The organism is Ruegeria sp. CH5 (assembly GCF_056537025.1).
Genome location: NZ_JBQFQT010000005.1, coordinates 1 through 379,967 on the forward strand (window position 1 = coordinate 1; position 379,967 = coordinate 379,967).

Here is a 379,967-nt window from a genome sequence, read left to right on the forward strand (position 1 = left end):
GCCGTCACTCCGACCAACCAACACCGCCTCAGCAGCGCCGGTGAAGGGCGTTCTAAGGATAACTACAAATCACCGCAAGCAGAAAATGACAAACTGCCGAACTTTTTTGCTGACTTTATTTTTATCAATGCTTGTCAGACACTTAGACAACAGCCACCTAGCTCCACCGTTGGGAATTTCACCCCCGTAGATCAAGCCCGACCCGCTGGTTTCTAAGCCCGACCTCACGAGACCACTATATATAGCGAAAGCGCCCTGACATCACCACAAGAAAACTCGACTCGCGCCCCATGAGTCGACTCACTCTGTGCTCGATTGGCGGCTCGGAACGCACAAGCGTTGGTGCGCCGAACACAGCGTATTGCGCCTCCCCCATGTACTTGACGCGCACTGCGCCATTGGCCTCCGGCCGGACCGAATGACCACCCCATTTAAGGCACAAAAAAAGGCCGCGAAATCCATTCGCGGCCAGCAACGATCCAGGAGAGAGTGTCGGACCTTATGATGGCCCGATCATGAAACAGGTGACATTGCGCGCCTTCAGGCGGCGACAGGCCAGATCCGCCTGCTCGCGGGTCATGCCCTGGAAGGTCGCGTCGAACCCGCGCGAACTCTGGTTCACTTTGCGCAAAGTGCCTTCCAGTGTCGTCATTTCCGACAAAGCCGTTTTCAGCAAAACCTTCTCGGCCTCGTAGCGGGTGGTGTAGCGCCCGACATTGACGCCCCAAAGATGCCCGCCCGACGTGGACAGACGGGTAACGACCTCCTGCTCGGGCTCGGCCACGACTTCTGCGGGTTCGGTCGATGCAAGCACAAGGTTCTCGGGGCGCAGGGCCGGGCGCGTGTCGGCGTTTTCGACCGGAGGCGCCGTCGGCGCGATATCCGCTGCGGCGATCGCTGCGGCGATGCCGTCTTGAATACGTGCACCGTTCTTGGCTGCGGTTTCAGCCACGGCGCCGGCAACCTGGATGGCAACGCCAGCCCCGGGTCGCATCACAGGCCGAAGGCTCCGCTGTGGCGCGCGGACCGCACTGGCCAATTGGGTGGCTCCACCCAGCCCAGTATTCCCGGCATATGCCGGACGGGCGGGTTTGCGGATCGGAGCCCGAGACGGGGCGCGCCGGAATCCCATGTCCAGCAACTCGGCCACTTTGGCGTTGCGCGAAGTGCTGGATTTGCCGCCGAACACGGTTGCGATGATCCGTTTGTCACCACGCTTAGCCGAGGCAACAAGGTTGAAGCCCGCGGCGCGCGTGTACCCGGTTTTGATGCCGTCGGCGCCCCGGTAGGCTGCCAGTAGCCGCCGGTTGGTGTTTGGAACAGTCTTGATGCCCGCATGTGTCGATTGGCGTGAAAACAGGTTGTAATACTCGGGGTAGTCATAAAGCAGGTGCCGACCCAGCGCGGTCATGTCACGCGCTGTCGAAAGATGGCCCGCTTCGGTCAGCCCGTGTGCGTTCTTGAAGGTTGTGCGGCTCATGCCCATGGCCTTGGCGGTCCGGGTCATACGGCGCGCAAAGGCGGCCTCGGATCCGCTGAGAGCGATGCCGATCGCGGTCGCGGCGTCATTGGCCGATTTCACAGCAGCCGCGCGGATGAGATAGCGGAATGCAATGGTCTGGCCCGCCCGCAGGCCCAGCTTGGAGGGCGGCTCGGCGGCCGCGGCCTTGGTGATCCGCACCTGAGTGTCCAGCGTGATCTCACCGTTCCGCACCGCTTCGAAGGCGATATAGAGGGTCATCATCTTGGTGAGAGAAGCAGGGTGCAGCCTGGTATCGGCGTTGCGGGAGTGCAGAACCTCACCGGTTCTGGCGTCAATGACCATTGCCGCATAAGGAGCTGCAAGCGCCTGAGTCGCCAGGACAAGCGCCATCCATACCACTGTGACTACGAGCAAGCCCGCCCGCGCCGGAACTATCCGCCGAATCTGCACGATCTTTGCCTCTGTCTGCCTCGCGCCGCCGAGTTTTCCCGGTCAGCCTTTTTGATTATTTGGTAGAGGCTAACACACAGCACTGCTGAAATAAACCGAAAGCTGAAAAATCCGCGGCAGCGGCTCCGCTCGGTGGCGTCTAGATGTTGCGGCCCAACGGATGGCCGCCACCAAAACGGCGAAGATGTCAGAAAGTTGGCGCGGCTTCGTCGTGAAATTTTGAAACTGGGGCCAATCTGTCACAGGTCAGGAGATCTGCCGGACCAGATCAGGAAGATCTCCCAAATCGCGGATCTCCCGGAAACGGGGATGGCTTGTCGGGATCACGGCCTGCTCGATCTCCCACACCAGACCGTGCGGTACGTGCACGCCCCAGCACCCTGCCTGGATCGGCGCGACCACATCCGATCGCATCGAATTGCCGACCATCATGGCACCGGCAGGTGACTGCCCCATCCGCCGAAAGACTTCGCGGTAGGTCTCGGGCGTCTTTTCCGAAACGATTTCGACCGCGTCGAACAGTTCACCCAATCCCGATTGGGCCAGTTTGCGCTCCTGATCAATGAGATCACCCTTGGTGATCAGAACAATGCGATGGGTTTCTGCGATTGCCTCAACCGTCTCCCGCGCGTGAGGCAACAGCTCGATCGGGTGAGACAGCATCTCCTGCCCGGCTTCGATCAATTCGCGGATGACCCTGGCCGGCACCCTGTCTTCCGTTACCTCGATTGCTGTTTCGATCATCGACAGGACGAAACCCTTGATGCCGTACCCATAGTGGCGGATGTTGCGCTTCTCGGCCGCCAACAACCGCTCCATCAGATGGTCACGGTCCGCATGATCCGCCAGTAGCGCAGCAAAATGCGCTTGGGTCAGCTGAAAGAAACGCTCGTTGTGCCACAGGGTATCGTCAGCGTCGAAAGCGACGATAGTCAGGTTTTCATCCATTTCGAATCCGCCCGGTTGCTCTTTCCTCTGGGTGGGTCGACGTTATATAAGCCCTGAAACGACCCGAAGTGTGAATCGGAAAATCTCGCGACATGATTGAAGCCCGTTGGATGATGGCTGGCAAATCGGAAGACGATGGCGACACGTCAATCCTTGTTCAGACCAAGCCCAAGACCAAACGACCGCCCTTGTACAAGGTGCTGCTGTTGAATGACGACTACACGCCCATGGAATTCGTGGTTCATGTGCTCGAGCGGTTCTTCGGGATGTCCCATGCGCAGGCCTTCGAGATCATGTTGACCGTGCACAAGAAAGGCGTGGCCGTGGTCGGCGTATTCAGCCACGAGATTGCCGAGACCAAGGTTGGGCAGGTGATGGATTTCGCTCGTCGGCACCAACACCCGCTTCAATGCACCATGGAGAGAGAGGAGTAGGGTCGCGACGCGCGCCTCTGCCCCCTTCAACCCGCTCTGATGTCCTCACGATTGTCTCTCGCCCTCGACTCGGGCCTGACCCTGTCGGAACCGATATCGGTCATTGGACCGACGCCGGATCATGACCTGTCGGCGCTGCCCAATGGTGTCGAGGTTGTTCAGCCTTTCAAACCGTTCCACGACCATTTCCGGGGCCGCGGCTTTGCAGCTGTGCCCGAAACCGACAGCGTCTGCGAAGACGTGGTTCTGTTTTTGCCCCGCGCCAAAGCGCAGGCACGCGCCATGATCCATCATGCGTGCAGCCGGGCCTCGGGAACGGTTGTCGTTGATGGTGCCAAGACAGATGGCGTGGACAGCTTGCTGAAGGACATTCGCAAGCGGGTCGAGATCGAGGGCCCCATCGCCAAGGCGCATGGCAAGATCTTCTGGTTCAAGGCCGAACCCAACGCATTTGCAGACTGGGCCCCGCCCACAGGACAGATGGCGGATGGCTTCCAAACCGCGCCCGGGGTGTTTTCGGCCGACGGGGTCGATCCTGCTTCGGCACTGTTGCGCCAGACCCTTCCACTAAAGCTTGGACCTCGGGTCGCCGATCTGGGTGCCGGATGGGGCTATTTGTCCGCCGGGCTGCTGCAGGATGACACTGTGCGCACGCTGCATCTCGTCGAAGCCGACCATACAGCCCTGACATGCGCCCGGACCAACGTGCCCGACCCAAGGGCACAGTTCCACTGGGCAGATGCGGTGACGTGGTCTGCGCCAGAACCCGTGGACACCGTTGTCATGAACCCGCCGTTTCATACGTCGCGCAGCGCCGATCCCGACCTGGGGCGTGGGTTCATTACCGCCGCCGCGCGCAACCTGTCCCGCTCGGGCCACTTGTGGATGGTCGCCAACCGCCATCTCCCCTATGAAACGACTTTGACTGACGCTTTCGCGCGGGTCGAGGAAATTGCAGGCGACAACCGGTTCAAGGTATTCCACGCCTCTCGCCCTCGGCGGTGAAGCCGATTAACCTGCGCCGCGACTCAGGAGGAAACACATGTCCTTTTCCATAGCCGGCAAGACCGCCATCGTTACCGGAGGCGCCAACGGCATCGGCCTTGCCATCGGCCGTCACTTTGCCGATGCGGGCGCCAACGTGATGTTCGCCGACATGGACGAGAAACGTCTGGCAGAAGAACTGGGCGAACAGGCCGACGACAGCAACGTCCGCTACTTCGCCGGTGATCTGCGCGAAAAGCTGACGATCGCCAACCTCCTTTCGGCCACTCTGGATGCATTCGATCAGGTCGATATTCTGGTCAACGGGGCCAGACAGGTCATCCCGACGGATCCGCTGGACCTGGAAGACGACTCGGTTCGCACCCTTCTGAACCAGAACCTGATGCCCGCCCTGCGGCTGAGCCAGCTTGTGGCCAAGCGGATGATCAAACAATCCGAGGATCAGGAAGAGGGACCGAATGGTTCGATCATCAACCTGTCCTCGATCGCCGGTCAGCGCGCGCATCCAGGCCTTTTGGCCTATTCGGTTTCCAGCGCCGCGCAGGACCAGTTGACCCGGTCCCTCGCAGTGGCGCTTGCGCCTCATCGGATCCGCGTGAACTCGATTGCGTTGGGGTCGGTCATGAGCGCATCACTGCAGGCCACCCTGAAAGACAATCGGGACTATCGGCGGGACATTGAGGATCATACCCCACTGGCCCGCATTGCCGCCCCGGCCGAGCTGGCCGAAACGGCGCAATACCTTGCCTCGGACGCGGCTGCGTTCATTACCGGGCAAGTCCTGACAATTGACGGTGGACGGACCCTTCTGGACCCGGTTGCCGCCCCCGCGCATTGAGCCTGACGATGTTTGAAACGGAAAAATCCACCGCCTCGGCCTGGTTTCGCCAGTTGCGCGACGAAATCGCCGCGGCCTTCGAGGCTTTGGAAGACAGCCACCACGCGGGGCCGTTTTCCGATGCCCCCGCCGGGCGGTTCGAAGTCAAGGAAACTCGACGCCAGTCTGAGGATGGCTCGGACGCGGGCGGTGGGCTGATGTCGGTCATGCGCGGTGGCCGCGTGTTCGAGAAGGTCGGCGTCAATGTCTCGACCGTCTACGGCACGCTCGGCGAACGAGCACAACAGGCGATGGCCGCGCGCAAGGGCATCCCCGGTATGGCCGACGACCCGCGGTTCTGGGCCTCGGGCATCAGCCTTGTGGCGCATATGCAAAACCCGCATGTCCCGGCCGTTCACATGAACACCCGCATGTTCTGGACGCCCCATGCCTGGTGGTTCGGCGGCGGATCCGACCTGAACCCCTGCATCGAATACCCCGAGGACACGGCGCATTTCCACGCCACGCAGAAGGCGCATCTGGACCCGCACGGACCAGGGCACTATCCGCGCCTCAAGGAGTGGGCCGACGAGTATTTCTACATCCCGCACCGCAAGCGCGCGCGGGGCGTCGGCGGGATCTTCATGGATGATTACTGCACCGGCGACTGGCAGGCCGATTTCGCGCTGACCCAGGACATTGGCCGCGCTTTCCTGCCGGCCTTTCTGCCGCTGGTCGAAAAGCGGCGCGCGCAGCCCTTTACCGAAGCGGACAAAAACACCCAGTTGGTGCACCGCGGGCTCTATGCCGAATACAATCTGGTCTATGACCGGGGCACGAAATTCGGGTTGGAAACCGGGCATGACCCAGACGCCGTGCTGATGAGCCTGCCGCCGCTGGCCAAGTGGGTCTGAGACGTCAGAACCCGAAATCCATGAAGTTGTCGTAGCAGTAGTTCTGCGCCGAGGACGCTGACATGTTCTCGCCCACCCGCTTGACGGTGATTGAATAGCCGGGGGTGGTATCCACGCCCGGCGGCGGCTTCAACGAGAATTGCACGGTTCGGACACCCGGCTCGTAAGCCCTCCAGATGTAGATCCGTTGCGAACCGGGGACACCCAACTGCCGAATGGCGAAATCGCCGATCCCGCACCAGTAGTTGACCGGTGCTGACGACCCGATTGCCTTGACCTCATACACACCGTCTCCGACCGATCTTATCTCGGTGCGGTAGGTCGGGCGGACGCCTATGCCAAACCCGACAGCTTGTGCGGCGATCGGAGCCAACAGAGTTGCAGACAGAACCAAGGCTGAAATCGAATGCTTCATCAAAACTATCCGCCAAAAAAACCGGGTTGTGCCAATCATAGGCCGCATGTCCATTGAGTAAAGCCAAACCCGGTCACCTTTGGAAACAGGCCGCGCCCACACGCCCTCTCAGCTTCGGCAGCGACAGAAAACAAATACCATTTCAAGACTTTGCCCGATATACTGCCGATGTCCCAAGGGGTTGAGGTCAGGTTTGAGTAGAAAATTTCCAAAGGACTGGTTTGATATCTCTCCCGAGAAATACGCCGATTTCGGCGCGCTCTTCTACCTTGCCGGGCTGACCAAAACCCACCAGCAACGCAGCCTCGCCCAGGTTCTGTACGCGTTCGAAACGCCTTTGCGGCTGGGGCAGTATCACATCTTTCGCCAAAACGGATTCCCGCGCGGTTTCGTGACCTTTGCCGGGCTCAGCCCTGAAGCGGAATACCGATATGCGGTGCAGGAAAAGCCTTTGATGGATACTGATTTCACCAGCGGTTCATCTTTCTGAATCGTCGATTTGGTCGCACCTTTCGGACAGACCAACCAGATGGTCGAGATTCTGAAACGCGAGGTTCCGCACCCGAGGGTGCGCACGAACCGCATGGACAGCGACATGACCCGAAACCGGATCGTCGAATGGACCCGGGATGGGACCGGCAAGGTCCACATGAAGCTGTACCGGAAAAAAGAGTTCTCACAGCTTCTTAAAGAACAGGGTGGTTGACCCTGCCACCTAAGATTTGGCGACCCGCCCGCCCACATCCTGCGGTGCCAGCGCTACGGTCTTGACGACCGCGTGGCACGGTTTGCCGGGCTGCAACGCCAGGGCATCGACCGACCGGCGCGTCACACGGGCCAGCAAGGTGCCCGCCGGTGTTCGGACCGAAACGATCGCTCCCGGACCTTCGCCTGCGCGCACGGTCTCGACGGTGCCCTGCAGGACGTTCAGCGCCGACAGACCCTCGGGCTTTCGGTCCGACAATATGACTTCCTGGGCGGGGATGCGGATCCGAAGCGCATCGCCAACCGAATGCGGGATGCGCGGCAGGAACAGTCGGACACCGTTTGCCGCCAATTCCGTCAGGCCGTCTTCGTGATGCGCGGCCACACTGACCTCAAGCACCGCACCCACAGCCCGCACACCTGTCGGCGCAACCGTGGGATCCGCCAGCACTTCGGAGGCCGGTCCCTGCCGCAGCACCTTGCCGTCCTGCAACGCCACGACCGAGGTGGCAAGGCGGGCCACTTCGGCGGCAGAATGCGTAACATAGAGGATCGGCACCGAGACCTCGTCTCTCAATCGCTCGAAATAGGGCAGGATCTCGGCCTTTCGAGCTTCGTCCAGCGCAGCGAGCGGTTCATCGGCCAGGATCAACCGCGGACTTGCCAGCAGAGCACGGCCAATGGCGACACGCTGTTTTTCACCGCCCGACAAGTGGGCGGGGCTACGGTCCAGCAGGTGGCCGATGCCCAGCATCTCTATCACGTGATCGGGGTTTTCACGGCGCGCGTCCCGGCGAGCGAACCACCGGCCGTACGACAGATTCTGGCGCACGGTCAGGTGCGGGAACAAGCGGCCTTCCTGAAAGATATACCCCAGCCGGCGGCGATGCGGCGGCAACCAATGGCCTTGCTCGGTATCGAACAGCACCCAATCATCCACCGCGACCCGCCCGGCTTGAGGGCGCAGCAAACCGGCCACGGCATCCACAATGGTGGTTTTGCCCGACCCCGATCGTCCGAACAGAACCGTCACACCCCGCGGCGCCTGGAACAGGATGTCCAGGTCGATGCCCGGCAGGCGGTGTCTTATCTGCACGGACAGGCTCATGTTCCGGCAACCCGGGCCGCTGCGCGACGCCCCACATATTCCGACAGAAGCAGCGCCCCCATGGCGATGACGATCGAGATGATGACCAGCCGCATCGCGGCGCTCTCACCGCCCGGCACCTGAAGGAAGGCATAAACGGCCGACGGCAGAGTCTGGGTCTGGCCGGGAATGTTCGACACGAAGGTGATCGTGGCTCCGAACTCGCCCATCGCCTTTGCGAAGGCAAGGATTGCCCCTGCGATGATCCCCGGCAAAATCATAGGCAAAGTCACGGTGACAAAGACAAAAGGTTGCGATGCCCCAAGCGTCGCTCCGGCCTGTTCCAGTTTTGGATCAACCGCCTCGATCGACAGGCGGATTGCCCGAACCATCAGCGGAAATGCCATGATCCCGGCGGCCAGTGCGGCTCCGGTCCAGCGGAAAGCCACAACGACGCCCAGATCAGCCAGCACCCGACCAACCGGGGCTTGTACGTTGAAGGTCAGCAACAACAGATAACCGGTCACGACCGGTGGCAGGATAAGCGGCAGATGCACCAGACCGTTCAGCACTTGTCGGCCGGGAAACCTCCAGCGGGCCAGTGCGTAGGCCACGAATATCCCGAGTGGCAGCGAAACGATCGTCGCCCAGAAAGAGACGCGCAGCGACAATCGCAACGCTTCGATCTCGGCGGGACCCAGCCAACCCATGGCGCTATCCGTGCGGCAGGGTGAAACCCTGCGCCTTGAATATGCCGGTCGCCGGTTCGCTCTGCAGGTAGTCGAGGAAGACCTGCGCCTCAGGCCGTGCGGTCGCGGTCAGGGCTGCGGGATAGACGATCACCGGGTGCGTGCCTTCAGGGAAAACTCCGACCACATCCACCCGAGCCTCGGCCTGCGCATCGGATCGGTAGACAACACCCATTGGTGCCGCGCCACTTGCGACAAGCGCCAAGGCCGCGCGCACGTTGTCGGCCTGAGCCACCTGATCCTGAACATCGTTCCACAGGTCCAGGGCAGTCAGCGCGGCCTTGCCGTAGATTCCGGCGGGAACCGCATCAACGAGGGCCATCGCCAGATAGCCGCCTTTCAACTGACCGCTCAGATCGAAGTCCGGCGTAAGCGTCTGTTCGCTGGGCTGCCCTGCGCGCGCAATCAGCACCAGCCCGTTGCCCACAAGATCGACCCGCGACGCCGGGTCGATATCTCCGTTCCTCTCAAGAACATCCATCCAGGCGGTATTGGCCGAGATAAACAGATCTGCCGGCGCGCCCAACTGAATCTGCCGTGCCAAAACGGAAGAGGCCGCGAAGGAAACCGTAACCTGTTGACCTGTCGCGGCCTCGAATTCCGGAGTGATCTGGTCCAGCGCGGTCTTGAGGCTGGCCGCCGCGAACACCAGGACCTCAGCCGCCGCAACCCGAACCGGGGCAACCAACGCGCCGCAAACGGCGGCAACCGCAACAAGACGGCGGCATGTGTCGAACTGCATCCCCGGCTCTCCTGTTCGGACGGTCGCACTGCTTTTGGCATATCGGAGGCAGCGGGCCGCAGGCAAGGTGTATTCCCGCCGGCGTGCAATGCAGAGTCCGGAATCAATTGGTCTTTCCGGCGTCGAAAGAGTAAGCCCGGAGAAAAAGGCGGCATCCCAAACCCGCAATCTGTCGCAAACGAAATTGATGTCGCGCGCTCGCAAGACGAGTCTGGGCATGAACCAAACAGGACGTACACCATGCTGCACCAAACCCCGGGATTGATCGACACCGTTCGCGCGCGGTTTGCCCATGTGGACAGCTGCCCCTTTCAGGGTCCCCGCATCTTTTTCGAGAATGCCGGCGGCGCTCTGACCTTGAACTCGGTGGTCGAAACCTCGGCCCGTTTTGCGGCCATCCCGGACAATCAGGGGCGGGACAATACCGCCAGTCACGCGTTGGTCGACATCATCAGCCGTGCCAAGGCAGATCTTGCCGTGTTTATGAATGCGCCGTCGGGGCAGTTCTTCGTGGGTGAAAGCGGAACAGAGCTGCTGTTCCGCATGATCCGCACGGCCTGCGTGAATGCGCCAAAAGGGGCAAAGGTGATCGGCAGCTCGATCGAACATCCCGCCAGCCGCAGCGCCGCGCGCCGCTGGGCGGGCCTTGCCGGATTGGACTATGTGAACGTGCCGCATGACGACGCGACAGGTCTGGTTACCGCCGCAGATTATTCGGCCCACATGACACCGGACGTCGCGGCCGCCACGATCCTGCACGCTTCGCCGGTGACGGGAATGGGAATGGACGTCGCTGAAATCTCGCGAGCGATCCGGGCGGTGTCGCCGGATTGTTTCATCATCGTCGACGGTATCCAGCACGCAGCACACGGACAGTTGGACATCGACAGTTACGGAGTCGATGGATATGCGATTTCACCCTACAAAGTGTTTTCCCGGCATGGCTACGGCATTGCCTGGATCTCCGACCGGCTGACCGCCCTGCCCCATGACCAACTGATTGACGCGCCAGCTGATGGTTGGGAATTCGGCACGCGCGATACCGGCGCCTACGCCACGATGTCCGACGTGGTTGCCTATTTCGACTGGCTGGGCGGCCAGGTGTCGGATGCCCCTGACCAACGCACCAGAATCGAGGCCGCCGGCCAGGCGATTCATGCCTATGAGACCCATCTGACCAACGCGATGATCAACGGCGTGGGCAACCTGCCCGGCCTGCGCGATATGGATCACGTCGCGATTCTGGCCGGAGAAGACAACCCCGCCCGCGAAGGACTGGTGTCGATCGTGGTCCGCGACATGCCCTCGACCGACGTAGTCTCGCGCCTGAACGCGCAGGGTATCCGAACCCACACCCGCAAGGCCGACCATTACAGCGGGAACGTGCTGAACCCGTTGGGCTTGTCCGATTGTATCCGGATTTCGTTGTGCCACTACAACACCGAGCACGAAGTTGCGCAGCTGCTGACGGCATTGAAAGACATGAATCCCTGAGACACACGGCCACCGGCGCAGAAATTCTGAAAGACCCTCTTGCGCCGGCCCACCAGCTTGGCTAAATCCCCCCTCACGGGTGATTAGCTCAGTTGGTAGAGCGCTTCGTTTACACCGAAGATGTCGGGAGTTCGAGTCTCTCATCACCCACCATCCCAACCTCTTCTCCGTCTTCAGTATTTGCGCGGGTATGACCTGCCATTTCCGGCGCGCCCCGACGCATGCACAAATCAAAATACTATTTTGGTTTGCCGGCAACCTCCTTTACTGTGGGTCAAAGCCAAAACGGGCTCACCGGAGGGACATCATGAAGACGGTACGGATCGCGAAACCCCTGATGCTTGGCCTGTCGCTTGCGATTTCAGCAGCGACATCGGCACTGTCTCAGCAGTCCGACTGGTCCTATTCGGCCACGATCTACCTGTTCACCCCTGAAACCGAAGTGTCGTTGGACACACCGGCGGGAACCTTGGATGGCACACTCAGCTTCTCTGACGCGCTGGAAAACCTCGACCTAGCGTTCATGGGCACGTTTACCGCGTCGAACGGCCGTTGGTCGTTCCTTGCGGACTACAACTATACGAACCTGTCCTTCTCGAACGAGACTCCCGGACCGGCAAGTTCGGGTCTGGACACATCGTTCAAAACCCAGTTCCTGAGTGGCTATGTCGGCTACCGCGTCCTCGAAACGCCAACAGCCAGCGTCGATCTGGCTGGCGGGTTCAGATGGTTCAGCACTGAAACAAAGTTCAACCTGTTGCCCGGAACAGCGCCCGGCAATCAGACGTCGGTCGACAGCAGCTGGACTGATCCGGTGATCGGCGTCCGTGCCCGGGTCGCGTTTTCGGACAAATGGTCGGGAACCGGGTTCCTGGACTATGGCGGGTTCCGCAGCGACAGCGAAACCTGGCAGGTCCTGCTGACTGCGGACTATGCGATCAACGACCGCTGGCTGCTACGCGGCGGGTACCGCTACATTTCCTTTGATCACGACATCAATGGCAATGACTTCAGCTTCCACCAATCCGGCCCGGTCATTGGCGCAACCTACCGATTCTAGGGCATTTTCCACCCACTAGGTGACGCTCGACGTTCAAAGCCCGTCCTGCGACGCATAAATCCTGTCTTTCGGCACCCCGATGACGTTCGCTTTTTTGGAGTTCCGGCTTCAGACCCCCTAAGATCAACAGTCAAGGTTACTCTGCCGCGATCGCCTTCTCTTGCCGTCTCTCGACGTCTTCGATCAACAGCGTGCGGGTCGGAAACGGAATATTGATTTCGGCTTCGTCCAGTGCCTCTTTGACTTTGCGCTTCATGTCTGCCTGGTACTGGAAGTAGTCCGAAGACTCGCACCAAACGCGGACAAGAAAATCGACGCTGCTGCTACCAAGATTGTTCACCTGGATGAACGGTTCTGGATCTGCCAGCGAACGAGCGTCCGACATGATCGTGTCGCGAATTACACGCTCGGCCTCCGCCAGGTTGACGCCGTATCCAACGCCGAACGTCCACTCGGCACGACGGGTCTCGTAGACGGAATAGTTCTTGATGGTGTTTCCCCACACCTCGGCATTGGGAACGATAACCTTGACGTTCCCCATATCCGCAATTTCGGTATAGTTCAGGGTGATGTCTTTGACGGTTCCGAGCACCCCGTTCACGTCGACGAAATCCCCGATCTTGAGTGGCCGGAACAGGATGATCATCACGCCGGCTGCAACGTTGGACAATGTGCCTTGCAGCGCAAGTCCAATGGCCAAACCCGCGGCACCGATCAGCGCGATGATCGACGTGGTCTGCACCCCGAACGTGTTCAGAATGAATAGCCCCGTAAACGCCAGAATCGTATAGCGCGCCAGATTGCCGAGAAAGTTGAACAGCGTATCATCCAGGCGTTCCGAGTTTTCACCGACGCCCCGGATCTTCCGGCTGACATATCTTGAAATCACAAGCCCAAGAACCAGAAGGATCAGCGCCGCAATCGTGTTCGCGACGAGGCCAAGAAGGGCCTCGAGCGTCAGCAGGTCGCTTAGCGATTTCCCGTCATAAAGTTCGGTATTCAAAACTTGCGACAGTTCGGCCCAAACGGTGTTCGTCACGGTCTCTGCGGTCTGTGCAATCTCGTTTTCCATGGTGTTCCTCGTCGTGTCTCATCGCCTGAGTTTGGGTGTTTTGCAGCGCGGCCCAGCTGCTTCAGACCTCGATCACGGCGCTAGAGGCAAAGAACATGGCTTGGCTGACGGCCGATTTGACCTGTTCTTCGGTGTAGGGTTTGGAAATCAAAAAGGCCGGTTCGGGGCCTTTGCCCGTAAGAAGGCGCTCAGGGAAGGCGGTGATGAAAATGACGGGGCAATCGCCGTGCTGGGCAATGATGCGGTTCACCGCATCGATTCCGCTGGATTTGTCCGCCAGTTGAATGTCCGACAGGATCAGGTCGAACGGCTCGCGCTCGGCCAGGTCGATGGCGGCGGTTTCGGTGCGTGCGACCCCGGTGACCCGGTGGCCCAGGTCGGTCACCATCGTCTCAAGATCCATCGCGATGATTGCTTCGTCTTCGATGATCAAAATGCGCCCAGAGGTGTGGCGGGCCATTTCCTCGTAGGCGATTTCGATCAGCTTCTGAGCCTCGGCGGGTTCTATCTGCATGATCGCGGCGATATCGCTGACCGAGAACTCTTCGACCGTGCGCAGCAGCAAGGCCTCGCGCGTGTTCGGCGTCAGGCGTGCCAACTGGGCGTGAGCGCGCGATTGAATGTCAGAATTGCCGCCATCGGCGTCAACGGGCATTCCCGACGTTGACCAGATGCTGTGAAAAACACGAAACAACGCGACCCGCGGCGTGAGATCGGCATCGAACTGGGCGGGATCTGCAAGGATCGCTTCAAGCGATGCAGCGGCGTAGGCGTCGCCACTGTCCTGTGAGCCAGTGAGGGCACGGGCATAACGGCGCAGAAACGGCAGCAGCGGGCCAATTTGATCTGCGACGGAAACTCCGGTCAGCTCAGTCATCTATGTTTTCCTCATTTTTTTCTCTAAACTCGGGAACCAAACGCATACTGGGGCGTTATGGTTCCAGCAAAAGTAAAAATTTTTGATGATGCCATGACAAAACCACAGCCCGGCCGAGAACATCGGCCAGAAATAGAAAAGCGGATCGACGAAAACCTCAAGCGGGCTTTCGATGAGGTTGCCAGCGAACCGGTTCCGGATCGGTTCGTCGATCTTCTTGAAAAACTGCGCAATCAGACCAGTGTTCCCAAAAGCGGTGACACGGGAGGCTCGGATGGTTGATCCCCGAGAAGAGCTTGTCGAACATATTGGCGCGATGCGTGCCTTTGCGATCAGCCTGTGCCGAAACGGGGCCACGGCCGATGACATCGTGCAGGACGCATTGATCAAGGCATGGAGTAATATCGACTCGTTCCAGGAAGGCACCAACATGCGGGCCTGGCTGTTCACCATAGTCCGGAACACCTATTTTTCCCTGCACCGCAAACGCAAGCGCGAGGTCGAGGATGTCGATGGTGCCATGGCCGAGAGCCTGTCGCAGAAGCCCGACCATGACGGACGTTTGGCCTTGAAGGATTTTGCGGTTGCTTTTGATCAGTTGACGGATGAGCAGCGCGAAGCTTTGGTGTTGGTCGGTGCACAAGGGTTTTCCTATGAGGAAGCGGCCGAGATGTGTGGCGTCGCCCTTGGAACGATCAAAAGCCGGGTGAACCGGGCCCGCGCGCAATTGGCCGAACTGATGGATTTGGAAGATGACGAACCCATCGAATTGACCGATGCGGTAACGGCGGCAATCGTTCAGACGCAACCGGCGGCCTGACGATCGATGGATGCGAAGCCGCGCAGCCTGACGGTTTATCTTGCCGCGCTGGTAACCCTGGCGCTTCTGCCGTTGGGTCTGATTGCCGTCCTCCAGACCCGTGCGGTCATCGCAGAAGCCGACGACAACTCGCGCTCCTCGGTTTTGGCCCGAACAATCGAGGCGGCCAGCCGGGAACAAGAGCTGTTGCAAAAGGCCGTGGGCGCCGGCGCCGGTTTGGCGGCGGCGCTGGCGGAGGTGCGGGAAGATGGGGTCGCCTGTTCCGCCCTTATGCAGCGGTTCCTGAAAAGTGCGCCGGAATTTGTATTTGCCGGGTTCATCCGACCCGACGGTATCATGGCGTGTTCGACAGCGGACGAAGTCATGGACCTGTCCGACGCTCCGGGATTCTCCAAAATTATCGAAAACCCGCAGCTGACTTTTTCCGTCAACCGATCCGGCGCTGTTTCAGGGCAATCCGTGATTATCGTCACCCGACCGGTCATGGATCGGGCACAGCTGCTGGGGTTCGTATCCATATCCATCCCCCATGCCCTCGCCAGCATTCCTTTGGATGTCGAGGACCAAAAGAGCGACGTCGTCATTGCCCTGTTCGATGCGAGCGGTGAGGTGCTCTTGTCGAATGTCGGTCTGGACGAAGTGAGCGGCTATTTGCCTCCCGCGCCGGACAAGCGTTTGGTGCTTTCCAACTCGGGAAAGACGTTCTCTGACCGTACACCCCTTGGAGAGGAGCGTATCTTCGCGGTAGCGACGATCATTCCGGGTGAAGTCGCCGTGATTGGTAGTTGGCCACGAGACGTGGCCTTGGCTTCGGTCGGCGCCGGCAGTACCGCCCTGACCATTGCCTTCCCGATCCTTATGTGGGTAACGGGGCTGGGAGTTGCCCTGTGGGGCCTGCATCGATTGGTGATACGGCACCTCGACAGCTTGCGTTCTGCCGTGCGTCGTTTTGCGTTGGGTGAGCGCGATCCGATTGAAAGCCTGGAAGGCGCGCCGCAGGAGTTTCAGCAAATCCAGACAGCATTCAACCGCATGGTCTTGTTGATCCGCGAGGCTGAGGCGCAGCACGAACGCGATCTTGTGGAAAAAACGCTGTTGTTGCGCGAGGTGCATCATCGCGTCAAAAACAACCTGCAACTGATCGCTTCGATCATGAACATGCACTTGCGCAAGGCCGAAACCCCCGAGGCCCGGCGCTTGCTGGAACAGTTGCAGCGTCGGGTTCGCGGCCTGGCCATGGTGCACCAGACCTTGAACCAGAACTCGCAGATGACGACGATCAATACCGAGGCTCTCATCGGGCATTTGGTGGCCGAACTGGCGCATCGACCGCCAATTCTGGGTCAGGTGGTCGAGGTCGACTGCCGGATCGCGCCGGTCGAACTGGGGCAGGATCAGGCCGTCACGCTGTCGATGCTGGTGGCCGAGGCGCTGACGAACGCGGTCAAATACGTAGGCGTGCCGCAGGACGGACCGCCGACAATTTCGGTGGAATTGACCCGACTCGAGGAGAGCACCCTGCATCTGAAAATCTCCAACACGCGCGGGCAGACAGACGACGGTGCGGATCTGTTCCACAGCGGCGGGATCGGTCAACGGCTGATGCAGGCCTTCCTTCGCCAATTGGACGGTTACGAAACCATAACCGAGACATCATCGCATTATGTATATGAGGTGACGTTCGAAATCGCCGAAGTAGAAGGGGATAGCGAACCACAGACCATTGCGGATGAGAGAGGCGGTGATGCCCGTGCCGCAGCAGAATGACTTTGAGGTCCTGATCACGGCCGAGCAAGCCTGGCCCGCCTTGGAAAAAGCGGTTCTGGAGGCCCGGCACCAGATCAAGGCAAGTTTTCGGATATTCGATTTCATGACACGGCTGCGCAGCGATGAGGCGCGCCGGATTGGCGATACCTGGTTTGACCTGATCGAGCATGTCATCCGCAAGGGTGTCTCGTTTCATCTGGTCATCAGCGATTTCGATCCGATCTTTGCGACCGAGTTGCACGAACTGAGCTGGCGCACCAAACGGCAGGCAATTGCGCTTGCGGAAATCCTTGGCCCAGATCTGGCCGCGCGCTTGAGCGTTCGCGTGTCCATGCATCCCGCGCAGGCCGGCGCATTGCCTAGGGCCACGCTGTTGCCCGCGGTTTTGCAAAAAAAAGCGCAGCGGATGCAGGAACTGTCCCGCGAACGACGCGAACGGCAGGCGGTACGGCTGGGGTCGGACACGCTGCCCCGGCTTCACACCGTGTCGCACCATCAGAAAGTTGCCGTGATCGACAATGAGGTCTGCTACCTCGGCGGATTGGACTTGAACGAAAGGCGCTTTGACACACCGGATCACGACCGTCTGGCCAAGAACACCTGGTCAGACGTTCAATTGCTGGTCCGCGGACCCGAGGCCGCCGAGGCTGCGCGCCATATCGACCGGTTCGAACAGGAAATCGCAACCGGAAAACCGGACCCACAGGCGGCCCACCTGCGCCGCACCCTGTCCAGCCCACGGAGGTTTGCGTTCTGGCGGCTGTCGCCAAAGACCATCGCGCATGAGATCGAGGATGAACACATCGCCGCCTTTCAAGCCGCGCGGCAACTTCTGCACATCGAGACCCAGTATTTCAGATCAACCCGGCTGGCCGAGGCCTTGGCTGAGGCGGGCCATTCCAAGCAGGATCTGAAACTGGTGCTTGTATTGCCAGCCTTGCCCGAAGAGGTGGCCTTTGGCGGTCATGACGGACTGGACGCGCAATACGGGTTGGACCTGCAGGCCAAATGTCTGGAAATCATCCAGCAGGGGTTCCAAAACCGGGTTTCGGTGTCGACCCCGGTCCAACCGATTTCGGCCAGTGGGGCTGATGCCAGCGCTGAAGTTCTGAGCGGTTCTCCGATCATTCACGTTCACAACAAAGTTCTGGTGGTGGATGACCATCAAGCCTTGGTCGGGTCCGCCAACCTGAACGGACGGTCTTTGCGGTGGGACACAGAAGTCGCCCTTCGGGTCACCGACCGGCAGCGGGTCGCGGTTCTGCGGCAAGCCTTGGTGGACCACTGGTGGTTCTCGGACGATCTGCGCAAACAGATCGAGCCCGATGCCATGTTCGCGTGGTGGCAGCGAGAGGTTCGCGCCAACGGCGTGCGGCGTCCCGAAGCGCGCAGCGGCTTTCTGGTCCCGCATGACGTCGACGTTGCGCGCGAAATGCGGCAACCTCTTCCGGGGGTAACTGAAAACATCGTCTAGGTGGTCGAGACCGGGCTCATGACCTTGGGGTGCATCAATACGCCGAACCACAGCAGGATCGGCAGCGCGACGATGGCGCCGACCGGTCCCCACAGCCAAAGCCCAAAGATGATGGCGATGAATACGACCAGCGGGTTCACCTGCAGACGTTGGCCGACGAAGGCGGGTGTTACGAATTGTGCCTCGGACAGATTGATGGCCAGGAAGATCAGGGGGGGCAACAGGGCCGCGGCTCCGCCGAACTGGGTTAACCCGGCGATCAGAAGGCCGGTCAGGATCATCAGCGGGCCGAGATACAGCACAAAATTCAGAAGGCCGGCGGCCACCCCCCAGATCACGGCGTCATTGATGCCGATCAGTCCCAAGGCCACGGCCGTTACCGTCCCGAGGCCGATATTGACCAACGTCACGGCAGCGAAATAGCGATAGACCGCGCGGTCGGCCAGATACAGCCGCTCCGTCAACGGGCCGGCTGCGGCATAGAGCTCGGGTCGGGTCAAAACGAAAAAGAACAGCGTGCCGATGAAAATCAGGATCTTTGATCCGAAATTGGGCGCCAGCCACAAGGCATCCATCACTGACGGAAGGGCGGACTCCGTTTCCGCTGCCCCATCGGCGCCGACGGTTTCTTCGATCTCGCGTCCAAGCGTTTCGATACCCCGAATGAACTCGGACATCGCGGCGACCCAAGAGCGCAACTCGCGTTTGATGGCAGGCAACTGTTCGACCAGCGTAGACAGTAATGGTTCAAGCAGAAGGAATGCCGCGACGATGACGGTGCTGGTCACGAACAGCAGTGCCGAGGCGGATATCACACGCGGGCAACCGACCTTCTCAAGCTTGTCCGCAAGCGGGGCAACCACGACCCCCAAAACCAAAGCGAAGGTGATCGGCGCAACGATCGACCGGGCCAGGTACAAAGCGGTGATGATGGCAATCCCGGTCAGGATCGCCAGCATCGCACGCAGGGCCGATGGAGAGCTGAAAGCAGTTGGCATGGGTGCGCTTCACTGACTGCGCAAAGCGTCAGAGGCCCGATCAGCCGCCTCATCCAGCCGTGCGTTGGCCGCGGCATGCAGTTTGTCCAGTTCTTCGTTCAAAACCCGTTGGGCCTGTCGCATCAGCTGATCGCGCCGATGGCCCAGCAACTCGTCCTCTTTGCGGGTGTTGGGCAGCAGAGCGCCAGCCAGAATTCCTACGCCCAGCGCTAATGCTCCGGCCGCCAGCGGCTGATCATGAACGAAGGTTTGCGAGGCCTTCGCCGCCTTCCGCGCACGCTTCTCGACCGCTTGCTGCGCACTGATTGCGGCCTTGCGCGCCTCGATCACCCGGGCACGGGATTGGGGGGACAGCTTGTCGAGACCACGGTCCAAGGCGGCGGACAGCACGCTGGCAGATTGGCTGTGTTCAGTCATTCCGGTCATCTCCTGTTTCATGCGGCTGTCGGCGTCGGCGACACGCTGATCAAACCCGTTGAAGGCCTGCTGCGGAGGTACGGCCTGGGGCGGGGATTGGGTGCTTTTTGCGCCGGACCCGGGGCCCGTAACTAAAAGGGCTGCCCCTGCACCGAACAGAGCGAAGGCGGCCGGGTTTTTTCGAGCCGCGGACCAGAGCTGCGCACCGATCTGCCCACCATAGGCTTCGAGTGTCGATTTCGCCTCGTCGGCCAGGCGCTGTGGCGCCAGCGTATCCGACAGAGCATTCAGCGAGCGCGCAAGGGCGCTGCGTTCATATGCGATCTGCGTTTCAAGGGGTGTAAGGTCAGACATGGGTCGACTCCTTCATCGCTTCGATGTCGCGCTGCAGGTTTTTCATGGCTTTCTCGGGAACCAAGGCGCTGGCGGACATGCGGGACCGGCCAAAAAACGCCAGGCACGCAGCAGCCAGTGCCAAGCCCGCGCCAACGAGCAACGAGGCCATACCCACCGACAATCCATTGGCGGCGATATACGCGACCAGGGCTGTGGCCATGAGGTTCAGCGCGATCATCAACAGGATCAGAGCAATGCCAATGCAGGCCAGCCCTACGCCCGCTCGCGTCAGGTTTCGGGACAACTCCTCCCTCGCAAGCTTCACCTCAGCCTGAAGCAAACTCGACAGATGTTTGAGCGCGTTTGCCAAAAGCCCCGGTGCCGATCGCAGATCGTTGGGGTTATGCATCGCGGCCACCATTCATCCGCGCCAGCGCGCTGGTGTGGCCCGACGTATCGACCGAGGTCCCATGCAGCGGCGACGGATCAATATCCCAAGGATCTGCCCCAAAAGATGCGGATTGAGCCACGCCCGTATTGCGCGCGCTCAGAAAACGGGCTGCGGCAAACCCGGCCAGGGCAGCCGATCCGACGAACAACAGCGGGTTTTCCCGGGCATAATCAGACACCTTTCGGCTCATACTGGCCAAATCGGCAGAGCGCACTTGCCCGGCAACGGCCTCCATGTTGTCGGCAATCCTCGACAGGACCTGATGTTGCACAGATTGGTCGAGAAATGCATCGGCAGCTGCGTCGGCTGCATGAGCGGCGCTCTCAGCCTCCTGCGCTGCGCTGTCTCTCAAGGCTTCGGCCCGGGCCGAGGCCTCGGTGGTCACGGTGTCCTTGACCTTGCCGGCCAGATCCTGGGCATAGACTTTTGCTTTCTCCGTGGTCTCGGTTCGACGTGGCATGGTTCGATCTCCTGTGTTGAGGTCTCGGTCCCCCAACGCATGGCTAGCGAGATTGTTCCCAAGACCACTTCGGACGCCACTGAAGACACAGTTCGGTAGCCGTCCGATCGCCCTTGCATCTTGACAGGTGCAGAAAAATCGCCGCCGCCCGGAACCAGCTCGCGTTTGGCGCGTTTCACTGGCAGCGACGAAGCAATCGAAAGGAAATTACGATGAACTGGGACCAAATTCTTGGACGCTGGACCGAATTCAAAGGCAAACTGATCGAGCGTTTCGGCGATTTGACTGATGATGAAATCGAACAAGCGCGCGGCGATCGCGAACAACTGGAAGGCATCATCCAGAAGAAATACGGAGACTCGAAAGAGGACGTTCGGGAAATCGTGGATCGCCTGATGAAGGACATGTAGCGCAAAGTTGGATGCACATATCGCGTGGGGTGGCGTCAAACCAACGGCGCCCCACACACTCCCAAGACCGACCCCAAAGGTAATCACGAGCGCATGAAGCTGTCTGACCTCATCAACACGCCCGTTGTCTCAGCTGGAACCGACCACGCAATTGGTCGCGTTTCCGATATCGCCATCCGCGCTGGGCAGACCGAGTTGGAGTACGTCTTGGTCAATCTGAGCGTGACCGGGGGGAATGACCCGGTGGCGTTCACGGCCGATACGCTCGATCTTGGCGCAAGCGAGATAGAGTGCGCGTTCTCCCAACAACAATTGGATCATTTGCGCCAGCGCAAAGAAGATGAAGATCCCCTTGCAGTGGACATCGAAGGCCTGCCGCCCCTGGTCGTAGGGCCGTTCGGCAACGCGATTGCACCGGTTGTGATGGGGGCGGTCCTGAATGACGCCCTCCGCCAACGCCCCCAACCCACGCCACCCGGTAGCAGCTTCCGATGGTTTACGAAGTTGCTGGGCAACCCTGCGTTTGACGCGACTGGTGAGTTGGGCAGATTCAAGGATATTGAGTTCGACCCTGACACCAAGGCACTGCGGTTTCTTCTGATCGACGGGCGACCAGATATCCTGAGTGTTCCGTTCGCCGAGTTACGCAATATTCCCGACGACGAACACTACATAGTTCTATCCAGGTCTTCTGACCCGCTCCACCCGGTCTGAGTATCTGGACACAGCTTGTCAAACCGCGCAGTTGCGCGGTTTTTTCTTTTTAAAACAAATATTTTTGCATTTTTCTGGGAACAAGTCGCGGCGTCATTCGTTTGTTAAACAAGACCGCGGGAAACGCGGTCAGAACAGACCAAAGGAGTGAGCAATGAAACGTTTTCTGACCACAACTTCGATCGTTCTGGTGATGTCGGCATCGGCCTATGCAGAAAGCTCGAATGTCGAAGAAGTCGGCAAGAACCTGGAAGAGGCAGCCGAGGCAGCCGGTGATGCGCTGTCGAATACCGCGCAGGACATCAAGAATGCTGCGCAGAACACGGCGGAAGACGTCGACCAAGCAGCCGAAGCAACCGGTGAGTACATCAGCGAAAAAGCCGGGCAGATGGCCGATGCGGCCGATCCTACCACCATCGACATCGAGGGTTATGTCCCCGTTGCCCAGGGCACTATCCCGGCCGAAGACCTGACCGGCATGCGCGTCTATGACGTCTCGCAAGAGTGGATCGGCGAGATCGAAGAGGTCGTCGTCGACATGGACGGAACGGTCGATGGGGCCGTGATCGGCGTCGGCGGGTTCCTCGGCTTGGGGGAAAAGGATGTTCTGATCGATTTCTCGCGCGTGTCGCTGATGCGTGAAGTCGATGGTGACACCACCTATGCCTTTGTTCACGCGGACAAGGAGATGCTGAAGGACATGCCGGCCTACGAAGGGTCATAAAACGGCTCCTCAGTCGCAAAGCATGTGATCAAGCCGCCGGCCGATTTTTCGGTCGGCGGTTCTTTAATTCCCGTCCATCCGCCGCGATTAGATCAGCGGGCGCGGAACGGCTTCGTTGATTTCGACCAAGCCAAGCTCGGCCAGACCCTCAAGATCGTTGATCTGCAGCACATTGTTGGACCACTCGGCCAGACCGAGATCCTTCAGCCGGCGCAGGGTCTTGTTCGTGTGAACCAGCGACAAGCCCAACGCATCCGCAAGATCCTGCTGCCGGTAGGGCAGCGGACACCGCAAGCCTTTGGCCAATCCGACGGCCTGCGACCTTGTGTAGAAGCGGTGCAGGCTCCACGCGATCTTCTCGATCGCGCCGCGCTGGCCAACGGTCGTCAGGGCGTCGCCCAGGAAATGCTCTTCGACGGCTGCCAGGAATGTCAGGTCAAAGGCCCGATCAGGCTGGTTCTGATACAACTCGAACAGCCGCGAGCGATTGAACACGCACAGCCGCATCGCAGTTGTCGCTTCGACGGAGTGCCGCATCTCGCCCATGACCCCAGCCTGCAACCCGACCAGATCGCCGGGAAGCACAAAGCCGATGACCTGCCTACGACCGTTTTCCAGCGTTTTGTAACGAACGCCCATCCCGCTTAAAACCGTGAACAAATGCGCGGATTTCGCACCCTCGATGAACAGCTGTGTTCCGGGTTCGGCCTGCATCTCGCCAGTTTTGAAATCCTGCATGAACCGCAGGTCGTCTCCCGAGAACGGCAGGAAGACATCCATCTGCCTCAGCGGACAGTCCGCACATGCGATCAGAGAAATTGTTTGTTGCTGTGTCATAGTTTATTGCGGCGCTGCGGGATTGCCCTACGGTGGCATCGAACAGATTTCAGGATGGTATTTATGGAAGCCTCTTCCCGCAGCGTAGCAGATGTTTTGATTGTTACGGAAAACTTTATCGAAGCAGCGGACATCAGTGACGCCATCCCCGGAGTTTCGCCCGATCGCATTGTCCATATCCGCGAGCTGCACGCGGGCGGGCATTTCTGGCAGGATCCCAAATTCGCCCCGGCCTTAGGCGTTCTGAGCTATCGCAGAAGTGAGACGTCATTCAATGCCGTCGCGCGGCTGTTGGTTGAACGCGGCAGTGCACTGTTGCTGTTGGACCCGTCCCCCGAGGTGCAAGCTCAATTTGAATGCGCGGCTCTGACACGGCCTTTCACGGCTGCAGATCTTGCACGCAAGATCGCAGCCATTGATTTCAGTGGGAACGGCTTGAAGATCGGTTCTGATCCTGGGTGAAACGGCGCAGGGCACATTGTGGCCCCAAGATCCTTGAACGAAAAAAGCGCGGCCGATGCCGCGCTTTGTTTTGTACTGACAATTTCCGAACTGATCAGATCGCGCTGCGCGCGGCCTTCGGGCCAAAGATCAGCCAGCAGATGAATCCGATGACCGGAAGCAACAGAACGAAAAGGACCCACAGGATTTTTGCACCGGTCGTCGCAGACGAACCGATGATCGAGATAATGGCCCAGATCGACAAAACCAGGACGATCAGACCGCCAATGCCATAGACTTCCACCATACCGAAGTTCCTTTCGAATTACGTGTCGTTGTTCCTACGAGGATACAACGCGATAGGTGGCTGAAAGTTCCCGACAAGGATCTGGGTGTGGTCCCAGTTCTCGTAGAAGTCTTGAGGATTTCTTCGCCTGACGGAACCAAAACGACCGGCAGAACGTTGGGATTGAAGGTCGATACATGGGGTCAAAATGTCCGATACACACGAAGCGCCGCGAAAAGATCTTGTCGAGAAAGAAAGCGAGCGCGAAGCGGTCGAAGAAGCGTCTGGGCTGTCTCCGCGCCTGATATTCGAGACCATCCGCCAAAACGGCGAGGAGGAACTGGATCGCCCGACCAAAGCGTTGTTCTGGTCCGGGATTGCCGCAGGAGTGCTGATCAGCTTTTCGGTGCTGGGCGAAGCGATCTTGCGGGCACATCTGCCCGACACCAGCGGTCGGTTCCTGATCGAGAACCTCGGCTATTCTCTCGGCTTTGTCCTGGTCATTTTGGGGCGGATGCAGCTGTTCACCGAAAACACGATTACGACTGTGGTTCCAGCCATGATAAACCCGTCCGTTGCCTGCTTCACCAAAACCGCCAGGCTGTGGGCAATCGTACTGGGTGCCAATGTGCTTGGGGCGTTTGCGATATCTGCCTTCCTGATCCATACGCCGGTGTTGTCACCCGAACTCGTCTCGGTCATCAACGACCTGAGCCACCACGCCACCGGCATGGGCGCTTGGGTTGGCTTTCTGCGCGGAATACCGGCGGGGATCCTGATTGCGGCAATCGTTTGGATGCTGCCTTCGGCACAGAACAACGAGGTGCTGGTCATCGTAATCTTCACTTGGATGATTGCGGCCGGTGACTTTACCCACGTCGTTGCCGGTTCGGTGGAAATGGCGGTTCTGATGCTTCAGGGGCAGTTGCCAGTAGGCGCAGCCGTTTTCAGCTTTTTCCTGCCCGTTCTCGCCGGCAACATCATCGGAGGAACCGCTGTCTTCACGATGCTGGCCTACGCCCAGATCAAACCCGAAATAGAAGAAGACCCAAAGCGCGGCTGAGGCGCTTTGGGTCTTTGGGATGGCGGGCTGGTTGGCGTGGCAGTGACGAATAGCGCTGTCAGCGATTCCTGATGAAAAACCAGATCAGTAGACCGGCCAAACCCAAGCCGAGCATGGCCGGAAATACGTATTCGATGCCCATATCGGTCGCAGTGTACCGCGTGTCCTAGCCGCGGTTGGCCTTGCGCAACGCGAGGCCCAGTAGGACACCCACGCCCAACGCTCCGACCATTGCCAAGCCTGGGTTCTCACGCACGAATGCGGCACTTTTCTCGGATGTCAGTGTCAGCTGCTTTTGCGCCTCATCGCGCGCCGTCTTCAACGTGTCACGCGTTGCGGTTACGCCATCTTCCAATGCTGATTTGGCCTCCTTGGCCACTTCGTCAATCCGCGCCGCCATCTCGACATGGGGAGTGTCCTGAGGGGCCTTCTTCGCCGTTTTCTGTGTCATGTCAGATCTCCTTTCATCGACCGAACGCGGGCGGTCGCCAAAGGTTCCACTAAAATGATCCGGAACCAATCTGGGGTTCCAAGCGTTGACCCGTCAGTAGTTACAAAAATGAAAGGAAATCCCATGTTGTCTTGGGCGCTGATCTTTTTCGCACTTGCTATCGTTGCTGGCATCTTCGGGTTTGGCGGCATCGCGTCGGCCTCGGCCGGTATCGCGCAGATCCTTTTCGTGATCTTTCTGGTCCTGTTCATCGGTTCGCTGATCTTGCGGCTGATCCGTGGGTAAGCCCCCGCGCATCCGCACTCCCTGAAACAGTACCCCGAGGTTCAAAGCCCTATGAAAGATGCCGTCCATACCCAAACAGCCGCCGAATTGCTGATTGCCTGCCTGGAAGCCAACGGCGTGACCTGTGCATTCGGTGTTCCGGGTGAGGAAACAACCGATCTGATCGCCGCATTCGACAAATCGAGCATCGACTTCGTCCTGTGCCGGCACGAGCAGTCGGCGGCGTTCATGGCATCGGTTCACGGTCGATTGACGGGGAACCCGGCGGTATGCCTCTCGACACTTGGGCCTGGGGCGACCAACCTTGTCACCGGTGTGGCTGACGCCACGCTTGACCATGTGCCGCTGATCGCCCTCACAGGGCAAGGCGCCCGGTCCAGGCTGGGCCGCGAAAGCCATCAGATCATCGATCTCGAAGCGCTCTTCGCGCCAGTCACCAAGTCGAGCCGAACGCTGATGGTCGCGGATGAAATTCCCCAAGTCGTGGCCGAGGCCGTGCGATTGAGCAAGATCGACAAACCCGGAGCCGTCCATCTTTCCCTGCCCGAAGATCTGGCCGAGGTCCCGATTCTGGCCGAACCTTTCGTGGCGCCGCCGCCAGCCGAGGTGCGACCGGCGGCCGATGCGGTCATCCGTTCCGCGCGCCTGCTGGCCGAGGCGAAAAAGCCCTTGATCCTTGCAGGACATGGGGTGATCCGATCCGGCACCGCAGGCGACGTTCGGGCACTTGCGGAAAGCCTTTCTGCCCCGGTCGTCACGACATTCATGGCCAAAGGCGTTTTGCCTCCGGGGCACCCGCTCTCGCTGCATTCGATCGGTCAGCCGGGCAAGGAATTGGCGTCTGAAGCCTTCGACCTGTGCGATCTGATCATTGCCATCGGGTTTGACCCGGTTGAATATCCACCCTCGAACATTTCGATGGGCGGTAAGAAGCCGGTTCTCGAGATCTCGGACGTGGCCTCGACTGTTGATGTGGACTGGCCGGTAAAGGCCGCTCTGACAGGCGACCTTCCGCACTGCATCGACGTTCTGGCGAAGGCCACGGCCGAACGTCCCACGCAAAGCTGGTTCAAAGATCTCCAGCGGAGGATTGACGCCTCGCTGGAAGGTGGACCAACACCTCCCGATGCCGCTTGTGTCGCGCCGTCGGACATTTGTCAGGCGATTTCCGAAACGCTTTGCGAAAGCGACGTTCTGTTGTCTGGGGTTGGCCTGCACAAACTTTGGGTCGCCAGCAAGGTTCAAGCGCGCCGGGCGGGGCAAATCATCATTCCGAACGGCCTGGCCGGTATGGGCCTTGCGCTGCCCGGAGCGATCGAGGCGGCCCGTCTGTTGGACGAGGGTCGGGTGATCGCCGTTTGCGGTGATGGGGATTTCCTGATGAACGTCCAGGAGATGGAGACGGCGGCCCGGTTGTGCGTGCCCGTAACCGTTCTGGTCTGGGAAGACAACGGCTATGGTCTGATCGACGAAAAACAACCTGGTGCGCGCGAGTTTTCCTTCGGCAACCCCGATTTGGAGTCACTGGCCCGATCTTTTGGCTGGGTCTACCACGATATCGAAAGTCACAGCAAACTTGCTCCTGCGCTGCAGGCGGCGGCTGACGTCGCCGTTCCAACCTTGCTGCGGGTATCGGTCGACTATTCGGCTGATGGCGGGATGCCCACCGTCACCTGATTTTTCCGCCGAAAGTGGAACCAAATCCGTTTTTGGGCGTTTCTTCCCCAGTAGAAAAAAGGAGTTGTCATGACCGACGCATTGAACGTTGTCTCGAACGAAAACCCCGTTTCCACTGGCGTGCGCGACACCGCGCCCTTGGCCAAGGGTCTGGCTGATGTTCTGGCCGATACCTACCGGCTGACCTTCAAGACACATGCGTATCACTGGAACGTGGAAGGCCCGCTGTTCTATTCGATTCACAAGCTGACCGAAGAACAGTACGAAAACATGTTCGCCGCCGCTGATGAGATCGCGGAACGCATCCGCGCGCTGGGTCATCTGGCACCCTCGCGCATGTCCGACATCCTCGATTTCTCGGCCATCAAGGATCGCGAAGGGGACCTGTCCGCCGCCGACATGATCGAAGATCTGGCTGCTGATCACGAACGAGTGGCGCACCGCCTGCACGCCCTGACCGAGCTTGCAGGAAGCCGCAAAGACGTCGTGACCGAAGATCTGGCGACCGAACGTTCGGCTTTTCATGAGCAGGCAGCGTGGATGCTGCGGGCGATCTCGAAATCAAGCTGACGGGGTGCCCGGGCGCGGGTGTCGTTTTGCGACCCAACCGTGCGCGTTTAAGGTCTTGCGCAGGCTTGCCGAAAAAATCGGCAAGCCTGCACATTCTGATCTGGTGACCAGTCCAAAGGGCGGCAATGTCTGACAAAAACACGAAAAGCCAAAACTTGGCCGAGGAGCGGACCGACTGGGCCGAAGACCGCACCATTTTGGCAAATGAGCGCACGTTTGCGGGTTGGATGAGAACCGGAATGGCCTGCGTGGCCATCGCCCTTGGCCTCAAGGCCGTGTTTTCCGCCGTCGAGCCCGAGTGGCTGGCGAAAGCCGCAGCCACTCTTTTTGTTTTGATCTCGCTGCTGATCTATTGGGGAGCCTGGATGAACGCCCGCCGCGTGTATTCCCGATTGGAAGCGCACAGCGCTCAACCGGCGTCCCGCTTCCACTTGCAATTGGTTGTTGGAAGCCTGTCCCTCGGATCAATCGCATGTTGCCTTGTGTTGTGGCTTGTCTGAGTGAGGTGGCCCGTTCGATTTTCATATCATCGCGGGCCTTCGGCCCATCGAGCGATTCTTTCTGATGCGGGCAGAAGTTAGCCAATGCGCTAGGTGGCCTGACGGTAGTGTAGTGAAGACGCCATTGCCCGATCGGGGTTTCGGCTTGCTTTGCCGCCGCAGCGGGTGCAGTGCCCGCTTGGGCACAGAACTTCGGCATACCGGTCCAGATGATCACGCAACGGCTTGCGGCTGTGCTATCGGACCCGGTCAGATTGAATAAACCGCCGCATCGCGAATAAGCCGTTGAAAGATCAGCGCTAAAGGCAAAGCAGGTTCGGGGGCAACTCAAAAAACCGTTTTTTTGTCGCAAAAACGGACTTTGGATGTCGAACGTCACTAGGATCAGGAACTGGCGATCCCGGAAGGACTCGAACCCTCAACCTGCTGATTAGAAGTCAGCTGCTCTATCCAGTTGAGCTACGGGACCGCTGGGCCCTTCTTGATCGGTTTAGGGCCGGGGTTCAAGAGCCAAGCGCATGAACGCGCTGTTGGGATCGTCCCGATACCCAAAGATCGGACCGCAATAGCTGTATCGCAACGCTTCATAGAGTTTGCGTGCGGCGTCGTACTCGGCCAGATGGGCAGCGCCGGTTTCCAAAACCAGAGCAGAGATTCCGTCGGCGCGTGCGCATTCGGCCAGGTGGTTCATCATCGTCCGCGCCAAACCGCGCCCACGTGCTTTGGCCAGGATATGGACCGACTTCACCTCGGCCGTCCCGTCCGGCAAAGCCTTCAATGCGCCGCACCCCACAGGCTCGTCGTCGTCAAACAGGGCCCAGAACCGAATACCCGGCCCAGAGAGCGCCTCGGCATCCATCGTGTGATTGCTTTCGGCGGGTCCCGCGGTTTCGCTGTGCGCGAAATGCGCCTCGACCACCGGCCGCAGGGCAGCCGAGGTCGGATCCGCTTCGCGGATGTCAATCATTCAGTGGGTCCAGGGACCGCGGCGGTCTGTTGCAAAATTCTCGCCATACCCGCGCTGGCGCAGGTTGGGTTTGCGCTTGTGCGGTTCGCTGACCAGAACTTCGATGCCATGATCCTTGGCATAGTCCAACGCTTCTTCCTTGGTGTCGAACTTCAGGCGAACCTGGGATTGCGTGTCAGAAGACGATGTCCAGCCCATCAGCGGATCAACCTCGCGCGCCGACGCAGGCGCGAATTCCAAAACCCATTTGCGGGTCTTGGCCATACCCGACGTCATCGCATTTCTTGCAGGCTGGTAAATCCGTGCGCGCATGTCGCCTCTCCATACTCGGTTGGTCGCGACCGTTTATGCGTCAGAGTGCGGGCGGGGACAAGATTGCAAATGCCGCAGGGCCATGCAAATGACCGGCGCTGCAGGGGTTGCATGCGGACAAAATAAGAACAAATGTAAGAAGCCCAAGCGGAGCCTGCCGATGCCCTATGCACATTCTGACAAAACCCAGCTGACCGTCGACGATGTCCGCGCCCGCCTGAAGCTCGAGGGCGGCAAGCGGTTCGTCATGCATACGGAGTTTGCACCGGCGGGTGACCAGCCAACGGCCATCAAGGAACTCGCCGCCGGTGTCCTGGACGGCGAGCGCGATCAGGTGCTGCTGGGTGCCACGGGCACCGGCAAGACCTTCACCATGGCCAAGGTGATCGAGGAAACCCAGCGCCCCGCCATCATCCTGGCCCCCAACAAGACGCTGGCGGCCCAGCTTTACGGCGAGTTCAAGGGCTTCTTCCCGGACAATGCGGTCGAATATTTCGTGTCGTACTACGACTACTACCAGCCCGAAGCCTATGTGCCGCGCAGCGACACCTATATCGAGAAGGAATCGCAGATCAACGAACAGATCGACCGGATGCGCCACTCGGCCACCCGGGCGCTGCTGGAACGCGACGACGTGATCATCGTGGCCTCGGTCTCGTGCATATACGGCATCGGTTCGGTCGAGACCTACGGGGCGATGACGCAGGATCTGAAGGTCGGGGAAGAATACGACCAGCGACAGGTGATGGCCGATCTGGTGGCCCAGCAATACCGCCGCAACGATCAGGCCTTCCAGCGCGGCAGCTTCCGGGTGCGGGGCGATTCCCTGGAAATCTGGCCTGCCCACTTGGAAGACCGCGCGTGGAAACTCTCGTTCTTCGGCGAGGAACTGGAGGCGATCACCGAGTTCGACCCCCTGACCGGCGAGCGCACCGACACGATGGAGCAGATCCGCGTCTATGCGAACTCGCACTACGTCACGCCGAAACCGACGATGCAGCAGGCGATCCTTGGCATCAAACAGGAACTGCGCCAGCGCCTCGACCAACTGGTCGGAGAGGGCAAACTGCTCGAGGCGCAGCGGCTGGAACAGCGCACCAATTTCGACCTCGAGATGCTGGAGGCCACCGGCGTCTGCAACGGGATCGAGAACTACTCGCGCTATCTGACCGGCCGGGCACCGGGGGAGCCGCCGCCGACCCTGTTCGAATTCATCCCCGACAACGCCATCGTCTTTGCCGACGAATCCCACGTGTCCGTGCCGCAGATCGGCGGCATGTATCGCGGCGACTACCGGCGCAAGTTCACGCTGGCCGAACACGGGTTCCGCCTGCCCTCCTGCATGGACAACCGCCCGCTGAAGTTCGAGGAATGGGACGCCATGCGCCCGCAGTCGGTCTTCGTCAGCGCCACCCCGGCCAAGTGGGAACTGGAGCAGACCGGCGGCGTCTTCACCGAACAGGTGATCCGCCCCACGGGCCTTCTGGACCCCGAGGTCGAAATCCGCCCCGTCGAGATGCAGGTCGACGACCTGTTGGACGAGGTGCGCAAGGTCTCGGCCAAGGGGTTCCGCACGCTGGTCACCACGCTGACCAAACGCATGGCCGAGGACCTGACCGAATACATGCACGAACAAGGCATCAAGGTCCGCTACATGCATTCCGACATCGACACGATCGAGCGGATCGAGATCCTGCGCGACCTGCGGCTGGGGGCGTTCGACGTGCTGGTGGGCATCAACCTGCTGCGCGAGGGGCTCGACATTCCCGAATGCGGGCTGGTCGCCATTCTGGACGCCGACAAAGAGGGCTTCCTGCGCTCGGAAACCTCGCTGATCCAGACCATCGGCCGCGCCGCGCGCAACGCCGAGGGCCGCGTGATCATGTATGCCGACCGCATCACCGGCAGCATGGAGCGCGCGCTGGAGGAAACCAACCGCCGCCGCGCCAAGCAGATCGCCTATAACGAGGAACACGGCATCACGCCCGAGACTGTGAAGAAGAATGTCGAGGACGTTCTGGCCGGGCTTTATGCCGGCGACGTGGACATGAACCGCGTCACCGCCACCATCGACAAACCGATGCACGGCGCCAACCTCGAGGCCCATCTGGACGGGTTGCGCGAGCAGATGCGCAAGGCGGCCGAGAACCTGGAATTCGAAGAAGCCGCCCGCATCCGGGATGAGATCAAGCGCCTGGAAGCGGTCGATCTGGCCGTCGCCGACGACCCCATGGCGCGGCAATGGGCGGTCGAGAAGGCCTCGGAAGACGCGGTCCGGTCGCAGGGGCGGTCAACGGCCGGACGGCCGGGGCAGCGGGGTGGGAATGTCAAGAGGCGGAAGCGTCACTAGCGTCTTTCCAAATAGTTTCCTTGAACTACTACTAATTTTGCGTAAGTTTCTGAGTATGGAAAAGAGCAACGTTGAAGGAACTGTGAACTACGAATCTACAACTCGCTACGTTCTCGGCGTAGTAGCAGGTTCTGTTATTCTCTTTCCTACGATATTCAGTGCGATATCTCCTCCCTATGTACTAGATTTTTTTCTATACTCTTTTTGGATGCTAGCTTTTTTAGCATTTGTTTTTCTCTCATTTGCATTCCATCTATCGTCTCTATCTGGTGAAAACGCCCCTGTGCGCACAACAGGGCTTGGGAATAATTTCGCATTCTTGTCTTTACTATCACTTTTTATTTTTATTTGTGGGAATATATTTTCAGATCGAATTTCCAAGCCAGAGATTCTTTCTGTTACCGCCGATAAGTATACCGTTTCTCCTAACGAAATAGTTTCTTTGTCCGCTACAGCGAGCGACAACGACGGTGATCATTTGCGGTGGCATTGGATTGTTGAACAAGAAGACGTTCCACATAAAGACCCTCCTCCAACAAAATATCATCAAACACTTCAAAGCGACCTTAGAACAGCGCAATGGATTGTCCCTGACTCTATTCTTAATGGGTTCTATCGTGTTGCGGTTCAAACAAACGATGGAAATAAGTTATCAAATAAGCAGTTTATAGTATTGAGAGTTCATAATGGAAGATAAACTAATCCGTAGCCGTTTCGATTCAGCGTTTAAACAGCTTCGTTCAGAGGAAGTTACTGGCATTGGATTTATTTCAAGACACCGCAAGTGGCTATTGGAACTGTACGCACAAGAAAACCGCGAAAATTCGAGTTTCGAAGTAAGCGAGTTTGAGTTGTATGATGCCCTAAGAGCTATTGCACGCACTTCGGAAGCTAGAGGGCGGTTTACTTTGCCCTGCTGCTCAAAGTGGCCGATTTATCCTGCTTGCAACAGAGATTGTTGAAATTTATCACTAAGGCGAGCAACTGCCGCAAGCCTAGGTTGGGTGAAATCACCTATTCTGCTCGTCCCTCACACGCCACCCTTGCACCCCACCCCTCCCTCCTCCACGTTTGAAATCACAAATTGTGATTCCAAACGGGTGCCATGACAAACGCCAAGAACCTGCCCTCCACGCATGAGGTCCAAAGCGCCATTCACCGGGTGCGCGGCACCCGCGTGGTGCTGGCCGAGGATCTGGCACGGTTCTACGGAAAATCCGTGAGCGCCTTCAATCAGGCCGTCGCGCGCAACAAGGACCTGTTCGAGGGCTACCGCTTTCAGCTGACCGATGCCGAGGTCGCCGATTTGATATCACGGAATGTGATTTCAAAGCCCAAAGGCCGCGGTGGGCGGCGGGTCAATCCGTGGGTCTATACCGATTACGGCGTGGCCATCGCCTCGACCCTGTTCAAGGACCCGCGTGCGATCAAGATCACCCGGATGATCACCGAGGCCTTCGTCGACGGCGCCAACGCCCTGGCTGAAACCCCGCGTAGCGCGCCCGAGGTCCTTCCGCCCGAAGGCACTCCCGCCCCGCTGCTGCCCAATGGCGAGCAGTTGCGGGCGCTGGCCGAAAACATCCTCGATTCCGGGCAGCAGAGCCTGGTCGATTACATCGCCAACCCCACCACCAAGCGCCAGCAGGCGGTGGCGGTGATCATGAAGACCTTGGCCGAAACCGCGGGCGAGGAAGTGCGCACCCAGCACGAGCGTCTGCGCCTGCGCATCGCCGAACGTCTGGCCGCGGGCGACTATGCCGATGACGATGACCGCAAGCGGCTGATCGAGCTGCTGCAGGCGATGAAGGGCTAAAGCCCCAGCTCGGCCCGCATCTTTTTCGTCAGCTTGGCCACGACCATCTCGTAGGACGTCACGATGTGGTCGCGCAGGGACGCGTCGCTCATCCCGCGTTCGTCATAAACCTGCAGCCATTTCATGCCGCGCGAGGCCAGATAGGGCGCGGGCCGGATGCCGGGCTGATCCTGCAGCACCTCATAGGCCAGGTCGGTGGCCTTGAAGGTAAAGGCGTCCGTGCCGTCGTTCCAGCCGCAGATCGCGAACACCTTGCCGCCCACCTTCCACACATCCGCATTGCCCCACTGCACGACGTGGCTTGTGGCCTTGAGGGAGGCGCAGAAGGTGTTGAATTCGTCTCGGGTCATGACGCCGATCCTGACGGGCCGGCAAGGATTTCGCAAGCAAGCATGACCTGTCGGGCCTAACCGAACAGGTCTTGCAGAACGTCGCCGATCTGCACCGTCGCCGCGCTGGACCAGTCTGGCCGATAGGACGGTTTTCGCACCTGGTACTCGGTTCCGGTGCCCGTGCCCGACCAGACGCCATCGAAGAACAGAGCGCGCTCCTTGCGCCGCCGCGGGCGTATTTCAGGCGGCCGCCGCCAATACATGATCGCGCGTCGAGCGCCGGCCACATCCCCGGCCTTCCATCTGCGCACCCAAACGGCCCGGTCTATGGCCCCGGTGTTGTAGTGAAAGGACAAGGCCGCGCCCAACTGCGCCTCGGTCAGGGCGTGGCCGGCAAAGGCCGTTTCCACAGCAGGCAGATAGTTGGTGCGGATAGCCCACTCATACACTTCAAAGCAGCGCCGCAATGTCTGAGGGTTGTCCAGATAGCGCGGCCAGACCGTGTGGCCCGAGGCCGACGTGATCCCCACGCTCCAGGTCCAGACATCAACGGAATCCAGATAGGCCTCGCGCACGATCGCTTCGTGCGAGATAAGCTCGGCGGCTATTCGTGGCGTGATCTTGTAAGGCATCAGGCCATCCCCGAGTGGCGGCCAATATCACCCCTTGTCCCAGTGGGCGATGACATCATACCCCATCGGCGTCGGAGGTCCTTCAAGATACTCGGCAAACTGGCCCCACAACTCGGCAACCTTGGGGGCGTTTGCGCTTGATGTCGCCTCGCTTTCGACGACCGAGATCACATAGCCGCTGCCGTCCTCGTTCATCACATTCGTAAAGCAGTGCATACCGGGCATGCCCATGATCTGATCCTTAAGATCGTTCATTCGGGCCGTGGCGGCCTCGCGGGTGCCGGGCTTCATCTTGAACTGGGTAACGCGTGCAAACATAGTTATCCTCCCTCGCATGGGGTCCAGACCCCGAACCGCGGCAAACTGCCAGCGGACGGTATGATCCTACCACGTCCTGCCCAAATCACGCAGGGACACAGGCAACGCGATCATGTGCGAGAAAAGGTTCAACCATGAAGATAGGCGTCTTCAAGGACCTTCAGGGGCGGACAAATTTGGCGTTTCCGACAGCCCGGGGTTTGGGCGCCGCGCTTTGCGTGGACGCAGGTGCCTGGACCGGCACAGCCGACCGCGTCGCGGCCCGGACACTGGACTCGCATGCGATCCCGTCGCCGTCAGGGTCGTTGCGTTTGTGGTACCCAAGCTGTCCCTCGCGCATCGGTCCAAGACCAACGGAGCGTGCCGCGTCGCAACCAGCCAGCGCCACAAGGTGCATCACGGCTTCGGTCCGCTCCAGATCCGAGGTCCGGAGATATACGCCCAGCGCGATCATCCCCGTCGTCAGCGGCAGGGCCAGCACCATCAGCAGAATGCGCAGCGGGGACAGCGCATGTCGGCGCAGGGCATCAGCCTTGCGCTGTCGACGTGCCAAGCGCGGATCTTGCGCGGGTTCGTTGTATACGGTTGTCTTCAGCTTCATAAGCTTGGCGATACACCAACTATGTGGCAAAGCCGAGGCATCGGAATGACGCAATCCAGCGAGGGCGCCACGTGAACACACGAAACCCATTTCGCCCGGTCGACGAGACTGCGCGGGAACTGGCCCTTGATCTCATTGCGCAGGCCCGTTTTGCGGCGCTTGCCGTGGTGCATCCGGACAACGGACTGCCGTCGATCAGCCGCATCGCATTGGCCACCGACAGTGTTGGATGGCCGCTCACCCTGATCTCGGATCTGGCGGAGCACTCACGCGCGTTGGAGGCAAATCCGGCATGCGCGTTGCTGATCGGCGAGCCCGCTGACAAAGGTGATCCACTGACCCATCCCCGGCTGACCCTGCACTGTACGGCGCGCCCGATTCCACGGGCGACCGAGGAGCATACCGCGCTTCGGGCACGCTACTTGTCACAGCGCCCGAAGGCCGGACTATATGTCGACTTCGCGGATTTCCGTTTTGTGCGTTTTGAGATTGTCGATGGGCTTCTCAATGGCGGGTTCGGCAAAGCGTGGAAGATGACACGCGAAGACCTTTGCCCACCATCAGATCAGCGAACGACGTGAACTGCGCAGCTGGCGTGGCGCACCACATGTGTCGCGGTCGAGCCGAGCAACAGATCCTGCATCCCCGGTCGGTGCGACGCCATAATGATCAGGTCAGGTTTGTTGGTTTCCGCCCAATCCAGAATCGTGCGCCCCGAATGGCCCTCGACCACAACGCCCTTGGCGTTCGGTAGCTTGGCGGCCAGAATGTTCAGCTCATCCTGGATCGCGCGCCGCGCTTCGGTCAGGTATTCGGCCGGCATGTAAGAGATTGCGTAGTCCGGGATATGCTCGACAACATGCAACAGGGTCACTTTGGCATCTGGCGTCGCCAACAGCTTGGCCAGTTTCAGCGGCCCCGACGTGTCACGCTCGGCATCGAAGGAAATCGGGACAAGAATATTGTGATACATGGCTGGCGTCTCCTTGAGTTTCGCGTTCAGATAGCAGTAGCCGAAGTCTTCTGACCTTGATTCAGGTCAGGATCAGTCAAATGTTTCGGCAACGTCGTACATCACCGGCTCGAAGCTTTTGCACAATTCGTTGATCTTGCGGTTGCGCTCGCGCATTTCAGGCGTTCGCAGCATGGCCAGAAAGTCTTCCCGCCGCTCCCACTGCGAATAGTTCGCGATTCGGGTCTGGGCATCGTTGACATGCAGTCCGGCCGCGACAAAACCGGGCTGCTTGGAAATGAAGTTCGCATAGGCGTCGGTCAACGCTTCCAGCAGGTCCTGACAGGTTCCGGGGGTCATTTCGAAAGTGGTGATAACGGTCTGAACACTGGCGTCTTTTGATATCTTCGGCATCGGTCATCTCCCTTGTCTGGCCCAAGCCTAGCACAGGTTATTCAAACGTCCTGCCTTTCGTTGAGCTGGCGCGAAAAAGTTTCCGAAAAATGAACCGAGCGCTAACCTTCCGTTAACCAAGGTTGATGATCCTGCGCAAATGGACCGCCTGATCGCCTTCCTGTGTGCAAGTCTTGTGTTTTCGACTCCGGCCTTGGCCGGGGCATGGCTTCGTGAAGAAGGCGCCTCGTTCACATCGTTGGCCCTGACGGCGTTTTCCGAGCCCGGGAAGGGCATCCGCTTCAAGTCCTCGCTCTATGGGGAATGGGGAATGCGCCCAAATCTGACGCTGGGTTTGGACGCGGAAGAGCATCAAGAACTCTACGGTCACGCCGTGGTGTTTGCGCGCCTACCGGTTGCCGAATTTTCCAACGGTGGGCGTCTGGCGGCCGAGTTGGGTGTCGGCGCGCATCACCGTGAAACCCGCGCATGGGCGATGTACAAGGCAACCCTGTCTTGGGGCAAAGGATTTCAGGCCCGATATGGCACTGGCTGGCTGGCGGCTGATGCCGCGCTGGAGTACCGAAGCCATGACGCTCTGATCCGAAAACTGGACCTGACAGTGGGTTTGTCGTCGCACCGTCGGGTCAATCCCCTGCTCCAGATCGAAACGTCCTATGTACCTGGCCGCCCGCTCTATTGGAGCGCGCGACCCTCGGCGATGTTTCGATCCGAAAGCGGCCCCAACACCTGGGTAATCGGGGTCGAGCGCAACGCCACCCGGGACAGGCCAGGCCTGAGATTCGCGCTGTGGCGCGAGTTCTGAATGCTGCGCGCCGGCCGCCCCAAAAGCGACCGGCCGACACGGATCAGACCTCGATCCGCATGATCACCGAAACTTCACCACTCAAGGCCTCGGACCAACGCAACTTGATCTGGTCCTGGTTCGTCCCTTGCTGCAACTGAACATAGGGGGCCGTATAGCGCAGAGTTCCAAAGGCGGTTCTCAGCCCGTCCAGCACGACGACGCTGTCACAGCTGCGGGCCTGCCCACTAAAGGGGAATGCACCATCCGAGTCCACCGTCCAGGCAGAGGCCGCCGTATTCTGTTCGTGTCGGACCCGCAGCGGGTTCGCGGTCTTGAGTGTCACGTTGTGATACGTGTTGTCTGCGAACGTGACATTCACATGCCGATCAGGATTCAGATCGGCAAAAGTTGTATCAACCTTGTCCACGCGGTCGATTGACCCGTTCGCCGTTCGGAACTTGTTGCCCGTGACCGTCATTCCGTTCAAAAAATGCCCGACGCCATGCGGGCGCACGACGATATAGGCGAACCACGGGGCAACGTCACTTGAATAGAAGATGTTGTCGGTGATGCTCATGGCGCTGAAGGAATAGCCCGAGGTGTAGTCGGGTTCGGCATCGCGCTCATTGCTCCACTCGATGAAACAGTTGTCGATATAATTGTCGGCGATCGAAGAACTGTTGTAGGCCCCGATCATCACCAAACCCGCATTGCGCACACCGTTCGGCACGCTGTCGCCCTGAAAGAAGTGGTTGCCCAGAACCAGGTTGTTGTCTCCGCCCAAAACCGCGAAGTGGTGGAAACGAACGGCGCGGTTGTGGCGCAGCTTGACGTCGTTGGCATTGGCGTTGATGGCAATCGAACTGCGGTCGGGCACGTCCAGAGACTCTTCACTGGACAGGAACTGGCAACCGTCGATCAACATGCCCTGGCACCCCACCCCGATTGAAGTGATGCCGCGATCCAACGGACGGCTGACAAAGCAGTTCTTCAAAACGAACGTGTTCCCGCCCGGCGACAGGCGGATCGCGCTGCAGCGCCCGTTGCATTGAAACTCGATGTCTTCCATGGCGAATTTCTGGAGCGCACTGAAGCCCGAGAAATCCAACAGGTACTTGAAAGCAACGAACGTGAATGTCTGCGTGCCAGCCGCATCATAGATAGGTGCGTTCAAGGTGATCTCACCGGCACCTTCATCCTTGGACCGAACATAGATCTCACGTCCAACGCCGCTGCCCTGAACCAACGACCCGAGCGGGATATTGGCCACGTTGGCCACACCGGACAACTTGTAAGGATCCGCCAGATCGTATGTTGCGACAGAGGTAAAGGTCTCGGTGTCCCATGAGGCGCTGCTCTTGACGTCGAACTGCCCGTTGCGGATCACGCGGCGAGTGGAGTAGCTGCCGCGATTGGGTACGGCGGCCTGCATGTCGATCGGCTCGGACACCGAGATCTTGCGGCCGCCCAGGTCCAGCGATTCATGATCCGAGTTGTTCAACAGCGCCTGAAACGCCTTTTTGAAGGCCAGGGCTTCATCGCCGAAGGCGGAGATGTAAGTCGGCAGATCGAAATTCTTGGTCAGAAGAAGCATCTTGTCATCAGGCATCGTGACCGTGCCCTCAAAGTCGACCTCTGCGTCCAGCCCAACATCCTGTGCCAGGTGGTAGGTTCCCTGCGGCACATAGATGCGGCGACCTCTCGCGGCTTGGTCTGCCGCCTCGAACGCGGCCGAGTCGTCGGTCACACCATCTCCCAACGCGCCATAGTCCCGCACGTCCACAAGGCTGATCATGTCGCGCAAGAAGACCCCGGTGACATCGGTAATTTCGATATCATCGATCCGAACGAGCGCGCCGTTTGCCCCCTCGATATCGAGGCCGAAATGCCCGTATAGCGCCGAAATGCCCCAAGGCATGTCCACGCCCGGCCGCTGCCCAATCCCGACGATGGCGGTGACCTCGTGCACCACGCCATAGCCCGACAGCTGGATGGCCGGGCCCTGTTCGGTCAGTCCGGAAAGGTGCACGTCGCCGGCCCCTCCGGCCCATCCAGCGATCCGGACCTGCGGCAATGGCCCGCTGATCGCTTTGACCCGCGCCTTGATCTGCAAATAGCAACCCGGCAGAAGCGGCGTCTGCCCCATGTACCGCAGTTGCTGCGTGGCGTTGACCTTCAGTATCTCAAGACAACCGCCAAACTCCGCATCTGCAGGCACGAACACTCCCGTTCCAGACCCGTCATAGGTCGGTGAGCCCGGAGTGCCATCGCCGCTGGACCACACATCCAGACCATTCGCGAATTGCGGCGGCGTGAAAACGATGCCGTCGGTGATTGCCTTGTTCATTGAATACCCTTTCCCAAACGCGCCCACTCTTCAGGCTATGGCGCATGCCAAATTCCGGATCCGGAAGCCGCCCGGACACGCTGGTCTGAGTATCGAAAAGGGATTAACCGTCGCTCATATCATCGTGACGGTGGGTGTTGCATCAGGCCGACGGGTCGGAATTGCCAAGCAGCTGCACCCCGTTGATCTTCCAGCCGTTTTCCAGCTGGACCATCTGATAGTCCAGGATGTGAACCCGGCCGTTCGCATCCACCACCATCACTTTCTGCCACCAGAACCCTGAGATCTGCCGCAATTCCAGAAATCGGATCTCAGCCGGGCGCCAGACCATTGGATAGCCGTTGCGCACCATCGCGCCAAAATTCTCGGGCGTGCGGAACATTGTCTGGATGTTGGGGCTGGCGAAGGTGAAGGCCGTGGCGAAGTCATCGGCCTTGAAGGCTTCAATCTGTGCCGCGATATTGGCTTCGATGTCGCCACTTTGGGCAACTGCGGCTGTTGCCAGACCGGCACTCAGGGAAACTGCAAGCAAAAGTCGACGCATGGGGCCACCTCCTGCCGGAAAAGTAGCCCCATGCAGTATGTGGTCAAATCAGGCCAGGTCTCCGGCCAGGGCCTTGTCGATCAGTGCAATCGTTTCGGGGACGCCATAAAGGGCGATGAACCCGCCGAACCGAGGACCTTGGCTGGCGCCCAACAACACCTCGTAAAGGGCTGTGAACCAGCCGCGCATCGGGTCAAAGCGCTCGCGGCCGATGGAATACACCACAGATTGCAGAGCTTCGTCCTCGACCGGACCGTCATAGGCTTCAAGCGCGAACTTCAGGGCTTCAAGCGCCTCGCGCTCTTGCTCCGTCGGCGCCCGATGCTTGCGGGTCGGTTTCACGAAGTCGTTGAAGTAGCGCACTGCAAAACCGGCGGCTTTGTCGAGGTCCGGGTGGCTTTCGGCCGTGGCTTCGGGCGCATAGCGGCGGATGAAGCCCCATAGCGTCTCTTTGTCCTCGGCACCTGAAACCGACGCGAGGTTCAACAGCATTGCAAAGGGAACGATCAACGTCGATTCCGGCACGTCACCGCCGTGAATGTGCCAGACCGGGTTGTTCAACTGAGCCTTCAGATCCTGCCCGGGGTAGGCACGCAACTGCTGATGGTATTCATCATACGCCTTAGGGATGACGTCAAAGTGCATCCGCTTTGCCGTCTTCGGCTTTTGATACATGAAATAGGCGAGGCTCTCGGTCGGCGCATAGGTCAGCCACTCGTCGATTGAAACACCATTTCCGGACGATTTCGAGATTTTCTGCCCGTTTTCATCGAGGAACAGTTCATACGAGAAATGCTCGGGCGCACGGCCGCCCAGCGCGCGGCAGATCGCGTCATAGATCTTTTCGTTGGTCGCATGTTCCTTGCCATACATCTCGAAGTCGACGCCCAACGCCGCCCAGCGCGCTCCGAAATCCGGTTTCCACTGCAACTTCACATTGCCGCCAGTCACGGGCAGCGTCCACTCCTTGCCATCTTCATCATCGAAGGTGACGGTGTAGGTCTCGGCGCACACCTTCTTCATCGGGACATAGAGGACCCGGCCCGTTTCCGGATGGATCGGAAGGAAGATCGAATAGGTCTGCTGACGCTCCTCGCGCAGGCTTTTCAGCATGATGGCCATGATGTCGTCATATCGTTCGACTGCACGCTTCAGGATTTTGTCGAACTGACCCGAACGATAAAAGTCGCGCGCCGAATAGAACTCGTATTCGAACCCGAACGTATCAAGGAACCGACGTAGCATGGCGTTGTTGTGTTCACCAAAGCTGGGATACTCACCGAACGGGTCAGGGACCGAAGTCAGCGGCTGCTGCAGATAGGCTTCAAGGGCCTCGGGGTTCGGCACGTTGCTGGGAACCTTGCGCATCCCGTCCAGATCATCCGAAAAGCAGATCAGCTTGGTGGGAATGTCCGACAGGGCCTCGAAGGCGCGCTTGACCATCGTGGTCCGCGCCACCTCACCGAAAGTGCCGATATGCGGCAGGCCCGACGGGCCATATCCCGTTTCGAACAGAACGAAGCCCTTTTCCGGTGGAGACTTCTGATAGCGTTTGAGCAACCGGCGCGCCTCTTCGAAAGGCCAGGCCTTTGACGTCATGGCGGTTTCACGCAGTTCAGACATTTCGTTCGTTCTCCATCGGGAAATCAGCGACGGTCGCTCAATGCGACCGACCGGCATCTCCTATTGTGCAGATGCAGCGTGAGTCAATGACCGCAGGCGAGAAACGCCGCCCCTGCTACGATTTCAGACGGTTGCTCGTGACCAGGAACACGGCCTGACCAGCTTGCAGATCGACCAACTGCAAACAACCAGGATTGGCTGCAATAAAATCGCAGGCGGCCTGCTTCACCGAGGCATTCCCCTCGTCATCATGCCAGTTCCAGTCATCGAAGATAAGAAAACCACCGGTTTTCAGCTTGCCTAGGTACGACAATATATCCGCCTGAACACCGTCATAGTAGTGGTTGCCGTCAACGTAGACAAAATCCAGGCTTTCGTCAGGCACCGCGGATGCCGCTTCCGCGGATCTCTTCCGAACAAAGATCTTTTCGCCGGGCAAATGTGCCAGTCGAGACTGCGTCCGCTCAAAAATTTCGTCCATGTCGCCCTGATTTTGTGCGACTTTCCCCCCATACATCCTGTTCGGGAATTGCGGCATGAACTCGTAGGGATCAATCAGATAATACTTTGCGATGCTGCCCGTACTCAGAACCATCTCCGAAAAATCGCCCATCCAGACGCCGATTTCAGCGCCCGCGGAATTGGTAGTCATATATTGAGTCAAGAACCGCCTTGGGTCCGTCGGCGTCTTTCCAAAGAGTTTCCTGATCTTTCTGCTGCTCAATGACATTCGTTCAACCGTTTCCGTCAGATCTGTTGTTCAGGGTGAATTGGCTCCTGCGCGGACCAACTACGAAACACATACCACGTTGTGACCGATAGGCGGCAAACGCGCAACTCTGCTGGTCAACGCATTCGCCGTACTCGCAATTCCAGATTAAGGTGGCAGGCGAAACAAGGTGTTGAACCCGCGGGCCCTGCCCCATATCGTGCGCGATCAATGACAGCCAAGCAGGACGTTCCCATGACCCAGCCCGTTTCCCACCCGATGTCGCCGCAGGATTGCCTTGTGGCGATCATGGTGGCCGTCTCAGCCTCGGACGAGAACATCCGCACCGTCGAACTGGTCAAGATTGAGACCGCCGTGAATATGCTGCCTGTGTTTGCCGACTACGATATCGACCGTATGCGCCGGGTTTCGCAGATCGTGTTTGACCTGTTCGAGCAGGAAGACGGTCTTGACGCACTGTTTGGTCTGATACGGGACAACCTGCCTGAGCGGTTGAACGAAACGGCCTATGCTCTGGCCTGCGATGTCGCCGCCGCCGACGGCTCGCTGGCCGAAACCGAACTGCGGCTGCTGGAAGAGATCCGGTATGAGTTGGAGATCGATCGGCTGCACGCCGCAGCGATCGAGCGCGGCGCACGGGCGCGTCACACCGTCTGATCGGATTCAGCTGCCATAAAGCGCGCCCCAGCGCTCGATGAGGGCCTGCTGCAGTTTGCGAGACCTGCGATTCCAGCTGCGCGCGCCTTCAGGGCGTTCGCGGCTTTCACGCGCGATGGTCGCCCGATGCGGAAGATCGGCAGTGAATATCGCAAAGGCCAACTCGGATCCTTCGGCGGTGGTCAGATACCCGCCCAAGCCAGATACAAAGTTCAGGGTTCCGGTCTTGGCGTCGACCTTGATCGGGTGCCCTTGGATCCGCTGGCCTTTGGCGTCGGTCAGGGTAAACGGCTTCAACAGATGTCGCAGCGTTTCATGTTGCTGAGCGGCCACCAGAACTTTGACCAGGCCAGACGGCACCATTCGCGAAGCATCGCCCAACCCCGAATGATCCACCATAGCAATACCGGACGCGCCATAGGTCTGAGCCGACCAGCGATTCATCTCATTCGCGGACTCTGCCAGTGTTTGCGGTTGCCTACCCCGCGCAACGGTCGCAGCCAGCCCCACCATCTCGGCCGTGAGGTTGGTCGAATATTTCAGCATCCCTTTCACTATGCTGGTCAGTTCATCGCTCTGATGCGTGACCAGAACGGTGCCGCTGGGGGCCTCGCGTGTGACTTGAACCCGCCCCAGGACGATGCCGTTCACCCGGGCCAGAGTGCGGAACACATCCCCGGCGTACAAGCCCGGTTTGCGCACGGGCAACCACCTGGCGCCACCATTACCCAGAGCGCCCTTGGCAACTGTCCAGCGGTCCTGCCGCGCGCTGGGTTGATAGCTGTAGACCGGAAGGTTGCGATTTTCGATCCGCATCGCGGCCATTTCCACCGACGGCGTATAACTGGCACTTCGTGCGTCCATGGTCACGTCATAGCTGGACCCTTGGCGTTTCCACTCGAAATGCACGCGGTTGAAGTTCAGGGAAATTCCACTGATCGCAGGGCTATAGCCCACATGATCAGGCTGACCGGGGTCTATGCTGAATACATAGGGCAATGCGCCGCTGTAAACTTTGAACGCCCCACGAACCTCGGTCAGTCCGGCCTTGCGCAGGTTGGCGGCCATCGTGGCCAGAGCATCGGTATCCAATACCGGATCGCCGCCTCCGGCCAGTATCAGATCACCTTTGAGGATTCCGTTTTCAATCGGACCATCTGCGATCAGCTTTGTTTCGAACCGATGGTCCGGGCCCAGAACGTCCAGCGCGTAAAGCGCGGTCAGGGCTTTGGCGACACTGGCCGGCGGCAAGCCGCGGGCCCCGCCGAATTCCTCCAGTTGCGCGCCGGTTTTCACGTCGGCCACGGCGAAGACCACTTCGCCCTTCAATCGCGCCGCCTGAATGATGCGTTCGGCACCGCTCAACTCGGCGCCACGGGCAACAGGCCGCAACGAGACCGTTGGCGCCCCGGCAAAACCCGCGGTGGGGATCAGAAGCGAACCGGCGCCGGCCAGAAAGAAACGTCTCGAAATACGATCAGTCATGGGTCAAATAAAATCCCAGAGATCACAGGCAAACAACCATGCACCTGAATTATGTGCCCATCGGGGCTGTTCAGGCAACACCTGTCAGGTCCAGCCGCCTTTGGAGCGTATCTGAGTCGAGCTGACGTCGACCATCGGCACGTTCACGAAACACCAGGCAGGCGCATCGGCCCGACCCAAAAGATGCCGCGCCGTTCCGTCAATCCGGTATTTGGCATAGACACGCGCCGCCGGTGACATGCGGGCCGAAATCCGATCTCCGGGGCGCGCCACCACGCCCACAGGAACGGTGTCCATGATCAACCGCCAGTCCTTCCATTTGTGAAACTGGGCCAGGTTGTCAGCCCCCATCAGCCAAACGAACCGAACCTGCGGATAGAGCCGCCGCAATGCAGCAAGTGTGTCAGCCGTGGCGCGGGTGCCGGTCAGATCCTCTATGTCAGTCACCTCAACCTTGGGATGCCGCATGATGGACCGTGCGGCCTCGACACGCTGATCGATCGGAGCCGGGCCGCGAGATTTCAGCGGATTCCCCGGCGACACCAACCACCAGACCCGATCCAACCCAAAAGCCTTCATCGCCTCCAGTGTAACGTGCACATGCCCCTGATGCGGTGGATCGAACGATCCCCCGAACAGTCCCACGACCTGACCGGGCCGCGCATATGGTATCGCGCTTCGCAACATCCCCTGCTGTAGTCCAGAACTCGGCAGCCTTGTCAATCAACAGGTTGCACAGCATCGCCCAAACCGACCATCCCCGATCGCACCACTTCGGCACACCAGCCGCCATGCCCACGCACGGCAGAGTAGCCTCCGCTGCCCAACGCCTCTTCCATCCTGCTGCAAGGCGCGCAGATAACCGTGATCCGCAAAATCGCTGTGCCGACCTGAACCTCGCGCCCTTTGAGAGCGCCCAGATTGATGCCGGAAACCACCAGATTGCGCCGCAGCACGTCCGGTGTGACTGGACCTTGTCCCAAATAGCTGCCGATCGCGGCAAGATGCTCGTGCTGAATCAGGGTCACCGCACGCTTCCCCGGGCGACTCCGATCGCCCTCAACCCCGTCTTCCCGGATCATCGCCTGACCCAGCGCCATCATGTCCAATCGTCGCCCCGGTCTGACGCCGATCCATTCGATCCGTCCGGCCTTGGCCCAACCCGATACCAATTGCGCAAGTTCCGGCATTCCCAGCATCCCTCCCAGTCCGGTCCGGCCGGCGCATAAGGCCAGCCAGAAATTCGCCAAAGCACCAGCTTGCCCCGCCCGTCCCGCTTGGCTATCAAGCGGGTCAACCTGAATTCCCCGACCCAGAGGACGCGACATGGCCGCCTATCAATATGTCTACCACATGCAGGGTGTCTCAAAGACCTATCCCGGTGGCAAGAAGTGCTTTGAAAACATTCACCTGAGCTTTCTGCCCGGCGTAAAGATCGGTGTCGTCGGCGTGAACGGCGCCGGTAAGTCGACCCTGATGAAGATCATGGCCGGCCTTGATACCGATTTCACCGGCGAGGCGTGGGCCGCCGAGGGCGCAAAGGTCGGCTATCTGCCACAAGAACCTCAGTTGGACGAATCCCTGACCGTCCGCGAAAACGTCATGCTGGGCGTGGCCGAAAAAAAGGCCAAGGTCGACCGCTTCAACGAAATCGCGATGGAGATTGCCGAGAACTACTCGGACGAGTTGATGGAAGAGATGACCGCCCTGCAGGACGCGATCGACGCGGAAAACCTGTGGGACCTCGACAGTCAGATCGACGTTTCGATGGAGGCACTGCGCTGCCCGCCGGACGATGCCAACATCGCCAACCTCTCAGGCGGTGAGAAACGCCGCGTGGCACTGTGCAAGCTGCTGCTGGAAGCGCCCGACATGCTGCTCTTGGACGAACCGACCAACCACCTGGACGCCGAGACTATCGCCTGGCTGCAACAGCACCTGATCGACTACAAGGGCACCATCCTGATCGTCACGCACGACCGCTACTTCCTTGATGACATCACCGGCTGGATTCTCGAGCTGGACCGCGGCCGTGGCATTCCGTACGAGGGCAACTATTCCTCGTGGCTGGAACAGAAGGCCAAGCGGCTGGAGCAGGAAGCCCGCGAGGACAAGTCCAAGCAGAAGACCCTGCAGCGCGAACTGGAATGGATGCGTCAGGGGCAAAAGGCGCGTCAGGCCAAATCCAAGGCCCGCATCAACGCCTACAACGAGTTGGCCGAACAGTCCGAGCGCGAAAAGCTGACCCGCGCCCAGATCGTCATCCCCAACGGCCCGCGCCTGGGCAGCAAGGTGATCGAGGTCAACGGGCTGGCCAAGCATATGGGCGACAAGCAATTGATCGAGAACCTGTCCTTCAGCCTTCCGCCGGGCGGCATCGTCGGCGTCATCGGTCCCAACGGCGCCGGTAAGTCGACCCTGTTCAAGATGCTGACCGGCCAGGAAAAGCCCGATGCCGGCACCATTGAATACGGCGACACGGTACAACTGTCCTATGTCGATCAGTCGCGCGACGACCTCAACGACAACGACACCGTGTGGGAGGCGATCACCGGCGGCGCCGAGATCATCCAACTGGGTGACGCGCAGGTCAATTCCCGCGCCTATTGCTCGTCCTTCAACTTCAAGGGCGGCGACCAGCAGAAAAAGGTCTCGCTGCTGTCAGGAGGTGAGCGCAACCGCGTCCACATGGCCCGCCTGCTGAAAGAGGGCGGCAACGTCCTGCTGCTGGACGAACCGACCAACGACCTGGACGTAGAAACCCTGCGCGCGCTGGAAGACGCGCTGGTCGATTTCGCCGGCTGCGCCGTGGTCATCTCGCACGACCGTTTCTTCCTCGACCGGATCTGTACGCACATCCTGGCCTTTGAAGGTGATGCGCATGTCGAATGGTTCGAGGGCAACTTCGAAGACTACGAAGAAGACAAGAAGCGCCGCCTGGGACCGGACGCGTTGGAGCCCAAGCGGTTGAAGCATAAGAAGTTTGCGCGATAACACTCCTGACACATCTCCGGATGGATAGTGTGGGCAGAGATCAGCCCATACTATCAACGGGATGATGGACAGTTGGAAAACGGTATGGCGGAAGCGCTACCGTTGCTTGGTTTCTCTATGATCGCAAGCACTTCGGTGTGGTTGTCTTCGCTGATCTTGGCGTCTGTGTTTCCATTCTTCAACTTCAAGAAAGAGTATACCGAGTATCTATTGAGGGTAAGCGGCGCACCGCCCACCCGTCTTCGTCTGCTTCTGACGGTTTACGGGGCTAACAGCTATTTCTCTAAGTTAGATTGGGGGCACGAGTCACCTGCACCGGGTGCACTCAAAACCACTCCAAATCGCAACCTTTTTCGCATGCTTCTCCTGGCACTTGCGACCTTGATTTTTACCGTGTTCCTGTGGATCGCTGCATTCGCGATGTTCAACATCATCTCGGCACGAATCTAGAAAACGACATCCCGGCATCTGGCTGATTGCTTGTGCCGATACGGGCTCTCGGGCGTCCGAATGCCATTGACTGGAGTCGACTATCAGACAGGTGACCGATCCAATTTTTTTAGCCGATCCGCTAATGGATTCGTGTCCGTTCTGCCCGGATGGGACGCGATAATCTGACACCGAAAAGTCCGTAGCGGATTCGAATTCAGTTCGGCGGATTTATGTTCAAAACGCCCGCTGGCCCCTGAAAGCACAACACATTCTGCCCAACTGACCCTTGCCATATGGCCCTCTCAGTGCCATATGCAAAGAGCTTACGTTATTCTACTTCGACCTACTGTCTCCGTTTTCGGCGTTCAGTCTATCGATCCAGACAACGACGCCGGGCTGCCGCAATTCCGTGGGCAGCACTAAAAACAGGAGATACGGATATGCCCGCAGGCACCGTAAAATGGTTCAACACCACCAAAGGTTTCGGCTTCATCGCACCCGAAGAGGGCGGCAAAGACGTGTTCGTGCACATTTCGTCCGTCGAGCGTTCGGGCCTGACCGGCCTGGCCGACAACCAGAAAGTCACCTATGAACTGCGCGCTGGTCGCGACGGTCGCGAAAGCGCCGACAACATCGAACTGGCCTAAATCAGGTCTCTGGGGGCGACGGATGGCCGTCGCCCCCATTTTTTTGCGCGGTTTCCGATCGCGCTTTCCAGCCCAAGTGGGGCAGGAAAACCACATCACTTTCCGGTGAAACTCGCGCGGGAATTGACCGGATCGGCTATTCTGAACAGACTGCTACCCTGTTTTCTTTGTTGATTAGCCGAGTATTGCCATGTTCTCACGCCGCAATTTTCTGATCTCCGCTGCCGCTATCAGCGCCGTGCCTGGCATGGCCCACGCGAAAAAGAAGCCGGTCGAATACGACCCGACCCCGCAAATCGTTCGGATCAAGAAGCAGTTTTTGCCCGGGCAATTGTTGGTCGCGCCACGTTCGTTCTACCTGTATTTCGTGACCGAGCCCCGCAAAGCCATCCGTTATGGCTGTGGCGTCGGCAAGGCCGGGCTGGAATTTACCGGCACTGCAACGATCGACGTGAAAAAGGAATGGCCCACCTGGCGCCCGACCGAAGAGATGATCGAGCGGGACCCCGTTGCCTATGCCAAATTCAAGGACAATGACTATGTCCAGCCCGGTGGAGGAGACAACCCGCTGGGCGCCCGTGCCTTGTATCTGTTTCAGAACGGCGTCGACACGTATTTCCGCATCCATGGAACGACCCAGCCGCAGACCATCGGACGAGCCGTGTCGAACGGGTGCATCAGAATGCTGAATGAGCACGTGATCGACCTGTACAACCGCGTCCCGATCGGAACGGTCGTCACCGTCGTCTAAGGCAGCGGTCAAGGCCCCGACCAATCCACCCCTTCGGCTTTTTCAATCTTCAGTCTTCCGTTTGGCCACGGGACGCAAAGGCTTGAAGCTTGCCTGTCCGATCCGGTCAGCCAGGTCCGGACGTCTTCGGGCCGCAACAGGACACCCATGCGGTGGTGGATCGGCCGCAGATCATCGTTTGGCTCGCAGGTCACTGCGGCGAACTGATCGACATGCTGACCACCGGGCGCAATCCATCTGTCCGTAACTGCGGCAAACAACAAGGGGGTTCCGTCGGCGGATTCAATCCGCCACGCGGTTTTGCGGCGCTTTTCGCCGGTCCACTCGTACCAGCCATCAACCGGAACAACCGCGCGACCGACACCTAGAAAAGCAGATTTGTCAAAAACCGTTTCCGACCGCGCATTGATGATCGTTTCCATGACCGGTCGCCCCCGGGCATTGACGCGCCCTACGGGGATCATGCCCCACCGCATGGGCCCGACGCCTTCAGCAGTCAGAACGATCACTTCCTGACCGGGTTGTATGTTCTGGCGCGGCTGTTCATCCGGCCAAGCAGTTTCTCGACCCAGGAATTCGGAAATCTGGGAAAACGGCCGCGTCAGAAAGAACCGCCCGGGCACGGTTTACGGCCGCTGTTTTGCGGCGGCGATCAGATCAAGGACAGCAGGTCCAAGATCATCCACGATCAGCGCAACGCCGCGCGCATTGGGGTGGATCCCGTCTGGTTGCATGTAGGTCTGCACGGCTTCAGGGTCGCCACCCGCCTGCAACCCGGAAAAAAAGCTGGGGGAATAAAGTGTGCCGAACTGGGTGGCCAAATCCGGATACATCGCATCAAACGCCTGTTTGTAGTCCGCGCCATAATTGCCCGGAGCCTGCATGCCGATCAGCAGAACCGGAACCTTGGCCGTTTGCGCCTCGGTCAGAATTTTTTCCAGATTCGACTTCGAGACCGCCGGGTCGATCCCACGAAGAACGTCGTTTCCGCCCAGCGCCACGATCATCCCGTCCACCTCTGGTGTCAGGGTCCAGCCCACACGCGCCGCACCACCGGCCGTTGTGTCCCCGGAAACACCGGCGTTGATTATCTTCACCTCGACGCCTTGCGCATCCAGCCATCGGTTCAGTTGAGGGACGAACCCATCCTTCTCAACAAGGCCGTAGCCTTGAGTCAGCGAGTCTCCGAGAGCGGCCAGGACCACCGGCTCGGCTGTGGCAGCAATGCCGCAGAGCGACAACAGCCCCGCCGCCAGAGCCTTGCGCAAGTTCCTGACCGCTCCATATCCCAAATGACTGCACCTTTCGGAAAGACTGATGACTGAACCCGTTCTGACACTCCAAAATGCCGCTTTGTCGCTGGATGGCAATGCCGGACCCGTCGAAATCTTGCGGGACATCAATCTGACCGTGAAAGAGGGAGAGACGCTGGGCCTCGTCGGTCCGTCAGGTTCGGGCAAATCCTCGCTGTTGATGCTGATGGGCGGGCTGGAGCAGACGACCGCGGGTCGCATCACTGCATTGGGACAAGACCTGACCTCGATGAGTGAGGATGCGCTTGCCCGGTTTCGGCGCGACGCGATGGGAGTCGTTTTCCAGAATTTCCATCTGATCCCGACCATGACGGCGCTTGAAAACGTTGCCACCCCGCTGGAACTGGCCGGTCACCGCGATGCCTTCGATCGGGCCGAGGCCGAATTGGCGGCGGTGGGGCTTTCGCATCGGCGCGATCACTACCCGGCGCAACTGTCGGGCGGCGAACAACAGCGGGTCGCGCTGGCCCGCGCTTCGGCCCCGAGGCCTCGGATCCTTTTGGCGGACGAACCGACCGGCAATCTGGATGAGGCGAATGGCGCGGCTATCGTTGATTTGCTGTTCGGCCTGCGTGACCGGCACGGGGCAACGCTGGTTCTGGTCACACACAGCCACTCGCTGGCCCGAAGATGCGACCGGGTTGTTCGATTGCGCGACGGCCGCATCACCGAAGAGGCCAGCCAAGAGGCAGCGGAATGAGCTTGCGCCTGGCGACGCGCCTGGCCCGACGTGAACTCAGAGGCGGCTTACGCGGTTTTCGGGTTTTTCTGGCCTGCCTGACCCTGGGGGTTGCCGCCATTGCTGCGGTTGGATCGGTGCGGCAAGCAATCATGACCGGCCTTGCACAGGAGGGGGCAGCCTTGCTGGGCGGCGATGCCCAGATCGAGCTGACCTATCGCTTTGCGGACGAAGCAGAAACCGCGTGGATGGAGCAAAACGCCGATCGCGTGTCCGAAGTCGTCGATTTCCGCTCGATGGCCGTGACCCGCAGCGACGCACCGCAACGCGGACTTACTCAGGTCAAGGCCATCGATGAGGCCTATCCTCTGATCGGTGCCGTCCGGTTGAACCCCGAAATCTCGCTGTCCGAGGCGTTGGACGGAAATGCCACCCTTCCCGGGGCAGTGATGGACCCGGTTCTGATCGAGCGTCTTGGGCTGGACATCGGCGACAGTTTTGCACTGGGCACGCAGGACTTTGTGCTGGCTGCCGCCCTGATATCCGAACCCGACGCGGCCGGAGATGGGTTCACCTTGGGCCCGCGCACATTGGTTCGCACAACCGATCTTAAAAACTCGGGCCTATTGCAGCCCGGCACGCTGTTTTCGACCAAATACCGTATGGACCTGCCGGTCGGAGCCGACCTCACAGAAGTCTCGGAACAGGCAGAGAGCGTTCTGCAGGGTTCGGGGCTGCGCTGGACCGATGCGCGCAACGGCGCACCCGGAATTGCCGAATTCGTTTCGCGCCTCGGCGCGTTCCTGGTGCTGGTGGGCCTCTCGGGTCTGGCTGTGGGCGGCATCGGCGTGTCCGCGGCCGTACGCGCCTATCTCGCCCGAAAGACCGAAACCATCGCCACACTGCGCACGTTGGGCGCAGACCGCGCCACGATCTTTCAGACCTATCTGATCCAGATCGGCGTTCTTTCGGTTGTCGGGATCGCCGCTGGTGTAGCCCTTGGCGGGCTGGCCCCGATTCTCCTCGCACCCCTGATTGAAAGCCGGCTTCCCGTACCGGCCGTTTTCTCTGTCTATCCGCAACCGCTGTTCGAGGCGGCATTGTATGGCCTGCTGACCGCCTTGCTGTTCACCCTGTGGCCCCTTGCCCGGGCTGAGGACGTCCGGGCAGCGACCCTGTTCCGCGATGCACTGAGCAGTGCCCGCAGGCTGCCCCGCGCCGCTTACCTGTTGGCGACGGGCCTGGCCCTGGCGACACTGATCGCCACCGCCGCTTGGTTCAGCGGCTCCCCCTGGCTAACCCTCTGGACCGGAGGTGGATTTGTCGGCGCATTGGTGCTGTTGGCGCTGTCGGCCCATGGCATCCGCTATGTGGCAAAAAGGACCGCAACACGCGCCCGCGGCCGCCCGGCGTTGCGTTGGGCACTTGCCGCAATTTCCGACCCCCGTGAAGGTGCCGCATCGGTGGTCCTGTCTCTGGGATTGGGGCTGTCGGTTCTGGCTGCGGTCGGACAGATCGACGGCACTCTGCGCAATGCGATATCCGGGAACCTGCCAGACGTGGCGCCGTCTTACTTTTTCGTGGACATCCAAAAAGACCAGATGCCCGGCTTCAGCAGCCGGCTTGAAAATGACCCCGGTGTCACACGCGTAGAAAGCGCACCAATGCTGCGCGGAATCATCTCGCAGATCAACGGCCAGCCCGCACATCAGGTTGCGGGCGATCATTGGGTTCTGGAGGGCGATCGCGGCGTGACCTATTCGGACAATGCGCCACAAAACGCCCGCATCACCGCCGGGGAATGGTGGCCAGAGGACTATTCAGGCCCGCCTCAGATCAGCTTTGCTGCGGAAGAGGCCGAGGAAATGGGTCTCAAGCTTGGTGACGAACTGACGGTGAACATTCTCGGGCGTGATATCACCGCGACCATAACATCGCTGCGCGAGGTGGATTTCTCGAACGCGGGCATGGGATTCATCATGTCGATGAACCCGTCCGCACTGGCCGGCGCGCCTCATAGTTTCATTGCAACGGTCTACGCCGAGGAAGAGGCCGAGGCAGCCATCCTTCAAGACCTTGCAACCCAGTTCCCCAACATCACCGCGATCCGGGTTCGGGACGCGATCGACCGTGTCTCGGGGCTGCTTGCCGGCTTGGCCTCGGCCACTTCCTACGGCGCCGGTGTCTCTTTGCTGACCGGTTTTCTGGTCCTGATCGGCGCGGCGGCCGCGGGAGAGCCCGCACGTCGCTACGAGGCCGCAATCCTCAAGACGATCGGCGCAGATCGCCAACGGATACTTCTCAGCTTTGGCTTGCGCTCGGCGCTGCTGGGTGCGGCTGCGGGCTGCGTGGCGCTGCTGGCCGGCATCCTTGGCGGCTGGGCTGTGGCGACATTCATTTTCGATACCAGCTTTGCGGTGATATGGCCTTCGGCATTGGGTATCGTCGCTGCCGGGCTGGCCGTCACGCTGCTGGCGGGGCTGTTCTTCGCCCTCCGCCCCCTATCCGTCAGCCCGGCCCGCGTCTTGCGGGCCAGCGATTGAATTCAACGCGCGCAGGTAACGGGTTGCAGAATTTTCAGCAGCGGATCGTTGTCGCAAACCAAAGCGTCCAGCGATATTTCATCCAGCGACGCAAAGAAGACCTCGGCCGCGTCCTGCAGCGCCAGACGCAGGCGGCAGGCATCGGTCAACGGACAGGTGTTGTCGGCATCCGCAAAACACTCGGCGATCGGCAAACTGCCCTCGACATGGCGGAAGACGGATCCGATCCGGATCTGGTCCGCCGGCCGCCCAAGAGTCATGCCGCCGTTGCGACCGCGCTGCGTACTCAGATACCCCAACTGACCCAGCTGGTTGATGACTTGCGCCAGATGGTTTTCCGAGATGTTGCAGACATCCGCAATCTCGGATTTCGTCACGAGCCGGTCGGGATGCGCAGCGCAATACATCAACAGCCGCACGGCGATATTTGTTCGTTTGGTGATCCGCATCAGATCCTCCCCCCGAATTTCAAGATGCAGCCTTATTGCACAGGCCGCAAAAAAACGGTTTGACATACATCAATCGTCAAAAAGGACAGCACGCGACATGGCAGAGCCCTATTTCTTTGGCTATGGCAGCCTCGTAAACCTTGCCACGCATGACTTTCCCGACCCGCGACCGGCGCGACTCAAAGGCTGGCGCCGGGCGTGGCGGCATACCGATCTGCGCCCGGTCGCCTTCTTGACCGCGGTGCCGGATCCCGACTGCGAGATCGACGGCATGATCGCACATGTCCCCAAAAACGACTGGGCAGCACTGGATGAACGGGAGTGGGCCTATGATCGGATCCCCGCCACCCACGCCATAACTCATCCTCTGAAGAAAGAGGTCGAGATTGCGGTCTATGCTGTTCCGGAACAGCACCGCAAGGACCCGACGCACAGCCACCCGGTTTTGCTCAGCTATGTGGACGTTGTGGTGCAGGGGTATTTGCGCGCATTCGGCTTGCCGGGTGTCGAGCGTTTCTTCGCCACAACCGACGGGTGGGACGCGCCGATCCTGAATGACCGGAACGCGCCGCGTTATCCGCGCCACCAACAGCTTCACCCCGACGAAACAGCCTTGGTCGATGAGCACCTGTCCCGGGTCTCGGCCCGGATCGTTCAGACCGCGTGAAAAAGGCGGGCGCCTGCAGCACCCGCCTCTGGTTCTTGTTCAGATCGAAGGCGACACCGCTCCGCGGTGTCTTATTTTCGCGCCCGCACGACCTGCAGCAACGGCAGAAAGGTCGCCATCTCGGGGCCACGCTCCATTCCGGTCAGCGCCTTGCGCAGGGGCATGAACAGGCCCTTGCCCTTGCGCCCGGTCGCCTCTTTCACGGCCGCGGTCCACTTGCCCCAGGTCTCGCCGTCAAACGGCCCCTCGGGCAGCAGTTCCATCGCCTGCGCAACGAATTCGCGGTCTTCGTCGTCGATCAGCGGCTCGGCCCCGTCGCGGCACAGTTCCCACCAGCCCTTCAGGTCGTTCAGCGTGGTGATGTTCTCGCGCGCCATCATCCAGAACGGCTCGGCCAGTTCATCGGGTACACCGGCCGCGGCCACCGCGTCGGCAACCTTCTCGAGCGGCAGCGTCTGCAGATACCGGGCCGTCAGCGGAAACAGGTCCTGCACGTCGAACTTGGTCGACGCCGACCCGAACCGAGTCACGTCGAAACCTTCGATCAACTCGGCCATGTCGCTGCGCAGTTCGACTGGGTCGGACGAGCCCAACCGCGCCATCAGGCTCAGCAGCGCCATAGGCTGCACGCCCTGCTCGCGCAGATCGCGCAGCGCCAGCGTGCCAAGACGCTTGGACAGCGCCTCACCCTGCGGGCCGGTCAGCAACGAGTGATGGGCAAAACGCGGAACGGTTCCGCCCAGCGCCTTGATGATCTGGATCTGGGTCGCGGTGTTGGTCACGTGGTCGGCACCGCGCACCACGTCGGTCACGCCCATCTCGGTATCGTCCACGACCGAGGCCAGCGTGTACAGCACCTGCCCGTCGCCGCGGATCAGCACCGGATCCGACACCGAGGCCGCATCGATCGACACGTCACCCAGTATGCCGTCCGTCCACTCGATGCGCTCATGATCCAGCTTGAACCGCCACACACCGTTGCCGCGTTCAGACCGCAGCGCCTCTTTCTCGGCCTCCGACAGGTTCAGGGCGGCGCGGTCATAGACCGGCGGCTTGCCCATGTTCAGCTGCTTCTTGCGCTTGAGGTCCAGCTCGGTCGGGGTCTCAAAGGCTTCGTAGAACCTGCCGATCTCGCGCAGCTTGCCGGCGGCTTCCGCATAGCGGTCCAGCCGGTCCGACTGCCGCTCCACCCGGTCCCAGTGCAGACCCAGCCACTCGAGATCCTGCTTGATCGCATCAACATATTCTTCCTTCGACCGTTCGGGGTCGGTGTCGTCGACACGCAGGATGAACGTGCCGCCGGCCTTGCGGGCGATCAGATAGTTCATCAGCGCGGTGCGCAGGTTGCCCACATGAATATAACCGGTGGGCGAAGGGGCGAAACGGGTGGTTGTCATGGATGTCTCCTGTTGGCGCGGCTCATGTCACATGAGCGCGTTTTTGTCCAGAAGGCGGTGCGAATGCTTGCCGTTTACTCGGACTTGATCGGCCAACGTGATGACAGGTCATCCAACCCTGCGCGGATCAATTCGGCCAACACGTCCTCGTCAATGTCCGACAGCTTGTTCACGTAAAGACATGATTTGCCGGTCTTGTGCTTGCCCAGGCGCGCCAGAATACTGCCGAAATCGGAGTAGCCCGGCATGATATAGATCGAAAACGCGGCCTTGCGTGGGGAAAATCCGGTGGCAAGAAACGTGCCTTCCCGCCCGGACTTGTAGCGGTAGTCATACCGCCCGTATCCAACGATGGATGGCCCCCACATGACTGGCCGAAACCCGGTGACGGTTTCAAACAGGGTGTTCAGCCTCTGCGCCTCCGTAGCGCGCGCGGCCGGCAGGATCGCTGCCAAGAATTCCTGGACGCTTTGATCCGTCGGAACGGTTTTGTTTCCTGAGCGGGACATGAACAAGATTTAACATGCGATCGGCCAGCGCGCAGCCCATATGGTAGAGTGGAAAGTGGCAATTATCCGAAAGCGTTCTAATTCGATGCACGTAAGCTGACAGGGAGACTTTGAAATGACCATGAAACTGACCCGCCGGGCCGCTTTGGGCACGGCCGTTGCGCTACCTTTTGCATCTATCGCGACACAGTCACTGGCTGCCGGGGCCGAAACCAAGGCCAACTCGACCGTCGCCCGCAGCTTTCAACTGGGCGATTTCACGGTCACGACCCTGTTGGATGGCAGCTTGCCGCGAGACGGCGCCCAAGAGATTTTCGGCGGTGGCGCGTCAGACGAGGAGTTTGCCAAGGTATCGGCCGACAATTTCATCTCGCCCGACATTGCCCAGTTCTTCTTCACGCCAACGCTCGTCAATACCGGATCCGAACTGATCCTGTTTGACACGGGATTGGGCCAAGGCGGTATCCAGAAGGCTCTGGCCGATGCGGGCGTTGGCCCCGAGGCGATCAACGTTGTCGTCCTGACCCACATGCACCCCGACCACATTGGCGGCATGACGACCAACGATGCCGCGACCTTTCCGAACGCACGCTATGTGACCGCCGCGGCCGAGTATGATTTCTGGTCAGCACAGGAGGCCGGCAACCGCGTCGGCGATCTAGTGGCAGCGAAGGTCACCCCGATGGCTGAAAAGATGTCGTTCATCGAAGACGGCGGCGAGGTCGCATCGGGCGTGACCGCCATGGCGGCCTTCGGGCATACGCCAGGCCATATGGTCTATCATCTCGAAAGCAACGGTCAGCGGCTGATCCTGACTGCCGATCTTGCCAATCACTATGTCTGGTCCTTCGCGCATCCGGAATGGGAAGTCCGGTTTGACATGGACAAGGCAGCGGCCACCGCATCGCGTCGGAACGTGTTGGGTATGCTGGCCGCGGACAAGGTCCCGATGATCGGGTACCACATGCCTTTCCCGGCCGCCGGCTATGTCGAGCCGCGCGGCGAAGGCTTCCGCTTTGTACCTGTCAGCTATCAGATGATGGGCTGATCAATACCCCGGGTCCGGCCGTACTTTCGTACCGTCCGAAAACCGCGACAGTCGAAAGGCGGCCGGGTCCACACAAGGCGCTGTGTTCATCACCAGATCGGCCACCAGGCGGCCGGCACCGGGCCCTATACCAAATCCATGTCCCGAAAATCCGGTTGCAATCACCAGTCCCGGGATTTCCTGCACGTTCGAGATGATAGGGATTGCATCCGGGGTCACATCGATCATCCCGGCCCAGCTCTGCACGATTTCGGCACCAACCAGTGCCGGAAGCGCCTGACGGGCCTTGGCCCATGACTTGCGGAGCGCCTTCTGCGACGGCTCGGGATCCAGTATCCGACAGAGTTCGAACGGGGTTACGTCGGTGGGCGTCCATGACCTGCGCTGACGCGCCTCAATGGTCCAGCGGTGCGACAGGCGGAATCTGAGCGATTTCCATTCCTGCGCGTATGCCGGCAGGAATTTCGCGGCCAACCGAAAGCTGTCAGGCACGATATCCACCGTGTTTTCATGGCCCGAGGCGATCGTGTACCCGCCGTCGGCGCGTTTGCGGATGGCAAAATCATCCGACCAAAGCGCTGTTTCCGGACCCGGCTCCACAGGCGAGGTCCGCAGAACCGTGTTCAGCACCTTCAGCTGTGGCAGGGCGATTCCTTCGTTACCGGCAAACAACCGAGACCAAGCCCCCCCGGCCAGAACCACTTGATCGCAAGCGACCCGCCCCCGTTCCGTGTAAACCCCGGCAACACGACCAGCTTTCAGGTCGAGACAGCGTACCGCGCAATTTGTCATGATGACCGCGCCTTGGTCACGCGCCGCCTCGGCCAACGCCGGAGCAACCCATTGTGGCTCAGCCCGTCCGTCCTGCGGCGTGAAAAGCGCGGCCTTCAACTTGGTCTGGAGGCCGGGCATGTTCTGTTCCAACTCGGATCCGGAAACCATGCGCGCTCCGGTCTGGTAGCCCTCGAGGTTTCGCAACCAGCGCTCCATATCAGCTGCGGACCGGTCGGTCCGCGCACCGAACAGAATGCCGGATTGCACATAGCCGGTTTTGCGTCCGATCCGCTCATCAAGCGATTGCCAGATCCTGAGCGACTCGGTCATCAACGGTATTTCGCGCGGGTCGCGCAGCCCCAGGCGAACCCAGCCCCAGTTCCTGGAACTCTGTTCAGCGCCGACCTGGCCCTTTTCACACAAGAGGACGGAATTGCCACGTTCCGCCAGTTCCAGCGCAGTTGAGACACCGATAATCCCTCCGCCGACGATCACGACGTCAACGGATTTGGGCAGGCAAAGATCGGATTCAACAGGGTTGGGCTTGGGGCCGGGCATCAACGGATCTTGTTAGTCAGACACGAGCTTCATCGAGCCTTGGCAAACGTCACCCGGCAATCCTGAATAACGGAAAAAGCATCACTTTGTTCGGCTGTGTGGCGTCGATGCAAACGCCACAATGCAATTAGACCGGCACCCGGTTCAGGCCGCGCCCGAGAACTCGGCCCATTTCTGACGCAACAAAGCTGCGACACCCGAGTTTTGGGTCTCTGTCTCGGTCTCTTCGGGTTGAAGCTCGGGCAATTCCGGGTGTTTGGCTGAAAACTCCTCGGACGGCTCCTCGCTCTCTGCATCAGCCTCGGCCAACACACCGGCGATTGCCGCTTCCAGACGCGCCTCATCCAATTCGCGCGCCGGTGTCTCCATTGTCTTGTACCTCAACGGCGCATGCAGCGGTTTGTCATATCCATCAACCATCGGACCACCTAAACCTTATAACCGGCACCCCACCATGGATGCGTCACCAGAAAACTTGGTCTTCAACTGCGGTTCGGCCGACAAATCAATGCCCGACCCCCGCGCGCCGATCTTTCAAAATATGTGGCAAGATCGGTCCTAAACTATGGCAAAAAAATGTCCAAAAACAAGGATTCGGCCAAGCGCCGTCAGCAATTCCGCCCCACCTGCAGAACAGTCAGAGTGGAGTCCCGTCATTGCTACCAATTTGTAAACAAACACCCGGACCCGGGCACGGGGTGCTCAGCCGCAGTTTCCGTCAGCTCGGATCGCGCCAACGATTCACGATCGGATAGCGCCGGTCCAACCAGAAGGCCCGAGGTGTCAGGCGCGTGCCCGGCGCGGACTGAAAGCGTTTGTATTCGCTGATATAGATCAGATGCTCGACACGTCGGGCATCAGCCTCCTCGTACCCGGCGGCAACACAATCCGCGATTGAGCCGTCCTGATCAACCAGGATGTCGAGAATACCGTCCAGAACCGGGTAATCCGGCAGGCTGTCGCTGTCCTTCTGATCCTCGCGCAGCTCGGCACTGGGTGGTTTGTCGATGACTGAGGGGCGAATGACCTCGCCGGCGGGTCCTTTCATCCAGTCGCGGTGATTGGCATTGCGCCAGCGGCAGGTTTCGAACACGCGGGTCTTATAGAGATCCTTGATCGGATTGTAGCCGCCATTCATGTCGCCATAGATCGTGGCATATCCGACCGCCACTTCGGATTTGTTGCCGGTGGTCAGCAGCATCTCGCCAAACTTGTTGGACATCGCCATCAACAGCAGACCGCGTAGACGGGACTGGATGTTCTCCTCGGTAATGTCGGCCTGAAGACCGTCAAACAGCGGCGCCAGGGTCTCGGTGACGGCGGCGCGGGACTGGCTGATCGGAACGTAGTCGTATCGCACACCCAGCGCCTTGGCGACGGCTTCGGCATCCTCCAGCGACTCGGCGCTGGTGTATTCCGACGGCAGCATCACACAACGCACATTGTCTGCTCCGAGAGCGTCAACCGCGATGGCGGCAACAAGCGCGGAATCAATCCCTCCGGACAGTCCCAGCAGTGCTTTGGAAAATCCGGTCTTGCCCATATAGTCGCGCAACGAGTGCACCATGGCGCGATAGTCCTGCTCCCACGCGTCAGGCTGCTCGGCGATTTCGGCGGGGACGATAGCCCATCCTTCATCACCGCGCCGCAGATCGATTTGCATCACCGCCTCGTCGAAGACCGGCATTCGAAAGGCCAGTTCGCCGCCGGGATTCAGGCCAAATGTCCCACCATCGAAAACCTGATCGTCCTGCCCGCCCACCATGTTGAGGTAGATCACCGGCAGCCCGGTTTCGACCACACGGGCCACCATCTGGTTCAGGCGCACATCGTGCTTGTCGCGGAAATAGGGTGATCCGTTGGGGATCAGAAGAAACTCGGCGCCCGTCTCCTGCAGCGTCTCGGCGACATCCTCGTGCCAGCCATCCTCGCAGATCGGGCTGCCGATGCGGGTGTTGCCCACCGCGTAGGGACCACCCAAAGGCCCGGCGTCGAACAACCGAACCTCGTCGAACACAGTCTCGTTGGGCAAATGGTGTTTCAACACCTTGCTGACGATCCGCCCCCGGCTGAGGATCAGATAGGCGTTATAGAGGTTGCCACCCTCGACCCAAGGCCCACCGATGGCCATCGCCGGACCATCCGCGCAGGATTCCGCCAACTGCTGCACGGCCGCCATGGCAGCCCTGTGAAACGACGGCTTCAGAACCAGGTCCTGAGTGTTGTAGCCGGTGATGAACATCTCGGGCAGAGCGACCAGATCGGCCCCCGCAGCGCGGCCCTGCTCCCATGCTGAACGGGCTTTTGCGGCGTTGCCTGCAATGTCGCCCACCGTCGGGTTCAGCTGCGCCAGCGTGATGCGGAAATGGTCGGCCATCTTTGCCCTCTTGCCCTCGTCACCTGAAAAGCCATTTAGCAGATCAGGCCGCAAGTGAAAGGCCAATGCGGCAAAACCCGTTGCCCGACCTTCATCAGTGTCATAGTTTTGCACGAACCAATGCACCACGGGACAATCGGGCAGGCAGGAACTACCATGAACGCTTTTCGTACAACGATTGCCGTTGCCGCAATGGGCATCGCCGCACAGAGCGCGTCCGCGCAGCAAGGCCAGATCATCACCGCGGATGACGATGTGGGCGGGGTCTACGAAGGCACCTTTGAAAACGGGCTGCGTCACGGAACCGGCACCTATCGCCTGCCCGACGGCTTTGAATACACCGGCGAGTGGGTCGAAGGAGAAATTCAGGGCAAGGGCGTGGCACGTTACGCCAATGGATCGGTCTACGAGGGCGATTTCGTCAAAGGTCGCCCGCACGGCAAGGGCAAGATCACCTTTGCCGACGGCGGCACCTATGAGGGCGACTGGACCGACGGCGCGATAAACGGAACCGGCATCGCGCAATACGCAAACGGAATGCGTTACGAAGGTGGCTTCAAGAACGCCCAGCATGACGGCAAAGGCGTCATGACCGACCCCGGCGGCTATGTCTATGATGGCGACTGGGTGGACGGCGTTCGCCAGGGCAAGGCCAAGATCACATATGCGGACGGCGCGGTTTACGAAGGCGATATCGTTGCCGGCCAGCGTCAGGGCAACGGATCGCTGACCTTGCCCGACGGAATGATCTATTCCGGCGAATGGACCGAGGACCGGATCACCGGAACCGGCGTACTGAAACAGGCCAACGGTGACGTTTACGAAGGCGCCCTGGTGGACGGGCGCCGGCAGGGCAAGGGAAAGGCGACCTACGCGAATGGCGATACCTACGAAGGCGATTTCGTCGACGACCGCCGACACGGCAAGGGTACGTTCACTGGCACCGACGGCTATGTCTACACCGGAGATTGGAAAAACGGTCAGATCGAAGGGTTGGGCGAACTGACCTATCCCGACGGCTCGGTCTATGTCGGTGACTTCAAGGCGGACCTCGCCGATGGCAAAGGCCGGATCACCTATCCCGATGGCTCGTCCTATGACGGCGACTGGGTTGCGGGGGTGATCGAAGGTCAGGGCACCGCGACCTACACGAATGGCACGATCTACAAAGGACAGTTCAAGAATGCCCGAACGCATGGCGCCGGCGTTCTGACCCGAGCCGACGGCTCTCGCTACGATGGCGAGTGGGTAGACGGCGTGCGTCAAGGCAAGGGTAACGCCACCTACGCGGATGGGACGGTCTATACCGGTGATTTCCAGAACGGTCAGCGCCATGGCCAAGGCGAGGTCGTGATGGCGAATGGCTTCAAGTATTCCGGCCAGTGGACCGAGGGCAAAATCACCGGCTCAGGTGTCGCGACATATGCAAATGGCGATGTCTATGAAGGCAACTTCGTGAACGGCAAACGCCAGGGCACTGGAACAATGCGCTATGCAAATGGCGAAGAGGAAAGCGGCACGTGGGAAAACGGCGCTCTGTCGGAAGCAGGCGCGGCGCAACCCTCGGGCAACGAGCCGCAGCCGCCTGAGGCCGAACAGGACCCGGAAGTCACCCCATCGGACGGATAGCCCGCTACCAGGGAACCGGTTGACCGGCCCAGTCGAAAAACTGGCCGGTCTGATCAGCCGTCAGACCATCCATAACCCGCAGAAGGTTTTGGGCGGCGTCACTCGGCTCGACCGCGGGATGGCGGCCCAGGTATTTCTGCGTGAACGGGGTCTTGACCGTTCCGGGGTGCAGAGCGAAGCAGATCGCATCTTTGTGGGTTCGGGCCAGTTCAATTGCGGCCGTGTGCACGATCTGGTTCACCGCCGCCTTGGCCGCGCGATAGCTGACCCAGCCGCCCAGACGGTTGTCCCCGATCGAGCCCACGCGCGCCGACAGTACCGCAAACACCGCCCGGCCATTGCGCGGCAACAGGCGATGGGCGTGTTTCAGCACCAAGGCCGGTCCCACCGCGTTCAGGGCGAATTGATCCATCATGGCCTTGGCCGAAACCGCCCTAATGGTCTTTTCCGGTTCCGCCCCGTCGATCTCGAGCGCGCCGGACGCCACCAGAACAAGGTCGAACGGCCCCTCGATCCGGCCCAGCATCTCGTCGGCCAGTTCCGGCTGCATCAGATCCAGCCCGTTTTCCGACCGCGACAGACCGACCACATGGACCGACCGCGACAGAAGCTCATTGCAGACGGCCCGGCCGATCCCGCCGCTTGCACCTAAGACCAAAGCATTTCTCATCGCCCTCCAGCTAGCGGAGTTGCCCACGCAATCAATCCCCGTTTCCGATCCTTTCGCGAAATCGGACAGCCGCGCATTTTCCTTCTTTTCATTCCCGGTTCGGGGTGTATAACCTCGGACCCATGATCAACCGCGCAGATATCCCTTTTGCTTTCGCCGCGTCCGCCGGCGCTGCTCTGCGTGGCCTACTGATCCTAATCCGCCTCTGAGCGTGCCATCCGGCGCGCCCGCTCAGAGGAGGACGCCTGCGCGCCAATGGCTTTAGGACAGACAAGAAAGTGACTCCCATGACCAACGTGACCGACCAAGACCGCGTCTTGATCTTCGACACCACTTTGCGCGACGGCGAGCAAAGCCCCGGCGCCACCATGACCCATGACGAAAAGCTGGAAATCGCCGAGCTTCTGGATGACATGGGCGTCGACATCATCGAGGCCGGCTTTCCGATCGCCTCCGAGGGTGATTTCAAGGCCGTTTCGGAAATCGCGCAGCGCGCCAAGAACGCCCGCATCTGCGGCCTGGCTCGTGCGAATTTCGCCGATATCGACCGCTGCTGGGAGGCGGTAAAACACGCCGAAAAGAACCGGATCCACACCTTCATCGGCACCTCGCCGCTGCACCGGGCGATTCCGAACCTGACGCAGGATGAGATGGCCGAAAAGATCCACGAGACCGTCAGCCACGCCCGCAATCTGTGCGAAAATGTGCAATGGTCGCCGATGGACGCGACCCGGACCGAATGGGACTATCTGTGCCGCGTGATCGAGATTGCGATCAAGGCCGGCGCGACCACGATCAACATACCCGATACGGTAGGCTACACCGCCCCGATTGAAAGCGCGGACCTGATCAAACGACTGATCGAAACCGTTCCGGGCGCAGACGAAGTGATTTTCGCCACCCATTGCCACAACGACCTTGGCATGGCGACTGCCAACTCACTGGCCGCCGTTGCAGGCGGGGCCCGGCAGATCGAATGCACGATCAACGGCCTGGGCGAACGCGCGGGCAATACCGCGCTGGAAGAGGTCGTGATGGCCCTGCGCACCCGCAACGACATCATGCCGTGGAAGACGGGCATCGACACCACCAAGATCATGCACATCTCGCGTCGGGTGGCGACGGTTTCGGGCTTTCCGGTGCAGTTCAACAAGGCGATCGTCGGCAAGAACGCCTTCGCGCATGAAAGCGGCATCCATCAGGATGGCATGCTGAAGAACCGCGAGAATTTCGAGATCATGCGCCCCGAGGATATCGGCCTTTCAGGCACCTCGCTTCCGTTGGGCAAGCATTCCGGCCGGGCCGCGCTCCGCGACAAGCTGGAAACGCTGGGCTACGAGATCGGAGACAACCAGCTCAAGGACATCTTCGTGCGGTTCAAGGATCTGGCCGACCGCAAGAAAGAGGTGTTCGACGACGACCTGATCGCGTTGATGAGTGCAGATGATGAGGCTAACGACCACCTGCAACTGGTCTCGATGAAAGTCACCTGCGGCACCGGCGGTCAGGCCGAAGCGACGGTCGAACTGGAGGTCGACGGCAGGGATGTGATCGCCACCGAGCACGGCGACGGACCGGTCGACGCCACCTTCAAGGCGATCCGGGCCATCTACCCGAACAAGGCGCATCTTCAGCTGTACCAGGTGCATGCCGTGACCGAAGGCACCGACGCACAGGCCACGGTTTCTGTCCGCCTGGAGGAAGACGGCATGATCGCCACGGGTCAATCCGCGAACACGGATACCGTGGTGGCGTCGGCCAAGGCCTATATCAGCGCGCTGAACCGTCTGATCATGCGCCGCGAAAAGGCCGGCCCGGGCGCGGATGCGCGCGAGATCAGCTACAAGGATCTGACCTGATCTGAATTGGCAGGCAAGGCTCCCGCGCCCGCGGCAGCCCGGCTTCGCCGCGCAGCCTGACGGACTTGGGCCCGGCACCGCGCCAAGGCGCGGTGCCGGGCCCAACACGTTTGGCGGCATCTTTGATGCTGTCAAACGGGGCGGGAGGCCTTCGCCGCCTGAAGCGCCGTCAGATCTTTGCGAACAGGTCGGACAGGCGCGCCGCTTCGTCTTCGATCCCGAAGGGTGCGTTGACCACGAACATGCCCGAACCGATCATCCGGTGACCCTCACGCGCAGGCGGAAACCGAACTTCGTGCACAAACGTCTTGGGAAGATCCAAGCCCTTCAGTGCCGACACCATCGGAACATGCCGATCGTCTGTCAGGATCGGATACCACAAGGCAATGAGACCCACGTTCCACTTGCGGTGCAACTTGGCGATCAACCCCGGCAGGCGGCCATAGTCCGCCTTTACCTCGTAGCTGGGGTCAATCAGCATCACCCCGCGCCGAGGCGTGGGCGGCAGAACCGACTGACCCAGCTCGAACCCGTCCTGTCTGTAGGTCTTGGCACCGCGCCCGGTCAGCGCATTTTTCAACGCTGCGTATTCCTGCGGATGAAGCTCGGCGAAATGCAGACTGTCCTGCGGACGCAGCAGGCTTGCCGCAATCATCGGCGAGCCCGGGTAGGCCGTTTCGCCAAACTGCGCCTGGACCGCGTGCAACGCGCGAGCCAGCGGGTGATCGTCGGCAAACCACCCGTTGCTCAGCGCGCGTCCGATCCCTGCCGCCGCCTCGCCGGTCTGCACGGCCTCGGTCGCATCGAGGTGGTACAGACCACGCCCCGAGTGGGTCTCGAGATAGCTGATCGGCTTGTCCTTGCGGGTCATGTAGTCCAGCATCCATGCCAGCAAAGCGTGCTTTTGCACGTCCGCCAGATTACCCGCGTGGTAAATGTGTTGATATGAGAGCATGTTGCCTTCTAAAGTCCCTGTCAAAGAGGCGGAAAGGTGCTGATTTACGCGGAATCAGGCCTTTAACCGGGCGTCATGGCACCCTATAAGTCATCCGTCCCGGAACCGTCGAGTCGCGGGCAGTAGAAAACATCTGACAGACAGGATCAGGGGAATATGGGCATCTTTGACAGTTTGGGCGGCCTGTTCACAGCGGATATGGCCATCGACCTCGGGACGGCCAACACGCTGGTCTACGTCAAGGGGCGCGGCGTGATCCTGTCGGAGCCCTCGGTTGTCGCCTACCATGTCAAAGACGGGGTCAAGAAGGTTCTGGCTGTGGGCGAGGATGCCAAGCTGATGCTGGGCCGTACCCCTGGCTCGATCGAGGCCATCCGCCCAATGCGCGAGGGCGTGATCGCCGATTTCGACACCGCGGAGGAAATGATCAAGCACTTCATCCGCAAGGTGCACAAGCGCTCGACCTTCTCGAAGCCCAAGATCATCGTCTGCGTACCGCATGGTGCAACGCCGGTTGAGAAACGCGCGATCCGCCAGTCGGTTCTGTCCGCCGGGGCACGCCGTGCTGGCCTGATCGCCGAGCCGATTGCCGCCGCCATCGGCGCTGGGATGCCCATCACCGACCCGACAGGTAACATGGTCGTGGATATCGGCGGCGGCACCACCGAGGTGGCCGTTCTGTCACTGGGCGACATCGTCTATGCCCGCTCGGTCCGCGTGGGTGGCGACCGCATGGACGAGGCGATCATCTCGTACCTGCGCCGTCAGCAAAACCTGCTGGTCGGGGAATCCACCGCCGAGCGGATCAAGACCACGATCGGCACCGCCCGGATGCCCGATGACGGGCGCGGGCAGTCGATGCACATCCGCGGGCGCGACCTTCTGAACGGTGTCCCCAAAGAAATCGAGATCAGCCAGGCCCAGGTGGCCGAGGCTCTGTCGGAACCGGTCCAGCAGATCTGCGAGGCGGTGATGACCGCGCTGGAGACCACCCCGCCGGATCTGGCCGCGGACATCGTGGACCGGGGGGTGATGCTGACCGGTGGCGGCGCGCTGCTGGGCGATCTGGACCTGGCCCTGCGCGAACAGACCGGATTGGCCGTGTCGATTGCCGACGAAAGCCTGAACTGCGTGGCTTTGGGCACCGGCAAGGCCCTGGAATACGAAAAACAGCTGCGCCACGCGATTGACTACGAAAGCTGAGGCGCGCACCCTCTGATCCGAGGGTTCAAGATCGGGCACGAGCAGCACGGGAAGGAGTCCTGTGGCAAAAGACCGAGCACAGCGCGACGACTACACCACCCCCCTGCGCCGCTTGTTCATGGGGATCGTTGTTCTGTGCCTGCTTGGCATATTCCTGATTTGGCGCATCGACAGCCCGCGGGTCGAAAGGTTCCGGGCCCAAGTGGTGGATGCCGTTGTGCCCTCGATGGAATGGGCGATGGTTCCGGTCACGGCCGCCATAAACCTTGTACGGGATTTCCAAAGCTACCAAAGGCTGAGCGAGCAGAACCAGGAACTGCGCAGTGAACTGCGCCGCATGCGCGCCTGGAAAGAGGCGGCCCTGCAGTTGGAGCAGGAAAACGCGCGGCTTCTGGACCTGAACAATGTTCGGTTGGATCCCCGTCTGACTTATATAACCGGGGTCGTCATGGCCGACAGCGGCTCGCCGTTTCGGCAATCTGTTTTGCTGAATGTCGGCGAGCGTGACGGGATCGTCGACGGATGGGCCGCCATGGACGGCATCGGGCTGGTGGGCCGGATATCTGGCGTTGGTCCGGATACCGCGCGGGTCATCCTGTTGACCGACGCCTCAAGCGCGATTCCCGCCACCATCCAGCCCTCCGGCCAGACCGCGTTGATTACCGGTGACAATACCCCTGCCCCAGCCGTCGAGTTTCTGGAAAGCCGCGAACTGGTGCGGCCCGGCGACCGTGTGGTGACCTCAGGCGATGGCGGCGTATTTCCTGCGGGCCTTTTGATCGGCCAGATCGCCGCCGATCCGGGGGGGCGTCTGCGCGTCCGACTGTCAGCGGATTTCGAGCGTTTGGAATTCCTGCGCGTCCTGCGCTACCACTCGGCCGCCCCGATCCGAGACCCGGGCGGCATCGTCGGACCTCCGCGCCCCGAGGCTCTTCTCCCGACCGAGGAGGCCGCCGATGGATAGCGCCGCGTCACGTCTATGGCTGATGCGGGGCCTGTACCTGTTCCTCGCTCTGACGGTGATGTTCTTTCACCTGTTGCCTCTGAACACGCAACCGGGTCGTCTGCCCTTTCCTGACTTCCTGATCTGCCTGACCTTTGCATGGGTCCTCAGGCGGCCGGAATATGTACCGACACTCAGCATAGCTGCGGTCATGCTGATGGCCGACCTGTTGCTGCAACGGCCGCCGGGACTGCTGGCGGCATCCGTCGTCATCGGTTCTGCCTATCTGCGATCGGCAGGCCCCGGAATGCGCGACGTCGGATTCGTGGGCGAGTGGACGACGGTGGGCGTCGTCATCGCGGCAATCTTTGCCTTCAACCGGACAGTTCTGGCGCTGCTGTCCGTCAGTCAGGCCAGCATTGGCCCGGTATTTGTCCAAGTGGTCTTCACGGTCCTCGCCTACCCGCTTGTCGTTGCATTCAGCCAAACCATATTTGGCGTCCGCAGGCCATCTGCGGTAGATGTTGCCACTGTGGGAACACGCTCATGAAACGCACACCCAAAACACAAGGTGCCGCATACAAAAGGCTGACCCGGCGCGCGCTGGTGCTGGGTGGCATGCAATTCGCATTCGTCGGCGGCCTGGCGGCCCGCATGCGTTACATGCAGGTCGATCAGGCCGACCAATATCGCCTGTTGGCCGAAGAAAACCGCATCAACATCCGGCTCATTCCGCCAACCCGAGGGCGCATTTATGACCGCAATGGTCAGATCATCGGGCAGAATGCGCCGTCCTACCGCATCGTGATCGTGCGCGAGGATGCGGGCGACGTCGACAAGGTCATTGCCAAACTGTCACAACTGATTCCGCTGAACGAAGACGAGATCGAGCGGGCCAAAGCCGAGATGAAACGTACGGCGCCGTTTCTGCCGGTTACGCTGGCCGACCAGGTCACTTGGGAAGATATCTCGAAGGTGGCGATCAATGCCCCCGCCCTTCCCGGCGTCACGCCCGAGGTCGGACTGACCCGCCAATATCCCCGCTACGAGGATTTTGCCCACGTGGTCGGGTATGTCGGACCTGTCAGCGACTATGACCTGAGCAAGATGGAAGACCCCGAGCCGGTTCTGATGATCCCGCGCTTTCAGATCGGCAAGGTCGGGCTTGAGGCCAAGAAGGAAGACCTGCTGCGCGGCAAGGCGGGCGCCAAGCGCGTCGAGGTCAATGCGACCGGCCGGGTGATGCGGGAACTTGATCGCCGCGAGGGCCAGCCCGGCGCCGACCTGCAATTGACCATCGACGCCGACCTGCAGGAATACGCGCAGGCGCGGCTGGCCGGCGAAAGCGCCGCCGTGGTCGTGATCGACTGTGAGACGGGCGACCTGCGGGCCATCAGTTCGACCCCCAGCTTCGACCCCAATTTGTTCGTGCGTGGAATCTCGGTGGCGGATTACCAGGCCCTGACACAGGACAACCACCGCCCGTTGGCCAACAAGACGGTTCAGGGCACCTACCCGCCCGGTTCAACCTTCAAGATGATTACCGCGCTGGCTGCGCTCGAGGCCGGCGTCGTCGGTCCGGGCAACACCGTCTATTGCCCCGGCTACCTGAAGGTGGGCAGCCGCCGATTCCACTGCTGGAAGCGCGGCGGGCACGGGATGGTCGATCTAGAAACCTCGTTGAAGCGCAGTTGCGACGTCTACTATTACGACGTCGCCCTGCGGGTCGGGATCGACAAGATTTCGGACATGGCGCGCAAGTTCGGCCTCGGCATCAAACACGACCTGCCGATGTCTGCCGTGGCGGCCGGCCTGGCGCCGAACCAGGAATGGAAGCAGACCACCCACGGACAGGACTGGCTGGTCGGCGACACGGCAAATGCCTCGATTGGGCAGGGCTTCATGTTGGCCTCGCCGATGCAACTGGCCGTCATGACCGCGCGCATCGCGACCGGCCGATCGGTGACACCGCGTCTGATCCGCAGTGTCGATGGGGTCGAACAGCCTTCGGGCGCGGGCGAGCCGCTGGACGTCAATCCGACCAACTTGGAACAGGTGCGCAACGCGATGTACAAGGTCTCGAACGACCGTCGCGGCACCGCTTATCGCAGCCGGATCATCGCAGACGAGTTCCGCATGGCCGGTAAGACGGGCACCAGCCAGGTGCGCAACATCACCAAGGCCGAACGGGCCGCCGGGGTCATCCGCAACGAAGACCTGCCCTGGGAACGACGGGACCACGCGCTGTATGTCAGCTTTGCCCCTTACGACAATCCGAAATATGCGGTGGCCGTCGTGGTCGAACATGGCGGCGGCGGTTCGAAGGCCGCAGCCCCCGTGGCCCGGGACGTGATGCTGCAGGCTCTGTACAACGGCACGCCGCCGCTGGAAGCATATCCCGTGGCCGACCGCGACCGCATCAAGGAACAGCAGAAACGTCTGGAAGGTGATCGCCGCCCGAAAGCGCGCCCTGACGAAAAGGACCGCGCATGAGCTATCTTGAATATGCGGTCAAGACCACGCCGACGGGGATCCGCAAGGTTCTGTACATGAACTGGCCGCTGACGCTTTTGCTGATCAGCGTCGCAAGTGCCGGTTTTCTGATGCTGTATTCGGTGGCCGGCGGCTCGTGGTCGCCGTGGGCGGAACCACAGATGGAACGGTTTGGCCTGGGCCTGACGGTCATGTTCATCGTCGCATTGGTTCCGATCTGGTTCTGGCGCAACATGTCCGTCGTCGCCTATCTTGTTTCTTTGGGGCTTCTGCTGTTCGTCGAACTGTTCGGCACCATCGGCATGGGCGCGCAACGCTGGATCGACCTGGGGTTCATGCGCCTGCAGCCCTCCGAACTGGCAAAGGTGACTTTGGTCATGTTGCTGGCGGCCTACTACGATTGGCTTCCCTCCTACAAAACCTCGCGCCCGCTTTGGGTCTTGATCCCGGTTGTCCTGATCCTGATCCCGACCTTCATGGTGCTGCGCCAGCCCGATCTGGGAACCGCAATCCTGCTGTTGGCGGCCGGAGGAGGCCTGATGTTTCTGGCGGGCGTGCATTGGGCCTATTTCGCAGCGGTCATCGCGGCGGGTGTCGGCTTGGTTTCAACGGTGTTCAAAAGCCGTGGCACCGATTGGCAGTTGCTCAAGGACTATCAGTTCCGGCGCATCGACACATTCCTTGACCCCTCGACCGATCCGTTGGGCGCGGGGTATCACATCACCCAGTCCAAGATTGCCCTGGGCTCCGGCGGCTGGAACGGTCGAGGCTTCATGCAAGGCACCCAGTCGCGCCTGAACTTCCTGCCCGAAAAGCACACCGACTTCATCTTCACGACACTGGCCGAAGAGTTCGGTTTTGTCGGGGGCACAACCTTGTTGCTGCTTTACGGACTGATCCTGATCTTCTGCCTCGTCACGGCGCTGTCGACCAAGGACAGGTACTCGTCATTGGTGACACTGGGCATTTCGCTGAACTTCTTTCTGTTCTTCGCCGTCAACATGTCGATGGTCATGGGGCTGGCGCCGGTGGTCGGTGTTCCGTTGCCGATGGTCAGCTATGGGGGCTCGGCCATGTTGGTTCTGATGGCCGCCTTCGGCATCGTGCAAAGCGCGCATATTCACCGTCCTCGTTGATCCGAAAGGCCGACCATGTCCGTGAACGTCCTGTTTTCCGCCCGCCCGACACTTTGGCCGGTTTACGAGCCCTTGCTGAACATCGGGCTGGCCGATGCGGGGATCAAAGCCACTATCGCCACCGACCTGCCGCCCGATCAGGTGGATTACATCGTCTATTCACCCAATGGCGGGCTGCTTGATTTCACGCCCTACAGGCGCGCAAAGGCCGTGCTCAGCCTATGGGCCGGTGTCGAGAAGATAGCCTCGAACGACACGCTGACCGTGCCGTTGGCCCGGATGGTCGATCACGGTCTTACCCAGGGCATGACCGAATGGGTCGTGGGGCACGTTCTGCGCTACCATCTGGGCATGGATCGACACATCACGGTCCAGGATGGGGAATGGGCCCCGGATCCGCCTCCGCTTGCCACACAGCGATCGGTCTGCGTTCTGGGACTTGGCGCCCTGGGTCAGGCTGCGGCACAGGCGCTGGCGGCGTTGAACTTCAACGTGACAGGGTGGAGCCGTTCGGCCAAGGAACTGTCTGGTGTCACGTGCCTGCACGGACAGGACGGGCTGCGCGTCGCCCTGAGCCAGGCTGAGATACTCGTCCTGCTGCTGCCTGAAACGGCAGCCACGGAGAACACTCTGAACGCGGACACTCTGGCACTTCTGCCAAAAGGTGCGCGCATACTGAACCCCGGCCGAGGCCCGCTGATTGACGACGAAGCGCTGTTGCAGGCGCTGAACACCGGCCAAGTGGGGCATGCCACGCTGGATGTGTTCCGCGCCGAGCCGCTGCCCCCCGATCATCCGTACTGGGCGCATCCAAATGTGACCGTCACGCCGCATATCGCGTCGGAAACCCGGCCCGAAACGGCTGCGCAGGTGATCTGCGAAAACATACAACGCAGCGAATCCGGACGGCCGCTGCTGCATCTCGTCGACCGCGCACTCGGGTACTAGGGCCATCGGGGACCGCCGCCCCCGTCTTGCCTGGCGCTATTCGACCGCTACGCGTCCACCAGTCCCCGACCTTTCAGCAGGGCTTCGACACCCGGCAACCGGCCCCGGAACGCCAGATACAGATCCTCGGCCTCCTTCGAGCCTCCTTTGGACAGAATATTGTCCTCCAGAGCCTGCGCCCGCTCGGGATCAAACGCGCCTCCTGCCTCTTCGAAGGCAGCAAATGCGTCGGCATCCATCACTTCGGACCACATGTAGCTGTAGTAACCCGAGCTGTAGCCATCACCCGCAAATACATGAGCGAAATGCGGCGTCGCGTGGCGCATACCGATGGCATGCGGCATCCCGATCTCGGCCAGAACCTCAGCCTGCTTCGCCATGGGGTCAGCCGGGGCCGGACCGTCGTGGAAGGCCAGGTCGACCAGCGCCGAGGCGACGTATTCGACCGTCTGAAAACCCTGATCGAAATTGGCGGCACCCAGAACTTTGTCCAGCAGTTGCGGTGGCATCGGAGCTCGGGTTTCGGCATGAGTTGCGAACTCGGCCAGAACCTCCGGTACTTCCAGCCAATGCTCATACAGTTGGCTGGGCAGCTCCACGAAATCCCGCGCAACGCTGGTCCCCGAGATGCTGTCATAGGTCACATCCGACAGCATCTGGTGCAGCGCGTGCCCGAATTCATGAAACAGGGTCCGTGCGTCGTCATATGACAGCAGCGCCGGATCGCCCTTGGCGAAATTGCAAACATTGATGACGATTGGCGTCTGGACCTTGGGAAACTTGGCCTGCGCGCGCATCGCGCTGCACCACGCACCCGACCGTTTCGATCCACGCGCAAAATAGTCTCCGATGAACACGGCAACGTGTTTGCCACGCCGGGTCACCTCCCAAGCTCGACAATCCGGATGGTACAGCGGAACGTCCAACGGCGCGAACTCCAACCCGAACAAGCGGTTGGCGCAGGTAAAGGCGGCTTCGATCATGCGCTCCAGCTGCAGGTAGGGTTTGAGTTCTGCCTCATCCAGATCATGCTCGGCCTTGCGCCGTTTAGCGGCATAGTACCGCCAGTCCCAGGGTTCGAGCGGACCGTTGACGCCATCCTCCTGCATCATCCGCGTCAGGATCTCCGCGTCGGCCTCGGCCCGGGCCTTGGCGGGTGCCCAGACCTGCATCAGCAAGTCGCGCACCCGTTCGGGGGTTCGGGCCATCTCGGTCTCCAGCTTGAAGGCCGCAAAGCTGTCATAGCCCAGCAGCTTGGCCCGTTCCTCGCGTAGCTGAAGGATTTCGGCGGCAATCGCGCGGTTGTCGGTCTCGCCTCCGTTTGCCCCGCGTGACGCCCAGGCGCGGTAAGCCTTTTCGCGCAGGTCACGACGTGGCGAGAACTGCAGGAACGGCACGATCAGAGACCGCGACAGCGTGACAACCGGCCCCTTGGCCCCTTTTTCACGACCGGCCGCGTGTGCCGCATCAACCACGAAACCTGGCAGTCCCGCCAGATCATCTTCGGTCAGCTCCATGAACCAGCCACGCTCGTCCGCCAGCAGGTTTTGCGTAAACGCGGTGCCCAATGACGCCAGACGCGCCTTGATCTCTTGCATCCGGGCATCTTCCGCCCCGTGCAGCGCCGCACCCGAGCGGACGAACCCGCGATGGGTGAGCATCAAAACCCGATCCTGTTCCTCGGTCAGATCCAGCGTATCTCGTTTCGCCCAAAGGTCGTCCACACGCTGGAACAGCGCCTTGTTCGAGGAAATCGCGGCGAAATGGGCTGCAAGCTTGGGCGAAAACTCCCGTTGCAGCGCTTCGCGCTCCGGGTTGCTGTCTGCGCCAGCGACCGTGAAGAACACCGACAGAACCTTGTTCAAGGCCTCGCCCGCCGCTTCCAGCGCTTCGATCGTGTTGGCAAAACTCGCGGGCCGGGTATTCGTCGCGATGGCATTAATCTCGTCGGCATGGGCCTGCAGAGCAGCTTCCAGTGCCGGGGCAAAATCGTCATCCGAGATTTCGGCAAAGGGCGCGATTTCGAACGGGGTCGTCCAGTCGGACAGGATCGGATTGGTCATTGGGGTCTCCTTCAAGCGTCAAGCTAGGAATGCAGGGCAAGATCGTCCAGTGGCCGCGATCAAACGGGTTGCCCGCAAACCGGGCAATCGTCCCGACGGGACAGGGTGATCTTGCGGCTTTCGCCATAAAGCGCGTCATAGATCAGCATCTCGCCACGCAACGCCTGACCTGCACCCGTGACTACCTTGACCGCCTCAACCGCCATCATCGCCCCCACCACGCCCGGCAGTGGCCCGACCACCCCAGCCTCGGCGCAGGAAGGCGCCAGACCCGGCGCAGGCGCTTCGGGAAAAATACATTGGTAGCAAGGGCCGTTGTTGGCGGGGTCAAACACGCTCAGTTGCCCTTCCCATTGGGACAGCGCGCCTGAGATCAGGGGCTTGCCCAAAGCCACCGCGGTGCGGTTGGCCAGATACCGGGTTTCGAAATTGTCGGTGCCATCGAGGATCAGGTCATAATCCGCAAACAGGTCGGCCGCGATGTCGTCCGTCAGGCGGCGGTGATACGGGCGCACGATGACATTGGGGTTCTGCGCCTCCATTGCTTGCTGCGCAGAAAAGACTTTGGGCATTCCGATATCGGCATCCCGATGGATGACCTGCCGCTGAAGATTGGCATTCTCGACGACGTCATCGTCAATGACGCCAATCGTGCCCACGCCGGCGGCTGCAAGGTACTGCAGCGCCGGTGCGCCCAACCCACCTGCCCCGATCACCAATACACGAGCGATCTTCATCCGTTTCTGCCCGGGTCCACCAAGCTCGCGCAGGACGATGTGACGGGCAAAGCGCTCCAGTTCGGCTTCGCTGAACTGGTCAGATGGGCTGTTCGGACGAATATCTGACGGTGGATTGGCCCGGCGCCTCAGGGCTTTCACCACAGCGCCATAACCCATGGCCAGCAGAACGAAGCCACCTAGGATCAGCCACATCGCGGCCGAGCCGCCCGTGGCCTCGCGCAGTGGGTTCCCGTCGGGCAAAACCAGATGAGACAGAACCACACCTGCCAGCAACACCAAAACCGACACCCAACGGGCAGTACGCGAGGCACCAGCGAGGTAGCCAAGCCCCCACAGCCCCGCTGCCAGTGCCAGTACCAGAACCATCAGGCGCGCCCCGTGGATCCGAACCCACCGGAACCGCGCTGCGACTCCTGCAGGCTGTCCGCCATCTCGAACCGCGCCTGGATCACCGGGGCCACGACAAGCTGCGCAATCCTGTCGCCGTGTCCGATTTCAAAGGCTTCCTGACCCGCATTCAGCACGATCACCCCCAAGGGACCGCGATAGTCGCTGTCGATCGTGCCCGGTGCGTTCGGCAGCGTGATCCCGTGTTTCAACGCAAGTCCCGAGCGCGGACGCACCTGGATCTCATATCCATCCGGAATCTCTGCCCGCAGGCCGGTCGGGACCAAGGCGCGCTCACCGGGTTGAAGGGTGATCGACCCTCGATCAGGCAGGTTGGCCCGCACATCCGCGCCGGCTGCCCCGGCCGTTTCATAGGACGGCAATGCAATGGCCGGATCGGCCCCGTCTTCTCGGATCACCCGGATTGCCACCATCAGCGCATCCCAACCTTCATCTTCTGTCAAACAACCGCATCACAGCGCCAGCGCGGCCGCGATCTTTTCCGCCAGCCGTACGGCCACTGCGTCCTTGCCCATGCGCGGCCACTCCTCGGCACCCGCATCCGAAATCAGTATGACCGCATTTTCGGCCCCACCCATGATGCCGGTCACCGGACTGACATCATTGGCTAGGATCCAATCACACCCTTTGCGCGCCCGCTTGGCGGTTGCGTGGGCGATCACATCATCCGTCTCGGCGGCGAAACCCACGACCAAGCTGGGTCGGCCGGTCTCCAGATGCGAAATCCGTTTGAGGATGTCCGGGTTTTCGGCAAATTGCAGTGCAGGCATTCCGTCGCGGCTTTTCTTCAACTTGCGGTCTGATGCCCCGTCTACCCGCCAATCGGCCACGGCTGCGGCAAACACGCCCGCATCCACCGGCAGAGCCGCGTCCACCGCATCCGACATTTGTTGCGCAGTCTCAACCTGCACAACCTGGACGCCCTGGGGTGGTGGCACATCCGCGGGGCCGGTTACGAAAACGACTTCGGCCCCCAGGGCCGCCAAAGCGTTGGCAATCGCCGTCCCCTGCGCCCCCGAGGATCGGTTTGCGATGTACCGAACCGGATCAATCGGCTCATGCGTCGGCCCCGACGTCACGAGAATCCGCTTACCCTTCAGTGGGCCATCCGACAAGGCAGACTCGACCGCCGCCACGATTTCGAGAGGTTCTGACATGCGGCCGGGGCCGAACTCGCCACAAGCCATGTCACCGTCATTGGGTCCGACAAACCGGACGCCGTCCGCGATCAACTGCTTGTGGTTCCGGCGAGTTGCCGGATGGTTCCACATCCGCACGTTCATCGCCGGCGCACATAAAACAGGGGTATCCGTGGCCATCAACAGGGTCGATGCCAGATCATTGGCCAGACCCCCGGCCATCTTTCCCATCAAATCCGCAGTCGCCGGGGCCACGACGATCAGATCAGCCGAACGTGACAGCTGGATATGTCCCATCTCGGCCTCGTCCGTCAGGTCGAACAGATCACGATAAGCTTTTTCACCGGCAAGTGCAGACACGGATAAGGGGGTCACGAATTCCTCGGCAGCGCGGGTCAGGACCGGGGTCACCGCCGCCCCGCGCTCCTTCAACCTTCGGATCAGATCCAGCGATTTGTAGGCCGCGATCCCACCGCCAAGGATCAGGAGGATCCGTTTGGATGCCAGCATGTTCAGCCCTTCCCGGTCGTGCTCGGCCTCGACACTATGCAACCCGTGCCCCGAGTTCCAGCGCTTAATTCTGAGACTCGAAGGCCTTGCAGGGGTCTTCGCGTTCGGCCGCGGGGCTGTCAATCACCGCGTCAAATTCACCGGTCACGACACCGTCTTCGGCCTGACCGAGAACAAAAACCTTAAGGCCCGGACGCAGGCGCGACAGAAAGGTCGGAATGCCCTGATCCTTGCGCGCGTGCCCGTTTCCGGTAATCACCGCCACCGGACCGCCAGTTTCATCAATTGCACGCAGAATGGCCCGGGTCAGAACAGCATCGCGCAGACGCTGGATCGCCACCAGTTGCGGCAAAGCCTCGGCGGGAAGTGCGTTGCAATGCGCTGCCAATTGCTCGGCCTCGCGCGCCGCCTGATCCTCGGGCGCCAACGGAATGTTCAACCCATATCGCGCCGCATCCGCGCCCAGAGTCGTTGCGGCACCGCGTTCCATCGCAGCCCGCGCAGCCGCGCGCGGCACCATCGCTCCGTATACCGGGGCCTCTGATGCTTGGAAAACAGGGTAATACATGCTGAGCGGCGGCCATCCCGTTTCGGCCCATCTCAGGATGCGTGACAGCTCCTCGGGGTTCGAGGCGGCAGTCTGCGCCAGTCTCTGAGCCCCTTCCTCGGTCACCATTTCCCAGACCATCGCAGACGGATCGATGTCCGCAATCGCTTCGGTCTGGACCAGGTGATGCAGCGGGTTGTCGTGAACTTCGCCAAGGATCACGACATCGGCGTCCCTCATCTGTGCCAATATATCGTCGGCAATAAGGTCCCCGGCCAGAACTGGCCGGGTCAAAAGTGTCAGCGACAGCACGGCCGCCGTCAGAATCGCAAGATGTCTCATGCGAAGAAGTGTTGCACCTCGCGCGATTGAGCTTCAAGGTTCTTGCGCATCTTCACGAACGCCGCTGCCTCAAGCTGTCGCACGCGTTCCTTGGACAAACCCAGTTCCTGACCGAGGCTTTCCAATGTGCGCGCCGGCTCACGCAGCTTGCGCTCGCGCACGATGAAACGTTCCCGGTCGTTGAGCGCTTGCATCGCCGTGATCAACCATTCGCGCAACTGGTGGGTATCGTGGCTGTTCTCGACAGTTTCCGCAGCCTGCTCGCGATCATCCTCCAACGCGTCGATCCACTCGCGACCATCCTCGTCAGCCGATTGAACGGCGTTCAGCGAAAAGTCTGAGCCGGCCAACCGGCCGTGCATCATTTCCACATCGCGCAGCGGTACACCGATCTCGGCCGCGATCATCTGGTGCAGCTGATGACGGTCCAATTCGACACCATCGGTCGCGGCTTCGCGCTCCAGCCGAGCCTGCACGCGACGCATGTTGAAGAAGAGGGATTTCTGGGACGATGTAGAACCTGTCCGTACCATCGACCAGTTGCGCATCACGTAATCCTGAATGCTGGCCTTGATCCACCACACCGCATAGGTCGAAAACCGGACCCCGCGATCCGGGTCGAATTTGTCAGCGGCCTTCATCAGACCCAGCCCGGCCTCTTGGATCAGGTCATTCATCGGAGCGCCATAGCGTTTGAATTTGGCCGCCATTGAAATGGCCAGACGCATATAGGCCGTTATCAACCGGTGAAGGGCCTGTTCGTCGCGCTCGTCGCGCCAAGCATAAGCCAGGCGCAATTCGGTTTCCGCATCCAGCAATTCGGCTTTCATAGCCTGCCGGGACATCGAGAAGTCGTTCGGGTTATCCAGTGCCATGCAGCTCTCCCATCTGTCGTAGGCGCCGCCGGTCTTGCCTTGCCGACGTATGGTCGATACGCAAGGGCGCACCGGGTGGATCACTGTAAAGGTAGTAAAAAATGCATCCCGATTTAACCTTTGTGCTGGGTGGCGCGGCATCGGGAAAATCTGCATTTGCCGAACAACTTGCTGTTTCAACAGGAAAAACCCGCGTCTACCTAGCAACATCACAAGTGTTTGATGATGAGATGCGCCTAAAAATCAGGCGCCATGTGGACCAAAGAGGCGACGGCTGGGCCACGATCGAAGCCCCGATGGACCTGCGCCCGGCGCTGGCGGGGCTGAGCCGGGATCAGGTCTGTCTTATCGATTGCGCCACGATGTGGCTCAGCAATCACCTGCTGGCCGACAGCGATCTTGAACAGGAACAGGCCGCCCTTCTGGCCGCGCTACGGACCTGCCCCGCGCAGGTCGTAATCGTCTCGAACGAGGTGGGGCACGGTATCGTCCCCGACAATGCGCTGGCCCGCAAATTCCGCGAGGCGCAGGGGCGGTTGAACATCGCCCTCGCCGCCCAAGCCGACCTTGTGGTTCAGGTCATCGCGGGACTGCCGCAGATTTTGAAAGGCCAGTTGCCGTGACCCGGTTATATCTTGTCCGCCATGGCCCGACCCATGCCAAAACGATGGTGGGCTGGTCCGATATTCCCGCCGACCTGAGCGACCACGCGGCCATCGCGCGCCTGCATGACCACCTGCCGCAGGATGCGCTGGTCATTTCGTCGGACCTGTCGCGCGCCGCGGATACGGCCACGGCCATTCAGGGCACACGCCGCCGGCTGCCGCACCATCCCGACCTGCGCGAGATCCATTTCGGCACCTGGGAAATGCGCGCATTCGCCGAGATCGAGGCCGAAGACCCCGAGTTGGCCTTTGCATATTGGGACAGCCCCGGCGACGTGCGCCCGCCCAACGGCGAAAGCTGGAACGCGGTCCGCGCGCGGGTCGACGCGGCGATCGACGGGTTGATCGGTATGCATACCGGCGCCGATCTGGTCATCGTGGCCCATTTCGGCGTGATCCTGACCCAGGTACAGCGCACCCTTGACCTGGACGCGCAACAGACCTTTGCCCATCGCATCGATAACCTGTCGGTGACTGAGCTGGCCGTTGACGGCAAAACCTGGTCGGTCGGCCGGATCAATCATCTTCCGTGAACACAACGCGCACAAATCAGCGTTTTACTGATATCCGGCGTTCGACCATCCTCGGGCCATGACATATGACCTTTTCATCGGGGACCGCCTGTTTTCCAGTTGGTCCATGCGCGGCTGGCTTATGCTGGAAAAATTCGGCGTACCCTACACGACCCACATGATCGGCCTGTATTCGGGCACGATGGCCCGGGACATGCAGCCGCTGGCCCCGGCCCGTCTGGTTCCTGCGCTGCGCCTGCCCGACGGCACGGTGGTCGGCGAAAGCCTCGCCATGGCCGAGACGCTGGCCGAACGACACCCCGATGCCGGGCTGTGGCCCCAAGACGCCGCCGTCCGCGCAACCGCCCGTTGGCTGTGTGCCGAGATGGTCGCCGGGTTCCACGCGCTGCGGTCGGCCTGCCCCATGCAGCTCAAACACCGCTGGAAAGGGTTCGAGCCGTCCGACGAAACCCGCGCCGATCTGACCCGGATCGAGACCCTGTGGGCGCATGCGCGCAAAATCTCAGGCACGGATACCGGCCCATTGTTCGGTAGCTATTCGCTGGCCGATGTGTTCTATACGCCGGTCGCAGCCCGGATCATCGGCTATGGTCTGCCCGTGTCAGTGCAGAGCCGCGATTACTGCATGGAATTGTTGTCAGACCCGGCGGTTCGGCAATGGCGCGCGATGGGGCTGACTGTCGACTACGACCCGTTCCCCTATGACCAGCCGCTCGACGCCGAGCCCTGGCCGATCGGCGGGGCCTCGACGGCCCGCGCGGTTGAGGCGGGGCCTTCGGTCAATGACCGCTGCCCCTATTCCGGCAAGCCAGTGACCGCATTTCTGGAGCTGGATGGAAATCGATGGGGCTTCTGCAACACCTTCTGCCGCGACAAAACCGTGGCCGACCCCGGAGCGTGGCCGAAATTCACGCAAATGATCCGGCAAGCGGTGTGACCGTTAACCATTCCTAAACCGAAGCCATGGCAGCAAGGTCCCGTTAACCAAGAACAGGATCGCCATGGTCGCCCGCGCTCATACCGTTGCCTTTCAGGGGGTCGAGGCCCGCCCGGTCGAGGTGCAATGCGCCGTCTCTCCCGGGCTGCCCGCCTTTTCAATCGTCGGCCTGCCGGACAAGGCCGTGTCCGAGGCCCGCGAACGCGTGCGCAGTGCGCTCAGCGCGATGGCCATTGCGCTGCCCTCCAAACGCATCACGATCAACCTGTCGCCCGCTGACCTGCCCAAGGAAGGCAGCCATTTCGACCTGCCGATCGCGCTGGCCCTGCTCTGTGCGATCGACATCCTGCCCGCCGACGCCGCCGAAGGCACCATGGCTCTGGGCGAACTTTCGCTGGACGGCTCATTGGTGCCCGTGGCCGGCGCCCTGCCCGCCGCGATGACCGCCGCGGCCGAGGGCCGCACGCTGCTGTGTCCGCGCGCGTCAGGTGCCGAGGCGGCCTGGGTTGACGCGACCCAGGTGATCGGGGCCACGTCCCTGGCCGACGTCGTGCGCCATTTCACCGGCCAGTCGCCCCTGCCGGTCGCCCAGCCAGGCGAGGTCAGGTTGGAGCCCTCGACCCGCGATCTGCGCGACGTAAAAGGGCAGGAACGGGCAAAACGCGCATTGGAAATCGCAGCGGCCGGCCGTCACCACATGATAATGATCGGCACGCCGGGGTCAGGCAAATCCATGCTGGCCGCCCGCCTGCCCGGCATTCTGCCGCCGTTGACGCCCACCGAGGCGCTCGAGACCTCGATGATCCAATCGCTGTGCGGCATGCTGGACGAAGGCGGCATCAGCCGGACCCGCCCGTTCCGCGAACCGCATCATACGGCGTCGATGGCGGCGATCGTGGGCGGCGGGAAAGGCGCAAAACCCGGCGAAATTTCCCTGGCCCACAACGGCGTCCTATTCATGGACGAATTTCCCGAGTTTCCGCGAACGGTTCTGGAAACCCTGCGCCAGCCCATCGAGACCGGCGAAGTCATGGTCGCCCGCGCCAACGCCCATGTAAAATACCCCTGCCGGTTCATGTTGGTGGCGGCGGCGAACCCCTGCAAATGCGGATATCTCAGCGACCCGTCCCGCGCCTGCTCGCGCGCACCCGTCTGCGGCGAGGACTATCTGGGCCGCATCTCGGGGCCGCTGATGGACCGGTTCGACCTGCGGATCGAAGTGCCGCCAGTGGGCTTTACCGACCTTGACCTGCCGCCATCCGGAGACAGCTCGGCTACCGTCGCTGCGCGGGTGCAGCAGGCGCGCATAATTCAGGCCCGGCGTTTTCAGGACACGCCCGGGATTCGCCAGAACGCCGATATCGAGGGCAATCTGCTGGAGGAGGTCGCCGCACCAGACGCGGAGGGCAAGGACCTGCTGGTCAAGGCGGCCGAGCGGTTCGGCCTGTCGGCACGGGCTTACCACCGCATCCTGCGCGTGGCCCGCACCATTGCCGATCTCGAGGGCGCGCCCGATGTGCGCCGCCCGCATGTGGCCGAGGCGCTGAGCTACAGGATCAGCGCGCGGGTTGCGGCTTAGACCTTGGCCTCGATCGCCTGCCAGATCTTTTCGGCAATATTTGTGCCGTTGAACCGCTCCAATTCCTGGATTCCGGTGGGCGAGGTCACGTTGATTTCGGTCAGATAGTCGCCGATCACGTCGATACCCACAAAGATTTGGCCCTTTTCCCTCAGCAGCGGACCGATGGCCGCGCAGATCTCAAGATCGCGGTCGGTCAGCCCGATCTTTTCGGGGCGGCCGCCCACATGCATGTTCGACCGGGTCTCACCCTCGGCCGGAACGCGGTTGATCGCGCCGACCGGTTCGCCATCGACCAGGATCACCCGCTTGTCGCCGTTGCGCACATCCGGCAGGAATTTCTGAACGATCAGCGGCTCTCGCGAGAAACCGGTGAACAACTCATGCAACGAAGTCAGGTTGCGGTCATCGGCGTCCAGCCGGAACACGCCGGCCCCGCCATTGCCATAGAGCGGCTTGAGGATGATGTCGCCGTGCTTTTCCTTGAACGCCTTGATGGTCTGCAGATCGCGGGCGATCGTGGTGGGCGGCGTCAGGTCGGGAAAATCCAGAACCAGCAGTTTTTCCGGATAGTTGCGCACCCAGAACGGATCATTCACCACAAGAGCCTGCCCACGCAACCGATCCAGCAGGTGCGTGGACGTGATATAGTGCATATCAAACGGCGGGTCCTGCCGCAGCCAGACGACATCGAAATCCGCCAGATCAACCTCGCGCTCAGGCCCCAGAACCGCCGGCTGGTCCGCAACCCGCTGCACCGTCATGTCGTGACCGCGGGCGGTGATGCGCCCCTCTTGATAGGCCAGCTGATCGGGTCCGTAGTAAAACAGTTGGTGCCCACGGGCCTGGGCTTCTTCGGCCAGCCGGAACGAGCTGTCGGCATTGATGTCCACGGCCCCGATCGGGTCCATCTGAAAGGCGATTTTCATGGCGTGTCCCTCGTAGTCACGCCAGATACATGGCCCAGCGGGGACGGGTGTTCAATGGCGATCAGCCCTGACCAAAGGCGTTTTCGACGATTTGCACTGCGCCCGTTGCATCCACCAGAGCCGCATCGAACCGGACATTGGTCAGTTGCCCGCTCGGTTCCCGCGCCAAATACTGCGCCGCTGAGGCGTATATCCGGTCGATCTGACGCTTGCTGATCCGCGCGGCGGCGCTGTCAAAGGTTTGGCTTTTCTTGACCTCGACGAACACAAGGCCCTGCGCATCCCGGACGATCAGGTCGATCTCGCCACCCGCGCCGCGCCAACGCCTGTGACAGACCTTGAACCCTCGGCTTTCGTAGTCGGTAGCGACGCTCTGCTCGGCCGCCTGCCCGGCGTGATAGGAAACCGAGCCCTGGACCGACCGTCGCGCCATATCATCCCTTTCCTATCTTCAAGGCCTTCTGGTAGATCGGCCGCCTCGGCAAATCATACATCCTGGACACCAGATCTGCCGCATCCCGGACCGAGTGCGTTTCCAGAGCCTGTCGCAGCGCCTCTTCTACATCTGAATCGTTAACGGCTTGTGAATGGGCACGGTCTACCAGCAAGACGATCTCGCCCTTCACAGTGGCACCTCGATATTGTTCGGACAGCTCTGCAAGGCTAGCCCGCCGGACTTCTTCGAACTTCTTGGTCAGTTCACGACAGACCGCGGCCTGACGCTCGCCACCCAGAACCTGCGCCAGATCCGACAAGCACGCCCCCAAACGCTTGGGGGATTCATAGAACACCAGCGTCCCGGGAACATCCCGCAACGCCTCGATCCGTGTTCGGCGGGCGCCGGACGCATTCGGCAGGAATCCGGCGAAAAAAAAGGCGTCCGTTGGCAAGCCCGCCAGGGTCAGCGCCGTCACGACGGCTGACGCTCCGGGGGCGCAGGTCACGCTGAACCCGGCCTCGGCCGCCTGCTTGCCCAGGTCATAGCCCGGGTCGGCGATCAGGGGCATGCCGGCCTCGGACGCGTAGGCCACGGACTTGCCCTGTGACAGTTCGGCAATCAGTTTTTCACGCGCAGCCGTGCCGCTGTGGTCGTGATAGGCCAGGATGCGCCGCCCTTCGAGGGGTACACCGTGAATCTCCATCAATCTGCGCAGGCTGCGTGTATCTTCCGCCGCGATCACATCAGCCGAGGCCAGAACGTCCAGCGCCCTGAGCGTAATGTCGCGCGCCGTTCCGATCGGAGTGGCAACAAAATACAGCCCCCCAGCCAATCTTACCTTTTGGAAATTCAAAGCTGGACCCTCGCAGCGTGACGTTTATTATCGCGGCGTGATAGAACAGCAGCGTTCTTTGCCGCCGGATCAGGGAGTTTTCATTTAGATGTTTACCGTTTGCAAGCCCGTTCGCAAACTGGCGAAATTCGCCATCGGCCTGACCACGGCGGCATTTTTGGCCGCCTGCGAACCCGGCGCCACCGGGCGCGGACCGTCGATAGACACGTCAGAGCCGATCCCCGTTGCCCTGCTGGTGCCCAAATCGGGCGACGCCGCGTTGGCGCAAAGCCTTGAGAACGCTGCACGGCTGGCCATGGCCGATCTGAACAACGTCAAGATCGATCTTCGCGTCTATGACACTGCCGGCAATCCGAACACGGCAGCCGCAGTTGCGCAGCAGGCCGTTGCCGACGGCGCAAAGGTCATTCTGGGGCCGGTCTACGCGCAGGCTGCAAATGCTGCGGGCCTTGCGGTTCTGAGCAAGAACGTGAACGTTCTATCCTTCTCGAACAATACAAGCATTGCCGGCGGAAACGTGTTTGTTCTTGGCCCGACCTTCGACAACACGGCCAACCGGCTTGTCAGCTACGCCGGCAAACAGGGAAAGAAAAGCACCGTCATCGTGCACAGCAACGATGCGGCAGGCCAATTGGGCCAGGCGGCAATCTCGAACGCACTTGGCAACAGCCGTGTGGCGAATGCGGGTGTGGTCGGTTTTGATCGATCTCAGCAGGGTGTGATCGACGCCATCCCTGCAATCAAGGCAACTGTGGACTCGACGGGGGCGGATTCGCTCTTTTTGACCGCCACGACCGCCGGTGCGCTGCCGCTATTCAGCCAGTTGCTGCCCGAGGCCGGTGTCCCACCGGCAACCGTGCAATATATTGGCCTGACCCGCTGGGACATTCCGGCCCAGACGCTGGAACTACCGGGCGTGCAAGGCGGGTGGTTTGCCTTGCCCGACCCTGCCAAGGCCCAGGCCTATCGCGTGCGCTACAACGCGACCTATGGCGAGGCCCCGCATCCGATCAGCGGCCTGGCCTATGACGGCATCGCCGCCATCGGCGCTCTGGCCAGCCAAGGGAAGTCCAATGCCCTCTCCGCCGCGGCCCTGACCCAGAATGCCGGGTTCCAGGGTGTTGGCGGTATTTTCCGTCTGCGCCCGAACGGTACGAATGAACGAGGTCTGGCCGTGGCCACGATCCAGAACAAACAGGTAGTTGTGATTGACCCTGCCCCGCAAAGCTTCTCTGGCGCCGGTTTCTGATCAGCTTTTGACGATCCCCGCGCCGGCTGGCGCATTGATCTGCGACGCCAGCGAAATCTTCGATCGCGAAAAGGTCAACGCGCTGCTGTCGAAGGCCCTGAAAGACATTCCGGAAACGGCCGCAGCCCGAAACGAGGCCGTCCGGATCCTGCGGGATGCTCAGAAATCCGGGCGTCAGGCCATCGAAGAGGCGTTCGCCGCCCGGCCCTTTGACGCCCGGCCGTTGACGCGATCCTACACCTATCTGACCGATGGGCTGGTCTGCGCCGCGATGACCGTGGCCGGACAGCATCTGCATCCATTGGCCAACCCGACCCAGGGCGAGAAGATGGCGGTTTTGGCGGTGGGCGGCTATGGGCGCGGCGAGATGGCGCCGTTTTCGGATGTCGATCTGCTGTTTCTGACTCCTTACAAGATCACCGCCTGGGCCGAGAGCGTGATCGAGTCGATGCTGTACATCCTGTGGGATCTACGGCTGAAAGTCGGGCATTCCTCGCGCACGATCCGTGATTGCCTGCGTCTGGGAGACGAGGATTTCACGATCCGGACAGCGATGCTGGAACAGCGCTATCTGGCCGGTGATCGGGACCTTGCGGATGAGCTGGAAAGCCGGCTGAAATCCGAGCTGTTCAAAGGAACCGAACGCGAATTCATCGAAGCCAAACTGCATGAACGCGACGAACGCCACCACAAGCAGGGCGAGCGTTACATGGTCGAACCGAACGTGAAAGAAGGTAAAGGCGGCCTTCGTGACCTGCAGTCGCTGTACTGGATCGCCAAATACATCTATGGCGTTCAGGACGTGGCTGAACTTGTCCCGCTGGGGCTGTTCACCCAAGACGAATTCAACACGTTCGTGCAGGCCGAGGATTTCCTTTGGGCCGTACGTTCGCATCTTCATCTGGTGACACGGCGCGCAACCGAACAGTTGACCTTTGATCTGCAGGTCGAGGTGGCCGACCGCATGGGTTACGAAGACCGAGCCGGCCGCCGGGCCGTCGAAATCTTCATGCAACGCTATTTCCGAGAAGCCACTCAGGTGGGAGAGCTGACACGGATCTTCCTGACCAAGCTTGAAGCGGCACATATGAAGAACGCGCCGTTGCTGGAACGCATCTTCAGCCGCAAGCCACGGGTCAAGCCGGGCTATAGGGTTGTTCATGGCCGACTGGATGTGGCCGACCCAAGAAGCTTTTTGTCCGACAAGCTGAATCTACTGCGTCTGTTCGAGGAAGGCCTGCGCACGGGTATGCTGATCCATCCCGATGCGATGCGGCTGGTCACGGCCAACCTGCACCTGATCGATGACGAAATGCGCAACGACAAAGAGGCGAGGCGCATCTTTCTGGATCTGATGCTGAAACACGGCAATCCCGAACGCGCGCTGCGCCGCATGAACGAGTTGGGCGTTCTGTCGGCCTTCATCCCCGAGTTCGAGCCCATCGTGGCGATGATGCAGTTCAATATGTACCACAGCTACACGGTGGACGAGCACACGATCCAGTGCATAATCAACCTGGCGCAAATCGAGCGGGGCGAACTTGTCGAAGCGCTGCCGCTGGCTTCGTCGATCCTCGAGGGCGGAGTGAACCGGCGTGTGCTTTACGTCGCTCTGCTGTTGCACGACATCGCCAAGGGCCGCCCCGAGGATCACTCGATCCTGGGGGCCAAGATCGCACGGACGGTCGCGCCTCGGCTGGGGCTTAACAAGAAAGAATGCGAAACCGTCGAATGGCTGGTGCGCTATCACCTGCTGATGTCGGACATGGCGCAGAAGCGTGACATCTCGGACCCGCGCACGGTGCGCGACTTTGCCAAGGCGGTTCAGACCGTCAAACGGTTGGATCTGCTGACGGTTCTGACAGTCTGCGACATCCGCGGCGTTGGGCCGAACACCTGGAACAACTGGAAGGCCACCCTGCTACGGGCCTTGCACGCGGAAACCAAGCGCGCGCTGGAAACCGGGATGGAGGACCTCAACCGTGCCAATCGTGGCGCGGAAGCCAAGAAAGCCCTGCGTGACGCGTTGTCAGCCTGGTCCAAGGCCGACCTCAAGACGGAAACCGGTCGGCACTACGATCCGTATTGGCAGGGGCTCAACCTCTCGACCCATGTCGAGTTCGCCGAAATGCTGCGCGCGCTGGAAAAAAGCGCGGATCCGGCGGCGATGGAAATCCGGCTGCACCCGGACGAAGACCGGGATGCGACGCGGGCGTGCTTTGCCATGGCCGACCATCCCGGCATCTTTTCCCGGATTGCCGGTGCGCTGGCGCTTGTGGGCGCAAACGTGGTCGATGCCCGCAGCTATACCACCAAGGACGGCTACGTGACTGACGCGTTCTGGATTCAGGACGCTGACGGTCACCCGTTCGAGTTGTCGCGTCTGCCGCGCCTGACCCAGATGATCCACCGCACCCTCAAGGGCGAGGTCGTGGCCCGCGAGGCGCTCAAGTCCCGCGACAAGATCAAGAAGCGGGAAAAGGCGTTCAACGTCCCGACGCACATCACCTTCGACAATGAAGGGTCCGAGATCTACACGATCATCGAAGTCGACACCCGCGACCGGCCGGGCCTGCTCTACGATCTGGCCCGGACCCTTGCCGCCGCCAATGTCTATATCGCCAATGCCGTGATCGCGACCTATGGCGAGCAGGTGGTGGATACGTTCTACGTCAAGGACATGTTCGGGCTCAAATACCACTCGGAGGCCAAGCAGAAGACGCTGGAAGCCAAGCTGCGCACCGCGATCACCGAAGGCGCCGAGCGGGCGGCCTCATGAAGCAGATCCGCCTGTTCTCGGGCCTGTTCACGGTCGGGTTCTGGACCCTTGCCAGCCGTATTCTGGGTTTTTTGCGGGAAATCCTGCTGACAGCCTATATCGGGCCGGGGCCGGTCATGGATGCTTTCGTCGCAGCCTTCCGCCTACCCAACATGTTCCGCCGGTTCTTCGCCGAGGGCGCTTTCAATGCGGCCTTCGTTCCGATGTTCTCGAAACGGCTGGAAGGCGGCGAAGACGCGCAGGGGTTTGCGCAGGATGCGTTCAACCTGCTGGCGGCGTCCGTTCTGGCGCTGGTCGGGCTGGCCATGGTGTTCATGCCGGGGCTGGTCTGGCTGACGGCCGAAGGGTTTTATGGCGACGAACGTTTCGATCTGGCGGTCGGGTACGGATATGTCGTCTTTCCCTACATCCTTTTCATGTCTCTGGCCGCGCTGTTTTCCGGGGTTCTCAATGCCACGGGGCGCTTTGCCGCCGCTGCTGCGGCTCCGGTCCTGCTGAACATATTCGCCTGCACGGCACTGATCGTAGGCGCGGCAACCGGAGGCGAGGTCATCCGTTGGCTCATCGCCGTCATACCCATTGCCGGGGTTGCTCAACTGGCGCTGGTTTGGGTCGCCACCGAACGCGCCGGAATTCGCATCCGGTTCGGCCGACCGAAGCTCAGCCCTGAAATGCGCAACATGGTTCGTATCGCGGTACCGGCGGCACTTGCCATGGGGGTGACGCAGGTCAATCTCGTTGTCGGGCAGCTGGTCGCGTCAAAGACCGAAAAGGCCATCAGCTGGCTCTTTGCCGCCGACCGGCTGTATCAGCTGCCGCTGGGCGTGGTTGGCATCGCCGTGGGCATCGTGCTGTTACCCGACCTGTCGCGCCGCCTGCGCGCGGGGGACGGCGATGGCGCGCGCAACGCCTTTTCCCGCGCCGGAGAGTTCACCCTGTTGCTGACCATTCCAGCAACCGTGGCTTTCGTGCTCATACCGGTGCCGCTGGTCTCGGTCCTGTTCGAACGAGGACAGTTCACCCCCGAAGACACGGCTGCCACCGCGCTGGCCGTGGCGGTCTATGGCATCGGCCTGCCGGCCTTCATGCTGCAAAAGCTGCTGCAACCGCTGTTCTTCGCCCGCGAGGATACCCGCTCGCCCTTCCGGTATGCCGTTGTGGCGATGGTCATCAACGCCGTGCTGGCCTTTGGGCTGTACCCGATCGTCGGCTGGATCGCCCCGGCCATCGCGGCCTCGGCCGCCGGGTGGGGCATGGTGGCGCTGTTGGCACTGGGCGCCCGGCGCATGGGCGAGGAGGCCCGTTTCGACGACCGGTTCAAGCGCCGCGCACCCAGGATATTGGCCGCCTCAATCGGAATGGGTGTGGTGCTGATCGCGGCTATGCAGCTGTTCGGTTGGACGTTCGAGGTTCCGGGCTGGCGCTATCTGGCCTTGCTGGGCCTGATCGTGTTCGCGGCACTGTCTTACTTCCTTCTCGGCCACCTGCTTGGCGCGTTCCGTCTGTCCGAGTTCCGGTCCGCCCTGCGAAGGTCCTGACCGCCTCAATCCCGCCGGATGCGCCCCACCAGCCGCGCCCATCCGCCCGGCGCCACGAAGAACGACAGCCCGAACCCGGTCGCGAACCCACCCAGATCGGCCACCCAATCCGAGGTGCCGCCGAAGATCAGCCCGAACAGCAGTTGGATACCCATCAGGACCGCAATCAACTGGAACGCCCGCGCCTGGTTTTCGCCGACCAGCGACAGCCTGCGCCACAGCAGCCAGGTGAACGCACCGATCAGGCCATAGACCGGCGGGAAGCCCCCGACCAGCGGATAGCGCGGGTCCAGCAACACCGCATAGGCCAGCGCTCCGCCCACGCCGGACAGCACGAAGATCACCAGCATCGCAAAACCGCCAAAGACCTCGCCCACCATCTTGCCCATCGCCAAAACGAAGACGCAGACAAAAAGCGCCTGGGTAAAGCTGCCTGACACGAAGGGGTAGGTGAAGAACCGGATCACATGCTCGACCGGCCAACGCCCGTTCATGACCATCCAGTCGAAGATGTCGGCCGAGAAGGAATAGCGCTGAATCGCCTCGAGCCGCCAGCCCACCGCGCCCGGTCCGCCGACCAGGCCGCGCGTGCCGAGGGTGAAGGCCAGTTCGATCCCCATGATGAACAAGACCAGCGCCACCACCACGGGCGGCAGGGGGTTCACGGGGGGTGTGTAATGCTCGCTGCTCATTGGGCGGGCCTTTCGCGGCTGTTGACGTCCCTTTGCCTCATGGGTAAGCGACGGAGGCTTATTTTTCCAGACGGGAGTTCCCTTCCATGACCGAGACCAAGTTCACGCCGCGCGTGTTTTCCGGCATTCAGCCCTCGGGAAACCTCCATCTTGGCAACTACCTTGGTGCGCTCAAGCGTTTTGTGGATATGCAGGGGCCGGAGATGGAGACCGTGTACTGCATGGTCGATCTTCACGCGATCACCGTCTGGCAGAACCCCAAGGAACTGGCGCATTCCACGCGCGAGCTGTGCGCAGGCTTCATCGCCGCCGGCATCGATCCCGAACAGTCGATCCTGTTCAACCAGTCCCAGGTGCCCGAGCACGCGCAACTGGCCTGGATCTTCAACTGTGTTGCGCGCATGGGCTGGATGCAGCGCATGACCCAGTGGAAGGACAAGGCGGGCAAGAACCAGCAGAACGCCTCGCTGGGCCTGTTCGCCTATCCCTCGCTGATGGCCGCCGACATTCTGGTCTACCACGCGACCCATGTGCCGGTGGGCGACGACCAGAAACAGCATCTTGAGCTGACCCGCGACATCGCCATCAAGTTCAACCACGACTATGGCGTCGATTTCTTCCCGATCACCGAACCGGTGATCGAGGGCGCGGCGACGCGCGTGATGAGCCTGCGCGACGGGGCCAAGAAGATGTCCAAGTCGGATCCGTCCGACATGAGCCGGATCAACATGACCGACGATGCCGACACCATCGCCAAGAAGATCCGCAAAGCCAAGACCGACCCCGACGCCCTGCCCTCGGACGCGGACGGGCTGGAAGGCCGCCCCGAGGCGCGCAACCTGGTCAACATCTATGCCGCGCTCAGCGATCAGACGGTCGAGCAGGTTCTGGCCGAGGTCGGGGGCAAGCAGTTCGGTGACTTCAAGCCGATGCTGGCCGATCTGGCAGTCGCAAGGCTGTCGCCGATCTCGACCGAGATGGCGCGGCTGATGGGCGATCAGGCCGAGATCGACAGGATCCTGGACCGTGGCGCGGAACGGGCGCGGGAAATCGCGGCTCCGATCCTCAGCCGCACCTACGAAATCGTGGGGATGGTGGGCGCCGGCCGCGCCTGAGCACCAGACAGAAACTGCAGCGCCGCCCCCCGGTAAGGGGCGGCGTTTTTCGTTGCAGGTCAGGCGGCCTGCGGGTGCAGTTTTTCCTCGACGATGGATTCGGCCACCGCACGGGGGCTGACGCCATCGACCTTGGCGCGGGTCAGGATGCGGTCCATCGTCCGCTCCAGCGCCTCGAGCCGCTGGCCGACCCAGGCTTCGCGATCCTTGATCTTCAGGATCTCGGTCGCGACGTTCACGATCCCGCCGCCATTGGCCACGAAATCCGGGGCGTAGAGGATGCCGCGGTCATGCAGGCGCTGCGCGTCGGCATCGGTCGCCAGCTGGTTGTTGGCCCCTCCGGCTACCGCGCCGACCTTCAGCAGCGGAATGCTGGTTTCGTTCAGGATGCCGCCGATGGCGCAGGGCGCGAAAATATCCGCCTGGGCCGCGTAGATCGCATCGGGCGCGACGGCCTGCGCTGCGAACCGGTCCGCCAGCCGGGCGGTCTGGCGCGCATCGATGTCGGTGATCACCAGTTTCGCCCCGGCATCATTCAGCAGCGCGCACAGATGTTCGCCCACATGGCCCAGCCCCTGCACCGAGACGGTCTTGCCGCTCAGGTCCGCGGACCCGAACCGATGCCGCGCAGTCACGCGGATGGCGTTGAAGATCCCGCGGGCGGTGATGGGCGACGGGTCGCCGCTGGCGAACGGGCCATCGGGCAGACCGGCGACATATTCGGTTTCGGTGCCGATCTGGGCCATGTCGGCCGGAGTCATCCCCATGTCCTCGGCCGTCCAGTATTGGCCGCCGAGGCTTTGGACCACGCGGCCGAAGGCCTGCAGCAACCGGGGCGTCTTGTCCGCGCTCGGGTCGCCGATGATCACGGCCTTGCCCCCGCCCAGCGGCAGATCGGCCGCGGCGTTCTTGTAGGTCATGCCCCGCGACAGGCGCAGCGCATCGTCCAGCGCCTCGGACGGGTGGCCATAGGTGCGCATCCGCACGCCACCCGCTGCAGGCCCCAATTGCGTGGAGTGGATCGCCACAAAGCCCGAAAGCCCGCTGGCGGCGTCTTTGAATTCGACCACACGCTCGTGATCTGGCGCGTCAATCGTGGTTATTTCCATTTTGCTCCTCCGGAATGACAGATCGAGTCTGCCACATCCGACCGAGCGATTTTCGCCAATACGTGCTGGCCAACACATTGCTCTTGGCGATAATAATAATCCGAGCCGACAATTTTAGGGATTTTCCCCATGGATCAGATCGACCGCAAGATCGTGCGCGCGCTGCAGCAGGACGGGCGCATGACCGTTCTTGACCTGGCCGAAAAGGTGGGCCTGTCGCCCACACCCTGCGCGCGACGCCTGGACCGCCTGCGCCGCGACGGGGTGATCACCGGATATTCGGCGCAGGTCGACCCCGAGAAGCTGGGCTTTGGCGTCACGATTTTCGTGTCTGTCGAACTTGAGAAACAGGACCGCAACGCCATCGACGCCTTCGAACGCGCCATCCTGCGATGCGATGAGGTGATGGAGTGCTACCTCATGACAGGCTCGCGCGACATCCTGCTGCGCGTCGTGGCGCGTGACCTGACCGCCTTCGACGCGTTTCTGGAGAACCGGCTGATGCAGATTCCGGGCATCCGCAACCTGCGCTCCAACTTCGCCCTGCGCGCGATGGTCAAGCGCGACGTGTTGCCATCGTCGGCCGGATAATCTGCTGGACCTTGGGCGCGCGCGCTCCTACGGTTCGGCGGAATTGACGGAGGGCACAATGGCAGTCGGCAAGAATATCCGCACTTATTTCGATGGCACATGGCACGATGGCGATGCCCCGATCATGCGGGCTGCGGACCACGGGGCCTGGCTTGGATCATCGGTGTTTGACGGCGCGCGCTATTTTGACGGAATGGCGCCCGATCTGGCGGCGCATTGCGACCGGGTGAACCGCTCGGCCGAGGCACTGATGCTCACTCCGACCGTGACCACCGAACAGATGGTCGAACTGATCCGCGAAGGTCTTGAAGCTTACCCGACCGAGGCCGCCGTCTACATTCGCCCGATGTATTGGGGGATCGACGGAGACGCGACGGCGATCGTGCCGCAGGGTGACAGCACAGGCTTTGCCATCTGCCTCGAAGAAATCCCGATGGCGCCCGAGGCGGCCTCGGTCACGCTGACGACCACCCGCTTCCGCCGCCCGGTTCTGGAAAGCGCGGTCGTCAACGCCAAGGCCGGGTGCCTTTATCCAAACAACGCCCGAATGCTGGCGGAAGCACGATCCAAGGGGTTCTCAAACGCATTGGTGACCGATGCCATGGGCAACGTGGCAGAAACCGCAACGGCCAACATCTTCATGGCCAAGGATGGCGAGGTGTTTACTCCGGCACCGAACGGCACCTTCCTTGCAGGCATCACTCGTGCGCGGCACATCGACAATCTGCGGCGCGACGGTGTGACGGTTCACGAAACTGTTCTGACCTTCGACGATTTTCACGACGCGGACGAAGTGTTCATGTCCGGCAACATGAACAAGGTCACGCCCGTGACCGCACTGGACGACACGCAATATCAGATTGGCCCTATCACGCGCCGCACGCGCGCGCTCTACTGGGACTGGGCGGCCAGCAACCAATAAGCGAAGGCCCGTCGCGGCCCGAGTTGCCAGACACCGAATGCTCGGGCATGATCCCGAAAACCGAAGAGGACATTCATGCGCAAGTTCCTTGTAGTTCTTGACGATAGCCGCGAGTGCCTGAACGCCATGCGTTTCGCCGCAATGCGTGCTGCGCATACGGGCGGGGGGGTGACCATCCTCTCGGTCATTCCTCCGGACGAGTTCAACCACTGGATCGGCGTGGCCGAAGTGATGCGGGAAGAAGCCCGCGAGCGTATCCATGCGCATTTCGAGGTATTTGCCAAATGGATGCGCGACAAGCAGGGGATCGAGCCGGAACTGGCGATCCGCGAGGGTGAACCCGTTCCGCAGATCATTGAGCATGTCCGCTCGGATCCCGAGATCGGCGTCCTTGTTCTGGGTGCGGGTACCGACAAGAAGGGCCCGGGTCCACTGGTCACTCAGTTGACGCGGAATTCCGGCAGCTTGCCGATTCCGATCACCATCGTTCCGGGCGACCTGAGCAAGGAGAAGCTCGAAGAGATCACCTGATGCCCGCCACCCTGCACTTCTGGTTCGATTTCGCCTCGACCTATTCCTACCTCAGCGCCATGCGGGTCGAACGGGACGCGGCAGCCTGCGGCGTGCAGGTGGACTGGCAGCCATTCCTTCTGGGTCCCATTTTTGCCGAGCAGGGGTGGAAAACCTCGCCGTTCAACATCTATCCGGCCAAGGGGCGGTACATGTGGCGCGACATGGAACGGCTGTGCCGGCAGCGTGACCTGCCCCTGACCCGACCTGCCGAGTTTCCGCAAAACGGCCTGAAGGCTGCACGCCTTGCGCTCGCCATCCCTCAGGGTGAAGCGCGCGCTGCATTCTCCCGCGCCGTTTTCGCCGCACAATTTGGCCAAGGCCTGAACATTTCCGAAGAGCCTGTCCTGCGCAGCGCCCTGTCCGCCGCCGGCCTCCCCGAGGACATGATCGACCGGACCGCAGACACTGACATCAAGAGTGCTCTGTTTGACCAGGTTGCCCGCGCCAAATCGCTGGGGATCTTCGGCGCCCCCAGTTTTGTCGTGGATGAGGAGCTTTATTGGGGCGATGACCGACTGGACATGGCAATCCGACAGGCCACAGCGATTTAGAACCGTTCCAAATCTTGACTTCCCGGCCGCTGACGCGCATATCAGAGCCAACTGATACGGAGCGCGCCATGTTCATCCAGACCGAATCCACACCCAACCCGGCCACGCTGAAATTCCTGCCCGGTCAGACCGTGCTCGAGGCCGGTACAGCGGATTTTCCGACCGCCGAAGCCGCGCAGAACTCGCCGCTGGCGCAGCGCATCTTTGCGGTCAGCGGTGTGACCGGAGTTTTCTTCGGCAATGACTTCGTAACCGTCACCAAAGACGACGGCGTGCAGTGGGACCACATCAAACCCGCCATCCTGGGCGCTGTGATGGAGCACTACCAGTCCGGCCAGCCGGTGATGGGGGCCGGGGTGGAAACCGCGTCCGGCCATGCTGAACATTCGGGTGAGGACTCGGAAATCGTCAACCAGATCAAGGAATTGCTGGACAGCCGCGTGCGCCCCGCCGTGGCGCAGGACGGCGGTGACATCACCTTCCACGGCTTTGACCGCGGCGTCGTCTACCTGCATATGCAAGGGGCCTGCGCAGGCTGCCCGTCCTCGACGCTGACCCTGAAAATGGGGATCGAGAACCTGCTCCGCCATTACATCCCCGAGGTGACCGAGGTTCGCCCTGTTGCCGTCTGATCAGACAATTCTGGCATTTGACACATCGGCCGCGCATTGCGCGGCCGCTTTGCTGCGCGGGCCAGACATCGTCGTGAGCCGCGCCGAAACCATGACCCGCGGCCAGGCGGAACGCCTGATGCCTTTGCTTCAGGACATCCTGGCAGAAGGTGGGGTTTCTTGGGCGGATATCGACGCGATCGGTGTCGGGACGGGTCCGGGCAATTTCACTGGAATTCGCATCTCGGTCTCCGCCGCCCGAGGGCTGGCGCTTGGATTGAACAAACCGGCAATCGGCGTTTCGGGCCTTGAAGCCCTTGCGGCTTTGGCACCTGAAGGGCGGACCCCAGTCATTCCAGCCCCCCGGGAACATGTTTACCTGCTAGCGCCCGACGGGACGCCGCAGCTGATGACGCAGGAACAGGCAGAATCACTTGGCGCCCTGTTTTTGTGCGACGATGCGAATGCAGTCGTCCGGGCCATCGCCCGGATTGCATCCGAACGTGTTGACCTTGTGTCAGGTCCCCCGGCCCCCCTGTACGTTCGTGCCGCAGACGCCGCCCCGTCGCGCGATACGCCGCCGCCTTTGCTGGACCCATGACCCCACAGGAAATGGCCGAGACCCACGGCGCGGCTTTCACCCAGTCCCGCCCCTGGACTGCTGATGAATTCGCTGATCTGCTTGCCAGCCGCTTCACCCATGTCGTTGGAAACAAAACAGCATTTGCCCTGGTCCAAGTCATCGGCGACGAGGCTGAGCTGCTGACCATCGCGACGCATCCCGATCATCAGCGGCAGGGTCTGGGCCGCGCCTGCATGCAGGCTTGGCATGACAAGGCTCACGATCTGGGTGCGCGCCGGGCGTTTCTTGAGGTGGCATCGGACAACGCGGCCGCCATTGCACTCTACCAAAGTTGCGGCTATGCGCGCTGCGGTCTTCGGCCGGGATATTACCGGCGCGGCAAGGCTGACAAAGTAGATGCAATCTTGATGGAGCGCGCGCTACCCCGACGAAAGCCGGGCATTTCTGAGACCAAATGGTCAAAAAGCGGTTGACCATGGCTGTTTCAGACGGCCTTAATTGCCGCTATCACAGCAGTTCTGCTCGCTCTGAGCGGGGCTGGGCAAAAGCCCCTGCCCCGAAGCCAAAAAAACAACGGGAGTATATGATGACCCTGATGAAATCCTTGATGGGCGCGGCCGCCGCGTTTGCACTGACCGCAGGTGCGGCGCTGGCCGAACCGGCGATCATCTTCGATCTGGGCGGCAAGTTCGACAAATCGTTCAACGAAGCAGCCCATAACGGCGCCAAGCGCTGGGCCGACCAGACCGGCAAATCCTATCGCGAAATCGAGCTGCAGTCGGAAGCGCAGCGCGAACAAGCCCTGCGTCGTTTCGCTGAAGCCGGTGCAAACCCGATCATCACCATGGGCTTTGCCATGGCTGATCCGCTGGCCGCCGTCGCACCTGACTATCCCGACACCAAGTTCGTTGCCGTCGACGTCAGCTGGCTGGACGCGCCGAACATCCGCCAGGTCTCGTTCGCCGAGCATGAAGGCTCGTACCTGGTCGGCATGATGGCCGCGATGGCATCCAAGTCGGGTACCGTCGGCTTCATCGGTGGCATGGACATTCCGCTGATCCGGCACTTTGGCTGCGGCTACGCCCAGGGCGCCAAGGCCGTGAACCCTGACATCAACGTCGTAGCCAACATGACCGGCACCACCCCGGCCGCTTGGAACGACCCGGTGAAGGGTTCGGAGCTGACCAAGGCTCAGATCAGCCAAGGCGCTGACGTGATCTACGCTGCCGCAGGCGGTACCGGCGTCGGTGTTCTGCAGACCGCAGCCGACGAAGGCATCCTGTCGATCGGCGTGGACAGCAACCAGAACCACCTGCACCCGGGCAAGGTACTGACCTCGATGCTCAAGCGCGTGGACGTAGCCGTTTATGACGCCATGAAGGCAGGCGAAGATGTCGAAACCGGCAAGTTCACCATGGGTCTGGCACAGGACGGTGTCGGCGTTGCCATGGATGAAAACAACGCCTCGCTGGTGAGCGACGAGATGAAGGCCGCCGTCGAAAAGGCACGCCGCGACATCATCGACGGCAATGTCACCGTCGTCAGCTACTACGAGAACGACAGCTGCCCGGCACTGCAGTTCTGATATCGCGCGGGGCGGGGGAAACCTCCCGTCCCGCATCCACTCATGCCGCTGTTTCGCCACGACCGAATGATCGCGAAATCAGCGCAGCTTCTACGGCAATCGAGGACAAGACATGACAGTCCCCGCCATCGAGCTCAAAGGGATTTCCAAAGCCTTTGGGCCAGTTCAAGCGAACAAGGACATCTCGATCAGCGTCGCCCCCGGCACGATCCACGGGATCATCGGTGAAAACGGTGCGGGCAAATCCACGCTGATGAGCATTCTGTACGGCTTCTACAAGGCCGACAAAGGTGAAATCTGGATCAACGGCAAAAAGACCGACATCCCCGACAGCCAGGCCGCGATCGTCGCGGGTATCGGCATGGTCTTTCAGCATTTCAAGCTGGTCGAGAATTTCACCGTTCTGGAAAACATCGTTCTGGGCGCCGAAGATGGCGGGCTGCTGGCCCCTTCGCTGGCCAAGGCCCGGAAAGAGCTGAAAGAGCTCGAGGAAGAATACGAGCTCTTCGTAGACCCCGACAAGCGTATCGACGAGATCGGCGTGGGCATGCAGCAGCGGGTCGAAATTCTCAAGGCGCTGTACCGGAAGGCGGAAATCCTGATTCTGGACGAGCCCACCGGGGTGCTGACCCCAGCCGAGGCCGACCAGCTGTTCCGGATCCTCGACCGGCTGCGCGCCGAAGGCAAGACCATCATCCTGATCACTCACAAGCTGCGCGAGATCATGGAAGCCACCGATACCGTGTCGGTGATGCGCCGCGGCCAGATGACCGCCACGGTCAAGACCGCCGAGACCAACCCCGAGGAGTTGGCCGAGCTGATGGTTGGGCGCAAGGTTCTGTTGCGCGTCGACAAGGTGCCGGCCAAACCCGGCAAGCCCATCCTTGAAATCGAGAACCTGCGGGTGACGGATTCGGCGGGCGTCGAGCGCGTCAAAGGTATCGACCTGACCGTCCGCGCGGGCGAGATCGTGGGCATCGCAGGCGTCGCCGGCAACGGGCAGTCCGAGCTGCTAGAGGTGTTGGGCGGGATGCGCCCGGGATCAGGCGTGATCAAACTGAATGGTACGCCTCTGGCGCTCAGCGGACCCGAGGCCGACGGTCAGGCGCGGCGCACCCAAGGGATCGCCCATGTTCCCGAAGACCGGCAACGCGAAGGCCTGATCATGGACTTCCACGCCTGGGAAAACGTGGCCTTCGGCTATCACCGCGACCCCGCTTATCAGCGCGGGATTTTCATGAACAACGCCGCCCTGCGCGCCGACACAGAACGCAAGATCGAGAAATTCGACGTGCGTCCGCCGAATGGCTGGCTGTCGGCCAAGAACTTTTCGGGCGGGAACCAGCAGAAGATCGTGGTTGCTCGCGAAATCGAGCGGAACCCCGATTTGCTGTTGGTGGGCCAGCCGACCCGCGGCGTGGACATCGGCGCGATCGAGTTCATTCACAAGCAGATCGTCGCCCTGCGCGATCAGGGCAAGGCGATCCTGCTGGTCTCGGTCGAGTTGGAAGAGATCTTCTCTCTGTCCGACCGGATTGCAGTGATGTTCGACGGACATATCATGGGCGAGCGCCTGCCCCATGAAACGGATGAAAAAGAACTGGGCCTGTTGATGGCTGGTGTTGCGGGGGAGGCCGCGTAACATGGATAAGATGCCCAAATGGGCCGACGTCATTCTGATCCCGCTCATCAGTCTGATCCTGGCCGCAATCCTATCGACACTGGTCATTCTGGCGATTGGCGAAAACCCGATCGAGGCGGTAAACCTGATGGTCACCGGCGCGCTGGGGTCGACCTATGGCTGGGGCTACACCCTGTATTATGCAACCAACTTCATGTTCACCGGCCTTGCGGTTGCGGTGGCCTTTCACGCGCGCCTGTTCAACATCGGTGGCGAGGGTCAGGCCATGCTGGGCGGACTGGGCGTTGCCATGGTGTGCCTCTATGTGCCTTGGCCACATTGGAGCATCGCTCTACTGGCTGCGATGGCCGCCGGCATGCTGTTCGGCGCAGCCTGGGCGGCGATTCCGGCCTATCTGCAGGCCAAGCGCGGCAGCCATATCGTGATCACCACGATCATGTTCAACTTCATCGCCGCGGCGCTGCTGAACTACATGCTGGTTAACGTGATGCGACCGGCCGGCTCGCAAGACCCGGCCACCGCCCGCTTTGCCGAGGCGGTACATCTGCCCACCCTGCACGAGATGCTGGCCCCGATCGGGATCAATTTCTCCAAGGCGGCTCCGGCCAACATCTCGCTGATCATCGCGGTCATCGCCTGCATCGTCGTCTGGGCGCTGATCTGGCGAACCCGCTTGGGCTATGAAATCCGGGCTTATGGGCATTCGGAAACCGGTGCGGTCTATGCCGGTATCTCACCGGTGCGCATCACCATCGTGGCGATGCTGATCTCGGGCGCTCTGGCGGGCCTGATGGCGATCAACAACGTCATGGGTGAGGCCGAGCGGCTGGTTCTCAACTCGACCGAGGGCGCGGGCTTCATCGGCATCGCGGTGGCCCTGATGGGCCGCTCGCACCCGTTCGGCGTGTTCCTGGCAGCCATCCTGTTTGGTTTCCTCTACCAGGGCGGCGCGGAACTGGCCCTGTGGACGTCGATCCCGCGCGAGCTGATCGTGGTGATCCAGGCGCTGGTGATCCTGTTCACCGGAGCGCTGGACAACATGGTGCGCATGCCGCTTGAAAAGCTGTTCCTGGCTCTGCGGAAGGAGGCGAACTGATGGAGTTGTTCCTGACGATCGTCCAGGTTCTGGACTCGACAATTCGCCTGGCCACGCCGCTGCTGCTGGCCTGTCTGGCCGGCTTGTATTCGGAACGCGCTGGCATTTTCGACATCGGCTTGGAAGGTAAGATGCTGATGGCCGCATTCTTCTCGGCCGCCGTTGCCGCCGTCACCGGGTCGGTATGGCTGGGCCTGCTGGCCGGCATCGCATCGTCCTTGGTGCTGTCTGGCCTGCACGGGCTTGCCTCGATCACGTTCCGGGGCAACCAGCTGATTTCCGGTGTCGCCATCAACTTCCTGGCTGCCGGCATGACCGTGCTGGTGGCCCAGGACTGGTTCCAGCAAGGCGGCCGCACGCCGTCGCTGTTCGGGGGCGGCCGGTTCGAACCGATCAACTTCCCCTTCGCCGAGGCTCTGAGCGGTGTGCCGATCATCGGTCCCATCTACGCCGAGCTGCTCTCAGGCCACTCGATTCTTGTCTACGTGGCGTTCCTGATGGTGCCCGCCACCTGGTGGGTGCTGTTCCGCACCCGCTTTGGACTGCGCCTGCGAGCCGTGGGTGAAAACCCGGCGGCAGTGGACACCGCGGGCGTCTCAGTGGTGGGGCTTCGGTACGCAGCCGTCGCCATCTGTGGCGTGCTGTGTGGCATCGCCGGGGCCTATTTGGCGACAGCGTTGCAGGCAGGGTTCGTCAAAGACATGACGGCCGGCCGGGGTTTCATCGCACTGGCTGCACTGATCTTTGCCAAGTGGCGGCCGTGGCACGCCATGTGGGCGTGTTTGCTGTTCGGGCTGCTGCAGGCTGTTGCTCTGCGGTTCCAGAATATCGACCTGGGCGGCATCATTATCCCCGTTCAAGTCATGGACGCGCTGCCCTATATCCTGACCGTGGTGATCCTGGCAGGTTTCGTCGGCAAAGCGGTCCCGCCAAGGGCCGGTGGCGAGCCTTATGTGAAAGAGCGTTGATAAGGCCAGTTCAGGACTGCTTTTCAGTCCTGTTTGCTGCAAAGCGGCATGCAGAGTTGATTTTGCATGCCGCAAGCGCTCTAAGAGGGTATGCACGTCTACCTTCCCATAGCCGAAGTATCCGTTAGCCCGTTTGTCCTGCTGGCGATTGGTGTTTCCGTGGGCGTTCTGTCCGGCATGTTCGGAGTGGGAGGCGGTTTTCTGATCACGCCATTGCTGTTTCTGATCGGTATTCCACCTGCAGTCGCCGTGGCGACATCGGCCAATCAGGTGGTGGCATCCTCATTTTCGGGGCTGATGGCCCATCTCAAGCGCAGGACCGTAGACCTGAAGATGGGATCGGTTCTGTTGGGCGGCGGCCTGCTCGGCGCGACGCTGGGGATGCTCGTCTTCAACTATCTCAAGCATTTGGGACAGGTCGATCTGGCGGTCCAGCTGTGTTACGTCGTGTTTCTTGGCCTCATCGGCACCTTGATGTTCATTGAGAGCCTGCGTGCAATCCGCCGGTCACGAGCGGCGGGCGGCACCGCACCGACCGCACGCCGCCAACGCACCTGGGTTCATGCACTGCCGTTCAAAATGCGGTTCCGCGAGTCAAACCTGTACATCTCGGTCATTCCACCCATCCTGGTCGGCTTTGGCGTCGGAATCCTGTCGGCCATCATGGGCGTTGGCGGCGGGTTCATCATGGTTCCGGCAATGATCTATATCCTCGGAATGCCAACAAAGGTGGTGATCGGAACCTCGCTGTTTCAAATCATTTTCGTGGCCGGGTTCACGACGATGATCCACGCTTCGACCAACTTCAGCGTGGATATCGTGCTGGCCTTGTTCCTGTTGATCGGGGGGGTCGTTGGGGCCCAGTTCGGCAGCATGGTCGGCGCTCGGTTGAAGGCTGAGCAGCTGCGGGTTTTGCTGGCGGTACTGGTCATGATCGTGGCCGGAAAAGTCGGGCTGGAACTGATCGTGGCTCCGACAGAATTCTATTCGCTTTCTGAATTGGCGGGGGTTTGATCGTGACCAGTTTATCCTTCGAAACCGCCATGTACCCACAAGTCCGTTTCTTCGCCCAACGCAGCGCGCCTGCCTTTGCTCGCATTAACCAGTCCACCGCAGTACGGATCGGCTAGACCACATGCATATCTACCTGCCTATCGCCGAAGTTTCCGTAAACGCCTTTCTGCTGCTTGGCCTCGGCGGCATGGTGGGGATCCTGTCCGGTATGTTCGGTGTCGGTGGCGGCTTTTTGATGACCCCGCTGCTGTTTTTTATCGGCATCCCACCCGCCGTTGCTGTGGCAACCGAGGCGAACCAGATCGTTGCCTCGTCATTCTCGGGGGTGCTGGCGCATTTCCGCAGAAAGACGGTCGACCTGAAGATGGGCACGGTCCTTCTTGTGGGTGGTCTGATCGGCGCCGCCGTGGGCGTTGTCTTCTTCAACTATCTCAAAAGCCTGGGTCAGGTCGATCTGCTGGTCAAGCTCTGCTATGTCGTCTTTCTGGGCGTCATTGGCGGGCTGATGTTCTTTGAAAGCCTCAATGCGCTTCGCAGGTCCCGCAAGGCCGGTGGGGTCCCTGTCAAACGGCGCCAGAGGGGGTGGATCCACGCCCTGCCGTTCAAGATGCGGTTCCGGACCTCGGGGCTGTATATCTCGGTCATTCCGCCGGTGCTTGTCGGCCTGTTCGTCGGCGTGTTGTCGGCGATCATGGGCGTGGGCGGCGGATTCATCATGGTGCCCGCCATGATCTATCTGCTGGGAATGCCAACCAAAGTGGTTGTGGGGACATCCCTTTTCCAGATTATTTTCGTCACTGGCTTCACCACCATGCTGCACGCCACGACCAACTTTACGGTCGATATCGTGCTGGCTGTCCTACTGTTGGTTGGCGGGGTGATCGGAGCTCAGATCGGAACCGTGCTGGGGGCACGCATCCCGGCCGAGCAGCTGCGCGTCCTGCTGGCGGCTCTTGTCTTGGCGGTTTGCGGAAAGCTGGCCCTGGATCTGTTGTTGCAACCGGCCGAGCTGTACTCGCTTGGCACCGATGGGGGGCATTGACGTGTTGCGCTGGTTCATCGCCCTTGTGTTCCTGACCCTCCCCGTCCATGCCGCGGATGAGCAAGTCGTTCTTGGCCTCAGCCAGGATCGCGTAGCCATCACCGCCGATTTCGACGGATCCGAGATTCTGATCTTTGGCGCCGTCAAGCGCGAAGCACCGATCCCGCCCGGCCCTCCGCTGGAGGTGATCGTGGCAGTCGCAGGCCCGTCCGAGCCGGTCATGGTGCGGCGCAAGGAAAAGAAATTCGGCATCTGGGTGAATACCGACAGCGTTCTGGTCGATTCCGCACCCAGCTTCTACGCAGTCGCCACAAGCGCACCGTTCACGGACATCATCACCGACACCGAAGATCTGCGCTATCGCATCTCGATCCGGCGCGCGATCCGGTCCGTCGGGGCAGCCATGCATATTCGGGAGGCTCAGGATTTCGCCCGGGCTGTCGTCAGGATCCGCGAGGATGAGGGCCTGTACTCGATCCGGGAGAACACGGTTGCCGTGGATGAGCAAACGCTATTCCGCACCTCCATCAAGATGCCGGCCGACTTGACCGAAGGCGACTACCTGACCCGCATCTTCCTGATGCGGAACGGCGAAGTCATTTCGCAGTTCGAGACGGTTATCGACGTTCGGAAAGTCGGGCTCGAGCGGTTTCTCTACAACATGTCGCGTCAACAGCCGGTCTGGTACGGGTTGATGTCCCTCGTCATTGCCATCGCCGCAGGCTGGGGCGCTTCGACGGCTTTCCGACTGTTGCGCGAAAGCTGACCGCTACCCGCGCCCGATATACGGCATCGTCGTTGCCATCACGGTCATGAACTGAACGTTGGCTTCGGGCGGCAGGCTGGCCATGTGCAGGACCGAGCGCGCGGCGTCTTCGACCTCCATCGTCGGATCAGGCTCTCGCCCTTCAGCAACCGCCGTATCGACCAGGTTCTGCACCATCTGGGTTCTGGCATTTCCGATGTCGATCTGCCCACAGGCGATCCCATGAGCGCGGCCGTCAAGCGACAGGCTTCGTGTCAGCCCGGTAATCGCGTGTTTTGTGGCGGTGTAGTGAACCGAATTCGGGCGCGGTACATGCGCCGCGATCGAGCCGTTGTTGATGATGCGGCCCCCCTGGGGTACCTGCCTGCGCATCAAGCCAAAGGCCGCGCGAGCACACAGAAACATCCCGTTCAGGTTCACGTTGACGCTCTGATACCAGTCGTCCAGCGCGATCTCGTCGATCGTCCCGGCAGGGGCAAAGATCCCCGCGTTGTTGAACAGAACATCCAACCGTCCAGCCTGCGCCTGAAATTCATCGAACGCCGCCGACACCGCTTGAGGATCGGTCACGTCGGCCACCAGTGGAATGGCGTTTTCGCGCGTCGCGGCAAACTGGCTCAGCTTGTCCGCACTGCGTGCCAACAGGCCGACCTTCCAGCCCTGATCCAGAAACAGCTCGGCGGTGGCTCGCCCGATGCCCGAACTTGCCCCGGTTACAATGATCGTCTTCACGTCTCCTCCGCCTCCAGCGTAAGTTTTGCGGCCGGGACCGCGCGCAGGTCGTCAACCCGCAGCGGGTGGCTTGGTTTGGACAGCCGGTTGCGCACCACCCAGATCAGCCGCTCTTGCGCCCGGGTGATGGCCACATAGGCCAGCCGTTTCCACAGGGGTTGCCCGGCCTCGGTCCGGCCCATGCGGGCGGCGGCATAAAGGTCAGGGGCAAAGACCTGCACCGTGTCCCACTGCGAGCCCTGCGCCTTGTGGATCGTCACGGCGGCCCCATGCAGAAACGTGGCCCCCATGCGCGCGGCAAAGGGGATGAAGGGCTCTTCCTCGTCCGGTTTTTCGATCTGCACGATCGAGGCGGCGCTGACCTGCGGGTCTTCGGCCCCCATGACATGCAGCCGCGAGAACCCAGGCTTGCGCCCCGGCCCCAGATAGATCACCTGCGCGCCCTTGATCAGCCCGCGCGCCTCGAGGTCGAGCCGCTTCTTGCGGTGCTTCAGCGGCAGCTCGATCCCGTCGCAGATCAGCGGTTCGCCTTCCAACAATTCGGTCTCGGGCGCACCATGCACCTGACGGAAGGCCTGAATCAGCCGGATGCGTGTCGCGTTGCGCCAGACCAGAACCGGGCTGCGGGCCATCAGGTCGACCTCGACCCGCTGGCCCCAGACCACGCGGTCATCCTTGCGGGCGGTCTGCTCGACAAGGCGTTCGAAATCCTCGAACCCCATCGCAGGATCGGCCAGCGCATGGGCCAGGTCCAGAATGGGGTTGTCGGCCTCTTGCCGGTGTACCCGGTGCAGGATCAGCTTGCGCGGTTCCGGCAAAGCATCGAACACCATCGACCCGGACTGATTCACCGGTGCCAACTGTGCCGGATCGCCGAACAGCAACAAGGTAGGAAAAATTTCTTTGAGATCCTCGAACTGGCGGTCGTCCAGCATCGAGGCTTCATCGACGAACCCGATATCCAGCGGCTCGTCGCGACGTTTCCATCCGGTTATGAAATCCGACCCGCGCAGGCCGGCGGCGGCTAGGGCACCCGGGATGGACTTGTTGTTGGCATAGAACGCGGCCGCGCGGTCCAACGCCTCGTCGGTCAGGCCTTCGATCTCGGGGCGGTCGTCATTGCCCGCCAGCCACTCGGCGATCCGTTCGTATTCCGGATCATAGACCGGCGTGTACAGAATGCGGTGAATGGTGGTGGCCGGAACACCGCGCAACCGCAACACGCTGGCGGCCTTGTTGGTCGGGGCCAGAATGGCAAGGCTGCGCTTGTCCTTCGATTTGCGGCTTTCATAGTCGCCCGAGACGATCTGAACTCCGGTCTCAGCCAGCGCCTTGTAGAGTTCGGCCAACAGCAGGGTCTTGCCCGACCCGGCCTTGCCGATCACCGCCATGACCCCCGATTCGCCCTGGCCGGGCAGCTTGAGCAGCGCATCATCTTCCAGGTCCACGCCTGCGGTTTTCAGCATCTGGGCAATGCTGTCGAACGCGGCGGCCTGATCTTCGGAAAAAGTAACCTTGGGCAGAGACATGGCGCGACCCTACAGGGCCGCGCCAACCTGCGCCAGATGCGGAATTCAACGTCAGGCAGACAGTGCGAACCGATGCCGCGCGGCGGACCCGAACGCCGTCTTGAACCACAATCGCGACAGCTCGCGCGGGATGCCCGCCCGCTCGGCCACGCGGTTGCAATCGTCAGCGGAATAGGGCCAAAGACCGACCGAGATCTGGTCACGGCCCGCCCCCTCCGAGCCCAAGATCACCGGCGAGGAACCGATTAGCCGATAGATACGGATCATCCTTGCATCAAACACCCCGGCGATGTGGGTCAGACCGAAGCCTTCCATGATCTCTCCCCCACTCAGCATGATTGCCCCGGCCGTGTGTGGATGAGCGGTACGGGACAGGCAGAACCGCGTCACCTCCCAGATCAGCGGGCTTCGAATTGGGCTGCCGCTGGTCAGATGCCCGAACACCTCGTTTACCATGACAGGGCCAGTCGTGGGCAATACCCGCATCGAGCCGCCGTGACTGCCGTCCGGCTCTTCCCAGATGACATACAGCGGGTTCAGATCATCATACTGATCCCGTTCCTCTCCTTTGGAATTGACATGAACATCCCATCCCAGGCGGGTTTTGAATTGATCGGCGCGGTCGCGAAACATCCCCTCGGCCAATTTTGGAAATTTATGAAGCTCGTCAGCGTAAACATAACGCAGCATGACTTTTCCCCTTGTCGTCCAGTACTGGAACGAAGGGGGTACAAAGTCGTGGTTAATTTACCGTGTGGCCCTCGCGCGGGCCTTAAACCACTATTAATCCTCTGCTGAGGGCAGTGGCGATGGCATGGGTTGTATTCAGAGCACCCAGCTTGGACCGGGCGCTTTCGATATAGACACGCAATGTGTGCTCGGAAATAGACAGGGAGTGCGCGACCTGCGCCCGGCTGTAGCCCAAGGCCAGTAGCGTCATCGCGTCGATCTCGCGCGGAGAGAGACCGCGCGCGGATTCAGGTCTGCGGTCCTGCTCGAAATCCAAAGCTTTGCGGTTGAAGTAGTGGGCGAGCAGTATCAACTCGCGGCTGTAGGTCAAGATGAAGGCACCCCAAGCCTCGTCGCTGCAACTGTGATTGACCGTAAAAAGCGCGAACTGGCCATTCGGCCCACGAATTGGGATCGAATAGCCCTGATTGCCGACACCATGATCCAAAGCATCCTGCAGAAAGGCTTTTGCGACCTTGCCGGACCAGTTCAGAGATTTCCAATTGACCGGATGAAACCGCTGGAAGCAGCCCAGGATTACGGGATCTATTCGGTGATAGTTGCGTTCACGGTATTGGTCGGCCCAGGCATCCGGATAGGTGGTGTAGCCATATTGATCGCCGGCGCCATCGACCCAGTGATAGACGATGTGATCGACCTTCAGTTTGTCCCTGATGCGGACAGCAACCGCACCCAGCTCGTCAAGCGTGCTGGTGTTTTCCAAATCCTCCAGGACCTGGCTCAAATCGAACTGTGTTCCCATTCGACGGCGCTTTTGCCTCATCGTTCAGGGACGCAATTTCGGCCGCGGCGATCAGCCTGGTGTCGTCAAGCTGCTCGGCCAGCGCGGTCAACCCATTCGCAACGGCGAAGGCGTTGAGGTCCGACAATACGTCCAGTATCCACTCATTTCGCGCCATCATGGTCTCTCCGAAACAGTTAACGAAGGGTTAACACAACCATAACATGTACGCTGTTTTCTTGCCTATTCACTGCTTTCTACTCCCCAAAAACAGCGGGTCCCGAATTTGCATGGCATTGAAAAACAATATCCCATCTTCTGAACGCAAAACGCCCGCGAACCGTCTGAACGATTCGCGGGCGCTTGCTTTCAAAGCGCGGTGATCAACCGCGGGCGTCCAGAACCTCTTCCAAGGTCCGCATGCCCGTACGCGGGGCCTGAACCAAGACAGACATGTTGCCCGGCTTGTGCTCGTTCCGCATCATTTTCATGTGCGCCTCGGGCAGTTCTTTCCAAGTGAACACTTCGGACATGCAGGGATCGAGACGCCGCTCCAGCATCAGCCGGTTTGCAGCGGACGCCTGCTTGAGATGCGCGAAATGCGAACCCTGCAGACGCTTCTGGTGCATCCACATGTACCGAACATCAAAGGTCAGGTTGTAGCCGGTGGTCCCGGCGCAGATCACGACCATGCCGCCTTTTTTGACGACAAAGGTCGAGACCGGGAAGGTGCTCTCGCCGGGGTGTTCGAACACCATGTCGACGTTCACGCCCTTGCCCGTGATGTCCCAGATCGCCTTACCGAACTTGCGGGCTTCCTTGAACCACTCGGCATATTCAGGCGTGTTGACCGTGGGCAACTGGCCCCAGCAGTTGAAGTCCTTGCGGTTGATGACGCCCTTGGCGCCCAAGCCCATGACGAAGTCGCGCTTGCTTTCGTCCGAGATTACGCCAATGGCGTTGGCTCCGGCTGTATTGATCAGCTGGATCGCATAGGAGCCCAGACCACCCGACGCGCCCCAGACCAGAACGTTCTGGCCCGGCTTCAGATCATGCGGCTCGTGCCCGAACAGCATCCGATAGGCAGTGGCCAGCGTCAGCGTGTAGCAGGCGCTTTCTTCCCAGGTCAGGTGCTTGGGGCGCGGCATCAGCTGCTGTGCCTGCACGTTGGTGAATTGCGCAAATGACCCATCGGGCGTTTCATAGCCCCAGATGCGCTGGCTGGGCGAATACATCGGATCGCCGCCGTTGCACTCTTCATCGTCGCCGTCGTCCTGGTTGCAGTGGATCACGACCTCGTCGCCGACCTTCCAGCGTTTCACCTTGTCGCCCACCGCCCAGACGATGCCCGACGCATCCGAGCCCGCGATGTGATACGGGGCCTTGTGGCCATCAAAGGGGCTGATCGGTTTGCCGAGCGAGGCCCAAACACCGTTGTAGTTGACGCCCGCCGCCATCACCAGAACCAGCACTTCGTGGCTGTCCAGCTTGGGCACATCGACCACCTCCAACTGCATCGCAGTGTCGGGCTCGCCGTGGCGCTCTTTGCGGATGGCCCACGCATACATCTGTTTGGGCACATATCCCATCGGAGGGATTTCACCCATCTCATAGAGGTCTTTTTCCGGTGCCTCGTAGGATGCGATGCCGCCGTCGGTGTCCAAAGCCATTGTGGCCTCCTCTGTCAAACGTGTTCGCCGCGACGCAGAATCGCGCGCTTCATAGGCTGGAATATTGGCCCATGAGTAATTTTGCAACCCATTTCGGATCATTATTGAAATTTTATGACCCAGCGGCCGCAGAAATTTCTTTTGCAGCCGCAGAACCATCCGGGTCTTCGCTGATGGGCGCTGAGGCCGCATAATACTTCATCAGATCCAGCCGCTCGACCGATGGCGACAGCATACCGTTGTTTCTGCTCAGTATTCGCCGTTCGACCAGTTGTTCGATCGCTGGCGGGATGGCCTTCAGGTCTTCGTCCGTGGCGCCCTCGCGCCGCATCAGCTCGACGATCCGTGACTGAACGTCAGACTCGGAGATGGTGCCGTTTTCGCGAACGAGCCAGCACGCGGCGGGCGCTGGGACCAAAGGAATCGCCCGGCCAATCCGGCGCATCAACTCTCGAGCCAGATCCGTCATCAGGTCCGGGCCGGCTTGTTCGCGAAACTCCTGCAGCGAAATGGGCAGGCCGTATCGGACCGAGGCAAGACCGAACCGTTTGTAACGCCCGATGATACGGCGCCATATCTGTTTCAGGCTCCACCTTGTGATCACGCCGATCCGCGCGCGGAACCGCCGTTCGCTGCCCAAGGCGGCGGCGGTCAGAATCGTATCCTCCAGCACCCGGTCATAGTTCAGCGCAACCGGCACGAACACGACGTCGCGACCATCGGGACTGGTGCCGTCGATGATGTATTTCAGCAGTCCCAGTTTGGGTCGTCCCAAAGACCCGGTGAGGCTCAGACCGCCCTCGGGGAACATCGCCTGCGTCACACCGGCATTGGTGGCCAGGCGCACATAGCTGGCCAGAACCTGCCGGTAGAGTTCGCTGCCGGACTTGCGCCGGATGAAATAGGCCCCCATCGCGCGGATCAACCGGCTGAGCGGCCAGACCCGTGCCCACTCGCCCACCGCATAGGACAGCGCCGACTGTTGCGCGGCCAAATAGGTCACCAGAACATAATCCATGTTGCTCCGGTGATTCATCACAAAGACCACAGTTGCTTTGGGATCGATCTCCTTCAATGCGGCCTCGTCCTCGTGGCTGAGGCGGACATTGTAGAACGCGTTGCTCAACCATCGAGCCAACCGAATGGCAAAGCTGAAATACATGAAGGCCGAAAAAGACGGGACAATTTCCCGGGCGTAGCGCCGGGCCTGCTCGAACGCGACCGCTTCGGGGATGCCATGCTCTTCGGCGTGGTGCTGAACAGCCTGACCAACCTGCGGGTCATAGATCAGGCGTTGGATCATGTCATGACGCTCGGCCAGTTTGAACGGCTGGATCGGCCGTTGCAGGCGCTGGTTCAACCGTTCAACAGCCCGTTCAAGCCGACGGCGAAAGAACCAGCGCACCGACGGGAACAGGAAATGCGAAGCAAAAGTGACCGCGGCAAACACCACGATCAGAACAAACAGCCAAATCGGTAACTCAACGGTCTGCGTCATGCCCGCACAGTGCCATCAAACCGCCGCTGTCACAATCGGCAGCACGCCGTACATGCCGCAACGCAGCGAATTGACATGTGCTGAAAATTGCGCTTTAGAACCCATGAGAGAAATATTGTTACCCATCGACGCATGAGGCTCTGACCATGACGCAGACGCAGAAAGACCGCCCCTGGCTCATTCGAACCTATGCCGGTCATTCCACGGCCAAGGCCTCGAACGCGCTGTACCGGTCCAACCTGGCCAAAGGGCAGACCGGCCTGTCGGTGGCTTTCGATCTGCCGACGCAGACCGGATACGACAGCGATCACACCCTGGCCCGGGGCGAGGTCGGCAAGGTCGGTGTGCCCGTCTGCCACCTGGGCGACATGCGGGTGCTGTTCGACCAGATCCCGCTGGAGCAGATGAACACTTCGATGACGATCAACGCCACGGCCCCCTGGCTGCTGGCGCTGTATATCGCGGTGGCCGAGGAACAGGGCGCCGATGTGTCCAAGCTGCAGGGCACGGTACAGAATGACCTAATCAAGGAATACCTGAGCCGAGGCACTTATGTCTGCCCGCCCAAACCTTCGCTCAAGATGATCGCGGACGTCGCCGAATACTGTTATTCGAACGTACCGAAATGGAACCCGATGAACGTGTGTTCCTACCACCTGCAAGAGGCCGGCGCGACGCCCGAGCAGGAGCTCGCCTATGCGCTGGCCACCGCCATCGCCGTGCTGGACGAGCTGCACCCCCGTGTTCCGGCCGAGGATTTTCCGGCACTGTGCGGCCGCATCTCGTTTTTCGTGAATGCGGGCATCCGGTTTGTCACCGAAATGTGCAAAATGCGGGCCTTCGTCGACCTTTGGGACGAAATCCTTCAACAGCGCTATGGCGTGGAAAACCCCAAGTTCCGCCGATTCCGCTATGGTGTTCAGGTCAACTCGCTGGGCCTGACCGAGCAGCAGCCCGAGAACAACGTCTATCGCATCCTGATCGAGATGCTGGCCGTGACCCTGTCGAAAAAGGCACGCGCCCGGGCGGTGCAGTTGCCCGCCTGGAACGAGGCTTTAGGCCTGCCGCGCCCGTGGGACCAGCAATGGTCGATGCGGATGCAGCAGATCCTGGCATATGAGACCGACCTGTTGGAATATGACGACCTGTTCGACGGCAACCCGGTGGTCGATGCCAAGGTCGAGGAGCTGAAGCAGGGCGCCCGGGCTGAACTGGCCAATCTGGAGTCGATGGGCGGTGCCGTTGCGGCGATCGACTACATGAAATCGCGGCTGGTGGATTCCAACGCCGAACGTCTCAACCGGATCGAGCGCAACGAGACCATCGTCGTCGGCGTGAACCGCTGGACCGAGGGTGAGCCTTCGCCGCTGCAGACCGAGGATGGCGGGATCATGGTCGTCGACCCTGCGGTCGAACAGGAACAGATCGACCGCCTGAACGACTGGCGTACCGCCCGCGATGAGGCCGCCGTGGCCGCGGCTCTGTCCGATCTGCGCGCCGCGGCGCAATCGGGTGCCAACATCATGGAGCCCTCGATCGCCGCGGCCAAGGCCGGTGTCACCACCGGCGAATGGGCCGAAGAGATGCGCCGCGTCTTTGGCACCTATCGTGGCCCGACGGGCGTTTCGGGCTCTGTGTCGAACAAGACCGAAGGCTTGGACGACCTGCGCGCGGCGGTGGATGCTGTCAGCGACCGCCTGGGGCGTCGTCTGAAATTCCTGGTCGGCAAGCCGGGGCTGGACGGCCATTCCAACGGCGCCGAGCAGATCGCCTTCCGCGCCCGCGATTGCGGCATGGACATCACCTATGACGGCATCCGCCTGACCCCCGACGAAATCGTCGCTTCGGCCATCGAGCAGCAAGCCCATGTGATTGGCCTGTCGATCCTGTCGGGCAGCCACCTGCCGCTGGTTCAGGAAGTGATGACACGCCTGCTGGAAGCGGGTCTGAGTGATATTCCGGTTGTCGTCGGAGGCATCATCCCGGACGAGGATGCGGATCGCCTCAGATCGATGGGTGTTGCCAAGGTCTATACGCCCAAGAATTTCGAGCTGAATGCCATAATGGGGGATATCGTTTTGCTGGCCGATCCAAAAACGCTGGCCGCAGAATAATCGCCCAGAATTAATTCCATTGCCCATTTCGTTTAAAGAATGGCCATTGATTGGGATTCTCCGTAACGTTGCTTGATGAGTAAAAAATGAATCAGGTGGGTACGGAGAACGAAAATGGGCATAAATCTGGACAAGCTGTCGCGTAAGGAATTGCTTGAATTGCGCGATCAGGTCGATAAGGCGCTGGAAAACGCTGAGGCCAGAGAGCGTCAGGAAGCGTTGCTGGCCGCTGAAAAAGCAGCTGCCGCTTACGGGTTTTCCTTGTCCGACTTGGCATCTCAGCCCACACGGTCCGGCAAGGGATCGAAAGCCAAAGCAAAATATCGCAATCCGGCCGATCCGGCGCAAACCTGGACGGGGCGTGGGCGAAAACCGAAATGGGTCCACGAAGCGCTGAAAGCCGGGGCAGATATTTCCGATCTGGAAATCTGAACGGGAAAAGTATCAAAATGACAATTCACATTGGCGCCGAAAAAGGCGAAATCGCCGAGACCGTGCTTTTGCCGGGTGATCCGTATCGTGCGAAATGGGCCGCCGAAACTTTTCTGAACAATGTGCGGCAAATCAACGATGTCCGCGGGATGCTGGGTTTCACCGGCGAATGGAAAGGAAACCCGGTCACCATTCAGGGCAGCGGAATGGGAATGCCGTCGCTGTCCATTTACGTAAATGAACTGATCCGGGACTACGGTGCAAAAAACCTGATCCGCATCGGGTCTTGCGGCGGCATGCAGGAAAACGTGAAGGTCCGGGATGTTATCCTGGCCATGACGTCAACGACGCTCAGCACCCCGTCCCGGGGCATCATGAAAGAGCTCAACTTTGCGCCTTGTGCAGATTGGGGCCTGCTGCAGGCTGCCGCCAAAGCAGCCGAGGCCAAGGGCACGGCAACCCATATCGGCGGCATCTACTCGTCTGACGTTTTCTATGACGAACGCCCCGACCTGAACGAACAGATGGTGCGTCACGGAATCCTGGGTGTCGAAATGGAGGCAGCCGAGTTGTATATCCTGGCCGCGCGGCACAAATGCCGGGCCTTGGCGGTTCTGACCGTGTCCGATCACCTTCTGACCGGCGAGGCCCTGCCCTCGTCCGAGCGCCAGAGCAGCTTTGGTGACATGGTGGAAATTGCGCTGCAGGCCGCCTTCCCGAACGCCTGACACAAACCGGCCCGGGTCACCCCCGGGCCTCAGCGCCCATGCGTACGGTCATAGCCATTGGGCGCTGGACTTTGCCATCCGCTCAGCGTGCCTTCGGCAGGTGCGAAAACCTCGACCAACAGCGGGTGACAGGCGGCGGTATCCGACGAGTGCTCGGACGAGCAATCCCCACCCGGACAGGCGCTGAGGTCTCCCAGAAGGTCGATTTCCGCGAAGAACTCCAAGTAGTCACCCGGTCGAACCGGTGAAGCCTTCATGAAATACTGCCCCGTATCGCGGGTAAAGCCAGTGCACATGAATACGTTCAACACGTCGTGCACCAAACGCTCGGCTACCGGAATTTCCAGACCAGTATGGTCAGCCAGCGCCCGGGTCAGGTTGGAGTGGCAGCAATGATGGTATTGAGTGCCCGACAGCAAGTTTCCGGTATAGGGATCGCAACGCGTTCCGATCACGTCATGCACCGACCCGCCATATTGATCGATTCCGTACCAGTCCAAGGTGTCCGCAACGATCGTGGCCATCGGGCGCAGATAGGGAAAGCTGGACCATAGCCGCTCGCCGGTCGTGACATGGGTGCCATGCAATGCACGCGTCTTGCCCGAATAGAAACGTTCGTTCAGGTCGTGCAGGTTCCACAGGTTCAGGTCGCCGACCTGCGGGCCTTCGACTGAGGTGATCCGAAAGAAGTGTCCGGCCGGCACCTCAAAGCAACGGGCATCACGTGGCGGCACCAGAACTTCGGCTGTCTTTCGCGCGCTCTTTCGGGCGTCCAGCAGCAGGTCAAGGTCAACGCTGGGCAGGGTGTCATTTGGGTAGCAAATGACCGGAGCTATCCCGCGGCGGGTGGCGGCATCCGAAGGAGGATTTGGCATTCTGCATCTTTCCGCTGTTTTGCGCAGATTGACCCAGAATGACCTTTGGGAAAACCCCGTTTCCCTCGGGTAAAGAGGCTTATTTCCGTTCGCATCGCGTGGGCTGCGTCTCGGAGACGGAAACCGCCCCGCAATACGCACAACTCCACGTGCCGGCTTGCCTGTGCTGCCGCCACCGGCAGTCCCGGGTCAAAGAAGACGTGCGTGAACGCCAGACGAAATAGGCGAACACGCCGGCGCCGAGCAGAAGCAGAAGAACAGGCATTCCCCTGCTTCGCCCAATATGCGCCGGGACTCAAGACTTGGCTTGGAAAACTCAGGCCGCGTTGGCGTATTCAAACAGCTCAGGCTCTGCATCTTTTGCAGGCTTGACCGGCTCGGGCTCGTAGTAGGCCCAGGCTTGCTCAAGATACTCCAAGGCTTTGGCTGCGTCTGTTTTTTTGGATTCGTTCTTCATCGGAGTGATCCTGTTTCCAATCCGTCACTCCTCCCCGATACCGAACATAGTCTTGGCCGGGGCGGCCCACATCCAATGATTTCGCATGTGGGCCATGCACTTGCCGCAACGCGGCAAGCACGTTGGTCGTCATCCGTCAAACTGCGCGTTCGACCATCATCTTCTTGATCTCGGCAATCGCCTTGGCCGGGTTCAGACCCTTGGGGCAGGTCTTTGCGCAGTTCATGATCGTATGGCACCGATACAGCTTGAACGGATCCTCAAGCTGATCCAGACGCTCGCCGGTGGCCTCGTCGCGGCTGTCGATAATCCAGCGATAGGCATGCAGCAGCGCGGCGGGACCAAGGTACCGGTCGCCATTCCACCAATAGCTGGGGCACGAGGTCGAGCAGCTGGCGCACATGACGCATTCGTACAGACCATCCAGTTTTTTTCGGTCTTCGATCGACTGCTTCCATTCTTTTGCAGGGCGGTTGGTCTTGGTCTCCAGCCACGGCATGATCGAAGCGTGCTGCGCATAGAAATGGGTCAGATCCGGGATCAGGTCCTTGACCACCGGCATGTGCGGCAGCGGGTAGATCTTCACGTCGCCCTTGATCTCGTCCATGCCGTAGATACAGGCCAACGTGTTGATCCCATCGATGTTCATCGCGCAGGAACCGCAGATCCCCTCGCGGCACGACCGACGGAAGGTCAGGGTCGGGTCGACCTTGTTCTTGATGTAGATCAGCGCATCCAGAACCATCGGCCCGCAATCGTCCATGTCGACGAAATAGGTGTCGACCCGAGGATTCTGCCCGTCATCGGGATTCCAGCGGTAGATCTGGAACTTACGCACGTTGCTCGCGCCTTCCGGTTTCGGCCAGGTCTTGCCCGTCGTAATCCGGGAATTCGTAGGGAGGGTCAGTTGGACCATGAGACTACCTCTGTTTTGGCTGCGCGCTGAAGATTGTCTTTTGGAATGCCAGGCGCACCGATTTTCCAATCGGTAACACTGTCCAGCCCTTTGCGCAAAAGGCTGTCTTCTGGCCACATGCTGCCCAGCTTCACGTCGACAGCATGTTCAAATGCCATGTAGCTCGCCGTTGATGGAAGGCGCTGGAATTGATCGACGGCATCTGCACGCCCGGCCGAGCAATAGAGAACCTGGGCATATTCTGCGTCGCCCGCAACTTCCGCCGCTGCCCTGCAAATTGCTTCTCGGTCGACGTCGCGGATTGCGATGCCCTCAGGGAAATGGCTGTCAAAACCCTGTACCGGGCGCAATTGATGATCATAGATGGCCAGCGGAACTCCATCCTGTCCAGAATGCACGGCGAACCCGATCTGGCCTCCGAAAACATGCAAACAGATCCCGTTCGGTAGCTTTTCCGTGGTCTCGGGCAGTTGCTCGCAATCGAAGAGAACACGTTGCAGAAGACAGAACTCGGAATGGCGCTGGGGTATGAGGATGTTCGGCAGCAGCCGGCTTTGAACAACCTCCTGCAAAACCGCCTCCAGCATGTCGGCTTCGACGGCCTTCCAATCGCGCGTTGCCGTTGTTCCATACAGCCCGTAGGACTTAATCGCGTTGACCGAGAAACCTACGTAAGGCGAAATCGCAGCGCGCAGTGCGTCAAGATGCGCTTCTTGGGACGGCACGATCAGAGTCCGCAACAGCGGACTGTAACGATCCGCGCGCGCGATTCGTCTTTGGCGGCGTCTGCTGATCTGATCGGCATCCAGCGCGGTTTTCGCGTGCATGCGGATTGCCTGCCCCTGATAAGAATTTCGGCGCGCCGGCGCCGGAACATTCAACAAGGCCTCGTCCAAGGTCAGTTCGGGCTTTTCCAACCCACGCTGTGCCTGGTTGATCAGGTTTAGATTGTGAAAGACTGTATGCGGTTCCGGCTCTCGGTTTTCACTGCGGTTGCTGTGCTGAAACCCCACACCAGAAGGCTCGTGCTCAAGAAACGCGGTAAAGTCCCGCCAGTCATTGTCGGACCCGATGCGAAGATCGAGCAGACAATCCAAAGCGTCCTGCTGCTCAAAAAAGGCGATCACGCTGCGGTTGTGATGCTCGTATTGCGAAATCAGATGTGCCTCATAGCCATGCGGGCATTTCACACCATATACGCTTTGCCTGATCTCGGCTGTCTGTGTCGTAACCGAGTGACGCTTCATCGAGTTTACCCAAACCTCAGCCGAGCTCCGACGGGTCAGGATGTACTTGGCGTCTCGCCCGAAGTCCTGGAACAGATCGACATACATCAGCGACCAAGGCCAGTCCGCAAAGGCATCATGAATGGCGATCATCTCCCTGATCCGTTGAGAATAGCCATTGCTCAAATACTCGTGCAGAGCATCGAGCGAGTAGCCCATCTTTCGGTAGCCCAATGTTTCGAAACCGATCTCCAAAGACGTGGTGGCCGTCTTTGGAAGACCGATCCCAAAAACCTTTGCGACCCGCCCGCCCATCACCATTCCCCGACAATGGCGCCTGCACCAAAAGCACGGCCCAAGTCTGTGGGCACGCAGACAAACGGGTGCTTCGAAGCACCACATTTTTTGTCTATCCGGGTCAGGTTGGCAGGCATGTCAGCTCTTCGGTTTCAACGGGACTGGGTTCGACGCTCCTTAGAAGGTGCGCGCCTTGGGCGCGATCTTTTTAAGGCTGATACCGCCTTCAGCCTCGGTGCTCAGCGGATCGACGATGACCGGGCGATAGCTGAGTTCGACCTTGTTCCCGTCAACCCGGGACACGGTGTGAACACGCCAGTTTTCGTCATCGCGCTCGGTGAAGTCTTCATGTGCATGAGCGCCGCGAGATTCCTTCCGCGCTTCGGCGCCGACGATTGTGGCAAGCGCGTTGGGCATCAGGTTGGTCAGTTCCAGCGTCTCCATCAAGTCGCTGTTCCAGATCAGGCTGCGATCCGTGACCTTGATGTCCTCCATCTTGGCCGCGATTGCAGTCATCTTCTCGACCCCTTCGGCCAGGGTCTTGGCTGTCCGGAACACCGCAGCATCCGCCTGCATGGTTTTCTGCATTTCAAGCCGCAGATCGGCCGTCGGGATTGCACCGCTGGCATTGCGCACCGCATCGAACCGATCAAACGCCTTGTCGACCGAGGCCTGGTTCAGGACCGGGTTGGGCGTTTCGGGGTCGACGACCTTGCCTGCCCGGATCGCCGCCGCACGGCCAAAGACCACAAGGTCGATCAACGAGTTCGACCCCAATCGGTTCGCTCCGTGAACCGACGCGCAACCAGCTTCGCCCACGGCCATCAGGCCGGGCACGACGGCGTTCGGATCGTCGGCGGTCGGGTTCAACACCTCGCCCCAATAGTTGGTCGGAATACCGCCCATGTTGTAGTGCACGGTCGGAAGAACCGGGATCGGTTCCTTGGTGACATCCACGCCGGCGAAGATCTTTGCGCTTTCCGAAATGCCCGGCAAACGCTCGTGCAGGGCTTCGGCCGGAAGATGGCTCAGGTTCAGGTGAATATGGTCGCCTTCGGGACCGACGCCGCGCCCTTCGCGGATTTCCATGGTCATCGAACGCGAGACATAGTCGCGCGGTGCAAGGTCCTTGTATTGGGGCGCGTAGCGCTCCATGAACCGTTCACCTTCCGAGTTGGTCAGATATCCACCTTCGCCGCGGGCGCCTTCGGTGATCAGGCAGCCCGAGCCGTAGATGCCGGTCGGGTGAAACTGCACGAATTCCATGTCCTGCAAGGCCAGGCCGGCACGGGCCACCATGCCGCCGCCGTCGCCGGTGCAGGTGTGGGCCGAGGTCGCGCTGAAATAGGCGCGGCCGTAACCGCCCGTGGCCAGAACCACCATCTTGGCGTTGAAGACATGCATGGTGCCGTCGTCCAGCTTCCAGCAGACAACGCCTTGGCACTGGCCGTCTTCGGACATGATCAGGTCAATGGCGAAATATTCGATGTAGAATTCCGCGTTGTTCTTCAGTGACTGCCCGTACAATGTGTGCAGAATCGCGTGACCGGTCCGGTCGGCAGCAGCACAGGTGCGCTGAACTGCGGGGCCCTCACCGAATTCGGTCGTGTGGCCACCAAAGGGACGCTGATAGATCTTGCCTTCTTCGGTGCGCGAGAACGGCACACCGTAATGCTCCAACTCATAGACGGCCTTGGGTGCCTCGCGCGCCAGGTATTCCATCGCGTCGGTGTCACCCAGCCAGTCCGAGCCCTTGACGGTGTCATACATGTGCCACTGCCAATGGTCGGGGCCCATGTTCGACAGCGACGCCGCAATGCCACCCTGCGCCGCAACTGTGTGCGAACGGGTCGGAAAAACCTTGGTTACACAAGCGGTGCGCAGACCTTGTTCGGCCATGCCGAGCGTGGCACGCAGACCGGCCCCACCGGCGCCGACCACGACCACGTCATATTCGTGCGTTTCGTATTCGTAAGCAGCCATTTCATTCAGCTCCGGGGTGTTAGAGGGCAATGCGGGCGACGGCGAAGATACCTGCGGCCGCGGCGCCATATGAGAGACACTTCACGAGGATGATCAGAACCTTTTCCATTGTGCCGTGCACATAGTCCTCGATCATCACCTGGGCACCATCAGCGAAATGCTTGAACCCGACGGCCAGCGTCAGGGCCGCCACGATCGCCGGGAATGGCCGCGAGTAATAGTCCAGCACCACGTCAAAGGGCTGTCCCAGCGTGGGGCCGAATGTGAAGACAAAAAGCGGGACAAGGATCAGCAGCGCAACCGAGCTGACCTTCATCGCCCAAAAATGTTCGGTACCCGACTTGGCCGATCCCAGGCCTACGGCGCGTTTGCGGTCGGTAAGATAACGCATGTCAGCCTCCCTCAGGCAACGATCAACAGTGTCAGGAAAGTCAGCACAAAAGAGCCGATCACAACCGCCCAGCCCAGCTTGTAGGCTGTCGGGATATCCAGTCCGATCGCGTTGTCCCAGATCAGGTGCCGGATACCGGCCAGCGTGTGGTACCAAAGACCCCAAAGCGACAGTGCCATGACCAAGTCCCCGAGGAGCGACGTGATCACACCATTGGCGCGATCAAAGGCTTCGGGCGACGTGGCCGCGGCCAGGAACCACCAGACGATCAACAGCGCGGCCACCAACATGGCGTTGCCGGTGATCCGGGTCAGGATGGAAGTGACAGAGGTCAACTGCGGACGATAGATCGACAGATGCGGCGATAGCGGGCGGTTCCCCCGATTGACATCGGCCATGGCGGCTCCTTTTGAGGTTGGCTACCGAAGTTTTTACTCCATTTTGCGACCCTGTCACGCGCTGCGCGTGCAAAAAAGATCAAATCACCCGCAATTCGGCCGATAATTCGGAAACGTGATCACACAAAATATTCTCGTGATCACAAAATGCATTCCAACCCTCCAATGTTAGCGTTTTCAAGGGTCAAGCAATGTGATCACGAATCTTTCCGCGCTCAGTGCAGATCGGCAGTCTGCCGCGTGACTTCACGCAGAAGTTTTTTCCGGATCCGTTCGGGATAGTCCTTGAAACCGGCAGCCGATACGACGAAGGCCCCTTCGCCGACTATGACGTTTTCAAAGAAATAGGCCGTCAGGTCTGGTTCGCTCTCCTCGATCGCAATTGCGTTCACCGTAATCCCCTGACGGCGCAAAAGGTCTCGGATCTCGGTGGGTTCAACCCCTTCGTTCGAGACGCCGTCCCCCGAGATGTCGATCAGATGACGCTTGCACTCGGGCACCTCGAGAAAGCTGTTCACGGTCATTTCCAGCGCCTCACCGATCGCGGTCGAAAAGTTCCGCCAGACACGCGGATCGGCAGACACTTTTGCGGCAAACGCATCCAGTGCGTCGAACCCGTCAATTTTGGTCCAGGGGATGGTGATCCGCTGCCGCGAGGTCCCGGTCCATTGTACCAGCATCAGCCGGGCCTGGCCGCGCACCAGCGCCTCGGACACGACCGGGTCGCGCAGTCCGGCCGCCAGGCCATCCATCTGGATGCGGTATTCCGAACTGTCGACCGAGCCGGACACATCAACGGCCAGCGCCAGCGCCAGGTCGCAGGCCAGCGCCGGGCGGGCAAGGCAAAGTGCAGCGGCAAGGATACGCAGAAAAGACATGAGCCGAACCTAGCACGGTTCGGCCCGGTCGGGATCACAAGACTGTGGGGGTCAGCCCGTTCAGATCGGCATCAGCGCCCAATAGTCCAGATCCAGCAGGACGTCGGGGCTGTATTTTCCATCCGGGCCGCGCAGCGCAAAGGGCTCGCCGCCCTTGATCGCCACCAGTCGCAGGCGGATCGCACCCACGCCCGGCACGCCGGTTTCGGCCTTGTCCAGAACTTCGGACCAAGCCTTGATGGTGTCGCCAGCGAAACAGGGGTTGGCATGGGCGCCGCCGTTCAGACCGACGATCATTTGCGCATTGGCCAGCCCGTTGAACGACAGCGCGCGCGCCATCGAGATCACGTGGCCGCCATAGATCAGCCGCCCATCGGGGCGGAAGGTCAGGTCGAAATGCACCTTGGCCGTGTTCTGCCACAGGCGGGTGGCCAGCATGTGCTCGGCCTCCTCCACGGTCACGCCATCGACGTGATCGATCATTTCTCCCGTTTTGTAATCGCCCCAGCGGTGGTTTTCTCCGGATTGTACAAAATCGTAATCCGAGAAATCCAGCCCGTTCGGCACCACGAGGTCACCGGGCGCCAGCGCCTTTTTCAGGTCCGGCACCACGGTTTCGGGCGCCAGCGCATCAAGGTTCGATTTCCGCACCATCACCCAGCGCACATATTCGATCACCACTTCGTCGCGCTGATTCAGGCCGCGCGTGCGCACCCAGACCACGCCGGTCTTGCCGTTCGAGTTCTGTTTCAGCCCGATGACCTCGGTTTCCGACCGCAGGGTGTCACCGGGATAGACCGGCTGCAGCCAGCGCCCCTCGGCATAGCCCAAGTTCGCGACCGCGTTCAGCGAGATGTCCGGGACCGTCTTGCCGAACACCACATGGAACGCCGCCAGATCGTCGATCGGGCTTTGCGGCAGACCGCAGCTCCGGGCGAACTCGTCCGAGGAATAGAGCGCGTGGCGGGCGGGATAGAGCGCATGATAGAGCGCGCGCTCGCCCACCGTCACGGTGCGGGGCACCGCGTGATGCAGCACCTGCCCGATGGAGTAATCCTCGAAAAAGCGGCCCGGATTGGTCTTTGCCATTACTGCTGTCCCAGTTTCATGTCGGGGGAATAGTCGGCCGCGACCTCCTTGGTCACGGCCTGCGCACAGCGCATCTTGCTGGTGGACGGATCGAACGCATAGGCCGGAGAGCCGTGCAGCTCCCACCCTTTGGCCAGCGCCTCGGACACCTTGTGGCAGAAGTCCGAGGTGTCCTCTTCAGTCAGCAGTCGATAAAGTTTTGCCATCACATCACCTGCCTAGCCCGGGAACGGAGACGGGCCGACCAGCCCATGAATGTAGCCGATGATGCCCAGCAGCACGATCGAGGCCACGAAGAACATCGCGTCCTTGCCCAGCGTTCCGGGCTCGCCCGGGGTCCAGTCGGGCTCGGATTTGTTGATGACGATCACTTCGACCACGGCCCAGGCCAACAGGCCGCCGAACAAGATGATCGACGCCAGATCACCATTGACCAGCAGATGCGCAAAGGCCCAGAGCTTGAACCCGCCCAGCATCGGATGACGCACCTTGTTCAGCAGTCGGCCCTTGGTTCCGGCCGGGCTCATCATCCAGATCGCGATCAGCACCAGCAGGTTGTTGATGTGGATCATGAAGCTGGGCGGCGCCCAGACATGGATGAAATCGGTCATGCGATAGCCGAAGATCATCAACAGGATCGACACGACCAGCGCACCTGCGACGGCGCCCTTTCCGGCATCGCCCATGGCCGCGCGGCGCGCGGGCATCAGGCGTTTGAACAGATGCGCGGCCCACCAAAGCGCCACGCCGAGAATGAGAAGAACGAAGCCCATGCTGGCTTACCCCGCTTGCAAAGCTGATATCGCCTCTGCTTTTGCCAGAATTTCGCGGGCAGTTACAACGTGCAGATTTTCCACGATCTTGCCATCGACCACGGCAACGCCCTGCCCCTTTGCCTCGACCTCTTCGAAAGCGGCGATCTGGCGTCGGGCCAGGTCGATCTCGGCCTCGGACGGGGCAAAGGCGGTGTTGGCGGTCTCGACCTGCGCGGGGTGGATCAGGGTTTTGCCGTCAAAGCCCATGTTGCGGCCCTGCGCGCATTCGGCAGCCAGACCTTCGGTATCCTTGAAGGCGTTGTAGACGCCATCGACGATCACCAGCCCCTCGGCCTTGGCGGCCAGCAGGCACAGGCCAAGCGAGGTCATCAGCGGCAGGCGGTCAGGGCGGAAGCGGGTCTGCAATTCTTTCGCCAGATCATTGGTGCCCAAGACAAAACCCGCCATCAGCGGATGCCCCGCGATCTCGGCCGCGTTCAGCATCCCGCGCGGGGTTTCCATCATCGCCCAGATCGGCAGGTCGCCGGTGATCGCGGCCAGCGCATCCACGTCGGCGGCCGAGTTGACCTTGGGCAGCAGCACCACGTCGGCATCCATCTCGCGCACGGCCTCGGCATCGGCACGGCCCCAGTCGGTGTCCAGACCGTTGATTCGAACGATCTTGACGCGTGGGCCGTATCCGCCCGTCGCCAGCGCGGCCTTGAGCGTTTCGCGTGCGTTCTCTTTTTCATCGGCGGCAACCGCGTCTTCCAGGTCGAAGATAATGGCATCGACCGGCAGCGTGCGCGCCTTGTCGAGCGCCCGTTCCTTGGAGCCGGGAATGTACAGAACAGAGCGGTAGGGGCGCTGGCGCGGGTCCATGGGAACCTCTCGTTGAAATAAAGTTGCGCAGAATGGGGCATTTTTTGCCGGAAACTTCAAGGCCAAAATCGCCGCATTGCAGCATGTGACGCAACGCGCGGTGGTTTTACAGCAATTGCAGAGGGTTCCGGCAGCCTTGGTCCGGTGAACAGGCAAAGGGGGCCGGAAATGAATCAGCGGTTGTTTCAGATGACGATGGGGCTGGGCATCATGGTGCTGGCGGCGCAGCAGGTACAGGCGCAAACACCGAACTGTGCGCCCCGGCCGGACGTGCTGCAGCGGTTGGCCGAGACCTATGGCGAGACCCGGCGCGGCATCGGCATGGCGCGGCAGGGTACGGTGATGGAAGTCTTTGCCTCGGACGACACCGGCACCTGGACGATCACCGTGACCCTGCCCAACGGGCTGACCTGTCTGATGGCCGCGGGCGAAGCTTATGAGACGCTGGCCGAAGCTCTGCCGCCGAACACCTGAGGATCAGGTCAGCGCGTCCCAGATCAGCTTTGATCCGGTCAGGGTCAACAGCATATAGGCGATGCCGAAGAACAGCCGCTCGGACATCATCCAATGGGCGCGCACGCCGAGCCATGCGCCGAGTATGGCGAAGGGAGTCAGCAGCAGGTCGGCCCAGGCGGTCTGCAGGGTGAACATGCCCAGATAGGCATATGGGACGAACTTGGCGATGTTGATGACCCAGAAAACCAATACGGTGGTGGCCTGGAACTCAGTTTTCGTCAGGCGTTGCGACAGCAGGTAGACGGCGGCGGGCGGGCCGCCGGCGTGGCTGACGAAACTGGTGAAGCCGGCGACCAGCCCCGCGAACAGCCCCGCGAACAGCCCGGCCGGAGGCGGCAGGCGGTTGGCGAAACCGCGCACCCAGCCGCGGGATTGCGCCACATGCCAGACCACGAAGCCCACTGAGATGCCGCCGATCAGCAGGCGCAGCAGGTCTTCGTCGGTCGCCCGATACAGCAGCGCGCCCAGCGCCACGCCCGGCACCGCCCCCAGCATCAGCAGACGCGCGTCGGGCCAGCTCCAGCGTTTCCAGTAGGGGCGCAGGGTGGCCAGGTCGATCACCATCAGGATCGGCAACATCAGCGCCAGCGCCTGCCCCGGATCAAGGATCAACGCCAGAATCGACGACGACGCAAAAGCCACGCCCGAGCCGAAGCCCCCCTTGGAAATGCCCGCAAAGATCACGGCCGGGATCGCCACGGCAAAAAACATCAGGTTCAATTCAACCATGCGGCGGCCCCGAAACGGCTTGTCCTGCGGGTGGTTTAGCGCAACCGGCGGGGGGCAGGCAAACGGTATGCGGTCGCATGCCGCGCCGCAGAACCCTTGCGCAGCGGCGTTTTAGCGACTAGCAAAACCGCGATTTCAAAACCGACCGGAGACAATCCAAATGGCCAGACCCAAGATCGCGCTGATCGGCGCAGGTCAGATCGGGGGCACGCTTGCCCACCTCGCAGCAATGAAGGAACTGGGGGATGTCGTTCTGTTCGACATCGCCGAGGGCATCCCGGAAGGCAAGGCGCTGGACATCGCCGAATCCGGCCCGTCCGAGGGCTTTGACGCCAAGCTGAAAGGCACCCAGTCCTACGAGGACATCGCCGGTGCCGATGTCTGCATCGTGACCGCCGGTGTGCCGCGCAAGCCGGGCATGAGCCGCGATGACCTGCTGGGCATCAACCTGAAGGTCATGAAGTCGGTCGGTGAGGGCATCGCCGCCAATGCACCCGACGCCTTCGTCATCTGCATCACCAACCCGCTGGACGCGATGGTCTGGGCGCTGCGCGAATTCTCGGGCCTGCCCCACAACAAGGTCTGCGGCATGGCCGGCGTGCTGGACTCGGCCCGTTTCCGCCACTTCCTGGCCGAAGAGTTCGACGTATCGATGAAAGACGTCACCGCCTTTGTTCTGGGCGGCCATGGCGACACGATGGTACCGTCGGTGCGTTATTCGACCGTTGCGGGCATCCCGCTGCCCGACCTGGTCAAGATGGGCTGGACCACGCAAGAGAAGCTGGACGCAATCGTACAGCGCACCCGTGACGGCGGCGCCGAGATCGTCGGCCTGCTGAAGACCGGATCGGCCTACTACGCGCCTGCAACCTCGGCGATCGAGATGGCCGAAGCCTATCTGAAGGATCAGAAGCGCGTTCTGCCCTGCGCCGCCTATTGCGATGGCGAGTTGGGCGTGAAGGGCATGTATGTGGGCGTCCCGACCGTGATCGGCGCCGGCGGCATCGAAAAGGTCGTCAACATCCAGCTCAATGAAGAAGAGCAGGCCGGTTTCGACAATTCGGTCAACGCCGTGAAAGGTCTGATCGAGGCCTGCAAGGGCATCGACAGCTCATTGGCCTGATACATTGATCGGATCTTTGGACCCCACCAAAGATCCGGCCAAAGGCATGACACCCTGCCCCGCTGGCTCCAACCGGCGGGGCATTTCTTTTTTGGCCCTCGAGTTCTATCGGAACATCCCAAGCCACCTGGCTACTCCCAGAAGCATCCCGCCAAGTGCGACCAGCAAGGCGCAAACGACCCAGAACGCATTCGGACTTTCGGCGCCGGGAATGCCACCGACATTGATCCCCAGAACACCCGCCACCAGGCCCAGCGGCAGAAAGACCGCGCTGACCACTGACAGAACGAGCATACGGTTGTTCATACGTTCGGCCCGTTCATCCATCAGCTGATCGTGTATGATCTGAACCCGTTCCCGTACAGCCGCCAAATCCTCGCCGATCCGGTAGATGCGCTCCGAGGCTTCGCGCAACCGCGACCGGTCGTGAGCCTGCAGCCACGGCACGTCTTCGATCTCGAGCGTCGTCAGCGCGTCGCGCTGGGGTACCAGATACCGGCGCAGAACGATGGAGGACCTGCGGATCGCCGCCAGCTCGGCCCGAGAAATCTCGGCATTCGCCTCGAGAAGCGCCTCCTCGAGGTCATCCACACGTTCGTTCAGATCAGTGATCGAAGGTTCGGCCCTATCTGCCAGCCGCAAGGCCAAGCGCGCGACGAAGTCACCCGGCGATTTCGGTGCCTGCCCGCGGTCGATTGCCGCCAGCATGTCCGCAACCGCATCCAAGGGGCGGCGCCAGACACCGATGATCTTGTTCTCCGTCAACCACAGCCTGACCGAGATCATGTCTTCGGGCGGTTGCCCTTCTTGCAGGTTCACTCCGCGCAGGTTCAGGATTACACCATCGCCATGGACGGTACAGCGGGGCCGGGTCTCATCCGCCGTCAGAGCGTCGATCACGAACTCATCAAGCCCGCCGGCGCGTAGAAGGGGAACCGTGCCAGACGCTTCCAGCCTCAGGTGTTGCCAAGCGAACTGCCCCTCCGGTCCGGCCGGTATCCAGCTGGCAAATTCATCGGCGTCCAGTGATACGGCTTTGCCGGATCCGTCGAAGATCCAGGTCATGACATCGGGGAAATCTGGGTTCGGCACTGTCATCTGCTCGGAGCTTGTTCATGTTTGACCTGCCCGACCCAACCGGACCCGCACAGGCCCGGTCAGACTAGCCAGCCTGCGAGAATGCGCCAAGCCCCGAAGGCCTGGCAGGTCCGGTCCCGCCGCTTCGAACGCGACCGGAAATGTTGGCGCAAACGGGGTGCGAACACGGTCTTCGAATATGTTTTCAAAGCCTATTCTGACTCGCTCGAATCATTTTTTGGCACCGGTTTGTTTGTGATCACACCCCGAAAATGTGTGATCACAAATGCTGAAAATCTTCGGCAAATAGCGCGATCGCAGCAGAAAACCCTTTAATTTTTACCGCTAGACACCCCTATAACGATCTAATCGCAGTCAGACGGGACAGTTTCGATGAACATTCACGAATATCAGGCCAAGGCTCTTCTTCGCAGCTATGGCGCTCCGGTCTCCGACGGACGTGCAGTTCTGCGCGCCGAGGAAGCCAAAACAGCCGCCGGTGAACTGGACGGCCCCCTTTGGGTGGTCAAGGCACAGATCCACGCGGGCGGCCGCGGCAAAGGTCACTTCAAAGAAGCCGATGCCGGTGAAAAAGGCGGTGTCCGTCTGACCAAATCGGTGGAAGAAGCCGCCGAAGAAGCCAAGAAGATGCTGGGCCGCACGCTGGTCACCCACCAGACCGGCCCCGTAGGCAAGCAGGTCAACCGCGTGTACATCGAGGCCGGTTCGGGCATCGAGCGCGAGCTGTACCTGGCCCTGCTGGTGGACCGCCAGACCAGCCGCATCTCGTTCGTGTGCTCGACCGAAGGCGGCATGGACATCGAAGAAGTAGCCGCAGCGACACCCGAGAAAATCCTGTCCTTCTCGGTTGACCCGGCCACTGGGTACCAGCCGTATCACGGCCGCCGCATCGCGTTCTCGCTGGGTCTGGAAGGGGCGCAGGTCAAGCAATGCGTGCGCCTGATGGGCATCCTGTACAAGGCCTTCGTCGAGAAGGACATGGAGATGCTGGAGATCAACCCGCTGATCGTGGCCGAAGGCGGCGACCTCAAGGTGCTGGACGCCAAGCTGAGCTTTGACGGCAACGCGGTCTACCGCCACCCCGACATCGCCGAACTGCGCGACACCACTGAGGAAGACCCCAAGGAGCTGGAAGCCAGCAAATACGACCTGAACTACATCGCGCTGGACGGCGAGATCGGCTGCATGGTCAACGGCGCGGGTCTGGCGATGGCGACGATGGACATCATCAAGCTGTACGGTGCCGAGCCTGCCAACTTCCTCGACGTCGGCGGCGGCGCCACCAAAGAGAAAGTGACCGAGGCGTTCAAGATCATCACCAGCGACCCGAATGTCAAAGGCATCCTGGTCAACATATTCGGCGGCATCATGCGCTGTGACGTCATCGCCGAGGGCGTAGTCGCCGCAGTGAAAGAGGTTGGCCTGCAGGTTCCGCTGGTCGTGCGTCTGGAAGGCACGAATGTCGAGAAAGGCAAAGAGATCATCAACACCTCTGGCCTGGACGTGATCGCGGCGGACAACCTGAAAGACGGTGCCGAAAAGATCGTGAAGGCAGTCAAAGGCTGAACCCGATAACTCAGGGCGGGTCGCGGCCCGCCATTCCGATGAATGCTGGCGGGTCAGATCCCGCCGAAAACAGGAGAACGCCAAATGGCAGTCCTCATCGACGAAAATACCAAAGTGATCTGTCAGGGCTTTACTGGCTCGCAGGGCACGTTCCACTCTGAACAGGCCATCGCCTATGGCACCAAGATGGTCGGCGGTGTGACCCCGGGCAAAGGCGGTATGGAGCATCTGGGCCTGCCCGTGTTCAACTCGGTGCACGAGGCCAAGCACGTGACCGAGGCCAACGCGACCGTGATCTATGTGCCGCCGCCCTTTGCCGCGGATTCGATCCTCGAAGCCATCGACGCCGAGATGGAAGTGATCGTCTGCATCACTGAGGGCATCCCGGTTCTGGACATGATGAAGGTGAAGCGCGCGCTGGAAGGCAGCAAGTCGCGTCTTATCGGCCCAAACTGCCCCGGTGTCATCACGCCGGATGCCTGCAAGATCGGCATCATGCCCGGCCACATCCACAAGCGTGGTTCGGTCGGCGTCGTGTCGCGTTCCGGCACCCTGACCTATGAGGCCGTCAAACAGACCACCGATGTGGGTCTGGGCCAGTCCACCTGCGTGGGCATCGGCGGCGACCCGATCAAAGGCACCGAGCATATCGACGTGCTGGAATGGTTCCTGGCCGATGACGAGACCGAGTCGATCATCATGATCGGCGAGATCGGCGGCTCGGCCGAGGAAGAAGCCGCGCAGTTCTTGGCGGATGAGGCCAAGAAAGGCCGCAAAAAGCCCGTTGCCGGTTTCATCGCCGGCCGCACGGCGCCTCCGGGCCGCCGCATGGGCCACGCGGGCGCGATCGTCGCCGGCGGCAAGGGCGGTGCCGAGGACAAGATCGAAGCCATGCGCAGCGCCGGCATCGTCGTGGCCGAAAGCCCGGCGCAGCTGGGCGAGGCTGTGCTGGAAGCAATCGGCAAGTAAACCGCCGGCCCCTTGCGTGGGCTGGCCTCAGCGGAGCGAAACACATGACCTTCAACGAAGCCGTCAAAACGTGTTTCTCCAAATACTTCACATTCTCGGGGCGGGCCTCTCGCCCCGAGTATTGGTATTTTTTCCTGTTCATTCTGGTCTGGAGCGCAATCGCCACGGTCATCGACTGGCATTTCTTCGGACAGGTCACGACCGTGCAATCCGAAGGCTCGGTCGAGGTGGCCGCCACATCCAGCCAGCCGGTGCAGAGCATCGTGTCACTGATCGTGTTCTTTCCGCATCTGGCCGTGGCGTGGCGGCGCATGCATGACACCGGGCGCAACGGTCTCTACGCGCTGCTGCCGATCCTTTTGATCCTTGGGGCTTTTGCCGTTCTGGTCTTCGGCATCGGCCTCGCCTCAAGCTTCCAGCATGGCGGAAGCCTCGACATCCTGTTCACGCGCGCCACGATGCTGATCGTCATTCCGACACTGCTTGTTCTTCTCGTGTCGCCCCTCCTGGTTCTGTGGTGGCTGTCCCGCCCCAGCCAGCCAGGCACCAACAAATACGGTCCCAACCCATATGAGGTAACCCAATGACCGAACACTCGCCCAATTCTGCCTTCCATGCCTCGAGCTTCATGCAGGGGCACAATGCCGAGTATCTGGAGCAGCTATACGCCCAGTACACCAAGGACCCCGGCGCAATCGATGCGGCTTGGGCCGAGTTTTTCCGGCAGATGGGAGACGCGGCACCGGACGTCCAGAAAGAGGCCGAAGGACCTTCGTGGGCGCGCACCGACTGGCCACCGATGCCGAATGATGACCTGACCGGCGCCCTGACCGGCGAGTGGATCGAGGTCGACGCCAAAGCTGCAGGCAACAAGGTCAAGCAAAAGGCTGCCAAGGCGGGGGTTGATGTCAGCGACGAACAGATCAAGCGCGCCGTGCTGGATTCGATCCGCGCGCTGATGCTGATCAGGGCCTATCGGATCCGGGGTCACCTGGCCGCTGATCTGGACCCGCTGGGCATGCGCGCCGCGACCAACCACCCCGAGTTGGACCCCAAGACCTATGGCTTTACCGATGCCGACATGGACCGGCCGATCTTCATCGACAACGTGCTGGGTCTGCAGATGGCCAGCATGCGCCAGATCGTCGAGATCGTGAAACGCACCTATTGCGGCACTTTCGCGCTGCAGTACATGCACATCTCGAACCCCGAGGAGGCCGCCTGGCTGAAAGAACGGATCGAAGGTTATGGCAAGGAAATCTCGTTCACGCGGGAAGGCCGCAAGGCGATCCTGAACAAGATGGTCGAGGCCGAGGGCTTTGAGAAGTTCCTGCATGTGAAATACATGGGCACCAAGCGCTTCGGTCTGGACGGAGGCGAGGCGCTGATCCCGGCGATGGAACAGATCATCAAGCGTGGCGGCGCCCTGGGCCTGAGCGATATCGTGATCGGCATGCCGCACCGCGGACGTCTGAACATCCTGGCCAACGTGATGGGCAAACCCTACCGCGCCATTTTCAACGAGTTCCAGGGCGGCAGCTTCAAGCCCGAGGATGTGGATGGGTCGGGCGACGTGAAATATCACCTCGGTGCGTCCAGCGACCGTGAGTTTGACGGCAACACCGTGCACCTGTCGCTGACGGCGAACCCGTCCCACCTCGAAGCCGTGAACCCGGTCGTTCTTGGCAAGGTTCGGGCCAAGCAGGACCAGCTTGGTGACACCGACCGCAGCAAGGTCATGGGCATTCTTCTCCACGGCGACGCCGCCTTTGCCGGCCAGGGTGTCGTGGCCGAAGGCTTTGGCCTGTCCGGTCTGCGCGGTCACAAGACCGGCGGCACCATGCATATCGTCGTGAACAACCAGATCGGCTTTACCACCGCGCCGCATTTCTCGCGCTCCAGCCCGTATCCGACCGATATCGCGCTGATGGTCGAGGCGCCAATCTTCCACGTGAACGGCGACGACCCCGAGGCGGTGGTACACGCGGCCAAGGTCGCGACCGAGTTCCGCCAGAAGTTCCACAAGGACGTGGTCATCGACATCTTCTGCTACCGCCGGTTCGGTCACAACGAGGGCGATGAGCCCATGTTCACCAACCCGATCATGTACAAGAAGATCAAGACCCACAAAACCACGCTGTCGCTGTACACCGAGCGGCTGGTCAAGGACGGTCTGATCCCTGAGGGTGAGATCGAGGACATGAAGGCCGCCTTCCAGGCGCATCTGAACGACGAGTTCGAGGCCGGTAAGGACTACAAACCCAACAAGGCCGACTGGCTGGATGGCCGGTGGTCGCATCTGGACAAGAACAAGGAAGAATATGTCCGCGGCGACACTGCAATCACGCCGGACACGCTGGCCGAGGTCGGCAAGGCGCTGGTGACGGTGCCCGAAGGATTTGCCCTGCACAAGACGGTGGGTCGCCTTCTCGAGCACAAGAAGCAGATGTTCGAAACCGGTGAGGGCTTTGACTGGGCCACCGGCGAGGCGCTGGCCTTCGGGTCGCTGCTGACCGAGGGCTATCCGGTACGCCTGTCGGGGCAGGACGCCACCCGCGGCACATTCAGCCAACGCCATTCGGGTTTCATCAACCAGGAGACCGAGGAGCGCTACTATCCCCTGAACCACATCCGCGCCGGACAGTCGCAGTACGAAGTGATCGACTCGATGCTGTCGGAATACGCGGTGCTGGGCTTCGAATACGGCTATTCGCTGGCCGAGCCCAACGCGCTGGTTCTGTGGGAGGCCCAGTTCGGCGATTTCGCCAACGGCGCGCAGATCATGTTCGACCAGTTCATCAGCTCGGGCGAAAGCAAATGGTTGCGCATGTCCGGTCTGGTCTGCCTGCTGCCGCACGGGTTCGAGGGGCAAGGCCCCGAGCACTCGTCGGCGCGACTGGAGCGGTTCCTGCAGATGTGCGGCCAGGACAACTGGATCGTCGCCAACTGCACCACGCCTGCGAACTATTTCCACATCCTGCGCCGTCAGCTGCACCGCACTTTCCGCAAGCCGCTGATCCTGATGACGCCCAAATCATTGCTGCGCCACAAGCTGGCGATCAGCAATGCCGAGGACTTCACCACCGGGTCCAGCTTCCACCGGGTGCTGTGGGACGACGCGCAAAAAGGCAACTCGGACACCCAGCTGGTGCCCGACGACAAGATCAAGCGCGTGGTGATGTGTTCGGGCAAGGTCTACTACGACCTGCTTGAAGAACGCGATGCGCGCGGGATCGACGACGTCTATCTGCTGCGGATCGAGCAATACTATCCGTTCCCGGCCCATTCGCTGATCAACGAGCTTGAGCGGTTCAAACAGGCCGAGATGGTCTGGTGCCAGGAAGAGCCCAAGAACCAGGGTGCCTGGGGATTCATTGAACCCAATATCGAATGGGTCCTGTCCCGCATCGGCGCCAAGCATACCCGGCCGATCTATGCCGGCCGCGCCACCTCGGCCTCGCCCGCGACGGGTCTGGCCAGCCAACACAAAGCCCAACAAGAAGCGCTGGTGAACGAAGCGCTGACCATTGAAGGATAATTAACGATGACGATTGAAGTTCGTGTTCCCACGCTGGGCGAGTCCGTCACCGAAGCCACGGTCGCAACCTGGTTCAAGAAACCCGGCGATGCCGTCGCCGTGGATGAGATGCTGTGCGAGCTTGAGACGGACAAGGTCACCGTCGAGGTTCCGTCGCCCGCAGCCGGCGTGATGGGCGAGATCGTAGCCGCCGAAGGTGAGACGGTCGGCGTTGATGCGCTGTTGGCAACGATCCAGGCCGGTGAGGGTGCGGCCCCCGCTCCAAAAGCTGAAGCCGCGCCGGCAGCGGCACCTGCGGCCTCGGGCGGCAGCGTCGACGTGATGGTTCCGACACTGGGTGAGTCCGTCACCGAAGCGACAGTATCGACCTGGTTCAAGAAGGTCGGCGATACCGTCGCACAGGACGAAATGCTGTGCGAATTGGAGACCGACAAGGTCTCGGTTGAAGTCCCGGCTCCGGCTGCGGGTGTACTCGCGGAGATCGTGGCCCCCGAGGGCGCGACCGTCGACGCGACCGCCAAGCTTGCCGTGATTTCGGGCGCTGAGGCAGGCACCGCACCGGCTGCGCCAGCCGCGGCAGCCCCTGCCCCCGCAGCAGCCGCCACCGGCAAGGACGTGGCCAATGCACCCTCGGCCGAAAAAGCCATGGCCGAAGCCGGTCTGTCGGCCGATCAGGTCACCGGTACCGGCCGCGATGGTCGCATCATGAAGGAAGACGTGGCCCGCGCCGTCGCAACCGCCGCTGCCCCGGCCGCGGCCGCCCCGGCACCGGCCGCAGCCCCGCGCGCGCCCGTCGCCGCCGAGGACGCCGCCCGCGAGGAACGCGTGCGCATGACGCGCCTGCGCCAGACCATCGCCAAGCGTCTGAAGGACGCGCAGAACACCGCCGCGATCCTGACCACCTACAACGAGGTGGACATGACCGAGGTGATGGCCCTCCGCAACCAATACAAGGACCAGTTCGAGAAGAAGCACGGCGTCCGCTTGGGCTTTATGTCCTTCTTCACCAAGGCCTGCTGCCACGCGCTGAAAGAGGTGCCCGAGGTCAATGCCGAGATCGACGGCAATGACATCGTCTACAAGAACTACGTCCACATGGGCGTCGCCGCCGGCACTCCGCAGGGCTTGGTGGTTCCGGTGATCCGTGATGCGGACCGCATGTCGTTCGCCGAGATCGAGAAAGCCATCGCCGAGAAGGGCAAACGCGCCCGTGACGGCAAGCTGAGCATGGCCGAAATGCAGGGCGGCACCTTCACCATCTCGAATGGCGGCGTCTATGGCTCGCTGATGTCCTCGCCGATCCTGAACCCCCCGCAGTCGGGCATTCTTGGCATGCACAAGATTCAGGAACGTCCGATGGTCATCAATGGCGAGATCAAGATCCGTCCGATGATGTATCTGGCGCTGTCCTATGACCACCGCATCGTCGACGGCAAGGGCGCGGTCACCTTCCTGGTGCGCGTGAAAGAGGCGCTGGAAGACCCGCGCCGTCTGCTGATGGATCTGTGATCATGGCAACGCATGTACTCTGGCAGGCCGACGTGGCCGATTTCGACGCCTGGCTGAAGGTGTTCCGCGAGGACAAGCCGATGCGCAAGGCGGCCGGGATTGTCGATCTGCACGTCTGGAAAGACCCCGAACAGCGCGATCATGCGGTTGCCCTGTTCGAGATTTCCGATCTGGACCGGGCCCAGAGCTTCATCGAATCGGAAGAGCTGGCCATGCACCATGAACGTGGCGGCGTCGCGCATATTCAGGTGAAGGTTCTGACACCCGTCTGAACAGGCACCCAGGCGATCCACCCCGTGGGTCGCCTTTTCAAAAGAACACTCCGCGGATTTGGGAGAACAAAATGGCTAACTATGACGTCATCGTAATCGGCGCCGGTCCTGGCGGCTATGTCTGCGCCATCCGCTGCGCGCAGCTGGGCCTGAAAACCGCCGTCGTCGAAGGGCGCGAGACGCTGGGCGGCACCTGTCTGAACGTGGGCTGCATTCCGTCCAAGGCGTTGCTGCATGCCAGTCATCAGCTGCACGAGGCCGAGCACAACTTTGCCAAGATGGGCCTCAAGGGCAAAAGCCCCTCGGTCGACTGGAAACAGATGCTGGCCTACAAGCAGGACGTGATCGACACCAACACCAAGGGCGTCGAGTTCCTGTTCAAGAAGAACAAGATCGACTGGCTCAAGGGTTGGGGCTCGATCCCGGCGGCGGGCAAGGTCAAGGTCGGTGATGAGGTGCACGAGGCCAAGAACATCATCATCGCCTCCGGCTCCGAGGCGGCCTCGCTGCCCGGCGTCGAGGTGGACGAGAAGGTCGTCGTGACCTCGACCGGCGCGCTGGAACTGGGCAAGATCCCGAAAAAGCTGGTGGTGATCGGTGCAGGCGTGATCGGGCTGGAACTGGGCTCGGTCTATCAGCGTCTGGGCGCCGAGGTGACGGTGATCGAATATCTGGACGTCATCACCCCGGGCATGGACCCCGAAGTGCAGAAGACCTTCCAGCGGATCCTCAAGAAACAGGGCCTGAACTTCGTCATGGGCGCCGCGGTGCAAAAGACCGAGGCCACCAAGACCAAGGCCAAGGTGACCTACAAGCTGCGCAAGGATGACAGCGAGCACGTGATCGAAGCCGATACCGTTCTGGTCGCCACCGGGCGCAAGCCGTTCCATGACGGGCTGGGTCTGGATGCGCTGGGGGTCGAGCTGACCCCGCGCGGCCAGATCAAGGTCGGCAAGGACTGGCAGACCAACGTGCCGGGCATCTACGCCATCGGTGACGTGATCGAAGGCCCGATGTTGGCCCACAAGGCCGAGGACGAAGGCATGGCCGCCGCCGAAGTGGTCGCGGGCAAGCATGGGCACGTGAACTATGGCGTCATTCCGGGCGTGATCTACACCTGGCCCGAGGTCGCCAATGTCGGCGAGACCGAGGCCACGCTCAAAGAGCAGGGCCGCGCCTACAAGGTCGGCAAGTTCAGCTTCATGGGCAATGGCCGCGCCAAGGCGAATTTTGCCGCCGACGGGTTCGTCAAGATCCTGGCCGACAAGGAGACCGACCGCATCCTGGGCTGCCACATCATCGGCCCCGGTGCGGGCGACCTGATCCACGAGGTCTGCGTGGCGATGGAGTTCGGCGCCTCGGCCGAGGATCTGGCGCTGACCTGCCACGCGCACCCGACCTATTCCGAGGCCGTGCGCGAAGCGGCGCTGGCCTGCGGCGATGGTCCGATCCACGCCTGATGAGTTCGGCTCCGGCGGTCAGGCCGCCGGAGTCAGCCACGCCCGCAGATAGGTTTCCAGCCGGTCGGTGAATGTGGTCGCCGAATGCAGGGCGCAGAATTTCAGTGACATGGCCTGGATGGCAAAGGCCTGCACGCCCTCGGCCAGCAGGTCAGTCGACACGTCCTGTCTAACTTCGGCCTGATCCAGCCACATCATCACGATCCGGAAGTATTTCTCGAAGCAATAGGCAATCGGCCCAATTTCAGAGATCGCGGCCGCCCCGGAATAGCGGATCAGCAGGTCGAACACATAGCGTTCGGACATCATGAAATCATGCACCGGGGCCAGGGCCTCGATGATCTGGGGCACGGTTTTCGGCGGTTCCGCCGCCTGCGCCTGATCCAGACAGGCGTCCAGCTTTTCGCCGATCAGGATCTCCATCAGCGCGTCCTTGTCGTGGAAATGGGCAAAGAAGGTGCCCTTGGCCACACCGGCGGCCTGCACCACCTCTTCCACGCGCAACGCCTGGTATCCGTTCTTCTGCACCACGTCTGCCGCCGCCTGCAGCAGCTTGGCGCGGGTCTTCAGGGTTCGTTTCTGAATCGTCTTCTGCATGAGGCTTGTTCGCATGTTTTTTGACCGTGGTCAAATTTAATATTGACCGTGGTCAAATTTTGATTCTATAAACTGACCGTGGTCAATTTTAGGAGAACCCCGATGCAACCCAAGAAAATCCTCATCCTCGACGGTCACCCCGCCGAAAGCAGCCTGTCGCGCACCTTTGCCGACACCTATGCCGAAGCCGCCCGCGCCAAGGGCCATGACGTGAAGACCGTTCACCTCAGCGATCTGGAGTTCGATTTTGATTTCGGACAGGGCAACTATCATGATTTCAAACCGCTGGAGCCGGTGCTGGAACAGGTTCTGCAGGATTTCGAATGGAGCGATCACCTGGTTCTGACGACGCCCATGTGGTGGGGCGGCCTGCCCGCCAAGCTAAAGGGGCTGATCGACCGGATGTTCATCCCGGGCCGCACGTTTGACACCCGAAATCCGAACAAACTGGGATTCCCGGCACCGATGCTCGACGGCCGAACGGCGCGGGTCATCATCACCTCGGACACGCCGGGCTGGTTCATGCGGCTGGTTTACCGCCGGGCATTGATTCACCAGATGCGCGGTCAGGTTCTGGGGTTCGTCGGGTTCAAGCCGACGCGGTTCACCTGGTTTTCCGGTGCCAGCTACCCCAAGCAGGACAGTGTCCAGAAATGGATCACGCGGGTCACCCGACTGGGCGCAGCGGCAGCGTGATCACCACATCGTTTTTGCGGCGCGCGCACCCCATTCGCGATCATAGCGTGCGCCGCCTTCCTCGCCCTGCGACACCTCGGCCAGGATCTCGCCCACCGTCGGCAATCCGGCGCTTAGGTCGCCGCCGGCCCAGGTTTGCGCCCGCATCAGCGCGCGGGCGCATTGCGTGTAGATTTCCCCGATTTCGATGACGATTACCGTGGCTGGTTGCTTGCCCTTTTTCTCGAACCGGGCGCGCAGGTCGGCATCGGCCGTCAACCGGGCGGTACCGTTCACCCGCACCACGTTGTTCGAACCGGGCACCATGAACATCAGCGCCACACGCGGATCGCGCACGATGTTGCGCAGACTGTCCAGGCGGTTGTTGCCGCGCCAGTCGGGCAAGGCCAGGGTGCCGGGGTCCAGTTCCGTGACCACCGGGCCGTCATCGCCCCGGGGGCTGCCATCCACCCCTTCGGGCCCTACCGTGGACAGTACGCACAGACGCGACGCCATGATCCACTTGCGATAGAGCGGCGTCAGTTGCCGCGCAACCTTCCGCATCGAGGCCGCGCCCGGGGTGCCGTACAGCGCCTCGAGCACGGTGATGTCATTGATGAACTGCATCCGGATCAAACCCCACTTCGCGCATCAGCGCGTTCGAGCGCGTCTCGATCACCTCTTCCAGCCGGGCCAGGAACGAGTCGCGATTGACGCCCGGTTCGATCGGATCAAGGAATTCGACGATCGCGTGGCCCGGTTTGCGCAAAATCCCCGACCGGGGCCAGAAGACACCGACATTGGTGGCCGCCGGCACGCAGGGGAACCCCAGCCCCTCGTACAAAACGGCGGTGCCGACCTTGTAGGGCTTGTAGACCCCCGGCGCCACGCGGGTGCCCTGCGGATAGATCACCAGTTGCCCGGGCTCGGTAAACTCTTTGGAAACGTCCTTGACCATCTTGGCCACTGCCGCGCCACGCTTGCCGCGATTGACCGGAATACAACCCAGTCGACGGGCATACATACCGATGATCGGGGTCCACAGCAGTTCGCGCTTCATGATGAATTTGCCATGGGGGATCGCGTCGAAGATCAGGATGATGTCGAAGAAGGACTGGTGCTTGGCGGCGATGACCACCTCACCCGTGGGCACGTTGCCGCGCACCTCTCCGCGAATGCCCACCATCCAGCGCGCCAGCCATATGGTCGTGCGCGCATAGGTCTTGCAGGCGCGCAGCGCCCCGCGCTTGGAGAACAGCGCATAGGGCGCGAAGACCAGACCCAGAACCGCCATCCACGCGTAGATCGTGACCATGAAGATCAGCGAGCGCCCCCATTGGACCGCTATTGCCATCACGAAAGCTCCTTCAATTTGCGACGGGCCGCCGACCATGTGGCGGCAAAAGCCACGGCCGCGCCCAAAACGGGGATTACGGCGGGCAGCAGCCAGTCAGCACCCTGAAATCCAAGGCCGGTCAGGAAACCGCCTGCATCCGAGGCCTCGGGCAGCAGCAACACCCCGGTCAGGCCCAGAACCGTCCCCACCACGGCACCGAAAAACGCGCGCCAGGTGAACCGACGCACGAAGGCACCGGCGATGAAACGGTCGCGTGCACCGACCTGGCGCAGCACCTCGATGATCTGGGCGTTGGCCGCAAGCGAGGCATTGGCCGCAAGCGTGATCATCGCCGCCGTGGCCCCGCCGATCAGCAGGATCGAGATCCAGCCCAACCGTCGCAGCGAGGTGGCCGCGTCGACCAGCGGCTTGCGCCAGCGAGAATGGTCGTCCAGAACCGCGCCTGGCACCTCGGCCGCCAGCCGCAGGCGCAGGCCCATCGTGTCCAACCCCGGCTCTCCCTCGATGATTTCGATGAGCTGAGGCACCGGCAGCGTGTCCAGCGGCAGATCGGGCCCGAACCAGGGGGCCAGCAGCGCGGCCTGTTCTTCGGCGCTGAGCGCGCGGGCCGAGGCCACGCCCGAGGTCTGTTTCAGAACCTCCAGAGCGGCCTCGGTCTGCGCGGCACGCTGGTCAGCAGGCGCATTGATCCGCAGAGTGGCCGCTCCGGCCAGCTCCGAGGCCCAGCGATCGGCCAATCGGCCCGAGGCCAGCGACAGCGCAAGCGCGAATACTGTCAGAAAGGCCATCGCACCTGACACGAAAAGGGTCAGGTGCGCCGTAAATCCGGTTGGCGGCACGACGCGGTCGGCCCGGGCGTCCCGGCGCAGCAGGGCGCGAATGTCATCGGCAATCATAGATCCGCCCCCGCCAGTTGCAGCCGCCGCTGCGAGATCCGAAGAACCCGGGCCTGCACCTGGCTTTTGGCCGCCCGGATCAAGCTCAGATCATGGGTGGCGATCACCACGGTCTTTCCCATGTGGTTCAGCTCGATCAGCAGACGCAGCAGACGCTGGGACATCTCCCAGTCGACGTTGCCGGTGGGTTCGTCGGCCAACACCACGTCCGGTGACAGGATGACCGCCCGCGCCAGTGCAGCCCGTTGCCGCTCGCCGCCCGAAAGCTCCGGCGGAAGTGCGTCCAGGCGGCCACCAAGACCGACCCAGGACAGGAGTTCGGTCAGATCTTCCTGCTCGGACTCGACAGAGCGTCCCGACACCATCAGTGGCAGGGCGACATTCTCAGCCAGAGTCATGTGGTCCAGAAACCGGCAGTCCTGATGTACGACACCGATGCGGCGGCGCAGCAGGGCCATCTGGTCCCGGTCCAGTCGGGCAATGTCCTGGTCAAAGGCGCTGATCCGCCCCGAACTGGCCAGCAACGCGCCATAGCAGAGTTTCAATAGGGTCGTTTTGCCCGCTCCGGACGGGCCGGTCAGAAAATGGAACGACCCCGGCTGCAACTGGACCGAGACATTGCTCAGCAGTTCACCGCCGCCATAGCTGTAGCTGACATTTTCAAGCTCGATCACGCCTGCCCTCAATATTGCTTGCGCCCTTCTTGCCCGAGCACGACCACGGTTTCAATGCCTGCACCGAGTCCATTTGGCGACACTTGATCCACCGGGCCGAAAACGCGCTTTGCTGTTTCGCCTTAACGGATTATCATTCTTGGAAAAACGACGACAGGCCGCTGGCGGCCGGGGAGGCAGTATGCGACTAACATGCCCGAACTGTAATGCCCAGTACGAGGTTCCGGATGAGGTCATTCCGGAAGAAGGCCGAGACGTGCAATGCTCGAGCTGCGAGCAGACCTGGTTCCAACCCAAACACCCGGAGGCTGAGCCTGTCGCGGCCGAAACCGATGACGGGCCGGCCGAAAGCGCGCCCTCGGATGCGTCTGAGCCGCCAGCCGCCGAAGCTGCTGCGCCGGAACCGGAGCAGGCAGAAGACGAACAGGTCGAAGCCGAACAGCCCGATCCCGAGCCCGAGGACGAAGCCCGGCCAGCCGCTCCGACCGGCAACGTCGATCCGGCCGTTGCGACAATCCTGCGCGAGGAAGCCGCGCGTGAGGCCGAACTGCGCGCCAAGGAAGGGTCCGGCCTGGAAAGTCAGCCGGATCTGGGCCTGGATCAGCAGCCGGAACCGGCCCCCAAGCCCAAACCTCCTGCGGCGACCGAAACCGCCGGGGGAACCGGTCAAAAAGAGGCGCTGCCGGATGTGGACAGCATCAATTCGACTTTGCGCAGCGACGACGCCCCGACCGCGGCAGAGCCCGCCGAAGCCCCGCCGCGGAAATCGGGCGGGTTCCTGCGGGGCTTTGCGCTGATCCTGATCATCGGGGTCATCCTGTTCCTGATCTACGGCAACGCCCGCCAGATCAGCGAGGCAGTTCCCCAGGCCGAGCCTTTGTTGCAGTCGTATGTCTCGATGGTCGATCAGGCCCGGATCTGGCTGGAATCGCAGGCTGGCTCCGCGACCGAATAACTCTGCCGGTCAGAACCGCTCGAGCAGCCTTTTGAGGTATTCCAGTTCGATTCTGGGCCTGTCGGTTTCGCCCGTGCGGCGACGGATTTCATCCAGCAACTCGCGGGCACGGCGGTACACATCATCCCCCTGCAGCAGGTTCTCCTCGGTCGAGATCGAGCCCGCAGCGCCCGGATTCCGACCCAGCGGATCGCGGTTGTTGGCCTGCATGTCGCCTTCCTGCGTACCCTGACCGGGCTGGTTCTGCTGGTTCTGGGCCATGGCCTCACCCAGCTCGCGCATCCCTTCGCGCAACGCTTCCATTGCTTCGGACTGGCGGTCGATCGCTTCGGCAAGGTCGTCGCTCCGCAGGGCATCTTCGGCCTCATCCATGGCACGACCTGCACGCCCCAGCGACTCGCGTGCGGCGTCGCCTTCGGGTGTTCCGGCGCCCGGCAGGTTCTGCTGCTGGCGATTCAGTTCATCGCGCAGCGCCTGTTGGCGGTCAGCCAGAGTCCCTTGCCCTTGCTGGCCTTCGCCCGCCTGATCCGATCCTTGGCCCCGGCCGCCCTGACCCTCATGGCTCTGGCCGCGCCCCTGACCGCCCGAGCGGCCTTCATTGCCCTGGCTTTCACCGGCCTGCGCGCCGGGATTGAATTGCTCCTGCAAGTCACGGAAGGCCTCGTCGCTCAGGCCCTGCTGCTCACGCAGAGTTTCGGCCAAGCCTTCCATGGCCTGCTGGCCTTCGGATTGTTGCCCCTGTCCCTGGCCTTGGGTCACCCGCATGTTTTCCATCATCTGCTGGAACTCCTCCAGCGCCTGCTGGGCCTCGGCCATGCGGCCCTGCTCCATCAGTTCCTGTATCCGGTCCATCATCCGCTGCAGGTCATCCTGCGTCATCTGCATGGATTCACCGGATTGGTTCTGCTGGCCCTGCTGGCCGTCCGGGTTTTCCTGCGCCAGTCTCTGCAGCTGACGGAGATACTCGTCGGTCGCTTCACGCAGTTCCTGCATCAACTCGGCGATTTCCTCGTCGCTGGCACCGTTCTGCATCGCTTCGGTCAGACGCTCCTGAGCGCGGCGCATCCGCTCCAGCGCATCGGCGAGCGTGCCTTCTTCGATCAGGATGGCCAAATCCCACAGGGCGTGCGCGATCTCGGTCTGCTGTTCGGGGTCCAGGCCGAATTCAGTAAAGGTTTCCAACCGGCGCAGAATGTAGCGCAGTCGCAGATATGCGGTTTCCGAACGGAAGACATCTTCGGGCCGGTGCGAAACCGCCCGCAACAGCTGAGCCACCCGTTTGGCGTTGTCGCGCGACCACAGCAGATCGCGACGCTGCTCGATCACCGCCGCAGCCAGCGGATCAAAGAACCGGCGGGCGGGAAGGTCGGTTCGGTAGACATCCGACTCCGACACCTGATCAGCGGCATCGACGGCCGAAAGGGTGATCTTGACCGGCAGGTGCGCCCAAGGGTGTTCCGAAAAGTCCTCGATCAAGTCTTCCGTGAAATCGCTCCGGTCACCAGCGATCGGCATAGGCAGGTCGACGGTGACCGCATCGCGAGGTTCGGGCGCAACGGCCAGACCATGGCGACGATCGACCGCGGCCAGGTCCAGTTCGATCAACGCGGTGCCTGACAGGATCCCATAATCGTCACGTGCCGAGAACGGCAGTTTCATCTGGCCGCCAGCCTCGGCGGTGGCGGGTTCGGCCACGGCGATTACCGGCGGCGCGTCCGCAATGACCTCGACACCCCAGTCACGCCCTGCAGGGCCCTCGATCGACAATCGGCCCGAACGCTCGACGACAAACTCCTGATCCGGATCGGTTGCTGTCGTGGTGGAAGCGGAGGAACTGGTTTCAGTCAAGCTGTGCGCGCCGACCTCGCCATAGAAGCGCAAAGTGACGCGGCTGCCTTGTGGCACTGTCAGCGTCGGACCGGATTGATCGGCCAGATACAGCGTCGGCAGGCCGGTATAGCGAGGCGGCTCGACCCAGCCTTCCCAGCTGGGACCCTGGCCGGCCACGGCCGTACCGGGTGTCATCTGCGCAACCGATCCAACTTTCCAGAACGATCCGAACAGCAATCCGACCACCAGCGCCAAAAGCGCCGCATAGCGCAGCGCGTAGGGGTCACGAGCGGCAAGGTTCAGGTCAGGCTTGACCGGTCCGGCCTGCGCGGCGCGGGCGGCCATGCGCGCCTGATGGGCCTGCCACAAAGCGCGCGAATCTTCGTCCATCGCCCCGATGGCCTGATCGTCCAGCAACGCCTGAATGGGACGGCCCGGCAGTGTCTCGTCCAGTCGGACAAGCGCCTGCGTGCGGGTGGGGAACCGAAACCTCCGCGCACCCCAGACCAATGCAACCGTCAACGCCAGAATGGATGCGGTTCCGATGATCCAGACGGTTTCAACGCCGACCAGGTCGTGGAGACCCAGCAGCAAGGCCGCCATGATCAGGGCCGCAATCGACAGGAACGGCCAAAAGGCGCGCATCACCTGCTCGGCCAGCATCCCCGTGCGCGTCAGCAACAGGGACAGTCTGGGGATCGGCAGGTTGCGAGTGTCGGTCACGTCAGGCCTCCGGGTCGGGCCCGCGCGGTTATCGCGTCACAGCCACTCTGGTATGGTATCGCGGTTTATGATTTCGTCAAAGGTTGGCCGTTCACGAATAACCGCGAATTGATCGCCATTCACCAGAACCTCGGGGATCAGCGGCCGGGTGTTGTATTCACTGGACATAACCGCGCCATAGGCGCCGGCGCTGCGAAATGCGACCAGATCCCCCGGGTTCAGCGGTGGCATCGCCCTTTGTTTCGCAAAGGTATCCCCGGTCTCGCAGACCGGCCCGACGATGTCATAGGGGCGTTGTTCGACTCCCGGCGCGGGCTCAATGACGGGAACGATGTCATGATAGGCGTCGTACATGGCCGGGCGGATCAGATCGTTCATCGCCCCGTCGAGGATCAGGAAATCGCGCCCTTCGCCCGACTTCACATAGATCACCTTCGACACCATCAGCCCCGCGTTGCCCGCGATCAGACGGCCCGGCTCGATCTCGATCTCGCAGCCCAGATGGCCCAGCGTTTCCTTGATCATCGCACCGTATTCCAGCGGCAGCGGCGGTGCTTCGTTCGACCGGGCATAGGGAATGCCCAGCCCGCCACCCAAGTCGAGGCGGTGAATGTCGTGGCCCTGTGCGCGCAGCTGTTCGGTCAGCTCGGCGACTTTGGAGTAAGCCATTCGGAACGGCTCCAGATCGGTCAGTTGCGAGCCGATATGCACGTCGATGCCCACCACCTTCAGGCCGGGCAGGCTGGCCGCATGGGCATAGACCTCGGGTGCGCGGGCGATCGGGATGCCGAATTTGTTTTCGGATTTTCCTGTGGCGATTTTGGCGTGAGTCTTGGCGTCAACGTCCGGGTTCACCCGAACAGTGATCGGCGCGATCACGCCCAGTTCCTGCGCGACGGCGTTGATCACCTCCATCTCGGGCTCGGATTCGACGTTGAACTGGCGAATCCCGCCGGTCAGCGCGATGCGGATTTCCTCAGCCGTTTTGCCGACGCCCGAGAACACGATCTTTTCGCCCGGCACGCCCGCTGCCTTGGCCCGCAGGTACTCGCCGCCTGAAACCACGTCCATCCCCGCGCCGGCTTGCGCCAGCGTTTTCAGAATGGCCTGGTTGCTGGCGGCCTTCATCGCATAACAGACCACGTGGTCGGTACCTGCCAACGCCTCGTCGAACAGGTTGTAATGCCGCAGCAGCGTCGCCGTGGAATAGACATAGAACGGCGTGCCGACCGCCGCAGCGATCTCGGCGACCGGGACGTCCTCGGCGCACAACACGCCATCGCGGTAAAGAAAGTGATCCATATCTGCGCGCTTAGACCAAAACAGGCCTGTGGATCAACGGGATTTGCGACGTGGGCACGCAATCCGGTGCGAACCGCACAGAAGTCGGGCGCAACGGCTTATCCGCGCAGGCCGGCCTCAAGCAACGAAAGGGTCGCGTCGCGCCGCGCTTCAAAGTCGCTTTCATCGCCCCCGAAGATCGCCAGATGGATTACTAATCCATCCAGCATCGCCGTCACCGCCTGCGCGGCGGCCAGCGCACTGAGATCGCCGCGGATTTCACCCGCGCGGATCAATGGGGCGAACTGAGCAGCATAATGATCGGCAAGCCAGGCGAAGAACCCGCCGATGATCTCGGCCGCGCGCGGGTCCTGAAATCCGGGGCCCAGCACGTCAAAGAACAGCCGCGTCGCCGCCAGACGGTCAGCGGGCATGGACAGACGTAGCCCGGTCATGAACTGGTCCAGCGTCTGCGGGGCCGGGATGTCGTTGATGCGAGCGCGGATATCCTCGAAATACCGCTGCAGCAACGCCAGAAGCAAAGCCTCCTTGCTTTGGAAATACAGATACAACGTGCCCTTGGCCATCCCGGCCTGATGGGCCACGTCCTGCATCTTGGTGGCGTGATAGCCCTGATCCAGAAAGCAGGCCATGGCGGCATCCAATATCCGCCCCTGCATCTCTTCGCGATCGACGATCTTCGGCATCTTGCCCCCCGATTTTTTTCCGGCGCGCCTCTCTTGACGCAGATTGGACGCGGCGTCACCCAAATTCAATCTTTTAATGACTTGACGGTCAGTAACGCCATCTCCATTTATGACCCGCAAGTCATTAAAAGGATTCTGTCATGGTGCATTCGTCACAAATCAACACCGGCCCAACGCGGCCTATGGCGTCCCAACCCACGGCGACAGCCGCCAAACTGATGCTTGTCCTCGTTGCCAGCTTTGTCACGCTGGTCCCCGGCGGCCCGATCGAGACCCGCGACTTTTCCGGACTGGGCGGAACGGTATTCTGGGGTTTCAACGCCTTTCTGATCGCGCTTGCCCTGCTGGCCGTGGGGTCGGCGGTGGCCATGCTGCGCGGTTCGGCAACGGCAAGCTGGGGCGCCATCGTGGCGGCCTGGGGGTACATCTTCGTGGTCCTGCTGGACCTGGGTCATGTCTTCCCCACATCACCCGACCCGATTCCGCTGATGCTGGGACTGGTCGAGATTCTGGATTTCATCCTGGCTTTCTACATCCTGGCATTGGCTCATCGTGGCCTGGGCCACCTCTGAAACTGCCCGGCGCCCACTCGTGAACGGCCCGAAGCCACAGCAACAGGAGGTGGCGCCGGGTCGCGCCGTAATACCTACAAAGAAAGACAACTCATGCTGTTCAAGGAACGTTTCACATTGACCGTCTTGCCGCTGGCCCTGGTCACAGCCGCATGCAGCGGCACCGGTGCCCAACACCAACCCGTCCTGTCTGCCGAGCCGGGCCCGGCTTACGCCGCTGATCTGGACCAGTGCCGCGCATTGGCCAAGTCTCAGGACCTGTGGAGCCCGGAAACCCGGACACAGGCCTTGATAGGCGCCGGGGTCGGCGCAATGGCAGGTATTTCGGACGACACGGTTGGAAACACAGAAGGCGCCATAGCCGGCGCAGCGGTGGGATCAGCGGCAGGTGCCGTCGCCGGAGCCGCCGAGATGCGCAACACCCGGCGTGACATTCTGATCGAGTGTCTGCGGCAGCGCGGGCACCCTGTGGCCGGCTGAGCGCATCAAGCGCTCATTCAGAAATTCGTCGACACCCCGGCCCGCGCATATCCGGATACGGACACTCCAGCCCCCGAGCGCGCGGGCTCTTCTACTGGCTGAGAGCGCGGCGGATTCGTGGTTTCGCAGGCCGCCAGCACGGCAAGCGACAGGACAAGGCCGAGTGGTTTCATTTCGCTGCCTTCATTAGTTGGATCACTTGCTAAATGGCGACTGGCACGTCGCTTTCAACCACAGAGCGTTCAGATCCCCAGAAACACGCTGAGGGGGCCTCGGTGCAGGCCGACGCCCCCGCTTACATATGTGCCACTGGTCGAAACGCCCACATTGGCGTTCAGGGTCGGCTGGACGGGCTCTCCGTCGGCGCCGCAGGCCGCCAAAGCAAAGGCGGCCCCGATCAGGGCAATCACACGCAAGGTTGTCATTCCAGCATCTCCTTCCAGCGGGCGATCTGCGCCCGGACCTGGTCCGGGGCCGTACCGCCATAGGACTGGCGCGAGTTTACCGAATTATCAACGCCAAGGACAGAATAGACATCCTGCGTGATGCCCGCGTGAACCAATTGCATGTCCTCGAGCGTCAGATCGGGCAGGTCGCAGCCCTTCTTCTCGGCCATGGCGACCAGCGATCCGGTGACGTGGTGCGCATCACGGAAGGGCAGGCCCAGCACCCGCACCAGCCAGTCGGCCAGATCGGTCGCGGTGGAAAAGCCCGAGCCGGCGGCAGCGGCCAGGCTGTCGCGATTGGCGGTCATGTCCTTGACCATGCCCTCCATCGCGGCCAGCGCCAGCATCCAGTTGTCGGCGGCGTCAAAGACCTGCTCCTTGTCTTCCTGCATGTCTTTGGAATAGGCCAGCGGCAGCCCTTTCATAACCATCATCAGCGCCGTGTTGGCACCAAAGATCCGGCCCACCTTGGCGCGGATCAGCTCGGCGGCGTCGGGGTTCTTTTTCTGCGGCATGATCGACGAGCCGGTCGAGAACCGGTCTGACAGGGTGACAAAGCGGAACTGGGCCGAAGACCAGATCACCAGTTCCTCGGCAAAGCGCGACAGGTGCACCGCGCATATCGAGGCCACCGACAGGAATTCCAGCGCGAAATCGCGATCGCTGACCGCATCCAGCGAGTTGGCGGCAGGCCGGTCAAAGCCCAGCGCCTGCGCCGTCATGTGCCGGTCGATCGGGAAGGAGGTGCCGGCTAGCGCCGCCGCGCCCAGCGGGCATTCATTCATCCGCGCCCGCGCGTCGCGCACGCGGGAAAGGTCGCGGCCAAACATCTCGACATAGGCCATCATGTGGTGGCCCCAGGTCACCGGCTGCGCTGTCTGCAGGTGGGTGAAACCGGGCATGACCCAATCGGCCCCGGCCTCGGCCTGCGCCAATAGCGCGCGGATCAAGGCCAGCAGGCCGGATTCGGCGGCGTCCAGCTGATCGCGGACCCACAGTTTGAAATCGGTCGCCACCTGGTCATTGCGGCTGCGGCCCGTGTGCAGGCGGCCTGCGGGCTCTCCGATGATCTCTTTCAGGCGCGCCTCGACATTCATGTGGATGTCTTCCAGCGCGGTCGAGAACTGGAACTCACCGCGTTCGATCTCTGACAAAACGGTGAGCAGCCCTTCCCGAATGGCCTCGGCATCACTATCACTAATCACGCCCGTGGCGGCCAGCATGGCGGCATGGGCACGCGAGCCCGCGATGTCCTGGGCCGCCATCCGTCGGTCGAACCCGATCGAGGCATTGATCGCCTCCATGATCGCGTCTGGTCCGGCGGCAAAGCGGCCGCCCCACATCTGGTTCGAGGATTGTTCGGTCATGCTGGAAAACCCGGAGTTGATATGCGCCTGTTTCGTCTGATCCCCCTTTATATGGCCCTTGCGCTGGGTGCAAATGCCGCTTTGGCCGCCGACACGCAGGCCCTGGCCGACCTGCGCGACGGCAGCCTGAAACGCCTGATCCTGCATTCCGAGCCGAAACCGGTCTCGGACGCGGAATTCCAGCTGGAAGATGACGGCGGCACCGCCACGCTGGCGGATTATCGCGGCAAATACGTTCTGCTGAACTTCTGGGCCACCTGGTGCGCACCCTGCCGCAAGGAGATGCCCCAGATCGCCGAGTTGCAGGAGGAATTCGGCGGAGACCAGTTCGAGGTTCTGACGCTGGCCACTGGGCGCAACTCGCCCGCGGGGATCAAGAAGTTCTTTGATGAAAACGGCATCACCAACCTGCCCCGCCATCAAGACCCGAAACAGGCCGTCGCCCGCGAGATGGGTATCGTCGGCTTGCCGATCACCATAATCATCGACCCCGAAGGCCAGGAAATCGCGCGTTTGATCGGCGATGCCGAATGGAACTCGGACAGTGCCAAGGCGATCATCGCGGCCCTGCTGAACCCCGAAAGCTGACCACCTGACGGGCCTTTTGTGCTAGACTGGAACCGGCCTGAACAGGGCCGGTTTTTCATTGGCAACAGACAGGAGGCTGAGATGAAACCGGTGGTTTTGCTGATCGGCCGGCTGCCCAACGTGGTCGGCGACGTGGCGCGGCAATTGGACCACCTTCCGATCCGGTGGCTGGGTGCGCATGATCCCGACGAGGTGCGACGGCAATTGGACGCCGAACCGCGCATCGCCTGCGCGATCATGGGCGCGGGGCTCGATGACAAGGTGCGCGGCGAACTGGTGGGCATCATCGCGGCGCGGCGGCCGGATATCTGCATTCACCTCAAGGATCGCGCCTCGGGGCCCGAGGGGCTGGTGCCCTTCGTCGAGCGCGTTGTCCGGCACGAGCTGCTGGAGCCACACGACGGCCCCTGACGCAACGCCACCTTTGACAGGGCCTGACCCCGCTTGCACTCTGTCCGCGGGAGGACATCATGCCGCTGGAAATCCTGCTGGTTCTGGTGGTCGGAGGCATTGCCGGCATCACCGCACTGCTGCATCTGACGGGCAGATCGCGTCAGCGCGTGCTGAGCGCCGATACCGCGCGCGCCGAATGGGTGCGCCACTTTCCCGACGACACCATCATCGACGTTACCCTGACCCATGACGGACATGCCGCATTGCTGCGCACCGAGACCGGGCCGGGCCTGTTGTGGTCCTTTGGCGCCGACACGGTGGCCCGCCACCTGCGCGATTTCGACTGGATCGACCACCCCGAGGGCATCGAGGTCCAATTCCGCGACTTCGCCACCCCCGGCGTCACCGTCCGCCTTGACGAAACCGAGCGCCGCCACTGGCGCCACCTGCTGGAGCCCGCATGACCGACCAGATCAGCTTTCCCGATGTCGTCCAATGGGCCGTGCCGTTCTTCATCGCCGCCATCCTGGCCGAATTCCTGTGGATTGCCGTGAAGGGCCGTGGCGGTCGGTATGAGACCCGCGACGCCGTGACCTCACTGATCATGGGAGCGGGCAACATCGCGTCTGGGTTCCTGCTGGGCTTTATCGCCTACGGGTTCTTCATGTGGCTGTGGAAGATTACGCCGCTGGATCTGGGCACGTCGATCCCGGTGATCATCCTGTGCTTTGTGCTGGATGACTTGCGATATTACTGGGTGCACCGGTTCGGGCATCGCATCCGCTGGGTCTGGGCCAGCCATGTGAACCACCACAGCTCGCAGCACTACAACCTGACAACCGCCCTGCGGCAGACCTGGACATATACCTTCACCTTCATGATGGTCGTGCGCGCGCCGCTGATCCTGCTGGGGTTCCACCCGGCGATGGTTTTGTTCTGCGGCGGCCTGAACCTGATCTACCAGTTCTGGATTCACACCGAGGCCATCAGCAAGATGCCCCGCTGGTTCGAGGCGGTCATGAACACGCCCAGCCACCACCGCGCCCACCACGGCCGCAACGCGCGCTATCTGGATTGCAACTATGCCGGGGTGTTCATCATCTGGGACAAGCTCTTCGGCACCTTCGTCCCCGAGCAGGAGGACGACCAGGTCGATTATGGCCTGGTGCACAATATCGGCACCTTCAACCCGCTGCGGGTGGCCTTTCACGAATGGATGGCCATTTGGCGCGACGCGACCCAGCCGGGCCTGACCCTGAAACAGCGGCTGGCCTATTGCTTTGCCCCGCCGGGCTACAGCCATGACGGCAGCCGCGACAGCTCCGAGCAGATCAAGGCCAAGCACCTGTCCCGCCACCCCGAAGACCTCGGAACGCCCGGTTTCGAGCAATTCGACGAAAACCTGCCCAACCAACAGGCAAAACAGGCCTGAGGCTGGCGGCGTCTGCCGGGCGAGCGCTTGAAATCCCGCGCGCGTGCTCCATATCCGAACAAGTGACAAGTTTGATCGGTCGGAGTTCCACAATGTCCCGCGTCACCGCCATCTTCACCGCAACCGGCCTGTTGGGTCTGGTAATCGCGATGCTCAGCGCCCTTGGCCAGCAGCCTGCCCCGGCGGTGATGATGCTTGGAGTGGCTATGGTGGGCACAGGCTTCTTGGGGGCTGTCATTGGCGCCGTGGTCGAATTGCGCCACGCAGCCCAGACGACCCGCTGATCCCACTCACTGATTCCCGACGCGCATTAACCGCAAATTCACCGGTACGACCCGAAACTACGTGCTGACCGGTTTCGGAAACGTACGGGGATTCGGCGTCGATGCGGAAAAAGGACTTTGCAGATCTGCCAGAAGGTGGGGACAGCCCGTTGAATTCGGCCGTTGCCGCGCGGGACACTTCGATCGTTCAAATGGCGACCGAGGCCGTCAAGCATCAGCAATGCCGCCTCGCGTTCCAGCCCGTCATGCAAGCACGCGACCCGCACGGAGTCGCATTCTACGAGGCATTCATCCGCGTGCTGGACGAAACCGGACGTGTGATCCCCGCGCGGGAGTTCATGCCGCAGGTGGAAAACACACCAATCGGCCGGGAATTGGACTGCATAGCGTTGGAAAAAGGGTTGCGCGCCCTGTCGCGAAATCCGGAAATCCGGCTTTCTGTCAACATGTCCGCACGCTCGATCGGATACGCGCGCTGGTCGCGAATCTTGGACCGGTTTCTCAAGCGGGACAAAACGCTGGGCGAGCGGCTTATCCTCGAAATCTCCGAAAGCTCGGCCATGCAGGTTCCCGAACTGGTGGTCGATTTCATGGACCGGCTTCAGGACCGCGGGATCGCTTTTGCGCTGGATGACTTCGGTGCCAGCAACTTCAGCTTCAGGTATTTTCGCGAGTTCTTCTTTGACGCGGCGAAGATCGACGGGCAGTTCGTACGGGGTGTCAGCACCAACCCGGACAATCAGGCGCTGGTGCGCGCGCTGATTGCCGTCGCCCGTGAATTCGAGATTCTGGTCATCGCCGAATCGGTCGAAACTCGTGAAGATGCCGAGTTTCTAGTGGCCAGCGGTGTGGACTGTCTGCAGGGCTACCTATTCGGCGCTCCGACGGTGAAAGCCCCGTGGCAGCCGGAAAAAGAAGCCAAAACAGGAAGTTGAACCCAATTCTCTTGGGCGCAATCCAGCCGAGGCTTTCTCATGAGACAAGCTGTCCGTTGCTGCACGTGCAGCATTGCGCTATGGCAGAAAGTGCTGGAGCGGGGGATCACGAGGCGCTCTTGCATCGCCAGAGAGGCTCTGTGCGACCTGCGCCGTCAGATTTCCCACAGGACCTTGACGGTAAAGGATTGACTGTATGACCAACGTAGTAATCGCATCCGCCGCACGCACGGGCGTCGGCAGCTTTGGCGGTTCCTTTGCGAACACCCCCGCACATGATCTGGGCGCTGCCGTCCTCGAAGCCGTCGTGGAACGCGCCGGGATCGACAAGTCCGAGGTGAGCGAAACCATCATGGGTCAGGTTCTGACGGCCGCCCAAGGCCAGAACCCCGCACGCCAGGCGCACATCAACGCCGGCCTGCCGCAGGAAAGCGCGGCCTGGGGCATCAACCAGGTCTGTGGTTCGGGCCTGCGTGCCGTCGCACTGGGCGCTCAGCATATCCAGCTGGGCGATGCCGAGATCGTCTGCGCAGGCGGTCAGGAAAACATGACCCTGTCGCCCCACGCCGCATCTCTGCGCGCGGGCCACAAGATGGGCGACATGAAATACATCGACACCATGATCCGCGACGGCCTGTGGGATGCGTTCAACGGCTACCACATGGGCCAGACCGCCGAGAACGTGGCCGAGAAGTGGCAGATCAGCCGCGATATGCAGGATGAGTTCGCGGTGGCCAGCCAGAACAAGGCTGAGGCCGCGCAGAAGGCCGGCAAGTTCAAGGACGAGATCGTGCCCTTCACCATCAAGACTCGCAAGGGCGACATCGTGATGGATAGTGACGAGTACATCCGTCACGGCGCGACCATGGAGGCGATGGCCAAGCTGCGTCCAGCCTTCACGAAGGATGGCTCGGTGACTGCGGCCAACGCCTCGGGTCTGAATGACGGCGCGGCGGCAACGCTGCTGATGTCAGCCGACAACGCCGAAAAGCGCGGGATCGAACCGCTGGCCCGCATCGCGTCTTATGCGACCGCCGGGCTGGACCCGTCGATCATGGGTGTCGGACCGATCTATGCCTCGCGCAAGGCGCTGGAAAAGGCCGGCTGGTCGGTTGACGATCTGGATCTGGTCGAAGCCAACGAGGCCTTCGCGGCACAGGCTTGCGCCGTGAACAAGGACATGGGTTGGGATCCCTCGATCGTGAACGTGAACGGCGGCGCGATCGCCATCGGCCACCCGATCGGAGCATCCGGCTGCCGGGTTCTGAACACGCTGCTGTTCGAAATGAAGCGCCGGAACGCGAAAAAGGGCCTGGCAACCCTCTGCATCGGAGGCGGCATGGGCGTCGCCCTGTGCGTGGAGCGCGTCTAAGTGCTTTGACAAGTCACGAATAAGGGCGTCCAATGGGCGCCCTTTTTTGTTACACTCCGAGAATATCCCTAGGATGCGACAATATCACCAAACGGAAAGAGCCAGCTCGCGACGAAACGATATTGCGCAACTCAATCTCTCAGAGTAACAGAATTACCAACACGATTAAATTTGGAGGAGTCCTAAATGGCACGTACAGCACTCGTAACCGGCGGCACCCGCGGCATCGGCGCAGCAATTTCCAAAGCGCTCAAGGCCGAAGGATACAATGTAGCCGCCTCGTATGCGGGGAATGACGAAGCCGCGGCCAAGTTCACCGAGGAAACCGGCATTGCGACCTACAAATGGAACGTGGCCGACTATGACGAGTCCAAGGCGGGCATCGAAAAGGTCGAAGCCGAGCTCGGCCCGATCGACATCGTTGTCGCCAATGCCGGCATCACCCGCGACGCGCCGTTCCACAAGATGACACCGGAACAGTGGCACCAGGTGATCGACACCAACCTGACCGGGGTGTTCAACACCGTACACCCCGTCTGGCCCGGGATGCGCGAGCGCAAGTTCGGTCGGGTGATCGTGATCAGTTCGATCAACGGGCAAAAGGGCCAGTTCGCCCAGGTGAACTATGCCGCCACCAAAGCCGGTGATCTGGGCATCGTCAAATCCCTGGCGCAGGAAGGCGCGCGCGCCGGCATCACCGCAAACGCCATCTGCCCCGGATACATCGCGACAGAGATGGTCATGGCCGTTCCGGAAAAGGTGCGTGAAGCCATCATCGGCCAGATCCCCGCAGGCCGTTTGGGCGAACCCGAGGAAATTGCCCGCTGCGTCGCGTTCCTCGCCTCGGAAGAGTCGCAGTTCATCAACGGGTCGACGATTTCGGCCAACGGCGCGCAGTTTTTCGTCTGATCGCGGCTCAAATGAAAACGGGCCGACCCAACGGGTCGGCCCTTCTTTGATCCCGTAAGAACGCGCGCGCAGCGTTCAGCGGGAACCCAGAACCCACTTCCAGAAACTCCGGATCGCCTTGCCGCGCTCTTGATGAGCGCGCAGAATTGCCTCTTGTGCGGCAGGATTGGTCGTCATCTCGATCATGGCTTTTCCCTTCTGCTAAAGGTGAACTTGACTTGCATTCAACATGCCTGTTGTTTTCAATAGGTACAAACGAGAGTTTTTCCGCCTTCAGTTTAGAAAATCTTATGTGACGATGAGCGACCGACTTCCCCCACTCACCGCCCTCAGGGCCTTTGACGCCGCCGCCCGCCATATGTCCTTTGCCAAGGCCGCAGACGAGTTGAACGTGACACCAGCCGCGCTGTCGTTTCAGATCAAGTCTCTGGAAGAGCATCTGGGCCAGCCGCTGTTCCGCCGATTGAACCGCGCGGTCGAGCTGACCGAGGCCGGACGAACCCTGGCCCCAGGTACGGAAAAAGGGTTTGCTGCGCTGCAGGCGGCTTGGTCGGCCACCCGCCGCCTGCAGGACAACACAACACTGACAGTGACCGCTGGGCCGGCCCTGACAGCCAAATGGCTGGCCCCCCGCCTTTACGAGTTCGCCCGCGCCCATCCCGAGATCGACCTGAGATTCTCAGCCACGCTGCGCAATCTCGATTTCGAGCGCGACGACGTGGATGTCGCGATCCGGTTCGGGTACGGGCAGGATGACGGGCTGTATTCAGTTCCCGTGCGGCAAGAGTGGCTGACGCCTGTCATGACGCCCGAGCTTGCGGCCCGGTTTCCGACGCCGCAGGATCTGACCAAAGCACCGCTGATCCACGATGACTCGATCAACTTCCTGAATCCGCCCTGTGACTGGCCCGCCTGGTTTCGCGTGGTCGGGGTGGACTTCACGCCGACTCATGGCGCGCATTTCTCGAACGCGGATCACGCCATTGATGCCGCGGTGGCGGGTGTCGGCGTCGCGTTGGGACGGCGCCCGATGATCATCAAGGATGTGATCGAAGGCCGACTGGTCATGCCCTTCAAAACCGCCATCGAAACCAAGGCCCGCTTCCGGTTCCTGTGCCGTTCGGGAGAAGAGACGCGCCCTCAGATTGCCGCCTTCCGGGATTGGTTCCTTGCAGAGATCGAAAAAACCGCGCACATATCCGACGGTCTTGAAATCATACCCGTCGAGGAAATCCCACCCGCATGACAAAGAACCGCGCCACCGCCATCGGCTTTGTCGCCGTCCTTTTGTGGGCACTGCTGGCGCTGTTCACGGTTGGCTCGGCGCCGACCCCGCCGCTTTTGCTGAACGCCATCTGCTTCACGATCGGCGGAACCCTTGGCTTGATCTGGACATGGCATAGCGGTGGGCTTGGCCAACTGAAACAGGTTAGTTGGAAGGTATTCACCTTCGGCACGGTTGGCTTGTTCGGATACCACGCCCTGTATTTTTCGGCCCTGCGCATGGCACCTGCGGCCGAGGCCGGATTGATCGCCTACCTCTGGCCCTTGCTGATCGTGCTTTTCTCAGGGTTGCTTCCCGGTGAAACGCTACGACTGGGGCATCTGCTCGGGGCATGTCTGGGCTTCTCCGGGGCCGCGCTGATCATCACCGGTGGCGGAACCGCGGGGTTTCAGGCCGAACATCTGCCGGGCTATGCGCTCGCGCTTCTGTGTGCCCTTACGTGGTCGGGGTATTCCGTATTGTCGCGCAGGTTGGGTCAAACGCCGACCAGCTCGGTAGCAGTGTTCTGCGTGCTGACCGCCATCGCCTCGTGGATCCTGCATTTCAGCCTTGAGCAGACAGTCTGGCCGCCCGACGCACTGGCCTGGATGTCGACCGTTGCCCTGGGGTTGGGGCCCGTTGGGCTGGCGTTCTATGTCTGGGATATCGGGGTCAAGCACGGTGACATCCAGATGTTGGGCACCAGCTCGTACGCGGCACCCCTGCTGTCAACGCTGGTGCTTGTGGTCGCCGGGATCGCCACGCCGTCCTGGACGCTGGCGATCGCGGCATTGCTTGTTACCGGCGGCGCTGCAATCGCGGCACGCGCCAGCCTGCGACGTTAAGCCGACAGGCGTTCAATCTCTTCCTTCAGCTTCAGCTTCTTCTTTTTGAGTTGAGCAATGTGGAGATCGTCGATACCGGGCGAGCGCTGGGCTTGTTCCACTTCGAGACTGAGGGTTTCGTGCTTCTTCTTCAGTTCCGTCAGATGTGCGCTTACGCTCATGGCGATCCTCCTTCTCTGTTTCTGAATATCACATGGGAAGTTGATCACATCATTTCCAGCCTGTCACGCCGCAGACGCTCGGATTCTTGTTCAAATCCGACAATTTCGGCTGGTCATTGCCTATCGGGCGTCCGGCCAGGGCATTGGTCGGCCCTCGCGCAGGATGCCGGATACCGTGTCGGTATAGCTGTCGCCGTCCCTTTCATGGCGGTCACCGCTGTGGAGAATCAGCGGCGCATGCAACCGAAAATCCGCGCGTCCGCCCTTGCGCGCCCGCAGAATCAGCAACTCGGCCCCGCGCCCCATACGCGGCGCGATGGGCAAAACTTCTACCGAGCCCAACCGACCCGCGCAGGCCGACAGCATGTCGGGCAAGCGTTCCGCGCGTTGGATCATGTGCAGGTACCCGCGCGGTGCCAGCCTGCGCGCCGCCGCGTCAAACCAGTCGGACAGCGGCGTCTGCTCGCTCAGCGCCGTTCGCCGACCAGCATCGACGGCCGCGCTATGTGCACCGGGCCGATAATAGGGGGGGTTTGCGATCACGTGGTCGAAGTGCTGCTGACGCAGATCAGTCGGCATATTGGACAGGTCGGCCACGTGAACGGACAAATCGATCTCGTTGCATTGCGCGTTTCTTGCGGCCAGATCGGCATAGTCGGCCTGAAGCTCGACCCCCGTCGGCCGCAGACCGGGCACGCGGGTCACGAGACAAAGAACCGCAGCGCCCGCCCCGCAGCCCAGCTCCAGCACCGACTGCCCGGCTTTGGCCGGAACCGCGGCAGCAAGCAGCACCGGATCGACACCGGCGCGATAACCGTCTCGCGGCTGCCACAGCTTTAGGCGGCCACCCAGAAAGTCGTTGCAAGTCAGCGCGCTGTCTGGAAACCCGGTCATCTTCCCAGCGGAATGTCATTGTCACGCATCACCCGCTCTGCCCGCTCGAGGTCATCGGTCCGAACCATGAGGCGGCGCGGAAAGATTCCGATGCCTCCCTCGAGGACGCTCATATTTACGTCCATCTCAAAGCAGTCTATATCCTCGCCCTCAAGAAGAGCGGATGCAAAGGCGATGATGGTCGGATCGGTGCTGCGCAGAAGTTCTTTCATGGGGATGGATGTAAGGGCAAGGCAGGACGAAAGTCGAGCCTTGTATCAGGAGTGTGATGACGATCAGCACGATCTCGAAACCGCATGAGCGACTGGCCGAGATTTTGGCCGGGGAAATGGAGGCGGTAAACACTCTGATCCGCACCCGCATGGCCTCGGAACACGCGCCCCGCATCCCCGAAGTCACCGCGCATCTGGTCGAAGCCGGCGGCAAACGCCTGCGCCCGATGCTGACCCTGGCCGCCGCGCGGCTGTTCGGCTATGGCGGCGATCATCACATCCGTTTGGCCGCCACGGTCGAATTCATCCACACCGCCACGCTGTTGCACGACGATGTGGTCGACGAAAGCGCCCAGCGGCGCGGCCGACCCACTGCCAACCTGCTGTGGGACAACAAGTCCAGCGTGCTGGTCGGCGACTATCTGTTTTCGCGCAGCTTCCAGTTGATGGTGGAAACCGGGTCTCTGCGGGTTCTGGACATCTTGGCCAATGCCTCGGCCACCATCGCCGAAGGCGAGGTGCTGCAGATGACCGCAGCCACCGACCTGCGCACGGATGAGGCCGTCTACCTGCAGGTGGTGCGCGGCAAGACCGCCGCGCTGTTCTCCGCGGCAACTGAGGTGGGCGGTGTGATCGCCGGTGCGTCCGAGGAACAGGTCCGGGCACTGTTCAGCTATGGCGACGCCTTGGGCATCGCCTTCCAGATCGCCGACGACCTGCTGGACTATCAGGGCGACAGCAAGGCCACCGGCAAGAACGTGGGCGACGACTTCCGCGAGCGCAAACTGACCCTCCCGGTGATCAAGGCCGTGGCCCAGGCCACACCCGACGAGCGTGCGTTCTGGGAGCGCACGATCGAGAAGGGCCGGCAACAGGATGGAGACCTGGACCTGGCCCTGAACCTCATGCGCAAATACGGCACCCTGGAGGAGACCCGGACAGACGCTCTGGCATGGGCAGCAAAGGCCAAAACCGCTCTGACCGCGCTGCCCGATCACGAGTTGCGCGACCTGCTCGGTGATCTGGCCGATTACGTCGTATCCCGCCTCAACTGAGGACGCTTGCGCGACACCACCAGTCCGGCTGGGAAACACCAATCTCGTAGGCCGCAAAATGTGCGGCCTTCATGGACGGGTACAGCGCAAAGCAGGTCGAACCCGACCCCGACATGCGCACCAGCAGAACGTCCCGCGTTTCACCCAGCGCCTGCAACACGTCTGAAATCTGGGGCGCCAAGCCTATTGCCGCTTCCTGCAAATCATTCCGTTGCCCGGCCAGCCAATCAGCACACGCCTCGGGCGTTTCGAATGCCGGGATCTCATCCGGCATCCCCGGATTGTCGCGCGAATCCAGCGCATTGAACACCGGCCCCGTCGGAACCGGCACACCCGGATTGACCAGCAGCGCGGGCAAAGCGGGCAATGCAACCGGGGCGACACGGTCACCAATGCCCTGCATTCGTGCTGCTCTGCCCAGTACACAAACAGGAACATCCGCGCCCAGGGCCAAAGCCGTTTCCAGCGGAACTTCCGCGTCTTCCCCTGCGATGGCCCGCAAAGTCGCAGCCGCATCCGATGAGCCGCCGCCGATTCCCCCGCCATGCGGCAGAACCTTGTCCAACTGGATTTGCCCGATCCATCCCATCGCCCGAGCGGCCCGCCAGACGAGGTTGCGGTCGTCGGTCGGCACCCCGGCGGAATGGGGGCCGGTCACGGTCAGGCGATTCTCGGGCCCGGGTGACAGGATCAACGTGTCTCCCACATCGGCAAAGGCGACCAGCGAATCCAGCAGATGGTATCCGTCGGCCCGCCGTCCGGTCACATGCAGGGAAAGGTTGATCTTCGCGGGCGCAAAGGCCTCAGTCGCCATTGGCGACCTTCAGGGGGGCCGCGCCTTCCTCGGCCAGCACCGCGTCCAGCCCGACCTCGAGTTTGCGTCGGATCCGATCGGGGTCGGCCTCGCCATCGGTGTCTGCGGGATCGATGAAGGACAACGCGCGCCGCCATTGGAAATCGGCCTCACGGGTGCGCCCGACGGCCCAGTAGACGTCGCCCAAGTGGTCGTTGACCACCGGGTCCACGGCCATCAGTTCAACGGCGCGCTCCATATGCTCGACCGCCTCGTCGTACCTGCCCAAGCGAAACAGGACCCAGCCCAAGCTGTCGACGATATAGCCGCTGTCAGGCTGGATCGCGACGGCGCGCTCGATCATGTCCAGCGCCTCTTCCAGTTTTTCCTGCCGCTCGACCAGCGAGTAACCGAGATAGTTCAAAACCTGCGGCTGATCCGGATTCAACTCCAGGGCACGCCTGAAATCCGCCTCGGCCTTGTCCCAGGCCTTGAGCCGTTCGTGGCAGATGCCGCGAGCGTAGTGCAGGAACCAGTTGCCACCCGAACCGGTTTCGGTCAGTTCGATGGCTCGGTCATACGAGGTGACAGCTGCGGCGTAGTTTTCCTGACGCCGCTGCAGGTCGGCCAAGGCGACATGGACACTGGGCAGATTGGGCTGCCGGGCCGCCAGATTTTCCAGCACTTCGATCGCCGCATCCGGTTTCCCCGACTGAGCCAGAATTTCGGCACGCCCCAGCTCGGCTGCGTGGAAATCGCTGCTATCCGTGGGAACCTTTCGATAGGCTTCGGCGGCCAGGTCGTACTGGCTCAACTGCTCAAGCAGTTCCGCGCTCAGCAGGATCGCATCGATGTGATCGGGCCGGAGGTAAGTCGCGATCCGCGCGTATAGCAGCACATAGTCATGTGCAGCCTCGGTGTTCAACGCCGCCCCGACCGAGAAAAAGACCTCGGCCACGCCATCGGTGGCCGACCCAACATGGGTGAATGGCAAAGTGCCACCGGCGCTGAGCGTGTCCACGTAGGACTCGATCGACGGATCGCTGCCCGCCGCAAACACGTTTTCCAGGAATTGCAGGGCTTCATCGTTGCGGTTGAGCTGCGACAAGACTTCGACCCGCGCCAGCGCTGCACGTCGCGAGAATCGCGCAACGATTCTGTCGTCGGCCGCAAAGATCGCCTCGGCCCCCTCGAAATCGCCAACCGACGCCAGCGCCAACGCCTTGTGATACAGCGCGAATTCCCGCAGACCGTCCTGTTGGGCGACCTCATCGAACTGCGCCATCGCCTTGGTCATTTCGCCCTTGCCCAGATGCGCCCAGGCCGTCATCAGCCCATCGACCAGCGGGCCAACGCCCTGGTTTTCCGGATCACGGGCCAGCAATTCGTCGAACTTTCCGTCAGATACCAGTTTGGCGGAAACAACCATACGTGCGGCCTGGTTGGGCTGCTCGTTCGCCTCCATGTCCTCGGCGATCCGCAATGCACGTTCCACATCGCCAAGCGCCACGCGCGCCAGCAGCACGCTTTCCTTGAGCTTGGTGTTGCCCGGGTCGAAGATCAGGGCCTTGGAGTAGTACTCCTCGGCCGCCTTGTAGTCGCTTTCATAGATGGCCTGGCGTCCAGCCAGATAGGATCCCGCGCCGGAATCCGCGTGAACCGGAACAACAGCCGCTGTCGCAAGAAACACGGCCAGCGCCGTGCGACGAACCAGTGAAACCACCTAATACCTGCCTTGTCTGCCTATGATTGCAGAACAAGCTAGGGCCTTGGCCCGCCAGAGGCAATGGCCGAGCGTTCACGGCCCCGCCATTGCCCGGGTTTTTGCCTACATGTTGGGGTAGTTCGGTCCGTCTCCACCCTGCGGCGTGGTCCAAGTGATGTTCTGGCTGGGATCCTTGATGTCACAGGTCTTGCAGTGGACGCAGTTCTGGAAGTTGATCACGAATCGCGGCTCGACCTCGTTCTTCACCACTTCGTACACGCCCGCCGGGCAATACCGCTGCGCCGGTTCATCAAACTTGGGCAGGTTGACCTTCACCGGAATCTCGGGGTCGCTCAGCTTCAGGTGACAGGGCTGGCTTTCTTCGTGATTGGTGAACGAAAACGCCACGTTGGTCAGACGATCGAAAGACAGCGTGCCATCGGGCTTCGGATAGTCGATGGGGGTGTGCTTGCTGGCATCCTCGGTCGCCTCGGCGTCGTTCTTGCCATGGCCCAGCGTCCCCAGCAGCGAGAAGCCCAGCGTGTTGGTCCACATGTCCATACCGCCCAGCACCAGCGAAGCGGTCAGGCCGTATTTCGACCACAGCGGCTTGACGTTGCGAACCTTCTTGAGGTCGCGGCCAATCGCACCGTTGCGCACCTCGTCTTCATAGGCCGACAGCTCGTCGCCCGACCGGTCGGCCTTGATCGCCTCAAACGCGGCCTCGGCCGCTGCCTTGCCCGACAGCATCGCGTTGTGGTTGCCCTTGATGCGCGGCACGTTGACCATGCCCGCCGAGCAGCCCAGCAGCGCAACACCCGGTGCCACCAGCTTGGGCATCGACTGGTACCCGCCCTCGGTGATCGCGCGGGCGCCATAGGCCACGCGCTTGCCGCCTTTCAGCAGGTCGGCCACCACCGGGTGGTGCTTGAACCGCTGGAATTCCATGTAGGGGAACAGGTGCGGGTTCTTGTAGTTCAGGTGCACCACGAAGCCGACATAGACCTGGTTGTTTTCCAGGTGATAGATGAACGACCCGCCCCCGGCATTGCCGCCCAGCGGCCAGCCCATCGTGTGGGTGACGCTGCCCTCCTTGTGCTTGGCGGGATCGATCTCCCAGATTTCCTTCATGCCGATGCCGTATTTCTGCGGCTCTTTCCCGGCGGACAGGTCGTATTTCGCGATCACTTCCTTGGACAGCGACCCGCGCACCCCTTCCGACAGGAAGACGTATTTGCCGTGCAGTTCCATCCCCGGCTCGGTGTTGGGGCCATAGGATCCGTCGGGTTCCAGTCCGAACACGCCAGCCACGACGCCCTTGACCTCGCCATTGTCGCCATAGACCAGTTCCGAACAGGCCATGCCGGGGAAGATTTCCACGCCCAGCTCCTCGGCCTGTTCGGCCATCCAGCGGCAGACATTGCCCATCGAGACGATGTAGTTGCCGTGGTTGTTCATCAGCGGCGGCATCGGCCAGTTGGGGATGCGCAGCTTGCCCGCCTCGCCCAGCATATAGAAGTTGTCTTCGCGCACGGGCACATTCAGCGGCGCGCCCTTTTCCTTCCAGTCAGGGATCAGCGCATCCAGACCGCACGGGTCCAACACCGCGCCCGACAGGATATGCGCGCCCACTTCCGAGCCCTTTTCCAGCACGACCACGTTCAGGTCGGCGTCCAGCTGTTTCAGACGAATGGCCGCCGACAGGCCCGCCGGGCCTGCGCCCACGATCACCACGTCGTATTCCATCGCTTCGCGTTCAATTTCGGCCATCGTGGGCTCCTCCGCTAACTATCCGAATTGGCGCCTGGGGCGCGGGCTCGGCGAAATTTTGTTTCCCGGCTGATTACCTGCTGGAAAAGACCTTGGTCAATCAAAACACGGCGTAACATTGCTGCAATGCGGCAGATCAGCCCTCGGGCGCGTCACCCATTAGGTATCTGGGACCGCTACCATGCGCTTTGGCCCGGTCGTCGGGGTTGTAGAGCGCGCATTTCGGAAGGCTCAGACAGCCACAGCCGATGCAGCCGTCCAGATTGTCGCGCAGACGCAGCAGAGTATCGATTCGCTGGTCCAGATGCGCGCGCAGGCCGACGCTGATCTTTTTCCAATCCGCCGGCGTGGGCGTGCGATTGTCGGGCAGCCCGGCCAGAACCTCGCGGATTTCGGGCAGGGTCAGACCGAACTGCTGGGCAATCATCACGAAGCTCAGCCGACGGATGTCGGCGCGCTGATACCGCCGCTGACCGCCCGGATTGCGCCAGGGGGAAATCAACCCCTGCGCCTCGTAATAGCGGATGGCGGATACCGCCAACCCCGTGCGGCGCGCCAGCGCGCCGATGGAAAGGCCTTCGGATGCGGGCATGATCTCCTCCTGAAAAAATCTCTTGAGCTAAAGTTAAGTTTAGGAATTACGGTGAGTCGAAACAAGCCTGAACATGAGAAGGAGACCCCATGATGGCGACGCTGGAACACACGAACTTCACCGTCCGCAACCCGCAGGCGACCGCAGCCTGGATGCAGGACGTATTCGGATGGAAAACCCGCTGGGAAGGCCCCGCCATCGCGGGCGGCTATACCGTGCACGTGGGCAGCGCACATACCTATCTGGCGCTTTATGCCCCGGCCGACCCGAAACCGTCGGGCGAAAGCAGCTATGACATCGTCGGCGGGCTGAACCATGTGGGCGTGCTGGTCGAGGACATCGACGCGACCGAGGCCAAGGTCCGCGCCGCGGGCTTCGAGCCGCACAACCACGCCGATTATGAACCCGGCCGCCGGTTCTATTTCGACGATGACAACGGTATCGAATTCGAGGTCGTTCAATATGATTGAGATGCTCTGGTTCGGCGCCGAGGCGCATCGCTGGAAACGCGGTGATCTGCTGGGGCATCGGCACAATCGGAAACCCCCACCGCCCCGACGGCGTTAAGTTGCGGATTGCAGGGGCCAAGCCCCTTGGCCTCTTGCATTTCACGCCATATTTGGGTCAGGTAATTGCCAACCCATCTTTCGCCCCGACGCTGGTCTCATGCGGCGGGGCGACTCAATTTGTGCGTGGAAAAAAGAAGATATGGAAAAGATCCCCATGACGCCCGCGGGCTTTGCCGCGCTCGAGGCAGAGCTCAAGCAACTCAAGTCCGTTGAACGCCCCGCCATCATCGAGGCCATCGCCTCGGCGCGCGAACTGGGCGACCTGAAGGAAAACGCCGAATACCATTCGGCCCGCGAAAAGCAGGGCTTCATCGAAGGCCGCATCAAGGAACTGGAAGGCGTTCTGTCGCTGGCCGAAGTGATCGACCCGACCAAACTGTCGGGCGCGATCAAGTTCGGCGCCAAGGTCACCTTGGTGGACGAGGACACCGACGAGGAAAAGACCTGGCAGATCGTGGGCGAGCATGAGGCCAATATCGAAAAGGGCCTGCTGAACATCAAATCGCCCATCGCCCGCGCCCTGATCGGCAAGGAAGAAGGCGACAGCGTCGAGGTGCGCACCCCCGGCGGCGTGCGCTCGTACGAAGTGCTGAGCATCCACTACGCCTGATCGGAGCGCGTCATGTCGGGCCAAGACCCTGATCCGGACAGCAAACGCCCCACCTGGCTGGGCATCTATGACCGTCCGGGCCGACCCAGCGTCACCGGGATCGAGATTGCGGCCGCGGCCCTCAGCCTGATCTGGCTGGTGGTGTCCGTAGCCTTTCTTGTGCTGCCCGAGCAGACGCAGGCCGGCAGTTTCATCGTGATGCTGCTGGCGGTGTTCATGCCGGTGGCGATGATCTGGGTCGCGGCGCTGGCCATGCGCGCCAGCCGCATCATGCGCGAAGAAAGCGCCCGGCTGCAGACCGCGATCGACGCGATCCGGCAGGCCTATGTATCGCAGCAACAGCGGTCGGCCAGCACCTACGAACCCGCAGTGGCCCGGAAACTGGATGAAATCGCCGCGGCCGCCCGGCACACCCAAAGCACGCTGGCCACGTTCTCCAGCAAGCGGCGGGATCTTGCGCCTCTAGCAAGACCTGCGGCACCCTCGGGCCAGACCTCGTTGGAACTGGGCACCCCGGCCGAAGAGATAACGACTCCTCTGCCCAGCGAGATTTTCATCCGCGCGCTGAACTTTCCCGAAACCGCCGAGGATACCGAAGGCTTCAACGCCCTGCGCCGCGCGATGAAGGACCGCAAGACCGCGCAACTAGTGCAAGCCGCCGAGGATGTGCTGACCCTGCTCAGCCAGGAGGGCATCTACATGGATGACCTGCGCCCCGACATGGCCCGCCCCGAGGTCTGGCGGCAGTTCGCCAAGGGCGAACGCGGGCGTGCGGTCGCCGCTTTGGGCGGCATCCGCGACCGGTCGTGCCTGGCGCTGACCTCGGCACGGATGAAACAGGACCCGATCTTTCGCGATGCGGTGCATCACTTCCTGCGCCGGTTCGACACCATGATCGTCGAGTTCGAGCCTGTGGCCAGCGACGCCGACCTGACCGCCTTGGGCGACACGCGCACGGCGCGCGCCTTCATGCTGCTGGGCCGGGTGGCCGGAACCTTCGACTAGCCACCGTTGGGCAGGACCCACCGCATTTTCGTGGCCGAGCTGAATCCGAACAGGTGTTTGAACGGGCCGGTATGGTCCTGCCCGATCGCCTGAAACCCTTCGCGCTCGTACAGGATCCGCGCGCGCGGGTTGGTGTCGATCACGTCCAGTTGCACCTCGTGCATGCCCAGCCGCTGCGCCTCGTCCTTGATCGCCCGCAGCAGCAGGGTGCCGACACCCTGCCCGCGCGCCTCGGTCGCCACGCATATGCCATCCATCTGGAACACGCCCGGCTTCAGGTCTCGTTCCAGAACGCTCAGGAACAGGCCCCGCCACAGGGCGCCGAACCAGCCATAGACCCGGGCCAGATCCGCCAGCCCGCCCTGCGTAAGCCCGCCGTCGCGGGTCTTGTACCCGGCGAGCCCCAGCATCCGCCCATCCGCATCCCGCGCCACAAGCGCGAAATCGGGGTTCAGCGCCCGTTCGAAAAAGGCCAGCCCGCGCGCATCCGGCCCCATGACACGCGACAGCTTGCCCGAGAATGCCTGCCAGAACAGCGCGGCCGCCCGTGCGCGCTCATCGGGGTCAAACCCGCGAGAGACCGAAACCGTCACAGGCCGAAACTCCCATAGGGTATGAACCGAACCGGGTCTCCGGGCTGGATGTCCAGCGGGCCGTCCGGCAGTTCGACCAACCCTTCGGCCCAGCTGACCCCGCTGATGCGACCCGACCCTTCCGAGTGAAACACCTCGACCCGGCCGTCGCGGACCCGGGCGCGCAGGTATTCGCGGCGGCCCGGTTTCTTGCGCTTGGCGAACGCGGCGGGCAGGTCAAAGCCCTGCGGCTGCCGCCAGCCCTCGCCCGCCATCAGGCCCAGCGCGGGCCGGGCAAAGATCAGGGTGCAGACCATCGCCGCAACCGGGTTGCCCGGCAGGCCGAACACCGGCGTGCCCTGCCACAGGCCCAGCGCCAGCGGGCGGCCCGGCTTCAGCGCGATGCGCCATTCTTGCAAGGCCCCCGCCGCGCGCAGCAGGGCCGAGACATGATCCTCGTCCCCCGCCGAAGCGCCGCCGCTGGTCAGGATCGCGTCGGTCTGTTGCGCGGCTTGGTCCAGCCGGTCCCGCAGCGCGACCCGGTCGTCGCCCACGCGGCCCAGATCGACCGCCACAAAACCCATCCGTTGCAGCACCGCCAACAGCATCGGGCGATTCGCATCATAGATCTGGCCCGGCCCCGCGGCCTGACCCGGATCACGCAATTCATCGCCGGTAGACAGAACCCCCACGCGCAAGGGCGTGCGGACCGGGACCTCGGCCACGCCCACCGCCGACAGCAGCGCCAGATCGGCAGGCGTCAGGCGTCGCCCGCCAGACAGAGCCAAGGCCCCGGCCTGCACGTCTTCGCCCGCCTTGCGCGTGTTGGCGCCAGCCTTCAAAGGACCGTTGAAGGCGATGTGGCCGTCCTGCACGGTCACGTCCTCTTCCAGAATGACGGTATCCACCCCCTCGGGCAGCGGCGCGCCGGTCAGAACGCGCAGCGCCTGCCCCTCCGGCACGGCCCCCGCAAACGGCACGCCCGCCGCCGCGCGCCCCTCGGCCAGCGGCAGGACATGCGGGCCCTCGGGCCGGCCACCGGCAAAGCCGTACCCGTCCACCGCCGTGTTGGGCAGCGGCGGATTCGACCGTTGCGCGATCACGTCCCGCGCCAGAACGCGCCCGCAGGCTTGGCCAACGGGCAGGGTCTCGACACCGGCTACCGGGTGCAACCGGTCGCGCAACAGGGCCAGCGCGTCGGCGACCGGGGTCCATTCGACCCCCGGCGGCAGGGCGAAACAGTCGTTTTTCAGCGGTGGAGGCGCAATCTTCGGCATGGTCCGGTCCTCGGGCATGGTCAGGGGCTGGGCCGCGGCCCCAAGCCGACCTCGGCCAGGATGAAATCGGCAATGGCAGGCGTGTCGTTCAGATCGAAAACCGGACGGTCCAGATCCAGCGGCGTGTCGCTGGCCACCGCGCGGATCGTCGGATCGTCAGCGGCAATCAACGGATTTCCAGGCTGGGCGCGAAAAGCCTCGACCTTGGGGTGGCGCGCGCGCTTGTACCCCTCGACCAACACCAGATCGACCGGGGACAGACGCGCCAAAAGGTCATCCAACGGCGGCTCGGGCGCGCCGCGCAGCTCTTGCATCACGGCGATGCGGCGGCTGGATGCCAGCAGAACCTCGGACGCCCCGGCGGTTCGGTGGCGGTGGCTGTCGGTGCCCGGCTGGTCCACGTCAACCGCGTGGTGAGCGTGTTTGACGGTCGAGACCGTGAAGCCGCGCCCGGTGATCTCGGCCACCAGCCGCTCCATCAATCCGGTCTTGCCCGCATTCTTCCAGCCGGTGATGCCGTAAACCCTCATGCCCGCTCCAACAGGTGCTGCGCCCGGATCAGATCTTCGGGCGTGTTGACGTTGAAGAACGGATCGAACGGGTCGGCCGGAAACAGCGCCTCGCGCCCGTCATGGCGGTCGGTCCACAGGACCACCTTGCGCAACCCGTCCGTCAGAGCCGCGCGCAGATCGTCGCGCAGAGCGACTGGCCACAAGCCGAAGGTCGGGTGCCGGTTCACCCGGCGGCCACCGCCCGATTTCAGCGCCTCGTCACCGGTGCGCGGCGTGGTGGCCAGAACCAGCGGATGAGCCTGCCCCTGCGCCGCCCGCATCAGCCGATCGACCAGATCGCGCGGGAAGAACGGCGTGTCGGCGGCAGCGGTGACGATACAATCGGCGCCCTGCCCTGCCGCCCAATCCAACCCGGCCAGAACGCCCGCCAACGGCCCGGCGTAACCCGCGATGCTGTCGGGCAGGATCGGCAGGTCAAGATCGGCAAAGCGCGCCGGATCGCCATTGGCATTCAGCGCCAGCCCGGCCACCTGCGGCGCCAGCCGGTCGATCACATGCGCCAACAGGCTTTGCCCGCCCAGTTGCAGCAACCCCTTGTCGCCGCCGCCCATCCGCGTGGCCAGACCTCCGGCCAGTATGACGCCGAGGGGGCGTGATGCTTCAACTCCCATTGGCGCTTTTCCTTCGGTGCTTCCGGTCCTCGACCGGGACGGTGGCCGGGTCCACGTCGCGCAGCAGCCGGTCTTCGCCCGACAGGCAGACGAAACGTTGGCCGCGCATCCGGCCGATCAGGGTCAGGCCGACCTCGCGCGCGATTTCGACGCCCCACGCGGTAAAACCCGACCGCGAGGCCAGAACCGGGATGCCCATCATCGCCGTCTTGATCACCATTTCCGAGGTCAGCCGCCCGGTGGTGTACAGGATCTTGTCCCCGGCCGCCTCGCCTTCGGACAGCATCCAGCCGGCGATCTTGTCCACCGCGTTGTGGCGGCCCACGTCCTCCATATAGACCAGCGGGCGGTTTTCGCGGCACAGTACCGTGCCGTGGATCGCCCCGGCCTGCAGGTACAGCGACGGCGTACGGTTGATCTTGGCCGCCAGATCATACAGCCACGAGGTGCGCACCTGAATCTGCGGCAGGCGCACGCCCTCCAGCCCCTCCATCATGTCGCCGAACACCGTGCCCACCGCGCAGCCGCTGGTGCGGGTCTTTTTCTTCAGCTTGTCCTCATAGGACGTTTCACGGGCCGTGCGCACCACCACGGTTTCCAGATCGTCATCGTAATCGACACGCGTGATCTCGTCATCGGGGCGCAACATGCCCTGGTTGCGCAAAAAGCCCAGCGCCAGATATTCGGGGTAGTCGCCGATGGTCATCGCGGTCACGATCTCTTGCGAATTGAGGAAGATCGTCAGCGGGCGCTCCTCGACCACTGAGATGCGGCTGACCTCGCCGTTTTGGTCCACCCCTTCGACCGCGCGGGTCAACCGCGCCGCGCCGGGATCGGGGGCGATGATGTATTCCGACAGATCGACTTCGGTGGCCAATTGCAACCCTCTCTCTGACCCGCTACTGCTGCGCAGACCACCATAGGATCTAGCCATGGCAACCTCCACATCCAAGTCATACTATTGGCAGGGTTTTCGCGACGGGACCCCGTTCATCTTCGTGGCGGTGCCCTTCGGCACCCTGTTCGGCGTCTTCGCGACCGAGGCGGGCCTGAGCATTCTGCAGACCATGGTGTTCACCGCAGCCGTATTTGCCGGCGCCGCGCAGTTTGCATCGCTGCAGCTGCTGCAGGACGGCACACCCACGGCCATCATTCTGGTTTCGGCACTGGCCGTGAACCTGCGGATGGCCATGTATTCAGCGTCTTTGACGCCTTATCTGGGCGCGGCGCCCCTGTGGCAACGGGCCTTTGCCGCCTATCTTACGGTCGACCAATCCTATGCCTGCTCGATCGTCCAGTTCGAAAAGGAACCGGACATGTCGGTTCCGCAGCGCATGACCTATTTCATGGGGTCGGTTTCGCCGCTGGTGCCCATGTGGGTACTGGCAACCTTTATTGGCGCCTACCTGGGAACGCAGATCCCCGATAGCTGGGCACTGGATTTCGCGCTGCCGATCACCTTTCTGGCCATGATCGGCCCGATGATGCGCACTCCGGCCCATGTGGTCGCGGCTCTGGTCGCCATCGTCGTGTCGCTGCTATGCGTGGCAATCCCCTACAATCTTGGCCTGCTGATCGCGGGCTGCGCGGGCATGATGGCCGGTGCGCAGGCCGAAGTGATGCTGGAACGCAGAAAGGTAGCGTTATGACCACCCCCGATCAGACAACGGTCTGGACGATCATCGTCGGGCTGGCGATCGGCAGCTATGCCCTGCGCTTCGTGTTCATCGGCTTTGTCGGAGACCGTCCGTTGCCGCCATGGTTGCTGCGGCATCTACGCTATACGGCGGTGGCCATCCTGCCGGCCCTGATTGCCCCCCTGGTCATGTGGCCCACGGCCACCGAGTGCCAGCCGGACCTGCCGCGCATGGCCTCGGCCGTGGTTGCCCTGAGCGTCGGGTTGATCACCAAGAACGTGCTGGCCGCCATCTTTGCCGGGGCCGGCACGCTGTATGGTCTGCTGTACCTAGTTGGTTGAAGCCGCTTCCAGCTGGTTGAGCGCGGCGTTGTTGGCCGCCAGCCCCGCCTGCAGATCGGCGCTGTCGTTTTCACGATATTCGGTCGTGACGACCCCCGGAATCTGCCCGAACTGATCGGACAACTTGACCGGGTAGAAGGTGGTCTGGATCTGCTCGAACCCGGGAACCTGCTGCAGCAGCCGAGCCGTCGAGTTGGCGCAGTAGGCGCCCGGAACCGGTCCGGACTGTTTGGCCAGCTGATAGGCGATCTCGGCCTGCTGGGGGGTCACCTGGATGGTCTGGATGCGCGCATAATGCGTTTCGCGTGCGTGCGAGCTGCGATAGGCACGCTCGACCGCGGGGGTGATGCCATACAGCACGTCATCCTTGATCGGCACCACGTCGGCGCGGAACGACCCGGCGGGGTCGAAAATTACCCGCTCGCTGGCGCTGATCATCAGCGACGTATGCGCGCCAGACCCCGTACGCGTGTTGATCATCGTGTACAGGGTCAGCGTTGAGGGACCCGGGTCACGGTAGGATCGCGCAACGATCTCGGACTGGTCGGCCTGAGGGCGCTGCGACGTGGCACAGCCTGCGACGGTCACTGCCAGCAGGCAGGCAATCAAGATGCGAAACATGACCCGTCAGTCCGGCTTATGCCCCGAAGATCGCAAGAAACAGGGCAATGAAGCAGATCACCACGACGCTGTAGGTGGTGAACTTGATGAACCCGTTGAAGGTTTTAGTCTGGACGGTGATGTCCATCTCGCCGTGCTTGTGTTCAGCCATTTCGAAAGATTCCCAATTCGCGTGTTTGCCGGTTTGGATAAATCATATTTTCCGGCCTGTCACGACGTCAATCGCGCGCAGATGCCCGAGTTCAGTCGCCCGCAGCCTCATCGGTGGCAAAAACCGAGCAGCCGGGATACCCGAAGCCCCACCGCCACGGCAGGCCGGTGCAGGGGCCACCTCCGAATCGGACGGCCATGAACATCGCCTCGGCGGTGATCGACATGGCCGACGTCACCTGCTCGGGCGTCATGTCGTACTGCGTGGCATAGTCCTGCGCATGCACGGCTCCGAATTCCTTGACGCAGGCGCGCAGGGCGCGGTCAGCCTCCAGCCGGGCGTCGAAACTGGCGTCGGCGGACGTGGCGCCCCCGGCGGTGTGATACGCGCGATCATGAGTTACGCAGCAGGATTCCCACGGCGGGTGGCTTTCGTAAACCGCGCGAAATCTGGGAAAGGTCTCTGCCACCAGCCGCCAGCTGGACGACATGCCCCCCGAGCAGCCATCGGTTTCAAACGCGCTCAATGGTTGCCCAACCGATTGCGCGATCAAAGCCCGATGCGCGGGCATCTCGACGCCGCGCATCAGATCCTGCGCCGAAACCGACCCGGCAAGGCAGGCGAGCAAAAGACCGAAGCTAGGGGCTTTCATCGCGCATCGCCTCGGTATCGACCGACAGGCCGAAGGTCGTGGCCAGCCACAGCAGCAAGCGCTCGCCCGGTTCCATTTCGGCGCGGACACGCAGCACTTCACGCGCCATGGCGGGGCGGTCGGTGATCAGACCGTCGACACCCATCGAGGCCATCGACGACATCTGCAGCGGGTCATTCACCGTCCAGACATAGATATCTTTGCCTGCATCATGGACCGAGCGGATCAGCCCGGGCGTGACCATCCCGGCATTCACCGCGACGAAATCGCCCTCCAGCCCGGTCAGATCGCCCACCGCCGTGGCAGCCAGAACGCCGGCGCGCCAGTCCGGGCGCAACGCTTTCATCTTCTGCACCGCCGGGTATTTGAGCGACATCGTGGCGATGTCCTGCTCCATCCCGAATTCTTCGACGATGGCGGCCACGCGGTTTTCAAGGTCGACATCATGGCCATAGTATTTCAGTTCGATGATGACCTTGGATTTGCCCTTCGCTGCCTTCAGAACCTCACGCAGGGTCGGAGTGCGCTGATCGGCATATTCGGGGTCGAACCAGCTGCCGATATCGATCTGCGCCACATCCTCCTTCGTGGCATCCCAGACCTTCAGATTGACCCCGCCCAGCTTCATGAAGTCGCTGTCATGGGCCACGATCACCTCGCCGTCGGCGCTTTCTTGTACGTCGATCTCGACCCAGTCGGCCCCGTCTTCGATGGCCTTCAGCACTGCAGCCATCGTGTTTTCCGGCCGCAGCGCCGCCGCGCCCCGGTGGCCGATCACGTCGGCATGATCGGGTGCCGATATCTGGTCCAGGACGTCCTGGCTGAACCAGATACCGGCCAGCAGGGCCACGATTGCCGCGGCAACGGTCACCAGAACCGGGGCGCGCAGATTTCCGGCTTCGGGATGGGGAAGCTCTGCCGCGCGAGGTTCAAAAAACCCATCCAGCAGAACCGCCAGCGCGCCCAGCGCCACCGCCGCCAGCACCAATCCGGCCAGAGACCACAGCCCGGCCACCAGCAGGCTGAGCGTCAGGGCAAACCGCAGGTTCGTGCCTTGTTCGAGAGGTACAAGGTGGAACAACAGGCTGGCCACGGCGGCAATCAGCGCAGCAATCGCCAGACGTATGGCCAGCCACAGTGCCAGTTCGATCTTCAACCGGCCGCGTTTGCCCTCCATTCGGCGGGCGCTTTCGGCGAAGGCGTCCGAAGGCGCAATTCCCTCGAACAGCACCAGATGCAGGGCGAGCGCCCAGGCCGACAGGCGGCGGATCAGCACCCAGGCCAACGCCAGCACCACCAGCCCGATCAGCGCGACGGCCACCTGGAAGGCGGGCGGATGGAAGGTCAGGTAATAGTTGATGTCGTATTCGGTCAGCGTCCACCACGCGATCAGGCCCGCGACCGCCACAAAAGGCACCGCTAGAACAAGCACCCGCAGAATGAAGCGCACCGCGAAGGAAAACAGCGTCGGCAGGCGCGACAGGATCAATCGCAGCGCCGACCCGCCGGCCCGCCACGGGTCGCTCTCGCCCATCCTGAGCGATCCGGCCATGACCGAAAAGACGAACACCTCGGCCAACAGGAACAGGCCCAGAATGACCACCGCCGCCACGAAGCCAACCGGCGACAGGATGAACATGGCGATGTCCTGATCGGTCAGCGCAGTTTGATCGGACAGCATCACCGCCAGGTTCACGGTGAAGGCCACGCCGGGTGCGATCAGCGCGATGAGCAGCAGACGCACCGCCAGATAGATGGGAACAAAGGTCCGGCGTCGGACCCAGGCCCCGCGATAGGCATCTGTTACGGTTGAGAAATGTGACACGCCGGCCCCCTTTGAATGCTGAATTCATTCAAGGCCGCGCAGATGTGAATTGCAAGCGTGACGCTCAGCTTTCCTCAAGCTTGGCGGCCAGGCGAAAGCCGATCCGGTTGGCGGGCTTGTCCTCGACCGTTTTGGGCAGGGCGCGCAACATGACGTTCAGCTGGCTGACATGCTGCACCAGCTGGGTGCGTGCGCCCGAACCGTCCGAGCCGTAGAAGGTGATCACGTCGGGGTCAAAATATCCCATCCCCTCGATCCGCATCACCCCGGCGTCACCGCCGGTAAAGCCCATGGCGACCTCGTGATCGGCATCGAGGGTCTGCTCGAAGTTCTGGATGTACAGGATCAGCCGCTCATACGCCCATTGGGCGGGGCTTTTGCTGTCGACCGGCTGGCGCAGGGGTTCGGGCAGATCCTTGGTGCCCGACGTGCTGTCCGGGTCAGCATGAACCTCATAGCACCGGGGCAGAGCCGCCGCTTCGGCGGCCTCGGCCGAGGTTTCGATCTTGTCCTGCATCGTTTCAACCTTTGCGCTGATACACCCATGCGCCGTCCTCACGGCGCGCCCGGGTCACGGCTCCAGTGTGATAAAGATGGTTCAGATGCGCAACCGCCTCGACCAGCGCAAGACCGTATTCGCCGTCGCGGATCGGACGTTTGAACAGCGTCATGAAACAATCCGAAGCCGCCTTGGGCGCGTCCAGATCGTCCAGCAGGCGTGCAAGAGCGCCGTGATGGTTCTCGATCAGTTGCTTCATGCGGATCGGCAGGCCGATGAAGGGCAGTTTGTGCCCCGGCAGCACCACCTGATCCGGCCGTGCCAGCTGTTGCAGACGCTCGCAGGCCTCCAGCCAGTCGGACACCGGGTCAGCCATCGGCTCGGTGGCATAGACGCCCAGGTTCGGGCTGATCGAACTGAGGATCTGGTCGCCCGAGATCACCAAGTTGTCGTCGCGGCTCCAGAACGTTGCGTGTTCGGGGGCATGGCCATTGCCCATATGCACGTCCCAGTCTCGCCCGCCCATGCGGATCACGTCGCCCTGCTTGATGCGAACAAAGCCCAGAGGCATCGGATAGACCGTGTCGGCAAAATTGAAGGGCCGCTCGGACATGCGCTTGGCCAGGATCTCGGGGGCCATGCCGGCGCTGCGGTAGAATTCCAGCGTCTCTTCCGGCCAGCTCTCCTGCACGTCCAGCGTCAGCATTCGCGCAAACAGCCATGCGATACGGCTCGAAACCAGATCGGCGCCGTGCTCCGACTGGAACCACCCGGCATTTCCGACGTGGTCGGGGTGGTGATGCGTGACCACAACCCGGGTCACCGGCTTGCCCGCAAGCGGCCCGGCCATCAGGTCGGACCACAGGCCGCGCGTCTTTTTCGATGAAATCCCGGTGTCGATCACCGTCCAGCCATCGCCGTCATCCAGCGCGTAGACATTGACGTGGTCCAGCGCCATCGGCAGCGGCAGGCGCATCCAAAGCACGCCCTCGGCGATCTCGGTGGCTTGTCCGGGCGCGGGCGGCTCGGGCCAGGGATGGCGAAACGCCGGAGGCCGCGCGCCGTCCATCACGCGGCCAGTTCGTCGGCGCTGAGCGCGAACAGGTCTTTGGCCCCGATCTGCGCCTGATCCAGCAGGCCCGCGTATTCCGGCAGGCGCGCGGTGATGTAGTACCGCGCCAGCTTGGCGCGCGGACCATCCGGATCGGCCAAAGCGGCGATCAGGTGGTAATGCGCACCCAGCACGCGGGCAAAGGCGTTCAGATAGGCCACGGCCCCGGCAAAGCGATTGTTCATGTCCTCTTGCGCCACCAGCCACTCGGTCGCCTCGCGCAGGGATTCGGTCGCCTCCCATACCGGGCCGGCCAGCTCGGGCACGGTGGCGCGAGCGCGCTCGGCATGATCTTCGATCTCGTCCAGCAGGCGGGCGGCGGCTTCGCCCCCGTCCATCATCTTGCGGCCGACAAGGTCCATGGCCTGAATGCCGTTGGTCCCCTCGTAGATCGCGGTGACGCGAACATCGCGGTAATACTGCGCGGCGCCGGTTTCCTCGACATACCCCATGCCGCCATGCACCTGCAGGCCGGTCTCGGACACGCGCATGCCGGTCTGGGTGCCGAAAGCCTTGCAGATCGGGGTCAGCAGGGCCGCCCGCGCGGCCCAGTCCCCATTGCCGGTGGCCTTGGCCATGTCGATGGCGGCGGCATTGGCCAGCATGATCGCTCGGGCGGCGAACAGGTCGGCCCGCATGTCCATCAGCATCCGGCGCACATCGGCATGATCGATGATCGTGCCCGAAGGAGTCTTGCCCTGCTTGCGTTCCAGTGCATAGGACAGCGCGTGCTGATAGGCGCCCTCGGCCGCGCCTACGCCCTGCCCGCCGACGCCGAGGCGCGCGTTGTTCATCATGGTGAACATGGCGGCCATGCCCTTGTGTTCCTGGCCAACCAGCCAGCCCTTGGCGCCGTCATACTGCATCACGCAGGTGGGCGAGCCATGCAGGCCCATCTTGTGTTCCAGCGACACCACCTTCAGGTCATTGGCCACGCCCGGATTGCCATTCACGTCGGGGATGAACTTGGGCACCAGGAACAGGGAAATCCCCTTGGTGCCCGGCGCGCCATCGGGCAGCCGGGCCAGAACAAGGTGGCAGACATTCTCGCAGAAGTCATTGTCGCCCCACGAGATGTAGATCTTCTGCCCGGTCACCGAATAGGTGCCATCGCCGTTGGGTTCGGCCTTGGACGTCAGCGCGCCAACGTCAGACCCGGCTTGCGGTTCGGTCAGGTTCATCGTGCCCGACCATTCGCCCGACATCAGCTTGGGCAGGTACAGCGTCTTGAGCTCTTCGCTGGCGTGGTGTTCCAGCGCCTCGATCTGACCCTGGCTCATCAACGGGGCCAGCTGCAGCGACAGACAGGCGGCGCTCATCATCTCGTTGACGGCGGTGGTCACGGTCATGGGCAGGCCCATGCCGCCGTATTCGGGGTCACCGCTCATGCCGATCCAGCCACCCTCGGCGATCGCCTTCCAGCCATCGGCATAGCCGGGCGAGGTCCGCAATACCCCGTTTTCCAGCCGCGCCGGCTCAAGATCGCCGGGGCGCTGCAGGGGAGCCATTACCTCTTCGCACATCTTGCCGGCCTCGGACAGAATGGCGCTGACCACGTCCGGAGTGGCCTCGGCGAATTTCTCGGTCGCGGCGACGTCCTTGAACCCCACCACCTTGTCCATCAGGAACTCGTAATCAGTGACAGGAGCGCGATATGGCATGGTTTCCCCCCGGAAATCGTGTGTCGGTCGCAATGGCGGGCTTGGAATCCATGGCCCGCGCCGGTATTCATCTAAGCTTGTTCGATTACCTATCCGTCCCCCTGTTGCAAGCAACCAAAACGCCGCGTCACCACCCATGATCCCCAACAGCACGCAATATCTGGATGCTGATCCCGCCGGGATTGCAGCCGCGGCCGACCTGCTGCGTCAGGGACTGCTGGTCGCCTTCCCGACCGAGACCGTTTACGGGCTGGGCGGCGACGCCCGCAACGGCGAGGCAGTCGCCGCGATCTACGCCGCCAAGGGGCGACCCAGTTTCAACCCGCTTATCGCGCATGTCGCCTCGGTCGAGGCCGCCAAACGCTATGTCGAGTGGTCGGACAATGCCGAACAGCTGGCGGCTGCGTTCTGGCCCGGTCCGCTGACGCTGGTGCTGCCGCTGCGCGCAGGGCATGGCGTGTCCTCGCTGGTGACGGCCGGGTTGGAGACGCTGGCCGTGCGGGTGCCAGCCCACCCAACCGCGCGCGCATTGCTGAGCGCAGTTGACGGACCCGTCGCTGCCCCATCGGCAAACCCCTCCGGTCGGATCAGCCCGACCACTGCGGCGCATGTGCGCGCCGGTCTGGACGGTCGGATCGCTGCCGTACTGGATGACGGACCCTGTTCGGTCGGGTTGGAGTCCACCATCGTGGGCTTGGCCGGCACCCCCGCTTTGTTGCGGCCCGGCGGTGTCGCTCTGGAGCAGATCGAAACAGTTCTGGGCACGCGCCTGACCCGCCACAAGCCCGGAGATCTGCTGACCGCTCCCGGGCAGTTGCTGTCACATTATGCTCCGAACGCACCGGTGCGGCTGAACGCCACCGAGCGGCGCGGGGACGAGCTGCTGCTGGGATTTGGCAATGTCGACTGCGACCGCAACCTATCTGCCAGGGGTGACCTGATCGAGGCGGCGGCAAAACTGTTTGCGTATCTGCACGAACTGGACGGTACGGGGCGGCCAATTGCCGTCAGCCCAATCCCTTCCGAGGGCGTGGGGGCGGCCATCAACGACCGCCTGCGCCGGGCAGCGGCGCCACGCAATTCCTGATCAGGCCCGACCGGCGCTGGCCGACAGCGTCAGCGGATCGACACCCAGCGTGGCCAAGGCGGCCTCCCACTTTTCGTCGTCGGCAACGTCAAAGACCAGTTTCGATGTGGCATCGGTCGTCAACCAGCCATTGGCCGCGATCTCATCTTCCAGCTGTCCCGGCCCCCATCCCGAATAGCCCAGCATCAGCATCGAGTTCAGCGGCCCCTTGCCAGAGGCGATATCTTCGAGCACGTCCAGCGTCGCCGTCATGCTGAAATCACCGGCCACGTGCAGCGAATGCAGATTTGCGTCGTAGTCCGCGCTGTGCAGGACAAACCCCCGGGACAATTCGACGGGACCACCAAAATGCACAAGGCATTCTCCGACAACCGGGATGCGGCACGCGATGTTCAACTGTTCAAGCAGTGTCTTGATCCGCAAATCCGACGGTTTGTTCACGATCAGACCCATCGCGCCGTCATCGCCGTGGCTACACAGGTACACCACTGAATGATCAAAGCGCGGATCGCCCATGCCGGGCATCGCAATCAACAGTTTTCCAGTCAGATCCATCAAAAAAACTCGTGAGGCTTATTCCCTTACAATGACCTTGCGGAACCCGGATTGGCAAGGGATCACGCCGGAAATCCCGCGATTTCTGCCGGTGACCAGAACGTGACTTGGCAAACCTGCCCGCAAGTCGCATGTATGGATCATGAGATCTCTGTTCAAACCCGTTCTGACCGTTGTTTCGGCTTGCCTGGCCCTGTCCGCACCTGCGCAGGGGCAATCGATCGACTCGATCGTCAGGCTGGACGTGATCGATGGCGGCCAATCCGAGGATGGAACCTATCTCACCGCGATCCGGCTGGATTTGGAACCCGGATGGAAGACCTATTGGCGGGCCCCTGGTGACGCCGGCATACCGCCTGAATTCGACTGGCGCCGGTCCGGCAATGTCGGCGCGGTTGCGATCACCTGGCCCACCCCGCATGTCTTTGACCAGAACGGTCTGAAGTCCATCGGCTACGAAACCCAGCTGGTGCTGCCGGTTCGGATTACGCCCAAGGACGCATCCAAACCGGTCCGGTTGCGGGGCGAAGTCGACTTGGGGGTGTGCAAGGATGTCTGCATTCCCGCATCGTTGAAATTCGACCACGAACTGGATGCGGGCGCGGCAAGGAATCCAGCGATTGCGGCTGCGCTGGCGCAACGGCCCTTCTCTGCACGCGAGGCTGGCGTTACTGGCGCGGCCTGTCGCCTGAGCCCGACCGCGGACGGTTTGCAGGTTCAGGTCCAGATCGACATGCCCTCGGCCGGTGGTGCCGAACTTGCGGTGATCGAGCCGGGGAACCCGGGCCTGTGGGCGTCGCAGACTGAAACCAAGCGGCAAGGCAACAGGCTGACCGCTACGACCGAGGTGATCAGCCCCGACGGTCAGTCCTTTGCGCTGGACCGGTCCGCCGTGCGGATCACGGTTCTGGGGACCAAACACGCGGTCGACATTCTGGGCTGCAGCGCGGGCTGAGCGGGTGCAGCAGGTTCCCCGGATCGGCGCACTGGCGGTTGTCGTAGATCAGGGCCATGTCCTGCTGGTGCAACGCAGCAAGGCCCCCGATGCCGGTCTCTGGGGGTTTCCGGGCGGCCATGTGGAGTGGGGCGAAACCGTCTTGCAGGCCGCCGCGCGCGAGTTGATGGAAGAAACCGGTATCGAAGCAACCCCGCAGGCATATCTGGGCAACCTTGATCTGCTGGTCCGGGATTCGGCCGGACAGATCACCGCCCACTACTTGCTGGTCGGCGTGTCCTGCCGCTTCGGATCCGGCACTCCGATCGCAGCGGACGATGCGCAGGACGCGCGTTGGTTCCCAATCCGGCAGGTGCTGGACCGCGACCTTGCGATGAGCGCCCGGGTGCCCGACCTTCTGTCTCAGGCACTGGCCCGGGATGAAAGCCTGACATAAAGCGCCGCGGACACGATCAGGCTGACGGCCAGAATGGCAACCGCACCGGCCGCGAACGCTCCCAGCCCCATTCTCAGCAACGCCAGACCGTCCTCGCCGCCGTACAGCCCGGACAGCACACCCAGCGGCGCGCCGGCCAGAACCGGCCAGACCATCGTGACCAGCAGCCAGAGGATCATCGCCCCGCCCGTCCCCGCGGCCGCGACCCGGACCACCTTGTCCGGCGCCCGCAGGGCGCGGCGCATCGCCGTCATCGGGCGAGAGATATCACTCAGGATCGCCAGCAACGCGGGAACCAGGAGCAGCACCAGCACCATGCCGAACCCGAGCCCGTAGACCAGCGTGATCACCGTGGGTTTGAGGAATTGCGCCTGCTGCGACCCTTCGTACAGCAACGGGGCCAGCCCCATCACCGTCGTCAGCGTGGTCAGCATCACCGGCCGCAACCGGTCAGCGGTGCCTTCTATGATCGAGGGCACCAGCCCGCGATCCTGCTGATACCCATCAATGGTCGTTATCAAAACGATCGAGTCATTGATGATGATCCCGGTCATGCCCAACAGGCCGACGACCGTGAACATGCTTAGCGGAACGCCCCAGATGTAATGCCCCCAGATGGTGCCGACCAGACCAAAGGGAATGATCGCCATCACCACCAGCGGCCTTGTCCAACTGGCGAAGATCCACGCCAGAACAAGGTAGATTCCGGTCAGGCACAGGATCAGACCGGTGCGCGCCTCGGTCAGGAACTCGTCCTCCTGTTCGCTCAGACCGGCCATGCGCCACTCGACCTGATACTCGGCGGCGATATCAGGCAGGATTTCCTCGCGCATGGCGCGGGTGATTTCCGCCGCCTGGGCCGGGTCATCCTCGGAAATGTCCCCGTTCACTGCGATCACACGCAGGCCATTTTCCCGGCGCACCGTCGAGAACCCAGACTCGCGCTTGACCGAGACGATGTCAGCCAGCGGGACATAAACCCCGTCCGGTGAACGCATCAACGTGTGTTCCAAGAAATCGGCGGTCAGCTCGCTTTCGGGCAGTTCGACCCGGATCTCGGCGCTGCGAGGACCGTCAGGGAATGTCGCCGCCTCGATCCCGTTCAGACGGTGACGCAGAACCCGGCCCAATGTCTCGATGCGGAAGCCCAGCGCCTCGCCCTGTGCCGTCAGATCCAGAATGTACTCTTCCTTGTCATAGGCCAGATTGTCTTCCAGCGCTGAAACCTCGGGGTATTTCGACAGTTCCGCCTGCAGGGCCTCGGACGCGGATTTCAGTGTGTTCACGTCCGCGCCGAAAAGCTGCACGTCGATGGCATCACCACCCGGACCCGAGCGCCAGCCGCGGAACGTCAGCAATTCGACCTTGGGATGGCGCGGCACGAATTCCTGCAGCTCGCCCACGAATTCAAAGCTGGAATAAGGCCGCAGGTCGGCATCGATCAGCTCGATCGAGATACCGCCCAGCAAATCGCCATCCTTGCCATCGGCGGCGGACAGACCATAACCGGCGCTCCCTCCGATCTCGGCCAGAACATAGTCGATCGGGTTGCGACCGTGGCGTTCTTCGTAGATCTGACCCAGCTCTTCCGTGGCGCGCTGCAGAATGTGCATCATTTCGATCGTGTCGGCGCGGGTAGCGCCTTCGGCCATGATGAAATTGCCGGTGACCGAGCCCCGCTCGGGCGCGTTGAAAAACCGCCAATTGACGTCGCCCTTAATGAACAGCGCTATCTGGCTGGCCAGAATGGCGATCATCAGGGCCACGACCACGTATCGCGCCCAGATTGCCCACGCCACCAAAGGTCGGAAAAGAGTGTCGCGCACCCAGCGAAAACCCCGGTTCACAACCCGGTTGGGCCAGTCATACCAGTGTTCCTTGGCCGAATGTGCGATAGCATGCGCCATGTGGTTCGGCAGGATCAGAAAACACTCGATCAACGATGCGATCAGTACAGCGATCACCGTAAAGGGAATGTCCCGGATCAGCTCTCCGAACCGTCCGCCAATGGCGGTCAGACCGAAAAAGGCGATCACGGTCGTGACCGTGGCCGCAAAAACCGGCATCGCCATGCGCCGGGCGGCGCGCTCGGCGGCAACGACCGGTGGCTCGCCCAGACGGCGGGCCCGGAAATCGGCGTGTTCCCCCACCACGATTGCATCATCCACCACGATACCCAGCGTGATGATAAGGCCGAACAACGAGACCATGTTGATCGACAGCCCGCCGATATACATGAAGGCGATGGCCGCCGACATCGCAACCGGGATACCGGCCGCGACCCAGAAAGCGATGCGCGCATTCAAGAACAGGAACAGCAGGCACACCACCAAGCCCAACCCGACCAGCCCGTTGTCGATCAGAATGTCCAATCGGTCGGTAATGGCCTGCGCCCGGGTACGGATCAGCTCGACCGAGATACCATCCGGCAGGCTCGCCTGCATCTCGGCCACCACATCCTCGACCGTGTGCTGAATGTCGATCGCATCACCCAGGTTCGACCGGTCCACCCGGACGGACATGGCCGGATTTTCGCCCACGAAATAGCTGCGATTGCGGGTAACGCCCTCGACCCGGATCTGCGCGACATCGCCGACCACCAGCTTGGACCCGTCCGGATAGGTGCGCAAAGCGATGCGCTCGATCTCCTCCGGGGTGCGTTTTTCCACGCCGGTGCGGATCCGGGCGTTTGCGCCGGTCACGTCCCCGGCCGGATTGGCCGTGACCTCGGCCGCGACCGCCGAGGCGATCTCGGACAGGGTGATGTCGTTGGCGATCAACTGCGCGGTGGGAACCTCGACCACGATGCGTGGGGCCGCAAGGCCGCGGATCGTGGTCCGCGTCACACCGGCAGCGAACAGCCGATTGATCAACTCATCTGTGAATTTGGCCAGCTGCCCGGTCTCGATCGGGCCGGTGAGGACAACATCCGTTACCCGGTCTCGCCAAGCGGCACGCCGGATGGACGGTTCTTCGGCATCCTCAGGCAGGTTGGTCACGCTGTCGACCGCGGTGCGCACTTCTTCGACGGCGCGGCTCATGTCCCAGTTGGGTTCAAATTCCAGCGCGATGCGGGCCGATCCTTCGCGGGAGGTCGACTCGGTGCTGGCAACGCCTTCGACCGCCAGCAATGCAGGTTCAAGGATCTGGACAATCCCGTTGTCCACATCCTCGGGCCCCGCACCATCCCATTCGACGTTGACATTGACCCGTTCCAGGATCACGTCCGGAAAGAACTGCGCCCGCATGTTCGGCGCCGAAGCCGCGCCAAGGACCAGCATGACCACCAGCAGAAGGTTGGCAATGGTCCGGTGACGCGTGAAGTAGCTGAGGATGCCGCTGGCCGCGCCCGGGATCTCGCGCATCATGGCGCCTATCCCCCGGCCCGGTTTTCAAGCCGCCGCAACAGAGACGACGGCACCTTTGCCTCACTCAACTGAGCAAGAACACGGGTCTTGGCGTCCTGGGACATGCGGTCGCTGGCCTCGACCTGCGCCACCAACCGCGCGCGGTGCTCGTCCGTCAGCTCGACCATGTCCGGCTCGACCGCGGCGCTGTCTTCGATGCGAACCGGGCGCACGCGGACCCCCGACCCCAGCAGCGGGGTCCGACCGACCACGACTTCGCGCCCTTCCAGCCCGACGCCGCGCAGCAGAACTTCGTCCCCTTGCCGGCGCACCAGCTCGACCGGGAGCGTTTCCAGCCGGTCGTCGTCGCCCAGCACCAGCACGGTGCCTTGCGCATCCAGAACCGAAGACGGGAGACGCACGACATTATCCAGCGGCTGTTCCTCGACCGAAACGGTCACGAAATCGCCGGGCTTGAACCCCGGCGCGGCATCAAGCCGGGCATAGAGCAATCGGCCGGTCTGGCCCTCGCCGGCCGACCCGCTGTCGCGGCTGATCCGACCGGTGGCGCTCAGGTCCGTGCCCGTCACCTCAAGCGAGATGGTCACCGGTGCCGGGATCAGCTTGCCCTGATCGTCCAGCAACCGCACGTATTGCGCGGTCGAAACGCGGAACGCGACCTCCAGCGCAAATGGGTCGACCAGTTCGGCCAGCTTTTCATTGGCCGTGACCAGGCGCCCTTCAACCAGCGTGACACCTGTCAGCGTCCCGTCGAACCGGGCGCGGATGGTCATGTCTTCCAGATCGCGTTCGGCCGATTCCAAAGCGATACGGGCCCGCGCCAGCAACGTCGTTGCCTGATCGACGCGGGACTCGGCCTGCGCCAAAGCGATGCGACGCGACAACACGGTTTGCCGGGCCGAGGCCGCGGCCAATTCGGCCTCTTCAACGCTGGCGGTCGCGCCCACGCCACGGTCCAGCAAATCCTTCTGGCGCTGCAGGGCCCGTTCCCGCAAATCCGATTGGGATTCGGCGGCCTTCAATTCATCCTGCGCCAAAAGCAGGGCGCGTTCGGCATCGCGTTCTTCAAACTGGGCATCCAGCAGGTCCGACCGCGCCCGGTCCAGCGCCGCCTGCGCATCGGCCGGGTCCAGCTCGACCAGAACTTCGCCTGCGCTCACAACCCCGCCATCCTCGAAGTTTTCCGCCAGCCCGATGACACGGCCACCCAGCGCCGCCCGCAATTCCAGACGCCTGCGGCTTTGAACTTCGCCGAATGCCTCCAGATAGGGGGTGGCGGTTTGTGGCTCGGCCTTCTGAACCGTGACGGCGAACACGCGTTCGCGCGCCTGCGGGGGTTTGTTGTCGCGGGTCATGACCTCTTGCACTGCGCCGGTGATCATCTGCGCCGCGACAATCAACAGCGCAAGCATCAGGGATGCCAGAAAGACACCGATGAGGCTCTGCCGCAGAAATCGCATAGATCTTTCACTCCGGTTGCAACGGGACGCAGTCTGTTAATAGGTAGCCGGGCCGGAAAAAATACCAACCCACAAGGCGGTTATGAGCCGTTAAACGTACGACCAGTCTACTTCCGTCGCAGATGTTCGTCCAATCTGGGCATGATTTCCACGAAATTGCAGGGCCGGTGGCGATAATCCAGCTGTTTTTCCAAAATGCCGTCCCAGGCATCCTTGCAGGCCCCTGGGCTGCCCGGCAGGGCAAACAGATAGGTTCCCCCGGCGACGCCACCTGTGGCCCGCGACTGTACAGCCGAGGTTCCGATCTTCTCCATCGAAATCAGGGTGAAGACGGTGCCAAAAGCCTCGATTTCCTTTTCGTAGACATCGCGATGCGCCTCGACCGTGACATCCCGCCCGGTCAAGCCGGTGCCGCCGGTCGAGATCACCACGTCAATCTCGGGGTCGGCGACCCACGCCCGCAACTGCTCGGCGATCTGGGCGCGCTCGTCCTGAATGATCTTGCGGTCGGCCACGGTGTGCCCCGAACGCTCGATCCGGTCGACCAAGGTTTGGCCCGAACGATCTTCGGCCAGTGACCGCGTGTCCGATACGGTCAGAACAGCGATGCGGATGGGGATGAATTCCATGGTTTCATCAATTCGGGACATGTCGTGTCAGGCTCTTTCCATGATGGCCAGCCGGGCCGCCAGCGCGACGAACACGCCACCACTGACCCAGCCGAGAATTCGCGACGCCCGCGGGCTTGAAATCAGCGCTCGCCCGGCGCCGCCGGCAAATGACCCCACCAGGGCATTCACGACGAACCCGCCCACAGCGATGATCGCGCCCAGCAGCAGAAACTGAGCCAGAACCGATCCGTTGGCCGGCGAGACGAATTGCGGAATGAAGGCCAGAACGAACAGAATGATCTTGGGATTCGTCATGTTGACAAGCATCCCCTCGCGAAAGGCATGGCCCGACGACTGCATTGGAGCGTCAGTCCGGACCGCACCGTTTCTGATGGTGCCCCAGGCCAGATACAACAGGTAGGCCACGCCCAGCCAGCGAATGACGTCGAACAGCCAGGGCATAGCCGCGACCGCCGCGCCAAGCCCCAGCCCAGCCAGCAGAACATGAACCATCAGACCGGTCGAAACACCCGCGCTGGCCACTATGGCCGACCGGGCACCGGACCGCAGCCCAAGCCCGAAACAGAACATCATGTCAGCCCCCGGCGTCATGTTCAGCGCTATGGCAGCTGGGATGAAGGTCAACAGCGTTGCGTATTCGATCATGGATCGACCTCAAACCAATTCACCTTGGGCCCAAGATTTGCGATCCGGGTGCGACCGATCTCGCCGCGATAACCCCAGCTGTCGTGGATATGACCGCACAGAGCAAAGTCAGGTTGAATCCGTTCCACCGCGTCGCGCACCGCGCTCGATCCGATCGATTGCCCCTGCGAGGTCCGGTCGCCTTTGCCCTTGGGCGGGGCATGCGTGATCAGGATGTCGGCCGACGGGCAGCGATTGAGCAGCTCTGCGGCCTCGGCTTCGGTCAGGTCGCAGGACCAGTCACCAAATGGAGTGACCGGTACGCCATAGCCAAGTCCGAACAGGCGCAGCCCGTCCACGGTCATGCCTGTTCCGTGCAGAACATGCACGCCGTCCGGCACGGCCGCCGCCAGTTCCTCGGCGCTTTCGGCGTTGCCGGGAACCAGAACCATCGGCGCGGATATGCCGGAAAGCATACCGATCGCCTCGTCCAGCCCCTGACGCATGTTGCAGTAATCACCAGCGCCGATCACCAGGTCAGCTTCGACGCTGGCTGCCACCAGTTCTGCAGCCCGATTGCGGGCCATGTGCAGGTCGGAAAAGGCCAGAACCTTCATCCCTTGTTCTCCAGATATGCGCGCAGATCCAAAAGATCGGCCCAGGCCTGGCGCTTGGCATGGGGCTGGCGCAGCAGATAGGCGGGGTGCAGCATGGGCAGAACGGGCAGATTCAGCGCCTGATCCCACTGCCCGCGCAGACGCGTTATGCCGCGCTTGTTCAGAACCGCCTGGCAGCTGATATTGCCCATCACCACCAGGACCTTTGGCTTGGACAGGGCCACGTGCCGCTCCAGAAACGGCTGCATCATCGCGATCTCGTCCGGCCGCGGGTCCCTGTTCTGCGGCGGACGCCAGGGCAGAACATTGGTGATGTAAACGTTTTTGGCGCGGTCCAAATCTATCGCGGCCAGCATCCGATCCAGCAGCTGCCCGGCGCGGCCAACGAACGGCTTTCCAGCGCGGTCTTCTTCACGGCCCGGGGCCTCGCCGACGATCATGACAGGCGCACCGGGTGTCCCATCAGCAAAGACCAACTGTCGCGCGCCACGTTTCAGATCGCAGTGTTCGAACGCCTCCAGAGCGGCGCGCAGCTGATCCAGAGACGATGCCGCAGACGCAGCCTTTTTTGCCTCGACGACCGGATCCGCCTTGGCGGGCTTTTGCACCGCGGGCTGCGCTGCGGCGGATTTTTTGACCTTTGGCGCGGTATCCGGCAATTCATAGCGGTCAACCGGTGCGTCGACGATCGCGTCGGTTACGCCCAGCTCAACCTGCCATTCCAGCAGGGCACGCGCGGTGTAGGGGTCAAGGGCCGATTCCATGACCATCAATCTACTCAGCTTTGCGGGAAGGGAAAGCAAATTGGCCTTGCCTTGGCGCATTGCCGGGCCGACGATGGTCCCCGTCATGACGCGAACCCTGGGCCTTCTGCTGATCACTCTGTTCGCCCTGCTGCCCGGCGGGTCGGAGGCACAGTCGTTTCTCAACAATCAAGGCCAATGCCGTGGGGGCCAGTTTCAGTGCGGTCTGAAATGCTGCTCGGTTGGCCAACGCTGCAGCTATGACGGGTTCTGCATTCAGGCCGGGGGCACCTATTGCGGCGGCGGGCGGTCCTGCGGGCCGTTCGAGAAATGCGTGGCCGGGGGCACCCGATGTGCGCCCGCGGGGGCAAACAAATGCGCTTCGCGGTTGGATTGCCCCAGCGGGTCCTTCTGCAACGCGCGCGGCGAATGCGAGCGCAGTTCGCCCGACTTCGACCCCTCTCCGCAACCAGCAACGCCCTGCGACGACGGGCGGACCTGCGCAGCCGGTTCGACCTGCCTGCCGGGCGGCGGCTGTACGCGCCCCGGCTGGTACCTGTGCGAAGAGACCGGATCGCAGTGCCGCACCGGCTTCAAATGCTCGGCCAATCAGGGCTGCGTGCCCAGAAAGGCCGTCGATTGCGGATACGGCAAATGGTGCCGGCCCGGCGAGCGGTGCCTGCCCGAAGGCGGATGCGAGAAACTGCCCGATGAGGACTGACTCCAGTTGCCCCGACGCGCTGCGCTTTCTATAAGCGGCGCGACTGTCAGACAGGAGCCCGGCCCATGCGTTTCGCCCATCGTCACCTACTTGGCATCGAGCATCTGTCCCAATCCGACATCACCGCCATTCTGGACCTGGCCGAAAAATACGTCGATCTGAACCGGCAATCGGCCAAGCACTCGGACGTTCTGGCGGGGCTGACCCAGATCAACATGTTCTTCGAGAACTCGACCCGCACGCAGGCCAGTTTCGAATTGGCGGGCAAGCGGCTGGGTGCGGATGTGATGAACATGGCGATGCAGGCCAGTTCGATCAAAAAGGGCGAGACCCTGATCGACACGGCGATGACGCTGAACGCCATGCATCCCGACCTGCTGGTAGTGCGGCATCCGCATTCGGGCGCGGTAGACCTGCTGGCGCAGAAGGTCAACTGCGCGGTGCTGAACGCCGGCGACGGGCGGCACGAGCACCCCACGCAGGCGCTGCTGGATGCGCTGACCATCCGGCGTGCCAAGGGGCGGCTGCACCGGTTGAACGTGGCGATCTGCGGGGATGTGGCCCATTCCCGCGTGGCGCGGTCAAACCTGATCCTGCTGGGCAAGATGGAAAACCGCATTCGCCTGATCGGCCCGCCGACGCTGGTGCCTGCGCAATTCGCCGAATTCGGGGCCGAGATCTATGACGACATGACCGAGGGCCTGCGCGACGTGGACGTGGTGATGATGCTGCGCCTTCAGAAAGAGCGGATGGATGGCGGGTTCATCCCGTCGGAACGGGAATACTACCACCGCTATGGCCTGGACGCCGCCAAGCTGGCGCTGGCCAAGCCGGACGCCATCGTGATGCATCCCGGCCCGATGAACCGCGGCGTCGAGATCGACGGGACGCTGGCTGACGACATCAACCGCTCGGTCATCCAGGAGCAGGTCGAGATGGGCGTCGCCGTGCGCATGGCCGCGATGGAACTGCTGGCCCGCAACCTGAAGGAGTCGGCATGAGCGATCTGGACATCTCGGCTGGTGAGCGCGGCGTGATCCGCCTGTTCGCGCTGGACATGCGCCCCGAAGAGGCGAAGTTCCTGCGCGAGCCCGGCGCGGCAGACCAGATCCTTGGCGTCACTGGGCTGGACCCCCAGCAGATCGACGTGTTTCCGGTGTCCGACCTCGAGGACCTGGGCCTCTACGGCTATCTCAGCGAGGGCTGCGGCGTGTCCGAGAACCAGCTGGACCGGGCCAAACTGGAGTCGGTCGACGGCTGGGTTTTGGTGCTGCGCAGCGCGGCCCTGAGCGCGCGCGCGGCCACGCTGAGCCCCGACCCGCGTCTGCGCCTGATCGGGCTCTACACCGAAGAGGCCACGAACTGGAGCGGCGGCACCATCGAGACCGAGAGCGCGCGACCCTACTCGGCCGCGCCGAGCCCGGTTTCGAGCGAGCAACCCCGCCGGACGGGATCGGCCGTGCTTGCCTTGATCATCCTGTTGGTCATCGGAGGTGCTCTGTGGCTGATCCTGTGACCTTTGCGCCGGACAAGGGCGCCTATGTCCGTACCAACGCCTGGTTGGCCGTGGGCGCGATGGCGGGGGCGATGCTCGTGCTGTGGCTGATCGGAAATCCCTATGTCTGGACCGGCGCCCCGGCCGGTCTGGCGGCGGTGGGCGTCCGGGCGTGGTACCTGGCCTCGGAGGAACTGGTGGCCAACTGGCAGATGACCTACACCACCCTGACCGGACCCGGCGGGCGCAGCGTGCCGCTGAACCAGATCGCGGCCGTGAATATCATGGGCAGCTTCGTGCAGATCGTCACCAAAGGCGGCGACAAGCACCTGATCAAGTACCAGGCCGACCCGGCCGCCACCAAAGCCGCGATTGAAAGGGCAATGGCATGACCAACCTGATCTTCACCAACGCCCGCCTGATCGACCCCGAAGCCGGAACCGACGCCCTGGGCTGGCTGCATGTGGCCGACGGGCGCATCTTGGCCAGCGGCGACGGTCTGGCGCCCGAGGCGGACGCGCAGGTGATTGATTGCGGCGGTCAGTGTCTGGCCCCCGGCATCGTCGATATCGGCGTCAAGGTCTGCGAGCCGGGCGAGCGACACAAGGAAAGCTACAAATCCGCGGGCCTTGCCGCCGCGGCCGGAGGCGTGACCACAATGGTCACCCGCCCCGACACCCTGCCTGCGATCGACACGCCGGAAACGCTCGAGTTCGTCACCCGACGCGCGCAGGCCGACACGCCCGTCAACGTGCTGACCATGGCCGCACTGACCAAGGGCCGCGACGGGCGCGAGATGACCGAGATCGGGTTTCTGATGGATGCGGGCGCGGTGGCTTTTACAGACTGCGACCATGTGGTGACGGACACCAAGGTATTTTCCCGCGCGCTGACCTATGCCCGGGCCTGCGGCGCGCTTGTCATCGCCCACCCACAGGACCCGGGCCTGAGCCATGGCGCCGCGGCCACCAGCGGTAAGTTCGCCGCCCTGCGCGGTCTGCCCGCCGTTTCGCCCATGGCCGAGCGCATGGGGCTGGACCGCGACATCGCCTTGCTGGAAATGACCGGCGCGGCCTATCACGCCGATCAGATCACCACGGCCCGCGCCCTGCCCGCACTGGAACGGGCCAAGCGCAACGGGCTGGACATCACCGCCGGCACCTCGATCCATCACCTGACGCTGAACGAGCTGGACGTGGCGGACTATCGCACCTTCTTCAAGGTCAAGCCGCCGCTGCGCTCCGAGGATGACCGGCAGGCGGTGATCGAGGCCGTGCGCTCCGGCCTGATCGACACGATCAGCTCGATGCACACGCCGCAGGACGAGGAGAGCAAACGCCTCCCGTTCGAAGAGGCGGCCTCGGGCGCAGTTGCGTTGGAAACCCTACTGCCGGCCGCACTGCGCCTGTATCATGCCGATCAACTGGACCTGCCGACGCTGTTCCGCGCCATGACCCTGAATCCGGCGAAACGACTAGGGCTGGACTGCGGCCGCCTCAGCGAGGGCGCCCCGGCCGATCTGGTTCTGTTCGACCCGAATGTGCCCTTCGTGCTGGACCGGTTCACGCTGAAATCGAAATCGCAGAACACCCCGTTTGACGGACAGCGGATGCAGGGTAAGGTCACCGCAACCTACGTTGCAGGCAAAGAAATTTTCCGGAGACCCTGATGCCCGTTTTCGACAGCACGACGACCCAACTGATTATCTGGGCCGCGATCGGATACCTGATGGGGTCGGTGCCCTATGGCATGATCGTTGCGCGGGTGATGGGGCTGGGCAACCTGCGCCAGATCGGATCCGGCAATATCGGTGCCACCAACGTGTTGCGCACCGGCAGCAAGGCGGCGGCGGCGCTGACCCTTCTGTTCGACGCCGGCAAAGGCGCGGTCGCGGTCCTGCTGGCCCGGGCACTGGCCGGCGACGATGCCGCCCAGGTCGCGGCGCTGGCGGCTTTTGTCGGCCATTGCTACCCGGTCTGGCTGAGCTTCAAGGGCGGCAAGGGCGTGGCAACTTTCCTGGGCCTGTGGCTGGCGCTGGACTGGCGGGTGGGCGTTGCGTGCTGTCTGACATGGCTGGTCGCTGCTGCGATCTGGCGGATCTCATCCCTCGGCGCGCTGGCCGCGGCAGCCCTGTCGACAACATGGGTGATGATCCTGACGGACGGGTCGACCTTTTTGTTGGGCGTCGTTCTGACGCTGCTGATTTACTGGCGCCACCGCGAGAATCTGGCCCGCATCAAGGCGGGAACAGAGCCCAAGATCGGGAAATCGTGACCGCGCCGACCGACTTTTTGGACGCATTCTTTGCCTTGCCGGCGGGTTCCTTCACCGGAACCGCAAACGGTCGAAGCTACTCGGTCACGCGGCTGGCGATGGCGGGCGGCAAATCGCACAAGCTGGTCGCCCATGAACGGGGTGGCGCAGACTACATCAGTATGAACCTGTACCTGACGGATCAGAGCGGCGCTTTGCTGCGCCCCTGCGAGATGCTTGCCGCCAAGGTCGTACGCTTTGTTCTTGCCCTGGTACCCGACAGCTGAACCGCGGACCGACCTGCGCAGGCGAACAGACCGCTTGGCATTTCCGCACATTCACGTTTGATTGCTTTGAACGTGATCGCTGCCTTTCCCACCTCAGTTTCCGTGACGCTCAATTACCGGGTGCACGAAACGCAATTTCGGTGCTGGAACGCCCGCGCTTGGACATGCCGGGCAGCCCCGATCACGAAAGGTGGAACCATGAACAAGATCAAATCCCTGTTGGGCGGCGTGGCGCTGTCCGTGGCAATCGCAAGCTCGGCCCTGGCGGCCGGCGTGGAAATCAACGCCTCGTCGACCGGCCTGGCGATGCAGGGTTACGACCCTGTGGCCTATTTCACCGAAGGCGAGCCGACCAAAGGCAGCTACAAGATCACGGCGTTGCACAACGATGCGCTATACCGTTTTGCCACCGAAGAGAACAAGGCCGCGTTCGAAGCCAATCCCGAGGCCTACCTGCCCGCCTACGGCGGCTACTGTGCCTTCGGAGCAGCCATGGGGTTCAAGTTTGACGGCGATCCGACCTACTGGAAAATCGTGGACAACAAATTGTACCTCAACCTGTCGGAAGACATCCAGCAGCGTTGGGAAGGCGACATCCCCGGCTTCATCGAAAAAGCCAGCGTCAACTGGGAAACGATCGCCGACAAGGATCCGGCCGAACTGCAGCAATAATCTGCTGAACTGGCGGCAGAATGCCTCTGCCGCCGATCGTGATTTGAAGCCCCACGACCCCGAACCTATCTGATCAGAACAACACTCCAAAAGGGCGGCAAGCCGCAGACCTTGCGGAAATCCGGGTCGGAATAACAGCGAAAAACCAATGATCCGGTCCACCGACCGGAACGTAATGATCAATACAAACCTTCAGGCCAACCAAAGGCCGAGGCAGATAACTTCCAACGAAAGGATAGCAAGATGACGAGCAAACTGGCACTTTTGACCACTGTTGCAACTTTTGCAGCCGGCACCGCCATGGCGCAGTCCTCGGGCGATTGGACCGGATTCTATGCAGGTGCGCAGGTCGGCTACGCGGATATCGGCACCAGCCTGTCCGGTGTGGACGGAGACGGCGCCATCGGCGGTCTCATCCTTGGTTACGACTATGATCTGGGCGATTGGGTCGTGGGCGGCGGCTTTGACTATGACTGGTCTGATGTCGACCTTTCGGGTGCGGCAACGGTCGAAGACGTCTGGCGGCTGAAAGCCCGCGCCGGCTACAAGGTCAACCCGCAGGGGCTGCTGTATGGTGTCGCCGGTTACGCGGATGCGGGAACCGACACGCTGGGCAGCGACGATGGTTGGTTCATCGGCGCCGGCTATGAACAGATCGTCGCGCCGAACGTCAGCATCGCGGGCGAGCTGCTGTACCACGAGTTCGACAATTTCAACTCGACCGGTGTCGACGTGGATGCAACCACGTTCCAGATCCGGGCGGCATACCGCTTCTGATCCCTCGCGCAGAATCGAACGGGCCCGGCACGGCGTGCCGGGCCTTTTTCATGGCACAAGGATCGTGCTTCCGGTTGTCTGCCGCGCCTCCAGTGCGCGGTGCGCCTCGGCAACCTGATCCAGTTCGAAGCGTTGATCGATGTGAATCTTGACCTCGGCGCCGGCCACCTTGCCGAACAGCCGCCGGGCCATGGCCTGACACACGGAATGGTCCGCGATATGGGTGAACAGCGTCGGCCGGGTGATCTTCAACGACCCTTTCTGCCCAAGAATGCCGATGTTGAACGGTGGCACGGGTCCAGACGCATTGCCGAAGGAAATCATCATCCCCAATGGCTTGAGGCAGTCCAGCGAGCCTTCGAACGTATCGGCACCGACAGAGTCCATGACCGCATCGACCCCTTTGCCGCCGGTAATCTCGGCCACGCGGGACGCAAAATCCTCGGTCCGGTAGTTGATGCAGTGTGTGGCGCCGTTGAACTGGGCCAGACGGCACTTGTCATCGGTCCCGGCCGTGCCGATCAGCTTGATGCCTTCGGATTTGGCCCACTGGCACGCGATCAGGCCGACACCCCCGGCGGCGGCATGGAACAGAACCGTATCACCACGTTTCAGCGGCGTGGTGCGGTGAAACAAGTATTCAACCGTCAAGCCCTTGAGCATCATGGCCGCCGCGGTCTCGAATGAGATTCCGCCGGGCAAGGGGCACACCTGCGACGCGGGCATCACCCGCGCTTCGCAATAGGCACCGGCCGGCACCGCTGCATAGGCCGCCCGCTGGCCCGGTTTCAGATGCGTCACGCCTTCGCCGACCGCCTCGATCACCCCGGCGGCTTCCATTCCCAGCGCGTGCGGCAGTTCCATCGGATACAGACCGGTCCGCTGGTAGACATCAATAAAATTCAGACCGCAGGCGTGATGGCGGATCCGAACTTCACCCGGTCCCGGGTCACCCAACGGTCTATCCTCGATCTTCAGCACCTCGGGGCCGCCGGTTTCGTGAATGACTACGGTACGCGCCGTTTTCAGCATGCTGACCTCCTTTTGCCTGGATCCAAGCTATCACTTCGGCGCCGCAGGGCAATCCGGCGATCTCGCAAGGGTGAACCAGGATTGGAAAAAACTGTGGTACACTAGGGTCAGGCGTTGCCGGGTCATCCGGCCACGGGCAACTTTTCGCCGGATGCATCCTGCGGCGCACCTGCGCCAAGGAAAGGGATGACAATGGCAAAGACAATCGGAAACCCGATCAGTTGGACCGCGCAGCAACTCGGCGCGACCAGCGATCACATCGCTGAAAACGTAACGGGCATCGGCAGCGCTGACACCCAGCATCTGCCGACGGTACAAACGCTGACGTTGCAAGACTTGCGAGAGTGCCTGCGCGCCGGATACGAAGACTTTCTGGCGATCCGGGCCGATGCCATTTTCATCGTTCTGATCTACCCGATCGCGGGGCTTTTGATGTTCGGATTCGCGATGCAAGCCAACATGGTGCCACTTCTGGCTCCTCTGGTGGCCGGGTTTGCGCTGATCGGTCCGGTCGCTGCACTGGGCTTGTATGAGATCAGCCGCAAGCGGGAACAGGGGCACGAGGTTCACTGGCTGGACGCGTTGGGTGTTTTTCGATCCCCCTCGTTCGGCGCCATACTGGCACTGGCCTTTTACCTTGTCATGCTGTTGCTGGTCTGGCTGATGGTGGCACACGGCATCTATATCGAAACACTGGGTCCGCAGCCGCCAGAGACGCTGGGCCAATTTCTGACACGGGCTCTGACCACCGGCCCCGGCTGGACCATGATCATCGTCGGATCGGCGGTTGGGTTTCTGTTTGCTCTGGTGGCCTTGGCCGTCAGCGTTGTCAGCTTCCCGTTGCTGCTTGACCGCAAGGTCGGCCTGCCCGTGGCCGTGGTCACCTCGGTCCGGGTCCTGCGGCACAATCCGACCGTGATCCTGACCTGGGGTTTCATCGTCGCCGCGCTGCTGGTTCTTGGTGCGATCCCGCTGCTTTTGGGCCTGATCGTCGCAATGCCTGTCTTGGGGCACGCGACATGGCACCTGTACAGACGCGCCATCGCCTGAGCAAAGCGCGGGGCAACCCCCGCACCGACATGCCTAGCCTGATACTTTCAAGACGATCTTGCCAATGTGGCCGGAGCTTTCCATGCGGGCATGTGCAGCGGCGGCATCGGCCAGATCGAATTCGCTGTCCATGACCGGGGCAACTTTTCCAGCCTCAAGCAGCGGCCAGACCGCCTCATGCAGATCCTGCGCGATGCGTGCTTTGGCCAAATCGCTCTGTGGCCGTAGCGTGCTGCCGGTCAGGGTCAGGCGTTTGACCATCATCAGCGCAAAGTTCAACTCAACGACGGGCCCTTGCAGAAACGCGATCTGAACCAGCCTGCCATCTTCGGCCAACGCCTTGACGTTGCGAGGGATGTAATCGCCGCCAACCATGTCGAGAATCAGATCCGCCCCACCTTCGGCCCGCATGGCAGCAACAAAATCCTCGGACTTGTAGTTGATCGCCCTCTCGGCCCCCAGGTCCAGACAGGCCTGGCATTTCTCGTCCGAACCGGCCGTCACGAAGACCCGGGCTCCGAAAGCGTTGGCCAGCTGAATTGCCGTGGTGCCGATCCCGCTCGATCCCCCGTGTACAAGAAACCGTTCGCCAGCCTTCAGCCCGCCACGAGTGAACACGTTTGACCAGACCGTAAAGAAGGTTTCGGGCAGGCAGGCGGCCTGTTTCAGGCTCAGGCCCGAGGGCACAGGCAGGCAATGTGCCGCCGGTGTTACCACGTATTCTGCATACCCGCCGCCAGGCAACAACGCACAGACCTGATCCCCCAATGCCAACCCCGAGACGCCGGACCCGATGGCCACCACCTCGCCCGAAGCCTCGAGCCCGGGAAGGTCGCTGGCCCCCGGCGGCGGATCATAGGCCCCGGCCCGCTGCAGAGCGTCTGGGCGATTGACGCCGGCATAGGCCACTTTCAAAACCACCTGACCATGACCCGGCTCGGGCATGGGGCGTTCCGTCAGCTTGAGAACGTCCGGACCTCCGGGCGTGGTGATCTCAATGGCGCGCATCATCTGGGGCATTGGCAAAACTCCTTTGCGCAATGGGTATCAGGCGAATCGGGAAAGGCCCAGCAGCAAGAGGCGGTTACTTGCGCGGGTTCAGAAGACCCGGCAGATCGGCCCGCATCCTGACTGGCGCCCGAACCTGACTTGCCAGCCAGTTGGGAACCGCAAGGAACGGTTTGAACAGCGGATTGTTGTTCACCTGCGCCTTGAGCTTCTCGAACTGCATCACATCCGCAATGCGGCGATCCAGGAATTCCCAGGTCCGCTGGTGGTCCGGGCTGTCATCGCCCAACCAGAACAAGAGGGTCGAGGAATACACACCCGACAGTGTTGCGCGTTTGGTGTACCAGTTGACATCATCCGAAGTGTCGCCCAGCGCATCCCAGATCAGGTCACAGGTGCCCCAGACCGCTTTGGCGCCATCTGCTGCATATGACGGCAACGAAAACAAAGTCACGCCTCGGCGCACCGCCTCCCTGTCGGGGACAGCCTGCAGGCGGAAGCGCACTGCGGCGGCAATCCTGTCGCGGAACTTCAGATCGCTCAGGTCCTCGGACTTCAGCCGTTCAAGCATCTCGGCGTCCCCGCGGGCGTGAAATGCGAGCGCCAGATCCACGGCGCCCCGCGGGCAGATGACACGGGCCAGACCTTCGTCCAGATCGCAGTCGGCAATGGCCGCGCGAAAGCTCTCTTCGGACCAACCATCAAAAGGAACATGGGTCAGAATTGCGTCCAGCAATTGCTGTTTTGCATCTTCATAGGTCACGGTCATGGCGGTCCTCCGACTGTTGTGCCCAGTACTAGACAAGTTAGGTCCGCTTTGCTATACGGCCAACTCCTGCAATTTCCTTGCAACTCTATCTAGAAAGGTGGTGACAACCACATGCAGGTTAGTGTTCGCGACAACAATGTCGATCAGGCGCTTCGTGCCCTGAAGAAAAAGCTGCAGCGCGAAGGCGTGTTCCGTGAAATGAAGCTGAAGCAACATTTCGAGAAACCGTCCGAGAAAAAAGCGCGCGAGAAAGCTGAAGCGATCCGCCGTGCCCGTAAACTGGCACGCAAGAAAGCCCAGCGCGAAGGTCTGCTCTAAGATCTTCCTCGTCCAGCTTTGGATGACACTATTTGACGACCCCCGAGGCATCGCCCGGGGGTTTGTCGTTTCTGGGGAACAAATCCCCGGTGTGCCTGCAAATCCAAGCCCGGAAACTGACGCCGTCTGGCATCACTCAGCAAGTTGCCGCACATGAATCAGCAAGTTTTGGTGGCAATTCGCCGTCCGATTCCACCCGGCAGATTTGTGACTTTTCTACGCCAAATTCTCGCCACTAATGTCGCCTCAAAATAACGCAATCCAATGGAGGCAGAATCGTGTCAGTCGCAAGTTCACTTGAAAGGCAAATGCTGGAGCTCATAAATGCCGAGCGCGCCAGCCGAGGCCTTCAGCCCGTCCAGCTGGAACTGAGGCTGAACGACGCCGCTGAGGATCACAGCCAATGGATGCTGGACGTAGACAAGTTCAGCCACACGGGTGTCGGCACGTCCCAGCCGTGGGATCGGATGGAAGACGCCGGCTTTGTGTTTTCAGGCAGCTGGCGTGCGACCGAAAACATAGCATGGCAAAGTGTCCGTGGTGCCCCAGGTCTGGCCGATGACGTCCAGAACCTGCACGACAGCCTAATGAACAGCCCCGGCCACAAGGCCAACATACTCGATCCGAACGTGACCGTGATCGGGATCGGGATTGAGACCGGGAAATACCTGCACAACGGCGTGAATTACGACGCCATCATGGTCACGCAGAACTTCGCGCGGACTTCGGCCGCGGTCCAACTGGATACCGGCGGTTCCGGCGGAGGAGGAACTCCGTTGCCATCCCCCGCCCCGGCCCCAACGCCCACCGGTCCGGTGGAGATTTTTGTCAAACCCGGAAAGAAAGGGAATGCCGAAGACAACTGGTTTACCCTGGAAGTCGGGAAAGCCGGGCGACTGGACGGGCGCGGCGGCGATGACACTCTGACCGGACAAAGTGGTCGAGATACCCTTCTGGGGCGGTCCGGGGATGACACGCTGCGCGGCGAAGGCGGCCGTGACCGACTGTTCGGCGGACAGGGCAATGATACTCTGGAAGGCGGCGATGATCGCGATATCCTAAAAGGTCAGGCCGGCGACGATACGATGTCGGGTGGCACAGGTGACGACGTTCTACGTGGCGGCAGCGGAACCAACATCATGACCGGCGGCGCCGGCGCAGATGACTTTTTCTTCAGCAACGGTGTCAACCGCGTTACCGATTTCGAAGACGGCGACCAGGTTGTCCTGCGCAGCAGCGCCGCCATCAAGAGCTATAAGGATCTGATGAACAACCATATCTCTCAGTCAGGCAACGATGTGGTGATCGACGATGGCAAAGGCCACATGGTGATCCTCGAGGATACCTTGCTGGCTGATCTCGACCGCGACTCATTCATCTTCTAAGGCAGTTGCGGCCGAAAAAAGTGCTCCGATTCTGGGGCACTTTCGTTCAATAAATCTTGGGCACGTACAATTCGTCCGGCAGAACCCGCCGTTCATATTCGGGATTGTATTTCCGATCCGGCAGAGTGACCTTTTCGTGGGGCACCTCTTCGTACGGAATCTTGGTCAGAATATGCTCCATGCAGTTCAACCTTTCCCGCTTTTTGTCGTTGCCTTCGACAATGTACCAGGGGGCCTCGGGAATGTTGGTTCGGAACAGCATGTCTTCCTTGGCCTTGGTATAGTCTTCCCAGCGGATCCGAGATTCCAGGTCCATCGGTGACAGTTTCCACTGCTTCATCGGATCGTGGATTCGCATCAGAAAGCGCAGCTGCTGTTCTTCGTCCGTGATCGAGAACCAGTATTTCAGCAAGATGATCCCCGACCGAACCAACATGCGCTCGAATTCGGGAACGTCCTGAAAGAACTGCTCGACCTGGGCCTCGGTGGCGAAGCCCATCACCCGTTCGACGCCCGCCCGGTTGTACCACGACCGGTCGAACAGAACGATCTCACCCGCCGCCGGCAAATGCGGCACATAGCGTTGAAAATACCACTGGCTCTGCTCGCGCCGGCTGGGGGCAGGCAAAGCAACGACACGTGCAACCCGCGGGTCCAGCCGTTGGGTGATCCGCTTGATTACCCCGCCCTTTCCAGCGCTGTCGCGCCCTTCGAACAGGATGCAAACCTTGGCGCCGGTATGCTGCACCCAGTCCTGAACCTTGATCAGCTCGGCCTGCAGGCGCAACAGGTTGCGGAAATAGACCTTGCGATCCAGCATTTCAGGATGCTGTTCGCGATAGATCTTGCGGACCTCCATCGACAGCATGGGTTCACTGAACTCGATCTCAAAATCCTCGTCCAGTGTGTCCTGCAACTCGGCTTCCAGCCAATCGTCGACTGTGTTCTCATATTCTTCAGCCAAGGGCCTGCTCCTTATCTCTCAACAGTCTCGGACCATATCGGGTACGTGTAACCGGCCAATGTCATGACGACCTGTTTCCCGCCCCGAAGGCCAATATTGAACCGGCTCAACGGCAGATACAACCGCATCGGTAAGACTGCAGCACCAGGATCAGACCGGCAGTGCGGTCGTCTTGAAAACGGTCCGCAGGGCGAACGAGCTTTGCATTTGCGCAACTCCGGGCAGGCGCGACAGATACTGGCGGTGGATGCGCGCAAAATCCTCGGTGTTTTCGGCAACCACCTTCAGGACATAATCGGCCGACCCGGCCATCAGGTGGCATTCCAGAACGTCCGGAATACGCCGGACCGCCCGCTCGAATGCCTCCAGCACCTCCTCGGCCTGACCCTGCAAGGTGATCTCGACGAATACGGTTGTCGGCACCCCCAGTTTGCGCGCATTCAACAGCGCGACATAGTCCCGGATATAGCCTTCCGCCTCAAGCCGCTGGACCCGGCGATGGCAGGCCGACGGCGACAGGTTGACCTGCTCGGACAGTTCCGCGTTCGACATGCGCCCCTTGCGCTGAAGGGCCGCCAGAATCTTTCGGTCAGTCGCATCAAGTGACATTCACGCACATCCGTTGCAAGATTTTCTCATTTCATCGAAAAATTTCCCACATATTAGCGCAGTTGCGCACCGAGTTTCACAGAAATTGCGCGGCTTTCTGCACATAATTTGTGCAGTTTATGAATGGAGAGCCCCATGAAAATCGGTTGCCCAAAAGAAATCAAACCGCAGGAATTCCGCGTCGGCATGACCCCGAACGCCGCGCAGGAAGCGGTTGCCCGTGGTCACGAGGTCATCATCGAAACCGGCGCCGGGTTGGGTTCAGGCTTTGACAACGACGCCTATGTCGCCGCAGGCGCGCGCATCGTGGACACCGCGGAAGAGGTGTTCGCGACCGCCGACATGATCGTCAAGGTCAAGGAACCGCAAGCGGTCGAGCGCAAGATGCTGCGCGAAGGCCAGCTGCTGTTCACCTACCTGCACCTGGCGCCCGACCCGGAGCAAACCCACGATCTGCTGGCCTCGGGCTGCACGGCGATCGCCTATGAAACGGTGACGGATTCCAACGGTGGTCTGCCGCTGCTTGCCCCGATGTCCGAAGTCGCGGGGCGTCTGGCCCCGCAAGTGGGTTCGTGGACCCTGCAAAAGGCCAATGGCGGGCGCGGCGTTCTGATGGGCGGCGTCCCTGGTGTTGGCCCGGCCAAGGTTGTCGTGGTCGGTGGCGGCGTCGTTGGCACGCATGCGGCTCAGGTGGCGGCTGGCATGGGCGCTGATGTGACCGTTCTGGACCGTTCGCTGCCGCGCCTTCGCTATCTGGACGACGTCTTCGGTGGCCGGTTCAAGAACCAGTACTCGACCGCGGGTGCCACGGCCGAGCTGATCCAGTCGGCTGATATGGTGATCGGGGCCGTTCTGATCCCAGGCGCGGCCGCCCCGAAACTGATCACCCGCGAGCAATTGTCGACCATGAAGCCGGGCGCTGTGCTTGTCGACGTAGCTATCGACCAGGGCGGCTGTTTCGAAACCTCCAAGGCAACGACGCACGCCGATCCGATCTATGAGGTCGATGGCATCATGCACTACTGCGTGGCCAATATGCCGGGTGCGGTGGCACGGACCTCGACCATCGCGCTGGGGAACGCAACGATGCCGTTCATGCTGGCGCTGGCCGACAAGGGCTGGAAGCAGGCGTGTCAGGACGATCCCCACCTTCTGGCGGGCCTCAACGTGCACGCCGGCCAGTTGACCTACTATGCCGTAGGCAAGGCACTGGGGATCGACGTGGTCTCGCCCGCAATGGTCGTCAAGGCCTAATCGAAACGCAACAGCGCCGCGCGTCTGCGCGGCGCTTGGCCCAACCGGAGAAGGGCATTTCCAATGCCCGACGGACGGGCGGGAGCATTCAGCCTTCTTTGTGGATTTCCACCGAGTGCGGGTAGGGGATCGAAATGCCCTTGCTGTCAAAGGCCTCCTTGACGGCCTTGGTCAGATCAAACTTGACGTCCCAATAGTCGGCGGCCGCGCACCACAACCGCGCGGTCAGATCTACCGAGCTGTCTCCCAAGTTGGTCACACGCACCCAGGGCTCGGGGTCCGAGTGTATGCGCTTGTCCGACTTGGCCACATCCAGAATGATCTTCATGGCCGCATCCGCACTGTCGCCATAGTCGATCCCGAACACCAGATCGACACGCCGCGTGTCGTGGGCCGAGTAGTTGGTGATGATCGACCCCCAGGCCTGACCGTTGGGAACGATGATCTGCACATTGTCGGGCGTGACCAGTTCGGTCGTGAACAGGTTCAGGTCCTTCACCGTGCCAGCTGTCCCACCGATATCCACGAATTGACCCAGCTTGTATGGCCGGAAGACCACCAGCATCACACCTGCGGCTAGATCGCTGAGCGTGCCCTGCAGCGCAAGGCCGATGGCCAGCGAAGCGGCACCCAGAATGGCAACGATACTCGTCGCTTCGATCCCGAAGATGCCAAGCACAGCAACCAGAACAATGGCCAGGATCACCCATTTGACCGTGCTGGCAACGAAATTCCCCAAAGTCGGATCGATTTGCGGGGTCGAATTAATTCGGCGGCGAACGATCCCTGCGATCATGCCAGCGGCTATCCAGCCGACAACAAGAACGATCAGGGCTTTGACCGCGCTCATGATCAATGGGGCAAATGCCCCTACCTGCGTCACGACCTCATCCACGGGCGTCTCCTTTCCAACAGCAACAAACCCGCGACTTTTGCGCGGGGTTTCCGCAACATTGGGCGATAAAACCGCACAGGTCTAGGTTTGAAATGTCCCGGATTTCCCCGCTGTGCTTCAGCAAACAGTCGCTGCCCGGGATTGCACAGACCGCCATCTAACAATTCGCCCCCGAAAGCCTAGCTTGCAATAGTACCCGAACAAGGAGCTTGCCATGCTGGACACCGCCACCTTCCCGATCATGACCAAATGGCCCCCGCATTCGCCAGAGCAGATCCAACTCTATTCCTTCCCGACGCCGAACGGCGTGAAGGTGTCCATCATGCTCGAAGAAACCGGCCTGCCTTACGAGGCGCACAGGGTCACCCTGTCAGACGCCGACGTCAAAAGCCCCGAGTTTCTTTCGCTGAACCCAAACAACAAGATTCCGGCGATCATCGATCCTGACGGCCCGGACGGACAGCCCTTGGCGCTGTTCGAAAGTGGTGCGATCCTGCTGTACCTGGCCGAGAAAACCGGCAAGTTCCTCGGCCAGAACACGGCCGACAAGTATCGGATCACGCAATGGCTGATGTTTCAGATGGGCGGCGTGGGCCCGATGTTCGGGCAACTGGGTTACTTCCACAAGTTCGCCGGCAGCGCGATCGAAGACCCGCGCCCGCGCGAGCGGTATATCAACGAGGCCAAACGGCTGCTGAATGTCATCGAGACCCAGTTGCACGGGCAGGACTGGATCGCCGGTGAGTACTCAATTGCCGATATCGCTTTGGCCCCGTGGCTGCGCGGCCTTGATTTCTACGGCGCCAAAGAATTGGTCGGCTGGGACGATCATCGCAACACCATCGCCTATCTGAACCGGTTCCTGGACCGGCCCGCGGTTCAAAAGGGTCTGGTCACGCCTCCGCGCGGGTAAGGGATCACGCCGTCGCCGCCTTGCAAGCGGCGTCGGCATTCCGTGCCATCAACCAGGCAGTTTCCCGGTCAGCACATAGCGTAGAATCTCGACCACCTGACGGGGCTCCTCGGCCACCGCCAACGCGGCGGCATCGACCTCTTTCAGCGCATGTTGATGGTCGGGGCCGTGCAACACGATGACCGACTTGCCCAGGGCCGCAGCATAGCCCGCGTCAAAGGCCGCGTTCCACTGCTTGTACTTGTCGCCGAACCGCACCACGACGACGTCGGCATCGGCGATCCCCTTGCGGGTACGGATCGCGTTGACCATCGCGCCTTTGTGGTCGTGCCAGTATTTGTTCGGCTCGGCCCCCAGAATGGCGACCCCGCAATCGTCGCTGGCCGCATGATCGGTCACCGGGCCGTTGAACGTGACATCCAGCCCCTGCGCGCCTTCGATGATCTGTTCGCGCCAATCCGTGTGGATCTCGCCCGACAGGTAGACATTCAAACCCATTGCAGCCTCCGCATTTTGCTTCTGGCCCTGTTTACTGTCCAAACCCGCAAAGCCCAATGCGGAAGTTGCCTGCCGATGCTGCGCTGGCGTTACAACTTGCGAGCCACCAGATAGCGCGAGGGCGGTTTCGCCGGGAAGTTCCCGCTTTCGATGATCTCGAACCCGGCCTTTTCAATTGTTGTTTCCAGCGTTTTGATGTCGAACTGGCTGACGAATGGCGCCTTGCCCAAAAGCTGCATGATCGGCAGCAGCAGCTTCAGCAAGCCGAACTTGAACCCCAATCCACCCTGGGCAAGACAGGGCGTTTTTGAAATGAACAGACCGCCGGGTTTCAACACCTCATGAACCCCGGACAGCGTCGCCTCCAGATCCCGGATCAGGTGCAGCAGATTGAACGCCATCACCACATCATAGGCCCAATTCGGGGGGCGGTTGGCGTCGGCCTCGACAAAGACGACGTTTTCGATCTGCTCCTCTTGCGCCAGCCTGCGGCCCACGGCCAACATGCCCGGAGAGACATCGCTCGCCGTGATCGTATCCGCATGGCCGGATAGCCGCAACGCGGTGCGCCCGGTTCCGCAGCCCAGTTCCAGCACCTGATCGGTCGGCTTCAGATAGGACACCGTGCGTAGCAACGTGTGCTCATAGGACTCCATGTCCCGGATCGGGGATTTCGCGTATTTCTCGGCGATTCCGTCCCAGAATTTGGCTGTGGCGGTCATGTCGGCTCTCCTTTGAGCGCAAGCTAGTGATACGCGTTTCAAAGGTGAATTGCCGAAATTCGCAGAATCCTTATACATTCTTGCATGGATGATCCGCGCAAATTCGACTGGAACCATATCCGCGCCTTTCTGGCCACGGCCGAGACCGGCTCGCTTTCGGCGGCGGCACGACGGTTGGACCAGACACAACCGACCCTCAGCCGCCAGATCGCCGCGCTTGAATCCGATCTGGGCGTGATGCTGTTCGAACGGATCGGACGGTCACTTCAGATCACCACCGCCGGGATCGAGCTGTTGGAGCACACCCGGACCATGGGCGCCGCCGCAGATCGCATTGCGCTGGCCGCGTCCGGTCAGGCGCAGTCGATCGAGGGGCAGGTGCGGATCACCGCAAGCGACGTGATGTCGGCCTATATCCTGCCGGATCTGCTGCGCGAGATCCGCGCGCAGGCTCCGAAACTGCGGATCGACGTGATCGCCGCGAACGACATTCGCGATCTGATGCGGCGCGAGGCGGATATCGCCATCCGCCATGTCCGCCCCGACCAGCCCGACCTGATCGCAAAACTGGTGCAGGAGGCTGACGGGCATTTCTATGCCGCCACCGCCTACCTGAACCGCGCTGGACGCCCCAAGTCCCTGTCGGACCTGTCCCGGCACGAGTTCATCAGTTTCGGCGACACCGCGCAGATGATCGCCTATTTCGAACCGATCGGCCTGCGCCTGACCGAAGAAAACTTCCGCCTGGGGTCGCAGAACGGCATCGTCTCGTGGGAGTTTGCCCGGCAGGGCTTTGGCATCGCGCCCATGTCCGAGCCGGTGGGCGATGCCACACCGGGAATGGAGCGCGTCCTTCCCGACATGGAGCCGTTGCGGTTCCCAATCTGGCTGACCACCCATCGCGAACTGCATACCAGCCGCCGCATCCGGCTGGTCTTTGACTTGCTGGCGGATTTCTTCGCAAACTGAAACACGCGCACCATCGGCGCGCGTGTCTCTTCGGGTTAGAGCCGCTTCAACCGCGCAGAACGCCGCCGGTGGCCTTGGTGACCTTGGCGATGATCTTTTCCGCCACCGCCTCGATGTCTTTTTCCTTCAGCGTGCTGTCGGTCGGCTGAAGCCGGACGGTAATGGCCAGAGATTTCTTGCCCTCGCCCAGGCTGCCGCCGATGAACTCATCGAACACGCGCACCTCTTCGATCAGCGCCTTGTCGGCGCCGGCGGCGGCATTCACCAGCGTCAGCGCCTCGACATCGGCATCGACGACAAAGGCAAAGTCACGCTCGACCGCCTGCAGGTCGCGCAGTTCCAGCGCCGAGCGGGTGGTGCCGGATTTGCGCGGCAGCGGCACCTCGTCCGGCCAGATGGTGAAGGCCACGGCCGGGCCCTTGATGTCCAACTGCTGCAGCACGCGCGGATGCAGTTCACCGAACACGCCCAGCACCTTTTTGGGGCCCAGGCAGATCTTGCCGTGACGGCCCGGATGCCACCAGGCATCGCCGTCGCGCAGGATCTGCACCTTGGCGGGGGCCCCGATGGCGGTCAGCACGGCCTCGGCATCGGCCTTGGCGTCAAACACGTCGACCGCGCGGGCGGCGCCATGCACATCCTTGGGTCCGGTCCGCCCGACCAGAAGACCTGCGATCTGGGTGCGTTGCTCGCCGGGTTCCCCGTCATGAAAGACCGGGCCGACCTCGAACAGGGCCAGATCGGCAAAGCCGCGCGCCTGGTTGCGCGCCGCGGCCTGCAACAGGCCGGGCAGCAGGTCGGGGCGCATGTGGCTCATCTCGGACGAGATCGGGTTTTCCAGCATCGTCGCGTCATCGCCGCCACCGAACAGCGCGGCCGAGGCCTGATCGATGAAGGTATAGCTGACGCATTCATTGTACCCCAGCGCCGCGCAGGTGCGCCGCGCCATCGACTGACGCCGCTGGGCCGGAGTCATGACCGGCTTGGGAATACCATCCGTGACACGCGGCAGCGGCTTGCCCTGCAGCTTGGTCAGCGATGCGATGCGGGCGACCTCTTCGACCAGATCGGCCTCGCCCTGGATGTCGGGGCGCCAGCTGGGCACATGGGCCATGTCGCCCTCCAGCCGGAAGCCCAGCCGGGTCAGGGTCTGCCGCTGCTCGCTTTCGGGGATGTCCATGCCCACCAGCGATTGCACCCGCGCCGCATCCAGCCGGTAGGCGCGCGAATGGTCCGGCGCCTTGCCGGCCTCAACCGCCTTCGAAACCTCGCCGCCGCAGATATCCAAAATCATCTGGGTCGCGTGCTCCAGCCCTTCCAGCGTGTATGCCGGATCGACCCCGCGTTCGAACCGGTAGCGCGCGTCCGAGTTGATCTTGAGCGCGCGGCCCGCCAGCGCGATCTGAACGTGGTCCCAGAAGGCGCTTTCCAGGAACACGTTCACCGTGTCTTCGGTACAGCCGGTCTCTTGCCCGCCCATGATGCCGGCGATCGATTCCGGGCCGTTGTCGTCGGAAATCACCATCATGCCGGGCTGCAGAGTGTATTCCTTTTCGTCCAGCGCCACCAGCTTCTCGCCGCCCTTGGCGCGGTGCACCCGCAGGTTGCCCTTGACCTTGTCGGCGTCAAAGACGTGCAGCGGGCGATTGCTGTCGAAGGTCATGTAGTTGGTGATGTCCACCAAGGCCGAAATCGGACGCAGACCGATTGCCTTCAGCTGATCCTGCAGCCATTGCGGGCTGGGGCCGTTCTTGACGCCGCGGATCAGGCGGCCGGTGAAATGCGGACAGCCATCCAGCGTGTCGTCGTCGATCGTCACCTTGATCGGGCTTTCGAAATCCCCCGGCACCGGGGCATAGTCACGCGGCTTCAGCGTGCCCAGACCCCGCGCCGCCAGATCGCGTGCGATCCCTGCAACGCCCAACGCATCGGGGCGGTTGGGGGTGATGGCGATCTCGATCACCGGGTCGATCTTGGCGGGGTCGTTCTCGGCCAGCCAGTCGACGAACCGCTGGCCCACCTCGCCCGAGGGCAGCTCGATGATGCCGTCATGTTCGTCCGACAGTTCCAGCTCGCGCTCGGACGCCATCATGCCAAAGCTTTCGACGCCGCGGATCTTGCCAACGCTGATCGTCAGATCCAGACCGGGGATATACATGCCCGGCTTGCAGACCACGACGGTGATGCCCTCGCGCGCGTTGGGGGCGCCGCAGATGATCTGCAACTCGCCCTCGTCGGTGTCCACTTTGCAGACGCGCAGCTTGTCTGCATCGGGGTGTTTCTCGGCATGTTTCACATAGCCAAGGGTAAAATCCTTGAGCTTGTCGGCCGGGTTGATGACCTCTTCGACCTCGAGCCCGAGATCGGTCAGCGCCTCGGCGATCTCATCAACCGAGGCGTCGGTGTCCAGGTGGTCTTTCAGCCAGGAGAGGGTGAATTTCATTTCTGTTTTCCTGTCCGGTAAGGCGGGCCAGCCCGCCGAATTCTCTTGGGCAGCAGGGCAAGCCCCACGCTATTTCATCGTGACAAGCCACCATGCAGGTTCGGCATATCCAACGCCGCAAACCCATAGTGCCGCAGCCAGCGCAGGTCGCTGTCAAAGAACGCCCGCAGATCCGGGATGCCGTATTTCAGCATCGCCAGACGATCGATGCCGATGCCGAAGGCAAAGCCCTGATAGACCTCGGGGTCGATCCCGCCGGCGGCGATCACCTTGGGGTGGACCATGCCGCTGCCCAGAATCTCCATCCAGTCGTCGCCCTCGCCGATCTTCAGCTGGCCGCCTTCCCAAGAACAGCGGATATCGACCTCGGCCGAGGGTTCGGTGAACGGGAAATGCGAGGCGCGGAAGCGCAGTTCGACATCGTCGACCTCGAAGAACGCCTTGACGAATTCCTCCAGAACCCATTTCAGGTTCGCCATCGAGATGTCCTTGTCGATGGCCAGGCCTTCGACCTGGTGGAACATCGGCGTGTGGGTCTGGTCATAGTCGGCGCGATAGACACCGCCCGGACAGATCACGCGGATCGGCGCGCCCTGCTTTTCCATCGAGCGGATCTGAACCGGCGAGGTATGGGTGCGCAGCACATGCGGCGGGCGATTGTCGCCCGGCGCGCGGTGCATGTAGAACGTGTCCATCTCGGCCCGCGCGGGGTGGTGGCCGGGGATGTTCAGCGCGTCGAAATTGTACCAATCTGTCTCGATCCGCGGACCTTCGGCGACGGAAAAGCCCAGTTCGGCAAAGATCGCGGTCAGTTCCTCGGTCGCCTGGCTGACCGGGTGGATCGAGCCTTGGCGGCGCGGGCGCGCGGGCAGGGTCACGTCCAGCCACTCGGTCCGCAGACGTTCGTCCAGCGCGGCATCGGCCAATGCGGCCTTCTTGGCGGCCAGCGCCGAATTGATCTCGTCCTTCAGCGCGTTCAGCGCGGGGCCGGCGACCTGGCGTTCCTCGGGCGTCATCTTGCCCAGTTCGCGCATCTTCAGCGCCACTTCGCCCTTTTTGCCCACCGCGGCCACGCGGATCGCTTCCAGCGTGCTTTCGTCGCCTGCGTCAGCGATCTGACCCAGGTATTTTGCCTTAAGATCGTCCATGACGGTCCCCTGAATTCTGTTGCTGTCCTGCTATCACAGCAGCGCGCGAAAGCAAGAGGGCCGGGCCGCGCGATCAGGTCGCGCGCAGAACCGCTGCCTGTCGATCACACCGGACCGGGCGGATCGTGGGGCCATAGCCCTGCGGAAGGGTCTGCAGTTCGGGGAACAGCGCAAACAGTTCGCGCGCGGCCTCCTGCTCCAGCCCCGAGAGCGCCTCCTGCCCCGGAAAGAAGCTCTCGGACACAAGACCTGAAGTGGTGACCAGCTGGTGCCGGTCGAAGAACAGGTGGACATAGCGGACAATGTCACAGGGCTGCACGGTGACGGTATTGCCGTTGACCAGCGATTTGGCGGGGACCAGAACCTCATCCTCGCCGAACAGAAGCTGGGCTTGCCAGCCTCCGACCAGAATGCGGTGCTGGGGCGAGACCAGAATGTCTGTCTTGGCGCCCAGAACACCCGCGCGGATGCGCACCGGCGCGAAACGACCCACGCCGCGCACCGTGCGGCCGCCGATCCAGCGCACCCGGCAGGGGCCGTCATCGACGGTCAGGACCGTATCGCCGGGCTGCAGCGTCTCGATCCGGCGCGGCCCCTCGGGGGTATCCACCAGGGTTCCGGCCGTGAAACAGGCGGCCCCGGTATCCCCGGGCGACAAGGGGCCATAGGTCAGCGTGTCAGGATCGGGTTGATTGAACTGCAGGGTCGTCGTGGTCTGGTTCGGCCCGACCAGCACCGGCAGGTTGACCGAGGTTTCCCCGGCCGCCAACCCATCGACCGCGACGATGTTCTGCGTGCCGCCACCGATGTCGTAGAAATCTATTACCTCACCCGTGGCGGTGTTGGTCAGCGCATAGGCTTCGTAATTGGTTGGGCCGCCACCATCCGGATCGGTCAGGAAGATCGGGAAATCATCGGCCGAGATGACATAGACGATCTCGTTGTTGTCGGGGTCGACGGTGACCTGAACGGAGGGATCGTTGAGTGGGATCTCGATCCCGACCTGCCCGTTCGCCTGATAGAAGGACACGGTGAAATCCGCCGGGTCTTCGCCGGGGCGAAGGGACACCTCCAGGAATTCGGACACGCCCGAATTCGCGGCATAGGCATTGGAATAATGCAACTCACTGATACGCGCCATGAAAGCACCACGACCGGAAAACCTGACCCGAATGTATCGCGCAAACGCCGCCGCCGAACAAGGCGCGATCCGGGAATGTGGCTAACAGGCCCCTAATTGCAACAGGTCGCGGTCAGTAGCTGTATTCGGGGTAGATCCGCGTCAGATCGCCCTGCCAGTCGCCGTGATAATGCTCGAGCAGTTCATCGGCCGGCACCTTGCCGGACTGGATGCTTTCCTTAAGCGCGTTCAGGAAATGCGTCTCGTCCGGGACGAGACCACCCGCACCCGGCCGCGCCCGCGCCTTCAGGCCGGAATCGGCGATGGCCACCACCTCGCGCGCCAGATCGTGCATGTTGATGCCGCCGACCTGCGCCTGCAGCCCGTCCCGGGCCGCGGCGACGCGCAGCCCCTCGCGGGTTTCGGCGTCCCAGCCTTTGACCAGATCCCATGCGGCATCCAGCGCGGACTGGTCATAGGTCAGCCCCACCCAGAAGGCGGGCAGCGCGCACAGACGGCGCCACGGGCCGCCGTCGGCCCCGCGCATTTCCATGAATTTCTTGATCCGCGCCTCGGGGAAAGCGGTGGTCAGGTGATCGGCCCAATCCGAAAGCGTCGGCGTCTCGCCCGGCAGCGCGGGCAGCTTGCCCTGCAGAAAATCGCGGAACGACATGCCCAGCGCATCGATATATTTGCCGTCGCGATAGACGAAGTACATCGGCACATCCAAGGCATATTCCACGTAGCGCTCGAACCCGAAGCCGTCCTCGAACACGAAGGGCAGCATGCCGGTGCGCGCGTCATCCAGATGCCGCCAGATGTAGCTGCGCCAGCTTTTGTGGCCATTGGGCTTGCCCTCGAAGAAGGGCGAGTTGGCAAACAGCGCGGTCGCCACCGGTTGCAGGGCCAGCGCCACGCGCAGCTTCTGCACCATGTCCGCCTCGGACCCGAAATCAATGTTGACCTGCACCGTGCAGGTCCGGCGCATCATGGCGCGGCCCATGTCGCCGACCTTTTCCATGTAGTCGTTCATCAGGACATACCGGCCCTTGGGCATCAGCGGCATGTCCTCGTGCTTCCAGATCGGCGCGGCGCCCAGCCCGATGAAGCCTACGCCGATCTTGTCGGCAATGTCCTTCACGTCGCGCAGATGCGCGTTCACCTCGTCGCAGGTCTCGTGGATGGTCTCCAGTGGCGCGCCTGACAGCTCCAGCTGCCCGCCCGGTTCCAGTGAGACGTTGGCCCCGTCCTTTTCCAGCCCGATCAGCTTGCCCGCCTCTTCCACGGGGGTCCAGCCATGCCCGTCGCGCAGCCCCTGCAGTACCGCCAGGATCGAGCGTTCGCCTTCATAGGGCAGCGGCTTCAGCGTGTCCTTGCAATAGCCGAATTTCTCGTGCTCGGTCCCGATGCGCCATTCGCTTTTGGGTTTGCAGCCATCGGCCAGGTATTCGGCCAGTTGTTCGTGGCGTTCGATCGGCCCGCCGCCGGACTGAGGAATGGACATGAACCGTGCTCCGATCCTGAAGTGTCGAGTCGTGGGGGTCAGTGGTGGTCGCAATCTCCCCCGGTGTCAATGCACCGTCAGTTCAACCGGATGTGTGCCGGGCGCGAGGGATGGCGTTCCCAGATGACCACCGGATGCGACGCCCCGCCCTTGAGTTCCGACAGCATCCGCTCGGTCCGCAGCCCCGGCAGGGCCGAGAACACGTCGAACAGCGCCTCGGCACCCTCGGCATTCACGGGAATGTGAAGCGGCGGCTGGCCGGGCTGCTGCAGCACCCAATGCGCGGGGCTGGCGGTAGGGTCCAGAGTCAGGCTCTCGATTTCGCGGGTGGCGACGATGCCGCCGTCCAGCGGCCCCAGGTAGGCGATCTGCCCCTCATCCACCGACACCACGCCCGGCCCGCCCGCGCCCAGCCGGAACCGCGCGCGCTGTACGCCGATCACGGCCAGCGCGACCGAGACCAGCACAAGCACCCAGCCCAGCCAGCCCAGCAACCCGCCCGGGCCGCCGATCCAGCTGAGGCCAAGGATCAGAACGAACCCGGCGGCCAGCACCTCGCGCCAGCGCCACAGGGCCAGTTTGGCTTCGGGTCGGATGAAACTCATGACGCGGCCTCCATCTGATCGCTGAACAGGACCAGTGAAAAGGTCCCGGCAGGGGCAAACCCAATAGCAACATAAGCACGCACGGCGGCGTTTGAAGCCGCGAACAGAACGGCCTTGCGCACTCCGGCGGCCCGCGCCTCGGCCAGATGCAGGGCGACGGCGGTGCGGGCATAGGCCCGACCACGCAGCGCAGGCGGGGTGAACACGCCGCCGATCTGGACGATCTCGGGCAGCGTGGCATTGAAGCCCGTCATGCTGACGGGCTGGTCGTCGACCATCAGCAGCCGGTGCGAGTCGCGCTGAATATATCCGTCGATGTCCTTCTGCGCAGCCGCGCGGGCCATGCCCGGGTCGGTGCCCAAAGATTCCAGGTGATAGGCCTCGCGCCAGCGGATCAACAGGCTCCGGTCGCCATCCGACAGCGGCACCAGCCTTGCGCCATCCGCTTGCGGAACGATCAGGTCGCGCAGGTCCAGAGCAAAGGAGGGCTCATCCCGATTCAGATGCGCTGCGCGGTCCTGCCATCCGGCCTGTCGCAGAAACCGGCGGGCTTGCGTAGCCTCGCCCGCCAATCCTATGACCGTGCGGCCCCGGATCAGGTCCGATGCCTCGGCCAGGCCGGCCTCGGGCAGATCCGGGCACTGCGGCAGGATCATGCCTTCGTTGGTGATGCCGAACACGCCGCGCAGCGGGTTGCCCAGCATCCACATGCTCATCGCGCGCGGCGCGGGTGCGTTCAGGCCGAACTCTCGCAGGTTGGCCAGCGCGAACATCGAGCTTTGCACATGGTCCAGAAGAAACCGCTCAATCGCCGGAATGTCCTGTTGCTGCGCCAGCCGCCACATCAGGACCAGTCCCCCAGCGCCTGCTGCCACAGGGTCATCGCGGCAACCGCCGCCGTGTCGGCCCGCAAGATGCGCGGCCCCAGGCTGACCACATGCGTGAACGGCAGATCCTTCAACCGCTGGCGCTCGGCATCGGAGAACCCGCCCTCGGGGCCGATAAGGATGGCCCACGGTCGGCCCTTGTCCTGTGCGGCGAGGCGCAGGGCCGACCCGGCCTCGGCCTCGTCGCAGAACATCAGTTGGCGGCCGTCGGGCCAGTTGTCCAACAGCTTGTCCAGCCGCTGCAGGTCGCAGACCTCGGGCACGAAAGTGCCGCCGCATTGCTCGGCCGCCTCGACCGCATGGGCCTGCAGCCGGTCCTGGCGGATGCGTTCGGAATTGGTGAAAGCAGTCTGCACCGGCATGATCTTGGCGGCCCCCATCTCGGCCGCCTTTTCGACGATGAAATCGGTCCGGGCCTTCTTGATCGGGGCAAACAGCAGCCAAAGGTCCGGCGGCAGTTGCAGTGGCCGGGTCTGTTCAAGACAGCTCAGAGTACCGCCCCGCTTGCCCGCCTCGGCCACCTGCGCCAGCCACTCGCCATCGCGGCCGTTGAACAGGGCCACCTGCCCGCCCACGGCCAGACGCATCACGCCGAACAGGTAATGGGCCTGCTCGCGCGTCAAAGGAACCGATTGCCCCGCACCCAAAGGGTGATCTACATACAGCCTGATCTTCGCACTCATGAGACCCTACATATGCAAGGCAATGCCCCAACACCAGACGGTCAGGTCGCCGACGCCGTTACCGGCAACTGGGTCGATACCCGCGCCCCGGCCTTTGCCCGCCCCTATCTGCGGCTGTCGCGCGCGGACCGGCCGATCGGGACGTGGCTGCTGCTGATTCCGTGCTGGTGGGGCCTGGCGCTGGCGATCCTGCATGACGGTGAGCCGCGGTGGGGCGATCTGTGGATTGCCGTGGGGTGCGCGGCCGGGGCCTTTCTGATGCGCGGCGCGGGCTGCACCTGGAACGACATCACCGACCGCAAGTTCGACGCGCAGGTCGCCCGTACGCGCTCGCGGCCCATCCCCTCGGGGCAGGTCAGCGTGCGGCAGGCGGTGATCTGGATGGGCCTCCAGTGCCTTCTGGCGCTCGCGATCCTGCTGACCTTCAACCAGGCGGCCATCGCGATGGGCGCCCTGTCGCTGCTGCCGGTGACGATCTATCCCTATGCCAAGCGCTTCACCTGGTGGCCGCAGGTGTTTCTGGGGCTGGCCTTCAACTGGGGCGCCCTGCTGGCCTGGGCGGCGCATCGCGGCACGGTCGAATGGCCCGCGATCCTGCTGTACCTGTCCGGCATCGCCTGGACGCTGTTCTACGACACGATCTATGCCCACCAGGACGCCGAGGATGACGAGCTGATCGGCATCAAGTCCACCGCGCGTCTGTTCGGGACCGACACCGCGAAATGGCTGAAGTATTTTCTTGTGGCGACCGTGGCGCTGATGGGGCTGGCCATCGTCGAGGCCGCGCTGCCCAATTCCAGCGTGCTGGCGCTGGTCGTGGCCATCGGTGGACCTTGGGCAATGGGGTGGCACATGGCGTGGCAACTGCGCGGGCTGGACATCGAAGACAACGCGAAACTGCTGCAGCTGTTTCGCGCCAATCGGGACACCGGCCTTATTCCGCTCATCTTCCTTTGCGTCGCATTGCTCCTCTGATTGCACCTCGGTACCGGTGCCTGTAAGAGTCCCGCCCAATGGCCCGAGGAGATAAGAAACCGCTCATGCGCTTGCCGTATTTCCTGACATCAGCCCTGATCTTTGTCGTGTCGGCGGGGGTCTGTCTGCTGGCCGCCGGATTCGCGGTGACCAAGATCGAAGAAACCTCGGAAACTGCCGTTCGAAATGCACTGAGCATGCAGGGCCACGAGTGGGCCGAAGTGCAGGCGGATGGGCTGCGCGTTGTGCTGACCGGTACTGCCCCGGACGAGGCCACCCGATTCAACGCGCTGACCGCGGCCGGTACACAGGTCGACACTTCTCGGGTGATCGACGAGATGGACATTGCCCCGACGGCTGACCTGACTCCGCCCAAATTCTCGGCCGAAATTCTCCGGAACGACAGCGGCATTTCCGTGATCGGGTTGGTTCCGGCCAGCGTGGATCGCAACGCACTGATGGCCCGGCTGCAGAAGCTAGACCCGCAGGCGCGGGTGTCGGACCTGCTTGAGACCGCAGACTACAAGAAACCCAAAGGCTGGGACGACGCGATATCCTATGCCATCCTTGCCCTGTCCAAGCTGCCGCGAGCCAAGGTTTCCGCCAGCCCCGACCTGGTCAAGATCACTGCCATCGCTGACAGCCAGCAGGAAAAAGAACGGCTGGAACAAGAGCTGACACGCGCCGCGCCGCCCAGCTTGCGCATCGGTCTGGCGATTTCGGCACCGCGCCCGGTGATCACTCCGTTCACCCTGCGCTACCTGATTTCGGAGGAAGGCGGCCAGTTCGACGCATGTTCGGCACAGGATGAAAAGGCGCGTGACACCATTGTAGCGGCCGCGCAGGATGCCGGGCTGTCAGGGCCCTATACCTGCACGATCGGCCTGGGTGTGCCATCGCCCCGATGGGCACAGGCCGCTGAACTGAGTATCCGGGCTCTGTCCGGGATCGGGCAAGGATCGGTCACGATGTCGGATGCCGACATCACGCTGATTGCTGAACCGAACACCAACCCGGCCACCTTCGACAAGGTCGTGGGCGAGTTGGAGAACGCCCTGCCCGAAGTGTTCGCCCTGCACGCGGTTCTGCCCGAACCAGAAAACAACGAACAGGCCGGACCTGTGGAATTCACCGCCACCCGCAGCCCGGAAGGTCTGGTACAACTGCGCGGCCGTCTGGGCGACGATTTGCAGCGCGACATGATCGACAGCTACGCCCGGGCTGCCTTCGGATCCGATCAGGTTCACAGTGCCGCCCGCGTGGTCGACCAGATGCCGCAGGACTGGCCCGTGCGCGTTCTGGCGGGGCTGGAATCCCTGTCCTGGCTGAACAACGGCGTGCTGACCGTAACGCCTGACAAGGTCGAGTTGACAGGCGTCAGCCATGATGAAGACGCCAAGGCACAGATCGCGGGCTTGCTGTCCGACAAGCTGGGCGATGCGCAGGACTTTGACCTGTCGATCACCTATCAGCCCCCGCCCGAACCCGAAGACGCGCTGCCAGACCCCGAGCAGTGCGAAAGTCGCATCGCCGAGGTTCAGGAAACCCGCAAGATCACGTTCGAGCCCGGGTCGGCTACGGTTTCATCAGAGTCCCGCGACAGTCTGAACCAGATTGCCGAGATCCTGCGCGAATGCGGACCGATCCGGATTGAAATCCAGGGTCATACCGACAGCCAGGGCCGTGAAGAGATGAACCAGCAGCTGAGCCAGTCACGCGCCCAGTCCATCCTTAACGAATTGCGCGCCCGTCGGGTGTCGACCAAAAGCTACTCGGCCGCAGGCTACGGTGAAACGCAGCCGATTGCAGACAATGACACCGAAGACGGGCGCGAGAAAAACCGGCGCATCGAATTTCGCCTGATCCGGCCCGAGCCGGTCACCAATCAGGAAACCGGTCTGGAAGCATTGGAGACCCAGACAAGCGCAACCGAACCTGCGCCAACAGAAGAAGAAGCATCCGAAACGGATGCAGGGGACCAGTAAGTTGAACAGAACCGAATTCATCATCGCCACCGCCGTCATCCTGTTCGCCGCCTTCTGCATGGGCTGGTTCGCCAACTGGCTGGTGCACCGCCTGTCGCGCGTGCGCCAATCCGACGTGGCTGATCTGGACCGCATGAGCCAGGAGCTGCACGAGGCCGAGGAAACCCGTGATCAGGCGATCACCTATCTGCAGCAGCGCGAGGCCGAGCTGACCAACCAGCTGACCCAGACCGAGGCCGAGCTGGCCGCGGCCATGGACGGGCTGCGCGCCGCCCGCCAGGAAGCCGAGGAATTGCGCGGCCGGATCAACAACGCCGACTGAGCGCCTACCATCGCGACAGCGCGTCCTCGTCCTCGTCCTTGGCGGCAACCCACTCCGCGCCCGAACCTGTGATTTCCTTCTTCCAGAACGGGGCGCGGGATTTCAGATAATCCATCAGGTATTCGGCGGCCTCGAACGCATCCTTGCGATGCGGGGCTGCCGTTGCGACCATCATGATCCGGTCAGCCGGGGCCAGCCGCCCGTGGCGATGGATCACCAGCACGTCACCCAGCGACCACCGGTTCTTGGCTTCCTCGGCGATCTTGGCGATGGCGCGTTCGGTCATGCCGGGATAATGCTCGATCTCCATGCAGGCCAGATCGGTCTGCGCCAGATCTCGCACGACACCGGTAAAGGTGACGATGGCGCCATTGGCCGTGTCACCCGCGGCAAAGGCATTGGCCTCGGCCCCCAGATCGAACGGCTCTTGCTGGACGGAGATCCGCATCGCCCTAGCCGCCGGTCATGGGCGGGAAAAAGGCCACTTCGCGGACGCCGGCCAGCGGCGCGTCGAAATCCGACAGCTCCTGATCCAGCGCGACCCGCAGGGCCGACAGGTCGGCAAAGGCCGCGGCATAGCGGTCTTCGCGGGCGCTGAGTTCGGCCACCAGATCGGAGACCGTAGCTGCGGTGGTTTCGAACTTTTCCTTCGGTACGCCAATCCGCTCGCGGACCCAGGCGAAATACAGAACATCCATGCGTCAGCCCTCCTTCAGATGGGGCATGGCTTTACGTAGGTAGTCGTAGCCGGTGATCAATGTCAGCGTCGCCGCGATCCACAGCAGCCACAACCCGATGCGGCCCGACCAGAACATGCCATCCAGCTTCCATTGCAGGCCCGAGATGTCCTCGACCTGGCCCGACAGGATCTGGTCGATCAGCGCGGCATCCATGCCGAAGGTGGACATGACGAAATAGTGCTCGAATATGCCCTGCGAAAACAGCACGGCAATCGCCACCATCTGCGCGGTCGTCTTCCATTTGGCCAACTTGGTAACCTTGAGCGTTCCGGCCACATCGCCCAGATACTCGCGCAGGCCCGAGACGAAAACCTCACGGAACAGGATCACGGTGGCGGGCAGCACCAGCCAAGGCGTCCAGTGCTCGGTCGAATAGCCTACAAGGATCATCAGCGCGATCACCACCATCGCCTTGTCGGCGATCGGGTCCAGCATTGCACCCATCTTGGTTTCCTGCTTCCACGCGCGCGCCAGATAGCCGTCGAACCAATCGGTTATGGCCGCCGACAGGAACAGGATCAGCGCGAACCAATCGGCATAGGGCCGAGTGAAATACAGAAACATCACCGCCAGGCCGGGGGCGGCCAGTAGGCGCAGCAAAGTCAGAATATTCGGCAGGTTCCACTTCATGCGCTGGACCCTACAACCATGGCCGGGAACAGAAAAGACGGCACGACAAAAAACTGCCAAGAACACAGGTGTTTGGACCACGACAGGTCAGACCGTCGCAGGCGGAGGATCGATGACCGTTTCCCCCTTGGCGCGGCGCGAATAACGGGTCAGGTTGCGCGGGTATCGGCACACCAAGAAAGATCCGCCCCGTGACCTCACATATCAGAACCGATGCGCGCGCCAACCTGATCGGCAGCGCCTGGATGATCGCGGCCATGGCCGGGTTCGCCCTGGAGGACGCGCTGTTGAAAAGTGCCGCCAAAGCGCTGCCCATCTGGCAGGTTCTGGTGCTGTTCGGGCTGGGCGGGGCGTTGATTTTTGCCGGAGCCGCGTTGCTACAGGGGCGGCGGTTGCTGCACCCCGATGTCCTGTCCAAGCCGATGAAGATCCGGGGGCTGTTCGAAGTCTTCGGCCGCCTGTTCTATGTACTGGCCATCGCCCTGACGCCGCTGTCCTCGGCCACGGTGATCCTGCAGGCCACGCCGCTGGTCGTGGTGGCGGGTGCCGCGCTGTTCTTCGGGGAAACCGTCGGCTGGCGGCGCTGGAGTGCCATTCTGGTCGGACTGATCGGAGTGGTGGTCATCATCCAGCCAACCGGAGACAGTTTCTCGGCCCTGTCCATTCTTGCGGTGCTGGGGATGCTGGGCTTTGCCGGCCGCGATCTGGCCAGCCGCGCGGCCCCGGCCACGCTGGGCACCACCGTTCTTGGGTTTTACGGCTTTCTGTCAATTGTCGTCGCCGGTGGTCTGTATCGGGCTTTCGAAGGCGCGGCCGCGATGCCGGTGGACGCCCAAACCGCCCTGCACCTGACAGGAGCCGTGGTGATGGGCGCGGTGGCCTATGCCTCGCTGATGCTGGCCATGCGGACGGGCGAAGTGTCGGCCGTGACACCGTTTCGCTATACCCGCCTTCTGTTCGGCATCGGGCTGGGCGTGCTGATATTCGACGAGCATCTGGACCAGACCATGTGGCTGGGCAGCGCGCTGATCGTGGCCTCGGGGCTGTACATTCTGTGGCGCGGGCGCCGGCGGCCTCAGCCCTTTTCGTGAAAGAAATCATAGACCTTCTGCGCCAGACCGGCCGAGATCCCGTCCACCGCCTTCAGATCCGCCAGATTGGCGCGGCTGACCGCCTTGGCGCTGCCGAAATGTGCCAGCAGGGCGCGTTTGCGGGCTGCGCCCACGCCCGGAATTTCATCCAGGGGCGTCGCCCCCATCGCCTTGGCCCGTTTGGCGCGGTGGGTGCCGATGGCAAAGCGGTGCGCCTCGTCCCGTAGCCGCTGAATGAAATACAGAACCGGGTCGTTGCGTTTCAGGGCAAAGGGGCGCTGGCCGATGCGGTGGAATTCTTCCTTGCCGTGGTCGCGATCGACGCCTTTGGCGACGCCGACCATAGGGATGTCCTCGACCCCGTGTGCCTGCATGATCTCGTGCACGGCGCTCACCTGCCCCGCACCCCCGTCGATCAGCAACAGGTCGGGCCACAGGCCCTTGTCGCGGTCGGGGTCCTCTTTCAGCAGGCGGGTAAAGCGGCGGGTCAGCACCTCTTTCATCATGCCGAAATCGTCGCCCGGCGTCAGGTCGTCGCCGCGAATGTTGAACTTGCGGTAGGCGTTCTTCATGAACCCCTCGGGCCCGGCCACGATCATCGCGCCCACTGCGTTGGTGCCCTGGATATGCGAGTTGTCATAGACCTCGATCCGGTTCGGCGGCGCGTCAAGATCGAAGGCCTCGGCCAGACCGCGCAGCAGCTTGGCCTGCGTCGCGCTTTCCGACATGCGGCGTGCCAGCGCCTCGCGCGCGTTGCGCAGCGCGCCCGAGACCAGCTCGAGCTTTTCGCCCCGCTGCGGCACCAGGATCTCGACTTTGCGACCGGCCTTTTCCGACAGGGCTTGCTGCATCAGGTCGGCGTTCTCGATCGCGTCCGACAGGATCAGTTGGCGCGGCGGTTCCTTGTTGTCGTAGAACTGGCCCAGAAAGGCCTCCATCACCTCGGCCGGCGAGACGTCGGGGCCGACCCGCGGATAGAAATCGCGGTTGCCCCAGTTCTGGTTGGCGCGGATGAAAAACACCTGAACACAGGCCTGACCGCTGTCCATATAAAGGCCGATCACATCCGCCTCGGCCACACCGCGCGGGTTGATGCCCTGCGCCGTCTGCACCTGCGTCAGCGCGCGGATCCGGTCGCGCAGGGCGGCGGCGCGCTCGAACTCCATCGCGTCCGAGGCTTCCTGCATCTGCGCGGCCAGTTCCTCCTGGATTCGGGTCGAGCGTCCGGACAGGAACCGCTCGGCGTCGCGCACGCTTTCGGCATAATCGGCCTGCGAAATCATGCCCACGCACGGCCCCGAGCAGCGCTTGATCTGATAGAGCAGGCAGGGCCGGGTGCGACTGTCGAACATCGAATCCGAGCAGTTGCGCAGCAGAAACGCCTTCTGCAGCTGGTTCAGCGTGCGGTTCACCGCGCCTGCGCTGGCGAAGGGGCCGAAATAGGCACCCTTTTCCTTCTTGGCGCCGCGGTGTTTCTTGATCTGCGGAAATGGATGGTCCTTGGCCACCAGAATGTTGGGAAAGCTTTTGTCGTCGCGCAGCAGCACGTTGTATTTGGGCTTGAGCTGCTTGATCAGGTTCTGTTCCAGCAGCAGCGCCTCGGTCTCGGTCCGAGTGGTCAGGAACATCATCGACGCGGTCGAGGCGATCATCCGCTCGATCCGGCCGGAATGGCCCGGGCGGGTGTAGTTCGACACCCGCGCCCGCAGGTTGCGCGCCTTGCCGACATACAGAACCCGGCTGTCCGCATCCAGCATCCGATAGACACCCGGCGAACTGTCCAGCGTCTTCACGTATTTCTGGATGCAGGCATAGCCGGTCGGCTGAGGCTGGGATTGAGGGGCGCTGTCGGCGGTCATGAGAGAGAGATACGATTCTCTGACCGTGGCTGCAATCTTGCGCGCCTCAGATCAAGAGAAAACAAATCCACGATTCTTGTGGATAACTGTGCGGACAACTTTCCCTGCACTGTGATTTTTCCTTGAATCCTTGTGTTTTCGCTGCGTTGCACAATAAATAGGCACAATTTTAAAACATTGATTATAAAAGATATTTTTATTCTCGTTTTACAAGTGTATGAAAAAAAAGACATTTTTGTAACGAACCTGTAACAGGATCGAGAGCGGTGCAAAACTTGCAGGGGCAATACCTATTCAAGGCCCACTACATCAGGCGTTTGCCAGCCCAGATGCTGGCCGCCATCAACGCACAAAAGCTGGCCCGTGACCGCATGCGCGTCCAGAAAATACCCAAGAGCCGCGTTGATATCCGAGGGGTTTGCACCGCGTTCCAAGACCGTGTTTTCGCGTTGGGTCTTGAAGTGCTGGGGACTTTGCCGATGTCCCTGCAGGGTTGGACCCGGCCCAATGGCATTGACGCGAATGGCCGGCGTCAGTGCCTGGGCCGCCGTCCGGGTCAATGCCCATAGCCCCATCTTGGCGATGGTGTAGGACATGAATTCAGGCGTCAGTTTGCGCACCCGCATGTCGACCATATTCACGATCAAGCCGGTCGCGACGGGTTCGTCATTCTCATCCATCTCGGGTTCCAGACCCTGGCCCGCCATGGCCTGCGTCAACACGAAGGGCGCGCGCAGGTTGCTGTCCATGTGGCGATCCCAGCTTTGCCGGGTGGCAGTGCGGATGTTGTCGTATTCGAAGATCGACGCATTGTTGACCAGACAGGTGATCGGACCGCCCAGCGCCTCGGCCGCGCGCGGCAAAAGGGTCTGCACCTGATCCTCGTCCAGCAGATCGGCCTTCAGCGCCACGGCAGTGCGGCCCATTGCCTGGATCTCGGACACGGTCTCGGCAGCGGCAGCGCCCGAGGTTGCGTGATGCACGGCAACGTCCATGCCACGTTTCGCCAGGTACAACGCCATGGCCCGCCCCAGTCGAATGCCGGCGCCGGTCACCAGTGCTCGGGTCATGAAGGGGCTCCTTTCAGTCAGATCAGGCCAACAGGATCACGACATATGTGACGTACAGCAGCGTCAAAATGAACCCCCAGACCCGGGTGATGTCTTGCTTGAAGAAGACGAACGGGATCAGCAGCAGGGACGAGCCCAGCATGACCCAAAGATCGAATTGCAGGAATTCGGGGTCCACGGGGATGCGCCCGAACAGCGTGGCAATACCGACAATGCCCAGAAGGTTGAACATGTTCGACCCGATGACGTTGCCCAGAGCAACATCGGCCTGCCGGCGCAACGCGGCCATGACGGTGGTCGCCAGTTCGGGAAGCGAGGTTCCGACCGCGACCAGCGTCAGCCCGATCACCGTTTCACTGACACCGTAGGTCCGCGCAATGATGGTCGCGTTGTCGACCAGAAGATGCGCGCCCATCGGCAGACCAATCAGCCCAAGCACCAGATACAGCGACACCTTCCAGTACGGCATGTCCGGGTCGGCCTCTTCCAGCGCTTCCAGCGCTTCCAGATCCTGCTCTTCCGAGCAGGAGTTGCGATGCGCGTGCGCTTCTCGGAAGGCGTTGAGCAGGATCAGAGCCAACCCCGCCAGCAGGATTGCCCCGCTGAACAGGTTGAATTCTCCGTAAAAGGCCAAACCGATGAACAGAACCGAGGCCAGCAACATGAAGACGTAGTTTCTTCGCGTGTTGCATTCGCTGCTGTGGATCGTTGCCAACAAGGCCGGCAAACCCAGGACCAGAAGGATGTTGGCCGTGTTCGAACCGACGACATTGCCCAGCGCGATACCGGGCGCATTTTCCTCGATGGCCTTGATGGCGATCAGAAGCTCGGGTGCCGAGGTGCCGAAGGCGACGATCGTCAGGCTGACGATCAAGGCCGGAACACCCAGGCGCAGGCTGAGATTCACCGCACCCCGCACCAGCGCGTCACCGGCCAACAGCAGGATCAATAAGCCAAGACCGGAAAGCAGCCAGGCCGTCATCGACGCCCTCCTTGCTCACATGTGCAGGGGCCTTTGCCAATCCGGAACCGACCGCAGCGCGGACATTTCGCGGAATTCAATCTCTGTTGACCGGGAAAGCGCAGCTTTCCGAACATCGCCAGGACCCCCATGGCAACCAGAAACAGAATGACGACCTTGACGATCACGTCACATACCAAAGCGCGCGTAGGCCGCGCGCTCCTCGAGCAGGGAAATGGCGTCCTGCGCCATGTCCGTTCCAAACCGCGACCAGATCGGTCGGCGCAACCCGTAGCGCCGGAATTTGACCTTGTCGCCAAACACTTCCTGCATCTTTGGCTTCAGATGCGCGATGCCGTCGATCAGCCCAAGTTCGTGCGCACGCCGCGCCAGCCAGATTTCACCGGTAAACAGATCGGCGGCCTCGTCCAAACGACTGCCGCGTCGAGCCTTCACATAGGCAATGAAATTCTGATGGATGTCGTCCAACAGTCCCTTGAGACGCGCGACATCCTCTTCTTTTTCGGGAGAGAACGGGTCCAGCATCGATTTGGATTTCCCGGCGGTATGTACGCGCCGTTCGATCCCCTGACGGGCCAGAAACACATGCGCGCCGAACCCCGAGGAGATGACCCCGATCGACCCCAGAACCGAGCTGTCATCCGCCCAGATCTCGTCCGCCGAAGCCGCAAGCCAATAACCACCCGAGGCCGCCACGTCCTCGACAAAGGCATGGACTGGCACCTTGAACTCGTCGGCCAACCGTCGGATCCGCGCACCGATCAGCGAGCTTTGCACCGGCGATCCGCCCGGCGAATTGATCTCGAGCGCGACGGCGGCAGGTTTTCCCTTGCGGAAGGCTTTTTCCAGAACCGGTGCCAAAGAGGCATCGTTCAGCGAAGCTCGGCCAGCCATTCCAATGGCTCCGGACAGGCGAACGACAGCCACGGTTGGCTGCTTGTTGAGAAACGGCAGGCTGAGTTTCATGGGTGCCGATGTAGAGTGCGCCCGCCCCTTAAACAAGGGACCCCACCTGCCATGAACGTGACGTGAACCAAAATCCTGTTCAGCCACGGCAAAAATGCAACGCCCTAGCTGCGGATGCGCCACCCGGTTTTGAAGATCCAACCGATGACCGCCAGGCAGAAGCCGGTAAAGGCCAGGATCGCCAGAAGGCTAAGCAGAATGGGCACGTCCGAAAGCCCGTAAAACGACCAGCGAAAGCCCGAGATCAAATAGACCACCGGGTTGAACAACGAGATCGTCTGCCACACCGGCGGCAGCATCGAAATCGAGTAGAACGTGCCGCCCAGAAAGATCAGAGGCGTCACAACCAGCTGCGGTACCAACGACATCTGTTCGAAATTGCTGGCCCAGATCCCGATGATGAAGCCCAGCAGGGAAAAGCTGAGGCAGGACAGGATCAGAAAGGCGGCCATCGCGAAGGGGTGCTCGATGCGGATGTCCACGAAAAACGTGGCGGTGGTCAGGATCACCAATCCCACGAACAACGCCTTGGTCGCGGCGGCGCCCACATAGCCGATCACGATCTCGATGAAATTCACCGGAGCCGAGAGCAGTTCGTAGATCGTGCCCAGGAACTTGGGGAAATAGATGCCAAAGGACGCGTTCGAGATCGACAGCATCACCACCGACAGCATGATCAGCCCCGGCACGATGAAGGCGCCGTAGGAGACGCCCTCGACCTCCTGGATGCGACTGCCGATGGCAGTGCCAAACACCACGAAGTACAGCGAGGTCGACAGAACCGGTGACAGAAAGCTCTGCGCGAGGGTGCGGAAGAACCGGGCCATTTCGAACCGGTAGATGGCGGCGATGGCGGACCAGTTCATGCGGCATCTCCGGACACGAGGTTGACGAAAATCTCTTCCAGGCTCGATTGCCGGGTCTGAACGTCACGCAACACCAGCCCCGCCTCTGCCACGTCATTCAGCAAAGTGGTGATGCCAGTGCGATCGGCATTGGTGTCGTAGGTATAGATCAGCGCATCGCCCTGCCCGTTCAGCACCAGATTGTGGTGGGCCAGACTGCCGGGAATGTCCGAGATCGTGCGGGTCAGCATGACCTCGATCTGCTTCTTGCCCATCTGCGCCATCAAGGTGTTTTTGTCCTGCACCAGCATCAGTTCGCCCTTGTCGATCACACCGATCCGGTCGGCGATGGCTTCGGCCTCTTCGATGTAGTGGGTGGTCAGGATGATGGTGACACCGGCAGCCTTCAACTCGTCGACGATGGCCCACATATCCTTACGCAGTTCGACATCCACACCGGCGGTGGGTTCATCCAGAAACAGCACCCGCGGCTCGTGCGCCAGCGCCTTGGCGATCAGCACCCGCCGCTTCATGCCGCCCGACAATTCCTTGATCGCGTTCTTGCGCTTGTCCCACAGCGACAGCTTGCGCAGGATCTCTTCGATCCGGGCACTGTCCCGCCCATAGCCGAACAGACCGCGCGAAAACCGTACGGTGTTCCAGACCTTCTCGAACGGCTCCAGCGCAATTTCCTGCGGCACGAGGCCGATCATGCGCCGGGCGGCACGAAAGTCCGTGAGGATGTCGTGCCCCCCTACGGTGACCGTCCCAGACGTGGGCGTGGTAATCCCGCAAACCGTCGAGATCAGGGTTGTCTTTCCCGCCCCGTTCGGGCCGAGCAGGGCCAGGATCTCGCCCTCTTCGATGTCCAGCGATACGCCTTTCAGCGCTTCGAACCCGCCGGCATAGGTTTTGCGCAGATCCTTGATCGAAAGAATTGTAGTCATGCGTTTTCCCAGTTCTGGCCGGGACAGTATCGCGCCAGAGGATTGCCGAACAGACCAAATCCGCACAGTCCTCTGCGCGCAAACGCAGGTTTCACTCGCGCCCGGTCAGGCGACCCAGCCAGCCTTTCTTTTCCCCCTCGGGGGTGTCTTCGCCGCCCTCTTCCGGCGCTGCAGGGCCTTCGAAATGCTGCTGAAGGTTCGAGAAGAACTGATCAGCCATTTTTTTGGCAAAGCCGTCGATCAAACGGCTGCCTAGCTGCGCCAGCTTTCCGCCAACCTTGGCATCCACGTCATAGGCCAGAACCGTTCCACCGTTGTCACTGGCGCTGAACGTGACACTGGCGCTGCCCTTTGCAAAACCCGCCGCCCCGCCTTTGCCCTCACCGGCGATGGTCAGGTTTTGACCCTCAACCATGTCGGACATCGTGACGGTGCCTTTGAACGTGGCCTTTACCGGCCCGACCTTCTGCACCACGGTCGCCTCGTAACCGTCCATAGGATTGCCCGAGACCTCTTGCGCACCGGGCACGCAGTTTTTCAGCACCTCGGGGTCCAGCAGGGCCGCATAGACATCGGACGGCGCCGCCTGAATTTCACGCGTGTCACTCATTTGCATGGGACCACCCCCCTTTTTTGAAATGTCTGATATTCGACCAAAGACCTATCCACGAACTGCCGTTGCGGCAACCGTGTTCCACACATTATCCGCCGCCCCCGGAATCCTGAGCCCGCATGTCGGCAATCCGTTTCTGCACCAGTTCCAGATGCAGACGGGCATCATACTGCCCTTGCCGGTAGGCCGCTGGCAGCCTTAGGTCCGCCAGCTTTTCGTCCAGCACCTGCAACTGGCCTTGCATCCGCACGAGGTCTTCCGCGGAAGGGTTGTCGGCCAGGTCCTGTTCGATCAGACGAATTTCCGGGTAGTGCTGCCAGACACGCCATCGTTGGAAATAGGCGTAGATGCGCGGCAACAATCGGACCAGCGGTAGGACAATGAAAAAGAACGGCAGGAACAGAAGGAAAACCCGATTGACCTGCGCCGCCACCCAATAAGGCAACCAATCATGCCAGGTGGATGGCCCTTCAAGTATCAGTTGCCGCGCAGTGTTGTTGAGGGGCAATGCGGTCCCTTCGATCCCCGGAAAGGCCCCGGGGTCATTGATGATGCCCTGAGCCTCGTGCAAGGCTATCGCCGCCATCGTCAGCCGGTTGACCAACGCCGGATGCAGTCCCGGCCGCACAACCAGTCGCGCCTCGAGAGCGATCAGATCTACCGGGCGCGGCGGCAGAACCGGGTTCAGCGACATACCTCCGGTCGGTACGGTCACCACAGTGGCATAGGACAAACGACGCGAAATCGCCTCGACATGTTCAAGGTTCAGCACCTTCAGTCCCGGCACCTCGTACGCGGCCAGCAGGTAGGGGGCTTCGATCGGCGCAACAAAGACGGCGATGTCCAACGTTCCGTCCAGCAAGGCGTCGGCCGCCTGGTCATAGGGCAGTGCAACATGCACGTTATCCTCTTGGGCCAGCCCGACCGCGCGCTCGAAGTCGCGGAATGCGTCCGCGGTGCCGGACCCGGGCGCACCGCTGTTGATGCTCAACCCACGCCATAACGCGGGATTGGGCGGAATCCACGCATCCTCGCGCGCCATGAAAATCATCGGCTCGAAAAACACCGTCCCGATGGCCTGCGCCCGATCCGGGTCAACTTCGATGCCGCCCTGCAAGAAGGCCACATCCACAGCCCCGTCTTCCAGGAGACGCGCATTTTCGACCGACCCTGCGGTTTCGACGATCTCGAGCCGAATGTCATCCTCGGCAAGGATATCGGAATAGTCCTGCGCCACTTCGATATAGGCACCACCCGCCGGTCCGGCTGCCATGCGCAGGTCGCCGGGCGGGTGCAGCAGAAGGATGATTGCCACCAGAACCGCCAAGACCATGGCGGCACTGATCGTGATCCAAAGACGCATCCTACCCCTCGCTGATCCACCCCGGACAGCACGCTACGCCGCTGGCCCCAAGCTGGCAAGTATTCCGATGTGTTTGTTGATTTTTCCCGTTCCGGATCAGACCGATGCCAGACGCCGCGTCGCCGCCGGTCGGTCTTGCAATCCTGCTGGGCCCCGGCCAGCATCGCCGCGAAGGAGTGCTACTCATGCTCAACGGAATCCGCATCGTCGAAATCGAGGGGCTCGGCCCCGGCCCGTTCGCCGCCATGCTGCTGGCGGATCTGGGGGCCGATGTCGTGACCATCCACCGCAAGGGGGGCGCCGTCACACCCGGCATGCCGGACCGATCCGTGCTGGACCGGGGCAAGCGCTCGATCGCGCTCGACCTCAAGGACCCCGACGACCTCGAAACCGCCCGGCGCCTGATCGAAACCGCCGATGCGTTGATTGAAGGCTTCCGCCCTGGCGTGATGGAGAAGCTGGGTTTGGGGCCCGAAGCCTGCCACGCCCTGAACCCGGCGCTGGTCTATGGCCGCATGACCGGCTGGGGCCAGGACAGCCCGCTTGCCGACACCGCAGGACATGATCTGAACTACATCGCCCTGTCGGGGGCGCTTTGGTACGGCTCACCACCGGGCGCCGAGCCGATGACCCCGGCCACGCTGGTCGGCGATATCGGCGGGGGCGCGATGTATCTGGTCACCGGCATACTGGCCGGGCTGCTGAACGCGCGCACAACCGGCACGGGCACGGTCGTCGACGCTGCCATCTACGACGGCTCGGCCCACATGATGAACCTGCTGATGAGCCTGCGCCAGACAGGCAACCTGTCCGACACGCGCGGCCAGAGCCTGCTGGACGGCCCGCATTGGAGCCGTACATACGCCTGCGCGGATGGCGGCTTTGTTTCGGTCCAATGCCTCGAACCGAAATTCTATGCCCAATTCCTGGAAATCCTGGGCCTGTCCCAAGACCCGGCGTTCCAGCAACAATACGACAGCACGCTCTGGCCAGATTTGACCCTGCGCCTGGCGGAAATCTTCGCAACCAAGCCGCGCGACCATTGGGCCAAACTGTTCGAAGGATCAGACGCCTGCGTCGCCCCGGTGCTCAGCCCCGACGAGGCCGCAACCCACCCGATGAACACCGTCCGTCAAACCTGGCGAGAAACAGACGGCACCCTGCAGGCCGCCGCCGCCCCGCGCTTCTCCACCCATCAATGGCAGCCGAAACCCAGCCCGGCCCGCGGCCAACACACGACCGAAATCCTTACGGAACTTCAGGCTCTCAAGAAGACCTGACACACCCTTCATCTGGCCAGCGGCCAAGAGGGGGCTGGCCCCCTCGCACGCCGCCTACCTGCCGCGCACCGTGTCGATCATCAACTGTACATTCTCCGGGTCGGCATCCGGCGTGATCCCGTGACCCAGATTGAAAATATGCGGCCCCTTGGAAAAGGCGCGCACGATGCGGCGGGTCTCATCCACCAGCGCCTGCCCACCGGTGACCATGTGAGACGAGGCCAGGTTGCCTTGCACGCAGCCATCCACCTGCACATGTTCGGCGGCCCATTCCGGCGCAACCGAGTTGTCCAGCGCCACGCAATCGACACCGGTGGCCTTCGCGAAACCGACATAGCCCTCGCCCGCCTCGCGCGGGAAACCGATGACCGGAATGCCCGGGTGGCGTTCCTTGAGCGCCTGAGTGATGATCCGGCACGGCTCGACCGCGTATTTGTTGAAAGCCTCGCCTTTCAGCGATCCAGCCCAGCTGTCGAAGATCTTGACCACCTCGGCCCCCGCTTCGATCTGAGCCGACAGATATTCGATCGTGGCCGCAGTGATCCGGTCCAGCAACGCCTCGAACAGCGCGGTGTTTTCCTCACGCAGGGCGTGGGCGGGGCCCTGATCAGGGGTGCCACGCCCGGCGATCATATAGGTCGCAACGGTCCACGGGGCGCCGGCAAAGCCAATCAGAGTCGTCTCGGACGGCAACTCGCGCGACAGGATGCGCACGGTTTCATAGACGGGTGACAGTGTCTCGTGAATCGCATCAACCGGTTTCAGTGCATCGAAATCCGATTGCTGCGTGATCGTTGACAGGCGCGGCCCTTCGCCGGTGACGAACCAAAGGTCGGCGCCCAGCGCCTGCGGCACCAGCAGGATGTCGGCAAACAGGATCGCGGCATCGAACCCATAGCGGCGGATCGGCTGCAGCGTCACCTCGGCCGCCAGATCGGGGGTGTAGCACAGCGACAGGAAATCGCCCGCCTGTTCCCGCGTCGCGCGGTATTCCGGCAGATAGCGTCCGGCCTGTCGCATCATCCAGATCGGCGGCGTGTCCAGTACCTCGCCCGCCAGCGCCCGCAGCAGTTTCTTGTTCTCGGCCATGTCAGCCCCCACTATTCCGGTTCGCGCAACGGGTCCGCCTTCAGCGGCAAAATGTCAAGCGCGGCCCCCATTGTCAGGGCAATGTGACGCGACTAAAGCTGTGCCCATGACTTTGACCCTGCCCACCCCCGCATCGCCGCTGAAGATCGGCACCCGTGGTTCGCCGCTGGCGCTGGCCCAGGCCCATGAAACCCGTCAGCGGCTGTGCGATGCCTTCGACCTGCCCGAACAGGCGTTCGAGATCTTGGTGATCAAGACCACCGGCGACAACCGCGCCATGATCGACGCGGACCGCCCGTTGAAAGAGATCGGAAACAAGGGCCTGTTCACCAAGGAAATCGAAGAGGCGATGCTGGGTGGGGACATCGACATCGCCGTGCACTCGACCAAGGACATGCCGGTTGAACAGCCGCAGGGGCTGGTGCTGGACACGTTCCTGCCGCGCGAGGACGTGCGCGATGCCTTCATCTCGCCCCGCCTCAACTCGATCCATGACCTGCCCAAGGGTGCGGTCGTCGGCACCTCGTCGCTGCGGCGGCGGGCCCAGTTGCTGCACCGCCGGCCTGATCTGAACGTGGTCGAGTTCCGGGGCAACGTGCAAACCCGGCTGAAGAAGCTGGCCGATGGTGTGGCCGAATGCACGTTTCTGGCCATGGCCGGCATCCGCCGCCTGAACATGCAGGACGTACCTGCAACTGCGATCTCGCCCGACGACATGCTGCCGGCCATCGCGCAAGGCACGATCGGCATCGAGCGCCGCGCGGACGACCACCGGGCCGCCGAGATGCTGGAAGCCATTCATCACTCTGAAACGGCCTGTCGTTTGGCGGCCGAGCGCACGTTGCTGGCCGCGCTGGATGGGTCTTGCGAAACTCCGATTGCCGGTCTGGCGGAACTTGCCGATGGGCAGTTGCGCCTAAGCGGCGAAGTACTGCGCCCGGATGGATCGGATGCCATCAGTGAGAGCGAGACCGGTTCGACGGAGGACGCAGCGGAAATGGGCCGGGCCATGGCGGCAAAACTGCTGCACCGTGCCGGGCCCGGATTCTTCGAGTGGAGAAATTTGTAAAAAAGTTTCTGCGAATGTGAACTGCTTCACTGTCGCCCCGGTTGAAATCGGGCATCAATGTGACATCCCGATTGGGAATGTGGATCAGTCTCGAGTGTATCGAAGTTTTAGTTCGTGATTTTGTAGATAGTATTCGAGGGGGCGAGACTGAGAACCCTGTCCGATCGAAACGGGTCGTGCCTTTGAAAAAAGGCGCGGCCCGTTTTGACTCTGCGGCTCGCAATGGGTCCCTGTCATCCCGGAAACCGGTGCACGTTGCCATGATGACTGAACATCGCCTGGCCCGAGCGGATGTCGAACCGGAAATCAGCCGACCTTCCCGGCAAGGCCGCATAGAACGCGCGCAGGCCCGGTTCGACCAAGCCTGCTTGGGCGCTGCAGGCTTCGCTCAAGCGCTGTATTTCGTCGTGAGACCGCCGTGCACGTATCGCAGTGATCAGATCCTGATGCATCTCCTGCAGCTTCTGGAAATCCGCGCTATGGGCCAACGCGCTGTCACCGACCAAAGCAAAAATCGGCTCCAGTTCGGTCTTGCCTTTCAGATGAACAAGCCCTGCTTCGAGCATCGCGAGATCGGCGCCAGCGGCCTGTGAGACTGAGCTTGAGATCAGGATGTCATATTCGACCTGGCGGCAACTTTGCTCGATTCGAGCGGCGACGTTGACCACATCTCCGATCACCGTGTAGTTGAATCGCCGCCGCGAGCCGATGTTGCCGACACAGGCCATTCCCGTGGCGCATCCTGTCGCCAATGCGATCGGAGGATGCCCGCGCATCGTGTCCGATGCGTTGAACTCGGCCAGAGCTCGCCGCATCTGCAACGCAGCCTGCGCCGCCAGAAGCGGGTGCCGTTCCACCGGAACCGGCGCGTTCCAGAACGCCATGACCGCATCCCCGATGAATTTGTCGATGGTGCCTTTTTCGTGCAGGATCCGGTCTCCGATGACCGAGAACAGTTCATTGAGCAGCGCGACCAGGTCCGTGGCCGACACCCGCTCGGACAATGGTGTAAACCCGCGAATGTCCGAGAACATGACCGTGATTTCCTGCGTTTCACCACCCAGTTGCAGTTCGTGTCCGGTTGCATCCATCTCGTCCAGGATCTCGGGCGCGACATAGTGCGAGAAGATCCGCCGGATCACCCGCTTTTCCCGCTCGGTCGATATGAACAGATAACCGGACAACAGCCCGAAATTGGCCATCCCGCCGGCAAGCGGGAAGGTTGCATCGAACAGCACGGACTGGTTCTGAAACGCCAACCAACTGACCCCGACAACCACGGCCGCCGCGATGCCGCCGGCCATGAACGAGGCAACCGCACCAAAACTGGACATGACGACCGTGACGACGACTCCCAGGATGATGAAAGCCAGAAGCTCGAGGGCGGCGGTGACATCCGACCGGGTCAGCATGTCGCCCAGCAGCGCCTGCTCGATGACTTGGGCGTGGATGGAGACGCCGGGAACGGACTCTCCCAACGCAGTCTGATGCATGTCGAACAGACCTGCCGCCGACGTTCCGATCAATACGATCCGGCCTTCGATCTGGCTGCGCAGAACCGGATCATCTGCGGATTGCAGTATGTCATTGGCCGACAGGTAGAGCCCAGGATCATCCGGTCTGTACCTGACCCAGACCTCTCCGTTTTCCGTTGTGGGCAGGACCAGACCCGCCAATTCGACCGACAGCACGATGCCGGCCTCGCCCTGAGCCCCTTCGATGAAGATCACCGGCTCGCCCGTCGCGACCCTCAGAGCCTCCAGCCCAAGTCCGGGCAGAACACCGCTTGGCCCCTGCCACAACACCGGAACCCGACGCACCACGCCCGTGCCGCCCAAAGGTGAAACATTCACACCGCCGATCCCGGTTGCATCCCGGTCCAGCGGTGGCGCCAGCGGAGTCCAGTGGGGCACGGACACCAGCCCGGCGGCCGGGTTTTCGCCGATCTCCACGATCCCGGCCTTCGGGGCAATGTCCTGATCCCCTCCGGTCAATCGCGCCGCCACACCCATCACGACGGGCCAGTTCGAAACCTCGGCCCCGAACAAGATGTCATTGTCCAGCTGGGCGGCCTCCTTTTTGGCGCTGAGAATGTCAGCCAGGGCCGGATCACTCAGCAGCCGCGACGGTGAATACCGATCGGGCTCGGCGAACAACATGTCAAAAGCGATTGAAGCGGCGCCATACTCGCCCAGACGTTCGACCATCTGCGTCAACAGGGTCCGGGGCCAGGGCCATTGGCCCCAATTCTCGAGCGACGTTTCGTCGATATCGACGACCCGGACCGGCAAATCGGGGTCGAAGGCGCGCGGGGACAACCGCTGCAACACGTCGAAATAGATCAGCCGGGACATGCGGACCGGATAAGGGTCCAGTACCCGCAGCAGACAACCAAACAGGATCAGACCCAGGCCCACCAGCCGAAAAGCACGGCGCCGTCCGGCCTTCTCGTGCTGCCTGACGCTCACGTCAACCTCTGCTCGCCAGAAACGACATGGACAACGCTCTAGCCATCGCCGCCGGACCCAAAGACACCGCCGCCAGTATCCCGCCGATCATCTACAGTTTCGGGCCGGTCGCCCGGCCTGTCGAACTGCCCGACCGGATCCGGTTGTTCGGGCGGCGCGGCAACCGCTGCCTTGACCTGCCTCTGCGGCGGAGCGGACCGGCGCGGTTCGGGCGCGTCCGACTTCGCGCGCGGCGCAGGTTGGGATTCACCCGAGCAACCTTCGACATCCACCTGCAAAGGCGGTTTGAGGTCTTTCTGCGACTGAATGAAAGGAAAACCGCTGACCACGGCCTTGTCATACATCGCCTGATCGACCGGCCGCCCGACCGCACCACGCTGGCTGGTTGCATACAAGCTGCAAATCCGGCCCGTAGATCGGCAAGAGCCGCCGAGGCCACACATCTGAACCGTGCCGTGCAGCACGAGCATCGCGCTTTGGTTTCCCGGCGCGATCCACATGTCAAATACCGTGCCCCGCACCGCCATGGTGGCCGTCGGCGTCTTGATGGAGTAGGCGCCTTTCCTGCTTTTGCCCGAGATGAACCGGAAGCTTCCACCCAGCGCCTCGACAGCAAAGCTTTTAGCCTTGCGGTTGCCGCGCAACATCTTCACGTCCAGAACCATCCGCGCATTGGGACCAACCGCGATCTTCGTGTCATCCACAAAGACAAGCTGAACCACGCCATTCGCATCCGTGACGATCGAGTCGCCGGACAACACCTCCATCCCATTACGCAGGGGCAGCGTTTTGCCGCCACGGGTCACGTCCGCCCCCTGTTTCACGCTGATTACGGTTCCGATATTTGCCCAACTGAGGGCAGGAACGCAAAGAACGAAAAAACCAACCAGAACAATCTTCAACCAAGCCAAAATGCCAGCCCTTCCCCCAAAGGTTACTGTAGAGCGCGGATGCGCTCACTGCCCGGCCAGCCTCTGAAACTGTTTTTTTGGATCAATCAAAATGACTAAAATCTTAGCAAATATGCATCCATTGGCATGTAATTGGCAAGTTTTCTGTTCCTATGCCTGTTCAGCGGAGAAGTTGAGCCGCCGAGTTCAGTCAAAAGAAACGGCCGTTTCTGCAACTCAAACCACCTGGCACTGGTGATCCAGCAGAGCGCGTTCCAACGCCAAAGGCAGGCAACCTCTCCAATTGGTTCAGCCGTTTGCGACACCCATCATTTTGCAGATGCAGTTCCCTACCGCACCTGGCTCGCCCAAATTTTTGTGTCCGATTACGTACTCTGGCCGCGCGTACATTCTCCGGCCAACCGACGTTGGGACAGCGAAACCAAATCGAAGCAGAACGCGAATCCACGCATGGTTCTTGAAAATCCAACAGCAAGACATAGTGACCACGCCTTTGCCCAAGCGGGTGCAGACCCAAGCGATTCCAAGCGTTTTCAAGGGCTTCGCCCAATCCGGCAAAAATTTCCGGTGGTGCAGGAATTGGCCTTGTATTTCCGTCGCTTGCACGGCTATACCCGTCGGCGGAGACGTGGCCGAGTGGTCGAAGGCGCTCCCCTGCTAAGGGAGTAGGCGGGAAACCGTCTCGAGGGTTCGAATCCCTTCGTCTCCGCCATTACACATTAATACGGCTAAGATAGTGAAGGGCTTGCTTGCAAGTTCTACACTTTTGCTGCGCGCCTTCGCCGGTGCTCCGCCAGCTTCAAGCACCGTTTGGCTGGTGATCCGCCAACGGGCCTCGAACACTCAGCGTTTCAACAACAGTATAAAGAAGACCCCTCCCAAAAGACCCGTGACCACGCCAACGGGGATGTCCTCGGGGGCCATTGCGGTTCTGGCGACCACATCCGCCCATAGCAGAAACAAACCACCCAGAATTGCTGACAGAGGGACGACGCGTCGGTAGTCTCCGCCGACAAGGAACCGCACGATATGCGGAACCATCAGACCGACGAAGCCGATCATGCCCGAGAAGGCCACCATGACTCCGGTGATCAGCGCGCCAGCTGCAAAGACACCAAGACGAAACCGCGCCACTGCAATGCCCAGCGAGCTTGCAGTCTCATCCCCGATGGTCATCGCGTTCAGCCTGGCGGCCTGAAGCCATAACCAGGTGCTGCATGGCAGCAGGATCGCCAGCGGGTAGATCAGGTATGACCACTGAGCCAACCCTAACCCGCCCAACATCCAGAACACGACCGTATGAGCCGCCTTGGGGTCGCCGAGGAAAATCAGAATGTTGGCGCCAGCCATGATGACGAAGGACACCGCCACACCGGTCAGGACCAGGCGATCCGCGCTTGTGGCGCCGGCCCAGCGGGCAACGCTCAGGACCGTCAGCGTGGCCGCCAAGGCACCCAGAAACGCCATAACCGGCACGGTGAGAAGTCCCAGAAACAAGCCGGTATGCAACAAGGCAAGAATGGCTCCAAACGCGCCGCCGGCCGATATGCCCAGCAGGTGCGGATCGGCCAGCGGGTTTCTTGTGACCGCTTGGAGGGTGGCCCCGACAATCGCCAGTCCGGCCCCGACCATGACGGCAAGCAAGGCGCGCGGAAAACGGATTTCCCAGATAATCGCGGCGCGGCCCTTTGACCATGTCGGCTCGCCCGAGGATAGGCCGGTTTCGTGCAGCAACACTCCCCAAACGGTCTTGGTGGGCACCGAAATGGCCCCCACCGAGATCGCAAAGGACAAGGAAACGACCATCACGACTAGCCCCACCAGCATCGCCGCCCAGAGCGGTAGTACCCGGCGCGCCTGCACTACGCGCATTTAGTTGCCGACCAAGGCAGCCGGGCCCCAAAAGCCATGGGCGAGCTTCCGAACCGCCTTGATGTTGCGCGGTCCGGGTGTGGCCTCGACATATTCCAGAACCACGAAACGATCGTTCTTGACCGCGTCCAGATCTGCAAATGCAGGATTATTGACCATGAAGTCCCGCTTCTGCTCGGCGGTGACGTCGCCATAATTGACGATCACAATAACTTCGGGGTTGCGATCGACGACTTCCTCCCAAGTGACGGTCGCCCAGCTTTTCTCGAAATCATCCATGATGTTGACGCCGCCTGCGGCCTCGATCAGAGCGGTCGGCATGGCATAGCGGCCGGCAGTGAACGGCGTATCCTCGCCGCTGTCATAGACAAAGACACGCAGCGGTTCGTCCGAAGGATTCAGGCTGAATGTGATCTCAGCAAGTTCGGCCTTATATCCCTGGACCAGCTTTTGCGCCCTGTCTTCGACACCGAAGATACGACCGAGGTTCAGAAGATCGTTGTACATGTCGCTCATGCTGGCTTTGGGCTTGTCGCCGATATGGATGCAGCTTTCAGTCAGTTCGTAGACTTTGATCCCGAAGGGTTCGAGCGTCTCCGGCGTCACCTCGCCACCCACTTTCATCCCGTAGTTCCAGCCTGCGAAATAGAAATCGGCATCTGCGCCGACCAGCACCTCTTTGCTGGGATACTTGGCCGACAGCTCGGGCAGCTGCTGCACTCCGGCGCGCATGTCTTCGTCCAACGTCTTCCAGCCGGAAATGCCGGTATATCCCACCATCCGGTCGGCCAAGCCCAGCACCAGCATCATTTCCGTCAGGTTCACGTCGTTCGAGACCGCCGCCTTGGGCGGTTCGTCAAAGGTGACGGTTCGATTGCAACTTTGCACGGTGGTTTCCGCGGTCGCGGTGTTGGCGGCCAAAGCAAGGCCCAGGGCCAGGGTGGTCGGTTTCATTTCAAGCTTCCTTCTGGTTGGGGGTGGGGAGTTGATAGGTCAGGTGAGGTTTGTGACTGAGGCTGAGCTGCTCTTGCCGGGCGGTGACTTCGAACGTGTCAGAGACCAGCCTGTCACTCAGCACTGTCTGGGGTGGGCCAAAGCCGCAGGGTCGACCGTTCTTCAGAACCAGAACACGGTCGCAGACATCGGCAGCCAAGTTCAGGTCGTGCAGCGAGGTGACGATCGTCAGATCGAGGTCCCGGATCAGCCGCAACACCTCTAGCTGGTGGCGGATGTCCAGGTGGTTGGTAGGCTCGTCCAGCACAAGAATCCGGGGTTCCTGGGCAAGGGCGCGCGCGACCATCACACGCTGACGCTCGCCGCCGGACAGAGTGGCCAGCCCACGGTCGGTAAACCCGTCCAGATCCATTCGGTGCAGCGCGGATTCGATGATCTGGTGGTCACGACTGCCGGGCGTGGACAGGCCCAGCCGGTGCGGCACCCGCCCCAACGCCACGATGTCGCGCACGGTCAGCGCGAAATCCGAGGGCTGCTCCTGCAGCACGGCGGCTACCTGACGCGCCAGCGCCCGGCGGGCCATTCTTTTGACGGATCCGCCGTCCACCAGAATGTCGCCCGAGGACGGACGGTGATAGCCGTAGATCATCCGCAGAAGGGTTGTCTTGCCGGCACCGTTCGGCCCTACAACCCCCATGACCTGCCCGCGCATCAGCAAAAAACTGGTCTCGTGCAGCACCAACGGCGCTCGTTTTCGCGGCGCCCAAGTGACGGCATCCACCGACAGCAAAGGCGCGCTCATGAGGCGCAATCCGCATTTTCCGAAGACGCAGCCATCGCGGCTGGAATGCGGGCCAGCGTCGCGTGGCGAAGCCCGGCCGGGCGGTCGACCGAGCTGCACCATCCATCGCGCAACTGCTGGTACAGCTGGGCGAATTCCACCAATGCCCCGGTCTCTTCAGACGTCAGGCCGCCAAACAGGTAAGATGCCTTGCCCGGCGCGTGATAGGCGACGGTACAGGGTCGGGTGCACCCGGCCATGCAGGCCGCACCGGAAACGTCAAAACCTGCCAAACCGTCGTCTTCGGCCAGCGCGGCGCGCAATCGTCCGATCAGGTCAGGCCCGGGGCGTACGGCTGCGCCCTTGGGTCGGCAAGATAGGCAAACCGTGATGTGATGTGTTGATTGTCGGCTCACTTCGCCCTCCGCGAAATCGCGGGGCGGAAAGGGAACCAGTCATGTCAGCGGCGCAAGCCGAAAAAGCCATCTTGGCCTCCTTCCGGGACACCCCGCCCGGGTTGAGTTGCGTTTGATGATGGCAGGTCTCCTGACTCGCGATGTATGGCTTGCCCCGCCTTCCCAGACCTATCGGCCCAGTGGCATCCGGGGGTCGCACACCGCCTACAGTTGCGGGGGCAGTCACGGAATTGGCGTCAGAACGGCGCCGCACCGTATTCCCTTTTACCCGACCGCCGAAACGATCGGGAACCATCAGCGCAAATCTCATCCATGAGTCGGGTTGCACTGTCAACGACGTTCTGGGCGGGTGCGTAATGGAGGTATCCAGGCGACCCTTCGGCACCACCTGAGCGACAGACCGGGCCGCGAATCACGTCGTTTTGACCAACTGGATTAAGATAGCTCGGAAGGTCCCGAAACACGGCGGCGCAAGCGGGCCGACTGCCAAGCCTCCGTGAGCGGCCTCGCCTCTTCTCTTTGAATGCAGAAGCCTATCGTTGGCAAGCGTACAAAATTTACGCGCGGAAAAATCATTGATTTATCCTGTGATTGATTCAAACATACGAATTCGACACAACTTTAGCTTTACCTCCGTTGTTGTCGCTGTCGCCCGTTTCGTCGGGCCCTTCCGACTGCTGGAGTGAGTGCTGGCGGTCGGAAGGCATTTCACGAAATTCAGCGTTGGGAGGACGCGGTGCCCGGACTTAACTTACGAACCCTTCCTCGAAACTTCGCACCGGTTTTTGCCCATGACGTCGTTGCGTCAGCACGCTTTGTTCACGGTCCCGGGGATCGGCAGAATATCTGTCTGCCAGCTATGTCATTGGCGGCAAAACCGGGGACCGCATAGACGTGAGCACGCAAAAAGGACCACCTATTCCACAAGCATCAGCGAACCCAAGAGGAGAAGAAAATGATTAACAAAGTTATGATGATTTCAGGCGCGACGTGTTTCGCACTGCTTGCGGCCTGTGACGACACCAGCACGTCAAGCGCACCTGCCGAACTGACCCCCGCCCAACAGGCGTGTCTGCGAGACGTGGCCAAAACAACAAACAATTCGCAAGTGGTCGTGCTCTCATCCGCGTTCAGCGAGGCTGGAACACAAGTTACCGTTGGGGTTGGAGAGGATCGGGCTCCGTGGAATTGTATTGCCTACAGTGATGGCGCGACAGCTGGTATCGAGTTCCTCGGCGACGAAGGCGCACTTTGACCCGTTTGATGCGTAGCCGGAATCGGCTGCGCAGCGCTGGCTTGATACTCTGAGGTCCGGCATGGTTTGCAGAATAACCATCATCGCGTTTGCCTCCCTTTACCTGTTGGCGTTGTTTGCGTTCCTGACCGGTACATTTGGCTGGTTCGGACAGGAACGAGACCCGTTGTCCGGCGTATTCCTTTTGCCGCTGGGACTGCCTTGGGTCTTTGCGGTGGACCTTTTCTCAGAGTCGGCCAAACCGTGGCTCGCGGCGATTGCACCGGTGCTCAACCTGTTGGCACTGGTTTTGATATGCAGATGGGCACGTGGTTTGCGCCAGGAATGAAGGCGGAACTCTTTCCCGCAAAATGGGAGGAAAACATGGGAAAAGTGATCTTGGGGCTTGTGATCGGGCTCATCCTCGGCGTGGTTGGAGCGATGACCTTGGGCGGCGGGGCAGCGATGGGTGTCGGCGTTGCGACAGGCTTGTCCGCCGGTGTTTGCACCACATTGAAGGGAGCTCAGGCCGAGAACCTGATCACCGCCGAACAAGCAGATCAGATCCTCAATCGCGTGAACTCCGAGATGGCGTCATTGCAAGGAATTGAAACGAACGACGAGATCGTCGGCAGCGCACAGGCATGCGACGAGTTTCTGGCACAGTTGCGGGAAGCGCAGTGAGGATTCTGCTCACCGGAAACACAACACTTAGGATAGACCGACAGAGGACCTGCTTATGAAACGCAGTTTTTTGAACCTTTTAACTCCCGCCCTTGCGATCAGCGGAACAGCCGCGCTGGCCATGTCAGACGCCGATGACGCGTGCATCGACCATCTGCGGCAGGTCGGTGGTCCGGACGGTCAATCCGGCACGATCGAAAGCTCACAGTTCTCGGAAGCCGGCACGCTCGTCATGCTGCGTGACGCCGGCGGAACACTTTGGCGCTGCATTGCGTACAAGGACGGAAGCATTGGCGAGATGTCGGTTGTCGAGGCGATGGATGATGGTGGCGGAGCCATGGACGGCGCCGCCGGGTCTACAGGTAGCCAGCGCGTCAAATTCGATGCCGGATCCACCGGCGCCGAGCTCGTCGGTCAACTCGCGCCAGGGGAATCGCAGCAATACGTTCTTGGCGCGAAGAACGAACAGTTTCTTTACGTCCGCGTTGCTCCGCGAAATGGCTCTTTGGACTACGTCATTCGCAACCCCGATGGGTCTGAATTGTTAGGATTGATGTCTGCGGACAAGGAGTATCGCGGACAGCTGTGGCAATCCGGCGATCATGTTGTCGAAGTCATCAACCGCGGCAGCTCTGCCGTCGACTACAACGTCATTTTTGGAATTGAGTAGGTGATCGACCTGAAACCCTGAACCGCATTTCCAAAACAATCAGGAAGAACAGATGAAATCCAAGACTCTAGTGGCGATCGGCGCGGTCAGTGTCTCTGTGCTTGCAGGATGCGACGAAAGTGGCGGATCAGTGGAAGCAAGTGCTCCTACCGTGGGCAGTTCCAGCGATCTGTCGTCATTTGAAGGCGCAAGAGCGGGTCAGGCTGAAATGGGCATTCAAAGTCTCGGGTTTGAACTCATCCGAAGCGAAGGGCTGACCTCGTACTGGTTCAACAAGGAGACCGGTGCTTGTGCTCGGATCACGACATCTGAGGGAAGATACTCGGACGTAGCGATGCTGCCGTCAGGTGACTGCTGACACGCATTCATCAATCCCAAATCTGCAAAAAGGAGCTTCAACTTGCATTTCGATCTGGCACATGCGGCAGTTATCGTTGTCGCCTTGATCATCACCAACCTGGCCTTGAAATCGGCCGGCGTGATCAACGAAGAAAACAAACACCAATGGAACTGGAAAGTTTTTCTGGCCTACTTCGTGGTCATATTTATCATCAATCTGGTGTGGCCGATCTAAGGCTTCAGGGCGGCAAGCCAACCGCCGATCTGACCTGGTTACCGTGAACGCGCCTCTCGGCGGGACTGCCGGCAGGAAAAGCGTGAGCATCGCTGGCTGAAAACAGAAAGGAATACGCATGCGGTTTTTGACGTACCTCATATTCATCGGTGTTCTGGCAACTGCGGCGAATTCTGACGTGACCAGTCGAAACGGTGGCCCAAGCAACAGCCAGATGCTCTCTAGGGGCAGCGACGGAGGCGTCGACGGCGTCGCTTTCTTTCGCCCAGTCCTAAGCGGCGTTTTGTACCGCTCTGGCTTCAAGGGCGGCGACAAGGGTCGAACGGGCTTGAGCAACGCTCAGCGCGAAACACTGTGCGATGAAGGGTTTTCGGCCGGGTTTTATGCGGATTTCGGCAAGAACACCGAATACGGCCGCACCAGCTGTGGAAACGGAGCCTTTGACTATCAGAGCGCCAGATCGTCCCGCCCCGGCAGTGTCATGGCCGCCATACACCAGGTGATTGAGGACCCTGGAAAGGGTCCTGTCCTGGTGCACTGCATGTGGGGCGTTCATTCCTCAGGCGCCTTGTCGGCAATGGCGCTTGTTCAGTTTTGCGGCTGGACGGAAGACAGGGCCAAGAAATATTGGAATGATGCCCGAAACGGGGCCCCATGTTCGGGCGGGTGTGACCAGTGGATTGACTCGAAATTCTCAAACTTCAGTTTCGACCCCAGTTTGAAGATCTCCGCCGAACAACAGGCCGCGATTTGCCCCAAATGACATCGGGAGGACTATCCAAATGAGGTTCAATCTTCTGGGGTCACTGGCTCTCATTGCACCCACAGCCTTGTGGGCGAGCGACGATGTTCGCGGAGAAGCCACGACATTTGATAGTCCCAATGGTGTTACGGAACGCTGCATTCGGATCGAAAAAGTCCCAACGGGCGAGTACAAGAACAGCGATCTTGAGGAAGAAACGGCCTATTGCGAGATCGATTTCTATGCGCCCGAAATCGCCATTTGCCCAAAAACCTGGAGCACCAGCCCAGGAATGGCCGTCTACGATATTTCGGAAGGACCCTACGTGGGGAACCGTTCCGAGTTCGAGAGAAACGCTTGCAAAGAGGGCAAGTCGGCAAAAGAACTGGCCAAGGGCAGAGTGGCCAAATTCAAATCCACCATGAACCAGAAGGGTACAAGCGGAACGTTTTCAACCTCGTCGCTGCTTTACTATCATTTCTCAAGGTATTTCGACGCGACGGTGAAAGTTCCGGTGGCGGTCTGGCGCAGCATGGACGCTCAGGCGCATCTTACCGAGGTTGCAGAGCCCGGCCTTGCGATTTCCGGCGGATCTCATGGCGGGCGCATGAACCATGAAGGCTGGCGGGTTTTCGTGGCTGCGGATGCCGACCCGAACTCGTACCAACCGACGGATGATCTGTTCACCGCGGATCGAACGCAGATATACGGTGTCCTGCTTGATAGCCCCGGTCATCGCTACGGCTCGGAAATCAACGGCACCCGCAAGTCCGGTTGGGGCAAAGGCCAAAATCGCGATTTTCAGGAAACACCCGCTTTCCTGGCCTTGCGGTCGTCAAAACCCTTGCCCGAGGCCATTGCAGAGGGTGTCAGGGAAGGCCGAAAGGACCGGCAGATCAACGAGGACCTCGGCCCCGATGTCAGCGACCAACAGATGGCCTTCTGGATGCAGGAGCTTACCGAAATTGTTCTGCTCGACTTCATCTTCAGCCAGCAGGACCGTGTGGGAAATATTGATTTCACGCCCCACTGGTATTGGGTCGAAGACGGAAAACTCAAACACAAGAAAACGAATCACCATCAGCCGAATGATGGAGACGTTCCCGCCGATGCAATATTGATCCGTCGCAGCAATCTGAACGACAACGATGCCGGTGGGCGGGTCGAATATGCCAACTTCGCGAAATCCACTCAGATGCTGGAGAAAATGCGGCATTTCTCTCCAAACACATACCGGCGGCTGGTTGCGTTGAACAGTGACCTTCAAACGCAAGGCCCGGTTTACGGCTGGTTGTCACAAAGCTTTGGGTTGTCGGACCGTCAGATTGCGCAGGTCGTCAAAAACACTGCGCTGGCAACATCCATCCTCAAGAGCAATTGTGCCAAAGGCGATCTGGTGTTTGACTTGGACCCTGTCACATTCTTTTTGAACAAAAATACCGAGGCGGAGGGCCTGGACTGCAATGATCCGTAAGCGTTCGATCACTGTCGCGGCGTTCGTTTGGACGGTCGTGCTCGCCTGCAAAGCGGCCGCTTTGGATGTGATCGTCATATCGGATCTGAACGGCAGCTATGGCTCGGTCAAATACGATGCCCGCATCGAAAAGGCGATCAAGCGGATAATCGAGATTGATCCCGATCTGGTGATTTCGACGGGCGATATGGTCGCCGGACAGCGCATCCCCAACCTTTCAGACAAACAGGTCAGAGAGATGTGGAAGGCGTTTCACATGGCGGTATCCGACCCGCTGGAGGCTGCCGGAATTCCATTTGCGGTCACGCCGGGAAACCATGATGCGTCGGCCTATCGCGGGTTCGAGCGCGAGAGAAAAATATACGCCGAGGAATGGGGCCCGAGAAAACCAAACGTCAACTTCCTGATGTCGGATGACTATCCGTTCTTCTACGCGTTTGAAATGCAGGGGATAACCTTTGCGTCTTTGGATGCCACGACCCTTGGGCCACTATCCGGCGATCAGCCGGACCAACTTGTGCAACTTGGGGCAGGTGGAGACCCGATTGTCACGTTCAGCCACCTCCCGCTGTGGCCGTTTGCGATCCAGCGCGAACGCGAAATCATCGGTGACCCGACGCTTGAAAGAATCTATCTGCAAAGCGGCGTCGTTCTGCACCTGTCTGGACACCATCATGCTTTTTACCCTGGCTGGAAAGACGGCGTGGCCTATGTTTCGCAAGCTTGCTTGGGTGGTGGCCCGCGGCGGCTAATCGGTGATCGCGCCAGGTCACCTCACAGTTTCACGCATGTCACCTTCCAGCCGAACGGAGAGTTTGGGATAGCAGTATATCGAGGGCCGGATTTTGAAAGGTCTGTCGACTTCAAGTCGCTCCCGAAAGAGATCAGATCCCCGAATGCGGTGTTGAAACGTTTAGACCTTGTGAAATGACTAGAAGCTGAGTTTCAACTCGACTTTTTCGGGGACCAAATCGTTTATCATCTCTTCGATGCGGGCCTCGGAAAGTCCACCCGAGGTAATGAAAAGCAATGAAATTCGGGATTTGCCGGGTACATGGTGTTTTCTGATCAGCTTCCAGCCGGCGTCGGCGGCCATCGCTTCAATGGCGCTGCTGACGTTCAATGAGTGCTCCTCGTCCGAAGCCTTAAGCGATATTTCAACGCCCTTGTTTCGCCCTCCGAGCCAAATGAAACACCAACAGACAACCGCCACCAGTGTGGCCATCAGCGGCAGGCCCAACCCGACCGCAAGCCCAAGAACGGTTACGACGATCAATTCGACAGTGTCTATCGGATCATCCAAATTGGAGCGAAATCTGAGCAATGCGCCGATGCCGAAGATAACGAACCCGATCATTGACCCGTGCTGGACGACAAGGAACCCCACCGCCATGCCGATCAGCGCATACAGGAAGAAGAGCCTGGGCATTACTATGTCGCCGACACTTCTACGGGCTTTACGCCGCACCGGATGATAGACGATCAAGCCGGCCAGAATGATCGTGACCAGCACATCAAGAGAAAAGAAATACAGTTCCTGTTTGCCGCGAAACTGGATCCATCTGCGTTCGATCAGAATTTCCGATTCCGATGCCCCGGCAAGCATCGTTGCCGGGTCGATTTGCGACATCGCCGCAGCGGGCAACAGCAGCATCAACAACACAGTCACAAACGGGAAAATCGTATTCAACTCATCGTCCTTCCTGCTTGTGCCCAGACAGTACACGTCATCACGCGCAAATCGCGCCCCTTACAAGTCAATCCCAACAAGGAGGATCAGGTAAAGAGTTCAAAGCGCATTCTTCCGACATCGCAGACAAGTTGTGATACGAATGCGATAAAGAAGTGTGTTCCACACACGAGAAAACCGAAGGGCAGAAAGCACGTGTATCCGTCAAAACCTGAAGTTTCACGGCGCTTGTGCAAATTTGGAAGATCCGCTCTTGCAGCCAGCTTACTAGCGGCAGCGTTTTTGCCTTGGACCGGAGCTGCCTTTGCAAAAAGTACTGATCTGATTTTGGTCGACAGATTCAAGGTGGCGGACAAATCAGGGGGGTTTTCAGAACCTTCCGGTTTGTCGCTGTCCAACGCTGAAGGCTTCCTGTGGTCTGTAAGCGACGCTGAGCCCAAACTGCACCTCCTTGGAATCGACGGAGTATTGGGAAACTCCTTCCAGTTGCCGTCTTTGGCCGGATCAGATTTGGAGGGCGTCGCGTCGCGAAGAGATGGGTCGGTTTTGCTCCTTCAGGAAACCGATCGATCGATATTGGTCGTTCAACCAACCGACCCTATCCAACTGACAAGGGTCCCACTTGCCTCCCTCAAGGGGTACCCGGCCGCTGCCGAACTGCTTGTCGGCAACCCACTGAACAAGGGGCCTGAGGGCATCACCGTCGATCCGGACACTGGGCGAGTATTCGTTGTCATTGAAGGACAACCGCGTCTGTTGCTGGTCGTCTCACCGGACCTGACTGAAATTCAGGAAGTCATCCCTTTGGATCGTGGATCTGGTTTTCTCTCGGATCGCGTGAATGACGATGAACTGGATGTAAGCGGTTTGGCTTGGTCCGTGTCAGGTGTGCTGTGGATTCTCAGCGACAAGGGACGCCAGATCTTTTTGTACGATCCAGAGACGAGAAAAGCAGATACGATCGAACTGACGTATATGAAAAACGGAGACCGAAAGGTCGTAAAGCACCCCGAAGGGATCGCCTTGGATGAGGCCAAAGGGCTTCTCTACATCCTCACAGACGATGGCGAGAAGTCGCGCCTGTACGTTTTCAATATCCCTGAGTTTTGATCGCTATTGTACGGAACTCACACCGAAGGGATGACTTAGCCAAGCAAGCCCGCATTGGGTCCAACTTCCTTGATCCGCACCACTCAGAACCGCTCCCAGGCCGCGTTTTTTGGCCGTAGGAGGGTCCTGAAAAAAGCAGCCTTCAGTTGGGCCGGTTCAGTAGTCTTGCGAAGCGACTAGAAATCCAGGTTTTCCACGCTCAGCGCGTTTTTCTGGATGAATTCACGGCGCGGCTCGACCACGTCGCCCATAAGCTTGGTGAACAAGTCATCGGCCTCGACCATGTCATCGACACGCACCTGCAGCAATGTCCGCGCATCCGGATCCAGCGTAGTTTCCCACAGCTGATCGGGGTTCATCTCACCCAGGCCCTTGTAGCGCTGGAGCGACAGACCTTTTTCGCCCTCTTCCAAAATGGCGCGCAGCAGATCCAGCGGGCCGTGGATGACCTGCGACCGGTCGCGGCGGACCAATGTGGCCGGCAGGTTGTAGACGTCCTGCAGGCTCTGGGTAAAGCTGCCTGTCTTGCGCGCTTCGCCGGAACGCAGCATCGGACCGTCCAGCGTGCGGACTTCTTCGACGCCGCGCAGGATGCGCGCTAGTCTGATACCGTGATCCTGAGTGATCCGGCCCTGCCAGCCGCGCTCGTATTCCAGCGCAATCAGGTCCAGTCGCGCCGCGACCTTGTCGGCCACGCCCTGCAGGTCGGCATCCACCGCCCCGGGCACAAACGCCCCGGCAACGGCGGCCTGTTCAAGGATGTGACGCGGGTAATGCGTCGGGAAGGCGTCCAATACGCGCTTGAGTTGGCGCGCCTCGTCCACCACACGGGTCAGATCCTGACCCACGATCTCTTCACCCGAGCCCAACTTGAGCACGGCGCCCTCGACACCCTGGTTGATCAGATAGTCGTCAAGCGCCGCTTGATCTTTCAGGTAAACCTCTGACTTTCCTCGTGAAACCTTATAAAGCGGCGGCTGCGCGATGTAGAGATATCCACCCTCGATCAACTCGGGCATCTGACGGTAGAAGAACGTCAGCAGCAGGGTCCGGATATGTGCACCGTCCACGTCGGCATCGGTCATGATGACGATCTTGTGGTAGCGCAGCTTCGAGATGTCGAACTCGTCCCGGCCAATACCGGTGCCAAGCGCCATCACAAGGTTGCCGATTTCCTGGCTGGACAGCATTCGGTCGAACCGCGCACGTTCGACGTTCAGAATCTTGCCGCGCAAAGGTAGAACCGCCTGCGTCAGACGATCGCGACCGGTCTGCGCCGATCCGCCGGCCGAGTCCCCCTCGACCAGGAAAACTTCGCTTTTGGCCGGGTCCTTCTCAGAGCAATCCTTGAGCTTGCCGGCCAGATAGTTGACGTCCATCGCCGTCTTGCGTCGGGTCAGTTCGCGGGCTTTCCTCGCCGCTTCGCGCGCCAAGGCGGCCTCGATGATCTTGCCGACGATGGTTTTGGCCACGTTGGGGTTCTCCTCGAACCACTCGGCCAGTTTCTCGTTCATCAACCCTTCGACAGCCGGTCGCACTTCCGAGCTGACAAGCTTGTCCTTGGTCTGGCTGGAAAACTTCGGGTCAGGTACTTTGACGGACAGCACGCAGGTCAGGCCTTCGCGCGCATCATCGCCGGTGAAGCTGACCTTTTCCTTTTTCGCGATCCCGCTGGACTGTGCGTAGTTGTTGATCGTGCGGGTCAGCGCTCCACGGAAGCCAGCGACATGCGTGCCGCCATCCCGCTGGGGGATGTTGTTGGTAAATGGCAGGACGGTTTCGTGATAGCTGTCGTTCCACCACATCGCGATCTCGACCCCGATATCGTCGCGCTCGCCCTTGATATAGATGGGCTCGGGCATGGCCGGAGTTTTCGACCGGTCGAGGTATTTCACGAATTCCTTGACGCCGCCCTCGTAGAACAGTTCGGTCTCAAGCCGCTCGGCCGGCCGTTCGTCAATCAGAATGATCCGAACGCCCGAGTTCAGGAAGGCCAGTTCGCGCAACCGCTTCTCCAGCGTCTCGAACGAATACTCCAGGTTCGAAAACGTATTGGTCGAAGCCAGGAACCGCACCTCGGTCCCGGTCCGGTCGCCGCATTCGCCGACCACTTTCAGATGCTCCGAGGTTTCGCCGCCTTCAAACCGGGCGAAATGCTCTTTGCCGTTGCGCCAGATGCGCAGCTCCAGCCAATCGGACAGAGCGTTCACCACCGAAACGCCCACGCCGTGCAGACCGCCCGACACCTTGTACGAGTTCGAGTCGAATTTCCCGCCGGCGTGCAGCTGGGTCATGATGACCTCGGCCGCCGAGACGCCTTCCTCGGGGTGGATGTCCACCGGAATCCCGCGACCATTGTCGCTGACCGAGACGCTGGAATCGGCGTGAATCTTGACGGTCACATGGTCGGCGTGACCAGCCAGAGCCTCGTCAATGCCGTTGTCCACGACCTCGTACACCATGTGGTGCAGACCGGACCCGTCGTCGGTGTCACCGATATACATACCGGGGCGTTTGCGGACAGCCTCCAACCCCTTGAGAACCTTGATGGAATCTGCGCCGTATTCCTGATTTGCCTGTGCGTCTTCGGACATGCCGTCAGTACCTATATTATTTTGGTAAGTTATACGTTCTCTGGTGGGGAATGTCACGTCATCCCCCCAGATTTTGTGCCGGTTCTTTCAGGCGCGAGCCGAGCTGATCGGCCGACCTCAGACGGTCACAATCTATCCAGATCGGCGGCGATATCAGCAGCGATTTGGCGGGCATCGACATCGCCGCGCTCGGCCGACAGGCGCAGGCCCAAAAGGTCGGACTGATAGCGCGTCGCCAGCCGTTCGGGATCATGGTCGGCGCCGACATGCCCCTGCGCCTGCGCCTGCCGGAACAGATCGGCGAAACAGGCTTTCATTCGCGACAGATGGGTCGCGGCCAGTTGCGCCAGGTCGTGATCCTTTGCGCTCAACTCGGCAAAGGTCTTGGCCAGCATACAGGCCTTTGCGGGCGCGTTCGCGGCCTCGACAACCAAACGCGGCTGGGTCTTGAGCGCACCCAGCGGCCCAAGCTCCTCGGCCAAGGCTTCAAGCCGGGCAACACCTTCATCCGCATAGCGTTCCAGCGTCAGGGCATACAAGGCGTCCTTTGACCCGAAGGCGGCGTAAAAGCTGCCTGGCTTCAACTTCAGCGCATTCTCGAGATCCTTCAGGGACGTGCCCGCCCAGCCCTGGCGCCAGAACAGGTCTCTGGCCTGCGCGATCAGCGCGTCACGGTCATAGGCAGGTTTGCGGGGCATGTGATCACCAATTCTTGAACGATTACTCAAATATATACTTGAGTGATCGCTCAATAAAGCCTATTTCGGACTCAGCCGCCAAAAAAGGAGACCAAAATGGCCGATTTTCCCTCACATGACCTGAACACCGCACCTGAAGGTTCGAAACCCCTGCTCGAGAAATCGCAGGCCGCGTTTGGCCGCCTGCCGGGCCTGCACAAGGTCATGGCCGAAAGCCCACAGCACCTTGAGGCCTACCAGGTTCTGCACCACCTGTTCCTGCAGACCGATTTCGACAATGACGAGAAAACGGTCGTCTGGCAGACCATCAACGTGGAAAACGAATGCCACTATTGCGTTCCGGCCCATACCGGCATCGCCAAGATGATGAAGGTGTCCGACGAGATCACCGAAGCGCTGCGCAATGAAACCCCGCTGCCCTCGCCCAAGCTCGAAGCACTGCGTACGTTCACGGTGCAGGTGATGAACCAGCGCGGCAACGTCACCGACGCGCAGTTGCAGGCGTTTTTTGATGCGGGCTATTCGCACCGCGCCGTTCTGGACGTGATCCTGGGCCTGGCGCAGAAAACCATGTCGAACTACGTCAACCACATGGCCCAGACGCCGGTGGACGAGGTGATGCGTCCCTTCCTGTGGGAACGCAAGGTTGGCGAGCCGGCCTGATCCGCTCAGGCGGGGGTGACGGTCGAGCCGTCACCCGCGTCATTGACCACGAAAGACTGCGCCCGGTCGCCCAGTTCGGCGAACAACTCGGGGCCTGTTCCGGTCATCCAGGCCTGCGCCCCCAGCGCGCAGATTTCGTCATACAACGCCGCCCGGCGGTCCGCGTCCAGATGGGCCGCAACCTCGTCCAGCAACAGGATCGGTGGCGCTCCGACCTGCGCGGCCAGCGCCCGCGCGTTGGACAGAATCAACGACACCAGCAGCGCCTTCTGCTCTCCGGTCGAACACTCACTGGCCGCAACGCCTTTGGCGGCAAAAACCCCGTACAGATCCGAACGGTGCGGCCCAACCAATGTGCGCCCCGCCGACAGGTCGCGGAACCGGCTTTCGGCCAGCGCCTCCAACAGATCCTGCGCGCTTTCGGGCATGTTCCCTTCGGACTGAACAAGTTCCAGTTCCGCCGAGGGAAATGCGGTCTCGGCTTGCTCCTGCGCCGCACGCAACTGCGCCAGAGCACCCAGCCGCGCAGTATGAATGCGATGCCCGGTTTCGGCCATCTGAGCCTCGAGCGCCGCGTACCAATGCGCGTCACGCACCTGCTCTTTCAGCAGGCGGTTCCGTTCGCGCATGGCCTTTTCATAGATCAACGCGGCCTCGGCATGGCTCGGATCGAAACTCAGCGTCACCCGGTCCAGAAAGCGCCGTCGGCCTTCGGCGCCTTCGATCCAAAGCCGGTCCATCGCGGGCATCAGCCAGACGACCCGCGCCAGCTTGCCCAGATCGATCTGGCTGGCTGCCTTTCCGTCGATCCGAACCTGCCGCGCTGCACCCCCCTCCGACCAGGTTTCGATCTCGGACCGGCGGCCCTGAACGTCCAGCAGACCGCTCAGCTTCCAGCCCAGCGCCTCGGGCCGGCGCGTCATCTCGGCGGCACTGGCCCGGCGCATCCCGCGGCCGGGCGAAAACAGGGATACTGCCTCAAGGATATTGGTCTTGCCGGCCCCGTTCGGCCCGTACAAGGCCACCGGCCGCCCGTCCAGCGCCATGCGCGCCAGCTTGTGCGACCGAAAATGCGAGACCGTCAATTCGGTCAGGGCCAAAGCCATGACCCCTCCCTTCATCCTTGTACAAACACGCGCGCCGGACGCATCCCGCGCCCGCGCGATCAGACGCGCATCGGCATCACGACATAGACCGCGCTGTGGTCATTGCCTTCGCGCATCAGGGTCGGGTCGCCCGCCGAGTTGAACAGGAACACCGCGTTCTCGCGGTCCACCTGGCTTGCGATTTCCAGCAGGTACTTGGCGTTGAAGCCGATTTCCAGCCGTTCGTCGCCATAGGCCACGGCCAGCTCCTCCTCGGCGGCGCCGCTGTCGGGCGCATTCACCGACAGGACCAGCTTGTCGCCGTCCAGCTGCAGCTTTACCGCACGGGACCGCTCGGACGACACGGTGGCCACCCGGTCGACAGCCTGGGCGAACTCGGCCGCGTCCACTTCCATCTTGCGGGTGTTGTTCTGCGGAATCACGCGGGTGTAGTCGGGGAAAGTCCCATCGATCACCTTCGAGGTCAGCGTGATGTCGGGTGTGGCAAAGCGCACCTTGGTTTCGCTGACCGACACCGCGATGTCCATGTCGTCATCTTCCAGCAGCTTGCGCAGCTCGCCCACCGTTTTGCGCGGAACGATCACGCCAGGCATATCGGCGGCCCCGTCGGGACAATCCGCGTCGATCCGCGCCAGACGATGCCCGTCCGTGGCCACGCAGCGCAACACCTTGCCGCCCTCGGGGCCATCCGTCACATGCATGTAGACGCCGTTCAGGTAATACCGGGTCTCTTCCGTCGAGATGGCGAATTTCGACTTGTCGAACAGCCGCCGCAGCAGAGCCGCCGAAGCGGTGAAGTTCGACTGGTATTCCGAGGACGCCATCACCGGGAAATCCTCTTTCGGCAGGGTCGCCAGCGAGAAGTTCGACCGCCCCGCCTCGACCGTCAGCCGGCCAGCCGCGCTGTCGGCGGTCAGCGTGACCAGCGCGCCATCGGGCAGCTTGCGCACGATCTCGTGCAGAGTCGTTGCCGCAACCGTGGTTGCGCCCGCCTTTTCGACCTGCGCGGGGGCCTTGTCGACCACCTCGATATCCAGATCGGTCGCGCGGAACAGAACCTGATCGCCCTCTGCCTCGATCAGCACGTTGGCCAGGATTGGAATCGTGTTGCGGCGTTCCACAACGGACTGGGCCTGCGAAACGGCCTTGAGCAGCGTGCCGCGTTCGATGCTGATCTTCATACCCTCAATTCCTCTGATTTGAGTGCTTACATGGGCGGGACTGGCAAGTTAGCGGTTCAGCCCTGAGGCACAAGGATTTTTTACCGATTTCTGGGTCGGAACGCGCAAACCGTCAAGGTCCCGAGCGGCCCTGTGCCCCAGTTCCGTGGAAATCGTGGAAAAATGCGCACAGAAAAACCGCCCCCGCGCAAGGCCAGGGCGGTTTTTCGAATTGCAGGGGCTCAGGCTTCGAGCGCCCGGCGCAGCATTTCCACATCTTCGGCGATCTGACCGTCGGTCAGCTTCAGCTCTTCGATGCGTTTGACGCCGTGCATGACGGTGGTGTGGTCACGCCCGCCAAAGCGGCGGCCGATCTCGGGTAGCGACCGGCTGGTCAGCTGCTTGCACAGATACATCGCCACTTGACGCGGGCGGGCATAGGACCGCAGGCGTTTCGGCCCGATGATGTCGGACAGGCGGATGTTGTAGTAGTCGGAAACCTTGCGCTGGATCTCTTCGACGGTGATCTTGCGTTCCGAGGCGCGCAGCACGTCGGCCAGACAGTCCTGCGTCAGCTCCATGTCGATCTCGCGGCCGACCAGCGAGGCAAATGCGAACAGCCGGGTCAGCGCCCCTTCCAGAACGCGCACGTTGGTCGAGATGCGATGGGCCAGGAATTCCAGCACGCCATCGGCGATCTTCAGGTCGGGATAGGTCTTGGCGTATTGCTGCACCTTGTTCTGCAGAATGCCCAGGCGCAGCTCGTAATCGGTCGGGTGCAAGTCAACCACCAGTCCGCATTGCAGACGCGACTTGACCCGTTCCTCCAGATCCTTGATCTCACCCGGCGCGCGGTCGGCCGAGATGATGATCTGTTTGTTCTGATCCACCAGCGCGTTGAACGTGTGGAAGAATTCCTCCTGCGTTGAATCCTTGCCGGCGATGAACTGCACGTCATCGACCATCAGCACGTCGACCGAGCGGAACAGGTGTTTGAAATCCATCATGCGGCGTTCGCGCAGGGCCTGCACGAAGCGGTACATGAACTGTTCGGCCGACAGGTACAGCACGTTGAGCTCGGGGCGTATGGTCTTCAGCTCCCAGGCGATGGCATGCATCAGGTGCGTTTTACCGAGCCCAACCCCACCGTACAGAACCAGCGGGTTGAATGTGACGGGGCCGCCTTCGGAAACACGGCGCGCGGCGGCATGGGCCAGTTCGTTCGGCTTGCCGACGACGAAGGTGTCGAAGGTAAAGCGCGCGTCCAACGGTGCGGCCTGCAGCGACTCGAGCGCTTCATTGGTTCCGTTGCTTTCCGGTGCCAGCTCGATATTGACCGGCTCGCGCTGGTCTTCGACCGGCTGGACCGCGGCGGCGGGACGCGCCGGTGAGTTGGCGGCCACCCGGAAGGCCAGGCGCTGGACCGACTCTCCGGCCGTGTTCAGCTCGTACAGAATGAGGTCTGCAAAATTTTGACTGACGTAGTTCCCCATGAAGTTGGTCGGAACCGAAAATACGGCTACGCCACCCTTCAATTCCTGAAATTCCAGAGGTTCAATCCAGGTCGTAAAATTGTTCCGGCCCACGGCCTTCAGCAATTTGTTACGCAGTTGTCCCCATTTTTCTTGTGTCATCCAGCGCCTCACGCATCCCAATATTTTTGACCTAATCGGCCTTATGATTGTGACCGGTATCCCGGTTCTTATGCGTTCACTCGCGCGCAGATATTCGGTCGCCGAAACCCCAAGAATCGGCGGGAATATCAGTGGTCACGACGCTTGCCTGTTTGACGACGACCAAAAAGTACAGCCGCCCAAACCGCGGTTTGCGCCACGCAGTTCCAGTTTTCGACAGGGCCAAGATCATCGGAGTAGCCGAGATCCGCAGCAGATCGTCAAACCGGTTGGCACCGGTTGCCGACATTCGCCCCTGGATCATTCTGATGCCCGTCAGTCCGATCGCAGGAACAGCCTGTCCCCCCAAGCGAGTGAATCGCTGAAACTGTCGTAGCAAGAGGCAGTGGGGCCGGGCAACGAAACTCTGATATTGACTCGGGTCTTTGGGCGAAAGAATCTCTCGGTTTCGTGAAGGCGCGGCATTCTGGCAACAACGCAAAAGGCGCCGCACGGGGCGACGCCTTCGAAACCAGAATGAACCAGCAAATGTTGACGCTAGGTCAACCCAGCGCTTTGACGCGCGCCGACAGGCGCGACATCTTGCGGGCTGCGGTGTTCTTGTGGAACACGCCTTTGGTGACGCCGCGCATCAGCTCGGGCTGGGCCGCGCGCAGAGCGGCGGTTGCCGCGTCCTTGTCGCCGGATGCGATTGCTTCTTCGACCTTGCGCAGGAAGGTGCGGATGCGCGAACGACGTGCTTTGTTGATTGCATAACGCTTCTCGTTCTGACGAGCGCGTTTCTTTGCCTGAGGCGAGTTTGCCATGTGTCTCTGACCTTTGTTCGGTACGTTTGTCTAGGGTTGCACGTCACGGAATTACCCGCACCGGATCAGAAATCACGAGTGTGAATCGGGCCAAGCGGGCCGCACGCGCATGTATGGTGGCGGTCAATAGCCAAGTTTTCAGGCTTTGCCAAGCCGATTCTTGGCCTTGTTGCCCGCCTGATCCTGCGGTCTTGTCGGCGCCGGTTATTTGTCGCGGAACTGGGCCGCGCGCTTTTCAAGGAATGCGGCCATGCCTTCCTTCTGGTCTTCGGTCGCGAACATCGAGTGGAACACGCGCCGCTCGAACAGCATGCCCTCGCTCAGCGGCACCTCGTAGCTGCGGTTGACCGCCTCTTTCGCGGCCATCGCGGTCAGCAGCGATTTCTCGGCAATCTTCTGGGCCGCGCCGGTCGCCTCTTCGATCAGCTTCTTGGCCGGCACCACGCGCGACACGAGGCCCGAGCGCTCGGCCTCTTCGGCATCCATGAACCGGCCGGTCAGGTTCATGTCCATCGCCTTGGACTTGCCCACGAACCGCGTCAGGCGCTGGCTGCCGCCCATCCCGGCGATGACGCCCAGATTGATTTCCGGCTGGCCGAACTTGGCGGTCTCTGCGGCGATGATGAAATCGCACATCATGGCCAGCTCGCACCCGCCGCCCAGCGCATAGCCCGCGACCGCCGCGATGATCGGCTTGCGGATCGCGGTGATCCGGTCGTTGGCGTCTGCGAAAAGGTTGGTGGTGTAGACATCGACAAAGCTCATCTCGGACATCTCCTTGATGTCCGCGCCCGCGGCGAATGCTTTTTCCGATCCGGTGATGACGATGCAGCGCACCTTGTCATTGGTGTCCGCGTCCTCGAGCGCCTCGCACAGCTCACCCAGAAGCTGAGTGTTCAGCGCGTTCAACGCATCGGGTCTGTTGAGCTTGATTAGGGCGACGTGGTCTTCGATTTCGACGATGATCGTCTCAAAAGCCATGAGGTCTGAGCTTTCGGTTGTTCCGTTCAGGTCCAATTCCTTACCACGCGAAAAACTCGGATCAAGCTATCTTTGGCATTGCGCGCAATAGAAGGTTGAGCGTCCCGACTGGGTGATTCTGCGGATTTCGGCCCCGCAGCCCTCGGTCCGGCAGGGCTGCCCCTCGCGCCCGTAGACGTCGAAGCTGTGCTGAAAATATCCAAGCTCTCCATCGGCTTGCCGGAAATCGCGCAGCGAGGATCCACCGGCCTCGATGGCCTCGGCCAGCACCGTCCGGATCACCGGAACCAGGGCCCCGACCCGCCCGGTCGAGATCTGCCCCGACTTGCGACGTGGCGACACTCTGGCGCGGTAGAGCGCCTCGCAGACATAGATGTTGCCCAGCCCGGCAACGATTCTCTGATCCAGCAGCGCCGCCTTGACCGGTGTGGCCCGGCCGCGGAAGGCGTCGATCAGATAGGTCTCGTTGAAATCGTTGCCCAGCGGCTCCGGCCCCAGCACGGCCAGCAGCTTGTGCTGCTCGGCGGTGGCCGTGGGCATCAGGTCCATCGCACCGAACCGGCGCGGGTCATTGAAAGTGATGCGCGCGCCGTTGGCCATGTGGAACACCACGTGGTCATGCTTCTGCGGCATCGGGTGACAATGCACGAACTGGCCCAGCGGATCGCCCGACACAGTCATGCGGCCCGACATGCCCAGATGAATCAACAGGGTCTCGCCGCCGCTCAGATCGGCAAGGATGTATTTCGACCGTCGCCGCAGACGTTCGACCCGCTGACCGGTCAACCGTTCGGCCATCCGCTCGGGAAAGGGCCAGCGCAGATCGGGGCGGTTCACGTCCGCCCTTTCGACCACCACGCCTTCCATCGCCGGGGCAAGGCCGCGTCTTACTGTCTCGACCTCGGGCAATTCGGGCATTAGACGGCTCCTATTCCAAAGGGCCGCATTGTGCCCCGGTTTCCAGGCCCTATAACAGAGACGAAATTCGACGAACGGCAAGGCTTATGTCCGACAACAGCGACAAGACCACTCATTTCGGTTTCGAAACCGTCCCCGAGGCCGAAAAGGCCGGGCGCGTGCAGGGCGTATTCAACTCGGTCGCGTCGAAATACGACGTGATGAACGACGTGATGTCGATGGGCATCCACCGGGTCTGGAAAGACGCGATGATGGACTGGCTGGCGCCACGCCCCGGCCAGCGCCTGCTGGACGTGGCCGGCGGCACCGGTGACATCTCGTTCCGCTTCCTCAAGCGCGCGGGCCACGGCCATGCCACCGTTCTGGATCTGACCGAGCCGATGCTGATCGAGGGTCGCAAACGCGCCGAGGCCGCACAGATGGCCGACAGCCTGGACTGGGTGGTGGGCGACGCGATGGCCCTGCCGTTCGAGGACAACACCTTTGATGTCTACACCATTTCCTTCGGCATCCGGAACGTGACCCGCCCGCAAGAGGCCCTGAACGAGGCCTACCGCGTGCTCAAGCCCGGCGGCCGCCTGATGGTGCTGGAGTTCAGCCAGTTGCCCAATGACGGGCTGCAGAAACTCTATGACCTCTACAGCTTCAACGTGATCCCGCGCATGGGTAAGCTGATCGCGAACGACTACGACAGCTATCAATACCTGGTCGAGTCTATCCGCAAGTTCCCCGATCAGGATACCTTTCTGGGCATGGTGCGCGCCGCCGGATTCGAAAACGCGAAATACCGCAACCTCAGCATGGGCATCGCGGCCCTGCATTCCGGCTGGAAGATCTGACCCATGCGCGGCCCCCACAACATCATCCGCCTGATCCGCACAGGCGCCACGCTGGAGCGCACGGGCGCAATGAACGTGGTGCTCGACGCTTTCGAAGCCCCGCGCCCGCTGCGAATTCTGGCCCATACCCTGGGCAAACCGTTCCAGTGGCTGGGTTACAAAGGCGACCCGACCATGCCGCCGGCGACCCGGGCGCTGACCGCCCTGGGCCCGGCCTACATCAAGTTCGGTCAGGTCCTGTCCACGCGCCCCGATGTCGTGGGCGAAGAGCTGGCAGAACAGCTCCGGGTCTTGCAGGACAAGCTGCCCCCCTTCCCACGCGACGTGGCCATGGCCGAGGTGGAAAAGGAGCTGGGCCAACCTCTGGATCAGATGTTCTCGGAGTTCAGCGAACCGATCGCGGCCGCCTCGATCGCACAGGTCCACAAGGCGAAACTGGCCAGCACCGGCGAGGATGTGGCCGTCAAGGTCCTGCGCCCCGGCATCGAACGCGCGTTCCGCAAGGATGTGGATGCGTTCTATTTCGCCGCCCGGATAGTCCAGCTTTTCGCCCCCGGTGCGCGCCGGCTGCGCCCTATGGAAGTGATCGAGCATTTCGACGGCGTCGTCCGCGGCGAACTGGATCTCAGGCTCGAAAGTTCGGCGGCCTCGGAATTTGCCGCCAACACGCAGAATGACGAAGGCTTCTGGCTGCCGCCCGTGGTCTGGTCCCTGTCCGCGCGCCGGGTCATGACGCTCAGCTGGGCTGTCGGCATCCCCTTGGGCGACAACGCCGCGCTGGACGCCGCAAATCACGACCGCCGCGACCTGGCCGAGCGCGTGCTGCGCCTATTCCTGCTGCACGCCCTGCGCGACGGCTTCTTCCACGCCGACATGCACCAGGGCAACCTCAAGGTCGCCGCGAACGGCGACATCATCGCCTATGACTTCGGCATCATGGGCCATATCGACGAATACACCCGCCGGGTCTATGCCGAGATCCTCTTCGGCTTCATCCGCCGCGACTACAAGCGCGTGGCCGAGGTGCATTTCGAGGCTGGCTACGTCCCGGCCGACCAGGACGTCGATGAATTCGCCCGCGCCCTGCGCGCAGTCGGCGAGCCGATCTTTGGCATGGATGCCACCCATATCTCGATGGGCCGCCTGCTCAACTACCTGTTCGAGGTGACCGAACGCTTTGGCATGGAAACCCGCACCGAACTGATCCTGCTGCAACGCACGATGGTGGTGGTCGAAGGCGTTGCCCGCTCGCTCGACCCGCATATGAACATCTGGGAGGTCGCCCGCCCCGTGGTCGAGGACTATATCAAGCAGTCCATCGGTCCCCGCGCCGCCCTGCGTGATTTTGGAAAAACAGCGCTGGTGCTTGCGCGGTTCGGGCCCCGCCTGCCTGATCTGGTCGAAAATGCCCTGATCGCCCAGACCCGCAAGGATGATCCCTCCGGGTCAGATTTCTGGCCCAAGGCCATTCCCGCCGCAATCGGAGCGGCAGCCGGGGCAGTGGCGGTCCTGATCCTTTCGGGCCTGGGCTGAAAGGCGCGGTCGCTTCATCTGGCCAAAAACATCCTCGGGGGGAATCGCGCCCCGGCGCGATGGGGGGCAGACAGCCCCCCTGCCCGGCCCGGGATCAGAGCCGTTCGATGGCGATGGCAATCCCCTGCCCGCCACCGATGCACATGGTGATCAGCCCTTTCGACCCGCCGATGCGCTCCAACTCGTACAGAGTCTTCAGCGTTATGATCGCCCCGGTGGCCCCCACCGGATGACCCAGGGCGATGGCCCCGCCATTCGGGTTCACCTTTGCCGGGTCCAGTCCCAGTTCCTTGTTCACCGCCAGCGCCTGGGCGGCAAAAGCCTCGTTGCTTTCGATCACGTCGAAATCGCCCGCCGACAGGCCCGTCCGCTCCAACAGGTTGCGCACGGCCGGAACGGGGCCGATTCCCATCACCTCGGGGCGAACGCCAGCATGGGCATAGCCCAGAATGCGCGCCTTGGGCGTCAGGCCGGCTTTCTCGGCGGCATCGGCCGTGGCCAGAACCATCGCCGCCGCGCCGTCATTGATGCCCGAAGCGTTGCCCGCAGTCACACGCCCGTCCTTCTGGAACACCGGCCGCAGCCCGGCCAGGGCCTCGGCCGTGGTGGCCTTGGGATGCTCGTCGACCTTGAAATCGACCATGTCGCGCTTGACCTTGACCTGCACCGGCGCGATCTGGCTGTCGAAATAGCCCGCCTCGATCGCGGCCGCAGCCCGCTGCTGGCTGGTCAGCGCAAACGCGTCCATCTCCTCGCGCGTGATCTGGTGTTCATCGGCCACGTTCTCGGCGGTCACACCCATATGCCCGGTGCCAAAGGGGCAATTCAGCGCGCCCAGCATCATGTCCAGCGACTTGATGTCGCCCATCTTGGCGCCCCAACGCGCCTGCGGAACGATGTAGGGGCTGCGCGACATGTTCTCGGCCCCGCCGGCCACTGCAAATTCGGCATCCCCCAGCATCAGCGATTGAACTGCCGATACGATGGCCTGCGCGCCCGACCCGCACAGCCGGTTGACGTTCATCGCCGGGGTGCCGTTCGGAATGCCCGCCTGCATCGCCGCGACGCGCGACAGGTACATGTCGCGCGGCTCGGTGTTGATGACATGCCCGAACACCACATGCCCGATCTGGTTGCCTTCGACGCCGGATTTCTCAAGCGCAGCCTTGGTCACGACGGTGGCCAGATCGATCGGCGCGGTCGCGGCCAGCGACCCTCCGAACGTACCGATTGCGGTGCGGGCACCATCCAAAATCACGATGTCGGTCATGTCTCTCTCCTCTTGGATTTACGCGCAGTATGCATTCGCAGCATGGGCCTGTCGCGCGGGACGTTCCGTCATCGGCGGAATTGACAATTCGCGCCCGGACGCGCAAGAAATTCCGCCATGACGGAAAACTCAGACGATATCCTGACACGCCTGCCCGCCCGCCTGAAAGAGGCCCGGCGCGCCAAGGGGCTGTCGCTGGAAGCGGTAGCCAATCTCAGCGGCGTGTCCCGGTCGATGGTCAGCCAGATCGAACGCGGCGAAAGCAGCCCCACGATCTCGACCCTGTGGAACCTGACCCGTGCGCTGCAGGTCGATTTCGCCGGTCTTCTGGAAGAGTCCGAGACCACCGACCAGATCGAAGTGCTGCGCAGCGCAGAGGTGCCCAGCATCGACAATATGGGCCAATCCTGCCGGATCCGCATCCTCTCGCCACCCGAGGAGGCCGGCGGCCACGAGGTCTATGATATCCGGTTCGACGCAGGTGGCGCACTGAACAGCCAGCCCCATGCCCGCGGTGCGCGCGAACAGCTGACCGTGCTGGAAGGGACCGTCCGCGTCACCTCGGGCGCCGCGACGATGGAACTGCGCCAGGGCGACACGGCCCGGTATGCGGCCGATGTGGCCCACGCCATCGCGGCGCCGGACGGACCCGCCCGCGTGTTCCTGATCGTCAAGAACGCCTGATCCGCACATATCGGCCAATTTCCGCCTTCACGGATTTTTTTCCGCCATACTGAAAATCTCCTATTTGGGAAGCTCGTCCGTTATGTTAGATACGCGACTCAGAAGAAGGAGATCGCCATGGCTGATGCATTCCTGTCCCACGTTTCGGACACCCTCTCGCAGATCAAGGCGGAAGGCCTGTACAAGACGGAACGAATGATCACCTCGCCCCAGGGCGGCGAGATCACGGTGGGCGGACGTCAGGTCATCAACCTGTGCGCCAACAATTACCTGGGACTGGCCGACCATCCGGCGCTGATCGAGGCCGCGAAGAACGCGCTGGAGCCCAAAGGGTTCGGCATGGCCTCGGTCCGGTTCATCTGCGGCACGCAGGACATCCACCGCGAGCTGGAGCAGCGGCTGGCCAAGTTTCTGGGCAAGGACGATTCGATCCTGTTCGCGGCCTGTTTCGACGCCAATGGCGGGCTGTTCGAACCCCTGCTGGGCCCCGAGGATGCCATCATCTCGGACAGTCTGAACCATGCCTCGATCATCGACGGGGTCCGGCTGTGCAAGGCCAAACGCTATCGCTACATGAACAATGACATGAACGACCTCGAAGCCTGGCTGAAACAGGCGCGCGAGGACGGGGCGCGGCACATCATGATCGCCACCGACGGAGTGTTCTCGATGGATGGCTACCTGGCCAACCTGCCCAGGATCCGCGAACTGGCCGACAAATACGACGCGGTGGTGATGGTCGATGACTGCCACGCCACCGGCTTCATGGGGCCGCGCGGCGCGGGCACGCCGGATCATTTCGGCGTGGACGTGGACATTCTGACCGGGACATTGGGCAAGGCACTTGGGGGGGCAATCGGCGGTTACATCGCCGGGCCGCAGCCAGTGATCGACCTGCTGCGGCAGCGGGCGCGGCCCTATCTGTTCTCGAATTCGCTGCCGCCTTCCATCGTCGCCGCCGGGCTCGAGGCGATCCGCCTGGTCGAAGAGGGCGACATGCTGCGCAAGCAACTGTTCGGCAACGCGAAATACTGGCGCGCCGGGCTGGAGAAGCTGGGGTTCGACTTGCTGCCGGGTGAACATCCGATCATCCCCGTGATGCTGGGCGAGGCGCAGCTGGCGCAGGACATGGCCGCCCGCCTGTTCGACGAAGGCGTCTATGTCTCGGGCTTCTTCTTCCCGGTGGTCCCGCGTGGCCAGGCCCGCATCCGCACCCAGATGAACGCGGCGCTGACCCGCGACGAGTTGGACCGCGCTCTGGCCGCCTTCGGCAAGGTCGGAAAGGCGTTGGGGGTCATCTGATGGTTCTGAACTCGGTCATCGACGCGATCGGCGATACGCCCCTGATCGAGCTGTCCCGGGTTTGCCAAATACTGGATCTGGACGGCCGTATTCTAGCAAAGCTGGACTATCTGCTGCCGGGCTTTTCGAAAAAGGATCGGGCCGCCCGGTCCATCATCGAACAGGCCCGCGCCGACGGCAGCCTGATCCCGGGGCAGACGGTGGTCGAGCTGACCTCAGGCAACATGGGCACCGGCCTGGCGATTGTCTGCGGCATTCTGGGGCACCCGTTCGTGGCGGTCATGAGCGCAGGGAACTCGGTCGAACGCGCCCGCATGATGCGCGCCTTGGGCGCCGAGGTGGTGATCGTCCTTCAGGCCGAAGGCGGCAAACCGGGCGAAGTCTCGGGCGCCGACCTGGCGCTGGTGGATGACGCCGCCCGCCGCATCACCGCCGAGCGCAACGCATTCCGCGCCGATCAGTTCGGCCACGCGGGCAACCCCAAGGCCCATGCCGCCGGGACGGGTCCGGAAATCTGGGCCCAATCAGCAGGTACCGTGACAGCCTTTTGTGATTTTGCCGGCTCTGGCGGCACACTTGCCGGGGTCTCTGACTACCTGTCACCCCTTGGGGTGCGGTGCTATGCGGTCGAGCCCGACGGCGCTCGTGCCTTGGCCGGTGAACCCGTCCGTGCGCCCGATCATCCGATCCAGGGCGGTGGTTATGCGATGTCGGTTCTGACGCATCTGAACGGAGCGAAATTGGCCGGTCATCTGTCCGTCACCGGCGCATCAGCGCGCGACGCCGCCCGCCTGTTGGCCCGCACCGAAGGCATCTTTGCGGGCTTTTCCGCCGGGGCGAACCTGGCTGCCGCCATCGACCTGCTGCGTGGCCCCGAACGCGGTGGCTGCATCGCCATCGTGATGTGTGACAGCGGCTTGAAATACCTGTCGACCGATTTGTGGGAGTGATCCGGATGCGACCCGACACGATGAAAGCGCTGGAGAAGTCCAGGCCCGAAGAAGGACTGTGGATGGTTCAGGCCCCGGTCCCCGAGATCGGCCCCGACGAAGTTTTGATCCGCGTGAAGAAGACCGGGATCTGCGGCACCGACATCCATATCTGGAACTGGGATGAATGGGCGTCCCACACGGTGCCCGTCCCCATGATCACCGGCCACGAATTCGCAGGCGAGATCGTCGAGCTGGGCCGCAACGTGACCGGGTTGAAGATCGGCCAGCGGTGCTCGGGCGAGGGTCACCTGATCGGCACCGACAGCCGCCAAAGCCGCGCGGGCAAGTTCCACCTGGACCCGGGCACCCGCGGGATCGGGGTGAACGAACAGGGCGCTTTTGCCCAATATCTCAAGCTGCCGGCCTTCAACGTGGTGCCCCTGCCCGACGACATCCCCGACGAAATCGGCGCGATTCTCGACCCGCTGGGCAATGCCGTGCACACCGCGCTGAGCTTCGACCTGCTGGGCGAGGACGTGTTGATCACCGGCGCCGGCCCGATCGGGATCATGGCCGCCGCGGTGGCCCGCCACGCCGGCGCCCGGCATGTGGTGATCACCGACATCAACCCCGACCGGCTGGCGCTGGCGCAGCATGTCGTGCCTTCGGTCCGGGCGGTGAACGTGGCCGAGGAAGAGCTGCAATCGGTGATTTCCGACCTGGGCATGAGCCAGGGTTTCGACGTGGGGCTGGAAATGTCGGGCTCGCAGGCGGCGCTGGACCAGATGGTCGAGGCGCTGGTGATGGGCGGCAAGATCGCCCTGCTGGGCATTCCGCCCGGCAAATCGCCCGTCGACTGGAGCCGCATCGTGTTCAAGGCGATCACCATCAAGGGCGTCTACGGCCGCGAGATGTTCGAGACCTGGTACAAGATGATCGCGATGCTGCAGAACGGGCTGGATGTCAGCCGGGTCATCACCCATCGCTTTGCCGCCGATGACTTTGCGCAGGGCTTTGCCGCCATGAAGTCGGGAAAATCGGGCAAGGTGGTGCTGGACTGGGCCTGACCCTCTGGATAGTTGCAAACGCACCTTCTAGACAGGTGCGCACACATGCCGGGGAGGAAATGAAATGGCCGACAAAGCCAAGGGCGACCGCCCGCTGGAACGGGGAATCGAAGACACGCTGGTAACCGATTTCGCGGACACGCACCGCAAAAGCTATGGCGATTTCCTGCAACTCAAGACCCTGCTGAACTTGCAGAAAACCTTTCAGGACCCGGCCCAACCCGATGAGATGCTGTTCATCATCATCCATCAGGTCAGCGAGCTTTGGCTGAAACTGATGCACCATCAGCTGGTCGAGGTGCGGCGTTTTTTGCAACAGGATGAGTTCGGCCCCGCGATGAAGAACCTGGACCGGATCAAAGCGATCCAGCGGCAGTTGATCGCCGCGTGGGAAACCCTGCTGACCATGACGCCCGCCGACTACATGACCTTCCGCAAGGCACTGGGCAATTCATCCGGCTTCCAAAGCTACGGCTATCGCCAGATCGAGTTCATCCTGGGCAACAAGGACACCGCCACGCTGAAGGTGCATGAACACGACCCCGAAGTGATGGAGATGCTGACCGCCGCCCTGGTCAAGCCGTCGCTGTATGACGAGGTGTTGCACATGCTGGCGCGGCAGGGGTTCGACGTGCCGCAGGACCTGCTGGACCGGGACTATTCAAAGACCTATTCCGGCGATCCGCGCATCGTGAAGATCTGGGCCGAGATCTACCGGAACACGGGCCGATACTGGGACCTGTATGCGCTGGCCGAAAAGCTGATGGATGTGGAATCGCTTTTCCAGCGGTGGCGCTTCGACCATGCGACCGCCGTGGAACGCGTGATCGGCATGCAGCCCGGCACCGGCGGCTCCAGCGGCGTGGCCTTCCTGCGCAAGGCGCTGGAGCTGCGGTTTTTCCACGACCTTTATGACGTGCGCACCGACCTGATGTACGGCGGACAGGGCTGAGCCATGCTGTATCGCGGATTTACCCAAGCCGAGCTGGAGCGCGAATACGCGCCCAGTTCGATGATCGGCGGCGACCTTGCGCCCTATCTGGCGGCCTATTCAGCGCTCAGCGCGCAGGCGCGGGCGCAACTGACGGTGCAAGAGACCCTCGGCTATGGCGACACTCCCGCGCAGGTGCTGGATTTCTTTCCCGCCCGCGCGCCCGGCGCACCGCTGCATGTGTTTATCCACGGCGGCTATTGGCAGGCGCTCAGCCAGCGCGACTCGGCGATGATGGCGCCCGCGCTGGTCCAAGGCGGGCAGGCCTTTGCGACGGTGAACTACACGCTCGCCCCCGACGCGCGGCTGTACCAGATGGTCGATGAATGCCGGACCGCGCTGATGTGGCTGGCCACCCGGGCCAAGTCGCTGGGGTTCGACGCCTCGCATGTCACCCTGTCCGGGCACAGCGCCGGCGCGCATCTGGCGGCGATGGTCATGGCGACCTCGGCCGACCAATTCGCCCGGATCGGCCTGCGGGTGCGCGAAGTCATCCTGATCAGCGGCGTCTACGACCTGGAACCGATCAGCCTGACCCCGGTCAACGATCCCCTGCAGCTGACCCCGGTCGAGCTGCACGACCTGTCCCCCACCCTGAACCTGCCCGCGCCCGGGCCGCGCTATCGGGTCACGGTGGGCGAGCGGGACACCGGCGAGTTCATCCGCCAGAGCCGCGATTATGCCGAAGCGTTGCGCAAGACCGGGCACGCGGTCAGCTTTGACCTGCAGCCGGGCACGCACCATTTCGACATCATCCTCAAGGACGGGACGTTTCTGAACGACCACCCCTGAAAGCGAAAACGGCGGCCCTGGGGACCGCCGTTTCCTTCAATTTCGACCGGATCAATCCAGCGTGCGGGTGACTTCCTCGCGCTCGAAGATCTCGATCACGTCGCCGGGGCGGATATCGTCGTAATTCTCGAACGCCATACCGCATTCCTGACCCGACTGAACCTCGGCCACTTCGTCCTTGAAGCGTTTCAGCGTCTTCAGCGTGCCTTCGTGGATCACCACGTTGTCGCGCAGCAGGCGCACGCCGGCCGAGCGGCGGGCAACGCCCTCGGTGACCAGACAGCCGGCAACCTTGCCGACGCCAGTGACCTTGAACACTTCCTTGATCTCGGCGTAGCCGATGAACTTCTCGCGGATCTCGGCGCTCAGCAGGCCCGAGGCGGCGGCTTTGACGTCATCCACCAGGTCGTAGATCACCGAGTAGTAGCGGATCTCGACGCCCTTCTGGTTGGCGGTGTTGCGCGCCGACGCGTTGGCCCGCACGTTGAAGCCAAAGACCGGAGCACCCGACGCTTCGGCCAGGCCGATATCGGTTTCGGTGATGGCGCCGACGCCCGAATGCAGCACGCGCACGCGTACTTCGTCGTTGCCGATCTTCTCCATCGCCTGGACGATCGCCTCGGCCGAGCCCTGCACGTCGGCCTTGACCAGAATGGGCAGTTCGGCCACGTTCTCGTCTTCCTTGGCCTTCTGCATCAGCTGTTCCAGCGTGGTCGCGGCACCGGCGGCGGCGCGCTTGTCCTTGGCAACCTGTGCGCGATATTCCGCGATTTCGCGGGCCTGCGCTTCGGTCTCTGTCACGTTCAGAACGTCACCGGCCTCAGGCGTGCCGTTGAGGCCCAGAACCTCGACCGGAACCGAAGGCCCGGCTTCCTGGACGCGCTCGCCCTTGTCGTTGATCAGCGCGCGGACCTTGCCGTACTGCTCGCCCACGACGAAGATGTCGCCTTGGCGCAGCGTGCCCTTCTGGACCAGAACGGTCGCGACCGGGCCACGACCCACGTCCAACTGCGCCTCGATCACGGCGCCTTGTGCGGCGCGGTTCGGGTTGGCCTTCAGCTCCAGAATCTCGGCCTGCAGCGCGATGGCTTCCAGCAGATCGTCTAGACCCTGGCCCGTGATGGCCGACACTTCGACATCCTGAACCTCGCCGGACATCTTCTCGACGATCACCTCGTGCTGCAGCAGGTCGGTGCGCACCTTGTCCGGGTTGGCCTCGGGCTTGTCGACCTTGTTGATCGCAACGATCATCGGAACACCGGCGGCCTTGGCGTGGTTGATTGCCTCGACCGTCTGCGGCATTACAGCGTCATCCGCCGCGACAACCAGCACCACGATGTCCGTTACCTGAGCACCGCGCGAGCGCATCGAGGTAAAGGCCGCGTGGCCCGGCGTATCCAGGAAGGTCAACGTTGTGCCGTCGTTGGTCTGCACCTGATAGGCGCCGATATGCTGGGTAATGCCACCGGCCTCGCCCGCAACGACTTTGGCGTCGCGGATCGCGTCCAACAGCGAGGTCTTGCCGTGGTCGACGTGACCCATGATGGTAATGACCGGCGGACGGGGCTGCAGGTCTTCATCCTTGTCCTCGACATCCGAGATGACATCCTCGACATCCGCATCCGAAACCCGCACGACCTTGTGGCCGAATTCTTCGATGATCAGTTCGGCAGTGTCGGCGTCGATGGTCTGGTTTTGCGTGACCATCATACCCATGTTCATCAACGACTTGACGACATCGGCGACGCGTTCGGCCATACGGTTGGCCAGTTCCGATACGACGATCGCCTCGGGCAGTTGAACCTCGCGGATCACCTTTTCCCGTTCGACCGAGCCGCCCATGGCTTTCTGCCGCGCACGCTCCTGTTTGCGCTTCATCGATGCCATCGAACGCTGCCGACCACCTTCACCGCCCGACAGCGCCTGATTCAGGGTCAGCTTGCCCGAACGGCGGCCATCGTCGCGGCCCTTGCCGCGGGTCTGACGCTGTTCGCGATCCGCCTTGCGCGGTGTTTCCGCTGGCGCAGGCTTGCTGGCCGCGGGGGCCTTGGCTTTGGGCGCCTCTTTCGCGGCCGCGGCTTCTGCTGCGGCGCGCTGAGCGGCTTCTTCGGCCTCTTTCTGCTTGCGCTCTTCTTCCTCGGCTTTCTGCCGGGCTTTCTCCTCGGCCTCGCGCTGTTCGCGCTCTTTGGCCTCCTGTTCGGCGCGGCGGCGTTCACGCTCTTCTGCGCGCGCCTTTTCCTCGGCCTCGCGGCGCTCGGCTTCCTCGGCCTCACGGGCCTTGGCCGCCTGCAACGCCTTCAGGCGCCGATTCATCTCGGCATCGGAAATCCCGGCCGGCCGGCGCGAAGGATCACCCGACGGCGCAGCGCCACCGCTGGGCTTGGACGCTCCCGGCTTGGGAACCACCACGCGCTTGCGTTTGGTTTCCACCACGACATTCTTGGTGCGTCCGTGGCTGAAACTCTGTTTCACATTCCCGGGGCGTGCCCCGCCACGAAGACCCAATGTCTTTTTGCCGTCACTATCGCTCATAAAGCTTCTTACCCTTCCGCGCGGCCCTTGCCGCCGTCATCCATATCGCGCAAGCCACGCAGGCGCTGCGCTTCCTCTACAACACGTTTGGCGAGTCCGCCAGAGGCGAGCGCCGCATGAATCACCGTTTGGCGCCCAAATGCCGCCCCAAGCTCGTCTGCGGTCAGCCAGCCAATGTATTTCCCGAAATGCGGCGTGCTCAGCTTGGACTTGCCGCGCCCGGAACCATCGACCGCCTGAATCAGAACCCAGGCCTCTTCGCGGTCAAGCCAGGACTTGACCTTTTCATACCCGGCGACCGCATCGCCGGACTTTCGCGCCAGGCTGATCAATTCGATCACGCGGCGCGACAATTGACGCTCCACCTCGTCCACAAGGTCCTGCGGTACAGTCACCTGCGCCTTGAACCCGCGTGCAAACAGCTTCTTGCCGACGGCCGTGTCCAGCGCCTTGCGATCCGCCGAGACATAAACGCCCCGACCCGGCAACTTGGACGCGACATCCGGGAAAACCTGCCCATCCGGGCCGGTTACAAAGCGGATCAGCCCGTACCGAGGCTGCACCTCGCCCGTGGCGATGCATTTCCGCTCTGGCCCTTCGGACCGTTCCTTATGGACGCCACCGCGACCCATGTGTGCCACCCGAGGCCTGGAATCAGGCCTCGGCCTCCTCGTCTGCTGCTTCGTCCTCGACGTCTGCCTCGGGCTGCTCCAGATCGGCGGGGTCGACCCAGCCCAGCATGACCCGGGCGGTCATCACCAGATCCTGTGCCTCTTCCAGCGTCACGCCAAAGGGTTCGAGAATACCGTCATCCTTGACCCGCTGGCCATCAACCGTGGTCCAGCCTCCGGCCAGTTCCCAGTCAGCGCAGGTTGCAAAGTCTTCCAGCGTCTTGACGCCGTCCTTGGCAAGCGCCTCAACCATTTGGGGTGTCAGACCCTCAAATTCAATAAGGCTGTCCTCGGCACCCAGGCTGCGGGCGCTGTCCAGCGCCGCCTTGGCCTGTGCCTCAAGGAATTCGCGCGCACGGGCCTGCAGCTCGTTTGCAGTGCCTTCATCGACGCCATCGATCACCAGCAGTTCGTCCAGCTCGACATAGGCCACTTCTTCCAGGTTGGTGAACCCTTCCGAGACCAGCAGCTGGGCAAAGAATTCGTCCAGGTCCAGGCTGTCCATGAACAGCTGCGTGCGGGCTTCGAACTCCTTCTGACGGCGCGCCGATTCTTCGGCCTCGGTCATGATGTCGATGTCCAGACCGGTCAGCTGGCTGGCCAGACGCACGTTCTGACCACGACGACCGATCGCCAGAGACAGCTGTTCCTCGGGCACGACGACTTCGATCTTGCCGGCTTCCTCGTCAAGAACCACCTTGGAAACCTCGGCGGGCTGCAGCGCGTTCACCAGGAAGGTCGGCTGGTCTTCGTTCCACGGGATGATGTCGATCTTTTCGCCCTGCAGCTCGTTCACGACGGCCTGCACGCGGCTGCCGCGCATACCAACGCAGGCGCCGACGGGATCGATCGAGTTGTCATACGAGATGACCGCGATCTTGGCACGCGAACCGGGATCACGGGCCACGGCCTTGACCTCGATGATGCCGTCATAGATTTCCGGCACTTCCATCTTGAACAGCTCGGCCATGAACTCGGGCGCCGTGCGCGACAGGAAGATCTGGTGACCACGCGTTTCGCGGCGCACTTCCTTGATGTAGGCGCGCACCCGGTCATTGGGGCGATAGCTTTCGCGACCGATCTTGTCGTTGCGGCGCAGAACAGCCTCGGCCCCACCCAGATCGACGATCACGTTGCCGAATTCCTCGCGCTTGACGGCGCCGTTGATGATGGTGCCGACACGATCCTTGAAGTCTTCGTACTGGCGGTCACGCTCGGCCTCACGAACCTTCTGCAGGATCACCTGCTTGGCCGACTGAGCCGCGATCCGGCCCATTTCCACCGGCGGGACCTCTTCCACGAATACATCACCGATCTCGGGCGATTCCATGTATTGCTTGGCCTGCTCGACGGTCATCTCGGCCTGATAGTTCTCAAGCTCGTCATCCGCGACCACGGTGCGGACCCGGGTAAAGGTCGCCTTGCCGGTCTTGCGGTCGATGGACACACGGATGTCCATTTCCGCGCCGTAGCGGCTCTTGGCGGCACGGGCGAGCGATTCCTCCATCGCTTCGACGACCAGACCGGGGTCGATCATCTTTTCGCGGGCCACGGCCTCGGCGGTCTGCAACAGCTCAAGCTGGTTTGCTGAGGTGATTGCCATCAGTTCGTCTCCTCTTCGGACCCTTCGGTCTCAATCTCGTCGAAAGCGTTTTCGTTCAGGGCGCCGGCATCCTTGCGCTGGCGCAACATTTCCTTGATCAGGTCATCAGTCAGGACCAGCTTGGCATCGCTCAGCCAGTCGAATTGCAGACCGATTGTCACGGTATCTTCGCCGTTGGGGATGTTGATCAGAACCTCATCCCCTTCGACACCGGCCAGTTCCCCTTTGAAGCGGCGGCGGCCGTCGATCAGTTCGGTGGTTTCCAGCTTGGCCTCGTAGCCCTCGAACATCTCGAAGTCCTTCAGCCGCGTCAGCGGGCGGTCGATGCCAGGGCTGGACACCTCGAGCGTATAGGCGTCGAGGATCGGGTCCTCGACGTCCAGCGTGGCGCTGACCGCGTTCGAGATCTCGGCGCAATCATCCACCTCGATGCCGCCATCGGGCTTGTCGGCCATGATCTGCAGCGTAGTCTGCTTGCCGCTCATCAGGCGGATGCGGACCAGCTCGTACCCCAGATCCTCGATCACCGGAGTGATGATCTCGGCCAGTCGTCGGTCGATCGCCGCCTTGGCTATCAGGTCGTTTGTCATATGGTGCACTACCCTTCAATCGGGCACAAAAAAACGGGCGCGCGGCCCGTCGAATTTTCCGGTGGAGCCTCGGACCAGAAGTCCGACACGCCGCTGTTGCAACTGCATATACGCAGGACGCCCCGAGTCTGCAACCCCTGCCGTCAACCAACGGACAATCCGCGTCAGTTTTCAGGTCGGTCTCAGGCCATCCACCAGCGTTCCGCGATGCGCCCATCGTCCAACGGCGCGCCCCGCCCGATCCGGCGTGGCAGACCCACGGTGCCGGAGATTGCCAGCGACATATCTGATTCGTTGGGGAAGAACCGCACGCCACCCAGACCGCGCAGCCCTTGAGCCGCCGGCAGCACCGACACGTCCACATAGCGGTCACGCAGCGCCTCGGCCCGCACGGCCGGGTCGGGGATAACGATGATGTCGACCGCCTCCAGCCAGCCGGCCTGGCCATCCTTGTAGTGGCCCGCGACCCGGCGGCCGCGGAAATGGCGACCGTCTTCGGCCCGTTCGACCCGGTAGCACCCGGTGCCGTTCGCCTGCTGCAGCGGAGAAACGCTTTGCCCGTCGCGGGTAATGACGAACCGGGTATCGGCCAGCAGGAACGGCAGGCCGGGATTGGCCTCGGCCAGTTCGATCCGGATGCGGTCCGGCGCCAGCGCTTCGGCGCGCCCGACCTCGGACAGGACCGCCAGAACATCCCCGGCCGTCAGCGCCGCACCGTCGTGAAACACCGCATCGGCACGCAGGTCGAAGGTCCAGACCCGGGCTTCGGAATCGGTCTGCCAGGCGGTCGCCAGCTCGCCGCGCAGAGTGCCGTCCGGCGCGATCTCGGTCAGGGTGTCGAACACCGCACCCCGGGCCAGCCGATCCAGGCTGTCGTCACGCGGTACGGCGATGCGCAGCACGCCGCCCGATTTCGGCGTATCCGCCAGCGAGGCCCCCGTCGCGGCCAGCAGGGCTGCGGCGGCACCCGAGGTGAACAGGGCACGGCGGTCGATGCGGGTCATGCCACCTCCTGCGCGGTTCGGTCCATGATGCGCACAAGTTCGGCACTGATCCCGGGCTCCGACAGGGCGTGACCGGCCTGCCGCACCATCTTCAGCTCGGCCTCGGGCCACTTCTCGGCCAGGTTCCAGGCCGCCTGCGGGGGGCAGATCATGTCGTACCGGCCTTGCACGATATGGCCAGGGATATGTGCGATCCGGTCCATCTGATCCAGAATCTGGCCGTCATATTCCAGAAACGCCTTGTTGATGAAATAGTGATTCTCGAGCCGCGCGAAGGTGCGCGCGTATTCGCCGGGGCTTTCACCGACGGCCCCGTTCGTGTGGATCGAGGCCAGCGCGTTTTCCCAGTGCGACCAGGCGCGGGCGTACAGGATTTCGGTCGCGCGATCGCCCGAAAACAGCCGCTTGTTGTAGGCGCCGATGGTGTCGGACAGTTCCGAGTCGCGCAGCAGCGAGGTGAAGCGCGCCCATTGTTCGGGCCAGAACTTGCCGGCCCCGCCGCCATAGAACCAGTCGAGTTCCGCCTGCGTTGCCAGAAACACGCCGCGCAGAACCAGGCGGGTCACCCGGTCGGGATGGGTTTGGGTATAGATCAGCGCCAGCGTGGCGCCCCAGCTGCCGCCGAACACGATCCAGTCGTCGATCTCGAACAGTTTCCGCAGACGCTCGATATCGGCCACCAGGTGCCAGGTCGTGTTGTTCTCGACCGAGGCCGTGGGCCGCGACCGGCCGCAGCCGCGCTGGTCGAACAGAATCACCCGGTAGACCTCGGGGTCGAAATAACGCCGCATGGCCGGGCTGCAGCCGCCGCCGGGGCCGCCATGCAGAACCACCACGGGAATCCCGTCGGGATTGCCGCATTGTTCCACATAGATGCGGTGCCCGTCGCCCATATCCACCACGCGCTGGTCGAACGGATCGACCGGCGGGTAAAGATATTGCACTGCGCGCTTTTGGTCCGGGTACTTGTCCATTATGGCCCTATATAGTCCTACAGCGTAAAAGAGCACACGGAGACAGGAATGCAAGCGCATCCGAACACGGTTGACCCGTCCGAGATCGCAAAATTCGAGGCCATGGCCGCCGAATGGTGGGACCCGCACGGGAAATTCAAACCTCTGCACATGCTCAATCCGTGCCGTCTGGACTATATCACACAGCAGATCGCGGGCGAATTTGACCGGGACCTGACGGCGGCTAAACCGTTCGCGGGCCTGCGCCTGCTGGATATCGGCTGCGGCGGCGGGTTGCTGAGCGAGCCGATGGCGCGGCTGGGCGCCGAGGTCGTGGGCGCCGACGCGGCCGAGCGCAACCTGCCCGTGGCCCGCATCCATGCCGAGCAATCCGGCCTGCAGATCGACTATCGCCACACCACCGCCGAGGCGATGGCCGACGCGGGCGAGCAGTTCGACGTGGTCCTGAACATGGAGGTGGTCGAGCATGTGGCCGACCCGCTGGCCTATCTGACCGCCACGCAACAGCTGTTGAAACCCGGCGGGCTGGAAATCTGTTCGACCATCAACCGCAACCCGAAATCCTATGCGATGGCGATTTTCGGGGCCGAGGTCGTCATGCGCTGGCTGCCGCGCGGCACGCATGAATGGTCCAAATTCATCACCCCGGACGAGCTGTTCGACCTGCTGCGCCAGGCCGGTCTAGACCCGGTGGACCGCAAGGGATTCGTCTTCAACCCGATCACCTGGAGCTGGTCGATCTCGGACCGGGACCTGAGCGTGAACTACGTCACCGCCAGCGTGAAGCCGGGCTGAGGCCTATTCCTCTTCCAGCTTCATGCGCAGGTCGCGCAGAACCGGCAGGGTCGTGCGCACACGCTCAAGGCCCAGCTCGCCCACGACCCGGTTGATCAGAGGTGCGATGGCCGAGATCGCCTGATCGCGCGCCCGGCGGCCGGCCGGGCTGATCGCCACCATCTTGCGGCGGGCATCGTCCCAATCGGGGCGGATGTGGATGTATCCGGCCCATTCCAGCTTGGCCAAGGTGTTGGTCATCGCCCCGCGCGTCACGTGGAATGTGCTGGCCAGTTGGGCAGGCGTCCGCTCGCCCCCCACGAACACCAGGTGGTTCAGCACCGAGAAATGCGAGATTTCCATGCCCTTGGGCAGCACCCGGCTCAGCCGGTTCCGCAGCAATTGGTCCGCGGTCAGAATCTCGCTGAACAGCGCGACCGCAAGGGCGTTGGTTTCGTCAGTCATTACCCGGTTCTGGATCAGGGCCCGTCGAACGGGCGAATATGTGTCAAGGACGGCACGCGCCGCCGTGCCTCTGTAACAGACCTATCATCCAGATCAAAAAAGTGAATGCCGGTCTGAGTGCCTGCGTCGATCAGCACCTCGCCCCAGGGCGATACAACCATGCTGTGCCCGTAGGTATGGCGCGTCTTGCCCCGGGTCTTGGGGTGTTCTCCGGTCTGCGCGGGGGCAATGACCCAACAGCCAGTCTCGATTGCGCGGGCGCGCAGCAGCGGCTCCCAATGGGCCGCGCCGGTCACCGGAGAAAACGCTGCCGGAACCGTAAGGATCGTGGCCCCGCCCTGTGCCAGCGCGGCGTGCAGATGCGGGAACCGGATGTCATAGCAGATGGTCATGCCGACCTTGCCGAAGGCGGTCTCGGCGATCACCGCCCGCGACCCGGGGCGATAGCTGGCCGATTCGCGAAAGGTCTCGGTCTCGGTGACCTGCACGTCGAACATATGGATTTTGTCATAGCGCGCGACGATCCCGCCCTGCGGGTCGATCATGAAGGACCGGTTGGCGAACCGCCCGTCGGCGTCATGTGTCTTCAGCCCCAGCGATCCGATCAGCAGCCACACGCCCAATTCCGCCGCCTGTTCGCGCAGGCCTGCCAGGGTGATGTCGTCTTCCTCGTGCTGCAACACCTCGCGCTGGCGCGTTCCGCTGGTCGAGACGCAGTTGGTGACCTCGGGCGTCAGGATGAACCTCGCGCCCTGGCCCGCGGCCTCGGCCATCATGGCGCGCACCATGTCCAGGTTCGCGGCCGGGTCGTCCGACGAGGTGATCTGCAGCAGGGCGGTTCTCATCAGGCGGCCAAAAGCGGGTCCAGCTTGCCGGCCTGTTCGAGTTCGTACAGGTCGTCGCAGCCACCGACATGGGTGTCACCGATGAAGATCTGCGGCACCGTGCGCCGTCCGCCCGCCCGCTGGATCATCTCGGGCTTGCGTTTGGGGTTCATCAAAACGTCGATTTCCTCGAAGGCGACGCCTTTCTGGTTCAGCAGCCGTTTGGCCGCGTGGCAAAAGCCGCACAGCGGCGAGGTATAGATGACAACCGGTTTCATGGTCCGTTCCCTTGGATTTCGCGCAATCTAGGGGGAATTAGGCATCCTTGGCAACGCGCGCCAGTACCAACACGGAAATATCAGCCGCCCCGGCCGCTTGGCAGGCCCGGCTACAGGCCGCCAACGTCGCGCCCGACGTCATGACATCATCCACCAGCAGAACAGACCGCCCGCGCAGAACTTGACCGCGGCGCGGATGCAATGTGATCGCATCGCGCAGCGTATCCGCACGCTCGGCCGCCGTTTTGCCTTCCAGCGGTGGGGTACGCCGCTTGCGTATCAACAGATCCGGACAGACCGGCAGGCCCGCCTCCTTTCCCAGTTGGAGCGACAAAAGAGCGGACTGGTTGTATCGGCGCTTCAGCAGCCGCGACCAATGCAGCGGCACCGGGGCGATCACCGTATCCGGTCGAAACAGGGTGCGACCGGCCTGCGCCATCCAACGCGCCGCAGGTTTTGCCAGTTCGGAACGATCCCCGTACTTCAGGGCCAGAACCAGTGACCGCGCCCGTCCCTGATACAGCAATGCCGCGCGCCCCTCGGCCCACGGTTGTGGGCGGCGCAAACAATCGTCGCAGTCGATTCGGTGACCATCATCGCTGCCAGGCACCGGCGCACCGCAACTGTGGCAGACCGTCCCGCCGATGAACGGGGTCTCGCGCCAGCACGGCCCGCACAGGCCGAAATCCGAGGCCGCCATCTCGCCGCAGCCGATGCAGCGTGGCGGATACACGACCTCGATCGCGGTTTGAATCCGCTGCCATATGCGATAATTGCGGCTTATGGATTTGCCAGCACCCAATGCACCCTCGCTGTTCGATCGCAAAGCGCTTGCGGCACACCGCGCGCGGATCAGCGACGAAGCCCTTTTTCTGCACCACGCCGCCATGGACGAGGTGCAGGATCGCCTTTCCATGGTTAACAAATCCTTTACTGCGCCAGCGATCGTAGCCCCCTACCCCGAGATTTGGGCGCCGGTCCTGCCGGGCGCCCGGGTCGTGGCCGATGCCGATGTGCTGGACCTCAAACCCGCTGCGCATGATCTGGTGGTCCATGCGATGGCCCTGCATTGGGCCAACGATCCGGTGGGACAGCTGATCCAATGTGCCCGCGCGCTGCAGCCCGACGGGTTGTTGTTGGTGGTGTGTCTGGGCGGTGAAACGCTATACGAATTGCGGGCCGCGCTGGGTCAGGCCGAGGTCGAGGTGACCGGCGGTCTCAGCCCCCGTGTCGCGCCGATGGCCGAGTTGCGAGATCTTGGCGCGCTGCTGCAGCGTGCGGGTTTTGCATTGCCTGTTGCGGACAAAGTGCCCCTGACGGCGACGTATCGCGACCTGTGGCACCTGATGCGGGACCTGCGCGCGATGGGTGAAACCAACGCCATGACCCAGCGGTTGAAACACCCGTCGCGCCGCGCGGTCTTTTCCCGGGCCCAAGAGATTTACGCCGCGCATTTCACATCTCCCGAAGGCCGGCTGAGTGCCACGTTCGAGCTGATCTGCCTGACGGGCTGGGCGCCGGATGCCAGCCAGCCCAAGCCGTTGCGCCCTGGCTCGGCCCAGATGAGACTGGCCGACGCCCTTGGCACGAAAGAAGGCAAACTGTCCGATTGACCCGCTGACCGAACCGATTATTTCAGCCTCTAAACCAGAATTCAGGAAGCTCACCATGTTCGATGCCACCCGCCCGGAACACGCTCCGGCAGACCACCCAAAAGTGAAGATGGGCCGCGTCGGCGTTCTTCTGGCCAATCTCGGCACCCCGGACGACTACAGCTATTGGCCGATGCGCCGCTATCTGAACGAGTTCCTGTCCGACCGGCGGGTGATCGACTATCCGGCCTGGAAATGGCAGCCGATCCTGCAGGCCATCATCCTGACCAAACGTCCCTTCAGCTCGGGCGCTGCGTACAAGTCGATCTGGAACCACGACAAGGGCGAAAGCCCGCTGATGACCATCACCAAGGACCAGACCGGCAAGATGCGTGCGGCGATGCAGGACCGGTATGGCGACAAGGTCATGGTGGATTTCTGCATGCGTTACGGAAACCCCTCGACCAAGTCGAAGGTCCGCCAGATGGTGGCCGAGGGCTGCGACCGCATCCTGTTCTTCCCGCTCTATCCGCAATATGCCGGCGCTACGACCGCCACCGCGAACGACCAGTTCTTTCGCGCACTGATGGACGAGGCCTGGCAGCCCGCCAGCCGCACGGTGCCCGCCTATTTCGACGAGCCGGCCTATATCGACGCCCTCGCGCAGTCGGTCGAGACGGCCTATGCCGCGATGGAGACCAAGCCGGACGTTTTGGTGTGCTCCTATCACGGCATGCCGGAACGCTATCTGATGCAGGGTGATCCGTACCACTGCCAGTGCGCCAAGACGTCACGCCTGCTGAAAGAACGGCTGGGCTGGGCGGATGATCAACTGGTGACCACCTTCCAGTCACGATTCGGGCCCGAGGAATGGCTGAAGCCCTACACTGTCGACCATGTCGCGGAACTGGCTCGGCAGGGCAAAAAGAACATAGCCGTCATCGCCCCGGCATTTTCGTCGGACTGCATTGAAACGCTGGAAGAGATCAACGAAGAGATCCGCGAAAGCTTTGAGCACGCCGGCGGCGAAAGCTTTACCTACATTCCCTGCCTCAACGACGAGGACGCGCATATCGCGGCCTTGGGCAAGGTTGTCGAGGACAACCTCAAAGGCTGGCTGGACTGAACCGGCCCGGAAACAAGCACGAAAAAAGGCGGTGGAGATCCACCGCCTTTCTTTTTTGTCATAGTCCGTTGGACTTAGCCTGCGGCAACAGCTGCGGCAACAACGACCAGCAGGATCAGCGGCAGGATGATGCCCTGCGACGAGCCCTGGGTTTCTTCGACGACAACAGGTGCCTCAACAACCGGCTCTTCCAGGTTGCCAGCATATGCGGTCGAAGCAGCAGCGGTCAGTGCAGCAGCGAGTACAAGTTTCTTCATATTAACCTCCAGAGTTTGCGCGATCCCAATTGCGGAACCACACACCTAAGACTTACCTCGTGGTTTTTTCTAATCAGCAAAGCAGAACGAATGCAATTGCAACTTGCAGTGCAAGCGGGTTGGCGCGCGAAAATGTCGTCAAATTAGCAACACTTGCGTCCCGACCTTCGCCATGGCGTACAGCTCTGCGATGTTCTCGTTGAACAACCCGATGCACCCGTTCGACGACCGGCGGCCGATTTTCCGCGTATCGTGGGTTCCGTGGATCCGGTAATACTTCCAGCTGAGATACAACGCGTGCGTTCCCAGCGGGTTATCGGGCCCCGGAGGGATGTAATCCGGCCATTCCGGGTTTCTTTTCTTCATCGACGGCGTCGGCGACCAGCTGGGCCCTTCGACCTTGCGGATGACACTTGTGCGACCGCGGCGGGTCAGTTCTTCGGTCAGCGGAACCGACGACGGGTACAGCTTGTAGACGGTTTGGTCTTCCGACCAGTAGTGCAAAGCGCGGGAAACGGTGTCGACCAGAATCGCCCCGTTCCGGGTGTTCGAGAAGTAGGGCTGCCACTGCTGCGCCTTGAACCCCGACACGTTGCGGCGAACGGCCGGTTCAGGATCGGGTGCAGGGCGCAATGGGTCGCCCGGGATGTATTGGGCGATCGCCGGGCTGGCGAGCAAAGACGATGCGCCTGCGAGGAATCCGCGGCGGGACGAAGAGAAAACGCGTTTCTTGACCATGGTGACAGGTCCTCTGCGAAAGATGTGCAAGAATCCGCTCTATGTTATTGCCAGAATGCTTCAGTCGCAAATCAAACCGGCAGAATCATGCGGGTTCGTGCATTTGAGCCTTTGCTCATGGGCCGCTGGCAGGGTATTGCCAATTGGAAACAAGCAAACCGGACTCATCATGACGCGCATTTTTTCCCTGCTCTTGATTTGCCTTGTCGCGCTGGCGGCATGTACCGACGTGAGCGGCACTTCAACCCTTGGTGCGGATGGGCGCCCGCTGCCCAAAGCCTACAAGATCCGGGGAAATCCCGAAAAACTGCAGTTCCGCATGCTTGATTCCGTAAACGCCCTGCGGCAGGCGTCGGGACTGCAGTCGGTGCAGTTGAACGCGCAGTTGAACGCAGCGGCGGCGACGCACGCCAAGGACATGTCGCGGCAGAACCGGCCCTGGCATTTCGGCTCGGACGGATCTTCGCCGCTCGACCGGGTGGCCCGTGCCGGTTATGCGGGGCGTTTCCTGGGTGAAGCGATTTCCGAGACCTACGAGACCGAAACCGAAACCCTGGCCGCGTGGATGCAGGAACCGGGTCCGCGATCGGTGATCATGGACCCGCAAGCAACCCAGATGGGGTTTGCATGGCACCAGGAAAACGGCGGGAAGATCTGGTGGACGCTCGAGATGGGAACCGGCGGTTAAGCATGGCCCCAGACGAAAAAAGCCCCCGAAAACCGGGGGCTTTTTCTTTCTAACAGGTCTCAGGCAGCTTGCATGGACTGGGCTGTGGTCAGGATCGCATACAGCTTGACCGGATCCGGGTTGGCCCGAAGCTTCGAGCAGACCGCGCCGTCGCGCAGCGTGCGCGATACCAGCGCCAAGGCCTTGAGGTGCTCGACACCGGCGTCTTCCGGGGCGAACAGCGCAAAGGCCAGATCCACGGGCTGACGGTCGACCGATCCGAAGTCGATGGGCTTTTCCAGCATGACGAACACGCCGGCAACCGAGTCGATCTCGGACAAACGGGCGTGTGGCAGGGCAACACCATGGCCAACGCCGGTCGGCCCAAGGCTTTCCCGCTCCAGCAGGCAGTCTACGATGGTCTGCGGATCAAGTCCGAGTGCGCCCGCGGCGACGTCACCGATTTCCTGAAACAACCGTTTTTTGCTGGACGCTGCAGATAGCACGCGCACCGCTTCGGGCTTCAGTATGCTCGACAAATCCATGTTTTGCTCCACGGCGACGCCCCCAAAATCCGGGGGCCCCGCCCAATTCTTGCCTGTTACGGATCGATCCAGCCGATATTGCCGTCATCCCGGCGATACACGACGTTCAATCCGTCCTTGTTTTCATTCCTGAACACCAGCACCGGGGCGCCGGCCAATTCCATTTGCATGACAGCTTCGCCGACACTCAACGATGGGATCTTGGTTTCCATCTCAGCCACGATGATGGGCTGCAATGAGTCGGGTTCGTCGGCCACGTCCGATTCGTTCGAGGCGAGGATATAAGATGACGCTCCGAAGAGTTCAACCGGCTGAGCCCGTTCACGATGGTGGTCCTTGAGGCGACGCTTGTAGCGACGCAGCTGTTTCTCCATCTTTTCGCAGCACGCCTCGAATGCTGCATAGATTTCGGTTGCATGTGCCTTGGCCTGGGCTGTCAGGCCCGTGGACATATGTATGGTGGTTTCGCACACATACTCATGCGCTGAACGGGAAAAGACGACGTTGGCATCCGTCGGTCGCTGAGCATATTTGCTCACGACCTCGCCCAATGCGTCCTGCACGTGTGTCTGCAAGGCTGCACCAATGTCGATCTGTTTGCCGCTGATTTGGTAACGCATGTGATCTCCTTCACAATTCACACCCATTATGACGTCACGTCAGGTGACATGCTTGTTTTTATCGGGTGGGGGGTAGAGACATGTTTCGCGGTTGTCCTCGGTAGGGCCCTTCGGAGAAGGGAGATCGAGATCCAGTCTGGAACCGCGAAAATGCCATGTCCCAATTGAGCCAAGAGGCGGCAGAAGAGTCAATCAAAACAGGAGTGTATATACGCGAATTCTGTCATGCGCCTGGCGCAATCACAGCTAAGCCTATGAAATCTTGAAGTTTTCACCCAAATACACGCGGCGGACATTTTCGTTTTCCACCACCTCGTCGGGCGATCCGGACATCAGCACCTGCCCGTCGTGCAGGATATAGGCGCGGTCCACAATTTCCAGCGTTTCCCGCACGTTGTGGTCGGTGATCAGTACGCCGATTCCACGCTTTTTCAGATCCGCCACCAGATGCCGGATATCGCCCACGCTGATCGGGTCGACGCCGGCAAATGGCTCGTCCAGCAGCAGGTACTTGGGGTCGGCGGCCAGACAGCGGGCTATCTCGACGCGACGGCGCTCACCGCCCGACAATGCAAGGGCAGGCGCCCGCCGCAAATGCTCGATCGAAAAATCCGAAAGCAGCTCTTCCAGACGTTCCTTGCGGCGGTGCACATGCTTCACCGCAATGTCGAGCACGGCCGAGATATTGTCCTCGACACTCAAGCCGCGAAAGATCGACATTTCCTGCGGCAGATACCCAATGCCCATGCGCGCCCGGCGATACATCGGCAGCGTGGTCACATTCTGACCGTCCAACGTGACCGTTCCGGCCTCGGGGAACACCAGCCCGGCAACGGAATAGAACGTGGTCGTCTTGCCCGAGCCGTTCGGCCCTAGCAACGCCACGACCTCGGACCGGTCCAGCGTCATCGACACGTCCCGGATCACGGTCTTTTTGCGATAGGATTTGCGCAGTTTCTGAATCTTCAGACCCTGAGACCCTTCGGCAACGGACAGTTGCGGGCCCGCCATCAATTGCCGCCCTGCTGAAGGATCGTCTTGACCCGCCCCGACATGGTCGCGGTTCCGCTGGTCAGGTTCGCAATCATCTGGTCGCCGCTGATCGTGCTGGGCCCCTGCGTCAGCAGAACGTTGCCCTTCATCACGATCACACCCGAGTCGATGGTGTATTCCGCCCAATCCCCTTCGGCGGCATCCGGCGGGCTGACAAGCACGACGTTTTCCGACGCCTCCATGCGTTCGATCCCCGACCGATCCTGGTTGTAGATCACCAGCACGCGACCGGCGGACAGGCGCATTTCGCCCTGCACGACAATGACGTTGCCAAGAAACTCGGCCGAACCGTCCTCTTGATTGACGTTCAGTGTCTCGGATGTCACTTCGACCGGCAGACTGGGATCGGCCTTCACAGACCCAAAGGCCACCTGCGCTTCCTGCGCGGACGCTGGCACCGAACCCACGGCCAGGGCGAAACAAACGAGGACGAAACGAAAATCAAACACAGTCTATCTTTCGGCTTTTTTCGGCTCATATAACAGCTTAACGCCATCTGTAAAAAGAATATGGACCGGTCCACCGTCTTTTTCAGCGCCGAATGTCATCCGCCCGGCCGAGAAATTGCCGATTGGTCCCGTTCCCTGCACCTGACCTGGCGTATCGCCCCGGATCTCATCCAATGAAGTATTCAACAGGTCTGTCGTCACCCGGATACCGTCCGTGGTAGTGATCACCACGTCCCCCGTGAAGGTGGCCGTCGCCTTGTCCGGTCGGATCGACCCCGAGTCGGAGTCCAGCGTGATCACCCCACCGTTCAGCAGGCCGAACCGGCCACGGAATTCGGTTGCTCTTGGATCGCTGTCGGCAGTTCCCTGGCTGGCCCGCACCGCCTCGACCTGGACATCTTCGCCCTTGCGGGTGGTCCCCCTATAGTTCGGGCGGGTTACAAGCTGCCCCTCAAGCCGTTCGTCGATATCCTGCTGGGTGAACGGACCCGAGACGTTGGTTTCGATGCTGCGCGACAGCAGGAATACCGTGGACAGCAGCAGGATCGCCGCCAGCGGCAACAGAACCTTCAGGAACTGCACCATTCGGGAATAGCGGTCCACCTGCGCCTCCTGTCAGCCCAGCCCGACGCGCAGGCAATCGTGAATATGCAGAAGGCCCTGCGCCAATCCCGGCTGTTCGGGGTCGACGACGAACAACGAGGTGATCTTGCGCCCGTTCATGATCGCCACGGCTTCTTCGGCCAGCGACTCCGGTGCGATCGTGGTCGGATTGCGGGTCATGACCTGAGCGGCGGTATTGTTCAGCAGCCCCTCCATGTGGCGCCGCAGGTCGCCGTCGGTGATGATGCCGGCAAGCTTGCCATCCGCGTCCGTCACCCCGACCACGCCAAAGCCTTTCTGGCTGATCTCGATCAACGCGTCGCTCATCGGTGTGTCGGCAGAAACCAGCGGCACCGCATCGCCACTGTGCATCAGATCGCGTACGGCGCTCAGCTGCGCGCCCAGTTTGCCGCCCGGATGGAAGGCGCGGAAATCCTCTGGTTTGAAGTCACGATATTTCATCAGCGCAATCGCCAGCGCATCGCCCATGGCCAGCGTCAGCGTGGTCGAAATCGACGGCACCATCCCATAACCGCAAGCCTCGCCCAGAGAGGGGATCAGCAAATGCACGTCCGCCTGTTTCATCAACGAGCTTTCGGGCTTGCTGGACAGGCCGATTAAAGGGATGCCGAACCGCCGGGTAAAGGCCAGAAGATTGGCCAGTTCCGGCGCCTCGCCCGAATTGGAGATCGCCAGAACCACGTCTCCTTTCGACACCATCCCCAGGTCGCCGTGGCTGGCCTCGGCCGGATGAACGAAATAGGCCGGCGTGCCGGTGCTGGCCAGGGTTGCGGCGATCTTGTGGCCGATGTGTCCCGACTTGCCGATGCCGCTGATGATGATCCGCCCAGTGGCCTGCAGGATCAGCTGAACGGCTTCGGCAAATCGGTCGTCAAGGCTGTCGGCCAAAACATCCAACGCCCGGGCTTCGTCGGTGATTACCTGACGGGCAACCTTCAGAAAGGATTCATTGTCTGTCATGAGTGCGCAAAAATATCCGTTTCAGGCCATCCGGCCAGATCCAGTCTGGCACGCATCGGCAGGAAGTCAAAACAGGCCTGCGCCATCTCGGTGCGCCCTTCACGCGCCAGCCGCGCGTTCAAGGCATCACGCAGACGGTGCAGATACAGGACGTCGGAGGCCGCATAATCCAGTTGGGCCTCGGTCAGGGTCTCGGCACCCCAGTCGCTCATCTGTTGCTGTTTCGAGATATCGACGCCCAGCAACTCCTGACACAGGTTCTTGAGACCATGACGATCGGTATAGGTGCGCACAAGGCGGCTGGCGATCTTGGTGCAATACACCGGAGCGGCCAACGCCCCGAAGGCATGATACATCGCGGCAATGTCGAACCGCCCGAAATGAAACAGCTTCAGCACATCCGGGTTTTCCAGCATGGCACTCAGGTTCGGCGCCGAGGTTTGGCCCTTTTCGACCTGCACGATATGGCAATCGCCGTCACCCCCGGACATCTGAATCACGCACAGGCGATCCCGGTGCGGGTTGAGACCCATGGTCTCACAATCAATGGCCACGATCGGGCCCAGATCCAGCCCATCGGGCAGGTCGTTCTTGTACAGATGGTTCGCCACACGTGTTTCCTTCGTTCGGTATCGTCCCCGAAATAGGGTGTTTGGCCTGCAAACTCAACGCCATCCGGACCGATGCCGCGATTGATCTCCGGCAGGCTTGATGTATCCCCATGGGGGGGATAGGGTTAATGCATGAACCCTCACAAGCATTCAACTCACCCGCAGATCATCGCGCGCCTGAAACGCGCACATGGGCATCTGGCCAAGGTCATCGCAATGCTGGACGACCAGGAGCCCTGTCCGGACATCGCTCAGCAGCTTTTCGCCGTGGAAAAGGCGATCACGAATGCCAAGCGGACACTGATCCATGATCATGTCGACCATTGCCTTGCTTCGGGCGACGCCGACTCGGTCGACGCCTTCAAGGCCATCACCAAGTACCTGTGATGCTGAGCGTTCTGCAAAACCGGGTCTATCGTCACCTGCTTGCTGCGCAAATCGTGGCCTTGACGGGCACCGGTCTTGCCACGGTGGCCCTGGGGCTTCTGGCCTACGATCTGGCTGGTAGCTCTGCGGCCCTGGTTCTGGGTACGGCACTGACGATAAAGATGGTTGCCTATGTTTCGGTCGCGCCGGTGGCGGCGGCCTTTGCGGAACGGCTGAACCGACGAAAACTCCTTGTGACGCTGGACCTCGTCCGCGCCGCAGTGGCCCTGTGCCTGCCGTTCGTGACCGACATCTGGCAGGTCTACGTTCTGATCTTCGTTCTGCAATCTGCCTCAGCCGGGTTCACCCCGGCGTTCCAAGCCACGATACCAGACGTTCTGACCGACCAGCAGGACTATACCAAGGCGCTGTCGCTGTCGCGCCTGGCCTATGATCTGGAAAGTCTGGTGAGCCCGATGCTGGCTGCGTTCCTTCTGATCTTCGTCAGCTTCGACAGCCTGTTTCTGGGAACAAGCCTCGGTTTTGTCGCCTCGGCCTTGTTGGTCATGTCGGTTGCCCTTCCCTCACCCACGCCCGTCCGGTCGCGCGGGATCTTCGACCGCACAACCCGCGGTCTGCGGATCTATCTGGCCACACCGCGCCTTCGGGGGTTGCTGGCTTTGAGTTGGAGCGCCGCAGCGCTCAGCGCGATGGTCCTGGTCAATACCGTCGTCATCGTGCGTGCAAGCCTGGGGTTGTCCGACAGTGCCGTGGCCATCGCGCTGGCCGGATTTGGGAGCGGGTCCATGCTGGCGGCATTTGTCTTGCCGGCGGTTTTGCGGCGGTTCGAGGACCGCAAAGTGATGCTGACGGGTGCGACAATTGCCACCGCGGCCATGGCGTTTGCTGCGATCCTGTCTGCAGCTGTACCCATGAGCCTTGCCGGGCTGTCCGCAATCTGGGCACTGGTCGGCTTCGGATACTCGGCAACCCTGACCCCGTCGGGGCGCCTGCTGACCCGGTCGGCCCACGCCGAAGACCGTCCGGCCGTCTTCGCCGCCCAATTCACCCTGTCGCATGCCTGCTGGTTGGTTCTCTACCCGCTGGCCGGATGGGTCATGACAGCGTTCGGTGCGACAGTGGCCATGGCTTTGTTGACCGTTCTGTCACTGTGCGGTCTGGTCGGAGCTCTGTTGGCATGGCCTCGCGCCGAGCCGGGCGCGGTCATCCACCAGCATCCGGACCTGCCGGTCGACCATCCGCACCTGTCCGGATCGGCAGAGCACGCCCACCCGATCATCATCGACGACCTTCACCCCCGATACCCGCATCAGCCTTGAGCGCAGGCGCCAAACTGGCATACACCCGAACCATCCCTTCGGAACACGGAGCATCGATGGACCAGCTTGATCGCCGCATCATTGCCGCGCTGCAACACAACGCGCGGGCCTCGACCACCCATATCGCGGCAACGCTCGGGGTGGCCCGGACTACGGTGCATGAACGTATCAGCCGAATGGAGAGAAACGGTGTGATCGCCGGATATTCGGTGATCCTGCGCCAGGCCGAGGACACGCCCAAGGTCCAGGTCGTTGTCCTGCTGGAGGTACAGCAGAAAGAAACCGCCCGCATTATCAAGCGGCTGGAAGCCTATCCAGAGGTCAAGCTGTGCCTGTCGATCAATGGAGAATTCGATCTGTTGCTGTCCGCCGAAGCGCCGCGGATCGAGGATCTGGACATTCTGGTTGATGAGCTAGCGGCGATCCCGGGAGTGCTGCGGACCAACACCAGCGTTGTGTTCGGCCGCCGCATCGATCGGGGCTGAGGTCCCGATAACCCTCTGTAAACCCAAAACTGGCTAGCTTGGCCCGGACACAAGAATCCCCGGACCGGCAGAATGCCAGAGCTCAAGTTTTTCATCTCGATCGCCGTTTGGCTTACCGCCGCCGCGCCTGCCGCCCTAGCATGGTCGGATGGCCACGCGATTGACGTCTGCGACCGGGCCGCGCGTCGGGCGGCAATAGCCGAAGGTGTGCCGCAGGATATCCTGTTGGCCGTTACCCGAACCGAGACCGGGCGCACGATGAAGGGCCGCCTGACACCCTGGCCCTGGACCGTCAATGTCGAGGGCAAAGGGTACTGGTTCGCCACCGAGACCGAGGCCAAGGCCTTTGTCTTCGACGTGTTCAAAGCGGGTGCGCGCAGTTTTGATATAGGCTGCTTCCAGATCAACTACCGCTGGCATGGCAAAGCTTTCCGGTCCATAGACGCTATGTTTGATCCGGATCAGAACGCAGCCTACGCCGCGCAGTTCCTGAAGACGCTCCATGCCGAACATGGTTCGTGGGGGCATGCGGTTGGTGCCTATCACTCGCGCACGCCGGACCTCGCACAGGCTTATACGGACCGGTTTGAAACCATCCTCGCCAATCTCGACGGCGTGCGGCTGGCGCAACCGGGACCCCCGGGCCGCGATCCTTTTTCCCGGGCGGCCGCGCCTTTGATCCCGCCCGGTCGTGGCCGAACCGGGACGGGCCGCTTGGGCTCATTGGTTCCCTCCTCCGCCGCTGCTGCTGCGTTCATCGCGTTCGATCAGGAGTGACGCGTGCCAAAGCTTGACGCCCGATCCCTGTTTTCACCCACCGTTCTACTGGCGTTGGCCTTGATGACGGTGATCGTCATGATGATCCTGCCAATGCCATCCTGGGTGCTGGACATTGGCCTTGCGGCCTCGTTCGCGCTAGCCATCCTGATTTTCACCCTGACCCTGTTCATCGAGCGACCGTTGGATTTCTCGTCCTTTCCAACGATCCTGCTGGCTTCGCTGATGCTGCGCCTGTCGCTCAACGTGTCGTCGACAAAGCTGATCATCGGGCAGGGTCATACCGGGCCCAACGCCGCCGGTGACGTCATCGAGGGCTTTGCCCAATTCGTCATGAGCGGCAGCATCTTCCTGGGCCTCGTGGTGTTCGGCGTGCTGCTGATCGTGAATTTCATGGTGATTACCAAAGGTGCGGCGCGCATGGCCGAGGTCGGGGCCCGCTTTGCCCTTGACGGTATGCCGGGCAAACAGCTTGCCATCGACAGCGACATGTCTGCCGGCGCCATCGATCATCAGCAAGCCAAGGAACGGCGCGAGCTTGAGCAACAAGAAACCACCTTTTTCGGGTCGCTGGACGGGGCATCCAAATTCGTCAAGGGCGACGCGATTGCCGGGCTGCTGATTACCCTGCTCAACCTGGTGATGGGGTTGATCATGGGGGTGATCGTGCACAGTATGCCGGTCGCCTCGGCGTTTGAAACCTATGCGATCCTGACCGTTGGTGACGGGTTGGTCACGCAGATACCGGCTGTCATCATCTCTATCGCATCCGCCCTGTTGCTGGCCCGCGGTGGCACGCAGGGTGCAACCGACACCGCCTTGTTCTCGCAACTGGGGCGTCATCCGGCTGCGCTGGCAACCGTTGCGATCCTGATGGTGCTGTTTGCGCTGGTGCCCGGGTTGCCTTTTCCGCCGTTCATTCTCGGCGGCGTGATCCTGGGCTATGCGGCCTTTGTTGTTCACAAAAAACAATCGGCTGCCACAGAGGCGGCGCAGATGCCGGCTTCGGACGCCGAGCCCAAGGCCTCACAAGGCATCGGAGACGTCCTTGACCTCGACGACGTTCACCTCGAATTTGCCCCGGATCTGGTCAGCATGGTGTTGAACCCCGGCACCGGATTGGACGCTCGGATCGCCAACATGCGGACCTACGTCGCGTCGAGCTTTGGATTGATCCTGCCGGAGATCCGGCTGACCGACCGGGCCGACTTGCCGACGGGCACTTACGTCATTCGTGTTCAGGGCGTCGAACAGGCCCGGGGAGTGCTTCACCCCGACCTGATCCTGGCGCTGGTGCAGGACGGGCTGGACCTGTTGCCGGAAGGCAATGACGTCACCGAACCCGTCTACGGCGCGCCCGCCCGATGGATCTTGCCCAAGGATCAAGAGGCCGCCGCGCTGAGCGGTGCAACCATCGTCACCCCGCCCGAGATTCTGGCGACCCATCTGCTGGAAATCATCAAGCAGAACTTCCCGCGCCTGCTGACCCTGAAATCCCTGCGTCGGTTCCTGTCCGAGATGACCCGCCTCAGCGACCCGGTCCGGGCCGAGGCAAACCGAAAGCTGCTGGATGAGCTGATCCCCGACAAGGTTCCGATCGACACCCTGCACGCGGTTTTGCGTCTGCTGCTCGAAGAACGGGTTTCGATCCGCAACATGGCGCTGATCCTGGAGAGCGTCGCCGAAGCGCGGATGACCACGACGCAGCCTGAGGCGATCTGTGAGATCGTGCGCCAGCGACTGGGCTTCCAGCTGGTGGCGGACCTGAAGCGTGGCGACGGCTCGATTCCCCTGATCCAGTTGGCGCCGGAATGGGAGGAGACCTTCTCCACCTACCAGATCGACACTCCGAATGCTGTATTGGATGTGGCGCTGCCCCCCAATCTGTTCAACAAACTGGCCGATGGCGTCGTCACGACGATAACACGCAGCGCGGATCAGGGTGTGTTCCCGGCGTTGGTAACCTCGACGCGGCGGCGCAGGTTGCTGCGTACCATCATGCACGCGCGGGGAATCTCGAATCCAGTCCTGTCGTTCGAAGAAATTGGGCTCGAAGCGCGGCCGGCGCTGGTCGGAACGGTGCCGGCGTGATTGGGCTGCCGCCGGATTTGCTGGCTCAGCTGGGGGGCATCCTGTGGTCCTCGTTTGCGGTTTTTCTCAGGGTTTCAGCGGTGGTTTCCCTGCTGCCAGCCTTCGGGGAGCGCAGCATTCCAACCCGTGTAAAGCTGGGGGTCGCAATCGCATTCACGCTGGTCGTCGCGCCGTCGGTTTCCGTTGCCGAGCCCGACAGTGGCCTGATGCCGCTGGTTCAATTGATACTGACCGAAATCCTGATCGGCCTGACCCTGGGGATCGGACTTCGGCTACTGGTACTCGCCCTTCAAACCGCCGGGTCGATGGCCGCGCAAGCCACGTCGTTGTCGCAGATCCTGGGTGGCGCCGCTGCGGACCCGGCCCCGGCGATGGGTCATTTCTTGACCCTGTCCGGGTTGGCCCTTGCCACACTGATGGGAATTCACATCCGGGCGACCCAATTCCTGATCGACAGCTATTCACTATTCCCGGTGGGTACGGCCCCAACAGCGACCGATCTTTCCCGTTGGGGGGTGTCGCAGGTATCGGGCAGCTTTGCATTGGCCTTTGGACTGGCCATGCCGTTTGTCATTGCATCATTGATCTACAACCTGGCCCTGGGTGTCATCAACCGGGCCATGCCTCAACTGATGGTCGCCTTTGTAGGCGCGCCGGCAATCACCTTTGCCGGTTTGTTCCTTCTGTTCGCGGGAGCGCCGATCATCCTTGCGGTCTGGTCTGACGTCCTGTTCCAGTACTTGCTTGATCCGACCGGAGCACCGGAATGAGCAGCTCGGACGATGACACTGACAAGTCCTTCGAGGCGACACCGCAGAAACTGCAGAAGGCTCGGGAAAAGGGTGAGGTCGTCAAATCAAATGACCTTTCCGCCGTTGCCGCCTATTCCGGCCTGACAATCGCTCTTTTGGCGGTCGGGCAGTTTTCGACCGAACATTTGGGATCATCCCTGATGGTTCTGATTGATCAGGCCCCGGAACTGTCACGGTTGTTGACGTCTGGCAGCGCGGCTGAACCGGTCGGCGGGCTGATGGAAAAGGTTGCCGTTTCCGCGGGTGTTCTGTTGGCGGTTCCAGCGGCGTTTGTGTTGCTGAACCTCTTGGCACAGCGCGCCCTGGTGTTTGCCCCAAGCAAACTGACGCCGAAGATGTCCCGCATTTCAATCCCATCCAATGCCAAGAACAAGTTCGGTCGTGCCGGACTTTTTGAGTTCCTCAAAAGCTTCATCAAGCTGGTGATCTACAGCATCTGCCTTGCCGTGTTTTTGAAATCCAACCTAGCGGACATCCTGACGGCTGCAGCCAGCCCCGCACGAGCCTCCATCCCGCTGATGATGAACCTACTGTTTCGGTTCCTGTTCATCGTCGTCGCCGTCACGCTGACCATCGGGGTCATCGACTACCTGTGGCAGTATTCCGAGCACATGCGCAAAAATCGAATGTCGCGCAAAGAACTGCAGGACGAGACGAAGGACACGGAAGGCGATCCGCATGTCAAACAGCAGAGACGTCAGCGCGCGCAAGAGATTGCGACCAACCAGATGATGGCCGAGGTTCCGAAGGCTGATGTGGTCATCGTCAACCCCACTCATTTTGCGGTGGCATTGAAATGGACCCGCGCCCATGGAACCGCACCCGTCTGCGTCGCAAAGGGTGTTGACGAAGTTGCCGCGACAATCCGCCGAACGGCGATGGAGTCAGGAGTTCCGATTCATTCGGATCCGCCGACGGCGCGAGCCCTGCATGCGACCGTCGAGGTCGGAAAGGAGATAACGGAAGACCTTTATCGCCCGGTCGCTGCCGCCATCCGATTTGCCGAAGCCATGCGAAAACGCGCGAAAGGAGCGGTCGGATGACACGCGCGAAGCTAAGGGATCTAGCGGCGGTCACGGCGGCTTCATACGAAAGAGAGTTTCAGAAACTGAGCCCGATACTTGAGGCCGAAAGCCGCATTCAGGCACAGATCAGCGCGCTAAACGCGCAGGTCGCCCAAACGGCGTCGGACGCCGCGCAAACCCCTGGGTACCAGATCGCTGGCGCGGACGTCTTGTGGCACGGGTGGGAGTCCAAAACCCGGCGTGACCTCAACACTGAATTGGCGCGGGTCAGATCCCGGAAACTGGCAATGATGGAGGACCTTCGCCAAGCATTCGGCCGCAAGCAGGCGGTTGAGACGTTGCAGCGCGATCAAGAAACCGCGCTGCGCATTGCACGCGCCAGGAAACTGATGAACCAGTAAACCGAAAGCTGAAGCCGGTCCTTTGGCGTCAGGTGTCCTGGCGGCTCACGCTCATGATCAAAACACGGGACACGTCATCGCCAAGGTCCTTTCGGGCAACCTCCAACAGGGACCTTCGCAGCACCTCAAGATTGTCCGATTGCGTGAATTCGCCGTCGAACCCACCAATATTCGCGTGATCAAACAGCACTTGAAGAAACCCGTCCCGCAGTTTCGGTTCGATTTCGTAGAACTCCTCCGAGATGCCCGGCCGGGTTTCCAGGCTCAGCGACATGGTCACCAGAGCAGAGATTTCGTTTTCTTCAACGATCGGAACGACGAACTGTTTGGTCAACTTGAGATATTCATAGGGACCGGCCTTGCCGGACGTCTCACTATGGCCGGAGGTTTTGTTCGCCTTGTCTGCCTTGGCGGTCTCCTCGGCGTGGGGCTCCGGTGCTTTGGCATCGGCCACGGTATCCGCTGGTCCCGGTGTCAAAAGCAGCCCAGCCGTAGCGCCGGCCCCGAGACCTGCAATCAAAAAGAGAACGGGGAGCAGTTTCTTCATCATTTGAACACCTCAGAACGGCAACAGCGCGTCCAGCACCTGTTGCCCGTATCGTGGCTGCTGAACATCCGTGATCTGGCCGCGGCCGCCATAGGACACCCGTGCAGACGCAATCTTGTCATAGGTAATCTCGTTCTGGCGCGAGATGTCCTGCGGACGCACATAGCCAGACACCAGCAGCTCGCGAAGTTCGAAATTCACCCTCAGTTCCTGTGTTCCGGAAATCGACAGGACGCCGTTCGGCAGGACATCGATCACCGTTGCGGCGACGCGCAGTGTCAGCTTTTCCTTGCGTTTCACCGACCCCTTGCCCTTGCTGACTGACGCGGAATCGATCGAAACCGCCTCGTCCAGTGACGCACCATCTGGCAGGTGTTTCGCTGCGCGCTGGGGCAATCCCAAGAGGCCGGGAACCTTGAGATCTTCCGAGCTGCCGCGCGACCGGTTTGTATCGTTCGAGATTTCGGCCTTTTCATCAAGCTCGATCACGACAGTCAGAATATCGCCCTTCTTGATGGCGCGCTGATCACCCAGCAGAGACTGCTGACCCCCACTCCACAGAGACGCGCGGTCCACGGCGCGCTGAGATTGAGTGTGCAACGGCAAACCCGGCCACAACATCGCCACGTGTTCCGGAGTTTCCGTAGTTGGCGTCAAGCTGGGCGGTTTGCCCAGATGGTCCAAACGCCCGCAGGCGGAAAGGGACAGGATGGCCAGCAACAGGGATCTGGACAGTTTCATGATCAAAATACCTCGATTTCGCCGTCGGGACGGATTATTCCGGTTACCGTCGTTCGTGACGACAGGTTCATGACTCGGATGCGATCACCGGCGGCTCCGCGGCCCAGCGCGCGCCCTTCGACCGCGATGGTCAGTCCGCCTTTCACGAAGACCAGCGTCACCAGATCGTTCCGATCGACCAGAGCGGGAGGGCCGACACTTGCCATCAGAATTGGCCGACCGGGATACAGAGCGGTCTTGGCTTCCTGCCCGATCAGGTCTGCAGGATCATTTACCGCGCCGGGTGCCTCACCGGATTTCAACTGAAGATCAGCGGATCCAATGATCTCCTTGGCCCGGATCGTTCTGGTTGGCACGACTATGTCAGCAAAGGCGGCAACCGGAAGAAGCCACAGGGATATGAAGCCGACGACCCGCATCAGCGCACCTGTGTCGTCGCGCCCATCATCTGGTCGACGGCCGAAATCACCTTGGCATTCATTTCATAGCCGCGCTGCGCCTCGATCAGATCGGTCACCTCACGTACCGCATCAACCGAGCTGTCTTCCAAATAGCCTTGACGCAGCATTCCGAGCCCGTCCTCGCCTGGGGTACCCACGATCGGTGCGCCTGAAGCCTCGGTTTCCTTGAACAGGTTGCTGCCGATGGCCTCGAGGCCCTTGGCATTGGAAAAGCTGGCCAGCGTGAATTCCCCCAGCAGTTGCCCTTCCGCGGTGTCGTCAAAATAGGCGTAGACCTCGCCGGACGCGTTGATGGAAATCGACCGCGCGTCGTCCGGGATAGTGATTTCGGGGGCGACCGCAAACCCGTCCGACGTGACGATGAGGCCTTCGGCCGATCGCTTCAGACTGCCGTCACGGGTATAGGCCGACTGACCGTTTGGCAGCACCACCTCGAGATACCCGCGCCCTTCGATCGCAATGTCCAGGTCACTGCCCGTCGCGGACAACGCGCCTTGGGCCAACTCGACGGTCACGGCTGCAGGACGAACACCCAGACCAAGCTGTATTCCCGTCGGCAGGACAGTCCCGTCCGCGGCGTTCACCGTGCCCGCGCGAGCCATCTGCTGATAGTGCAGATCCGCAAATTCAGCCCGCCGGGCGTTGTAGCCCGTGGTCGACATGTTCGCCAGGTTGTTCGAGATCGTCTCGACCCGCATTTGTTGCGCCGCCATTCCGGTCGCGGCAATTTTCAGGGCTCGCATTTCGGTTTCTCCTGCAGTTTCAGATCAGCGCATCAAGGTCTTCAAGGCGCCGCGGACCCTTTCATCTTCGGCGTCCAGAAAACTCTGACCCAGCTCGTAGGCACGCTGGATTTCGATCAGCCGGGCCACTTGGCCGATGGCATTGACGTTCGAACCCTCCAGAAACCGGTTGAGAACCACCGGCTGCTCGACCGGCTCGACCTCGCCTTCCGGTTTGAACAGGGTACTGCCTTCCCGCACCAACTCGGTGCCTTCCGCGGGCTGAATCACCCCGATCTGCCCCAAAACCTGCCCATTCACGCTGAGCGTCCCGTCGCCGCCCACATCAATGGTTGCTGCGTCCGGTGGAATGAAGACTGGGGCCCCGTTGCTGTCCAGTACGCGGTGCCCATCCATCGTAACCAGATCGCCATTGGCGTCCGGTGAAAAGCTGCCCGCCCGGGTCAGACGGTTGCCGGACGGAGTTTCAACCAAGAAAAATCCACTGCCTTCGATTGCAAAATCGAATTGCCCACCGGTTTCCGTCAGCACGCCTTGCGTAAAAGACGTGTTGCGTGCCTGAGCACGGCTCATGGACAGAGAGGGGCTGCCGGGAAGGTCCCGCACAAACTCGGAAAACACCAAACCCTGCTGGCGGTAACCCGTCGTGTGCGCATTGGCGATATTGTTCGCGACCAGACGCATTTCGTTCATCAGCCCGGTTTGACGGGACAAGGTGACGTAGGCTGTATCCATCAGCGGCCTCCTGCAATCAGCGGAACCAGTGTCGAGGTGAAGAATGTGACCAGCGTCTGCGTCATGAACCCCATCGAGACCCAGAACACGATGACGATGGCCACCAACTTGGGAACGAAGGTCAGGGTCATCTCTTGGATGGACGTCAAGGCCTGGAACAGGCCCACGGCCAAACCCGTGACCAGCGCAACCGTCAGAATCGGAACTGACGTGATCACGGCAATCCACAGGGCCTGACGCACGACGTCATAGAACAGACCTTCGCTGAGCATCGTTCAGACCGGCATCCGCAGAATTTCCTGGTAGGCCTCAACGACCTTGTTGCGCACGACAACCGCTGTTTCGACAGCAAGTTCGGTCTGGGCCAGTGCCTGCACGAGGGCATGTGGGTCGGCTTGGCCAATCATGGCGGCATTGGCGACCTCTTCGCTGTGTTTCAGGGTTGCCGCAAAGTCCTGAAAGGTTGCGCGCAGCCCTTGTGCAGCGCCACTTGTTCCCGGATCCGCTTGGGTGGCCGGGCGGGCATGCGCATAGCTCTGAGCCGCGGTGATCGATCGGGTATCCATTCTGGCTTTCCTTTATTTTCTCAACAATTCCATGAGGCTGGCCGACATCTTCCGGGTCTGGTCGAACATTTTGAGGTTTGCTTCGTAACTGCGTTGCGCTTCACGCGCGTCGGCGATCTCGACCATCAGATCGACATTGGACCCTAAGTAATACCCGCTGGCATCCGCCATCGGGTGACTGGGATCATAGATCCGGGGCAACGCCCGCCGGTCCAGCCTGACCCGACCGGCCAGAACCAATTCAGTGCCGTCTTTTTGCACCGTCTCGAAAGGAACCGATTTGCGCCGGTAACCCGGAGTGTCCGCATTCGAGATGTTTTCCGAAACATGGCGCAGGCGCGCGGCTTCCGCCCGCAGCGCGCTGGCGGTGACGGCCAGGGATTTGGAGAAATCGCTCATGACGGTCTCCTCACGCCTTGCCCAGACCGGTGCGCAGGATCCCGATCGAGGATTTGTAGATGGCCAGCGCGCGGTCATGCTGTCGCTTGACCTCGACCGCATTCAGCATTTCTTCTTCAAGCGAAACCCCATTGCCATTGGGATCGACTGCGCCGCCGCGCATATGTTCGGCCAAAGTCATGCCGCCCGGCCCGACACCGTTCAAATGCCCTTCGCGGGTCGCGCTCATTGCGCTGGTGGCACTGGATTTCTCAAAGGCTTCCGCGAAAGGCTCAATATCGCGAGCCCGGTAGCCGGGCGTATCCGCGTTGGCCATGTTGCGCGAGATGACGGCCTGCCGTTGTCCGGCGTGGGTTGCCAAGGCGTACGCAACTGTAAAGACGTTCAGGTCCGAGAACATCGGGGCTTCTCCCTCGATCAATTTCAATCAAGGCTTAACCCCGATTCCTTTAGAAACCGTTTTCAGAAACCAATTGGAGCCGACGCCATGTCCGACCTCGATCCCTCGATTCTGAAGTACCAGTTCGATCGACTTTCTCCGGTGCGGCACATGGGTCTGGTCGCGGGTGTTTCCGGTGGGGTGATCGAGGTCGAAGGGCTGGCAGAACAAGCGCGCATCGGCGACCATCTGATTTTGCAGCGACGCCACGACCAACCGTTGGCCGGCGAAGTGTTGCAGGTCGAGGCCGGCGCTGTTCACATGCTGCCTGGCGCAGCCCCTGACGGCGTGCGCCTGGGGGACCGGGTCTATCTTGAGCCGACTCCGGTTTTTGCACCCGGTTTGCATTGGCTTGGTCGCGTGGTCGATCCGTTCGGCAAACCGCTGGACGGCAAACCGCTTCTGCCCGGGGCGCAGGCCCGCAACGTCATGTCCGCGCCACCCCGGGCCGTCGACCGCAAACCGCTGGGAGACCGTATGGCCACCGGGCTGGCGATTCTGAACACCCTGCTTCCGGTCGTCCAGGGGCAGCGTGTCGGTCTCTTTGCGGGGTCGGGTTTGGGAAAATCAAGTTTGCTGGCAACGCTGGCCAGATCCATGCAAGCCGATGCCGTGGTCGTCGCGCTGGTAGGCGAACGCGGGCGCGAGGTGAATGAATTCGTCGAGACCGCGTTGGGCGCCGAAGGTCTGAGGCGCTCGATCGTGGTCGCGGCCACGTCCGACCAATCAGCACTGGCCCGCCGGCGCTGCGCCTGGTCTGCGATGGCAGCGGCCGAGTTTTTGCGGGATCAGGGTCTGAGCGTTCTGTTCCTGTGCGACTCTGTCACCCGGTTCGCCGAGGCGCATCGCGAGATCGCCGTCGCCATGGGTGAGGCCCCGTCCCTGCGGGGTTTTCCGCCTTCGGTCACACCGATGATCGCCGGCCTTTGTGAACGCGCCGGCCCGGGAACCGCCGATCAGGGCGACATCACCGCCGTGTTCAGCGTTCTGGTCGCGGGTTCGGACATGGATGAACCGGTGGCCGACATCCTGCGCGGCGTTCTTGACGGGCATATCGTGCTAAGTCGCGAGATCGCCGAGCGAGGGCGCTTTCCAGCCATCGCGCTCAGCCGTTCGGTCTCGCGCTCTTTACCGGCTGCGGCGACACCCGAGGAAAACAAGCTGATCACCGAAGCCCGCCGGTTGGTCGGAAGCTACGAGCAGTCCGAAGTGATGATCAAGGCGGGTCTGTACACGCCGGGCACGGACCCGCTCCTGGATCAGGCGGTTCGCATCCATGACGAGCTTGATGGCTTTTTCGGCAAACTCGATCCGTACGGAGTCCAGAACAGTTTCAACCGCCTTTCGGTCATCCTGCGCCGGGCCAGCGCCGGGATGGTCCAATGATGGGTCGGCAAAGGTCTGAACAGTTTTAGATATTAAGCCGCCCTTAATCCCCGCGCTGTTAATCCAATGGGTGGGTGAAAAAGGGTGGTTTAGATGGGTGCGCAATCAAATGCGGCGCCGATCATCATCAAGAAGAAGCGCGTTTCGGGTGGCGATGGCCATCACGGCGGCGCCTGGAAGGTCGCGTATGCGGACTTCGTGACGGCCATGATGGCGTTCTTCATGTTGATGTGGCTGTTGAACGCAACGACAGAAAAGCAACGCAAGGGTTTGGCGGACTACTTCTCTCCGACAATTCCGATCAATCCCGTTTCCGGCGGGGGCGACGGGGCCTTTGGGGGCGACAATATGTTCTCGGAGAAAACCATGGTGATGGACGGCTCGGGAGCGACGAACAAGAACCCGACCGAGGCCAAGCGCGCGCGGGGTTCGACCGGTGTGGATGCCGATGGCGGCGGGCGCGGCGCGTTCGAAGACTTCTCGTCTCTCGAGGCTCGGCTGCTGGGGCGCTCCGGCGAAAGCATGGTGTCCCAAAAGGCCTTGAAGCATATTGTCACTCGAGTGACGGACGAGGGTCTGATCGTCGAGCTGTTCGATACCGAAGATGAGCCGCTGTTCGAGAGAGGTTCCGATTCTCCAACGCAGATGATGCGTGCACTGGTACTGCTGGTTGCACGTTCATCGGACATGGTGATGAATTCCATCTCGGTCGAGGGTCACGTGCATTCCTCTCCGGTGGTTCTGGCCCGAAATCCGTCGTGGGATCTGTCGACTTCGCGCGCGCAGGTGGTACGGCAGATGCTTCAGGACAAGGGGGTCGGCGCCAAACGGCTTGAACGGGTCACGGGTCATGCCGATCGCAAGCTGGCGGTGAAAAACCCGATGGCGGCCCGCAACAACCGGATCGAGATCGTGTTTCTACGCAATCCCTGAGATCGGAGGATATCTGGTATTTTACTTGTTAGCGCGCTGTTAAGGCCCAGCGCGTTAGCTGTTGCGGGAACGATTTACGCAACAGAAGGGCGTGCCGATGACAATTTCCTCTTCGCTGAATGCCGGTGTGGCCAGCTTGAAGGCCAACGCGAACAGGTTGGCGACCATATCGGACAATATCGCCAACTCTTCGACCTACGGTTACAAGCGGGTTGAGACGGATTTTCATTCGATGGTGACGTCGGGCCAGGGCGGAAGCTATTCGGCGGGCGGCGTCCGGACCACCAGCCAGCGACTGATCGATCAGCGTGGCTCGCTGGTTACCACCAACAACTCAACCGACCTGGCCGTGCGCGGCCGGGGCATGCTGCCGGTTCGCCCAAGTTCCCAGATCGGAACCGATTCAAACGAAATGCTTCTGACCACCACCGGATCCTTCCGAACCAATGCGGAAGGGTATCTGGTTACCGAGTCCGGACTTGTGCTGCTGGGCTGGCCCGCCAACGCCGATGGGTCCATTCCCAACGTTTCGCGCGACACACCCGCAGCGTTGCAGCCGGTTCAACTCAGCGTCAATCAATTGTCCGGCTCGCCGACCACCGCAATGAACCTGCGCATGAACCTGCCCGCCACGGCCACCGATGCCGGCGCACCTGGTGACACGCAGCCCTTGTCCGTCGAATATTTCGACAATTTGGGCAAACCCGAGAATGTCGATATCGAGCTTGTCCCGACGGTGCCGGCCGCCGGGTCCAGCAACGAATGGACGATGATCTTGCGCGACTCCGCTTCGGGCGGTGCCGTGATCGGTGAATATACGCTGACATTTACGGACAGCAGAACCGCAGGCGGTACCCTTGCCAGTGTGACCACCGTGTCCGGTGGCACCTATGATCCAACCACCGGCAGCTTTGTCGTCAACGTCGCCGGCGGCCCGATGGAGGTCAATATCGGTCTGATCGGTGACAGCGATGGAATCACTCAACTGTCCGACACGTTTGCGCCGGTTTCGATCACCCGGGACGGATCCGCAGTCGGGACCATGTCCAGCGTTCAGGTCGATGAAAACGGATACGTCTACGCGCTGTATGACACGGGCGTCACCCGTCGGATGTACCAGATACCGCTGGCGGACGTCCCCAACCCGAATGGGTTGACCGCACTCGACAGCCAGACATATGCGCCGTCTCGCGACAGTGGAACTTATTTCCTGTGGGATGCCGGCGAAGGTCCGACGGGCGAATTGATTTCCTTCGCGCGCGAAGAGTCGACGACCGACGTTGCGACTGAACTGACGTCGATGATCCAAACCCAGCGCGCCTATTCGTCAAGCGCAAAGGTGATCCAGACAGTCGACGAGATGTTGCAGGAAACAACCAACATCAAGCGCTGATCTGAACCTGCAAAGCGGAAAGGAACGGCCTCATGAGCATGTCAACGGCCCTGAATAACGCGCTGGGTGGGCTGGGCGCGGCAAGCCGCGGCGCCGCCGTCGTCTCGGGCAACATAGCCAATGCGCTGACGCCCGGCTACGCCAAGCGGACGTTGGAGCTGACCACCAACTCTATTTCCGGCAACGGCGTCAGGGTCGTGGGAATCACCCGCCATCAAGATCCTGTTCTGATGGCGAACCTGCGCGCGGCAACGGCGGATAACGCGGCGGCCTCGGCAATCTCGGAGTTTTACTCGCAATTCGAAGCATTGGTCGGTACCCCCGATGACGGCAGATCGATCGCGGTATCTTTGAGCGCATTCGAGAACAGCTTGATCACGGCCGCAAGCAATCCCGGCTCGGTCGAGCGCCTGGATCTGGCGGCGCGCGCAGCTGGGGATCTGGTTGCCGATTTGAATAAGGCGTCCGACGGCCTCAGCAAGATGCGTTCTGACGCGGACCGAACAATCGGGACGTATGTCGAAACACTGAATACAAACCTGAAAGATATCGAAGTGTTGAATGCCAAGATCCCGGCTGTTGAGAACGCGGGCGGCGATATCAATGGGTTGCTGGATCAACGCCAGGTTCTCATTGACCAAGTCAACCAGCTGGTTCCGGTCAATATCGTGGCGCGCGACAACAACCGCGTCTCGCTGTACTCCGACGGTGGGCTGATACTTCTAGAAGGATCAGCCGCAGAGTTCGCGTTCTCGGTCACCGGTAATACCAAACCGCACATGACCGTAGGAAACGGACTGCTGTCCGGGCTCGAACTCAATGGACGGCCAGTCCGCACATCCGGTGATTCCGCACAGATCCGCGGCGGCGCTCTGGCAGCCCAGTTTGACATTCGCGACGTGTTGGCCATCGACGCGCATGAGGACCTGGACGCAGTTGCGCGCGATCTGATCGAACGGTTCGAAACTGCCGGCCTGGACCCGACCGCGATGCCGACTGATCCAGGCTTGTTCACCGATGCCGGTTCGCGTTTCGATGCCGCGGCGCCGGCGGGGCTCGCGTCCCGTCTTGAGCTCAACCCGATTGTCGATCCAGATGCCGGCGGCGACAGTTGGAAACTGCGCGCGGGGTTGGGAGCCGTTGCACCCAACGACCCCGGCGAGGCAACCCAGCTGCAGGCTTTTGGCGCCGTATTGACCACGCCGCGCCCTGCCCCAGCTTTCGGCACAGGGGCCCTGCGGGCCAGTGAGGTGTCGGCGGCGCTTTTGTCCAAAGCTGGCACCGCTGCCCATACCGCTCAATCGCGCCAAAGTTACGCATCCAACGCGCAACTCCAAATGGAACAGTTAGTGGCCGAGCAAGGCGTGGACACTGACACCGAGTTGCAGCGCATGATGCAGATTGAACAGGCCTATGCCGCCAATGCGCGGATCGTCACCGTTGTCGACGAATTGATGGATTTGCTGCTGAGGATGTAACCATGACCTTGAACTCGATTGGTGATCTGGCCCGCGGTCTGACCTTGCGTGCGCGCAGCACCGAGATCAAAACGCAGATCGAAACCCTGTCCTATGAAATGTCTACGGGTCAAACCGCTGACATTTCTGGGCGTCTCAGTGGCGATTACTCGCATCTGCTGGACCTGGATCGAAAAATTGCACAGCTGGACGCCTTCTCTACGGCGACCGCCGAGGCAAATCTGTTTGCTGATGCCACTCAGATCAGCCTCGAGACATTTGAGACCTCGATCGGCGAGGTTTCGGCTTCTCTGCTCGCGTTTGGGACGTCCAACCAAGCGACTTCGCATGCTCAGGCCTCGGCTCAGGCGCGCAACGAACTGGACACGATGATTTCTTCACTGAACACGCGGGTCGGTGGCCGCAGCTTGTTCGCGGGAACCGCCACGGACACCTCTCCGTTGAAGTCGACGGAAACGCTACTGGCTGCTCTGCGAACCGAATTGGCAGGGCTGACAACCCTGACCGATATTCGCCAGGCGGCCGACGATTGGTTCAATGACCCTGCCGGATTCGAGGCAGTCATGTACAACGGGTCCAACACGACCCTCGCACCAATGCAGATTTCGGAGACCGAGCGGGTGAACATGCCGTTCACGGCCAATGATCCGAAACTTCGGGATGGATTGCGCGATGTCGCGCTTGCGGCCTTGGCGACGGAGGGCGCGCTGGGATGGCCACCAGACCTGCAGACTGCCTTGTTTACCGATCTGGGCGTGGCTCTGGCCAACACCAAAGATGACGTCGTGACGATGCGCGCTCAGATCGGAGCGGTGCAAGCCCGCATCGAACAGGCCGAAACACGAAATGCGGCGGCCAGGACCAGTTTTGAATACGCGCGCAACGAACTTGTCGCCGCCGATCCCTACGAAACTGCGGCACACCTGCAGACCGTGCAGTTCCAGCTCGAAAGCCTCTATTCGGTCACTGTCCGCAACTCGACCCTATCATTGGTGAATTTCCTGAGATGAGACTTCTGGCCTTCCTTCTGATCATGCTGCCTTCGGTGGCGGTTTCCGGGGCTGTCCGGCTCAAGGATCTAGTGAATTTTGACGGTGTGCGCGGCAATGACCTCGTGGGATATGGCCTTGTCGTTGGACTGAACGGAACCGGTGACGGGCTGCGCAATTCTCCGTTCACCGAAGAAATCATGTCGAACATACTGGAACGGTTGGGTGTAAACGTCACTGGCGAGGACTTTCGCCCCAAGAACGTCGCCGCCGTTCTTGTCACCGCCACCCTTCCGCCCTTTGCGAGGGTGGGCGGGCAGATCGATGTGACCGTTTCGGCGATCGGAGATTCCAAAAGCCTGCTGGGCGGCACGCTCGTCATGACACCGTTGAACGCCGCGGATGGGCAGATCTACGCAGTTGCGCAGGGCACCGTTCTGGCAGGTGGTGCAGTCGCCGAGGGCGACGCTGCATCGGTTGTTCAAGGAGTCCCGACATCCGGTGTCATCCCCGCCGGGGCCCGGGTCGAGCAGGAGATCGACTTTGAATTGTCAGGTCTTTCCCAATTGCGGTTGGCCCTGCGCGAGCCGGACTTTACGACCGCCGGTCGGATCGAAGCGGCCATCAACCGCGAGTTCAATCGCGCCGTTGCGGTCATGCGCGACTCGGGCACGGTGGAATTGAGCATCCCGGAAACGCGGGCTCCTTCCACGGCGCATGCGATCGGCCGGATCGAAAACATCCTGATTGAACCTGAAACCAAAGCGCGGGTGGTTGTAGATCAGCGCTCCGGCACGATCGTCATGGGGCAGGAGGTCCGAATCTCACGTGTCGCGGTTTCCCAAGGCAACCTGACACTTCGGGTAGAGGAATCTCCGATCGCCGTTCAGCCCAACCCCTTTGCCAGAGGGGAGACCGTTGTTGTGCCGCGAACCATCGCAGGGATTGAGGAGGACGCCGGCACCGGGTTGGCAGAAATACCCGAAGCGACAACGCTGTCGCAGGTGGTTTCCGGCCTGAACGCGTTGGGCGTGTCCCCGCGGGATATGATCGACATCCTCAAGACCATCAAAGCCGCCGGGGCCCTTCATGCCGAGTTTGTCGTCAGATAGCGAGACGCCCAGCCGGGTAGCCGATGGTCAAACTGGTTTCCGGTTCTGGTCTATTTTGACTTCCAACTGTCCAGCCAGCGCCGGAAACTGGATCTTCGTTCGTCGATCGCATCCCCAGCGGCGTAGAGACCATCCTCGACGCTTTCAAGCATGGGGTCGATGCGGGCTTCGCGGAACCTGCGCCAACGCACCCAAAGCGCCCAGACGATGGCAAAAAACACGGTCAGGAAAAGGATGTTGAACCAGGGAATGATGCGGACGTCCGGTCCTTCGACATGTTTGATGAAGATGGCATTCGGGAAGATCGACAGAAACTCGTTGCGCCAGCCGTAGTGGGTCACGACAACCCAATCCGGATCATCCTTGTCCGAGATTGCGTCGTTGGCTTCGGTGTAAAGGTTGGCGGTATCGAACTTAAAATAGGGTGGCCAACCCCAGCTGGTATCTTCGTTCCGATAGACGATCGGCTTGCCGTTCGCCCGCACGGCTTGGATGAACTGCACATCGCGGTTCGAAAGGCTGGTCGACTGATCATCGGGCTCAGACCAGAAAACGCGGGTCCAATCCGTCAGATCCTGCCGCTCTTCGTAGGTGTTTACGATGCGGACAATGTCGTGCTGCGGCAGCGAGTATTGCAGGATCGCACCCAGCGTGATCCAGAAAATCAGGATGAACGCCCATTTGATGTAGACCATTCCCAAAACCTCACATGTAGTTCACGACATAGATCAGCGCGGCGATCGCCACCCAAGGCACGATATAAACACCCAGGATCAGTTTGCGACGGAACGAATTGTCATAGACATGCAATCCGCGTTCGACAAAGGCTTCCTTGTTGCCGGTCTTGCCCTTCTCTTCCCACCACGTCTCAAGCTTTTGCCGCCGGACGCGACGCGAGTAAAGTGACAAGGCAAAGTAGGCAATCGTCTGAACGACAAGCAAACCGAGAAACAGGCGCATTGCTCCGAACATATCACTCTTTCCTTACCGCGCCCCAAGGGCCGACCCGTGCGATCACCGCCTCGCTGACCCGGTCCTCGCCACTCATGTCGGGTTCATGCCCGAACAGTGCGGCGCGGGCCCCGGCCTTGTCCACTTGATATTCACGGGCAAGAAACTCGGCCACATAGGCCTTTTTTGGCTCTGCCCAGCCACCATAGGTGCGGTAGAACAGTTCCTTGTGGCAAATGAACATCTGGCGCGGGTCCAGCGGGGCAAGTTCGGCCAGCAGCATATTCACAAGATCGCGGTTCGGGGTATTGGCGGCGCGCAGCGAATAGAAATAGGCCGGATGATCCGAGGTGATACGCGGCCAAGGCCCGCCATCTGTCGCCCAGCGCAACAATTGCGCGAGGCCATGATAGGCTTCGGGCAAGCGATCCGCGTGATTGCGCGCCAAACGCCGCATGTCGCTGCGGTCCAGCCCGGTCAGATCAATGCCCGCATCCGCGGCGGCGTCAACGGTCAGAAAGTCCATCTTCTGTTGCAGGATCGCGGCGGCATCCACGCCGCGGGCCTTGACGATCGGCTCGACCAGATCGTTGTAATTCAGAAATTTGGCAATCTGGTTTCGCTGCGACGGATCAAAGACATATTTGATCGGCAAATCCTCTGGCCTTTCACCCATACAGATCGCCGCCGGGTGATCCAGATCCGGGAACAGATACATGCCGCCGAAATGCGCCGTCCAGAAGTTGCGCTGTTCAAACGCCGTGTGGCGCAACCGGACAGGGTTGCGGGTGACGTCGCCGGTTTCCTTAGCGGTTTCGATCATCTTCGCGATCAGCACATCATCGAACCAGGCGTCTTCCTCGGTCTTGAACCGTTCGACCATGCCAGCCAACAGATCGGCCTTGCGCAGGGTGCCGCCCACGGTGTCGGCCTCGATCTCGATCTTGCGCAGGTTCAGCAGGTCGCGCGGGGTGGTGAGTTTGAAGACCGAGTTCACCAGCTCTCCGGCCACCGCATCGGTGGCGGTCAGGGCGAACAACTGCGCCTCGTTCATCTCGATGAATTCACGCAGGATATCGCGCGAGGTCGAGAATTTGACGTTCAGCAGCGGCGCGCGTTTCTGCTCGGTCGTCAGCAGGATGAATTGCCGGTTGACCCCGTTGGGGTTGAGGTAGAGCGGGTCGTCCAGTTCAATCCCCACCTCCGGCGAATAGCCCGAGATATCGACATGGAAATCCGTCAGTGCCGTGGTTTTGCCCGCCAGATGCTGCAGCGCGCGGTTATACCGCTCGACCAGAGCCGGGCTGGAGATGTGGACGAGATTGCCAAACATCAGGCCTTTTTCGATGAGGCGGATCATGAAGCGAGCCTTTGTTCAGTTGGCAGCCAATCGATTGATGACAGATAGCTATCCATCATGATGCAGCTCTGTTCTCGACGAAAGCCACTTTGAGCCTTCGTACCAAACCAAAAAAAGTCACTGGAATCCAAATAAGTATCGCCCAAACTGACCAACCGAATTTTTCCAGAATCGGACAAGGTAAGCCGCTTGTGAGGGGGTCGCCACAAGTCGCCGAGACAGCGAAACCCGTTGCATAAAGAAGGGCGATGACCGTCAATACAAACATAAGCGAGATCGTGATCACGACATCGATTACCAATGCCAAAAGAATATGTAGCCTTTCGAGCGGCTTGAGCGAAAAGAGAGACACACAAATATAGCTCAATAGAGAAAGTACTAATAAAGCAACGAAGTAGGGTAAGAAAAAGCTCCAAAAGCTCACCCCTTCCCCTCCAGATATCGCCGCTTGGCTTCTTCCATCCGGCCCATCTCGCGGACGGCGTTTTCGATGGCCACCTCTTCGCTCTTGTCGGCATAGCGGAATTCGCTGTCGGCGTAGCGATTGATCTCCTGGATCACCATGTCCACCGTGATCGGCTGGCGCATCTCCTCGATCATCGCCTTCTTGGTGTCGTAGTCGCGGAACAGGAACAGGTCGGGGTTTTCCATCCACTCGTCGGGCAGTTCGAAGTCCATTGCGCGGACCTTGACCGCGTCGGTAATGTTCTTGATCGCGCGACCGGTAAAACGCTCATCCGCCTGCTGGATCGCCTTGAGGTAGGTGCCCAGCTTGGCGATCGTATCCATCTGGCCGATCTGGCCAGAAACACGCTCATAGACCCGCAGCAACGCGTCCTCGTGCGGGCGCGAGTGGCTTTCGAAACTGGCGGCGACGGCCTTTTTGATTTCCTGCGCGGCATAGGCTTCGTGTTCACCCAGCGGGATGTCGTGGTTGCGCCCCATCAGCAGGTGCAGGATGTCGATGTAATCCTCGCGTGTTTGCGGCCCGTCCACCAGGAACCGCGCACCCGCCCGCTGGCGCAGGGCGTCGTCCACATTCTCGGGGTAGTTCGAGAACATGCCAAAGGTGCAGTTGCCGCGCACCACGGTGTTGGCCCCAGCAAAGCTCTCCATCAGCACGGCGGTGATTTCCAGCTGGCCCGCGCTGGACTGCCGGTCGCCCCGTTTGCCCGCCAGCTGATCGATATCGTCGATCGTGCCAAAACCGATGACCGAGGGGTCGATGATCGTGTTGATGAACGCCTTGGCATTCTGGCCGGATTTTCCCTGATAGCTGTCGATATTGTCGGTGCTCAGGTTCTGATAGCGGAATGGATAGCCCGCGTTCTGGCAGTAGTCATTAATCAGCCCGGCCATCATCTGGATCAGGGTCGTCTTGCCGGTGCCCGGCTTGCCGTCGCCCATGAAGGTAAAGATGAATCCGCCAAGCTCCGCGAACGGATTCAGGCGGCGGTCAAAATCATAAGCCATCAGCATCTTGGCTAGCTTCATGGCCTGATACTTGGCGATATGATTGCCCACCACCTCGTTCGGTTTCTTGAACGTCATGGTGAGCGTGGTGGATTTGGCCTTCGACGCGGGCTCAAATCCCCGGATCGTCAGATCGTCGGCCTCGATATGCCAGGCGGCGTTCTGGAACGGGGCCAGATGGCCAGCCGTTTGCGCGCGCAGAGCAGCTTTTTCCATCAGTTGCTCTGCATAGGCACTGGTGGCCGCGATCAGATGGGCATCATCGGGCGCGTGCTTGGCCAGAACCTGATCCAGCTCCCACAGGGCACCGTGCAGGGCGAGTTGGCCGTTGTCTGTCAGGACCTCTTCGATTTCACCGATTTCGACCGTGGTCTCCCCCAGATGCGAGGACATCAGATAGGCCAACGCATTGCCGAAGGTGTGCAAGGTGGTCAACGCTTCGGCGGTCAGCAGATCTGAAAATTCGGTCTTGCGCGCGGCGGCAAGATCTCCGGCCAGATTGGCGCGTTTCAGATCGGCCAGCGGGGTCTGGTCCGCATAGGTTTCGGCCACCGCCAAAGCGATGGCAATCGCCCGGCGGATCGCCTGCTGTGTGGTCGCCTGCTGTGGGGACACCAGCGCGTCGCCGTCATCCGCGGCCTCGATCCGTTCGACCAGATGCACCCCATCGGCTCGCGCAGTGCGGCGGGTTACCAACCCCGGCGTGGTCGACCGGAACCGCCGCCCCGTCGACACACCCGGTGACCGTTCGACGGCGGCCTCGGCGGGTTTGGCTATGCGCGGCGCATGCTCGAACCCGTTCAGCAATGCGGTGGCGGCAGGATAGTGCTTGCGAATATCGTCTTCGCGCAATTCCATCTGGTCTGACGTCAAACTCATTTCAAAATCGCCTTTGTATTATCAATATCGCAACACCTGCCCGGACTTGCTGACCACGAACTTGCGCACATCCGCAAAGCCCGGCGGATTGCGTTCGGCCAGAACCTGGAACGGACGCTGGGGAAGGATGATCGAGCGCTGGGTGCGTGTGGCCCCGGTCTCGGCCCCCTGTCCGCCGAAGGGGTCCAACGCAAAGACCTCGCGCTCGACGGTCGAGAACCATCCGGCGCGTTCTTCGATGACCTCTTCGCTGTGCAGTTCTTCGGTGGTCCAAGCCAGAGCCCAATCCTGCCCCTCGGGGGCTTGCGCGTCCTCCAACACCTGCCGCAGGGGGCCGGATTGCTCGGTATAGGCCGAGGAATACATCGGGCCCACATGAATGCGGCGCAGGTGTTTGGGGTGCAGGTTGTCGAAATCCTGGTCGAAGCCTTTGGCGATGGTCACCAGTTTCAAGCCACCAAGCGACTGCGCCATCAGATGCGCCTGCACTTCGGGCCAGCGACGCTGGTCCTTGGGCAGGGCCGTTTTACCGCTGTCCTCCAACTGCATCAGGTAGATGACCGGCAGGTTGATCTGGCTGTCATAGACCGCCCAATGAATCAGGAATTTCCGCCGCTCGCCCTCGGTCTCGATCCAATGGCACTCCGGATCATTGCGAGCCCAGAACAACTGACCTTTCAGCAATTCCTCGTAATAGAGCCTTTGAGACAGCGCGAATTGCAGCTTGGTGGGGATTTCCCTGTCGCTGATGATCGTCCGCACCATCTCGGTTTTCAGGTCCTCTTCCGAGGGCATATTCGCCAGATGTACCTGCGCCTGCTGCGCGTCATTGGCCATGGTCAGCAGTTCGGCCGCCACCGGAAATCCGCTGTCGCGCTTGTCCATGGCGAGGCTGCCAAAGAACCGCCCCGTATCGCGCCCGACCAGCAGGTATTTCATCGACAGCGCGCGGAAGGTGTAGAGCAGCCCCGAGAGGTAGCGCGACACGATGCGCACCTCTTGCTTACTGATCGCGCCCTCAGCCTCCATAGTCGCGGCCACGCGCAGAAGGTGGACAGTGATTACCTCGAATTTGCGGAAATAGCGGCGCGAGGCGAAGGTGTCGGTCAGGCCAACATGGTCTTGGGTTGGGTTATTCATTTAGCTTATCGACCAATAGAGGGAATACCTCGAATGCCAACCAAAGTGCGCCCCAGACTGCGAACACGGCTGAAACTCCAAAGGATCCAAGCGCGAAGACCAATGGTACGAAGAACATCATCAATCTCAGATCGGGACCAAGGTATGCTGGAATCAATTGGGTCAGGTACCCGAACAGGATGAGAAGCGCCCCTAAGAGCGCAACGCCCACTGCTGAACTTAGCATCTTTAGCGGCGAACGGATCGCGTCCTCACCCCCCATACAAATTCTTATCATGCTTCTCGACAATCGAGGCAAACCGGCGGGCAAAGCGTTCGTCTGCCTTGGCTTTTTTCTCCAGCACGTCGCGGGCGAAGACCATGTGGCCCTCATGCGCCTCAAGCATGTCGGCCATTTTCTGGTTGGTCGCGGTGCCGATAGCGGCCATGGCGGTTTGCGCTTCTTGGTCGGTCTGCACGCCGATCTCGTTGATGCGGTGGGCCACGTCCTGCTGCTGCGCGGTTTTCAGCGATTTGGTCAGGGCGTCATACAGAACCACGCGTTGCTGCGTGTCTGTTTGCAGCTTGTTGATCAGCACCATCTGCGTCGCCGCCTGGTTCTGCAGTGAATCGACCCAGGTCTTGCCCTTTTCGATATAGCGCTCCAGCGTCTGGGACTTGGCCAGCTTGACCTGCTCTTCCTGAACCTTCGCGTTGTATTGCTTGTTCAGTTCGGCCAGTTCGGTTTCGAGCTTGGTGCGCGCGGCGGCGTCCTGCTCGACACTGATCTTGTTTTCCAGCGTGATGATCGCCGGGTCCATGCCCTGAATCTCGGTACGCAACGCTTCCAATTCGGCCACGGTCGCCTCGCGGTCGTCCAGCGTGACGGTCAGGTTGTTCTCCACCTTCACGCGCTGCTCTTCCAGCACGGACAGTTGCCCTTCCAGCAGCTTCACGATCACGTCTGATTTCGCGATCAGGTCCTGCAGTTTGTCGTCGATATTGGCTGAGCGCATCCGTTCTTGGCGCATGGACTCGGATTTACCCTTCGAGAAGATGCCCACGAACGATTCCCACCCGGTCTTCGAGCGCATTTCGTCGAAATCCTTGGAAAACGCGCTGGTGACGTCGTCCAGCCCCATGATCAGTTCGGCGATGTTTGCGTTCATCACCTCGGTGTGGGCGTGCACGTCTTCAAGCGTGGCATTTTCGATGTCGATATCAGCTTCGGCCGTTCCGATCTTGGCACGTGCGGCTTCGATCCGCGAGGTCAGCCCTTCGATCTGCGACTGGCTTTCGCGCACCTTGGCCTGGGTTTCCTCGATCAATGCTTCGAATTGCTGGTTCGACATCTGTCCAATCCTTGTTTTTCTTATCTACCCAACAAGATAGGGAATGTTATAACGATTTACATCCCCTTGGGTCTCTCAAATCACCGGAACTGTGGCAAAACCCTATCGAAAAAGATAGGCGTCAAAACCAACAGCTGGCTGGCTTTGATGCTTTCCGGCCCTTGCATCGCACGCCGATCGATTTTTTGATCAAATCTGGATTGATTGACGCCCCCGGGTGGCCCTAGACATGTTCTGCGCCACCTGATTGGGTACGCGCAAATTCTTTCCCTTCCCGGAGGCCGACCCATGCTGGATACCACGACCGACCTGAAATCGCTTTTGAAGAACCCCGACCTTCTGGTCACCAAGGCCTATATCGGCGGGCAGTGGGTCGATGGTGACAACGGCACCTTTGCCGTCACCAACCCGGCCCGCGGCGACGTGATCGCCGAGGTCGCGGATGTCAGCCGCGCCCAGGTGGCCGGTGCCATCGCGCAGGCCGAGGCAGCACAGAAGGAATGGGCCAAGCTGACCGGCAAGGAGCGCGCCGCGATCCTGCGCCGGTGGTTCGACCTGATGATGGAAAACGCCGAGGATCTGGGCAAGATCCTGACCGCCGAACAGGGCAAGCCCTTGGCCGAGGCGGTGGGCGAGATCGCCTATGGCGCGTCCTTCATCGAATTCTTCGGCGAAGAGGCCAAGCGGGTCTATGGCGAGACCATCCCCGGCCATCAGCGCGACAAGCGGATCATGGTGCTGAAACAGCCGATCGGGGTGGCGGCCTCGATCACGCCGTGGAACTTCCCCAACGCGATGATAACGCGCAAGGCAGGCCCGGCACTGGCCGCCGGCTGCGCCTTTGTCGCGCGCCCGGCCACTGAAACGCCCCTGTCGGCGCTGGTGCTGGCGCTGCTGGCCGAACAGGCCGGCGTTCCAGCGGGTGTGTTCAACGTGGTGCCCTCGTCACAGGCCAGCGAGATCGGCAAGGAGTTCTGCGAGAACCCCGGCGTGCGCAAGCTGACCTTTACCGGCTCGACCGAGGTGGGCCGGATCCTGCTGCGCCAGGCCGCGGACCAGGTCATGAAATGCTCGATGGAGTTGGGCGGCAACGCGCCGTTCATCGTGTTCGACGACGCCGATCTGGATGCCGCCGTCGAAGGCGCGATGCTGTGCAAGTTCCGCAACAACGGCCAGACCTGCGTCTGCGCCAACCGCATCTATGTGCAGGCCGGCGTCTATGACGCCTTTGCCGCCAAGCTCAAGGCCGCGGTCGAGGCATTGAAAATCGGCGACGGCCTGTCCGATGGCACCACGACCGGCCCGCTGATCAGCGACGAGGCGGTGGCCAAGGTGCAGGAGCACATCGCCGATGCCACGGCCAATGGCGGCGCGATCCTGACCGGTGGCCTGCCGCACGATCTGGGCGGCACCTTCTTCCAGCCGACGATCATCACCGACGTGACCCAGGACATGAAGGTCGCGCAGGAAGAGACGTTTGGCCCGCTGGCGCCCCTGTTCAAGTTCGAGGACGAGGACGAGGTCATCGCCATGGCCAATGACACGATCTTCGGCCTCGCCTCGTATTTCTACGCCAAGGATCTGAGCCGCGTGTACAAGGTGGCCGAGGCGCTGGAATACGGCATCGTCGGCATCAACACCGGCATCATCAGCTCTGAACTGGGCCCGTTTGGTGGCGTCAAGCAATCCGGCCTTGGCCGTGAAGGCAGCCACCACGGCATGGAAGACTATCTTGAGATGAAATACATCTGCATGGCGGTCTGATCGGACGGACCATGAGACAAGGGCGCCTTTGGGCGCCCTTTTTCTTTTCAAGCGTCATGAAAAAACCCCGCGTCCGGAGGAACGCGGGGTTGTGCGACAACCGAGGGAGGAGACGATTATCGCCGCTTGGGCGGTCTCAGCCTCAGTTCACGGGCTTGGCGTCAACCACGTCCTTTTCTATCGCTTTGGTCGAGGTGATCTCGATCCGGCGCGGTTTCAGCGCCTCGGGCACCTCGCGCTTCAGGTCGATGTGCAGCATACCGTTTTCCAGGCTGGCGCCGGTCACGCGGACATGGTCAGCCAGAGCAAAACGACGCTCGAAAGCGCGGGTGGCGATGCCGCGATGCAGATAGGTGCGCTTGGTGTCCTCGGTGGCTTTCTTGCCGGCCACGACCAGCGCGTTTTCCTTGACTTCGATCGTCAGGTCATCTTCGGCAAAGCCGGCGACTGCGATCGAAATGCGATACGCATCGGCATCGGTTTTTTCGATGTTGTACGGGGGATAGCTGGGTTGTGACACTTCGCTGGTCATGACCCGATCCATGATGTCGGCAATCTGGTCAAAGCCGACGGTTGCACGGTGCAGTGGTGCAAAATCAAAGCTACGCATGTTCGTTATCCTCATGTTCAGAGCGATTTACGAGTTTTGCCCTCCGATTGGACGGGCGTTGGCGATTGTCGGACCCCGGTTTGGCTGCCCGACACACATGAGATGGGAAAGGATCTGGCTGAGTTCAAGACCCGCCGGAGCTGATGAATTTCGCGCCCGAGCTGGACTTGCCCGAGCCGACCTGCAGCCGCCGGATCTTGGCCTTTGGCTGCGGCGCATCCCGCCGCATGATCGCCTTGAGGTCCGAGACGATCCCCTCAAGTTCCATGCCGAACCCAACCTTGCGACGGCCGTCGGTACCAACCGCCGATACCACCGACAGGATCTGCCAACGCGGCCCGTTGCGGGCCAGAATGGCCGAACCAGAGGATCCGAACGTGACATCGCAATTGAAGGTAATCAGACCTTGGCGCCGCTCCAGAATCCGGCAGGACCGCTGGCGCGTGATTGCCTCGGATCGGCCGCGCCCGTACGAAGCGATGCTGATCTCATCCCCGGCGACCCGGCCACTGTGCAATGCAAATGGGTTGGCGACGGTATACGGGATCGGTTGATCCAGTCGCATCAGTGCGACATCAACCCGGACCATCTCGGGTGACAGGCCAACCCGGGGATCATAGTCGGGAAGGACGGCGATCTGCACGACCGTGCCTTCGGCAAGCGCATGTCCATCGCTCAGACCTGCGCGAAAGGTCACTTCGCCGGGTGCATAGGTCCGGCCGGTGGCCTTGTCCGTCGCACAATGGGCTGCGGTCAGAACAAGATCCTGCGCGATCAGCGTACCCGTGCAGAACGAGCGGTCTCCGATGTCCAGCCGCCCGATCGCCTCCCAACCATACAGGTCGTCCCGATCGGTCAGCCTGCGCTTGCCACTGTCTTGGGCCATCGCCGACGCAGCAATCCCGGCCAAAATCAGGGCCGCTGTCACGATACGGCGGATCATGGCCGGACAAACCTTGCGCCGACGTTCTTTCCTGGCTCGAGCGTCTTGCCGGACGCGCCGAATCCATTCCCTGCGGACAGCTCGGTGCGCAGCACCTCCAGCGACTCTTCCAGCGCTGTTCCCAACGATACCCGCCGGCCTTCCAATTCAGCCTTCGCGGACACGACCGATACGATCCGGGGGTGATCTCCTGAGAACGAGAAGATCGGCGCGCCGGACGCACCCAAATCCACGTCACAGGACATGACCAGCACCCCCGATTGCTGCGCCATGACCGAGCAGACCTGTTGCAGCGAAGGGGCTTCCGCGCGGTTGTGGGCGTACGAAACCACTCCGACATCCTCGCCACGCGTTGGCCTGTAGCCGGTTTCAAACGGGATCACGGTCGTATTTCGGATCGGCTGCCACAACTCGATCAGCGCGACGTCGTGGCGCACGCGGCTGACGGATGCGGCGCGGTCATACTCGTATTCCGGATGAATGACCGCCTGGCGCGCTGTGCGATATGCCGATGCGCGGCCATGTCGCCACCCCGCCAGAAACTCGATCTGGCCCGGATCAATTCGTTGGCGGGTCGCTTGGTCGAACAGGCAATGCGCCGCGGTCAGAACAAGCGTGGGTGAGATCAACGCACCAGTGCAGAAGCCGGTGCCGTCGATGTTCAGCCGTCCGACCGCCATCCATTCGCGCCCGGAATCCGAGGTTTCAAGGCTTTGCAGCCCAGTATCCTGCGCCGTGGCTGCCAATGGCAGAACACATAACGCTATCGCCCTGATCCATGTGCGCACGCGGTTCTCCGGCATGAGGTATCGGCCAATCTACTTAAGCGTGGCGTTTGGCGAAAATAGGGCAGAGCCGGGCCGCGCCTAATCCGCACCAGACTGATGCGTCGGCGCATCAGGCCCGATCACCGCAGGATCGGCACCGCATCCGCAGGCTGTCCGGCCCGATCCAGCGCAGGGGGCCGAGGCCCGCCCGTGGCCCAATCCAACAGCTCGACCGTATGCACGATGGGCAGTCGGGTTCCCGACCCGATCTGCATCATGCAGCCGATGTTCCCGGCCGCGATCAGATCGGGGTTCTTGGCCTCGAGCGTGCGCACCTTGCGCTGTTTCAGCTTGGCCGAGATCTCGGGCTGCATTAGGTTGTAGGTGCCAGCGCTGCCGCAGCACAGGTGGCTGTCGGCGGGTTCGACCACCGTGAACCCCGCCTTTTTCAGCAGGTCCTTGGGATAGGTCTTGATCTGCTGCCCGTGTTGCAGCGAGCAGGCCGCGTGATAGGCAACCGTCAGCCCCTTGTCGTCGCCCTGCGGCAAGTCCAGCTGCATCAGGATCTCGCTGACATCCATAGCGATGCCCGACACCCGGGCCGCGTCCTCGGCCAGCGGATCGTCGCGGAACATGTGCCCGTAATCCTTGACGGTGGTGCCGCAGCCCGAGGTGTTGATGACGATCGCATCCAGCCCCTTGCCGTCCATCTCGCGGGTCCAGGCGCGGATATTGGCGGCGGCGGTGGCATGGCTTTCGCGGGTTTTGCCCATGTGATGGGTCAACGCCCCGCAGCAGCCGGCGCCCTCGGCCACAACGACCTCGCAGCCCAGCCGGGTCAGCAGGCGGATCGTGGCATCGTTGATGTCGGTGTTCAGCGCCTTTTGCGCACAGCCCGTCATCAGAGCCACGCGTTTGATCGCCTGCCCCTTGGGCGCAAAGCTTTGTGGGTCGTCATTGCGGCTGACCGGCGGGATGTGTTTCGGCGCCATGTCCAGCATCGCCCGCAGGCGCGCGTCGGGCATCAGAAAGCGGAACGGCCGCCCCAGCTTGGCCCCGATCAGCGCCCAGCGAAACCGCATCGGATAGGGCAGGATCCGCGCCAGAACCCATCGCAGCGCACGGTCCGAGAAGGGGCGCTTGTAGCGGTTTTCAATATATTCACGCGCGTGATCGACCAGATGCATGTAATGCACGCCCGACGGGCAGGTCGTCATGCAGGCCAGGCAGGACAGGCAGCGGTCGATATGCTTGACGGTCTTTTTATCCGGCACACGCTCGTTTTCCAGCATGTCCTTGATCAGGTAGATGCGCCCGCGGGGGCTATCCAATTCGTCGCCCAACACCTGATAGGTCGGGCAGGTTGCGGTGCAGAACCCGCAATGCACGCAATTGCGCAAAATCTCGTTTGCGCGGCGGGTGCCGGGGTCTTTCAACTGGTCTTCGGTGAATGTGGTCTGCATCGCCCTATCCCATCAGCCCGGGGTTGAACATGCCGCGCGGGTCGAATTTCTGTCGAATCCCCTGTGTCAGAGCCGCAATGCCCTGCGGTTCCGGCTGGAACCGGCCCAGCCGGGCAAGGGTATCGGCCCCGGCCCGCACCAGCGTGGCGTGGCCGGAAAACGCGCCAATGCGCCCGCGCAGGTCGGTGCCTGCGGGCACCAGCGCCCAGATCAACCCGCCGCCCCAGTCGAGCAGGGTCCGGTCGGCCTCGACCTGCGAGGCGATTTCGGGCGCGTCGCCGGGTTTGACCGAAATCCGCCAGACATCGCCGGGCGTGTCGGCGAAATCGGCCGCATCGCGGACCGTCTGCCACAGCGCGTCCGACGGCTCGACCGGATCAACCGCGCCGAACTGGCCCAGCAGGGTCTGCAGGCGTCCGGTGCGATACGAGACCGATTCCGCAAACCCCTCGATCCGGATCAAGGCGCGCTGCTGCTGCGGATCATACGCTGCGCCGGTGACCTCAAAGGGCGATTTCAGCGCCTCGGACAGGATGCGAACGGCGGTCACGGCGTCCTTGGCAGGTATCGCCAGAGTCGCGCTGGCCTCGGGTTTGGGCAGCACCTTCAGCGACACCTCGGTCAGCACGCCCAGCGTGCCCCAAGACCCGGCCATCAGCTTGACCAGATCATAGCCGGTGACGTTCTTCATCACCCGGCCGCCATTCTTGATGACCTGCCCCTGCCCGTCAACAATGCGCACGCCCAGCAGGAAATCGCGGCAGGCCCCGGCCTGGATCCGGCGCGGCCCCGACACGTTGCCAGCCACGACGCCGCCGATCGTGGGCGCGCCCGTGAACCCCAGCAAGGCGCGATGGTCCATCGGCTCGAAAGCCAGCTGCTGACCTTCGGCCTCCAACGCGGCCTCGATCTCGGCCAGCGGCGTTCCGGCCTGCGCCACAAGCGTCAGCGCCCCCGGCTCGTACAGGGTGATCCCGCGCAGCCCCTCGGTGCCCAGCACCTGGTCGGGGCCGTCCACGCCACGGGTTCCCCCGCCCTTGATCCGCACCGGGCCGTTCAGCCCGGCCACGATTTCGGCCAGTTCAGACTCTGATTCAGGTCTCATTGCGGGGTCCGTTCTGTCTTGGGAATTCATTCCGCCGCCATCTTCGGGGTGCGGCGGGGTGCACTGGCATCCAGCGGGAACACCTTGGCGGGGTTCAGCAGCCATTTCGGGTCGAACACGTCCTTGACGGCCATCTGCGCCTCAAGGTCCTGCGGCGCGTATTGATGATGCATCAGGTCACGCTTTTCGATGCCCACCCCATGCTCACCGGTCAGGCAGCCGCCGGCATCGACGCACAGTTTCAGGATCTCGGCCCCGAAGGCCTCGCATTTTTCCAGATCGCCGGGCTTGTTCGCATCGAACAGGATCAGCGGGTGCATGTTGCCGTCGCCGGCATGGAACACGTTGCCCACGGGCAGGCCAAACTCTTTGCTCAGTTCGCCGATGCGGCGCAGCACGTCCGGCAGCGCCGACACCGGGATCGTTCCGTCCAGGCACATATAGTCGTTGATCTGCCCCATCGCGCCAAAGGCCGACTTCCGGCCCAGCCAGATGCGGGCGCTTTCCTCGGCCGACTGGCTTTCGCGCAGCTCGACCGGGTTGTGGCGTTTGGCGATCTCGACGATCTTGGCCAACTGGCTGTCGATCTCGGCGTCCGAGCCTTCGACCTCGACGATCAGCAGCGCCTCGCAATTCGGATAGCCGGCATGGGCAAAATTCTCGCAGGCTTCGATGCACAGCCGATCCATGAACTCGATCGCCACGGGCAGGATACCCGATTTGATGATGTCCGAGACGCATTCGCCCGCCACCGCGTTGTCATCAAAGCCCATCAGGACCGGGCGCGCGCCCTCGGGCTTGCGGAGGATGCGCAGCGTCGCCTCGGTGACGACCCCCAGCTGACCTTCCGAGCCGCAGATCACGCCCAGCAAGTCCAGCCCGCCGGAATCCAGATGCGCGCCGCCGATCTCGACCACGCGGCCATCCATCAGCACCATGGTCACGCCCAACAGGTTGTTGGTGGTCACGCCGTATTTCAGGCAATGCGCGCCGCCCGAGTTCATCGCGATATTGCCCGCGATGGCGCAGGCCAGCTGCGACGACGGATCAGGCGCATAGAAGAAATCCTGCTCCTCGACCGCGCCGGTGACGCTCAGATTGGTGCGGCCTGTCTGCACACGGATGAAGCGGTTGTCATAGTCGACCTCAAGCACCTCGTTCATGCGGGCCACGCCCAGGATCACGCAATCGGCGGTGGGCAGCGCCCCACCGGCCAGTGAGGTCCCGGCCCCGCGCGGTACGACCGGCACGCCTTCGTCATGGCAGATGCGCAGAATGTCCGAGACCTCCTGCGTCGAGGACGGCAGAACCGCGATCATCGGCGCGCATTTGTAGGCGGTCAGGGCGTCGCATTCATAGGCGCGGGTTTCGGCCGGGTCGGCGATGATGGCATCTTCGGGCAGGACCTGCCGCAGACGGGCAAGCACGCTGGCCTTGCGGGCCAGAACGTCGGGGTTGGGCTGTGGCATGTCCATGGCGGGTCCTCCGGTTTGGTAAAATAATATTACCAATTTCTGCATCTGGCAAGTTGCCTTCGTCGGACGTACTGTCGCGCCATGACACTGACCGAACGCGCCCTGCTGTTTTCACCCTTGGACTACGCCGCCGTCCTGCTGTTGCTGATCGCCTGGCAATGGATCGGATGGCGGATCGAGAACCCCGCGCCGGGCAAGCGCTCGGTCGCGGTGATGATGGACGAATTCCGCCGCTGCTGGATGCGCGAAATGGTGACCCGCCAGCCCCGCATGTTCGACGCCCAGGTCGTGGGCACGATGCGTCAGGGCAGCACGTTCTTTGCCTCGACCACGATGATCGCCATCGGGGGTGGGCTGGCCCTTCTGGGCAATACCGAGCGGCTGTCGGGCGTCGCCAAGGATCTGGCGATAGGCAGCGCGCCGGCCATGGTGTGGGAGGTCAAAATCCTGATCGTGCTGCTGTTTCTGTCGAATGCCTTTCTGAAATACGTCTGGGCGCATCGGTTGTTCGGCTACTGCGCGGTGCTGATGGCGGCGGTGCCGAACGACCCAGAGGATCCGCAGGCCTATCCCCGCGCGGCGCAGGCGGCCGAGATCTGCGTGACCGCCGCGCGCAGCTTCAACCGTGCCCTGCGCTCCACCTATTTCGCGCTGGCGTCGCTGGCCTGGATCCTGGGCCCGATCGCGCTGATCATCGGCACGCTTCTGACGCTGGGAGTGCTGTACCGACGCGAGTTTGCCTCGCATTCCCGCGCGATCCTGCTGAGCCTGCCGCCGGACACGCAGACGTGATCGCGCCCCGCCCGATCAGATCATAGACTGGCGAAATGCGACACCTGATCCCCTGCCTGCTTCTGGCCGCCCCGGCCCTCGCCGACCCGCCGATGGTCGAAAATGTCACCGCGACGCGCACGGGCGAGACCTGGCGATTCGACGTGACCATCCGCCACCCCGATACCGGGTGGGACCACTATGCCGATGGCTGGCGTGTTCTGGCGATGGACGGGACCGAGCTGGGGATGCGGGTGCTGCATCACCCGCACGAGACCGAGCAGCCCTTTACCCGATCGCTGGGCGGGGTCGCGATCCCCGAAGGCGCGAGTCAGGTTCAGGTACAGGCCCGGTGCAGTGTCGATGGTTGGAACGCGGACACCACGCTTGTGGCTCTGGACTGATCGTCAGAACACGCCCAGCGACAACCCGGCGCCCAGCGCCGCGCCGATCTCGCGACATTTGTCCAGTTCATCCTCGGGGATGGTCTTTTCCGCCAATATCGCCTCAGGCGTCTGGGCATGGGTGCAGACGATGAGGGGCGGCTGCACCTCTTTCAAACGCCAACCGGTGGCGATGCGTGCCAGTTGCCGCGCCGCGTTCTGACCGTCGGACCCGGCGCAGATCATCTGCGCATAGGGCCGCCCCTCGATCCGGCCCAGAACCGGATAGTAGCATCGGTCGAAGAAGTCCTTCATGACGCCTGACAGCGCCGCCAGGTTCTCGGGCGCGCAAAAGATGTATCCGTCGGCCGCGAGCAGATCGTCGGGCCCCGCCTGGTCGGCGGGTTTCAGGCTGACCTCGGCCTCGGCGCCGGCCGCCCGTGCGGCCGCCTCGGCCATCTGCCGGCTGCCGCCGGTGCGGGAATGGTAGACGATCAGCAGACGGGCCACGGCGGTCAGGCCCGATGGTACGGGCCGCCCGACAGGATCGTCGCGGCACGATAGAGTTGTTCGGACAGCATCACCCGGACCAGCATATGCGGCCAGACCATCGCGCCGAAAGAAATCGAAAAATCAGCCTCAGCCCGCAGCGCCGGGTCGATCCCGTCGGCGCCACCGATGACAAAGGCCAGATCCTGCCGGCCCATGTCTCGCCACCCGGCCAGCTTCCGCGCGAAATCGGGGGAAGCAATCACCTTTCCCCGCTCGTCCAATGTGCAGATCACCGCGCCAGCGGGCAGCGCCTTGCGCAGCAAGCCGGCCTCGGCGCCCATACCGGCGTTTTTCTTGTCTTCGACCTCGATCACGCGCGCAGGCCCAAGGCCCAGGCCGCGGCCGGTCCGGTCGAAACGGGTCAGATAGTCGTCAAGCAGGGTCTTCTCCGGTCCGGCACGCAATCGCCCGACCGCACAAATGCTGATACGCATGTCGCTCTCGCCGCCGGCCCTTTAATACGGGCCGGGATGGCGCCTCAGTTCGCCGAGGCGCTGCCGCCCTGAGGCAGCCACATCTTTTCCAGCTGGTAGAATTCGCGCACTTCGGGGCGGAAGATATGGACGATCACATCGCCCGTATCGATCAGCACCCAGTCACCGGCATCCTTGCCTTCGACCTTCGAGGTGAAACCGAATTCCTGCTTGATGCGATCCGTCAGCTTTTCTGCCATCGCCGACACCTGACGCGTCGACCGGCCCGAAGCGATGACCATGTAGTCGGCCACCGAAGACTTGCCCTGCAGGTTGATCTGCACAACATCTTCGGCCTTGTCATCGGAAAGTGAGGAAAGGATGCGTTCAAGCAGCTTGTCGCTGATTGACTGAGAGCGGGCCATCACAGCGGCCCCTTCATCGGCGGGCAAACCCGCCTGTGTGTGTAGAGACAGGACATGGTCCTCCTTGCTAAAGCGCCGTGTAACCCCGGCGCCGGGGTACTATTAAGGTAGCAAGGCAATTGCAACATTTCAATGAACGGCAACCGCTGATGGCACGGGGTTGATCAATCCGTGTCCAGATGTGGCACAGCGGTGTCGGTGGCACCCTGCCCCAGCAGGCGCACTTCGCGCTGCGGGAAGGGGATCGAGATGCCCTCGGCCTGGAATGCATCCCACAGCGCCAGATAGACATTGCCGCGGATGTTGGTCAGGCCGGCCGTCGGGTCCCGGATCCAGAACCGCAGCACGTAATCGACGCTGCTGTCTCCGAACCCGGTGATATGGCAGACCGGTTCGTGCTTGCCGCCGCTCAGAACGCGTTTGACTGATTTCACCGTTCGCACGGCGGTCTCGCGCACCTTGTGCGGGTCGTCGCCGTAGCTGGTGCCGAAGGTCAGATCTAGGCGGACGAACTCGTCGGAATGGGACCAGTTCACCACCTGCCCGGTAATCAGATCCTCGTTCGGGATCAGGTATTCGCGCCCGTCGCGGGTGACGACCGAGACGTAGCGGGCGCCCAGCGCGTTGATCCAACCGAACGTGTCGCCCAGCGAGATCACGTCGCCCGGCTTGATCGACCGGTCCATCAGGATGATGATCCCCGAGATCAGGTTCGACACGACCTTCTGCAGGCCGAAGCCGATACCGACGCCAACCGCACCGGACAACAGCGCGATCCCGGTCAGGTCGAATCCCAGCGTCCGGATCCCGACCAGAAAGACCAGCCCGTAAAACGCGACCTGGATCCCCTTGGCCAGCAGCACCTGCATCGAGGGCGAGATGTCGTCATTGCTTTTCAGCCCGCGTTCAGCCGCCCGGGTACCAAGCCGCGCCAGCACCAACAACGTGCCGATCAGCAGAATGGCCTTGAGAATCCCCAATGCCGAGATGTGAAGGCTGCCGATCGAAATCGCCACGCCGTCCAGAAACTCGGCGACGTCATCGGTCAGACTCAGCGCGACCAGCGTGGCGTAGATCCACATCGACCAGCGGAAGATGCGCCGAATCGTCCGGTTGCGGACCAGTCGCGAAATCAGCGCGATCGCCAGCCACGCGGTTGCCAGCGTTGCCAGAACACCGATGATGTAACTGCGCGATGGCCAGGTGACCTGCTGCATCACCAGATAAACGCCCCAAGCCAGCACGACGAAGTAGACCAGCGTCATCCGCTGCATCAGCTGAACCAGAACCCGCAACCGCCATTTGGGCCATCCGCTGCGCGCCCGCGCCCAGGCTTCCCACCGGCCTTTTGTCAGCAGAGTCAAAAGGAAGGACAGCGCCACCAGCCCCAGGATGATGGCGATCTGATACTGCCGCCACCCCGGAGTCACGATCAGCTCGACCAGGTTCCCAAGCTGCAACAGAAAGGCCTCGGCCATGTTGTCGAACAGCTCTGAAATCGAACTTGGGATCAAATCATTGTCCATGCGCGTCTCCTGCCGCCAGATTGAACAGCAATGTGGCGGCTTGCAAGGCCCACCGACCTGTCGCGGGACGCGGATTGAGCCTTGATTGACGAGGGGGCGCGATATATCTGGATCGCATGAGATTCCATCAGGCCCCTGCTCCCAACCTGCAAGACCGCGCGCGCCTGCGTGAACGGTTCTTCGGGGCCGCCCGCACGGTTCTGGCCCGCCTATAATCGGCGCCCAGCCACTCGCCAGCATTTCTCAATACAGACGGGAGAGGACCGATGTCCCCCAAAACACTCTATGACAAGATCTGGGATGCCCATGTCGTGCACGAAGCCGACGATGGCACCTGCCTGCTTTATATCGACCGCCACCTGGTGCACGAAGTCACCAGCCCGCAGGCGTTCGAAGGCCTGCGCATGGCAGGCCGCAAGGTGCGCGCGCCGGAAAAGACCATCGCCGTGCCGGACCACAACGTACCCACCACGCCCGACCGCGTGAACGGGATCGAAAACCCCGAGTCGCGCATTCAGGTCGAAGCGCTGGACAAAAACGCCCGCGAATTCGGCATTCACTACTACCCGGTGAATGATATCCGTCAGGGCATCGTCCACATCGTCGGCCCCGAACAGGGCTGGACCCTGCCGGGCATGACCGTGGTCTGCGGCGACAGCCACACCGCCACCCACGGCGCGTTCGGCGCGCTGGCCCACGGCATCGGCACCTCCGAGGTCGAGCATGTTCTGGCCACCCAGACTCTGATCCAGAAAAAGTCCAAGAACATGAAGGTCGAGATCACCGGCAAACTGCAGCCGGGCGTGACCGCCAAGGACATCACTCTGGCCGTGATCGGCGAAACCGGCACCGCCGGCGGCACCGGCTATGTGATCGAATATTGCGGCGAAGCGATCCGCGACCTGTCGATGGAAGGCCGCATGACCGTCTGCAACATGGCCATCGAGGGCGGCGCCCGCGCCGGCCTGATCGCGCCGGACGAAAAGACGTTCGAATACGTCAAGGGCCGCCCGCACGCTCCCAAGGGCGCGCAGTGGGAGGCCGCCCTGGCCTGGTGGAAGACGCTCTATTCCGATGACGACGCCCATTGGGACAAGGTCGTCACCATCCGCGGCGAAGAAATCGCCCCCGTGGTTACCTGGGGCACCAGCCCCGAAGACGTTCTGCCGATCACCGCGACCGTGCCCAACCCCGAGGATTTCGAGGGCGGCAAGGTCGAGGCCGCGCGCCGCTCGATCGAATACATGGGGCTCAAGCCGGGCCAGAAACTGAGCGACATCGAGATCGACACGGTCTTCATCGGCTCCTGCACCAACGGCCGGATCGAGGACCTGCGCGCCGCTGCCGAGATACTGAAGGGCAAAAAGATCAAGGACGGCATCCGCGCCATGGTCGTGCCCGGCTCGGGCCTTGTCCGCGCGCAGGCCGAAGAGGAAGGCATCGCCGACATCTTCAAGCAGGCCGGCTTCGAATGGCGCCTTGCGGGCTGTTCGATGTGCCTGGCCATGAACCCCGACCAGCTGACCCCGGGCGAGCGTTGCGCCGCCACCTCGAACCGCAATTTCGAGGGCCGTCAGGGCCGCGGCGGACGCACCCATCTGCTGAGCCCCGCGATGGCTGCCGCTGCGGCAATCACGGGAAAGCTGACAGATGTGCGTGAATTGATGTAAGGTCCCCTCATATCTAGATATTTGAGGGAGAGACTGAAATGAGTGAATGGGTCAAATGGCTCCTGATGGGGCTTCTATCGATCGTGTTCGGCATATTCGTGCTGGGCGCACCGGTTGTGGCATCCGTGGCAGTGACCGTGGTCACCGGCGTCCTTTTGCTGGTGTCCGGTGTTCTGCAGGTTGTCGGCGGTTTCACCGTCGAAGGAACCGGAAACAAGATCCTGGCCTTCATCATGGGTGCGGTCATGCTGTTCCTGGGCTGGTCGTTTCTGGACCATCCGCTGGCAGGCACTCTGACGCTGGCAACAGTGGTGCTTATCTTGTTCATGGCAGGCGGGATCGCACGGATCATTCTCTCGTTTCAGATGCGAGGCACGTCATTTTTCTGGCCAACCCTGATCTCGGGCATCTTGTCGATCATCCTGGCAGGCATCATCTGGTCTTATGCAAGCTCGGAACCGGCGGTGCTGTTCCAGTTGCTGGGCATCCTGCTGGGCATCGAGATGCTGTTCAACGGGTTCGGATTGGTCTTCATGGCGTTCTTCGTCAAGAACGCGCCCAAAGACGAAACAACAGAAGCTCAACAAGCTTGAAACGCGGGGCATGGGGCCTGACCTCTCCCGCAGGAGTGTGAACATGGAAAAGTTTGAAAAAGTCCACGGTGTGGCAGCCCCCATGCCCCTGATCAATATCGACACCGATATGATCATTCCCAAGGTGCATCTGAAAACGATCAAACGGTCCGGCCTCGGCGTCGTCCTGTTCGACGAGATGCGCTATCACGATGACGGGCGCGAGAACGAAGAGTTCGTCCTGAACAAACCCGCTTATCGCAACGCAGAGATTCTGGTGGCCGGCGACAACTTCGGGTGCGGCTCATCTCGGGAACACGCGCCTTGGGCGATCAAGGATTTCGGTATCAAGGTGGTCATCTCGACCAGCTTCGCCGACATCTTCTTCAACAACTGCTTCAAGAACGGCATCCTGCCCATCGTGGTCGAAGAACACCACCACGTCATTCTGATGGAGGATGCCCACAAGGGCGAGAACGCACGTATGACCGTGCATCTGGAAGATCAGCAGATCGTCACCTCGGACGGCGTCGTGATCGAGTTTGATATCGACCCGCACCGCAAGCATTGCCTGCTGAACGGTCTGGACGATATCGGCCTGACGATGGAAAAAGACCACCACATCGACACGTTCGAATCCCATGCCGGACAGGCGCGCCCCTGGGTGTGATTCTGGGGATGAACCTGTGGATACTCAACCTGACGGGGTCGCCAAGGCGGCCCCGTTCGCATTCTTGGGGTTAAAGTCAAAGCAACCACAACATGTAGAGAACCATTTCCATTACACGTCGAATTTGCGACGTGAATGATGCAAAGCCGCACCAGTTTCGCCATCTTTTTGCCCGAAATCACGTGTTTTCTGCACCTCGGCTTGAGCGAAATGCCGCTTATCGCCAATGATGGCGCTAAAGGGGCATCCGCCAAATATCGAGATTGGCGGGCATCAAGTTGGAACCAAGTCGGCGAAGAATCGACTGGTCCGGTTTGGAAAGGGTTCGGATAGTGATTGCTCGCACAACAGGGGCTGCGATACGGGGATTGTTGGTGGCACTTCTGGTGCTGACACCCGCATTGTATCTGCCCGCATCAACGTCCAACGGGACCGAGATCGTTGTCTTTCTGGCAATCCTCGCATTCATCCTGACCTTCGCCGAATACAACTCGGCCTTTCCCAGCTTTATTGAATTCCGCGATGCGCCACCCGTGAACAGGCTGCGCTTTGTCGGCCTGATGTCGATGATCTCGTTCCTGACCTTGATCTGCAAGAACGCCTATGCGCCGACGGAACTGACCAGCACCGTGTATTCGGTCGGCCTGGCGGTCGCGAATGTCGTGGACTTCCCCTATTCACCTGTCCGCCTGGTGGTGTTGATGCTGCCTGCTGACGCGAGCCAACCCCTGGTCGAGTTGGTACGCATAACGGCAAGTGTCGCCTATGTCGCCGCTTTGGTCACGATCGCCAGCTTTGCCTATGCGGTCAAACTGCGTGGATGGCCCACTGGCAATGGGGCATTCAATGTCTGGACCAACCTGCCCCTGTTCGACCCCACCAAGGGTGGAGACGTGGTGACTCGCCTGCAGCGCGACGGTCGGTTGAACATCTCGGTCGGCGTTCTGCTACCGTTCCTGATTCCGGCCCTGATCAAGCTGCTCACGGATTTCATTGATCCGCTGTCGTTGTCCAATCCGCAGACGTTGATCTGGACCATGAGCGCGTGGGCTTTCCTGCCGGCCAGCATGATCATGCGCGGGATGGCAACCCTGCGCATTGCCGGGCTGATCGTGGAAAAACGCCGCGCCTACTCGACCGCCGAGACGACCCAAACCGCATGATCCGTATTCTTGTTCTGCTGTTGCTGCCGTTTGCGGCGCAGGCAGAGCCAGTGCGCGTTGCCAGCTTCAATGCTGAGCTAGGCCGGAAAGGTCCGGGCCTGCTGTTGCGTGATCTTCGGCGTGATGATCCCCAGGTGCAGGCCGTGATTGACGTTCTGACCGCCACTGCCCCCGATGTTCTGGCCCTGCAAGGTATCGACTGGGACCATGACAACCTGGCCCTGTCCGCTCTGGCTGATCGGTTGCGCGCGGCAGGGCTGGATTACCCGCATCTCTTCGCTGGTCAGCCCAACTCGGGGCTGATGACGTCGCTTGATCTGAACGGGGACGGAGAACGGGGCGGACCCGGGGACGCCCAGGGATGGGGCCGTTTCACCGGGAATGGCGGGCTGGCAGTGCTGTCCCGTTATCCAATCGCAAAGGATGAGGTTCGTGACCTCTCGGTACTGCTGTGGAAGGACCTACCCGGCGCGACGCTACCCACCCGTGGCGGGTTGCCTTTCCCGTCCGAACAGGCCCACGCTGTTCAGCGCCTGTCGTCGACCACCCATTGGATCGTGCCAGTGGAGACACCTCAAGGCCGCCTGAACCTGATGACCTTTCACGCCACCCCTCCTGTCTTTGACGGGCCTGAGGATCGCAACGGATTGCGCAATCGCGATGAGATCCGGCTGTGGTCGGTGTTGCTTGACGGCGGGCTGGGTCCAGCCCCGAAAAGTCGTTTCATCATTGCCGGTGACGCCAATCTTGACCCGAACCTGGGCGAAGGGCGCAATAAAGCCATCCGCGATCTGTTACAGCACCCCAGCCTGCAGGATCCGCAACCCGTGGATGGCGCAGGCTCGGCTGTAACGGTGGTTTGGAAAGCGGTGGGCGAACGGCGTGTTGACTATCTGCTGCCATCGGTCGACTGGGTGGTTGAAAACGCCGGCATCCACTGGACCGATGCCAAAGGCGTGCCCCTTGCCGCGGCCCGCAAGGCCAGCCGACATCGCCTGATTTGGGTTGACCTGTCACACCCTGACATGCCGCCGGGCCTATGACAGGCCCTGAACTCGATCCACGTCCGTGGTTCGCGGGCTGTCATGCGACAGCTCAGACACAGCGGTTTTCAATGCCTCGTGCAGCGGCGTGGATGCGAAATCGCTGATCAACGAGTCGAAGAACGAGCCATCCAAGCGGTGCGGCGTGTCCCACAGATAGCGCATCTCAAGCAGATGCGGGGCCAGTTTCCAGAACGGCTGGGCCAGAACAATTGGCCACCAGTTCATCTGCTTCAGGCGCACAGGAGCCCCGGTCACTTCCGACAAGGCCTGTGCCAATTGGCGGCCGGTCAACGTGTATCCGGTAAAAGGAATGTCGCAATAGCGCGGCAAGGCATCCCGCATCTCGGCCAACTGAACCGCAGCGCGGGCCAGATCCGGCAGGTAGGCCCAGGCATGGGCAATGTCAGGGTCGCCGGGATAGACGAAACGCCCCTTGGCCAGCGGCTTGATCATGATCTGGTCGAACCAATTGCCAGAGGCTTGCGTGTCAAGGAAATCCCCGGCGCGCAGGATCACGGTGCGCACGCCCGACGACCGATAGGACTCCTCCATACGGATCCGAATCTGGCCCAGAGGGTTGGTTGCAAGATGCGGCGTATCTGCCGCCCACGGCCCAGGCGTGTCGGCCCCGAAAACATAAACGTTCCCGGGCACGATCACGGTCGCCCCGGTTGCCTTCGCCGCACCGATGACCTGAGCGTGCAAATCCGGCACCTGCCGCGCCCACTCGGTGTATGGCGGGTTCCAGCCATTCACGATGACATCCGCACCCCGGGCTGCGGTGGACAGATCATCCCTCGCGCGGTCAAATCCCCGCACCGTCCATCCGGCCGCTTGAAACGCGTCTGCGGCATTGCGGCCAAAACGCCCCGAAGATCCCAGAATCAGCGCCTTTCCCGTCATCGCAACCTCCTGTCAGCCCTGGCGGTTGAACAAATGATATCCATTCACTCACCTTTGGGAATTGCCGAAAAACGCAGAGCATGTATTCATCTGCGCATGGATAAAACCTTGGCACTTTCTGATTGGTCTTTGGTGCAGAGCTTTCTGGCAGTTGCGGAAACGGGATCGTTGTCGGCGGCCGCGCGGGAACTGGGGCGCAGTCAGCCGACGCTTGGTCGCCAGGTGCAGGCGCTCGAGACGGATTTGGGCGTGTCGCTGTTCGATCGCCATGCGCGAGGCCTCAAGCTCAGCGCCGCCGGCCAGCAATTGCTGCCGATGGCGCAACAGATGCACGCGGCCATGCGTCAGCTGAGCCTGGCCGCCGCCGGGCAGTCGCAACAGCTGGGCGGTACGGTCCGCATCACCGCGTCGGTCTTCGCATCGCACCATATCCTGCCGTCCATTCTGGCGGACATCCGCAGGCAAGAACCTTCGATCCAGCTGGAACTGGTCGCCACCGACACCAGCGAGAACCTGCTGTTCCGCGAAGCTGATATCGCAGTTCGCATGTACCGCCCCGAGCAGGTCGATATCGTGACCCGGCATCTGGGCGACGTACCGTTGTGTTTCTGCGCAGCCCGGTCGTATCTGGACCGCGTCGGTCGGCCAACCACCCCCGAAGAGTTGTTTCAGCATGACCTGGTGGGATTCGACTCCAACGACCTGATCATCTCGAAAATGCAGGCCAAGGGTTGGCCTGCCAGCAAGGAAAACTTTGCCACCCGTTGCGACCTTCAAAGCGCCTATTGGGAGTTGATCCGTGCGGGTTGCGGCATCGGTTTCAGCCAGGTTCAAGTGGCCGAGGCTGATCCAGCGGTGGAAATTCTGCCGTTGGATGTGGATATCCCGGTCCTGCCGGTCTGGCTGGCTGCGCCGCAGGCCATGCGGCAGACGCCGCGCATTCGCCGGGTCTGGGACCTGCTGGCAGAAGGGCTGAAAGCCAGCTTGTAACCCAGATCGGGTGCCCGGCGCATGTTCAGCGGCGTATTTCGCGCTGTACGGCCCTGAATCTGCGCATTTTGGCCAGAACGCCTCATTGACCAGATGCACCGCAAACGCTAGGCCCGATGCTGAAAAACGCAAGGAGACCGTTCATGTCCAACCCCTCGCTCCTCATCCTGCCCGGAGACGGAATTGGCCCCGAAGTCATGGCCGAAGTGCGCAAGATCATCGGCTGGTTCGGCGCCAAGCGCGGCCTTGAATTCGACGTGAGCGAGGATCTGGTCGGCGGTGCCGCCTATGACGTGCACGGCAAGCCCCTGTCGGACGAGACGATGGCCAAGGCGCAAGAGGTCGACGCGGTTCTGCTGGGCGCCGTGGGCGGCCCGAAATACGACGATCTGGATTTCAGCGTGAAGCCCGAGCGCGGCCTGCTGCGCCTGCGCAAGGAGATGGACCTGTATTCGAACCTGCGCCCGGCCCAGTGCTTTGACGCGCTGGCCGATTTCTCGTCGCTGAAAAAGGACGTGGTTGCCGGCCTCGACATCATGATCGTGCGCGAACTGACCTCGGGCGTCTATTTCGGCGAGCCGCGCGGTATCTTCGAGGAAGGCAACGAGCGCGTGGGCATCAACACGCAGCGCTACACCGAATCCGAGATCGAACGCGCCGCGCGCTCGGCCTTCGAACTGGCGATGCGCCGCAACAAGAAGCTGTGCTCGATGGAGAAGGCCAACGTGATGGAATCGGGCATCCTGTGGCGCGAGGTGGTGACCCGCGTCGGCAAGGATTACCCCGAGGTCGAGCTGAGCCATATGTATGCCGACAACGGCGCCATGCAGCTGGTGCGCGCACCCAAGCAGTTCGACGTAATCCTGACCGACAACCTGTTCGGCGACATCCTGTCTGATTGCGCTGCAATGCTGACCGGATCGCTGGGCATGCTGCCCTCGGCTTCGCTGGGCGCACCGATGGCCAATGGCCGGCCCAAGGCGCTGTACGAGCCCGTCCACGGCTCGGCCCCCGACATCGCCGGCCAGGGCAAGGCCAACCCGATCGCCTGTATCCTCAGCTTTGCAATGGCGCTGCGCTACAGCTTTGACCAAGGCGCCGAGGCCGATCGCCTGGAAGCCGCGGTCGAAAAGGTTCTGGCCGATGGTGTCCGCACGGCTGATCTGCTGGCCGAAGCAGGCGTTCAGCCGGTTTCGACCAGCGAAATGGGCGATGCGATCGTCGCCGCGCTGGACGAAAGCCTGTAACGACTGATCCGGGCGGCGCCCAACGCCGCCCGTCTGATCATCTGCGGTCTAATTGCCGCCAAAGAGATCCTTCAACAGACTGTCGACGGCCTTGGCAAAGCCACCCTGCTGCCTGCGGCGTGGCTGGGATTGCTGAGTCGTCTGGACCGGAGCGGCCGGAGCCAGCATCGGCAGCGGGGTCGGAGTCATACCTTCGGTGACCCGCACCATGGTTTCCTTCCAAATCTCGGCTGGCAGCCCACCGCCGGTCACGCCCGACAACGGTGTGTTGTCGTCATAGCCCATCCAGACACCGGCCACATAGTCCGCGGTAAAGCCGATGAACCACGCATCCCGGGCGGCCTGGGTCGTGCCTGTTTTGCCTGCAACCTGCCATCCCGGCAACTTGGCGCGTTGTCCAGTTCCCTCGGATACCACGCGTTCCATCATCCAGGTCAGTTGCTTGGCAGCTTCGTCTCGGATCACTCGCTCGCCAATCCCGGTCGTTGTCACCATCATCGGGGCATCATCACCCAGCAGTTTCAACTCGGTCAGGCCGTACGGCTCCACGGACGAGCCACCATTCAGGATACCGGCATAGGCGCCAGTCATTTCGATCAGCGTGCTTTCCGAGGCGCCCAGCGCCAGCGCAGGGCCCGCCGCCAGATCGCTTTCGATCCCGAACCCGCTAGCCACCGTGCGCACATTGTCCAGCCCGGCAACCTCGGCCACCTTGACGGCTGGGATGTTCAGCGAGTTCTTGAGCGCATCCGCCAGGGTCACGCGGCCGTAGAACTTGTTGGTATAGTTCTTGGGGCACCACTGGCCGGACCCCGGGATGTCGATGCAATAGGGCTCGTCCACCACCGTGGCCAGTGGCGAATAGCCCAGTTCCAGCGCGGTGGCATAGACGAAGGGTTTGAACGAAGATCCGGTCTGGCGCAGCGCCTGCGTCGCACGGTTGAACGCACCCGACACCTTGGTCTTGCGCCCACCCACCATGGCCCGGACCGCACCATCGGCCGACATCACCACGATCGCGGCCTGCGCTTTTGAGCCTTCACTGACCTTTTCGTCGAACACCTGTTTCAGCGCCGCTTCGGCCGCCTGCTGGATCCGCTGGTCCAGCGTGGTCTTGATCACCACGTCCTCGGTGGTGTTGCGGGTAAAGAATTCGGGGCCGCTGGCCATGACCCAGTCGGCAAAATACCCGCCAGCACGGGCGGCGGCGGCCTCGGACAACTCGGCCGGGTTGTTGCGCGCCGCGGTTGCCTGTGACGTGGTCAGGTAACCCTGATCCTCCATCAGGCTGATGACCACCTTGGCCCGGTCCTGCGAGCGTTGCAGGTTGTTGGTGGGCGCATAACGCGTGGGCGCCACCAGCAGCCCCGCCAGCATCGCCGCCTCGGCCGGGTCCACCTCGGCGGCGGACTTGCCGAAATAGCGCTGGCTGGCCGCCTCAAACCCGCGGGCCCCGGCCCCCAGAAACGCCCGGTTCAGATAGATGGTCAGGATCTCGTCCTTGGAGTATTTGACCTCCATCGCCATCGCGTAGATCGCTTCCTTGGCCTTGCGCCACAGCGACCCCTGGCGGCAGTCGGCCTCGTACGCCGCTTCCGATTCCCACTCAGTCGGGTCGTACGGGACGCCCAGACACAGCAGCTTGGCCGTCTGCTGGGTGATGGTCGAACCGCCGTGCCCCGACAGTGGGCCACGCCCCTCGGACAGGTTGATTTTCACCGCACTGGCAATGCCGCGCGGGCTTACGCCGAAGTGACGGTAAAACCGCTTGTCCTCGGTCGCGACAACCGCATTCTTCAGATGCGGCGACACGGTGTCGGTGGTGATAACGCCGCCAAACTGATCTCCGCGCCATGCAAAGACCTTGCCGTCCCGGTCCAGCATCGTGACCGACCCGCGTGCGCGTCCGTCCAGCAGGGCATCGACCTCGGGCAGGGTGGAGTAGACAACCCCAACGGCAAGCGCCAGCAGCAGAGCGGCTATCGCACCCACCCGCCAGGTCAGCCCCCAGATCAGGCGCCCTATCCAGCGAAACAGCCTGCGAAAGAAGCCGCCCTGCCCGCCTCCCGAACGTTTGCGCCGGGCCTTGCGGCTGGTCTTTCGGGTCGTGGTCTTGCGCGCCGTCGCCTTCTTGCCCGCCGGTTTCGCCGACCGCTTGGCGGACGAGGTCTTGCGGCCTCCGGACGGATACCGTTTGTCCGCCACCAGCGGTTTTCGACGCTTGGACTCAGTCATGCTCAAACTCTGCCCGTTTTTGCTTTTGTGGCACCATACCGCGCTGTCGCGCCCATGTAGAGGTGTGAAATAGCGCGAATTCCCCTCTCACACTTGCGTATTTTTTAATCACTTTGCCGTCTTTGTGCAAAAAATGTGCAACTTTACCCCTCTTCCCCAGCGTCTTTTTGCCGAAATCGTTCCTTGCGCGGCCATGTCGGGCTCTTTTTCTGCAGGTGCAAAGCCGGACCCACCGGAACAGAAGAGGGGAAAGACGTGAAACTGATCATTGCGACAATCAAGCCGTTCAAGCTCGAGGAGGTGCGCGAGGCACTGACCGAGGCGGGCGTGCGCGGCATGATGGTGACCGAGATCAAGGGCTTCGGCTCGCAATCCGGTCACACCGAAATCTATAGAGGCGCCGAATACGCGGTGAACTTCGTGCCCAAGATCAAGCTGGAAATCGTGGTGCCCGCCGCGATGACCGACCAGATCGTCGAGACCATCACCAAAACCGCCAAGACCGGCAAGATCGGCGACGGCAAGATTTTCGTCCTCGATGTCGAGCAGGCCCTGCGCGTGCGGACCGGGGAACTCAACGAGGAGGCGCTGTAAGGCGCCACGACCGACAATCATTCGAGGACTGAACATGAACCTGATGAAATCACTCATCCCTGCCGCCGCGATCGTCGCGCTGCCGCAGATGGGCCTGGCGCAGGAGGCCGCCGCAACCGGCGAAACCGCGCAGCATACGCAATACATCCTGACCTCACTGCTGTTCCTGATGGGCGGCTTCCTGGTGTTCTGGATGGCCGCGGGCTTTGCCATGCTCGAGGCCGGTCTGGTGCGCTCCAAGAACGTGGCGATGCAGCTGGTCAAGAACATCGGCCTGTTTTCCTTTGCCGCCATCATGTACTGGCTGGTCGGCTTCAACCTGATGTATCCGGGCGACGGCTGGACCATCACCGGCATTCTGGGCGCCTTCTCGCCCACCTCGCTGGAACCGGTCGGCCTTGATGGCGTCGAAACCGATCTGTCCTATGCGTCGGTCGGTTCGGACTTCTTCTTCCAGCTGATGTTCTGTGCCACCACCGCCTCGATCGTGTCGGGCACCATGGCCGAGCGGGTCAAGCTGTGGCCCTTCTTCATCTTCGTGATCGTCCTGACCGGTGTCATCTACCCCATCGAAGCCTCGTGGCAGTGGGGCGGCGGCTGGCTGTCCGAAATGGGCTTCAGCGATTTCGCGGGCTCGACCCTGGTGCATGCCGCAGGTGGCTTTGCCGCACTGGCCGGTGCCATCGTGCTGGGCCCCCGGATCGGCAAGTACAGCAAGGACGGCAAGGTCGTTCCGATCCCAGGCTCGAACCTGGCGCTTGCCACCCTGGGTACGTTCATCCTGTGGCTGGGCTGGTTCGGCTTCAATGGCGGCTCGCAGCTGGCCATGGGCACGATCGGCGACATGGCTGACATTAGCCGCATCTTCGCCAACACCAACATGGCCGCAGCCGCCGGCGCCGTCGCTGCCCTGATCCTCACCCAGGTGATGTACGGCAAGGTCGACCTGACCATGGTGCTGAACGGTGCGCTGGCCGGGCTGGTCTCGATCACCGCCGAACCGCTGGCACCCTCGCTGTTCCAGGCGCTGATCATCGGCGGCATCGGTGGCGTAATCGTGGTCTACACCGTGCCGCTGCTGGACAAGATGAAGATCGACGACGTGGTCGGCGCCATCCCGGTTCACCTGATCGCAGGCTTCTGGGGCACCTTCATCGTGGCCTGGACCAACGGCGACGCGTCCTTCGTGACCCAGATCATCGGCTTCGCGGCCATCGGGATCTTCGTCTTCGTGGTCAGCTACATCCTGTTCTCGATCCTCAAGGCCACTGTCGGCCTGCGGGTTGGCGAGGAAGAAGAGATCAACGGCCTCGACATGGGCGAACTGGGCATGGAAGCCTATCCCGAGTTCTCGAAGGGCTAAGCCGTCTACAAACCAAACAAAAAACCCGGGCATTCGTGCCCGGGTTTCTTTTTTGAAATGCCTGATCTCAGACGCCGACGTCGATGATGGCCTTGGCCAGGATCGGCACGGTGGCCTCGTTCAACCCGGCGATGTTCATGCGGCTGTCGCCGACCATGTAGATACCGTGCTCGACCCGCAGCTTCTCGACCAGCTCGGGCGCGGCGCCCAGGCGCGAGAACATGCCGCGATGCTGGGCCAGGAAGCCGAACCGGTCCGATCCGCTCAGCCGCTGCAGCTCGTCCGCCAGCTGGCGGCGCAGGCCCAGCATCGACAGGCGCACCTCTTCCAGTTCGGCCATCCAATCGGTGCGCAGACCCTCATCCATCAGGATCGTGGTCACCACGCGCGCGCCGTGATCCGGCGGGAACGAGTAGTTCTGGCGGTTCAGAAACGCCAGCGTGCCCTGGTTCAGCGTGGTCTGGCCGGCATCGGCGCTGGCGGCCATCAGCAGGCCGGTCCGCTCGCGGTAGACACCGAAATTCTTCGAACAGGACGCCGCGATCAGGCATTCCTTGACCGACGAAGCGACAAGCCGGGTCGCCTGCGCATCCTCGTTCAGACCGTCGCCAAAACCCTGATAGGCGATGTCGATCATCGCAACCAAGCCACGGTCGTTGATCAGGTTCACCACCTCTTGCCACTGGACCATGTTCAGGTTGGCGCCGGTCGGGTTGTGGCAGCAGCCATGCAGCAGCACCACGTCGCCGGCCTTGGCGGTCTTGAGGTCCTCGATCATGCCGTCGAAATCGACGCCACGGGTTTCCTCGTCGAAATAGCGGTAGGCGACGGTTTCGATGCCCAGGTAGTTCAGGATCGAGATGTGGTTCGGCCAGGTCGGGTTCGACACGAACACCCGGGCCGAGCGGTTGGCCATGCGGATCAGCTCGAACGCCTGGCGGCAGGCACCGGTGCCGCCCGGGGTGGCCACGGCGGCGATGTTGGCGCGCGGCACGCTGGTGCCGAGGATCAGGCTGATCATCGCATCGGCATAGACCGGATCACCGGCCAGCCCGGTATAGGCCTTTGAGTCCTGCTCTTCCCAGATCCGCTGCTCGGCGGCCTTGACCGCCCGCATCACTGGGGTCACCCCATTGGCGTCTTTGTAGACGCCGACACCCAGATCAATCTTCTGCTCGCGCGGGTCCTCGCGATACATCTGCATCAGGGCCAGGATCTTGTCGGCTGGCTGCGGCTTGAGGTTTTCAAACATCAGGAGTCTCCGGTTGCGACGGGCAGGGTCGGGAAGGCGCCCCATTCGGCCCAGCTGCCGTCATAAAGCGAATGGTCTTTCTTGCCCGTGCGCTCGAGCGCAAGGCTGAGGATCGCGGCGGTCACGCCTGACCCGCAGGTGGTGATGGCGGGTTTCGACAGATCGACGCCTGCGGCTTCGAACACCGCGCGGCAGTCCTCGGGCGATTTCATGGTGCCATCGGCATTCAGCAATTGTCCGAAGGGCACGTTGCGCGAACCGGGGATGTGCCCCGCCCGCAGCCCCTCGCGCGGTTCGGGCTGCGATCCGGCAAAACGGTCGGCGGCGCGGGCATCGATGATTTCGTGATCGGCCAGCTTGGCGGCGGCTGAGACCTGGGTCACGTCGCGGACCAGGTGGTTCTGCACCCGCACGGTCATGTGGCGGTCGCGGATGACGGGGGGCAGATCCTCGATCTCGCGCCCTTCGGCAACCCATTTGGGCAGGCCGCCGTCCAGAACGGCGATGTTCTCTTGCCCCATCAGGCGGAACAGCCACCAGACACGCGCCGCCGAGAACAGGCCCGCGCCGTCATAGACCACGACCTGATGACCGTCGCCCACGCCCATGGCCCGCAGGCGCGACATGAATTTCTCGACCGGAGGCGCCATGTGCGGCAGGTCCGAGCGGTGGTCCGAGATCTCGTCGATGTCGAAGAACCGCGCGCCGGGAATGTGCCCAGCCTCGTATTCGGCGCGGGCGTCGCGCCCCTGCTGCGGCAGGTACCACGAGGCGTCGAGGATCCGCAGATCCGGGTCCTTGAGGTGGGCGGCAAGCCACTCGGTGGAAACCAGGGTTTTTGGATCGTCCAGCATCAAAGCCTCCCCTTTACGCGCAGGGATTTCCCTATACGCGCAAAGGTGCGGGTTCAAGGCTGGATCGGGTCCCTGCGGCCCTATCGCGCCCGTCGCAGGCGGAAATGCTGGATGATGCCGATCACGCTGATGGCGATCCAGAAACTTTCGATCAGCATCGAGGCCAGGTTGAAGTTCTGCAGCAGCGAATAGGCGATCAGCACCGAGCCGACGAGGTTGACCACCGGAAAGGCCAGATCGTCGGAATTCATCATCCGCATCTGTGTTGCGAAATAAGCCGCAACCACGATCAGCGCCCCGAAGGACCCGATGCCATCGGCCAGCGTCAGGCCGTTCAGGAATTCCGCCATCAGGTTGTCCCTTTCCGCCGTATCACCCGACCGCAGCGGTCGCAGGCCGGTGTCCGTAGTGATGCATGTTCAAGAAGGCCGCGCCCTCGGGACCGGCGCGATAGCCATGCGGCAAGTCGGCCGGAAAGCGCAACCCCTGGCCCGCGCTCAGCGGCACCCATTCGCCGTTCCGCAGCACCTCGAGCGCGCCGCTCAGGACGAAGACTTCCTCGGTCACGCCGGCGGCATGGGCGGGGGATTCGTGGCACTGATTGGGGTCCAGTTCGACGTGAAAGGTCTCGGCCCCCAGAACCGGGTCGAAGGGAAAGACGATCTTGACCTTCAGACTGCCGGGAAAGGTCACGGTGCGGAACCGGGCCGCATCTGCCGGATCACGCAGGGCGCCGGTTCCGATCAATGCGCTCAGCGGCATCTGGAACCCCTTGGCGATCTTCCACAGCGTCGCGATGGTGGGGCTTGATTCGCCGCGCTCGATCTGGCCCAGCATGGCCTTGCTGACTCCGGTCAAATCGGCCGCTTTGGCCAGGCTCAGCCCCGATGCCGCCCGGACGTCTCTGAGTTTCAGGGTGATGTCGTCCGATTCCATGGCCAAGTCCCGCGATTTACCTTGTGCGTTATAACGCACATGTGCTACGTGCGCTATAACGCACGCAACACTGGTTTTGCAACCGGGCAAAAGGGAAACAGCATCATGCCAATGTACCGATCCAGAACTTCGACCCATGGCCGCAACATGGCCGGTGCCCGCGGCCTGTGGCGCGCCACCGGGATGGGCGACGACGATTTCGGCAAGCCGATCATCGCCATCGTCAACTCGTTCACGCAATTCGTGCCGGGCCATGTCCACCTCAAGGATCTGGGTCAGATGGTCGCCCGCGAGGTTGAGGCCGCCGGCGGTGTAGCCAAAGAGTTCAACACCATCGCCGTCGATGACGGAATCGCCATGGGCCATGACGGGATGCTGTATTCGCTGCCCTCGCGCGAGATCATCGCCGACAGCGTCGAATACATGGTCAACGCACACTGCGCCGATGCGATGGTCTGCATCTCGAACTGCGACAAGATCACCCCGGGCATGCTGATGGCAGCGATGCGCCTGAACATCCCGGCCATCTTCGTCTCGGGCGGGCCGATGGAAGCCGGCAAGATCGACATCGCCGATCTGGATGTGAAGAAGATCGACCTGGTCGACGCCATGGTCGCCGCCGCCGATGACAAGTACACCGACGAGCAGGTCAAGCATATCGAAGAAAACGCCTGCCCCACCTGCGGATCGTGCTCGGGCATGTTCACCGCGAACTCGATGAACTGCCTGGCCGAGGCGCTGGGTCTGGCGCTGCCGGGCAATGGCTCGACCCTGGCCACCCATGCCGACCGCAAGGAGCTGTTCCTGGAGGCCGGCCGCCGCATCGTCGAAATCACCAAGCGTCACTATGAGCTGAACGAAAAAGGCTTCCTCCCGCGCGAAATCGCGACCTTCGAGGCCTTCGAGAACGCCATGAGCCTGGACATCGCCATGGGCGGCTCGACCAACACGGTGCTGCACCTGCTGGCCATCGCGCATGAGGGCGGGGTGGATTTCACCATGTCCGACATGGACCGGCTCAGCCGCAAGGTGCCCTGCCTGTGCAAGGTCGCGCCCAACACCGAAAACGTCCACATGGAGGACGTGCATCGCGCGGGTGGCATCTTCTCGATCCTGGGTGAGTTGAGCCGCGCCGGCCTGCTGCATGACGACTGCTGCACGGTGCATTCGGCCAGCATGGCCGAGGCCATCGCCAACTGGGACATCACGGTGACCAACAACCCCAAGGCGCAGGAGCTGTTCAAGGCCGCCCCCGGCGGCGTGCGGACGACCCAGGCGTTCAGCCAGTCGAACCGCTACAAGGAACTGGACACCGACCGGGCAAACGGCGTGATCCGGTCTCAGGACCATGCGTTCAGCCAGGATGGCGGTCTGGCCGTGCTGTTCGGCAACATCGCGCGCGACGGCTGCATCGTGAAGACCGCGGGTGTGGACGAGAACATCCTGAAATTCACCGGCACCGCCTATGTCTGCGAAAGCCAGGACCAGGCGGTGAACGACATCCTGACCGGCAAGGTCAAGGAAGGCGACGTGGTCGTGATCCGCTATGAAGGGCCCCGCGGCGGGCCTGGTATGCAGGAGATGCTGTACCCGACCTCGTACTTGAAGTCCAAAGGTCTGGGCAAAGCCTGTGCGCTGCTGACCGACGGTCGCTTCTCAGGCGGCACTTCGGGTCTGTCGATCGGGCACGTCTCGCCCGAGGCGGCCGAAGGCGGTGAGATCGGTCTGGTGCAGAACGGGGACACGATCGAAATCGACATCCCCAACCGCTCGATCCACCTGGCCGTGTCCGACGAAGAGCTGGCAGCCCGCAGAGAAGTCCAGGACGAAAAGGGCTGGGTTCCCGCTGCACCGCGCAAGCGCAAGGTGTCCACGGCACTGAAGGCCTATGCCAAGCTGGCCACCAGCGCTGCAAAAGGCGCGGTGCGTCAGGTCTGAACGCTGACGGCCCGCGTCATGCGGGCCGGTCCGTTGCCTGAAACCGAAGTGCTCCCGCGCCTGACAGGACCCATCGGCTGCGCCGCTGCCTCCTTCAGTCTTGGGCCGGGCGCCGCGCTGTGCGCGGCGCCCGGCCCAACCAGAGGAGATGTCTCGCCAGAGACATCGACGATGGACGGGAGCGCCCCTGCCTGTAGGATCAATCACCCAACTTGGCGTGAATCTCATCCAGGTCGATTTCACCTGTCGGCATCTTGTTGGCCGGGTTCTCGAAATCGTATTTGAACAATTCGAAATCCTGTTTGTAGATCTCGTAGACCAGATGCATCGACAGGTCGTCGAAATAGTCCTCGACCGGGTGCGCACGTTTGGGGCCGTGGCCCTCGGATTCGTTGAAGCGCGGGATTTCGGACAGGGTCACGGGATGCGGGGTTTCCAGCGCGTCCAGCACGCCTTGCATCCCGTCGTTGAATTTTTCGGTCCAGAAAATCCGGTCATAGCGCCCGCCATTCACGATGAAGGTCGAGACATGCCCCGACATGGCCGACCAGTGGATGTCCGGGTCCATTGGCCGGCGCCAACGGATCGTGTCGCGCGCAAACAGAAGAAACCGGCGGAAACTGGCAATCTGGTCGAATTCGCCCTTGCCGTCCTCGCCCCCGACCTCGATCCCGTAATTGTAGATCAGCGTCGGCACCAGATTGCCCCGGTACCGTTTCCCGTTGCGCTGAATCCCGCAGATCTTGTCGAAGAACGAACTGAGGATCCGCGTATAAGGGTTGCGCACGCAGGTGAAGGCGAACGACTTGTGTCCCCGCACACTGGCCGAGATCACATCCTGGCTGTGGTCAAACGCCCATTTGTGCATCCCGTCCTTGGCGTCGTGGATATCGCCGTCAAAGAACCGACCGTGATCCGAGTAATACATGATCTGCCCGATGGTCGAGCAGGCGCATTTGGGCACGACGCGATAGACCATGCTTTCGCTTTCGGTCATCCATGTACCGGGAAATCCCATCTGCCATGCCTCCTTAGCCGGCCGAGTCTCAAGGTGATGCGCCAGCTTTTGACGCCAGAGAAGCAAAAATATTCTGTTTATTCAATCGCTCATCCTCAGTATCACGGTTGGAACCGGGCAGTAACGGACTTCATGCAACGCCAATGGCCAAGATCGCCTACATTCTACTGTGTCATAAAGACCCTGACGCGATTATCGCACAGGCCGAACGGCTGACGGCCGCAGGGGATTGCATGGCCATCCATTTCGATGCCAGCGCATCCGCACGGGACTTTGACCGGATCCAGACGGCCCTGAAAAGCAATCCCAATGTGACCTTCGCGGCCAGACGGATCAAATGTGGCTGGGGGGAATGGTCGCTGGTGCAGGCAACACTGAACGCGGTGCAAGCCGCGGTCGACGCCTTCCCGCGAGCGACCCATTTCTACATGCTGTCGGGCGACTGCATGGCGATAAAGACCGCGGAATATGCGCATCGGTTTCTGGATGAAACCGACAAGGATTTCATCGAAAGCCACGACTTCTTCGAAAGCGACTGGATCAAGACCGGCATGAAGGAAGACCGGCTGATCTACCGTCACTATTTCAACGAGCGCACGCAGAGCAAACTGTTCTATGCCGCCTACGAGGCCCAGAAACGTCTCGGCCTGACCCGCGAGATCCCGGAGGATCTCCAGATCATGATCGGCAGCCAGTGGTGGTGCCTGCGCCGCCGGACAATCGAGATGATCTTGGATTTCCTGCGCCAGCGTCGGGACGTGGTCCGTTTTTTCTCGACCACCTGGATTCCGGACGAGACGTTCTTTCAGACCCTCGTGCGCCACCTGATCCCCAAAACCGAGATCGAAAACCGCACGCTGACTTTCCTGATGTTCTCGGACTACGGGATGCCGGTGACGTTTTACAACGATCACTACGACCTGCTGCTGACCCAAGATTACCTGTTCGCCCGCAAGATCAGCCCCGAGGCGCAGTTGCTGAAGCAGAAATTGGGTGCGCTCTATGCCAGCGAAGGGGTCGCGTTCCAGATATCGAACGAGGGACGGAATCTGCACGGATTTCTGACCGGCCGCGGCCGAGTGGGACGCCGGTATGCGCCCCGCTTCTGGGAAACGGCCAACACGCTGGGCGCCGATCGCGATCTGTACATGGTCGTCTGCAAGAAGTGGCATGTGGCCAAGCGGCTGATCGACCAGATCGCCTCTGAGACCAACCTGCCCTGCATCGAGTACCTGTTCAACGAGGAGGCCGCCCCGCTGCCCGATCTGGGGGGCCTGGAGACCACGCTGGTCAAACGATCCCGGCATCGCAGGGCGGTCACCCGGATGCTGTACGATCACTTCGGCACCGACCGGCTGCTGATCTGCCTCGATCCCGCCAGTCTGGATATCGTACAGGATTTCTGCTCGGACAAGGCGCGCACCCATGTGCTTGAAATCGAGTGCACTTATTCAGACGCGTATCTTGTCGGCCACGCCCACAGGGTCGGGTTGGCCGGAGAAAACAGCCCAGCCGCAACCGTCGAACGCCTGTTACCGACGATACGCAGCGATCTGGCCTATGAATCCGAACAGCTACGCGGTGCCGGGATCGAGAGGTTCTTCCGATTGCGCGAAACCGCTGACCCGGCCGAGAACGTGGCCGCGATCGCAGAATTCCTTGGGGTTTTGGAGGAGACCGCCCAGTCGATCATGCGGCTTGATTACCTGTTCACGGACTGAACGCATGTGTTGGCCCGGCCGCGCTAGGCCGCCGGGCCGGGTTTTCAGATGTCGAACTTCACGCCCTGCGCCAATGGCAATTCGGCCGAGTAGTTCACAGTGTTCGTCTGCCGCCGCATGTAGCCCTTCCAGGCGTCCGAGCCGCTTTCGCGTCCGCCACCGGTTTCTTTCTCACCGCCGAACGCGCCACCGATCTCGGCGCCCGAGGGGCCGATATTCACGTTGGCGATGCCGCAATCGGACCCGGCGGGCGACAGGAACTGCTCTGCCTCGCGCATGTTCAGCGTGAATACGCAAGACGACAGGCCCTGCGGCACGTCGTTCTGCATCTCGAGCGCCTCGTCGAAACCGTCATAGCCCATGACATAGAGGATCGGCGCAAAGGTTTCGGTCTTTACGATCTCGGTCTGGCCCGGCATTTCGACGATCGCGGGCTGCATGTAGACACCGCCCTCAGGCACGCCGTCGGTCACGCGCTTGCCGCCGAAGACGGTGCCGCCTTCGGCCTCGGCCGCCTTCAGCGCGGCCTCCATCGCCAGCCCCGAGGCCTCATCCACCAGCGGCCCGACCAGGGTGCCTTCGGCCAGCGGGTCACCGATGGGCAGGCCAGCATAGGCCTGTTTCAGCCGCGCAACCAGATCGGCACGGATCGAGTTGCGCACGATCAGACGCCGCAGCGTGGTGCAGCGTTGGCCCGCGGTGCCCACGGCCGAGAACACGATGGCCCGCACCGCCATTTCCAGATCGGCCGAGGGGCCGACGATCATGGCGTTGTTCCCACCCAGTTCCAGAATGCATTTGCCGAACCGCTGCGCCACGATCGGCGCGACCGCGCGGCCCATCCGGGTCGAGCCGGTGGCCGAAATGATCGGCACCGCCTCGCTGGCCACAAGCGCCTTGCCCAGATCGGCACCGCCGATCAGCAGTTGCAGCAGCCCCTCGGGCGCGTCGCCGAAACGGGCCACGGCCTTTTCAAAGATCTTCTGACAGGCCATCGCGGTCAGAGGCGTTTTCTCGGACGGTTTCCAGATCACCGGATCGCCGCAGACCAGCGCCAGCGCCGCGTTCCACGACCAGACCGCGACCGGGAAGTTGAAGGCCGAGATCACGCCGACCGGACCGGCCGGGTGCCAGGTCTCCATCATCCGGTGGCCGGGGCGTTCCGAGGCGATGGTCAGGCCATACAGCTGCCGCGACAGGCCCACGGCAAAGTCGCAGATGTCGATCATCTCCTGCACTTCGCCCAGACCTTCCGAGGTGATCTTGCCGGCCTCCCAGCTGACCAGCGCGCCCAGGTCCTCCTTGGCCGCGCGCAATTCCTCGCCCAGCAGGCGGATCAGCTCGCCCCGGCGCGGGGCGGGCACGGTGCGCCAAGCCTTGAAGGCCGCCGTGGCGCGGGCAAAGACCGCGTCCATGTCGGCAACAGGCGTTTCATGCACCCGCGCCAGCACGCGGCCGTCGATGGGCGAGCGGACCTCCAGCGTGCCGCCAGTCAGCTCGGCCGCCGTCAGGCCCAGTTTTTCGAGTGTGTGTTCTGCAGTCATGACTACGTCTTTCATGTTCAGGCCGCCTTGTTCTGGGGGGTCACTTCGCCAGCGCGGTACAGCTGGCCGAATTCGGTGTTCAGGAAATCATCCAGCCTGACCTGCTCTTGCCGGACAAAGCCTTGGGTGGGCAGCGCGCCGGTGCGCATCAGGTCGACCACGCCCAGAACGCCGGCGGCGGTGGTGATCTGGATCGCGCTCCAGACCTGGCCGTCGATGGTGCGGGCAAAGGATTTGTTGATCAGGGATTTCTCGCGCAGCGCCCCGTCGATCATGCCCTTGGCCGTGCAATAGACCAGAACAACGTCCTGATCGGTGCGCGGCAGCGCGGTTTCAAAGATGTCCTTCAACAGGTCGCGGCGCTGGCCGAGGCCCAGGTCGGTCAACAGCAGCTTCAGAATGTCGCGATGGCCGGGATAGCGGATCGAGCGATAGGACACCGCCCGCGCCTTGCCGGCCAGCGTCTCGGGCAAGGTGCCGAGGCCGCCCGAAGTGTTGAAGCATTCGTATTCCACACCGTCATGGCCGATGATCTCGTAATCCTCGAGCGGCGCGGTCTTGACCCGCTCGCCATTCACGATGGCGTCGCAGGGGTTGCAGTATTCGTTGATCAGCCCGTCGGTGGACCAGGTCAGATTGTATTTCAGCGCATTGGTCGGATAGAGCGGCAGCGCGCCCACCCGCATGTGCAGGCTGTCCAGCGTGTCGAACTCGGCCGCCAAAGAGGCCCCCGCGATGCCGACGAAACCCGGGGCCAACCCGCATTGCGGCATGAAGGCGGTGCCGCTGTCGCGGGCCAGTTCGCGCACGGCGTTGGTGGCGGCGACATCCTCGGTCAGGTCGAAATAATGCGCACACGCCGCCTTGGCTGCCTTGGCGATGGCAGGCGTCAGGAAAAACGGTGCGGCCGAGATCACCGCATCGAACCCCGCAAGCCCCTGTGCCAGCCCGGCTTCGTCGCCCGCGTCGATCTGTCGGGTGGTGATGCCCTGCCTGTTCAACGCCGACAAGGCCGTCAGGTCATGGTCGGCCACGGTTACGGTATAATTGTGCGATTTCTTCAACAGGGCGGCGATCATCTGTCCGATCTTTCCGGCCCCGACGACGCAGATGTTCCAACTCATTGCGCGCCTCCTCCTCTGCTCTGGTTCCAGTATGACCGCGCCGCCGTCCGGGCACAGCAATCGAGTTGACGAAACGGGCGGCTTTTCCGCCATAATGACGAAAATTGAATCATAATGTCGGATCACGGCCGCAGCGTCTTGGAACCTGACGTCAGGGGTGGAAATGCCTTGCAACCGATTGCACCATTTTTGCAATGATGCGACATTCAACAGACCCGATCGACCTCACGAAGGAGACAAGGCAAGTGGGCGTTACGCTGAAGGAAGTTGCGGCCTTGGCCGGGGTGTCGCGGTCGGCGGTGTCGCGCACCTTCACGCCGGGCGCCTCGGTCTCGGCCAAGACCCGCGCCAAAGTGGAAAAGGCCGCCAAGGAACTGGGCTACAGCCCCAACGCGCTGGCCTCGTCGTTGACGACGGGGCGGACCAAGCTGATCGGGCTGATCTCGAACAACTTCCACAACCCCATCTTTCTTGAGGTTTTCGACCAGTTCACCCGCGCCCTGCAGGAACGCGGGCTGCGCCCCCTGATCGTGAACCTGACCGACGAGACCGAGCCCGCCAATTCCGTGCGCATGCTGCGGCAATATTCGGTGGATGCGGTGATCGTCGCCTCGTCGACCTTGCCGCCCAGCTTTGCCAAGGCGTTCCACGATGCCGGCGTGCCGGTGGTGCACACCTTCGGGCGCTCGGCGACCTCGCCCGAGGTGCATGTGGTGGGCATCGACAATGTGGAATGCGGACGCATGGCCGCGCGCGAGTTGGTCTCGCGAGGCTATGCCAGCGTGGGCTATCTGGGCGGGCCGATCGATGCGACCTCGGCACGGGACCGGCAACGGGGCTTTACCGAGGAAATGGCAAACCACCCACAGGTTCCCGTCAGCCACTCTTTCGCCGGGGCCTACTCCTTCGAGGCCGGCCGGGCCGAGATGCTGCGCCTGCTGGCGGGTGACCCGGCGCAGGCCTATTTCTGCGGCGACGACATCCTGTCGATCGGTGCGCTGTCGGCGCTGGCCGACCACGGGCTGAAACCGGGTTCCGACATCGGGATCATCGGCCTGAACGACATGGAGATGTCGCGCTGGGAATACATCAACCTGACGACCATCCATCAGCCGATCAAGCAGATCATCACCGCGTCGGTCGATCTGGTCGAAGAGATGCTGAAAACGCCCGATCGCTACCCCGAGGCGCGGATCTTCCCCTGCCGGGTGATCGAGCGGGGCACGTTGCGGCCCCGCCCCTGATCAACGGAACATCGGCGGGCGCGCGTCCTGCCAGGCGCCCTCGGCCCGGGCCGAGGCCACCGCTGCGTGCACCGCGGCAATCGAACGGACGCCATCGGCGGCATCGGGCAGACCATCACGGGCCTCGCCCCGGATCGCGTCGGCCAGATCGCAATAGATATTGGCTACGGCCAGCGGAAAGCCCTCGGGATGGGCAATCGCCACCCGCGACAGGCGCATCGCGTCTTCATGCAGGCCGCCCTCGCCCTTTTCGATGATCTGGGTTCGTCCACCGACCGGGGTGTAGATCAGCTGGTTGGGGTATTCGGACGCCCAGCGCAGCCCGCCGGTCTCGCCGAACACCTGGATGTCGAACCCGTGCTGCCGCCCGATCGCCACGGACGAGGTCCACAACCGGCCCACGGTGCCGCCCTCCATGCGGAAATTGACCATCGCGTCGTCTTCCAGCTGGCGGCTGGGAATGGTCGAGGCCATGTCGGCCGACAGCGTCGCGACCTCGTCATCGCAGATGAAGCTGGCCATGTGCAGCGCGTGGATGCCGCAATCGGCGAATTGCCCCGACACGCCCGCCATGGCCGGATCATAACGCCAGCGCACGCGCGGATTGTCCGCGTCGGTGGCGTCCCCATGATGGCCGTGGCTGAAATTGGTGACGACCAGGCGCACCTTGCCGATCTCGCCGGCGCGGACCATGGCGCGGGCCTGCCGCACCATCGGATAGGCCGAATAGCAGTAGTTGACCGCACAGATCTTACCCGACTCCCGGGCCACGCGCACGATCTCTTCGCCCTCTTCCACGGTCATGGTCATCGGCTTTTCGCACAGCACGTTGAACCCGGCCTCAAGATAGGCCTTGGCGATCTCGAAATGGGTGGCGTTCGGGGTGGCGATGGTTACAAGGTCGATCCGGTTGGGCCGGTCCTTTTCGCCGGCCAGCATTTCCTGCCAGTCGCCATAGGCGCGGTCGGCGGGCACACCCAGCCGCTGCGCATAGGCGCGCCCCGCCTCGGGCCGGTGGTCCAGCGCGCCGGCGGCGAATTCGAACAGGCCGTCGGCCTGTGCGCCCAGACGGTGGGCGGGTCCGATCTGGCTGCCTTCTCCGCCCCCGATCATGCCCCATTTCAACTTTGCCATGGTCTTGGTCTCTCTGCGAACGATGTTGGAAAACGTGCCGGGCCTAGAACGCGCCGACGTCCTGCCAGCCGCGACTGTCGGCCGAGGCCAGCGCCGCCGCCAGCACCCGGTTGACCTCGTGCCCGTCCCGGAAGGTGGGCCAGTTGCTCCGGCCGGAATGAATGGCGGTCAGAAAATCCTTGGCTTCGATGATGATCTGATCCTGATATCCGGTGCCGTGGCCGGGACCCTGGCAAAAGGGCTCATAATCGGGATGCGCCGGACCGGTCAGGATCTTGGTGAAACCGCGCTGGGCCTCGGGGCCTTCGCGGCGATAGAGCCACAGGGCGTTCTGATCCTCCTGGTCAAACCGGATCGCGCCCTTGGTGCCCGAAATCTCGTAGGCATAACCCATCTTGCGGCCGGTCGCGATGCGGCTGAAATATAGGTTCCCCATGACGCCGTTTTCAAACCGACACATCATCTGGGCGTGGTCGTCATTGGTCACTGCACCGCCCGGGCGGGTGTGGTGAACGGTTTCCACATCGGCCATGACCTGCGCGATCGGCCCCACCAGAGCCAGCGCGCCATTGACCATGTGCGGCGCCAGATCGCCGATGGTGCCGTTGGCCATGCCGGTCGTGCGCCAGGTCGCCGGGGCCTCGGGGTCGGCATAGAAATCCTCGGTATGTTCACCGCGGAACCATGTGATGTCGCCAATCGCGCCGTCGGCGATCAGCTGGCGTGCAAACTGGCTGGCCGGGGTGCGGATATAGTTGAACCCAACCATGTTGACGGTGCCCGAGGCCTCGGCCGCCGCCACCATGGCGCGGCTGTCCTCGAGCGACGCGCCCAGCGGTTTTTCGCACAGCACCGGCTTGCCCAGTGCGAGCGCCGCCTCGGCGATCTGCCGGTGCGTGGACTGGGGCGAGGCGATCACGACGGCCTCGACCGCCGAATCTTTGACCAGCGCCCGCCAGTCGGCGGTGGCGCGTCGGAAGCCATAAGCGGCGCGGTAGCGTTCGGCGCTTTCGGGGCTTGAGGCGCAGATCATCTCGAGCCGCGGTCTGAGCGCGGTGTCGAACACGGCGCCCACGGCGGACATGGCCACCGAATGGGCCTTGCCCATATAGCCGCCTCCGACGATTCCAATTCCGATTTCTGGCATTTTGGGCGGCTCCGAACATACTGATTGCAACCGGTTGCAAAATCAGTATCGTGAGAATCGATCCAATGCAAGGTCCATCGGATCGGCGGGATCAAAATGCCTGGGAGGAACAGTTTGAGTCACTTGATCGACGGCATCAAAGGAAACCGGTTTGCCGTTTTCGGGCGCGCTGGCATGGACATGTTCGCCGATCCGGTCGGTGTCAAAAGCGAACATGCCGACATGTTCCGCGCGGACTTGGGCGGTTCGTCCGCGAATATCTGCGCGGGTCTGGTCAAGCTGGGCAGCCAGGCGTCGCTGATCACCTCCGTCTCGGATGACGCGGTTGGGCGGTTCTGCCTCAACAAGTTGCATCACTATGGTGTCGACACCTCTTTCATCCGCGTCGTCGGCGGTGAATACCGCATGTCCTTGGCGGTCTATGAAAGCTGCATCGAGGACTTTCAGAACGTCATCTACCGAAACGGCGCCGTCGATTTTCAGGTCACCGAAGATGACATGGACCGGGTCGACTATGGCCGTTTCAGCGCGGCGATCTCGGCCGGAACCGTGTTTGCCGCCGAACCGTCGCGCAGCGCCACCTTCCGCGCCTTCGAAAACGCGCGCAAAGCCGGGCTGCCGGTGATCTTCGACATCGACTACCGGCCCTACAGCTGGCCCTCGGCGCAGGTCGCCGCCGACGTGCTGTCGCGCGCGGGCGAGGCCAGCGACATGATCGTCGGCAATGACGAAGAATTCGGCTTCATGGCCGGCGGGATCGAGAAAGGCTTCCGGAAAGCCTGCGATCTGGCCGAGAAACCCGGCCGCATCGTCATCTACAAGATGGGCGAAAAGGGCGCCGTCACCCTGACCGACGGGCAAGAGATCCACACGGGCATCTACCCGGTCACGGCCGTCAAACCCAACGGCGCGGGCGACAGCTTCATGGCCGGGCTGCTGGCCTCGGTCGCGGCGGGCCATTCGCTGGAACAGGCGGTGTTGCGCGGATCGGCCTGCGCCTCGATCGTCGTGTCCAAACCGGGCTGCGCGCCCGCCATGCCAACCACCGAAGACCTGGACGCTTTCCTTGCGTCCCACCCCGGCCCCACCCCGGCCGGATAGGAGAGCCCGATGCACATCCCCCCGTTCGACAACCAGAACAGACCCATCGTCGATGTCGATGATCCGACCGTGCCGCTGAACTATTTCAACATCGTCAAGTTGAAGCGCGGCGAAGCCTTCGAATACCAGGTCCCAGGGTACGAGACCTGCATCGTGCCCGCCACCGGCAGCGTCGACGTGGATGTCGAAGGCGTGCGCTTTGCCCATCTGGGCAACCGGGGCGAGGATGTCTGGGATGGCGAGCCCGAGGGCGCGTATGTCCCGTCGGGGGCCCGGGCGCAGATGGTCTGCGTGTCGGAGACGGCCGAGGTGTTCGTGGCCGGCGCAAAGTATGACAAGGTGCTGGACCCGTTCGACGTGCGCGAGCATGACTTGGTGCAATATGGCAGCGACGACACCAAGACCCATCGCAAGATCAAGCATATCCTGGGCCAGAAGCAGCATGACAAGGTCGGCCGCCTGCTGGTGAGCGAGCTGTTCACCGTGGGTCAGGGCGGCTGGTCGGGCTTTCCCAGCCACAAGCACGACACCAACCGCCTGCCGGACGAGACCCGGCATGACGAGACCTACAATTTCCGTTTCAAACCGAACTGGGGCTCGGGCCTGCAGATGCTGCAGCGCGAGGACAACGAACCGGGTGACGCCTATCACATCGTCGATGGCTCCACGATCTGTATCGACAAGGGCTATCACCCCTGCTGCGTTCTGCCGGGATACGAGATGTATTATTTCACCATCCTCGGCGGGCTGACCCAACGATCGCTGGTGCAGTATTTCCAACCCACCCACGCCTATCAGATCGAGACGATCCCGGGCATCAAAGACATGATCGCCAAGTTCAAATGACCCTCGTTACGCTCAAAGACGTCCTGCAACCCGCCTATGAACAGGGCTATGCCGTCGGCGGCCTCGTGACGTTGGGCTGGGAGGACATGCGCGCCTATGTCGCCGCCGCCGAAGCCGAGAACGCCCCGGTGATCCTGCAGGCCGGACCCAGCTGCCGCGAGCACACGCCGCTGCCGGTTCTGGGCAAGATGTTCCGGTATCTGGCCGAAAACGCCTCGGTGCCCGTCGTGGCGCATCTAGACCATGGCTATACGTTCGAGGAGTGCAAGATCGCGCTGGACAGCGGGTTCACCTCGCTGATGTTCGACGGATCGCGCAAGCCGCTGCAGCAGAATATCGACGAAACCGCCGCGATTGCCGAAATGGCCCATGCCGCCGGGATTTCGTGCGAGGGCGAAATCGGCTTCGTCGGCTATTCCGGGGGCGAAGGCTCGGCCGGGACCGACCCGGACGAGGCCGCCACCTTCGCCACCCAGACCGGCGTGGATGCGATGGCGATCTCGGTCGGAAACGTCCACCTTCAGCAGAACAAGGAAGGCGGGCTGGACGAGGACCGCATCCGCCGGATTCAGGCCGTGACCAATGTGCCGCTGGTGATCCATGGCGGATCGGGCGTGCCCGTCGAACAGCGCGCGCGGCTGGCGCGTGAAACCGCGATCTGCAAGTTCAACATCGGGACCGAGCTGCGCATGGCCTTCGGCGCCGCCCTGCGCGAGGCCGTGAACCGCGACCCCGACCGGTTCGACCGGGTGACGATCCTGAAGGAAACCCATGACCCGGTCGTTGCTGCCGCCCGCACCGTGATCCGCGCCTTTGGTGCACCGCCGCAGCGCTAACCGTCCCGACCTGCGCCGTTCTTCAACACGCGCAGGCGGATCCTAATCGTCGCGCCCCGGTTCGTTCGGATTGCTGGAAAACAGGGCAATCTTGTTGCCCTGTGGGTCCCGCAGATAGCCGACATAAAAACGTGGCCCGTACATGGCGCGAAAGCCCGGCTGACCTTCGTCCGATCCGCCGGCCCGCAGCGCGGCGGCGTGCAGGTCTCGTACCTGCTGCTGATCGCAAGCCTCAAAGGCGACCATCGCACCATTCCCGGCCGAGGCCGCGGCCCCGTCAAAAGGCGGTTTGACATAAAATTCCGGCAGAACCGGTTGTTGGCCCGGCGGCACCGGCAAGGCGAAACTCAGCCCCTCGGGACCCTCTTCCAGCGCATAGCCGAGATCCGGCAGAAAGGCGCAGTAAAACCGTTTTGCACGCGCGATGTCGTCCGCGCCAACCGTGACATAGGAAATCATCCCGCATCTTTCCTTGCCGGGTGTCGATCCGTCAACCGGCCCCAGTGTATCGACGCACGTCCATTCCGGACGGGAACGACCTAATGGCCGTCAGATCGAGCCGCCCTCGACCATGAAATTGCCCGCGCTGCACATGGCCGCGTCGTCCGAGGCCAGAAACAGCACCATCCGCGCCACATAGACCGGGTCGATCGGGTCGGGCAGGCATTGGCGATCGATCTGCTTGGCCAGCGCCTCGGGGGTGACCCACAAGTCTTTCTGGCGCTGGGTCATGATCCAGCCGGGCACGACCGTGTTGACCCGGATCCGGTGATCGCCCAGTTCCCGCGCCATGGTGCGGGTCAGGCCGTGCACTGCGGATTTCGCGGTGGCATAGGCGGGAAAGCCCGCGCCGGCCTCCCACCAGGAATTCGAGCCGATATTGATGATCGACCCCGCGCCCTTGTCGATCATGCCGGGCGCCACGGACTGGATGGCAAAAAACATGTGGCGGAGGTTGGTCGCCATGCGCTCGTCCCAATAGTCTGGCGTTACCTCGCGCCAGTCGTGCCGGTCGTCATGCGCGGCGTTGTTGACCAGAACGTCCGCCGCGCCCAGCGCGCCCGCCAGCTCGTCAAAAGCGGACCGCAGCGCCGCGATGTCACGCAGGTCGCAGGCGGCAAAGGCGTTGGTTCCGTCCAGTTCGGCCAGCACCGCGTTTCCGCCCTCGGCGTTGATGTCGACAAAGCCGACCTTGGCCCCCTGCTCGGCAAAGCCGCGCACGATCTCGCGCCCGATGCCCGAGGCCCCGCCGGTCACGAACACGGTGCGCCCTTTCAGGCTGGGATAGATGGCAAAACCCTTGGTCATTTGTCGCGCTCCATGATCCATTCGACTTCGGGCGCCGGAACGAAACGCCATTTGCGCAGCGGCCCAGCCATGACGTTCAGATAATACATCTCGAACCCGTAGGGCGCCCCGCAAGGGTGGTGCCCGCGCGGCACCAGTACCACATCGCCATCGGATACGGCCATGGTTTCGTCCAACTGGCCGTCATCGGTATAGACGCGCTGGATGCCAAAACCGCTGGCCGGGTTCAGGCGGTGGTAATAGGTCTCTTCCAGATAGGTGATGCGGGGATAGTCATCCTCGTCATGCCGGTGACTGGGATAGGATGACCAATGACCGCTGGGGGTGAAGACTTCGGTAACCAGCAGGCTGTCGGCGTAGTCCTCGGCCTCCATCGCGATGTTGTTGATGTGGCGCGTATTCGTTCCCTTGCCGCGCTCGGTCAGGGTGATGCCCTCGGGCCCAATCCGGCGCGGGGCATGGCCGCCCTTGCCCGGGGCCGAGCACACGGCGATCACGCAATCGGTTTCGGCTGTTGCCTCCCACTCGGTGCCGTTGGGCAGGTACAGGCAATGGGGCGGGGATTTTTCGAACACGTTCATCCGGTCGCCCAACACGCCCCAATCCTGCCCGGCGCCGGTGATCCGGGCCTTGCCCTCGACCATCACCAGAATGACCTCGCGGTCGCCGGTGACCTCGGCGGCGCGGTCGCCGGCCCGCAGGTGATAAAGGCCAAAGCCCACATAGCGCCAGCCGGCGCTGGCCGGTGTGATGTCATGCACCTTGCCATGGGTTCCGAACGGTTTTCTCAGCAGTTCTGCCATCGGTTTCACCTGTGTTGGGGCAGCACCGGCCGCCCGGGTTCCGTCATGCCGTCTGCCGCGCCTGCCGCGCGTCCAGTGCCTGCTCCAGCTGCGCCTGCGTCCAGCTTTCCGACACCGCCCGGCGCAGGATATCGGCCTGGCTGGGCGGAGCGTTTCCGCCCACCGGCGGATCGGTATCCAGATTGGTCGGAAAGGGATAGCCTTCGGTCGTGGCCGCGATCGCGGCGCCGATGCGGGCATCATCCAGATCGCCGCGCTGTTTCAACGCCATCAGTGCCGGGAATACGGCCAGACACATCGCCTTGCGGTCCACTGCCTCCATCGCCCGCCCGAAGGCTGACGACACCTGCAGCAGGTTGGCCATCCGGTGGATGTCGGCGCTGCTGTTTTCGCCGGCGGCATGGAACAGCGCCGGGTTGAAGAACACCGCATCGCCCTTGGACAGCGGCAGCTGGATGCAGGCCCGTTCGAAATACGCCCGATGCGCGTCGTCGTGAAAGGCGACATAGCCAGGGCCATACAGCTGCGAGAAGGGCAACAGCTTGGTCGGGCCGCTTTCAATGGGCATGTCGCAATGGGCAACCGCGCCCTGCAGAGTCAGCGCGGCGGTGACCATATGGGCGTGCGCCGGGAACTGGGCCGCCTTGTCGGCGGTCTGGAACCCCAGGTGATAGTCGCGATGCGCCTGCTGCGCCTTGCCGCCCGGCCGCACCTGGTTGATCTGCGCGGTCATCTGGTAATCGGGGCCCAGCCAGGCCTCGCAGGCGGCGGCAATCGCCGTGTTGCCGAAATAGAGCGCAAAGCCCTCGGGGTCGCGCAGGCATTGCTTTTGCAGCGCGTTCCACACCCGGTCATTCGCGCCCGAGGCTGCAAAGTGATCACCTTCGCCGCCCCCGGCCTGACGCTCATCTTCGATGATCCGGCGAAACACCTCGGTCGCCCGGTCGATGACCGCGGTATCGGAATAGGCGCCTTTCAACGCGATCACCCCGGCCGACTGACCCAGAACCCAGCCCCATTCGGCCAGCAGGGCGCACCGGGCTTCGGGCGTTTCCAGGGCGGGCCGCAGCGCGTGCATGTCATAGACCGGCACGTTCTTTTCCACGGCGGCCGCGTGGGGCACCTGCTCGGGCCGCAGGCTCTGCGAGGTCAGCACCTTGAATTCGTCCAGATCACAGGACTCGGGGCCGAAATAGCCGGCGAAACCAGGTTGCTGACGGACCATGAAACGCTCCTTTCCCATGGCGGCGCCCCGGGGGGCGAAAGATCAGGCCGTGATCGTCAAGCCGGCCTGACCGCAGACCTCGACGATGTGGTCATACCCCATCTTCGAGTATTCATAGGGCGGGGCCTTGGCCGGGTCCTGCTCGGCCTCGACCACGATCCAGCCTTCGTAATCCATGGCTTTCAACGCATGGGCGACCTCCTGAAAGTCGATGCAGCCATCGCCGGGCACCGTGAAGGCGCCTGCGATCACCGCATCCAGGAAACTGCGCCGGTTGCCGCGCGTGTCGCGCACGATGCCGGGGCGGATATCCTTGAAATGCACATGATGCACCCGGTCGCCCCAGCGGTTCAGCGTGGCCAGCACATCACCGCCGCCGAACAGCAGATGACCGGTGTCAAAGCACAGCTTCACCTCCGGTCCCGACCCCTCCATCAGCCAGTTCACGTCATCTTCGCTTTCGATGATCGTACCCATGTGATGGTGATAGGCCATCGGCATGCCCTGATCGGCCATCCACTTGGCCAGTTCGGTGATCTTGGCGCCATAGGCTTTGATCTCGTCTTTCGACAGTTGCGGGCGGTCATTGACCGGGGTGCCGATCTGGCCCTGAACCGTGTTCGAGCATTCGGCATAGACGATGCAAGGGCTGTTCAGCGCCACGAACTGTTCGACCTGCGCGCGCACCGCGTCGCGTTCGGCGGCGAAATCGTTGACCAGCGAATTGCCCGAACACCAGCCGCCGCACAGGGCAAGGTCATTTTCTTCCAAGTAGGCGCGCAGGCCTGCGGTATCGGCGGGCATGCGCTGCCCGCGCTCGACCCCGGTATAGCCGATCTGACGCGCCTCTTTCAGGGCCTGTTCCATCGTAAACGCCGCCGTCAGGTCGGGCAGGTCGTCATTTTGCCACGCAATCGGAGAGATGCCGATCTTCACGCTCATTTGGTGTTTCTTTCCTTGATGGCAGCCTCGTAGGCCGCGCGTTTTTCACTCACTTCGGGGCGGGTGCTGACCTCGGGCACCGCCACTTCCCACCACGTGCCGCCATATTCGGTCGAGGGGTACGGGTCGGTGTCGATGACGATCACATAGGGGCCTTTGACTTCGCCACGTTTGGCCAGCGCCTCTTCCAGCTCGGCGATCGAGGCGACCTTGACAGAGGTCGCCCCCATCGCCGCCGCGTGGGCCGCAAAGTCGATGGCCGAGGGCGTCTCGTGCACCGCATGGTCCAGCAGGTTGTTGAACTCGGCCCCGCCGGTGCCCATCTGCAGCCGGTTGATGCAGCCAAAGCCCCGGTTGTCGGTGATCACCACGGTGAAGGACACGCCCAACATCGCCGCCGTCGCCATTTCCGAGTTGGCCATCATGTAGGTGCCGTCCCCGGTGAAACAGATCACGTCGCGGTCGGGCTGGGCCATCTTGATGCCCATGGCGCCGGCGATCTCGTAGCCCATGCAGCTGAAGCCGTATTCCATATGATAGGCCCCCGGACGCGGCGCCTTCCACAGCTTGTGCAGCTCGCCCGGCATGGTGCCGGCGGCGCACATCACCACCGTGTCGTCATGTGCCGCGCGCTGTACCGCACCCACCACCTGCATGTCGGTGGGCAGCGCGTTGGCGTCACCCGGCGCATGGGTCAGCGCATCGACCTTGGCAAACCACTCGGCCTTGAGCGTGTCGGAAACCGGGTCGGTGCGATAGCCCTGCAGGGCTGCGCCCAATTCCTCGATCCCGACCCGCGCATCGGCCAGCAGCGGCATCGCGCCGTGTTTCGTGGCGTCATAGGCGGCGGTGTTCAGGCAGACCATCTTGCGCTCGGGGTTGGAAAACAGCCCCCAAGACCCGGTGGTGAAATCCTGAAACCGCGTGCCGATGCCCAGGATCAGATCTGCCTCGGCGCACACGGTGTTGGCGGGTTCGCCCCCGGTCACGCCGACCGGGCCCAGGTTCAGCGGGTGATCCCAGGCCAGGGCCGATTTGCCGGCTTGCGTCTCGGCAACAGGAATGTTGTGGGTCTCGGCAAAGGCCTGCAGCGCGTCGGTCGCGCCGGAATAATGGAGACCGCCGCCGGCCACGATGATCGGGCGTTTGGCCGACCGGATGGCCTCGGCCGCGCGGGCCAGCTCACCTTCGTCGGGGCGGATGCGGCGCTGGTGCCAGATGCGCGGCTCGAAGAAGCTGAGCGGATAGTCATAGGCCTCAGCCTGCACGTCTTGGCAAAAACCCAGGGTCACCGGCCCGCAATCGGCCGGGTCGGTCATGGTGCGGAAGGCGCGCGGCAGAGCGGTAAGCAGATGTTCGGGCCGGGTGATCCGGTCGAAATAGCGGCTGACCGGGCGGAAACAGTCATTGGCGCTGACGGTGCCATCCGTGAAATCCTCGGTCTGTTGCAGCACCGGGTCGGGGCCACGGCTGGCGAACACATCGCCGGGCAACAGCAGCACCGGCAGGCGGTTCACATGGGCCAGCGCGGCGGCCGTCACCATGTTGGTCGCCCCCGGCCCGATCGACGAGGTGACCGCCATGGCGCGGCTGCGCCGCATCTGCTTGGCATAGGCGATCGCGCAATGGGCCATGGTCTGTTCATTGTGACCGCGATAGGTGGGCAGGCTGTCGCGCACACCGTGCAGCGCCTCGCCCAGACCGGCCACGTTGCCATGGCCGAAAATCGCCCAGACACCGGCGATGAAGGGCTGGCCGTCTTCGTTCATCTGCGCGCCAAGGTAACGCACCAAGGCCTGCGCCGCGGTCAGTCGGATTGTCTTGCTCATCATGATCCCTTTCAGAACGAGGCCGCTATGGGCAATCCGTTGCAATCATTCTGTCGTGAAAGGATCCGACACGCCCACCACCCAGACCGGGTGGCCCGGCCTGCCGGACCCTGGTGATATTGGTGCCCCGCATGATGCGGGACACCGGGGAGAAACCTTCAGACGGTGCCGCCCAGCGACCCTTCCAGCTCGGCCATCTCCTGCCCGCCGGCCATCATGTCCTGCAGCTCTTCGGGCGAGATTTCACCGCGCCGGGCGGTGCCCAGCGTCTTGCCGCGGTTCAGAACCGTGAACCGGTCGCCCACGGCCAACGCGTGGCGGACGTTGTGGCTGATGAAGACCACGCCGATGCCCTGGTGGCGCACCTTGTCGATGGTGGCCAGCACGTTCGAGGTCTGCCGCACGCCCAGTGCCGAGGTCGGTTCGTCCAAAATCAGGATCTTGGCGCCAAAATAGACCGCACGGGCAATCGCCACGGTCTGACGCTCGCCCCCCGACAGGGTGCCCACCGCCTGATCGGGGCCGCGCAGGTTGATGCCCATCTTGCGCATCTCTTCCATGCAGACCTCGTTGGCGTGCTCGATGTCGAACCGTTTCAACAGGCCTTTCCCCTTGGTCGGCTCGCGCCCCATGAAGAAATTGCGGGTGACGCTCATCAGCGGGATCATCGCCAGGTCCTGGAACACGGTGGCGATGCCCGCCTCCATCGCGTCGCGGGGCGTGTCGAAGGACATCGGCTGGCCTTCGAAATAGATCTCGCCCTTGGTGGGTTTGTGCACCCCGGACATCGTCTTGATGAAGGTCGATTTGCCCGCCCCGTTGTCACCCAGCAGGCAGTGGCATTCACCCGGCTTGACGTCGAAACTGACGCCCGCCAACGCGATAATGTTGCCGAAATGCTTTTCAATCTCTTTCATTTCGACGACCGGGGCCACGTCCTTGACCGCGTCGCCGTGGTGGAACTTGGTATCTTCGGTCATGTCAGCGCTCCCCGGTTACGCGTTTGCGGATCGCGTTGTTGAACAGAACGGCGATCAGCAGCATCGCCCCCAGGAACACCTGGAACCAGTCCTGATCGAAATCGGTATAGGTCAGGCCGATGACCACCATGCCAAAGATGATCGCCCCGAAGAACGCCCCGATGGCCGAGCCATACCCGCCGGTCAGCAAACAGCCACCGATCACCGCGGCGATGATCGCCTCGAATTCCTTCTGAAAGCCGCGCCGCGCATCGGTCGAGCCCGCGTCGATCACGGTGATGATCGCCACCAGCGCGGCACAACAGGCAGTCAGCATGAACAGTGAAATCTTGACCCGGTTAACCGGTACGCCCGAGTTCGACGCCGCAACCCGGTCGCCGCCCGAGGCGAAGATCCAGTTGCCGGCCGGGGTGCGCAGCAGAACATAGGTGGCGGCAATGGCGAAGGCCACGAACCACAGGATTTCAACCGGGACACCCGGCACTTTGGGCGCGCCGCTTTTGAACGTGTCGATCAAGCCTTTTTCGGCCAGCCAGGTGAACAGGCTGGCAAAGGCTTCGCCGGAAAAGAATGGCGCGAGCCAGTCATTTTCGACCTGATCGCGCACGCCGCGCAGCTGGGTCGATCCGCCGGTGGCGGCCTTGAGCCCCACCAGAGACAGGCCGCGCAGAATGAACAGAAACGCCAGCGTCACGATGAAGGATGGCAGGCCCGAGCGGATGACGATGGTGCCGTTGATTGCCCCGACAAAGGCCGCAAAGACAAAGGTCATCGGGATCGCGGCCACCAAGGGCAGTTGCCAGGTCACCACGCAGACCCCGAAGAACAGGCCGGCAAAGGCCACCATGGACCCGATCGACAGGTCAAACTCGCCCCCGATCATCAGCAGCGCCGCGCCGATGGCCAGAATGCCCAGTTGGGCGGCCGGGGTCATGAAGTTCATGATGCCGGCAAGCGTGAACATCGATTCATCGGCCGTGATGGCGAAGAAGATGAAGACAAGGATCGCCCCTGCGATGGCCCCCAGTTCGGGCCGCTTCATCAGCTTGGTCAGGAACGGTTCCTTCTTGATCCGTTCGTCCATCGCCGCTTGTGCAGACTCGGTCATGGTTTCCTCCCGTTTGGCAGGGGCGGCGCCCTGACGCCGCCCCGATTTTCAGCCCGCCGGTATCAGCGGATGCCCTGAGCGGACAGCTCGACCACCTGACCGGCCTTGTCGGCGGTGATCAGGTTCGGACCCGAGGGCACGTTGCCGCCCGGCATCAGGCCGTACTTGGCGTTCAGCGCCATGAACACGACCGGCAGGTAACCCTGCAGATACTGCTGCTGGTCCACGGCAAAGGCCGCGTCACCATCGACGATCGACTGCAGGAAGTTGGCCGACAGGTCGAACGAGGCCACGTTCACGTCGCGCCCCGACCCTTTGACGGCGGCCACTGTGGGCTCACCGGCCGAGCTTGCGCCCAGCGCCATCACGGTATCGACGCTTTCATCCGAAGCCAGAGCCGCCGACACTTTCGACTCGATCTCGGACGGGTCGTTCGACGTGGGCAGAACAGTCACGTTGCCGCCAAAGCCTTCGGCAAAGCCCGCGCAGCGCAGGTCCAGCGCGACGTTTCCGACCTCGTGGTTCACACAGATCGCGTTCTTGCCGCCCATTTCGGCCAGCTTCTCACCGGCGGCCTTGCCGGCGTCGAACTCATCCTGGCCGACATGCAGCGCCGCGCCCAGTTTCTTGGACACGTCCGAGCCCGAGTTCATCGAGATCACCGGGATGCCTGCGGCGACCGCGCGTTCGATCGAGGGGCCAAGCGCGTCGGCGTCCGGGATCGAGACGATCAACCCGTCGGGTTCCTGGTTCACGGCGGCATCGATCAGCTGCGACATGGCGACCATGTCGAAGGTTTCGGGCGCGCGGTATTCGACGTTCACGCCCATATCCGTGCCGGCCTGCTCGACCCCGTTCTTGACCACGTTCCAGAACGCGTCATTGGCCTGGCCGTGCGATACCACGACGATGTCCTGCGCAAAGGCCGGAGTGGCCAGCGCCAGCGCGCCGGCGGCCAAAGCACCTTTGAAAAATTTGTTCATTACGTTTCCTCCCACTAGGACAGATTTTTGTCTTGTCCGGGTCCTGGACCCATTCATCCGGCAAGGCCGAATCTCTGTCGCACCGATACGCATCGGGGCCGTTTCAGTTTCAATACTTCACGTCATTTTGCAACCGGTTTCAAAATTTCCTCCAGCTTTGCCGGAATACCCGTCCTAGCTGATTGGGTCGCAGCTTCGGCCAGTGCCAGCGCTGCGACGCCGTCTTCCAGCGTCACCGGCACGGCGGATCCGGTCTTGACCGCAGTCACGAACGCATCCCATTCCGCCCGATATGCAGGCATGTAGCGTTCGAGGAAGAAGTAGGTCGGTTTGGCACTGATCACGCCGTCGGACGTGGATTTCACCAGGTTGTTCTCGAGCACGTTGCGCGCCTGCAGCAGCCCGCCGGACCCCAACACCTCGACCCGTTGATCATAGCCGTATACGGCCCGGCGAGAATTCTTGATGACGGCGATCCGACCGTCCTTGTAGGTCATGGTGACGACGGCGGTGTCCACATCCCCCGCCTCGGCGATGGCCGGGTCCACGGTCGATGTGCCAACGGCCGAAACAGTGACTGGTAAGTCACCCATGATGAAATTGGCGAGGTCGAAATCATGTATCGTCATGTCCCGAAATAATCCGCCCGAGACTTTGACATAGGAAATCGGGGGCGGCGCCGGGTCAAAAGAAGTGATCGACAGCAATTCGGGGCTTCCGATCTCGCCAGACTGAACGGCGGATTTCAATGCGCCGAAGCCCGGATCGAAACGCCGGTTGAACCCGATCATGACCGGTTGACCGGTACCTGCCACGGCTTGCTGGCAGGCAAGGGCGCGGTTCAGATCCAGATCGACCGGCTTTTCGCACAGAACGGCCTTGCCCACGGCGGTCGCCGCCTCGATGAGGTCCGAATGCGTATCCGTCGGCGTGGCGATCAGCACCGCGTCGATATCCGGGTCGGCGATGATGTCCTCCGACGTGTGCGCCACGGCTCCATGAGCTTGCGCCAGACGTGCGGCGGCGTCTTCCATTGCGTCCGAAACCGCAACAAGCGTGCTGTCCGGGTGGTCCGAAATGGCTTGCGCGTGGACGGTTCCGATGCGCCCGGCTCCAAGCAATCCGATTCTGAGCATTGTGACCTCTGGGTATATTTCTGGCGGGAGCATGTTCTTTTTTGCAACCGGTTGCAAGGATTATTTGCGGCCTGTGTGTGCCCGCGCTCTTGCCCATCATTGCACCGCGGTCAGGATAGAACTCAGCCAGTCGTGGGCGGTGCCAATCTCTTGAATTTGCAGCCCGGGCGACCTTGGATGGCTTCGTATTGGCCCGTTTGGTTCTGCTTTTGTGATTTCTCCGTCCTCTGTTAAACCTTTGAGTCGGGGCAGAAATTGACACCGATACCAAACCGCCCCGATCAAGGAGACGATGATTTGATGAATTTGTCCCTGCCGATTCCGCTGCTGGTCATGGCCATTCTCCCTGCTGCGTTGCTGGACCGATGTTCGGGCCAGAACACCGGCACCGCGCTGGGAGTTCTGGCGCGGGACCGGGTCGCACTGACGGCAACGGCCAATGAGATCATCGTGGAACTGCCTGTTGCAGAAGGGTCTCCGGTCAAGGTCGGCGACGTGCTGGTCAGGTTCGACACGGATCTGCAGACCGCGAAGCTGAACCTCGCGCAGGCGGAACTGGAAAAATCGCAGGCCACGCTACTGAAACTGGAAGTCGGCCCGCGCGAGGAAGAGATTGCGATCGCGCGCGCCAACGTCGCCGGTGCCGAGGCGCGTCTGCTGGACGCAGAGGCCGTGTATCAGAGGAATTCCCAGCTGGTCGTCAACTCGGTCGTCAGCCAGGCGCGCCTGGACCAGGATATTGCCGCACGCGATTCCGCTCGGGCGGCACTGGAAAGCGCTCGGGAATCCCTGAAAGAACTGGAAAACGGAACCCGCCCCGAAGATCTGTCGGTTGCCCGGGCCAATGTGCGGGCGGCCGAAGCGGCGGTTGCCGCCGAGCAGACCGTTTTGGATGACCTGACGGTTGTTGCGACACGGGACGGCATCCTGGATTCCCTGCCCTGGAACTTGGGGGAACGGGTCGCTCAGGGCAGCCCGGTCGCCGTGCTGGTGTCCGGCGCGGCCCCTTACGCCCGCGTCTATGTCCCCGAACCCAGCCGGGTGGACATCGCTCCCGGAGACTCTCTCGAGGTTCGGGTCGACGGGCTGGACCAACCTCTGACGGGCACCGTGCGATGGGTCAGCGACGACCCGTCCTTCACCCCCTACTACGGGTTGAACAAGGATGATCGGACGCGGTTGGTCTATCTGGCAGAAATCGACCTGCCGGAAACCGCCCGAGATCTGCCTGCGGGCGTTCCCGTTCAGGTGAAGATGCCATGAGTGATCTGGTGGTCTCGACCCAGGGTCTGACGCGCCGATTCAAGGAAAAGACAGCCGTCAGCAACCTGGACCTGGAGATACGCCAGGGTCAGATCTATGGGTTTCTGGGCCCGAACGGCTGCGGCAAGACAACGACGATGCGAATGCTGACCGGACTGCTGACGCCCAGCAGCGGATCCGTCTCGGTGCTGGGCCGACCGATGCCGCAATACGCCGAGCCGCTGAAGAATGAAATCGGGTACATGACGCAGATCTTTTCGTATTACCGCGACATGACGGTGCTGGAGAACCTGCGCTTTGCCGCCGAGATCTACGGAATGCCGCGCCGCAAATCCGCCGACCGGATCGACGAACTGCTGACAACCTACGACCTGACCGAAAACGCCAATCAACTGAGCGGCAGCATGAGCGGCGGGCAACGGCAGAAACTGGCGCTGGCCGCGACGGTGCTGCACGGCCCCAAGCTGTTGTTTCTGGACGAGCCGACATCGGCCGTCGACCCCGAAACCCGCCGGTCTTTCTGGGAACAGCTGTTCGACCTGGTCGATCAGGGCGCGACGATGATCGTGTCCACGCATTTCATGGACGAGGCGGAACGGTGTCACCGGCTGGCCATCCTCGAGCATGGGGTGAAAAAGGCGGATGGATCGCCCCGGCAACTGATGGAAGACTTGAAGGCCACCGTGATCGAGGTCGAAGGCGAGGGTCTGCGGCAGGTCAAACACCTTCTGGACGACACGCCCAAGGTGCTGTCGACGGCGCAGGTGGGTGCCCGATTGCGCGTTCTGGTGGACAAGTCGGAAACCGATCCGATGGCGATGATCACGTCGCGCCTGTCGGACTTTCCCAACGTGGCGATGTCCGTGCAGCGCCCCAATCTGGAAGACGTGTTCGTCAGCGCGACGAAGGGGCCCGCCCAATGAAATCGCTCCGCCGCATCACCGCCGTTCTCAAGAAAGAACTGCTGCAACTGCGGCGTGACCGGATGACCTTTGCCATGGTCGTCATGATCCCGCTGATCCAGCTGCTGTTGTTCGGATACGCAATCAACACAAACATCCGCCATATTCCGGTCGGGATCGTGGATCAGGCCGACTCGTCGCTGTCCCGGACCTTGGCTCAGATCGTTCAGGCTACGCAGGTCGTGACCATCACCGAGGTCTTCTCGACCCCGGAAGAGGCCGAACAGGCGATCACCGAATCCACCGTGCGCGCCGCGTTCATCATTCCGCCCGACGTCGATGACCGGCTTGCCCGAAGCCCGTCCATCGGATTGGGCCTGCCCAACGCCACCAACCAGACATCCAGCCGCCCCGTGGCTCATTGGATCGTGGACGGGTCGGACACCATGGTGGCCAGCGCCATCAAATCCCTGCGCAGCATGCCACTGACCGAATTGCTGCGACAGCCGCCAAACCGTCAGGTCCCGACCTTCGAGGTCACGCTGTATTTCAATCCCGAGCAACGATCGGCAGTGAACATCGTTCCCGGCCTCGTGGGCGTCATCCTGACCATGACCATGATCCTGTTCACCTCGGCCGCCATTGTCCGAGAGCGCGAGCGGGGGAACATGGAGATGCTGATCAACACCCCGGTCAAATCCATCGAGCTGATGATCGGCAAGATCATTCCCTACATCTTCCTGGGCTTGCTGCAGGTCGCGATCATCCTCGGGCTGGGACATTTCCTGTTCGACGTCCCCATAAACGGAGGGATGATCCCGCTGCTGGTGGTAACGCTTCTGTTCATCATCGCCAGCCTGTCGCTTGGCCTAGTGATCTCGACGCTGGCCCAGAACCAGCTGCAGTCCATGCAGATGACGATTTTCGTTCTGCTGCCCTCGATCCTGATGTCGGGGTTCATGTTCCCGTTCGACGGAATGCCCAAGCCGGTTCAGGTGATCGCCCAAGTGCTGCCGGCCACCCATTTCATGGACATGATCCGCGGCGTGGTTCTGCGGGATGCAACGCTTTACGCTCTGCGCGGTGACATCCTGTGGATGATCGGGTTCGCCGTCCTTGGGATGCTGGCTGCGACGCTCAGGTTCAAGAAACGCCTGGGATGAAAGAAGGGCGGCCAAGGCCGCCCCAAGTGTTTGGATTGCCAGTCTCTTTTTCGTGGCGGACCGTTCAGATGATCTCGTCCTCGTCGAACATGGGATCATCTTCCAGCTGCGCGTTGATATCTTCCATCGAGTCTTCGGCCTTTTCCACGGACCCGACCCGCCCCAGGTGAAACACGGCATCGCCCTCATTCACCACAGGCATGACCGCACGCCCGACGATCAAGCCGTCGAACGGAGCGATGATGTCCTCGCTGGCTTCGCCGAACGGGTCCGATACGGCACCCAGCAGATCACCTTTGCGAACCAGTTCACCGTCCGCTTTGTAGATCCGAAGGATTCCGCCCATCGGGGCGCGCAACCACTTGCTGGACGAACAGAACTGCGGTGCCGCTTTGGGCTTGGAGATCCGCTTGGCGGGAACCATCCCCATGTGCCTCAGCACCCGCAGAATGCCCGCAAGGCCCGCGCGGATCGACAGTTCATCCAGGCGAAGACCCTCGCCCGCTTCGTACAACAGGATGTCTTTCCCCTGCGCCTTGGCCGCGCCGCGCAATGATCCGTCGCGCAGGGGCGACTGGATGACGATCGGTGCTCCGAAAACGCTGGCCAGTTCCTTGGTCCGAGGGTTGTCGGGCGAGATCCGGATCTGCGGATAGTTCGTACGATGGATCGCCGCCGAATGCAGATCGATCCCCAGATCCGAGCGGGCGACGATTTCTGTCATGAACAGATGCGCCAGCCGCGAGGCCAGCGACCCGTTCTCGCTGCCGGGAAACACCCGGTTCAGGTCGCGGCGGTCGGGCAGATAGCGCGAATGGTTGATGAAGCCGAACGCATTCACGATCGGCACCGCGATCAGCGTGCCTTTCAAGGTCGCCAGGTTGGGCGCACGCAACAGACGGCGTATGATCTCGACGCCGATCACCTCATCGCCATGCACCCCACCGCTGACAAAAACGGTGGGCCCGTCCTGTCGGCCGTGCACCACATGCGCTGACATGGTCACCGGGGTATGGTCCGACAGAACGCTGACCGGCAGATCCACGGTAAGCCGCGATCCCGGCGCCACAGTGGCCTGGCCGATCGTGAATGGCTGCCGCTTTGCCATGCCGTTACCCTTTGCCCTTGGTCTTGGTGGCCCCGGCTTTTGCGTTCTTTTCCAGGAACTCGATCATCTTTCCGGCAATATCCAGACCCGTGGCTTTTTCCACACCCTCCAGGCCCGGCGAGGAATTGACCTCCATCACCACAGCGCCGTGGTTGGCGCGCAGCATGTCGACGCCGCAGGCATTCAGGCCCATCGACTTGGCCGCGCGAACGGCCGTTGCACGCTCTTCCGGTGTCAGCTTGACCACCTTGGCCGAACCGCCGCGATGCAGGTTCGAGCGGAAATCGCCCTCGGCGCCGGTGCGTTTCATCGCAGCGACAACCTTGCCGCCCACCACGATGGCCCGAATGTCGGTTCCACCGGCTTCCTTGATGAACTCCTGCAGCAGGATGTTCACACCCGCGCCGCGGAACGCCTCGACAACCGATTTGGCGGACCGGTCCGTGTCGGCCAAAACCACACCGATGCCCTGCGTCCCTTCCAGCAGCTTGATGACGATGGGCGCGCCACCGGCCAGTCTCAGCACCTCGTCGGTCTGTTTGGGGTCATGGGCAAAGGTTGTGACGGGCAGGCCGACACCGTCGCGGGCCAGCAACTGCATCGACCGCAGCTTGTCGCGCGACCGGCCGATGGCGACGCTTTCGTTCAACGGGTAGACACCCATCATTTCGAACTGACGCAGCACTGCGGTTCCGTAGAAGGTGACCGAGGCACCGATCCGCGGAATCACCGCGTCATACCCCGTCAGCTTTTCGCCGTTGTAATAGATCTCGGGGCGACGGGTTGCGATGTTCATGTAGCACCGCAGGGTGTCGATGATGTCGAGCTGATGCCCACGCTCCTCGGCCGCTTCCTTGAGGCGGCGGTGCGTGTACAGGTTGGCATTGCGCGCCAGCATGGCAATCTTCATGACAAATCCCCTTTGTCCTGGTGTTTTGGTTTGCCGCGCAACAGATGCGCGCGCTTGGTGTGAACGGCGATCGCGTGGTTCTTCAGCGCCGCCCGGCCTACGATCATCTGAAAGGTCATGTTCGTGCGATCGGTCAGAGACAGATCCAGCGGCCAGGTTTCGTCGCCCAACCGGATGGTGGTTCGGATGACGATCCTGTTTTCAGGAATTCCGCTGGTGTTCTTGATGTTGCGCCGTTCCTTGATCGGAGCCTCGATACGGACCATGCCTTCTCCACCTGGCACCTCCGTCAGGAAGGACACCCAATGATGTCCGTCCCGTTGAAACCGCCGAATGTCGGTTGCATGCAGCGCTGACGTGCGGGCGCCGGTGTCGATCTTGGCCTTGATGTCGTTCAAAGGCAGGTCGGGAAGGTCGATGTATTCCATCCAACCAATGACCTTCGGCGTCTGCGGCTGACCCTTGTCGGAAACGTTTGCCATAATCACACCAGCCAGGGCATCAGAAGGGTTGCAAGGCTGAGCACGAAGAAGAAGCCGGCCATGTCCGTAATCGTGGTCAACAGCGGGCCACTTGCGGCGGCCGGGTCCTGTCCGATCCGCTTCAGCAGCAAAGGAACAACACCGCCGATGGATACCGCCAGCATCGTGTTGAGTGCCAGCGCAGTACCAATCACCAGACCCAGAGCTGGATTGCCTTTCCAGAACCACGCGACCAGCCCGATCAGAATACCCAGCGCGATCCCATTGATGACCCCGACCGAAATCTCCTTGATCCAGACCCGCATGGCATCTTGCGGCCGTACCAATCCAAGGCTCAATTCGCGCATGGTGACGCCAACGGCCTGGTTGCCGGAACAGCCGCTCATGTCCGATACCATCGGCAGGAAGATGGCCAGCGCAATCACTGCGGCCAGTGTTTCTTCGTAGGCCGAGATCACGCTGGCCGCGATGATGTTGAGCACGATGTTGGCCGCAAGCCAGGCCAGCCGGCGACGGGACCGAACCGACAAAGGCATCGAGCGCAACTCGTCGCCAACCACACCCTGACGTTTGAGGCTTTCACTTTCCGAGCGTTCCAGAGTGGCTTCTGCCACCGCCGTGCGGGACACGACACCCGCCAGGACTCCGTCGGCATAAACCACCGGCACCCCCAGGAAAGGATGATCGTTGAACACGTCTTCCAGCTGTTCCAACGGGGTATCCACGGTCACGGTCAGTGGTGGAACCATGATGCTTGTCAGCTTTTCGCTGCGCTTGGCGGTCAGCAGGCTGCGCAGCGATACCACGCCCACGGCGCGCCCCTCGGAATCGACAATATAGGGGTGCTGCCCGCGATACCTTTCAAAATCTTCGTCGTCCGAAGCAAGTTCGCGCAGGACATTGCCAACGGTCTGCGTGTCGCGGAACTTGAACACCTCGGTCATCATCAGACCGCCGGCGGTGTCATCCTCGAACGTGCTTAGCAGGCGGACATCCGCAGCCTCTTCGGCGTCCATTTCGGACAGGATGGCCTCGGCATCCGGCGTATCCAACTCGCCGATAACGTCGGCCTGAATGTCCGAATCCAGCTGTTCGATGATCTCGGCAGCACGCTCGGGCTTGAGGCGTTCCACAAGCTCGACCGCCATCTCGTTTGGCGCTTCTTCGACCAGTTCCGCCGCAAGTCCAACGGGCACGATCTCCAGAACGGTATCGCGCTCAGCCGGTGTCAGCTGAAGAACTTCGCGCAGGGCTTCGCTGCTGGTCAGCGGATCCAGAAGCGCCTCAAGCTCGGACGCATTGGACTGCTCGACCGCTTCCTTGATCCGAAGCGAAAGCTCTTCGTCGGTTGAGGGAATGTCTACGTTTCCGTCCATGCCTTGGCCATTCAATTGGGTTGTCGCTCCTTTATATAAGTGATAAATTTTTGTCTATAGGCAAAATTACACGAGATATAGAATGTCTGACTTCACGAATGCCGCGGAAACCCTGGCCGGGCTGTATGCCCGGGAGTTCGGAGGAAAGGCCTCGGGCCGGTATCGCATCCCGCAGAAGCTGCTGCGTGAACTGTGTGGCCGGAGAAGGCTGTACCAGGAGGACATCACGGCTCTGACCCGTGAACTTCTGGAAATGGGCTATGTCATGATTGATTTGGACAGCTTCTTTGTCGTCATGAGCGCCAATTCCTTCGTGAACTATCGGCGAGTCGGCAAGGAAATGCTGGCCCACGCGGAAGGCACCAGCTGAGTCCCATTCCAGGCAATCGTCGCAATGGCGCCCGATCTTGTCAGATCCTCAGTGCGCGAGCCGCCGCAGTCTTTGTTGCAAAAACTTTCTGGACGCCAGGTTCGGTGCCGCTTCTATGGCCTGCCGATAGGCCGCGACCGCCGCGGCGGTGCGGCCCGTCTTCTGAAGAATATGCGCGCGGGCCGCGTGCCATGGCTGAAAATCGTCAAGATCGGGCCGCAGGCTGTCCAGCTTGTCCAAGGCCAGTTGGGCATGACCTGCCTCGGCCATCACGACGGCCCAGTTCAGGGCAACCACCGGGGTTGGCTCGCAGGCCCAAAGGGACTGATACAGCAGCGACATCTGCCACCAATCCGGGGCCGGCGCCATCATGTGGCAATCCGCAATGGCGGCCTTGAGTTGAAACGGTCCCGGTTTTCTCTGGTCGACCGCAGCTTGCAGGAGCCGCTGCGCCTGACGTATCTGACCCTGCCGCCAAAGTGTTCGGTCCTGATCCTCTACGGGCACCATAGCGCCATCAGCGTCGATACGCGCAGGGCGGCGGGCATCGGTCAACAGCATCAGGGCCAGCGCACCTTCGATCTCGGGCTCTCCCGGTCGGAGGTCTCGCAGAACCCGCGCAAGGTGGATGCCTTCGTGGCAGAGATCCCGCGGTCCCGTATCCTCGGTCACGTATCCGGTGGTGAAGATCAGGTAGAGGGTCGTCAGCACCGTATCCAAACGTTCCGGCCAGATTTCCGGATCGGGAACGGAGTACCCAATCCCCTTGGCGCGAATCTTGGCCTTGGCTCGGGACAGGCGCTGGCCCATCGTCTGGTCGTTGTCCAAAAATGCTGCGGCGATCTCCCGTGTGGTCAGGTTGCAGACCGTGCGCAAGGTCAGCGCGATGCGTGACTTCTGGTCCAGCGCGGGGTGGCAGCAGGTGAAGATCAGACGCAACCGGTCATCCGGTATCTGCTCAGGCAGGTCGTCCGTCACGGAGTCGGGCAGGGTTACGGCCAGGGCTGCTGTTTTTCGACCCTCCCTGTGTTGCGCTCGAATGCGATCGATGCCCTTGTTCAGACCAACCCGCATCAACCATGCGGTCGGGTTGTCCGGAACTCCGCTGCGGCTCCAGTGTTTCACAGCCGAGATTGCGGCCTCCTGCAGTGCGTCCTCGGCCAGTTGGAAGTCACCCAACCGGTTGATCAGACCGGCCAAAAGCCGCCCCCGATCCCGCCGCAACACATCATCAATGACATGTCCAACTGCGATCGCTTTGGGGGCGGCGTTCTTCATGGGTTATCCAGCCGGTTTGTAGTCCATCAGAGGGCGGACCTCGATGGTACCGTAATTGGCGGCCGGGATCAGTGCCGCGTATTTCAGCGCCGCATCCAAGTCGGCAACGTCAACCACATAGTATCCGCCCAGATGCTCACGCGTTTCGGCATAGGGCCCGTCCATGGTTTCAGCTTTACCGGAGCGGATCCGAAGGGAGGTTGCAGTTTCGATCCCTTGCAGACCCTCGCCATCGCAAAGAACACCATCGGCTTTCATCCGCTCATTGGCGGCAAAGAAGCCACTCATCATCTCGTCAACCTCCCGGGTGCCATAGGCCGGTTCCTGCGCGGGGTCAGTGTAGATCAACAGCATGTATTTCATAGCAATAATCCTTTTCAAAAGTTCTGGGTCAAAGACCGAAGATCCGGGTTGCGATGCAGATCATCATGATCAGCGCGGCCAGAACATTGGTGCCATTACCGACATAGCGGAGCGGGTGGCCGGCATTGTCAATCTTCAACCCGAAAGGATGCGCCGCTCGTCCGATCACCAGCAAAATGCCCGCCGCGTTGAGGAAAAGCGCTGATGTACCGACCCCTTCGCCCAGCATCATCAATATCAATATGAAGGTCGCCCAGTCCTGGCAGTTTCCGTGTTGGCGCACGCGCAACATCAGCGCCATGTCGCCGCCATCGCCGATGGATTGGCCCGTGGCCGACCGCATCCCCGAGACACGAAACCATAAGACGAGCCAGATCATCGCCACTAGCAACCCATAAATCGGTGTCGTTGAAAAAACCATCTATCGTCCTTCCTGTTTTTAGGTTCGTGCCCCAAGGACGTCGGGTTTTCTCAGATTTCGACAGGTGCTGAGATTTTTTTTTGGTCGCACGCTGCAATTCTTGCGCATATTGCGCGTTTCTTTTCTTTAGTTAGTCGGGGATTGTTGGGTTGGTGCTGAACGAGCGGTTGAGAACGAGCAAAGCCGCCCTTGG

Annotated in this window: 406 protein-coding genes, 3 tRNA genes and 1 riboswitch; of the genes, 183 read left to right on the forward strand and 226 right to left on the reverse strand. The window is 61.8% G+C overall.

The window, feature by feature from the left end; translation table 11 throughout:
* A partial coding sequence (locus ACR0JC_RS14790; RefSeq protein WP_480763984.1) for a hypothetical protein occupies window positions 1-216 on the forward strand: 216 nt, incomplete at its 5' end.
* A 283-nt stretch (window positions 217-499) separates the two neighbouring features.
* On the opposite strand, the gene ACR0JC_RS14795 is transcribed toward ACR0JC_RS14790, so the two are convergent.
* Window positions 500-1,873: a D-alanyl-D-alanine carboxypeptidase family protein gene (locus tag ACR0JC_RS14795; RefSeq protein ID WP_170343225.1), complete on the reverse strand. Its 1,374-nt coding sequence runs from the start codon at window positions 1,871-1,873 to the stop codon at window positions 500-502.
* 306 nt (window positions 1,874-2,179) lie between these two features.
* The gene (locus ACR0JC_RS14800; RefSeq protein ID WP_170343226.1) at window positions 2,180-2,881 is read right to left on the reverse strand and encodes an HAD family hydrolase; all 702 of its coding nucleotides are present in this window, start codon (window positions 2,879-2,881) and stop codon (window positions 2,180-2,182) included.
* 92 nt (window positions 2,882-2,973) lie between these two features.
* On the opposite strand from ACR0JC_RS14800, the gene clpS reads away from it, so the two are divergent.
* Genes clpS through hemF form a run of 4 tightly spaced genes read left to right on the forward strand, consistent with a single transcriptional unit; the run spans window position 2,974 to window position 6,051 of the window.
* Window positions 2,974-3,315: an ATP-dependent Clp protease adapter ClpS gene (clpS, locus tag ACR0JC_RS14805; RefSeq protein WP_093963054.1), complete on the forward strand. Its 342-nt coding sequence runs from the start codon at window positions 2,974-2,976 to the stop codon at window positions 3,313-3,315.
* Window positions 3,316-3,354: 39 nt separating this feature from the next.
* Window positions 3,355-4,320, forward strand: coding sequence for a class I SAM-dependent methyltransferase (locus tag ACR0JC_RS14810; RefSeq protein ID WP_170343227.1), 966 nt, complete (start codon window positions 3,355-3,357; stop codon window positions 4,318-4,320).
* Between the two features lie 37 nt (window positions 4,321-4,357).
* Window positions 4,358-5,158: an SDR family NAD(P)-dependent oxidoreductase gene (locus ACR0JC_RS14815; RefSeq protein ID WP_170343228.1), complete on the forward strand. Its 801-nt coding sequence runs from the start codon at window positions 4,358-4,360 to the stop codon at window positions 5,156-5,158.
* A gap of 8 nt (window positions 5,159-5,166) precedes the next feature.
* Window positions 5,167-6,051, forward strand: coding sequence for an oxygen-dependent coproporphyrinogen oxidase (gene hemF, locus ACR0JC_RS14820; RefSeq protein WP_170343229.1), 885 nt, complete (start codon window positions 5,167-5,169; stop codon window positions 6,049-6,051).
* A gap of 4 nt (window positions 6,052-6,055) precedes the next feature.
* Here the strand turns inward: hemF and ACR0JC_RS14825 are convergent, their stop codons facing one another.
* Window positions 6,056-6,466 (reverse strand): hypothetical protein, encoded by a 411-nt coding sequence (locus ACR0JC_RS14825; protein ID WP_093963058.1) that lies wholly within the window; start codon window positions 6,464-6,466, stop codon window positions 6,056-6,058.
* A 193-nt stretch (window positions 6,467-6,659) separates the two neighbouring features.
* Here ACR0JC_RS14825 and ACR0JC_RS14830 point away from each other — a divergent pair, with 193 nt between their 5' ends.
* Complete coding sequence (locus ACR0JC_RS14830) at window positions 6,660-6,956, forward strand: toxin-activating lysine-acyltransferase (RefSeq protein ID WP_254430819.1); 297 nt, start codon at window positions 6,660-6,662, stop codon at window positions 6,954-6,956.
* Window positions 6,957-6,995: 39 nt separating this feature from the next.
* Window positions 6,996-7,172, forward strand: coding sequence for a hypothetical protein (locus ACR0JC_RS14835; RefSeq protein ID WP_254430820.1), 177 nt, complete (start codon window positions 6,996-6,998; stop codon window positions 7,170-7,172).
* Window positions 7,173-7,181: 9 nt separating this feature from the next.
* Here ACR0JC_RS14835 and modC read toward each other — a convergent pair whose 3' ends face one another.
* From modC to modA, 3 genes are read right to left on the reverse strand one after another with little or no spacing between them, the layout of a single operon-like run.
* Entirely contained in the window at window positions 7,182-8,279 is a 1,098-nt protein-coding gene (modC, locus tag ACR0JC_RS14840; protein WP_170343230.1) for a molybdenum ABC transporter ATP-binding protein, read from the reverse strand.
* Window positions 8,276-8,968 carry a molybdate ABC transporter permease subunit gene (modB, locus tag ACR0JC_RS14845; RefSeq protein WP_170342025.1) on the reverse strand — a complete coding sequence of 231 codons (693 nt, stop codon included), beginning with the start codon at window positions 8,966-8,968 and terminating at the stop codon, window positions 8,276-8,278. The genes modC and modB overlap by 4 nt, the downstream gene beginning before the upstream one ends.
* A 4-nt stretch (window positions 8,969-8,972) precedes the next feature.
* Complete coding sequence (gene modA, locus ACR0JC_RS14850; protein ID WP_170343231.1) at window positions 8,973-9,749, reverse strand: molybdate ABC transporter substrate-binding protein; 777 nt, start codon at window positions 9,747-9,749, stop codon at window positions 8,973-8,975.
* Window positions 9,750-9,989: 240 nt separating this feature from the next.
* On the opposite strand from modA, the gene ACR0JC_RS14855 reads away from it, so the two are divergent.
* The 3 genes from ACR0JC_RS14855 to ACR0JC_RS14865 all read left to right on the forward strand — a co-directional run bounded on the left by ACR0JC_RS14855 (window position 9,990) and on the right by ACR0JC_RS14865 (window position 12,303).
* Entirely contained in the window at window positions 9,990-11,243 is a 1,254-nt protein-coding gene (locus ACR0JC_RS14855) for an aminotransferase class V-fold PLP-dependent enzyme (RefSeq protein ID WP_480763985.1), read from the forward strand.
* A 77-nt stretch (window positions 11,244-11,320) separates the two neighbouring features.
* Window positions 11,321-11,396 (forward strand) — tRNA-Val (locus ACR0JC_RS14860).
* A gap of 154 nt (window positions 11,397-11,550) precedes the next feature.
* Window positions 11,551-12,303 (forward strand): outer membrane protein, encoded by a 753-nt coding sequence (locus ACR0JC_RS14865; protein WP_170365240.1) that lies wholly within the window; start codon window positions 11,551-11,553, stop codon window positions 12,301-12,303.
* Window positions 12,304-12,439: 136 nt separating this feature from the next.
* Here the strand turns inward: ACR0JC_RS14865 and ACR0JC_RS14870 are convergent, their stop codons facing one another.
* Both ACR0JC_RS14870 and ACR0JC_RS14875 read right to left on the reverse strand, forming a co-directional pair.
* A complete protein-coding gene (locus tag ACR0JC_RS14870; protein WP_480763986.1) occupies window positions 12,440-13,375 on the reverse strand; it encodes a mechanosensitive ion channel family protein in 936 nt (311 codons plus the stop codon).
* A 61-nt stretch (window positions 13,376-13,436) separates the two neighbouring features.
* Window positions 13,437-14,252 (reverse strand): response regulator, encoded by an 816-nt coding sequence (locus ACR0JC_RS14875; protein WP_480763987.1) that lies wholly within the window; start codon window positions 14,250-14,252, stop codon window positions 13,437-13,439.
* Window positions 14,253-14,309: 57 nt separating this feature from the next.
* Between ACR0JC_RS14875 and ACR0JC_RS14880 the strand changes: the two genes are divergently transcribed.
* From ACR0JC_RS14880 to ACR0JC_RS14895, 4 genes are all read left to right on the forward strand, one after another.
* Window positions 14,310-14,534: a NepR family anti-sigma factor gene (locus ACR0JC_RS14880; RefSeq protein WP_367646417.1), complete on the forward strand. Its 225-nt coding sequence runs from the start codon at window positions 14,310-14,312 to the stop codon at window positions 14,532-14,534.
* On the forward strand, window positions 14,527-15,072 hold the full coding sequence (locus ACR0JC_RS14885; RefSeq protein WP_005982020.1) for an RNA polymerase sigma factor: 546 nt from the start codon (window positions 14,527-14,529) through the stop codon (window positions 15,070-15,072). The genes ACR0JC_RS14880 and ACR0JC_RS14885 overlap by 8 nt, the downstream gene beginning before the upstream one ends.
* A 198-nt stretch (window positions 15,073-15,270) precedes the next feature.
* Complete coding sequence (locus ACR0JC_RS14890; RefSeq protein ID WP_170343236.1) at window positions 15,271-16,839, forward strand: sensor histidine kinase; 1,569 nt, start codon at window positions 15,271-15,273, stop codon at window positions 16,837-16,839.
* Window positions 16,817-18,313 carry a phospholipase D family protein gene (locus ACR0JC_RS14895; protein ID WP_170343237.1) on the forward strand — a complete coding sequence of 499 codons (1,497 nt, stop codon included), beginning with the start codon at window positions 16,817-16,819 and terminating at the stop codon, window positions 18,311-18,313. Before ACR0JC_RS14890 ends, ACR0JC_RS14895 begins: the two co-directional genes overlap by 23 nt.
* Here the strand turns inward: ACR0JC_RS14895 and ACR0JC_RS14900 are convergent.
* The 4 genes from ACR0JC_RS14900 to ACR0JC_RS14915 are packed head-to-tail and all read right to left on the reverse strand — an operon-like array spanning window position 18,310 to window position 20,975.
* Entirely contained in the window at window positions 18,310-19,311 is a 1,002-nt protein-coding gene (locus ACR0JC_RS14900; RefSeq protein ID WP_170343238.1) for an AI-2E family transporter, read from the reverse strand. The genes ACR0JC_RS14895 and ACR0JC_RS14900 overlap by 4 nt on opposite strands.
* 9 nt (window positions 19,312-19,320) lie before the next feature.
* Window positions 19,321-20,082 (reverse strand): DUF883 family protein, encoded by a 762-nt coding sequence (locus ACR0JC_RS14905; protein ID WP_170343239.1) that lies wholly within the window; start codon window positions 20,080-20,082, stop codon window positions 19,321-19,323.
* The gene (locus ACR0JC_RS14910) at window positions 20,075-20,473 is read right to left on the reverse strand and encodes a phage holin family protein (protein WP_170343240.1); all 399 of its coding nucleotides are present in this window, start codon (window positions 20,471-20,473) and stop codon (window positions 20,075-20,077) included. Before ACR0JC_RS14910 ends, ACR0JC_RS14905 begins: the two co-directional genes overlap by 8 nt.
* Complete coding sequence (locus ACR0JC_RS14915) at window positions 20,466-20,975, reverse strand: hypothetical protein (protein ID WP_170343241.1); 510 nt, start codon at window positions 20,973-20,975, stop codon at window positions 20,466-20,468. The genes ACR0JC_RS14910 and ACR0JC_RS14915 overlap by 8 nt, the downstream gene beginning before the upstream one ends.
* A gap of 212 nt (window positions 20,976-21,187) precedes the next feature.
* Here ACR0JC_RS14915 and ACR0JC_RS14920 point away from each other — a divergent pair, with 212 nt between their 5' ends.
* From ACR0JC_RS14920 to ACR0JC_RS14930, 3 genes are all read left to right on the forward strand, one after another.
* A complete protein-coding gene (locus ACR0JC_RS14920; protein WP_093961665.1) occupies window positions 21,188-21,385 on the forward strand; it encodes a CsbD family protein in 198 nt (65 codons plus the stop codon).
* Between the two features lie 93 nt (window positions 21,386-21,478).
* Complete coding sequence (locus ACR0JC_RS14925) at window positions 21,479-22,099, forward strand: PRC-barrel domain-containing protein (RefSeq protein WP_170343242.1); 621 nt, start codon at window positions 21,479-21,481, stop codon at window positions 22,097-22,099.
* A 154-nt stretch (window positions 22,100-22,253) separates the two neighbouring features.
* A complete protein-coding gene (locus ACR0JC_RS14930; protein WP_170343243.1) occupies window positions 22,254-22,823 on the forward strand; it encodes a PRC-barrel domain-containing protein in 570 nt (189 codons plus the stop codon).
* Window positions 22,824-22,910: 87 nt separating this feature from the next.
* Here the strand turns inward: ACR0JC_RS14930 and ACR0JC_RS14935 are convergent, their stop codons facing one another.
* Window positions 22,911-23,660, reverse strand: coding sequence for a Crp/Fnr family transcriptional regulator (locus tag ACR0JC_RS14935; RefSeq protein ID WP_170343244.1), 750 nt, complete (start codon window positions 23,658-23,660; stop codon window positions 22,911-22,913).
* A 63-nt stretch (window positions 23,661-23,723) separates the two neighbouring features.
* On the opposite strand from ACR0JC_RS14935, the gene ACR0JC_RS14940 reads away from it, so the two are divergent.
* Window positions 23,724-24,122, forward strand: a complete 399-nt coding sequence (locus ACR0JC_RS14940; RefSeq protein WP_170343245.1) for a hypothetical protein — start codon at window positions 23,724-23,726, stop codon at window positions 24,120-24,122.
* Window positions 24,123-24,216: 94 nt separating this feature from the next.
* Here ACR0JC_RS14940 and ACR0JC_RS14945 read toward each other — a convergent pair whose 3' ends face one another.
* Window positions 24,217-24,408 carry a PLD nuclease N-terminal domain-containing protein gene (locus tag ACR0JC_RS14945; protein WP_093961670.1) on the reverse strand — a complete coding sequence of 64 codons (192 nt, stop codon included), beginning with the start codon at window positions 24,406-24,408 and terminating at the stop codon, window positions 24,217-24,219.
* Between the two features lie 187 nt (window positions 24,409-24,595).
* On the opposite strand from ACR0JC_RS14945, the gene ACR0JC_RS14950 reads away from it, so the two are divergent.
* Window positions 24,596-25,450 (forward strand): formate/nitrite transporter family protein, encoded by an 855-nt coding sequence (locus ACR0JC_RS14950; RefSeq protein WP_170343246.1) that lies wholly within the window; start codon window positions 24,596-24,598, stop codon window positions 25,448-25,450.
* A gap of 166 nt (window positions 25,451-25,616) precedes the next feature.
* On the opposite strand, the gene ACR0JC_RS14955 is transcribed toward ACR0JC_RS14950, so the two are convergent.
* The gene (locus ACR0JC_RS14955; RefSeq protein WP_170343247.1) at window positions 25,617-25,901 is read right to left on the reverse strand and encodes a hypothetical protein; all 285 of its coding nucleotides are present in this window, start codon (window positions 25,899-25,901) and stop codon (window positions 25,617-25,619) included.
* Window positions 25,902-26,024: 123 nt separating this feature from the next.
* Between ACR0JC_RS14955 and ACR0JC_RS14960 the strand changes: the two genes are divergently transcribed.
* The 4 genes from ACR0JC_RS14960 (at window position 26,025) to ACR0JC_RS14975 (ending at window position 28,933) form a co-directional block, all read left to right on the forward strand.
* Window positions 26,025-26,186 (forward strand): DUF1328 domain-containing protein, encoded by a 162-nt coding sequence (locus ACR0JC_RS14960; RefSeq protein ID WP_093961673.1) that lies wholly within the window; start codon window positions 26,025-26,027, stop codon window positions 26,184-26,186.
* Window positions 26,187-26,237: 51 nt separating this feature from the next.
* On the forward strand, window positions 26,238-27,863 hold the full coding sequence (locus ACR0JC_RS14965; protein ID WP_170343248.1) for an acetolactate synthase large subunit: 1,626 nt from the start codon (window positions 26,238-26,240) through the stop codon (window positions 27,861-27,863).
* A gap of 69 nt (window positions 27,864-27,932) precedes the next feature.
* Entirely contained in the window at window positions 27,933-28,433 is a 501-nt protein-coding gene (locus tag ACR0JC_RS14970; protein ID WP_170343249.1) for a Dps family protein, read from the forward strand.
* Window positions 28,434-28,558: 125 nt separating this feature from the next.
* A complete protein-coding gene (locus tag ACR0JC_RS14975) occupies window positions 28,559-28,933 on the forward strand; it encodes a YidH family protein (protein WP_170343250.1) in 375 nt (124 codons plus the stop codon).
* Between the two features lie 392 nt (window positions 28,934-29,325).
* On the opposite strand, the gene ACR0JC_RS14980 is transcribed toward ACR0JC_RS14975, so the two are convergent.
* From ACR0JC_RS14980 to ACR0JC_RS14990, 3 genes are all read right to left on the reverse strand, one after another.
* Window positions 29,326-29,402: transfer RNA gene (locus ACR0JC_RS14980), tRNA-Arg, on the reverse strand.
* A gap of 21 nt (window positions 29,403-29,423) precedes the next feature.
* A complete protein-coding gene (locus ACR0JC_RS14985; RefSeq protein WP_170343251.1) occupies window positions 29,424-29,900 on the reverse strand; it encodes a GNAT family N-acetyltransferase in 477 nt (158 codons plus the stop codon).
* Entirely contained in the window at window positions 29,901-30,212 is a 312-nt protein-coding gene (locus tag ACR0JC_RS14990) for an ETC complex I subunit (RefSeq protein ID WP_093963390.1), read from the reverse strand.
* Between the two features lie 160 nt (window positions 30,213-30,372).
* On the opposite strand from ACR0JC_RS14990, the gene uvrB reads away from it, so the two are divergent.
* The 3 genes from uvrB to ACR0JC_RS15005 all read left to right on the forward strand — a co-directional run bounded on the left by uvrB (window position 30,373) and on the right by ACR0JC_RS15005 (window position 34,375).
* Entirely contained in the window at window positions 30,373-32,562 is a 2,190-nt protein-coding gene (gene uvrB, locus ACR0JC_RS14995) for an excinuclease ABC subunit UvrB (RefSeq protein ID WP_170343252.1), read from the forward strand.
* Window positions 32,563-32,617: 55 nt separating this feature from the next.
* Window positions 32,618-33,259, forward strand: a complete 642-nt coding sequence (locus tag ACR0JC_RS15000; RefSeq protein ID WP_170343253.1) for a hypothetical protein — start codon at window positions 32,618-32,620, stop codon at window positions 33,257-33,259.
* 408 nt (window positions 33,260-33,667) lie between these two features.
* Complete coding sequence (locus ACR0JC_RS15005) at window positions 33,668-34,375, forward strand: ORF6N domain-containing protein (RefSeq protein WP_170343254.1); 708 nt, start codon at window positions 33,668-33,670, stop codon at window positions 34,373-34,375.
* Here ACR0JC_RS15005 and ACR0JC_RS15010 read toward each other — a convergent pair.
* The 4 genes from ACR0JC_RS15010 to ACR0JC_RS15025 all read right to left on the reverse strand — a co-directional run bounded on the left by ACR0JC_RS15010 (window position 34,372) and on the right by ACR0JC_RS15025 (window position 36,258).
* Window positions 34,372-34,725, reverse strand: a complete 354-nt coding sequence (locus ACR0JC_RS15010) for an MmcQ/YjbR family DNA-binding protein (protein WP_170343255.1) — start codon at window positions 34,723-34,725, stop codon at window positions 34,372-34,374. The genes ACR0JC_RS15005 and ACR0JC_RS15010 overlap by 4 nt on opposite strands.
* 56 nt (window positions 34,726-34,781) lie before the next feature.
* Entirely contained in the window at window positions 34,782-35,339 is a 558-nt protein-coding gene (locus ACR0JC_RS15015) for a lysozyme (protein WP_170343256.1), read from the reverse strand.
* A 27-nt stretch (window positions 35,340-35,366) separates the two neighbouring features.
* Window positions 35,367-35,657 carry a hypothetical protein gene (locus ACR0JC_RS15020; RefSeq protein ID WP_170343257.1) on the reverse strand — a complete coding sequence of 97 codons (291 nt, stop codon included), beginning with the start codon at window positions 35,655-35,657 and terminating at the stop codon, window positions 35,367-35,369.
* A gap of 160 nt (window positions 35,658-35,817) precedes the next feature.
* A complete protein-coding gene (locus tag ACR0JC_RS15025) occupies window positions 35,818-36,258 on the reverse strand; it encodes an excalibur calcium-binding domain-containing protein (protein WP_093963397.1) in 441 nt (146 codons plus the stop codon).
* A 71-nt stretch (window positions 36,259-36,329) separates the two neighbouring features.
* Here ACR0JC_RS15025 and ACR0JC_RS15030 point away from each other — a divergent pair, with 71 nt between their 5' ends.
* Entirely contained in the window at window positions 36,330-36,839 is a 510-nt protein-coding gene (locus ACR0JC_RS15030; protein WP_093963398.1) for a HugZ family pyridoxamine 5'-phosphate oxidase, read from the forward strand.
* Here the strand turns inward: ACR0JC_RS15030 and ACR0JC_RS15035 are convergent.
* Both ACR0JC_RS15035 and ACR0JC_RS15040 read right to left on the reverse strand, forming a co-directional pair.
* Window positions 36,824-37,231: a universal stress protein gene (locus tag ACR0JC_RS15035; protein ID WP_093963399.1), complete on the reverse strand. Its 408-nt coding sequence runs from the start codon at window positions 37,229-37,231 to the stop codon at window positions 36,824-36,826. The genes ACR0JC_RS15030 and ACR0JC_RS15035 overlap by 16 nt on opposite strands.
* A 72-nt stretch (window positions 37,232-37,303) precedes the next feature.
* Window positions 37,304-37,624, reverse strand: a complete 321-nt coding sequence (locus ACR0JC_RS15040) for an antibiotic biosynthesis monooxygenase family protein (protein ID WP_093963400.1) — start codon at window positions 37,622-37,624, stop codon at window positions 37,304-37,306.
* Window positions 37,625-37,763: 139 nt separating this feature from the next.
* On the opposite strand from ACR0JC_RS15040, the gene ACR0JC_RS15045 reads away from it, so the two are divergent.
* The gene (locus ACR0JC_RS15045; protein WP_170343258.1) at window positions 37,764-38,429 is read left to right on the forward strand and encodes a hypothetical protein; all 666 of its coding nucleotides are present in this window, start codon (window positions 37,764-37,766) and stop codon (window positions 38,427-38,429) included.
* A 43-nt stretch (window positions 38,430-38,472) separates the two neighbouring features.
* Here the strand turns inward: ACR0JC_RS15045 and ACR0JC_RS15050 are convergent, their stop codons facing one another.
* The 4 genes from ACR0JC_RS15050 to ACR0JC_RS15065 form a co-directional block, all read right to left on the reverse strand.
* Entirely contained in the window at window positions 38,473-40,758 is a 2,286-nt protein-coding gene (locus ACR0JC_RS15050; protein WP_170343259.1) for a glycosyl hydrolase family 28-related protein, read from the reverse strand.
* 142 nt (window positions 40,759-40,900) lie between these two features.
* Window positions 40,901-41,302, reverse strand: a complete 402-nt coding sequence (locus ACR0JC_RS15055; RefSeq protein WP_170343260.1) for a DUF4864 domain-containing protein — start codon at window positions 41,300-41,302, stop codon at window positions 40,901-40,903.
* 48 nt (window positions 41,303-41,350) lie between these two features.
* Entirely contained in the window at window positions 41,351-42,925 is a 1,575-nt protein-coding gene (locus ACR0JC_RS15060; protein WP_170343261.1) for a lysine--tRNA ligase, read from the reverse strand.
* Between the two features lie 115 nt (window positions 42,926-43,040).
* Complete coding sequence (locus tag ACR0JC_RS15065) at window positions 43,041-43,577, reverse strand: class I SAM-dependent methyltransferase (protein ID WP_170343262.1); 537 nt, start codon at window positions 43,575-43,577, stop codon at window positions 43,041-43,043.
* A 312-nt stretch (window positions 43,578-43,889) separates the two neighbouring features.
* Between ACR0JC_RS15065 and ACR0JC_RS15070 the strand changes: the two genes are divergently transcribed.
* Entirely contained in the window at window positions 43,890-44,312 is a 423-nt protein-coding gene (locus tag ACR0JC_RS15070) for a tellurite resistance TerB family protein (protein ID WP_093963405.1), read from the forward strand.
* A gap of 6 nt (window positions 44,313-44,318) precedes the next feature.
* Here ACR0JC_RS15070 and dacB read toward each other — a convergent pair whose 3' ends face one another.
* The 3 genes from dacB to ACR0JC_RS15085 form a co-directional block, all read right to left on the reverse strand.
* On the reverse strand, window positions 44,319-45,797 hold the full coding sequence (dacB, locus tag ACR0JC_RS15075; protein WP_170343263.1) for a D-alanyl-D-alanine carboxypeptidase/D-alanyl-D-alanine endopeptidase: 1,479 nt from the start codon (window positions 45,795-45,797) through the stop codon (window positions 44,319-44,321).
* Window positions 45,798-45,881: 84 nt separating this feature from the next.
* Entirely contained in the window at window positions 45,882-46,484 is a 603-nt protein-coding gene (locus ACR0JC_RS15080) for a nicotinate-nucleotide adenylyltransferase (RefSeq protein ID WP_437342522.1), read from the reverse strand.
* A 32-nt stretch (window positions 46,485-46,516) separates the two neighbouring features.
* Window positions 46,517-46,987: an MOSC domain-containing protein gene (locus ACR0JC_RS15085; protein WP_170342595.1), complete on the reverse strand. Its 471-nt coding sequence runs from the start codon at window positions 46,985-46,987 to the stop codon at window positions 46,517-46,519.
* 136 nt (window positions 46,988-47,123) lie between these two features.
* Here ACR0JC_RS15085 and ettA point away from each other — a divergent pair, with 136 nt between their 5' ends.
* The 4 genes from ettA to ACR0JC_RS15105 all read left to right on the forward strand — a co-directional run bounded on the left by ettA (window position 47,124) and on the right by ACR0JC_RS15105 (window position 50,621).
* Window positions 47,124-48,791 carry an energy-dependent translational throttle protein EttA gene (gene ettA / locus ACR0JC_RS15090; RefSeq protein WP_170343264.1) on the forward strand — a complete coding sequence of 556 codons (1,668 nt, stop codon included), beginning with the start codon at window positions 47,124-47,126 and terminating at the stop codon, window positions 48,789-48,791.
* Window positions 48,792-48,875: 84 nt separating this feature from the next.
* Window positions 48,876-49,241 carry a hypothetical protein gene (locus tag ACR0JC_RS15095; RefSeq protein WP_170343265.1) on the forward strand — a complete coding sequence of 122 codons (366 nt, stop codon included), beginning with the start codon at window positions 48,876-48,878 and terminating at the stop codon, window positions 49,239-49,241.
* A gap of 422 nt (window positions 49,242-49,663) precedes the next feature.
* Window positions 49,664-49,870 carry a cold-shock protein gene (locus ACR0JC_RS15100; RefSeq protein ID WP_093963409.1) on the forward strand — a complete coding sequence of 69 codons (207 nt, stop codon included), beginning with the start codon at window positions 49,664-49,666 and terminating at the stop codon, window positions 49,868-49,870.
* A 190-nt stretch (window positions 49,871-50,060) separates the two neighbouring features.
* Window positions 50,061-50,621, forward strand: coding sequence for a L,D-transpeptidase (locus ACR0JC_RS15105; RefSeq protein WP_170343266.1), 561 nt, complete (start codon window positions 50,061-50,063; stop codon window positions 50,619-50,621).
* Between the two features lie 8 nt (window positions 50,622-50,629).
* Here ACR0JC_RS15105 and ACR0JC_RS15110 read toward each other — a convergent pair whose 3' ends face one another.
* Window positions 50,630-51,244, reverse strand: a complete 615-nt coding sequence (locus tag ACR0JC_RS15110) for an SOS response-associated peptidase (protein ID WP_170343267.1) — start codon at window positions 51,242-51,244, stop codon at window positions 50,630-50,632.
* A gap of 3 nt (window positions 51,245-51,247) precedes the next feature.
* Window positions 51,248-51,889, reverse strand: a complete 642-nt coding sequence (locus ACR0JC_RS15115; protein WP_254430822.1) for an arylesterase — start codon at window positions 51,887-51,889, stop codon at window positions 51,248-51,250.
* A 49-nt stretch (window positions 51,890-51,938) separates the two neighbouring features.
* Between ACR0JC_RS15115 and ACR0JC_RS15120 the strand changes: the two genes are divergently transcribed.
* Together ACR0JC_RS15120 and ACR0JC_RS15125 are read left to right on the forward strand one after the other, a co-directional pair.
* Window positions 51,939-52,634 (forward strand): ABC transporter ATP-binding protein, encoded by a 696-nt coding sequence (locus tag ACR0JC_RS15120; RefSeq protein WP_170343269.1) that lies wholly within the window; start codon window positions 51,939-51,941, stop codon window positions 52,632-52,634.
* The gene (locus ACR0JC_RS15125; RefSeq protein ID WP_170343270.1) at window positions 52,631-55,156 is read left to right on the forward strand and encodes an ABC transporter permease; all 2,526 of its coding nucleotides are present in this window, start codon (window positions 52,631-52,633) and stop codon (window positions 55,154-55,156) included. Before ACR0JC_RS15120 ends, ACR0JC_RS15125 begins: the two co-directional genes overlap by 4 nt.
* A gap of 2 nt (window positions 55,157-55,158) precedes the next feature.
* Here ACR0JC_RS15125 and ACR0JC_RS15130 read toward each other — a convergent pair whose 3' ends face one another.
* Window positions 55,159-55,605, reverse strand: a complete 447-nt coding sequence (locus ACR0JC_RS15130) for an RrF2 family transcriptional regulator (RefSeq protein ID WP_093963764.1) — start codon at window positions 55,603-55,605, stop codon at window positions 55,159-55,161.
* A gap of 97 nt (window positions 55,606-55,702) precedes the next feature.
* Between ACR0JC_RS15130 and ACR0JC_RS15135 the strand changes: the two genes are divergently transcribed.
* The gene (locus ACR0JC_RS15135; RefSeq protein ID WP_170343271.1) at window positions 55,703-56,272 is read left to right on the forward strand and encodes a gamma-glutamylcyclotransferase family protein; all 570 of its coding nucleotides are present in this window, start codon (window positions 55,703-55,705) and stop codon (window positions 56,270-56,272) included.
* Window positions 56,273-56,343: 71 nt separating this feature from the next.
* On the opposite strand, the gene gltX is transcribed toward ACR0JC_RS15135, so the two are convergent.
* Both gltX and ACR0JC_RS15145 read right to left on the reverse strand, forming a co-directional pair.
* Window positions 56,344-57,669 carry a glutamate--tRNA ligase gene (gltX, locus tag ACR0JC_RS15140; protein WP_170343272.1) on the reverse strand — a complete coding sequence of 442 codons (1,326 nt, stop codon included), beginning with the start codon at window positions 57,667-57,669 and terminating at the stop codon, window positions 56,344-56,346.
* Between the two features lie 74 nt (window positions 57,670-57,743).
* Window positions 57,744-58,178, reverse strand: coding sequence for a DUF1801 domain-containing protein (locus tag ACR0JC_RS15145; protein ID WP_170343273.1), 435 nt, complete (start codon window positions 58,176-58,178; stop codon window positions 57,744-57,746).
* 115 nt (window positions 58,179-58,293) lie between these two features.
* On the opposite strand from ACR0JC_RS15145, the gene ACR0JC_RS15150 reads away from it, so the two are divergent.
* A complete protein-coding gene (locus ACR0JC_RS15150; protein ID WP_170343274.1) occupies window positions 58,294-59,226 on the forward strand; it encodes an MBL fold metallo-hydrolase in 933 nt (310 codons plus the stop codon).
* Here the strand turns inward: ACR0JC_RS15150 and ACR0JC_RS15155 are convergent, their stop codons facing one another.
* From ACR0JC_RS15155 to ACR0JC_RS15165, 3 genes are all read right to left on the reverse strand, one after another.
* A complete protein-coding gene (locus ACR0JC_RS15155) occupies window positions 59,227-60,558 on the reverse strand; it encodes an NAD(P)/FAD-dependent oxidoreductase (RefSeq protein ID WP_170343275.1) in 1,332 nt (443 codons plus the stop codon).
* Between the two features lie 144 nt (window positions 60,559-60,702).
* Window positions 60,703-60,978 carry a hypothetical protein gene (locus ACR0JC_RS15160; RefSeq protein ID WP_170343276.1) on the reverse strand — a complete coding sequence of 92 codons (276 nt, stop codon included), beginning with the start codon at window positions 60,976-60,978 and terminating at the stop codon, window positions 60,703-60,705.
* Between the two features lie 298 nt (window positions 60,979-61,276).
* Complete coding sequence (locus ACR0JC_RS15165) at window positions 61,277-62,935, reverse strand: NAD+ synthase (protein WP_170343277.1); 1,659 nt, start codon at window positions 62,933-62,935, stop codon at window positions 61,277-61,279.
* Between the two features lie 156 nt (window positions 62,936-63,091).
* Here ACR0JC_RS15165 and ACR0JC_RS15170 point away from each other — a divergent pair, with 156 nt between their 5' ends.
* On the forward strand, window positions 63,092-64,564 hold the full coding sequence (locus ACR0JC_RS15170; protein ID WP_170343278.1) for an MORN repeat-containing protein: 1,473 nt from the start codon (window positions 63,092-63,094) through the stop codon (window positions 64,562-64,564).
* A gap of 4 nt (window positions 64,565-64,568) precedes the next feature.
* On the opposite strand, the gene ACR0JC_RS15175 is transcribed toward ACR0JC_RS15170, so the two are convergent.
* Complete coding sequence (locus tag ACR0JC_RS15175; RefSeq protein ID WP_170343279.1) at window positions 64,569-65,234, reverse strand: SDR family NAD(P)-dependent oxidoreductase; 666 nt, start codon at window positions 65,232-65,234, stop codon at window positions 64,569-64,571.
* Window positions 65,235-65,521: 287 nt separating this feature from the next.
* Between ACR0JC_RS15175 and ACR0JC_RS15180 the strand changes: the two genes are divergently transcribed.
* Entirely contained in the window at window positions 65,522-67,093 is a 1,572-nt protein-coding gene (locus tag ACR0JC_RS15180; RefSeq protein ID WP_170343280.1) for a 2-isopropylmalate synthase, read from the forward strand.
* Window positions 67,094-67,262: 169 nt separating this feature from the next.
* Here ACR0JC_RS15180 and ACR0JC_RS15185 read toward each other — a convergent pair whose 3' ends face one another.
* On the reverse strand, window positions 67,263-68,048 hold the full coding sequence (locus tag ACR0JC_RS15185; RefSeq protein WP_170343281.1) for a 23S rRNA (adenine(2030)-N(6))-methyltransferase RlmJ: 786 nt from the start codon (window positions 68,046-68,048) through the stop codon (window positions 67,263-67,265).
* Window positions 68,049-68,204: 156 nt separating this feature from the next.
* Between ACR0JC_RS15185 and ACR0JC_RS15190 the strand changes: the two genes are divergently transcribed.
* From ACR0JC_RS15190 to ACR0JC_RS15215, 6 genes are all read left to right on the forward strand, one after another.
* Entirely contained in the window at window positions 68,205-69,251 is a 1,047-nt protein-coding gene (locus ACR0JC_RS15190) for a rod shape-determining protein (RefSeq protein ID WP_093963423.1), read from the forward strand.
* A 61-nt stretch (window positions 69,252-69,312) separates the two neighbouring features.
* Window positions 69,313-70,215, forward strand: coding sequence for a rod shape-determining protein MreC (mreC, locus tag ACR0JC_RS15195; RefSeq protein ID WP_093963424.1), 903 nt, complete (start codon window positions 69,313-69,315; stop codon window positions 70,213-70,215).
* Window positions 70,208-70,744, forward strand: coding sequence for a rod shape-determining protein MreD (locus ACR0JC_RS15200; RefSeq protein ID WP_170342115.1), 537 nt, complete (start codon window positions 70,208-70,210; stop codon window positions 70,742-70,744). Before mreC ends, ACR0JC_RS15200 begins: the two co-directional genes overlap by 8 nt.
* Window positions 70,741-72,687, forward strand: coding sequence for a penicillin-binding protein 2 (gene mrdA / locus ACR0JC_RS15205; protein WP_170343282.1), 1,947 nt, complete (start codon window positions 70,741-70,743; stop codon window positions 72,685-72,687). The genes ACR0JC_RS15200 and mrdA overlap by 4 nt, the downstream gene beginning before the upstream one ends.
* Complete coding sequence (rodA, locus tag ACR0JC_RS15210) at window positions 72,684-73,823, forward strand: rod shape-determining protein RodA (protein WP_170343283.1); 1,140 nt, start codon at window positions 72,684-72,686, stop codon at window positions 73,821-73,823. The genes mrdA and rodA overlap by 4 nt, the downstream gene beginning before the upstream one ends.
* Window positions 73,824-73,838: 15 nt before the next feature.
* Window positions 73,839-74,771, forward strand: coding sequence for a 2-hydroxyacid dehydrogenase (locus tag ACR0JC_RS15215; protein WP_170343284.1), 933 nt, complete (start codon window positions 73,839-73,841; stop codon window positions 74,769-74,771).
* 47 nt (window positions 74,772-74,818) lie between these two features.
* Here ACR0JC_RS15215 and ACR0JC_RS15220 read toward each other — a convergent pair whose 3' ends face one another.
* The 6 genes from ACR0JC_RS15220 to ACR0JC_RS15245 all read right to left on the reverse strand — a co-directional run bounded on the left by ACR0JC_RS15220 (window position 74,819) and on the right by ACR0JC_RS15245 (window position 81,395).
* Window positions 74,819-76,834, reverse strand: a complete 2,016-nt coding sequence (locus ACR0JC_RS15220; RefSeq protein ID WP_170343285.1) for a M3 family metallopeptidase — start codon at window positions 76,832-76,834, stop codon at window positions 74,819-74,821.
* A gap of 59 nt (window positions 76,835-76,893) precedes the next feature.
* On the reverse strand, window positions 76,894-77,940 hold the full coding sequence (locus tag ACR0JC_RS15225) for a HesA/MoeB/ThiF family protein (protein WP_170343286.1): 1,047 nt from the start codon (window positions 77,938-77,940) through the stop codon (window positions 76,894-76,896).
* A complete protein-coding gene (gene dut / locus ACR0JC_RS15230) occupies window positions 77,940-78,395 on the reverse strand; it encodes a dUTP diphosphatase (RefSeq protein ID WP_170343337.1) in 456 nt (151 codons plus the stop codon). Before dut ends, ACR0JC_RS15225 begins: the two co-directional genes overlap by 1 nt.
* Window positions 78,396-78,434: 39 nt before the next feature.
* The gene (coaBC, locus tag ACR0JC_RS15235) at window positions 78,435-79,631 is read right to left on the reverse strand and encodes a bifunctional phosphopantothenoylcysteine decarboxylase/phosphopantothenate--cysteine ligase CoaBC (RefSeq protein ID WP_170343338.1); all 1,197 of its coding nucleotides are present in this window, start codon (window positions 79,629-79,631) and stop codon (window positions 78,435-78,437) included.
* 64 nt (window positions 79,632-79,695) lie between these two features.
* A complete protein-coding gene (locus tag ACR0JC_RS15240) occupies window positions 79,696-80,520 on the reverse strand; it encodes a ChaN family lipoprotein (protein ID WP_170343287.1) in 825 nt (274 codons plus the stop codon).
* Window positions 80,517-81,395, reverse strand: coding sequence for an RNA polymerase factor sigma-32 (locus ACR0JC_RS15245; RefSeq protein WP_170343288.1), 879 nt, complete (start codon window positions 81,393-81,395; stop codon window positions 80,517-80,519). Before ACR0JC_RS15245 ends, ACR0JC_RS15240 begins: the two co-directional genes overlap by 4 nt.
* Window positions 81,396-81,496: 101 nt before the next feature.
* Between ACR0JC_RS15245 and cobU the strand changes: the two genes are divergently transcribed.
* The 4 genes from cobU to ACR0JC_RS15265 all read left to right on the forward strand — a co-directional run bounded on the left by cobU (window position 81,497) and on the right by ACR0JC_RS15265 (window position 85,109).
* Window positions 81,497-82,018, forward strand: coding sequence for a bifunctional adenosylcobinamide kinase/adenosylcobinamide-phosphate guanylyltransferase (gene cobU, locus ACR0JC_RS15250; RefSeq protein WP_170343289.1), 522 nt, complete (start codon window positions 81,497-81,499; stop codon window positions 82,016-82,018).
* Window positions 82,015-82,593, forward strand: coding sequence for a histidine phosphatase family protein (locus tag ACR0JC_RS15255; protein WP_170343290.1), 579 nt, complete (start codon window positions 82,015-82,017; stop codon window positions 82,591-82,593). The genes cobU and ACR0JC_RS15255 overlap by 4 nt, the downstream gene beginning before the upstream one ends.
* 58 nt (window positions 82,594-82,651) lie before the next feature.
* Window positions 82,652-83,530 carry a glutathione S-transferase gene (locus tag ACR0JC_RS15260; protein WP_170343291.1) on the forward strand — a complete coding sequence of 293 codons (879 nt, stop codon included), beginning with the start codon at window positions 82,652-82,654 and terminating at the stop codon, window positions 83,528-83,530.
* A 64-nt stretch (window positions 83,531-83,594) separates the two neighbouring features.
* Window positions 83,595-85,109 (forward strand): YifB family Mg chelatase-like AAA ATPase, encoded by a 1,515-nt coding sequence (locus ACR0JC_RS15265; RefSeq protein WP_170343292.1) that lies wholly within the window; start codon window positions 83,595-83,597, stop codon window positions 85,107-85,109.
* On the opposite strand, the gene gshB is transcribed toward ACR0JC_RS15265, so the two are convergent.
* The 3 genes from gshB to rsmI all read right to left on the reverse strand — a co-directional run bounded on the left by gshB (window position 85,106) and on the right by rsmI (window position 87,330).
* The gene (gshB, locus tag ACR0JC_RS15270) at window positions 85,106-86,038 is read right to left on the reverse strand and encodes a glutathione synthase (RefSeq protein ID WP_170343293.1); all 933 of its coding nucleotides are present in this window, start codon (window positions 86,036-86,038) and stop codon (window positions 85,106-85,108) included. The two genes, ACR0JC_RS15265 and gshB, sit on opposite strands and share 4 nt — an antisense overlap.
* Before the next feature lie 61 nt (window positions 86,039-86,099).
* Complete coding sequence (locus tag ACR0JC_RS15275) at window positions 86,100-86,471, reverse strand: YraN family protein (RefSeq protein ID WP_170372196.1); 372 nt, start codon at window positions 86,469-86,471, stop codon at window positions 86,100-86,102.
* Between the two features lies 1 nt (window position 86,472).
* Entirely contained in the window at window positions 86,473-87,330 is an 858-nt protein-coding gene (rsmI, locus tag ACR0JC_RS15280) for a 16S rRNA (cytidine(1402)-2'-O)-methyltransferase (RefSeq protein WP_170343294.1), read from the reverse strand.
* Between the two features lie 88 nt (window positions 87,331-87,418).
* On the opposite strand from rsmI, the gene ACR0JC_RS15285 reads away from it, so the two are divergent.
* From ACR0JC_RS15285 to murJ, 3 genes are read left to right on the forward strand one after another with little or no spacing between them, the layout of a single operon-like run.
* Window positions 87,419-88,579: a penicillin-binding protein activator gene (locus ACR0JC_RS15285; RefSeq protein WP_170343295.1), complete on the forward strand. Its 1,161-nt coding sequence runs from the start codon at window positions 87,419-87,421 to the stop codon at window positions 88,577-88,579.
* Window positions 88,539-91,358 carry a [protein-PII] uridylyltransferase gene (locus ACR0JC_RS15290; protein ID WP_170343296.1) on the forward strand — a complete coding sequence of 940 codons (2,820 nt, stop codon included), beginning with the start codon at window positions 88,539-88,541 and terminating at the stop codon, window positions 91,356-91,358. Before ACR0JC_RS15285 ends, ACR0JC_RS15290 begins: the two co-directional genes overlap by 41 nt.
* Complete coding sequence (murJ, locus tag ACR0JC_RS15295; protein WP_170343297.1) at window positions 91,355-92,896, forward strand: murein biosynthesis integral membrane protein MurJ; 1,542 nt, start codon at window positions 91,355-91,357, stop codon at window positions 92,894-92,896. The genes ACR0JC_RS15290 and murJ overlap by 4 nt, the downstream gene beginning before the upstream one ends.
* Window positions 92,897-92,901: 5 nt before the next feature.
* Here the strand turns inward: murJ and ACR0JC_RS15300 are convergent, their stop codons facing one another.
* Window positions 92,902-93,588 carry a rhomboid family intramembrane serine protease gene (locus tag ACR0JC_RS15300; protein WP_170342144.1) on the reverse strand — a complete coding sequence of 229 codons (687 nt, stop codon included), beginning with the start codon at window positions 93,586-93,588 and terminating at the stop codon, window positions 92,902-92,904.
* An 86-nt stretch (window positions 93,589-93,674) separates the two neighbouring features.
* Here ACR0JC_RS15300 and trpS point away from each other — a divergent pair, with 86 nt between their 5' ends.
* Window positions 93,675-94,703 (forward strand): tryptophan--tRNA ligase, encoded by a 1,029-nt coding sequence (trpS, locus tag ACR0JC_RS15305; protein WP_170343298.1) that lies wholly within the window; start codon window positions 93,675-93,677, stop codon window positions 94,701-94,703.
* 59 nt (window positions 94,704-94,762) lie between these two features.
* Here trpS and ACR0JC_RS15310 read toward each other — a convergent pair whose 3' ends face one another.
* A complete protein-coding gene (locus ACR0JC_RS15310) occupies window positions 94,763-95,812 on the reverse strand; it encodes a Glu/Leu/Phe/Val family dehydrogenase (protein WP_170343299.1) in 1,050 nt (349 codons plus the stop codon).
* Window positions 95,813-95,941: 129 nt separating this feature from the next.
* Here ACR0JC_RS15310 and ACR0JC_RS15315 point away from each other — a divergent pair, with 129 nt between their 5' ends.
* The 14 genes from ACR0JC_RS15315 to ACR0JC_RS15380 all read left to right on the forward strand — a co-directional run bounded on the left by ACR0JC_RS15315 (window position 95,942) and on the right by ACR0JC_RS15380 (window position 107,756).
* Window positions 95,942-96,403: an Lrp/AsnC family transcriptional regulator gene (locus ACR0JC_RS15315; RefSeq protein WP_170343300.1), complete on the forward strand. Its 462-nt coding sequence runs from the start codon at window positions 95,942-95,944 to the stop codon at window positions 96,401-96,403.
* 58 nt (window positions 96,404-96,461) lie between these two features.
* On the forward strand, window positions 96,462-97,325 hold the full coding sequence (locus tag ACR0JC_RS15320) for a branched-chain amino acid aminotransferase (RefSeq protein ID WP_170343301.1): 864 nt from the start codon (window positions 96,462-96,464) through the stop codon (window positions 97,323-97,325).
* Window positions 97,326-97,400: 75 nt separating this feature from the next.
* Complete coding sequence (locus ACR0JC_RS15325; RefSeq protein WP_170342153.1) at window positions 97,401-97,856, forward strand: universal stress protein; 456 nt, start codon at window positions 97,401-97,403, stop codon at window positions 97,854-97,856.
* Complete coding sequence (locus ACR0JC_RS15330) at window positions 97,856-98,449, forward strand: 2-hydroxychromene-2-carboxylate isomerase (RefSeq protein WP_170343302.1); 594 nt, start codon at window positions 97,856-97,858, stop codon at window positions 98,447-98,449. The genes ACR0JC_RS15325 and ACR0JC_RS15330 overlap by 1 nt, the downstream gene beginning before the upstream one ends.
* A gap of 68 nt (window positions 98,450-98,517) precedes the next feature.
* The gene (locus tag ACR0JC_RS15335) at window positions 98,518-99,081 is read left to right on the forward strand and encodes a NifU family protein (protein ID WP_093963451.1); all 564 of its coding nucleotides are present in this window, start codon (window positions 98,518-98,520) and stop codon (window positions 99,079-99,081) included.
* Window positions 99,071-99,661 (forward strand): tRNA (adenosine(37)-N6)-threonylcarbamoyltransferase complex dimerization subunit type 1 TsaB, encoded by a 591-nt coding sequence (gene tsaB, locus ACR0JC_RS15340; protein ID WP_170343303.1) that lies wholly within the window; start codon window positions 99,071-99,073, stop codon window positions 99,659-99,661. The genes ACR0JC_RS15335 and tsaB overlap by 11 nt, the downstream gene beginning before the upstream one ends.
* On the forward strand, window positions 99,658-100,116 hold the full coding sequence (gene rimI / locus ACR0JC_RS15345; RefSeq protein WP_170343304.1) for a ribosomal protein S18-alanine N-acetyltransferase: 459 nt from the start codon (window positions 99,658-99,660) through the stop codon (window positions 100,114-100,116). Before tsaB ends, rimI begins: the two co-directional genes overlap by 4 nt.
* Window positions 100,117-100,229: 113 nt before the next feature.
* On the forward strand, window positions 100,230-101,228 hold the full coding sequence (locus tag ACR0JC_RS15350; RefSeq protein ID WP_093963454.1) for a BMP family lipoprotein: 999 nt from the start codon (window positions 100,230-100,232) through the stop codon (window positions 101,226-101,228).
* A gap of 112 nt (window positions 101,229-101,340) precedes the next feature.
* A complete protein-coding gene (locus ACR0JC_RS15355; RefSeq protein ID WP_170343305.1) occupies window positions 101,341-102,870 on the forward strand; it encodes an ABC transporter ATP-binding protein in 1,530 nt (509 codons plus the stop codon).
* 1 nt (window position 102,871) lies between these two features.
* Window positions 102,872-103,966 (forward strand): ABC transporter permease, encoded by a 1,095-nt coding sequence (locus ACR0JC_RS15360; protein WP_170343306.1) that lies wholly within the window; start codon window positions 102,872-102,874, stop codon window positions 103,964-103,966.
* Window positions 103,966-104,934 (forward strand): ABC transporter permease, encoded by a 969-nt coding sequence (locus ACR0JC_RS15365; RefSeq protein ID WP_170365360.1) that lies wholly within the window; start codon window positions 103,966-103,968, stop codon window positions 104,932-104,934. The genes ACR0JC_RS15360 and ACR0JC_RS15365 overlap by 1 nt, the downstream gene beginning before the upstream one ends.
* Before the next feature lie 90 nt (window positions 104,935-105,024).
* Entirely contained in the window at window positions 105,025-105,948 is a 924-nt protein-coding gene (locus tag ACR0JC_RS15370) for a sulfite exporter TauE/SafE family protein (protein ID WP_170343308.1), read from the forward strand.
* Window positions 105,949-106,069: 121 nt separating this feature from the next.
* Window positions 106,070-106,990, forward strand: a complete 921-nt coding sequence (locus ACR0JC_RS15375; RefSeq protein ID WP_170343309.1) for a sulfite exporter TauE/SafE family protein — start codon at window positions 106,070-106,072, stop codon at window positions 106,988-106,990.
* Window positions 106,977-107,756: a TIGR02186 family protein gene (locus tag ACR0JC_RS15380; RefSeq protein WP_174819824.1), complete on the forward strand. Its 780-nt coding sequence runs from the start codon at window positions 106,977-106,979 to the stop codon at window positions 107,754-107,756. Before ACR0JC_RS15375 ends, ACR0JC_RS15380 begins: the two co-directional genes overlap by 14 nt.
* Window positions 107,757-107,759: 3 nt before the next feature.
* Here the strand turns inward: ACR0JC_RS15380 and ACR0JC_RS15385 are convergent, their stop codons facing one another.
* The 6 genes from ACR0JC_RS15385 to ACR0JC_RS15410 form a co-directional block, all read right to left on the reverse strand.
* Window positions 107,760-108,488, reverse strand: a complete 729-nt coding sequence (locus ACR0JC_RS15385; RefSeq protein WP_170343310.1) for an SDR family oxidoreductase — start codon at window positions 108,486-108,488, stop codon at window positions 107,760-107,762.
* Window positions 108,485-110,017, reverse strand: a complete 1,533-nt coding sequence (locus tag ACR0JC_RS15390) for an ATP-dependent DNA helicase (protein ID WP_170343311.1) — start codon at window positions 110,015-110,017, stop codon at window positions 108,485-108,487. Before ACR0JC_RS15390 ends, ACR0JC_RS15385 begins: the two co-directional genes overlap by 4 nt.
* Window positions 110,018-110,068: 51 nt before the next feature.
* The gene (locus ACR0JC_RS15395; RefSeq protein ID WP_480763988.1) at window positions 110,069-110,707 is read right to left on the reverse strand and encodes an acyl-homoserine-lactone synthase; all 639 of its coding nucleotides are present in this window, start codon (window positions 110,705-110,707) and stop codon (window positions 110,069-110,071) included.
* A gap of 82 nt (window positions 110,708-110,789) precedes the next feature.
* Window positions 110,790-111,509 carry a helix-turn-helix transcriptional regulator gene (locus ACR0JC_RS15400; RefSeq protein ID WP_170343313.1) on the reverse strand — a complete coding sequence of 240 codons (720 nt, stop codon included), beginning with the start codon at window positions 111,507-111,509 and terminating at the stop codon, window positions 110,790-110,792.
* Between the two features lie 362 nt (window positions 111,510-111,871).
* Complete coding sequence (gene ccrA / locus ACR0JC_RS15405) at window positions 111,872-113,158, reverse strand: crotonyl-CoA carboxylase/reductase (protein ID WP_170343314.1); 1,287 nt, start codon at window positions 113,156-113,158, stop codon at window positions 111,872-111,874.
* Between the two features lie 112 nt (window positions 113,159-113,270).
* Window positions 113,271-114,656, reverse strand: a complete 1,386-nt coding sequence (locus ACR0JC_RS15410; protein WP_170343315.1) for a 1-acyl-sn-glycerol-3-phosphate acyltransferase — start codon at window positions 114,654-114,656, stop codon at window positions 113,271-113,273.
* Between the two features lie 146 nt (window positions 114,657-114,802).
* On the opposite strand from ACR0JC_RS15410, the gene ACR0JC_RS15415 reads away from it, so the two are divergent.
* From ACR0JC_RS15415 to deoD, 3 genes are all read left to right on the forward strand, one after another.
* Entirely contained in the window at window positions 114,803-116,770 is a 1,968-nt protein-coding gene (locus ACR0JC_RS15415; RefSeq protein WP_170343316.1) for a protein meaA, read from the forward strand.
* Between the two features lie 114 nt (window positions 116,771-116,884).
* Entirely contained in the window at window positions 116,885-117,202 is a 318-nt protein-coding gene (locus ACR0JC_RS15420; protein ID WP_170343317.1) for an H-NS histone family protein, read from the forward strand.
* Window positions 117,203-117,219: 17 nt separating this feature from the next.
* Window positions 117,220-117,930, forward strand: coding sequence for a purine-nucleoside phosphorylase (gene deoD / locus ACR0JC_RS15425; protein WP_170343318.1), 711 nt, complete (start codon window positions 117,220-117,222; stop codon window positions 117,928-117,930).
* A 29-nt stretch (window positions 117,931-117,959) separates the two neighbouring features.
* Here the strand turns inward: deoD and ACR0JC_RS15430 are convergent, their stop codons facing one another.
* The 12 genes from ACR0JC_RS15430 to ACR0JC_RS15485 form a co-directional block, all read right to left on the reverse strand.
* On the reverse strand, window positions 117,960-118,805 hold the full coding sequence (locus ACR0JC_RS15430) for an urea carboxylase-associated family protein (RefSeq protein WP_170343319.1): 846 nt from the start codon (window positions 118,803-118,805) through the stop codon (window positions 117,960-117,962).
* A 316-nt stretch (window positions 118,806-119,121) separates the two neighbouring features.
* Entirely contained in the window at window positions 119,122-119,262 is a 141-nt protein-coding gene (locus ACR0JC_RS15435) for a hypothetical protein (RefSeq protein ID WP_170343320.1), read from the reverse strand.
* A gap of 136 nt (window positions 119,263-119,398) precedes the next feature.
* The gene (locus ACR0JC_RS15440; RefSeq protein ID WP_170343321.1) at window positions 119,399-120,178 is read right to left on the reverse strand and encodes a succinate dehydrogenase iron-sulfur subunit; all 780 of its coding nucleotides are present in this window, start codon (window positions 120,176-120,178) and stop codon (window positions 119,399-119,401) included.
* Window positions 120,166-121,806, reverse strand: coding sequence for a sulfotransferase (locus ACR0JC_RS15445; protein ID WP_367647322.1), 1,641 nt, complete (start codon window positions 121,804-121,806; stop codon window positions 120,166-120,168). The genes ACR0JC_RS15440 and ACR0JC_RS15445 overlap by 13 nt, the downstream gene beginning before the upstream one ends.
* Before the next feature lie 72 nt (window positions 121,807-121,878).
* Window positions 121,879-123,684 carry a succinate dehydrogenase flavoprotein subunit gene (gene sdhA, locus ACR0JC_RS15450; RefSeq protein ID WP_170343323.1) on the reverse strand — a complete coding sequence of 602 codons (1,806 nt, stop codon included), beginning with the start codon at window positions 123,682-123,684 and terminating at the stop codon, window positions 121,879-121,881.
* A 19-nt stretch (window positions 123,685-123,703) separates the two neighbouring features.
* Window positions 123,704-124,075 (reverse strand): succinate dehydrogenase, hydrophobic membrane anchor protein, encoded by a 372-nt coding sequence (gene sdhD / locus ACR0JC_RS15455; RefSeq protein WP_093963475.1) that lies wholly within the window; start codon window positions 124,073-124,075, stop codon window positions 123,704-123,706.
* Between the two features lie 11 nt (window positions 124,076-124,086).
* Window positions 124,087-124,473 carry a succinate dehydrogenase, cytochrome b556 subunit gene (sdhC, locus tag ACR0JC_RS15460; RefSeq protein ID WP_170343324.1) on the reverse strand — a complete coding sequence of 129 codons (387 nt, stop codon included), beginning with the start codon at window positions 124,471-124,473 and terminating at the stop codon, window positions 124,087-124,089.
* A gap of 215 nt (window positions 124,474-124,688) precedes the next feature.
* Window positions 124,689-125,351, reverse strand: coding sequence for a DUF1194 domain-containing protein (locus tag ACR0JC_RS15465; protein ID WP_170343325.1), 663 nt, complete (start codon window positions 125,349-125,351; stop codon window positions 124,689-124,691).
* 60 nt (window positions 125,352-125,411) lie between these two features.
* On the reverse strand, window positions 125,412-126,440 hold the full coding sequence (locus ACR0JC_RS15470) for a MaoC family dehydratase (protein WP_170343326.1): 1,029 nt from the start codon (window positions 126,438-126,440) through the stop codon (window positions 125,412-125,414).
* On the reverse strand, window positions 126,440-126,646 hold the full coding sequence (locus ACR0JC_RS15475; RefSeq protein WP_170343327.1) for a DUF1737 domain-containing protein: 207 nt from the start codon (window positions 126,644-126,646) through the stop codon (window positions 126,440-126,442). The genes ACR0JC_RS15470 and ACR0JC_RS15475 overlap by 1 nt, the downstream gene beginning before the upstream one ends.
* Window positions 126,647-126,658: 12 nt before the next feature.
* On the reverse strand, window positions 126,659-127,213 hold the full coding sequence (locus ACR0JC_RS15480; RefSeq protein WP_170343328.1) for an NnrU family protein: 555 nt from the start codon (window positions 127,211-127,213) through the stop codon (window positions 126,659-126,661).
* A 6-nt stretch (window positions 127,214-127,219) separates the two neighbouring features.
* Window positions 127,220-128,077 carry an HpcH/HpaI aldolase/citrate lyase family protein gene (locus ACR0JC_RS15485; protein WP_170343329.1) on the reverse strand — a complete coding sequence of 286 codons (858 nt, stop codon included), beginning with the start codon at window positions 128,075-128,077 and terminating at the stop codon, window positions 127,220-127,222.
* A 168-nt stretch (window positions 128,078-128,245) separates the two neighbouring features.
* Between ACR0JC_RS15485 and ACR0JC_RS15490 the strand changes: the two genes are divergently transcribed.
* Window positions 128,246-128,551, forward strand: coding sequence for a hypothetical protein (locus ACR0JC_RS15490; RefSeq protein ID WP_170343330.1), 306 nt, complete (start codon window positions 128,246-128,248; stop codon window positions 128,549-128,551).
* 3 nt (window positions 128,552-128,554) lie between these two features.
* Here ACR0JC_RS15490 and ACR0JC_RS15495 read toward each other — a convergent pair whose 3' ends face one another.
* The gene (locus ACR0JC_RS15495; RefSeq protein ID WP_170343331.1) at window positions 128,555-129,322 is read right to left on the reverse strand and encodes a sulfite exporter TauE/SafE family protein; all 768 of its coding nucleotides are present in this window, start codon (window positions 129,320-129,322) and stop codon (window positions 128,555-128,557) included.
* Window positions 129,323-129,482: 160 nt separating this feature from the next.
* Between ACR0JC_RS15495 and mdh the strand changes: the two genes are divergently transcribed.
* A complete protein-coding gene (gene mdh / locus ACR0JC_RS15500; protein ID WP_170342201.1) occupies window positions 129,483-130,445 on the forward strand; it encodes a malate dehydrogenase in 963 nt (320 codons plus the stop codon).
* Window positions 130,446-130,550: 105 nt separating this feature from the next.
* Here mdh and ACR0JC_RS15505 read toward each other — a convergent pair whose 3' ends face one another.
* Window positions 130,551-131,510, reverse strand: a complete 960-nt coding sequence (locus tag ACR0JC_RS15505) for a zinc transporter ZntB (protein ID WP_254439070.1) — start codon at window positions 131,508-131,510, stop codon at window positions 130,551-130,553.
* A gap of 405 nt (window positions 131,511-131,915) precedes the next feature.
* Between ACR0JC_RS15505 and sucC the strand changes: the two genes are divergently transcribed.
* The 7 genes from sucC (at window position 131,916) to lpdA (ending at window position 140,857) form a co-directional block, all read left to right on the forward strand.
* Window positions 131,916-133,109 (forward strand): ADP-forming succinate--CoA ligase subunit beta, encoded by a 1,194-nt coding sequence (sucC, locus tag ACR0JC_RS15510; RefSeq protein ID WP_093963486.1) that lies wholly within the window; start codon window positions 131,916-131,918, stop codon window positions 133,107-133,109.
* A gap of 84 nt (window positions 133,110-133,193) precedes the next feature.
* Window positions 133,194-134,078 (forward strand): succinate--CoA ligase subunit alpha, encoded by an 885-nt coding sequence (gene sucD / locus ACR0JC_RS15515; RefSeq protein WP_170342204.1) that lies wholly within the window; start codon window positions 133,194-133,196, stop codon window positions 134,076-134,078.
* Between the two features lie 44 nt (window positions 134,079-134,122).
* A complete protein-coding gene (locus ACR0JC_RS15520; protein WP_170343333.1) occupies window positions 134,123-134,665 on the forward strand; it encodes a DUF805 domain-containing protein in 543 nt (180 codons plus the stop codon).
* The gene (locus ACR0JC_RS15525; protein ID WP_170343334.1) at window positions 134,662-137,616 is read left to right on the forward strand and encodes a 2-oxoglutarate dehydrogenase E1 component; all 2,955 of its coding nucleotides are present in this window, start codon (window positions 134,662-134,664) and stop codon (window positions 137,614-137,616) included. The genes ACR0JC_RS15520 and ACR0JC_RS15525 overlap by 4 nt, the downstream gene beginning before the upstream one ends.
* Before the next feature lie 6 nt (window positions 137,617-137,622).
* Window positions 137,623-139,125 (forward strand): 2-oxoglutarate dehydrogenase complex dihydrolipoyllysine-residue succinyltransferase, encoded by a 1,503-nt coding sequence (odhB, locus tag ACR0JC_RS15530; RefSeq protein ID WP_170365394.1) that lies wholly within the window; start codon window positions 137,623-137,625, stop codon window positions 139,123-139,125.
* 2 nt (window positions 139,126-139,127) lie between these two features.
* Window positions 139,128-139,397 carry a hypothetical protein gene (locus ACR0JC_RS15535; RefSeq protein WP_170342918.1) on the forward strand — a complete coding sequence of 90 codons (270 nt, stop codon included), beginning with the start codon at window positions 139,128-139,130 and terminating at the stop codon, window positions 139,395-139,397.
* Between the two features lie 71 nt (window positions 139,398-139,468).
* Window positions 139,469-140,857, forward strand: a complete 1,389-nt coding sequence (gene lpdA, locus ACR0JC_RS15540; RefSeq protein ID WP_149776964.1) for a dihydrolipoyl dehydrogenase — start codon at window positions 139,469-139,471, stop codon at window positions 140,855-140,857.
* Window positions 140,858-140,875: 18 nt separating this feature from the next.
* Here lpdA and ACR0JC_RS15545 read toward each other — a convergent pair whose 3' ends face one another.
* Window positions 140,876-141,454: a TetR/AcrR family transcriptional regulator gene (locus tag ACR0JC_RS15545; RefSeq protein ID WP_170342920.1), complete on the reverse strand. Its 579-nt coding sequence runs from the start codon at window positions 141,452-141,454 to the stop codon at window positions 140,876-140,878.
* 102 nt (window positions 141,455-141,556) lie between these two features.
* Between ACR0JC_RS15545 and ACR0JC_RS15550 the strand changes: the two genes are divergently transcribed.
* The gene (locus tag ACR0JC_RS15550; protein WP_170342923.1) at window positions 141,557-142,150 is read left to right on the forward strand and encodes an NAD(P)H-dependent oxidoreductase; all 594 of its coding nucleotides are present in this window, start codon (window positions 141,557-141,559) and stop codon (window positions 142,148-142,150) included.
* Here the strand turns inward: ACR0JC_RS15550 and ACR0JC_RS15555 are convergent, their stop codons facing one another.
* From ACR0JC_RS15555 to ACR0JC_RS15570, 4 genes are read right to left on the reverse strand one after another with little or no spacing between them, the layout of a single operon-like run.
* A complete protein-coding gene (locus ACR0JC_RS15555) occupies window positions 142,151-142,756 on the reverse strand; it encodes a pyridoxamine 5'-phosphate oxidase family protein (RefSeq protein ID WP_170342925.1) in 606 nt (201 codons plus the stop codon).
* Window positions 142,740-143,483, reverse strand: coding sequence for a lysophospholipid acyltransferase family protein (locus tag ACR0JC_RS15560; RefSeq protein ID WP_170342928.1), 744 nt, complete (start codon window positions 143,481-143,483; stop codon window positions 142,740-142,742). Before ACR0JC_RS15560 ends, ACR0JC_RS15555 begins: the two co-directional genes overlap by 17 nt.
* Window positions 143,483-144,382, reverse strand: a complete 900-nt coding sequence (locus ACR0JC_RS15565; RefSeq protein WP_170342929.1) for a cell division protein FtsX — start codon at window positions 144,380-144,382, stop codon at window positions 143,483-143,485. The genes ACR0JC_RS15560 and ACR0JC_RS15565 overlap by 1 nt, the downstream gene beginning before the upstream one ends.
* Complete coding sequence (locus ACR0JC_RS15570; protein WP_170342228.1) at window positions 144,379-145,056, reverse strand: cell division ATP-binding protein FtsE; 678 nt, start codon at window positions 145,054-145,056, stop codon at window positions 144,379-144,381. The genes ACR0JC_RS15565 and ACR0JC_RS15570 overlap by 4 nt, the downstream gene beginning before the upstream one ends.
* Window positions 145,057-145,237: 181 nt before the next feature.
* Here ACR0JC_RS15570 and ACR0JC_RS15575 point away from each other — a divergent pair, with 181 nt between their 5' ends.
* On the forward strand, window positions 145,238-146,011 hold the full coding sequence (locus ACR0JC_RS15575) for a zinc-ribbon domain-containing protein (RefSeq protein WP_170342931.1): 774 nt from the start codon (window positions 145,238-145,240) through the stop codon (window positions 146,009-146,011).
* 9 nt (window positions 146,012-146,020) lie between these two features.
* On the opposite strand, the gene ACR0JC_RS15580 is transcribed toward ACR0JC_RS15575, so the two are convergent.
* The 3 genes from ACR0JC_RS15580 to ACR0JC_RS15590 form a co-directional block, all read right to left on the reverse strand.
* Window positions 146,021-148,564: a TIGR02302 family protein gene (locus tag ACR0JC_RS15580; protein ID WP_367647310.1), complete on the reverse strand. Its 2,544-nt coding sequence runs from the start codon at window positions 148,562-148,564 to the stop codon at window positions 146,021-146,023.
* A gap of 36 nt (window positions 148,565-148,600) precedes the next feature.
* A complete protein-coding gene (lysA, locus tag ACR0JC_RS15585) occupies window positions 148,601-149,866 on the reverse strand; it encodes a diaminopimelate decarboxylase (protein ID WP_170342934.1) in 1,266 nt (421 codons plus the stop codon).
* 98 nt (window positions 149,867-149,964) lie between these two features.
* On the reverse strand, window positions 149,965-150,552 hold the full coding sequence (locus ACR0JC_RS15590) for a TetR/AcrR family transcriptional regulator (protein ID WP_170342937.1): 588 nt from the start codon (window positions 150,550-150,552) through the stop codon (window positions 149,965-149,967).
* Between the two features lie 182 nt (window positions 150,553-150,734).
* On the opposite strand from ACR0JC_RS15590, the gene ACR0JC_RS15595 reads away from it, so the two are divergent.
* Together ACR0JC_RS15595 and ACR0JC_RS15600 are read left to right on the forward strand one after the other, a co-directional pair.
* Complete coding sequence (locus ACR0JC_RS15595; RefSeq protein ID WP_480763989.1) at window positions 150,735-151,124, forward strand: DUF8051 family protein; 390 nt, start codon at window positions 150,735-150,737, stop codon at window positions 151,122-151,124.
* A gap of 93 nt (window positions 151,125-151,217) precedes the next feature.
* A complete protein-coding gene (locus ACR0JC_RS15600; RefSeq protein WP_170342237.1) occupies window positions 151,218-151,604 on the forward strand; it encodes a glycine zipper family protein in 387 nt (128 codons plus the stop codon).
* A 17-nt stretch (window positions 151,605-151,621) separates the two neighbouring features.
* On the opposite strand, the gene ACR0JC_RS15605 is transcribed toward ACR0JC_RS15600, so the two are convergent.
* From ACR0JC_RS15605 to argH, 3 genes are all read right to left on the reverse strand, one after another.
* Window positions 151,622-151,777, reverse strand: coding sequence for a hypothetical protein (locus tag ACR0JC_RS15605; RefSeq protein ID WP_170342239.1), 156 nt, complete (start codon window positions 151,775-151,777; stop codon window positions 151,622-151,624).
* Between the two features lie 69 nt (window positions 151,778-151,846).
* On the reverse strand, window positions 151,847-152,029 hold the full coding sequence (locus tag ACR0JC_RS15610; protein ID WP_170342240.1) for a hypothetical protein: 183 nt from the start codon (window positions 152,027-152,029) through the stop codon (window positions 151,847-151,849).
* A complete protein-coding gene (gene argH / locus ACR0JC_RS15615; RefSeq protein WP_170342940.1) occupies window positions 152,026-153,417 on the reverse strand; it encodes an argininosuccinate lyase in 1,392 nt (463 codons plus the stop codon). Before argH ends, ACR0JC_RS15610 begins: the two co-directional genes overlap by 4 nt.
* A gap of 21 nt (window positions 153,418-153,438) precedes the next feature.
* Between argH and ACR0JC_RS15620 the strand changes: the two genes are divergently transcribed.
* The 10 genes from ACR0JC_RS15620 to yddG all read left to right on the forward strand — a co-directional run bounded on the left by ACR0JC_RS15620 (window position 153,439) and on the right by yddG (window position 161,439).
* A complete protein-coding gene (locus tag ACR0JC_RS15620; RefSeq protein ID WP_170342942.1) occupies window positions 153,439-154,005 on the forward strand; it encodes a TlpA disulfide reductase family protein in 567 nt (188 codons plus the stop codon).
* Window positions 154,006-154,086: 81 nt separating this feature from the next.
* Complete coding sequence (locus ACR0JC_RS15625; protein WP_093963506.1) at window positions 154,087-154,416, forward strand: hypothetical protein; 330 nt, start codon at window positions 154,087-154,089, stop codon at window positions 154,414-154,416.
* Window positions 154,417-154,475: 59 nt separating this feature from the next.
* Window positions 154,476-154,862, forward strand: coding sequence for a hypothetical protein (locus ACR0JC_RS15630; RefSeq protein WP_170342945.1), 387 nt, complete (start codon window positions 154,476-154,478; stop codon window positions 154,860-154,862).
* Window positions 154,859-155,830 carry a sterol desaturase family protein gene (locus ACR0JC_RS15635; protein WP_170342947.1) on the forward strand — a complete coding sequence of 324 codons (972 nt, stop codon included), beginning with the start codon at window positions 154,859-154,861 and terminating at the stop codon, window positions 155,828-155,830. The genes ACR0JC_RS15630 and ACR0JC_RS15635 overlap by 4 nt, the downstream gene beginning before the upstream one ends.
* Before the next feature lie 92 nt (window positions 155,831-155,922).
* The gene (locus tag ACR0JC_RS15640) at window positions 155,923-156,114 is read left to right on the forward strand and encodes a hypothetical protein (RefSeq protein ID WP_093963509.1); all 192 of its coding nucleotides are present in this window, start codon (window positions 155,923-155,925) and stop codon (window positions 156,112-156,114) included.
* Window positions 156,115-156,215: 101 nt separating this feature from the next.
* On the forward strand, window positions 156,216-157,049 hold the full coding sequence (locus ACR0JC_RS15645) for an EAL domain-containing protein (RefSeq protein ID WP_170342949.1): 834 nt from the start codon (window positions 156,216-156,218) through the stop codon (window positions 157,047-157,049).
* Window positions 157,050-157,245: 196 nt separating this feature from the next.
* On the forward strand, window positions 157,246-158,421 hold the full coding sequence (locus ACR0JC_RS15650) for an acetyl-CoA C-acetyltransferase (protein WP_093963511.1): 1,176 nt from the start codon (window positions 157,246-157,248) through the stop codon (window positions 158,419-158,421).
* Window positions 158,422-158,607: 186 nt separating this feature from the next.
* Window positions 158,608-159,330 carry an acetoacetyl-CoA reductase gene (phbB, locus tag ACR0JC_RS15655; RefSeq protein ID WP_170342952.1) on the forward strand — a complete coding sequence of 241 codons (723 nt, stop codon included), beginning with the start codon at window positions 158,608-158,610 and terminating at the stop codon, window positions 159,328-159,330.
* Between the two features lie 298 nt (window positions 159,331-159,628).
* Complete coding sequence (locus ACR0JC_RS15660; RefSeq protein WP_170342954.1) at window positions 159,629-160,576, forward strand: transcriptional regulator GcvA; 948 nt, start codon at window positions 159,629-159,631, stop codon at window positions 160,574-160,576.
* Entirely contained in the window at window positions 160,573-161,439 is an 867-nt protein-coding gene (yddG, locus tag ACR0JC_RS15665; RefSeq protein ID WP_170342956.1) for an aromatic amino acid exporter YddG, read from the forward strand. Before ACR0JC_RS15660 ends, yddG begins: the two co-directional genes overlap by 4 nt.
* Here yddG and ACR0JC_RS15670 read toward each other — a convergent pair.
* From ACR0JC_RS15670 to ACR0JC_RS15680, 3 genes are all read right to left on the reverse strand, one after another.
* Window positions 161,436-161,600 carry a YdcH family protein gene (locus ACR0JC_RS15670; protein WP_093963770.1) on the reverse strand — a complete coding sequence of 55 codons (165 nt, stop codon included), beginning with the start codon at window positions 161,598-161,600 and terminating at the stop codon, window positions 161,436-161,438. The two genes, yddG and ACR0JC_RS15670, sit on opposite strands and share 4 nt — an antisense overlap.
* 120 nt (window positions 161,601-161,720) lie before the next feature.
* Window positions 161,721-162,494, reverse strand: coding sequence for a tRNA1(Val) (adenine(37)-N6)-methyltransferase (locus ACR0JC_RS15675; RefSeq protein WP_170342957.1), 774 nt, complete (start codon window positions 162,492-162,494; stop codon window positions 161,721-161,723).
* Complete coding sequence (locus tag ACR0JC_RS15680) at window positions 162,491-162,706, reverse strand: putative signal transducing protein (protein WP_093963516.1); 216 nt, start codon at window positions 162,704-162,706, stop codon at window positions 162,491-162,493. Before ACR0JC_RS15680 ends, ACR0JC_RS15675 begins: the two co-directional genes overlap by 4 nt.
* A gap of 56 nt (window positions 162,707-162,762) precedes the next feature.
* Between ACR0JC_RS15680 and ACR0JC_RS15685 the strand changes: the two genes are divergently transcribed.
* Complete coding sequence (locus ACR0JC_RS15685; protein WP_170342960.1) at window positions 162,763-163,761, forward strand: polyprenyl synthetase family protein; 999 nt, start codon at window positions 162,763-162,765, stop codon at window positions 163,759-163,761.
* On the opposite strand, the gene ACR0JC_RS15690 is transcribed toward ACR0JC_RS15685, so the two are convergent.
* From ACR0JC_RS15690 to soxR, 4 genes are all read right to left on the reverse strand, one after another.
* On the reverse strand, window positions 163,754-164,575 hold the full coding sequence (locus ACR0JC_RS15690; RefSeq protein ID WP_170342962.1) for a 4-(cytidine 5'-diphospho)-2-C-methyl-D-erythritol kinase: 822 nt from the start codon (window positions 164,573-164,575) through the stop codon (window positions 163,754-163,756). The two genes, ACR0JC_RS15685 and ACR0JC_RS15690, sit on opposite strands and share 8 nt — an antisense overlap.
* Entirely contained in the window at window positions 164,565-166,277 is a 1,713-nt protein-coding gene (locus tag ACR0JC_RS15695) for a tetratricopeptide repeat protein (protein WP_170342964.1), read from the reverse strand. Before ACR0JC_RS15695 ends, ACR0JC_RS15690 begins: the two co-directional genes overlap by 11 nt.
* Before the next feature lie 105 nt (window positions 166,278-166,382).
* Window positions 166,383-168,029, reverse strand: coding sequence for an electron transfer flavoprotein-ubiquinone oxidoreductase (locus tag ACR0JC_RS15700; protein ID WP_170342967.1), 1,647 nt, complete (start codon window positions 168,027-168,029; stop codon window positions 166,383-166,385).
* 136 nt (window positions 168,030-168,165) lie between these two features.
* Window positions 168,166-168,621: a redox-sensitive transcriptional activator SoxR gene (gene soxR / locus ACR0JC_RS15705; protein WP_170342262.1), complete on the reverse strand. Its 456-nt coding sequence runs from the start codon at window positions 168,619-168,621 to the stop codon at window positions 168,166-168,168.
* A gap of 89 nt (window positions 168,622-168,710) precedes the next feature.
* Between soxR and ACR0JC_RS15710 the strand changes: the two genes are divergently transcribed.
* The 3 genes from ACR0JC_RS15710 to ACR0JC_RS15720 all read left to right on the forward strand — a co-directional run bounded on the left by ACR0JC_RS15710 (window position 168,711) and on the right by ACR0JC_RS15720 (window position 170,805).
* A complete protein-coding gene (locus ACR0JC_RS15710; protein WP_005978983.1) occupies window positions 168,711-169,091 on the forward strand; it encodes a VOC family protein in 381 nt (126 codons plus the stop codon).
* A gap of 238 nt (window positions 169,092-169,329) precedes the next feature.
* The gene (gene greA / locus ACR0JC_RS15715; protein WP_005978981.1) at window positions 169,330-169,800 is read left to right on the forward strand and encodes a transcription elongation factor GreA; all 471 of its coding nucleotides are present in this window, start codon (window positions 169,330-169,332) and stop codon (window positions 169,798-169,800) included.
* A 12-nt stretch (window positions 169,801-169,812) separates the two neighbouring features.
* Entirely contained in the window at window positions 169,813-170,805 is a 993-nt protein-coding gene (locus ACR0JC_RS15720) for a hypothetical protein (RefSeq protein WP_170342971.1), read from the forward strand.
* Here the strand turns inward: ACR0JC_RS15720 and ACR0JC_RS15725 are convergent.
* Genes ACR0JC_RS15725 through ACR0JC_RS15745 form a run of 5 tightly spaced genes read right to left on the reverse strand, consistent with a single transcriptional unit; the run spans window position 170,802 to window position 174,771 of the window.
* Window positions 170,802-171,398, reverse strand: coding sequence for a GNAT family N-acetyltransferase (locus ACR0JC_RS15725; RefSeq protein ID WP_367647312.1), 597 nt, complete (start codon window positions 171,396-171,398; stop codon window positions 170,802-170,804). The genes ACR0JC_RS15720 and ACR0JC_RS15725 overlap by 4 nt on opposite strands.
* The gene (locus ACR0JC_RS15730) at window positions 171,395-172,654 is read right to left on the reverse strand and encodes a molybdopterin-binding protein (RefSeq protein ID WP_170342974.1); all 1,260 of its coding nucleotides are present in this window, start codon (window positions 172,652-172,654) and stop codon (window positions 171,395-171,397) included. Before ACR0JC_RS15730 ends, ACR0JC_RS15725 begins: the two co-directional genes overlap by 4 nt.
* A 20-nt stretch (window positions 172,655-172,674) precedes the next feature.
* The gene (gene mobB / locus ACR0JC_RS15735) at window positions 172,675-173,184 is read right to left on the reverse strand and encodes a molybdopterin-guanine dinucleotide biosynthesis protein B (protein WP_170342976.1); all 510 of its coding nucleotides are present in this window, start codon (window positions 173,182-173,184) and stop codon (window positions 172,675-172,677) included.
* Window positions 173,181-173,837, reverse strand: coding sequence for a molybdenum cofactor guanylyltransferase MobA (gene mobA / locus ACR0JC_RS15740; RefSeq protein WP_170342978.1), 657 nt, complete (start codon window positions 173,835-173,837; stop codon window positions 173,181-173,183). Before mobA ends, mobB begins: the two co-directional genes overlap by 4 nt.
* On the reverse strand, window positions 173,827-174,771 hold the full coding sequence (locus ACR0JC_RS15745) for a formate dehydrogenase accessory sulfurtransferase FdhD (RefSeq protein WP_217361087.1): 945 nt from the start codon (window positions 174,769-174,771) through the stop codon (window positions 173,827-173,829). Before ACR0JC_RS15745 ends, mobA begins: the two co-directional genes overlap by 11 nt.
* On the opposite strand from ACR0JC_RS15745, the gene ACR0JC_RS15750 reads away from it, so the two are divergent.
* Entirely contained in the window at window positions 174,770-175,486 is a 717-nt protein-coding gene (locus ACR0JC_RS15750) for an AzlC family ABC transporter permease (RefSeq protein WP_170342980.1), read from the forward strand. The genes ACR0JC_RS15745 and ACR0JC_RS15750 overlap by 2 nt on opposite strands.
* On the forward strand, window positions 175,483-175,815 hold the full coding sequence (locus tag ACR0JC_RS15755) for an AzlD domain-containing protein (protein ID WP_170342981.1): 333 nt from the start codon (window positions 175,483-175,485) through the stop codon (window positions 175,813-175,815). The genes ACR0JC_RS15750 and ACR0JC_RS15755 overlap by 4 nt, the downstream gene beginning before the upstream one ends.
* Here ACR0JC_RS15755 and ACR0JC_RS15760 read toward each other — a convergent pair.
* The 7 genes from ACR0JC_RS15760 to ACR0JC_RS15790 form a co-directional block, all read right to left on the reverse strand.
* Window positions 175,804-176,436 (reverse strand): hypothetical protein, encoded by a 633-nt coding sequence (locus ACR0JC_RS15760; RefSeq protein WP_093963529.1) that lies wholly within the window; start codon window positions 176,434-176,436, stop codon window positions 175,804-175,806. The genes ACR0JC_RS15755 and ACR0JC_RS15760 overlap by 12 nt on opposite strands.
* 16 nt (window positions 176,437-176,452) lie before the next feature.
* On the reverse strand, window positions 176,453-176,587 hold the full coding sequence (locus ACR0JC_RS15765) for an aa3-type cytochrome c oxidase subunit IV (RefSeq protein WP_093963530.1): 135 nt from the start codon (window positions 176,585-176,587) through the stop codon (window positions 176,453-176,455).
* Window positions 176,588-176,678: 91 nt separating this feature from the next.
* A complete protein-coding gene (locus ACR0JC_RS15770) occupies window positions 176,679-177,239 on the reverse strand; it encodes a hypothetical protein (RefSeq protein ID WP_170342984.1) in 561 nt (186 codons plus the stop codon).
* Window positions 177,226-179,064, reverse strand: coding sequence for a glycerophosphodiester phosphodiesterase family protein (locus ACR0JC_RS15775; protein ID WP_480763990.1), 1,839 nt, complete (start codon window positions 179,062-179,064; stop codon window positions 177,226-177,228). Before ACR0JC_RS15775 ends, ACR0JC_RS15770 begins: the two co-directional genes overlap by 14 nt.
* Window positions 179,065-179,128: 64 nt before the next feature.
* A complete protein-coding gene (locus ACR0JC_RS15780) occupies window positions 179,129-179,581 on the reverse strand; it encodes a DUF6173 family protein (protein WP_170342276.1) in 453 nt (150 codons plus the stop codon).
* Between the two features lie 4 nt (window positions 179,582-179,585).
* Window positions 179,586-180,632: an MBL fold metallo-hydrolase gene (locus ACR0JC_RS15785; RefSeq protein ID WP_170342988.1), complete on the reverse strand. Its 1,047-nt coding sequence runs from the start codon at window positions 180,630-180,632 to the stop codon at window positions 179,586-179,588.
* On the reverse strand, window positions 180,632-182,335 hold the full coding sequence (locus ACR0JC_RS15790) for an acyl-CoA dehydrogenase (protein WP_170342990.1): 1,704 nt from the start codon (window positions 182,333-182,335) through the stop codon (window positions 180,632-180,634). The genes ACR0JC_RS15785 and ACR0JC_RS15790 overlap by 1 nt, the downstream gene beginning before the upstream one ends.
* A 136-nt stretch (window positions 182,336-182,471) precedes the next feature.
* On the opposite strand from ACR0JC_RS15790, the gene ACR0JC_RS15795 reads away from it, so the two are divergent.
* Window positions 182,472-183,422, forward strand: coding sequence for an L-threonylcarbamoyladenylate synthase (locus ACR0JC_RS15795; protein ID WP_170342992.1), 951 nt, complete (start codon window positions 182,472-182,474; stop codon window positions 183,420-183,422).
* Here ACR0JC_RS15795 and ACR0JC_RS15800 read toward each other — a convergent pair whose 3' ends face one another.
* Complete coding sequence (locus ACR0JC_RS15800) at window positions 183,423-183,977, reverse strand: YqgE/AlgH family protein (RefSeq protein ID WP_170342994.1); 555 nt, start codon at window positions 183,975-183,977, stop codon at window positions 183,423-183,425.
* 142 nt (window positions 183,978-184,119) lie between these two features.
* Here ACR0JC_RS15800 and ACR0JC_RS15805 point away from each other — a divergent pair, with 142 nt between their 5' ends.
* Together ACR0JC_RS15805 and ACR0JC_RS15810 are read left to right on the forward strand one after the other, a co-directional pair.
* Window positions 184,120-184,932, forward strand: a complete 813-nt coding sequence (locus ACR0JC_RS15805; RefSeq protein WP_170342996.1) for a protein-disulfide reductase DsbD domain-containing protein — start codon at window positions 184,120-184,122, stop codon at window positions 184,930-184,932.
* Between the two features lie 4 nt (window positions 184,933-184,936).
* Window positions 184,937-185,368: an NUDIX hydrolase gene (locus tag ACR0JC_RS15810; protein ID WP_170342998.1), complete on the forward strand. Its 432-nt coding sequence runs from the start codon at window positions 184,937-184,939 to the stop codon at window positions 185,366-185,368.
* Here ACR0JC_RS15810 and ACR0JC_RS15815 read toward each other — a convergent pair.
* From ACR0JC_RS15815 to ACR0JC_RS15840, 6 genes are all read right to left on the reverse strand, one after another.
* Window positions 185,335-188,736 carry an efflux RND transporter permease subunit gene (locus ACR0JC_RS15815; RefSeq protein ID WP_170343000.1) on the reverse strand — a complete coding sequence of 1,134 codons (3,402 nt, stop codon included), beginning with the start codon at window positions 188,734-188,736 and terminating at the stop codon, window positions 185,335-185,337. The genes ACR0JC_RS15810 and ACR0JC_RS15815 overlap by 34 nt on opposite strands.
* A gap of 5 nt (window positions 188,737-188,741) precedes the next feature.
* Window positions 188,742-190,196 (reverse strand): efflux RND transporter periplasmic adaptor subunit, encoded by a 1,455-nt coding sequence (locus tag ACR0JC_RS15820; protein WP_170343002.1) that lies wholly within the window; start codon window positions 190,194-190,196, stop codon window positions 188,742-188,744.
* 107 nt (window positions 190,197-190,303) lie between these two features.
* Window positions 190,304-190,846, reverse strand: a complete 543-nt coding sequence (moaB, locus tag ACR0JC_RS15825; protein WP_170343004.1) for a molybdenum cofactor biosynthesis protein B — start codon at window positions 190,844-190,846, stop codon at window positions 190,304-190,306.
* A 6-nt stretch (window positions 190,847-190,852) separates the two neighbouring features.
* Window positions 190,853-191,473: a LysE family translocator gene (locus ACR0JC_RS15830; protein ID WP_170343006.1), complete on the reverse strand. Its 621-nt coding sequence runs from the start codon at window positions 191,471-191,473 to the stop codon at window positions 190,853-190,855.
* Window positions 191,470-192,069 (reverse strand): metallophosphoesterase family protein, encoded by a 600-nt coding sequence (locus ACR0JC_RS15835; protein WP_170343008.1) that lies wholly within the window; start codon window positions 192,067-192,069, stop codon window positions 191,470-191,472. The genes ACR0JC_RS15830 and ACR0JC_RS15835 overlap by 4 nt, the downstream gene beginning before the upstream one ends.
* On the reverse strand, window positions 192,066-192,833 hold the full coding sequence (locus tag ACR0JC_RS15840; protein WP_170343010.1) for a uracil-DNA glycosylase: 768 nt from the start codon (window positions 192,831-192,833) through the stop codon (window positions 192,066-192,068). Before ACR0JC_RS15840 ends, ACR0JC_RS15835 begins: the two co-directional genes overlap by 4 nt.
* Window positions 192,834-192,918: 85 nt before the next feature.
* Between ACR0JC_RS15840 and ACR0JC_RS15845 the strand changes: the two genes are divergently transcribed.
* The 9 genes from ACR0JC_RS15845 to ACR0JC_RS15885 all read left to right on the forward strand — a co-directional run bounded on the left by ACR0JC_RS15845 (window position 192,919) and on the right by ACR0JC_RS15885 (window position 199,017).
* On the forward strand, window positions 192,919-193,533 hold the full coding sequence (locus ACR0JC_RS15845; protein WP_170343012.1) for a scavenger receptor class F, member 2: 615 nt from the start codon (window positions 192,919-192,921) through the stop codon (window positions 193,531-193,533).
* Window positions 193,534-193,598: 65 nt separating this feature from the next.
* Entirely contained in the window at window positions 193,599-194,534 is a 936-nt protein-coding gene (locus ACR0JC_RS15850) for an aspartate carbamoyltransferase catalytic subunit (RefSeq protein ID WP_170343014.1), read from the forward strand.
* A complete protein-coding gene (locus ACR0JC_RS15855; protein ID WP_170343016.1) occupies window positions 194,531-195,049 on the forward strand; it encodes a hypothetical protein in 519 nt (172 codons plus the stop codon). Before ACR0JC_RS15850 ends, ACR0JC_RS15855 begins: the two co-directional genes overlap by 4 nt.
* Entirely contained in the window at window positions 195,034-195,420 is a 387-nt protein-coding gene (locus tag ACR0JC_RS15860; RefSeq protein ID WP_367647313.1) for a hypothetical protein, read from the forward strand. Before ACR0JC_RS15855 ends, ACR0JC_RS15860 begins: the two co-directional genes overlap by 16 nt.
* A complete protein-coding gene (gene pyrC, locus ACR0JC_RS15865) occupies window positions 195,417-196,697 on the forward strand; it encodes a dihydroorotase (protein WP_170343018.1) in 1,281 nt (426 codons plus the stop codon). Before ACR0JC_RS15860 ends, pyrC begins: the two co-directional genes overlap by 4 nt.
* The gene (plsY, locus tag ACR0JC_RS15870) at window positions 196,697-197,302 is read left to right on the forward strand and encodes a glycerol-3-phosphate 1-O-acyltransferase PlsY (protein ID WP_093963548.1); all 606 of its coding nucleotides are present in this window, start codon (window positions 196,697-196,699) and stop codon (window positions 197,300-197,302) included. The genes pyrC and plsY overlap by 1 nt, the downstream gene beginning before the upstream one ends.
* Complete coding sequence (locus ACR0JC_RS15875; protein WP_093963549.1) at window positions 197,299-197,568, forward strand: hypothetical protein; 270 nt, start codon at window positions 197,299-197,301, stop codon at window positions 197,566-197,568. The genes plsY and ACR0JC_RS15875 overlap by 4 nt, the downstream gene beginning before the upstream one ends.
* 198 nt (window positions 197,569-197,766) lie before the next feature.
* Entirely contained in the window at window positions 197,767-198,240 is a 474-nt protein-coding gene (locus ACR0JC_RS15880; RefSeq protein WP_093963550.1) for a YHS domain-containing (seleno)protein, read from the forward strand.
* A gap of 243 nt (window positions 198,241-198,483) precedes the next feature.
* Complete coding sequence (locus ACR0JC_RS15885; RefSeq protein WP_093963551.1) at window positions 198,484-199,017, forward strand: outer membrane protein; 534 nt, start codon at window positions 198,484-198,486, stop codon at window positions 199,015-199,017.
* Window positions 199,018-199,065: 48 nt separating this feature from the next.
* Here the strand turns inward: ACR0JC_RS15885 and ACR0JC_RS15890 are convergent, their stop codons facing one another.
* Window positions 199,066-200,049 (reverse strand): quinone oxidoreductase family protein, encoded by a 984-nt coding sequence (locus ACR0JC_RS15890; RefSeq protein ID WP_170343020.1) that lies wholly within the window; start codon window positions 200,047-200,049, stop codon window positions 199,066-199,068.
* Between the two features lie 192 nt (window positions 200,050-200,241).
* Here ACR0JC_RS15890 and ACR0JC_RS15895 point away from each other — a divergent pair, with 192 nt between their 5' ends.
* Window positions 200,242-201,099, forward strand: coding sequence for a DUF2189 domain-containing protein (locus tag ACR0JC_RS15895; RefSeq protein ID WP_170343022.1), 858 nt, complete (start codon window positions 200,242-200,244; stop codon window positions 201,097-201,099).
* Between the two features lie 33 nt (window positions 201,100-201,132).
* On the opposite strand, the gene ACR0JC_RS15900 is transcribed toward ACR0JC_RS15895, so the two are convergent.
* The gene (locus ACR0JC_RS15900) at window positions 201,133-202,119 is read right to left on the reverse strand and encodes an NAD(P)H-quinone oxidoreductase (RefSeq protein WP_170343024.1); all 987 of its coding nucleotides are present in this window, start codon (window positions 202,117-202,119) and stop codon (window positions 201,133-201,135) included.
* Window positions 202,120-202,183: 64 nt separating this feature from the next.
* A complete protein-coding gene (locus tag ACR0JC_RS15905) occupies window positions 202,184-202,876 on the reverse strand; it encodes a COQ9 family protein (RefSeq protein ID WP_170342311.1) in 693 nt (230 codons plus the stop codon).
* A 111-nt stretch (window positions 202,877-202,987) separates the two neighbouring features.
* On the opposite strand from ACR0JC_RS15905, the gene rpsU reads away from it, so the two are divergent.
* Together rpsU and ACR0JC_RS15915 are read left to right on the forward strand one after the other, a co-directional pair.
* On the forward strand, window positions 202,988-203,194 hold the full coding sequence (gene rpsU / locus ACR0JC_RS15910; RefSeq protein WP_005614280.1) for a 30S ribosomal protein S21: 207 nt from the start codon (window positions 202,988-202,990) through the stop codon (window positions 203,192-203,194).
* 308 nt (window positions 203,195-203,502) lie between these two features.
* Complete coding sequence (locus ACR0JC_RS15915) at window positions 203,503-204,579, forward strand: CAP domain-containing protein (protein WP_174822116.1); 1,077 nt, start codon at window positions 203,503-203,505, stop codon at window positions 204,577-204,579.
* 46 nt (window positions 204,580-204,625) lie between these two features.
* On the opposite strand, the gene ppk2 is transcribed toward ACR0JC_RS15915, so the two are convergent.
* Window positions 204,626-205,543 (reverse strand): polyphosphate kinase 2, encoded by a 918-nt coding sequence (ppk2, locus tag ACR0JC_RS15920; RefSeq protein ID WP_093963555.1) that lies wholly within the window; start codon window positions 205,541-205,543, stop codon window positions 204,626-204,628.
* Between the two features lie 150 nt (window positions 205,544-205,693).
* Window positions 205,694-206,152, reverse strand: coding sequence for an Lrp/AsnC family transcriptional regulator (locus ACR0JC_RS15925; protein WP_093963556.1), 459 nt, complete (start codon window positions 206,150-206,152; stop codon window positions 205,694-205,696).
* A 135-nt stretch (window positions 206,153-206,287) separates the two neighbouring features.
* Here ACR0JC_RS15925 and ald point away from each other — a divergent pair, with 135 nt between their 5' ends.
* Window positions 206,288-207,406 carry an alanine dehydrogenase gene (gene ald / locus ACR0JC_RS15930; protein ID WP_170343029.1) on the forward strand — a complete coding sequence of 373 codons (1,119 nt, stop codon included), beginning with the start codon at window positions 206,288-206,290 and terminating at the stop codon, window positions 207,404-207,406.
* Between the two features lie 88 nt (window positions 207,407-207,494).
* Here the strand turns inward: ald and ACR0JC_RS15935 are convergent, their stop codons facing one another.
* Entirely contained in the window at window positions 207,495-208,301 is an 807-nt protein-coding gene (locus ACR0JC_RS15935; RefSeq protein ID WP_170343032.1) for a mechanosensitive ion channel family protein, read from the reverse strand.
* Window positions 208,302-208,515: 214 nt separating this feature from the next.
* On the opposite strand from ACR0JC_RS15935, the gene ACR0JC_RS15940 reads away from it, so the two are divergent.
* Window positions 208,516-209,214: a glutathione S-transferase family protein gene (locus tag ACR0JC_RS15940; protein WP_170343034.1), complete on the forward strand. Its 699-nt coding sequence runs from the start codon at window positions 208,516-208,518 to the stop codon at window positions 209,212-209,214.
* A gap of 48 nt (window positions 209,215-209,262) precedes the next feature.
* Here the strand turns inward: ACR0JC_RS15940 and ACR0JC_RS15945 are convergent, their stop codons facing one another.
* Both ACR0JC_RS15945 and ACR0JC_RS15950 read right to left on the reverse strand, forming a co-directional pair.
* Complete coding sequence (locus ACR0JC_RS15945; protein ID WP_170343036.1) at window positions 209,263-209,712, reverse strand: YtoQ family protein; 450 nt, start codon at window positions 209,710-209,712, stop codon at window positions 209,263-209,265.
* A gap of 89 nt (window positions 209,713-209,801) precedes the next feature.
* The gene (locus ACR0JC_RS15950) at window positions 209,802-210,434 is read right to left on the reverse strand and encodes a class I SAM-dependent methyltransferase (protein ID WP_480763991.1); all 633 of its coding nucleotides are present in this window, start codon (window positions 210,432-210,434) and stop codon (window positions 209,802-209,804) included.
* A gap of 84 nt (window positions 210,435-210,518) precedes the next feature.
* Between ACR0JC_RS15950 and ACR0JC_RS15955 the strand changes: the two genes are divergently transcribed.
* On the forward strand, window positions 210,519-211,403 hold the full coding sequence (locus tag ACR0JC_RS15955) for a LysR family transcriptional regulator (RefSeq protein WP_170343040.1): 885 nt from the start codon (window positions 210,519-210,521) through the stop codon (window positions 211,401-211,403).
* 46 nt (window positions 211,404-211,449) lie between these two features.
* Here ACR0JC_RS15955 and pheT read toward each other — a convergent pair whose 3' ends face one another.
* The 7 genes from pheT to ACR0JC_RS15990 form a co-directional block, all read right to left on the reverse strand.
* Window positions 211,450-213,846 (reverse strand): phenylalanine--tRNA ligase subunit beta, encoded by a 2,397-nt coding sequence (pheT, locus tag ACR0JC_RS15960; RefSeq protein WP_170343042.1) that lies wholly within the window; start codon window positions 213,844-213,846, stop codon window positions 211,450-211,452.
* 74 nt (window positions 213,847-213,920) lie between these two features.
* On the reverse strand, window positions 213,921-214,994 hold the full coding sequence (gene pheS / locus ACR0JC_RS15965) for a phenylalanine--tRNA ligase subunit alpha (protein ID WP_093963563.1): 1,074 nt from the start codon (window positions 214,992-214,994) through the stop codon (window positions 213,921-213,923).
* A 73-nt stretch (window positions 214,995-215,067) separates the two neighbouring features.
* Window positions 215,068-216,135 carry a Hint domain-containing protein gene (locus ACR0JC_RS15970; RefSeq protein ID WP_170343044.1) on the reverse strand — a complete coding sequence of 356 codons (1,068 nt, stop codon included), beginning with the start codon at window positions 216,133-216,135 and terminating at the stop codon, window positions 215,068-215,070.
* A gap of 112 nt (window positions 216,136-216,247) precedes the next feature.
* Window positions 216,248-217,618: a glutamate--cysteine ligase gene (locus ACR0JC_RS15975; protein WP_170343046.1), complete on the reverse strand. Its 1,371-nt coding sequence runs from the start codon at window positions 217,616-217,618 to the stop codon at window positions 216,248-216,250.
* Between the two features lie 77 nt (window positions 217,619-217,695).
* Complete coding sequence (locus ACR0JC_RS15980; protein WP_170343048.1) at window positions 217,696-218,223, reverse strand: hypothetical protein; 528 nt, start codon at window positions 218,221-218,223, stop codon at window positions 217,696-217,698.
* On the reverse strand, window positions 218,220-219,068 hold the full coding sequence (locus ACR0JC_RS15985; RefSeq protein ID WP_170343050.1) for a GNAT family N-acetyltransferase: 849 nt from the start codon (window positions 219,066-219,068) through the stop codon (window positions 218,220-218,222). The genes ACR0JC_RS15980 and ACR0JC_RS15985 overlap by 4 nt, the downstream gene beginning before the upstream one ends.
* Entirely contained in the window at window positions 219,068-219,793 is a 726-nt protein-coding gene (locus ACR0JC_RS15990) for a 16S rRNA (uracil(1498)-N(3))-methyltransferase (RefSeq protein WP_170343052.1), read from the reverse strand. The genes ACR0JC_RS15985 and ACR0JC_RS15990 overlap by 1 nt, the downstream gene beginning before the upstream one ends.
* Before the next feature lie 12 nt (window positions 219,794-219,805).
* Between ACR0JC_RS15990 and ubiA the strand changes: the two genes are divergently transcribed.
* The 3 genes from ubiA to ACR0JC_RS16005 all read left to right on the forward strand — a co-directional run bounded on the left by ubiA (window position 219,806) and on the right by ACR0JC_RS16005 (window position 223,075).
* Window positions 219,806-220,768: a 4-hydroxybenzoate octaprenyltransferase gene (gene ubiA, locus ACR0JC_RS15995; RefSeq protein ID WP_170343054.1), complete on the forward strand. Its 963-nt coding sequence runs from the start codon at window positions 219,806-219,808 to the stop codon at window positions 220,766-220,768.
* Window positions 220,769-220,833: 65 nt separating this feature from the next.
* Window positions 220,834-222,753, forward strand: coding sequence for an OmpA family protein (locus ACR0JC_RS16000; RefSeq protein ID WP_170343056.1), 1,920 nt, complete (start codon window positions 220,834-220,836; stop codon window positions 222,751-222,753).
* A 1-nt stretch (window position 222,754) separates the two neighbouring features.
* Entirely contained in the window at window positions 222,755-223,075 is a 321-nt protein-coding gene (locus tag ACR0JC_RS16005) for a hypothetical protein (protein ID WP_093963571.1), read from the forward strand.
* 4 nt (window positions 223,076-223,079) lie between these two features.
* Here the strand turns inward: ACR0JC_RS16005 and ACR0JC_RS16010 are convergent, their stop codons facing one another.
* The 3 genes from ACR0JC_RS16010 to pgsA are packed head-to-tail and all read right to left on the reverse strand — an operon-like array spanning window position 223,080 to window position 224,445.
* Entirely contained in the window at window positions 223,080-223,523 is a 444-nt protein-coding gene (locus tag ACR0JC_RS16010) for a molybdenum cofactor biosynthesis protein MoaE (RefSeq protein WP_170343058.1), read from the reverse strand.
* A 4-nt stretch (window positions 223,524-223,527) separates the two neighbouring features.
* Window positions 223,528-223,773, reverse strand: a complete 246-nt coding sequence (gene moaD / locus ACR0JC_RS16015) for a molybdopterin converting factor subunit 1 (protein ID WP_170343061.1) — start codon at window positions 223,771-223,773, stop codon at window positions 223,528-223,530.
* Between the two features lie 3 nt (window positions 223,774-223,776).
* Entirely contained in the window at window positions 223,777-224,445 is a 669-nt protein-coding gene (gene pgsA / locus ACR0JC_RS16020; RefSeq protein WP_170342342.1) for a CDP-diacylglycerol--glycerol-3-phosphate 3-phosphatidyltransferase, read from the reverse strand.
* Between the two features lie 191 nt (window positions 224,446-224,636).
* Between pgsA and ACR0JC_RS16025 the strand changes: the two genes are divergently transcribed.
* Window positions 224,637-225,536, forward strand: coding sequence for a DMT family transporter (locus ACR0JC_RS16025; RefSeq protein WP_170343063.1), 900 nt, complete (start codon window positions 224,637-224,639; stop codon window positions 225,534-225,536).
* Here the strand turns inward: ACR0JC_RS16025 and uvrC are convergent.
* The 8 genes from uvrC to ACR0JC_RS16065 form a co-directional block, all read right to left on the reverse strand.
* On the reverse strand, window positions 225,521-227,395 hold the full coding sequence (uvrC, locus tag ACR0JC_RS16030) for an excinuclease ABC subunit UvrC (RefSeq protein ID WP_170343065.1): 1,875 nt from the start codon (window positions 227,393-227,395) through the stop codon (window positions 225,521-225,523). The two genes, ACR0JC_RS16025 and uvrC, sit on opposite strands and share 16 nt — an antisense overlap.
* Window positions 227,396-227,685: 290 nt before the next feature.
* Complete coding sequence (locus ACR0JC_RS16035; protein ID WP_170343066.1) at window positions 227,686-228,465, reverse strand: SDR family oxidoreductase; 780 nt, start codon at window positions 228,463-228,465, stop codon at window positions 227,686-227,688.
* Between the two features lie 22 nt (window positions 228,466-228,487).
* A complete protein-coding gene (locus tag ACR0JC_RS16040; protein WP_170343067.1) occupies window positions 228,488-229,447 on the reverse strand; it encodes a calcium/sodium antiporter in 960 nt (319 codons plus the stop codon).
* Between the two features lie 168 nt (window positions 229,448-229,615).
* Complete coding sequence (locus ACR0JC_RS16045; RefSeq protein ID WP_093963578.1) at window positions 229,616-230,413, reverse strand: S49 family peptidase; 798 nt, start codon at window positions 230,411-230,413, stop codon at window positions 229,616-229,618.
* Window positions 230,414-230,517: 104 nt separating this feature from the next.
* Window positions 230,518-231,279, reverse strand: coding sequence for an ABC transporter permease (locus tag ACR0JC_RS16050; protein ID WP_093963579.1), 762 nt, complete (start codon window positions 231,277-231,279; stop codon window positions 230,518-230,520).
* The gene (locus tag ACR0JC_RS16055; RefSeq protein WP_480763992.1) at window positions 231,276-232,205 is read right to left on the reverse strand and encodes an ABC transporter ATP-binding protein; all 930 of its coding nucleotides are present in this window, start codon (window positions 232,203-232,205) and stop codon (window positions 231,276-231,278) included. Before ACR0JC_RS16055 ends, ACR0JC_RS16050 begins: the two co-directional genes overlap by 4 nt.
* A gap of 91 nt (window positions 232,206-232,296) precedes the next feature.
* On the reverse strand, window positions 232,297-232,821 hold the full coding sequence (locus ACR0JC_RS16060) for an SRPBCC family protein (RefSeq protein ID WP_170343069.1): 525 nt from the start codon (window positions 232,819-232,821) through the stop codon (window positions 232,297-232,299).
* 85 nt (window positions 232,822-232,906) lie between these two features.
* Window positions 232,907-234,181 (reverse strand): TAXI family TRAP transporter solute-binding subunit, encoded by a 1,275-nt coding sequence (locus ACR0JC_RS16065; RefSeq protein ID WP_093963582.1) that lies wholly within the window; start codon window positions 234,179-234,181, stop codon window positions 232,907-232,909.
* 185 nt (window positions 234,182-234,366) lie between these two features.
* On the opposite strand from ACR0JC_RS16065, the gene ACR0JC_RS16070 reads away from it, so the two are divergent.
* Window positions 234,367-235,461 (forward strand): CaiB/BaiF CoA transferase family protein, encoded by a 1,095-nt coding sequence (locus ACR0JC_RS16070; RefSeq protein WP_170343070.1) that lies wholly within the window; start codon window positions 234,367-234,369, stop codon window positions 235,459-235,461.
* Between the two features lie 54 nt (window positions 235,462-235,515).
* Here ACR0JC_RS16070 and hemE read toward each other — a convergent pair whose 3' ends face one another.
* Window positions 235,516-236,550 carry a uroporphyrinogen decarboxylase gene (hemE, locus tag ACR0JC_RS16075; protein ID WP_170343071.1) on the reverse strand — a complete coding sequence of 345 codons (1,035 nt, stop codon included), beginning with the start codon at window positions 236,548-236,550 and terminating at the stop codon, window positions 235,516-235,518.
* Window positions 236,551-236,656: 106 nt separating this feature from the next.
* Here hemE and hemC point away from each other — a divergent pair, with 106 nt between their 5' ends.
* Window positions 236,657-237,619, forward strand: coding sequence for a hydroxymethylbilane synthase (gene hemC, locus ACR0JC_RS16080; RefSeq protein ID WP_170343072.1), 963 nt, complete (start codon window positions 236,657-236,659; stop codon window positions 237,617-237,619).
* Between the two features lie 233 nt (window positions 237,620-237,852).
* Here the strand turns inward: hemC and ACR0JC_RS16085 are convergent, their stop codons facing one another.
* Window positions 237,853-240,087 (reverse strand): CHASE2 domain-containing protein, encoded by a 2,235-nt coding sequence (locus ACR0JC_RS16085; RefSeq protein ID WP_367647316.1) that lies wholly within the window; start codon window positions 240,085-240,087, stop codon window positions 237,853-237,855.
* A gap of 38 nt (window positions 240,088-240,125) precedes the next feature.
* Complete coding sequence (locus tag ACR0JC_RS16090; protein ID WP_367646319.1) at window positions 240,126-240,911, reverse strand: FecR family protein; 786 nt, start codon at window positions 240,909-240,911, stop codon at window positions 240,126-240,128.
* Window positions 240,912-241,620: 709 nt separating this feature from the next.
* On the opposite strand from ACR0JC_RS16090, the gene ACR0JC_RS16095 reads away from it, so the two are divergent.
* Window positions 241,621-241,710: transfer RNA gene (locus tag ACR0JC_RS16095), tRNA-Ser, on the forward strand.
* A gap of 131 nt (window positions 241,711-241,841) precedes the next feature.
* On the opposite strand, the gene ACR0JC_RS16100 is transcribed toward ACR0JC_RS16095, so the two are convergent.
* Genes ACR0JC_RS16100 through ACR0JC_RS16115 form a run of 4 tightly spaced genes read right to left on the reverse strand, consistent with a single transcriptional unit; the run spans window position 241,842 to window position 245,021 of the window.
* Complete coding sequence (locus ACR0JC_RS16100) at window positions 241,842-242,870, reverse strand: FecCD family ABC transporter permease (RefSeq protein ID WP_170343096.1); 1,029 nt, start codon at window positions 242,868-242,870, stop codon at window positions 241,842-241,844.
* On the reverse strand, window positions 242,871-243,824 hold the full coding sequence (locus ACR0JC_RS16105) for an ABC transporter substrate-binding protein (protein WP_170343097.1): 954 nt from the start codon (window positions 243,822-243,824) through the stop codon (window positions 242,871-242,873).
* A gap of 1 nt (window position 243,825) precedes the next feature.
* Window positions 243,826-244,626, reverse strand: a complete 801-nt coding sequence (locus ACR0JC_RS16110) for an ABC transporter ATP-binding protein (protein ID WP_170343098.1) — start codon at window positions 244,624-244,626, stop codon at window positions 243,826-243,828.
* Window positions 244,623-245,021 carry a DUF1636 family protein gene (locus ACR0JC_RS16115; RefSeq protein WP_170343099.1) on the reverse strand — a complete coding sequence of 133 codons (399 nt, stop codon included), beginning with the start codon at window positions 245,019-245,021 and terminating at the stop codon, window positions 244,623-244,625. The genes ACR0JC_RS16110 and ACR0JC_RS16115 overlap by 4 nt, the downstream gene beginning before the upstream one ends.
* Before the next feature lie 103 nt (window positions 245,022-245,124).
* Window positions 245,125-245,332, reverse strand: a riboswitch (cobalamin riboswitch).
* Window positions 245,333-245,976: 644 nt separating this feature from the next.
* On the opposite strand from ACR0JC_RS16115, the gene ACR0JC_RS16120 reads away from it, so the two are divergent.
* The 9 genes from ACR0JC_RS16120 to ACR0JC_RS16160 all read left to right on the forward strand — a co-directional run bounded on the left by ACR0JC_RS16120 (window position 245,977) and on the right by ACR0JC_RS16160 (window position 251,330).
* Window positions 245,977-246,276, forward strand: a complete 300-nt coding sequence (locus tag ACR0JC_RS16120) for a hypothetical protein (RefSeq protein ID WP_170343100.1) — start codon at window positions 245,977-245,979, stop codon at window positions 246,274-246,276.
* Window positions 246,277-246,337: 61 nt separating this feature from the next.
* Complete coding sequence (locus ACR0JC_RS16125; protein WP_217361089.1) at window positions 246,338-246,604, forward strand: hypothetical protein; 267 nt, start codon at window positions 246,338-246,340, stop codon at window positions 246,602-246,604.
* Entirely contained in the window at window positions 246,601-246,939 is a 339-nt protein-coding gene (locus tag ACR0JC_RS16130; protein WP_170343101.1) for a hypothetical protein, read from the forward strand. Before ACR0JC_RS16125 ends, ACR0JC_RS16130 begins: the two co-directional genes overlap by 4 nt.
* Before the next feature lie 55 nt (window positions 246,940-246,994).
* A complete protein-coding gene (locus ACR0JC_RS16135; protein WP_170343102.1) occupies window positions 246,995-247,609 on the forward strand; it encodes a hypothetical protein in 615 nt (204 codons plus the stop codon).
* A gap of 52 nt (window positions 247,610-247,661) precedes the next feature.
* Complete coding sequence (locus ACR0JC_RS16140; protein ID WP_170343103.1) at window positions 247,662-247,967, forward strand: hypothetical protein; 306 nt, start codon at window positions 247,662-247,664, stop codon at window positions 247,965-247,967.
* 42 nt (window positions 247,968-248,009) lie between these two features.
* Window positions 248,010-248,183 (forward strand): hypothetical protein, encoded by a 174-nt coding sequence (locus ACR0JC_RS16145; RefSeq protein WP_170343104.1) that lies wholly within the window; start codon window positions 248,010-248,012, stop codon window positions 248,181-248,183.
* A gap of 118 nt (window positions 248,184-248,301) precedes the next feature.
* Window positions 248,302-248,946, forward strand: coding sequence for a protein-tyrosine phosphatase family protein (locus ACR0JC_RS16150; RefSeq protein WP_170343105.1), 645 nt, complete (start codon window positions 248,302-248,304; stop codon window positions 248,944-248,946).
* Window positions 248,947-248,965: 19 nt separating this feature from the next.
* Window positions 248,966-250,399, forward strand: coding sequence for a hypothetical protein (locus tag ACR0JC_RS16155; protein WP_170343106.1), 1,434 nt, complete (start codon window positions 248,966-248,968; stop codon window positions 250,397-250,399).
* A 67-nt stretch (window positions 250,400-250,466) separates the two neighbouring features.
* Window positions 250,467-251,330, forward strand: coding sequence for a metallophosphoesterase family protein (locus ACR0JC_RS16160; protein WP_367646372.1), 864 nt, complete (start codon window positions 250,467-250,469; stop codon window positions 251,328-251,330).
* Here ACR0JC_RS16160 and ACR0JC_RS16165 read toward each other — a convergent pair whose 3' ends face one another.
* A complete protein-coding gene (locus ACR0JC_RS16165; protein ID WP_170342381.1) occupies window positions 251,331-252,089 on the reverse strand; it encodes a DUF4956 domain-containing protein in 759 nt (252 codons plus the stop codon).
* Window positions 252,090-252,416: 327 nt separating this feature from the next.
* On the opposite strand from ACR0JC_RS16165, the gene ACR0JC_RS16170 reads away from it, so the two are divergent.
* Window positions 252,417-253,199 carry an SdiA-regulated domain-containing protein gene (locus ACR0JC_RS16170; protein ID WP_480763993.1) on the forward strand — a complete coding sequence of 261 codons (783 nt, stop codon included), beginning with the start codon at window positions 252,417-252,419 and terminating at the stop codon, window positions 253,197-253,199.
* A 176-nt stretch (window positions 253,200-253,375) separates the two neighbouring features.
* On the opposite strand, the gene gyrB is transcribed toward ACR0JC_RS16170, so the two are convergent.
* Together gyrB and ACR0JC_RS16180 are read right to left on the reverse strand one after the other, a co-directional pair.
* A complete protein-coding gene (gene gyrB, locus ACR0JC_RS16175) occupies window positions 253,376-255,793 on the reverse strand; it encodes a DNA topoisomerase (ATP-hydrolyzing) subunit B (RefSeq protein ID WP_170343110.1) in 2,418 nt (805 codons plus the stop codon).
* Between the two features lie 125 nt (window positions 255,794-255,918).
* Window positions 255,919-256,491, reverse strand: a complete 573-nt coding sequence (locus ACR0JC_RS16180; RefSeq protein WP_170343111.1) for a TetR/AcrR family transcriptional regulator — start codon at window positions 256,489-256,491, stop codon at window positions 255,919-255,921.
* Between the two features lie 96 nt (window positions 256,492-256,587).
* Between ACR0JC_RS16180 and ACR0JC_RS16185 the strand changes: the two genes are divergently transcribed.
* Window positions 256,588-257,154, forward strand: a complete 567-nt coding sequence (locus tag ACR0JC_RS16185; RefSeq protein WP_170343112.1) for a carboxymuconolactone decarboxylase family protein — start codon at window positions 256,588-256,590, stop codon at window positions 257,152-257,154.
* A gap of 5 nt (window positions 257,155-257,159) precedes the next feature.
* On the opposite strand, the gene recF is transcribed toward ACR0JC_RS16185, so the two are convergent.
* The 7 genes from recF to mutM form a co-directional block, all read right to left on the reverse strand.
* Window positions 257,160-258,260 (reverse strand): DNA replication/repair protein RecF, encoded by a 1,101-nt coding sequence (gene recF / locus ACR0JC_RS16190; protein ID WP_170343113.1) that lies wholly within the window; start codon window positions 258,258-258,260, stop codon window positions 257,160-257,162.
* A gap of 59 nt (window positions 258,261-258,319) precedes the next feature.
* Window positions 258,320-259,441, reverse strand: coding sequence for a DNA polymerase III subunit beta (gene dnaN / locus ACR0JC_RS16195; RefSeq protein ID WP_170343114.1), 1,122 nt, complete (start codon window positions 259,439-259,441; stop codon window positions 258,320-258,322).
* A 221-nt stretch (window positions 259,442-259,662) separates the two neighbouring features.
* On the reverse strand, window positions 259,663-261,054 hold the full coding sequence (gene dnaA / locus ACR0JC_RS16200) for a chromosomal replication initiator protein DnaA (protein WP_170343115.1): 1,392 nt from the start codon (window positions 261,052-261,054) through the stop codon (window positions 259,663-259,665).
* A 76-nt stretch (window positions 261,055-261,130) separates the two neighbouring features.
* The gene (locus ACR0JC_RS16205) at window positions 261,131-261,343 is read right to left on the reverse strand and encodes a hypothetical protein (protein ID WP_480763994.1); all 213 of its coding nucleotides are present in this window, start codon (window positions 261,341-261,343) and stop codon (window positions 261,131-261,133) included.
* A gap of 253 nt (window positions 261,344-261,596) precedes the next feature.
* Window positions 261,597-261,860 (reverse strand): 30S ribosomal protein S20, encoded by a 264-nt coding sequence (rpsT, locus tag ACR0JC_RS16210; RefSeq protein ID WP_093963612.1) that lies wholly within the window; start codon window positions 261,858-261,860, stop codon window positions 261,597-261,599.
* A gap of 204 nt (window positions 261,861-262,064) precedes the next feature.
* Window positions 262,065-262,841 carry an enoyl-CoA hydratase gene (locus ACR0JC_RS16215; protein WP_170343117.1) on the reverse strand — a complete coding sequence of 259 codons (777 nt, stop codon included), beginning with the start codon at window positions 262,839-262,841 and terminating at the stop codon, window positions 262,065-262,067.
* Window positions 262,842-262,907: 66 nt separating this feature from the next.
* On the reverse strand, window positions 262,908-263,759 hold the full coding sequence (gene mutM, locus ACR0JC_RS16220) for a bifunctional DNA-formamidopyrimidine glycosylase/DNA-(apurinic or apyrimidinic site) lyase (protein ID WP_170343118.1): 852 nt from the start codon (window positions 263,757-263,759) through the stop codon (window positions 262,908-262,910).
* 86 nt (window positions 263,760-263,845) lie between these two features.
* Between mutM and ubiE the strand changes: the two genes are divergently transcribed.
* Window positions 263,846-264,598 (forward strand): bifunctional demethylmenaquinone methyltransferase/2-methoxy-6-polyprenyl-1,4-benzoquinol methylase UbiE, encoded by a 753-nt coding sequence (gene ubiE, locus ACR0JC_RS16225; protein ID WP_170343119.1) that lies wholly within the window; start codon window positions 263,846-263,848, stop codon window positions 264,596-264,598.
* Window positions 264,599-264,601: 3 nt separating this feature from the next.
* Entirely contained in the window at window positions 264,602-266,131 is a 1,530-nt protein-coding gene (gene ubiB, locus ACR0JC_RS16230; RefSeq protein ID WP_170343120.1) for a 2-polyprenylphenol 6-hydroxylase, read from the forward strand.
* Between the two features lie 94 nt (window positions 266,132-266,225).
* On the opposite strand, the gene ACR0JC_RS16235 is transcribed toward ubiB, so the two are convergent.
* A complete protein-coding gene (locus ACR0JC_RS16235) occupies window positions 266,226-267,401 on the reverse strand; it encodes an acetyl-CoA C-acyltransferase family protein (protein WP_170343121.1) in 1,176 nt (391 codons plus the stop codon).
* A gap of 117 nt (window positions 267,402-267,518) precedes the next feature.
* Between ACR0JC_RS16235 and ACR0JC_RS16240 the strand changes: the two genes are divergently transcribed.
* The 6 genes from ACR0JC_RS16240 (at window position 267,519) to ACR0JC_RS16265 (ending at window position 273,169) form a co-directional block, all read left to right on the forward strand.
* Window positions 267,519-268,085: a helix-turn-helix domain-containing protein gene (locus tag ACR0JC_RS16240; protein ID WP_170343122.1), complete on the forward strand. Its 567-nt coding sequence runs from the start codon at window positions 267,519-267,521 to the stop codon at window positions 268,083-268,085.
* 117 nt (window positions 268,086-268,202) lie between these two features.
* Window positions 268,203-269,387, forward strand: coding sequence for a glycine C-acetyltransferase (locus tag ACR0JC_RS16245; protein ID WP_170343123.1), 1,185 nt, complete (start codon window positions 268,203-268,205; stop codon window positions 269,385-269,387).
* Window positions 269,387-270,337, forward strand: a complete 951-nt coding sequence (locus tag ACR0JC_RS16250; protein ID WP_170343124.1) for a PLP-dependent cysteine synthase family protein — start codon at window positions 269,387-269,389, stop codon at window positions 270,335-270,337. Before ACR0JC_RS16245 ends, ACR0JC_RS16250 begins: the two co-directional genes overlap by 1 nt.
* Window positions 270,338-270,357: 20 nt before the next feature.
* Window positions 270,358-271,386: an L-threonine 3-dehydrogenase gene (tdh, locus tag ACR0JC_RS16255; RefSeq protein WP_170343222.1), complete on the forward strand. Its 1,029-nt coding sequence runs from the start codon at window positions 270,358-270,360 to the stop codon at window positions 271,384-271,386.
* A gap of 64 nt (window positions 271,387-271,450) precedes the next feature.
* Window positions 271,451-272,338: a tryptophan 2,3-dioxygenase gene (locus ACR0JC_RS16260; protein WP_170343125.1), complete on the forward strand. Its 888-nt coding sequence runs from the start codon at window positions 271,451-271,453 to the stop codon at window positions 272,336-272,338.
* A gap of 3 nt (window positions 272,339-272,341) precedes the next feature.
* Window positions 272,342-273,169, forward strand: a complete 828-nt coding sequence (locus tag ACR0JC_RS16265; RefSeq protein WP_170343126.1) for an alpha/beta hydrolase — start codon at window positions 272,342-272,344, stop codon at window positions 273,167-273,169.
* Between the two features lie 51 nt (window positions 273,170-273,220).
* Here the strand turns inward: ACR0JC_RS16265 and infB are convergent, their stop codons facing one another.
* From infB to pip, 6 genes are all read right to left on the reverse strand, one after another.
* Window positions 273,221-275,701 carry a translation initiation factor IF-2 gene (gene infB / locus ACR0JC_RS16270; RefSeq protein ID WP_170343127.1) on the reverse strand — a complete coding sequence of 827 codons (2,481 nt, stop codon included), beginning with the start codon at window positions 275,699-275,701 and terminating at the stop codon, window positions 273,221-273,223.
* 8 nt (window positions 275,702-275,709) lie between these two features.
* Window positions 275,710-276,333 (reverse strand): RNA-binding protein, encoded by a 624-nt coding sequence (locus ACR0JC_RS16275; protein WP_170343128.1) that lies wholly within the window; start codon window positions 276,331-276,333, stop codon window positions 275,710-275,712.
* 22 nt (window positions 276,334-276,355) lie between these two features.
* On the reverse strand, window positions 276,356-277,975 hold the full coding sequence (gene nusA, locus ACR0JC_RS16280; RefSeq protein ID WP_093963624.1) for a transcription termination factor NusA: 1,620 nt from the start codon (window positions 277,973-277,975) through the stop codon (window positions 276,356-276,358).
* The gene (rimP, locus tag ACR0JC_RS16285) at window positions 277,975-278,565 is read right to left on the reverse strand and encodes a ribosome maturation factor RimP (RefSeq protein ID WP_170343129.1); all 591 of its coding nucleotides are present in this window, start codon (window positions 278,563-278,565) and stop codon (window positions 277,975-277,977) included. Before rimP ends, nusA begins: the two co-directional genes overlap by 1 nt.
* Before the next feature lie 182 nt (window positions 278,566-278,747).
* Window positions 278,748-279,569 carry an ABC transporter substrate-binding protein gene (locus ACR0JC_RS16290; RefSeq protein ID WP_170343130.1) on the reverse strand — a complete coding sequence of 274 codons (822 nt, stop codon included), beginning with the start codon at window positions 279,567-279,569 and terminating at the stop codon, window positions 278,748-278,750.
* Complete coding sequence (gene pip, locus ACR0JC_RS16295) at window positions 279,566-280,543, reverse strand: prolyl aminopeptidase (protein ID WP_170343131.1); 978 nt, start codon at window positions 280,541-280,543, stop codon at window positions 279,566-279,568. Before pip ends, ACR0JC_RS16290 begins: the two co-directional genes overlap by 4 nt.
* A 48-nt stretch (window positions 280,544-280,591) precedes the next feature.
* Here pip and ubiG point away from each other — a divergent pair, with 48 nt between their 5' ends.
* Window positions 280,592-281,338: a bifunctional 2-polyprenyl-6-hydroxyphenol methylase/3-demethylubiquinol 3-O-methyltransferase UbiG gene (ubiG, locus tag ACR0JC_RS16300; RefSeq protein WP_170343132.1), complete on the forward strand. Its 747-nt coding sequence runs from the start codon at window positions 280,592-280,594 to the stop codon at window positions 281,336-281,338.
* A gap of 3 nt (window positions 281,339-281,341) precedes the next feature.
* On the opposite strand, the gene ACR0JC_RS16305 is transcribed toward ubiG, so the two are convergent.
* From ACR0JC_RS16305 to ACR0JC_RS16320, 4 genes are read right to left on the reverse strand one after another with little or no spacing between them, the layout of a single operon-like run.
* Window positions 281,342-281,782, reverse strand: a complete 441-nt coding sequence (locus ACR0JC_RS16305) for a MarR family winged helix-turn-helix transcriptional regulator (RefSeq protein ID WP_170343133.1) — start codon at window positions 281,780-281,782, stop codon at window positions 281,342-281,344.
* Between the two features lie 14 nt (window positions 281,783-281,796).
* Complete coding sequence (locus tag ACR0JC_RS16310; RefSeq protein WP_170343134.1) at window positions 281,797-282,627, reverse strand: carbon-nitrogen hydrolase family protein; 831 nt, start codon at window positions 282,625-282,627, stop codon at window positions 281,797-281,799.
* Complete coding sequence (gene grxC / locus ACR0JC_RS16315; protein ID WP_170342430.1) at window positions 282,627-282,884, reverse strand: glutaredoxin 3; 258 nt, start codon at window positions 282,882-282,884, stop codon at window positions 282,627-282,629. Before grxC ends, ACR0JC_RS16310 begins: the two co-directional genes overlap by 1 nt.
* A 37-nt stretch (window positions 282,885-282,921) precedes the next feature.
* A complete protein-coding gene (locus ACR0JC_RS16320; protein ID WP_367647319.1) occupies window positions 282,922-283,626 on the reverse strand; it encodes a double zinc ribbon domain-containing protein in 705 nt (234 codons plus the stop codon).
* A gap of 40 nt (window positions 283,627-283,666) precedes the next feature.
* On the opposite strand from ACR0JC_RS16320, the gene ACR0JC_RS16325 reads away from it, so the two are divergent.
* Window positions 283,667-284,497 carry a methyltransferase domain-containing protein gene (locus tag ACR0JC_RS16325; protein WP_170343136.1) on the forward strand — a complete coding sequence of 277 codons (831 nt, stop codon included), beginning with the start codon at window positions 283,667-283,669 and terminating at the stop codon, window positions 284,495-284,497.
* A gap of 55 nt (window positions 284,498-284,552) precedes the next feature.
* Window positions 284,553-285,602: a ferrochelatase gene (hemH, locus tag ACR0JC_RS16330; protein WP_170343137.1), complete on the forward strand. Its 1,050-nt coding sequence runs from the start codon at window positions 284,553-284,555 to the stop codon at window positions 285,600-285,602.
* Window positions 285,603-285,676: 74 nt separating this feature from the next.
* On the opposite strand, the gene ACR0JC_RS16335 is transcribed toward hemH, so the two are convergent.
* Window positions 285,677-285,859 carry a hypothetical protein gene (locus ACR0JC_RS16335; protein WP_005979327.1) on the reverse strand — a complete coding sequence of 61 codons (183 nt, stop codon included), beginning with the start codon at window positions 285,857-285,859 and terminating at the stop codon, window positions 285,677-285,679.
* A gap of 138 nt (window positions 285,860-285,997) precedes the next feature.
* Window positions 285,998-286,597, reverse strand: coding sequence for a L,D-transpeptidase (locus ACR0JC_RS16340; protein ID WP_170343138.1), 600 nt, complete (start codon window positions 286,595-286,597; stop codon window positions 285,998-286,000).
* A gap of 169 nt (window positions 286,598-286,766) precedes the next feature.
* Between ACR0JC_RS16340 and dalA the strand changes: the two genes are divergently transcribed.
* Window positions 286,767-287,285, forward strand: a complete 519-nt coding sequence (dalA, locus tag ACR0JC_RS16345) for a divisome-associated lipoprotein DalA (protein WP_093963636.1) — start codon at window positions 286,767-286,769, stop codon at window positions 287,283-287,285.
* A gap of 59 nt (window positions 287,286-287,344) precedes the next feature.
* Here dalA and ptsN read toward each other — a convergent pair whose 3' ends face one another.
* The 7 genes from ptsN to ACR0JC_RS16380 form a co-directional block, all read right to left on the reverse strand.
* Entirely contained in the window at window positions 287,345-287,809 is a 465-nt protein-coding gene (gene ptsN / locus ACR0JC_RS16350; RefSeq protein WP_170343139.1) for a PTS IIA-like nitrogen regulatory protein PtsN, read from the reverse strand.
* Between the two features lie 56 nt (window positions 287,810-287,865).
* The gene (gene hpf / locus ACR0JC_RS16355; protein WP_170342438.1) at window positions 287,866-288,429 is read right to left on the reverse strand and encodes a ribosome hibernation-promoting factor, HPF/YfiA family; all 564 of its coding nucleotides are present in this window, start codon (window positions 288,427-288,429) and stop codon (window positions 287,866-287,868) included.
* Between the two features lie 252 nt (window positions 288,430-288,681).
* Entirely contained in the window at window positions 288,682-289,440 is a 759-nt protein-coding gene (gene lptB, locus ACR0JC_RS16360) for an LPS export ABC transporter ATP-binding protein (protein ID WP_093963638.1), read from the reverse strand.
* A complete protein-coding gene (locus ACR0JC_RS16365; protein ID WP_170342617.1) occupies window positions 289,440-289,895 on the reverse strand; it encodes an LptA/OstA family protein in 456 nt (151 codons plus the stop codon). Before ACR0JC_RS16365 ends, lptB begins: the two co-directional genes overlap by 1 nt.
* Before the next feature lie 39 nt (window positions 289,896-289,934).
* Window positions 289,935-290,534 (reverse strand): LPS export ABC transporter periplasmic protein LptC, encoded by a 600-nt coding sequence (gene lptC / locus ACR0JC_RS16370; RefSeq protein ID WP_170343141.1) that lies wholly within the window; start codon window positions 290,532-290,534, stop codon window positions 289,935-289,937.
* Between the two features lie 12 nt (window positions 290,535-290,546).
* Complete coding sequence (locus ACR0JC_RS16375) at window positions 290,547-291,515, reverse strand: KpsF/GutQ family sugar-phosphate isomerase (RefSeq protein WP_170343142.1); 969 nt, start codon at window positions 291,513-291,515, stop codon at window positions 290,547-290,549.
* Window positions 291,512-292,126 (reverse strand): ribonuclease D, encoded by a 615-nt coding sequence (locus ACR0JC_RS16380; RefSeq protein ID WP_170343143.1) that lies wholly within the window; start codon window positions 292,124-292,126, stop codon window positions 291,512-291,514. Before ACR0JC_RS16380 ends, ACR0JC_RS16375 begins: the two co-directional genes overlap by 4 nt.
* A gap of 132 nt (window positions 292,127-292,258) precedes the next feature.
* Between ACR0JC_RS16380 and ACR0JC_RS16385 the strand changes: the two genes are divergently transcribed.
* The 8 genes from ACR0JC_RS16385 to ACR0JC_RS16420 all read left to right on the forward strand — a co-directional run bounded on the left by ACR0JC_RS16385 (window position 292,259) and on the right by ACR0JC_RS16420 (window position 299,423).
* Window positions 292,259-292,513: a metal-sensing transcriptional repressor gene (locus ACR0JC_RS16385; RefSeq protein ID WP_170343144.1), complete on the forward strand. Its 255-nt coding sequence runs from the start codon at window positions 292,259-292,261 to the stop codon at window positions 292,511-292,513.
* Window positions 292,513-293,832: an MFS transporter gene (locus tag ACR0JC_RS16390; protein WP_170343145.1), complete on the forward strand. Its 1,320-nt coding sequence runs from the start codon at window positions 292,513-292,515 to the stop codon at window positions 293,830-293,832. Before ACR0JC_RS16385 ends, ACR0JC_RS16390 begins: the two co-directional genes overlap by 1 nt.
* A 56-nt stretch (window positions 293,833-293,888) precedes the next feature.
* Entirely contained in the window at window positions 293,889-294,317 is a 429-nt protein-coding gene (locus tag ACR0JC_RS16395; protein ID WP_093963783.1) for an Lrp/AsnC family transcriptional regulator, read from the forward strand.
* Window positions 294,318-294,389: 72 nt separating this feature from the next.
* A complete protein-coding gene (locus tag ACR0JC_RS16400) occupies window positions 294,390-295,094 on the forward strand; it encodes a transglycosylase SLT domain-containing protein (RefSeq protein WP_170343146.1) in 705 nt (234 codons plus the stop codon).
* A gap of 63 nt (window positions 295,095-295,157) precedes the next feature.
* On the forward strand, window positions 295,158-297,185 hold the full coding sequence (flhA, locus tag ACR0JC_RS16405; RefSeq protein WP_480763997.1) for a flagellar biosynthesis protein FlhA: 2,028 nt from the start codon (window positions 295,158-295,160) through the stop codon (window positions 297,183-297,185).
* Window positions 297,182-297,955, forward strand: a complete 774-nt coding sequence (locus tag ACR0JC_RS16410) for a flagellar biosynthetic protein FliR (RefSeq protein ID WP_170343148.1) — start codon at window positions 297,182-297,184, stop codon at window positions 297,953-297,955. Before flhA ends, ACR0JC_RS16410 begins: the two co-directional genes overlap by 4 nt.
* Window positions 297,952-299,040 carry a flagellar type III secretion system protein FlhB gene (flhB, locus tag ACR0JC_RS16415; RefSeq protein ID WP_170343149.1) on the forward strand — a complete coding sequence of 363 codons (1,089 nt, stop codon included), beginning with the start codon at window positions 297,952-297,954 and terminating at the stop codon, window positions 299,038-299,040. Before ACR0JC_RS16410 ends, flhB begins: the two co-directional genes overlap by 4 nt.
* Window positions 299,037-299,423 carry a hypothetical protein gene (locus tag ACR0JC_RS16420; protein ID WP_174820334.1) on the forward strand — a complete coding sequence of 129 codons (387 nt, stop codon included), beginning with the start codon at window positions 299,037-299,039 and terminating at the stop codon, window positions 299,421-299,423. Before flhB ends, ACR0JC_RS16420 begins: the two co-directional genes overlap by 4 nt.
* A 28-nt stretch (window positions 299,424-299,451) precedes the next feature.
* Here ACR0JC_RS16420 and ACR0JC_RS16425 read toward each other — a convergent pair whose 3' ends face one another.
* From ACR0JC_RS16425 to ACR0JC_RS16465, 9 genes are read right to left on the reverse strand one after another with little or no spacing between them, the layout of a single operon-like run.
* The gene (locus ACR0JC_RS16425; protein ID WP_170343150.1) at window positions 299,452-299,970 is read right to left on the reverse strand and encodes a flagellar basal body-associated FliL family protein; all 519 of its coding nucleotides are present in this window, start codon (window positions 299,968-299,970) and stop codon (window positions 299,452-299,454) included.
* 12 nt (window positions 299,971-299,982) lie between these two features.
* On the reverse strand, window positions 299,983-300,711 hold the full coding sequence (flgH, locus tag ACR0JC_RS16430) for a flagellar basal body L-ring protein FlgH (RefSeq protein ID WP_170343151.1): 729 nt from the start codon (window positions 300,709-300,711) through the stop codon (window positions 299,983-299,985).
* A 2-nt stretch (window positions 300,712-300,713) separates the two neighbouring features.
* Window positions 300,714-301,130 (reverse strand): flagellar basal body P-ring formation chaperone FlgA, encoded by a 417-nt coding sequence (flgA, locus tag ACR0JC_RS16435; RefSeq protein ID WP_170343152.1) that lies wholly within the window; start codon window positions 301,128-301,130, stop codon window positions 300,714-300,716.
* Window positions 301,130-301,915: a flagellar basal-body rod protein FlgG gene (gene flgG / locus ACR0JC_RS16440; protein WP_170343153.1), complete on the reverse strand. Its 786-nt coding sequence runs from the start codon at window positions 301,913-301,915 to the stop codon at window positions 301,130-301,132. The genes flgA and flgG overlap by 1 nt, the downstream gene beginning before the upstream one ends.
* 24 nt (window positions 301,916-301,939) lie before the next feature.
* Window positions 301,940-302,650, reverse strand: a complete 711-nt coding sequence (locus ACR0JC_RS16445) for a flagellar hook-basal body complex protein (protein WP_170342461.1) — start codon at window positions 302,648-302,650, stop codon at window positions 301,940-301,942.
* Window positions 302,650-302,922 (reverse strand): flagellar biosynthetic protein FliQ, encoded by a 273-nt coding sequence (locus tag ACR0JC_RS16450; protein ID WP_093963653.1) that lies wholly within the window; start codon window positions 302,920-302,922, stop codon window positions 302,650-302,652. The genes ACR0JC_RS16445 and ACR0JC_RS16450 overlap by 1 nt, the downstream gene beginning before the upstream one ends.
* 3 nt (window positions 302,923-302,925) lie before the next feature.
* The gene (gene fliE / locus ACR0JC_RS16455; RefSeq protein WP_170342463.1) at window positions 302,926-303,216 is read right to left on the reverse strand and encodes a flagellar hook-basal body complex protein FliE; all 291 of its coding nucleotides are present in this window, start codon (window positions 303,214-303,216) and stop codon (window positions 302,926-302,928) included.
* A gap of 12 nt (window positions 303,217-303,228) precedes the next feature.
* Window positions 303,229-303,615: a flagellar basal body rod protein FlgC gene (gene flgC, locus ACR0JC_RS16460; protein ID WP_170342465.1), complete on the reverse strand. Its 387-nt coding sequence runs from the start codon at window positions 303,613-303,615 to the stop codon at window positions 303,229-303,231.
* 10 nt (window positions 303,616-303,625) lie between these two features.
* Window positions 303,626-304,015 (reverse strand): FlgB family protein, encoded by a 390-nt coding sequence (locus ACR0JC_RS16465; RefSeq protein ID WP_170342467.1) that lies wholly within the window; start codon window positions 304,013-304,015, stop codon window positions 303,626-303,628.
* 87 nt (window positions 304,016-304,102) lie between these two features.
* Here ACR0JC_RS16465 and ACR0JC_RS16470 point away from each other — a divergent pair, with 87 nt between their 5' ends.
* From ACR0JC_RS16470 to ACR0JC_RS16495, 6 genes are all read left to right on the forward strand, one after another.
* Complete coding sequence (locus ACR0JC_RS16470) at window positions 304,103-305,440, forward strand: FliI/YscN family ATPase (protein WP_170343154.1); 1,338 nt, start codon at window positions 304,103-304,105, stop codon at window positions 305,438-305,440.
* 93 nt (window positions 305,441-305,533) lie between these two features.
* Window positions 305,534-306,373, forward strand: a complete 840-nt coding sequence (locus ACR0JC_RS16475) for a flagellar motor protein MotB (protein ID WP_170343155.1) — start codon at window positions 305,534-305,536, stop codon at window positions 306,371-306,373.
* A gap of 97 nt (window positions 306,374-306,470) precedes the next feature.
* Entirely contained in the window at window positions 306,471-307,766 is a 1,296-nt protein-coding gene (locus ACR0JC_RS16480; RefSeq protein ID WP_170343156.1) for a flagellar hook protein FlgE, read from the forward strand.
* 38 nt (window positions 307,767-307,804) lie between these two features.
* Window positions 307,805-309,244 (forward strand): flagellar hook-associated protein FlgK, encoded by a 1,440-nt coding sequence (gene flgK / locus ACR0JC_RS16485; RefSeq protein ID WP_254430817.1) that lies wholly within the window; start codon window positions 307,805-307,807, stop codon window positions 309,242-309,244.
* Window positions 309,245-309,246: 2 nt separating this feature from the next.
* Window positions 309,247-310,254, forward strand: coding sequence for a flagellin (locus tag ACR0JC_RS16490; RefSeq protein WP_170343158.1), 1,008 nt, complete (start codon window positions 309,247-309,249; stop codon window positions 310,252-310,254).
* Window positions 310,251-311,345 (forward strand): flagellar basal body P-ring protein FlgI, encoded by a 1,095-nt coding sequence (locus ACR0JC_RS16495; protein WP_170343159.1) that lies wholly within the window; start codon window positions 310,251-310,253, stop codon window positions 311,343-311,345. The genes ACR0JC_RS16490 and ACR0JC_RS16495 overlap by 4 nt, the downstream gene beginning before the upstream one ends.
* A gap of 50 nt (window positions 311,346-311,395) precedes the next feature.
* Here the strand turns inward: ACR0JC_RS16495 and ACR0JC_RS16500 are convergent, their stop codons facing one another.
* From ACR0JC_RS16500 to ACR0JC_RS16530, 7 genes are all read right to left on the reverse strand, one after another.
* Window positions 311,396-312,040, reverse strand: coding sequence for a DUF1523 family protein (locus tag ACR0JC_RS16500; protein WP_170343160.1), 645 nt, complete (start codon window positions 312,038-312,040; stop codon window positions 311,396-311,398).
* Between the two features lie 10 nt (window positions 312,041-312,050).
* The gene (locus tag ACR0JC_RS16505; RefSeq protein WP_093963662.1) at window positions 312,051-312,317 is read right to left on the reverse strand and encodes a hypothetical protein; all 267 of its coding nucleotides are present in this window, start codon (window positions 312,315-312,317) and stop codon (window positions 312,051-312,053) included.
* Between the two features lies 1 nt (window position 312,318).
* Window positions 312,319-313,656 (reverse strand): DUF6638 family protein, encoded by a 1,338-nt coding sequence (locus tag ACR0JC_RS16510; RefSeq protein WP_170343161.1) that lies wholly within the window; start codon window positions 313,654-313,656, stop codon window positions 312,319-312,321.
* A 55-nt stretch (window positions 313,657-313,711) separates the two neighbouring features.
* Window positions 313,712-314,080, reverse strand: a complete 369-nt coding sequence (locus tag ACR0JC_RS16515) for a hypothetical protein (RefSeq protein WP_170343162.1) — start codon at window positions 314,078-314,080, stop codon at window positions 313,712-313,714.
* Window positions 314,077-316,008 (reverse strand): AAA family ATPase, encoded by a 1,932-nt coding sequence (locus ACR0JC_RS16520; protein WP_170343163.1) that lies wholly within the window; start codon window positions 316,006-316,008, stop codon window positions 314,077-314,079. The genes ACR0JC_RS16515 and ACR0JC_RS16520 overlap by 4 nt, the downstream gene beginning before the upstream one ends.
* A 21-nt stretch (window positions 316,009-316,029) precedes the next feature.
* The gene (locus ACR0JC_RS16525; RefSeq protein WP_170343164.1) at window positions 316,030-317,148 is read right to left on the reverse strand and encodes a hypothetical protein; all 1,119 of its coding nucleotides are present in this window, start codon (window positions 317,146-317,148) and stop codon (window positions 316,030-316,032) included.
* Between the two features lie 251 nt (window positions 317,149-317,399).
* Window positions 317,400-318,479, reverse strand: a complete 1,080-nt coding sequence (locus ACR0JC_RS16530; RefSeq protein ID WP_170343165.1) for a hypothetical protein — start codon at window positions 318,477-318,479, stop codon at window positions 317,400-317,402.
* A gap of 288 nt (window positions 318,480-318,767) precedes the next feature.
* Between ACR0JC_RS16530 and ACR0JC_RS16535 the strand changes: the two genes are divergently transcribed.
* Window positions 318,768-320,243 (forward strand): NAD-dependent succinate-semialdehyde dehydrogenase, encoded by a 1,476-nt coding sequence (locus ACR0JC_RS16535; protein ID WP_170342490.1) that lies wholly within the window; start codon window positions 318,768-318,770, stop codon window positions 320,241-320,243.
* A 142-nt stretch (window positions 320,244-320,385) separates the two neighbouring features.
* On the opposite strand, the gene ACR0JC_RS16540 is transcribed toward ACR0JC_RS16535, so the two are convergent.
* The 6 genes from ACR0JC_RS16540 to ACR0JC_RS16565 form a co-directional block, all read right to left on the reverse strand.
* The gene (locus tag ACR0JC_RS16540; RefSeq protein WP_170342492.1) at window positions 320,386-320,853 is read right to left on the reverse strand and encodes an Hsp20 family protein; all 468 of its coding nucleotides are present in this window, start codon (window positions 320,851-320,853) and stop codon (window positions 320,386-320,388) included.
* Window positions 320,854-320,977: 124 nt separating this feature from the next.
* Window positions 320,978-321,796, reverse strand: coding sequence for a trypsin-like serine peptidase (locus ACR0JC_RS16545; RefSeq protein ID WP_170343166.1), 819 nt, complete (start codon window positions 321,794-321,796; stop codon window positions 320,978-320,980).
* The gene (locus ACR0JC_RS16550) at window positions 321,793-322,584 is read right to left on the reverse strand and encodes a trypsin-like serine peptidase (protein ID WP_093963788.1); all 792 of its coding nucleotides are present in this window, start codon (window positions 322,582-322,584) and stop codon (window positions 321,793-321,795) included. Before ACR0JC_RS16550 ends, ACR0JC_RS16545 begins: the two co-directional genes overlap by 4 nt.
* Before the next feature lie 119 nt (window positions 322,585-322,703).
* Window positions 322,704-324,026, reverse strand: a complete 1,323-nt coding sequence (gene glcF, locus ACR0JC_RS16555; RefSeq protein WP_170343168.1) for a glycolate oxidase subunit GlcF — start codon at window positions 324,024-324,026, stop codon at window positions 322,704-322,706.
* Window positions 324,027-324,030: 4 nt separating this feature from the next.
* Entirely contained in the window at window positions 324,031-325,131 is a 1,101-nt protein-coding gene (locus ACR0JC_RS16560; protein WP_480763995.1) for an FAD-binding protein, read from the reverse strand.
* Between the two features lie 26 nt (window positions 325,132-325,157).
* The gene (locus ACR0JC_RS16565) at window positions 325,158-326,606 is read right to left on the reverse strand and encodes an FAD-linked oxidase C-terminal domain-containing protein (RefSeq protein ID WP_093963674.1); all 1,449 of its coding nucleotides are present in this window, start codon (window positions 326,604-326,606) and stop codon (window positions 325,158-325,160) included.
* 81 nt (window positions 326,607-326,687) lie between these two features.
* Here ACR0JC_RS16565 and ACR0JC_RS16570 point away from each other — a divergent pair, with 81 nt between their 5' ends.
* Window positions 326,688-327,398, forward strand: coding sequence for a DUF599 domain-containing protein (locus ACR0JC_RS16570; protein ID WP_170343170.1), 711 nt, complete (start codon window positions 326,688-326,690; stop codon window positions 327,396-327,398).
* A gap of 35 nt (window positions 327,399-327,433) precedes the next feature.
* Complete coding sequence (locus ACR0JC_RS16575; protein ID WP_170343171.1) at window positions 327,434-327,781, forward strand: hypothetical protein; 348 nt, start codon at window positions 327,434-327,436, stop codon at window positions 327,779-327,781.
* Window positions 327,782-327,784: 3 nt separating this feature from the next.
* On the opposite strand, the gene ACR0JC_RS16580 is transcribed toward ACR0JC_RS16575, so the two are convergent.
* The 4 genes from ACR0JC_RS16580 to ACR0JC_RS16595 form a co-directional block, all read right to left on the reverse strand.
* Entirely contained in the window at window positions 327,785-328,270 is a 486-nt protein-coding gene (locus tag ACR0JC_RS16580; protein WP_170343172.1) for a flavodoxin family protein, read from the reverse strand.
* A 5-nt stretch (window positions 328,271-328,275) separates the two neighbouring features.
* Complete coding sequence (gene rlmH, locus ACR0JC_RS16585) at window positions 328,276-328,746, reverse strand: 23S rRNA (pseudouridine(1915)-N(3))-methyltransferase RlmH (protein ID WP_170343173.1); 471 nt, start codon at window positions 328,744-328,746, stop codon at window positions 328,276-328,278.
* 44 nt (window positions 328,747-328,790) lie between these two features.
* Window positions 328,791-329,150, reverse strand: a complete 360-nt coding sequence (gene rsfS, locus ACR0JC_RS16590) for a ribosome silencing factor (protein WP_093963679.1) — start codon at window positions 329,148-329,150, stop codon at window positions 328,791-328,793.
* 164 nt (window positions 329,151-329,314) lie between these two features.
* On the reverse strand, window positions 329,315-330,676 hold the full coding sequence (locus ACR0JC_RS16595; RefSeq protein ID WP_170343174.1) for a mechanosensitive ion channel family protein: 1,362 nt from the start codon (window positions 330,674-330,676) through the stop codon (window positions 329,315-329,317).
* Between the two features lie 266 nt (window positions 330,677-330,942).
* Here ACR0JC_RS16595 and leuC point away from each other — a divergent pair, with 266 nt between their 5' ends.
* The 5 genes from leuC to ACR0JC_RS16620 all read left to right on the forward strand — a co-directional run bounded on the left by leuC (window position 330,943) and on the right by ACR0JC_RS16620 (window position 335,794).
* Entirely contained in the window at window positions 330,943-332,346 is a 1,404-nt protein-coding gene (gene leuC / locus ACR0JC_RS16600) for a 3-isopropylmalate dehydratase large subunit (protein WP_170343175.1), read from the forward strand.
* Window positions 332,347-332,384: 38 nt separating this feature from the next.
* Window positions 332,385-332,939 carry an HdeD family acid-resistance protein gene (locus tag ACR0JC_RS16605; RefSeq protein WP_170343176.1) on the forward strand — a complete coding sequence of 185 codons (555 nt, stop codon included), beginning with the start codon at window positions 332,385-332,387 and terminating at the stop codon, window positions 332,937-332,939.
* A gap of 43 nt (window positions 332,940-332,982) precedes the next feature.
* Window positions 332,983-333,588 carry a 3-isopropylmalate dehydratase small subunit gene (leuD, locus tag ACR0JC_RS16610; RefSeq protein WP_170343177.1) on the forward strand — a complete coding sequence of 202 codons (606 nt, stop codon included), beginning with the start codon at window positions 332,983-332,985 and terminating at the stop codon, window positions 333,586-333,588.
* A 332-nt stretch (window positions 333,589-333,920) separates the two neighbouring features.
* Window positions 333,921-334,751 carry a hypothetical protein gene (locus ACR0JC_RS16615; protein ID WP_093963685.1) on the forward strand — a complete coding sequence of 277 codons (831 nt, stop codon included), beginning with the start codon at window positions 333,921-333,923 and terminating at the stop codon, window positions 334,749-334,751.
* Entirely contained in the window at window positions 334,748-335,794 is a 1,047-nt protein-coding gene (locus ACR0JC_RS16620) for an endonuclease/exonuclease/phosphatase family protein (RefSeq protein WP_170343178.1), read from the forward strand. The genes ACR0JC_RS16615 and ACR0JC_RS16620 overlap by 4 nt, the downstream gene beginning before the upstream one ends.
* Here the strand turns inward: ACR0JC_RS16620 and ACR0JC_RS16625 are convergent.
* Window positions 335,789-336,700: a Rossmann-fold NAD(P)-binding domain-containing protein gene (locus tag ACR0JC_RS16625; protein ID WP_170343179.1), complete on the reverse strand. Its 912-nt coding sequence runs from the start codon at window positions 336,698-336,700 to the stop codon at window positions 335,789-335,791. The genes ACR0JC_RS16620 and ACR0JC_RS16625 overlap by 6 nt on opposite strands.
* Window positions 336,701-336,796: 96 nt before the next feature.
* Between ACR0JC_RS16625 and ACR0JC_RS16630 the strand changes: the two genes are divergently transcribed.
* Window positions 336,797-337,690: a LysR family transcriptional regulator gene (locus tag ACR0JC_RS16630; protein WP_170343180.1), complete on the forward strand. Its 894-nt coding sequence runs from the start codon at window positions 336,797-336,799 to the stop codon at window positions 337,688-337,690.
* A 143-nt stretch (window positions 337,691-337,833) separates the two neighbouring features.
* Complete coding sequence (gene leuB / locus ACR0JC_RS16635; protein ID WP_480763996.1) at window positions 337,834-338,937, forward strand: 3-isopropylmalate dehydrogenase; 1,104 nt, start codon at window positions 337,834-337,836, stop codon at window positions 338,935-338,937.
* 48 nt (window positions 338,938-338,985) lie between these two features.
* Here leuB and ACR0JC_RS16640 read toward each other — a convergent pair whose 3' ends face one another.
* Window positions 338,986-341,172: a transglycosylase domain-containing protein gene (locus ACR0JC_RS16640; protein ID WP_170343181.1), complete on the reverse strand. Its 2,187-nt coding sequence runs from the start codon at window positions 341,170-341,172 to the stop codon at window positions 338,986-338,988.
* Between the two features lie 255 nt (window positions 341,173-341,427).
* Here ACR0JC_RS16640 and ACR0JC_RS16645 point away from each other — a divergent pair, with 255 nt between their 5' ends.
* Both ACR0JC_RS16645 and ACR0JC_RS16650 read left to right on the forward strand, forming a co-directional pair.
* Window positions 341,428-341,766 carry a P-II family nitrogen regulator gene (locus tag ACR0JC_RS16645; RefSeq protein WP_093963790.1) on the forward strand — a complete coding sequence of 113 codons (339 nt, stop codon included), beginning with the start codon at window positions 341,428-341,430 and terminating at the stop codon, window positions 341,764-341,766.
* A gap of 34 nt (window positions 341,767-341,800) precedes the next feature.
* Window positions 341,801-343,129, forward strand: coding sequence for an ammonium transporter (locus tag ACR0JC_RS16650; protein WP_093963690.1), 1,329 nt, complete (start codon window positions 341,801-341,803; stop codon window positions 343,127-343,129).
* 67 nt (window positions 343,130-343,196) lie between these two features.
* Here ACR0JC_RS16650 and ACR0JC_RS16655 read toward each other — a convergent pair whose 3' ends face one another.
* The 4 genes from ACR0JC_RS16655 to ACR0JC_RS16670 all read right to left on the reverse strand — a co-directional run bounded on the left by ACR0JC_RS16655 (window position 343,197) and on the right by ACR0JC_RS16670 (window position 346,171).
* Window positions 343,197-344,381 carry an amino acid aminotransferase gene (locus ACR0JC_RS16655; RefSeq protein WP_170343182.1) on the reverse strand — a complete coding sequence of 395 codons (1,185 nt, stop codon included), beginning with the start codon at window positions 344,379-344,381 and terminating at the stop codon, window positions 343,197-343,199.
* Window positions 344,381-345,235 carry a 3-mercaptopyruvate sulfurtransferase gene (sseA, locus tag ACR0JC_RS16660; protein WP_170343183.1) on the reverse strand — a complete coding sequence of 285 codons (855 nt, stop codon included), beginning with the start codon at window positions 345,233-345,235 and terminating at the stop codon, window positions 344,381-344,383. Before sseA ends, ACR0JC_RS16655 begins: the two co-directional genes overlap by 1 nt.
* An 80-nt stretch (window positions 345,236-345,315) precedes the next feature.
* Entirely contained in the window at window positions 345,316-345,585 is a 270-nt protein-coding gene (locus ACR0JC_RS16665) for a CBU_0592 family membrane protein (RefSeq protein ID WP_170343184.1), read from the reverse strand.
* A gap of 22 nt (window positions 345,586-345,607) precedes the next feature.
* Window positions 345,608-346,171 (reverse strand): helix-turn-helix domain-containing protein, encoded by a 564-nt coding sequence (locus tag ACR0JC_RS16670; protein WP_170343185.1) that lies wholly within the window; start codon window positions 346,169-346,171, stop codon window positions 345,608-345,610.
* A 105-nt stretch (window positions 346,172-346,276) separates the two neighbouring features.
* Here ACR0JC_RS16670 and ilvD point away from each other — a divergent pair, with 105 nt between their 5' ends.
* The gene (gene ilvD / locus ACR0JC_RS16675; RefSeq protein WP_170343186.1) at window positions 346,277-348,109 is read left to right on the forward strand and encodes a dihydroxy-acid dehydratase; all 1,833 of its coding nucleotides are present in this window, start codon (window positions 346,277-346,279) and stop codon (window positions 348,107-348,109) included.
* A gap of 199 nt (window positions 348,110-348,308) precedes the next feature.
* Here the strand turns inward: ilvD and ACR0JC_RS16680 are convergent, their stop codons facing one another.
* Complete coding sequence (locus tag ACR0JC_RS16680) at window positions 348,309-349,127, reverse strand: sulfotransferase family protein (protein ID WP_170343187.1); 819 nt, start codon at window positions 349,125-349,127, stop codon at window positions 348,309-348,311.
* A gap of 143 nt (window positions 349,128-349,270) precedes the next feature.
* Between ACR0JC_RS16680 and ACR0JC_RS16685 the strand changes: the two genes are divergently transcribed.
* Complete coding sequence (locus ACR0JC_RS16685) at window positions 349,271-350,848, forward strand: DUF5928 domain-containing protein (RefSeq protein ID WP_170343188.1); 1,578 nt, start codon at window positions 349,271-349,273, stop codon at window positions 350,846-350,848.
* A gap of 44 nt (window positions 350,849-350,892) precedes the next feature.
* Here ACR0JC_RS16685 and amaB read toward each other — a convergent pair whose 3' ends face one another.
* Together amaB and ACR0JC_RS16695 are read right to left on the reverse strand one after the other, a co-directional pair.
* The gene (gene amaB / locus ACR0JC_RS16690; protein WP_437342840.1) at window positions 350,893-352,392 is read right to left on the reverse strand and encodes an L-piperidine-6-carboxylate dehydrogenase; all 1,500 of its coding nucleotides are present in this window, start codon (window positions 352,390-352,392) and stop codon (window positions 350,893-350,895) included.
* A 17-nt stretch (window positions 352,393-352,409) separates the two neighbouring features.
* Entirely contained in the window at window positions 352,410-353,516 is a 1,107-nt protein-coding gene (locus tag ACR0JC_RS16695; RefSeq protein ID WP_170343190.1) for a saccharopine dehydrogenase family protein, read from the reverse strand.
* A 245-nt stretch (window positions 353,517-353,761) separates the two neighbouring features.
* Between ACR0JC_RS16695 and ACR0JC_RS16700 the strand changes: the two genes are divergently transcribed.
* Window positions 353,762-354,760 carry a LacI family DNA-binding transcriptional regulator gene (locus ACR0JC_RS16700; protein ID WP_170343223.1) on the forward strand — a complete coding sequence of 333 codons (999 nt, stop codon included), beginning with the start codon at window positions 353,762-353,764 and terminating at the stop codon, window positions 354,758-354,760.
* On the opposite strand, the gene ACR0JC_RS16705 is transcribed toward ACR0JC_RS16700, so the two are convergent.
* Window positions 354,761-355,894, reverse strand: a complete 1,134-nt coding sequence (locus tag ACR0JC_RS16705) for a Gfo/Idh/MocA family protein (RefSeq protein WP_170343191.1) — start codon at window positions 355,892-355,894, stop codon at window positions 354,761-354,763. It abuts the gene before it with no gap.
* Window positions 355,895-355,937: 43 nt separating this feature from the next.
* Window positions 355,938-357,041 carry a Gfo/Idh/MocA family protein gene (locus ACR0JC_RS16710; RefSeq protein WP_170343192.1) on the reverse strand — a complete coding sequence of 368 codons (1,104 nt, stop codon included), beginning with the start codon at window positions 357,039-357,041 and terminating at the stop codon, window positions 355,938-355,940.
* A 96-nt stretch (window positions 357,042-357,137) separates the two neighbouring features.
* On the opposite strand from ACR0JC_RS16710, the gene ACR0JC_RS16715 reads away from it, so the two are divergent.
* The 3 genes from ACR0JC_RS16715 to ACR0JC_RS16725 are packed head-to-tail and all read left to right on the forward strand — an operon-like array spanning window position 357,138 to window position 359,824.
* Window positions 357,138-358,142 (forward strand): PfkB family carbohydrate kinase, encoded by a 1,005-nt coding sequence (locus ACR0JC_RS16715; protein WP_170343193.1) that lies wholly within the window; start codon window positions 357,138-357,140, stop codon window positions 358,140-358,142.
* Between the two features lie 9 nt (window positions 358,143-358,151).
* Window positions 358,152-358,988, forward strand: a complete 837-nt coding sequence (locus tag ACR0JC_RS16720; protein ID WP_170343194.1) for a 5-deoxy-glucuronate isomerase — start codon at window positions 358,152-358,154, stop codon at window positions 358,986-358,988.
* Window positions 358,985-359,824 (forward strand): class II fructose-bisphosphate aldolase, encoded by an 840-nt coding sequence (locus ACR0JC_RS16725; protein ID WP_170343195.1) that lies wholly within the window; start codon window positions 358,985-358,987, stop codon window positions 359,822-359,824. Before ACR0JC_RS16720 ends, ACR0JC_RS16725 begins: the two co-directional genes overlap by 4 nt.
* A gap of 42 nt (window positions 359,825-359,866) precedes the next feature.
* Here ACR0JC_RS16725 and ACR0JC_RS16730 read toward each other — a convergent pair whose 3' ends face one another.
* The 10 genes from ACR0JC_RS16730 to iolG all read right to left on the reverse strand — a co-directional run bounded on the left by ACR0JC_RS16730 (window position 359,867) and on the right by iolG (window position 370,138).
* On the reverse strand, window positions 359,867-360,283 hold the full coding sequence (locus ACR0JC_RS16730; RefSeq protein WP_170343196.1) for a VOC family protein: 417 nt from the start codon (window positions 360,281-360,283) through the stop codon (window positions 359,867-359,869).
* Between the two features lie 90 nt (window positions 360,284-360,373).
* Window positions 360,374-361,132, reverse strand: a complete 759-nt coding sequence (locus ACR0JC_RS16735; protein ID WP_170343197.1) for an SDR family NAD(P)-dependent oxidoreductase — start codon at window positions 361,130-361,132, stop codon at window positions 360,374-360,376.
* A complete protein-coding gene (gene iolB / locus ACR0JC_RS16740; protein ID WP_170343198.1) occupies window positions 361,129-361,935 on the reverse strand; it encodes a 5-deoxy-glucuronate isomerase in 807 nt (268 codons plus the stop codon). Before iolB ends, ACR0JC_RS16735 begins: the two co-directional genes overlap by 4 nt.
* Window positions 361,936-361,978: 43 nt before the next feature.
* Window positions 361,979-363,160, reverse strand: coding sequence for a phytanoyl-CoA dioxygenase family protein (locus ACR0JC_RS16745; RefSeq protein ID WP_170343199.1), 1,182 nt, complete (start codon window positions 363,158-363,160; stop codon window positions 361,979-361,981).
* 42 nt (window positions 363,161-363,202) lie between these two features.
* On the reverse strand, window positions 363,203-364,102 hold the full coding sequence (iolE, locus tag ACR0JC_RS16750; protein WP_170343200.1) for a myo-inosose-2 dehydratase: 900 nt from the start codon (window positions 364,100-364,102) through the stop codon (window positions 363,203-363,205).
* On the reverse strand, window positions 364,099-365,931 hold the full coding sequence (gene iolD / locus ACR0JC_RS16755) for a 3D-(3,5/4)-trihydroxycyclohexane-1,2-dione acylhydrolase (decyclizing) (RefSeq protein ID WP_170343201.1): 1,833 nt from the start codon (window positions 365,929-365,931) through the stop codon (window positions 364,099-364,101). The genes iolE and iolD overlap by 4 nt, the downstream gene beginning before the upstream one ends.
* Window positions 365,932-366,089: 158 nt before the next feature.
* Entirely contained in the window at window positions 366,090-366,911 is an 822-nt protein-coding gene (locus ACR0JC_RS16760; RefSeq protein WP_093963708.1) for an ATP-binding cassette domain-containing protein, read from the reverse strand.
* 1 nt (window position 366,912) lies between these two features.
* The gene (locus ACR0JC_RS16765) at window positions 366,913-368,019 is read right to left on the reverse strand and encodes an ABC transporter permease (protein WP_170343202.1); all 1,107 of its coding nucleotides are present in this window, start codon (window positions 368,017-368,019) and stop codon (window positions 366,913-366,915) included.
* A gap of 62 nt (window positions 368,020-368,081) precedes the next feature.
* Window positions 368,082-369,002 carry a sugar ABC transporter substrate-binding protein gene (locus ACR0JC_RS16770; RefSeq protein WP_170343203.1) on the reverse strand — a complete coding sequence of 307 codons (921 nt, stop codon included), beginning with the start codon at window positions 369,000-369,002 and terminating at the stop codon, window positions 368,082-368,084.
* Window positions 369,003-369,124: 122 nt separating this feature from the next.
* Window positions 369,125-370,138: an inositol 2-dehydrogenase gene (iolG, locus tag ACR0JC_RS16775; protein WP_170343204.1), complete on the reverse strand. Its 1,014-nt coding sequence runs from the start codon at window positions 370,136-370,138 to the stop codon at window positions 369,125-369,127.
* A gap of 300 nt (window positions 370,139-370,438) precedes the next feature.
* Between iolG and ACR0JC_RS16780 the strand changes: the two genes are divergently transcribed.
* The 3 genes from ACR0JC_RS16780 to ACR0JC_RS16790 are packed head-to-tail and all read left to right on the forward strand — an operon-like array spanning window position 370,439 to window position 373,466.
* Entirely contained in the window at window positions 370,439-371,401 is a 963-nt protein-coding gene (locus ACR0JC_RS16780) for an HlyD family secretion protein (protein WP_254430808.1), read from the forward strand.
* The gene (locus ACR0JC_RS16785) at window positions 371,398-372,324 is read left to right on the forward strand and encodes an ABC transporter ATP-binding protein (protein WP_170343205.1); all 927 of its coding nucleotides are present in this window, start codon (window positions 371,398-371,400) and stop codon (window positions 372,322-372,324) included. Before ACR0JC_RS16780 ends, ACR0JC_RS16785 begins: the two co-directional genes overlap by 4 nt.
* On the forward strand, window positions 372,321-373,466 hold the full coding sequence (locus ACR0JC_RS16790) for an ABC transporter permease (RefSeq protein ID WP_170343206.1): 1,146 nt from the start codon (window positions 372,321-372,323) through the stop codon (window positions 373,464-373,466). Before ACR0JC_RS16785 ends, ACR0JC_RS16790 begins: the two co-directional genes overlap by 4 nt.
* Before the next feature lie 64 nt (window positions 373,467-373,530).
* Here ACR0JC_RS16790 and ACR0JC_RS16795 read toward each other — a convergent pair whose 3' ends face one another.
* From ACR0JC_RS16795 to mgtE, 4 genes are read right to left on the reverse strand one after another with little or no spacing between them, the layout of a single operon-like run.
* Complete coding sequence (locus tag ACR0JC_RS16795) at window positions 373,531-374,574, reverse strand: succinylglutamate desuccinylase/aspartoacylase family protein (protein WP_170343207.1); 1,044 nt, start codon at window positions 374,572-374,574, stop codon at window positions 373,531-373,533.
* 4 nt (window positions 374,575-374,578) lie between these two features.
* A complete protein-coding gene (gene rimK / locus ACR0JC_RS16800; RefSeq protein ID WP_093963715.1) occupies window positions 374,579-375,484 on the reverse strand; it encodes a 30S ribosomal protein S6--L-glutamate ligase in 906 nt (301 codons plus the stop codon).
* A complete protein-coding gene (locus tag ACR0JC_RS16805; RefSeq protein WP_170343208.1) occupies window positions 375,481-375,966 on the reverse strand; it encodes an ATP-dependent zinc protease family protein in 486 nt (161 codons plus the stop codon). The genes rimK and ACR0JC_RS16805 overlap by 4 nt, the downstream gene beginning before the upstream one ends.
* 2 nt (window positions 375,967-375,968) lie before the next feature.
* On the reverse strand, window positions 375,969-377,342 hold the full coding sequence (mgtE, locus tag ACR0JC_RS16810) for a magnesium transporter (protein WP_170343209.1): 1,374 nt from the start codon (window positions 377,340-377,342) through the stop codon (window positions 375,969-375,971).
* Window positions 377,343-377,424: 82 nt separating this feature from the next.
* Between mgtE and ACR0JC_RS16815 the strand changes: the two genes are divergently transcribed.
* The gene (locus ACR0JC_RS16815) at window positions 377,425-377,712 is read left to right on the forward strand and encodes a hypothetical protein (protein WP_170343210.1); all 288 of its coding nucleotides are present in this window, start codon (window positions 377,425-377,427) and stop codon (window positions 377,710-377,712) included.
* Window positions 377,713-377,760: 48 nt separating this feature from the next.
* On the opposite strand, the gene ACR0JC_RS16820 is transcribed toward ACR0JC_RS16815, so the two are convergent.
* The 3 genes from ACR0JC_RS16820 to ACR0JC_RS16830 are packed head-to-tail and all read right to left on the reverse strand — an operon-like array spanning window position 377,761 to window position 379,774.
* A complete protein-coding gene (locus tag ACR0JC_RS16820; protein WP_170343211.1) occupies window positions 377,761-378,990 on the reverse strand; it encodes an RNA polymerase sigma factor in 1,230 nt (409 codons plus the stop codon).
* Between the two features lie 3 nt (window positions 378,991-378,993).
* A complete protein-coding gene (locus tag ACR0JC_RS16825; RefSeq protein WP_170343212.1) occupies window positions 378,994-379,353 on the reverse strand; it encodes a YciI family protein in 360 nt (119 codons plus the stop codon).
* A gap of 28 nt (window positions 379,354-379,381) precedes the next feature.
* On the reverse strand, window positions 379,382-379,774 hold the full coding sequence (locus ACR0JC_RS16830; RefSeq protein WP_170343213.1) for an MAPEG family protein: 393 nt from the start codon (window positions 379,772-379,774) through the stop codon (window positions 379,382-379,384).
* Window positions 379,775-379,967 lie beyond the last annotated feature (193 nt).

Bases quoted from the DNA above. Each gene is read 5' to 3' on its own strand.
- ACR0JC_RS16765 (WP_170343202.1), bottom strand. From the start codon at position 368,019: ATGACCGAGTCTGCACAAGCGGCGATGGACGAACGGATCAAGAAGGAA.
- ACR0JC_RS15635 (WP_170342947.1), top strand. From the start codon at position 154,859: ATGACCGACCAGATCAGCTTTCCCGATGTCGTCCAATGGGCCGTGCCG.
- ACR0JC_RS15355 (WP_170343305.1), top strand. From the start codon at position 101,341: ATGACAGTCCCCGCCATCGAGCTCAAAGGGATTTCCAAAGCCTTTGGG.
- ACR0JC_RS15850 (WP_170343014.1), top strand. From the start codon at position 193,599: ATGCGTTTCGCCCATCGTCACCTACTTGGCATCGAGCATCTGTCCCAA.
- ACR0JC_RS16100 (WP_170343096.1), bottom strand. From the start codon at position 242,870: ATGCGCGTAGTGCAGGCGCGCCGGGTACTACCGCTCTGGGCGGCGATG.
- ACR0JC_RS15365 (WP_170365360.1), top strand. From the start codon at position 103,966: ATGGAGTTGTTCCTGACGATCGTCCAGGTTCTGGACTCGACAATTCGC.
- ACR0JC_RS15730 (WP_170342974.1), bottom strand. From the start codon at position 172,654: ATGCCGAAGATTGCGCCTCCACCGCTGAAAAACGACTGTTTCGCCCTG.
- hemE (WP_170343071.1), bottom strand. From the start codon at position 236,550: ATGGCCGAGAACAAGAAACTGCTGCGGGCGCTGGCGGGCGAGGTACTG.
- modA (WP_170343231.1), bottom strand. From the start codon at position 9,749: ATGCAGTTCGACACATGCCGCCGTCTTGTTGCGGTTGCCGCCGTTTGC.
- ACR0JC_RS16805 (WP_170343208.1), bottom strand. From the start codon at position 375,966: ATGGCAAACGTTTCCGACAAGGGTCAGCCGCAGACGCCGAAGGTCATT.
- iolE (WP_170343200.1), bottom strand. From the start codon at position 364,102: ATGAGCGTGAAGATCGGCATCTCTCCGATTGCGTGGCAAAATGACGAC.
- ACR0JC_RS14965 (WP_170343248.1), top strand. From the start codon at position 26,238: ATGAAAGATGCCGTCCATACCCAAACAGCCGCCGAATTGCTGATTGCC.
- hemC (WP_170343072.1), top strand. From the start codon at position 236,657: ATGACTTTGACCCTGCCCACCCCCGCATCGCCGCTGAAGATCGGCACC.
- mrdA (WP_170343282.1), top strand. From the start codon at position 70,741: ATGAAACGCACACCCAAAACACAAGGTGCCGCATACAAAAGGCTGACC.
- ACR0JC_RS16670 (WP_170343185.1), bottom strand. From the start codon at position 346,171: ATGGAATCGGACGACATCACCCTGAAACTCAGAGACGTCCGGGCGGCA.
- moaB (WP_170343004.1), bottom strand. From the start codon at position 190,846: ATGTCCCGAATTGATGAAACCATGGAATTCATCCCCATCCGCATCGCT.
- phbB (WP_170342952.1), top strand. From the start codon at position 158,608: ATGGCACGTACAGCACTCGTAACCGGCGGCACCCGCGGCATCGGCGCA.
- ACR0JC_RS14990 (WP_093963390.1), bottom strand. From the start codon at position 30,212: ATGCGCGCACGGATTTACCAGCCTGCAAGAAATGCGATGACGTCGGGT.
- leuB (WP_480763996.1), top strand. From the start codon at position 337,834: ATGTCCAACCCCTCGCTCCTCATCCTGCCCGGAGACGGAATTGGCCCC.
- ACR0JC_RS15415 (WP_170343316.1), top strand. From the start codon at position 114,803: ATGACGCAGACGCAGAAAGACCGCCCCTGGCTCATTCGAACCTATGCC.
- ACR0JC_RS14825 (WP_093963058.1), bottom strand. From the start codon at position 6,466: ATGAAGCATTCGATTTCAGCCTTGGTTCTGTCTGCAACTCTGTTGGCT.
- ACR0JC_RS16240 (WP_170343122.1), top strand. From the start codon at position 267,519: ATGACGGAAAACTCAGACGATATCCTGACACGCCTGCCCGCCCGCCTG.
- pheS (WP_093963563.1), bottom strand. From the start codon at position 214,994: ATGGACGATCTTAAGGCAAAATACCTGGGTCAGATCGCTGACGCAGGC.
- ACR0JC_RS15595 (WP_480763989.1), top strand. From the start codon at position 150,735: ATGGCGTCCCAACCCACGGCGACAGCCGCCAAACTGATGCTTGTCCTC.
- dacB (WP_170343263.1), bottom strand. From the start codon at position 45,797: ATGACTGATCGTATTTCGAGACGTTTCTTTCTGGCCGGCGCCGGTTCG.
- ACR0JC_RS15160 (WP_170343276.1), bottom strand. From the start codon at position 60,978: ATGGTTGATGGATATGACAAACCGCTGCATGCGCCGTTGAGGTACAAG.
- ACR0JC_RS15975 (WP_170343046.1), bottom strand. From the start codon at position 217,618: ATGTCCATTCCTCAGTCCGGCGGCGGGCCGATCGAACGCCACGAACAA.
- ACR0JC_RS16685 (WP_170343188.1), top strand. From the start codon at position 349,271: ATGGCCAAGATCGCCTACATTCTACTGTGTCATAAAGACCCTGACGCG.
- ACR0JC_RS15890 (WP_170343020.1), bottom strand. From the start codon at position 200,049: ATGCTGAAAACGGCGCGTACCGTAGTCATTCACGAAACCGGCGGCCCC.
- fliE (WP_170342463.1), bottom strand. From the start codon at position 303,216: ATGGATACCCGATCGATCACCGCGGCTCAGAGCTATGCGCATGCCCGC.
- ACR0JC_RS14870 (WP_480763986.1), bottom strand. From the start codon at position 13,375: ATGGAAAACGAGATTGCACAGACCGCAGAGACCGTGACGAACACCGTT.
- argH (WP_170342940.1), bottom strand. From the start codon at position 153,417: ATGACCGAACAATCCTCGAACCAGATGTGGGGCGGCCGCTTTGCCGCC.
- ACR0JC_RS16035 (WP_170343066.1), bottom strand. From the start codon at position 228,465: ATGACCCGAGCACTGGTGACCGGCGCCGGCATTCGACTGGGGCGGGCC.
- lpdA (WP_149776964.1), top strand. From the start codon at position 139,469: ATGGCTAACTATGACGTCATCGTAATCGGCGCCGGTCCTGGCGGCTAT.
- ACR0JC_RS15265 (WP_170343292.1), top strand. From the start codon at position 83,595: ATGGTCGCCCGCGCTCATACCGTTGCCTTTCAGGGGGTCGAGGCCCGC.
- ilvD (WP_170343186.1), top strand. From the start codon at position 346,277: ATGCCAATGTACCGATCCAGAACTTCGACCCATGGCCGCAACATGGCC.
- ACR0JC_RS16110 (WP_170343098.1), bottom strand. From the start codon at position 244,626: ATGAGCGCGCCTTTGCTGTCGGTGGATGCCGTCACTTGGGCGCCGCGA.
- greA (WP_005978981.1), top strand. From the start codon at position 169,330: ATGGAAAAGATCCCCATGACGCCCGCGGGCTTTGCCGCGCTCGAGGCA.
- ACR0JC_RS15720 (WP_170342971.1), top strand. From the start codon at position 169,813: ATGTCGGGCCAAGACCCTGATCCGGACAGCAAACGCCCCACCTGGCTG.
- rpsU (WP_005614280.1), top strand. From the start codon at position 202,988: ATGCAGGTTAGTGTTCGCGACAACAATGTCGATCAGGCGCTTCGTGCC.
- ACR0JC_RS15050 (WP_170343259.1), bottom strand. From the start codon at position 40,758: ATGAACAAGGCAATCACCGACGGCATCGTTTTCACGCCGCCGCAATTC.
- ACR0JC_RS15100 (WP_093963409.1), top strand. From the start codon at position 49,664: ATGCCCGCAGGCACCGTAAAATGGTTCAACACCACCAAAGGTTTCGGC.
- ACR0JC_RS16265 (WP_170343126.1), top strand. From the start codon at position 272,342: ATGCTGTATCGCGGATTTACCCAAGCCGAGCTGGAGCGCGAATACGCG.
- rimP (WP_170343129.1), bottom strand. From the start codon at position 278,565: ATGACAAACGACCTGATAGCCAAGGCGGCGATCGACCGACGACTGGCC.
- ACR0JC_RS15835 (WP_170343008.1), bottom strand. From the start codon at position 192,069: ATGAAGGTTCTGGCCTTTTCCGACCTGCACATGGCCCGCAATCGGGCT.
- plsY (WP_093963548.1), top strand. From the start codon at position 196,697: ATGCCCGTTTTCGACAGCACGACGACCCAACTGATTATCTGGGCCGCG.
- ACR0JC_RS15135 (WP_170343271.1), top strand. From the start codon at position 55,703: ATGGCAGAGCCCTATTTCTTTGGCTATGGCAGCCTCGTAAACCTTGCC.
- rimI (WP_170343304.1), top strand. From the start codon at position 99,658: ATGACCCCACAGGAAATGGCCGAGACCCACGGCGCGGCTTTCACCCAG.
- ACR0JC_RS15155 (WP_170343275.1), bottom strand. From the start codon at position 60,558: ATGCCCGGCCCCAAGCCCAACCCTGTTGAATCCGATCTTTGCCTGCCC.
- ACR0JC_RS15885 (WP_093963551.1), top strand. From the start codon at position 198,484: ATGACGAGCAAACTGGCACTTTTGACCACTGTTGCAACTTTTGCAGCC.
- ACR0JC_RS15805 (WP_170342996.1), top strand. From the start codon at position 184,120: ATGAGATCTCTGTTCAAACCCGTTCTGACCGTTGTTTCGGCTTGCCTG.
- ACR0JC_RS16205 (WP_480763994.1), bottom strand. From the start codon at position 261,343: ATGTCGGCAACCGGTGCCAACCGGTTTGACGATCTGCTGCGGATCTCG.
- ACR0JC_RS16495 (WP_170343159.1), top strand. From the start codon at position 310,251: ATGAGACTTCTGGCCTTCCTTCTGATCATGCTGCCTTCGGTGGCGGTT.
- iolB (WP_170343198.1), bottom strand. From the start codon at position 361,935: ATGGCAGAACTGCTGAGAAAACCGTTCGGAACCCATGGCAAGGTGCAT.
- ACR0JC_RS15495 (WP_170343331.1), bottom strand. From the start codon at position 129,322: ATGGTTGAATTGAACCTGATGTTTTTTGCCGTGGCGATCCCGGCCGTG.
- ACR0JC_RS16625 (WP_170343179.1), bottom strand. From the start codon at position 336,700: ATGACGGGAAAGGCGCTGATTCTGGGATCTTCGGGGCGTTTTGGCCGC.
- ACR0JC_RS14935 (WP_170343244.1), bottom strand. From the start codon at position 23,660: ATGACACAGCAACAAACAATTTCTCTGATCGCATGTGCGGACTGTCCG.
- ACR0JC_RS16135 (WP_170343102.1), top strand. From the start codon at position 246,995: ATGAAACGCAGTTTTTTGAACCTTTTAACTCCCGCCCTTGCGATCAGC.
- pheT (WP_170343042.1), bottom strand. From the start codon at position 213,846: ATGAAATTCACCCTCTCCTGGCTGAAAGACCACCTGGACACCGACGCC.
- ACR0JC_RS15755 (WP_170342981.1), top strand. From the start codon at position 175,483: ATGACCACCCCCGATCAGACAACGGTCTGGACGATCATCGTCGGGCTG.
- ACR0JC_RS16290 (WP_170343130.1), bottom strand. From the start codon at position 279,569: ATGACCCGCATCGACCGCCGTGCCCTGTTCACCTCGGGTGCCGCCGCA.
- ACR0JC_RS15085 (WP_170342595.1), bottom strand. From the start codon at position 46,987: ATGCCGGAACTTGCGCAATTGGTATCGGGTTGGGCCAAGGCCGGACGG.
- ACR0JC_RS15925 (WP_093963556.1), bottom strand. From the start codon at position 206,152: ATGTCACTTGATGCGACTGACCGAAAGATTCTGGCGGCCCTTCAGCGC.
- ACR0JC_RS15915 (WP_174822116.1), top strand. From the start codon at position 203,503: ATGCTGGAGCTCATAAATGCCGAGCGCGCCAGCCGAGGCCTTCAGCCC.
- ACR0JC_RS15690 (WP_170342962.1), bottom strand. From the start codon at position 164,575: ATGGCGACTGAGGCCTTTGCGCCCGCGAAGATCAACCTTTCCCTGCAT.
- ACR0JC_RS15525 (WP_170343334.1), top strand. From the start codon at position 134,662: ATGACCGAACACTCGCCCAATTCTGCCTTCCATGCCTCGAGCTTCATG.
- ACR0JC_RS16510 (WP_170343161.1), bottom strand. From the start codon at position 313,656: ATGATCCGCCTCATCGAAAAAGGCCTGATGTTTGGCAATCTCGTCCAC.
- ACR0JC_RS15070 (WP_093963405.1), top strand. From the start codon at position 43,890: ATGACCCAGCCCGTTTCCCACCCGATGTCGCCGCAGGATTGCCTTGTG.
- ACR0JC_RS16530 (WP_170343165.1), bottom strand. From the start codon at position 318,479: ATGTCGAACCAGCAATTCGAAGCATTGATCGAGGAAACCCAGGCCAAG.
- ACR0JC_RS15015 (WP_170343256.1), bottom strand. From the start codon at position 35,339: ATGCCTTACAAGATCACGCCACGAATAGCCGCCGAGCTTATCTCGCAC.
- ACR0JC_RS15245 (WP_170343288.1), bottom strand. From the start codon at position 81,395: ATGGCACTGGATAACCCGAACGACTTCTCGATGTCCCGGCAGGCTATG.
- gyrB (WP_170343110.1), bottom strand. From the start codon at position 255,793: ATGTCCGAAGACGCACAGGCAAATCAGGAATACGGCGCAGATTCCATC.
- ACR0JC_RS15600 (WP_170342237.1), top strand. From the start codon at position 151,218: ATGCTGTTCAAGGAACGTTTCACATTGACCGTCTTGCCGCTGGCCCTG.
- ACR0JC_RS15055 (WP_170343260.1), bottom strand. From the start codon at position 41,302: ATGCGTCGACTTTTGCTTGCAGTTTCCCTGAGTGCCGGTCTGGCAACA.
- ACR0JC_RS14815 (WP_170343228.1), top strand. From the start codon at position 4,358: ATGTCCTTTTCCATAGCCGGCAAGACCGCCATCGTTACCGGAGGCGCC.
- ACR0JC_RS15670 (WP_093963770.1), bottom strand. From the start codon at position 161,600: ATGAGCGTAAGCGCACATCTGACGGAACTGAAGAAGAAGCACGAAACC.
- ACR0JC_RS15760 (WP_093963529.1), bottom strand. From the start codon at position 176,436: ATGTTTCGCATCTTGATTGCCTGCCTGCTGGCAGTGACCGTCGCAGGC.
- ACR0JC_RS14880 (WP_367646417.1), top strand. From the start codon at position 14,310: ATGGTTCCAGCAAAAGTAAAAATTTTTGATGATGCCATGACAAAACCA.
- flgC (WP_170342465.1), bottom strand. From the start codon at position 303,615: ATGAGCGATTTCTCCAAATCCCTGGCCGTCACCGCCAGCGCGCTGCGG.
- ACR0JC_RS16710 (WP_170343192.1), bottom strand. From the start codon at position 357,041: ATGCCAGAAATCGGAATTGGAATCGTCGGAGGCGGCTATATGGGCAAG.
- ACR0JC_RS16050 (WP_093963579.1), bottom strand. From the start codon at position 231,279: ATGAACTGGTCCGCCATCGCCGCCATCTACCGGTTCGAAATGGCCCGG.
- ACR0JC_RS15480 (WP_170343328.1), bottom strand. From the start codon at position 127,213: ATGGGCTTCGTTCTTCTCATTCTCGGCGTGGCGCTTTGGTGGGCCGCG.
- ACR0JC_RS16445 (WP_170342461.1), bottom strand. From the start codon at position 302,650: ATGGATACAGCCTACGTCACCTTGTCCCGTCAAACCGGGCTGATGAAC.
- ACR0JC_RS14855 (WP_480763985.1), top strand. From the start codon at position 9,990: ATGCTGCACCAAACCCCGGGATTGATCGACACCGTTCGCGCGCGGTTT.
- ACR0JC_RS15330 (WP_170343302.1), top strand. From the start codon at position 97,856: ATGCCCGCCACCCTGCACTTCTGGTTCGATTTCGCCTCGACCTATTCC.
- ACR0JC_RS16565 (WP_093963674.1), bottom strand. From the start codon at position 326,606: ATGGACATGCCACAGCCCAACCCCGACGTTCTGGCCCGCAAGGCCAGC.
- ACR0JC_RS16745 (WP_170343199.1), bottom strand. From the start codon at position 363,160: ATGGTCCGTCAGCAACCTGGTTTCGCCGGCTATTTCGGCCCCGAGTCC.
- ACR0JC_RS15105 (WP_170343266.1), top strand. From the start codon at position 50,061: ATGTTCTCACGCCGCAATTTTCTGATCTCCGCTGCCGCTATCAGCGCC.
- ACR0JC_RS16725 (WP_170343195.1), top strand. From the start codon at position 358,985: ATGACCCTCGTTACGCTCAAAGACGTCCTGCAACCCGCCTATGAACAG.
- ACR0JC_RS16325 (WP_170343136.1), top strand. From the start codon at position 283,667: ATGGATTTGCCAGCACCCAATGCACCCTCGCTGTTCGATCGCAAAGCG.
- ACR0JC_RS15685 (WP_170342960.1), top strand. From the start codon at position 162,763: ATGACGATCAGCACGATCTCGAAACCGCATGAGCGACTGGCCGAGATT.
- modC (WP_170343230.1), bottom strand. From the start codon at position 8,279: ATGAGCCTGTCCGTGCAGATAAGACACCGCCTGCCGGGCATCGACCTG.
- pip (WP_170343131.1), bottom strand. From the start codon at position 280,543: ATGGACAAGTACCCGGACCAAAAGCGCGCAGTGCAATATCTTTACCCG.
- modB (WP_170342025.1), bottom strand. From the start codon at position 8,968: ATGGGTTGGCTGGGTCCCGCCGAGATCGAAGCGTTGCGATTGTCGCTG.
- ACR0JC_RS16215 (WP_170343117.1), bottom strand. From the start codon at position 262,841: ATGGCTTTTGAGACGATCATCGTCGAAATCGAAGACCACGTCGCCCTA.
- ACR0JC_RS15560 (WP_170342928.1), bottom strand. From the start codon at position 143,483: ATGGCAATAGCGGTCCAATGGGGGCGCTCGCTGATCTTCATGGTCACG.
- moaD (WP_170343061.1), bottom strand. From the start codon at position 223,773: ATGGATGTTCTGTATTTCGCCTGGGTCCGCGAGCGGATTGGCGTACCG.
- ACR0JC_RS16335 (WP_005979327.1), bottom strand. From the start codon at position 285,859: ATGAAGAAACTTGTACTCGCTGCTGCACTGACCGCTGCTGCTTCGACC.
- ACR0JC_RS14920 (WP_093961665.1), top strand. From the start codon at position 21,188: ATGAACTGGGACCAAATTCTTGGACGCTGGACCGAATTCAAAGGCAAA.
- ACR0JC_RS15680 (WP_093963516.1), bottom strand. From the start codon at position 162,706: ATGAAAGAACTTCTGCGCAGCACCGATCCGACCATCATCGCCTTTGCA.
- hemH (WP_170343137.1), top strand. From the start codon at position 284,553: ATGTTCGATGCCACCCGCCCGGAACACGCTCCGGCAGACCACCCAAAA.
- ACR0JC_RS15895 (WP_170343022.1), top strand. From the start codon at position 200,242: ATGGCAAAGACAATCGGAAACCCGATCAGTTGGACCGCGCAGCAACTC.
- ACR0JC_RS15625 (WP_093963506.1), top strand. From the start codon at position 154,087: ATGAAACCGGTGGTTTTGCTGATCGGCCGGCTGCCCAACGTGGTCGGC.
- ACR0JC_RS16730 (WP_170343196.1), bottom strand. From the start codon at position 360,283: ATGATTTCCTATGTCACGGTTGGCGCGGACGACATCGCGCGTGCAAAA.
- ACR0JC_RS16040 (WP_170343067.1), bottom strand. From the start codon at position 229,447: ATGACGGCCTGGCTGCTTTCCGGTCTTGGCTTATTGATCCTGCTGTTG.
- ACR0JC_RS16780 (WP_254430808.1), top strand. From the start codon at position 370,439: ATGAATTTGTCCCTGCCGATTCCGCTGCTGGTCATGGCCATTCTCCCT.
- ACR0JC_RS15490 (WP_170343330.1), top strand. From the start codon at position 128,246: ATGAATCAGCGGTTGTTTCAGATGACGATGGGGCTGGGCATCATGGTG.
- ACR0JC_RS16375 (WP_170343142.1), bottom strand. From the start codon at position 291,515: ATGACAGACAATGAATCCTTTCTGAAGGTTGCCCGTCAGGTAATCACC.
- grxC (WP_170342430.1), bottom strand. From the start codon at position 282,884: ATGAAACCGGTTGTCATCTATACCTCGCCGCTGTGCGGCTTTTGCCAC.
- ACR0JC_RS14900 (WP_170343238.1), bottom strand. From the start codon at position 19,311: ATGCCAACTGCTTTCAGCTCTCCATCGGCCCTGCGTGCGATGCTGGCG.
- ACR0JC_RS15410 (WP_170343315.1), bottom strand. From the start codon at position 114,656: ATGACGCAGACCGTTGAGTTACCGATTTGGCTGTTTGTTCTGATCGTG.
- ACR0JC_RS15505 (WP_254439070.1), bottom strand. From the start codon at position 131,510: ATGACCTGGATCTTCGACGGATCCGGCAAAGCCGTATCACTGGACGCC.
- rimK (WP_093963715.1), bottom strand. From the start codon at position 375,484: ATGAAGATTGCCATGCTGGCGCGCAATGCCAACCTGTACACGCACCGC.
- ACR0JC_RS15800 (WP_170342994.1), bottom strand. From the start codon at position 183,977: ATGGATCTGACTGGAAAACTGTTGATTGCGATGCCCGGCATGGGCGAT.
- pyrC (WP_170343018.1), top strand. From the start codon at position 195,417: ATGACCAACCTGATCTTCACCAACGCCCGCCTGATCGACCCCGAAGCC.
- ACR0JC_RS15475 (WP_170343327.1), bottom strand. From the start codon at position 126,646: ATGGCAAAACTTTATCGACTGCTGACTGAAGAGGACACCTCGGACTTC.
- ACR0JC_RS16785 (WP_170343205.1), top strand. From the start codon at position 371,398: ATGAGTGATCTGGTGGTCTCGACCCAGGGTCTGACGCGCCGATTCAAG.
- ACR0JC_RS15400 (WP_170343313.1), bottom strand. From the start codon at position 111,509: ATGGGAACACAGTTCGATTTGAGCCAGGTCCTGGAGGATTTGGAAAAC.
- ACR0JC_RS14910 (WP_170343240.1), bottom strand. From the start codon at position 20,473: ATGCATAACCCCAACGATCTGCGATCGGCACCGGGGCTTTTGGCAAAC.
- ACR0JC_RS15025 (WP_093963397.1), bottom strand. From the start codon at position 36,258: ATGAAGCTGAAGACAACCGTATACAACGAACCCGCGCAAGATCCGCGC.
- ACR0JC_RS16420 (WP_174820334.1), top strand. From the start codon at position 299,037: ATGACACGCGCGAAGCTAAGGGATCTAGCGGCGGTCACGGCGGCTTCA.
- dut (WP_170343337.1), bottom strand. From the start codon at position 78,395: ATGGTGGCAATCCGGGTGATCCGAGAAGACGGGGCCGATCCGGCCATT.
- ACR0JC_RS14895 (WP_170343237.1), top strand. From the start codon at position 16,817: ATGCCCGTGCCGCAGCAGAATGACTTTGAGGTCCTGATCACGGCCGAG.
- trpS (WP_170343298.1), top strand. From the start codon at position 93,675: ATGACCGAGACCAAGTTCACGCCGCGCGTGTTTTCCGGCATTCAGCCC.
- ACR0JC_RS15945 (WP_170343036.1), bottom strand. From the start codon at position 209,712: ATGGGTTTGAATGTCTACCTGTCGGGCGAGATCCACACGGATTGGCGC.
- ACR0JC_RS15225 (WP_170343286.1), bottom strand. From the start codon at position 77,940: ATGGTTCTGGTACTGGCACTGGCAGCGGGGCTGTGGGGGCTTGGCTAC.
- ACR0JC_RS16245 (WP_170343123.1), top strand. From the start codon at position 268,203: ATGGCTGATGCATTCCTGTCCCACGTTTCGGACACCCTCTCGCAGATC.
- ACR0JC_RS15555 (WP_170342925.1), bottom strand. From the start codon at position 142,756: ATGCAGTTCATCAATGACATCACCGTGCTCGAGGCGCTGTACGGCACC.
- leuC (WP_170343175.1), top strand. From the start codon at position 330,943: ATGTCCCCCAAAACACTCTATGACAAGATCTGGGATGCCCATGTCGTG.
- ACR0JC_RS15215 (WP_170343284.1), top strand. From the start codon at position 73,839: ATGTCCGTGAACGTCCTGTTTTCCGCCCGCCCGACACTTTGGCCGGTT.
- ACR0JC_RS16045 (WP_093963578.1), bottom strand. From the start codon at position 230,413: ATGAAACTCAGCCTGCCGTTTCTCAACAAGCAGCCAACCGTGGCTGTC.
- ACR0JC_RS15380 (WP_174819824.1), top strand. From the start codon at position 106,977: ATGGGGGGCATTGACGTGTTGCGCTGGTTCATCGCCCTTGTGTTCCTG.
- clpS (WP_093963054.1), top strand. From the start codon at position 2,974: ATGATTGAAGCCCGTTGGATGATGGCTGGCAAATCGGAAGACGATGGC.
- ACR0JC_RS16180 (WP_170343111.1), bottom strand. From the start codon at position 256,491: ATGCCCCGCAAACCTGCCTATGACCGTGACGCGCTGATCGCGCAGGCC.
- ACR0JC_RS15630 (WP_170342945.1), top strand. From the start codon at position 154,476: ATGCCGCTGGAAATCCTGCTGGTTCTGGTGGTCGGAGGCATTGCCGGC.
- flgK (WP_254430817.1), top strand. From the start codon at position 307,805: ATGTCAACGGCCCTGAATAACGCGCTGGGTGGGCTGGGCGCGGCAAGC.
- ACR0JC_RS16620 (WP_170343178.1), top strand. From the start codon at position 334,748: ATGATCCGTATTCTTGTTCTGCTGTTGCTGCCGTTTGCGGCGCAGGCA.
- ACR0JC_RS16720 (WP_170343194.1), top strand. From the start codon at position 358,152: ATGCACATCCCCCCGTTCGACAACCAGAACAGACCCATCGTCGATGTC.
- ACR0JC_RS15750 (WP_170342980.1), top strand. From the start codon at position 174,770: ATGGCAACCTCCACATCCAAGTCATACTATTGGCAGGGTTTTCGCGAC.
- flgG (WP_170343153.1), bottom strand. From the start codon at position 301,915: ATGCGAGCCCTGAAAATTGCCGCGACCGGAATGGCGGCGCAACAAATG.
- ACR0JC_RS16545 (WP_170343166.1), bottom strand. From the start codon at position 321,796: ATGATCCGCCGTATCGTGACAGCGGCCCTGATTTTGGCCGGGATTGCT.
- ACR0JC_RS16400 (WP_170343146.1), top strand. From the start codon at position 294,390: ATGCCAGAGCTCAAGTTTTTCATCTCGATCGCCGTTTGGCTTACCGCC.
- ACR0JC_RS16665 (WP_170343184.1), bottom strand. From the start codon at position 345,585: ATGGCGGAATTCCTGAACGGCCTGACGCTGGCCGATGGCATCGGGTCC.
- ACR0JC_RS15905 (WP_170342311.1), bottom strand. From the start codon at position 202,876: ATGACCGTGACCTATGAAGATGCAAAACAGCAATTGCTGGACGCAATT.
- uvrB (WP_170343252.1), top strand. From the start codon at position 30,373: ATGCCCTATGCACATTCTGACAAAACCCAGCTGACCGTCGACGATGTC.
- ACR0JC_RS15310 (WP_170343299.1), bottom strand. From the start codon at position 95,812: ATGGAAATAACCACGATTGACGCGCCAGATCACGAGCGTGTGGTCGAA.
- tdh (WP_170343222.1), top strand. From the start codon at position 270,358: ATGAAAGCGCTGGAGAAGTCCAGGCCCGAAGAAGGACTGTGGATGGTT.
- ACR0JC_RS15320 (WP_170343301.1), top strand. From the start codon at position 96,462: ATGGCAGTCGGCAAGAATATCCGCACTTATTTCGATGGCACATGGCAC.
- sucC (WP_093963486.1), top strand. From the start codon at position 131,916: ATGAACATTCACGAATATCAGGCCAAGGCTCTTCTTCGCAGCTATGGC.
- ACR0JC_RS15080 (WP_437342522.1), bottom strand. From the start codon at position 46,484: ATGTTGCGAAGCGCGATACCATATGCGCGGCCCGGTCAGGTCGTGGGA.
- ACR0JC_RS16650 (WP_093963690.1), top strand. From the start codon at position 341,801: ATGAACCTGATGAAATCACTCATCCCTGCCGCCGCGATCGTCGCGCTG.
- ACR0JC_RS15260 (WP_170343291.1), top strand. From the start codon at position 82,652: ATGACATATGACCTTTTCATCGGGGACCGCCTGTTTTCCAGTTGGTCC.
- ald (WP_170343029.1), top strand. From the start codon at position 206,288: ATGAAAATCGGTTGCCCAAAAGAAATCAAACCGCAGGAATTCCGCGTC.
- ACR0JC_RS16470 (WP_170343154.1), top strand. From the start codon at position 304,103: ATGTCCGACCTCGATCCCTCGATTCTGAAGTACCAGTTCGATCGACTT.
- leuD (WP_170343177.1), top strand. From the start codon at position 332,983: ATGGAAAAGTTTGAAAAAGTCCACGGTGTGGCAGCCCCCATGCCCCTG.
- ACR0JC_RS14960 (WP_093961673.1), top strand. From the start codon at position 26,025: ATGTTGTCTTGGGCGCTGATCTTTTTCGCACTTGCTATCGTTGCTGGC.
- ACR0JC_RS14835 (WP_254430820.1), top strand. From the start codon at position 6,996: ATGGTCGAGATTCTGAAACGCGAGGTTCCGCACCCGAGGGTGCGCACG.
- sdhD (WP_093963475.1), bottom strand. From the start codon at position 124,075: ATGCGTTATCTTACCGACCGCAAACGCGCCGTAGGCCTGGGATCGGCC.
- ACR0JC_RS15395 (WP_480763988.1), bottom strand. From the start codon at position 110,707: ATGCTGCGTTATGTTTACGCTGACGAGCTTCATAAATTTCCAAAATTG.
- ACR0JC_RS16520 (WP_170343163.1), bottom strand. From the start codon at position 316,008: ATGAGTTTGACGTCAGACCAGATGGAATTGCGCGAAGACGATATTCGC.
- ACR0JC_RS16260 (WP_170343125.1), top strand. From the start codon at position 271,451: ATGGCCGACAAAGCCAAGGGCGACCGCCCGCTGGAACGGGGAATCGAA.
- ACR0JC_RS16790 (WP_170343206.1), top strand. From the start codon at position 372,321: ATGAAATCGCTCCGCCGCATCACCGCCGTTCTCAAGAAAGAACTGCTG.
- ACR0JC_RS15010 (WP_170343255.1), bottom strand. From the start codon at position 34,725: ATGACCCGAGACGAATTCAACACCTTCTGCGCCTCCCTCAAGGCCACA.
- ACR0JC_RS15005 (WP_170343254.1), top strand. From the start codon at position 33,668: ATGACAAACGCCAAGAACCTGCCCTCCACGCATGAGGTCCAAAGCGCC.
- ACR0JC_RS14940 (WP_170343245.1), top strand. From the start codon at position 23,724: ATGGAAGCCTCTTCCCGCAGCGTAGCAGATGTTTTGATTGTTACGGAA.
- ACR0JC_RS15125 (WP_170343270.1), top strand. From the start codon at position 52,631: ATGAGCTTGCGCCTGGCGACGCGCCTGGCCCGACGTGAACTCAGAGGC.
- ACR0JC_RS15485 (WP_170343329.1), bottom strand. From the start codon at position 128,077: ATGGACCCGCGCCAGCGCCCCTACCGCTCTGTTCTGTACATTCCCGGC.
- ACR0JC_RS16125 (WP_217361089.1), top strand. From the start codon at position 246,338: ATGGTTTGCAGAATAACCATCATCGCGTTTGCCTCCCTTTACCTGTTG.
- ACR0JC_RS15660 (WP_170342954.1), top strand. From the start codon at position 159,629: ATGAGCGACCGACTTCCCCCACTCACCGCCCTCAGGGCCTTTGACGCC.
- dalA (WP_093963636.1), top strand. From the start codon at position 286,767: ATGACGCGCATTTTTTCCCTGCTCTTGATTTGCCTTGTCGCGCTGGCG.
- ACR0JC_RS15315 (WP_170343300.1), top strand. From the start codon at position 95,942: ATGGATCAGATCGACCGCAAGATCGTGCGCGCGCTGCAGCAGGACGGG.
- recF (WP_170343113.1), bottom strand. From the start codon at position 258,260: ATGGCTTTGGCCCTGACCGAATTGACGGTCTCGCATTTTCGGTCGCAC.
- ACR0JC_RS16570 (WP_170343170.1), top strand. From the start codon at position 326,688: ATGACACTGACCGAACGCGCCCTGCTGTTTTCACCCTTGGACTACGCC.
- ACR0JC_RS14925 (WP_170343242.1), top strand. From the start codon at position 21,479: ATGAAGCTGTCTGACCTCATCAACACGCCCGTTGTCTCAGCTGGAACC.
- ACR0JC_RS15360 (WP_170343306.1), top strand. From the start codon at position 102,872: ATGGATAAGATGCCCAAATGGGCCGACGTCATTCTGATCCCGCTCATC.
- ACR0JC_RS14865 (WP_170365240.1), top strand. From the start codon at position 11,551: ATGAAGACGGTACGGATCGCGAAACCCCTGATGCTTGGCCTGTCGCTT.
- ACR0JC_RS16760 (WP_093963708.1), bottom strand. From the start codon at position 366,911: ATGACCGAAGATACCAAGTTCCACCACGGCGACGCGGTCAAGGACGTG.
- rpsT (WP_093963612.1), bottom strand. From the start codon at position 261,860: ATGGCAAACTCGCCTCAGGCAAAGAAACGCGCTCGTCAGAACGAGAAG.
- deoD (WP_170343318.1), top strand. From the start codon at position 117,220: ATGACAATTCACATTGGCGCCGAAAAAGGCGAAATCGCCGAGACCGTG.
- ACR0JC_RS15275 (WP_170372196.1), bottom strand. From the start codon at position 86,471: ATGGCGCGACGGTCGGTCCAGGGCTCGGTTTCCTATCACGCCGGGCAG.
- hpf (WP_170342438.1), bottom strand. From the start codon at position 288,429: ATGCGTTACCAAATCAGCGGCAAACAGATCGACATTGGTGCAGCCTTG.
- ubiG (WP_170343132.1), top strand. From the start codon at position 280,592: ATGCAAGCGCATCCGAACACGGTTGACCCGTCCGAGATCGCAAAATTC.
- ACR0JC_RS14945 (WP_093961670.1), bottom strand. From the start codon at position 24,408: ATGGTGGAAGTCTATGGCATTGGCGGTCTGATCGTCCTGGTTTTGTCG.
- iolD (WP_170343201.1), bottom strand. From the start codon at position 365,931: ATGAGCAAGACAATCCGACTGACCGCGGCGCAGGCCTTGGTGCGTTAC.
- ACR0JC_RS16535 (WP_170342490.1), top strand. From the start codon at position 318,768: ATGCTGGATACCACGACCGACCTGAAATCGCTTTTGAAGAACCCCGAC.
- ACR0JC_RS15970 (WP_170343044.1), bottom strand. From the start codon at position 216,135: ATGGCGCGTATCAGTGAGTTGCATTATTCCAATGCCTATGCCGCGAAT.
- ACR0JC_RS15620 (WP_170342942.1), top strand. From the start codon at position 153,439: ATGCGCCTGTTTCGTCTGATCCCCCTTTATATGGCCCTTGCGCTGGGT.
- ubiA (WP_170343054.1), top strand. From the start codon at position 219,806: ATGCAAGGCAATGCCCCAACACCAGACGGTCAGGTCGCCGACGCCGTT.
- ACR0JC_RS15590 (WP_170342937.1), bottom strand. From the start codon at position 150,552: ATGCCGAAGATCGTCGATCGCGAAGAGATGCAGGGGCGGATATTGGAT.
- ACR0JC_RS14915 (WP_170343241.1), bottom strand. From the start codon at position 20,975: ATGCCACGTCGAACCGAGACCACGGAGAAAGCAAAAGTCTATGCCCAG.
- ACR0JC_RS16465 (WP_170342467.1), bottom strand. From the start codon at position 304,015: ATGTTCTCGGACCTGAACGTCTTTACAGTTGCGTACGCCTTGGCAACC.
- ACR0JC_RS16505 (WP_093963662.1), bottom strand. From the start codon at position 312,317: ATGTTCGGAGCAATGCGCCTGTTTCTCGGTTTGCTTGTCGTTCAGACG.
- ACR0JC_RS15120 (WP_170343269.1), top strand. From the start codon at position 51,939: ATGACTGAACCCGTTCTGACACTCCAAAATGCCGCTTTGTCGCTGGAT.
- ACR0JC_RS15180 (WP_170343280.1), top strand. From the start codon at position 65,522: ATGACCAACGTGACCGACCAAGACCGCGTCTTGATCTTCGACACCACT.
- ACR0JC_RS14885 (WP_005982020.1), top strand. From the start codon at position 14,527: ATGGTTGATCCCCGAGAAGAGCTTGTCGAACATATTGGCGCGATGCGT.
- ACR0JC_RS16705 (WP_170343191.1), bottom strand. From the start codon at position 355,894: ATGGCAAAGTTGAAATGGGGCATGATCGGGGGCGGAGAAGGCAGCCAG.
- ACR0JC_RS15130 (WP_093963764.1), bottom strand. From the start codon at position 55,605: ATGCGGATCACCAAACGAACAAATATCGCCGTGCGGCTGTTGATGTAT.
- ACR0JC_RS15350 (WP_093963454.1), top strand. From the start codon at position 100,230: ATGACCCTGATGAAATCCTTGATGGGCGCGGCCGCCGCGTTTGCACTG.
- ACR0JC_RS16275 (WP_170343128.1), bottom strand. From the start codon at position 276,333: ATGGGTCGCGGTGGCGTCCATAAGGAACGGTCCGAAGGGCCAGAGCGG.
- ACR0JC_RS16235 (WP_170343121.1), bottom strand. From the start codon at position 267,401: ATGACCGACATCGTGATTTTGGATGGTGCCCGCACCGCAATCGGTACG.
- ACR0JC_RS16540 (WP_170342492.1), bottom strand. From the start codon at position 320,853: ATGCGTAGCTTTGATTTTGCACCACTGCACCGTGCAACCGTCGGCTTT.
- ACR0JC_RS16770 (WP_170343203.1), bottom strand. From the start codon at position 369,002: ATGAACAAATTTTTCAAAGGTGCTTTGGCCGCCGGCGCGCTGGCGCTG.
- ACR0JC_RS16640 (WP_170343181.1), bottom strand. From the start codon at position 341,172: ATGACTGAGTCCAAGCGTCGAAAACCGCTGGTGGCGGACAAACGGTAT.
- sseA (WP_170343183.1), bottom strand. From the start codon at position 345,235: ATGCTGGACGATCCAAAAACCCTGGTTTCCACCGAGTGGCTTGCCGCC.
- ACR0JC_RS16070 (WP_170343070.1), top strand. From the start codon at position 234,367: ATGCTCAACGGAATCCGCATCGTCGAAATCGAGGGGCTCGGCCCCGGC.
- ACR0JC_RS16340 (WP_170343138.1), bottom strand. From the start codon at position 286,597: ATGGTCAAGAAACGCGTTTTCTCTTCGTCCCGCCGCGGATTCCTCGCA.
- ACR0JC_RS16560 (WP_480763995.1), bottom strand. From the start codon at position 325,131: ATGAGACCTGAATCAGAGTCTGAACTGGCCGAAATCGTGGCCGGGCTG.
- ACR0JC_RS15185 (WP_170343281.1), bottom strand. From the start codon at position 68,048: ATGCTCTCATATCAACACATTTACCACGCGGGTAATCTGGCGGACGTG.
- ACR0JC_RS15220 (WP_170343285.1), bottom strand. From the start codon at position 76,834: ATGACCAATCCGATCCTGTCCGACTGGACGACCCCGTTCGAAATCGCG.
- ACR0JC_RS16250 (WP_170343124.1), top strand. From the start codon at position 269,387: ATGGTTCTGAACTCGGTCATCGACGCGATCGGCGATACGCCCCTGATC.
- ACR0JC_RS15790 (WP_170342990.1), bottom strand. From the start codon at position 182,335: ATGCCATATCGCGCTCCTGTCACTGATTACGAGTTCCTGATGGACAAG.
- ACR0JC_RS16385 (WP_170343144.1), top strand. From the start codon at position 292,259: ATGAACCCTCACAAGCATTCAACTCACCCGCAGATCATCGCGCGCCTG.
- ACR0JC_RS16010 (WP_170343058.1), bottom strand. From the start codon at position 223,523: ATGCGGATCTCCGTCCAGCAAGAGCCGTTCGATCTGGGGGCCGAGGCC.
- ACR0JC_RS16825 (WP_170343212.1), bottom strand. From the start codon at position 379,353: ATGAAATACATGCTGTTGATCTACACTGACCCCGCGCAGGAACCGGCC.
- soxR (WP_170342262.1), bottom strand. From the start codon at position 168,621: ATGCCCGCATCCGAAGGCCTTTCCATCGGCGCGCTGGCGCGCCGCACG.
- ACR0JC_RS16425 (WP_170343150.1), bottom strand. From the start codon at position 299,970: ATGAAGAAACTGCTCCCCGTTCTCTTTTTGATTGCAGGTCTCGGGGCC.
- ACR0JC_RS16525 (WP_170343164.1), bottom strand. From the start codon at position 317,148: ATGAATAACCCAACCCAAGACCATGTTGGCCTGACCGACACCTTCGCC.
- ACR0JC_RS16060 (WP_170343069.1), bottom strand. From the start codon at position 232,821: ATGCAAATGAGTGACACGCGTGAAATTCAGGCGGCGCCGTCCGATGTC.
- ACR0JC_RS15650 (WP_093963511.1), top strand. From the start codon at position 157,246: ATGACCAACGTAGTAATCGCATCCGCCGCACGCACGGGCGTCGGCAGC.
- ACR0JC_RS16065 (WP_093963582.1), bottom strand. From the start codon at position 234,181: ATGCGTCTTTGGATCACGATCAGTGCCGCCATGGTCTTGGCGGTTCTG.
- ACR0JC_RS15390 (WP_170343311.1), bottom strand. From the start codon at position 110,017: ATGTCTCTGCCCAAGGTTACTTTTTCCGAAGATCAGGCCGCCGCGTTC.
- ACR0JC_RS16105 (WP_170343097.1), bottom strand. From the start codon at position 243,824: ATGAAACCGACCACCCTGGCCCTGGGCCTTGCTTTGGCCGCCAACACC.
- ACR0JC_RS15035 (WP_093963399.1), bottom strand. From the start codon at position 37,231: ATGTATCACAATATTCTTGTCCCGATTTCCTTCGATGCCGAGCGTGAC.
- ACR0JC_RS16815 (WP_170343210.1), top strand. From the start codon at position 377,425: ATGTCTGACTTCACGAATGCCGCGGAAACCCTGGCCGGGCTGTATGCC.
- odhB (WP_170365394.1), top strand. From the start codon at position 137,623: ATGACGATTGAAGTTCGTGTTCCCACGCTGGGCGAGTCCGTCACCGAA.
- mobA (WP_170342978.1), bottom strand. From the start codon at position 173,837: ATGGGAGTTGAAGCATCACGCCCCCTCGGCGTCATACTGGCCGGAGGT.
- ACR0JC_RS15000 (WP_170343253.1), top strand. From the start codon at position 32,618: ATGGAAAAGAGCAACGTTGAAGGAACTGTGAACTACGAATCTACAACT.
- ACR0JC_RS15545 (WP_170342920.1), bottom strand. From the start codon at position 141,454: ATGCAGAAGACGATTCAGAAACGAACCCTGAAGACCCGCGCCAAGCTG.
- mobB (WP_170342976.1), bottom strand. From the start codon at position 173,184: ATGAGGGTTTACGGCATCACCGGCTGGAAGAATGCGGGCAAGACCGGA.
- ACR0JC_RS16795 (WP_170343207.1), bottom strand. From the start codon at position 374,574: ATGGCAAAGCGGCAGCCATTCACGATCGGCCAGGCCACTGTGGCGCCG.
- ACR0JC_RS15190 (WP_093963423.1), top strand. From the start codon at position 68,205: ATGGGCATCTTTGACAGTTTGGGCGGCCTGTTCACAGCGGATATGGCC.
- ACR0JC_RS15855 (WP_170343016.1), top strand. From the start codon at position 194,531: ATGAGCGATCTGGACATCTCGGCTGGTGAGCGCGGCGTGATCCGCCTG.
- ACR0JC_RS15745 (WP_217361087.1), bottom strand. From the start codon at position 174,771: ATGGCTAGATCCTATGGTGGTCTGCGCAGCAGTAGCGGGTCAGAGAGA.
- infB (WP_170343127.1), bottom strand. From the start codon at position 275,701: ATGAGCGATAGTGACGGCAAAAAGACATTGGGTCTTCGTGGCGGGGCA.
- ACR0JC_RS16120 (WP_170343100.1), top strand. From the start codon at position 245,977: ATGATTAACAAAGTTATGATGATTTCAGGCGCGACGTGTTTCGCACTG.
- ACR0JC_RS15375 (WP_170343309.1), top strand. From the start codon at position 106,070: ATGCATATCTACCTGCCTATCGCCGAAGTTTCCGTAAACGCCTTTCTG.
- ACR0JC_RS15020 (WP_170343257.1), bottom strand. From the start codon at position 35,657: ATGTTTGCACGCGTTACCCAGTTCAAGATGAAGCCCGGCACCCGCGAG.
- ettA (WP_170343264.1), top strand. From the start codon at position 47,124: ATGGCCGCCTATCAATATGTCTACCACATGCAGGGTGTCTCAAAGACC.
- mgtE (WP_170343209.1), bottom strand. From the start codon at position 377,342: ATGGACGGAAACGTAGACATTCCCTCAACCGACGAAGAGCTTTCGCTT.
- ACR0JC_RS15840 (WP_170343010.1), bottom strand. From the start codon at position 192,833: ATGGAATCGGCCCTTGACCCCTACACCGCGCGTGCCCTGCTGGAATGG.
- ACR0JC_RS16480 (WP_170343156.1), top strand. From the start codon at position 306,471: ATGACAATTTCCTCTTCGCTGAATGCCGGTGTGGCCAGCTTGAAGGCC.
- ACR0JC_RS15430 (WP_170343319.1), bottom strand. From the start codon at position 118,805: ATGCCAAATCCTCCTTCGGATGCCGCCACCCGCCGCGGGATAGCTCCG.
- ACR0JC_RS15520 (WP_170343333.1), top strand. From the start codon at position 134,123: ATGACCTTCAACGAAGCCGTCAAAACGTGTTTCTCCAAATACTTCACA.
- ACR0JC_RS15795 (WP_170342992.1), top strand. From the start codon at position 182,472: ATGATCCCCAACAGCACGCAATATCTGGATGCTGATCCCGCCGGGATT.
- ACR0JC_RS15285 (WP_170343295.1), top strand. From the start codon at position 87,419: ATGTTTACCGTTTGCAAGCCCGTTCGCAAACTGGCGAAATTCGCCATC.
- ACR0JC_RS16150 (WP_170343105.1), top strand. From the start codon at position 248,302: ATGCGGTTTTTGACGTACCTCATATTCATCGGTGTTCTGGCAACTGCG.
- ubiE (WP_170343119.1), top strand. From the start codon at position 263,846: ATGTCCGACAACAGCGACAAGACCACTCATTTCGGTTTCGAAACCGTC.
- ACR0JC_RS14985 (WP_170343251.1), bottom strand. From the start codon at position 29,900: ATGATTGACATCCGCGAAGCGGATCCGACCTCGGCTGCCCTGCGGCCG.
- ACR0JC_RS16820 (WP_170343211.1), bottom strand. From the start codon at position 378,990: ATGAAGAACGCCGCCCCCAAAGCGATCGCAGTTGGACATGTCATTGAT.
- ACR0JC_RS16305 (WP_170343133.1), bottom strand. From the start codon at position 281,782: ATGACTGACGAAACCAACGCCCTTGCGGTCGCGCTGTTCAGCGAGATT.
- ACR0JC_RS15645 (WP_170342949.1), top strand. From the start codon at position 156,216: ATGCGGAAAAAGGACTTTGCAGATCTGCCAGAAGGTGGGGACAGCCCG.
- ACR0JC_RS15445 (WP_367647322.1), bottom strand. From the start codon at position 121,806: ATGTGGTGCTTCGAAGCACCCGTTTGTCTGCGTGCCCACAGACTTGGG.
- ACR0JC_RS14950 (WP_170343246.1), top strand. From the start codon at position 24,596: ATGTCCGATACACACGAAGCGCCGCGAAAAGATCTTGTCGAGAAAGAA.
- ACR0JC_RS15820 (WP_170343002.1), bottom strand. From the start codon at position 190,196: ATGCGATTTCTGCGGCAGAGCCTCATCGGTGTCTTTCTGGCATCCCTG.
- ACR0JC_RS14800 (WP_170343226.1), bottom strand. From the start codon at position 2,881: ATGGATGAAAACCTGACTATCGTCGCTTTCGACGCTGACGATACCCTG.
- ubiB (WP_170343120.1), top strand. From the start codon at position 264,602: ATGCGCGGCCCCCACAACATCATCCGCCTGATCCGCACAGGCGCCACG.
- ACR0JC_RS15880 (WP_093963550.1), top strand. From the start codon at position 197,767: ATGAACAAGATCAAATCCCTGTTGGGCGGCGTGGCGCTGTCCGTGGCA.
- ACR0JC_RS16310 (WP_170343134.1), bottom strand. From the start codon at position 282,627: ATGAGAACCGCCCTGCTGCAGATCACCTCGTCGGACGACCCGGCCGCG.
- ACR0JC_RS15780 (WP_170342276.1), bottom strand. From the start codon at position 179,581: ATGCAGGACAAGATCGAAACCTCGGCCGAGGCCGCCGAAGCGGCGGCT.
- ACR0JC_RS15830 (WP_170343006.1), bottom strand. From the start codon at position 191,473: ATGATCGAATACGCAACGCTGTTGACCTTCATCCCAGCTGCCATAGCG.
- ACR0JC_RS16605 (WP_170343176.1), top strand. From the start codon at position 332,385: ATGAGTGAATGGGTCAAATGGCTCCTGATGGGGCTTCTATCGATCGTG.
- ACR0JC_RS15605 (WP_170342239.1), bottom strand. From the start codon at position 151,777: ATGAAACCACTCGGCCTTGTCCTGTCGCTTGCCGTGCTGGCGGCCTGC.
- ccrA (WP_170343314.1), bottom strand. From the start codon at position 113,158: ATGGCTTTGGACACCGACGGCGGCATCGCATCCTACGAGGCACCGGAA.
- ACR0JC_RS14970 (WP_170343249.1), top strand. From the start codon at position 27,933: ATGACCGACGCATTGAACGTTGTCTCGAACGAAAACCCCGTTTCCACT.
- sdhC (WP_170343324.1), bottom strand. From the start codon at position 124,473: ATGGCCGATGTCAATCGGGGGAACCGCCCGCTATCGCCGCATCTGTCG.
- ACR0JC_RS15240 (WP_170343287.1), bottom strand. From the start codon at position 80,520: ATGAGACATCTTGCGATTCTGACGGCGGCCGTGCTGTCGCTGACACTT.
- ACR0JC_RS16185 (WP_170343112.1), top strand. From the start codon at position 256,588: ATGGCCGATTTTCCCTCACATGACCTGAACACCGCACCTGAAGGTTCG.
- ACR0JC_RS16000 (WP_170343056.1), top strand. From the start codon at position 220,834: ATGCGCTTGCCGTATTTCCTGACATCAGCCCTGATCTTTGTCGTGTCG.
- ACR0JC_RS15065 (WP_170343262.1), bottom strand. From the start codon at position 43,577: ATGACTACCAATTCCGCGGGCGCTGAAATCGGCGTCTGGATGGGCGAT.
- gshB (WP_170343293.1), bottom strand. From the start codon at position 86,038: ATGAAAATCGCCTTTCAGATGGACCCGATCGGGGCCGTGGACATCAAT.
- ACR0JC_RS15785 (WP_170342988.1), bottom strand. From the start codon at position 180,632: ATGGACGGCGCGCGGCCTCCGGCGTTTCGCCATCCCTGGCCCGAGCCG.
- ACR0JC_RS14875 (WP_480763987.1), bottom strand. From the start codon at position 14,252: ATGACTGAGCTGACCGGAGTTTCCGTCGCAGATCAAATTGGCCCGCTG.
- flgA (WP_170343152.1), bottom strand. From the start codon at position 301,130: ATGCGGGTCGTCGGCTTCATATCCCTGTGGCTTCTTCCGGTTGCCGCC.
- ACR0JC_RS15815 (WP_170343000.1), bottom strand. From the start codon at position 188,736: ATGATGCGCGAGATCCCGGGCGCGGCCAGCGGCATCCTCAGCTACTTC.
- iolG (WP_170343204.1), bottom strand. From the start codon at position 370,138: ATGCTCAGAATCGGATTGCTTGGAGCCGGGCGCATCGGAACCGTCCAC.
- ACR0JC_RS15335 (WP_093963451.1), top strand. From the start codon at position 98,518: ATGTTCATCCAGACCGAATCCACACCCAACCCGGCCACGCTGAAATTC.
- lptB (WP_093963638.1), bottom strand. From the start codon at position 289,440: ATGGCGGGCCCGCAACTGTCCGTTGCCGAAGGGTCTCAGGGTCTGAAG.
- mdh (WP_170342201.1), top strand. From the start codon at position 129,483: ATGGCCAGACCCAAGATCGCGCTGATCGGCGCAGGTCAGATCGGGGGC.
- ACR0JC_RS15700 (WP_170342967.1), bottom strand. From the start codon at position 168,029: ATGGCCGAAATTGAACGCGAAGCGATGGAATACGACGTGGTGATCGTG.
- ACR0JC_RS15040 (WP_093963400.1), bottom strand. From the start codon at position 37,624: ATGCCGAAGATATCAAAAGACGCCAGTGTTCAGACCGTTATCACCACT.
- ACR0JC_RS15675 (WP_170342957.1), bottom strand. From the start codon at position 162,494: ATGACCGGGTTTCCAGACAGCGCGCTGACTTGCAACGACTTTCTGGGT.
- ACR0JC_RS16450 (WP_093963653.1), bottom strand. From the start codon at position 302,922: ATGCTCAGCGAAGGTCTGTTCTATGACGTCGTGCGTCAGGCCCTGTGG.
- ACR0JC_RS14955 (WP_170343247.1), bottom strand. From the start codon at position 25,901: ATGACACAGAAAACGGCGAAGAAGGCCCCTCAGGACACTCCCCATGTC.
- ACR0JC_RS16630 (WP_170343180.1), top strand. From the start codon at position 336,797: ATGGATAAAACCTTGGCACTTTCTGATTGGTCTTTGGTGCAGAGCTTT.
- yddG (WP_170342956.1), top strand. From the start codon at position 160,573: ATGACAAAGAACCGCGCCACCGCCATCGGCTTTGTCGCCGTCCTTTTG.
- ACR0JC_RS16595 (WP_170343174.1), bottom strand. From the start codon at position 330,676: ATGGACAATGATTTGATCCCAAGTTCGATTTCAGAGCTGTTCGACAAC.
- ACR0JC_RS16475 (WP_170343155.1), top strand. From the start codon at position 305,534: ATGGGTGCGCAATCAAATGCGGCGCCGATCATCATCAAGAAGAAGCGC.
- ACR0JC_RS15470 (WP_170343326.1), bottom strand. From the start codon at position 126,440: ATGGCAAAGACCAATCCGGGCCGCTTTTTCGAGGATTACTCCATCGGG.
- ACR0JC_RS15565 (WP_170342929.1), bottom strand. From the start codon at position 144,382: ATGATTGCCGATGACATTCGCGCCCTGCTGCGCCGGGACGCCCGGGCC.
- ACR0JC_RS16490 (WP_170343158.1), top strand. From the start codon at position 309,247: ATGACCTTGAACTCGATTGGTGATCTGGCCCGCGGTCTGACCTTGCGT.
- ACR0JC_RS15950 (WP_480763991.1), bottom strand. From the start codon at position 210,434: ATGACCGCCACAGCCAAATTCTGGGACGGAATCGCCGAGAAATACGCG.
- ACR0JC_RS16695 (WP_170343190.1), bottom strand. From the start codon at position 353,516: ATGAGTTGGAACATCTGCGTCGTCGGGGCCGGAAAGATCGGACAGATG.
- ACR0JC_RS15420 (WP_170343317.1), top strand. From the start codon at position 116,885: ATGGGCATAAATCTGGACAAGCTGTCGCGTAAGGAATTGCTTGAATTG.
- ACR0JC_RS16830 (WP_170343213.1), bottom strand. From the start codon at position 379,774: ATGGTTTTTTCAACGACACCGATTTATGGGTTGCTAGTGGCGATGATC.
- ACR0JC_RS15440 (WP_170343321.1), bottom strand. From the start codon at position 120,178: ATGGTCCAACTGACCCTCCCTACGAATTCCCGGATTACGACGGGCAAG.
- ACR0JC_RS15150 (WP_170343274.1), top strand. From the start codon at position 58,294: ATGACCATGAAACTGACCCGCCGGGCCGCTTTGGGCACGGCCGTTGCG.
- ACR0JC_RS16655 (WP_170343182.1), bottom strand. From the start codon at position 344,381: ATGTTTGAAAACCTCAAGCCGCAGCCAGCCGACAAGATCCTGGCCCTG.
- ACR0JC_RS15550 (WP_170342923.1), top strand. From the start codon at position 141,557: ATGCAACCCAAGAAAATCCTCATCCTCGACGGTCACCCCGCCGAAAGC.
- ACR0JC_RS15045 (WP_170343258.1), top strand. From the start codon at position 37,764: ATGGACCGCCTGATCGCCTTCCTGTGTGCAAGTCTTGTGTTTTCGACT.
- sdhA (WP_170343323.1), bottom strand. From the start codon at position 123,684: ATGGCTGCTTACGAATACGAAACGCACGAATATGACGTGGTCGTGGTC.
- glcF (WP_170343168.1), bottom strand. From the start codon at position 324,026: ATGCAGACCACATTCACCGAAGACCAGTTGAAAGACCCCGGCACCCGC.
- ACR0JC_RS16130 (WP_170343101.1), top strand. From the start codon at position 246,601: ATGAAGGCGGAACTCTTTCCCGCAAAATGGGAGGAAAACATGGGAAAA.
- ACR0JC_RS15900 (WP_170343024.1), bottom strand. From the start codon at position 202,119: ATGCCCCAGATGATGCGCGCCATTGAGATCACCACGCCCGGAGGTCCG.
- ACR0JC_RS15980 (WP_170343048.1), bottom strand. From the start codon at position 218,223: ATGAGTTTCATCCGACCCGAAGCCAAACTGGCCCTGTGGCGCTGGCGC.
- nusA (WP_093963624.1), bottom strand. From the start codon at position 277,975: ATGGCAATCACCTCAGCAAACCAGCTTGAGCTGTTGCAGACCGCCGAG.
- cobU (WP_170343289.1), top strand. From the start codon at position 81,497: ATGCATCCCGATTTAACCTTTGTGCTGGGTGGCGCGGCATCGGGAAAA.
- ACR0JC_RS16500 (WP_170343160.1), bottom strand. From the start codon at position 312,040: ATGGTCTACATCAAATGGGCGTTCATCCTGATTTTCTGGATCACGCTG.
- ACR0JC_RS15170 (WP_170343278.1), top strand. From the start codon at position 63,092: ATGAACGCTTTTCGTACAACGATTGCCGTTGCCGCAATGGGCATCGCC.
- ACR0JC_RS15765 (WP_093963530.1), bottom strand. From the start codon at position 176,587: ATGGCTGAACACAAGCACGGCGAGATGGACATCACCGTCCAGACTAAA.
- ACR0JC_RS16735 (WP_170343197.1), bottom strand. From the start codon at position 361,132: ATGACCAAGGGTTTTGCCATCTATCCCAGCCTGAAAGGGCGCACCGTG.
- ACR0JC_RS15955 (WP_170343040.1), top strand. From the start codon at position 210,519: ATGGATGATCCGCGCAAATTCGACTGGAACCATATCCGCGCCTTTCTG.
- ACR0JC_RS16395 (WP_093963783.1), top strand. From the start codon at position 293,889: ATGGACCAGCTTGATCGCCGCATCATTGCCGCGCTGCAACACAACGCG.
- ptsN (WP_170343139.1), bottom strand. From the start codon at position 287,809: ATGGATTTGTCGAGCATACTGAAGCCCGAAGCGGTGCGCGTGCTATCT.
- flhB (WP_170343149.1), top strand. From the start codon at position 297,952: ATGAGCAGCTCGGACGATGACACTGACAAGTCCTTCGAGGCGACACCG.
- ACR0JC_RS14930 (WP_170343243.1), top strand. From the start codon at position 22,254: ATGAAACGTTTTCTGACCACAACTTCGATCGTTCTGGTGATGTCGGCA.
- ACR0JC_RS15575 (WP_170342931.1), top strand. From the start codon at position 145,238: ATGCGACTAACATGCCCGAACTGTAATGCCCAGTACGAGGTTCCGGAT.
- flhA (WP_480763997.1), top strand. From the start codon at position 295,158: ATGACGGTGATCGTCATGATGATCCTGCCAATGCCATCCTGGGTGCTG.
- ACR0JC_RS16055 (WP_480763992.1), bottom strand. From the start codon at position 232,205: ATGACTACAATTCTTTCGATCAAGGATCTGCGCAAAACCTATGCCGGC.
- rodA (WP_170343283.1), top strand. From the start codon at position 72,684: ATGAGCTATCTTGAATATGCGGTCAAGACCACGCCGACGGGGATCCGC.
- ACR0JC_RS15640 (WP_093963509.1), top strand. From the start codon at position 155,923: ATGTCCCGCGTCACCGCCATCTTCACCGCAACCGGCCTGTTGGGTCTG.
- ACR0JC_RS16680 (WP_170343187.1), bottom strand. From the start codon at position 349,127: ATGGGATTTCCCGGTACATGGATGACCGAAAGCGAAAGCATGGTCTAT.
- ACR0JC_RS14905 (WP_170343239.1), bottom strand. From the start codon at position 20,082: ATGTCTGACCTTACACCCCTTGAAACGCAGATCGCATATGAACGCAGC.
- ACR0JC_RS15200 (WP_170342115.1), top strand. From the start codon at position 70,208: ATGGATAGCGCCGCGTCACGTCTATGGCTGATGCGGGGCCTGTACCTG.
- ACR0JC_RS14810 (WP_170343227.1), top strand. From the start codon at position 3,355: ATGTCCTCACGATTGTCTCTCGCCCTCGACTCGGGCCTGACCCTGTCG.
- gltX (WP_170343272.1), bottom strand. From the start codon at position 57,669: ATGACAACCACCCGTTTCGCCCCTTCGCCCACCGGTTATATTCATGTG.
- ACR0JC_RS15165 (WP_170343277.1), bottom strand. From the start codon at position 62,935: ATGGCCGACCATTTCCGCATCACGCTGGCGCAGCTGAACCCGACGGTG.
- ACR0JC_RS15465 (WP_170343325.1), bottom strand. From the start codon at position 125,351: ATGTCTTTTCTGCGTATCCTTGCCGCTGCACTTTGCCTTGCCCGCCCG.
- dnaN (WP_170343114.1), bottom strand. From the start codon at position 259,441: ATGAAGATCAGCATCGAACGCGGCACGCTGCTCAAGGCCGTTTCGCAG.
- ACR0JC_RS16390 (WP_170343145.1), top strand. From the start codon at position 292,513: ATGCTGAGCGTTCTGCAAAACCGGGTCTATCGTCACCTGCTTGCTGCG.
- ACR0JC_RS15535 (WP_170342918.1), top strand. From the start codon at position 139,128: ATGGCAACGCATGTACTCTGGCAGGCCGACGTGGCCGATTTCGACGCC.
- dnaA (WP_170343115.1), bottom strand. From the start codon at position 261,054: ATGACACAAGAAAAATGGGGACAACTGCGTAACAAATTGCTGAAGGCC.
- ACR0JC_RS15770 (WP_170342984.1), bottom strand. From the start codon at position 177,239: ATGAAAGCCCCTAGCTTCGGTCTTTTGCTCGCCTGCCTTGCCGGGTCG.
- ACR0JC_RS15060 (WP_170343261.1), bottom strand. From the start codon at position 42,925: ATGTCTGAACTGCGTGAAACCGCCATGACGTCAAAGGCCTGGCCTTTC.
- rlmH (WP_170343173.1), bottom strand. From the start codon at position 328,746: ATGCGTATCAGCATTTGTGCGGTCGGGCGATTGCGTGCCGGACCGGAG.
- ACR0JC_RS15145 (WP_170343273.1), bottom strand. From the start codon at position 58,178: ATGTCCCGCTCAGGAAACAAAACCGTTCCGACGGATCAAAGCGTCCAG.
- ACR0JC_RS15370 (WP_170343308.1), top strand. From the start codon at position 105,025: ATGCACGTCTACCTTCCCATAGCCGAAGTATCCGTTAGCCCGTTTGTC.
- ACR0JC_RS15325 (WP_170342153.1), top strand. From the start codon at position 97,401: ATGCGCAAGTTCCTTGTAGTTCTTGACGATAGCCGCGAGTGCCTGAAC.
- sucD (WP_170342204.1), top strand. From the start codon at position 133,194: ATGGCAGTCCTCATCGACGAAAATACCAAAGTGATCTGTCAGGGCTTT.
- ACR0JC_RS14795 (WP_170343225.1), bottom strand. From the start codon at position 1,873: ATGGCGCTTGTCCTGGCGACTCAGGCGCTTGCAGCTCCTTATGCGGCA.
- rsfS (WP_093963679.1), bottom strand. From the start codon at position 329,150: ATGGCCCGCTCTCAGTCAATCAGCGACAAGCTGCTTGAACGCATCCTT.
- murJ (WP_170343297.1), top strand. From the start codon at position 91,355: ATGAAGCAGATCCGCCTGTTCTCGGGCCTGTTCACGGTCGGGTTCTGG.
- ACR0JC_RS15985 (WP_170343050.1), bottom strand. From the start codon at position 219,068: ATGTGGCGGCTGGCGCAGCAACAGGACATTCCGGCGATTGAGCGGTTT.
- ACR0JC_RS15940 (WP_170343034.1), top strand. From the start codon at position 208,516: ATGCTGGACACCGCCACCTTCCCGATCATGACCAAATGGCCCCCGCAT.
- ACR0JC_RS15435 (WP_170343320.1), bottom strand. From the start codon at position 119,262: ATGAAGAACGAATCCAAAAAAACAGACGCAGCCAAAGCCTTGGAGTAT.
- ACR0JC_RS15175 (WP_170343279.1), bottom strand. From the start codon at position 65,234: ATGAGAAATGCTTTGGTCTTAGGTGCAAGCGGCGGGATCGGCCGGGCC.
- ACR0JC_RS16155 (WP_170343106.1), top strand. From the start codon at position 248,966: ATGAGGTTCAATCTTCTGGGGTCACTGGCTCTCATTGCACCCACAGCC.
- lysA (WP_170342934.1), bottom strand. From the start codon at position 149,866: ATGGATCACTTTCTTTACCGCGATGGCGTGTTGTGCGCCGAGGACGTC.
- ACR0JC_RS15990 (WP_170343052.1), bottom strand. From the start codon at position 219,793: ATGAGTGCGAAGATCAGGCTGTATGTAGATCACCCTTTGGGTGCGGGG.
- mutM (WP_170343118.1), bottom strand. From the start codon at position 263,759: ATGCCCGAATTGCCCGAGGTCGAGACAGTAAGACGCGGCCTTGCCCCG.
- ACR0JC_RS16140 (WP_170343103.1), top strand. From the start codon at position 247,662: ATGAAATCCAAGACTCTAGTGGCGATCGGCGCGGTCAGTGTCTCTGTG.
- ACR0JC_RS15845 (WP_170343012.1), top strand. From the start codon at position 192,919: ATGACGCGAACCCTGGGCCTTCTGCTGATCACTCTGTTCGCCCTGCTG.
- ACR0JC_RS15710 (WP_005978983.1), top strand. From the start codon at position 168,711: ATGATGGCGACGCTGGAACACACGAACTTCACCGTCCGCAACCCGCAG.
- ACR0JC_RS16715 (WP_170343193.1), top strand. From the start codon at position 357,138: ATGCCTGGGAGGAACAGTTTGAGTCACTTGATCGACGGCATCAAAGGA.
- ACR0JC_RS16575 (WP_170343171.1), top strand. From the start codon at position 327,434: ATGCGACACCTGATCCCCTGCCTGCTTCTGGCCGCCCCGGCCCTCGCC.
- flgH (WP_170343151.1), bottom strand. From the start codon at position 300,711: ATGAAACTGTCCAGATCCCTGTTGCTGGCCATCCTGTCCCTTTCCGCC.
- hemF (WP_170343229.1), top strand. From the start codon at position 5,167: ATGTTTGAAACGGAAAAATCCACCGCCTCGGCCTGGTTTCGCCAGTTG.
- amaB (WP_437342840.1), bottom strand. From the start codon at position 352,392: ATGACTGCAGAACACACACTCGAAAAACTGGGCCTGACGGCGGCCGAG.
- ACR0JC_RS15610 (WP_170342240.1), bottom strand. From the start codon at position 152,029: ATGACAACCTTGCGTGTGATTGCCCTGATCGGGGCCGCCTTTGCTTTG.
- pgsA (WP_170342342.1), bottom strand. From the start codon at position 224,445: ATGAAGTGGAACCTGCCGAATATTCTGACTTTGCTGCGCCTACTGGCC.
- ACR0JC_RS15300 (WP_170342144.1), bottom strand. From the start codon at position 93,588: ATGAGCAGCGAGCATTACACACCCCCCGTGAACCCCCTGCCGCCCGTG.
- ACR0JC_RS14975 (WP_170343250.1), top strand. From the start codon at position 28,559: ATGTCTGACAAAAACACGAAAAGCCAAAACTTGGCCGAGGAGCGGACC.
- ACR0JC_RS15095 (WP_170343265.1), top strand. From the start codon at position 48,876: ATGGCGGAAGCGCTACCGTTGCTTGGTTTCTCTATGATCGCAAGCACT.
- coaBC (WP_170343338.1), bottom strand. From the start codon at position 79,631: ATGCTGGCATCCAAACGGATCCTCCTGATCCTTGGCGGTGGGATCGCG.
- uvrC (WP_170343065.1), bottom strand. From the start codon at position 227,395: ATGACCGCCGACAGCGCCCCTCAATCCCAGCCTCAGCCGACCGGCTAT.